The organism is Pseudomonas anuradhapurensis, from assembly GCF_014269225.2.
Lineage (GTDB): Bacteria > Pseudomonadota > Gammaproteobacteria > Pseudomonadales > Pseudomonadaceae > Aquipseudomonas > Aquipseudomonas anuradhapurensis.
On the sequence record NZ_CP077097.1, the window covers coordinates 4,898,497 to 5,359,869 of the forward strand.

The following is a 461,373-nucleotide window of genomic DNA, read 5'->3' on the forward strand; positions in this document are numbered from 1 at the left end:
GGACCTGGATGCCGGAGAACTGCCTATTCGCCCGAATGTGCTCGGCGCCACCCTGTCGCTGGCGGCCCATGAACGGGTAAAATTGACCGGACCCGCACCGCTCGCCCTCGAGCGCCAGGACCTCGCCAACGCTTCCGCCCTTTAAGAGTCCCCCCCGCGATGACGCCAATCGACGCCAAGCGCCCGCTGCAGCTCAATGATCAGGGCCAGCTGCGCCACTTCCTCTCGCTCGACGGTTTGCCCCGCGAACTGCTCACCGAGATCCTCGACACCGCCGACTCCTTCCTCGAAGTTGGTGCCCGGGCCGTGAAGAAAGTCCCGTTGCTGCGCGGCAAGACCGTGTGCAACGTGTTCTTCGAGAACTCGACCCGTACCCGTACTACCTTCGAATTGGCAGCCCAGCGCCTGTCGGCCGACGTGATCAGCCTGAACGTGTCGACTTCCTCGACCAGCAAGGGCGAAACCCTGTTCGACACCCTGCGCAACCTCGAAGCCATGGCCGCCGACATGTTCGTGGTACGCCACTCGGACTCCGGCGCCGCGCACTTCATCGCCGAGCACGTGTGCCCCGAGGTTGCGGTGATCAACGGCGGTGACGGCCGCCATGCGCACCCGACCCAGGGCATGCTCGACATGCTCACCATCCGTCGCCACAAGGGCAGCTTCGAGAACCTGTCGGTGGCCATCGTCGGTGACATCCTGCACTCGCGCGTAGCCCGCTCCGACATGCTCGCACTCAAGGCGCTGGGCTGCCCGGACATTCGCGTGGTCGGCCCGAAAACCCTGATTCCCGTGGGTATCGAGCAGTACGGGGTGAAGGTCTACACCGACCTCGCCGAAGGCCTGAAGGACGTCGATGTGGTGATCATGCTGCGCCTGCAGCGTGAGCGCATGGCCGGCGGCCTGCTGCCCAGCGAAGGCGAGTTCTACCGCCTGTTCGGCCTGACCACCGCGCGCCTGGCCGGCGCCAAGCCCGATGCCATCGTCATGCACCCCGGCCCGATCAACCGCGGTGTGGAAATCGAGTCGGCGGTGGCCGATGGCAAGCATTCGGTGATCCTCAACCAGGTCACCTACGGTATCGCCGTGCGCATGGCCGTGCTGTCCATGGCCATGAGCGGGCAGAACGCGCAACGTCAATTCGAGCAGGAGAACGCCCAGTGACCGTCAGTATTCTCGGCGCCCGGGTCATCGACCCGAACAGTGGCTTCGACCAGGTCACCGACCTGCACCTCGACGGCGGTCGCATTGCCGCCATCGGCGCCGCCCCGGCCGGGTTCAACGCCAGCCGCACGATCCACGCCGCCGGCCTGGTCGCCGCGCCTGGCCTGGTAGACCTCGGCGTGTCGCTGCGCGAGCCGGGCTACAGCCGCAAAGGCAACATCGCCAGCGAAACCCGCGCTGCCGTGGCTGGCGGGGTCACCAGCCTGTGCTGCCCACCGCAGACCAGGCCGGTGCTGGACACTTCGGCGGTGGCCGAGCTGATCCTTGACCGCGCCCGCGAGGCCGCCAACAGCAAGGTCTACCCGATCGGCGCCCTGACCAAGGGCCTGGAAGGCGAGCAGCTGGCCGAGCTGGTGGCCCTGCGCGACACCGGCTGCGTGGCCTTCGGCAACGGCTTGAAGGAAATCCCCAACAACCGTACCCTGGCGCGCGCCCTGGAATACGCTGCCACCTTCGACCTGACCGTGGTGTTCCACTCCCAGGACCGCGACCTGGCCCAGGGCGGCCTGGCCCATGAAGGTGCCATGGCCAGCTTCCTCGGCCTGCCGGGCATCCCGGAAACCGCCGAGACCGTGGCCCTGGCACGCAACCTGCTGCTGGTGGAGCAGACTGGCGTACGTGCGCACTTCACCCAGATCACCAGCGCCCGAGGCGCGCGGCTGATCGAGCAGGCCCAGCAGCTAGGCCTGCCGGTGACCGCTGACGTAGCGTTGTACCAGCTGATCCTCACCGACGAATCGCTGCGTGAGTTCTCCAGTCTCTACCACGTGCAACCACCGCTGCGCACCGCTGCCGACCGTGACGGCCTGCGCGAGGCAGTGAAGTCGGGGGTGATCCAGGCGATTTCCAGCCATCACCAGCCACACGAGCGCGACGCCAAGCTGGCCCCGTTCGGTGCCACCGAGCCGGGCATCAGCAGCGTCGAACTGCTGCTGCCACTGGCCATGACCCTGGTGCAGGACGGCCTGCTCGACCTGCCAACCCTGCTGGCACGCCTGAGCAGCGGCCCAGCAGCGGCCCTGCGCCTGCCGGCCGGCGAGCTGAAGGCGGGCGGCGCCGCCGACCTGGTGCTGTTCGACCCGCAAGCTTCGACCGTGGCTGGCGAGCAGTGGTTCTCGCGAGGCGAGAACTGCCCGTTCATCGGCCACTGCCTGCCGGGTGCGGTGCGGTATACCTTGGTCGACGGGCATGTCTGCCACGAGGCCTGAGTAAAAGCCATTCGCGGGCACGCCCGCTCCCACAGCAGATCACTGTCCCCTGTGGGAGCGGGCATGCCCGCGAATGCCCTTGCACGGTGCCCCCTGCCAAGCGCGACCATTCATCCCCTACGGTTGAAATCTTTCCCCCCACCCCCATATGAGTCTGCATCAGGCACTTTCGCCCCGCTGCGTGGAGACTCTCCCTTGACCACCATCGTTTCTGTCCGCCGTAATGGCAAAGTCGTCATGGGCGGCGACGGCCAGGTATCCCTCGGCAACACCGTGATGAAAGGCAACGCCAAGAAGGTGCGCCGCCTGTACCACGGCCAGGTCATCGCGGGCTTCGCCGGCGCCACCGCCGATGCGTTCACCCTGTTCGAGCGCTTCGAAGGCCAGCTGGAAAAACACCAGGGTCACCTGGTCCGTGCTGCCGTCGAACTGGCCAAGGAATGGCGTACCGACCGCTCCCTGAGCCGCCTGGAAGCCATGCTGGCGGTAGCCAACAAGGATGCCTCGCTGATCATTACCGGCAACGGCGACGTGGTCGAACCCGAAGACGGCCTGATCGCCATGGGTTCCGGCGGTGCATACGCCCAGGCCGCTGCACGCGCCCTGCTGAACAAGACCGACCTTTCCGCCCGGGAAATCGCCGAGACCGCCCTGAACATCGCTGGCGACATCTGCGTCTTCACCAACCACAACCTGACCATCGAGGAGCAGGACCTGGCCGAGTGATTCAGCTGTTCTGGCGCCCCCGCCCGGTGCGGGGGCTTTTCCACGCTGACTCATCTGCCCAAGGACCCAACTGATCATGTCCATGACCCCCCGCGAGATCGTCCACGAACTCAACCGCCACATCATCGGCCAGGATGACGCCAAGCGCGCCGTGGCCATTGCCCTGCGCAACCGCTGGCGGCGCATGCAGCTCCCTGCCGAGCTGCGTGCCGAAGTAACGCCGAAGAACATCCTGATGATCGGCCCTACCGGCGTCGGCAAGACCGAAATCGCCCGCCGCCTGGCCAAGCTGGCCAATGCGCCGTTCCTCAAGGTCGAGGCCACCAAGTTCACCGAAGTGGGCTACGTCGGCCGCGACGTCGAGTCGATCATCCGCGACCTGGCCGATGCCGCGCTGAAAATGCTGCGTGAGCAAGAAATCATCCGCGTGCGCCACCGCGCCGAAGATGCCGCCGAAGATCGCATCCTCGATGCCCTGTTGCCACAGGCACGGGTCAGCAGCTTTGCCGAGGAAGCCGCGCAGACCAGCACCGATTCCAACACCCGCCAGCTGTTCCGCAAGCGCCTGCGCGAAGGCCAGCTGGACGACAAGGAAATCGAGATCGAAGTCGCCGATGCCGTGGGCGTCGAAATTGCCGCGCCGCCCGGCATGGAAGAAATGACCAACCAGTTGCAGAGCCTGTTCGCCAACATGGGCAAAGGCAAGCGCAAGGCCCGCAAGCTGAAGGTCAAGGAAGCGCTGAAGATGGTTCGCGACGAAGAAGCGAGCCGCCTGGTCAACGAGGAAGAACTCAAGGCCAAGGCCCTGGAAGCGGTCGAGCAGCACGGCATCGTGTTCATCGACGAAATCGACAAGGTTGCCAAGCGCGGCAACGTTGGCGGCGCCGACGTGTCCCGCGAAGGCGTGCAGCGTGACCTGCTGCCGCTGATCGAAGGCTGCACCGTCAATACCAAGCTGGGCATGGTCAAGACCGACCACATCCTGTTCATTGCCTCGGGTGCGTTCCACCTGAGCAAGCCGAGCGACCTGGTGCCGGAGCTGCAAGGCCGCCTGCCGATCCGCGTGGAACTCAAGGCCCTGACCCCGGAAGACTTCGAGCGTATCCTGCAGGAGCCGCACGCGTCGCTGACCGAACAGTACCAGGCCCTGCTGAAGACCGAAGGGCTGAACATCGAGTTCCTGGCGGACGGCATCAAGCGCCTGGCCGAAATCGCCTACCAAGTCAACGAGAAGACCGAGAACATCGGTGCCCGCCGCTTGCACACCTTGCTCGAGCGCCTGCTCGAAGAGGTGTCGTTCAGTGCCGGCGACCTGGCCAGCACCCATGACGAAGCGCCGATCCAGATCGACGCGGCCTATGTGAACAGCCACCTGGGTGAGCTGGCGCAGAACGAAGACCTGTCGCGTTACATCCTGTAAAAACGGCGTCGACTGCTTCGCGGGCACGCCCGCTCCCACAGGATCACCACAGACCCAAAGCATGTGATGATCCTGTGGGAGCGGGCGTACCCGCGAAGAGGCCCTTGAATCCCTCCATCATAAGCTGGAAGCTTGCTTCATCAGCTCCCGAGAGATTCTGCCCATGGCCCGCCTGCCCACCGCCATCAACCTGCACAAAGCCTCGAAAACCCTCAGCCTCACCTATGCCCCCGGCGAGGTCTACCATCTGCCCGCCGAATTCCTGCGCGTGCACTCCCCCTCCGCCGAGGTCCAGGGCCACGGCAACCCCATCCTGCAGTTCGGCAAGATCAACGTCGGCCTCAGCGGCCTGGAGCCTGCCGGCCAATATGCACTGAAACTGGTCTTCGACGACGGCCATGACAGCGGCCTGTTCACCTGGGAATACCTCGAACAGCTGTGCCTGCGCCAGGAACAACTGTGGGCCGAGTACCTCGATGAGCTGCACAAGGCCGGCAAATCCCGCGACCCCGCCGAGTCGGTGGTCAAACTGATGCTCTAGCGCAAGGGCCCCGGGGTTTAGAGCGCATTTTCTAGAATCATCTGTTTGAATGCCCTACAGACAGCCCAATGAAGGGCTGTCTTGCGCATTACATGAAAGTCGGGTAACCAATGGGGAGTGGCAAGTTCCCTGCATCACCTTGCAGGTAATCAGCACCCTCGCAGCACCGCTGTTCCTTATCACTGGTCACCCGAGTAGCAGTACCGGGCTCAGCACTGTGCACCCGTCACAGCAAACCGGTACTCGTCTCAGGACAACGGAGCGTCGTAGATGAGTAACAAGAACAACGATGAGCTGCAGCGGCAAGCCTCGGAAAACACCCTGGGGCTGAACCCGGTCATCGGTATTCGTCGCAAGGACCTGTTGAGTTCGGCACGTACCGTGCTGCGCCAGGCCGTGCGCCAACCGCTGCACAGCGCCAAGCATGTGGCCCACTTCGGCCTGGAGCTGAAGAATGTGCTGCTGGGCAAATCCAGCCTGGCCCCGGAAAGCGATGATCGTCGCTTCAACGACCCGGCCTGGAGCCACAATCCGCTCTACCGCCGCTACCTGCAGACCTACCTGGCCTGGCGCAAGGAGCTGCAGGACTGGATCGGTAGCAGCGACCTGTCGCCCCAGGACATCAGCCGCGGCCAGTTCGTCATCAACCTGATGACCGAGGCCATGGCGCCGACCAATACCCTGTCCAACCCCGCGGCGGTCAAGCGCTTCTTCGAAACCGGCGGCAAGAGCCTGCTGGACGGCCTGTCCAACCTGGCCAAGGACGTGGTCAACAACGGTGGCATGCCCAGCCAGGTGAACATGGATGCCTTCGAAGTGGGCAAGAACCTGGGCACCAGCGAAGGTGCCGTGGTGTACCGCAACGATGTGCTGGAGCTGATCCAGTACAGCCCGATCACCGAGCAGGTACACGCCCGCCCGCTGTTGGTGGTGCCGCCGCAGATCAACAAGTTCTATGTGTTCGACCTGAGCCCGGAAAAGAGCCTGGCGCGCTACTGCCTGCGCTCGCAGCAACAGACCTTCATCATCAGCTGGCGCAACCCGACCAAGGCCCAGCGCGAATGGGGCCTGTCGACCTACATCGATGCGCTCAAGGAAGCCGTCGACGCGGTGCTGGCGATTACCGGCAGCAAGGACCTGAACATGCTCGGCGCCTGTTCCGGCGGCATTACCTGCACCGCCCTGGTGGGCCACTATGCCGCCCTGGGCGAGAACAAGGTCAATGCCCTGACCTTGCTGGTAAGCGTGCTGGATACCACCGTGGATACCCAGGTGGCGCTGTTCGTCGACGAGCAGACCCTGGAGGCCGCCAAGCGCCACTCCTACCAGGCCGGCGTGCTCGAAGGCAGCGAGATGGCCAAGGTGTTCGCCTGGATGCGCCCCAACGACCTGATCTGGAACTACTGGGTCAACAACTACCTGCTTGGCAACGAGCCGCCGGTGTTCGACATCCTGTTCTGGAACAACGACACCACGCGCCTGCCGGCCGCCTTCCATGGCGACCTGATCGAAATGTTCAAGAGCAACCCGCTGACCCGCCCCAATGCCCTGGAAGTGTGTGGCACACCGATCGACCTGAAGCAGGTGCAATGCGACATCTTCAGCGTGGCCGGCACCGCTGACCACATCACTCCGTGGCAGTCGTGCTACCGCTCGGCGCACCTGTTCGGCGGCAAGATCGAATTCGTGTTGTCCAACAGCGGGCATATCCAGAGCATCCTCAACCCGCCGGGCAACCCCAAGGCGCGCTTCATGACCGGTGCCGACCGCCCGGGTGACCCGCTGGCCTGGCAGGAAAATGCCACCAAGCATGCCGACTCGTGGTGGCTGCACTGGCAAAGCTGGCTGGCCGAGCGCGCCGGTGAGCTGAAGAAGGCGCCGACGCGCCTGGGCAACCGGGCCTACGCCGCCGGCGAAGCCGCCCCGGGTACGTACGTTCACGAGCGTTGAGCTGCAGCGCCGTGGCCACCTGCGGGCGCCACGGTGTTCATTCACCCAAGAGTCATGCGCATGCCGCAACCCTATATCTTCAGGACTGTAGAGCTGGATAACCAGTCCATCCGTACCGCCGTCCGCCCGGGCAAGCCGCACCTGACGCCGTTGCTGATCTTCAACGGTATCGGCGCCAACCTGGAGCTGGTGTTCCCGTTCATCGAAGCACTGGACCCGGACCTGGAAGTCATCGCCTTCGATGTACCCGGGGTCGGCGGTTCGTCAACGCCTCGCCACCCGTACCGGTTCCCCGGGCTGGCCAAGCTCACGGCACGGATGCTGGATTACCTCGATTACGGCCAGGTCAACGTCATCGGCGTGTCCTGGGGCGGTGCCCTGGCCCAGCAGTTCGCCCACGACTACCCCGAACGCTGCAAGAAGCTGGTGCTCGCTGCTACCGCCGCCGGTGCCGTGATGGTGCCAGGCAAGCCCAAGGTGCTGTGGATGATGGCCAGCCCGCGCCGCTACGTACAACCGTCGCACGTTATCCGCATTGCGCCGCTGATCTATGGCGGTGGCTTCCGGCGCGATCCGGACCTGGCCATGCAGCATGCCGCCAAGGTGCGCTCCGGGGGCAAGATGGGTTACTACTGGCAACTGTTCGCCGGGCTTGGCTGGACCAGCATCCATTGGCTGCACAAGATCCAGCAGCCAACCCTGGTACTGGCCGGTGACGACGACCCGCTGATCCCGCTGATCAACATGCGCCTGTTGGCCTGGCGGATTCCCAATGCCCAGCTACACATTATCGACGACGGTCATCTGTTCCTGATCACCCGGGCCGAGGCCGTCGCCCCGATCATCATGAGTTTCCTTCAGCAAGAACGACAGCGCGCCGTCATGCACCCTCGCCCGGCTTCGGGCGGGTAGATCGATGCGGCCTTGTTCGCGGGCGCGCCCGCTCCCACAGGGACGGCGCTGAACCTGTGGGAGCGGGCATTGCCCGCGAAGGTCTCGACAGCGAAACGGCTCAGACGAGGGAGTGTTGCCATGAAAGACAAACCGGCCAAAGGAACGCCAACGCTTCCCGCCACCCGCATGAATGTGCAGAACGCCATCCTCGGCCTGCGCGGGCGTGACCTGTTGTCCACGTTGCGCAATGTCAGCCGCCATGGCCTGCGCCACCCGCTGCATACCGCCCACCATCTACTGGCCCTGGGCGGCCAACTGGGTCGCGTGCTGCTGGGGGACACGCCTTACCAGCCGAACCCGCGCGACCCACGCTTCAACGATCCTACTTGGAGCCAGAATCCGTTCTACCGCCGCGGCCTGCAGGCCTATCTGGCCTGGCAGAAGCAGACCCGCCTGTGGATCGAGGAAAGCTATCTGGACGACGATGACCGGGCGCGGGCGCACTTTCTGTTCAATCTGGTCAACGACGCCCTGGCACCAAGCAACTCGCTGCTCAACCCGCTGGCGGTGAAGGAACTGTTCAATACCGGCGGGCAGAGCCTGGTGCGCGGCGTGGCCCACCTGCTCGACGACCTGCGCCACAACGACGGCCTGCCCCGCCAGGTGGACGAGCGCGCCTTTGAAGTGGGCGGCAACCTGGCAGCTACACCTGGCGCAGTGGTGTTTCGCAACGACTTGCTGGAGCTGATCCAGTACAAGCCGATGAGCGAAAAACAACATGCACGCCCGCTGTTGGTGGTACCGCCGCAAATCAACAAGTTCTATATCTTCGACCTGGGCCCGACCAACAGCTTCGTGCAATACATGCTCAAGAGCGGCCTGCAGGTATTCATGGTCAGCTGGCGCAACCCCGAACCGCGCCACCGCGAATGGGGCTTGTCCAGTTACGTGCAAGCGCTGGAAGAGGCACTCAACGCCTGCCGCAGCATCAGCGGCAATCGCGACCCCAACCTGATGGGTGCCTGCGCCGGCGGCCTGACCATGGCCGCGCTGCAAGGCCACCTGCAGGCCAGGCACCAGCTGCGCCGGGTGCGCAGCGCCACCTACCTGGTAAGCCTGCTGGACAGCAAGTTCGAAAGCCCCGCCAGCCTGTTCGCCGACGAACAAACCATCGAGGCCGCCAAGCGCCGCTCTTACCAGCGTGGCGTGCTGGACGGCGCCGAGGTGGCACGGATATTCGCCTGGATGCGGCCCAATGACCTGATCTGGAATTACTGGGTCAACAACTACCTGCTCGGCAAGACGCCACCGGCGTTCGACATCCTCTACTGGAACGCTGACAGCACGCGCCTGCCCGCTGCGCTGCATGGCGACCTGCTGGACTTCTTCAAGCTCAACCCGCTGACCCATCCGGCCGGTCTGGAGGTGTGCGGTACGCCCATCGACCTGCACAAGGTCGACCTGGACAGTTTCACCGTCGCCGGCAGCAACGACCACATCACCCCGTGGGACGCGGTATACCGCTCGGCCTTGCTGCTGGGTGGCGACCGGCGTTTCGTGCTGGCCAACAGCGGGCATATCCAGAGCATCATCAACCCGCCTGGCAACCCCAAGGCCTATTACCTGGCGAACCCCAAGCTGCCCGGCGACCCGCGCGCCTGGTTCCACGACGCCAAGCGCAGCGAAGGCAGCTGGTGGCCGTTGTGGCTGGACTGGATCACCCCGCGCTCCGGCCCGCTCAAGGCACCGCGCAGCGAGCTGGGCAATGCCATATACCCACCGCTGGGGCCCGCACCGGGTACCTACGTGATGACCCGCTGAGCCTGCCGACGGGATGAAGACTCGCGACCGTATCCTCGAGTGCGCCTTGCAGCTGTTCAATCAGCAGGGCGAGCCGAACGTATCCACCCTGGAGATCGCCAACGAACTGGGCATCAGCCCGGGCAACCTGTACTACCACTTCCACGGCAAGGAGCCCTTGGTACTGGGCCTGTTCGAGCGCTTCGAAGAGGCGCTGATGCCCTTGCTCGACCCACCGCTCGAGGTGCGCCTGGACGCCGAAGACTACTGGCTGTTCCTGCACCTGATCGTCGAACACATGGCGCAGTACCGATTTCTGTTCCAGGACCTGTCGAACCTGACCGGGCGCCTGCCCAAGCTGGCGCGCGGCATGCGCAGCCTGATCAACGCGCTCAAGCGTACGCTCGCAGCGTTGCTGGCCAGCCTCAAGGGCCAGGGGCAGGTCGAAAGCGAGACCCAGGCGCTGGGGCAACTGGTGGAGCAGATCACCCTGACCCTGATGTTCTCGCTGGATTATCAGCGCGTGCTGGGGCGCGAGGGGGACGTGGGTATTGTGGTGTATCAGGTGATGATGCTGGTGGCGCCGCATTTGCAGGCGCAGGCGCGAGCGGCGGCGGAGCAGTTGGCGGTGCGGTATCTGGAGGGGTAACAATGATGCCAGCCAACTGAGTCCTCCCGTTTGACTGGGGCTGCTTTGCAGCCCTTCGCGGGCTCGCCCGCTCCCACAGGGATCGCACAAACCAAGGGCTCTGCGATAAACCTGTGGGAGCGGGCATGCCCGCGAAGCAGGCGACGCGGTATCAGATCAGGGGACCGGTGCCCGCTGGTGCCGACGGCGTGCTGCTGACCGGGGCAGCGGCAGGTGCCGGAGCTGCGGTCGCGGCCGGGGCGGCGCTGGCCGCTGGGGCTGCTGGCTTGGCGGCTGCCGGTTTGGCCGGGGCTTTTTTCACCGCAGGCTTCTTCACCGCAGGCTTCTTCGCCGCAGCAGGCTTGGCCGCTGCCGGTTTGGCGGCTGGCTTGGCCGCAGCAACCTTGGCCGCAGGCTTGGCTGCCGGTTTGGCCGCTGCGGTTTTTGCCGCAGGCTTGGCTGCCGCTTTGGCCAGTGGCTTGGCCGCCGCCTTGCTCGCAGCCGGTTTGGCAGCAGCGGTGCGCGACGAAATCGGCGTAACCGAAGCACCGGTCAGCTTCTCGATCTGCTTGGTCAGGCTGTCCACCTGCTGGTGCAGGGCCTTGATCTCGTTGCGGCTCGGCACACCCAGGCGCGAAATGGCGCTGTTCAGGCGCTTGTCGAAAGCCTCTTCGAGTTCGCTCCATTTGCCCAATGCACGGTCCTTCACGCCAGACACCCGCGAAGTGGTCGAAGACTTGGCAGTCTCGGCAACATCTTCAGCGGTTTTCTTCGCCTGCTTCTCGGCCTTCTCGCCATCCTTCACCAGCGAGTCGAACAGCTTCGGGCCGTCCTGGTCGATCTTCGAATAGATACCCAGCCCCGCCAGCCAGATCTTGCGGGAGTATTTCTCGATCCCGCCGACCCAGGAGCTGCCTTCTTTTTCGGTGTTCTTCTTGCCAGCCATCCTGCTCTCCTTATGGTTTGTGCGCGACGCGCTCGAGCAGCTCATGCAGCTGTTCAAGCTTGATGGACAACGCCTCAACGTCATGTTTAGACGGAATGCCCAGGCGATTCAAGGCGCGCCCTACCCGTGCGTCGAAAGCTTTTTCGATTTTGTCGAGTTGAATTTCGACCCGCCCTGGGACACGGCTAACGGCCTGGGTCGCTTCATCGATCTGGTTGTTGGCCGCGTCCAGTTGTTTGTCGATACGCTTCTTGCCACGTTTCTCGACACCTTCACCGGCCTTGACCAGCTCGTTGAAATAGTCGGAGCCTTCCTGGCCCACGCGTGCATAGGCGCCGATACCCGCCAGCCAGATCTTGCGCGCGTAGCCACGCACTTCGCCCAGCGTACCCGGGGCGTCGTCCTTTTTCTTCACAGTCACTTTGGCCATGCTCTGTACCTCATGCTCATGAGTGGGGGGGGAACCGCCCATGGAGGTTGGGCTTGAGCACAAGATAGAGAGGGAAATTAGAATCTTCACCCTAGGTTCTGGGTGAAAAGTCTTGAGACGAAGGTCAGGCAAGGCGAAAACAGCCGAGGAAGCGGAGTTTACGGGTTGTAAATGAGCATTCCGAGGCTGTTTTCAACGCAGCACCACCGAGTATCAAGGCTTTTCACACAGAGCCTAAGGTGACTGCAGGGCTCGGCAAACGATCAGGCCAGGGCCTTGTCCAGTGCCCGCTCGATCTCGCCCTTGATCGTGCCGCTCATCATCGACAGCATCATGCCGAGCTTCAGCTCTACGCGGATGCTGTCTTCGCCGATATGCACGCTGCCGTTGGCACCACTGCGCGCCACATCGACCCGGTCGCCGTTCCAGGTCGCCTTGAGGTCGTATTCCCGGACCAGCCTGTCTACCAGCGCTTCGGCCTTGGCACGGGCGGCATCGCGGCCGAGGGAGTGTTTGCGTTCGACGCTGATCTGAGTCATGCAGGTGTTCCTGAGGATGAAGACATAATGGGCATTATGCCCGCCCCTGCCCACTGGCACACCCCGCCAAGACAAATCCGCCCGTTCGCCCTAGAATGGCGGTAATTTTTTCCGGTGAAGCGATATGAACGACCAGCGCAAAGGCGACCAAGCCGAACCCACCACCCATTTCGGTTACCAGGACGTCCCTGAAAGCCAGAAGGCGAAGAAAGTCGCCGAAGTGTTTCACTCGGTGGCGGCCAAGTACGACCTGATGAACGACGTGCTTTCCGGCGGCATGCACCGCCTGTGGAAGCGCTTCACCATCGAGCTGTCTGGCGTACGCGCCGGCAACCGCGTGCTGGACATCGCCGGCGGTACCGGTGACCTGGCGGCCAAGTTCTCGCGGCTGGTCGGCCCGACCGGGCAGGTGGTGCTGGCCGATATCAACGAATCGATGCTCAAGGTTGGCCGTGACCGCCTGCTCGACCGTGGCGTGGCCGGCAACATCGAGTTCGTCCAGGCCGATGCCGAGAAGCTGCCGTTCCCGGACAACCATTTCGACTGCGTGACCATCGCCTTCGGCCTGCGCAACGTCACCCACAAGGACGAAGCGATCCGCTCGATGCTGCGTGTACTCAAGCCGGGCGGCCGCCTGCTGGTGCTGGAGTTCTCCAAACCGACCAACAAGCTGATGTCCAAGGCCTACGACGCCTACTCGTTCGCCTTCATGCCCCTGGCCGGCAAGCTGATCACCAACGATGCGGACAGCTACCGCTACCTCGCCGAGTCGATCCGCATGCACCCCGACCAGGAAACCCTCAAGGCCATGATGGTCGAGGCCGGTTTCGACCGCGTCACTTATCACAACATGACCAGCGGCATCGTCGCCGTGCACCGGGGAATCAAGCCCTGATGCTGCTGGCCGGGCTGCTCGCCAGCGTCGAACATGGCCTGAACCGCATCCTGCGCATGGACAGCACGGCCCTGCCGCGGCTGGCCGCGCTGGAAGGCAAGGTCATCGAGATCGACTGCCGCCAACCGGCCCTGCAGGTATTCATCCTGCCCGATGAAGAAGGCCTGATGCTGGCTGCCCACTGGGAGGGCGCTGTCGATTGCAGCCTGCGCGCCCCGGCCGGCAGCCTGGCGCACCTGGCCCTGGCCAAGGACAAGACTGCCGTGCTGCACAGCCCGCAAGTCGAACTGCATGGCGACAGTGCCGTGCTGCTCGACCTGTTCGGGGTGCTGCAGGACCTGGAACTGGACTGGGAACACGAACTGCAGCGCTGGCTCGGCCCGGTCGCCACGGCCATGCTCGCAGGCCACGTCCGCCTGCGTGCACGCTGGACCCGTCAGGGCTTCGCGCGCTTCAGCCAGAACCTCTCCGAATACCTGGCCGAAGAATCCCGCACCCTGGTCGGCAAGCGCGAAGCCGAAGCCGCCTTCAGCGAACTCGATGCCCTCAAGCTTGATACAGAACGCCTCGAGGCGCGCATCAAGCGCCTCTCCCAATCCCTTGATACCAGCGATAACGCATGAAGCTGCTCGCCGTCCGCCGTCTTTTCCGCATCCAGCGCGTAGTCATCCGGTACCGGCTGGATGACCTGCTGTTCGACTACCCGCTGCCATGGTGGCTGATGAGCCTGCGCCTGCTGATGCCATGGCGCTGGCTGCCCCGCAAGCCGTCCGAGCTCAACCGTGGCGCACGCCTGCGCCTGGCCCTGCAGGACCTGGGGCCGATCTTCATCAAGTTCGGCCAGTTGCTGTCCACCCGCCGCGACCTGCTGCCAACCGACATCGCCGACGAGCTGATGTTGCTGCAAGACCGCGTACCGCCATTCGACCCGCAACAGGCCGTGGCGCTGATCGAGGAACAGCTCGGCGCCAAGGTGGGTGAGGTATTCAGCCGCTTCGACGTGGAGCCACTGGCTTCCGCTTCGGTGGCCCAGGTTCATGCAGCCCGCCTGAAAAGCGGCGAGGAGGTCGTGGTCAAGGTGGTCCGGCCGGGCCTCAAGCCGGTAATCGCCGCCGATATTGCCTGGCTGTTCCTGATCGCCAAAGGCGCCGAGCGTGCTTCTGCCGACGCCCGCCGCCTGCACCCGGTGGAAATCGTCAGTGACTACGAAAAGACCATCTACGACGAACTCGACCTGCTGCGCGAAGCAGCCAACGCCAGCCAGCTGCGGCGCAATTTCGAAGGCTCCGAGCTGATGTACGTGCCGCAGGTGTACTGGGACTGGTGCCGGCCGAAGGTGCTGGTGATGGAGCGCATCTACGGCGTCCCGGTAACCGACATGGCCACCCTCGCCGACCAGCGCACCGACATGAAAATGCTCGCCGAGCGCGGCGTGGAAGTATTCTTCACCCAGGTGTTCCGCGACAGCTTCTTCCACGCCGACATGCACCCCGGCAACATCTTCGTCAGCACGGTCCGGCCCTGGAGCCCGCAATACATCGCTATCGACTGCGGCATCGTCGGCAGCCTGACGGACGAGGACCAGGACTACCTGGCGCGCAACCTGATCGCCTTCTTCAAGCGCGACTACCGTCGCGTGGCGCAGCTGCACATCGACTCTGGCTGGGTACCGGCACATACCAAGGTCAACGAATTCGAGGCCGCCATCCGCACCGTGTGCGAGCCGATCTTCGAAAAACCGTTAAAGGATATTTCCTTCGGCCAGGTGCTGATGCGCCTGTTCCAGACCGCCCGGCGCTTCAACATGGAAGTGCAGCCGCAACTGGTGCTGCTGCAGAAGACCCTGCTCAACATCGAGGGCCTGGGCCGCCAGTTGTACCCCGACCTGGACTTGTGGAGTACCGCCAAGCCGTTCCTCGAACGCTGGATGCGCGACCGCATGAGCCCGAAAGCCGTGCTTGGCAACATCCACAGCCAGGTCGAACAGCTGCCGCACCTGGCCGACATGGCCCGCGACGTGCTCGAACGCCTGTCGCAACCGCACCTGCACGATCCGCAACTGCCGGAACGTCGCCGCCAGGGCGACCGCTGGCCGCTGCGCCTGCTCGGTGCCGGCCTGCTGGGGGGCGGCGCGGTGCTGGCCGCCGGCGCCGCCGAGGCTGCCAGCCTGGCCGCCCCAAGCGCCTGGCCGGCCTGGTTGATGCTGGCCGCTGGCCTTTACCTGATCGTGCGCCAATAGCCAGCCGCGCGCATGGCTGGCACACTAGCGCAAAGGGCCCGGCACAGGAGCGGGCCCGCCTTGGAGTCGACGATGAAAGACTGGCTGGACGAGATCAAGTGGAACAGCGAAGGCCTGGTACCGGCGATCGCCCAGGACCACAAGACCGGACGCGTGCTGATGATGGCCTGGATGAACCGCGAATCGCTGGCCCTGACCGCCGCCGAACAACGCGCCATCTACTGGTCGCGTTCGCGTGGCAAGCTGTGGCGCAAGGGCGAGGAGTCCGGGCATGTGCAGAAGCTGCATGAAATGCGCCTGGACTGCGATGCCGACGTGATCATCCTGATGGTCGAGCAACTGGGCCATATCGCCTGCCATACCGGCCGTGAAAGCTGCTTCTACCGTGTTTTCGAAGACGGCCAGTGGAAAACCGTCGACCCGGTCCTGAAGGACCCGGATGCCATCTACAGCGCAGGACACTGACATGAGCGACACCCTCAATCGCCTGGCCGAAGTGCTTGAAGAACGCAAGCAGGCGGCACCCGACAGCTCCTACGTGGCCAGCCTGTACCACAAGGGCCTGAACAAGATTCTCGAGAAGCTCGGCGAAGAATCGGTGGAGACGATCATCGCCGCCAAGGACGCCGCGCTCAGCAAGGATTACAGCGATGTCATCTACGAAACCGCCGACCTGTGGTTTCATAGCCTGGTGATGCTCAGCGCACTGGGCCAGCACCCGCAAGCCGTGCTGGATGAACTAGAACGCCGTTTCGGGCTGTCCGGGCACGATGAGAAGGCCGCACGAACGCCTACTGCCTGACGGGCGCCTGTGGGAGCGGGCGTGCCCGCGAAGAGTCCGACGCGGTGCATGGCACCGGCTACGCCGGTGCTCGCGGCGGTTCGACGCCTCGACATGTCCGCTCCCACAGGGAGCGTGTTGCCGGATCGATTTGCTGTACACACATTTTTCAGGAGTACGAAAATGGGTATCTTTGACTGGAAACACTGGATCGTCCTGCTGGTCGTCGTGGTCCTGGTGTTCGGCACCAAGAAGCTGAAGAACTTCGGCAGCGACCTGGGCGAGTCGATCAAGGGCTTCCGCAAGGCCATGAGCGAAGAAGAGAACAAGCCGGCCGAGCACACCCCGCCGCCTGCCCAGCCCGTTCCGCCAATGCAGAACACCGCCCAGCAGAACCAGGGCCACACTATCGAAGGCCAGGCCCAGCCGGTCCAAGAGCCACAGCGGAAAGACTGACCCATGTTCGGCATCAGTTTCAGCGAGCTGCTGCTCGTCGGCCTGGTCGCCCTGCTGGTGCTCGGCCCCGAGCGCCTGCCCGGTGCCGCGCGCACGGCAGGCCTGTGGATCGGGCGGCTCAAGCGCAGCTTCAATAGCATTAAGATGGAAGTGGAGCGTGAAATCGGCGCTGACGAGATCCGTCGCCAGCTGCACAACGAACACATCCTGCAGATGGAAGAGGAAGCCAAGCGCATCCTCAACCCGATGACACCACCCGCGCAGCCGCCCGTTACCACTGCAACCGTGCAGCCCCCTGCGGGGCTCGAGCCCCTGCCGGTCGACACAGCTGCCGCCCCGGCCACCCCTGCCGAACCGCCCCAACCGCCGCGAGCCCCATGAGCGAGAACCCGGAACACGACCAGCCGATGCCGCTGGTATCGCACCTGACCGAACTGCGCACACGCCTGTTGCGCTGCGTTGCCGTCATTTTCCTGATCTTTGCCGGGCTGTTCTCCTTCGCCCAGCAGATCTACACCCTGGTTTCGGCACCGCTGCGCGAACATTTGCCGGCCAATGCAACGATGATCGCCACCGACGTGGCCTCGCCGTTCCTGACGCCGTTCAAACTGACCATGATCGTCTCACTGTTCCTGGCGATCCCGTTCATCCTCCAGCAGATCTGGGGCTTCATCGCGCCCGGGCTGTACCGTCATGAAAAGCGCATCGCCATCCCGCTGCTGGTGTCGAGCATCCTGTTGTTCTACGCCGGCATGGCCTTCGCCTATTTCCTGGTGTTCCCGCTGATCTTCGGCTTTTTCGCCAGCGCCACGCCGGAAGGCGTGTCGATGATGACCGACATCGCCAGCTACCTGGACTTCGTGATGACGCTGTTCTTCGCCTTCGGCGTGGCCTTCGAGATCCCGGTGGCGGTGGTACTGCTGGTGTGGATCGGCGTAGTCGACGTGAAGTACCTGAAGAAGATCCGCCCCTACGTGATCATCGGCTGTTTCGTGGTCGGCATGGTCCTCACCCCGCCGGACATCTTCTCCCAGACCCTGCTGGCGGTGCCCATGTGGCTGTTGTTCGAGATCGGTGTGCTATGCGGCAGCCTGATCCGCAAGCGCAGCGAAGCCAATGCTGCCAACGACCATAACGACCAGCCACCAGCGACCCAACCGTGAACCTGCTGCTCCTTGAAGAGGCCGACTTCGTCGCGGCCGACCGCGTCGTTCTTGCCGACCGGCGCTTCACCCACATGCAGGAGATCCACCGCGTGGCGGTGGGTGACAACCTGCGCGTGGGCCGTATCAACGGCCTGATGGGCAAGGCCACGGTGGTGCGCCTGGAAACCCACGAGGCCGAACTGGAAGTCGTCTTCGACCAGCAGCCACCGGCCAAACTGCCGTTGACCCTGGTGCTCGCCGTTCCCCGCCCGAAAATGCTGCGTCGGCTGTTCCAGACCGTAGCCACCCTGGGCGTACCGCGGCTGATCCTGGTGAACAGTTACAAGGTCGAGAAAAGCTTCTGGCAAACGCCCTTCCTGCACCCCGACAGCATCCGCGAAAACCTCATCCTCGGCCTGGAACAAGCGCGCGACACCGTGCTGCCGGAGGTGATCATCGAAAAGCGTTTCAAACCGTTCGTCGAGGACCGCCTGCCGTCCATCGCCGCAGGCACCTTGGGCCTGGTCGGCCACCCTGGCCCCTACCCTGCCTGCCCGCGTGCCGTGGAGCAAGCGGTGACCTTGGCCATCGGCCCGGAGGGCGGCTGGATCCCCTACGAAGTGGAGCTGTTGGGCACGGCCGGCCTGGCGCCGGTGCAACTGGGTGAGCGCATCCTGCGGGTAGAGACCGCAGTGACAGCGCTGCTCGCGCGAATTTTCTGACGCAAAAGTCAACTTTTACCCATAAAGTTTCCCTCCCGCGCGCCGATGGCCTTGGCAACAACAACAGATATTGTGCTGCCAAGCCGGCCAGGGAGTTTCACATGTATCAATGGATCGCCCAATCGTTGGGCAACGTGAGCGTCAGTCGCAAACTGGGGCTGGGGTTCGGCCTCGTGCTGCTATTGACCCTGGCCATTACCCTGACTGGCTGGTACGGCATGGACAGCATCGTCAACCGTGGCGACAAGCTGGGTAACATCTCGCTCATCCAGCAATATACCCAGGAACTGCGCATCGCCCGCCAGCAATACCAACGCCAGCGTGACGACGCCTCGGTGGCAGAGCTGGAAAAAGCCCTGGGCAATCTCGACCGCCAGGTGCAACTGATGCTCACCCAGATCGAGCAATCTGCCGACCGCCAGCGGCTGGAGCAACAGCGTGAGGCCGTGCGCGGCTACCAGCAGGCGTTCAGCGAGCTGAAGCAGGCCGGCCAGCGCCGCGAGGCCAGCCGCGGTGTGCTTGGCGACACCGCCGACAAGGCCACGGAACTGGTCGGCAAAGTGCAACGGGCGCTGCAACAGGGCGGCGATATCAGCCAGTACCAGCATGCAGTGGAAGTGAGCGCATTGCTGCAGCAGGCGCGCTTCCAGGTGCGCGGCTACACCTACAGCGGCAACGCCGACTTCCAGCAAACGGCATTGAAAGCGATTGACCAGGCCCTGGCCGAGCTGCGTGCGCTGCCGGCCAAGGTACCTGCAGAACATGCCGCCAGCCTCGACGATGCCGCCACCGCCATGGCCGGCTACCGCGACGCGCTTACCCAGTTTGGCGATGCCCAGGCCGCCACTGAGCATGCTCTGCAGAGCATGGTTGAGCACGGCACGGTGCTGCTGCAGACCAGCCAGGCGATGACCGCTTCGCAAACCGAGGTACGCGATGCCGGCGCCGCCCAGGCCAAGCGCCTGCTGGCATTGGCCACTGCGCTGGCCTTGGCCCTGGGCCTGTTGGCGGCCTGGAGCATTTCCCGGCAGATCATCATCCCACTGCGCCAGACCCTGCAGGCCGCTGAACGTGTGGCCAATGGCGACCTGACCCAGCAGCAGCAGGTACAACGCCGCGACGAACTCGGCCAGTTGCAAGCCAGCATGCAGCGCATGACCCAGGGCCTGCGCGAACTGATCAGCGGTATCGGCGATGGTGTCACGCAGATCGCCAGCGCCGCCGAGGAGCTGTCGGCGGTGACCGAACAGACCAGCGCCGGGGTCAACAACCAGAAGGTCGAAACCGATCAGGTGGCGACCGCGATGAACCAGATGACCGCCACCGTGCACGAAGTGGCACGCAATGCCGAGCAGGCCTCGGAAGCCGCGTTGATGGCCGACCAGCAGGCCCGCGAAGGTGACCGCGTGGTGGGCGAAGCGGTGGCGCAGATCGAGCGCCTGGCGGGTGAAGTGGTCAATTCCAGCGAAGCGATGAACCAGCTCAAGGCCGAGAGCGACAAGATCGGCAGCGTGCTCGATGTCATCAAGTCGGTGGCCCAGCAAACCAACCTGCTGGCCCTCAACGCGGCGATCGAGGCCGCCCGTGCCGGCGAGGCCGGGCGTGGCTTTGCCGTGGTTGCCGATGAGGTACGCAGCCTGGCCCAGCGAACGCAGCAATCCACCGAGGAAATCGAAGAGCTGATCGCCGGCCTGCAAAGTGGCACCCAGCGCGTGGCCAGCGTGATGGACAGCAGCCGCCAGTTGACCGACAGCAGCGTCGAACTGACCCGCCGCGCCGGCACCTCGCTGGAAACCATCACCCGCACCGTGTCGTCGATCCAGGCGATGAACCAGCAGATCGCCACGGCGGCGGAAGAACAGACGGCCGTAGCCGAGGAGATCAACCGCAGCGTGATGAATGTACGGGACATTTCCGACCAGACCTCGGCGGCGAGTGAAGAGACGGCCAGCTCGAGCGTGGAGCTGGCGCGCCTGGGTACCCACCTGCAGGGCTTGGTGGGGCGGTTCAGGCTCTGACCTGAACTATGGGCTGCCTGTGCTGGCCTCTGCGCGGATAAACCCGCTGCCACAGGGATACCACCGCTCTCAAGGGCAGTGCACTACCCGCGAAGGGCCCAGCACAGGCACATCATTCCTACCTGCTGAAGTGAAATTTCCTACCTGATTATCAGGTCAAGTCCTACAACTCCGCTGCCGATTGGCAGAGGTGTGATGCTGGCAATGCGCCCGCACGCCCTCCCCCCAATTGCACGGAGACTCACCATGCTCGGCTACCTCAACCGCAAGCTCGGCAACATCAGTGTCGGTGCCAAGCTGGCCCTCGGCTTTGCCGTGGTGCTGCTGCTTACCCTGGCCACTACGATCAGCGGCTGGCGCGCGCTGGATGGCGCTATCGTGCGCTCGCAGCAACTCAGCGAGATTGGCCTGATCAACGACCTGACCAAGGACCTGCGCGCAGAGCGCATCACCTACCGGGTCCTCAACGATGACACCAGCCGATCGCGGATAACCAGCATTCTCGATCAGCTGAACGACAGGCTGGCCACCCTGCAGCAACGCAGCAACGTCGACGAGTCAAGGCAGATACTCAGCGAAAAGCTGGCCTTGCTGCAGCGCCTGCGCGACGACTTCAGCGAACTGCAACGCAGCGTCGCTGACCGCATTGCCCTGCGCCAGGCCATGCAGGCCCAAGAGCAGAAACTCAACGATGCGATCGACGAACTGCAGACCCAGGCCTTGCTGAGGATGGGTGCCGATAGCCAGCAAAGAGGCGTACTCGGCCTGATGGACACCGTAAGCCGGCACATCGACGGTGCCAACCAGCAGAGCCTGGTGCCGGCCTACACCTTTTCTCCCGTCGAGGACTTCGCCAAGGTTGGAAACAGCGCCCTCGATGCCGCGGACAGCAGCCTGGAACAACTGCTCAGAGGCCTTGCCCCGCTGGGCTTGCCCCGCGCCCTGAGCGAACAGCCTGGGGCCGAACTGGCCAAGTACCGCGCCAGCCTGGACCAGTACCGCCGCGCCGCCGTGCGCGTCGAGCAGCTGCAGAACAACCTGGAAACCATGGGCGACGAATTGCGTGCCGTGAGCCTGGGACTGGGCAAGCGCAAGGTCGAGCAACGCGACAGCGAAGCCCTGGCCGCCCGCTCGCTGCTGACCAGCGTGGCATTGCTGGCGCTGCTGGTGGGTGTCGTGGCCGGCTGGCTGATCACCCTGCAGATTACCCAGCCCCTGCGCCAGACCCTGGCCGTAGCCGCGCGCATTGCCAAGGGCGACCTGAGCCAGGTCGAAGCCGTGCAGCGCCGTGACGAGATGGGCCAGCTGCAAAGCAGCATGCGCGACATGACCTTGAGCCTGCGCGAGCTGATCGGCGGCATCGACCAGGGTGTCGGCCAGCTGTCACAGGCCGCCTCGGAGCTGGCCACCAGCAGCGAGGATACCAAGCTGCGCATCAACCAGCAGCGCGAGGAAACCGACCAGGTGGCCACCGCCATGAACCAGATGAGCGCCACGGTGCAGGAAGTCGCGCAGAACGCCGAACAGGCCTCGCTGGCCGCGACCAATGCCGACCAGCAGGCGCAGATGGGCGACCAGGTGGTGGCCGAGGCCATCGGCCGGATTGAACAGCTGGCCGGGCAGATGGACCATTGCCTGGCGGCCATGCAGCACCTGGCTGGCGAGAGCCAGCGCATCGGCAGCATCCTCGATGTGATCAAGTCGGTGTCCGAACAGACCAACCTGCTGGCCCTGAATGCAGCAATCGAAGCAGCACGGGCCGGTGAAGCCGGGCGCGGCTTTGCCGTGGTGGCCGACGAAGTCCGTGGCCTGGCCCAGCGCACGTCGACCGCGACCGAAGAAATTGGCCAACTGATCGACAGCTTGCACAATGGCACCGACGAAGTGACCCGACTACTGGACAACAGCAAGAGCCTGACCGAGCAAAGCGTGGAACTGAGCCGCCGCGCCGGGCATGCGCTGAGCCAGATTACCGACACGGTGTCGAACATCCAGGGCATGAACCAGCAGATCGCCACGGCCAGCGAAGAGCAGAGCGTGGTTGCCGAACAGATCAACCGTAGTGTGCTGAATGTGCGGGACGTGTCGGATCAGACCAGCGCAGCCAGTGAGCAGACCGCGGCTTCGAGCGGGGAACTGGAGCAGTTGGGGCAACAGCTGCGGGGGATGGTGAGGCGCTTCAGCATTTGAGATTGCCGGGGCTGCCTTGCAGCCCTTTCGCGACGCAAGGCCGCTCCTACAGGTGATCGCGGTTTCCCCTGGGGTCGCGCGCATTTCCCGGTAGGAGCGGCCTTGTGTCGCGAAAGGGGCGCAAAGCGCCCCGGTGGTTACAGCACCTGGCGCAGGAAGGCCTGCGCACGCGGGTCCTTCGGCGCAGCGAAGAATGCCGACGGTGGCGAATCTTCCAGCAACTTGCCATGGTCGAAGAACAGCACGCGGTCCGCCACTTCGCGGGCAAAGCCCATTTCGTGGGTGACGCAGACCATGGTCATGCCTTCCTGGGCGAGGGCCTTCATCACGTCCAGCACCTCGCCGACCATTTCCGGGTCCAGCGCGGAAGTCGGCTCGTCGAACAGCATCACTTTCGGGTCCATGGCCAGGGCACGGGCAATCGCCACCCGCTGCTGCTGGCCGCCGGACAGGCGTGACGGGTATTCGTTGGCCTTCTGCGCAATGCCGACTTTCTCCAGCAGTGCCCGGGCCTTGGCCTCGCGCTCGGCCTTGTTGCGCTTGCGCACCACCTTTTGCGCCAGGCACAGGTTTTCCAGCACGGTCATGTGCGGGAACAGGTTGAAGTGCTGGAACACCATGCCGACTTCGCGGCGGTAGGCGTTGATGTCGGTCTTCGGGTCGGCCAGTTGCAGGCCATCGATGGCCACATGGCCCTGGTCGAAATGCTCCAGGCCATTGAGGCAACGCAGGAAGGTCGACTTGCCCGAACCCGACGGCCCAAGCACCACCACCACTTCGCCCTTGGCGACCTGGGTGGTGACGTTATCCACAGCGCGGACCACGTGGCCACGGGTGTCGAAGACTTTCAGCAGGTCACGGACTTCAATCACTTTGCGCAAGCCTCCGCTCGAGCCGGCTGGCCAGGTGCGACAGCGGCAGGTTGATCAGCAGGTACAGGCCTGCCACGCAGAACCAGATCTCGAAGGTCGAGAACGAGGTGGTGATGGCCTCGCGGCCACTTTTGGTCAGTTCGGTGATGGCGATCACCGAGACCAGCGAGGTGTCCTTGACCAGGCTGATGAACTGGCCGGCCAACGGCGGCAGCACACGCTTGAACGCCTGCGGCAGGATCACATGGCGCATCGACTGGCCCGCATTCAGGCCCAGCGAGCGGGCGGCTTCGTTCTGGCCCTTGGCGATGGATTGCACACCGGCACGCACGATCTCGGCCACGTAGGCGCCCGTGAACAGCGCCAGCGCGGCCACCCCGGCAAACTCGCGGGACAGGTTGAGCACGGTGCCGATGAAGAAATAGAAGATGAAGATCTGGACCAGCAGCGGAGTACCGCGCACCAGTTCGACATAGACCGTCGACAGGTCACGCAAGGTCGGGTTGCTGGACAGCCGGCAGAGGCCGGCGAACAGGCCGATGACCAGGCCCAGGGCACCGGACACCACCGAAATCCACAGGGTGGTCCACAGGCCCCAGGCCAGTGGGCCGGCGGCCCAGTGGCGGGTAACGCCAACCTGGTCTCCTTCGGCGACATCATCGCCACGGGCCAGTTGCAGGCTGTCCTTGGCCACGTCGAGCACCTGCTCGTCACCGTTCTCGTCCTTCAGCGTGACGCGAGCGCTGTCACCTGAGATGACAATCTCCTGCACGGTACCGTAACCGGCGGCGCGCTGTGCCTCCTCGGCCTTGTAGGCGAAGTACTGCGGTACGCGGTTCCAGCGCCACTCGTAGGAAATCATCGAGGTGGCCAGGTACAGGCTGAACGCCAGGCCCACCAGGACCAGGGCGGTCAGGCCATGCCAGGGCCACTGGGCTTTCTTGTGTTTGATCACGTGGGGTACTTCCGTAAATGCGAACGCGCAGGGTTTGCCTGCGCGTCGGGGTCATAAAGCCGGGCTTGTGGCCTGGGCCTTATTCCATTTCCTTCAGCCAGTCCTTGTTCTTGAACCACTTGTCGTGAATACGATCGTAGGTCCCGTCGTTCTTGATCTGGTGCAGGAAGTTGTTGATGAAGTTGATGCTGTCGTAGTCGCCTTTCTTCAGGCCGAAGGCCAGCGGCTCGTAGGTGAAGGGTTCTTCGAGGAACAGCAGCTTGCCGGCACCGGCCTTGTCCACGGCGACGACGTTGTAAGGCGCGTCGTAGACGAAGGCATCAGCCTTGCCGTTGACCACGTCCATTACCGCTTCCTGCTCGTTGTCATAGCCATGGTACTTGGCTTTGCCGATCAGCTTCTTGGCGACCATTTCACCGGTGGTACCCAGCTTGGAAGTCAGGCGGTACTTTTCGTTGTTCAGGTCCTTGTACGACTTGATCTCGCCCGCCAGCTCCTTACGGATCAGCAGGGTCTGGCCGACCACGATGAAGGGTTCGCTGAAGTTCAGGCGCAGGTTGCGTTCCTGGGTCAGGGTCATGCCGCTGCCGATCATGTCGAACTTGTCGGTCAGCAGGGCCGGAATGATGCCGTCATAGGCGGTGGAGACCGGCTCGAACTTGACGCCCATGGACTTGGCCATGGCTTTGAGGATGTCGACCTCGAAGCCGATGATCTCGCCACGCTTGTTGGTCATCTGGAACGGCATGTAGGTCGGGTCCATGCCCACCCGCAGGGTGCCGCGCTTGACCGCGTCATCGATGGCCCCCGCCTGGGCCGCAGTCACCGCGACCAGGGCGGTGACACCGACCAGCAGTCGCGAAAGGTATTTCTTGATCATCACCAGGTCCCCTAACAAGAAAAGTAGCGAATCTTATTGTTGGCACGGCCGTACTGGCCGATGCGGCATATCGGAGAGGGATGCTAACGCATGGCGGCCCGGGGACCTAGAGCTGGGGGGGACTTTGTTGGCCAAAATCGAGGCAAGGCCCTAAAAGCTTCGCGGGCACGTCGGATCGCCGCACCGCCGCTCCCACAGGTACAGCGCATGCCTCAAAGGCTGTGCAGTACCTGTGGGAGCGGCGGTGCGGCGATCCGACGTGCCCGCGAAGAGGCCCGATCAGGCGCCGACGAGTGCCGGCTGGCCTTCATTCTCCGGATGCAGCGGCAACAGCGGCGAATGCGGGTCGTTCTTTATCGATGCACGCCACACATCGATCCACGCCGCATTGTGCTCGGCCCACACCTGTTCGTGCAGGCGGCTCAGCGCCACCGGGTCGCTGAGCAGGGCCAGGCGGGTGTTGAGGTCCAGCCCCTTCGGCCCGACCTCCATCGCCTTGGCCACACGCTCGGCACGCAGCGCCTCGATCGGTGCCGCCTGGCCGTGACGGGCCGTGGCCATGGCGCAGGCCAGGGCGTTCTGCCGCGGGTCGACCACAGCGCGCACGAAGCCATCATGCAGGGCATGCCAGCGGTTTTCGTGGGTGTACTGGTCGGTCGCCAGCAGCTCCTGCGGGGTGGCGTATTCCTCGGGGATGAGGAACAGCTTCTCGTCCTTGGCCGCCAGGCCCAGGCGGGTGCGGCTGGAAATCACCGAAACCGGGATCGACAGCACCAGCGAACCGACGATGGGCGCCAGCCACCACAGGAAGCTCGGGTTCAGCCAGGCCACCAGCGCCGCCCAGGCAATCCCCAGCAAGGTCTGTGGGCCATGCCGGCGCACGGCTTCGCTCCAGGGCGTGGAGTCGTCGTCACGCTGCGGCGAGTTCCAGGTCGCCGCCCAGCCGAGGAACGCGGCCAGCACGAAGCGGGTATGGAAGATCATGCGCACCGGCGCCAGCAGCATGGAGAACAGCATCTCCATCAGCATCGACAGGGTGACCTTGATCCGCCCACCGAACTCGGTCGCGCCCTTGGCCCAGATCAGGATGACGCTGAGCAGCTTGGGCAGGAACAGCAGCACGATGGTGGTGGAGAACAGCGCCACGGCCTTCTCCGGATGCCACTGCGGCCACAGCGGGTAGAGCTGGTACGGCTCGATGAAGTACTGCGGCTCCATCAACGTGTTGGTCGCCAACAGCGCGGTCGACAGCACCAGGAACAGGAACCACAACGGCGCCGACAGGTACGACATCACCCCGGTGAGGAACACCGCGCGGTGCACCGGATGCATGCCCTTGACCAGGAACAGGCGGAAGTTCATCAGGTTGCCGTGGCACCAGCGGCGGTCACGCTTGAGCTCGTCGAGCAGGTTCGGCGGCAATTCTTCGTAGCTGCCCGGCAGGTCGTAGGCGATCCACACGCCCCAACCGGCGCGGCGCATCAGCGCGGCCTCGACGAAGTCGTGGGACAGGATCGCACCGGCGAACGCCCCCTTGCCCGGCAACGGCGCCAGGGCGCAGTGCTCGATGAACGGCTTCATGCGGATGATCGCGTTGTGGCCCCAATAGTGCGACTCGCCCAGCTGCCAGAAGTGCAGGCCGGCGGTGAACAACGGGCCGTACACGCGGGTGGCGAACTGCTGCAGGCGCGCGTACAGGGTGTCCATGCCCGAGGCTTTCGGCCCGGTCTGGATGATGCCGGCGTCCGGGTTGGCCTCCATCAGGCGCACCAGGCTGCTCAGGCACTCGCCGCTCATGACGCTGTCGGCGTCGAGCACGACCATGTACTTGTACTCGCCACCCCAGCGACGGCAGAAGTCGTCGAGGTTGCCGCTCTTGCGCTTCACCCGACGCCGACGGCGGCGGTAGAAGATACGGCCGAAGCCTTTGGTTTCGCGGCACACGTCGAGCCAGGCCTGTTGCTCGGCCACGGCGATGTCGGTGTCGTTGGTGTCGCTGAGCACGAAGAAGTCGAAACGGTCGAGGTTGCCGCTGGCGGCTACCGACTCGAACGTCGCACGCAGGCCGGCGAACACCCGCGGTACGTCTTCGTTGCAGATCGGCATCACCAGCGCAGTGCGCGCCTCGGGCGCGATCGGCTCATTACCGGCGCTGCTTCCCGAGATCTTGTATTTGTCACGCCCGGTGAGCAACTCGAGGAAGCCCATCAGTGCGGTCCAGAACCCTGCCGACACCCAGCAGAACAGGATGCCGAACAGAACCAGGATGGAGGTTTGCAGGGCATACGGCCATACCTGCACCACGGTGTCCCACAGCGGCTGGTTGGCGACTTCGTCGAAGTCCACGAACGACCAGCCCTGGTACGGCAGGATACCTTTCATGTACCAGCCGGCGACGATGGTCTGGCCGATCATCAGCGCCAACAGGATGTAACGGCGGATCGAACCGACCGTGCGCCAGCGGGCCGGCGGCAGCTCGCGCTTGGGCGGCTGCGGTGCATTGGTACGGCCAGTCATGCGCCGCCACATGCGGATCAGCACGTTGGTACGCCATGGCTCGGGCACGACCTTGGTGCGCTTGATCGGCGGGGCGATCTTCAGGCACAGGCGGCCGCTGCCGTCGACGCCGAGCATTTCGGCGTCCTCCAGCTCGGCGGCGCTGCCTACGGTCAGGCGCGGCCCCACCGAGGCCTGCACGGCCTCGGCAGAGCTGGCGGCCGGGTTGGCCGCCAGGCGTTGGTGCAGCTCACTGAAGGACGTGCAGTTGGCGAGTTCCGCCCGTTGCTCGTCGCTCAGTGGTAGATGGGCCAGGTATTCGCGCAGCGATTCCGGCCTTGCGCTTGAGTTACTCATCGGCAGGCAACTGATAGCTCCAGGTCTCGGTCAGCACCTTCTCGGTGGTGGCCGGGGTCCCGTTGGTGGGCGCCGCATCGGCGGCAGGTTGTTCGGCCTTGGCGGCTTTGTCGGCCTTGGCATGCTTGGCTGCAGCCTTGTCCTGCTTGGCATCCGCGGCAGGCTTGGTGCTTTCGACCGGCACGTCACGCACCAGCGCGGCACGCATTTCGGTCGATTTGTTGGCTTCCTTGACCTTCAGCCGCAGGGTCAGGCGCCAGCCCTTGGTCTCTGGGTTATAGCGCAAGTTGTTCTCGACCACCTCGGCGTTGTCGCCGACGCTGATCTGGCTGCGCACGGCGGTGTCTTCCGGCAAGGCCGCCAGCGCCGGGCCGGCGAAGTCGACCAGGAAGGCCACGCTGCCGTCAGGCTGGCGAATCAGGTTGGATTGCTTGACGTCACCGGTCGAGCGCAGGGTCTGCTTGACCCAGCCCAGCTCGGGGGCCTGGAACTTCGGCTCGTCGATGGTCCAGTGCAGGCGGTAGGCGTACTCGAACGGCTTGCCTGGCTCAGGCAGCTTCTCCGGGCTCCAGAAGGCCACGATGTTGTCGTTGGTTTCGTCGGCAGTCGGGATTTCCACCAGGTCGACGGTACCCTTGCCCCAGTCACCCTTCGGCTCGATCCAGGCGCTCGGGCGCTTCTGGTAGTTGTCGTCGAGGTCTTCGTAGTCACTGAAGGCGCGCTGGCGCTGCATCAGGCCGAACCCGCGCGGGTTCTCGACGCTGAAGTTGCTCACGGCCAGGTGTTTCGGGTTGTTCAGCGGGCGCCACAGCCACTCGCCATTGCCAGCATGGATCGACAGGCCTTCGGAGTCATGCAGGGCCGGGCGATAGTTGAGGACCTTGGACGGCTGGTTGGGGCCGAACAGGTACATGCTGGTCAACGGGGCGATGCCCAGGCGGCTGACGTGATCACGCAGGAACACGCGGGACTGCACGTCGACCACGGTGTCGTTGCCAGGGCGCAGGGTCAGCTTGTAGGCGCCGGTGGAGCGCGGTGAGTCGAGCAGCGCATAGATCACCAGGTGCTTGTCGGTCGGCTTGGGCTTCTCCACCCAGAACTCGGTGAAGCGCGGGAATTCCTCGCCCGACGGCAGCGCGGTGTCGATGGCCAGGCCACGCGCCGACAGGCCGTACACGTGGCCCTTGCCGACCACGCGGAAATAGCTGGCGCCAAGCAGGGTCATGATCTCGTCCTGCTTGTCGGCCTTGTTGATCGGGTACAGCACGCGGAAACCGGCGTAACCCAGGTTCTTGGTGGTTTCCGGGTCGTGCGGCACGTCACCGAACTCGAAGCGGCTCGGGTCGTACTTGATTTCCTCGACCTTGGTGGCGGTGACCTGGTTGATCTTCACCGGCGTGTCGAAGTGCATGCCCTGGTGATAGAACGACAGCTTGAACGGGGTCTTGTCCTTGGCCCACTCGGCTTTTTCCTGCAGGAAGTGGATCTTCTGGTAGTCCGCGAACTTCATGTCGCGGAACACCGCCGGCAGGTTGCTTTTTGGGGCTTCGTACTTCTGACCGGCCAGATCCTTTGCCTTGGCTGCAACATCGTCAAGATTGAATGCCCACAGCTGGCCCGCGCTCATCAGGCCGACCAGTGCCACACTGGCCATCAGAGCCTTGCGCAGCCCGTTGCCGGGGATTCTTGATGCTTTTTGTGGACTAACAATCACGAGCAACCCTCGCCGAAAACAGATCATGAAACCAACGGCCAGCGACAAATGCCGGGTTGGCGAGCACTGTTCGGACCCCGTGAGGGCGTAATGATTCCCCAAACGGATCCAGACAATGCTCGAGTCAAAGTGAAACGAACCTGCGAACGCAGGCCCATGCAGCGCGCGATTATCCAGCAGGTCGCGTTACAACGCATCAGGCTGGAACAACTATTTATCGTACAAAACCCCTTGTTTTCCTGTGAACAGGGGGTTTTTCGACCTCATATTTGTAACATAAATGTTACGGGGCCATCATTGACCAGGTGTACCTGCATGTCCGCGCCGAATTGCCCGCTCGCCACGTCGCCATGCCGGGCCTTGGCCTGCTGCAAAAGATAGTCGAACAACTCGGCGCCAAGGGCCGGTGGCGCCGCCGTCGAAAAGCTCGGACGCATGCCATTGCGGGTATCCGCCGCCAGGGTGAACTGGGAAACCAGCAACAGCCCGCCGCCAACATCTTTCAGCGACAGGTTCATCTTGCCCTGATCATCGCTGAATACCCGGTAGTTCAACAGTTTGTGCAAGAGCTTGTCGGCATGCTCAGGCGAATCCCCGGGTTCGACCGCCACCAGCACCAGCAACCCCTGGTCGATGGCGCCGACGATTTCCCCGGCCACCTCGACCCGTGCGCCACGCACGCGCTGCAGCAGGCCCCTCATGCTTCTTCCAGCGGCAGGTCGAGCAAGCGTCGGGCCATCTGGTCGGCAGCACGCACCAGGGCATCGGTGATGCCGGGCTCGGAAGCCGCGTGGCCGGCGTCGCGAATCACCTTCAGCTCACTGTTCGGCCAGGCCTGGTGCAGCGCCCAGGCATTGTCCAGCGGGCAGATCACGTCGTAACGACCGTGCACGATCACCGCCGGCAGGTGGGCAATCTTCGGCAGGTCGCGGATCAGCTGGTCCGGCTCGAGGAACGCGTTGTTCATGAAGTAATGGCATTCGATGCGGGCGATCGACAAGGCGCGTTGCGGCTCGGAGAAGCGGTCGACCACCAGCGGGTTGGGGCGCAGGGTGGCAGTGCGGCCTTCCCAGGTGGACCAGGCCTTGGCGGCGTGCATCTGGGCGATCTGGTCGTTGCCGGTCAGGCGTTTGTGGAAAGCTGCGACCAGGTCGCCACGCTCTTCCGGCGGAATTGGCGCGATGTAGTCCTGCCAGTAGTCGGGGAACAACCGGCTGGCGCCCTCCTGGTAGAACCAATGGATTTCCTGGGGGCGGCACAGGAAGATGCCGCGCAGGATCAGGCCATGCACCCGCTCGGGGTGCGTCTGGGCGTAGGCCAGGGCCAGGGTAGAACCCCAAGAGCCGCCGAACAGCACCCACTTGTCTATGCCGAGATGCTCGCGAATTCGCTCCAGGTCCTCGACCAGGTGCCAGGTGGTGTTGTTCTCCAGGCTCGCATGCGGCGTGGAGCGGCCACAGCCACGCTGGTCGAAGGTGATGATGCGATACAGCGTCGGGTCGAAGTAGCAACGGCTCTGGGCGTCGCAGCCAGCCCCGGGGCCACCGTGGATGAACACCACCGGCAGACCTTCTGGCGAGCCGCTTTCGTCGACATACAGCACATGCGGCGCTTCCACGGCCAGATCGTGCCGGGCGTAGGGTTTGATCTGCGGGTACAGGGTCTGCATTGTGCACTCCGTGTGAGGATTATTCGGCCGTGGGCCATCATAAACCTGAATTGCGCTTTCAGCACCGTCCTCTCTGACACGTTCGCTGCGCAGCGGCAGACATATCTACCTCTCACAGGCCAGGCAAGCCGGTGATAGTCACTTGCCCTACCAAGCAAGGCCGCCTATATGCCAAACCCAGCGATTTCCCAGCCCGGCGTTCACTACGCCACCATCGAACGCAAGATCCCCGCATGGCTCAAACTTGCCCCGCCCGAAACCCACCGCGCGATGCGCAACTGGCAACAGGCCCCCGCCTGGCTGCCAGCGGCGATCCAGCGACAACCGGGCATCGCCAGAGCATGGCAGGAGGAACATGCCCGCCACCGCGAGCACCAGGCCCAGGTACAGAAACTGTTCGAACGGCTACCCGACCTGGAAACCTACGCCAGCGAAACGCTGACCGAGGCGATCAAGCAGCGCTTCGGACTCGACCTGGACGTACGCAACACCTACCTGGTCGATGCCCGCCTGATCGACAGCCGTAACGCGATCGACAGCCGTCAGGCGGTCGATCGGGCCACCCGTTCGCTGTTGCACTGCGCGCTGCACAACTTCGACCAGGCCGCCGCTGAGGAGCATGGCATGGATGCGCCTGATGCCTTGCTGAAAAAGTCGGTCATCCTCGATCACCGCCGCTTCATGGGCACCGTGCCGATCACCAATACGGTGGAGATCGCCGCCGAAGCGTTTGCCGACTTGTGTCGCACCCTGGATATCGGCGGCAAGTACCATGAGCAAGTGCATGCCATCTACTACCCAGCGGGCATGCCGCGAGCAGACGCCGACCAAGCCGCACTGGCCGTCTATGAAACCTTGGGCCGCGCCGAGGTTTCGGCGTTCAGGCAATCGCTGCATTTCGCCCGGCTCAAGGGGGACATCAGCGAAACATTGTACGCCGCCGCCCTGGCCGCGCCACTCGACCAGGCGCCATCGGCCAACTCGACACTCACGTTCAGCTTGCTCGACTTGTGGGAGGCAGAACTGACCGGCGTCGTGCTCATCACGCTGCAAGCAGCCGATCATCAGGCCGTGGCCCTGTATATCCCGGAAGACAGCACGCTGCCCGTCAAGGAGTTCACCAGCCAGGAAGCCTTGTTTGCCGAACTCGGCGAAAGGTTGCAGGCCGATATCCACTATCTGGACAAACACATCGGCGACCGCGACAAACCCTCGATCATCGCCCGCCTCAAGGACCGACTCACACCTCTGGGCTGGAGTACCCGAGGGATCCGAGAACGTGTTGCAGATCCGCATGCCACCCTGTATCCCGTGGCAAAGCCTTTCAGCCATGCGTTCCAGGGCGTCATGGCCTTCCAGAAAACCCAACGCCATGAAAAGGATGTTCTGTTTCATGCCATACCCACCGAGATCGTCGACCGGCGCACCGCGCAAGCGCACCGGGAACTGATCGCGGGGCGTGGGTTGACCGCCTTGAATATCGCCGGGTTCTTCGTGCCCGGGCTGGGTGAGGCCATGCTTGCCGTGTGTTTGGCCCAGTTGGCTTCCGAGGTATATGACGGCATCGAAGCCTGGGAAAACGACGAACGCGACATCGCCTATGGCTACCTGGTCGATGTGTTCGAGAACGTGGCGCTCATGGCGGCGTTCAGCGCGGCGGCCAAAGCCTTGAAGGGCGCACGGGGCGATGAGGCCGGCACTGCCGTGGAGGGGCAAGAGGTCGGTGACGGCGATGACGAGGCCTCGGAAATAGAGCGTATTCCGGTGGAGACGCCCTCATTCATCGAAGAACTGGAAGAAGTGGAAACCACCGATGGCCAGGTTCGCCTGTGGAAACCCGACCTTGCGCCATACCGGAGCACCGAGGCGTTGCCCGAAGGCCTGGAAGCGGATGCGCTCGGCCTACGCCAGCATGATGGCAGGCACTGGCTGGTTGTGCAGGGTGACCAATACATTGTCGAGCAGGAAGCGGTAACCGGCGAATACCGCCTGCAACACCCGCGAGACCCTGGGCGTTATCAACCCCCACTGCGGCACAATGGCGCCGGCGCCTGGTTGCTCGGAACGGATCGACCGCTGAGCTGGTCAGGCATGCAGCTGCTGCGCCGTATCGGCCACTTGAACGCGTATTTCGACGAGGCGACGCTACAACGCATCGTTGCCATCAGCGGCAGCGACGAAGATCAGCTGCGCCGGGCCCTGGCAACGAACCAGCGGCTGCCGGCCCTGCTCGAAGATACCTTGCAACGCTTCAGGCTGGACGACACTCTCCGCCTGCTACCCGACACGCGATCTGCCGAATTCCACAGGGCTTACACCGCCTTGCCGATCGCGCTCGCACCAGGCGCCGAAGCCCTCCTGCGGGTTTCCCCACAACTACCGGCGGTGGTGGCCAATGAACTGGCCCGCGCCGCCAGTACCACAGAATTGCAGATGCTCGGCAACGGCAAGATGCCCCTGCGCCTCAACGAAGAAATTCGCGTCTACCGACAACAGATCCGCCTGGCCCGTGCCTACGAAGGGCTGTACCTGTCCTGCGTGCCGAACTGGGACAGCGACCGGTTGGTCGTGCATACCCTGGCGCAGCTACCGGACTGGCCAGCAGAAACCCGGGTGCGGCTGCTGCAGCGCTGGGCATGGCCGGCTCAGGATTATGAGCTGGGCCCGCTGGGTGGCCTTCCGTACAAAACCATTACCCACGCCGAGGCAGGATACATCGTTCATGACAATGGCCCGTCGAATGCAGTGCCAAGCGTCTACCCCAGCCTTTACGCTGCCTTGTACGAAGCTCTGCCAGTAGCCATGACAACAATGGGCATCAGCGACCAGCAGGCGCTTGAGCGCCTGGTACAGGAAAGCCCGTTACTACCCCGCCCGGCACTGAGGATGCTTCTGGGCATGCAGCCTGTACGCCCCGGCTACCGCTCCCCCATGCGCCTGGCCGATGGCCGCCTGGGCTACCCGCTCAGTGGTGGCGGCGCGGCCGCACAAGGCGTCACCCGCCAGCGCCTGCTCGAAGCCGTCGAGGCCACGGGGCTGGCCACACACTCTGGCCGCTCGGCAGAGCAGATTCTGCTGGCGCTTTCCAGCACCGGCCGTACACCGCTGCAGATTCTCGAACATCTGCAGACATTGATTGAGCAACGCAACGAACTGCTAAGCCGGCTGGATGACTGGAGCGAAGCCATTTCCCCGGCAACCGACCAGGCAGCACGCGACTACGACAACCTGCGTGAAGCGATCCTGCAACACTGGTACGACGTCGCGCTGGACGAAAGCGCCGGGCATGCCGCCGAGCTACGGATTACCCGCGTTCCTCTGGCCGACATTCCTCTGACCTTGCCCGACTTCTTCAATACCCGCGTGCGCAGCCTCAGCCTGGTCGACCTGCCTTCGGGCGCCCTGGCAGGCTGGGCGCAGAACGAGCGCCTGTTGCAACGCCTGCTCAGCCAGATGCCACGGATCGAGTCCCTGGAAATCAGCCGGGCCTATGATCCCAGGGCCACACCATCCTCCTTCCTGTTCAGCATTCCTACCATTACCGAGACCCTGCCCGGCTTGCAGCGGCTGACGTTGACCAACCAGAACATCGCGCTGTCCGAAAGCGACCTGAGCCTGCTGTCGGGGCTCGGCCAATTGCGCTACCTGGACTTGAGCGGCAATCGCGTGGCACAGAACAACAGCCCGAGTTTCCACGAACTGTCCCTGGATTACCTGGGCCTGAACCAGATGCAGTTGTCCCAATGGCCCATCGGCATTGGCAGCGATGCCCTTGGGCGCATCGCCCACTTGTCCCTGCGCGACAACAACCTCAGGTCGTTGCCTTCGTTCCTGCTCAATGAAGCAGGCACCATGGCCACCCCGCCGGTTATCTCGCTGCAGGGCAACAGCATCAATGAGAACGACCTGCAGCGCTTGCTGCTCAATGAGCGTGTCGACATGTCCGGTATCAGCACCGACCAGTCTGCCGCGCTTACCGAGCAACTCACCCGTATCCGCAATGAGCGCCAGCAGATGCGTGATGCGATCGATGGCTGGGCCCACGCCTCCAGTTCGCGCAACCCGCTGACCCAGGAAGCATTGGCGGACAGGCAGCGCATCGGCACCGCGATCAGTGAGTTCTGGCAGCAGCAGGAGCGGGGCCAGCTATACCTGCGCCTGCACCTCGAGGATGTGGCCATCGAGCATTTTCCCCGACGGCTTCCAGCGTTCTTCGGCGACCGCGTACGGGCGCTGAGCCTGACCCGTCTGCGTGGCAGCGCTTCGCAGCTCGATGAACTGTTGCGGCGCTTTCCCAATGTCACCCGGTTGACCATCGATGGCCACCAGGCAGCCACCCCAGCACTGGCCTCGGCCCTGATGCGCCTGCCGCAGCTTACTTTCCTGGAGTTTCGCAACATGGGCCTGGAGATCGACCAGTCCATGCTGGAAGTGTTCGCGCGGCTGGAACAGCTCACCTCGATAGACCTGTCCGGCAACCGTGTGGGGACCATCAACCAGGTGCCAGCACAGTTATCCCACAACCTGCAATCACTGGCGCTGACCAACATGAACCTCCAGGCTTGGCCAAGCTGGTGTGACAGCCTGCTGCCCCTCGAGCTGCTGGACTTGAGCTCGAACAATATCAGCCAGTTGCCCGAGCACATCCTGTCGAACTTGAACAACCCGATGCCGATTTCGTCGATCGCGCTGTTCGACAACCCCTTACCACTCGATACCATCCTGCGCGTGCGGGCATTCTCGGACAGCCAGCACAGCTACTCCTTCGCCCTGGATATCCCCGGTAACCTGCAGCTGGTCGATTCCTCGAGCGAAGGCTCCCTCGATCACCCTCACTTCCCCCTGCTCGGCGACGATACGCCCAGGCTGGAGGACTGGATGCTCGGCAACGAGGCACAGAACGAGGCCTTGCAGGACTGCTGGGCACGCCTGGAGGGCAGTGACCTGCTGCGCCTGGTGGGCCGTTTGCACAATGCCGCTCCCTACGCCGATCCCAAAACCCGAACCACCTTCTGCGAGCGGGTGCGCCTGGTTCTGGTGGCGGCAGCCAGCAACGAGATAGAACGCGCGACCATGGAGCAAATCGCCGTGGACGCCTTGCCTCACCCGGTGACCAAGGTGGTGCCCACCTGCCATGATGGTGCACTGCAGACATTCAACGATATCGAACTGTACCTGATGAACCAGCACCTGCTGATCGACGCTGGCGATACACTGAAAGCACTGCACCGACGCCTGTTGCAACTGTTCCGCATCAATCAGCTGGAGGAACTGGCCAAACACAGGACTGGCTCGGGTGACCACGTCTCGGTGAGACTGGCCTACCGCCGCGAACTGGCCAGGGAGCTGGACCTGCCGCTTTCCGACAGAATGCGTTTCCGAGGTGCCGCGAACCTGGCGGCCGGTGAACTGGCCAGCGTGCTGGAAAAGGTCCGCCAAAGTGAACTGAGCGATGCACTGATCGACTATATGCTGGCGAATAGCGACTGGACCACGCGCCTGCGCGTCGAACATGCCGATCGTTTTGCCGAAATAGAGGCACGCTTCCGCATGCGTGTGCTTGAACTAGCCAGCAAGGACCACCCGCTTCAGGACGAGTTGAACCTGCAGCAAGGCCTGCTGGAAGACAAGCACCAGGAAGAGCGCGAGCTGCTGCGTGAACTCACCCTCGCGCAGATCAACAGCAACGCTGGCAACTGAGGCCTGCTGACTGGCGACGCGCATGCCCTGCATCGCGTCGCCGTTTTCAACCGCCGAAGTCTACCGCCCGTACCGCTCAGCGCCCCACGCCAGCAGTGCCTGCAACAGCCCCCTCAATACCTGCTGCGTCGGCCGGGCCAGGTCTTCACGGTAGGTGAACGGCTCGGTTTCCTCCATGTAGGTACTTTGCGCCAGTTCCAGCTGTACCGCATGAACATGGTTGGCCGGGTCGCCGTAATGACGGGTGATATGCCCCCCCTTGAAGCGCCCGTTGAGCACATGGCTGTAGCCTTGCGCCTGGGCACATACCGCTTGCAACCGCTCGGCCAGTTCCGCATCGCAGCTGGCGCCGTTGAAGGTGCCCAGGTTGAAATCCGGCAGCTTGCCGTCGAACAGGTGCGGAATCAGCGAGCGGATCGAATGGGCATCCCACAGCAAGGCGTAGCCGAACTGTGCGCGCAGCCGGTCCAGCTCACGGCGCAGGGTGCTGTGATAAGGGCGCCAGATCTGCTCCAGATAGGCCGCACGCTCTTCGCCTGTCGGTTGCATGCCGGGCTGGAACAGCGGTTCGCCTTCGAACAGCGTGGCCGGGTACAGCCCGGTGGTGGCGCCGGCATACAGCGGCTTGTCGTCATCCGGCCGGTTCAGGTCAATGACGAAGCGTGAATACTCAGCGGCTACCACACTGGCACCCAGCTCGCGGGCGAAATCGTACAGCCGCGGGATATGCCAGTCGGTATCCGGCAGGCTGCGCGCCGGCTCGACCAGGCCGTCGCGCACGGCGTCGCTCAAGCGCAGGCCGGCATGCGGCATGCTGATCAACAGCGGCAGGTGGCCTTGGTGAAAACTCAGTACCTTGTCCATCGTGTCTCACTCAATTGGGAATTTCCTGGCCCAGGCGCACCACGCGCTTGGGCAGGTCACCGCCCAGCCAGTAGGCCAGGTCGGCAGGGCGTTCGATCTGCCAGGCGACGAAGTCGGCCACCTTGCCTACTTCCAGCGAGCCGTGGCTGCCGCCCAGGCCCAGCGCCGTGGCAGCGTGCACGGTGACGCCGGCCAGGGCTTCTTCCGGGGTCAGGCGGAAGCAGGTGCAGCCCATGTTCAGCATCAGCCGCAGCGACAGCCCAGGCGAGGTGCCGGGGTTGAGGTCGCTGGCCAGGGCAATCTTCACCCCGTGGCGGCGCAGCGCGTCCATCGGCGGCAACTGGGTTTCGCGCAGGAAGTAGAACGCCCCCGGCAATAACACGGCGACCGTGCCAGCCTTGGCCATGGCGATGGCATCTTCCTCGGTCATGAACTCCAGATGGTCGGCCGACAGCGCCTGGTAGCGCGCCGCCAGGCTGGAACCATGCAACGACGACAGCTGTTCGGCGTGCAGCTTGACCGGCAGGCCCAGCTCGCGCGCCTTGATGAACAGCCGCTCGACCTGGGCCGGGGAGAACGCCAGGTGCTCGCAGAAGGCATCCACTGCGTCCACCAGGCCTTCGGCAGCCAGGGCTGGCAGCATTTCGTCGCAGATGTGGGCGATGTAGTCGTCGGCCCGACCGGCGTACTCCGGCGGCAGGGCGTGCGCCGCCAGGCAGGTGCTACGCACTGCCAGCGGCAGCTCATCGGCCAGGCGCCGGGCCACGCGCAGCATCTTGCGTTCGTTGGCCAGGTCCAGGCCATAGCCGGACTTGATCTCGATAGTGGTCACGCCATCGCGCATCAGCGCCTGGACCCGCTGACGGGCACTGGCGAACAGCTCGTCTTCGCTGGCTGCGCGGGTCGCCCGCACGGTGCTGGCGATACCACCACCCTGGGCGGCGATTTCGGCATAGCTCACGCCCTGCAGACGCTGCTCGAACTCGCCGCTGCGGTTGCCGCCGAACACCGCGTGGGTGTGGCAGTCGATCAGCCCGGGGGTGACCCAGGCGCCGCCCAGGTCCACCGTGCGTTCAACCTCGACCGGCGCCAGCTCGGCGCGCGGGCCGATCCATTCGATCAGCCCGGCGCGGGTGACGATGGCCGCGTCCTCGATGGCCGAGTAACGGCCCTCGGCCATGGTTGCCACATGGCAGTGCTGCCAGAGGGTTGTCATGCACAATCTCCTTTGCTAGCGGTGCAGCTCGGCCGGCTCCGCTGCCGGCTGGCCCTGCCCTGCGCGCGGCTTGCACCACAGCAGGTAGGACGCCACCAGGAACACCACCCACAGCACGCCGACGAACAATGCCGCCTGGGTATCGGGGAAGTAACCGAGCACACCAAAGATGAATACCATGAACGCAATGGCCATGGCCGGGCCATAAGGCCAGAACGGTACCGGGAATTGCAGCTTGGCGACCTGGTCGCGGCTCATGCTGCGGCGCATCGCCACCTGGGTGAGCAGGATCATCAGCCACACCCATACGGTGGCAAAGGTCGCGATCGAGGCGATCAGCAGGAACACATTCTCCGGGATCAGATAGTTGAGCAGCACGCCGATCAGCAGCGCAGCGCCCATCACCACCACGGTCATCCACGGCACGCCATGCCTGGACAACTTGCCGAAGCCGCGCGGGGCGTGGCCTTGCTGGGCCAGGCCATACATCATGCGGCCTGCGCCGAAGATGTCGCTGTTGATGGCCGAGATCGCGGCGGAAATCACCACGATGTTCAGCACGGCGGCGGCAGAACCAATGCCCAGGTTGCTGAAGATCTGCACGAACGGGCTGCCCTGGCTGCCGATCTGTGGCCACGGGTACAGGCACATCAGCACCAGCAGGGTGAGTACGTAGAACAGCAGGATGCGCAGCGGCACGGCATTGATCGCCTTGGGGATCACGCGCTGCGGGTCCTTGGCCTCACCGGCGGTGACGCCGATGATCTCGATGCCGCCGAAGGCAAACATCACCACGGCAAAGGAGGCGATCAGGCCACCTACGCCATTGGGCATGAAGCCACCGTGCTCGAACAGGTTGCTGATGCCCACGGCCTGCCCGTTGCCTGCCTGGCTGAAGCCGAAGGCCATGATGCCGAGGCCGGCCAGGATCATCGCGACGATGGCGCCGACCTTGAGCAGCGACAGCCAGAATTCCATCTCGCCAAATACCTTGACGTTGCACAGGTTGAGGCCACCGATCACGAAGACGATGCCCAGCACCCAGATCCAGCGGGCCACCTCCGGGAACCAGAAGCCCATGTAGATACCGAAGGCGGTGACGTCGGCAATGGCGACGATGACCATCTCGAAAGCGTAGGTCCAGCCGAGGATGAAGCCGGCCATGGGGCCGAGGTAGGTGCTGGCGTAGTGGCCGAACGAGCCGGCAACAGGGTTGTGCACGGCCATTTCACCGAGCGCGCGCATGACCATGAACACGGCAGCGCCACCGATCAGGTAGGCCAGCAGCACGGCCGGGCCGGCCATCTGGATGGCCGAGGCGGAGCCGTAGAACAGCCCGGTGCCGATGGCGGAGCCGAGGGCCATGAAACGGATATGGCGGGCTGACAGGCCACGCTTGAGACCTTGAGCTTGTTGCATGTCACGTCCTTGAGTTGTTTTTGTGGTCGTGAGATCGAGGGGGCCGCACAGCGGCCCCAGGGCATTACAGGCTTGGCAGCACACCCGCCGGCAGCAGGCCGGTCAGGCAGCCCTTGGCCAACAGTTCCACGGCCTTTTCGATATCGGGCGCAAAGAAACGGTCACGGTCGTAGTGCGGTACTTCGCTGCGCAGCGCCTGGCGCGCCTGCTCCAGCTTGGCGGAGGTCTTCAGGCCCTTGCGCAGGTCCAGGCCCTGGCAGGCGCCCAGCCATTCGATGGCCAGCACGCCACGGGTGTTCTCGGCCATTTCCCAGAGGCGCTTGCCGGCAGCCGGGGCCATCGACACGTGGTCTTCCTGGTTGGCCGAGGTCGGCAGGCTGTCGACACTGTGCGGGTGCGACAGCGCCTTGTTTTCGCTGGCCAGGGCGGCAGCGGTGACCTGGGCGATCATGAAGCCGGAGTTGACCCCGCCGTTTTCCACCAGGAACGGCGGCAGCTGGGACATGTGCTTGTCCATCATCAGCGAGATGCGGCGCTCGCTGAGCGAGCCGATTTCGGCGATGGCCAGGGCAATGTTGTCGGCGGCCATGGCCACCGGCTCGGCGTGGAAGTTGCCGCCGGAGATGACGTCGCCCTCGGCGGCGAACACCAGCGGGTTATCCGACACGGCGTTGGCCTCGATGCCCAGCACTTCGGCGGCCTGGCGCAGCTGGGTCAGGCAGGCACCCATGACCTGCGGCTGGCAGCGCAGCGAGTACGGGTCCTGGACCTTGTCGCAGTTCTTGTGCGACAGCGAGACTTCGCTGGAATCGCCCAGCAGGTCACGGAAGCAGGCAGCGGTATCGATCTGGCCACGCTGGCCACGCACTTCGTGGATACGCGCATCGAACGGCGAGCGCGAGCCCAATGCCGCTTCGACGCTCAGGCCGCCGCAAGCGATGGCCGCGGCATACAGGTCTTCGGCCTGGAACAGGCCACGCAGGGCATAGGCGGTGGAAGCCTGGGTACCGTTGAGCAGGGCCAGGCCCTCCTTGGCGGCCAGGGTCAGCGGCTCGAGGCCGGCGACCGCCAGGGCTTCGGTGGCTGGCAGCCACTGCCCCTTGTGGCGGGCCTTGCCTTCGCCGAGCAGTACCAGCGACATGTGCGCCAGCGGGGCGAGGTCGCCGGAGGCACCCACCGAACCCTTGAGCGGAATGTGCGGGTAGACCTCGGCGTTGACCAGCGCGATCAGCGCGTCGATGACCTTGCGGCGGATGCCGGAGAAGCCACGGCTGAGGCTGTTGATCTTCAGCACCATGATCAGCCGGACCAGGTCATCGTCCAGCGGCGCGCCGACACCGGCAGCGTGGGAGAGCACCAGCGAGCGCTGCAGGTTTTCCAGGTCGTGGCTGGCGATGCGGGTCGAGGCCAACAGGCCAAAACCGGTGTTGATGCCATAGGCGGTACGGTCTTCGGCAATGATCTGCTCGACGCAGGCAACGCTGGCGTCGATGGCCGCACCGGCACAGGCATCCAGGCTCAGGTGCAGCGGCGCCTGGTGGATGCGGCGCAGCTGGGCCAGGGTCAGCTGGCCAGGGATGAGGTTCAGGGCTTCCACGTAACGTCTCCTTTCTATTGTTCAGTGCGCGGCCGGCAGCACAGGCTGCGGCGCGGGCGAGGATTTCAGCAGCGCGGCGGCGCGGGCGATGTCCGGCGCCAGCCAGCGGTCTTCCAGGTACGCCGGTACCTGCTCACGCAGCAGGCGCCAAGCGGCATGGGTACCAACGCCGAAGCGCTGGCCGTTGAGGAATTCGAATGCCTGGGCGGCCAGCAGGTACTCGATGGCCAGAATCTGGAAGCAGTTCTCCAGCACCTGGTGCAGTTTCAGGGCGGCATTGGTGCCCAGGCTCAGATGGTCTTCCTGCAACCCGGAGGTGACGTAGTTGTCGAGCACTGCCGGTTGCGCCAGTTGGCGGTTCTGCGCGCACAGCGAGGCGGCCACATATTGGGCGATCATCATCCCCGAATTGACCCCTGGGTTGCTGACCAGAAACGCCGGCAGGCCGCTGACCAGCGGGTTGACCAGGCGGTCCAGGCGGCGCTCGGCGATCGCACCGATCTCGGCCATGGCAATCGCCAGCAGGTCGGCAGCCAGGGCCACCGACTGGCCGTGCGGGTTGGCCTGGGAAACCACCCGGAAGGCGTCCGGCGTGCCCAGCAGCAACGGATTGTCGTTGGCGCCGTTGAGTTCGGCCTCGATCTGCTTCTGTACATGCGCCAGCTGGTCGCGGGCGGCGCCGTGCACCTGGGGGATCGAGCGGATACTCAGGGCGTCCTGGGTACGGATGCCTTTGCTGGCCGCGATTACTTCGCTGTCGGCCAGCAACGCGCGCAGGTTCGCGCCCACCACCTGCATGCCCGGATGGGGCTTGAGGGCAATGATCTCGGGGTCGAATGCATCGATCTGGCCGCGCAGCGCTTCGAAGCTCATGGCGCCGATCACGTCAGCCCATTGCAGCAGCTGGCTGGCATCGTCCTGGGCCAGGCAGGCCAGCCCGGTCATGCACGGCGTGCCGTTGACCAGACACAGGCCGTCCTTGGCCCCCAGCTGTACCGGCGCCAGGCCTGCATCGGCCAGGGCCTGGGCGGCATCGACAATCTGCCCGCGGTAGCTGACCTTGCCGATGCCCAACAGGCACACGCCAACATGGGCCATGTGGGTCAGGTAGCCAACCGAACCCTGTGACGGCACCTGCGGGGTGATACCGTGGTTGAGCAACGCCAGCAATGCCTCGACCACACTGCGCTGGATACCGGACTTGCCATGGCTGTAGTTGCAGATGGCCGCACAAATGATCGCCCGGGTCTGATCATCAGCCAGCGCCGGGCCAACGCCACAGGCGTGGCTGAGCAAGGTGTTGCGTGACAGCTGGCTGAGCTGCTCGCCCTGCAGCGACACATTGCACAGCGCGCCCAGCCCGGTGTTCACCCCATAGGCGCGCTCACCGCTGGCGACGATATGGCGAACGATCGCCTGGGCATTGTCGATGCGTGCCCAGACCTGCGGGGCCAGCTCGAGGCGCGCCCCTTGGCGGGCGACCGCGGCGATGTCCTGCCAGCGCAGTGCAGCGCCGCTGAGAATGACCGTATCGACCTGCGACATGTTGCCTCTCATACCGCGACCGCGCGGCGCTGGACAAAGCGGTCGACATATTCATCGGCCGGGTCGTGAAGGATCTGGTGCGGCGTGCCGACCTGGATCAGGCGGCCATCCTTGAGGATCGCGATGCGGTTGCCGATGCGCACGGCCTCGTCCAGATCATGGGTGATGAACACGATGGTCTTGTGCAGGGTCTTCTGCAGCTCCAGCAACTGGTCCTGCATTTCGGCGCGGATCAGCGGGTCGAGGGCGCTGAATGCCTCATCCATGAGGATGATGTCGGTATCCGCCGCCAACGCCCGTGCCAGGCCGACGCGTTGGCGCATGCCGCCGGACAGCTGGTGCGGGTACTTCTTCTCGTAGCCCTTCAGGCCGACGGTCTCGATCCACTGCTGCGCGCGTTCGGCACACAGCTGCTTGCTCTCGCCGCGCACCTTCAGGCCATAGGCGACGTTGTCCAGCACATTGCGGTGCGGCAGCAGGCCGAAGCTCTGGAACACCATGCTGATCTTGCGCCGGCGAAATTCGCGCAAGGCGTCCATGTCGTACTGCAGGATGTCCTCGCCATCGACCAGGATCTGCCCGCTGGTGGGGTCGATCAGGCGGTTGAAATGGCGTACCAGCGTCGACTTGCCCGAACCGGACAGGCCCATGATCACGAAGATCTCGCCACTGCCGATGGACAACGACAGGTCGTTGACGCCAACCACGCAACCGGTCTGCGCCAGCACCTGGTCCTTGCCATGGTTGTTGCGGATCAATTGCAGGGCCTCGTCGGCACGGTCGCCGAAGATCTTGAAGACGTTTTTCACTTCGATCTTGCTGATCGGCTGCATGCTCATTTGCTCACCTCATGGCGTGGCCGGCCATAGGCCTGGGTAATGCGATCGATCACCACCGCGAGAATCACGATGGCCAGGCCTGCTTCCAGGCCACGGCCGACGTTGAGGGTCTGGATACCGACCAGCACGTCCTCGCCCAGGCCACGGGCGCCGATCATCGAGGCGATCACCACCATCGACAGGGCCATCATGGTGGTCTGGTTGATACCGGCCATGATGCTCGGCAGCGCCAGCGGCAGTTGCACGCCGAACAGTTGCTGCCAACGGTTGGCGCCGAAGGCGTTGATCGCTTCCATCACTTCGCCATCGACCTGGCGAATGCCCAGGTCGGTCAGGCGGATCAGCGGTGGCGCCGCGTAGATCACCGTGGCGAAGATCGCCGGCACCTTGCCCAGGCCGAACAGCATCAACACCGGGATCAAGTACACGAAGCTGGGCATGGTCTGCATGATGTCCAGCAGCGGCATCAGCACCGCGCGCAGGCGGTTGCTGCGCGCCGACAGGATGCCCAGGGGGATGCCCACCAGGACCGAGATCAGCGTGGCCACCAGCATCAGCGCCAGCGTCTGCATCAGTTTGTCCCACAGGCCGACAGCGCCCACCAGGAACAACAGGCCGGTGATCACCAGGGTCGGCAGGACACGCCGGGTTGCGTGCCAGGCGATGACTGCCACCACGCCGAGCATCAACCACCACGGCGTTGCACGCAGCGCGCCTTCGAGGCTGACGATCGCCCACAGCAGGGTGTCGGAGATGTGCCGGAACACATCCCCATAGTTGGTCACCAGGGCGTCGACCCAGCCGTTGACCCAGTCGGCGATGGAGAATGTCAGGTTGTCAGGAAACATAGGTTCCACTCATCAGCTGAGGACGCTCAGAGCGCCGCGTTGATCTTCTTGGCAGCCTCTTCGCTGACCCAGGCCTGCCAGACTTCAGGATGTTCCTTGAGGAACGCCTTGGCCAGCGCGGGCGACTCGATCCGATCCTTGGTCATGCGGGCCAGGTTCTGGTTCAGCAGGTCGATCGGCAAGTTGACTTTCTGCAGCACCTCGACCAGCTCCGGCGCCTCGTCGTGGAAGGCCTTGGACAGGCCGACCTTGATCGACACGGTCTTGTCCACGCCGTCTTTTTCCTGCAGCTTGACCAGGTCCACCTGGCCCATCAGCGGGGTGGGTGTCCAGTAGTAGAACAGGATCGGCTCGCCGCGCTTGTAGCTCGACAGCACGGCGGCATCCAGCGCCGGGCCGGTGCCGGGGCGGAAGTTGGTGTAGCTGCTCTCCAGGCCGTATTCCTTGAGCATCTTGGTGTTGTCCAGCTCGCAGGTCCAACCGGCCGGGCAGTTGTAGAAGCGGCCTTTGCTGGGCTCTTCCTGGTCCTTGAACACGCTGGAATACTTGGCCAGGTCGGCCACGCGCTTGAGGTCCGGTGCCTTGGCTTCGAGGTTGCGCTTGGCGTCGCCCTCGATCACGTAGCGCGGCACGTACCAGCCCTCCTCCGCCCCTACGACCGGAGCACCCACACCGACCACCTTGCCGGCGGCTTCGGCCTTGTTCCAGACCTCGCTGCGGCCAACCCATTCTTCGGCGAATACCTGGATGTCATTGGTACCCAGGGCGTTTTCCATGGTGATGGAGTTGCCCGGCAGGCTGTCGGTCGAACAGCCGTAGCCATTCTTCAGCACGAATTGCATCACGTCGGTCAGCAGCATGCCGCTTTCCCAGTTCAATCCGGCGAACTTCACCGGCTTGCCAGACTCGCACCAGCCAGCGGCCTGGCTGCTACCGGCAGCACCGAGCAGGCCAAGGGCAAACAGCGAAGCAAGCAAGGTCTTGTTGGTTTTCATTGCGTGACGCTCCCAAACTTGAAAGTGGAATTCGGCAGTCCTTGCAAGAAAAAAGCTGGCTCCCTAAAGGTGCTGCGTGGATCAACTCGCAGCACCCAGGGGGCTATCAGCCAGTGATCATCGGTAGGTTCAGACCCTGCTCTTTGGCGCAATCGATCGCGATCTGGTAACCCGCGTCGGCGTGACGCATCACCCCGGTGGCCGGGTCGTTGGTCAGCACGCGGGCGATACGCTCGGCCGCCGCGTCGGTGCCGTCACACACAATGACCATGCCAGAGTGCTGGGAGAAGCCCATGCCCACGCCACCGCCATGGTGCAGCGAAACCCAGGTGGCGCCGCTGGCAGTGTTCAGCAACGCGTTGAGCAGCGGCCAGTCGGACACAGCGTCCGAACCGTCCTGCATGGCCTCGGTCTCGCGGTTGGGGCTGGAAACCGAACCCGAGTCGAGGTGGTCGCGACCGATCACGATCGGGGCCGACAGCTCGCCACTGCGCACCATCTCGTTGAATGCCAGGCCCAGCTTGGCCCGCAACCCCAGGCCAACCCAGCAGATACGGGCCGGCAGGCCCTGGAAGCTGATGCGCTCGCGGGCCATGTCCAGCCAGCGGTGCAGGTGGGCGTCGTCCGGGATCAGTTCCTTGACCTTGGCGTCGGTCTTGTAGATGTCCTCGGCCTCGCCGGACAGCGCGGCCCAGCGGAACGGGCCGATACCGCGGCAGAACAGCGGACGGATGTACGCCGGGACGAATCCTGGGAAGTCAAAGGCATTGGCTACGCCCTCTTCCTTGGCCATCTGGCGGATGTTGTTGCCGTAGTCGAAGGTCGGCACGCCTTGCTTCTGGAAGTCGAGCATGGCCTGCACGTGCACGGCCATCGACTGCTTGGCGGCCTTGACCACGGCGGCCGGCTCGGTCTGCGCACGGTCGCGATACTGCTCCCAGGTCCACCCCGCCGGCAGGTAGCCGTTGAGCGGGTCGTGGGCGCTGGTCTGGTCGGTGACCATGTCCGGGCGCACGCCGCGCTTGACCAGTTCCGGCAGGATCTCGGCGGCGTTGCCGTGCAGGGCGATGGAAATCGCCTTGCCTTCGGCGGTGTACTTGGCGATGCGCGCCAGGGCGTCGTCAAGGTCGTGGGCCTGCTCGTCGACGTAGCGGGTCTGCAGGCGGAAATCGATACGGCTCTGCTGACATTCGATGTTCAGCGAGCACGCGCCGGCCAGGGTCGCTGCCAGTGGCTGGGCGCCGCCCATGCCGCCCAGGCCAGCGGTCAGCACCCATTTGCCTTTGAGGCTGCCCCCGTAGTGCTGGCGACCAGCCTCGACGAAGGTTTCGTAGGTGCCCTGGACGATGCCCTGGCTACCGATGTAGATCCAGCTGCCGGCGGTCATCTGGCCGTACATGGCCAGGCCCTTGGCATCCAGTTCGTTGAAGTGCTCCCAGTTGGCCCAGTGCGGTACCAGGTTGGAGTTGGCGATCAGCACGCGCGGGGCGTTGGCGTGGGTCTTGAACACACCGACCGGTTTGCCCGACTGCACCAGCAGGGTTTCATCGTCGTTCAGCTGGGTCAGGCTCTCGACGATCTTGTCGTAGCAAGCCCAGTTGCGTGCGGCGCGGCCAATGCCGCCATACACCACCAGTTCTTTCGGGTTTTCGGCAACCTGCGGGTCGAGGTTGTTCATCAGCATGCGCAGCGGCGCTTCAGTCAGCCAGCTCTTGGCGGTCAGCTTGTTGCCACGCGGGGCGCGGATCTCGACGTCACGGAATTTGTTCAGCTTGTTGTCAGTCACGAAAAGTGCTCCTCGAGCGATCTATCCAAAACCCGACGCGATCGGCGGGCCAGTGGTGCGGTCTGTACAGCGCGAAGTGGACGGCCTATCCACTTTCGCCTACTTGGCTTTACTTGTACATACAAGCATATGCAATTGAACGGCCAAGTTGCTTCGCTGGGTGTTTTTTCAACCCCGTCCATGGCGTTGCAGCACGCATGGCGCAAGGGATGCAGAAAAACTAAAAAAACTGGAGAGGCGATTGGAGAGGAAGACGAGGATCAGAAGGCGTTGCGCCATCTTGGGGCATTCGGTAACAGGCCAGACCTTTTCGGGGCGTTACCGGGTAACTCTTGGTGGGGCGGCGCGGCCCTTTCGCCTGGTTGCGAAGGGCCGGCGGGTACTCAGGAAAGCGCGGTCAGCTCGATGACACAGCAGCGACCGAGCACTTCCACCTCCAGGAGGCGGTCGTTACCGCTGAGGTGCAGGCAGTCATACAGCCCCAGCGCCGGCTGCAGTTGGCCGTCGATAGTCACCGCCAACTGCGCCTGGCCACTGAACACCAGTACGGTGCTGGCGGCACTGAACAGCCGGCTGCCGCCGTGGTACCACTGCAGTCGCGCACGGTAACGCAGTGGTGCGTAGATCAGGTTGAAGTCGCGGATCGCCCCGCCCAGCAGCGAGCAGTTCACCTGGCTTTCACCGCTGAACGCATAGGCGTCGAAGGGCACCAGTGGGCGGCTGGGCTGGCCATCCACCGTAAGGCGCATGCCATCGCCTTGCAGCACGGTGATGATGCGCTGATACCCGGCGAAGGTGGAAAAGCCACCGGAGGCCTCGATATCGGCTATCGACAGGCGCCAGCCGAAGCCCTCGAGCCCGTCGCCTGCGTCACGGGTGATTTCCTCGGTGAACCCGCCACCGTTCTTCCACGGCATGCGCGGGTAGTCTTTGGCACGCAACCATTGCAGTTGGCTCATTTGCTGAAACGTCCTTCCAGGCGATGACGGGAACCAGGGTGGATCAACCGCGCTGCGGTGACAGGCTGGCGACCGGACCAGGTACGGCGGCGAATCAGCAGGCACGGCTCACCTTGCTCGATCTGCAGCAGCTTGCATTCGTCAGGCTCGGCGAGAATGGCTTCGACAACGTGCTCGCCTTCAGTCAGTGGCGCTACCTGGGACAGGTAGGCGTAGGGCGTCTGCCGGGTGAAATCCTGCTTGAGGTAGTCCGGGGCGATCTGTGCATTGACGTAACGGTCTTCGATTTGCACCGGGACGCCGTTTTCGTAATGCACGATCAACGAATGGAACACCCGCTGGCCTTCGCGCATATCGAGGGCCAGCGCGCGTTCGGAGCCGGCGGCCTCCTCGGCCAGGGTGATCACCTGGCAACTATGCTGGTGGCCACGGGCAGCAATCTCGTCAGCGATGTTGTTGACTTCGAACAGCGCCGAACGGGTCTTGGGCTCGGCAACGAAGGTGCCGACCCCCTGCATGCGCACCAACAGCCCTTCGGCGGTCAGCTCGCGCAATGCGCGGTTGATGGTCATGCGGCTGAAGCCCAGCTGGCTGACCAGCTCGCTCTCGGAAGGCACGCGGTGGTGCGGCGGCCAGCTGCCATTCTCGATCTGCTGGACGATCATCTGCTTGACCCGGGCGTACAATGGCGCCGGGCCCTCGCCCATTTGGGCCACCAGCGCGGAAACAGAAGGTGTCGGCACGGCGTTTGATCCTTGTGCGAATAGATTGATGGTAGCTTGCCGGAGTTTACCCGGCAGGCAAACGGCTGTATATGTATATACAAGCCGAACAATAACAGGATAGCGCAATGCCCGCCTATTACGCCGAACGTGCCCTCCTGCCCACCGGTTGGGCCCACAATGTCCGTTTCGAGGTAGCCGCCGACGGCACCCTGGCGGCAATCGCAGCCGATGCCAGTGGCGAAGGCGCAGAGCGCCTTGGCGGCCCTGTGCTACCAGGCATGCCCAACCTGCACTCGCATGCCTTCCAGCGGGCCATGGCGGGCCTGGCGGAGGTGGCTGGCAACCCCAACGACAGCTTCTGGACCTGGCGCGACCTGATGTACCGCCTGGTTGGCCAGATCAGCCCGGAGCAATTGCAGGTGATTGCCCGCCAGCTGTACATCGAGATGCTCAAGGCCGGCTACACCTCGGTGGCCGAGTTCCATTACGTGCACCACGATCAGGCTGGCCAGGCCTATGCCGACCCGGCCGAGCTGTCCCGCCGCATCAGCGCGGCCGCAGCCGACAGTGGCATCGGCCTGACCCTGCTGCCGGTGCTGTACAGCCATGCCGGGTTTGGCGGCCAGGCGCCGAGCGATGCGCAGCGGCGCTTCATCAACTCCACCGAAAGGTATCTGCAGTTGCAGGCGCGACTGGCCCCCTTGCTGGCCGGGCAAGCAACGCAGCAACTGGGTTTGTGCTTCCACTCGCTACGGGCGGTGACGCCTGGGCAGATTGCCGAAGTGCTGGCAGCCAGCGACCAGCAATGCCCGATACATATCCACATCGCCGAGCAGCAGAAGGAAGTCGATGACTGCCTGGCCTGGAGCGGCCAGCGCCCGTTGCAGTGGCTGTACCAGCATGTGGACGTCGACCGGCGCTGGTGCCTGGTGCATGCCACCCATGCCGAGCCGGATGAAGTCAGCGCCATGGCGCGCAGCGGCGCAGTGGCCGGGTTGTGCCTGACCACTGAAGCCAACCTGGGCGACGGGATCTTCCCGGCAGTGGACTACCTGGCCCAGGGCGGTCGCCTGGGCATCGGCTCCGACAGCCATGTATCGCTGAGCGTGGTGGAGGAACTGCGCTGGCTGGAATACGGCCAGCGGCTGCGAGACCAGCGGCGCAACCGCTTGTATCGCGGCGACCAGCCGATGGTCGGGCGCACGTTGTATGACGCCGCGCTGGCCGGTGGCGCGCAGGCGTTGGGGCAGGCAGTCGGGGAACTAGCGGTGGGCAAGCGTGCCGACTGGCTGGTGCTCGATGGGCAGGATCCCTACATCGCCATGGCCGAGGGTGATGCCATTCTCAACCGCTGGCTGTTTGCTGGTGGTGATCGGCAGGTGCGCGATGTAATGGTGAACGGGCAGTGGGTGGTGCGCCAGGGCCGACATGCGCAGGAAGAGGAAAGCGGGCGGGCGTTTGCCGGGGTGTTGCGCCAGCTGTTGGGGTAGATGTAATTGGGGCTGTCTTGCAGCCCATCGCGACACAAGGCCGCTCCTACAGGTGATACCGCCCCCTGCAGGAGCGGTCTTGTGTCGCGATGGGCCGCAAAGCGGCCCCAGCCATTCAATGCATCTTGACGATCTGCTGGTCGGAAGCACGCCAGATCAAGCGGCTGGTGTCATACCCCTGTTGCCGCGCCCTGGACATCAGGTTCTCGCGCTCCCAGGCCGGTAGCGTCGGCGTTCGCGACAGGAGCCACAAGTGCTTGCGGTCCGGGCTGCCAACCACTGCCGTGCGATAACGCTCGTCCACATACAGAATCCAGTACTCGCCCCTGGCCACGCCTGGCACCAGCTTGGTGAACCAGTTGTCGAACTCGACCCACAACTTGTCGGTGTGGCCCGGCTCCTGAATGTTCGCATGCCCTTCTGCACGCAGCCATTCATCACCCATGGTGCGGCAACGGTTGAGCACACCCAGGCTGCCATCGACCCTGAGGTTGTAGTGCGCCTCGGATTGCTCACAACCGTCCTGGTAGCGCATCGGCAAGCGTGCCAGCTCGTACCATTTGCCCTGGTAGCGCTTGAGGTCGACGTTGCCAGCGGTTTTCGGCGCCAGCGGGTCGTGTACCGAGCCAGCACAGCCGCCCAGCAGCAACGCCAGGCATACCCCCATCAGCAGGTACAGGCGCCTCATTTGAGGCCCTGCCCGGAATACATCAGCACCTTGTCAGCCGCGTACTGCACGCTGATGAAGCTCTTCTCGTCCCCCCAGGTGCAGCTGCTCATGCCCAACGCGCCGGAACACTCGGTCGGCGTGCCGAGCAACTGCTCGACCTCGGCCTTGTTCATACCGGCCTTGATCTTGGAATAGTTTTCCTGATTGATCTTGCTGCAGGCAGTCAGGACGACGCACAGCGACAACAGGGCGAGGGAACGCAACGACATGAAGGACACTCCTGGACAGGGGATACAGGCGAGTGGCCTGCAGTGACCTTCGACGGAAAAATCCCTCCCAGGTTCCCTGCCCGCCCCCCCTTTCCCCTACACCATTGGTCGGATGGCCACTACTGTGCGATTAATCACAAAGAAATAGTCTTTTGCGAATAGAAAAAGGCCGCGCCTGGACAGACGCGGCCTTTCATCGTAACGGCAGGCGTAGCAGGTACCACGGCCTCAGAACCTGGAACCGGGCTCCAGTAGAAAATCCATTTCTTCACTGGTACTGGGCCGCTCCAGCACCAGGTTGCGGTGCGGAAAGCGCCCGAACCGGGCGATTACCCGCTGGTGCTGCTCGGCATAGTCGAGGAAGCCTTCGAACAGGCGGCGGTTCGCCTCAGGCTGCTCGTCCAGCAGCATCTGGTAGCGCTCGACACACAGGTTTTGCCAGTCCAGCACCTCGGCATGCTCCAGCACCAGCAGCACGAATACCCGCTGGATCGGCAGCAGCTGGTAGTCCCAGCCCTTCTGCAAGCCCTGCATGGCCACTACCTGGGCACGCCGGTCACCTTCGAAGGCACGTGGCGTATCGCGATAGATCATGCGCGGCAACTGGTCCAGCAGGATCAGCAGGCCCAGCCAACCCTGCGGACTCTGCTGCCATTCGTCGAGCCCGCCCGCCAGGGCGTGCTCGACCAGCTCGCCAAACAGCGCATGGGCCTCGGCATCGTGATGCTTGCCGAACCACAGCGTGCTCTTCTCGTCAGCCACGGCCTGGGGACTGGTGCCCCAACCGAACCACCACTCCAGCAACGGCTGCCAAGGTGCGAGCATGACTTACTCCTTGTGGTAGGCGGTGACGCGCTCGACCTCTTCCTTCGAGCCGAGGATCACCGACACGCGCTGGTGCAGGCTCTCTGGCTGGATGTCGAGGATACGCTCGTAACCGTTGGTGGAAGCGCCGCCGGCCTGCTCGATGATGAACGACATCGGGTTGGCTTCGTACATCAGGCGCAGCTTGCCCGGCTTGCTCGGCTCGCGGGCGTCACGTGGGTACATGAACAGGCCGCCACGGGTGAGGATGCGGTGCACGTCGGCCACCATCGAGGCGATCCAGCGCATGTTGTAGTTCTTCTTCAGCGGGCCGGTCTCACCTGCCAGCAGTTCGCCCACGTAGCGCTGCACCGGCGCTTCCCAGTGGCGCTGGTTGGACATGTTGATGGCGAATTCGGCGGTGCTTTCCGGCACGCGGATGTTTTCATGGGTCAGGACGAAGCTGCCCAGCTCGCGGTCCAGGGTGAAGCCCTTGACGCCGTTGCCCAGGGTCAGGATCAGCATGGTCTGCGGGCCGTAGATGGCATAACCGGCGGCGACCTGCTGGGTGCCTGGCTGCAGGAAGGCTTTTTCGTTCAGGGTTTCATTCTGGCTCAGGTACTCGTTGGGGCAACGCAGTACCGAGAAGATGGTGCCGACCGACACGTTGACGTCGATGTTGGACGAGCCGTCCAGTGGGTCGAAGACCAGCAGGTAGGCGCCTTTCGGGTATTTGCCCGGGATCTGGTAGGCATTGTCCATTTCCTCGGAAGCCATGCCGGCCAGGTGGCCACCCCACTCGTTGGCCTCCAGCAGGATGTCGTTGGAAATCACGTCCAGTTTCTTCTGGACTTCGCCCTGCACGTTCTCGGTGCCCATGCTGCCCAGCACCCCGCCCAGGGCGCCTTTGGACACGTGGTGGCTGATTTCCTTGCACGCACGCGCCACCACCTCGATCAGGAAGCGCAGATCGGCAGGGGTATTGTTGCTGCGGGTCTGCTCAATCAGATAGCGACTCAGGGTAACGCGGGACATGTATGGCTCCGAAAGGATTGTGGGGATAAAAACCCACGCAGTTTACAGGGAGAGTTGCGGGCTAGCGAGTGATGAGACTCGCCACGGCACTCAGACGGCACAATAGGTCGGTAGTTCAGCGGGCGCCAGGCCGATGGTCTGGTTGTGGGCCCATTCGCGGGCACGCCCGCCCCCATGCGTTCTCCGTGGCAGCGGGCGTGCCGGCGAATGGGCCGGTACAGGCTTGAATCAGTCCAGAGCCTTCCAGATCTCGCTGGCATACTCGCGAATGGTCCGGTCCGACGAGAACCAGCCCATCTGCGCGGTGTTCAGTACCGCCATACGCCACCACTCCTGCGGCTTGTGCCACAACTCTTCTACCCGGCGCTGGGCATCCCAGTAAGCATCGAAGTCGGCACACACCAGGAAGCGGTCATAGGCCACCAGCCCATCGATCAAGGCGCTGTAGCGCGAGGGGTCATCCGGCGAGAACACTCCGCTGCGAATGGCCTGCAGCACGTCGTTGAGGCGGCTGGAGGCGGCAATCGCCGCACTGGCACCGAAGTCACCGGAGCGCCGCCGCGCTTCCACCTGCTGCGCGGTGAGGCCGAAGATGAACATGTTGTCGGCCCCGACCCGCTCGCTCATTTCCACATTGGCGCCGTCCAGCGTGCCGATGGTCAGCGCGCCATTCAGGCCGAACTTCATGTTGCTGGTACCGGACGCTTCGTAACCGGCGGTGGAAATCTGCTCGGAAAGGTCGGCTGCCGGGATGATGCTTTCGGCCAGGCTGACGTTGTAGTTGGGCAGGAACACCACCTTGAGCAGGCCACGCACCGTCGGGTCGTTGTTCACCACGCGGGCAATGTCGTTGGCCAGCTTGATGATCAGCTTGGCCTGGTGATAGCTGGCAGCGGCCTTGCCGGCGAAAATCTTGACCCGCGGTACCCAGTCGGTGCCCGGGTCGTTGCGCATGGCCTGGTACAGCGCCACAGTGTGCAGCAGGTTGAGCAACTGGCGCTTGTATTCGTGGATGCGCTTGACCTGCACGTCGAACAACGCCTCGGGGTTGACCGTGACACCCAGGCGGTCCTGGATGATGCTGGCCAGGGCACGTTTGCTGTGCAGCCGCTGGGCAGCGAACTGCTTGCGGAAACCGCTTTTGTCGGCGAACGGTACCAGGCTGGCCAGGCGCCCTTCCGGGTCGTCCAGCAGCTCCGGGCCCAACGCCTCCACCAGCATGGCCGTCAGCTGTGGGTTGGACTGGTACAGCCAACGGCGGAAGGTGATGCCATTGGTCTTGTTGTTGATCCGTTGCGGGTAGAGCTTGTGTAGCTCGGCGAACACCGTGCTCTTCATCAGCTTGCTGTGCAGCGCCGACACGCCGTTGACGCTGTGCGAGCCGAGGAATGCCAGGTTGCCCATGCGCACCCGGCGCCCGTTGTCTTCCTCGATCAGCGACACCGCCCGCAGCAAGTCGAAGTCGTGCAGGCCTTTCGCGCGTAATGCATCGATGTGGTAGGCGTTGATCAGGTAGATGATCTGCATGTGCCGCGGCAGCATCCGCTCCATCAGCGCCACCGGCCAGGTTTCCAGAGCTTCGGGCAACAAGGTGTGGTTGGTGTAGGCCAAGGTGCCCACCGTCAGCTCCCAGGCGCTATCCCAAGGGATTTCATGCTGGTCGACCAGCAGGCGCATCAGCTCGGCCACGGCAATCGACGGATGGGTGTCATTGAGCTGGATGGCCGCCGCGTCAGGCAGGTTGAGCAGGTTGTCATGCATGTTCAGGTGACGGCGTAGCAAGTCCTGCAGCGATGCCGACACGAAGAAGTATTCCTGGCGCAGGCGCAGCTCCTGGCCGGCCTCGGTGCTGTCGGCCGGATACAGCACCCGCGAGATGCTCTCGGCCCTCGCCACCTCGGCCACCGCACCCAGGTGGTCGCCAGCGTTGAAGCGCTCCAGGTGCAGTTCTTCCAGCGCCCGCGCACGCCAAAGGCGAAGGGTGTTGACGCTGGATCCGCGCCAACCGACCACTGGCGTGTCGTAGGCCACCGCCCGCACGGTCTCGCCCGGCCACCACACCTGGCGCTGCTGGCCGTGGGTGTCGTGCACCGTTTCGACGCTGCCGCCAAAGCTGATCGGGTAGATCACCTCGGCGCGCTCGAACTCCCAGGGGTTGCCGAAGTCCAGCCAGTTCTCGGTCTGCTCCTGCTGCCAGCCATCGACCATGGCCTGGCGGAACAGCCCGTGCTCGTAGCGGATACCATAGCCGTGGGCGGCAATACCCAGGGTCGACATGCTCTCCATGAAGCACGCCGCCAGGCGGCCCAGGCCGCCGTTGCCCAGCGCCGCATCGGGTTCGAGCAGGCGGATGCGCTCCAGGTCCACGTCCAGCCCTTCCAGTGCGTCGCGAGCGATGTCGAGCAGGCCCAGGTTGCTGAGGCTGTCATACAGCAGGCGGCCGATGAGAAATTCGAGGGAAAGGTAGTAGACCCGCTTCTGGCTACGGCGATAAGCCTGCCGGGTGTGGTCCATCCAGTGATCGACCATGTGATCGCGCGCGGCCAGGGCGATGGCTTCGAACCAGTCGTGGTCGAAGGCATGTTCCGGGTCCTTGCCGACCGCGTAGGTCAGCTTGTCCAGTACAGCGGCGCGAAATTCGGCCACCTCGGCGTCACGAGCTTTGGGTTCCTGGGACATGCGGCATCCTCGGGCAAGTTGACGAAAACGGAGGGAGACTGTTGAGCCTAGACCCTTCGACAGGGAGTGGCAGTTACCGTTCGCAGTTTTCATGCCCACTTTGCGATTCCCGCAAAAAATTGTTCATAAATTGAACAATTCCGGTATGATCGCGCGCCCCGAAACCGTGATGCACCCATAACATGAAAACGACCCTGATCGCCGCGGCCGAAGTCGATCGCCTGGAGACCTGGCAGCGCTATGCCAGCCACATGTGTGGCGGCTGCCATTCAACCTGCTGCACCTTGCCAGTAGAGGTGAAGATCAAGGATCTGATCCGTATCGGTGTGGTCGACGACTTCGAAAAAGACGAACCACCCAAGAACATCGCCAAGCGCCTGCAAAAGGAAGGCATCATCGAACGCTTCAACCAGAAATCGGGGATCTTCACCCTGACCCGGATGAGCAACGACGACTGCCTGTACCTAGACCGCAAGAGCCGCCTGTGCACCATCTACGACAAGCGCCCGGACACCTGCCGCAACCACCCGAGAATCGGACCGCGCCCGGGGTATTGTGCCTACAAGCCCAAGGTGGCCACGCGTTGATCGCCTGCCTGTCATACCTGTACGCAGGCAAGCCAGCCTTTTACTTTGCGTCAGCAGGAAAGCTTCTGCACGCGTCTCCCTGCTGAGCCGGCGGATGGTCGGGAAAGGTCAGTGGCAACACACTCACCGCACTGGTGGCGATGAAGCCGTCGGCGAACGTCGCCTCGACAAATTGTGCCTGCCAACCCTCTGCCGGTGGCACGCGCTGCAGAGTGAAGTGCTGCGCGGGTACGAGTGTCTCGGACTGGTAGCGCACCCCACAGGCATAGCGGAAATCGCGGTCGTGACGGTTGCTCGCCGTCCATACCTTCACCGTTACCGGCGGCTCGGAGAAGTCGACGTCCATATACCCGGCTTGCATGTTTGCCGACACTTGCACGCTCGGCAAAGGTACACCATTGTGCAAGCGCGTTACCGCCGGCACCAAGGTGCTGAGCACCGCCTGACGCACCCCGCCATGATCTGAGTTCGGCAATACCCTCAGGCTGGTCTGGCCAGGCAAACGCTGCTGGTAATCGGTCACAGGATCCGGAGCGAAGAAATCATCGCCGCTGGCAGAAACAAGGTATTTGGGCATCGCCAGGCGCTGCCCTGGCTCGTTCACGTACTGCATCGGGTCCATCATCGCCATCAGCCGCTCGAAACCTGGGCTGCCCAATTGCTGCAGCACGCCGGCTTGCTGATAGGGCCACAACGCCAACGGCCAGTGGCCACCATAGCGCTTGCGCACCCCCCTCAGCATGTCCGACGTGTCGGCGATATCGATAACACTGGGTACGATGGCCATCACCCGCTCATCGGCCAATGCCGTCAGCCACGCACTCCAGCCGCGCTTGGAGGCTCCGGTGATGATGAAGCGGTCGACCACAAGCCCTTGCTTTCGCAACTCCAGTTCGGCCAGATCCATCACCCGGCTTGCCGCAGCGGCCATAGGTACATGCAATGGCAGTTCCGGCGCAGCGCCACGTAGCGAATGCGCCCAGGTATGGGCCACGGCGGCGTCCTCGCGCATCGGCTTTGCGGCGTCATCGAACGTCACGTACTGGTTGGGCACGTCGTTGATCATGACGACCGCAGTACGCGCCTCAAGGGCCAACTCTCGCAACACTTCGCGCGTAAAGTCCGGTGACTGCACCGGCCCATGGCGCACGCCGTTGTTCACCACCAGCAGAGCCGTGCCCGGCACGACATCCAGCGGAATGTGCAATTCGACATCGTGCTCCCAGCGGCGGGGCGCAACGACCGGATCGGGCGCCCATGACTGGGAGACCATCTGCAGACGCAAGAATCTGTAGCCAGGCCCGGAAGCCTGTTCGAGCAGTGCATATCCCAAGGGAGCCTGACGCACATTGCTGATGTGGCAATGGACGACTTGCTGCGGATGCAAGCTGCTGCAGTCCTGCAGGGCACTGGCATGCCAACTGACCAGCAGGCAAGGGATAGCCAGTGCAAATCGATACTTCATGAGCATGCTTCCTGGGCAAGAAAGCAATTCACGTTAGGTAAGGCTGGCGCAGCTCACAAGGCGCCAATCGCATCAAGAGACGCAACTTACATTCGCTTGAGAGAAGGATTACAAGACCTTCCGCCGCATAAAAAAACGCCCCTGGGCTTGTGACCAGGGGCGTTTCTTTCAGCTCAAGCTAGACGATCAAGCCTTGGCTTTCTTGGCTGCGCGGGTACGCTCGCCTTCGTCCAGGATCTTCTTGCGCAGGCGGATCGACTTCGGCGTGACTTCGCACAGCTCGTCGTCCTGGATGAATTCCAGGGCCTGTTCCAGGGTGTGGCGAACCGGCGGCACCAGGGCGATTACTTCGTCCTTGCCCGAAGCACGCATGTTGTCGAGCTTCTTGCCTTTGGTCGGGTTCACGCCCAGGTCGTTGTCACGGCTGTTCAGGCCGATGATCTGGCCGTTGTAGATGTCCTGGCCGTGCTCGATGAACAGCTTGCCGCGCGCCTGCAGGGTTTCCAGCGAGTAGGTCAGCGCCTTACCGGTCTCGATCGAAACCAGCACACCGTTCAGGCGGCCGGACATCTGGCCTGGCTTCATGGTGTCGTAGCGATCGAAGATCGAGGTCAGGATGCCGGCACCGTTGGTCAGGGTCAGGAACTGGTTACGGAAACCGATCAGACCACGAGCAGGTACGTTGTACTCCAGACGTACACGGCCCTTGCCATCCGGTGCCATGTTGGTCAGGTCGCCTTTACGCAGGCCCATTTCTTCCATGACCTTGCCCTGCGATTCTTCAGGGATGTCGATGGTGACGTTCTCGTACGGTTCCTGCTTGACGCCGTTCACCTCGCGGATGATCACTTCAGGACGGCCCACAGCCATCTCGAAGCCTTCACGACGCATGGTTTCGATCAGTACCGACAGGTGCAGCTCACCACGGCCGGAAACCTTGAACTTGTCAGCCGAGTCGCCTTCTTCAACGCGCAGGGCAACGTTGTACAGCAGCTCCTTGTCCAGACGTTCCTTGATGTTACGGCTGGTGACGAACTTGCCTTCCTTGCCGCAGAACGGCGAGTCGTTGACCTGGAAGGTCATCGAAACGGTTGGCTCGTCAACGGTCAGCGGCTTCATCGCTTCGACGTGGTTCATGTCGCACAGGGTGTCGGAGATGAACAGCTCGTCGAAACCGCTGATGCAGACGATGTCGCCGGCCTGGGCTTCTTCGACGTCGACGCGGTGCAGACCGTGGTGACCCATCAGCTTCAGGATACGGCCGTTACGCTTCTTGCCTTCGGTGTCGATGGCAACAACCGGGGTGTTCGGCTTGATGCGACCACGGGCGATACGGCCAACGCCGATAACACCGAGGAAGCTGTTGTAGTCCAGAGCGGAAATCTGCATCTGGAACGGGCCATCGACGTCAACGTTCGGCGCCGGAACGTTGTCGACGATCGACTGGTACAGCGGGGTCATGTCTTCGGCCATGGCGGTGTGGTCCAGGCCGGCGATGCCGTTCAGGGCCGAGGCGTAGACAACCTGGAAGTCCAGCTGGTCGTCGGTGGCGCCGAGGTTGTCGAACAGGTCGAAGATCTGGTCCAGGACCCAGTCAGGACGAGCGCCCGGGCGGTCGACCTTGTTGATGACAACGATCGGTTTCAGGCCGGCTTCGAAGGCCTTCTTGGTCACGAAGCGGGTTTGCGGCATCGGGCCGTCCTGGGCGTCGACCAGCAGCAGCACCGAGTCGACCATCGACATTACACGCTCAACCTCGCCACCGAAGTCGGCGTGGCCGGGGGTGTCGACGATGTTGATGTGGTAGCCGTTCCAGTTGATGGCGGTGTTTTTCGCCAGGATGGTAATGCCGCGCTCTTTTTCCTGGTCGTTGGAGTCCATCACGCGCTCGTCGTTGAGCTCGTTACGCTCCAGGGTGCCGGACTGGCGCAGGAGTTTGTCGACCAGGGTGGTTTTACCATGGTCAACGTGGGCGATGATGGCGATGTTACGCAGATTTTCGATCACAACTGTATCTCGATCAGAGGATTCGGTTGCCGCCAGTGTAGGCGGCGAATATGTACGCTTTGAGGCTCAGCGGGCCCGATGGTCGGGAGGGCGATGGCGGATGCTGCCGCCATACAGCCCTGGCGTCTTATGCCGGACGATAAACACGCACATTGGCATGTCCCTCACTGAGCAGGTGGTGTGCGTGCAGGCGGCTCATCACACCTTTGTCGCAATACAGCAGGTACTGGCGGTTGGCGTCCAGGTGCTTGAACTTGCTGTTGATCGCGTAGAACGGCATGGCCTGGACTTCGATACCGTCCAGCACCAGAGGTTGGTCTTCCTGGGCATCAGGGTGACGAATATCGATGACGATCTGGCCGGGCAGCGCCTCGGTCACTTCCTCGATTTCGATGTCCTTGCCCAGCTCATCGATCACATGATCAATGGAAATGAACTTGGCCCGCTCCAGGGCGCGCTCCAGCACGGCCATGTCGAACTGCTTCTCTTCATGCTCCATGCGGTGCCGCTTGGCATGCGTGGTCGGGTTCACCGAGATCACGCCGCAATATTCTGGCATGTGCTTGGCGAAGTCGGCGGTGCCGATCTCGGTGGCCTGGTCGATGATGTCCTGCTTGTGGCTGGCCAGCAGCGGGCGCAGCACCAGCTTGTCGGTGGCCGAGTCGATGATCGACAGGTTCGGCAGGGTCTGGCTGGACACCTGGGAAATCGCCTCGCCGGTCACCAGCGCATCGATCTGCAGGCGGTCTGCCATATGCGCCGCACCACGCAGCATCATGCGCTTGAGCGTTACGCCCATGTAGCTGTTGTCGACCTTGTTGAGGATCTCGCCGACAACTTCTTCGAACGGCACGCTGATGAACAGCACGCGCTGGCTGCTGCCGTACTTCTTCCACAGGTAGTGGGCCACTTCCATCACACCCAGTTCGTGGGCACGGCCGCCGAGGTTGAAGAAGCAGAAATGGGTCATCAGGCCACGACGCATCATCTGGTAGGCCGCCACGGTGGAATCGAAGCCACCGGACATCAGCACCAGGGTCTGCTCCAGGGCACCCAGCGGGTAGCCGCCGATGCCGTTGTGCTGACTATGGATGACGTACAGGCGCTGGTCGCGGATCTCGATGCGCACCAGTACATCCGGGTTCTTCAGCTCGATACCGGCGGCGCCGCATTGCTGGCGCAGCTGGCTGCCGACGTAGCGGTCGACGTCCATCGAGGTGAAGTCATGGTGGCCACCGCGCTTGCAGCGCACGGCGAAGTGCTTGCCGGCCAGCAAGTGGCCGAAGTGGTGCTTGCACTTGGCAACGATGTCGTCGAAGTCACCCAAGGGGTACTCCTCTACCTGCAGGAAATGGGTGATACCCGGAGTGCAGGTGAGGCGCTCGATCATCTCGCGCTGGACTTTCTCGTCTTCGACGCGGGTGACCACTTCGAGATTGTCCCAGACACCCTCCACCGCGAGCTCAGGGTCGAGGTCCTTGAGCACGTTGCGGATGTTCTTGCCGAGCTGGCGAATGAAGCGCTTGCGCACCGGCCGGCTCTTGATGGTGATTTCTGGGAAGACTTTGACGATAAGTTTCATTGGTTAACAGCGCGCGCAGGGCCTGCCGAAAATGAGGGGCGCGAATTATAGCGGAAATTGCTCAGGATTTGACCAACTTTTGATCAGAAGCTTTCAGATAAATGCAGGAGGCAGGATTTGCGGCGCCTGTGCCTGCCTCCTCACGGATTAATCCGCTCCTGCAGCCATCGCCCACCTGGTAGCAGCGGTTTCACCCGCGATGAGGCCCTCAAACAAAGCACACCCGTCACGCTATGCACTTATTTGGTGCTCTACACTGAATTCATGCCTCCTAAGTGTGCACTTTCGCTCGCTCCAAGCCCGGCAGATGCCTACAAACGCCCCTTTTTATCCCGGACTCGCCATTTTCGGGCACTGGCATGCAATTTGCTCCCTTGTGAGGCAGGTACGCTTGGCCGACTATCCGCGCCCGGCAACACCCTTTTTCCAGGGCAGCGGCCTACCGCGCCCTAGACCATCCGGAGGACAACATGTCGAAGTCGGTTCAACTCATCAAAGATCATGACGTCAAGTGGATTGATCTGCGTTTCACGGACACCAAAGGCACTCAGCACCACGTGACCATGCCGGCGCGTGATGCACTGGACGACGACTTCTTCGAAGTCGGCAAGATGTTCGACGGTTCCTCCATCGCTGGCTGGAAAGGCATCGAAGCCTCCGACATGATCCTGATGCCGGTCGATGAAACTGCCGTCCTGGACCCGTTCACCGAAGAACCGACCCTGATCCTGACCTGCGACATCGTCGACCCGTCGAGCATGCAGGGCTACGACCGTGACCCACGTGCCATCGCCAAGCGCGCCGAAGAGTACCTGAAGAGCACCGGCATCGGTGACACCGTATTCGCCGGTCCCGAGCCAGAGTTCTTCATCTTCGACGAAGTGAAGTTCCAGTCGGACATCTCCGGTTCGATGTTCAAGATCTTCTCCGAGCAAGGCTCGTGGATGACCGGCGCTGACATCGAAGGCGGCAACAAGGGCCACCGTCCGGGCGTGAAAGGCGGCTACTTCCCGGTCCCGCCGTTCGACCACGACCACGAAATCCGTACTGCCATGTGCAACGCACTGGAAGAAATGGGCCAGACCGTCGAAGTCCACCACCACGAAGTGGCGACTGCCGGCCAGAACGAAATCGGCGTCAAGTTCAACACCCTGGTAAAGAAGGCTGACGAAGTACAGGCCCTGAAATACGTGGTGCACAACGTTGCCGACGCTTACGGCCGCACCGCCACCTTCATGCCGAAGCCACTGTACGGCGACAACGGCTCGGGCATGCACGTGCACATGTCGATCTGGAAAGACGGCAAGAACACCTTCGCTGGTGAAGGCTATGCCGGCCTGTCCGACACCGCCCTGTACTTCATCGGCGGTATCATCAAGCACGGCAAGGCCCTGAACGGCTTCACCAACCCGTCGACCAACTCCTACAAGCGTCTGGTCCCAGGTTTCGAAGCCCCGGTAATGCTGGCCTACTCCGCTCGCAACCGTTCCGCCTCGATCCGTATTCCTTACGTCGGCAGCCCGAAAGCCCGCCGTATCGAAGCACGCTTCCCGGACCCATCGGCCAACCCGTACCTGGCCTTCGCCGCCCTGCTGATGGCCGGCCTGGACGGTATCCAGAACAAGATCCACCCAGGCGATGCGGCCGACAAGAACCTGTACGACCTGCCGCCTGAAGAGGCCAAGGACATTCCGCAGGTTTGCGGCAGCCTGAAGGAAGCCCTGGAAGAGCTGGACAAAGGTCGTGCGTTCCTGACCAAGGGCGGCGTGTTCTCCGACGACTTCATCGATGCCTTCATCGAGCTGAAGAGCGAAGAAGAGATCAAGGTCCGCACCTTCGTCCACCCGCTGGAATACGAGCTGTACTACAGCTGCTGATCTGATCGGCGCCTGGCGTCGGTGACATGATCATAACGGCCTCCCTTGGGAGGCCGTTTTCGTTTCTTCGCTTTAATCGCTCTTGTTCCTACAAAGTAAAGGGATGCCGCTGGCATTTCGCTGCAGCAACCACTCTCAAGGTAGACGTCCACTCACCAACGGACGCCATACCATGCGCAGATTCATACCCGCAGTTCTGACCTTAACCGCCTTGCTCGCAGGCTGCAGCAACCAACCCGCAGAGGTACAGTCGCAAGTGCTTCATCGTGCTGCCGGTAGCTGGGACGGCACGCCCTACACCCACTACCCGGATGGGCAGCCCGTGCTGTCACTGGTGGAAGTCAGCATTCCGCCAGATACGACCCTCGACTGGCACTGCCACCAAGCGCTCAACCTCGGTTATCTGAAAGAAGGCGAGCTGGAAGTGGAAACCCGCGGCGGCAAGCGAACGACATTGACGGCAGGCAACACCCTGGCTGAACTGGTAGGCGAGGTGCACCGTGGCAGAACGACACGACAGGCTGCCACGGTGATGGTCTTTCACGCCGCGAACGAGGAGCTGGCCTTTTCCACGCCACAAGACCAGTGCCCAGGGCAACGGCCGCCAGCTGATGGGCCGCTGGACATCCTGCTCGATGATATCGAGCATCGGTTGGCAAGCGCCGAGTCCGTCGCGCTGCACAAATGGGACAACGCTCAACCCGTGCAAGACAACAAGCGCGAGTTGCAGATTCTGAATGACGTGCGCAACAACGCGTGGCGCTACCAATTGCCAGCCGAACGGGCAGCAGCCTTCTTCGCCGACCAGATCGAAGCACACAAAATGATGCAATACAGCTTGCTTAGCCGCTGGCACAGCCAAGGTCGTACGCCTGACACACCTCGCCGGGACCTCCAGCAGGAGCTACGCCCCGAACTGGATGCCCTGCAAGCCAGGCTACTGCAGCATCTGGCCAGTCTGCCCAGTGATACCGGTTCCGCTTGCAACCAACGGCTGGCGTCCTCGATCAACGAGCGTGGCTTGTCGCCATTGATGAAGCAAGCCTTGGTTCGTGCCACTGGCCAACTGTGCGATCAGCCCTGAAACCTCTATGCTCTATATTGGTGCACTCTGCGGACTGATGCCCCTGAGTGCACCCCAAAAAAGGTCACAAGAAACGTTACCCCAGAACATTCTGGTGCAGATTTACGCCATTTCTGGCCTTTCTCGGCTAAATCCGCTTCTTTTCGGAGCCTTGGTTTGTTTCTTGCATTTTCTGCAGGGAGACTGGAACCAGCGGATTCACTGCGCGGCCAATCATGCCCGCCCCTGCCAGACAAGCGCCAAAAGAGGTCAACGACACCTTATGACCATCAGCGATGCACAGCACCGTCTGCTTCTGGACAACCTGACCACCGCCACGCTCCTGCTCAACGCCGAGCTGTGCCTGGAATACATGAACCCGGCTGCGGAGATGCTGCTGGCGGTCAGTGGGCAGCGCAGCCATGGACAGTTCATCAGCGAGCTGTTCACCGAATCGAGCGAGGCTCTCAGCTCGCTGCGCCAGGCAGTCGAGCAGGCGCACCCGTTCACCAAGCGCGAAGCGCAGCTCACTTCGCTGACCGGGCAGACCATCACCGTCGACTACGCGGTAACGCCGATCCTGCACCTGGGCCAGACCTTGCTGCTGCTCGAAGTGCACCCGCGTGACCGGCTGCTGCGCATCACCAAGGAAGAGGCCCAGCTGAGCAAGCAGGAAACCACCAAGATGCTGGTGCGCGGCCTCGCCCACGAAATCAAGAACCCTCTCGGCGGTATTCGCGGCGCCGCCCAGCTGCTGGCGCGCGAATTGCCCGAGGAAGGCCTGCGTGACTACACCAACGTGATCATCGAGGAGGCCGACCGCCTGCGTAACCTGGTCGACCGCATGCTCGGTTCGAACAAGCTGCCGTCGCTGGCCATGACCAACATCCACGAAGTGCTGGAACGGGTCTGCAGCCTGGTCGAGGCGGAAAGCCAGGGCTGCATCGCCTTGGTGCGCGACTACGACCCCAGCCTGCCGGACGTACTGATCGACCGAGAGCAGATGATCCAGGCCGTACTTAACATCGTGCGCAACGCCATGCAGGCCATCAGTTCGCAGAACGAGCTGCGCCTCGGCCGCATCACCCTGCGCAGCCGAGCCCTGCGCCAGTTCACCATCGGCCACGTGCGCCATCGCCTGGTAGCACGCGTGGAAATCATTGATAACGGTCCCGGCATCCCGCCGGAACTGCAGGACACCCTTTTCTACCCCATGGTCAGCGGCCGCCCGGACGGTACCGGGCTGGGCCTGGCCATTACCCAGAACATCATCAGCCAGCACCAGGGCCTGATCGAGTGTGAAAGCCATGCAGGCCACACCGCCTTTTCGATCTACCTGCCTCTGGAACAAGGAGCCACCGCCTCATGAGCCGAAGTGAAACCGTATGGATCGTCGACGATGATCGCTCCATCCGCTGGGTCCTGGAAAAAGCCCTGCAACAGGAAGGCATGACCACCCAGAGCTTCGACAGCGCTGACGGCGTGATGGGCCGCCTGGCACGCCAGCAACCGGACGTGATCATTTCCGATATCCGCATGCCCGGCACCAGCGGCCTGGACCTGTTGGCGCAGATCCGCGAACAGCATCCGCGCCTGCCAGTCATCATCATGACCGCCCATTCCGACCTCGACAGCGCCGTGGCGTCGTACCAGGGCGGCGCCTTCGAGTACCTGCCCAAGCCATTCGACGTCGACGAAGCGGTCTCGCTGGTGAAACGCGCCAATCAGCACGCCCAGGAACAACAAGGGCTGGACGTGCCGCAGAACCTTGCGCGCACGCCGGAAATCATCGGTGAAGCACCGGCGATGCAGGAGGTGTTCCGCGCCATTGGCCGCCTCAGCCACTCCAACATCACCGTGCTGATCAACGGCGAGTCCGGTACCGGCAAGGAGCTGGTGGCGCATGCCCTGCACCGCCACAGCCCGCGCGCGGCTGCACCGTTCATTGCCCTGAACATGGCCGCCATCCCCAAGGACCTGATGGAGTCGGAACTGTTCGGCCATGAGAAAGGGGCCTTCACCGGCGCAGCCAACCTGCGCCGCGGCCGCTTCGAGCAGGCCGATGGCGGCACGCTGTTCCTCGACGAGATCGGCGACATGCCCGCCGACACCCAGACCCGCCTGCTGCGGGTCCTCGCCGATGGCGAGTTCTACCGCGTGGGCGGCCACGTGCCGGTCAAGGTCGACGTGCGCATCATCGCCGCCACCCACCAGAACCTGGAGTCGCTGGTGCAGGCCGGCAAGTTCCGTGAGGACTTGTTCCACCGCCTGAACGTGATCCGCATCCACATCCCGCGGCTGGCCGACCGGCGCGAAGACATCCCGGCCCTGGCCCGTCACTTCCTGGCCCGTGCCGCCCAGGAACTGGCGGTCGAGCCGAAGATCCTGAAGCCGGAAACCGAAGAATTCATTCGCAATCTGCCGTGGCCGGGCAACGTGCGCCAGATGGAGAACACCTGCCGCTGGATCACGGTGATGGCCTCCAGCCGCGAGGTGCTGATCGGCGACCTGCCGCCCGAGCTGCTGAACCTGCCGCAGGATGCTGCACCGGTCACCAACTGGGAGCAGGCGCTACGCCAGTGGGCCGACCAGGCGCTGACCCGTGGCCAGTCGAACCTGCTCGACAGCGCCGTGCCAAGCTTCGAGCGGATCATGATCGAGACGGCGCTCAAGCACACTGCTGGCCGTCGGCGCGATGCAGCACTGTTGCTGGGTTGGGGACGCAACACCCTGACGCGCAAGATCAAGGAACTGGGGATGAATGTGGCCGGGGGCGATGATGAGGAAGGTGACGAGCACTGAGTTCCAGGTAAAACCATAGTTCTTTGGGGCTGCTGCGCAGCCCATCGCGACACAAGGCCGCTCCTACAGGAGAATGCGATCCCCTGTAGGAGCGGCCTTGTGTCGCGATGGGCCGCAAAGCGGCCCCAAACATTTCAGCCCTTCGATGCACCGATCCTGTGCCCGATGCACCTCACTAAGGCACAAATCCCCTCAAAAAACGGCCAATTCACCCTGAAAGCCCAGATTCACGGGCTTTTCAAAACTGGCACGCCCCCTGCAATAAACAATACATATCCAGTTTCGGGGGCCCTGGTACAGGCAGGCCGGGTAAACCCCTCTTTTATTCGCAGCAGCACCCGTTTTGGGGACCTCGGTACAGGCAGGCCGGGAAATCCCCTCTTTTATTCGTGCAGTTTCACCTGCACCCGCCAGCGCCCAGCGTCCTCTGCACCGGCCCATTCGCCGTGCAGGGGGCGCGCGGCGACCACCGTCAGCAGCAAGCCTTCCTTGCGCCTCTGCAGCTTCCAGCTCACCGGTTTGCCTTGCAGGCTCAATTGCCCCTGCTGGCCCTTGCCCTGAGCCTGGAACAGCAACGCCACCGTACCCTCCACATTCTCCCCGTGCAGCTGGGGCTCGGCGTTGAACCACAGCTCCAGGCCATCCTGCACCACCTGCACCTGCTGCAGTTCGCGTTCCTCGGGCGTGGTCAGGCGGCCGATCATCAGCCCGACCATCAAGCCGACGATCGCCAGCGACAGCATCACCCGCGGCAACGCCTTCGAACGCACGTCCGGTTCAGGGGTAGAATGCCCGTCATCTTCACGCTTGGAGCCGTGCATGTTTCACGTCATCCTTTTTCAACCAGAAATTCCGCCGAATACCGGCAACATCATTCGCCTGTGCGCCAACAGCGGCTGCGACCTGCACCTGATCGAGCCCATCAGCTTCGAACTGGATGACAAGCGCCTGCGACGCGCAGGGCTGGATTACCACGAGTATGCCACGCTCAAGCGCCACGAGAGCCTGGCCGGATGCCTGGAAAGCCTCGGTAACCCACGGCTGTTCGCGTTCACCACCAAGGGCTCGCGGCCGTTCCACGAAGTGGCTTACCAGCCGGGCGATGCCTTCCTGTTCGGGCCGGAGAGCCGAGGCCTGCCAGCCGAGGTGCTGGACAGCCTGCCGGGCGAACAGCGCCTGCGCCTGCCGATGCGGCCAGGCTGCCGTAGCCTGAACCTGTCCAATACCGTGGCGGTGACGGTGTACGAGGCATGGCGGCAGAACGGGTTCGCCGGGAGCTGATCTTGCGCCCGCACCGGCCTTTTCGCGGGCATGCCCGCTCCCACAGGTACAGCGCGGCACTTGAAAGCGGCGCCCTACCTGTGGGGGCGGGCGCGCCCGCGAAAAGGGCCGGCACAGGCAACAAAAAAGCGCCCCGAGAGGCGCTTTCCTGATACCGGCAGCTATTACTGCATGGTCGGCGCTTCGCCGGCTTCCTGCATGCGCTGCATTTCCTGCGCATACAGGGCGTCGAAGTTGACCGGCGACAGCATCAGGGCCGGGAACGAACCGCGGGTCACCAGGCTGTCCAGCGTCTCACGGGCATACGGGAACAGGATGTTCGGGCAGAACGCGCCCAGGGTGTGGCTCATCGAAGCCGCATCCAGGTTCTTGATCAGGAAGATACCGGCCTGCTGCACTTCAGCGATGAAGGCGACCTCTTCACCGTTTTTCACGGTAACCGACAGGGTCAGCACCACCTCGTGGAAGTCGCCTTCCAGGGCCTTCTGCTTGGTGTTCAGGTCCAGGGCTACGCTCGGCTCCCAGGACTGGCGGAAGATCTGCGGGCTTTTCGGGGCCTCGAACGACAGATCGCGCACATAGATGCGCTGCATGGAGAACTGAGGGCTGTTGTCTTCTGCAGCAGCGCCGTTGGTCTGTTGGTCAGTCATGGCAGGTCCTTATCCTAATGTTTTTGAATGCTGGGCAAATCAGGCCGCCAGCAGCGCGTCGAGCTTGCCGGCGCGCTCCAGGGCATAGAGGTCATCGCATCCACCGACATGGGTGCTGCCGATCCAGATCTGCGGCACCGATGTGCGGCCGGCCTTCTGGCTCATCTCGGCACGAACCTGTGGCTTGCCGTCGACCTTGATTTCCTCGAAGGCCACGCCCTTGCTCTCGAGCAGGTACTTGGCACGCATGCAGTAGGGGCAGTAGTCGCTGGAGTAGACGATGACGGGCTTCATATCACTTCACCAGTGGCAGGTTATCGGCTTTCCAGCTGGAAACGCCACCGCTCAGCTTGGCGGCGGTGTAGCCAGCCTTGAGCAGCTCGCTGCAGATAGCACCCGACTGCTGGCCCATTGCGTCGACGACGATCAGGGTCTTTGCCTTGTGTTTTTCCAGCTCGCTCAGACGGTTGACCACTTTGTCCTGCGGAATGTTGATCGCGCCGACGATATGACCTGCGGCGTATTCCTTGGACGGGCGGATGTCGAGGACCAGGCCCTTGTCAGCATTGACCAGAGCGGTCAGCTGGCCATTGCTCAAGCTCTGGCCGCCACGACGGATTTCATTGAGCAGCAGCAGGACCAGCAGAACAACGAAGATCGCAACCAGGATGTAGTGATCTGTCGCGAATTGAATCAGGTGAGCAACCATCAGCGGTGTTCCAGGCGATTGAAAATGCCGGCCAGTATACACAGCCCCTTAGTGCCACCAAAGCCCGACGGGCCGGCGGCAAAACCTTCTGCACCTCACCACCCCTGGGCACGCCGGTCGGCGGATGGGACGAATATTCGCCGCCCGTGGCGTATTTGCCCTAAAATGCGTGTCTTTATCATCTTTGAACAACCGTGAGTTTGATTGATGAGTACGCCCAAACCTCTGGTCCTGATCATCCTGGATGGCTTCGGCCACAGCGAAAGCCCCGAATACAATGCCATCTACGCCGCCAACACACCGGTCTATGACCGCCTGCGCGCCAGCCAGCCGCATGGCCTCATTTCCGGCTCGGGCATGGATGTCGGCCTGCCGGACGGGCAGATGGGCAACTCCGAAGTCGGCCACATGAACCTTGGCGCCGGGCGCGTCGTCTACCAGGACTTCACCCGGGTGACCAAGGCCATCCGCGACGGCGAGTTCTTCGAAAACCCAGTGCTGACCGCTGCGGTGGACAAGGCAGCCAGTGCCGGCAAGGCCGTGCACATTCTCGGCCTGCTGTCCGACGGCGGCGTGCACAGCCACCAGGACCACCTGGTAGCAATGGCCGAGCTGGCTGCGCAACGGGGCGCCGAAAAGATCTACCTTCACGCCTTCCTCGATGGCCGCGACACGCCACCACGCAGCGCGCAGTCGTCCATCGAACTGCTCGATGCCACCTTCGCCAGGCTGGGCAAGGGCCGCATCGCCAGCCTGATCGGCCGTTACTACGCGATGGACCGCGACAACCGCTGGGACCGCGTCAGCGCCGCCTACAACCTGATCGTCGACAGCGCTGCCGAGTACACCGCCGACACCGCCCTGGCAGGCCTGGAAGCGGCCTACGCCCGTGACGAGAGCGACGAGTTCGTGAAAGCCACGCGCATCGGCGCAGCGGTCAAGGTTGAAGATGGCGATGCCGTGGTGTTCATGAACTTCCGTGCCGACCGTGCCCGCGAGCTGTCGCGGGTGTTCGTCGAAGCCGACTTCAACGAATTCCCGCGCGCCCGCCTGCCCAAGCTGGCAGCCTACATCGGCCTCACCCAGTACTCGGCGAAAATCCCGGCGCCTGCCGCCTTTGCTCCGGCCAGCCTGAACAACGTGCTGGGCGAGTACCTGGCGAAAAACGGCAAGACCCAGCTGCGCATTGCCGAAACCGAGAAGTATGCGCACGTGACCTTCTTCTTCTCCGGTGGCCGCGAAGAGCCGTTCGAAGGCGAAGAGCGCATCCTGATCCCGTCGCCGAAAGTCGCCACCTACGACCTGCAGCCAGAAATGAGCGCGCCGGAGGTGACCGACCGCATCGTCGAAGCCATCGAGCAGCAACGCTATGACGTGATCGTGGTCAACTACGCCAACGGCGACATGGTTGGCCACACGGGCGTATTCGAGGCGGCAGTGAAGGCTGTCGAGGCCCTGGATGGCTGCGTCGGCCGCATCGTCGACGCGCTGGACAAGGTGGGCGGCGAAGCGCTGATCACCGCCGACCACGGCAACGTCGAGCAGATGGAAGACGAAAGCACCGGCCAGGCGCACACCGCGCACACCACCGAGCCGGTGCCGTTCATCTATGTCGGCAAGCGCAACCTGAAAGTCCGTGAAGGCGGCGTGCTGGCCGACGTGGCGCCGACCATGCTGAAGCTGCTGGGGCTGGAAAAACCGGCGGAAATGACCGGTACGTCAATCCTGGTCGACGCCTGATTCTGTGCAGGGGCCGCGTTGCGGCCCTGTTTCCACATGAATTCCAGACAAACGCCTCCCTGCATCCGCAGCGAGGCGTTTTTTTTGCACGCCCAGGCGGGCATACTAGGCCAGTCTCCATCCTTGGTACGCCAAACCCCATGCTTCGCGCCCTGATCCTCCTAGCCCTATCTTGCCTGCTCGGTCCGGCATTCGCCGATGAGCGTGCGCAGACCCAGCAACAACTGGATGCCACCCGCCAGGATATTGCCGAGCTCAAGAAGACGCTGAGCAAGCTCCAGGAAGAAAAGGCCGGTGTGCAGAAGGACCTCAAAGCCACCGAGACCGATATTGGCAACCTCGAAAAGCAGGTGGAGGCGCTGCAGCAAGAACTAAAAAAGACCGAGGGCGAGCTGGAGCGCCTTGATACCGAGAAAAAAAAACTCCAGAGCGCCCGCGTTGAACAACAGCGACTGATCGCCATCCAGGCCCGTTCGGCCTACCAGAACGGCCGCGAGGAATACCTCAAGCTGCTGCTCAACCAGCAGAATCCCGAGAAGTTCGCCCGCACCCTCACCTACTACGATTACCTGAGCAAGGCGCGCCTGGAGCAACTGCGCACCTTCAACGAGACCTTGCGCCAGCTGGCCAACGTGGAGAAGGACATTGCCACCCAGCAGGAACAGCTGCTGGCCCAGCGCGCCGACCTCGACAGCCGCCGCCAGGCCCTGGAAGCCGAGCGTGGCAAACGCCAGCAGGTACTGGCCAAGCTCAACAGTGACATGAAGGACCGCGACCAGAAGCTGCAGGCGCGCGAGCAGGACCAGGCCGACCTGGCCAAAGTGCTCAAGACCATCGAGGAAACCCTGGCACGCCAGGCCCGCGAGGCCGAAGAGGCGCGCCAGAAAGCCTTGCTGGCCCAGCAGGAGGCTGAAAAACGCCGCCAGCAAGAGGCCCTGGCTGCGGCCGCCGCCCGCGAGCAAGACAGCGAACCCGCAGAGCCACCGAAAAAGGCCCGTACCACCCTGGGCCCGATGGTTTCCAGCGACGGCGCGAGCTACGGCGGCGCATTTTCTGCCGCGCGCGGAAAACTTCCCTGGCCAGTCAATGGTCGATTACTGGCACGCTTCGGTGATGCCCGCGGCAACGATGCCCGTGCCAAGTGGGATGGGGTAATGATCAGCGCCAGCCCGGGCACCCAGGTACGTGCCGTGCACGGCGGGCGTGTCGTGTTCGCCGACTGGTTGCGCGGTGCCGGGCTTCTGGTCATTCTCGACCATGGCAACGGTTACCTGAGCCTGTATGGGCATAACCAGAGCCTGCTCAAGAGCGCCGGTGATATCGTCAAGGCCGGCGAAGCCATTTCCACCGTTGGCGACAGCGGCGGCCAGGACGCTGCCGGCTTGTATTTCGCCATTCGCCAGCAGGGCCGGCCTACCGACCCTTCGCAATGGTGCCGGGGCTAGTCAAATTTCTACGGCGTAGCCCACGAGCCACGCCGATGCTCCCCAGGGAGCGCCTACAGGATCAGGAGTTCGTTCGACATGCTGCACTCGCCTCGTCTCACCCAGCTGGCCCTGTCCATCGCCTTGGCGGTGGGCGCGCCCCTGGCTACTGCCGCAGAGCCGGCCAAGCCGGCAGCGGTACCGGCCACCGCGGTGACCGCCAAGGCCCCCCTGCCGCTCGAGGAGCTGCGTACCTTCGCCGAGGTCATGGACCGCATCAAGGCGGCCTACGTGGAGCCGGTGGACGACAAGACCCTGCTGGAAAACGCGATCAAGGGCATGCTCAGCAACCTCGACCCGCACTCGGCCTACCTCGGCCCCGAGGACTTCCAGGAGCTGCAGGAAAGCACCAGCGGCGAGTTCGGCGGGCTGGGCATCGAAGTGGGCCAGGAAGACGGCTTCATCAAGGTGGTCTCGCCCATCGATGACACCCCGGCCTCGCGTGCCGGCGTGCAGGCAGGTGACCTGATCGTCAAGATCAATGGCGCCCCGACCCGGGGCCAGACCATGACCGAGGCGGTCGACAAGATGCGCGGCAATGTCGGTGAAAAGATCACCCTGACCCTGGTGCGGGATGGCGGCACCCCCTTCGACGTAACCCTTGCCCGCGCTGTCATCCAGGTCAAGAGCGTGAAGAGCCAGCTGCTGGAGAACGACTACGGCTACATTCGCATCACCCAGTTCCAGGTCAAGACCGGCGACGAAGTGGGCAAGGCCCTGGCCAAGCTGCGCAAGGACAACGGCAAGAAGCTGCGCGGTGTGGTGCTGGACCTGCGCAACAACCCCGGTGGCGTGCTGCAGTCGGCGGTGGAAGTGGCCGACCACTTCCTGACCAAGGGCCTGATCGTCTACACCAAGGGCCGCATCGCCAACTCCGAGCTGCGCTTCTCGGCCGACCCGGCCGACGCCAGCGAAGGCGTACCATTGGTAGTGCTGATCAACGGCGGCAGCGCCTCGGCCTCGGAAATCGTCGCCGGCGCCCTGCAAGACCAGAAACGCGCGGTGCTGATGGGTACCGACAGCTTCGGCAAAGGCTCGGTGCAGACCGTGCTGCCGCTGGCCAACGACCGTGCCCTGAAGCTGACCACTGCGCTGTACTTCACCCCCAATGGCCGCTCGATCCAGGCCCAGGGCATCGTCCCCGACATCGAAGTACGCCCGGCCAAGCTCACCGCCGAAGCCGACACCGACAACTTCAAGGAAGCCGACCTGCAGGGCCACCTGGGCAACGGCAATGGCGGCGCCGACCGCCCGACCGGCAGCGGCAAGCGCAAGGAGCGCCCACAGGATGACGACTTCCAGCTGAGCCAGGCCTTGAGCCTGCTCAAGGGCCTGAATATCACCAAGGGCGAATGATCCACCCCATGCGTTATCTGCTGTGTCTGTTGTTCTGCCTGTTGGCCGGGGTCGCGCACGCGGCACCGACCGGCAAGGCCTACATGAGCATCATCATCGACGACCTGGGCCAGAACCCCGAACGCGACAGCCGCACCCTGGCCTTGCCGGGGCCGGTGACCATGGCGATCATGCCCGACACCCCACACGCCACAGACTTCGCCCGCCAGGCACACAAGGCCGGCAAGACGGTCATCCTGCACATGCCCATGGACCCGGCCAACGGGCCCTATGCCTGGCACCCCGGCGCCCCCATCGAAGAGCTGGCGCGGCGCCTGGACAGCGCGTTGCTCAAGGTGCCCTACGCCGCCGGCATCAACAACCACATGGGCAGCCGCATGACGGCCCAGCGCGAAGCCATGGCCTGGCTGATGGGCGAGCTGCAGCGGCGCCACCTGTTCTTCGTCGACAGCCGCACCAGTGCCGCTACGGTGGCCGCTGCCGAAGCACAGGCGCAGGGGCTGGCGCATGTCTCGCGGGATGTGTTTCTCGACGACGTGCGCACCACCGAGGCCATTGCCGGGCAGTTTCAACAAGGTATAGCCCTGGCACACAAACAAGGCTCGGCAGTGTTGATTGGCCACCCTTACCCGCAAACGCTCGAAGTGCTGGCACGCGAACTGCCCCGCCTGAAAAGCCAGGGAGTCATTCTGCTCAGCCTGCCGCAGATGATTGCCGAGCGCAGCAATCAAGCCATGCCAGCGCATGGCAGGCATGGCCGCTACAGCAACCGCTGAGCGGGTTCTTCACCTATGTACCGCCACCTTCCCCGATAGCGCCTGCACGCTTCGACCTCCATCCCAAGGAGGTACGACATGCAACTCCCCTCAATCCTGGCGACACTGGCCTTGGCGCTATTCGGCAATCTGGCTGGCGCCGATGACACCGCCAGCACGCTCGCCGAACCGGCAACCTTGTACAACAGTAATGGGCAAAGCGCCCAATGGACCGGTGTTGGTCGGCTGGTTTCCCAGAACAAGCATTGCATCGGCACATTGCTGGACAGCAGCGATGCCGCTACCGACCCGGCTGCACCGGCCTATGTATTGACCGCTGGCCACTGCGTTGGCGGCATCAATGGCAAGGTCCTCGTGGACCGGCCGATTAACGGCAGTATCAGCTTCAATTATTTTGTCGATACGCAAGACCAGCGTCACACCGTGCCCCTGAAGCGCACGATATGGAACAGCTTGCAAGGTGCCGACCTGGCGCTTCTGGAGCTCGATGCCAAGCTCGAGGAGCTGCGGACGCTGGGAATTACACCACTCAAACCAGGCCCATCCCCGGCTCCGGGGAGCGCAGTCCTGGTAGTCGGCGAGCCAAGTTCGATCGGCAAAGGCCTGCGCCTGTCCACCTGTACAGAGCGTTTCCAGGGCACATCCAGCGTCGGTAGCGGTGTGGCGCAATGCCAGGCGTAATGATTGCCAGGGCCTGGCTGAAGGAGCATCCGGGAGCCCGGTCGTGGACCGCAGGAGCAATCGCCTGGTCGGTATCGCCAACAGCCTGCATGACAATGAGGTCGGTGCTATTCCGGTCCAACGCCTACATGGCTGTTTCAGTGCAGGTCGTGTGGACCTTGAGCTAGAGGGTTGCCAATTACTGCCGGGCTTTCAGCTCGAGCCGCAGGGCAACAGCTTCAGGAAGCTGACCAAAGCCCGAAGCCAGGCTGATGGTTCCCTTGAGCCTGCACGCTGGGGCTTCCAGTTCCTGATCGATACACCACGCTACCGCTACAAAACCAGCACCGACGCACTTGCCTGCGAAGATCCGGTTGGCTACAGCGGCACCCTTACTTCAAGCGAAGCCATGATCAACGACCCGATCGGCCCCGAGCCCGGTGTTCACTACCTGTGCCTGATCGGCGTACAGGCGCCAGAGCAATTACCTTCTCGTGCGCTCATGGCCAATAGCCTGAGCATCAAAGTGGAACTGCTACCACCTGGCAAACCCCTGGCTCAGGTGATGATCGGACACTTGCCTGACGGTGGCGCCCGGATCAGTTGGTTGCGTGATCCTGATGTCGTGTTCTACCGGGTAAAGCGTGGCACACCAGAAACGACAGACTGCCACGATCCGTCAGGCTATCGCCTATTGCGCGCACTAAGCCGTGATATCCCGGGTTCGGCCTTGCCCTTGAAGCTATGCAGCGTCGCCATCGATGTGATTGGGCAGAGTTCTGAATTCCGTACTGACCTGATTCAGGCTGCGGCACCGTAGCAGGCCGACGCGCCTGCCGTACCCAGGCATGATTGTCAGGTACGGCAGGCGGGCTCCCGTCTTGTTACTGGGCCGGTCAGAACGGAATGATGCCCCGGGCTTGCTCCAGCGTCAGCTTGCCACGGTGGAGCCGTTGCCCTGCGCTTGCAGCGAGGCGGCTGCTCATGCGACGTTGGCTCCAGGTCTTGAGGTGGCCGGTAACGAAATCCTCGGCGAAGTCGTCAGGCGAGCGGAAATGGAAATGCGCAGCCCACAGATTTCGCTTGCTTGGCAGGCGCAGCACCCGATACTCGTCAAACGCACTACCATCCTGCATGGTTCGCCGCTCGTTGTATTCGACCGCGATCAGCTTCTTTTCGTGCAGGAAACGCAAGGCTTCAGCGGAGGGATAATTGGTGTCGGTATAAAGGGTGGTCAGCTGGAGCTCTTTCTCCGCAGCCAAAGCATCCGACTCTCGCTCCAGGGTCCTGAGCAGCGTGTCGTTGCCGCCCGCATCACGCAGGGTGCTCGCCGCCTGATCCAGTTTGCCCAGCTGCTGGTCGAACAACCCAGCGAGCAAGGTACCCTTGATATCGTTGTCGACATACGACTTGGCCTTTACCCGCAACGCATTGTTCTCGTCCAGCAGTGACTGCACCCACATGGCCAGATCACTTGGGGGCGCTTCGTCAGCCGCCGAAGGCTGCTCAGCCTCACGCTCGCGCCACTCGCCATCTACCAGTTCGAACGTGGCCAGCACGGTATCACTGACCGCCTCACGCACCTCGAGCAGGCGCTGCCCTTGCAGCTCGATCTCGGTTCCGATCATTAGCTGGCCCTGGGCATTACGCGCTATCCGCTGCGTCGCGCTGGACGCCTTGTAGGGCGAACGCCTGGCTGGCACCTCGGGGTCATCCTGCTCTCGAGCCGCCTCGACCAGACGCCTGCCCGCATCCAGTTTGAGCTTGCCGAGATGTTCGCGGTACCGATCGATCATCGTCGGCTCGATCAACACTCCGCCTTCCTTGCGAATGCGATCGCTGTTGAGCAGCGCAGCACTGTACTCATCCCAGGCTTCCTGCAGGATGACAATCCTGTCCTGCGCCGACAAGTTGGCAAAGTCCAGCTCACCATGAGCTTCAGCGGCATTGCGCAGACTCAGGCTAGCCAGCTCGTCCCGGTAGCCGGCGAGCACGTTTTGCCCAGCCGCCCTGTCAAGATGCAATGCCAGGTCAGCCAGGTTCATTATCTGGTGGAAACGCAGCTGAACCGTGGAGAAGTTGCGTCGGGCAATCAGTTGCGCAACGGTACGCACAGGCTCACCCGCGATACCGCTAATCGTGAAATCGTCTGCAGCATCAACCAACAACTGATCGAGACCCTCGAAGCCTACGAGTATGCGCTCCTGCAGGTCGACAACCTTTTCCAGCCTGAGGCGGAACGTCTGATACAGCTCAGCGACCTCGCCGATTGGCCGCCCATTCAAGGCCTTTTGCATTTCGACCAGTTTGGGGTACTCCACCAGATCCCAAAGCTCATCGATAATGAATTCGTTATTGCGGATAAGGCTCTCCCGGGTAGATTTCTCGTATTGCGGAAGCACATCATCCCAGGCGTGCCTCTGCCGCTCGCTGGCATATTTGGGTTCTTTGATGGTCTTCAGCAGCGGGAGTATTTCCTTTTCAACGTGGACGGTGGCCTCCAACTGCTGTATCAACTGGTCCCTTTGCCGGGCGAAGGTCACCTCCAGATCAGTTATGCGTTCATCGAAGCGCTGCAGCAACGCTTGCAAACTGGCAGCTTCGTCCCCCTCCGGCAACGAAGATAGAGTTGCGGCTGTCTCGGCTCTGCGCACCTTCAAGGCTTCGAGCCTGTTCTTCGACTCCAGCGAGTTCGCGACCATACTGCCGTATTGCTCTCTCTTCTGGTTAGCCTGTTCACCTAGCTGGTTGATTGTTTTATGCAACTCAAGGAACTGCTTTGCCAGCCGATCGCGGACGGAGTTTCGTGGCATGCCAGCGGCCAGACGAAGTGTCGCGTCTACCCGCCAGACGTCATCGATAAAGCTCAGCCAGGGCCCTGGGGCTCCTTTGGAGTCGACCACCCGTACACCATCAGGAAATTGCTCTACACGGTAGACGTCACCGGCCAACGCTACGTAATAGTTGTCATCGATGCGGTACGAGCCCACCATGTCGCCGTCAATCAAGGGTTTCACGCCATTGAGCGAGACATTGGAACGCATAGCCAGCAGTGCTTGCCGCTGTGCTTGCGGCAACCAGTTGAAGCCACTCTGGCCGCGCCAGGTAAAATCAAGCCTGCTGCCGGGCAGCGCTTCGCCCACAACCACCGCCTTCTCCACTGGCGCGACGGAAACCTCGGCAAAAGCCCCGCGCTGCGGTTCAGGCCCTTCGATGACTGCCGCGCCGGGCATTTCATGGCTGGAAACTGCCGGTAACGGTTGCCTGGCATGCAACAACACCATGCACAAATTCAGCATCAGGTCGGCAACGGCAGCCGCACGGTCAAACGCATCGCCGCGCTCAAGCGCATCAAGGTCGTGTGGCAAGGAAACCAGCAGTTGCACCAGCCAGGCCACGGATGCCACCGGCCCACGCAGCACCAAGGTCACGACATCGAACAATAGCCATGCGCCCTCGCACAGGGTCTGCCAGCGGCTCTCGGCATTGGATACGGACTGCTCTTCGGCGATACTTACCAGCAGATCGCGGTTCGCCACATACAGCTTCTCGTCGATGTTGTTACGCCAATAGGTGATGGCCAGCTGGGCTGGTGCCGGGCGTGTGAGATTGACGTAGGGGTCGATGCCGATGACATTGATATGGGGTTCGCTGAAACCACCATGGTCATATACCGCTCTGACACTCGGGTCCATCCAGTCGAGAATGCTGTCCTGCAGGATCGCCGAGTCGTGCACATGTTCGAGCAAGGCCGACAGGCTGCCATATTCACGAAGTGTGTCCTGAGTGAACAAAGGGCGGTAAAGCAGTACCAGCGAGGGCTCTACGCAGTAGAGGATGTACATGCAGCGGACTTCATCCGTTTTCGAAGATGTTGCGCTGCGCTTGAACGCCAACGGAATCAACGTCATCCGCGGCGTGGTCGGGTCGACGTGACCGGCACAGAAGTCGACCACGCATTGCAGCCCAGGCTCTGTGACCTTTCCGTCAAGCTTGGCAGTGATCGCACTGGCGAGCAGAGCGGCACGCCACTCCCCACCCAACCGCCTGACCCGGTCCGCGCGAGTGACCGGATCGTCCAGCTGCGCAGCGACATAGGCTGGATAATGGCTTCCGATATCCACCCTGGTGATCAATGCCTTGGCCGACTCGGCATTCAGCCATGCCGGCACGTCCCCGCCGCTGCGCAGGTAAACCCGCTTGATGCTCGCCCCCTTGAGGGAGGCGAGGTTACCGATGGCGAACTCGGTGAGCGTCTTGCTGCCAGCGAAAGCTAGCGGCTCGCCACCGCCAGCACCTGTTGCCGCCCCTCCCGGCACCCCGCGGGCGAGGTAAAGGTCGAACATCAGCTCGTCCGGTGAGCTGTCAGCCGCGTGGTCCTCGCGGATTTGTGCAATCAGCCGCTGGCGAGTGTAATCGGTCAACGACTGAATGCCATCCAATGCCGCGATGCCGCCTGATTCCAGTTGATAAAGTGCAAGCTGCAGCAACGCGGCACTACACGCAAAGCTGTCCTGTGCGTGGCTGGCCCGCAAACCCGGAGGCGGTGGTACTGCCGGAGTTTCGTCCTGGTAGGCCTCGAACCAGGGCGAAGGATCGCTCAGCTGGGCGAAACGCTGCTCAAGGACCGAAACATCGTTGATGCCGCGATAGCGGGCTTGCTCGACTCTCTGAAGCAGCGTCTCGAGCAAGAGCGAGACCTGCTGGGCGAAAACATTGCCTTGGGCTGGATGACGTTTCCAACTCATTTGTTCGAAGACATAGGCTTGCGCCAGTTCGTCACGCAACGCAAGGCCAAACGCAGTCAACGAATCGAAGCTGCGCACCGCGCCCGAAGGCGCGCACCACAGGACAACCTCGCGCTCGTCCCACTCGCCACAAATCAGCATCTGGCATTGCATCTGAGCATACTGCAGTGAGGCACTGGTCAGATGCGTCTGGACGAAGTACACCGGGGGCTGGTCGTCACCGCCGTGAAGCAGGCCACGGATACACGCCTGCTCCTGGGGAGCCAGGCCTTGCCAGGGCAGGCCGCGCAACAGAGCGGTCTTGAGCAGCAACTGCAACCAGCTGTCGCGACTGACACCTGCATTGCCCTTGGCTCGCCAATATTCGAGCTGAGCCTCACAGAAGTGCTGCGGAAGCTGCTCCACCAGTTGATCGAGTGCAGGTGACAAGCCTGACAACTGGCGAGTATCGAACTCACTCGTCGAACCGGCAAAACGATAGGTGCTGGTCAGACCGAGGTTGTAATGACGACCATCACCCAGGGGCTCGAGGCTCAGCGGCTGCGAATCGAGCAAAGCCTGCAGTACCCGGTCCACCAGGGGTTGGGTAGTCCAATAGGTCGTGTCGGGGTCCGGGCTGTCCAGCATCAGCGGGTCAGCCGTTGTCAGGGCGGGGGTGACATGGGCCAACCATGGCAGCTCTTCCAACAACAAGCGCAGTAACTGCTCACTGGCAACCTGGCGCAGCGTCGGTCGATCATCAAACTGTCTGGCAACGGCCTGCCTGAAATCGAAGACAGGAACCTGGGAACTGGTCATGCTGGGTACCTCCGCTTTGGAAAGCGGTAGGCTGCGGCAGTCAGATCCGACATCTGCACTACATATTGCTCAAAAAAAAGGCCTTGCTCTGTCGGGCAAGGCCTTTTCTGCAATGGCCAGCGTCAGCTGTAGACACGCCCCAGCAACTGCCGGTGGCTTTCGAACTGGTCCAGCACGTCACGCACGATCTGTTCCGGCGCAAAGCCCATCAGGTCGTACTCCTGGCTGCCATCGTGCAGGTACACCTCGGCTCGATAGAAGCGCTGACGGACTTCCGGCTCGCCTTCCACCGGCGCTTCGCTCGGCGCCGCCAGGTAGCCGTCCAGGCTCACTTCGTAGACGAACGGGTTGCCCTCTTCCATCATCACCCGCAGGCCCATCATGTTGCGCGACTGGCCAACACGGGTTTCCACCTCGAAGCCCAGGGTCTGCAACTGCGCGGCGGCTTCTTTCAGCGCCGGGCTGACATGCCGGTCCATGAACCGCTGCACCACGGCCTGGGTCGGCTGCAGTTCCAGCTGGGTCAGGCGCTCGCTGAAGCCGCGGCGGCCACGGGCAGCCAGCTCGGCACGCTCCTGCTCGACCACCACGTCCTGCTTCATGGCCTTGTACAGGCCGAACATGAACAGCACCAGCACCACCGAGAACGGCAGGCCCGCCAGTACCACCATGGTCTGCATGGCCTCGAAATTGCCGGCGAACAGCAGGCCGATGGTGACCAGGGTGATGACCACCGACCAGAACACCACCATCCAGTGCGGGGCGTCTTCGTCCACCTTGCCGCCCTTGCAGGACAGGTTGGCCATCATCACCGCGCCGGAGTCGGCCGGGGTGAGGAACAGGACGAAGCCGACGAACACCGCTACACCGATCACGATCTTGGCAGCCGGGAAGTATTCCAGCAGTTGGTAGATCGACATCGACGGCTGTTCCAGCGCTGTCTTGCCCAGTTCCACCGCGCCCTGGTTGATTACCAGGTCCAGCGCCGTGTTGCCGAAGATCGACAGCCAGGCCAGGGTGAAGCCCAGCGGGATCAGCAGTACGCCCATCACCAGCTGGCGCACGGTGCGGCCCTTGGAAATACGGGCGATGAACATCCCTACGAACGGGCCCCAGGAGATCCACCAGGCCCAGTAGAACACGGTCCACAGGCCCAGCCAGCGCTCGGACTTGTCGCCCGAGCCTTCGTACACATAGAGGTCGAAGGTCTTCAGCACGATACCGTTGAGGTAGTCGCCAATGTTCTGCACGAAGCCGTTGAGCAGGTACAGGGTTTCACCACCCAGCAGCACGAAGATCAACAGGCCGCTGAACAGCATGATGTTCAGGTTGGACAGGCGGCGAATGCCGTTTTCCACACCCGAGACCGCAGCCACGGTGGCGACGCCAGCCATCACCAGGATCACCACCAGCAGGTTGGTCTTGCTGTGGTCCATGCCGAACAGGTATTCCAGGCCCGAGGCCACCTGCATCGCGCCGATGCCGAGGTTGGTCACCAGGCCCAGCAGGGTCACGAACATGCCGAAGATGTCCACGGCGTTGCCGGCGGCACCCTTGACCCAACGCTCGCCCACCAGCGGGTACAGCGCCGAACGCAGGGCCAGCGGCTGGTTGTGACGGTAGGCGAAGTAACCCACGGCCAGGCCGACCAGGGCGTAGATTGCCCAGCCATGCAGCCCCCAGTGCAGGAAGGTCAGCTGCAAGCCCTGGCGCGCGGCCTCGAGGCTGGCCGAGGTACCTTCCGGCGGGTTGAAGTAGTGGTCCAACGGCTCGGAGGCGCCAAAGTACAGCAGTGAAATGCCGATACCGGAGGAGAACAGCATGCCGGCCCAGGCGCCGTAGCTGAAGTCGGGCTCGTCGTCCTTGCCGCCAAGCTTGAGCTTGCCGTAGTCGGAGAAGGCCAGGTAGACGACGAACAGCAGGTAGCCACAGATCACCAGCATGTAGTACCAGCCAAAGGTGCGCGTCAGCCACTTCTGGGCCACGCCAAGCACCTGGCCGGCGGTTTCGGGTACAGCGATAAGCAAGGCAGTCAGAACAAGGATCATCAGCGCGGAGGTGAAGAACACCACGCGGTTGACCCGGACCCTCTCGGCGGGGGGTTTGGTAAGTGAGGCAGAACTCATTGCACGAATGCTCCGGGCAGTGCGGCTATGGAGGCTAATCAGTGTTCCCGAGCAATTGGTGGAATATCCCCACTGCGTCAGGTGTTATAAAAGGCACCCTGGAAACCGTGATCCCGAATCGATACGTTGCAAAAAATCAGACAGATGGCCTGTCGCCACTGCCACACCTCGGTCGAGGTGTGCGCATTAGCCACAGCCCACCCCGCCCGCTCCAAGGGCCTGCCGCAGGCTCGACGAGCGCACGGCAGAATCTGCATTCGCATCGCTCATGCCCGTCAACGCCTTGTATTCCGGGGGTTACGCGATTTCCTGGGGTGTCAATCCGTGCTTCTTAGACCGCCTGAAAAACTGTCAATGGCACAAATTGTCGCAGAGCTTATTCTTTATTGATTGAACGTTCAATCAAAACAAAATAGACTGGCCTTCGCCGAGTCAGCGCCTGTCGCCTGCTCGCAGGCCTGAGGAGATAGCAAGATGCCCAAGGTCGGTATGCAACCCATCCGCCGCCAGCAGTTGATCGAAGCCACGTTGCAGGCGGTCGATCAGGTCGGACTGGGAGATGCCAGCATTGCGCTGATTGCCCGTTTGGCCGGTGTGTCGAACGGCATCATCAGTCACTACTTTCGGGACAAGAACGGCCTGATCGCAGCGACGATGGGATACATCATGAACATGCTCAACGAAGGTGTTCGAGCACGTCGCCAGGCCCTGACGGACGACAGCCCGCGCGCCCACCTGAAAGTGATCATCGAGGGCAACTTCGATGCCAGCCAGGTGAACGGCCCGGCAATGAAAACCTGGTTGGCTTTCTGGGCTTCCAGCATGCACCAGCCCGATTTGCACAGGTTGCAGCGGATCAACGACCACCGCTTGTATTCCAACCTGTGCTGCCAGTTCCGCCGCGCCCTGCCGCTCTACCATGCGCGCAAGGCAGCCCGCGGCCTGGCGGCGTTGATCGACGGCTTGTGGCTGCGTGGTGCCCTGTCGGGTGATGCATTCGACACCGACCAGGCGATACGGATTGCTTACGAATACATGGAACTACAACTGGCTAAACAGCACACCCTGGACACCAACAACCAGGCTGCTGATCAAGCACGCACGGCACTTGTCGACCCGGCAGGAGCGTGACGCGCAGCCAACCACACACTGCACTTGCGAGGACACTATGGCCCGTTTCGGAACGCAAAAACTCTACATTGATGGCGCTTACGTCGACGCTGGCAGCGATGCCACTTTCGAAGCCATCAACCCGGCCACCGGCGAAGTCCTCGCCCACGTGCAACGTGCCACCCAGGCCGACGTCGAGAAGGCCGTCGAAAGCGCCGAGCGCGGCCAGAAAGTCTGGGCCGCGATGACCGCCATGCAGCGTTCGCGCATCCTGCGCCGCGCCGTCGACATCCTGCGCGAGCGCAACGACGAACTGGCCATGCTGGAAACCCTGGACACCGGCAAGTCGTACTCGGAAACCCGCTACGTCGACATCGTCACCGGCGCCGACGTGCTGGAATACTACGCCGGCCTGGTACCGGCCATCGAAGGCGAGCAGATCCCGCTGCGTGAGTCGTCCTTCGTCTACACCCGCCGCGAACCGCTGGGCGTGACCGTCGGTATCGGCGCCTGGAACTACCCGATCCAGATCGCCCTGTGGAAATCCGCCCCGGCCCTGGCCGCTGGCAACGCGATGATCTTCAAGCCGTCGGAAGTGACCTCGCTGACCACCCTCAAACTGGCCGAGATCTACACCGAAGCCGGCCTGCCGAACGGCGTGTTCAACGTGCTCACCGGCAGCGGCCGCGAAGTCGGCACCTGGCTGACCGAGCACCCGCGCATCGAGAAAGTCTCCTTCACCGGCGGTACCACCACCGGCAAGAAGGTCATGGCCAGCGCCTCGAGCTCGTCGCTCAAGGAAGTCACCATGGAACTGGGCGGCAAGTCGCCGCTGATCATCTGCGCCGACGCCGACCTGGACAAGGCCGCCGACATCGCCATGATGGCCAACTTCTACAGCTCGGGTCAGGTCTGCACCAACGGCACCCGCGTGTTCATCCCGGCGGCAATGAAGGCGGCTTTCGAAGCCAAGATCGTCGAGCGCGTTGCACGCATTCGCGCTGGCAACCCGGAAGACGAGAACACCAACTTCGGCCCGCTGGTCAGCTTCCAGCACATGGAAAGCGTGCTCGGCTACATCGCCAAGGGCAAGGAAGAAGGCGCCCGCGTACTGTGCGGCGGTGAGCGCATGACCGAAGGTGCTTTCGCCAAGGGTGCCTTCGTCGCCCCGACCGTGTTCACCGATTGCACCGACGACATGACCATCGTCAAGGAAGAGATCTTCGGCCCGGTGATGAGCATCCTCACCTACGAAACCGAAGAAGAAGTCATCCGCCGTGCCAACGACACCGAGTACGGCCTGGCCGCCGGTGTGTGCACCAACGACATCAGCCGCGCCCACCGCATCATCCACAAGCTGGAAGCCGGTATCTGCTGGATCAACGCCTGGGGCGAATCGCCAGCCGAAATGCCGGTGGGTGGCTACAAGCAGTCGGGCGTCGGCCGTGAGAACGGCATCAGCTCGCTGGCCCAATACACTCGCATCAAGTCGGTCCAGGTCGAGCTGGGCGGCTACAACTCGGTTTTCTAAACCCTGTATAGCCACGCCCGTGCCGCTGCGCACGGGCGTTTCCGCTCCCTGATCACCGCCAACATGAGGGTACTTTCATGTCCAAAGAATACGATTACATCATCGTCGGTGCCGGCTCGGCCGGTAACACCCTGGCGACCCGCCTGACCGAAGACGCCGGCGTCACTGTGCTGCTACTGGAAGCCGGTGGCCCCGACTACCGTTTCGACTTCCGTACCCAGATGCCAGCCGCCCTGGCCTTCCCGCTGCAGGGCCGCCGCTACAACTGGGCCTATGAGACCGACCCGGAGCCGCACATGGACGGCCGCCGCATGGAGTGTGGCCGTGGCAAGGGCCTGGGTGGCTCGTCGCTGATCAACGGCATGTGCTACATCCGCGGCAACGCCATGGACTTCGACGGCTGGGCAGAACTGCCAGGCCTGGAAGACTGGACCTACCTGGACTGCCTGCCGTACTTCCGCAAGGCCGAAACCCGTGACATCGGCCCGAACGACTACCACGGCGGCGACGGCCCGGTCAGCGTGACCACGCCGAAAGCCGGTAACAACCCGCTGTTCCACGCCATGGTCGAAGCTGGCGTACAGGCCGGTTACCCACGCACCGAAGACCTCAACGGCTACCAGCAGGAAGGCTTCGGTCCGATGGACCGCACCGTGACCAAGAACGGTCGCCGCTCCAGCACTGCCCGTGGCTACCTGGACCAGGCCAAGAAGCGCCCGAACCTGACCATCGTCACCCACGCCCTGACCGACCGCGTACTGTTCGACGGCAAGCGCGCCATCGGCGTGACCTACCTGGTCGGCGACAGCGAAGAGCGCGTCGAAGCCCGCGCCCGCAAGGAAGTGATCGTCAGCTCCGGTGCCATCGCCTCGCCGCAACTGCTGCAGCGTTCCGGCGTCGGCCCGCGCGCCCTGCTGGAAAGCCTCGACATCCCGGTGGTGCACGACCTGCCGGGCGTCGGCGAAAACCTGCAGGACCACCTGGAACTGTACCTGCAGTACGCCTGCACCCAGCCGGTGTCGCTGTACCCGTCGCTGCTGTGGTGGAACCAGCCGGCGATCGGTGCCGAGTGGATGTTCAACGGTACTGGCATCGGCGCCAGCAACCAGTTCGAGGCCGGTGGTTTCATCCGTACCCGCCCTGAATTCAAATGGCCGAACATCCAGTACCACTTCCTGCCGGTGGCCATCAACTACAACGGCTCCAACGGCGTGCAGGAACATGGCTTCCAGGCGCACATGGGTTCGATGCGTTCGCCAAGCCGCGGCCGTATCCGCCTCAAGTCGAAGGACCCGCGCCAGCACCCAAGCATCCTGTTCAACTACATGGCGACCGAACAGGACTGGCAGGAATTCCGTGACGGCATCCGCCTGACCCGCGAAATCATGGCCCAACCGGCGCTGGACCCGTACCGTGGCCGCGAAATCAGCCCGGGCGCGCACGTGCAGACCGACGAGGAACTGGACAAGTTCATCCGTGAGCACGCCGAAACCGCCTTCCATCCGTCCTGCTCGTGCAAGATGGGCACCGACGACATGGCGGTGGTCGACGGCGAAGGCCGCGTGCACGGCATGCAGGGCCTGCGTGTGGTCGACGCGTCGATCATGCCGATCATCATCACCGGCAACCTCAACGCCACCACGATCATGATTGCCGAGAAGATCTCGGACAAGATCCGTGGTCGCAAGCCACTGCCGCGCAGCACCGCCAAGTACTATGTGGCCAATGGTGCACCGGTGAAGGGCAAGCCGCTGCGTGAGGTCAAGCAGGGCTGATCCTAGACCTGGGTGAGACAGGCCAGCTCAAGGCCTGCCTCACCCACTGCCGCAATGGCTATGCACCCCCTCCGTAGTTTCCTTCATGCCCCGCTGTCGCAGCATGCTCACCATGGCATGGCGACAACCCCGCCTGTTTCCCTTCTCGAACGTCTACCCTGCATGCCGGTGTGCATTCGAGCGCTCGTTTCTGCTGCGCTGCTCGTCACCAGTCTCCCCGAGAATCCCGCCGTTTATGAAATATCCGTCATGAATTTGGCATTTCTGCCATGAGGTGCCATATTTTTGCGCTGGCCAGGAGGCCAGGTAAGCCGAACAGGCTTTTCCACACCAGAGGCCACGAGAACAAACATGGACGGTTGGCAAATCGAGCTTCTTCATGCACTGGAACGTGTCAGCGACGAAAACGCTATCTTCGCGTTGATCATGGAGGCCAGCCTTGCGCTGGATTTCAACTACTGCGCCTATGGTTTGCAGGTGCCTTACCCTATCTCCAGCCCCAAGGCGATCATGCTGAACAACTACCCTGCCGCCTGGCAGGAGCGCTACAGCAAGGCCAGGTATCTGGAAAAAGACCCCACCATCGCCCTCGGGCGGCAGTCGGAGCGGCCCATCATCTGGAGCGACCAGCTTTACGCTCAAGCACCCGACCTGTGGGAGGAAGCCCGTGGGCATGGGCTGCGCAAAGGCCTGTCGCAGTCAATACTCAACACCGGCGGTAGCTGTGCGATGCTCACCATAGCACGCAGCGACACACCTATCAGCGAACGCGAGTTACACCAGAACGGCGACAAACTGCGCTGGCTGGCCAGCACCGCCCACGTCTCGCTTAGCTCAATTCTCAACCGCCGGCACCGGAATGCCGAAGCCCCGGAGCTCACCGAGCGCGAGCGTGAGGTACTCATGTGGACTGCTGATGGCAAATCGGCCAGTGAAATTGCCGACCTGCTCACGGTCTCCAAGAACACCGTCGACTTCCATATCAAGAATGCGGTGCGCAAGCTCAAAACGGCCAACAAGACCGCTGCTGTGGTTCGCGCGGCCATGCTTGGGCTGCTGTTCTGACGCCGTGAGCAATTCGGCAACATGACAGCCAAATGACGGCCGCCCTACCCATTTTGGTAGGTTACACATTCAGTAACTGTTGTATCTAATAGCTCCGCCACCGAAAGTTTGCGGAGCCTAATAAATGGAATTCATCACGGGTACGCTGGAAACACTGGATGCCAGCCTGCGCTCGGCCATGGCGCAATATCGATATGAAGTATTTGTCCGCCAGCTCGGGTGGAAACTGGACTGCGAAGTAGATTCGGAGTTTGATCAATTCGATCGAGACGATACGGTCTATATTCTAGCCCGGGACGAACAGAAACAAGTGGTCGGGGTGGCGCGGTTATTGAGCACCGCCACGCCTTATTTACTCAGCGAAGTGTTTCCCGAACTCATGGCCGGCCAGCCGCTGCCCGCCAGTGAACAGGTCTGGGAGCTATCACGCTTCGCCGCCGTCGGCGACGCCCCCTGCCGTGCCAAGCGGCAGATCTCCTCCCCCAATGCTATTGCCCTGATGCAAGCGACATTGCGCTGCGCTGCGGCACATGGGGCACGCAAGTTGATAACCGTGTCACCGCTGGGTATCGAGCGCCTGCTGCGCAAGGTTGGCATAGATGCCTCTCGCGCCGGCCAGGTCTGCACCAAATACGGCCAACCCTTGTACGCCTCCTGGATCACCGTGAACTGATCGGCGGGCGCTTCGCCCTTTGTTTCCACCTCACCTGACTGGAAAAAAAATGAGTCTCGATTTGATCAATGACCATTGGTATGCAAAAGCGACTGTGCGCAGCACACCGCGAATCATCGTCCCGGAGTATGACGGTGAACAATTAATTTATCCCGTCTCCCGCTGTGCGATGTGTGAGCATCCGATCATTCAAACTCACGGCAAGCACATCAGGAATTACCTGTTGACCCAGGCGGCCTATCAATTTTTGTATAACGTAGGGCTGCTGGAAACCAAATTTATTATCCAATGTTGCCTGGACATGTTGCATGACAAATTCCCAGGCATTGGCAATGAGGAAAAACTGCAAGCGCTCACCGTGATCATCGACGAGGGGTACCACGCCCATGTGGCCCTTGATTACCTGACGCAGATGAATGAAAAAAGCGGTATCGAGGCTATCGAAGTTCCGCAGAGCAACCAGAAGCTGGATGCGACAGCGCGCGCCTATGCGCAATTGCCCGAATCGCTACGCACCGAATTCCAGCTACTGGCCGTGACCATCGCAGAGAATGTGCTCACTGACGAAGTGGCCAACCTCGGACGCGAACGTCAGCTGAGCCAATCGTTCACCACCCTGATGGTTGACCATGTACGCGACGAAGGGCGCCATTCGCGGTTCTTCGCCGACCTGATGAAAAAGCGCTGGCCAACACTGCCGGAAAGCACCCGCGAGCGCTTCGGCCTGATGCTCCCCGCCTATCTCGACGACTTCCTGGATATCGACCCCGAGCGACGCTTCGAACGCCGCATGCTGGCCCATTGCGGCCTGACGCCAGAACTGGCCGAACAGGTAATCCACGAATCCGACCCGACCTTCCATGCCGACCATGCGCGCATGAAGAAATCGATTCTGCAACGTCTGTACCGGCTGTTGCGGCAGATGGGCATCCTCGACCTGCCACAGGTCAGAGAAGCCTTCGCCGGCCGCGACTACGTCAGCGCCTGACAGGAGGGCAGCGGCCGTGAAAACCCTGATCGTCGACAACTTCGATTCATTTACTTACAACCTCTTCCAGTTCATGGGCCAGGTTTGCGGTGAAGAGCCTGATGTCTTCACCAACGATGTTTCCCCGGCGGACATCGACCTGAACCGTTATGCCGCCATCATCATTTCCCCCGGCCCAGGAACCCCGGCGCGCAAGACCGATGTCGGCCTGAGCGAAGACATCATCCGCGATGCCAGCGTGCCTGTGCTGGGTGTGTGCCTGGGGCACCAGTGCATGGCCCACCTGCACGGGATGGACGTGGTGCACGCCCCCGAACCGATGCACGGTCGCATGAGCCTTATCAAGCATGACGGCCAGGGCGTATTTGCCGGGCTACCTGCCGACCTGACCGTGGTGCGTTATCACTCGCTGATGGTGCGCCAGATCAAATCGCCGTTCGTCGTCAGCGCCTGGGACCAGAACGGCATGATCCATGGCATTCGCCACAAGGACAGGCCACTGCACGGCATTCAATTCCACCCCGAATCCATCTGCACCGAAGCGGGCCTGCAAATGCTTGGCAACTTCCGCGACCTCGCACACCAGCACCAGGGTGGCCTTTGCTGACAGCCATCGCCAGCTTTTCCGGAGATTCTAGATGAGCAACCGTGTCGAATTCCGGGCCCTTGACCATGTGCCCGACACCCTGGCGGCCTTCGAGCAAGAGTTCGCCCCGTCCCCGGCCCGCTTCCTGCTGGAGAGCAGTGTGGTGATCCCCGGGTTCTCCCGTTTTACCTTCATGGGTGACTCGCAAGGACGCTGGGCCGAGGTGCTGCGCTACAAGCAGGAAAGCGCCAGCGTCGAGATCCGCCGCATGGAAGGTACCGTGCAGGAGCCCGCCGAGGACTTTCTCGCCTGGCTCGGTGAGCGCATGCTTGCCCTGCGCACGCCCTGCCCTGACGAACTGCCGTTCGACTTCAACCTGGGTTATGTCGGGGTTCTGGGCTACGAGCTGAAGGTGGCCACATTGGCCGACCCGGCCTGGACATCTCCGGCCCCCGATGCGTGCTTCATGCTGGCCACGCGCATGCTTGTGATCGACCATCAGGAAAACCGCAGCTACCTGCTGCACCTGCTCAAGGATGACTACGACCAACCGGCTGCCAGAGCCTGGCTGGAGCAAGCCGGTAACCGCTTGCAGGCCCTGCCTGCCGCCCAGCCCTTGGCCAAGCGCCCCAGGCGCATGTCGCTGGACCAGGTGGAGCAGTGGATTGCTGCCCATGCCAAGGCCCGCCACAACAAACCGGCGTATATCGAGAAGATCCTTGAGGCCCAGCGTCAGATCGTCGATGGCGAAACCTATGAAGTCTGCCTGACCAACCTGGTCGAACTGCCGTTCGAGCATTCTGCCTATGCCCTGTACCGGATCATGCGCGAGCTCAGTCCGGCGCCTCACGCCGCTTACTACGCCATCCCCGGTTTCGAAATGGCCAGCTCGTCACCTGAGCGGTTCCTCAAGGTGGACCGTTCCGGCCAGGCCGAGGCCAAGCCGATCAAAGGCACCCGGCCTCGCAGCCACGATCCCAGGGAGGACCAGCGCCAACTCGACGAATTGCGCCAGGACGAAAAGGACCTTGCTGAAAACCTGATGATCGTCGATTTGCTGCGCAATGACCTGGGCAGGGTATGCCAAATAGGCTCAGTCAACGTGCCAGGCCTGTTCGTGGTGGAGAGTTACTCGCACGCTCATCAGTTGGTCTCGACCATCCAGGGCCAGCTGAAACCCGGTATGCATGCACTGGACTGCATCAAGGCCAGTTTCCCTGGCGGCTCGATGACCGGCGCGCCGAAAAAGCGCACCATGCAGATCATCGGTGAGCTTGAGCAAGGCGCGCGGGGAGCCTACTCGGGCTCATTGGGGTGGCTTTCGCTGGGCGGTGCCTGCGACCTGAGCATCTTGATCCGCAGCGTGGCAGTACACAACGCCCAGGCGCGTTTCGGTGTCGGCGGGGCTATCACGGCATTGTCCGACCCGGAAAGCGAATACCTCGAGACCGTGGTCAAGGCCAGTGGCGTGGTAGAAGCAATAGCCCTTCTCGAAGAGGTGTGCGCATGACAACTGTGCCCTACCCGAGCGAGAGGCATGCGATCATCGTTGGCGCCGCCGGATCGATAGGGCGGATGCTCTGCGAACAGCTGAGTGCATCCGGATTGCATGTGCTCGGCGTCGACCTGGCAACAAGCCAGGCAGCGCAAGGCTATGACGTCATGCAAGGCGATATCTGTGCGCCTTCCCCACTCCTGTGCCAACGCCTCGCCACTGCGCATCTGCTGGTACTGGCGCTTTCGGAGAAGGTGCTTCTGCAGGCGCTCCCCGTGTTGCTGCCGCATCTGGCGCTGGACTGCCTGCTGGTCGAAACGCTGTCTATCAAGAACACTTTCGCCACGCTGATCCGTGACGTTTCGCTGCCGCAGGCGGTGGCTGGGCTCAACCCGATGTTCTCGGGTGACCTGCCGCCAGAAGGGCGACCGGTGGTGGTGGTACCCTACCAGCCTGACGCGGCCCTGGACGACCTCTGCGAACGTCTGGAAAGCCGCGGCATGCGCCTGTTCACGCTGACAGCGCAGCAGCACGACCACGCCATGGCTCTCTTGCAGACAGTTGGCCACTCGATGGTACTCGCCTTCGGTCACACCGTGGCCGCCAGTGGCGTGCCGTTGGCGCAACTGATCGAACTGGGGCCACCACCGTTCAAGGTCATGCTCTGCCTGCTGGCGCGCATGATGACCAACCATCCAGACGTGTACTGGGAGATCCAGGCCGGCAACCCGGCTTCGGCTACAGCCCGCGAGAACGCCTTTGCCCAGTTGCAACGCCTCGATATACACGCCCGCAACGACGCCCACGTCGAGTTCCTGGCCGCCATGGCCAGCCTCCGCAACCACCTCGAACCAGCCCAGCCACAACTGGCAGCCAGCTGCAGGCAACTGTTCGAAGTGATCCAGGCGTATGCGCCCGGCACCATGGGCGAGGGCGCAGGACTGAGCAGCCATCGCGATCGTATCGACCGTATCGACGACCAGTTGATCGACCTGATCGCACAGCGGCTGAACATCATCCGTGAAGTGGCCGACAGCAAAAAAGGCAGCAGCACCGCCGTGATGCAGCCCGAACGGGTCAGGCAGGTGGTCAGCCGCTGCACCGAACGCGGGCGTACGCTCAATGTGCCAGCAGAGCTGATCGAGCAGCTCTACCACGCCATCATCGAGCAGTCCTGCCAGATCGAATACGACGTCGTCGGCGGCCCTCGCCAGACATTGCTCGACGTCACACCGGAAGTGTTTTCACAGACAGGAGTCCGCTGAACATGAACCAGGATAAGCACAACGCCGGCCCGCTCATCGAATGGCTGGCTCAGACCCTCGACCAGGATTACCAATACCGCCAGGACACCCTGAGCCTGACTGCCAACGAGAACTACCCAAGCGAACTGGTACGCCTGACATCCGGCAGCACCGCCGGGGCCTTCTATCACTGTTCCTTCCCCTTCCCGGTACCGCTGGGCGAGTGGCACTTCCCCGAACCAGGGCAGATGAACGAGATTGCCGACGACCTGCGCGGGCTGGCCCGACGCATGCTGGGGGCACAGGCATTCGACTGGCGACCTAACGGTGGTTCGCCCGCCGAACAGGCATTGATGCTGGCAGCGTGCAAGCCAGGCGAAGGCTTCGTGCACTTTGCCCATCGCGACGGTGGGCACTTCGCGCTTGAGCAGCTGGCAAGCAAGATGGGTATCGAAATCTTCCACCTTCCGGTCGACCCGCGCAGCCTGCTGATCGATGTCGCCAAGCTCGATGACATGGTGCGCCGAAACCCGCATATCCGTATTGTCATCCTCGATCAGTCTTTCAAGTTGCGCTGGCAACCGTTGGCGGAGATTCGCGCCGTACTGCCCGAATCATGCGCCCTGACCTACGATATGAGCCATGACGGCGGCCTGATCCTGGGCGGTGTGTTCGACTCGCCCCTGGCCTGTGGCGCCGACGCTGTCCATGGCAATACCCACAAGACCATCCCCGGCCCGCAAAAGGGCTACATCGCCTTCAAGTCCGCTCAGCACCCACTGCTGGTCGATACCTCGATGTGGGTGTGCCCTCACCTGCAAAGCAACTGCCACGCCGAACTGCTGCCATCGATGTGGGCGGCCTTCAAGGAAATGGAAGTGTTCGGGATGGCTTACGCGCAGCAGATGGTTAAAAACGCCAAGGCCCTGGCGCAGCAACTGCACGAGCTCGGCCTGGAAGTTTCGGGGGAGTCGTTCGGCTTCACCGAAACCCATCAGGTGCACTTCGCCGTCGGCACGCTGCAGCAAGCGCTGGCCATGTGCGTCGACAGCCTGCATGCCGGTGGCATCCGCTCTACCAACATCGAGATACCCGGCAAGCCAGGCGTTCATGGCATTCGCCTGGGCGTACAAGCCATGACCCGCCGCGGTATGCGAGAGGACGACTTCCGTCAGGTGGCCGGGCTGGTAGCCGATTTGTACTTCAAGCGCACCGAGCCTGCGCGGGTCGCCAGCCGTGTCAAGGAGCTGCTGGCTGGCTTCCCCTTGGCCCCCCTGGCGTACTCCTTCGACGGGCAGATTGACGAAGCGCATCGCCATCTGATCGAGCGAGGTATCCAGCGATGAACATGCTGACCCGGCTTTTCACCGCGTCCCGGGAAATGACCCTTGGGCAACTCGTGGGCCATGTGCTGGTTGAAAGCCAGATCAATGACCTGTTCTGCATTCCCGGTGACTTCACCATGCAGCTGTCGCGGGAAATGCTGGCCACTCCCGGCCTGACCCTGCGCACCATGTCACACGAGTACAGCACCACCCTCACCGCCCTGGGCTACGCGCTCGGGGGCCAGGCGCCCGGCGCTGTATGTTTCACCTACGGGGTGGGTGCCCTGAACGCCATCAACGGCATCGCCCAAGCCTACGTGGAACGTCTGCCGCTGGTGGTGATATCCGGGTCGCCCGGGCACAAGGAACGCCAGGGTTCGATGTTCGCTCACCACACCATTGTCGACCATGGCACCCAGCTGCGGCTGATGAAAGAAATCACCGTGCATCAGGCGTGCATCGACGACCCGCACCAAGCCCAGGACCAGCTGCGCGAAGCCATCGCCATCGCCCTGCATGAATCGCGGCCGGTGTATGTGGAAATCCCTCGCGACCTCTTCCTGCACAAGGTACGCCATACACCACGACGGACACCGCTGGGGCGTCAACCAGCCCTGTTCGACCAACACGCATTGAGTGCGGCCGAACAGGCACTGAAACTGCTCGACCAGGCCCAGCAGCCGGTGCTGGTGCCCGGCCTCGATGTGAAACGCGGGCACCTCGGTGCCGAAGCACTGGCGCTGAGCGAGGCGCTCGGGTTGCCTTGGGTCGAAACACCAATGTCGCGGGGCGGCCTGCCGACCACGCATGCCCACTATCGAGGCATCTACGCCGGCCCGGCTTCACCTTCCCGTCTGACCCAGACGTTGGTCGACAGTTGCGACGTGCTGATGCTCCTTGGCGAACCCAACTCCGACGTCAATATGGGCATAGCCAGCCAGATTGCCGGTGGTCGGCTGATCCACGCCAATGACGGCGTGGTGATGGTCGGTCGGCAACGCTACGAGCTGAGCACCGAAGCCTTCTTGCGCGCCTTGCTGGGTCTGGCTGCTTCGGCACGCCGCCATGGTCAAACCCTGGCGCCACTGGAAGCGGAACAGGCCGCCTTCATCCACCCCAGTGCGCCAGAACAGCTGTTCGCCGCTGATTCACCGTTGACCCCGTACGAAATCATCGATGAGTTGAACAGGGTGTTCAGCGCGCTTCCCGACCTCGACCTGATCGTCGATTGCGGTGATGCCTTCTTCATGTCGTTGGGCATGTTCCCGCGCGATGTGCTGGCGTCCTCCCTGTACATGAGCATGGGCCTGGCCGTCCCGGGCGCCATTGGCTACCAACTGGCAAGCGGTAAACGCCCGCTGGTACTGGTGGGCGACGGCGCATTCCACATGACCGGCAACGAGCTGATGCATGCTGCCCGTTTCGGCACCAGCCCCATCGTGGTGGTCCTCAACAACCGGCGCTGGACCTCGTTGTCAGGCAAGCCTCAGGACCGACCATTGACCGAGCAGCCAGACCTGGAATTCATCGACATAGCGCGCTTCCACAAGGTGCAGGGTTTCACCGCACATACTTCGGAGCAACTACGCGACCAGCTTGCCGAAGCCTTGGCGATGGACCGCCCCGTGCTGATTGATGCCCGGGTCGCCCCGGATACCCGCTCGTACCTTTGCGAGCGTTTCTTCGACGCGGTGCAGAAACAGCAGCACCTGCCCAAAGCCTGAGCAATCGTGCCCCGGTCACAGAATGGAGTCGTTTGAAATGGAAGTTGCCACCTCACTCCCGCTTACTGCCGCCCAGCGCTCTATCTGGCTCGGGCAGCAGCTGGCCAGCGACAGCGCCGCGTACAACATTGCCAGCCTGCTGCGCTTCGATGGCAAGGTGGACGCGCAGCACCTGGCGGTTGCCCTGAACCAGGTGATGGGCGAGAGCAGCGGCCTGCGCGCACAAGTGCACGAGGCGCATGGGCAGGTACAGCAGCAGATCATCACCACATCCGAGTACTCGCTGGCCGAGCACGCCTTTGCCAGCGAAAGCCTGGCACGCCAGTGGATGGCCAGCGACCTCGCGCTCCCCATTGACCTGGGGCAGGGCCCGCTGCTGCAGGCAAGCCTGGTGCGTATCGCCGGACAGCCTGACTGGCTGTACGTGAAGAGCCATCACATCGCCTTGGACGGTGTCGGACTGGGCTTGTTTCTCAAGCGCTGGGCGGCGTTGTACAGCGAACAGGCTGGCCATTCCGTCAACGCAGCGCCACTGGGCGCATTGCACAAGGTGCTGGAAGCGGAACAGGCTTACCAGGCATCACCCGACTTCGCTCGCGACCGCGACTACTGGCAGCAGCAGGTCGACAGCAGCCTGACCGTGGCCAGCCTCAATCCACAGGTCAAGCTGCCCACCCGACAAGCCCTGCTGCACCGCGGCCAGGTGTCCGAAGCGGCCTTCCAGCGTTTGCGTGAGTGCGCCAGCCAATCGCAGAGCCACTGGCTGCAGGTACTGATCGCTGCCTTCGGCGCGTTCATCGGCCGCAGTACCGGCCAGCGGGACGTGGTCGTTGGTGTTCCGATGATGAACCGCCTGCACACACAGGCGCATGATGTTCCTTGCACGTTGGCCAACGTGCTGCCCTTGCAGCTGCAAATCGACCCATGGACACGTGTTGGCGAACTGGTAGCAGCCACAGCCAAGGCGCTCGCCAGCATGCGCGAACACCAGCGCTACCGGGCCGAGGATATCCGCCGCGATTGCAACCTGCTGGGTGATGGACGACGCCTGACCGGGCCTCAGATCAATATCGACATCTATTCGCCTGCACTGGTGTTCGGCCCGCTTGCCGGTGAAGTCGAAGTGCTCAGTGCCGGTGCAGCCGACGATCTGTCGCTGCTGGTTCAACCCGTCCCTGGCAAGGGGCTGCGGGTATGCGGTATGGCCAACCCTGATCTGTACGATGGCAAGGCGCTAGGCACCCACGTGGAGCGTTTCCTCGCTTTCATCGAGGCATTCGCCACCGACGTCGAGCGCCCGCTCGGCCAGCTTGCCGCCTACCCGTACCAGGTCTGCCCAGCACCGCAACCAACCTGCCAGGCACAATCGACGCTGCTCGACGGCTTCGCTCACTGGGTTGGCACCACGCCCGAAGCCACCGCACTGACCTTGGGCGAACGCTCACTGAGCTACAGGGAACTGGACAGCCAGGCGAACCGCCTGGCACATCTGCTCAAAGCCCGCCTGCCATCGCGCACGGCTTCGCCGCAGCGCACCGTTGCCCTGTTACTGGAGCGCTCGCTGGAAACGGTAGTGGCCATCCTGGCCGTACTCAAATGCGCTGCGGCCTATGTGCCCCTGGACCCCGATGCGCCGCAAGAGCGACTGGCCGGCATTGTTGAAGAATGCGCCGCTGACTTCATGCTATGCGACGAGAATACGGCGACGAAAGCCCGCAGTCTGCAACCCGATAGCCAACTGCTGAGCATCGATGCCCAAGCCACCCAGCAGGCGCTGCAAGACGCTGCCGATTTGCCCCCGGCGGGCGGTCCGCAACCGCACGACAGGGCCTACATCATCTACACCTCAGGCTCCACCGGCAAACCCAAGGGAGTCTGCATCAGCCACCATAACGTGGTGCGACTGTTCAGCAGCACCCACTCTTGGTTCGACTACCGCAACAGCGACGTCTGGACAGCCTGCCACGCCTACATGTTCGACGCCTCTGTCTGGGAAATGTGGGGCGCCCTGCTGCATGGTGGGCGTCTGGTGATCGTACCGGTAGCCACCACCCGCGACCCTCATGCCTTGCTGGACCTTGTGGTACGCGAGCACGTCACCGTGTTCGGCCAGATCCCTTCCGCGTTCTACCGGTTCATGGAAGCCGAAGCTGATCATCCGGAGCTGGTTGCACGCATGAAGCTGCGCTACCAATGCTTCGGCGGCGAGCCACTCGACCTCGGTCGCCTGGCCCCATGGTTCGATCTGCCGCGGCCGGCAAACACGCAGTTGCTGAACCTGTACGGCATCACCGAGACCACCATCAACACCTGCCACCGCTTCATCTCCCGCGAGCAGGTGCTGGCCAATGCCGGCAGCCTGATAGGCCGGCCCTACGCCGACATGGATATCCTGGTCCTGGATGATGCCCTGCAACCTGTACCGGAAGGGGCGCAAGGCGAAATGTATGTCCGTGGTGAAGGCTTGGCCGAGGGTTACCTGGCCCGTCCTGAACTGGATGCCACGCGGTTCGTCGCCGACCCATTCGGCGCTGCGGGACAACGCATGTACCGCAGTGGCGATGTTGCAATTCGCCTGGCCGACGGCGAGCTTGAATACATCGGGCGTGCCGACCAGCAGGTCAAGTTGCGTGGATACCGTATTGAATTGGGTGAGATCGAAAGCTGCCTGCGGGCTCACGCATCGGTGTCCAATGCCGTGGCCCTGGTAGTCAACGACCGGGCCAACGACCCACGACTGATCGCCCACGTGGTGCCGGCACCGGGTTATGCAATCGCAGATGTGGACAGCGAAGCATTGCGCGATCATTTGCGCGCCAACCTGCCGGCGTACATGGTGCCCGTAGCGATCGGCGTCCAACAGGCATTTGCCATGACCGCCAACGGCAAGCTCGATCGTCGCGCGCTGCCGGCCATCGAGTCGAATGCCAGCCGTCACCTGGAACCGCCAAGGGACAGCCTTGACGAACAGGTGCTAGCCCACTGGTCGTCGCACCTGGATGTACAACGCATCGGCATGGATGACGACTTCTTCAGCATCGGTGGCGACTCGATCAAGGCCATCGGCCTGTGCCGTGAAATGGGCCTGCCCGTACTGCAACTGTTCGAACAGCCAACACCCCGCGGCTGCGCCGACTACCTGCGGCACAACGGTATGGGCACCGCCGAAACCAGCTGGACACAGGCCATGGGGGCCAGCGCTCGTGCCGACCGAGCCACCTTGTTACTGGTGCCATTCGCTGGGGGTAACGTGTTTGCCTACCGGCAACTGGTCGAGCAATTGGGCACCGCGTTCAACTACCTGTGCGTGCGCCTGCCGGGCCACGATGTGGTGCGCGCCGACGAACCGTTCGCGGACAACGCCACGATCGCCGCCGGTGTCGCCGCCGAGGTCCTGGCCAAGGTGCAAGGGCCGTTGCTGGTCTACGGGCACTGCGCCGGCAATGCGCTGGCGCTGGACATCAGCCGTCGCCTGGAGCAGGCCGGCGCCGATCTGCGCGGGTTGACCATCGGCGGCATGCTGCTGGACCTGCAGCCTCACGAGGTCGAACACCAGGTGGCGCAGCGCTCGGGCGAGCAGATCATTGGTTTCCTGCAGGAGTTGGGCGGGTTCAAGGAGGTCCCGGACGCGCAAAGCCTGGCCGCGATTGCCCGGATGACCAAGCACGATGCCGGCCAGACCGCTGCATTCTTCAGCAACGAAACCAGGGGCCGTGGCACCTTGCGCGCGCCCATCCATGTGATCGTAGGCAGCGCCGACCCATTGACCCCGGACTACGCCAGCCGCTATCTCGACTGGCAGGCCTACAGCCCGAAGGTGTCTCTGGATGTGATCGAAGGCGGCGGCCACTATTTCGTCAGCGAACAGCCGGAGGCACTCGCCCAAGTGCTGTTGCGCCACAACGCGGCGCTGGCGAAGCCCCAGGCACGGCGAGCACAGCATGTGCTGCGTGACTTCCACAACCCGTTCGATGCCGCGCATGGCCAGTTCTTGCTACTGCGCAACGGTGCCTTGCAACCTTCACTGTGGCCAAGCTTCAAACCGTTGCCGGCCGGCTGGCAAGTGGCGTTCGGCCCGGCCTCGCGCCAGCACTGCCTCGACCACCTGCACCACCACGTCCAGCCAGAGCCGCCCCAACTGCCAGGTCTGGACGCGCCCTACTGGCCGGAGCGCTTCGAGCGCTACTACCGCCAGCAAGGCGCCTGGACCGGTGAAACCCTTGATGCCTGCATTGCCCAGCATGCCCGCCTGACCCCAGGGCAGGTCGCGGTGGTAGACCAGGAACGCCGCATCACTTACGCAGAACTCGACCGCCGCTGCAACCAGCTCGCCGATGGCTTCACCCGTCTGGGGTTGCGACCGGGCGACCGCATGGTGGTGCAGTTGCCCAATGTGCTGGAGTTCATCGAGACCACCTTCGCGCTGTTCCGCCTGGGCGTGGTCCCGGTATTCGCCTTGCCCACCGACCGGCGCAACGAAATCACCCACATCGTCCAGGCCAGCAAGGCCGTGGCCTACATGATCAAGGACCACGCCGTCGGGTTCGACTATCGGGATATCGCCCGTGAACTGCAAAACCTTGCCGGCCCGGTTCGTCATGTGATCGTGCTGGGCGATGCGGCGGAGTTCACGCCCTACGCTAGCCTGTATGGCCGGGACCTGCCGGTACCGCCTCGCGACAGCCGCGCACCGGCGTTGATCACCCTGTCCGGTGGCAGCACCGCCATGCCCAAGCTGATCCTGCGCAGGCACGACGATTATCTTTACAGCATCCGTGCCAGTGCGAAGATTTGCCAGTTGAGCCCGCAAAGCGTCTACCTGTGCGTGCTGCCGGCAGGGCACAACTTCACCCTGAGTTCCCCCGGTTTCATCGGCACCCTGCTCGCCGGCGGCCGGGTAGTGATGCAGGCCGACCCCAGCGGCTCAGCCTGCTTTGCCAGCATTGCCCGCGAAGCGGTGACTTTCACCGCCCTGGTTCCGAGCCTGGCGCAGGCCTGGTTGCACGCGCCACGCCAGCACGACCTCGGCAGCCTGCGCTTCCTGCAAGTTGGCGGCGCACGTCTGAGCGATGACGTTGCAGCGCGTTTGAGCGACAGCTTCGCATTCACCTTGCAGCAGGTTTATGGCATGTCCGAAGGGCTGGTTTGCTATACCGACCTGGCTGGCGACCTTGACCAGCGACTGCACACCCAGGGGCGGCCGATGAGCCCGCTGGACGAAATCCTGGTGGTCGATGATGACGACCAGCCGGTCGTCGTCGGGCAACCGGGACACCTGCTGGTACGTGGGCCGTACACCATTCGCGGCTATCTCGACGCGCCTGAGCACAATGCCCGAGCCTTCACCACCGATGGTTTCTATCGAACCGGCGATGTGGTCCGCCTGCGTGAGGACGGCTGCCTCGTCGTCACTGGCCGCCACAAAGACCAGGTCAATCGCGGCGGCGAGAAAATCGCCGCCGAGGAAATCGAGGGCCACCTGCTGGCCCACCCTGGGGTGTTGGAAGCGGCGGTGATCGGCGTACCCGATCCGCACCTGGGCGAGCGCTCCTGCGCCGTGCTGGTCGCCGCCCCCGGCTTGGGCTGCGACACCGATTCGCTCAAGGCTCATCTGCAGGCACGCGGCGTCGCGGCACAGCGCATCCCCGACCAGTTCCATTGGCTGGCGAGCCTGCCCAAGACCACCCTGGGCAAGACCGACAAGAAGGTGCTGCGCCACCAATTCGCGGCGTGACCCGCCCTTTACGCTTTCAAGGATATTTCGATGGCAATTCCACAGATCGAGCTTTACCAGGTTCCGAGCCACGTCATGCTGAACCGTCCAGCGCTGCCCTGGACGCCGGCCCCCGAACGGGCGGCACTGTTGATCCATGACATGCAGAACCACTTTCTCAAGCCCTATGCCTCGCAAGCTTTCGTCGACGCCCTGATACAGCGCATCCAGGCCCTGCGCTCTGCATGCCATGCCCTTGGTATCCCGGTGTTCTACACCGCCCAGCCCGGTAATCAGCAGGTCGAATCGCGCGGTCTGTTGTGCGACTTCTGGGGCCCGGGGCTGGCCGAGGATGGTGTCAGCCCTGGCATCGTCTCCGGCCTGGCGCCCGACCCTCAGCGTGACGTCATGCTGGTCAAGCACCGCTACAGCGCCTTCGCCCGCTCCGACTTGCTTGAACGCCTGCAACTGGCGGGGCGCGACCAATTGATCATCTGCGGGGTCTACGCACACATTGGCTGTCTGACCACCGCCACCGATGCCTTCATGGCGGACATCCAGCCATTCGTGGTAGCCGATGCCCTGGGTGACTTTTCCCTGGAGCGTCATCAACTGGCACTCGAGCACATGGCGCACTGTTCGAGCGTAGTGCTGTCGACGCAGCAGTTGCTTGATGCCCTTGCCCCGGCACAGGTGGCCCACGATATTCCCGGCGATATCGCCCGCTGCCTGGCGCTGCCCCTGGAGCGCGTTGCAGAAGTGGACGACCCGGTCGAACTGGGCCTGGACTCGGTGCGCCTGCTGATGCTGTTCGAACAATGGCAACAGGCAGGCCTGCCGGTAAGCTTTCTGGAACTGCTCGAGCGCCGCAGCATCCGCGCCTGGGTACAGCTGATCGAGCAGCGCCTGCAGGCACAAGCCAGTGGAGCCTCGGTATGAAACGTTTCGCCGGAAGATCCGTCATGGTGACCGGTGCTGCGAGCGGCATCGGTGCCGCAGTGGCCGGGCGCCTACTGGCCGAGGGCGCCACGGTGATCGCCCTGGACTGCGACAGTTCTGGCCTGGAGGCACTCGCGGCGGAACTGCGCTCGGACAAGGTCAAGCTGCATGCGGCCGACATCACCGACCGCGAGCACATCACGAGCCTGGTCAGCCGCATCGACGAGCAATATCCACTCGACGGTCTGGTCAATGCCGCAGGCGTCATGGAGGCAGGGCCCTTCGAACAGATGTCGGCGCAGGCCTGGCTGCGGCTGTTCGAGATCAACGTGCACGGCACCTTCCATGTATCGCAGTCCGTAGCCCGCTGCATGTTGGCAAGACACCGTGGGGCCATCGTCAGCGTTGCATCCAACGCCGCCACCACGCCGCGGGTGAACCTGAGCGGATACTGCGCATCGAAAGCCGCCGTGGCCATGCTCACCCGCTGCATGGGCCTGGAGCTCGGCAGGCAAGGTGTGCGCTGCAATGTGGTATCGCCCGGTTCTACCCGTACCCCGATGCTGCACCAACTGGCCGGCCACGACGAAACCCTGGACCGGCGCATGGTCGAGGGCGACCTCGGCCTGCATCGCATCGGCATCCCGCTTGGCAAGATCGCCGAACCCCAGGACATCGCAGCCGGAATCGCTTTCCTGCTCTCGGACGATGCCAACCACATTACCCTGCAAAACCTGGTCATGGACGGCGGCGCCACCTTTGGTTGAGTGCACGTCCTGGATATTGCGAGGCAGATTGCCATGAACTTCACGATTTCGTCCTTTGCCACGTCCGCGTCCGCAAACGCGCAAACGGCACCAGGCAGGGCCTGCAGCGAACCATTGGGCCAACTTCTGGATAGAGTGCTGGCAGGTGAGGCCCTCATTCAGTGGATCGAGCTGCCAACCAATGCGCGCGTTGATCGCCAGGCGCTCGAGATGACCAGCCAGCGCTTGCGGCGTTACCTGCAGTGGATGACCGGTGGCCCGGTATTGACGGTCCTGCACGCTACCCCGTCGCAGGCCCACGAGCTGCAAGGCCTGAGCGAGAGCTACCTGGCCATCACGGCTGGCTACCCTGGAGCGGGTAGCCAGCTCAGGCTGTTCGACAACCAGCTGCAGCCAGCCTGGCCGCAAACATTGGCCCTGCCGCTTGCCTTGGCGGTGCACGGACTCAGCCCGGCACAAATCGCCCAGCGGGTTGCCGAGACCAACCCGGCGCAGCCGCACGGGACTGCGCTGCTGCTGTGCGATACCCCGCCGCGACACGACGGCAGCCTTTGGCTGTTCGACCCTTGTGACAATCTGCGCAACATACGCAGCGCCATACAGCCAGGCAGCCGCCCGCACGGCCTGGTGCACCGCTGGCAGGCCGCGAACTACGCCGCGGCCGTGCCACCACTGCCAGCCCCGACCGACTTCGAACGGGACCTGCAGCTCTGCAGCCATCTGGCCCAGGCATTCAAGGAGCCAATTTGCGCATGATCAGCCACTTCGACTTTCCCCTGCCAACATCTGCGCTCGGCGTACACGACGCCGGCACAGCTCTGCTCGCCGAAATGAGTCGTGCCTTCCCCGGACTTGCCGAGCAGTTCAGTTGCGTGTTCAGCGAACATACCGATGGGCATGACCGTTCGCTGGTCGGTCTCGGCAACCAGTATCGCCTTCGTGCGACGCGCGAACCGCAGGCACTTCGTATCGACTGGCTCGACCACGACCGCGTGCTATGCCGCGATACGCTGCACATGGACGACCAGCAGTCGTTTCACGAACAGCTGTTCAAGGGCGTGGCACAATTCTGGAAGACCGTGGGCAGCAGCTCGCCAGCCCTGGCTGGCCTGCCTCGCGACGTCCCCCTGCTGGGTGGCTGGCGCTGCGCTACTCACCCCGAACGGTTGCACGAGCCACTGATCATGACCATGCCGACCCTGTTCCTGTGGGTGGAGCCTGGACGTATCAGCGGGGCGACCTTCGATGCCGGACTGTGCGCACAGATCGCACGTATCGTGGCCCACCTGGCTCCGCGCACCTACCCGGCATTGCCCGCAGTCAACCGCTACGAGTTGATCCCACCATGCAGCAACTATGTCGACAACCTGCTCGACCTGCTCGGCGAAATGGCCACAAGCGAAGCGGACAAGGTGGTGATAGGGCGTGAAGTCCGCTTGAGCATGAGCAAGCCGGTAGACCCCTTGCAGTTGCTCGGTCAAATCGCACCGCGGCCCAACCCGCACTATGAGTACCTGTTCCGCTGGGATCGCGGTCCGGCATGGATCGGCATCTCACCGGAGACCCTGATACGTACCGACGGCAGCAAGGTGGTCGTGGAGCCGCTGGCGGGAACCCGAAAAGGCTCCGACGAAGCGCTCAAGCGTGACCGCTATCGTCAGGAACTGCTGTCCGACAGCAAGGAACTGGAAGAGCACGAAACAGCTGCCCAGCTGTTTTTCGAACAACTTCGGCAGGTTTGCCGACCGGGCTCGCTCGACGTGCGCGAATCGAGGAATGTCATCGATCTGGGGTATGTACAACACCTCAAGAGCCGCATTGAAGGCGAACTGGCGAGCGGCATGAACGTGTTCGATGCTCTGGCGGCCGTCTACCCACCTGCGACCATCTGGGGCAAGCCGCTGGGCCTGAGCGGCGAACGCATCCGACGCTTCGAATACATCGATCGAGAGTTTTTCACCGGCGGCTTGGGTTACCTGACCCTGGGGAGCCGGTGCAACTTCGCTCTGGCGATCAGAACCGCCAAGGTGACCGCAGCACAGGTACACATTTTTGCCGGCAGCGGCATCGTCAAGGCCAGCGACCCGTACCGCGAATGGCTGGAGACCAGCAACAAGATGAAACCGTACCTGCAAAATGGCGCTTGGTCATATGAAGGGTGATAACGTTGCAAAAGCCTTGCACAGGATCGAGCAAGGCCCTCTACACCGGCGCCTTGGCGCCAACGTCAAACTAAATGGGCAGCAAACAACATGATCTCTATCGCTCTACCGGATGGCAGTCGCAAGGAATTCCCGGAGCCGCTCAACGTCCAGCAATTGGCAATGTCCATCGGCAGTGGCCTGGCGGCCGCGACACTCGCGGCAAAAGTCGACGGGCGCCTGGTTGACGCCTCATACATGCTGACTGGCGATACCACGGTCGAGATCGTCACAAGCAAAAGCGAGGAGGCACTGGACGTCGTCCGCCATTCCACTGCACACCTGATGGCACAAGCCGTGCAGCGCCTGTACCCAGGTACCCAGGTCACCATCGGCCCGGTGATCGACAATGGCTTCTATTACGACTTCGTGGCCGAGCGCCCTTTCAACCAGGATGATCTGCCGTTGATCGAGGCGGAGATGCACCGGATCGTCGACAGCCGCCTGGAGATAAAACGTCGGGAGCTGCCGCGCCAGCAGGCCATCGACCTGTTCAGCAGCCTGGGCGAGTCGTACAAGGTGAAGATCATCGAGGACATTCCGGGCGGCGAAACCCTTTCGGTGTACCAGCAGGGTGAGTTCACCGACCTTTGCCGCGGGCCTCACGTACCTGATACCGGCAAGCTCGGAGCATTCAAATTGATGAAGGTGGCCGGTGCCTACTGGCGCGGTGATTCCAGCAACGCAATGCTCAGCCGCATCTATGGCACCGCCTGGCTGAATGACAAGCAGCTCAAGGCTTACCTGTCGCAGCTGGAGGAAGCGGAGAAGCGCGACCACCGCAAGCTGGCCAAGCAATACGACCTGTTCCATCAACAGGAAGAGGCGCCGGGCATGGTGTTCTGGCACCCCAAGGGCTGGGCGATCTGGCAGACGGTAGAGCAATACATGCGCAAGGTGTATCGCGACAGCGGTTACCAGGAGGTGCGCTCGCCGCAGGTGGTGGACAGCTCGTTGTGGCGCCGCTCTGGGCATTGGGACAACTACAAGGAGAACATGTTCGTCACCGAATCGGAAAACCGCCAATACGCCCTCAAGCCCATGAACTGCCCAGGGCATATCCAGATCTTCAAGTTCGGCCTGCGCAGCCACCGCGAGCTGCCGATTCGCTATGGCGAGTTCGGCGGTTGCCACCGCAATGAGCCCTCTGGGGCCCTGCATGGCATCATGCGGGTGCGCGCCTTTACCCAGGACGACGGGCATATCTTCTGTACCGAGCAACAGATCGAATCGGAAATTCGCACCTTCCACCACCAGGCTCAGAAGGTCTACCGGGCATTCGGCTTCGAGGACGTGGCGGTGAAGATCGCCCTGCGTCCCGAACCCGGGAAGCGCCTGGGCAGCGACGAGGTCTGGGACAAAGCCGAAAACCAGCTGCGTTCGGCGTTGTCCGCCTGTGGCGTGACCTGGGAAGAGCTGCCAGGGGAAGGGGCCTTCTACAGCCCCAAGATCGAATACCACTTGCGCGATGCCATCGGCCGCGAATGGCAGGTCGGCACCATCCAGGTCGACTATCACATGCCCGACCGCCTGGGTGCCGAGTATGTCGACGAACATTCGCAGCGCCGTCGCCCGGTGATGCTGCACCGGGCAATTGTCGGCTCGCTCGAGCGCTTCATTGGCATCCTCATCGAACACCATGCTGGCGTCTTTCCCACCTGGCTGGCACCGGTTCAGGCCATGCTGCTGACCGTGACGGATGCACAGAACGGTTACGCCGAGCAGGTCCGCCACCAATTGCGCGAGCGCGGCCTGCGGGTCGAGGCTGACCTGCGCAACGAGAAGATCGGCTACAAGATCCGCGAAAGCACGCTGCAACGTGTGCCCTACCTGCTGGTAATCGGTGACCGTGAGAAAGACAGCGGCACGCTCGCCGTGCGCAGCCGTGCCGGCGACGACCTCGGTACGCTCAGCGTTGACGACTTCGCCGAACTGCTGGCCAGGGAAGCCCTGGTGGATTGACCCTGCCGCCACGGGCTCGAGAGGTATTGAGCCCGTGGCCAACCCAGGCATGACCTGCCTGGAATGAATGCTGAACACGGGAGGTCGCAATGCCCAAAGTCCGAACCCGATAACGCATCAAGTCCGCCTCACCCCTCTCGCACCCTGCCTCGCAGCCATTCGCATGCGCGGCCTGGCCGTGCCTGTTTCAGAACGACAACCAGGATGTCAGACATGAGCACCATTGCCTTTTCGCGCTTGCCCAATCTCGACTCTGCAGCCACGCCCGTGGAGTCCGTCATCCAGACACTACCCAGCGCCTACACGCTGAGAGCCGCACTGCCAGTGGACGGGCAGTTGGCACAGCAGGTCCACTGGCAGCGCCAGCAAATCCGGGAGATTGTCCACGGTAACGATTCGCGCTTGCTGGTGATCGCAGGCCCTTGTTCGCTGCATCACGGCCCGGCTGCGGTTGAGTATGGCGGCAGGCTGGCTGAACTCGCAGACGAGCTGCAAGACCGACTGCTGATTGTCATGCGCGCCTACGTAGAAAAACCCCGCACCACCGTAGGCTGGAAGGGCCTGATGTACGACCCGGATCTCAACGGCAGCGACGACATGCAGGCTGGCCTGGAGCTCTCCAGGTCGCTGATGCTCGAACTGGTCGGGCTTGGCCTGCCGCTGGCCAACGAGATGCTGCAACCCATGGCCGCCCATTACTTCAGCGACCTGCTCAGCTGGGTCGCCATAGGCGCCAGGACCAGCGAATCGCAGATCCACCGTGAGCTGGTCAGCAGCCTTGATGTCCCCGTCGGGTTCAAGAATGGCACCGATGGCAGCCTGGGCGTGGCCTGCGATGCCATTTGCAGCGCTGCCCACCCGCACCGCTACTTTGGCATCGATCTGCGTGGCCGCCCGGCACTGATCAGTAGTGCCGGCAACATGGACGGCCACCTGGTGTTGCGGGGCGGGCGCAACGGCGCCAATCACCATGCGGAAGCAGTCGCGCAGGCGCGAGCCCAACTGCTGGCAGCAGGCGTCGCCCCGCGCCTGCTGGTTGACTGCAGCCACGCCAACAGCGGCAAGGACCATAGCCGCCAACCGCAAGTCCTGGAAGAGGTACTGGCACAGCGACGTGCGGGCAATCGCGATCTTTTCGGCATCATGCTGGAGAGCAATCTGAACCCGGGCCGACAGGACCTGTCGACGCAGCTGCGCTATGGCGTTTCCATCACCGACGGCTGCCTCGGCTGGGACGAGACCGCCACGCTGTTGCGCCGCGCCGCTGATCTGGCCTGACAGTGCCACTGCGCAGCCCTGCGCTGCCAGTGGTTTGCCAGCATTCGCCAAAGGCACCCACGGTGGTGCCTTTTTTCATCAGCAGAAACGCCTTACATGCTGCCAATTCATCAGGTTAGAATCGATTGGCACGCGACTTGCGAGTCAAGTCATCTTCCCGCGCCACACCCCGGAGTACCTGCCTTTGGATGCCAGCACCATCAACAGCCTGTTTCTGATCGGCGCATTGCTGGTGGGCGCAAGTATCCTGGTCAGCTCGCTGTCGTCGCGCCTGGGCATCCCTATCCTGGTCATCATCCTTGCGGTCGGCATGATCGCCGGCGTCGATGGTGGCGGCATCATCTTCAACAACTACCCGACCGCCTACCTGGTGGGCAACCTGGCACTGGCCGTGATCCTGCTGGACGGCGGCCTGCGCACACGGGTTGCGAGCTTCCGCGTGGCCCTGTGGCCGGCGCTGTCGCTGGCCACCGTCGGCGTGATGATCACCACCGCCCTCACCGGTATGGTCGCCGCTTGGCTGTTCGACCTGAGCCTGATCCAAGGCCTGCTGATCGGCGCCATCGTCGGCTCCACCGATGCTGCGGCGGTGTTCTCGCTGCTCGGCGGCAAAGGCCTGAACGAGCGGGTGACCGCCACCCTGGAAATCGAATCGGGCAGCAACGACCCGATGGCCGTGTTCCTCACCGTCACCCTCATCGACATGATCGCCAGCGGCCAGACCGGCCTGCACTGGAGCCTGCTCACCCACCTGCTGCGCGAGTTCGGCATCGGCGGGCTGCTGGGCCTGGGCGGTGGCTGGCTGATGCTGCAGCTGGTCAACCGCATCAACCTGGCGGGCGGCCTGTACCCGATCCTGGTCATCGCTGGCGGCCTGGTGGTGTTCTCGCTGACCAACGCCCTGCACGGCAGTGGCTTCCTTGCCGTCTACCTGTGCGGCCTGGTGCTGGGCAACAAGCCGATCCGCAGCCGCCACGGCATCTTGCACATGCTTGACGGCATGGCCTGGCTGGCCCAGATCGGCATGTTCCTGGTGCTGGGCTTGCTGGTCACGCCGCACGATTTGCTGCCCATCGCCCTGCCTGCGCTGGGCCTGGCGTTGTGGATGATCCTGGTGGCGCGACCGCTGTCGGTGGTCGCCAGCCTGCTGCCGTTCAAGGCCTTCCATGGCCGTGAAAAGGGCTTCATTTCCTGGGTTGGCCTGCGCGGTGCGGTACCGATCATCCTGGCGGTATTCCCGTTGATGGCCGGCCTGCCGGACGCCCAGTTGTTCTTCAACCTGGCGTTCTTCATCGTGCTGGTGTCGCTGCTGGTGCAAGGCACCAGCCTGCCGTGGATGGCCAAGCTGCTGAAAGTGACCGTACCGCCCGACCCGGCGCCGATCTCCCGTTCTGCCCTGGAAGTCCACCTGACCAGCGAGTGGGAGCTGTTCGTCTACCGCCTGGGTGCGGAAAAATGGTGCATCGGCGCCGCCCTGCGCGAGCTGAAAATGCCCGAAGGCACGCGCATCGCGGCACTGTTCCGGGGCGAGCAATTGCTGCACCCGTCGGGCAGCACCGTGCTGGAAGTCGGCGACATGCTTTGCGTGATCGGCCACGAGCACAACCTGCCAGCCCTGGGCAAACTGTTCAGCCAGGCGCCGCAACGCGGCCTGGACCTGCGCTTCTTCGGCGACTTCGTACTCGAAGGCGATGCCGAACTGGGTGCGGTGGCAGCGCTGTATGGCCTGAAACTCGATGGCCTGGATGCAAAAATGCCGTTGGCGCAGTTCATCCGACAGAAGGTCGGAGGCGCTCCAGTAGTAGGTGACCAGGTCGAATGGCATGGCACAATTTGGACCGTGGCCACCATGGACGGGAACAAGATTCAGAAAGTAGGCGTCAGATTCCCCGAAGGAACGCGACCCGGACCAGGATTGTTCCTCTAAACTTCGATTGCCTGATTCACAAGTAGCCTGCCTATGTCCCTGCGCGCGTATCTCCGCACAGCCCTGCTCGGGCTGTGCCTGTCTCTTTCTTTTGCAGCCACTGCGGCAGAAGCCCCGACCACCGCCAGTATCCAGAACAGCCTCGACAAGATCGCCGAGCGCAAGCTGCCCGAAGCCGAGCAGAAGGCCCTGCAGCAGGTACTGGAGCAAACCCTCAGCCTGCTCGCCAGCAAGGAAGACAACGAGAAGAAGCTCGCCGCGCTCAAGCAGCAGCTGGCCGGGGCTCCGAAGGAAACCAGCGACAGCCAGCGCGAACTGGCCAAGCTCCAGGAAAGCAAGCCACAGCCGGTGGCCCAGCGCTACGCCAGCCTCAGCGTGCCGCAACTGGAACAGATGCTCAGCGAACGCAGCACCCAGCAGGGCGAGCTGCAGAAGGCGCTGTCCGAAGCCAACAGCCTGATCATCAATTCGCAAACCCGCCCGGAACGTGCCCAGGCGGAAATCAGCAATGCCCAGGCGCGCACCCAGCAGATCAACAGCATCCTCAAGACCGGCAAGGATGCCGGCAAACCGATCAACGCCGACCAGCGCAACCAGCTGAATGCCGAACTGGCCTCGCTCAACGCCCTGACCCTGCTACGCCGCCAGGAGCTGGCCGGCAACAGCCTGCTGCAGGACCTCGGCAATGCCCGCCACGACTTGCTGATCGAACGCGCGGCGCGCCTGGAGCAGGAAATCCAGGACCTGCAGACCCTGATCAACGACAAGCGTCTGGCCCAGTCCCAGGAGGCCGTCACCCAGCAATCGATCGAGGCCCAGAAGGCCGGTGGCAGCAGCCTGCTGGCCACCGAAAGCGCGGTCAACCTCAAGCTTTCCGACTACCTGCTCAAAAGCACCGACCGGCTCAACGAACTGACCCAGCAGAACCTGCGCACCAAGCAACAGCTCGACAGCCTGACCCAGGCTGACCAGGCGCTGGACGAACAGATCAACGTGCTCAAAGGCAGCCTGCTGCTGTCGAAGATCCTCTACAAGCAGAAGCAGACCCTGCCGCACCTGAAACTGGACCGCGACCTGGCCGACCAGATCGCCGACACCCGCCTGTACCAGTTCGAGGTCAACCAGCAACGCGAGCAGATGAGTAGCCCGGTCACCTACGTCGACAAGCTGCTGGCGGCACAACCCCAGGAAGAGGTGACGCCGCAGCTGCGCAAGGCCCTGCTGGAAGTAGCCATCACCCGCAGCGACCTGCTGGAACGGCTGAACCGCGAACTGTCGGCACTGCTCAACGAATCGATCACCCTGCAGCTCAACCAGAAGCAATTGCTGGGCACCGCCCAGAGCCTGCGTACCACCCTCGACGAGCAGATGTTCTGGATCCCCAGCAACAAGCCGCTGGACTGGGACTGGCTGCGTTACGTGCCGGAGCGCCTGGCCGATCAGGTCGCCAACCTGCCGTGGGGCTCGGGCCTGAACGAGCTGGCCGACGGCCTCAGCCAGCGGCCGTTGCTGTTCCTGCCGCTACTGCTGGTGATCGGCGCCCTGCTGTGGCGACGCAAGTACCTGTACCAACGGCTGGGCAAGGTGCACCAGGACATCGGCCATTTCCGCCGCGACAGCCAGTGGCATACACCGCAGGCAATCCTTATCAACATCCTGCTGGCGATGCCGGTCAGCCTGGGCCTGGCCCTGTGCAGCTATGCCCTGCAGATCGACGCCCGGGGACAGAACGCCAACCTCGGCGCCGCCCTCTGGCAGCTGGCCCAGGCCTGGCTGGTGTTCTATACCGCCTACCGCATCCTTGCCCCCGGCGGCGTGGCGGAAATCCACTTCCGCTGGCACAAGCCGCAAGTCGAGTTCCTGCGCGGCTGGGTACGCCGCCTCGGCACCGTGGTGCTGGCGCTGGTCGGGGTAGTGGCTGTGGCCGAGCATCAGCCATCGGCCCTGGCCGACGACGTGCTGGGCATCGGCGTTGTGCTGGCCTGCTATGCCTTGATGGCCTGGCTGCTCAGCCGCCTGCTGCTCAGCAGCCCGGCACACCGCGACACCTCGCTGTTCCGCAAGGCCGTGGGCGTAGCCTTCACCGCACTGCCCATCGCCCTGTTCGTGGCGGTGTGCTTCGGCTATTACTACACCGCGCTGAAGCTCACCGACCGGCTGATCTACACCCTCTACCTGCTGCTGTTCTGGCTGGTGATCGAGGCCGCGTTCGTGCGCGGCCTGTCGGTGGCGGCACGGCGCCTGGCCTACCAACGCGCGCTGAGCAAGCGGGCGGCAGCCAAGGAGGGGCTGGATGGCGAAGTCATCACCGAAGAGCCGACCCTGGACATCGAACAGGTCAACCAACAATCGCTGCGCCTGATTCGCCTGGCCCTGCTCGGCGGCTTCATCGCCGGCCTGTACTGGGTGTGGTCGGACCTTATCTCGGTATTCGCCTACCTCAACAACTTCGTCCTCTACGAATACACCAGCGGCACTGGCGCCGCCGCCAGCATGGTGCCGATCAGCCTCGGCGACCTGCTCGGAGCCCTGGTCATCGTCGGTATCACCTTTGCCCTGGCCGGCAACTTGCCGGGCCTGCTGGAAGTGCTGGTACTGTCGCGCCTGAACCTGGCGCAGGGCAGCGCCTACGCCACCACCACGCTGTTGTCGTACACCATCGTCGGCGTCGGCATCGTCAGCACCCTGTCGACCCTGGGGGTCAGCTGGGACAAGCTACAGTGGCTGGTGGCCGCGTTGTCGGTGGGCCTGGGCTTCGGCATGCAGGAAATCTTCGCCAACTTCATTTCCGGCATCATGATCCTGTTCGAACGCCCGGTGCGCATCGGCGACACCATCACCATCGGCAACCTGTCGGGCACGGTGAGCAAGATCCGCATCCGCGCCACCACCATCACCGATTTCGACCGCAAGGACATCATCGTCCCCAACAAGACCTTCATCACCGGCCAGCTGATCAACTGGTCGCTGACCGACACGGTCACCCGGGTGACACTGAAGCTGGGCATCGACTACGGCTCCGACCTGGACCTGGTACGCGACCTGCTGCTCAAGGGTGCCCATGAGAACCCACGGGTGCTCAAGGACCCGGAGCCGATCGTGTATTTCCTCAACTTCGGCGAAAGCTCGCTGGACCATGAACTGCGCATGCACGTACGCGACCTGGGCGACCGCAACCCGACCCTGGATGAGATCAACCGCTACATCAACCGTGAGTTCAAGGCGCACAACATCAAGATCTCGGTACGCCAGGTAGAGGTATTCCTGATGGACCCGAAAGGCGGCAAGCAACAGCTGGTTCCGGTGGAACAGCCGAAATCGGATGGCACTGCTTCGGCCTGAGAACGCTCCAATGCTTTATTCTGGGCAAACCCCCGCGAGGCCTTTGCCCTCGTTCGCGGGCAAGCTCGCGAAGGGCCGTAGCGCGGCCCCGGACACTCAACCCCAGGAGCCGGCCCGTGAAAGCCCTCGACCAACTCACCTTCGACAATCGCTTCGCCCGCCTGGGCGACGCGTTCTCCACCCAGGTACTGCCCGAGCCCATTGCAGACCCACGCCTGGTGGTTGCAAGCGAGTCGGCCATGGCCCTGCTCGACCTCGACCCGGCCCAGGCCGAACTGCCACTGTTCGCCGAGCTGTTCAGCGGCCACAAGCTGTGGGACCAGGCCGACCCACGGGCGATGGTCTATTCCGGCCACCAGTTCGGCTCGTACAACCCACGGCTGGGTGACGGTCGTGGCCTGCTGCTGGCCGAAGTATTGAATGACGCCGGCGAGCATTGGGACCTGCACCTCAAGGGCGCCGGCCAGACCCCTTACTCACGCATGGGCGACGGCCGCGCCGTGCTGCGTTCGTCGATCCGCGAGTTCCTTGCCTCGGAAGCCCTGCATGCCCTGGGCATCGCCACCAGCCGAGCGCTGTGCGTCATCGGCTCCAGCACCCCGGTATGGCGTGAAACCCGTGAAAGCGCAGCCATGCTCACCCGCCTGGCGCCGAGCCATGTGCGTTTCGGCCATTTCGAATACTTCTACTACACCAAACAGCCCGAGCAACAGCGCGTACTGATCGACCATGTGCTGGAACAGCACTACCCCGAATGCCGTGACGCCGAGCAGCCCTACCTGGCCATGTTCCGCAGCATCGTCGAGCGCAACGCCGAGCTGATTGCCCGCTGGCAGGCCTACGGCTTCTGCCACGGCGTGATGAACACTGACAACATGTCGATTCTCGGCATCACCTTCGATTTCGGTCCCTATGCCTTCCTGGATGATTTCGACGCCAACTTCATCTGCAACCACTCCGACGACCGTGGCCGCTACAGCTACGCCAACCAGGTGCCGATTGCGCACTGGAACCTCAGTGCCCTGGCTCAGGCGTTGACCACAGTGATCGAAGTGGAACCGCTGAAAGAGGCGCTGGGGCTGTTCCTGCCGCTTTATCAGGCCCATTACCTCGACCTGATGCGCCGCCGTCTGGGCCTGACCACTGCCGAGAACGACGACATGGCGTTGGTCGAGCGCCTGTTGCAGCGCATGCAAAGCGGTGGCGTGGACTACAACCTGTTCTTCCGCAAGCTGGGTGACAAGCCGCTAGCCGAAGCGCTGAAGGTGGTGCGCGACGACTTCATCGACCTGGCCGGTTTCGATACCTGGGCGGCCGACTACCTGGCCCGCTGCGAGCGCGAAGCCGGCAATGCCGAAGGGCGTCGGGCACGGATGCATGCGGTCAACCCGCTCTACGTGCTGCGCAACTATCTGGCGCAGAAAGCCATCGAAGCGGCGCAAGCGGGAGACTACAGTGAAGTACGACGGTTGCATCAGGTGCTGAGCAAGCCTTTTGAAGAGCAAGCCGGGATGCAGGCCTACGCCGAACGGCCGCCGGAGTGGGGCAAGCACCTGGAAATCAGCTGTTCATCATGAATCCTGGGGCCGCTTTGCGGCCCATCGCGACACAAGGCCGCTCCTACAGGAATACGCGTATCCTTGCTGGGGTGGCCTTGTGCCGCGGTGGGCTGCAAAGCAGCTCCGAAATCTCAAGGAAATGACATGTCCGAGCCCCTGGTAATCCCCTGCCCCCACTGTAATGGCCTCAACCGCGTGCCCGCCGAGCGTCTGGGCGACGCCCCGAAATGCGGCCGCTGCAAACAGGATGTACTGCTCAGCGCCCCCTTCGAGGTTACCGAAGCAACCTACGCCAGCCAGATCAAGGGCGACTTGCCGCTGCTGGTCGACGTCTGGGCCGACTGGTGCGGCCCGTGCAAGGCGTTTGCTCCCACATTCGAACAAGCCGCCCGCCAACTGGCCGGCCGCTGCCGCCTGGCCAAACTCGACAGCGAAGCCAACCGCACCCTGTCCGGGCAATTGGGTATCCGTTCGATCCCCAGCCTGCTGCTGTTCAGAAACGGCCGCGAAATCAGCCGCCAGGCCGGGGCGTTCCCACTCCAGTCATTGCTGGAGTGGTTGCGCAGCCAAGGGGTTTAAGCGTTCTCTTCAAGCAGCGAATGCAACTCGACAAACTGCTGCGTCAGCTTGTGCCTGGGCTCCAGGTGAATCAGCGGCAGGCTGGCGTGGTGCGATTCACGCATCTTCACCGAGCTGCCCAGGTACACCGGCAGCACCGGCAGGCCCTCTTCCAGCAGCTCATCGAGCATCTGCTGCGGCAGGCTGGCACGGGACTGGAACTGGTTGACCACGATGCCTTCGACCACCAGGTCTTCGTTGTGGTCGTCTTTGAGCTCTTCGATCTCGGCCAGCAGGCCATATAGGGCCTGGCGCGAGAAGCTGTCGCAGTCGAAGGGGATCAACACTCGATCGGCGGCGATCAGTGCGGAAACCGCATAGAAGTTCAGAGCTGGCGGGGTGTCGATATAGATCCGCTCGTAGTCCTCGTCCAGTTCGTCGAGCAGCTTACGCAGCTTGTTGATCTTGTGCTTGGCCTCCAGCTTCGGCTGCAGGTCGGCTAGCTCGGCGGTGGCGGTGACCACGTGCAGGTTGTCAAAGGGAGTTTCGTAGATATCGACCTTGTTCTTCTTGCTGAACGGCCCGCTGGACAGGCTCTGCTTGAAGAAATCGGCGATGCCCATGGGAATGTCCTCGCCGGTGAGCCCGGTGAGGTACTGGGTCGAGTTGGCCTGGGCATCCAGGTCGATCAGCAGGGTCCGGTAGCCTTCATTGGCACTGACCGCCGCCAGGTTGCAGGCGATGCTCGACTTGCCCACGCCACCTTTCTGATTGAACACCACGCGCCGCATGATTGACCTCCGTGTTTCAACGAATGCCCGAGTATGTGGCGGCGCTGCGGCAATGGCCAGTGCCATTTGCCGTTCACCCCTGCAGGTCGTCAGTCATAGGACTGCCCGGTGACCAACTCGGCAAAAGCCCTGGCCATTGCCGACCTGCCGCGCTCGCGCTGTACCAGCCACACCGCCGTCATCGCCCCGTCATCAAGCAAGGTGCGGTAGACCACGCCTTCGATGCGCATGCGCTGGAAGGAGGCCGGCAGTACCGAGACCCCCAACCCCGCCGACACCAGGCCAATGATGGTCATCGCTTCCCCCGCTTCCTGGGCAAAATGCGGGCTGAAGCCCGCCTGCCGCGCCAGGCTCAACAGCTGCGCATGCAGGCCGCTGCCATAACTGCGCGGGAAGAACACGAACGGCTCATGGGCCAGCGCCGCCATGTACACGCCATGCTCGGTACCTTCGGCCAGCGGGTGCGACGCGTTGATTACCGCTACCAGCGGCTCGCTGAACAGCTCTGTGGCGACCAGGCCTTCCGGCAGCGGCATCGGCCGCATCAGCCCTACCTCGATGGATTCATCGAACACTCCCTCGGCGACATCGCGGCTGCTCATTTCCCTGAGGCTCAGGTGCACCGCCGGGAAGCGCTGGCGAAACGCATGGATGGCCTTGGGGATCTTCGAGGTGAACGGGGCCGAGGACGTGAAGCCGATCTTCATTTCGCCCAGCTCGCCCAACTGCGCACGTCGGGCCACATCGGCGGCTTTTTCCACTTGCGCCAGCACCTGGCGGGCTTCGTCGAGGAACAACCGCCCCGCCTCGCTCAGCTCGACCCGCCGGTTGGTGCGCTCGAACAGCCGTGCGCCCAGTTCCTGCTCCAGCGCCTGGATCTGCTGGCTCAAGGGCGGCTGCGAGATGCCCAGTTGCTGGGCGGCACGGCCAAAGTGCAATTCCTCGGCCACAGCAATGAAGTACCGCAGGTGGCGCAGTTCCATGGTCGGCTCCGAACAAGTCGCTAAACATCTTAAATAGGTCGAACAATATATTGGAACTAATCATTAGCCAGCTATATGCTTTTTTCATTGCGTCAGAGGTCCCCGCCCGTGAAAACTGCCGTAGCGCCCCTTCCTGCCGAGCCGGAACCCGCCCCCTTGAACGAAATGTGGATCGAAAAGGGCACGCCTGCCTTCCTGAAGACCGTGCTGGCGCTGTTCAGCGGCGGCTTCGCCACCTTCGCCCTGCTGTATTGCGTACAGCCGATGATGCCGCTGCTGTCCAAGGAATTTGCCATCAACGCGGCGCAAAGCAGCCTGGTGTTGTCGGTATCGACGGCGATGCTGGCGTTCGGCCTGTTGATCACCGGGCCCATTTCCGACCGCATCGGCCGCAAGCCGGTGATGGTATTTGCTCTGGCTTGTGCTGCCCTGGCCACCTTGGCCAGCGCGGTGATGCCGAGCTGGGAGCTGGTCCTGGCCAGCCGCGCCCTGGTCGGCCTGTCGCTGAGCGGCCTGGCGGCAGTGGCGATGACCTACCTGAGCGAAGAGATCCACCCGCAGCACATCGGCCTGGCCATGGGCCTGTACATTGGCGGCAATGCCATTGGCGGCATGAGCGGGCGCTTGATCACGGGTGTACTGATCGATTTCGTCAGTTGGCACACTGCGATGCTGACCATCGGTGGCCTGGCCCTGGCGGCCGCGCTGGTGTTCTGGAAAGTGCTGCCCGAATCGCGCAACTTCCGCCCACAGGCAATGAACCCGCGTAGCCTGCTGGACGGCTTTGTCATGCACTTCAAGGATGCCGGCCTGCCCTGGCTGTTCCTTGAAGCCTTCCTGCTGATGGGCGCCTTCGTCACCCTGTTCAACTACATCGGCTATCGCCTGCTGGCCGAGCCCTACCATATGAACCAGGCACTGGTCGGCTTGCTGTCGGTGGTGTACCTGTCGGGTATCTACAGCTCGGCGCAGGTCGGCGCCCTGGCCGACAAGCTGGGCCGGCGCAAGGTGTTCTGGGCCAGTATCGTGGTGATGGCGAGTGGCTTGCTGATGACCTTGGCCAGCCCGCTGGTGATGGTGATCGTGGGTATGTTGGTGTTCACCTTCGGCTTCTTCGGTGCGCATTCGGTGGCCAGCAGCTGGATCGGTCGCCGGGCGTTGAAAGCCAAGGGGCAGGCTTCGTCGCTGTACCTGTTCAGCTATTACGCCGGGTCGAGCGTGGCCGGTACGGCGGGCGGGGTGTTCTGGCACCAGTGGGGCTGGAATGGCATCGGGCTGTTCATCGGCAGCCTGCTTGCGGTGGCATTGTTGGTGGCGCTGCACCTGAGCAAGCTGCCACCTAAGTCGATCTGAACCTTGGGGGCCGCTTTGCGGCCCATCGCGACACAAGGCCGCTCCTACAGCGGAACGCGATTCCCGTGTAGGAGCGGCCTTGTGTCGCGATGGGCTGCAAAGCAGCCCCTGAATCTCGGATCAGTTGATGATTTCGACCATATCCACATCCACTTCGCGGCTCATCAGGTGTTTCTCCACCTCACCGGTCAGCTTGACTTTGGTCTTGTCGTTGAATGGCGTCGGCGGCAGGTCTTCATCATCGATTTCCACGGTGATGGTGCCGGTGTTGTCCTTGAACTCGTACTTGTCGTCGTTGTTGATCTTCTTGGTCACGAAGCCCTGCAACACCACCGGAGTGTCATCGGCAGCATCGTTGGCGGCGGCAACAGTGGTGAGCGACTGGGCGCCGGGGCCGGTATAGCTGCCAGCCAGGGCTGCGGTACTGAACAGCGGTACGAAGATCATGGCGAGGTAGCGGGTTTTCATGAGGATCAGGTCCTGTCTGGTTTCGATAGAAGCAGATTAGCGACGATCGCTGAATTAAAACTTAACGCAACAAAAAGCCCGGCACTTGGCCGGGCTTTGCCTTTCAGCGATCAGCTCACCGATGGTATTGCGCCGACAGCTCATGCACGGCATTGATGAACACGCCAGCGTGCTCCGGGTCGACTTCCGGTGTGATGCCGTGGCCCAGGTTGAATACGTGTCCCGTGCCATGGCCGTAACTGGCCAGGATTCGTGCCACTTCCTTGCGGATCGCCTCGGGCTTGGCGTACAGCACGGTCGGGTCCATGTTGCCCTGCAACGCCACCTTGTCACCCACGCGGCGGCGGGCATCGCCGATCTCGCAGGTCCAGTCCAGGCCCAGTGCATCAGCACCGGCTTCGGCGATGCTTTCCAGCCACAGGCCGCCATTCTTGGTGAACAGGATTACCGGTACCTTGCGCCCTTCGTGCTCGCGGATCAGGCCGCTGACGATCTTGCGCATGTAGGCCAGGGAGAATTCCTGGTAGGCCGCCGCCGACAGGTTGCCGCCCCAGGTGTCGAAGATCTGCACGGCCTGGGCGCCGGCGAGGATCTGGCCGTTGAGGTAGCTGGTCACCGACTGCGCCAGCTTGTCCAGCAGCAGGTGCAGGGCTTGCGGGTTGTCGTAGGCCATTGCCTTGGTCTTGCGAAAGTCCTTCGACGAGCCGCCTTCGACCATGTAGGTGGCCAAGGTCCATGGGCTACCCGAGAAGCCGATCAGCGGCACGCGGCCGTTGAGTTCGCGGCGGATGGTGCTGACCGCGTCCATCACATAGCCGAGGTCTTTCTGTGGGTCGGGGATCGGCAGCGCTTCGATATCGGCCGGGGTGCTGATGACCTTCTTGAAGCGCGGGCCCTCGCCGGTTTCGAAGTACAAGCCCAGGCCCATGGCGTCAGGGATGGTGAGAATGTCCGAGAACAGGATCGCCGCATCCAGCGGGTAGCGGTCCAGCGGCTGCAAGGTAACCTCGCAGGCGAACTGCGGGTTCATGCACAGGCTCATGAAGTCACCGGCCTTGGCGCGGCTGGCGCGGTACTCCGGCAGATAGCGGCCGGCCTGGCGCATCATCCACACCGGGGTGACGTCTACGGGTTGCTTGAGCAGTGCACGCAGGAAACGATCGTTCTTCAGGGCAGTCATGTCGGCATCCGGAAAAAAAGTGCGGGCATTTTCTCAGACGCCAGCGCAAAAGGCACGGTCAGGGCCATGCGTTTTGTCTATTGGATGCCATGGATCAAGCAATCTTGTATACAAAAATGCCTTTGGGGTTGCTTTGCAGCCCATCGCGACACAAGGCCGCTGCTACAGGACATACACGATCCCCTGTAGGAGCGGCCTTGCGTCGCGATGGGCCGCAAAGCGGCCCCCGAAAATCGATCAGACTTCCAGATAGTCCAGAATACCCTCGGCAGCAGTACGCCCTTCGAAGATCGCCGTCACCACCAGGTCCGAACCGCGCACCATGTCGCCCCCGGCAAATACCTTCGGGTTGCTGGTCTGGTGCTTGAACTTGCCCTTCTCCGGCGCCACCACGCGACCCTGGCTGTCGAGCTGGATGCCATGCTGCTCGAACCACGGCGCCGGGCTTGGGCGGAAGCCGAAAGCGATCACCACGGCATCGGCCGGCAGGATCTCTTCGGAACCCGGGATCGGCTCGGGGCTGCGGCGGCCCCGCGCATCCGGCTCGCCCAGACGGGTCTCGACCACCTTCACGCCTTCGACCTTGTCTTCGCCGACAATGGCGATCGGCTGGCGGTTGTAGAGGAACTTCACGCCTTCTTCCTTGGCGTTCTTCACCTCACGGCGCGAACCCGGCATGTTCGCCTCGTCACGACGATAGGCACAGGTCACCGACTTGGCGCCCTGGCGGATCGAGGTACGGTTGCAGTCCATCGCGGTGTCACCGCCCCCGAGCACCACCACCTTCTTGCCCTGCATGTCGACGAAATCTTCCGGCGACTTTTCGAAGCCCAGGTTGCGGTTGACGTTGGCGATCAGGAAGTCCAGCGCGTCGTGCACGCCCGGCAGGTCCTCACCGGGGAAGCCACCCTTCATGTAGGTGTAGGTGCCCATGCCCATGAACACCGCGTCGTACTCGGCGAGCAGTTGCTCCATGGTCACGTCCTTGCCCACCTCGGTGTTCAGGCGGAACTCGATCCCCATGCCGGTGAACACTTCGCGGCGGTTGCTGAGCACGGTCTTTTCCAGCTTGAACTCGGGAATGCCGAAGGTCAGCAGGCCGCCGATTTCCGGGTTACGGTCGAATACCACCGGGGTCACCCCAGCACGCACCAGCACATCGGCGCAGCCCAGGCCGGCCGGACCGGCGCCGATGATGGCGACGCGCTTGCCGGTGGGCTTGACCTTGGACATGTCCGGGCGCCAGCCCATGGCGAAGGCGGTGTCGGTGATGTACTTCTCGACCGAACCGATGGTCACCGCGCCGAAGCCGTCGTTGAGGGTGCAGGCGCCCTCGCACAAGCGGTCCTGCGGGCATACGCGGCCACACACTTCCGGCAGGGTGTTGGTCTGGTGCGACAACTCGGCCGCCGCCAGGATGTTGCCTTCGGAAACCAGCTTCAGCCAGTTGGGGATGAAGTTGTGGACCGGGCACTTCCATTCGCAATACGGGTTACCGCAGCCCAGGCAGCGGTGCGCCTGCTCCACGGACTGCTGCGGCTTGAACGGTTCGTAGATTTCCACGAACTCCTTCTTGCGCTGGCGCAGCAGCTTTTTCTTCGGGTCCTTGCGGCCCACTTCGATGAACTGGAAGTCGTTGTTCAGACGTTCAGCCATTTTTCAAAACCTCTTTACCGCAGTTGCCAGCCTCAGGCTGCAAGCTGCAAGACGATCACTTGAGCACGACAGGCCCCGCGCACGGGGCCGTCACTTGCAGCTGTTGTTACTGCGGGTTGGCACGGGTGCTGGACAGCAGTTGCTTCAGGTTGGCCGCCTTCGGCTTGACCAGCCAGAAGCGCCGCACGTAGTCGTCCAGGTTCTCCGAGAGCTCACGCCCCCACTCACTGCCGGTCTCCTCGACGTACTCGGCAAGGACTCGCGCCAGGTGGCTGCGATAGGCCTCCATCGCTTCACCACTGATTCGCTGGATTTCCACCAGCTCGTGGTTGAGTTTGTCGACGAAGGTGTTGTCCATGTCGAGCACGTAGGCGAAGCCGCCAGTCATGCCAGAACCGAAGTTGTAACCGGTCTTGCCCAACACGCAGACAAAGCCGCCGGTCATGTATTCACAGCAGTGATCGCCAGTGCCCTCGACAATAGCGTGGGCGCCAGAGTTACGCACAGCGAAGCGCTCGCCCGCTGTACCAGCGGCGAACAGCTTGCCACCAGTGGCCCCGTACAGGCAGGTGTTGCCGACGATGGCGCTGTGCTGGGTTTCGAACGGGCTGCCGGCTGGTGGCACGATGGTGATCTTGCCACCGGTCATGCCCTTGCCGACGTAGTCGTTGGCGTCGCCTTCCAGGTGCAGGTTCAGGCCCCCGGCGTTCCACACGCCGAAGCTCTGCCCCGCAGTGCCCTTGAAGCGGAAGGTGATCGGCGCTGCAGCCATGCCCTGGTTGCCATGCAGGCGGGCGATCTCGCCCGACACGCGGGCACCGATGGAGCGGTCGCAGTTGCAGATGTCGAGGCTGAACTCGCCACCGGCCTGGTCACGGATGGCCGGCATGGCCATTTCGACCATTTTTTCGGCCAGCTCGCCCTTGTCGAACGGCGGGTTCTTGTCCACTTCGCAGAACTGCGGCTTGTCCGCCGGGATGTGCGAGCTGCCCAGCAGCGGCGACAGGTCGAGGTACTGCTGGCGCTCGGTGTCGCCTGGCAGTACATCGAGCAGGTCGGTACGCCCGATCAGCTCGCCGAGGCTGCGCACGCCCAGCTTGGCCAGCCATTCACGGGTTTCTTCGGCGACGAAGGTGAAGAAGTTGATCACCATGTCGACGGTGCCGATGTAGTGGTCCTTGCGCAGCTTGTCGTTCTGGGTGGCCACGCCGGTAGCGCAGTTGTTCAGGTGGCAGATGCGCAGGTACTTGCAGCCCAGGGCGATCATCGGTGCAGTACCGAAGCCGAAGCTCTCGGCGCCAAGGATGGCCGCCTTGATCACGTCCAGGCCGGTTTTCAGGCCACCGTCGGTCTGTACCCGGACCTTGCCGCGCAGGTCGTTGCCGCGCAGGGTCTGGTGGGTTTCGGCCAGGCCCAGCTCCCACGGGGCGCCAGCGTACTTGATCGAGGTCAGCGGCGAAGCACCGGTACCACCGTCGTAACCCGAGATGGTGATCAAGTCCGCATAGGCCTTGGCCACACCGGCAGCGATGGTGCCGACCCCGGCTTCGGCCACCAGCTTGACCGACACCAGGGCCTGCGGGTTGACCTGCTTGAGGTCGTAGATCAGCTGGGCCAGGTCTTCGATCGAGTAGATGTCATGGTGCGGTGGTGGCGAAATCAGGGTCACACCCGGCACCGCGTAGCGCAGCTTGGCGATCAGGCCGTTGACCTTGCCGCCTGGCAGCTGGCCGCCTTCGCCGGGCTTGGCGCCCTGGGCAACCTTGATCTGCAGCACCTCGGCGTTGACCAGGTATTCCGGGGTCACGCCAAAGCGACCGGTGGCCACCTGCTTGATCTTCGAGCTCTTGATGGTGCCGTAGCGCGACGGGTCTTCACCGCCCTCACCGGAGTTGGAGCGCGCACCCAGGCGGTTCATGGCCTCGGCCAACGCCTCATGCGCCTCTGGCGACAACGCGCCCAGCGAAATACCAGCGGAGTCGAAGCGCTTGAGAATGGCCTCCAGCGGCTCGATCTGCTCCAGCGGCAGCGGCTGCTCAGCCACTTTCACCTTCAGCAGGTCGCGGATCATCGACACCGGGCGCTGGTCGACCAGCGCGGTGTATTCCTTGAACTTGGCGTAGTCGCCCTGTTGCACCGCAGCCTGCAGGGTGTTGACCACGTCCGGGTTGTAGGCGTGGTATTCGCCACCGTGGACGAACTTCAGCAGGCCGCCTTGCTGGATCGGCTTGCGCGCGCTCCAGGCTTCGGCAGCCAGCAGCTTCTGGTCGCTTTCCAGGTCTTCGAAGCGCGCACCCTTGATGCGGCTGGACACGCCCTTGAAGCTCAGGCCAACCACTTCCTCGGACAGGCCGATGGCTTCGAACAGCTGCGCACCACGGTACGAGGCGATGGTCGAGATGCCCATCTTCGACAGGATCTTCAACAGGCCCTTGGAGATGCCCTTGCGGTAGTACTTGAAGACTTCGTCCAGGTCGCCCAGCACTTCGCCGGTGCGGATCAGGTCGGCCAGCACTTCGTAGGCCAGGTACGGGTACACGGCCGAGGCACCGAAGCCCAGCAGCACGGCGAAGTGGTGCGGGTCACGGGCGGTAGCGGTTTCCACCAGGATGTTGCTGTCGCAGCGCAAGCCCTGTTCGGTCAGGCGGTGGTGCACCGCACCAACGGCCAGCGAGGCATGCACCGGCAGCTTGCCCGGGGCGATGTAGCGGTCGCTCAGCACAAGCTGGGTCTTGCCGCTGCGCACCGCTTCTTCAGCCTGGTCGGCGATATTGCGGATGGCCGCCTCCAGGCCGACGCTCTCTTCATAGTTGAGGTCGATCAGCTGGCGGTCGAAGCCTTCACGCTCCAGGTTCATCAGCGAGCGCCACTTGGCAGGCGAGATGACCGGCGAGCTGAGGATCACCCGCGAGGCGTGCTCCGGTGACTCCTGGAAGATATTGCGCTCGGCACCGAGGCAGATTTCCAGGGACATGACGATCGCTTCGCGCAGCGGGTCGATCGGCGGGTTGGTCACCTGGGCGAACTGCTGGCGGAAGAAGTCGTAAGGCGAGCGCACGCGCTGCGACAACACCGCCATCGGCGTGTCGTCACCCATCGAACCGACCGCTTCCTGGCCCTGTTCACCCAGCGGGCGCAGTACCTGGTCACGCTCTTCGAAGGTGACCTGGAACATCTTCATGTATTGCTTGAGCTGGTCAGCGTCGTAGCTGGCCACGCCCTGGTCGTCGGTCAGCGTCGCCTGGATGCGCGTGGCATGCTGACGCAGCCAGCGCTTGTACGGGTGGCGCGACTTCAGGCGGTTGTCGATGGCATCGGTATCGAGGATCTGGCCGGTTTCAGTGTCGACGGCGAAGATCTGCCCCGGGCCGACCCGGCCCTTGGCAATGACGTCCTCTGGCTTGTAGTCCCATACGCCGATTTCCGACGCCAGAGTGATGTAGCCGTTCTTGGTGGTCACCCAGCGCGCCGGGCGCAGGCCGTTGCGATCGAGCAGGCACACCGCGTGGCGGCCTTCGGTCATGACGATACCGGCCGGGCCATCCCACGGCTCCATGTGCATGGAGTTGTATTCGTAGAAGGCGCGCAGGTCGGCGTCCATGGTCTCGACGTTCTGCCAGGCTGGCGGTACCAGCATGCGCACACCACGGAACAGGTCGATGCCACCGGTAACCATCAGCTCGAGCATGTTGTCCATGCTCGATGAGTCGGAACCGACACGGTTGACCAGCGGGCCGAGTTCTTCGAGGTCGGGGATCAGGTCGTTGGCGAACTTGGTGCGACGGGCCATGGCCCAGTTGCGGTTGCCGGTGATGGTGTTGATCTCGCCGTTGTGGGCGAGGAAGCGGAATGGCTGCGCCAGCGGCCATTTCGGCAGGGTGTTGGTGGAAAAGCGCTGGTGGAACACGCAGATCGCGGTTTGCAGGCGCTCGTCACCCAGGTCCGGGTAGAACGCCGCCAGATCGCGCGGCATCATCAGGCCTTTGTAGATGATGGTCTTGTGCGAGAAGCTGCAGATGTAATGGTCGACGTCGTGCGCGTTGGCCACGGAAGAACGGCGACGGGCACTGAACAGCTTGATGGCGAATTCCTGGTCGCTCAGCCCTTCGCCACCAATGAATACCTGCTCGATCTGCGGCAGGCGCTCCAGGGCCAGGCGGCCGAGTACGCTGGTGTCGATCGGCACCTTGCGCCAGCCAACCAGCTTCAGGCCGGCGGCGAGGATTTCGCGGTCCATGTTGGCACGGGCAGCTTCGGCTTTGACCGGGTCCTGGTTGAAGAACACCATGCCGACGGCATACTGCTTGGGCAGCTCGACGGCGAAGTGCTCCTGGGCCACGGCACGCAGGAACTGATCGGGCTTCTGCATCAGCAGGCCGCAACCGTCACCGGTCTTGCCGTCGGCGTTGATGCCGCCGCGGTGAGTCATGCAAGTCAATGCCTGCATGGCGGTTTGCAGAAGGTGGTGGCTCGGTTCGCCCGTCATGTGGGCGATCAGGCCAAAACCACAGTTGTCCTTGAATTCTTCGGGATGGTACAGACCTGTTTTCATAGACACATTCTCACCAGGTTCACCTCTCAACGGAGGTAAATCTCTTTTTTTAACAACCACTTACCATCCACGCCGATCAAACGCCAGCTTTTTGCGGTGGCCATGGAAAACCATTGTTGCACAGCGACAGCGATGCTCACAAATTTTCATGTCTCACCATTGAAAATTTATGTCGCAATTTTGAATGTTTTTACGCCATGTGCCGTGATAGCGGCTTGGCTCGAGTCTGAAGCGTTTCAGCCGTGACTGCAAGGGAGGCTTTTGGCCGGCAGTCTGGGACAGAAAAGCCTGCCGCGCTCAGGCGCAGCAGGCTAGTCGAAGTTCTGTAATCGCTCAGCAACTGGGCAGCGGGGTGTTGCCGCCCGGAAGGTAATCAGCGAGCCGTGGCAAGCTCTTGTTGAACACTGCCGACGGTACGTGGCCAAGGTTTACCAGCCTGGACCTTCGCTGGCAAGTTCTTGATTGCCGCAACTGCAGCATCGCGGCTGGCGAAGTTGCCGTAGGTGACGACGTACAGCGGCTTGCCCTGGAGGTTTTTCTTGAAGTAGCGATAGTCGCCACCCTGGGCCTTGACGAAGGCCTGGGCCGACGCCTCGGAGCTGGTACCGAGGATCTGCACCACGTAGTTGCCCGGTTTTTGCCCGGTGTACCAGCCACTGTTGCCACTGCCACCAGTCACCGGCTTCTCGGCAGGTTTGGCGACCGGCTTGGCCACGGCGACCTGGGTCGGCGCCGGGGCAGGCTTGGCAGGCGCAACCGGCTTGGCAGGCTGGGTTGCAACAGGTTTAGGCGCAGGCGCAACCGGCTGCGACTGCACCGGCTGGGCAGGCGCAACGGCAACAGGCTGGGCAGGTACCGGGGCCGGACCTGCCTGCACGCCTTGTGGTGGCGCGATGGTGGTCACGGTAGGCGGCGGGTTGCCAGGCTGCAGCGCGGTATCACCAGCCGGGCTACCCTCTTCGCCCTCGCCCATGCCTGCGGCCTGGGCCAGCGGCTCGCGCATTACCGGCTGTGACTGGCCAACCAGTGGCAGCGGCATCGGCTGGGACGAGCCCGAGAACTCGATGGCCGGGTTGCCAGCGTTGCCCTGGCCTTCGCCCAGTGGCAACTGGGCCTGGGCGACGGGCGCTTCGGCAGGCGCCTTGTCACCTTTCTTGGGCATCAATACCGCGGCCGCAACGGCGACCACGACCACAGCGGACAGTGCGAGCACGTGTTTTTTAGGCATCTTGAACCCCATGGATGGTCGCTTGGCCGTCGAGCGGCTGGCGATCATGGCTTCGATCAAAGTGTCACGGGCGACCTGGTTGATGTTGCCAGGCCAACCGTCAGAGTTTTCATGGATATCGACGATCTGTTCGCGGGTGAACACCTCGATGCCCCGGCCAGCGCCTTCCAGGCGCTGCTCCAGGTACTCGCGGGTTTCTTCTTCGCTGTAGGGGGCGAGCTCGATGATGTGGAAGCGTTCTTCCTCGATATTCAGCTCATCCAGCCCGGCAATCAGCGAAGGCTCACCGAACAGGAACACATGCGGACGCCCTTCCGGCACGCCAGCGGCCAATTCCAGCAACGCTTGGAGTGCCGACTCGTCGAGTTGTTCCGCATCGTCCACCAGCAAATACACTTCCTGGCCGGTCAGTGCCAGCTGCACCACCTTGGCCAGGATCGCCTGCATTTCAGGCTGCGCCACGTCCAGGCTCTGTGCGACCTGGCCAAGTACGCTGGCGGCGTCACTGGCGCCCCGGGCAGAAACCACGACGCTCTGCACCGCCTGCTTGTTGGTGCTGGCCACCAGGGCCTGGCGCAGCAAGGTCTTGCCGCTGCCCAGCGGGCCGCTGACCACCAGCATCAATTGGCTGTAGCGCGCCAGGTGGTGCAACTGGCCAAGCACGGGCTTGCGCTGGGCCGGAAAGAACTTGAAGCCGGGCACGCGGGGTGCGAACGGATCGTGGCTCAACTGGTAATGGTCGAGAAAGGCCTCATCGGCATGCAAACTGGTCATTGCGCTGTCACAACCTCAAAGCTGGGCCACGATCGCGCGGTAATCCGCCGACAACGTGGCCTGTAGAATCTCTTTCGGATAGTCGTCGGTGACTACGGCCTCGCCCATCTGGCGCAGCAGCACCAGACGCAGACGACCGTCGAGCACCTTTTTGTCGACCGCCATGTGCTCCATGAAATGCGCCGGGGTCATTTCCTGTGGTGGCACCACCGGCAAGCCTGCGTCCTGCAACAGGCGGATTCCGCGATCGCGCTCGGCCTGGTTGATCCAGCCAAGGCGCATGGACATTTCCAGGGCCATCACCGTGCCCGCCGCCACGGCTTCGCCGTGCAGCCACACGCCATAGCCCATGTGGGTCTCGATGGCATGCCCGAAGGTATGCCCCAAATTCAGCGTGGCACGCACGCCCGACTCGCGTTCGTCGGCCCCCACCACCGCGGCCTTGGCCGCGCAGGAGCGGCGAATGGCTTCGGTCAGCGCTGCCGGGTCGAGGGCACGCAGCGCCTGCATATTGTCCTCGAGCCAGGCGAGGAACGGCTTGTCGCAGATCAGGCCGTACTTGATCACTTCGGCCAGGCCGGCGGACAGCTCGCGCGCCGGCAGGGTCTTCAGGGTGGTGGTATCGATCAGTACCGCATTGGGCTGGTAGAAGGCTCCGACCATGTTCTTGCCCAGCGGGTGATTGATACCGGTCTTGCCGCCTACCGAGGAGTCGACTTGGGACAACAGCGTGGTCGGCACCTGGATGAAGTCGACACCGCGCTGGTAGCAGGCGGCGGCGAACCCGGCCATGTCACCGATCACACCGCCACCCAGGGCAACCACGGTGGTGCGGCGATCGTGACGCGCCGCCAGCAAGCCGTCGAAGATCAGCTGCAGGGTTTCCCAGTTCTTGTGGGCTTCGCCATCGGGCAACACCACCGGCAGTACCGCATAGGCACCCAGGGTCTGGCTCAGGCGTTCGAGATACAGGGGCGCGACGGTTTCGTTGGAAACGATGGCTACCTGCCGCCCGGCGATATGCGGTGCCAGCAGCTCGGGCTGGTCCAGCAGGCCTTCGCCAATGTAGATCGGGTAGCTACGCTCGCCCAGGTCGACCTTTAGTGTCTGCATGTATCCCCACAATGTGCTTGGGCGCGGCGCCGTTGGGGCGGCCCACGCGGTAACGTTCAACCTCGCCTCGGCGCTGGTGGCCGAGAATAGTCCCGGGTCAACGGGGCGGCAACTGCTGCAAACGCTCGAGAATATCGATCACCACCATGCGTGGCGGCCGCTCGTCGGTTTCCACCACCAGGTCGGCGATTTCGCGGTACAGCGGGTCGCGCGTCTCCAGCAAGGAGCGCAAGGTTGCCTCGGGATTGGCCGTGCGCAGCAGGGGGCGATTGCGATCGCGCGCGGTGCGGCCAACCTGCTGTTCCACCGAAGCATGCAGGTAGATCACCCGGCCACCGCGGCGCAGCGCCTGGCGGTTGGCTTCGCGCATCACGGCGCCACCGCCGGTGGCCAGCACCACGCCGTCGAGTGCGCACAGCTCGGCGATCATCGCCTGTTCGCGGTCACGGAAACCCGGCTCGCCTTCCTTGTCGAAAATCCACGGGATGTTGGCGCCGCAGCGCAGTTCGATTTCCTTGTCGGAATCCTTGAACAGCAGGCGCAGCTCTTTGGCCAATAGGCGTCCGATGGTGCTTTTACCAGCACCCATGGGCCCCACAAGTATCAAATTTCGCACAGAATCAACGACTCACAGCAATCGCCTGGTCACTCATGATACGCGGAGTCAGGAAGACCAGCAGCTCGGATTTTTTCTCTTGTAATGCATCGCGTCGAAACAGCCGCCCAACATACGGCAGATCGCCGAAAAATGGCACCTTGTCGACCACATTGTTTTGCGAAGTCGAGTACACGCCACCGATCACGATCGTTTCGCCGTCCGTGACGCGCACCTTGGCATTGACCTCGTTCTTGCGAATCGGCGGCACGTCGTTCAAGGCATTGACGTAATCCGGCTCGTCCTTGGTCACCCTGACGGTCATGATCACCTTGTTGTCTGGGGTGATCTGCGGGGTCACCTCCAGCGACAGCGAGGCTTCGCGGAACGCTACCGAGGTGGCGCCGCTCTTGCTGGTTTCCTGGTAAGGCACCTCGGTGCCCTTGAGGATCCTGGCCGTTTCCTTGTCGGCGGTAACCACCTTGGGCTGCGAGATGATCTCGCCGTTGCCGCTCTTTTCCATGGCGCTGAGTTCAAGGTCGAGCAGCACGCCCCCACGCAGCAGGCCCAGGCCGATGCTGCTGCCGGCACGCTCCAGGCCAAGGTCGACGAACAGGTCCTTGCCCGGCTGCGGCTCCTCCAGGTACAGCGGCCCACCCCAGCGCACCCCCAGGCTCTTCTGGTAATCGACGTTGGCCTCGACGATACGCGCCTCGATCACCACCTGACGCACCGGCACGTCCAGCTGCGCCACCAGCTGCCGCAACTCGGCAAGACGCTCGGCAGGCTGGTGCAGCACCAGCGTGTTGGTGCGCTCATCGACACTCAGGCTGCCCCGCCCGGCAAGGATGCCATCATCCGCCAGGCTTGCCATGAGCAACTCCGCCAGTTCGGCAGCCTTGGCATGGTGGATGGGCAGCAACTCGCGGCGCAGCGGTTGCAACTGCGCCTCCAGCGCCTGCCCCACCCGGGTATCGAACGACTGCGTGGCCAGCTCGGTGGCAGGCGCCACCAGGAGCACATTGCCTTCCTGGCGCCGGGCCAGGCCCTTGCTGCGCAGTACCAGGTCAAGCGCCTGGTCCCACGGCACATCCTGCAAGCGCAAGGTGACGTTGCCCTGTACGGCATCGCTGGCGACCAGGTTCACGCCGGCATAATCTGCCAACACCTGCAACACGGCGCGCACCTCCACATCCTGGAAATTCAGCGACAGCGGTTCACCCTGATACGGCGTTGCCGACGCCAGTGGAATCGACAGCAGGGCTGCCAGCACCAACTTCATCAATCGTTTCATCCTGGTCCGGGGCCTCCTTGCCCAGGCGGGTTGCGAGAGTCAGGAGCGCCGTGCGTTCGTGCCAGCTTCCTGCCATGAACACCCGCTCACGTATTTCGACCTGACGCTGGTCGATTTGCGTCACTACCCCCTGGTCACGCCCCAGCCGATCGCCCGGGCGCACCCGATAGAGCCTGCCAGCCACCCTCAGCAGTGCTTCGTGCGCAGCTCCGCGCGACAGGCTGCCGACCATTTCCACCTGCGCCAGCGGCACGCTGCCCAGCCCGGCGCTCGGTAGCTGCGACGCCCCGGAGGCAAACGGATCGATTGCCGGCACTACCGTCGCGGCCCTGGCCGGCATCTGCGCCAGCACAGCAGGTGCCGTTGTGGGCGCCAGCGCCTGATAGGTATCAAGCCGCAACTGCAGGCGCAGCAGGCCAGGCTGGCCATCGGCCGCCGCGAGCCGCAGAACACCGCGGCGCAACACGCGCGCTTGGCCGAACCAGTCGTCCAGCCACTGGCGCAAGGCTGCGTAGCGCCCCACCATCTGTAGCTCCAGCGGTACCTTGCGAAAGCCAGCCTGTTGTTCCTCCTCATGTACAACGACCCGCTCGATGAGCAAGCCGTGCGCATGACCCAACGCTGCCAGGCGCTCGAGCAGATCACTCATGCCCTCGCCAGCCGCCAGTTGCCAGTGCGCCTCCTGCAAACGCCGTTCGGCAACCGCCACGGAAGCCTGCAGCTGCTCCAGTTCGGCCAGGTGCGCGGCGCTGGCTGCCTGCTGTTCAGCGAGCGCGACGTGCCGGGCATTCTCCCGTGCCTGTTGTTGCAACACTGCCGGCAAACGAATCGCGCAGCCAAGGCCAAATACCGCCACTGCCACCAGCCCTGGCGCCAGCAGCCGAAAGCGGCGGGCGCGGCTGACCACCGCCAGCCAGGCCAGCACCTGCGCTGGCTTCATGACCAGAACGCCGAAACACAGGCGCTGAGCACAAACTCATCGCCGCCCGGCAGGCTCTCGATGCGCTTGAGCTCCAGCCCGAGCAATGCCCCCGAGCGGTCCAGGTCGCGCATGAATTGCGCGACCACGGCACCGGAGGTAGCCAACCCGGTCATTTGCAGGCGGCCGTCTTCAAGACTGAGATCAAGTAACTGGATACCTTGCGGCAACGCCCCTTCAAGGTCCGCGAACACGCCGGCCAACACATCCTGGTGGGCACGCAGGCTCTCCAGCGCCATCGCCCGGGCGAGTAGGGTTTCATTCAGCTCACGCACATCGGCCAACGGTTGCAGTTGCTCGCGTAGCGCTGCAAGGGCTGCCTGGCGCTGGTCGTGGGCCAACGCTTGCTGCTGCCCGCGCTGACGGGCCAGCTGGTCGACCAGCATCACTGCGCACATGGCCAGAACTGCGCCAGCGACCAATTGTCGGCGCAGAAGCCGGAGCGCAGCCTGGCGCTGCCGTTCCCGCCAGGGCAGCAGGTTCAGGCGCATCATGACTGCACCCCACCGAGGGCCAGGGCGCAAGCCAGCAACATCGAGCCATCGACCTGCCCAAGGCCGGCCAAGCCAGGCAGAAGCCGGCAGGGCACGTGCAATCGGGCACTCAGGCTTTGCAGCCAGCCCGGGTCGATGGGTGAGCTGCTGGCAACCCACAGGCATGCCGGCCGCGGCCCATCGGCAAGCAGCGCCTGCAGGCACCCGGGCAACTGCTCCTTCATGCCCGCCTCAGCCACTTGCAGATCCCGACGTTGCTGCAGTCGCCCCGGCTGCCAGTCATAAAGCGTTGTGCCATGCACATCGATACGCAGCAGTGCCGCCCCCTCAAGGCTGCCCTGTGGCAACAGCCGGCACAGGGCAATGCTGTCGACCTCCACAGCCTCCAGCTGCAACCCGGCTTCCTCGACCATGGCGTCAAGGGGCGCCATCGCGCTTTGCCGGCACGCCGCCACCATCACTTCGACACAACCAGGCTGAGCGCGGGAGCCACCCATTACCTGAAAGTCCAGGGCCAGGTCTTCCAGCGGAAATGGAAACAGCCGCTCTGCGTCAGCCAGCAGCTGCGCCTCCATGTCCGCCTCGTCCTGGCCCTGCGGGAGCTGGCACAGCTTGCAAATCACCAGGTTGGCGGGCAATGCCAGCGCTACCCGGCGCTGCCCCAGGCCGCTGCGACGACAGGCGCGGCGCAAGGCAGCCACCACGGCTGCCGGCTCTGCCAGCCAATCCTGGCCGACCGGCGATTCGAACGGCTCCTGTGCCGAGACATGCACCCGGTAGCGCCGGTTGCGCCGTTGCAGTTGCACGATCCGAACGGTATCAGGGGCTATTTCCACCCCCACGAGTGAACCCGCATCCTTGCCGAAGCGTCCTAGCATGGTGGCTTCCTTGTCGTCTGTCGCAACGATCCGTCGCAACCCCGCGCCAACACCGGGCCGCGCCTGCGCATCGAGGCGACGGGCAGCCTGACCGGTAACCCGGAGAGGCTAAAAAATGCTTATAATGCCCAGCGTTTTTTGGTCCGCCGGACCTGCGTGCAATCCACTCCCAACCTGGACACCGAAAAGCCTTGATACGCCTGCTGAAGTTCTTCTGGTGGTCTTCCGTCGCAGTCATCTGCGCGCTCGTACTCGGTGTGAGCGGTGCGTTTCTGTATCTTAGCCCCAGCCTGCCCTCGGTCGAATCGCTCAGAAGCATCCAGTTGCAGATCCCCCTCAGGGTGTATAGCAGCGATGGCAAGTTGATTGCCGAGTTCGGCGAAATGCGCCGCTCGCCGATCCGCTTCGCGGAAATTCCCCCACAGTTCATCCAGGCGCTTCTGTCAGCCGAGGACGACAATTTCCTCAATCACTACGGTGTCGACCCCAGCAGCCTGATGCGCGCCGCGACCCAGTTGGTGAAAACCGGGCATATCCAGACCGGCGGCAGCACCATCACCATGCAGGTGGCGAAGAACTTCTTCCTCACCAGCGAGCGCAGTTTCTCGCGCAAGACCAACGAGATCCTGCTGGCCTTGCAGATCGAGCGAGAGCTGACCAAGGACGAGATCCTCGAGCTGTACGTGAACAAGATCTACCTGGGCAACCGTGCCTACGGCATCGACGCCGCTGCGCAGGTGTACTACGGCAAGTCGATCCGCGATGTGAGCCTGGCGCAGATGGCGATGATCGCCGGCCTGCCCAAGGCCCCGTCGCGCTTCAACCCGCTGGCCAACCCGGTGCGCGCCAAGGAGCGCCGCGACTGGATCCTCGGCCGCATGTACAAGCTCGGCAAGATTGACGAGGCCAGCTACCAGGCTGCCCTGGCCGAGCCGCTCAACGCCAGCTACCACGTGCCCGCGCCAGAAGTTAATGCACCCTATATCGCCGAAATGGCCCGCGCCGAAATGGTCGGCCGTTATGGCAGCGACGCCTACACCGAAGGCTTCCGCGTCACCACCACGGTGCCCAGCGACATGCAGGAAATGGCCAACAAGGCCATCCTCAACGGCCTGTCCGAATATGACGAGCGCCACGGCTACCGCGGGCCGGAAGCACGCTTCCCCGGCCGCACCCAGGCGGCCTGGCTGCAGGAACTGGGCAAGCAGCGCATGCTGGGCGGCCTGGAGCCGGCCATCGTCACCCAGGTCGAGAAGGCCGGCCTCAAGGTGCTGACCCGTAGCGGCCAGGAAGAACTGGTGGCCTGGGATACCATGAAATGGGCCCGCCCGTTCATCAACAGCAACGCCCAGGGCCGTGCGCCGCAGTCACCGGCGGATGTCGCCCAGGTCGGCGACCTGGTACGCGTCCAGCGCCTGGAGGACGGCAAGCTCAAATTCAGCCAGGTGCCTGGCGCACAGAGCGCGCTGGTTACCCTCGACCCTTACAGCGGCGCCATCCGTGCGCTGGTTGGCGGCTTCTCGTTCGAGCAGAGCAACTACAACCGTGCCATGCAGGCCAAGCGCCAGCCGGGCTCGAGCTTCAAGCCGTTCATCTACAGTGCTGCCCTGGATAGCGGTTATACCGCTTCCAGCCTGGTCAACGATGCGCCGATCGTGTTCGTCGATGAGTACCTGGACAAGGTCTGGCGACCGAAGAACGACACCAACACCTTCCTCGGCCCCATCCGCATGCGCGAGGCCCTGTACAAGTCGCGCAACCTGGTGTCGATCCGCCTGCTGCAGGCCATGGGCGTGGACCGCACCATCGACTACATTGCCAAGTTCGGCTTCAACAAGCAGGACCTGCCGCGCAACCTGTCGCTGGCGCTGGGCACCGCTACGCTGACCCCGATGGAAATCGCCACTGGCTGGAGCACCTTTGCCAACGGCGGCTACAAGGTAACCCCGTACCTGATCGAGCGCATCGAGAGCCGCAGCGGCGAAACCCTGTTCACCGCCAACCCGCCGCGCGTACCGCAGGGTGCCGAGGACCATGCTGGCCTGGCAGCAGCCGAACAGCCGATCAGCACCGCCGCCATGCCGGGCGAGGCCCCACCTGCCTTCAGCCAGGTAGCCTCTGCACCGCAGGCGCCAGCCGTGGCCGAACAGATCATCGACGGGCGGACCACCTACATCCTCACCAGCATGCTGCAGGACGTGATCAAGCGTGGCACCGGCCGCCGGGCGCTGGCCCTGGGCCGCACCGACCTGGCCGGCAAGACCGGTACCACCAACGAGTCCAAGGACGCCTGGTTCTCCGGCTACAACGCCGACTACGTGACCACCGTGTGGGTCGGTTTCGACCAGCCTGAGACCCTTGGCCGCCGCGAGTATGGTGGCACCGTGGCGCTACCGATCTGGATGAGCTTCATGGGTGCGGCACTCAAGGACAAGCCTGAGCATGCGCCTGCCGAGCCGGAAGGCATCCTCAGCCTGCGCGTCGACCCGGTCAGCGGTCGCGCTGCCTCGCCCAGCACGCCAAACGCCTACTTCGAGCTGTTCAAGGCCGAGGATTCGCCGCCTTCGGTGGACGAACTGGGCACCGGAGCGGCGCCGGGCAGCCCGCTGCCGGCGGATGAAGCGGCGCCGATGGATCTGTTCTAAAGGCAGGTGCCTGTCTCAGGTTTTGAGTGGGCGCGTAAATCGAGCGCCGCCCGCGCGGCGCATCGCGAGCTACGGACATGTCGCGACGAACACCTTGCAGCCCTGACGCATTTCCATGGCACAACAAAAAGCCCCGGCTCATGCGAGCCGGGGCTTTTTTGTGTCGCTCAGCTGCAATCAGCCGTTGAACACATCATCCACGCTGGTCAGCGGGTAGTGCTTCGGATACGGCAGGGTCGCTACGCCGGATTCGATGGCAGCCTTGGCCACGGCGTCGGAAACGACGGTGATCAGGCGGGCGTCCAGCGGCTTCGGAATGATGTACTCGCGGCCGAACTCCAGGCCTTCGACGCCGTAGGCTTCGCAGACTTCCTTCGGCACTGGCAGCTTGGCCAGGTCCTTCAGGGCGATGGCGGCAGCGATCTTCATTTCTTCGTTGATGCGCTTGGCGCGGACGTCCAGGGCACCACGGAAGATGAACGGGAAGCCCAGTACGTTGTTGACCTGGTTCGGGTAGTCGGAGCGACCGGTAGCCATGATCACGTCGCTGCGGGTGGCGTGAGCCAGCTCTGGCGAGATTTCCGGGTCCGGGTTCGAGCAGGCGAACACGATCGGGTTGGCGGCCATCGACTTCAGGCCTTCGGCGCTCAGCAGGTTCGGGCCCGACAGGCCTACGAACACGTCGGCACCGTTGAGGGCGTCAGCCAGGGTGCGCTTGTCGGTCGCGTGGGCGAACTGCGCCTTGTACTGGTTCAGGTCGTCGCGGCCAGCGTGGATCACGCCGCTGCGGTCGATCATGTAGATGTTCTCGACCTTGGCGCCCATGCTCACCAGCAGCTTCATGCAGGAGATGGCGGCAGCGCCAGCACCCAGGCAGACGATCTTGGCGTCTTCCAGCTTCTTGCCGGCGATTTCCAAGGCGTTGATCATGCCGGCTGCGGTGACGATGGCGGTACCGTGCTGGTCATCGTGGAATACCGGGATGTCGCACTGTTCGATCAGGGTGCGCTCGATTTCAAAGCACTCAGGCGCCTTGATGTCTTCGAGGTTGATGCCACCGAAGGTGATCGAGATACGGCGAACGGTGTCGATGAACGCCTGCGGGCTCTCCGATTCCACTTCGATGTCGAACACGTCGATACCGGCGAAACGCTTGAACAGTACACCCTTGCCTTCCATGACCGGCTTGGAGGCCAGCGGGCCGAGGTCGCCCAGACCGAGGATGGCAGTACCATCGGAAATCACCGCAACCAGGTTGCCCTTGCCGGTGTATTTGTAAGCCAGCTCTGGATCACGGCCGATTTCACGCACCGGCTCTGCAACACCTGGGCTGTAGGCCAGGGCGAGGTCACGGGCGGTGGCAGTGGGCTTGGAAAGTTCGACGCTCAGTTTCCCCGGACGAGGTTGGGCGTGATATTCGAGAGCGGCGGTTTTCAGGTCTGACATGGTGGGCATTCCGCTGTTTACTGTTCTGACGGACCGCCGAGGATACGCAAAGAGCCGGGGAGCCACAAGACTGGCCGGTCACTTGTGTCAAGGCCTTTAGCCTACGACTTTACGCTATAACCCACGGGGCATACGGCTCACAGTGTGTACAATCCAATAGCGAAATGTCTACAACTTTTAGCCTGAAATACGTTCCAACATGCTTGGATCGGTCAATGGCAACACCCAGCGCCGCTGCCCTGGCTTGAGGCCGCCCTTGCGGGAACGATCCAGCACCCAGCCGCGCGCTTCGACCTGGCGTCCCTTGAGGTTATCGAAGAAGCTGGCGGGGAAGTTGCGTTGCAGACGAGCGGGAACCTGCAGCACCACGGCATCGTCCAGGTTCAGCCAAACTCCGCCACGGTTGCGCTGCACAGCCTGGATACGGCCAGCGACAACGGCGAAACCGGACTGCCGCAGCTCTTCGGCACGTAGCACTGGCGAGCGTCGCCACAAGCCGGCGCCAGCCTTGCGCGCCGCCTGCTCGGCCAGCTGGTGGCAAGCGCTAAGGCGCACATTAGGGGCAACCGCCACCCGATAGCCCAAACCCTCGCCGAGCAATTGTGCTTCCAGATTGTCGCCATTGCTGGCGTAGATATGCGCCAAGGTTCGGCCGTATTTGTCTTTGCTGTCGATGCCCGGCACCAAGCCGACACGCCCGTCACTGGCCTTGACCAATGCCTGCAGGCGTCGCTTGGCGGCCTCCGCATAGGGTTCGCTGCTACGCCCGTTACGGCCGATTTCCGGGGCATTGATGCCTATCAGCCGCACGCTGCGGCCATCGACCAGACGCAAGGTATCGCCATCTACCACCTGGCGCACCGCCACCTGCTGCGGCCTGTCCGGCAGCGGGCAGAACGCCTGGGCCGGCAGGTGCCAGATGAGGCCCATAAAAAAAGCGCCCACAAGGGGCGCCTTTTTTTGCAGCAATGCGAAACCCGAGGGGCTCGCCATGCGCATGATTACTTCTTGGTACCGAACATACCGAAGCGATCGGCGAACTTCTGTACGCGACCACCGGTGTCCAGGACTTTCTGCTTACCGGTGTAGAACGGGTGGCACAGGTTGCAAACGTCGATCGCCAGGGTGCTGCCCAGGGTCGAACGAGTTTCGAACTTGTTGCCGCAGCTGCAGGTGACTGCAACTACTTCGTAGTTCGGATGAATATCTGCTTTCATGGTCACTTCCTCGAGCTGCGTGCCGCCACCCAACACCAATTGTTGAATACCGCACGTAATTAGGCGGCGAATAATACCAGAGCGTCGCGCCAGTGCAAGTTGTCGCTTGCACCGACCGTCGTCTGCTAGGCTCGCCAGTTCTTGAAACGCCCTCCGAGACTTTCCGCGTGTCCGACGTCATCCTGCGCCTTGCCCTGCCCTCCCCGCTGCGTCGCCTGTTCGACTACAAGGCACCGGCGAGCATGGCGCGCCAGGCCCTGACCCCGGGCATGCGTATCCGCGTGCCGTTCGGCCGCCGCGAAATGATCGGCGTGCTGGTGGAGGTCTGCGAGCACAGCGAAGTGCCGGCAGACAAGCTGAAAGCGGCCAGCGCCCTGCTCGACCCGCTGTCCCCGATCCCGCCGTCGCTGTTCAAGCTGTGCCTGTGGACTGCCCAGTACTACCAGCACAGCCTGGGCGATACCCTGAGCTGGGCCCTGCCAACGCTGCTGCGTCAGGGCGAACCCGCCGAGATGCGCCAGGAGCGCTTCTGGCACGTCGCCCCCGGCGCCCGCCTGGAAGACCCGCGCATCGCCCGTGCCCCACGCCAGCGCGACGCGCTCAAGACCCTGGCCCAGCACCCGCATGGCGTGGCCCACAGCCTGTTGGCCAAACTCAACCTGAACAAGGACAGCCTCGACCTGTTGCTGGCCAAGGAGCTGGTGCAGATCGAGGTGCGCCGCCACCTGCCGGCGCTGCGCCACGAGCACTGGCTGGCACAACCCGAACTACCGCTCAACGACGAGCAACGCGAAGCCTTTGACGCCGTGCGCGAAGGCTTCGGCGGCTTCGCGGCGTTCCTGCTGGCTGGCGTGACCGGCAGCGGCAAGACCGAGGTCTACCTGCAACTGATTCGGGAAACCCTGGAAGCCGGCAAGCAGGCACTGGTGCTGATCCCGGAGATCAACCTCGGCCCGCAAACCCTGGCGCGTTTCGAACAACGCTTCAACGCCCGCATCGCGCTGCTGCATTCGGCGGTGAACGACCGCGAGCGCCTGGACGCCTGGCTGGCGGCACGCGACGGTGAAGCGGACATCATCATCGGTACCCGCTCGGCGTTGTTCACGCCGATGAAAAACCCCGGGCTGATCATCATCGACGAAGAACATGACGGCTCCTATAAACAGCAGGAAGGCCTGCGCTACCATGCCCGCGACCTGGCGCTGGTGCGCGCCCACCAGGAGAACATCCCGATCCTGCTCGGCTCGGCCACGCCGTCGCTGGAAACCCTGCACAACGCCCTCAACGGCCGCTACCGCCTGTTGCGCATGAACCAGCGCGCCGGCGGTGCACGGCCACCGCGCATGCTACGCCTGGACGTGAAGAGCCTGCCGCTGGACAGTGGCATCAGCGGCCCGTTGCAGCAGGCCATCCGGCAGACACTGGAGGCCGGCCAGCAAGTGCTGGTGTTCCTCAACCGCCGCGGCTTCGCCCCGACCTTGCTGTGCCACGACTGCGGCTGGCTGTCGGAATGCCCGCGCTGCGACGCGCGCATGACCGTGCACCAGCGCTCCGGCGTGCTGCGCTGCCACCATTGCGGTTATGACGAACGCCTGCCGCAGCAGTGCCCACAATGCAACCACGTCGACCTGCGCCCGGTTGGCGCCGGCACCGAACGGGCCGAAGAGCGCCTGAAGGTGTTGTTCCCGGATTACCCGATCCTGCGCGTGGACCGCGACAGCACGGCGCGCAAGGACGCCATGCACAACCTGTTCAGCACCATCCAGCGTGGTCAGCCGAGCATCCTTGTTGGCACCCAGATGCTCGCCAAGGGCCATCACTTCCCGCGGGTTACCCTGGTCGCAATCCTCGACGCCGATGGTGGGCTGTTCTCCGGTGATTTCCGCGCCAGCGAGCGCATGGCACAACTGATCGTGCAGGTGGCCGGGCGTGCCGGGCGCGCCGAAGAGCCTGGCAAGGTGATCATCCAGACCCACCTGGCCGACCATCCCCTGCTGGTACAACTGACCGAACAGGGCTACTTCGCGTTTGCCGAACAAGCCTTGCAGGAGCGCCGCGCCGCAGGGTTGCCACCTTACTCGCACCTGGCACTGCTGCGCGCCGAAGCGCACCGCCCCGGGCAGGCCGAAGGCTTCCTTGACGAGGCCTGCGCCGCAGCCGAGCGCCTGGTAGCCGAGCAACGCCTGGCGGGCATCGAGCTGCTGGGGCCGGTGCCGGCGCCCATGGAACGGCGGGCCGGGCGCTTCCGCGCGCAACTGTTGATACAGGCCAATACCCGCGCGCCTTTGCATCGACTGATCAGTGCCTGGTTGCTAGTGTTGGAGCAGATGCCGAGCGGGCGCCAGGTGCGCTGGTCGCTGGATGTCGACCCGGTAGACCTTTACTGATACCGGGGCTGCCTTGCAGCCCATGGCGACACCAGGCCGCTCCTGCAGCGGGATCGCGTCCCCCTGTGGGAGAGCGGCCCTGTGTCGCGATGGGCTGCAAAGCGGACCCAAAGGTTGGCAACCCGCTCCCAGCCACGGATAATGTCCAGTTTTTCCACCTGCGCATCCAAGCGCTCCACCGCGCTTGCGGTCGAAAAGAGATCCCCATGAAAGACACCATTCGCCAGCTGATCCAGCAAGCCCTCACCCAACTCGTCACCGACGGTGTGCTGCCTGAAGGGCTGTCGCCGGCGATTCAGGTGGAAAACGCCCGGGACAAGACCCACGGCGACTTCGCCAGCAACATCGCCATGATGCTGGCCAAGCCGGCCGGCATGAAACCACGCGACCTGGCGGAAAAACTCATCGACGCCCTGCCCGTCAGCGCCGACATCAGCAAGGTCGAGATCGCCGGCCCCGGCTTCCTCAACTTCTTCCAGAACACCGCCGCCCTGGCCAACCGCCTGGATGCCGCATTGGCCGACGCCCACCTGGGCGCACGCAAGGCTGGCCCTGCGCAGAAGGTGGTGATCGACATGTCGGCCCCCAACCTGGCCAAGGAAATGCACGTCGGCCACCTGCGTTCGACCATCATCGGTGACAGCGTGGCGCGCGTGCTGGAATTCCTCGGCGACGAGGTGATCCGGCAGAACCACGTGGGCGACTGGGGTACCCAGTTCGGCATGCTGCTGGCCTACCTGGAAGAAAACCCGATCACCAGCGACGAGCTGTCCGACCTGGAAAACTTCTACCGCGCCGCCAAGAAGCGCTTCGACGAGTCCGAAGAGTTCGCTACCCGGGCGCGCGGCCTGGTGGTCAAGCTGCAGGCTGGCGACCCGGACTGCATGGCGTTGTGGACACGCTTCAAGGACATCTCGCTGTCGCATTGCCAGAAGACCTACGAGCTGCTCAACGTCAAGCTGACCATGGCCGACGTGATGGGCGAGAGCGCCTACAACGCCGACCTGGCCAACGTGGTAGCCGACCTCAAGGCCAAGGGCCTGCTGGTCGAAGACCAGGGCGCCCAGTGCGTATTCCTCGAGGAGTTCAAGAACAGCGAAGGCGAGCCGCTGCCAGTGATTGTGCAGAAGGCCGACGGCGGCTACCTGTACGCCACCACCGACCTGGCCGCCGTGCGCTACCGCAGCAACGTGCTCAAGGCTGACCGCGCCCTGTATTTCGTCGACCAGCGCCAGGCGCTGCACTTCAACCAGGTGTTCGAAGTCGCACGCCGCGCAGGCTTCGTCGGCCACCCGATGCAGATGGAACACATGGGCTTCGGCACCATGAACGGCGCCGACGGCCGCCCGTTCAAGACCCGTGACGGCGGCACCGTGAAGCTGATCGACCTGCTCACCGAGGCCAAGGAGCGCGCCTATGCCCTGGTCAAGGAAAAGAACCCGAGCCTGGCCGACGAAGAACTGCGCCGCATCGGCGAAGTGGTGGGCATCGGCGCGGTGAAGTACGCCGACCTGTCCAAGCACCGCACCAGCGACTACAGCTTCAACTTCGAGCTGATGCTCAACTTCGAAGGCAACACGGCGCCTTACCTGCTGTACGCCTACACCCGCGTGGCCGGCGTGTTCCGCAAGCTGGGCAAGGCCTTTGACCAGGTCGAAGGCAACATCGTGCTGCAGGCCCCGCACGAACAGGACCTGGCCGCGCGCCTGGCGCAGTTTGGCGAAATTCTCAACAACGTGGCCGACAAGGGCACGCCGCACGTACTGTGCAGCTACCTGTACGACCTGGCCGGGCTGTTCTCCAGCTTCTACGAGAACTGCCCGATCCTCGCCGCCGAAACTGCAGAACAGCAGCAGAGCCGTCTGCGTCTGGCGGCCCTGACTGGCCGCACCCTCAAGCAAGGTCTGGAACTGCTCGGCCTGGAAACCCTGGAGCGCATGTAAGTTGGCTGCCAAGAAAAAACCTGCCCCAAAACGCGGCGCCAGCCGTCAGACGGCGCCGGCCAAGCAGCCGATTCCCGGTTGGGTATGGCTGGCGGTCGGCCTGACTGTAGGCGCGTTCATCGTGTTCCTGATGAAGCTCGAGCCTGGTGGCGATGACATCAAGCGGGCCAAGCCCGAGCAGCAGAAGCCGGAAAAAGTGGCCGAAGCCGGCAAGACGACACAAGCCGCATCGCAGCAGCCGGTGAAGCCGAAGTATGACTTCTATACCCTGCTGCCGGAGACCGAGGTGATCGTGCCGCCGGAAGCCGTGCCCGAGAAAACACCGCCCGTCCCGGCCCAACCGGTGACACCGGTGACCCCTGCCGAAGCGGCAAAGATCGACACGGCGCGGGCCCAGGCGGCGCTGATGGGCCAGACCCCGCCGCCGGCGCCACCGGTGATCAAGCCAGCGGCGACCACGCAGTTCTTCCTCCAGGCTGGCTCGTTCCGCAAGCAGGCTGACGCCGACAAGGTGCGCGCGCAGATCATCCTGCTGGGCCAGGCGGTAAAGGTGGAGTCGGGCACGGTCAAGGACGAAACCTGGTACCGCGTCATGGTCGGCCCGTTCAGCAACCGCGAGCAGCTGACCGGGGCGCAGAAGCAGCTGGCCGGGGCTGGTTTCAGCAACCTGCTGCTGCAACAGCGGCAAACCCGCCAGTAGCCTGTGAGCGGGGGCGCTGTGCGCCCCTGTCGCGACGCAAGGCCGCTCCTACAGAGACCGCGACAACCCCAGAGGGCTTATCCGATCTTTGTAGGAGCGGCCTTGTGTCGCGATGGGCTGCAAAGCAGCCCCAGGGCCCTCAAGCCCGTACCGCATTGCGCTCGGACACCTGGCTGTTCAACGTCCAGAAGTCGTACAGCACTCCCACCAGGCACAGCCCGCCTGTGAAGAAGTAGATGATCGCGGTCACCCACTTGCCCTGGTACAACCGGTGCAGGCCGAACACCCCGAGGAAGGTCAGCAGGATCCAGGCGATGTTGTAGTCGATGCGCCCGGACTGGAACCTCAAGTCGGCCTCACGGTCCATGGACGGGATCAGGAACAGGTCGATCAACCAGCCGATGCCCAGCAGGCCCAGGGTCAGGAACCAGATGGTGCCGGTGACGGGCTTGCCGTAGTAAAAGCGATGCGACCCGGTGAAGCCGAAAATCCACAACAGGTAGCCAATGGTCTTGCTGTGGGTATCGTGAAACGGCGCTCCCTGATAACTGTTCATGCATAGCTCCCGCGGGTTATCCGAAAATTTTCTAAAAAAAAATGTGACTTTCTCGTCGCAGGCCGACGTACGGCACCCGGACAGTCGACCAACGGATCAAAGATTGATCAAAAAGCTGTTATAAAGTTGCGCGCCCAACACACAACTATTCATAAGAGCTTCATCTATGCCGCCTTTACTCAAGACATGGCTGACCCTCTGCCTATTATTGCCCCTGGCCGCCCACGCCACCAATCGTGAGCAACGTCTTCCCAATGGTTTCACCGGCTACACCAGCAATGCCTCGGTGAGACACGCACCGGTCAAGCAGACCACGCTGCGCAGCCGCCCGAGCAATGCCGCCAGCGGCCGCAGCAGCGGCCCAACCATTGCCATGTCACCGAAGCAGAGCAGTGATGTGCTCAGCCGTGCGGTGAATGTGCTCGGCACCCCTTACGTCTGGGGCGGCAGCAGCCCGAAGAAAGGCTTCGACTGCAGCGGGCTGGTCAAGTACGCCTTCAACGATGTCGCCGACGTCGACCTGCCGCGCACCTCCAACGCCATGGCCCAAGGCCACGGGGTCAAGGTGGCCAAGGGCGACCTCAAACCGGGCGACCTGATCTTCTTCAATATCAAGAGCCGTCGGGTCAATCACGTTGCCATCTACCTGGGCAATGACCGCTTCATCCATGCCCCGCGTCGTGGCAAGCGGGTGAGCATCGACACCCTGAGCAAGCCTTACTGGCAGCAGCATTACGTAGTAGCCAAGCGAGTGTTGCCAAAAGAACAGCAGCAACTGAACCTGGCCAAGCGCTGATCTGATCGGCGCTCTCCTGTATCGGCCTCTTCGCGGGCACGCCCGCTCCCACAGGTACCGCGTCGCTCTCGCGGGCAGCGCCATACCTGTGGGAGCGGGCGTGCCCGCGAAGGGGCCGGTACAGCCACTACAAGTCCTCAATCAGCCCTCGCTCCCTCAGTCCTCGCATCGCCCCCTCCATCGTCCGCATCCCGTCCGCACCACCCGCCTGCATCACCGAACACAACTGCGCCATACGCCCTTCCCGAATCAGGTTACGCACCGCTGGCGTAACCACCAGCACCTCACGCGCCGCAACCCGCCCTCCCCCCGCACGCCTGACCAATATTTGCGCCACCACCAGGCGCAACGACTCGGCCAGCATCGCCCGCACCAGCGGCTTCTCTTCGGCCGCAAACACCTCCACCAACCGGTCAACGCTGTTCACCGCCGAACGCGTATGCACGGTCGCCAGCACCAAGTGCCCGGTCTCCGCCGCGCGCAAGGCCAGGCGAATGGTTTCCAGGTCGCGCAGCTCCCCGATCATGATCACATCCGGGTCCTGACGCAGGGCACTGCGCAGCCCTTGGGCAAACCCGCCGCAATGGCGGCCGATCTCTCGCTGGTTGACCAGGCTGCGCTGGCTATTGTGGATAACTTCGACAGGGTCTTCGAGGGTGATGATGTGCAGTGCCCGCTCACGGTTCAGCTGGTCGAGCAGCGCCGCCAGGGTGCTGGACTTGCCGCTGCCGGTCGGCCCACCCACCAGGATCAAGCCATCACTGCACTGCGCAACAGCTTGAAACACATCCCTCAGCTCGAGTTCATCGAGCGTGGCGATGCGCCCCGGGATCAGGCGGAAGGTGGCCGCAGGGCCATGCAACTGGCGAAACAGGTTCAGCCGAAAGCGCCCCAGTGCCGGCAACTCCAGCGCCAGGTCCAGCTCATCTCCCTGGGTCCACTGTCGGCGCCGGGCTTCATCCAGCATGGGTGCCATGCCCTCGATCAAGACGTCCGGGCTCAAGGTCGGCAGAGCCACGCGCTGCAACTCCCCATCCAGGCGCAGCATCGGTGTCTGGCCCGCCGCCAGGTGCAGGTCGGAAGCGCCCGCATCCACGGCCAGGGCCAACAGGTCGGTCACATCCATGAGACTCCCCAAAGGCCTGCAAGTAGGTAGAATGCCGCAAACCCTAAAACGCCGGCATCAGTCCATGTCCACCCTAGCAGACAACCTTTCCGCTATTTCCGCCCGTATCGCCAGCGCTGCCCAGGCTGCCGGGCGTGATCCGGCCAGCGTCCAGTTGCTGGCCGTGAGCAAGACCAAGCCAGCCAGCGCCATCCGCGAAATCCACGCCGCAGGCGTGCGTGATATCGGTGAAAATTACCTACAAGAAGCGCTGGCAAAGCAGCAGGCACTCAGCGACTTGCCCTTGATCTGGCACTTCATCGGCCCCATTCAGTCGAACAAGACCAAAGCCATCGCCGAGCATTTCGACTGGGTACATTCCGTGGACCGTCTGAAGATCGCCCAACGCCTGTCGGAACAGCGTCCTGCCGGGCTGGCGCCGCTGAATATCTGCCTGCAGGTGAACGTCAGCGGAGAGGACAGCAAATCCGGCTGCGCACCGGCTGACTTGCCGGCCTTGGCGAAAGCGGTAGCCGCGCTACCCAACCTGCGCCTGCGCGGGCTGATGGCCATTCCCGAACCCACCGACGACCGCGCCGCCCAAGAGGCAGCCTTCGCCACCCTGCGCAAGCTGCATGAAGAACTCGGGCTGGGCCTGGATACGCTGTCCATGGGCATGAGCCACGACCTGGAAGCCGCCATTGCCCAAGGCGCGACGTGGGTGCGTATCGGTACTGCCCTGTTCGGTGCCCGCGACTACAGCGGCCACGCCTGATCCCATGCTTTACTCACTCTTTCCAACAAGGACCTGACATGAGCAAGACACGTATTGCCTTTATCGGCGCCGGCAACATGGCCGCCAGCCTGATCGGTGGTCTGCGTGCCCAGGGCCTGGACGCCTCGCAGATCCGCGCCAGCGACCCGGGCGCCGAGACCCGCAGCCGCATCCAGGCCGAGCACGGCATCGAAACCTTCGAGGACAACGCCCAGGCCATCGACGGCGCCGACGTCATCGTGCTGGCGGTAAAGCCACAGGTCATGAAAGCCGTTTGCCAGGCCCTGCAACCCAACCTGCAGGACGGCCAGCTGATCGTTTCCATCGCCGCCGGCATCACCTGCGCCAGCCTGCAAAGCTGGGTTGGCGCGCGCCCGGTGGTACGCTGCATGCCCAACACCCCTGCCCTGCTGCGCCAAGGCGTGAGCGGCCTGTATGCCACCGCACAGGTGTCCGCCGAGCAGCGCCAGCAGGCCGAGCAACTGCTGTCGGCCGTGGGCACCGCCCTGTGGCTGGAGCAGGAACAGCAACTGGACGCCGTGACCGCTGTTTCCGGCAGTGGCCCGGCGTACTTCTTCCTGCTGATCGAAGCCATGACCGCGGCGGGGGAAAAACTCGGCCTGCCACGCGAAACCGCTTCCCAGCTGACCCTGCAGACGGCCCTGGGCGCCGCGCGCATGGCGGTCGCCAGCGATGTCGATGCCGCCGAGCTGCGCCGCCGTGTCACCTCGCCCGCCGGCACCACCGAAGCGGCGATCAAGTCATTCCAGGCCAGCGGCTTCGAAGCCATCGTCGAGCAGGCCCTGCAGGCTGCCGCCACGCGCTCTGCGGAGCTGGCCGAACAACTGGGCAAATAAGGAGTTCCAGATGAATGCACTGTCCGGCGCCGCGATCTTCGTGGTGCAAACCCTGGTCAGCCTGTACCTGGTGATCGTCCTGCTGCGCTTCGTGCTGCAGCTGGTGAAGGCCAACTTCTACAACCCGCTTTGCCAGTTCGCAGTACGCGCCACTCAGCCGCTGCTCAAGCCGATTCGCCGGATCATCCCCAGTGTCGGCGGGCTGGATACCTCGTCGCTGCTGCTGTCGGTGGTCATCCAGGCGCTGTTGATGGGCTTCGTGCTGATGGTCACCTACGGTACCTTCGGCGACATCCTGCACCTGCTGATGTGGGCGATCATCGGGATCACCTCGCTGTTCCTGAAGATTTTCTGGGTGGCGATGATCGTCATGGTGATCGTTTCCTGGGTCGCCCCCAACAGCCACAACCCAGCCGCCGAGCTGGCCTACCAGATCAGCGAACCGGTGCTGGCACCGTTCCGCCGCATCGTGCCCAACCTGGGCGGCATGGACATCTCGCCGATCTTCGCCTTCCTCGCGATCCAGGTGATCCAGTCGTTCGTGATGCCGCCGCTGGCCGCCTACGCCGGCATGCCACAAGAGCTGTGGCGGATGATCTGAGCCGCCCCCGGCCCTGGTCGCTTCCAGTGGCAAGCCTGTGCTTGCCGCTGGGGGTAGCGCTCTTTAGACTGACGCCTCCGTCAAGCGTGAGCAGGGTCGATGTCCACTGTCTTTCCCGAAGATTCCGTCGGTCTGGTAGTACCGCAAACAGCCCGGTTCGATGAACCGCTGGCCCTGGCCTGTGGCCGCTCGCTGGCCAGTTATGAACTGGTCTACGAAACCTATGGCACCCTCAACGCCAGCGCCAGCAACGCCGTGCTGATCTGCCATGCCCTGTCCGGCCACCATCATGCCGCTGGCTACCATGCCGCCACCGACCGCAAGCCGGGCTGGTGGGATAGCTGCATCGGCCCGGGCAAGCCGATCGACACCAACCGCTTCTTCGTGGTCAGCCTGAACAACCTGGGCGGCTGCAACGGCAGTACTGGCCCCAGCAGCATCAACCCGGCCACCGGCAAGCCCTATGGCGCGGATTTCCCGGTGCTGACCGTGGAAGACTGGGTACACAGCCAGGTACGCCTGGCCGAACGCCTGGGCATCCAGCAATGGGCTGCCGTGGTCGGCGGCAGCCTGGGCGGCATGCAGGCGCTGCAGTGGACCATCAGCTACCCCGAGCGCGTGCGCCATTGTGTCGATATCGCCTCGGCGCCCAAGCTGTCGGCACAGAACATCGCCTTCAACGAAGTGGCGCGCCAGGCCATCCTCACCGACCCCGAATTCCACGGTGGTTCGTTCCAGGACCAGGGCGTGATCCCCAAGCGTGGCTTGATGCTGGCGCGCATGGTCGGCCACATCACCTACCTGTCCGACGACTCGATGGGTGAAAAATTCGGCCGTGAGCTGAAGAGCGACAAGCTCAACTACGACTTCCATAGCGTCGAATTCCAGGTCGAAAGCTACTTGCGCTACCAGGGCGAAGAGTTTTCCGGGCGTTTCGACGCCAACACCTACCTGCTGATGACCAAGGCGCTGGACTACTTCGACCCGGCTGCTGCCCATGGCGGCGACCTGGCGGCCACCCTGGCCCACGTCAAGGCGGATTACTGCATCATGTCGTTCACTACCGACTGGCGCTTCTCGCCGGCCCGCTCGCGCGAAATCGTCAACGCCCTGATGGCCGCACGCAAGAACGTCTGCTATCTGGAGATCGATTCGCCCTATGGGCACGATGCCTTCCTGATCCCCACGCCTCGCTACATGCAGGGTTTCGCGAACTACATGAACCGCATTGCCATCTGAGGACAGCATGAGAGCCGATCTGGAAATCATCCACGACTGGATTCCCGCCGGCAGCCGGGTACTCGACCTGGGCTGCGGTAACGGCGAACTGCTGGCCTCACTGCGTGACCGCAAGCAGGTCACCGGCTACGGCCTGGAGATCGACGCTGACAACATCGCCGCCTGCGTGGCCAAGGGCGTCAACGTCATCGAGCAGGACCTGGACAAGGGCCTGGGCAACTTCGCCAGCAACAGCTTCGACGTGGTGATCATGACCCAGGCCCTGCAGGCCGTGGAGTACCCCGACCGCATCCTCGACGAGATGCTGCGCGTGGGCCGCCAGTGCATCATCACCTTCCCCAACTTCGGCCACTGGCGTTGCCGCTGGTACCTGGCGACCAAGGGCCGCATGCCAGTGTCGGACTTCATGCCATACACCTGGTACAACACGCCGAACATCCACTTCTGCACCTTTGCCGACTTCGAGGAACTGGTGCACGAACGCAAGGCCAGGGTGCTTGACCGCCTGGCTGTCGACCACTTGCACCGTAATGGGTGGGGTGGCCGGCTTTGGCCTAATCTTCTAGGTGAGATCGGTATCTACCGCGTCAGCAGCCCGGGCCTGCAAGAGCACCAGCTCGCTGTCTGACGCCTAGCGGAGGAACCACCCCATGCGTCGCCTAGCCCTGCTCCTGATCAGCCTGTGCCTCGCCCTGCCGGCACTGGCTGCCGATGCTGCCCGCCCCGAGCGCAAGGAAGTGTTTGGCGACGTGACGGTGCACTACAGCGCATTCACCTCGAGCATGCTGACACCAGCGGTGGCTGCAGCCACCGGCCTGGTACGCAGCAAGAACCAGGGCGTACTCAACATTGCCGTGCTCCGCGCCAACAAACCCGCCATCGCGGTGGTCAGCGGCACGGTCAAGGACCTGACCGGGCGCAGCACCCCGCTGTCGTTCAAGCAGATCAACGAGCAAGGCGCGGTGTACTACATCGCCCAGTTCAAGATCGACCAGGCAGAGACCGTCACCTTCGACCTCAACATCGAAACCGGCGGCATCAGCAATTCCCTCAGCTTCAACCAGGAAGTGTTCCCAGGCGAATGATGAATTTCCAGCAACTCGTATTGGCCAGCCATAACGCCGGCAAACTCAAGGAACTCCAGGCCATGCTCGGCGCGTCCGTGCAGCTGCGCTCGATCGGTGAGTTCAGCCAGGTGGAGCCGGAAGAAACCGGCCTGTCGTTCGTCGAGAACGCCATCCTCAAGGCACGTAATGCCGCACGCATTTCCGGCTTGCCGGCCCTGGCCGACGATTCCGGCCTGGCAGTGGACTTCCTCGGTGGTGCACCGGGCATCTATTCGGCGCGCTATGCCGACGGCAAGGGTGATGCAGCAAATAACGCCAAGCTGCTCGAGGCCCTGAAAGATGTGCCCGAAGCAGAGCGCGGTGCGCAGTTCGTCTGCGTGCTGGCACTGGTGCGCCATGCCGACGACCCGCTGCCGATCCTGTGCGAAGGCCTGTGGCACGGGCGCATCATGTTCGAGGCCAGCGGCGAGCACGGCTTTGGCTATGACCCGCTGTTCTGGGTACCGGAGCGCGGCTGTTCCAGCGCCGAACTGGCCCCTGCGGACAAGAACCAGCTCAGCCACCGCGCGCGCGCCATGGCCCTGCTGCGTCAACGTCTGGGCCTGGCATGATCGACACGCTGTCCACACCCGGCACGGCGGGTTTCACCAGCCTGCCGCCGCTGGCGCTGTACATCCACATCCCGTGGTGCGTACGCAAATGCCCTTACTGCGACTTCAACTCCCACGCCGCCGGCCCTGATCTGCCAGAAGATGCCTATGTCGCGGCCCTGCTGAACGACCTCGACCAAGAATTGGCCGCGGTGCAAGGCCGGCCGATCAGCTCGATCTTCTTCGGTGGCGGTACGCCCAGCCTGTTCAGCGCCGATGCCCTCGGCCGGCTGCTGCGAGGCGTGGAGCAACGCATTGCGTTTGCGCCAGAGATCGAAATCACCCTGGAGGCCAACCCGGGCACGTTCGAGCAGGACAAGTTCAAGGCCTACCGGCAAACCGGCATCAACCGCCTGTCCATCGGTGTGCAGAGCTTCCAGCCAGCCAAGCTGCAGGCGCTGGGGCGCATCCACAATGGCGATGAAGCGGTCCGCGCCGCCGGCATGGCGCGTGCGGCCGGCTTCGACAACTTCAACATGGACCTGATGCACGGCCTGCCCGAGCAGTCGCTGGATGACGCGCTGGGCGACCTGCGCCAGGCGATCGAACTGGGGCCCACGCATTTGTCGTGGTACCAGCTGACCGTGGAGCCGAACACGGTGTTCTGGAACCAGCCACCGGAGCTTCCCGAGGACGACATCCTCTGGGACATCCAGGAAGCCGGCCAGGCGCTGATGGCCGATCACGGCTTCCGCCAGTACGAGGTCTCGGCCTATGCCCAGGCTGGTCGTGCCGCGCGGCACAACCTCAATTACTGGCGCTTTGGCGACTTCATCGGCATTGGTGCCGGTGCTCACGGCAAACTGACCTTCGCCGACGGTCGCATCCTGCGCACCTGGAAGACCCGCCTGCCCAAGGACTACCTGAACCTGGCCAAGCCGTTCAAAGCTGGCGAAAAGCTGCTGCCGGTCGACGAGCTGCCGTTCGAGTTCCTGATGAATGCCCTGCGCCTGACCGATGGAGTGGAGGCCGAACTGTTCACCCAGCGCACCGGGCTGCCACTGGAACAGCTGCGCGAAGCACGGCGCGCCGCCGAACAAAAGGGCCTTTTGCAGGTCGAAGCGGATCGACTGGTGGCCACGCCACGAGGCCAGTTGTTCCTCAATGACCTGCTGCAGTATTTCTTGACCTAAGGATGACCCATGGATCTGGTACTTGATCTGCTCGCGACGGTTTCCCGCTGGAGCCGCAGCAACCTGTCGGAGATTTCACTGGCCCTGGTGGGCTGCCTGCTGGTGCTGTTCGGCACCGATATCAAGGGCTGGGTGGAACAGCGCCTGGGCGGCTTGGCCGGCGCCCTGCGCGTACCGTTCATGGCCTTGCTGGTGATGATCGGCAGTGGTGTGGCGTTGATCTATGCCACACCCTGGGTAGTGAAGGGGCTGGGCCAGTTCAACAACTACGCGCTGGCGCCGGTGTTGCTGGTGGTGCTGGTGCTAATTGGGGTAGTGGCTGATCGGCGGGGCTGAGCCAATCCACATTTGCTGCAACATGACCATGCCTGTGAGGCCGTAGTTGTCAGCCGGGGCTAAAAAAAACCGCCTTTTTCAAGGCGGTTTTTTCGTCTGCAGAATCAGCGCATCGAACGGCTAACCAGCCAGTCAATCCACCTTCTCGAACTTCAAATCCCAAACCCCATGCCCCAGCCGCTCGCCACGGCGTTCGAACTTGGTGATCGGGCGCTCTTCCGGGCGTGGCACATAGGTGCCGTCGGCCGCACGGTTGCGATAGCCCGGGGCAGCGCTCATCACTTCCAGCATGTACTCGGCATACGGCTCCCAGTCGGTAGCCATGTGGAACACGCCACCCGGCTTGAGCTTGCGCCGCACCAGCTCGGCGAACTCCAGCTGAACGATGCGCCGTTTGTGGTGGCGCGCTTTGTGCCATGGATCGGGGAAGAACAGCATCAGCCGGTCGAGGCTGTTGTCCGCCACGCAGCGGTTCAGCACTTCGATAGCATCGCAGTCATACACCCGCAGGTTCTTCAGCCCCTGGGTCAGCACGCCGTTGAGCAGCGCACCCACGCCTGGGCGGTGCACTTCCACACCGATGAAATCCTGCTCCGGCGCGGCAGCCGCCATTTCCAGCAGGGAATGGCCCATGCCGAAGCCGATCTCCAGGGTGCGCGGCGCCGAACGGCCGAACACCTGGTCGTAGTCCACCGGGCTGTCGGCCAACGGCAGGATGTACAGCGGGCCGCCCTGCTCCAGGCCGCGTTGCTGGCCTTCGGTCATGCGCCCGGCGCGCATCACGAAGCTCTTGATGCGGCGGTGCGGGCGGGCTTCGCCGTCAGGGGTGCTCGGCGTATCGTGCGATTCAGTCATCAGGGGCTCTTACTTGATCAGACCTTCCAGCGGCGAGGAGGCGCTGGCATAGAGTTTCTTCGGCATACGGCCGGCGAGGTAAGCCATGCGGCCGGCGACGATGGCGTGCTTCATGGCCTCGGCCATCAGCACCGGCTGCTGGGCGTGGGCAATGGCCGAGTTCATCAGCACCGCTTCGCAACCCATTTCCATGGCAATGGTGGCGTCGGAAGCAGTGCCCACGCCGGCATCGACCAGCACCGGCACCTTGGATTCTTCCAGGATGATCTGCAGGTTGTAGGGGTTGCAGATACCCAGGCCGGTACCGATCAGGCCAGCCAGGGGCATGACCGCGATGCAGCCGGCTTCGGCCAGCTGGCGGGCGATGATCGGGTCGTCGCTGGTGTAGACCATTACGTCGAAACCGTCCTTGACCAGCACTTCGGCGGCCTTGAGGGTTTCGATCACGTTGGGGAACAGGGTTTTCTGGTCAGCCAGTACTTCCAGCTTGACCAGGTTGTGGCCATCCAGCAGTTCACGTGCCAGGCGGCAGGTGCGCACGGCCTCGACCGCGTCGTAGCAGCCTGCGGTGTTTGGCAGGATGGTGTAACGGTCCGGTGGCAACACGTCGAGCAGGTTCGGCTCGCCCGGGTTCTGGCCGATGTTGGTCCGGCGCACGGCAACGGTGACGATTTCGGCACCCGAGGCCTCGATGGCCAGACGGGTTTCTTCCATGTCACGGTATTTGCCGGTACCGACCAGCAGGCGCGACTGGAAAGTACGCCCGGCCAGGGTGAAGGGCTTGTCGCTGCGAACATTGCTCATGGTTGTTCCTCGGGAAAAGGTTGCAGGGCTTGCAGGTGAACCGCCGGGCCGCAGTCAGCCGCCACCAATGGCGTGGACCACTTCGACCTGGTCGCCATCATTCAGCAGCGTAGTGTCGTGCTGGCTACGCGGCACGATGTCCAGGTTCAGCTCCACCGCGACGCGGCGCCCGGTCAGCTCCAGGCGGGCCAGCAGGGCCGCGACGGATTCGCCAGCGGGCAATTCGTAAGGTTCACCGTTCAGTTGAATGCGCATGCGCACGGCCACCATTGTGCTTTGGGGGGCACGCATTCTAGCGCCGAACCACCCCGCAACCCAAGGGCGGCGCGCGCCATTAGTCGCGATTGTGGACCACTCGGTCAGCCCAGCCGCCACGCCGCCAGGCCCAGGCACAACCAGCCGGCGAGGAAGCACAGCCCGCCAAGCGGGGTGATGATGCCGAGCTTGCCCAGGCCGCTGAGGGTGAGCAGGTACAGGCTGCCGGAGAACAGCACTATGCCCAGGGCAAACAGCGCGCCCGCCCAGCCGACCAGGCGCCCGGGCAGGTGGGCCGAGAGCACCGCGACAGCGAGGATCGCCAGGGCGTGCACCAGCTGGTAGGTCACACCGGTCTGGAAGATCGCCAGGTAGTCGGCTGTCAGCCGGCTTTTCAGGCCGTGAGCCGCAAAAGCGCCCAAGGCGACACCGGTAAAGCCGAAAAAGGCGGCGAGCATCAGGAAGCTGCGAAGCATGGGACGACTCCTTGGATCGGGTCTGTATAATGGCCCCTTCCACCCGTACGGCCAAGCCATCGCCATGCTGCCAACCCTTCTCCGCCGCCTCTCCCGTGCCCTGCTCTGGTTCGCTGCCGGCAGCATCGTGCTGGTGCTGGTGTTCCGCTGGGTGCCACCACCCGGCACAGCGCTGATGGTCGAGCGCAAAGTGCAGTCCTGGGTGAATGGCGAGCCGATCGACCTGCAGCGGGACTGGGAGCCTTGGGAGAACATCTCCGACGAGCTCAAGGTCGCGGTCATCGCTGGCGAGGACCAGAAGTTCGCCAACCACTGGGGCTTCGACATTCCGGCCATCCAGGCGGCGCTGGCCTACAACGAGCGTGGCGGCAGTATTCGTGGTGCCAGCACCCTGACCCAGCAAGTGGCCAAGAACCTGTTCCTGTGGTCCGGGCGCAGCTGGTTGCGCAAAGGGCTGGAGGCGTGGTTCACCGCGCTGATCGAGCTGTTCTGGTCGAAGGAACGGATTCTCGAGGTCTACCTGAACAGCGCCGAATGGGGCAAGGGCGTATTCGGCGCCCAGGCGGCGGCGCGTTATCACTTTGGCGTCGATGCCAGCCGGCTCAGCCGCCAGCAGGCGGCGCAGCTGGCGGCCGTGCTGCCAAGCCCGATCAAGTGGAGTGCCAGTCGGCCGAGCGCCTATGTGGCCAGCCGGGCCGGATGGATTCGGCGGCAGATGAGCCAGCTGGGTGGCCCCAGCTATCTGATGCAGCTCGACACTTCGCGCAAGCCTTGAGGGCTCTTCGCGGGCGCGCCCGCGAAGAGGCCTTCAAGGCTTGCGCAAAAAAAAGCCGCTCACCCTATCTGGGCCAGCGGCTTTTCCTTGCAGTCAGGGCTCGATCAGGCCGCGATCAATGCCTTGACCTTGTTCATCGCATTCTTCTCCAGCTGGCGAATCCGCTCAGCCGAAACGCTGTACTTGTCCGCCAACTCATGCAGCGTGGCCTTCTCTTCCGCCAGCCAGCGCTGGTACAGAATGTCGCGGCTACGCTCGTCCAACCCTTGCAGCGCTTCGTGCAGGTTGCTGGTGGAGTTGTCGCTCCAGTCGGCATCCTCCAGCTGCATCGCCGGGTCGTAGCGGTGGTCTTCCAGGTAGTGCGCAGGCGACTGGAAGGCGCTGTCGTCGTCAGCTTCCGCTGCTGGGTCGAAGGCCATGTCCTGGCCGCTCAGGCGGCTTTCCATCTCGCGCACTTCACGCGGTTCAACGCCCAGGCTTTCCGCCACGCGGTGCACTTCGTCGTTGCTCAGCCAGGCCAGACGCTTCTTCTGGCTGCGCAGGTTGAAGAACAGCTTGCGCTGGGCCTTGGTAGTGGCCACCTTGACGATGCGCCAGTTGCGCAGGATGAACTCGTGGATCTCCGCCTTGATCCAGTGCACGGCGAACGACACCAGGCGCACACCCATTTCCGGGTTGAAGCGCTTGACGGCTTTCATCAGGCCGACGTTGCCTTCCTGGATCAGGTCGGCCTGGGCCAGCCCGTAGCCGGCGTAGCTGCGGGCGATATGTACGACGAAACGCAGGTGGGCCATCACCATCTGGCGAGCGGCCTCGACATCCTGCTCATAATAGAGACGCTCGCCCAGATCACGCTCCTGCTCGACCGTCAGCAGCGGAATGCTGTTGACCGTGTGCACGTAGGCTTCCAGGTTTGCACCGGGTACCAGGGCATAGGCAGGTTGCAACGATGTGGTCATTCAAGAACCTCCGACTTACCAGACTCGCACCTTGTGGGCGCTGCCAACATTGACCTGGAACGACGGTACAAGTTCCATAGTGAAGAATTTGTCAATGCTGGCACTTAAAAACTATCGCGGCGCCAGCTCGTTCAGGTGGCGGGCGACTGCAATCCATGCACCGATATACCCCAACAGCACCGCTCCGATCAAGAGCGACAGACCATCGGACACCGGCACCCCGCCCAGGGCGAAGTCGCTGCCATACAGGCCAGAAAGCCCTACCACCGCCTCGTTCAGCCAGTTCAGGCCAAACGCCAGGATACCCCACGCCAGCAGGCCTGCGCCCAGCCCATAGAGGGCTCCCATGTACAGGAAAGGCCGGCGCACGTAGGCGTCGGTGCCACCGACCAGCTTGATCACTTCGATCTCGGTGCGACGGTTTTCAATATGTAGCCGAATTGTGTTACCGATTACTAACAGCAAGGCAGAAATCAGCATCACGGCCAGGCCGAAGACGAAACGGTCACCCAGCTTGAGGATCGCCGCCAGGCGCTCGACCCACAGCAGGTCGAGCTGCGCCACCTCTACCCGTGGCAGCTCGGACAAGCGCTGACGCAAGGCTTCCAGCGCCGGTTTGTCGACCTCGGTCGGGGTCACCACGACCACGCCTGGCAGCGGGTTGTCGGGCAGTTCACGCAGGGCTTCACCCAGGCCGGACTGCTGCTGGAATTCCTCCAGCGCCTGCTCGCGGCTGACATACAGTGCGTCAGCCACACCGGGCATGCCCTTGATCTCGTCGCGCAGCGCCTCACCTTCGCGGCTGCCGGCGTCGAGCTTGAGGTACAGCGAAATCTGCGCGGCGCGCTGCCACGAGCCGCCAAGCTTTTCGACGTTCTTCAGCAGTAGCGACAGGCCCATGGGCATGCTCAGCGCTACCGCCATTACCAGGCAGGTGAAGAAGCTGCCGATCGGCTGCTTGCCCAGACGGCGCAGGCTGTCGGCCAGGCTGGCACGGTGGCTTTCCAGCCAGGCATGCAGCAGCGTGCGGAAATCCGGGCCGTCATCGTCATCACCGTGTTTTTTCTTTGCCGGTTGCGGATCGGCCGGTTTCGGCGCAACCCGCTCGGAAACTTTAGGTGTGCGTGTAGTGGTCATTGCCCGGCCTCCCCATCGCCGATCAAGCGACCGCGCTGCAAGGTCAGCATGCGGTGGCGCATGCGCGCAATCAGTGCCAGGTCGTGGCTGGCGATCAATACCGTGGTGCCCAGGCGGTTGATGTCCTCGAACACGCCCATGATCTCCGCGGCCAGGCGCGGGTCGAGGTTACCGGTGGGTTCGTCGGCCAGCAGCAGGGCCGGCTGATGCACGATGGCGCGGGCGATACCCACCCGCTGTTGCTGGCCGGTGGACAGGTCGGCCGGGAACAGCTCGCCTTTGTCGGCCAGCGACACGCGCTCCAGGGCCGAATCCACGCGTTTGGCGACCTCGGCCTTGGACAAGCCGAGAATCTGCAGCGGCAAGGCGATGTTGTTGAACACCGTGCGGTCGAACAACAGCTGATGGTTCTGGAATACCACGCCAATCTGCCGACGCAGGAACGGGATCTGTGCGTTGCTGATCTGCCCCAGGTCCTGCCCGGCCAGCATCAGCTTGCCGCTGGTGGGGCGTTCCATGGCCAGCAGCAGACGCAGCAAGGTACTTTTGCCAGCCCCGGAGTGGCCGGTGACGAACAGGAATTCGCCCCGGCGCGCCCGGAAACTCAGCTCATGCAAACCCACATGACCATTGGGATAACGCTTGGCAACCTGTTCGAATCTGATCATGGTCAGTCTCGCTCGGCGAACAGAGCCTTGACGAACGGCTCGGCTTCGAAGGTGCGCAGGTCGTCGATGCCTTCACCGACACCGATGAAACGGATCGGCAGCTTGAACTGCTTGGCCAGGGCGAAGATCACCCCGCCCTTGGCAGTGCCGTCCAGCTTGGTCAAGGCCAGGCCGGTCAGTTCGACGCTCTGGTTGAAATACTTGGCCTGGCTGATGGCGTTCTGGCCGGTGCCGGCATCCAGCACCAGCAGCACCTCGTGCGGCGCTTCGGCATCGAGCTTGCCGATAACCCGACGGACCTTCTTCAGTTCTTCCATCAGGTTGTCTTTGGTATGCAGGCGGCCGGCAGTGTCAGCGATCAGCACGTCGACGCCACGGGCCTTGGCGGCCTGCACGGCGTCGAAGATCACCGAGGCAGAGTCGGCCCCGGTGTGCTGGGCGATTACCGGGATCTGGTTGCGCTCGCCCCACACCTGCAACTGCTCGACCGCTGCGGCACGGAAGGTGTCGCCGGCGGCCAGCATCACTTTCTTGCCTTCAAGCTGCAGTTTCTTCGCCAGTTTGCCGATCGTGGTGGTCTTGCCGGCGCCGTTCACGCCAACCACCAGAATCACGTAGGGCTTGTTCTGCGCCTGGACCACCAGCGGCTGTTCTACCGGGCGCAACAGCGCAGCAAGTTCTTCCTGCAGCGACTTGTACAGGGCATCGGCATCGGCCAGCTGCTTGCGGGCGACCTTCTGGGTCAGGTTCTGGACGATGGTCGAGGTCGCTTCCACGCCGACGTCGGCAGTCAGCAGGCGGGTTTCGATTTCGTCGAGCAGGTCGTCATCGATGACCTTCTTGCCCAGGAACAGGCTGGCCATGCCCTCGCCGATGCTGGCGCTGGTCTTCGACAGGCCCTGCTTGAGGCGTGCGAAGAAGCCGGGCTTGGCCTGCTCGGTCGGTGCAGGTGCAGGTTCGACCGGCGCTGCGGCCGCAGCCACAGGAGCGGAGGGTTCTGGCGCAGGGCGTTCCGGGATGGCAGGCGGGGCCTTCGGCTCCAGGTCCGGCACCAACGCCACAGGTTCTTCGGCAACCGGCAATACCAGGTTGCTGACCGGCGCGACAGGTTCCACCGCCGCAGCAGGCTCGACCGGAGCCGCCTGCAAGGGTACCGACGCAACCGGCTGCGGCGTTGGTGCAACCAGTGGCTGGGAAGCGACCGGCTCCGGCGCGGGGGCCTGCAATGGCTGGGAGGCGACCGGTTCGGGTGCCGGCGCCTGGGCTACCGGGGGTTGGGCTGCTTCGGCGACCTGCTGCGGCTCGACCGGCACTGGGGCCGCAGCGGCCTGAGCGGGCTCTGTGGCCAGCGGCGCTTCGGCGGCAGGGGCCTCTACCGGAGCGGCAGCAGGCTGCTCGACGGCGTGGGTTTCATTCGCGGGCGAGCCCGCCCCCACGGGTTGCTGCGGCTTCTTGCGAAACCAGCTGAACAGGCCTTTCTTCTCACCAGCCTCGGCCGGTGCTTTTTTGTCGTCGTTGGAACCAAACATGGAAGACGGCTATCTCAGGGTAGCGATGGGCCAGCTACGGCGCATCGGGAATTCTCTCTACGCAGAACAGACTATCTTGAAGCCGGCTGGTTCATGCGCAACGTTTTGTCTTGATGTCCTGTGGGCCAGAACGGCGACAGGCATGGTCGCCAGGCAACCGGATCAGTATCCTAGCACCTCCTGGCCCGCCGACGCTAAACCCAGCGGGCCGCCGAACAGGTTAAACACCGTATGAATGCTCTAGCCCGCCGTGCCGCAGGCCTGTTGCTCGGCACGCTCTGCCTGCCGCTCGCAGCCTTTGCCGCCGATGTGCAACCCACCCACGAGTTCATCCTCGACAACGGCCTGAAAGTGGTCGTGCGCGAAGACCATCGCGCCCCGGTGGCCGTCTCGCAGATCTGGTACAAGGTTGGCTCCAGCTACGAAACCCCGGGCCAGACCGGCTTGTCCCACGCGCTGGAACACATGATGTTCAAAGGCAGCGCCAAGGTTGGTCCTGGCGAGGCATCGCGCATCCTGCGCGACATCGGTGCCGAGGAAAACGCCTTCACCAGCGATGACTACACCGCCTATTACCAGGTGCTGGCCCGTGACCGCCTGCCGGTGGCCCTGGAGCTGGAGGCCGACCGCCTGGCCAGCCTGCGCCTGCCTGCCGACGAGTTCAGCCGCGAAATCGAGGTAATCAAGGAAGAACGCCGCCTGCGCACCGACGACCAGCCCAACGCCAAGGCATTCGAACTGTTCCGCGCCATGGCCTACCCGGCCAGCGGCTATCACACGCCGACCATCGGCTGGATGGCCGACCTCGAGCGTATGAAGGTCGAGGAGCTGCGCCACTGGTATGAATCCTGGTACGCCCCCAACAATGCCACCCTGGTCGTCGTGGGCGACGTCACTGTCGACGAGGTCAAGGGCCTGGCGCAGAAGTACTTCGGCAGCATCCCCAGGCGTGCCGTGCCGGCGGCCAAGTTGCCCCTGGAACTGGCCGAACCCGGCCAGCGCCAGCTGACCCTGCACGTACGCACCCAACTGCCCAGCTTGATCTACGGTTTCAACGTCCCCGGCCTGGCCACAGCCAAGGACCCGCGCACGGTGCATTCCCTGCGCCTGATCTCGGCGCTGCTCGACGGCGGCTACAGCGCGCGCATGCCGGCGCGCCTGGAGCGTGGCCAGGAACTGGTGGCCGGCGCTTCGTCCAGCTACAACGCCTTCACCCGCGGCGACAGCCTATTCCTGGTTTCGGCCACACCGAACGTGCAGAAGCACAAGTCCCTGGCGGACGTGGAACAGGGCATCTGGCAGCTGCTGGATGAGCTCAAGACCACCCCACCCAGCACCGAGGAACTCGAGCGCGTGCGCGCCCAGGTCATCGCCGGCCTGGTCTACGACCGTGATTCCATCAGCAGCCAGGCCACCACCATCGGCCAGCTGGAAACCGTCGGGCTGTCCTGGAAGCTGATCGACAGCGAACTGGACGAACTCGAGCGCGTTACTCCGCAAGACATCCAGAACGCAGCGCGCAGCTACTTCACCCGCGAACGCCTGAGCGTTGCCCATGTATTGCCCGAGGAGTCCGCTAATGAGTGACCGCCGCGCCCCGCGCCCAACCCTGCTGACCACCGGCATCCGTGCCCTGGCGCTGGCGGCCGTGCTGGCCGGCCCGGCCATGGCCGACGACCTCGCCAAGGCCGAAAGCAACGCCGCACGCCCGGCCAACACCCTGCAGTCGCTGGCCGAGCTGGATGGCAAGGCACCCAGCCGGCGCCAGCTGAACATCCAGCACTGGAACACCGCCGAAGGCGCGCGGGTGCTGTTCGTCGAAGCCCGCGAGCTGCCGATGTTCGACCTGCGTGTCACCTTCGCCGCCGGCAGCAGTCAGGATGGCGGCGTGCCAGGCCTGGCCGCCCTGACCAACGCCATGCTCAACGAAGGCGTGGCCGGCAAGGACGTGACAGCGATTGCCGAAGGCTTCGAAAGCCTGGGCGCAGACTTTGGCAACGGCTCCTACCGCGACATGGCGGTGGCTTCGCTGCGCAGCCTCAGCGCCAAGGACAAGCGTGAACCGGCCTTGAAGCTGTTTACCGAGGTGGCCGGCAAACCGACCTTCCCGGAAGATGCGCTCAAGCGCATCAAGAACCAGATGCTGGCCGGCTTCGAATACGACAAGCAGAACCCCGGCAAGATCGCTGGCAAGGCGCTGTTCGCCAACCTTTACGGCGAGCATCCCTATGCCCACCCAAGCGACGGCACTGCCGAAGGCATCAAGGGCATAAGCTTGGCACAATTGCGTGCCTTCCATGCCAAGGCCTACACCGGCGGCAATGCGGTCATCGCCCTGGTCGGCGACCTCAGCCGCGCCGAAGCCGAAAGCATCGCTGCCCAAGTGTCCGCAGGCCTGCCCAGGGGCCCGGCGCTGCCAGCACCGCCCCAACCCACTGAAACGCATGCAACCCTGAACCACATTGACTTCCCGACTACGCAAACCCACCTGATGCTGGCGACACTCGGTATAGACCGCCAGGACCCGGACTGGCCAGCGCTGTCGCTGGGCAACCAGATCCTCGGTGGTGGGGCCTTCGGTACCCGGCTGATGAGCGAGGTGCGTGAAAAGCGCGGCCTGACCTACGGGGTATACTCGGCGTTCAGCCCGATGCAGGTCCGCGGGCCATTCATGATCAACCTGCAAACCCGTGCCGAGCTCAGCGAGGGTACGCTCAAGCTGGTGCAAGGCATTCTCACCGAATACCTCAAGACCGGCCCCACCCAGCAGGAGCTGGACGACGCCAAGCGCGAGCTGGCCGGCAGCTTCCCGCTGTCCAATGCCAGCAATGCCAGCATCGTCGGCCAGCTGGGTGCCATTGGTTTCTACAACCTGCCGCTGACCTGGCTGGAGGACTTCATGCAGCAGTCCCAGGCGCTCACCGTCGAACAGGTCAGGGCAGCCATGAACAAACACCTGTCAGCGGATAAACTGGTGATGGTCACCGTTGGCCCGAAAGTGCCACAAAAGCCGCTGCCAGCACCTACTGACAAACCCTCCGAGCAAGCGCTCGGGGTACCGGAGCACTAATGCCGAGATCCACCCCTCCCGCCCGCCCGCAACCGGGCCAGAGCAAGGGCCAGGGCCACCTGCGCATCATCGCTGGCGAGTGGCGCAGCCGCCGCCTGGCGGTGCCGGACGGCGAAGGCCTGCGGCCAACACCCGACCGTGTGCGCGAAACCCTGTTCAATTGGCTGGCGCCCTATATTGAAGGCGCCCGGGTACTCGACGCCTTCACCGGTAGCGGCGCCCTGGTGCTCGAAGCCTTGTCCCGCGGGGCCGAGGACGCCGTGGCGCTGGACAGCAACCCGGCCGCCATCGCCAACCTGAAGAACAACCTCGAAATCCTCCGCTGCCCACGCGGGCAGATCCTGCAGACCGATGCCCTGCGCTACCTGCAGAACCCGGCCAAGCAACAGTTCGACGTGGTGTTCCTCGATCCGCCGTTCCATCAGGACCTGCTGGCCAACACCTGCAACCTGCTGGAGCAGAACCAGTGGCTACATCAACAGGCCTGGGTCTACACCGAAAGCGAAACCGCGCCGTCGACCTTGCAGCTTCCCGGTAACTGGCGCCTGCACCGCGAGAAGAAAACCGGCCAGGTGTACTACGCACTCTGGCAGCGGGGCTGACCGGCTAACCGCAAGCTGGCGTATTTAGTTACCGCCAAGCCATCCGCACCCTGGTTGAAGCTGCTCCCTCTTCTTGCAGGAGCACTTCAACCATGACCGATCGTTCCTCTCCGCCCGCAGCAGCGAGCACGGTGCAATCATTCAGCCTCGATAACGGCTTGCGCATCTACCTGCGTGAAGACCATCGCGCCCCGCTGGTCAGTGTGCAGCTTTGGTATCACGTTGGGTCCAGTTATGAACCGCAAGGCCACACAGGCCTGTCTCACGCCCTGGAACATCTACTTTTCGAAGGCAGCAGCAAACTAGCGCCAGGCGAGTATTCGGCCCTCATGACCCGCCTGGGCGGCAATCCCAATGCATTCACCACCTGGGATGCCACTGTGTTCCCGCTCACATTACCGGCCAGCCGCGTGGCAGTCGCCCTCGAGGCCATGGCTGATGTCATGGCCAGCGCCACCCTCAGCGATACACCTTTTGCCAGGGAACTGGCCGTGGTGATGGCCGAACGGCGCAAAAATGTCGATAGCAACGCTCTGGCGCTCGCGCTGGAGCATCATCACTTGCTGGCCTATGGCGATTTCGGCTATGGCTCGCCGGTGATCGGCCACAAGGCAGATCTCGAGCATATAACCCCGGCAGCAGCACGAACCTGGTATAGAACCTGGTACCACCCCAACAACGCCACGCTGGCGGTGGCCGGCGACATCAGCCTGGCGCAACTGCAAGCACTCGTGAATAGGTACTTTGCTGAAATACCTGCCCACCGTATTCCCGAGCAACAGGTACCAATGGCGCCCTCTAACCTGGCCAGGCGCCACCAAACGCTGCGCCTGCCAGGCCTCTATACCGGTGCGCTCCTTGGTTTCAACCTGCCCAGTCAATGCACCGCAGGTTCGGACTCCCAAGCCTATGCGTTGCGGTTGCTGCCTGAAATCCTTGCCGATGGGCGGGCCAGCAGGCTGAAACGGCTGCTGGTGCAGGACGAGCCGCTGCTTCAGGGCCTGCGCGCGGACTATGAACCCTGGCAACGCGGCGACAGCATGTTTGCCCTTTACGCCTTATGCAGCCCGCACGTAGCACCGGAAGCCGCAGCCGAACGACTGATGCTCGAAATCGGCGCGTTTCGTCAGGCCGCCCCCGCCAAACAAGACCTCGAGCGAGCCAAGGCACGGCTGCTGGCCAGGCAACTGTTTGAACGAGACGCCATCGACAGACAGGCCTTTGCTATCGGCAAGCAGGCAGCCTGCGGGCTGGACCCGGTTGCCCTGGATGACGAACGTCAAGCCATAGAAGCTGTAACAGCCGAACAGGTGGGCCAGGCCGCCTATGCCTACCTTACCGAATCGCGAGCGACCATGACCTTCATGCATTCCAAGGAGAGCGCTCATGCATGACTCCCTTCCGCCCCCCCAACAGCCAGCCGTAGCCAGCAGCGTCGGTAGCAACTTGCAGTCCACCCAAGGCCTTGACCTGGACAGCTTCGAAACCTTGAACACGCCGGTCCGCTCCTGGACCACGATGAGCGGCACAGCGGTAAAGTTCATCGAGGCCCATGGGCTGCCAATTGTCGATGTCGTATTGCGTTTCAGGGCTGGCACCAGCCAGGACACCGATCAGTCCGGCCTGGCGGCCCTGACGTTCTACATGCTTGACGAGGGCAGCCAACGGCATACAACTACTGAACATGCAGAGCAGCTGGAACGCCTCGGCGCAATTACCGAACGAGAGATACGCCTGGAGCATGCCACGCTCAGTTTGCGCAGCCTTGCCGACCCCTCGAGGTTCGACGCGGCCTTGGAGCTGTTCATCGATCTGGTCGCCAACCCCGCACTACAGCCGCCTGCCCTGGAAAAGATAAAACCACAATTACTACACCTGAATACCTCGCGCGAACGGCAGCCTGGCGTAAAGGCTCGCAACGAGACGTTCCGCCATATGTTCAATGGCCATCCTTATGGCAATCGTGTGGGCAGTACCCCGCAGGGTATTGAATCGGTAACCGTGGATGATCTGCGCCGGTTCCATCAACGCGCCTATGCTGCCAGCAATCTTGAGGTGGTCATGGTAGGGGACCTTTCCTTGAGCGAAGCCCAAGCCATCGCTCAGCGGATCAGCCAGGCCCTGCCGCAAGGTTGGACAGCCGCTGAACTGCCTGCCGTACCGGCGGTAACCAGTGCAACCATCAACATCCAGCAGCCCGGTACGAGCAGCGCAACGTTACTAGCCCTGCCGATGAACGTGCCTGCCAGCGACCCTGAGTTTTTGCCCTTGATATTAGCCAGCGAAGTCTTCGCAGGGGGTTACGAGGCTCGTTTGATGATGGAACTGCGCCAACGTCGCGGCCTGACCTACGGTATCTACAGCACGATAGTGCCCCTCAGCGCGGGAGGATTGTTTGCCGTTGAATGGGAAATCGCGCCGCAATACGTCCAAGCTTCCCAGGCTCTGGTGGAAACCTTGCTGCGTGAGTTCATCGACGAAGGGCCAAGCCAGGTGGAATTGCAGCTCGCCCGCAAGCGGCTGGCCGGGGACCTGCTGCGTGCCGCTGCTCAAAACCAGAGCCTGGCAGCCTTGCTCAGCGAGATCTCCCATCAACGCCAGCCCGCCGATCATCTGAACACCTACGTCGAGCGCATCAGGGCGATCACAGCGGAGGAAGTTCGCTCGGTCATGCGACGCCGGCTTGACCCCAATCAAAAAGTACTGGTGAGTGTCGGCCCTGGCGTCGAGCAGCAACCGCTACCGCCTACCGACCAATAGCGCAGGTACAGTGGCGCTGTTTCATGGCACTCTAGGCAGGCACATCACGAGTCGCCCAGCATGCCCAGCTCCAGCGCCACCTTCCGCCCGGCCATCGGCCTGTCCAACCCTCACCTGCAAACCCTGTGGGGGCCTCTGTGGCGCAAGCTGCCCGACCTGCCGCGCAACCGCGAGCGGCTGTGGCTGGCCGATGGCGACTTCATCGACCTGGACTGGCACGGCCCGCACCAACCCCATGCTCCCCTGGTACTGGTGCTGCATGGGTTGACCGGGTCATCGCATTCGCCTTACGTCAAAGGCTTGCAGCAAGCATTGCAAGGCTGCGGCTGGGCCAGCGTTGCAGTGAACTGGCGCGGTTGTTCGGGCGAACCCAACCTGCTGCCACGCAGCTACCATTCCGGTGCCAGCGAAGACCTGGCAGAAATCGTCAGCCACCTGCGTGCCCTGCGCCCCTTGGCACCGCTGTACGCGGTGGGCTACTCGCTGGGGGGCAATGTGCTGCTCAAGTACCTGGGCGAAAGTGGCGTGGCCAGCCAGCTGGAAGCCGCAGTGGCGGTGTCGGTGCCGTTTCGTCTGGACCACTGCGCTGACCGTATCGGCCAAGGTTTCTCGAAGGTGTACCAGGCACATTTCATGCGCGAGATGCTGGCGTACGTGCAACTCAAGCAGCGGCACTTTCACGACAACGGCCTGCATGAGCGGCTGGCAACGCTGCAACGGCTGGAACCACTGGGCAAGCTGCGCACTTTCTGGGATTTCGATGGCAAGGTCACCGCGCCGCTGAACGGCTTTCGCGACGCGCACGACTACTATCGCCGCTCATCGAGCCATTTCTTCCTCGGCCGCAACCGCACGCCGACGCTCATCATCCATTCCAGCGACGACCCATTCGTTTCAGGCCACAGCCTGCCCACGGCGCGTGAACTGGCACCGCAGACGCGTTTCGAACTGCACAGTCGAGGTGGCCATGTGGGGTTCGTCGATGGCAGCCTGCGCAACCCGGGGTATTACCTGGAGCGGCGGATTCCGCAGTGGCTGTTGCAAGGCCAGTAGAGCAGTACCGGCCTACTTATTCACCAGTCGCTACGCCATGCGCCGGGTCGTTGATCCACTCACTCCAGGATCCGGCATACAGCTTGCCCAGCGGGTAGCCCGCCAGGGCCAGGGCAAACAGGTTGTGACAGGCGGTCACGCCTGATCCGCAATAGGCGACCAGCTGCTCCGGCGCACGCCCCGCCAGCTTTTCGGCAAAGCGCTGCCTAAGCTGCTCCACCGGCAGGAAGCATCCGTCAGCCCCCAGGTTGTCGGTGAACGCTGCGCACTGGGCGCCTGGGATATGCCCTGCCACCGGGTCGATCGGCTCCACTTCCCCACGAAACCGCGGCAAGGCACGCGCGTCGAGCAAAGTCAGGTCATCTGCACCCAAGCGCTTGGCCAGATGCCCGGCATCGATCAGCAGCTTGGCGTCCGGCTCACCTGCGAAGGTGCCTTCCCGCTTGGCTGGCGGGTCCAGGCTCAGCGGCAGGTGTGCCGCATGCCAGGCCTTCAGCCCGCCGTCGAGGATTGCCACACCGCTGCGCTTGCCCAGCCAGGCCAGCAGCCACCACGCCCGGGCGGCAAAGGCACCGGGGCCGTCGTCGTACAGCACCACCTCGCTGTCATTGTCCAGGCCCCACTCGCGCAGGCGTTCGACCAGCCGGCGCGCATCGGGCAATGGGTGGCGCCCGGTGCGTCCTTTGCTCACCGGCCCGCTCAGATCACGCTCCAGGTCGGCAAAATGCGCCCCGGCAATGTGCCCCTGGGCATAGCTGCGTTGGCCATAGTCCACATCCTCCAGAGCAAAGCGGCAGTCGAGTATCACCAATTTGGGCGAGCCCAGACGCTCGGCCAACTGCTGCGGGGTGATCAATTGCGCAAGGGGCATGACAATCTCCTGATCGATGGCACTTGGGCCCCAGCTACTGCTCCAGGGCCTGGTTGAACGGTACATGGAACTCCTGGCACAGGGCATCCACGGCATTGCGGGCATTATCGGTGACGAAGCCAAGCTCCAGCACCAGCACCTGGTAGACGCCGCGCTTGAAAGCTTCCTCCCCCAGGTGTGCTGAATGCTCCCGCGTGGTACTGAGAAACCGTACCCAGGAGGTCAGCACGATCCAGGCGTTGATGGTCAGCGATTCGATTTGTGCAGGGGTCATGGCCAGGATGCCCGCCTCGACGAAGCCACGGTATATCGCTTGGCCCTGGTGCAGGCAGCGCTCGGAAAAGCGTCGGTAACGGGCGGCCAGCTCCGGGTCACTGTCCAGCAGATGCTCCAGGTCCCGGTGCAGGAAGCGGTAGTTCCACATCGCTGCCAACAGGGCCTTGAGGTAGAAGCGCTTGTCCTCGACGGTCGCTACCCGGCCTTGCGGCGGGCGCAGGAAGCTGTCCACCAGTTCCTCGTACTGGCTGAATAACAGGGCGATGATCGCCTGCTTGTTGGGGAAGTGGTAGTACAAGTTACCGGGTGAGATTTCCATGTGTGCGGCAATATGGTTGGTACTGACGCTGCGTTCACCCTGCTGGTTGAACAACTCCAGGCTGTTCTGCACGATGCGCTCTCGGGTCTTCATGCGCGGCGCCATGCTCGGCTCCCAGTCTGCGGGCTTCATCAAAAGGTCATCTTACGGCGTATCGAGGGTGGAGTGCACCGCCCGAAAGCGCGAAAAAAGTCCCACCATCGGCCGAATTAGAGTATAGGCTCTAGGGATTTCCGGCCCGGACTCGACGCTGCCATGAATACGCCTAGCGCCCTGCCTCTTGTGCAATCCGACACCGACCTGGCGGCGATGTTCGCTGCCCAGCGTCGGGCTTTTGCCGGCAACCCGTTGCCACCCGCAGCGCAGCGGCGGCAATGGCTGAAAAGCCTGCGCCAGGCCTTGCTGGCCGATCAGACGCAGTTGATCGATGCCATCGGCCAGGATTTTGCAGGGCGCAGCGCCGACGAGACCTTGCTGGCCGAGCTGCTGCCTTGCATGCAAGGCCTGCGCCACGCCGAAAAGCATCTGCAACGCTGGATGCGCGCCAGCCGGCGCCGGGTCAGCCTGGCCTTCCAGCCGGCCCGCGCGCAGGTGCGTTATCAACCCTTGGGCGTGGTCGGTATCATCGTGCCGTGGAATTACCCGCTGTTCCTCGCCATCGGCCCGCTGACCGGCGCCCTGGCAGCCGGCAACCGGGTCATGCTCAAGCTCAGCGAAGCCACACCGGCCACGGGCCTGGCGCTGAAACAGCTGCTGGAACGGGTGTTCCCCAGTGACCTGGTCAGCGTGGTACTCGGCGAGGTCGAGGTAGGCCAGGCCTTTGCTCGCCTGCCTTTCGACCACCTGCTGTTCACCGGCGCCACCAGCGTGGGGCGTCAGGTGATGTTGGCTGCGGCACACAACCTGACCCCGGTCACACTGGAATTGGGCGGCAAGTCACCGGCGATTGTCTCGGCTGACGTAGCGCTGGACAGCGCCGCCGAGCGCATCGCCTTCGGCAAGACGCTGAACGCTGGCCAGACCTGCGTCGCCCCCGACTATGTGCTGGTGCCGCGCGAGCGGCTGCAAGCCTTCAGCGACGCCTACCAGCGGGCCGTGCGCCGGTTGTACCCGCGCATCGCCGACAACCCCGACTACACCGCTATCATCAACCCGTCCCAGCTGCAGCGCTTGCAACGGCTGCTGGACGATGCCCGCGCCAAAGGCGCGCAGGTGCTCGACCTGTACCCCGACGAAACCCACCAGGGCCGGCGCCTGCCACCACACTTGTTGCTGGGGGTACATGACGACATGCAGGTGATGCAGGACGAGATCTTCGGCCCACTGCTGCCGCTGGTGCCCTACGACGACCTCGAGCAGGCGCTGGCCTACGTCAACCAACGGCCGCGCCCGTTGGCGCTGTACTACTTCGGCTATGACCGCACTGGCCAGGAGCAGGTACTGCGCCACACCCATTCCGGCGGTGTGTGCCTGAACGACACCCTGCTTCACGTGGCTCAGGACGACCTGCCATTCGGCGGCATCGGGCCTTCGGGCATGGGCCACTACCATGGCCGCGACGGCTTCCTGACCTTCAGCAAGGCCAAGGCGGTACTGGCCAAGCAACGTCTCAATACCGCACGGCTGATCTACCCGCCTTATGGCAAAGCCTTGCAACGCGTGGTCTACAAGCTGTTCATCCGCTGAGGGGCAGCCCATGCACCGCCGCGAACTGTTGCGTTTCAGCCTGGGTGCCAGCCTCGTGCTGGCCGGCACCAGCCTGGTCGGTTGCCGCGCCCAAACCGCCGCGACCGGCTACGACATCCTGCGCGACGATGACCTGCCGCTACTGGGTGCGCTGATCCCGGTAGTACTGGCCGGCACGCAGGCCACCGAAACCCTGGTGCTGCACAGCCTCGACCACAAGCTGTCGGCGTTGTCGCCAGAAATGCTCAAGCTCACCCGGCAGCTGTTCGACGTGCTCAGCCTGCCGCTGACTCGCGGCCCGCTGACGGGTATCTGGGGTGCCTGGGAACAAGCCAGCCCCGCGCAAGTCAGGGCCTTCCTGCAGCGTTGGCAGGACAGCTCACTGAACCTGCTGCGCATGGGTCACGCATCGCTGCTGCAATTGCTGCAGATGGCCTGGTATGAACGCCCTGAATCCTGGGCCGCCTGCGGCTACCCGGGCCCACCGAAGATCTGACAACGAAGAGCAGCGCAGATGCCTGTACCTGACCCGTTTCGCCAAGGCCTGGAGCGCGGCTGGATTACCCACGACGCCTCGCGCCTGGAGCAAGACCTCACCCTGGAGGCCGATGTTGCGGTGATCGGCAGCGGTGCCGGTGGTGCTACCAGCGCGCAGATGCTCAGTGCCGCCGGCTTCAAGGTGCTGTTGATCGAAGAAGGCCCATTGAAGACCAGCAGCGATTTCCATCTGCTGGAAAACGAAGCCTACGCCAGCCTGTACCAGGAAGGCCTGGGCCGCATGAGCAAGGATGGCGCCATCACCATCCTTCAGGGCCGGGCCGTGGGCGGCACCACGCTGGTGAACTGGACCTCGAGCTTTCGCACCCCGCCCCAGACGCTGGCGCACTGGGCGTCGGCGCACAACGTGAGCGGCCTGGGCGAAGCGCAGATGCGCCCCTGGTTCGAACGCATCGAACAGGAGCTGGGCATCACTCCCTGGGCGCTGCCGCCGAATGCCAACAACGACGTGTTGCGCCGTGGCTGCGAGCAGCTGGGCTACCGCTGGGCAGTGATCCCACGCAACGTGCGCGGCTGCTGGAACCTGGGTTATTGCGGCATGGGTTGCCCGGTGAATGCCAAGCAATCAATGCTCGTGACCCGCATTCCCGCCACCCTCGAGCAAGGCGGCGAGCTGCTCTATCTGGCCCGGGCCGAGCGCTTCGAGCACAACGGCGAACGCATCCTCGGCCTGACCTGCCAGGCTCTGGACAGCCAGGGCCTGCACCCTACCGGCCGCCTGGTGCACATTCGCGCCCGTCACTACGTGGTTGCCGGTGGCGGCATCAACAGCCCGGCGCTGCTGCTGCGGTCCGCCGCGCCCAACCCGCACGGCCGCCTGGGCAAACGGACCTTCCTGCACCTGGTGAACTTCAGCGCGGCCCGCTTCAACGAGCGTATCGACCCTTATTACGGCGCCCCACAGTCCATCTACAGCGACCACTTCCAATGGCAAGGCGGCGTCGATGGCCCGATTGGCTACAAACTGGAGGTACCACCATTGCACCCGGCCCTGGCCAGCACCCTGCTGGGCGGATACGGCGAGGAAAATGCTCGACGCATGGCCGAGCTGCCACATACCCACGTGATGCTGGCGCTGCTGCGCGATGGCTTTCACCCACAAAGCCAGGGTGGCACCGTGGAGCTGCGCGGCGATGGTTCGCCCGTGCTCGACTACCCGCTCACTGACTATCTGTACGACGGTTTGCGCCGCGCCTACCGCAGCATGGCGCAAATCCAATTCGCCGCTGGCGCCACCCAGGTCACCGCCGTGCACAGCGATGCCAGTGCCGCGTCCAGCCTGCAACAGGCCTTGGCCATGATCGACCGCTTGCGCCTGGAGCCGTTCCGCACGCGCCTGGGCAGCGCCCACGTGATGGGCGGTTGTGCCATGGGCGAGGACCCGCGCCAGGCGGTATGCGACAGCCTGGGCCGCCATCACCAGTTGCAAAACCTGTCGATTCACGACGGTTCGCTGTTCCCCACCAGCATCGGCGCCAACCCGCAATTGTCGGTGTATGCCATCAGCGCCAGGCTCAGCGAGGCCCTGATCGCCCGCCTGGCACACAGCGCATGACAACGAACACGGCCCCTGTCTATAGTGCCATCAGCCGGCCGCATGACTTGGCCGGGCGCAGTCGCTGCGCTACCATCCGAGTCCCCAACGCACTCCAGCCAGGATGACGCGATGAACCGAGTGTTGTACCCGGGTACTTTCGACCCCATTACCAAAGGCCATGGCGATCTGGTCGAACGCGCCTCGCGGCTGTTCGACCACGTGATCATCGCCGTGGCAGCCAGCCCCAAGAAAAACCCGCTGTTCCCGCTGGAACAACGGGTGGAGCTCGCCCGGGAGGTCACCAAGCACCTGCCCAATGTCGAAGTCATCGGCTTCTCCTCGCTGTTGGCGCATTTCGCCAAGAAACAGGGCGCGAACGTGTTCCTGCGCGGCCTGCGGGCGGTATCCGACTTCGAGTACGAGTTCCAGCTGGCGAACATGAACCGGCAACTGGCTCCTGATGTGGAAAGCCTGTTCCTCACGCCTTCGGAGCGTTATTCGTTCATTTCCTCGACCCTGGTCCGGGAAATCGCCGCATTGGGTGGTGATATCAGCAAGTTCGTACACCCGGTGGTGGCCGACGCGCTGACCGAACGCTTCAGGAAGTAAGCCACACAGCTGATTGTCGCGCCCGCGTGCACTGCGGGCGCGAATGCGGCACAATTGTGCCCACTGCGTTGAACATGCCCGGGCGCAGAGCCCCGGCCGGAGTCCCCATGTCCCTGATCATCACCGACGATTGCATCAACTGCGACGTCTGCGAACCCGAGTGCCCGAACGAGGCCATCTCCCAAGGCGAAGAGATCTACGTGATCGACCCTAACCTGTGCACCCAGTGCGTGGGCCATTACGACGAGCCGCAATGCCAGCAGGTCTGCCCGGTCGATTGCATCCCGCTGGATGAAGCGCACCCGGAAACCGAAGAAGAGCTGATGGCCAAGTATCGCCGGATTACCGGCAAGGCCTGAACCCACAGGCCTGCGCGGCACCTGTAGGAGCGGCCTTGTGTCGCGATGGGGCGCGCAGCGGCCCCGGCAACTTCTGCAGCTGAGCTGAAATTCCTGGGGCCGCCGCGCGCCCCATCGCGACACAAGGCCGCTCCTACAACCTGCAGCGAAACACCTCAGCGCTGGCAATGCGGGCAATACACGCTGGCCCGCTGCCCCAGCTTTATCTCGCGCAATTGCGTGCCGCACACCTTGCACGGCTGCCCGCCGCGCCCATACACGAACAATTCCTGCTGGAAGTAACCCGGCTGGCCATCACCGCCGATAAAATCGCGCAAGGTGGTACCGCCCTGCTCGATCGCCGCCGCCAGCACCCGCTTGATCTCGATGCTCAGCTTCAGGTAGCGCGCCCGTGAGATCCCGCCTGCCGCGCGGCGGGGGTCGATGCCGGCGGCAAACAGGGCCTCGGTGGCGTAGATGTTGCCCACCCCCACCACCACGGCGTTGTCCATGATGAACGGCTTGACCGCCATCGAGCGCCCGCGGGACAGCTGGAACAATCGCTCGCCGTCAAACAGGTCGGTCAGCGGCTCCGGGCCCAGGCGCAGCAGCAGTTCGTGGTTGAGCGGGTCCTGGCTCCACAGCATCGCGCCAAAGCGGCGTGGGTCGGTGTAACGCAGCATCAGCCCCGACTCCAGTTCGATGTCGACGTGCTCATGCTTGGCTGCCGGCAAGCCCAGTTCGACCAGGCGCAGGTTGCCCGACATGCCCAGGTGGCTGATCAGGGTACCGACCTCGGCATTGATCAGCAGGTATTTGGCGCGCCGCTCGACACTGACGATGCGCTGCCCCGACAGGCGCACATCCAGGTCTTCGGGAATCGGCCAGCGCAGGCGCCGGTCACGCACCACCACCCGGCTGACGCGTTGGCCCACCAGGTGCGGCGCGATACCGCGCCGGGTGGTTTCTACTTCGGGTAATTCCGGCATGTGTCAGTGCCCGCCCAACTCGCGAATGTTCTGCTTGAGGTTTTCGAAATCGTATTCCGACAAGCCGATGTAATCGAGCACCAGTGGGCCGACCACGCGCCACTCGTGGTCCACCGACTGGTTACCCAGCACCCGGTAGGAGGCGCAGATGTGCTCGGCCATCTTCAGCACCGCCAGCAGGTTCTTCAGCTGGCTCTGGGTGTTGCGCGAGCTTTCGTCGCGGAACACCGCCAGGGCATTGTGGTGGTTGGCAATGGTCGCGCTGAGGTGTTCGGGCAGCCGCCAGGACTTGGCGGTGAAATAGCCGACCACCGAATGGTTGGTGTTGAAAGAACGGTTTTCCGTGTCGACGATCCGGGTTTCCTCATCGGCCGTGGCATAGGCCTGCTCCAGCACCTCCATGTAGTTCGGGAAGCGCTTGAGCATCAGCGGCACGCCGCAGTCGTGGAACAGGCCGAGGGTATAGGCCTCGTCCGCAGGCTGGATGCCGGTGCGCTTGGCCAGGGTCAGGCAGGTCATCGCCACATCCTGGGCGGTATCCCAGAAGCGATTGAGGGTGACGATGGTCTCGTCGCTCATTTCGCCCTTGATCGACTGGGCGTTGATCAGGTTGATGATCGAACGGCTACCCAGCAGGTTCACCGCGCGCTGGATCGAACCAATCTTGTTGGAAAGGCCGAAGTGCGGGGAGTTGACCAGCTTGAGCAAGGCACCCGAGAGGCCCGGGTCCTGGGAAATCAGTTTGGCGATGGTTTCCAGGTCCGGGTCAGGCATGTACTGCTCGAACTGCAGGTCGACCATGATCTGCGGTTGCGGCGGGATGGTAATGCCTTGCAAGGCTTGCTGGATCTGTTCGGCGCTGAGTTCCTGGGACATACGTGCATACTCGTTCGGGACGGGCGATTCTAACCTTCTAGACTGGCAAGGGACCAACCACTGAATCGTAACGCCGGAACTTTCCTTGAGCGCCACGGGCCTCTTTTTTCACACCCATCGAAAAAGGAGCAAGGCCCATGAGTGCGGAACTGAACGGCAAGCGCGTGGCCTTTCTGGTCACCGATGGCTTCGAGCAGGTGGAGCTGACCGGGCCCCGCGAAGCCCTGGAACAGAGCGGCGCGGTAGTGGATATCCTCAGCGACAGAGAAGGCACTGTACGGGGTTGGAACCATGACCGGCCGGCGGATGAATTCGCCGTGGATGCCACCTTCGAAGGCGCCCACCTGGACCTCTACGATGCCTTGGTGCTGCCCGGCGGCGTGCAAAATTCTGACACGATTCGGCTCATCCCCGCCGCGCAGAAACTGGTGAAAAGCCACGACTCGGCCGGCAGGCCGCTGGCAGTGATCTGCCACGGCGGCTGGTTGCTGGTGTCATGCGGGTTGGTCAAGGGCAAGCGGATGACCAGCTACAAGACCCTGCAGGACGACATTCGCAATGCCGGGGGGGAATGGGTGGATGAAGAAGTGGTGGTCGATGGCAACCTGATCAGCAGCCGCAAGCCCGATGACATTCCGGCGTTCAGCCAGCAGTTGATCAAGGCACTCGCGGCCTGATTGCCGCTAGCGGGCTCATCGCTGGCAAGCCCGCCTCCACAGTAAGGCGCACGCCGCCAAGGCGGTTCAGCCCATGTGGTGGCTGGCTTGCCGACGATGAGGCCGCAGTTTGTCGAGCCTGACACCGATAGATAGGCAGACAGGCTATAATCCCGCTCTTTTTTCCGGAGCGACGTCATGTCCCTGCCCAGCCTTCGCCTCAAAGCCAATGCCGACCGCCGCCTGCGCGCCGGCCACCTGTGGGTCTACAGCAACGAAGTCGATGTCACCGCGACCCCGTTGCAGGGCTTTCAGGCCGGCCAGCAGGCTGTTCTCGAGGCGGCCAACGGCAAGCCGCTGGGCATCGTTGCACTGAGCCCGAACAACCTGATCTGTGCCCGCCTGCTGTCGCGCGATGCCAAGCTGCCGCTGGACAAGTCGCTGCTGGTGCACCGCCTGAACGTGGCCCTGTCACTGCGCCAGCGCCTGTTCGAGCAACCGTGCTACCGCCTGGTCTACGGCGACTCCGACCTGCTGCCAGGCCTGGTGGTCGACCGCTTCTTCGACATCCTCGTGGTGCAACTGGCCTCGGCCACCATGGAAGCGCACAAGGACGACGTGATTGCAGCCCTGGTGCAGGTGCTCAAGCCCAGCGGCATTCTGTTCAAGAACGACTCCTCGGCGCGCGACGCCGAAGGCCTGCAGCGCTATGTCGAGACGGTCTACGGCGAAGTGCCGGACTGGGTGCCGCTGGAAGAGAACGGCGTCAGGTTCGAAGCTCCGGTGCGTGAAGGGCAGAAGACCGGCTGGTTCTATGACCATCGCATGAACCGTGCGCGCCTGGCACCTTACGTCAAAGGCAAGCGCGTGCTCGACCTGTTCAGCTACATCGGTGGCTGGGGCGTGCAGGCCGGTGCCTTCGGCGCCAGCGAAGTGTTCTGCGTCGATGCCTCGGGCTTCGCCCTGGATGGCGTGGAGCGCAACGCCGCGCTGAACGGCATCAGCGAGAAGCTGACCTGCATCGAAGGCGACGTGTTCGAGGCGCTGCGCGAGCTCAAGGCCGCCGAAGAGCGCTTCGACGTGATCATTGCCGACCCACCCGCGTTCATCAAGCGCAAGAAAGACCTGAAGAACGGCGAGGCGGCTTATCGTCGCCTGAACGAACAGGCCATGCGCATGCTGACCAAGGACGGCATCCTGGTCAGCGCCTCGTGCTCGATGCACCTGCCGGAAGACGACCTGCACAACATCCTGCTGACCAGCGCCCGCCACCTGGACCGCAACCTGCAATTGCTCGAACGCGGCGGCCAGGGCCCGGACCACCCGGTGCACCCGGCCATCGCTGAAACCCGCTACATCAAGAGCATCACCTGCCGGTTGCTGCCCAACAGCTGACCGCCTCCGTAATTGCTTCCGTAGGAGCGGCCTTGCGTCGCGATGGGCCGCAAGGCGGCCCAGGATTTCGGCTATTGTGCACGGATCGAAGGGGCTGCTCGCAGCCCGTCGCGACGCAAGGCCGCTCCTACAAAAGCACGATGGTCAAAACTGGCATCAGATCCCCAATACCTGCGTCGCTATGCCGAAATACACCAGTACCCCCGCCGCATCGGCAATCGATGTGATCAACGGGCCACTGGCCGTGGCCGGGTCCAGCTTGAAGCGGCTGAGAAGGAACGGCAGGCTCATGCCGATCAGGCTGCCGACCAGCACGATCACCACCATGCTGCTGGCAACGATCAGGGCAATCTGCGGCCCCCCGCGTAGTACCCCCAAGGACGCTACGGCCACTGCCATGGTGCATCCAAGCAGCAGCGCCACCGCGAATTCCCGCCCCAGCATGCGCCACCAGTCACGCATGACCACTTCACCTGTGGCCAGGCCCCTCACCATCAAGGTTGCAGACTGGGCGCCGGCATTACCGCCGCTGTCCACCAGCAGTGGCAGAAAGAACACCAGAGCGATGTGGGCGGCGATGGTTTCCTCGAAGGCAGCAATGCCCGCCCCGGAAAAGAGGTTGCCGAACACCAGCAGAACCAGCCAGAACACGCGTTTGCGGTAAAGCAGGCCAAGGGTCGCGTGGCGCAGATTGCCTATGTGATTGGTGATAGAGGCGCCCTTGTGGAAATCTTCGGTCGCCTCACGCCGTTGTGCCTCCAGGGCTGCCTGGATGTTCGGGCCGGAGGTGTCTTTATCGAGCGATTGTTGCATGAGTTTCTCCAGGCGCCGACCCAGGCGCCCACAGACCTCAGCCCCGTGGACTCAAGCCTTCGGCAGCTCTGGCGACGGCGCGCTCAGTGCCAGATTTCAGGTTCGTTTGGAACCGGTAACTGGGAAGGTCCATTGAGTGTTTTTCTCGCAAAGCCGCACATGCGGCGCCGGGATAATAGAAGCTCAGGGCCTGCTGGTCAGCCCCATCAGCAGCGATTCAGAAAGGCCCTACAAGCAACCGGCCAACAGGCCAAATCCACCGCCCGGCCACATCGCCATTCCCTCACCGCCTCAGCGGTGTAGAATCGGCCTATTCATCGCCAGTCATCCCCGGCGGGTTTATGAGCTCTGCCCAAGCACGCGGCGATCCCGCGCGGTCTTCGGCCCCATCCGTGCCAGTGGCAACCGGCCTGCGGTACAAAGGACAAGAGAAGCTCACTCCCCTTTTTGTGACCTGATTAAGCCGCCAGGAGTGTTTCATGCCTGATTACCGTTCAAAGACTTCCACCCAAGGCCGCAACATGGCCGGCGCCCGTGCCCTGTGGCGCGCCACCGGGATGAAGGACGAAGACTTCAAGAAACCGATCATCGCCATCGCCAACTCGTTCACCCAGTTCGTCCCGGGCCACGTGCACCTGAAGGACCTGGGCCAGCTGGTCGCCCGCGAGATCGAACGCGCCGGTGGCGTGGCCAAGGAGTTCAACACCATCGCGGTCGATGACGGCATCGCCATGGGTCACGACGGCATGCTGTACTCGCTGCCAAGCCGCGAGATCATCGCCGATGCCGTGGAATACATGGTCAATGCCCACTGTGCCGATGCCATCGTGTGCATCTCCAACTGCGACAAGATCACCCCCGGCATGCTGATGGCCGCACTGCGCCTGAACATCCCGGTAATCTTCGTTTCCGGCGGCCCGATGGAAGCCGGCAAGACCAAGCTGGCCAGCCATGGCCTGGACCTGGTCGACGCCATGGTCATCGCTGCCGACTCTTCGGCCTCCGATGAAAAGGTCGCCGAATACGAGCGTAGCGCCTGCCCGACCTGCGGCTCGTGCTCCGGCATGTTCACCGCCAACTCGATGAACTGCCTGACCGAAGCCCTGGGCCTGGCCCTGCCGGGCAACGGCTCGACCCTGGCCACCCACGCCGACCGCGAACAACTGTTCCTCACTGCCGGCCGCACCATCGTCGAGCTGTGCAAGCGTTACTACGGCGACAACGACGAGTCGGTACTGCCGCGCAACATTGCCAACTTCAAGGCGTTCGAGAACGCCATGATGCTCGATATCGCCATGGGCGGCTCGACCAACACCATCCTGCACCTGCTGGCCGCAGCCCAGGAAGCCGAGGTGGCGTTCGACCTGCGCGACATCGACCGCCTGTCGCGCAAAGTGCCGCAGCTGTGCAAGGTGGCGCCGAACATCCAGAAGTACCACATGGAAGATGTGCACCGCGCCGGCGGCATCTTCAGCATCCTCGGCTCGCTGGCCCGTGGCGGCCTGCTGCACACCGACCTGCCGACCGTGCACAGCCGCAGCATGGAAGAAGCCATCGCCAAGTGGGACATTACCCAGACCGATGACGAAGCCGTGCACACCTTCTTCAAGGCAGGTCCTGCCGGCATTCCGACTCAGACCGCGTTCAGCCAGTCGACCCGTTGGCCGAGCCTGGACCTGGACCGCGCCGAAGGCTGCATCCGCAGCGTCGAGCACGCCTATTCGCAGGAGGGTGGCCTGGCCGTGCTGTACGGCAACATCGCGCTGGATGGCTGCGTGGTGAAAACCGCCGGTGTCGACGAATCGATCCTGGTGTTCGAAGGCACGGCGAAGATCTTCGAGAGCCAGGACAGCGCCGTGCGCGGCATCCTCGCCGACGAAGTGAAGGCCGGCGACATCGTGATCATCCGCTACGAAGGCCCGAAAGGCGGCCCGGGCATGCAAGAGATGCTGTACCCGACCTCTTATCTGAAGTCCAAAGGCCTGGGCAAGGCCTGCGCCCTGCTCACCGACGGCCGCTTCTCGGGAGGTACCTCGGGCCTGTCGATCGGCCACGCTTCGCCGGAGGCCGCTGCTGGCGGCGCCATCGGCCTGGTGCGCGACGGCGACAAGATTCTGATCGACATCCCCAACCGTTCGATCAACCTGCAAGTCAGCGACGAAGAACTGGCCCAGCGCCGCGTCGAGCAGGACAAGAAGGGCTGGAAGCCTGCCGAAGTGCGCCCACGCAAGGTGACCACCGCGCTGAAGGCCTATGCCCTGCTGGCGACCAGTGCCGACAAGGGCGCTGTGCGTAACAAGGCGATGCTGGAAGGGCTGTAAGGCTACCTGGCAGTTGAAAAGCCGGCGCCTGGTGCGCCGGTTTTTTTTGGCAGCGAGAACTACTGAATCAAAGCACTGCTCTCGAAGCACAGTGACGCAATTGCGCCAGCAGCAAGGCAACCGAACGCTTCGGCTTTGCCGTCGAGGTCAGAATGAACTGCGCTTGAGGAAGAGGAGGCAGCGTTGGCTCTTCCTGCAAACCTGCAGCCAGTGCAGTTGATCGGGTGACCGGCGTAATACCCAGCCCACCGTTGACGGCGGTTATCAGCCCCCCGGCACTTGGGCTCTGACAAACGATCCGCCATTGTCGCCCCGCACGTGCCAAGGCTGCGATGGCGGCAGCCCGATAGGGGCATTGGTCGGAAAACACCGCCAAGGGTATCGGGGTGCTTGCATCATCGAGGCTCAACGCAAGCGGCCCTCTCGCCCAGATCAGCGGCTCGGACCAAAGCAATTCGCCACGTTCATCATCGCCGCAGCGGCTGCCCAGCACGATATCGAGCCCAGCCGATTGTAAAAGTCCAAGCAGCTCGCCGGTCAGGCCGACTTTCAGCGAAATTTCCACGTCGGGATGTGCCGCCGAGAATCGACGCAAACAGTCGATGATGGGCGCTTTCACCATCTCCTCGCTCAACCCGACAACTACCATGCCGGAAACCCGGCGGCCGACGCCGAGACTCGCGCGGGCATCATCATGCAGCGCCAGGATGGTGCGGGCATAGCCTGCCAGGCGCGTACCGGCTGGCGTCAGGCTGACAGAACGGGTCGTGCGCTCCAGCAATCTATGCCCGGCATCACTTTCCAGCCGCCTGATGTGGGCGCTGATCGCCGACTGCGTCAGGTGCAGGCTCTGCGCAGCACGCGTGAAGCCACCGCTGTCGGCAACAGCAATGAAGCTTCGCAAAAGCACGATATCGAACACCGATTAATCACCTATCTCACTCAATGAGCGAAGCATACGTGATTTCCATAACTGATTATTCTGAATCAGACTTTGCGCCAAGTATCCGCGCAGTCGTACTGCCGGGATCGTGTCACCCACACTGCCAAGGAGAAGCCCGATGGTTGAACGTATCTTGTATGTTTGCGCATCACCGCGTGGAGAGCGCTCCGTCTCCACACAGATTGCCGAAGTGTTCCTGGCGGCGTTAGCAGAGCGCAAAGCCGTGCAAATTGACCGCCTTGATCCCTGGGAATGCGAACTTCCCGAAGTGGATGGCGCGTTACTCGCGGCAAAATATGCAAGGCTTGTCGACACCCCACTGTCTGCCGCTCAAGCCGCGGCATGGGAGCAGATCGAGGCACTCGCTGAACGGTTCCACCAGGCTCATACCTTGGTGTTCAGCGTGCCGCTGTGGAATTTCGGCATTCCGTACAAGCTCAAGCATCTGATCGACGCCATTTCGCACAAAGACGTCTTGTTCACCTTCGATGAGCACGGGTTGAACGGCATGCTGGGTGGACGTCGGGCTGTTGCAATCTACTCTCGCGGACTGGGGTATGGCCCCGGCTCACAGACCCCCGAGCAAGGCTTTGGCCTGGAAAAACCCTTCATCGACACATGGTTTCGCTTCGTCGGTATAAACCAGGTGCACAGTGTCGTCGTCGAACAGACGCTTGGCCCTGTAGGGGCCAGCGTCCGTACAGCCGCCATCGAAGCCGCTACCTTGCTGGCGCAGAACATTGATCAGGAAGCGGCCCGGACGGTCATCGTGGGCCGCAACGGCTGACAAGCCCCGTTACTGAATCTGCTCCGGCGTCACGACCACCCAGTTCTTGTCCGCCGTCACCGGCAAGCCTTCCTTGGCCTGTGCCGCCGCATTCCTGGCAATCATCCCGTTGATTTGGTCCATGTACTTGGCCTTGCGGTTGATCCACAGGTGGATACCGCCCTTGTCTACGTCCACGCCATGGAACTGCATGTAGCCGTCGCTGGTTGGCGTATCACCGCCGACCAGTACCGGCTTCTTCCACTCATCGATATAGGTCAGGATGGCCGCGTGCTTGCCGGCCATCCAGGTGGCCGGGGTCCACAGATACGGGGTCAGTTCCAGCCCGGCGTTGGCCTTGGCATCGTAGTGCCCGGCAGTGATCTGCTTGCGGGCAGTGGTCAGCTGGCCGCTGGCACGGTCCTTCAGCAGCAGGCTCACACCAATCACATTCTCCGGCTTCACGTTGTAGCCATACTTGGGGTCGGACGCGACCATGCGCACCAGCTCCTCGGAGGCAGCGGAAATCACGTAGACCTCGATACCGTTCTCCATCAGCTTGTTGTACAGCTCGGTCTGGCCCTTGAAGACTTTGGGCGGCTGCACCTCGATGGTCTTGACCTGGTCGCCTTCGTAGTAGGTGCTGGGGATCGGCTTGCCGGAGGCCATCATCTCATCCACCTGCACCTTCAGCTCCTGCAGGGTGAAGCCCGAGAACACCTGGGCTACCCACGGGTAGCAGACCATGTCGTCGACTTCGCACAGCCGGTAGTAATAGCTGAACAGGCTTTCCTTGTGGTCGGCGGTGTCCTTGAATGGCATCAGCTTCAACGAGGGGTCGAGCTTGTCGCGGGTCAGCAGGCCTTTGTTCTCCAGGAATGGCAGCAAGGCCTCTTCGAGGTCGTAACGGTAGCTGGTGTTGTCCATGTCGAACACCGCGTAGTTACCCTTGTTGGCATTGGCGGCGATCAGGCTGTCGAGCTGCTTGGCGGCCTCGGCCGGCCAGTGTTTGAGCTCGGTGGCGAAGGTTTCGATACTGAACAGCAGGGACAGGGCGGCAGCGACAGCTTTCGGAGCAAATTTCATCTACGAATCTCCTGAAATGACCCCGAAACGCTAGTGCAACAACCGTTGTCGGCGGCCTTTCATAACGACCCTCATGCAGCTGCAAACGCCGCGTTCATTGCCATCCGCGACAGCGCGTTATTCCATAAACGACTATGCACATTCCATATGCGTATAAATTCGTTTGTTTTCAGGCTGTTAGCATTTCCGTTCGCAATCGCTCACAGAGGCGGTGCCTCTTTTGCCTTTTTCCGCTGGAGCTTTAATGAACCTGCCGCTGTCCCTTAATCTGCTGGCGTTCCTGGCCTTGTTGCTGGGCCTGGCACAAACCCGCCGCACCGACTGGAGCCTGGCCAGGAAAGTCCTGCTGGGCCTGGTGCTGGGCGTGGTTTTCGGGCTGGCCCTGCACACGTTGTATGGCGCAGGCCACCCGGTGCTCAAGGCCACCATCAGCTGGCTTGACTTGGTCGGCAACGGCTATGTCGGCCTGTTGCAGATGATCGTCATGCCGCTGATCTTCGCCTCGATCCTCAGCGCCGTGGCGCGCCTGCACAATGCCTCGTCGCTGGGCCGCATCAGCGTGCTGAGCATTGGCACCCTGCTGCTGACCACTGCCATCGCGGCATTGATCGGCATCGTCCTGACCAACCTGTTCGGCCTCAGCGCCGAAGGCCTGGTGGCTGGCGCCCAGGAAAGTGCACGCATGCAGGTCATCCACAGTGACTATGCCGGCAAGGTCGCCGACCTCAACATCCCGCAACTGCTGCTGTCGTTCATCCCCAGCAACCCGGTGGGTGACCTGGCACGGGCGAAACCGACCTCGATCATCAGCGTGGTGATCTTTGCCGTATTCCTCGGTCTGGCCGCGTTGCAGCTGATCAAGGACGATGCCGAGAAAGGCCAGCGCGTGCTGTCGGCCGTCGACATCCTGCAGGCCTGGGTGATGCGCCTGGTGCGGGTAGTGATGAAGCTGACCCCGTATGGCGTGCTGGCGTTGATGGCCAAGGTGGTGGCCAGCTCGAACCTGCAAGACATCGTCAAGCTGGGCAGCTTCGTGGTGGTGTCGTACCTGGGCCTGGGGCTGATGTTCATGGTGCACGGCGTTATCCTCGCCGCCAGCGGTGTGAACCCGCTGCGTTTCCTGCGCAAGGTGTGGCCAGTGCTGACCTTCGCCTTCACCAGCCGTTCCAGCGCCGCCAGCATTCCGCTGAACATCGAAGCGCAAACTCGGCGCCTGGGCGTGCCGCAGTCGATTGCCAGTTTCAGCGCCTCGTTCGGCACCACCATCGGCCAGAACGGCTGCGCCGGCCTCTACCCTGCCATGTTGGCGGTGATGGTGGCGCCTGCGGTGGGCATCGATACTTTCGACCCGCTGTGGATCGCCACCTTGGTGGCCATCGTTACCCTGAGTTCGGCAGGCGTTGCCGGTGTAGGTGGTGGCGCGACGTTCGCCGCATTGATCGTGCTTCCGGCCATGGGCTTGCCGGTGGAGTTGGTGGCGTTGCTGATTTCGGTAGAGCCGCTGATCGACATGGGGCGCACGGCGTTGAACGTGAATGGTTCGATGACCGCGGGCGTGGTGACCAGCCAGCTGTTGAAAGAGACCGACAAACAAGTGCTGGCTGGCGATGAACATGCCGAGCTGAGCCATACCTGACGGATTGCCGGGGGCGCGTTGCGCCCCTTTCGCGACACAAGGCCGCTCCTACAGGGCACCGCGCATGTCCGTCTTGCGCGGCCGCCTGCAGGAGCGGCCTTATGTCGCGATGGGCTGCAAAGCAGCCCTAAAATCTCAAACCTTGTCCCAAACCTCAAAATGATACCCAGGCTTGCCTTCCTCTGCCTGTGCCTCGCTCGACACCAGCCGCCAGTGCCCCTGATCAAACTCGGGGAACCAGGCATCCCCTTCCGGCGCCAAATCCACCCGTGTCAGGTACATCCGGCTGACCAGCCCCTTCTCCAGCGCCTGCGCATACAGCTGCGCCCCACCAATCAGCATCAATTCATCGACACCGTTCTCACGCGCCCACTGCTCGGCGCGGACCAGGGCCTGTTCCAGCGAGCCAAACACCTCGGCACCGGCCAGCTCCAGCCCTGCCTGGCGGCTGACCACGATGTTCAAGCGCCCGGGCAGCGGCCGCCCCAGGGAATCCCAGGTCTTGCGCCCCATGATGATCGGCTTGCCCAGGGTGGTGGCCTTGAAGTACTTGAAATCCCCCGGCAAATGCCAGGGCATGGAATTGTCGATGCCGATCACGCGGTTTTCGGCATGCGCCGCGATCAGGCTGAGGGGGAGTGATGTATTCATGCCAGCGAGGATAGCACCGGGCGTGTGGGTTATGCTTCTGCCCTGACCTGTGCATTGGAAGACCTTGTGACTGCTCCGACTTTCCTGGACAAGCGCTGGCTCACCGAAGCGGTACGCCTGCGCGAGGAACATGCCGGCCCCCTGGAGGACCAGGAAGCCAACCGCCGTGCCCGCCAAGCGGGAGGTGACCTGGCGACCCGGGTTGAAACCCGTGCGCTGTTCCTGGCTGAACGCGACGGCATGAGCGTCGCCCTGCGCCACTGGAAACAGGGCGCGCGCCTGGCGCTGCTGGCCTTGCTGATACTGGCCATGCTCAGCGGCGCGGGGCTGGCCTTGGCGGCCCTCGGTGATGGCCAGCGCCCGGTAAATGTGTTCTGGGCATTGGGCAGCCTGCTCGGGCTTGACCTGCTGATGCTGCTGGGCTGGGCCATCGGCTTTGCCGCCAGCGGCGAGTATGGCGCCGGGCTGGGCCGCCTGTGGCTGTGGCTGAGCGAACGCTTCGCCCGCGACGCCAAGGCCGCGCACCTGGCCCCGGCACTGTTGGTTCTGTTGCAGCGCCAGCGCCTCAGCCGCTGGTTGCTCGGCCTGCTGGTGCACGGGTTGTGGCTGCTGGCGATGATCAGCGCGCTGGGCATGCTGCTGGCCTTGTTGGCCACCCGCCGCTATGGCTTCGTCTGGGAAACCACCCTGCTCGCTGCCGACCCGTTCATCCACCTGACCCAGGCCTTGGGCGCCCTGCCCTCGCTGCTGGGCTTCGCCGTGCCCGACGAGGGCATGATCCGTGCGAGCGGCGACAGCTTGCCGGCCCTGGACCTGGCACGGCAAGCCTGGGCCAGCTGGCTGCTCGGCGTGGTGCTGGTTTATGGCTTGTTGCCACGCCTGCTGCTGGCCGGCTTGTGCCTGTGGCGCTGGCGCCAGGGCCGTGGGTGCCTGGCGCTGGATCTCAGCCTGCCCGGCTACGCGCAACTGCGTGAAGCGCTGATGCCACGCAGCGAACGCATCGGCGTACAGGACGCCGCGCCCGATGCCTTGCAGGCGTTCACCGCCGGCCAGCTGGAAAGCGGCAGCAGTGGCGCACTGCTGGTCGGCCTGGAACTGGACGACCAGCGCCCCTGGCCACCCACATTGCCGAAAAGCGTGACCGATGCCGGTGTGCTCGATAGCCGTGAATCGCGTAACCGGCTGCTGGAGCAGCTCAGCCGCTTCCCCCCGGCGCGCCTGGCCATTGCCTGCGACCCACGCCGCTCGCCCGACCGTGGCAGCCTGGCGCTGCTCGCCGAACTGGCACGCAATGCCGGCGCAACCCGCATCTGGCTGCTACAGGCCGCACCGGGCCAGGCCCTGGACGCGCAGCGCCTGGGTGACTGGCACGAAGCCCTCGACCGGCTTGGCTTGCCACATGCCGATACCTCACCACTGACCTGGCTGGAGCATGGCCATGACTGAGCCACTGAAACTGGCCGTGGTCGGCCACACCAACGTCGGCAAGACCTCGCTGCTGCGCACCCTGACCCGTGACGTCGGCTTCGGCGAGGTATCCCACCGCCCCAGCACCACCCGCCACGTAGAAGGGGCGCGGCTGTCGGTGGACGGTGAGCCCCTGCTGGAACTGTACGACACCCCGGGCCTGGAAGACGCCATCGCCCTGCTCGACTACCTTGAACGCCTGGACCGCCCGGGCGAGCGCCTCGACGGCCCGGCCCGTCTGCAGCGCTTTCTGCAGGGCAGCGAAGCACGCCAACGTTTCGAACAGGAGGCCAAGGTGCTGCGCCAGCTGCTGGCCAGCAATGCCGGCCTGTATGTGATCGATGCCCGCGAGCCGGTACTGGCCAAGTACCGCGACGAGCTGGAGGTACTGGCCAGCTGCGGCAAGCCGCTGCTACCGGTGCTCAACTTCGTCGCCAGCCACGCGCATCGCGAGCCGCAATGGCGTGAAGCCCTCGCCCGCCTTGGCCTTCACGCATTGGTGCGGTTCGACAGCGTGGCCCCGCCAGAGGATGGCGAGCGCCGGTTGTACGAAAGCCTGGCGCTACTGCTGGAAAACGCCCGCCCGGCCTTGCAGCGGCTGATCGACGACCAGCAGGCGCAGCGCCTGGCACGCCGGCACAGCGGCAAGCGCCTGATCGCCGAGCTGCTGCTGGACTGCGCCGCCTGCCGGCGCAGTGTCGAGGCCGAGCCAGCGGCCGAGGCCCGGGCCATCGAGGCGCTGCGGCAAGAGGTACGCCAGCGCGAACAGCGCTGTGTCGAAGCGTTGCTCAAGCTGTATGCCTTTCGCCGCGAGGATGCCCATGCCAGCGACCTGCCGTTGCTGGATGGCCGCTGGGGCGACGACCTGTTCAATCCGGAGACCTTGAAACTGCTCGGCGTGCGCCTGGGCAGCGGTGTGGCGGCCGGTGCTGCGGCCGGTGCCGGGGTCGACCTACTGGTGGGCGGCCTCACCCTCGGCGCGGCGGCACTGGCCGGGGCGATTGCCGGAGGCGCGCTGCAAACCGCCCGCAACTATGGGTCGCGCCTGATGGGCAAGTTGAAAGGCAAGCGCGAGCTGACCGTGGACGATACCGTGTTGCGCCTGCTGGCCCTGCGTCAGCAGCAGCTGCAGGTCGCGCTGGAAAATCGCGGGCATGCAGCGCAGGACAGCATTCGCCTGGAAGCGCTGGATGAGCAGACCTGGCGTGAGGGCAAGTTGCCGGAGGCACTGGTGAAGGCGCGGGCGCATCCGCAGTGGTCCACCCTGAACCCTGGGGCGAAGCTGAACCAGGCGGAGCGGCAAGAGCAACTGGAGGCGCTGGTTTCGCAGATCTGAGCCTGCAGGCCTGGTCTCATCGCCGGCAAGCCGGCGATTGGGCCTGTGCTGGCAGCCAGCATTTCAAAGTAACGCCAGCGCCTTCTGTTTCAACTCATCCAGGTCGAGCAGCGCAACATCGACCTGTTTGGCTCTCTCGTCCCAATCCCGCATCCGCAAGCTCACCTCGAACAGCGGGTCGCGTTCGAACGCATCCGCCTCGGCCTCGTTCATCACGCCCCCCTGATATCCCAGCGTGCGCCGGCTCGCCTCGCTCAACCGCTGGTAATACCCCGGCTGGCGCAAGGTCAGGTAGCGCTTGGCCTCCACGTGGTTCTGCACCAGCCGCGCCATGCGCTCGCCAAAGCCACAGCGGCGCAGGTACTCGGCGCCGATGCGTTCATGGCTGACCACGCCATAGCCGCCCATGCTGGCGTCACCGCCGCACAGGTGGCCGATGTCGTGGAAGAACGCCGCCAGCACCACTTCATCGTCAAAGCCCTCGGCCATGGCCAGTTGCGCGGCCTGGGACATATGTTCGAGCTGAGTGATGGCCTCGCCGATGTAATCGTCATTGCCGTGGCGCTGGTAAAGGGCAAAGATGCTGTCGATGATCTGGGTTGGGGTAGGCATAACAGCCTTCTCCTGGCGTGATTGCGGTGCTGGATGCTGCGCGGGCACGCCCGCGAAGAGGCCAGTGCGGGTTACTGCTGGGCGACCTTCTCCGATTTGCCGTCATAGCGCTTGCGCCACTCGGCCAGGATCTGGTCACGGTTCTGCGAAGCCCAGGCAAAGTCGTTGTTGATCAACCGCTGTTCGTAATCCGCCGGCAACTCGGTCTGTGGCTTGGCGATACCCGGCGCGGCCAGCACGGCAAAGTTCTCCTTGTACAGCTGCATGGCCGCCGGGCTGGCCGAGAAATCAGCCAGGCGCCTGGCCGCATCCGCCTTCGGCGAGCCCTTGATCACTGCGGTCGCCTCGATCTCCCAGCCCAGGCCTTCCTTCGGCAGCACGATGTCCAGCGGCGCGCCCTGGCGCTTGAGCTGCACGGCCGGGTACTCGAACGAGATGCCAATCGGGAACTCGCCCGCCGCCGCCAGCTTGCACGGCTTGGACCCGGAATGAACGTATTGGCCGATGTTCTCGTGCAAGGCATCCATGTAGGCCCAGCCCTGCGGCTCGCCAAAGGTCTGCAACCAGGCACTGACATCTAGGAAGCCGGTGCCGGACGAGGCCGGGTTGGGCATGACGATCTTGCCCTTGTACTCGGGCTTGGTCAGGTCCTGCCAGCTGACCGGCTTGCTCAGGCCCTGCTTCTCGGCCTCGATGGTATTGAAGCACAGGGTGGCAGCCCACACGTCCATGCCGACCCAGGCTGGCGGGTTGGCAGCATCGCGATAGTTACCGGCGATCTTGTCCAGGTCCTTGGGTGCATAGGCTTCAAGCATGCCATTGTGATCGAGGATGGCCAGGCTCGATGCCGCCAGGCCCCATACGGCGTCAGCTTGCGGGCGGTCTTTCTCGGCCAGCAGCTTGGCGGTGATGATGCCGGTGGAGTCACGGACCCACTTGATCTCGATGTCCGGGTTGGCCTTCTCGAAGGCCTGCTTGTAGCTCTTCAGCTGTTCGGCTTCCAGCGCGGTGTAGACCGTCAGCTGGGTAGCCGCGGCCGAGGCCTGCAGGCTGAACACGGCGGAAACGGCAGCGGCAAGTGCAAGGTGCTTGTGCATGGGTAGGTTCCTTACAGGTCAGACGGTCGCGGCGCGTTGGCGCCAGGCTTGGGAGCGGCGCAGCAGGCCGCGTGAGGCTGCGGCCAGCAACAGTGAAGCGCCAGCACTGGTCAGCAGGATCAGGGTGGACATCGCGGCGGCACCGCCGACGTTGCCGGCGTCGTCCATGTTCAGCACGGCGACGGCAGCCAGGATGGTGTCGGGGCTGTACAGGAAGATCGCCGCCGAGACGGTGGTCATCGCCGAGACGAACAGGTAGCGGATGATGTCCAGCAGCGCCGGCAGGCAGATCGGCACGGTCACCCGCAGGAAGTGCTGGTACAGTGGAGCCTTCAGCGATAGCGCGGCGGCCTCGAACTCGCCGTCGAGCTGGCGCAGCGCGGTGGTCGCGGTCATCTGTGCGGTGGTCAGGTAATGGGCAATGGTGCACACCACCAACAGCCCCATGCCGCCATAGAACACGTGCAAGGGGTTGCCGTTCAGGTTGAAGAAGAACACGTAGCCCAGGCCTAGTACCAGGCCCGGCACAGCCATGGGGATGAAGCTGAGCAAGCGCAGCGCCTGGTTGAGCAGGCGTTGGCCCTGGGTCTTCTCCATCAGGTAGGCACCGGTGAAGATTACCATGCTGCCGATCAGCGCAGTGCCGACGGCCATGGTCACGCTGTTGCGATAGGCCAGCCAGCCGCCTCCGGCGGTGTCCTCGAACATGTAGTGACGCAGCGACAGCGACAGGTTGTAGGGCCAGAAGGTAACCAGCGACGAATACACCGCCATGCCAATCACCAGCAGCAACGCCGCACACACCAGTAGCACGATGGCCAGGAAGCAGGCATCGCGGGCCCGTGACGGCTTTGCCTCGAACACCTGGGCACGACCGCTCATGGCCTCGCCCTGGCGTCGGCGCAGCCAGGCGTCGACGGAAAAGCTCAACAGCGCCGGCACCAGCAGCACCATGCCGATCAACGCTCCACGGCCAAACTGTTGCTGGCCGACCACGGCCTTGTAGGCTTCCAGCGCCAGCACCTGATAATCACCGCCAACCACGACGGGTACGCCGAAGTCGGTGATGGTCAGGGTGAACACCAGGCAGAACGCCGCGAACACTGCCTGGCGCGTGGCCGGCCAGGTGATGCTGACAAAGGCCCGCCACGGCCCGGCGCCCATGCTGGACGCGGCGTCGAACAGGCGTGCATCGGCCAGCGAGAGGGCCGACAGCAGGATCATCAGCGCATGTGGGAAGGTGTAGATGGCTTCGCCCAGCACAATGCCCCAGAAGCCATAGATATTGTCGCTGAGCAACCCGCGCAGAAGCCCCTGGTTGCCGAACAGGTAGACCAGGGCAATGGCCGGCAGCATCGACGGCGCGAGCAGCGGTAACAGGGAAATGCCCCGCCACAGGCCCTTGGCCGGGACCAGCGTGCGTTGCAACGCATACGCGAACAGATAGGCCAGTGGCACCACGATGGCCGCGACGGTGAAAGCAACCGCCAGGCTATTGCCCAGCAACCAGTGGAAGTTGGCACTGGCGAACAGCTCGCCTGCCGCCACCAGGCCGCCACCCTGGCCCGCTTCGGCGCTGAAGCCGCGCCAGAAGATTGCCAGCAGCGGCATCAGCACCGCCACCAGCAGCAGGATCAGCAGCAGGCTCTTGCCGCCGACGACGAACAACCGGTCACCCCGGGCGACGCCAGCGTTTCGAGCGGCTTGGGCCTGGCTCAACGGCAGGGACATTGGCGCGGCCATCTCAGGCAAACACCTGCAGGCACTGTGGCGGCAGTGCCACCCAGATGTCCTGCGAGCCCAGCCGTGGCATGGCCTCGGGGGCCAGCTCGGCCAGCAGCGCATGGCCTGGCAGGGCCTTGAGCTCGAAGCGCATGCGGCAGCGGTTACCGAGGAAGGTGATCTCGCGGATCAACGCCGGGAACAGGTTGTCTTCGGGTACCGGCGGGTTGACCGCGATCGCCTCCGGGCGACAGAACAGCCGGCCACTGCTGGCTTGGGCCGCACCCGGCGCCAGGCGCATGTTCATGCCGCCCACCTGGGCATGGCTGTCGCCGCTGCGCTGGAACGGCAACCAGTTGCCCTGGCCGACAAATTCGGCAACGAATGGCGTGGCGGGCTGGTCGTAGATTGCCTGTGGGGTGGCGTACTGCTCGACCCGGCCGTTGTTCATCACCGCAATGCGGTCGGCCATCAGCATGGCTTCGTCCTGGTTGTGGGTGACCATCAGCGTGGTGATGCCCAGCTGGCGCTGCAACTGGCGCAATTCGCTGCACAGGTGCTCGCGCACGCGGGCATCCAGCGCCGACATCGGCTCGTCGAGCAGCAGCAGGGAGGGCGCCGGTGCCAGCGCACGGGCCAGGGCCACACGCTGTTGCTGCCCACCGGAGAGCTGGCCAGGGTACTTTTTCTCGCTACCGACCAGGCCTACCAGTTCGAGCATGTCGGCCACCCGCTGGCGGGCCTGATCGCGGCCGCTGCCGGCCAGCCCGTAGGCGATGTTGGCTTCGACGCTCAGGTTGGGGAACAACGCGTAGGACTGGAACAGGATGCCGTAGTCCCGGGCCTGGGGTGGCAGCGCGGAGACATCGCGCTCGCCGATGAACAGCGTGCCGCTGTCCTGGTGCTCCAGGCCGGCGATGCAGCGCAGCAGGGTGGTCTTGCCGCAGCCGGACGGGCCCAGCAGGCACACCAGCTCGCCGGCGTTGATGTCCAGCGAGACATCGTTGAGCGCGGTGAAGGCACCGAAGCGCTTGTGGATGTTGCGCACTTTCATCGGTGCGCCGGAGGTGGTGGGGTTCATGGCAGGGCCTCATCGAAGAGATGGGGCCATGCTAGGAAGGCTATGCGAAGGTTGTGTGGCTTCAGGGCAAAAGCCGGCAATAGTGGTATAGGCAGATTTTGTAGGAGCGGCCTTGTGTCGCGAAAGGGCTGCGAAGCAGCCCCAGCAGTTTTTTGCGGTGAAACTGAAATCCCGGGGCTGCTTCGCAGCCCTTTCGTGACACAAGGCCGCTCCTACAGGCTGTGCTGGTCTTGAATCAGAAACGCGGACCCGCCACCTCTTGTGCCACCCCCAGGAAAGCGGCCGGCAACCTGGCCTGACGCCGCTCCTTCAGGCAATACAAGTACTCGTGCATCACCGGCGCGTTTTCCAGTGCCAGCACCCGCAGTTCGCGGTTGTGCGGCACTTCGTGCCGGGCAATCACGCTGATGCCGATATTGCGCAACACCGCCTCGCGGATCGATTCACGGCTGCCAATTTCCAGCAACGTGCCGGCCGTCACCCCGGCTTCCCGCATCATCTGCTCGGTCAGCTTGCGCGTGGTCGAGCCTTTCTCGCGCAGCAGCAGGCAATGCCCGGCCAGCGCCTCGATCGAAACCGCCTGGTGATGGGCCAACGGATGATTGCGGTGCACCGCTACCACCAGCGGGTCGGTCCCCAGTACCCGCCGCACCAGCCGCGCATCCTCCACCAGCTGCGACGAAGCAGCGATATCCACCCGGTACTCCTCGAGCATCTCCAGCACCTGCTGCGAGTTGCCGATTTCTACCGCCACGTCCACTTGCGGCAGGCGTTCACGGTAGATCTTCACCAGGTCGAGAATGTAGTAAGGTGCCGTGGCCGCAATGCGCAAGCTGCCCTGGGCCTGGCCGCTGTTACGCAGTTCGAATTCGATGTCGGCCTCCTGCTGCAGCAGCGCCTTGACCATCGGCAGCAGGCGCCCGCCCTCTTCGCTCAGCACCAGGCGCCGTCCGCCGCGGTAGAACAACTCCACCGCGTACTGGCTTTCCAGGTTACGAATCTGCGTAGTCACCGTGGGCTGGCTGAGCCCGAGCTTCTTCGCCGCCAGGGTGATGCTGCCCAGGCGGGCCACCATGTAGAAGGCTTTGAGCTCCGAACTCAGCATGCACGTCCTCTTATTTGCGCAACAGGCGCAAGCCGTTGAACACCACCAGCAGGCTGACGCCCATGTCGGCGAACACTGCCATCCACATGGTGGCCATGCCAGCAAAGGTGATCGCCAGGAATACTGCCTTGATTCCCAACGCCAGAACGATGTTCTGCATGAGGATCGCCGCACTTTGCCGCGACAGCCTGACGAAGGCCGGGATTTTCCGCAAGTCGTCGTCCATCAACGCAACATCGGCAGTTTCGATGGCGGTGTCGGTACCGGCCGCCGCCATGGCAAAACCGATCTCGGCACGGGCCAGCGCCGGCGCATCGTTGATGCCGTCCCCGACCATGCCCACCCGGTGGCCCTGGGCGTACAACGTTTCGATGCTCTGCAGCTTGTCGCCGGGCAGCAGGTTGCCTTCGGCGCGGTCGATGCCGACCACGGCAGCGATGGCCTGGGCGGTATGCGGATTGTCCCCGGTCAACATGACCGTCTTGATGCCCAATTCATGCAGCTCGGCGATGGCCTGGCGGCTGCTGTCCTTGACTGTGTCGGCCACGGCGAACAAGGCCAGCGGGCCGGAGCGGTCGAGCAGCAGCACCACCGTCTTGCCCTGACGCTCCAGCGCATCCAGCTGGGCCTCCAGTTGCGGCGAGCACAACCCCAACTCCTCGACCAGGCGGTGGTTACCCAGGTGGTAGACCTCGCCGGCGATGGTACCCCGCACGCCACGGCCGGCCAGGGCCGCGAAATCTTCGACCTCGGCCAGGGCCAGGCCTTTCTGCCTGCCGAACTGCGCGATGGCGCGCGACACCGGGTGGTCCGAACGCACGCCCAGGCTTGCGGCCAGGGCCTGGGCGCGGCCTTCGAACAGCGGCTCCAGTACCTTGGCATCAGTCTGCACGGGCTTGCCATGGGTGATGGTGCCGGTCTTGTCCAGCGCCAGGAAGTCCAGATGGCGGCCGCCCTCCAGGTACACACCGCCCTTGATCAGGATACCTTTGCGTGCGGCGGCGGCCAGGCCGCTGACAATGGTCACCGGGGTTGAAATCACCAAGGCACACGGGCAGGCCACCACCAGCAGCACCAGGGCGCGATAGACCCAGTCGGACCAGCCGCCCGCCAGGAACAGCGGCGGTATTACCGCCACGGCCAATGCAATGGCGAACACCGCCGGGGTGTAGATGCGCGAGAAGCGGTCGACGAAGCGCTGGGTCGGCGCCCGCGCACCCTGGGCTTCCTCGACCGCCTTGATGATCCGCGCCAGGGTCGATTGCCCGGCAGCGGCGGTGACGCGAAACTCCAGCGCCCCCGCCTGGTTGATGGTGCCGGCAAACAGCTTGTCGCCAACCGCCTTTTCCACCGGCAGGCTTTCGCCGGTGATCGGCGCCTGATCGACGCTGGACTGCCCACTTGTCACTTCGCCATCCAAGCCGATGCGCTCGCCGGGGCGTACCCGCACCAAGGCACCGATGGCCACCTCGCGCACCTCCGTTTCGTGCCATTGGCCATCGGCCTGGCGCACGGTGGCCATGTCCGGGGCGAGCTGCATCAGGCCGCCGATGGCGTTGCGTGCCCGGTCCAATGAGCGGGCTTCGATCAGTTCGGCGACGGTGAACAGCACCATCACCATGGCGGCTTCCGGCCACTGGCCGATCAGCACGGCGCCGGTCACGGCAATGCTCATCAACGCGTTGATATTGAGGTTGCGGTTCTTGAGGGCGATCCAGCCCTTCTTGTAGGTACCCAGGCCACAGCCCAGGATTGCCGCCAGCGCCAATGCCGCCACCACCCATTCTGGTGCCAGCGCCCAGAAGTGCACGATTTCGGCGGCGAGCGCGGCAACGCCCGACAGTGCCAGCGGCCACCAGCGAGCCTTGGCCGATTGAGGCGCGCGGCGGGTGCCTTCATCTGCGCTGCCAAGCGGTTCGGCTTTCATGCCCAGGCTGTCGATCGCCTGTTCGATTTCAGCCGTGCCGTCCAAGGTGTGACGTACGCCGAGTACGCGGTTCAGGAGGTTGAATTCCAGCTGTTCGATACCCGCCAGCTTGCCCAGTTTGTCCTGGATCAGCGTTTGCTCGGTCGGGCAGTCCATGGCCTCGATGCGGAAGCGGCTGAGCTGGGCGTGGCTGCTGGCCTTTCCGCTCACCTGTACCTTGGCGGGCGCAGCGGAGGCGTCACAGCAGCTGTGGGCGTGGTGGTGATGCTTATGTTCGTGGCTGACAGACTGGTTCATGAGTGCGTCCTTGATTTGCGCCTGTTGCCAAGTGAACACCCTGTAGCCACTATAGGGTCAAGCCACTTGCTGGAGATTTGCTGATGAAGATCGGAGAACTGGCCAAGGCCACCGATTGCGCCGTGGAAACCATCCGTTACTACGAGCGCGAACAGCTGCTGCCCGAGCCGGCACGCACAGAGGGCAACTATCGGCTGTACACCCAGGCCCACGTCGAGCGGCTGACCTTCATCCGCAACTGCCGCACCCTGGACATGACCCTTGACGAAATCCGCAGCCTGCTCCGCCTGCGCGACAGCCCGGAGGGTTCTTGCGGCAGCGTCAATGCGCTGATCGACGAGCATATCGAGCATGTGCAGGCACGCATCGATGGGTTGGTGGCGCTGCAGGAACAGCTTGTGGAGCTACGGCGGCGCTGCAATGCACAGGGGGCTGAGTGCGCGATCTTGCAGCAACTGGAAACGAACGGGGCGGTATCGGTGCCGGATACCGAGCATTCGCATGTGGGGCGCAGCCACGGGCATTGAGCCCAAAAAGCTTCGCGGGCACGCCCGCTCCCACAGGGACCGCGCCGCACCTGAAGGCTGCGCTGAACCTGTGGGAGCGGGCGTGCCCGCGAATAGGCCAGTTCAGGCAATAGCGATCAGTCAGACCGCCATTGGCGCCGTCATCGGCGCATGGTGCTCATACCCTTCCAGCCAGAAATCACTTGGCTCGATCTTCTCCAGCCACTCCGGCTCGTACTTGCCAGTCTCGGCAAACGCCGGCACGCGGTCGCTGATCACCAGCTTCGGCGCTTCCAGCGGCTCGCGCTTGAGCTGTTCGTTGAGCATGTCCAGGTGGTTTTCATACACATGGGCATCGCCGATGAAGTAGGTGAACCACCGCGGGGTGTAGCCGGTAAGGCGGCCGAACAGCGACAACAGGGCCGCACCTTCGGTGAGGTTGAACGGTGTACCCAGGCCCAGGTCGTTGGAGCGGATGTACAGGGTCAGGGAAATTTCCTTCGTCTCTACATTCGGGTGGAACTGGTACAACAGGTGGCACGGCGGCAGCGCCATTTCGTCCAGCTGCGCGCAGTTCCAGCCGTGGAACAGGATACGCCGGCTGCCCGGGTCGTTGGCGATGGTGTCCAGGCACTGACGCACCTGGTCGATGGCCTTGTACAGGATGACAAAGGCGACCCCGTCCTCCTCGTCCTGGGCAATGCGGCGGAAGCCTGCCCGCTCGGCCATCTCGATGGCCTCCGGGTTGCTCAGCGGGATGCGCTTGTAGCCCGGCCACTGGCGCCACTGCACGCCGTAGATCTCGCCCAGGTCGTCCTGGCCCTGGCGGAACGGGTTGGCCAGCCACTGGGCGTTTTCGTTGGCATTCTGGTCCCACACCTTGCAGCCCAGTTCGCGGAATTCACCGGCGTTTTTCACACCGCGCAGGAAACCGACCATTTCGCCGATCGCCGACTTGAACGCCAACTTGCGCGTGGTGATGGCCGGGAAGCCCTTCTGCAAGTCGAAACGCAGCATGGCGCCCGGCAGGCTGATGGTGCGGATGCCGGTGCGGTTGCCCTGCAGCGTGCCGTTTTCGATGACGTCGCGGACCAGGTCCAGATACTGTTTCATGGCTTACCTGTAGCAAGAACGGCAGGAGGATCGCCCCTGCCGTGGGATTAATCAGGCGGGTTTCGCCGTGGGCTTGCGATTATAAGCCCACCAGATCAGGCCGAGGCCAGCCAGGATCATCGGCACGCACAGAATCTGACCCATGGTCAGCCAGCCCCAGGCCAGGTAGCCGAGCTGGGCATCTGGTACGCGGACGAATTCGACGATGAAGCGGAAGATGCCGTAGAACAACGCGAACATGCCCGACACCGCCATGGTTGGCCGCGGCTTGCGCGAGAACAGCCAGAGGATGACGAACAGCGCCACGCCCTCGAGGGCGAACTGGTACAGCTGCGACGGGTGCCGTGGCAGCTGCGCCGGGTCGCTGAACGGCGGGAAGATCATCGCCCACGGTACATCGGTCGGCTTGCCCCACAGCTCGGCGTTGATGAAGTTGCCGATGCGCCCGGCGCCCAGGCCGATCGGCACCAGCGGGGCAACGAAGTCCATCAGCTCGAAGAACGACTTGTTGTTGCGCTTGCCGAACCACAGGGCCGCCAGCATCACGCCGATGAAGCCGCCGTGGAACGACATGCCGCCTTTCCAGACCTCGAAGATCAGCGTCGGGTTGGCCAGGTAGGCGTGCAGATCGTAGAACAGCACGTAGCCCAGCCGGCCACCGACGATCACCCCCATCGACAGCCAGAACACCAGGTCGGAGAGCTTTTCGCGTGTCCAGGTGGGGTCGAAGCGGTTCAGCCGGCGCGAGGCGAGCAGCCAGGCACCCCCTATGCCGACCAGGTACATCAGGCCGTACCAATGGATTTTCAGCGGCCCGATGGCTACGGCCACGGGATCTATCTGCGGGTAAGGCAGCATGGAACTTCCTCTCGGTTCAAATCAGAAAGCTGAGCCCGACGCAGAACAGCAAGGCTGCGAACAGGCGCTTCAACAAACGTGGCGACAACTTGTGCGCCAGGCGCGCGCCGAAGCGGGCGAAAAACATGCTGGTCACGGCAATGCCGACCAGCGCCGGCAAGTACACGTAACCCAGGCTATGAGCCGGCAGGTGCGCCTCATTCCAGCCCAGCAGCATGAAACTCAGGGCACTGGCCACGGCAATCGGCAGGCCGCAGGCCGAGGACGTAGCCACCGCCTGCTGCATGGGCAGGCTGCGCCAGGTCAGGAACGGCACGGTCAGCGAACCACCGCCAATGCCGAAAATGGCCGAGGCCCAGCCGATCACCCCACCGGCACCGACCAGCGCGGGTTTGCCGGGGATGCCACGGCTGGCCTTGGGCTTGAGGTCCAGGGCCATCTGGGCGGCGATGACCAGGGCGAACACGCCAATGATCTTCTGCAGCAGCGGCCCCTGGATCAGCGAGGCGGTCTTGGCGCCGATACCGGCGCCGATGAGGATGCCGAGGGTCATCCAGGCGAAGATCGGCCACTGCACCGCGCCTTTGCGATGGTGTTCGAGCACGGCGTTGATCGAGGTGAAGACGATGGTTGCCAGCGATGTGCCGACCGCCAGATGAGTCAGCACCGAGGCATCGAACCCCTGCAAGGTGAAGCTGAACACCAGCACCGGCACGATGATGATGCCACCACCCACACCGAACAACCCGGCCAGCACACCGGCACAGGCGCCCAACACCAGATAGAGCACGAATTCCATTCGTCTTCCCCCAAAAAACAATCCGGCATGGTAACGGAAGCCGGGCTCGGCGCTCTAGTGAAGTCTGTGTCAGGATGGATCAGCCCCACCGCTGTGGGTACAGTGGCAAAAACACACAGAGGCTCGAACGATGTGCCTGATCGTATTCGCCTGGCGACCAGGGCATGCCCTGCCATTGGTGGTGGCGGCCAACCGCGACGAGTTCTATGCTCGCCCTACCCAGGCCCTGGCAGCCTGGGAAGACGCACCAGGGGTGTATGCCGGGCGCGACCTGGAGGCCGGCGGAACCTGGTTGGGGGTGGGTCCGCAAGGGCGTTTCGCGGCGCTGACCAATATCCGCGACCCACGGCAACCGTTGGGTCCACGTTCACGCGGCGAGCTGGTAGCCGCCTACCTGCAGGGTGAGCTGGGGGTGGAGGCCTATCTGGATCAGGTGGCCAGCCGTAGTGATCAGTATTCGGGGTTCAACCTGTTGGTGGGCGATGGCCGACAGCTTGGCTACCTGCATGCGCGGGAGGCCGCACCGCGCTTGCTCGAGGCCGGGGTGTACGGGTTATCCAACGCCGGGCTGGATACGCCATGGCCGAAGCTGGTGAAGGCGCGCAGCGGGCTGCAGGGTTTGCTCGAGACGGCAGACCCGCAGCGGTTGCTGGCCTTGCTGGCCGATGCCGAACCTGCGCCGGAAGGCGAGTTGCCGGAGACCGGGGTGGGATTGGCGACCGAGAAACTGCTGTCGAGTGTGTTCATTGCCAGCCAGAACTATGGCACGCGGGCGAGTACCGTGCTGTTGGTAGATGATCAAGGCAGAAGGCGGCTGGTTGAGCGCAGTTTCGGGCCGTTTGGTGGGCACCTGGGGGAAGTTGATCTTATGGTTTGAGGGCCAAGGGGGCTGCTTTGCAGCCCTTTCGCGACACGAGGCCGCTCCTACAGGGGATCGCCTATCCCTGAGCAATTGCATTCTCTGTAGGAGCGGACTCGTGTCGCGAAAGGGCCGCCAAGCGGCCCCGGCACTTCACAGGGTCTTATTGGCCTCTGGCCCGATCATCCGTGCCAGCCCCAGGTTCTTCAGGGCCAGCTGCAGCGAGCTGTGGATAACCTGCGGGTTGTCATGGCTCAGGGCTTCCACCAACAGCTCCTTGGCCTTGCTCAGGTTCACCTGGCGCAACATCCATTTCACCTTCGGCAGGTTGGTGGCGTTCATCGACAGGCTGTCGAAGCCCATTGCCATCAACAGGATCGCCGCCGCCGGGTCACCGGCCATCTCGCCACAGATGCTCACCGGCTTGCCTTCGCCGTGGGCGTCGCGCACCACCGTGTTGAGCGCCTGCAACACCGCTGGGTGCAGGTAGTCATACAGATCGGCCACACGCGGGTTGTTGCGGTCTACGGCCAGCAGGTACTGGGTCAGGTCGTTGGAACCGACCGAGAGGAAGTCCACCTGCCGCGCCAGCTCCTTGGTCTGGTACACCGCCGCAGGAATTTCGACCATCACGCCCACCGGCGGCATTGGCACATCGGTCCCTTCGTCGCGCACTTCGCCCCAGGCGCGGTGGATCAGGTGCAGGGCCTCTTCCAGCTCATGGATGCCGGAAATCATCGGCAGCAGGATACGCAGGTTGTTCAGGCCCTCGCTGGCCTTGAGCATGGCGCGGGTCTGCACCAGGAAGATTTCCGGGTGGTCGAGGGTGACGCGGATACCGCGCCAGCCGAGGAACGGGTTTTCTTCCTTGATCGGGAAGTACGACAGCGATTTGTCGCCGCCGATGTCGAGGGTGCGCATGGTCACCGGCAGCGGGTGGAATGCCGCCAGCTGCTCGCGGTAGATGGCCAGCTGCTCCTTCTCGCTGGGGAAGCGCTGGTTGATCATGAACGGCACTTCGGTGCGGTACAGGCCCACCCCTTCGGCACCGCGCTGCTGGGCACGGGCCACGTCGGCGAGCAGGCCGGTGTTGACCCACAGCGGCATGCGATGGCCATCCGGGGTAACGCACGGCAGTTCGCGCAGGGCATCAAGGCCGCGGGCCAGCTGGCGTTCCTCTTCGACCACATCGCTGTACTGTTTGCGCAGCACTTCGCTGGGGTTGGTGAACACCTCGCCCTTGTAGCCGTCGACAATCATCTCGATGCCGTCGACCTTGGAATAGGGCAGGTCGACCAGGCCCATCACCGTGGGGATGCCCATGGCACGGGCCAGGATGGCGACGTGGGAGTTGCCCGAGCCCAGCACCGAGACCAGGCCGACCAGCTTGCCTTCCGGCACTTCGCCGAGCATCGCCGGGGTCAGCTCTTCACTGACCAGGATGGTGTTGTCGGCATACACCAGGGACTGCGAGCGGGCCTCCTGCAGGTAGGCCAGCAGGCGCCGGCCGAGGTCCTTGACGTCGGAGGCGCGCTCACGCAGGTAATCATCGTCCATCAGCTCGAAGCGGTTGACGTGCTCGCCCACCACCTGGCGCAAGGCGCCCTGGGCCCACTGGCCGGTCTTGATGACTTCGGTCACCTCACCGCCCAGGGCCGCGTCCTCGAGCATCATCAGGTACACATCGAACAACGCGCGTTCTTCCGGGCGCAGCTGGGTAGCCAGCTTGGCGGACAGCTTGCGCATGTCGTCGCGCACGCCTTCGAGGGCGTTCTGGAACAGGCTCAGTTCGGCGTCGATGTCATCGACGGTCTTGTCCGGCACCACCTCCAGGTCGGCCGGCGGCAGCATCACCACCGCGCGCCCCACGGCGGCCCCAGGCGAGCCCGGCACACCGACGAAGCGCGCTTCCTGGATGCCCTTGCCCTGACGGCCGAGGCCGCGGATCGAGCCGGTCGCCTCGGCGTGGGCGATGACCCCGGCCAGCTGGGCGCTCATGGTGACCAGGAAGGCTTCTTCGCCCTCGTCGAACTGGCGACGCTCCTTTTGCTGGATGACCAGTACCCCGACCACGCGGCGGTGGTGGATGATCGGCGCACCGAGGAAGGAGGCGAATTTCTCTTCGCCGGTTTCGGCAAAATAGCGGTAACGCGGGTGATCGGCGGCGTTTTCCAGGTTCAGCGGCTCTTCCCGGGTACCGACCAGGCCAACCAGGCCCTCGTTGGGGGCCATGCTGACCTTGCCGATGGAGCGCTTGTTCAGGCCTTCGGTGGCCATCAGCACGAAGCGGTTGGTTTCCGGGTCGAGCAGGTAGACCGAGCAGACCTGGCTGCCCATGGCCTCCTTGACACGCAAGACAATGATCCCCAACGCCGACTTGAGATCTTTGGCGGAGTTTACTTCCTGGACGATCTTGCGCAGCGTATTGAGCATGGCTCGGGGTCGAACTCCGTCGTCAGTCGCGCGTCAGCAGACGCGGTGCTAGCTCTTTCAGGGCGCGTCGGTAGACCTCGCGCTTGAATGTCACAACCTGGCCCAGCGGGTACCAATAGCTGACCCAGCGCCAGCCGTCGAATTCCGGCTTGCCGGTCAGGTCCATCCGCACCCGTTGTTCGTTGCTGACCAGGCGCAGCAGGAACCACTTCTGCTTCTGGCCGATGCACAGCGGCTGGCTATGCGTACGTACCAGTCGCTGGGGTAAACGATAACGCAACCAGCCACGGGTGCAGGCAAGAATTTCCACATCATCGCGTTCCAGGCCAACTTCTTCGTTCAGCTCGCGGTACAGGGCGTCTTCCGGCGTCTCGTCAGGGTTGATGCCACCCTGGGGGAATTGCCAGGCATCCTGGTTGATCCGTCGAGCCCATAGCACCTGCCCGGCATCATTCGTGAGAATGATTCCGACATTGGGGCGAAAACCATCCGGGTCGATCACGGCAGCAACCTCGCAAACGCATGTCACCGCATTGTTCCACAAAGCTTGCGAGCGCAGCAACGCGCCCGCCAAGCTTATGTGCAGCCGTGTGAAAACTCCGTATTCTGCGGGCCTACCTTGTGGCTGATGCGAGTGACCGCGATGCGCCTGGCTTTATTCGACCTGGACAATACCCTCCTCGATGGCGATAGCGACCATGCCTGGGGGGATTACCTGTGCGAGCGCGGCATCGTCGACCCGCTTGCCTACAAGCAACGCAACGATGCGTTCTACCAGAACTACCTGAACGGCACGCTCGACCTGCAGGCCTACCTGGCCTTTTCCATGGAAATCCTTGCGGCAACGTCCGTGGCCCAGCTCGACGAATGGCATCGCGACTTCATGCGCGACTGCATCGAGCCGATCATCCTGCCCAAGGCGCTGGCCCTGCTGGAGCAACACCGCGAAGCGGGCGACCAGCTGGTGATCATCACCGCCACCAACCGCTTCGTCACCGCGCCGATTGCTCGGCGCCTGGGGGTTCGCGTGTTGCTGGCGACCGAATGCGAGATGCGTGATGGCCGTTATACCGGGCGTAGTACCGATATACCCTGTTTCCGTGAAGGCAAGGTGACGCGGCTGGAACGCTGGATGCTGGAGAACGGCTTCGGCCTGGAGAACAGCTGCTTTTACAGCGACTCGATGAATGACCTGCCGTTGCTGCAGCGGGTAACGCATGCGGTGGCGGTGGACCCGGACCCGAACCTGCGGGCCGAGGCCGAGAAGCGCGGGTGGCCGGTGCTCTCGTTGCGCGATTGAGGCACTGTTGTGCCGGCCCATTCGCGGGTTTACCTGCGAATGGGCCCGCCCAACGAGCACAAGGCCTTCAGACGGGCTTGGCGCCCATCAGCCCGGCGATGGACAGGAAACAAACCCCACTGAACACCGCCAGCGCCAAGGTAAAACGCAACCCCACTACCTCGGCCTTGCGCAGCCGGTTCAGCCGCACCAGCAACCACCACACGGCAAACGCGCCGAATATATAGATGACGCTGGACGCCAGCACCCAAGCCTGCCCCAGCGGCCAGCCCACCAGGTGTACCAGCCACCAGCCGGTGAACGGCATGCTCACCAGGCACAGGCCCATCACCAGCCAGACGAACACCAGCGGCCGACGCAGCAGCTTGGCGTAGGCCTCGCCATCGCCCTGGCGACGGGCGCGTACGGTCCAGATCGCCAGGCCAAGGGCACCCAGCAGCAGCAGTGCGGTGGCGAGGATGTGGAGGGTTCTGAAGGTGGTCAGGTGTTCCATGTCCGAATTGTCCTTTATCAGGCCATTTTGGCAGCAGCCTTTCTCTGTGTAGGAGCGGCCTTGTGTCGCGAAAGGGCCGCAAAGCGGCCCCGGGATCTCGGCCATGCTCACACATTGCCGGGGCCGCCTTGCGGCCCATCGCGACACAAGGCCGCTCCTACAAAAGGCGAGAGATCTGGCTTAGCTTAGCCGCTCAGCCCAGGAACAGCTTGTAAGCCGGGTTATCAGTCTCGTCCCAGTACGGGTAGCCGATCTTGGCCAGCGCCGTCGGCACCAGGTGGCGCTCGTCCTCCGGCACCTGCAACCCTGCCACCACGCGCCCGTCAGCCGCGCCGTGGTTGCGGTAGTGGAACATCGAGATATTCCAGCGCCCGCCCAGCTTGTTGAGGAAGTTGAACAGCGCCCCTGGCCGTTCGGGGAACTCGAAGCGCAGGACCATTTCGTCGCTGGCACCCGCCGAATGCCCGCCGACCATGTGGCGAATATGCAGCTTGGCCAGCTCGTTGTCGGTCAGGTCGGTAACCGGGAAGCCCTGCTCGGTCAGTTGCTGTACCAATGCCGCGCGCGGGTCGTTTTCCGGGTGGGTCTGTACGCCAACGAAGATGTGCGCTTCGTCGGAGGTATGCTTGCGGTAGTTGAATTCAGTGATCTGGCGCCTGCCGATGGCCTCGCAGAAGGCCTTGAAGCTACCCGGGCGCTCCGGGATGGTCACGGCAATGATCGCTTCGCGCTTTTCACCCAGCTCGGCACGTTCGGCCACATGGCGCAGGCGGTCGAAATTGACGTTGGCACCCGAATCGATGGCCACCAGGGTCTGGCCACTCACGCCGTACAGCTCGACGTACTTCTTGATGCCAGCCACACCCAACGCACCGGCAGGTTCGGTGATCGAGCGGGTATCGTCATAGATATCCTTGATCGCGGCACAGATCTCGTCGGTGCTGACAGTCACCACCTCATCCACATGGTGACGGCAGATATCGAAGGTGTGCTGGCCGATCTGCGCCACCGCCACGCCGTCGGCAAACAGCCCGACCTGTGGCAGCACCACGCGCTCGCCGGCCGCCATGGCCGCCTGCAGGCAGTTGGAATCGTCCGGCTCGACGCCGATCACCTTGATTTCCGGGCGCAGGTACTTGACGTACGCGGCAATGCCGGCGATCAGGCCGCCACCCCCCACGGGCACGAAGATCGCGTCCAGCTGGCCAGGGTGCTGGCGCAGGATCTCCATGGCCACGGTGCCCTGCCCAGCAATGGTGTGCGGGTCGTCGTAGGGGTGGATGTAGACGAAGCCCTTTTCATCCACCAACTTCAGCGAATAGGCCAGTGCCTCGGGGAACGTGTCGCCATGCAGCACCACCTTGCCACCGCGCGAACGCACGCCTTCGATCTTGATCTCCGGGGTGGTCTTGGGCATCACGATGGTAGCCTTGATGCCCATTTCCCGCGCAGCCAGGGCCAGGCCCTGGGCGTGGTTGCCGGCCGAGGCGGTGACCACGCCACGGGCCAGTTCTTCCGCGCTCAGCTGGGCGAGCTTGTTGTAGGCCCCGCGAATCTTGAACGAGAACACCGGCTGCAGGTCTTCGCGCTTGAGCAGGATCTGGTTGCCCAGGCGCTTGCTCAGCTGCCCGGCGCTCTGCAGCGGGGTTTCGACCGCAACGTCGTAGACGCGCGAGGTGAGGATCTTCTTGACGTACTGTTCGAGCATCGGGAATGCATCACTGGGCCGCGGGACAAGGGCTTGGAGTCTACCCCAGCGCTACGTCGGGCGACCACAGCAAAGCCGTGCGAGCCGTTATACTAGGCTCCTTTTCAAAACCGCCCTGCCCCTCTCGGAGCCCGCATGACCCAGGACCAACTCAAACAGGCCGTCGCCCAGGCCGCTGTCGACTTCATTCTGCCCAAGCTGGATGAAAAGAGCGTTGTCGGCGTCGGTACCGGTTCGACCGCCAACTTCTTCATCGACGCCCTGGCTCAGCACAAGACCGCCTTTGACGGCGCGGTCGCCAGCTCCGAGGCCACCGCCCAGCGTCTGAAGGGCCATGGCATCCCGGTGTACGAGCTCAACAGCGTCAGCGAACTGGAGTTCTACGTGGACGGCGCCGACGAGAGCGATGCGCACCTGAACCTGATCAAGGGCGGTGGCGCAGCCCTGACCCGCGAGAAGATCGTTGCCGCCGTGGCCAAGACCTTCATCTGCATCGCCGATGCCAGCAAGCTGGTGCCGGTACTGGGTGCGTTCCCGCTGCCGGTCGAAGTGATACCCATGGCCCGCAGCCACGTGGCGCGCCAACTGGTCAAACTGGGCGGCGACCCGGTGTACCGCGAGGGCGTGATCACCGACAACGGCAACGTGATCCTCGATGTGCACAACCTGCAGATCACCAACCCGGTAGAACTGGAAGCGCAGATCAACGCCATCGTTGGCGTGGTAACCAACGGCCTGTTCGCGGCACGGCCGGCGGACCTGCTGCTGCTGGGCACCTCTGAAGGCGTGAAAAGCCTCAAGGCCGAGTAACCTGCGGCGAGGGCTTCGCCCTCGTTTCGCGACACAAGGCCGCTCCTACAGAGGTACGCGATTTCCTGCAGAAGCGGCCTTGTGCCTCGATGGGCTCATGAAAATCCCCAGATGGTGGACAGGTGTCCAACATCTGGGGCGCAGCTCAATTTCCTGTAGGAGCGGCCTTGTGTCGCGATGGGCTGCAAAGCAGCCCCACCATCCCTCACTGCGCTGGCTGTTTGAACACATAGAACAGGTTCGGCTCACTGACCAGGTAGATGGTCCCAGCCTCATCCATCGCAATCCCCTCCGCTTGCGGCACCGTCGCCTGCAACCCCTGGAAGCCCTTGCGCAACGACAGGGTGCTCAGCGGCCGGCCTTCCACATCCAGCTCCAGCACCAGCCGCGACTCGTCAGACAGCGCCAGCAAATGCCCACTGCGCTCGTCGAACTGCAAGCTCGACAGGTCGCGCACGAACAGCCGTGCATCGCGCTTGCTGTCCTGCACCACGTGTACCGCGTAAGGCTGTTCGGGGTTGTCATGCGGAAAACCACGCACTTCGTAGATCAGCATCGGATCGCGCTCCTTGGCCACGAACAAGCGCTTGCCGGCCGAATCGTAGGCCAGCCCCTCGAAGCCTTTGTTGCCGTTCCGGCCTATGCCCAAGGTCAGCTGCTCGGCATCGCCGGCGTCGAGGAACATCGTGTCGTCGTCAAGGCGTACGCGAATCAGCCGCTGCTGACGCTCATCGGTGATGACATAGCTGTTCGGCCCTACATACTCGACGGCTTCCGGGTCGCCGAAGCCGGTCAGCGGCACCCGGCGCAGGATGCGACCGTCCAGCGACAGCTCGATCAGCTCGGAACGGGCATTGGTAACCGTGAACAGGGTCTTGCGGTCGGGGTCGTAGGTCAGCGCCGAGAGGTCATCGTCCAACCCCTCGACCGGCTGCGCCTCGACCACCACCCGGTAGCGGTCCAGGCCGATGCTCTGCTGCGCAGGCTGCCACCAGGCCTTGAGGTTGAACCAGCCACGCTCGAACAGGCGGAACTCCTGCCCGGCCCAACCGAGCAGGAACAGGCCGGCAACGGCCAGGACAAGAGCGGGGCGAACAAAACGGCGCATGCGTACAGACTCGACATAAGGGTGACGAATCTAACCATGAACAACTGAAATAAAGCTTAATGCCAGCATCAGAAAATTCTGATATTCGGCTCAGTTCTTTCTGAAGCGATAGAACAAGGCCGGCTCGCTGACCATGTACAGGTTGCCCTGGTCGTCCAGGGCCACCCCTTCGGCGCGCGGGATGGTGTCCTGCAGGCCGTTGAAGCCGCCCAGCAAGGTCATGAAGCTGACTTGCTGGCCCTGCTCGTCCAGCTCCAGCAGCATGTTCGAATCGGCCGACAGCACCAGCAGATGGCCGGTACGCGGGTCGACGCTCAGCGCCGAGAGGTTGCGCAAGTCCAGCTCATCGCTGGGCAACGCTTGCTTGTCACCCTTGAGCGGACTACGGCCATCGCTGTTCCAGGTATACAGCTTGGGTGGGCGCTCCTCGCCGATGACCAGGCGCAGGTGTAGCGGGTCCCAGGCAACCGCTTCGAAGCCCTTGTTGCTTTTCACCGACTGGCCCAGGTCGTGGCTCTGGAAGTCATCGTGGTTCAGCGCGGAGGTCTGGGCATCCACCTTGACCACGGTCAGGTCGTGCAAGCGCTCATCGGTAATCGCCAGGTAGCCGTCTTCGAGCACGGCGATGCCTTCCGGATTGTTCCAGCCGTTGAGCGGGATCTTGCGCAGTACATCGCCATCCAGGTTCAGCTCGACCAGGAACGGGTTCTTGCCCATCACTGCGAACAGGGTGCGGGTGCGCGGGTTGAATGCCACGTCGGAGGCTTCGTCATCCGCCATGCCCGGCAGCGGCTTGGCATCGATGTCGACCCGGTAATTCGGCAGCCACACGCTTTCGCTGCGTTCGGCGGTGCTTTCGAAGCTTTCCTTGACCCACAGCGCGCCACGGTCATCCCAATGCATGGCCACGGCTACGCCATAGCCAATCAGCGCCGCCACGGCCAGGCCGAAGGGCCAGCGCAGGTAGAAACGGCGCTTGGGTGTTGCCGGGGCGCTGGAGGGAGATGGCATGCGAGGTTCCTGGTGAAATGGGCGTAGATCCGCGCATTATCCAGATTGGGTGTGAAAAATCGGTAAACAGGTCTGCCCTCTTCGCGGGTGAACCCGCTCCCACAGGCATAGCGCCGCCCTTGAGGGTTGCGCAGTACCTGTGGGAGCGGGTTTATCCGCGAAGAAGGCGATACGGTTCCGGCTCAAAGCACCCGGCTTTCGAAGCGGCTCACACCTGGCAACTCCAGCACCACGTCGTCACCGACATTGAACGGCCCCACGCCCGCCGGGGTGCCGGTGAGGATCACATCCCCTGCCTGCAGCGAGAAGTGTGCCGATATGTGCTGAATCATCGGCACGATCGGGTTGAGCATCATCTTGCTGTTGCCGTCCTGGCGCACTTCGCCGTTGACGGTCAAGCGCACCGGAATGTCGGTCACGTCTTCAAAGCTGCCAGCCGACACGAACGGAGGCAGCACACAGGCGCCATCAAAGCTTTTGGCCAGTTCCCACGGCAGGCCCTTCTCTTTCAGCTTGGCTTGCACGTCACGCAAGGTCAGGTCCAGCGCCGGGGCATAACCGGAAATTGCGTCCAGTACCTCTTCCTCGGTCGGGTGAGCCGACAGCGGCTTGCCCAGCAACACCGCGATCTCGACCTCATAGTGCACCGAACCACGCTCGGTCGGGATCTTGAAGCCACCTTCGGCTGGTACCACGCAGCTACCCGGCTTGATGAACAGCAGCGGTTCGGAGGGGATGGGGTTGTCCAGCTCCTTGGCATGCTCGGCATAGTTACGGCCGATGCACACGACCTTGCCCAGCGGGAAGTGAATGCGCGTGCCGTCTACGTACTGGTGCTGGTAACTCATGGCCGACTCCTCTGGATACTGCTTTTTATTCAGGTGCGAAGATCTTACCCGGATTCATGATGCCGTTAGGGTCGAACACGGCCTTTATTGCCTTCATGCAAGCGATTTCCTCCGCTGAGCGGCTGTAGCCCAGGTAGTCGCGCTTGGTCATTCCCACACCATGCTCGGCGGAGATCGAGCCGTTATAGCGTTCGACGATCTCGAACACCCATTTGTTGACCTTGGCGCACGAGGCAAAGAACTCGTCCTTGCCCATGTGCTCGGGTTTGAGGATGTTCAGGTGCAGGTTGCCATCGCCAATGTGGCCGTACCACACTACTTCGTAATCTGGGTAGTGTTTTTCGACGATCGCGTCAATATCGCGCAAGAATTCCGGCACTTTCGCCACGGTGACGGAAATGTCGTTCTTGTATGGCGTCCAGCGCGAGATGGTTTCCGACAGGTATTCACGCAGCTTCCACAGGTTTTTCAGCTGGGTCTCGCTCTGGCTCATCACGCCGTCCAGCACCCAGCCTTGCTCGACGCAGTGCTCGAAGGTGGCCAAGGCTACATTTGCCACTTCTTCGGTACTGGCCTCGAATTCCAGCAGCGCATAGAACGGGCAAGAAGTCTCGAACGGTGCCGGCACGTCGCCACGTGCCAGGATCTTGGCCAAGCCCTTGTCGGAGAAGAATTCGAAGGCGGTCAGGTCCAGCTTGCCCTGGAAGGCATGCAGCACCGGCATGATCGAGTCGAAGTCCGGGGTACCCAGCACCATGGCGGTGAGGTTGCGCGGTGCACGGTCCAGGCGCATGGTGGCTTCGACCACGAAGCCCAGGGTGCCTTCGGCGCCGATGAACAGCTGGCGCAGGTCGTAGCCGGTGGCGTTCTTGACCAGGCCCTTGTTCAGCTCAAGCAGTTCGCCCTTGCCGGTGACAACCTTCAGCCCAGCCACCCAATTGCGGGTCATGCCGTAGCGAATCACCTTGATCCCGCCGGCATTGGTGCCGATGTTGCCGCCAATCTGGCTTGAACCGCTGGAAGCGAAGTCCACCGGGTAATACAGGCCCTGCTCTTCGGCGAAGCTTTGCAACTGCCGGGTGATCACCCCCGGCTGGCAGACCACGGTGCGGTCAAAGGCATTAAAGCCGAGAATCTGGTTCATGTAGTCGAAGGCCACCACCACTTCGCCATTCGCCGCCACAGCCCCCGCGGAAAGCCCGGTGCGCCCGCCAGACGGCACCAACGCTACCTTGTGGGTATTGGCCCAGCGTACAATCGCCTGCACCTGCTCCACCGTCCTGGGAAACACGATGGCGCTGGGTGCCGGTGGGTAATGCTTGGTCCAGTCCTTGCCATAGGCTTCCAGGGAAGCCGCGTCGGTCAAGACCTTGCCAGGGTCAACCAAGGTCATCAGTTCATCAATTACAGCGGGATGGGTCATCGCTGGAACTCTCGACTTATTCATAGTCACCCTGAGCACTCTTCACCTGTCGGGATAAGCTCAGATTGTGTCGCGTATGCTAGCATAGCCCTCCCGCTGTTCATGCTAAGGCAGCCCTGGCGCCTGGCATCACCCCTCGCCATTTTTTCTCCGGGATACAGGTTTACGCAGATGAGCAAGACTTCTCTCGACAAGAGCAAGATCCGGTTCCTTCTTCTTGAAGGTGTGCACCAGAACGCGGTCGATACCCTCAAGGCCGCCGGCTACACCAACATCGAATACCTCACTGGTTCGCTGCCGGAAGCCGAGCTGAAGGAAAAGATCGCCGATGCCCACTTCATCGGCATTCGTTCGCGCACCCAGCTGACCGAAGAGATCTTCGACTGCGCCAAGAAACTGGTCGCGGTTGGCTGCTTCTGCATCGGCACCAACCAGGTCGACCTGGAAGCTGCCCGCGAGCGCGGTATCGCCGTGTTCAACGCGCCATACTCCAACACCCGTTCGGTGGCCGAACTGGTACTGGCCGAAGCCATCCTGCTGCTGCGCGGCATCCCTGAGAAAAACGCCTCCTGCCACCGTGGCGGCTGGATCAAGAGCGCGGCCAACTCGTTCGAGATCCGCGGCAAGAAGCTGGGCATCGTCGGCTACGGCTCGATCGGTACCCAACTGTCGGTCCTGGCCGAAAGCCTGGGCATGCAGGTGTACTTCTTCGACCCGCTGACCAAGCTGCCGCTGGGCAACGCGGTGCAGGTGACCAGCCTGCACGAACTGCTGGGCCTGGCCGACATCGTCTCGCTGCACGTGCCTGAGCTGCCGTCCACCCAGTGGATGATCGGCGAGAAGGAAATCCGTGCCATGAAGAAGGGTTCGATCCTGATCAACGCCGCCCGTGGCACCGTGGTCGAGCTGGACCACCTGGCTGCCGCGATCAAGGACAAGCACCTGATCGGCGCCGCCATCGACGTGTTCCCGGTCGAGCCGCGCTCCAACGACGAAGAGTTCGAAAGCCCGCTGCGTGGCCTGGACAACGTGATCCTGACCCCGCACATCGGTGGTTCCACCGCCGAAGCACAGGCCAACATCGGCCTGGAAGTGGCCGAGAAGCTGGTCAAGTACAGCGACAACGGTACCTCGGTGTCCTCGGTCAACTTCCCGGAAGTGGCCCTGCCGGCGCACCCAGGCAAGCACCGCCTGCTGCACATTCACCAGAACATCCCGGGCGTGCTCAGCGAGATCAACAAGGTCTTCGCCGAGAACGGCATCAACATCTCGGGCCAGTTCCTGCAAACCAACGAAAAGGTCGGTTACGTGGTAATCGACGTCGACGCCGAGTACTCGGACCTGGCGCAAGAGAAGCTGCAACAGGTCAAGGGCACCATCCGCTCGCGCGTCCTGTTCTGATTTGCTGGTGACATGAAAAAGGGAGGCCTTGATGGCCTCCCTTTTTTATTTCACTTCAACCGTGATTTTCTGCGACTCGACACTTGGCTTGAACGGCACGTGATACTGGTCACCCAGGATCAGCTGCAGGGTGTGCTTGCCCGGGGACAGGGTAATGGTGGTTTCGGTCTGCGCCTTGCCGAAGTGCAGCACCTGCGGCCCATCCGGCAGCGCCACGCCTTTTTCCGGCATCAGGCTGGTTGGCAGTGGCATGTCGGCCACCGGCTCCTTGTCCACATCCACCAGCAGGTGGTGATGGCCGGTATGCGGGGTGTGGTCGCCGGCGGGCTTGAGTGCCATGCCCTCGATGCCGAACTTGATGGTGAAGGTCTTGTCGACCGTGGCGCCATCGGCGGGGGAAACGATGAAGACCTTGGCCTCCTTGGGCGGCTCCTGGCTTTTCAATGCATCTGCGGCACTGGCCAGCACCGATGCCCCCATCAGCAGACCCGCAACGGCAGCTCGCGAAAATAGGCTGTTCATTCACTTCTCCTGTGATTCACTTGTTGGCCCCCGCCTGCGATCCAACGGCGGCGGTAATTCACCTTAGTTGATATGGACGCCCATATGTTCACATCGACAGGTAGAAATATTTCCGTCACGGTCAAACATCGCCGAAGCTTCAAGGTCATAGGCTGCGCTCGACCACGGCGAGGAAAAAGCCTTGGCGGGCATTATTCACCTGCCAAGAAGAAAGGGGCTTTCATGCGTTCGACCATTGGACTACTGCTGGCGCTGCTGATCACGCCATTGGCACAGGCCGAGCTGATAGACGAAGTTGCCGACCGGGGCGAACTGCGCATTGCTGTACAGGCTGACAACTCGCCGTACGCCTTCAAGGAAAACGACCAGCTGACCGGCTTCGACGTGGAGTTTGGCCAGGACCTGGCCAAGGAACTGGACCTGCGCGCCGAATTCATCGAAGCCCCCGCAACCGAGGTTCTGCCGGGCGTGGAGAGTGGCAAGTACGACATTGCCCTGACCCCGCCGAGTGAAACGCCCAAGGCTGATGGTGCGCTCGATGTAAGCCAGCCGTTTGGCGAGAAACAGCTGGTGATCCCGTTCCAGAAGGACAACCCGGCTTTTCAGAGTGCGCTGAACAACGCATTGCAGCGGCTCAAGGACAGCGGGCGGACTGCCGAACTTGAACAGAAGTGGTTCAAGGGAGTGTCGGCGACTGCCGCCGGGCAGTAAGCGCCTTCGTCGCGGAACAGGCTTAGGCTGAAAGCCCAACCAGCGCCTGTTCCGCCAGTTCCAGCTCCAGCTCGCTGAACACCTGTACCCCAGCCCGCCGCAGCAGCGCCGTGGTCACCCCTTCCCCGGCCACCTTCACGCCACTGAACGTGCCGTCGTAGGTCAAGCGGTTACCACATGAAGGGCTGCCGGCCTTCAGCACCGCCACGCGAATGCCATGCCGGCGCACCAGTTCCAGCGCCTGCTGCGCCCCGGCAATGAACTGCGCACTGACATTTTCACCGCTCACCGTCAGCACCTGCCTGTCACCGTCGAGCACCGCTGCGCCCTGCCCACCCGGTATCTCTGCAGGTGCCCGAGGGGTCGGCAAGCCGCCTGCCACTTCAGGGCACAACGGCACCACACGCCCTTCAGCCTGCCACCGCTGCAACAGCTCGGGGTAGCCACTGGTACGGCCGTCATAACGCACCGGCTGCCCCAGCAGGCAGGCGCTGACCAGCACCTTGGGCAACTCAGAACGGGTCATTGCCACGGCGCCGGAACCAGCCGGTCAACGACAGCCGCTCGCGCCCGGCCGGCAGCACTTCGTGCGGCACCTCACCGGACAGGAACACCACCAGGCAACCCGCCACCGGTTGCACATCGTGTTCGACACCGTCCGCCAGGAACATGCGCAACTGGCCACCGTCCTGCGGCTGCCAGCCTTCATTCAGGTACAGCACCGCCGACACCATGCGCCGGTCATCGTCGCGGAAACGGTCCAGGTGCCGGCGATAGAATGCCCCTGGCGGATACAGGGCAAAATGGCACTCGAAATCTTCCAGGCCCAGGAACAGGCCCCGGTTGATGGCCTGACGCAGTTGGTCCATGGCGGCCAGATACTGGTCGCAGGCCTCGCCCTGGCCGGGGTCGACCCACTGGATGTGGTCGCCGCGAATGGCTTCGCGCACCTCCTGGGCAACACCGCGCCCAACCCCGGCAGGGTTGAGTTCGCCTTCGGCATCACGGCGCCGGCATTCGGCTGCCAGCGCGCGCACCAGGTCGGCAGGCAGGAAGAGTGCCTGCTGCGACCAGCCATGGGTGGCCAGATCGTCGACGACGGCCGCGAGCATCGGGTGTTCAGGGATAATATGCATGGCGCGCATCATATCCATTAGCCATGCCGCCGCACAGCGCCACTTGGCTGACAAGTACGCGGATATCTCGACAAACCGGCGCCGGGCCAAGGACAATAGCCGCCTGCCGACAGGAGTCCTGAATGCGCCGTCTGTTTTCCCTGATTCTGCTGATGATCTGCACCGTGCCTGTCTGGGCAGACAACCTGGATCGGCTGTACAAGGCCGCCGGCTGGCCTGACCAGCGCGCCCATTTCAACGATGCCCTGACCGCTGCCCAGGAACGCTACCGCAACAGTCTGCCGCCTGCCGTGTACCAGGCGCTGGTCAACAACAGCAACCAGCGTTTCCAGGCCCAGGCCGTGGACCGTCGCGCCCAGGCAAAACTGCGTGCGACCCTGGCCAATCCGGCGCCGGCGCTGGCGTTCTTCCAGTCGCCGCTGGGGCGCAAGGTGGTGGCAGCCGAACTCAAGGCCACGCGCAAGGATGAACTGGCCAGAAACGCCAAAGGCCTGCCGAAGATCCAGGCCAGCGATGACCGCCTGCTGATCATCGGCCACCTGGCCCAGGCCCTGCCGGCGCGCGAGGCCGGCGCCGAAGTCAGCCTGGCCATTGCGGGCGTTGCCGCCGACAGCCTCAGTTCGATGATCCCCGGCCTGTTCGGTAACGGCCAGGCCCAAGGCCTGCTCGACGGCCAGCGCCAGCGCCTGATGAGCCAGATCGGCGAAGACCTCAACAACACCCTGTTGTATGTCTACCGCGACCTCTCCGACGCCGAGCTGGAAGAGTTTGCCACCTTTGCCGAATCGCCTGACGGCAAGGCCTACTACCAGGCCGCCCTGGCCGCCGTTCGCGCCGGCCTGGCGGTGGGCCAGAGCAACAGCGACCTGAAGTGATCAGCCCAGGCGCTGGTCGATGAAGTCGAAGTAGCGCTGGCGAATGCCCGGCAGCTCGTTGGCCAGGTGGTGGCGAGCTTCGGGCAACAGCAGGATCTGCGGTTCGGCGAACTTGGCCTTGAGCACTTCAAGGTTGTAGGGCCAGTCCACCGTGCCATCCGCCTGCCCTTGCACGATCAATGGCCGCCGCGTGCTGCACGGGGCGGCCTCGATGCGTTTGACCCAGGCGATCAGGGCTCCCACCCAGGCCGTTGGCAAGCGGCGTGGTTGTAGCGGGTCAGCTTCGAGGAACGGCAGGAAGGCCGGGTCGTTGGTGTTCTCGCTGAAACGCCGCTCGATGCCGTTGACGAAATGGCGCAGCACACGGTAGCTCAACTTCGACCAGCGCCAGGAACAGGGCCGTACCAGCGGTGCCAAGAGGATGACCTGGCCATCGATGGGGCTCTGCGCGCCCTGGTACAACAGGTGGTCCACGGCAATCGCACCACCGGTGCTCTGCCCGCACAAATGCCACGGGCGTGGCAGTCGCAGCATGCGCGCCTGTTCGAACAACGCCTCCAGCACCTGCTGGTACAGCGCAAAATCACTGATACTGGCCCGCTCGCCACTGGACAGGCCATGGCCAGGCAGGTCGCAGCTGATGACGGCGAATCCTTGCTTCAGCGCCCACTCGATCACATGCCGATAGAGCCCCATATGGTCGTAGTAACCGTGCAGCAGGAACAGCGTCGCGTTGGCCTGCTCGGGTAACCAGACCTGCCCGACCAGATCGAAGCCTGCAGCCTGAAAGCCGCCCAGCCAGCTTTGCGCCGGCAGGTTCAGGCCATAGAAGCGCTGGTATTCCAGGGCCTGTGCCGACAGCGCCTGGCGCGCGGTCAACGGTGCCAGGCTGGTGCGCAGCAGGTCGGGGTGAAAGGCAGCGGGCATCGTTACATCCAAAGCGAAGCAAGTATTGATCTGCGATATTCAGCTCTGGCCGGCATCGTGGCAAGCTTGCTCAGCTTCGAACGACCAGCACCGAACCTTGTAGGAGCGGCCTTGTGTCGCGATAGGGGTGCGAAGCGCCCCCGGGATTTGGGCATCAGGCTGAGGTTGCCGGGGCCGCTTTGCGGCCCTCTCGCGACACAAGGCCGCTCCTACAAGGGACCGCGGAAGAACTTCATGAACAACCGGATCATCAAACCGCTGTGCACAGTAATTGCCCTGCTGGTCGGGGCCGCCATCCTCTGGCAGGCCTACACCACCTTCCAGGCCCGCTACCTGCGTCCATTCGACAACCAGACCACGCTGTTCGACGGCAGCCAACTGCAGCTGCCCGCCGAGCTGGCCGGCCCCGGGCCGATCCGCGTGGTGCACTTCTGGGACCCGACCTGCCCGTGCAACGTCGGTAACCAGCAGCACCTGGGCGAACTGGTCAGCCAGTTTGCCGCGCAACGGGTGGTCTTCCATGTGCTGCAAAAGCCCGGCAGCCATGGCCAGTTGCCGGCCAACCTGAGCAGCCTGCAGCCCATCGCCAGCTTGCCCGGCAGCGAGCAGCTGCCGGCCTCTCCGGCCGTTGCCATCTGGGACAGGCAAGGCCGCCTGGCTTACTTCGGCCCATACAGCGAAGGGGCGGTGTGCAACGCCAGCAACAGCTTCATCGAGCCGGTCATCCAGGCACTACTCGCAAACCGGCCTGTACAGGCCGACAACACCCTTGCCTCAGGGTGCTATTGCCCCTGGTAGATAGCAAGCACCCAAGGATTATCTACAGCAGCAGCCCACAGGAGGATTCTTACCGTAGCGACATACAGAGCAATGGAGAAACTGTATGTCTCAACACGGATCCGTCGAGCTAGCCGACAGCATTGTAAAAGCCCCCCGTCTTCCACCAGTCCCGCAATATTTTTGGGGCCACAACCGCATACCGTCTCGCTATCTGGCGTCGAGCTTTCGACCCGGCCATCTGGTCATCGACCTGGTGCCCCAGATCGAGGCTGACAAGCAGCGGGTCAAGCAAGAACACAATCAGCAACTTGAAGCGCTCGAGCAGAAGCTCGACCAGGCCGTCCTGACGCAGACCGGTTCGCTGGCTGGGCTGGAGCCGCTGTTGGCCATCGAACGAAAGCTCGCTGCCGTGAACCATCTCACGGCCAAGTACCAGGCCGAGCTCCAAACCACCCGCCAGGCAGCCAACCAGTTTTTTGGATCAGACCCGGAACACCGCTCCTTCAAGGAATTCGTCGACAGCAGCCGGCGTGCCGGTAGCGCAACAGACCCACGCCAAGCCTGGCTGGCCTCCTACCGCGCCGCTTTCGCCGCGAAGGTTCTACAGCGGCAGATCGACGAACTGGGCCGTCATCGCAGCCGGCTCAACAGCGAACGGTCGAACACCCGCTACCGGCAGATGCAGACCGGTCAAGCAAGCCAACGTCTGAAGCTTTCCGCGCAGACGCTTGACCGGACGATGGCCGCCCAGCATGAGTACCTGCTGACGCGCAGCATGCTGCAAGCCCAGCTCAAAAACTTTGAACGCCACCAACATGACGATGTGGCCGAGCAGGCTGCGCTGGCACATGCCCGCGAACTAGAACTGGAAACGTTCGACTTGCTCAAGTGCCGAGCCACTCTCAGCACCCTGTACGTCGACCTCGACAAGCTCTAGGGGCACATGCGCCATACCCCTACCAGAATTGACGTCACGCTCAAGCTGGACACCGCGCGCTCACCGCTGCCACACAAGCAGGAGTTGCTGGATCTCAAGCAGCAAGTCAGCGCTTTCAACGCCACCCATGTCCAGTCGTGGCCAACTGAAAAGGCCAACGTCGCACGCCTGCTTGCAGCGTCGGACCGCAGCCTCACTGCTGCATTCGACGAACAGCTCTACCTCGCTGCGCTCGCCGGGCGCCCCCCGAGTAGCACACCGGTCATCTTCAACGCTTGGGCCGCCAGCACCCGCCATCCGCTGGTGCTTGCCACCTCTCGCGGTGGCGTGGCGCATTTCGAGTCTGTATGGGAGCCCTTTGGCAAACTTCTGAGCAAAGCTGCGGTACGCCTGCTCGAAAGCAGCCTCACGGTCGCGCTCAGATATGCCCCGCTGATGTTCTACTCAGCCCGCCTTGGTGACGGCGAGCGTATGGGCGTAACTGTCCCGCTGGCCTCAATGACAGCCGGTGCCGACCTCACCCAACAGGCCAATCGCTTGGCAGGCCAGACGCTGGAGTTGCCGCTGCGCATGAACGCGGTACCCAGCGGCGAGCAGACCGAGGTCTACCTGGTCAACACCGACGGCAACGCTGTACTGCGTGATGTGCGAGTGCGCCAGGCGCAATGGGACTCTGCCGTCAAAGCCTACCGCTTCACTGCCGATGGCCCAGGCGGCGCCACCCTACTCTGGCACCCGGCAACACCGCCAAGCAGCCTGGGCAAACTGGACTTGCACTCCGGCGCCTAGGTCGGCGGCCAGCCCATCGTAGAAGAGGTGCAGAAGCACTACCCCGGACGCCTCATTGTGCCGCAGCAGGCGGACATCCGCTCTTTCCCCGAACGGCCCGAACTGCACATTGATGACTACGTCATCATCTTCCCGGCAGATTCAGGACTGGCGCCGATCTATGTGATGTTGCGCAGCCCCCGCAATATTCCGGGAGTTGCCAGCGGTAATGGGGTGCTTACGCCCGACAGGGTATTGGACGCAGCAAGCACGGCAGCAGGCGCGCCAATTCCCACGAGGATTGCGGAAAGGCTGAGGGGGCGAAGGTTCAGTAGGTTCGATAATCTACGGGAAGCAATCTGGATGGAGATCGCTGCGGATGAGGTGTTCAAACAGCACCTAGAATTTCTGAACGCTGACAACATGCGAAATGGTATTGCTCCTTACGCCCCCGAGAGCCATTGGGTAGGAAGACGAATAAAGCTGGAGATCCATCATAAGCATGAAATCGCAAGCGGTGGCGCAGTGTATGATCTGGACAATCTTGTACTCATGACACCGCGAGTTCATATTGATCACCACAAGGAGAGCAATCAATGACACTCAAGGGCAAATTGGAGGATTACACAGAAGATGAATTCCTCGCGCTCATAACAGAACTGTACGAAAACCGAGCGGGCCGCCGCGGTACTGAGTTAGAGAGCTTTCGAGACAGGATCATTTCCAATTTCAAAAAGATCACCGAACACCCTGATGGGGCTGATGTTCTGACACGCCCTCCAGCAGGCTCGGACAAAAGCCCTCAAGGCGTCATAAACCGCATCAAAGAATGGCGCGCCGCCAACGGCAAACCCGGCTTCAAGCCCGCCTGACCTACAAAGCCCTGCGGCAGGCACCGCAGGGCTTTTCATATTATCCGCGTACCCGCGCAGGGTTACCCACCACCGTCGCTCCCGCCGGTACATCCCGCGTCACCACACTACCGGCACCTATCACGGCGTTGTCGCCGATGGTCACCCCCGGCAGGATGATCGCTGCACCACCAATCCACACGTTGTTGCCGATGGTCACTGGCCGCCCGCTTTCCAACCCGGTGCGGCGCACCTCGGGGTCGAGCGGATGGTCGGCGGTGTAGATCTGCACGTTGGGGCCGATCTGGCAGTCCTCGCCGATACGCACCGGCAACACATCGAGAATCACGCAGTTGAAGTTCATGAAAGTATTGCGACCGACACTGATGTTGTAGCCATAGTCGCAATAGAACGGTGGGCGGATCACCGCGCCTTCGCCAACCTGGGCAAAATGCTCGGCCAACAGCCCATGCCGTGCTTCGTTGAGCAGTTCGACGCTGCTGTTGTAGCGGTGCATCCAGTGCTTGTTGGCGATCTGCTCGGCCTGCAGCTCGGGGCAACCGGCATGATAGAGCTGGCCTGTAAGCATTTTCTGTTTTTCGCTGAGGGACATGGAAACTCCTTCCTGGGACTATGCTCTGTTCGCGAATCCGCCCATGATCGGACCACACTTTTCGCTGGAATGCACAAGGAGACTGAATGAAGCGCAGCCTGACCCTGTTGGCCGTGGTAGTTACCGTGGCCGCTGCCGCTGGATACTGGTATGTGCAGGGCAAGCTGCCGCAGCGCGAGGGCGAGGTGGCAGTGGCCGGCCTGCAGGCCCCGGTCAGCGTGCGCTACGACGCCCGCGGCGTGCCGCACCTGCAGGCGCAGAGCGAGGCGGACCTGTACCGGGCACTGGGCTATGTGCATGCCCAGGACCGGCTGTTCCAGATGGAGATCCTGCGCCGCCTGGCCCGTGGCGAGCTGGCCGAGGTGCTGGGCGACAAGCTGCTACCCACCGACACCCTGTTCCGCAGCCTGCGCATTCGCGAACAGGCCGCCCTGATGGCCGCGCGTCAGGACCGCCAGGCCCCTGCCTGGCAGGCCCTGCAGGCCTATCTCGATGGTGTGAACCGCTGGCAGGCCAGTCACCCCAAGCCCGTCGAGTTCGACCTGCTCGGTTTAACCCCGCGCCCATTCACCGCCGAAGACACGCTGAGCATTGCCGGCTACATGGCCTACAGTTTCGCCGCTGCCTTTCGTACCGAGCCGGCACTGACTTATATCCGTGACCAGCTGGGCCCCGAGTACCTGGGCATCTTCGACCTCGCCTGGCAGCCGGAGGGCGCCCTGGGTACGCCGCTGGCCGCTGCCGACTGGCACAGCCTGGAGGCGCTCGCCCGCCTTAGCCATGAGGCGCTCGGCGCGGCCGGCATCCCGCAGTTCGAAGGCAGCAACGCCTGGGCCGTATCCGGCAGCCGTACCCGCAGCGGCAAGCCGTTGCTGGCCGGCGACCCGCATATCGGCTTCGCCGTGCCGGCGGTGTGGTACGAGGCCGAACTGTCGGCGCCCGGTTTCAACCTGTACGGCTACTTCCAGGCACTTAACCCATTCGCCCTGCTCGGCCACAACCGCGACTTCGGCTGGAGCCTGACCATGTTCCAGAACGATGACATCGACCTGATTGCCGAACGTACTAACCCGGCTGACGCCAACCAGGTCATGATCGATGGCCAATGGCAGGCGCTGGAGAAGACCGAGCAGCAGGTCGCCGTGAAAGGCGCAGCGCCGGTGACCCTCAGCCTGCGCCGATCGCCCCACGGCCCGATCGTCAACGACGTACTGGGCGCCACCGCCGGGCCCACGCCGATCGCCATGTGGTGGGCATTCCTGGAAACCGAAAACCCGATCCTCGATGGCTTCTACCAGATCAACCGTGCCGACACCCTGAGCAAAATGCGCGAAGCCGCCGCCAAGGTGCACGCGCCTGGGCTGAACTTCGTCTGGGCCAATGCCCGTGGCGACATTGGCTGGTGGGCGGCGGCGCAGCTGCCGATTCGCCCCGACGGGGTCGACCCGGCCTTCATTCTCGACGGCGCCAGCGCCCAGGCCAACAGGCTCGGCTTCTATCCCTTCAGCGTCAACCCGCAGCAGGAGAACCCAGCGCGCGGCTATATCGTGTCGGCCAATTACCAACCGCCGGCAGCGGTGCCGATACCGGGTTACTACAATCTGCCAGACCGAGGCCGTCAGCTCGACAACCAACTGGCCAGCCCCGAGGTGAAGTGGGACACCCAGAACAGCCAGCAGCTGCAGCTGGGCACCGCCAGCGATTATGGCCCGCGTACACTTGCCCCACTGCTGGCAACGCTGCGCACGGTGGCCGAGGGTGACGAAGAGAAGGAGCTGGTGGAGCAACTGGCCGCCTGGGCGGGTGACTATCCGCTGGATTCGGTCAGCGCCACGCTGTTCAACCAGTTCCTCTACGAACTGGCGTTCGCCGCACTGCATGACGAACTGGGCGATACCTGGTTCCCGGTGCTGATCAGCACCCGTGCCATCGACGCCGCCCTGCCGCGCCTGGCGGCGGATGCCGATTCGCCCTGGTGGAACAGCCGTGGTGACAACCAGCGCAGCGACCGCACCGCCATCGTGCGCACGGCCTGGCAACACAGCCTGAAGCACCTGCGTGACACCTTGGGCAACGACCCGGCCAGCTGGCAGTGGGGCAAGGCCCACACCCTGACCCACAACCACCCGCTTGGGGTGAAGAAGCCACTGCACCTGCTGTTCAACGTCGGCCCGTTCGCCGCGCCGGGTACCCATGAGGTACCGAACAACCTCTCGGCGAAGATCGGCCCGGCGCCTTGGCCGGTGACCTATGGGCCGTCTACGCGGCGGTTGATCGACTTTGCCGATGCTGGGCAGGCGTTGACCAGCAACCCGGTCGGGCAGAGTGGCGTGCCGTTCGACGGGCACTACGCGGACCAGGCCGAGGGTTATGTGCAGGGGCAGTACCAGCGGGCGCAGATGGGCGTGATTCCAGCGCAGAGCACCTTGCGATTGGTGCCAGGGCCGTGAGGGTCTGCTTCCGTGCCCACCCTGTAGCAGCGGCCTTGTGTCGCGATGGGCCGCACAGCGGCCCCGACAATTTCAAATACTCTACAGTCCTCCAGCCGAGACCCACTCCATGCAAAGACACTTCATCGAAATCGACGGCGCCCGGATGAGCTACGTCGACCAGGGCCAGGGCTTCCCGGTGCTGCTCGGCCACAGCTACCTGTGGTCAGCCGACATGTGGCAGCCACAGATCGAGGCCCTGTCGGCGCACTTTCGCGTCATCGTGCCCGAGCTGTGGGGCCACGGCGGCTCCGACGCCCCGCCCGCCACGACCACCGACATGAGCGCCCTGGCCCGCCAGCACCTGGCGCTGCTGGATGCCCTGGATATCGGCCAATGCCATCTGGTCGGTCTGTCGGTCGGTGGCATGTGGGGCGCGCAGCTGGCCCTGGAGCATCCCCAGCGGGTCGACCGCCTGGTATTGATGGATACCTACCTCGGCGCCGAACCGGAGGCGACCCGGCTCAAGTATTTCGGCCTGCTGGACGCGGCCAGTGGCGCAGGCATGTTCCCGGAGCCCTTGCTGGATATCGTCGTGCCGATCTTCTTCCACGCGGGCGGGCAGACGGTGCCGCAGGTGCGGGAAAGCTTCCGGGCAGCACTGAAGGCGAGCAGTGCCGAAGTTATTCGGCAAAGCCTCGATCCCCTGGGGCGAGTGATTTTTGGCCGACCGGACCTGCTGTCACGGCTGGGTGAGTTGGCCAGCGAGCGGACCATCGTGGTCTGTGGCGACCAGGACATTCCACGGCCACCAGCAGAGTCCATCGAAATGGCGCAGCTCATTGGTTGCCTGGCGGCGCAGATCCCCTTCGCCGGGCATATCTCCAGCCTGGAGAACCCACGGGTGGTCAATGAATTCCTGCTGAACTGGCTGCCGCGCAACCCGTGAGATTGCCGGGGCTGCTTTGCAGCCTATCGCCGGCAGAGCCTGTGACAACCCTGTAGAAACAAAAACGCCGACACGAATGCGTCGGCGTTTTTTCCATACGGCTGCGGATCAGAACGCCGGCAGTACGGCACCTTCATACTTCTTGGCGATGAAAGCTTTCACTTCCGGGCTGGTCAGGGCCTTGGCCAGCTTCTGGATGGCTTCGCTGTTCTTGTTGTCCGGGCGGGCGACCAGGAAGTTCACGTATGGCGAGTCGCTGCCTTCGATCACCAGCGCATCCTTGGCCGGGTTCAGGCCGGCTTCCAGGGCGTAGTTGGTGTTGATCATGTCCAGGTCGACCTGGTCCAGCACGCGCGGCAGCATGGCCGATTCAAGCTCGCGGAACTTCAGCTTCTTCGGGTTCTCGGCGATGTCCTTGGGCGTGGCCAAGGCGTTTTTCGGGTCCTTCAGGGTAATCAGGCCGGCCTTCTGCAGCAGCAGCAGGGCACGGCCGCTGTTGCTACCCTCGTTGGGGATGGCAACGGTGGCGCCTTCTTTCAGTTCGCTCAGGTTCTTGACCTTCTTCGAGTAGCCACCAAACGGCTCGACATGAACACCGATCACGGTTTCCAGGTGGGTGCCCTTGCCTTCGTTGAAGTTCTGCAGGTATGGCAGGGTCTGGAAGTAGTTGGCGTCCAGGCGCTTCTGGTCAACCTGCACGTTTGGCTGCACGTAGTCGGTGAACACCTTGATCTGCAGGTCCACACCTTCCTTGGCCAAGGTCGGTTTGATCAGTTCAAGGATTTCAGCGTGCGGTACCGGGGTGGCGGCTACCACCAGTTTCTCGGCAGCGGCAGCCAGGCCAGCGAACGACAGGGCAGCGGCCAGGGCGGTGGTCAGCAGGGTCTTCTTCATGGTGGTCCTTGTTCTGGTTCTGGGCCATCGACGATGGCGAATCGGGTGCCCAACCGATTCATCAGTGGGCGTGGACTGGACGATACCTAGATTTTTTATTCCGTAAAAATATCTTTTAATTTGCTGCTTATTCCAAAATCAAACTGCTATCAGTCACTTTGTTCATTAGCGAGGTCTAGCGCGCGGGGCTGGGTATATCGAGGTCCTCGGGCACGATTTCCTCGCCCTCGTTCACCAACAAGGCGAAGTGAATGACATTTTCCAGTTCGCGGGTATTGCCCGGCCAGGCGTGCGCCTCCAGCACCTGTTGCGCGGCCTCGCTCACCAGCGGCACTGGCCGTTGCAGACGCACGCTGTAGATACCCACGAAATATTCGGCCAGCGGCAGGATATCGCCTGGCCGTTCACGCAGCGGCGGCAGTTCCAGCGCCCCTTCGCGCAAGTACTGGTACAAGCGCTCGTTGAAGCGACCCGCCCGCACGACCCGGGCCAGGTCGATGCTGGTGGCGGCCACCAGGCGCACATCCACCGGTTGCGGCTGTTGCGCCCCGACCCGGGTAACCTCGCGGTTTTCCAGGGCGGCCAGCAGCTTGCCCTGAATGACCAATGGCAAGTCGGCGATTTCGTCCAGGTACAGCGTGCCGCCATTGGCTGAACCGAACCAGCCAGCGCGGCTGCTGGCCGTGCCGCCATGGCTGCCGGCGCTGTAGCCGAACAGCTCGGCTTCGGCATAGTTGGTGCTGATGGCCGCACAGTTGACCGAGACGAACAACCCGCCGCGGTCACTGGCGCGGTGTATCTGCCGAGCCAGCAGCTCCTTGCCGGTGCCGGTTTCACCACGGATCAGTACTGGCAGGGGCTGTGGCGCCAGGCGCTCGAGTTGCTCGCGCAGCTGCTGGGAACGCGGGTCGATGAACACCAGCGCCTTGGCGCGAATGCTCAGTGGGCTCTTGTCCAGTTCGGGGAAAGTCAGCAGCGGCTGGCCAAACGGGTTTTGAAAAGTCATGACAAACTCCCGCCCCTGGCCTGCAATGGCCGGGCGTCGGCAAACGGTAGACAGTCAGGGCGATCAGGCGCGGCGCAGAGCGCGCTGCTCGACCCGGTTCTGCAAGCGATACAGGTAAGCGAAACCTTGTTCCCAGCGCTCATGGCCGGACTTGACGTTGATGTGCCCGGCGTTGGTCAGCAGCCCCGCTTCGGCGCCCCAGGCCTGGGCCAGGTACAGCGCCCGTGACACGCTCACGGCCGGGTCGTTGTCCGAACTGACTACCTGGCTGGGGAACGGCAGGGCCTCGGTCGGGATCGGCGCGAAGTTGCGCAAGGCGGGTGCGCAACTGGGCCGCTCGACATCCGCCGGCGCCACCAGCAAGGCACCACGCACCCGCCGCAGCAAGGTCGGGCTGGCCTGCACGGCCCAATGAGCGACGGTGATGCAGCCCAGGCTGTGGGCAATCAGAATCACCGGCGAGTGCTCTGCGGCAATCGCCTGCTCCAGCGCCTGTACCCAGTCCTGGCGCTGCGGGGTCAACCAGTCATGCTGCTCGACCCGTGCGCTGTTGGGCAGGGTGCGCTGCCAGTGACTTTGCCAATGGTTGTCTGGCGATCCTTGCCAGCCCGGCACAATCAGGTAACGGATCGACTCGTTGCGCATGGGGACGCCTCCAGTGGGTTTGCGTGCTTGGAGGCCAGTATAGGGTGGTGGTTATACCAGTAAAGGAATAAGAAGCTATTTATTAATAACTAAATTTGCGCGAAACTCCTTGTGTCACGATGCACCGCAACGTTGCCCCCTGACTCGACCGATCTGGCCCACTGCGGAGGTTCTCCGGCTTCTGCCAGGCATGAAAAAACCCGGGAGGTTACCCGGGTTTTTCTGTACTGAGGCGACTTAGATATCCGCCAGTTTCTGCCAGACCTTCGGCCGGAAGAACAATGTCTCGCCCCGTGCCAACCCGGTCAGGCTGTCGTGGTCCTTGACCACCTCGGCCTCGATCAGCTCGCTCTGCCCTTCAACCTTCAGGGTCACCCGCGTGGTAGCGCCCAACGGTCGAATATCGCGCACTTCGGCCGCATGATGCCCTTCGGTCTCGTGCCGCGACAACGACACCTCGTGCGGGCGGAACAGCACATGGTGCCCTTCGCTCAAGGCCAGGCGGTTGGAGTCACCCAGGAAGTGATAGACGAAATCGTTGGCCGGGTGCTCGTACACCTCGCCCGGCGAGCCGATCTGCTCGATCACGCCCTTGTTCATCACCACGATGCGGTCGGCCACTTCCATGGCTTCTTCCTGGTCGTGGGTGACGAATACCGAGGTCAGGTTGATGTCCTCGTGCAGGCGCGCCAGCCAGCGACGCAGCTCCTTGCGCACCTTGGCATCCAGCGCACCGAACGGCTCGTCCAGCAGCAGCACCTTGGGTTCCACTGCCAGCGCACGGGCCAGGGCGATCCGCTGGCGCTGGCCACCGGACAGCTGCTCGGGGTAGCGGTCGGACAGCCAGTCCAGCTGCACCATGTTCAGCAGCTCATGCACCTTTTCGGCAATCCTGCTTTCGCTCGGGCGCTCACCCTTGGGCTTCATGCGCAGGCCGAAGGCGACGTTGTCGAACACACTCATGTGGCGGAACAAGGCGTAGTGCTGGAACACGAAACCGACGTTGCGGTCACGCACGTCATGGCCGGACACATCTTCGCCATGGAACACGATATTGCCCTGGTCGGGGGTTTCCAGCCCGGCAATGATGCGCAGCAGGGTGGTCTTGCCGCAGCCGGACGGGCCAAGCAGGGCCACCAGCTCGCCGCTGTTGATGTCCAGGTTGATGTTGTCCAGTGCCTGGAAGCTGTTGAAGCGCTTGCTGACGTTACGAACTTCGATCGACATGAATCATTCCTCCGCGGCGCTGTGGCGCAGGCGGTTAATACGGTTCTCGCTCCACTGCTTGAGCAGCAGGATGAAGAGCGCCATGATCAGCAGCAGGCTGGCCACGCTGAAGGCCGCCACGTGGTTGTACTCGTTGTAGAGAATCTCCACGTGCAGCGGCAAGGTGTTGGTCACGCCGCGAATATGGCCTGACACCACCGACACGGCGCCAAACTCCCCCATGGCCCGCGCGGTGCACAGCACCACGCCGTAGATCAGTCCCCATTTGATGTTCGGCAAAGTCACATGCCAGAACATCTGCCAGCCATTGGCGCCGAGCAGGCGCGCAGCCTCCTCCTCTTGCGTGCCCTGCTCCTGCATCAGCGGGATCAGTTCACGGGCCACGAACGGCACGGTGACGAAGATGGTGGCGAGGACGATGCCCGGCAGGGCGAACACGATCTGGATGTCGTGGTCCTGCAGCCACGGCCCGAACAGGCCCTGCGCGCCGAACATGAGCACGTACACCAGGCCGGCGATCACCGGCGACACCGAGAACGGCAGGTCGATCAGGGTGACCAGGAGGCTCTTGCCACGGAAGGTGTATTTGCTCACGCACCAGGCGGCGCTGACGCCGAACACCAGGTTGAGCGGTACCGAAATGGCTACCGCGATCAGGGTCAGCTTCAAGGCCGACAACGCATCCGGTTCGAGGATCGCCTCGAAGAATGTGCCAAAGCCGTTCTTCAGCGCCTGCGACACCACGATCACCAGCGGCAGCAACAGGAACAGCGCGAATACCAGCCAGCCAAGGCTGATCAGGACGCGCCGCGACGTCGCACTGCCACGGCGGGCGGCGTTGGCGGCGGCGGTTGCATTCAGGGTTGAACTGGACATGCCGGCCTCCTTCAAGGGGTTTCGATGCGGCGCTGCAGCAGGTTGATCAGCAGCAGCAGGATGAAGGAAACCACCAGCATCAATACGCCGATGGCGGTCGCGCCGGTGTAGTCGTACTGGTCGAGCTTGACCATGATCAGCAGCGGCAGGATCTCGGTCTTCATCGGCATGTTGCCGGCAATGAAGATCACTGAACCATACTCCCCCACACCACGGGCAAAGGCCAGGGCAAAACCGGTGAGCCAGGCGGGCAGCAGCGCCGGCGCCAGCACATGGCGGAACACCTGCAGCGGCTTGGCGCCCAGGCAGGCAGCGGCCTCCTCGACCTCGCGCGGGATGTCGGCCAGTACCGGTTGTACCGTGCGCACCACGAACGGCAGGGTGACGAAGGTCAGGGCCAGGGTGATGCCCAGCGGGGTGTAGGCGATCTTGAAGCCAAGCTCGGTGGCGAACTGGCCGACCCAGCCCGAAGGCGCGTACAGGGCAGTCAGGGCGATGCCGGCAACGGCGGTGGGCAGGGCGAATGGCAGGTCGATCATCGCATCGATGACCTTGCGCCCAGGGAAGGTGTAGCGTACCAGCACCCAGGCCAGCAAGGTGCCGATCACGCCGTTGATGATGGCGGCGAACAGGGCGGTGCCGAAACTCAGCTTGAGCGCGGCGATCACCCGCGGTGCACTGATGACGTTCCAGAACTGCTCCCAGGTCAGCTGCGCGGCATGCACGAACATGGCGGCCAGCGGTATCAGCACGATCAGGCTGAGGTACACCAAGGTGTAGCCCAGCGTCAGCCCGAAGCCGGGTATGACGGGGGAAATACGGCGTGACATAAATATCCCTGGTTGAACGCACGAAGCCCGGGATCAATCCCGGGCCGGTGCAGGCTTGTAAATCCTGAGGCTGCCTTGCAGCCCTTTCGCGACGCAAGGCCGCTCCTACAAGGACTACGCGATGTTCTGTAGGAGCGGCCTTGCGTTGCGAAAGGGCCGCCAAGCGGCCCCCGCTTTTCCGTGGCGCTTACTGTGCCTGATAGATCTGGTCGAACACACCGCCATCATTGAAGAACTTTGGCTGTGCAGTCTTCCAGCCACCGAAGTCCTTGTCGATAGTGACCAGCTCCAGTTTCGGGAACTGCTTGCCGAACTCGGCAGCCACCTTGGCATCACGCGGGCGATAGAAGTTCTCGGCCGCAATCTTCTGCCCGGCCGGGCTGTACAGGTGCTTGAGGTATTCGTTGGCGATCTCGGTGTTGCCCTTCTTCTCGGCGTTCTTGTCGACCACTGCCACCGGCGGTTCGGCCAGGATCGACAGCGAGGGCACGACGATCTCGAACTTGTCGGCGCCACCGTCTTCCTTCAACGCCAGGAAGGCCTCGTTTTCCCAGGCCAGCAGCACGTCGCCCTGGCCGTTGTTGACGAAGGTGATGGTCGAGCCACGGGCGCCGGTATCCAGCACCGGCACGTGCTTGAATAGCTCCTGCACGTAGGCCTTGGCCTTGTCTTCACTTCCCCCGGTCTTCAGGCCATAGGCCCATGCGGCGAGGAAGTTCCAGCGGGCGCCGCCGGAGGTCTTCGGGTTGGGGGTGATCACCGACACATCCTTCTTGACCAGGTCGCCCCAATCCTTGATGCCTTTGGGGTTGCCCTTGCGCACCAGGAACACGATGGTCGAGGTATAAGGCGTGCTGGCGTCCGGCAGACGCTTCTGCCAGTCCGCGGGCAAGGTCTTGCCAAGCTTGGCGACTTCGTCGATGTCGCCAGCCAGGGCCAGGGTCACCACGTCGGCGCGCAGGCCGTCGATCACCGCACGGGCCTGCTTGCCCGAGCCGCCATGAGATTGCTGGATCTTCAACGTGTCGCCCGGGTGAGCCTGCTGCCAGTGCTTGATGAACTCGGCGTTGTATTGCTGATAAAGCTCACGGGTCGGGTCGTAGGACACGTTCAGCAGTTCGTAGTCCTTGGCGATGGCGGAACCGGCAAAAACAGCACTGGCCAGGGCGGCGAGCGCATAACGGCGGATGGACATGGTGAAGCTCCCGATTGGCATTTTTCTAGTTTTGGATGGGTAAGCGATCAGCCGGTCTTGTTGCCGGGCTGTTGCAGGCGGAATTTCTCCTTGCGCTCGATCTGTACGACCTGAGCGTTGTGCACAGTGATCTCCACCGCGCCGAAGCGCAGGTCGCGCAGGGCGCTCTGGATTTCCCGCAGAATGGTGGCTTCGTCCTGACCGTCGATGCTACGCAGAGATGCACTCATGCTCGTTCTCCTTGGAATGAGGGTGCCGGGCTGAGGTTTGAAGGGGATTTGCGCCTGGCTTGAGGGCAATAGTAGAGAGACGGTTTTATTCTTAAAAATACTGTTTAAGAATTTTTATATAACCAAACCCAAAAGGCGATATTGAAAGCGACAGAAGCCGCTGTGGGAGCGGGTTCACCCGCGAATGCGGCAGCGGCTCCACCATCGCATTCGCGGGTAAACCCGCTCCCACAGGGTTTGCTGTAGGGTTTCAGGAGTTTTTCTGTGGCTCGCGGATCTTGTACCAGGCCACATACAACGCCGGCAGGAACAGCAGCGTCAGCAGGGTGGCCACGATGATCCCGCCAATCATGGCGTAGGCCATCGGCCCCCAGAACACTTCGCGGGCGATCGGGATCATGCCCAGGCTTGCGGCCGCCGCCGTCAGCAGGATCGGCCGGCGCCGGTGATTGGTGGCTTCCACCACTGCATCCCACGGCGAGAAGCCCTGAGCCTCGAACTCGTCGATCTGGGTCACCAGGATCACCGAGTTACGAATGATGATACCCGCGAGCGCGAGGATGCCGAGGATCGCCACGAAGCCCATCGGTGTGCCGGTAGGCACCAGCGCCAGCACTACACCGATAAGCCCCAAGGGGGCCACGCTGACCACCAGGAACAGCTTCTGCACACTGTGCAGCTGAATCATCAGGAAGGTCGCCATCAGGAACAGCATCAGCGGGATCACCTTGCGGATCGGGCCTTGCGCCTTGGCACTCTCTTCCACCGTACCGCCAGTGGCCACTTCGAAGCCCACCGGCAGCTTGCTGGCGAACTCGTCGATCTTCGGCTTCAGCTGGGCCACCAGGTCGGTGGGCTGGATGTCGCCATTGACCGAGGCCTTGATGGTGATGGTCGGCTTGCGGTCACGGCGCCACACCAGCGGCTGCTCCAGCTCGTAGCGTACGGTGGCGAACGACAGCAGCGGGATCGCGGTGCCGTTGGGCGTGAGGATCTGCAGGTTCTGCAGGGTGTCCGGCGAGCCGCGCTCGCTGTCCTGGGCGCGGGCAACCACGTCGACAAGGTAGATGTTGTCGTTGACCTGGGTGATCTGGACGCCGCTGACGATGCTGTTCATCACATTGGCCACGTCTTCCGATGACAAGCCCAGCTGACGCGCCTTGTCCTGGGCAATTTCCACCCGCAGCACCTTACCCGGCTCGTTCCAGTCGTAGATCATCTCGCCAATGTGCTCGTTCTGGTCGAGCAAGGTGGCCAGCTCGATGGCATGCTTGCGTACCTCGTCGATATTGGCGCCGCTGACCCGGTACTGGATCGGCCGGCCCACCGGCGGGCCCATTTCCAGCGACTGCACGTTGGTACCGATGCCGACGAATTCCTCATGCAGGATCTTCTGCAGCCGCGCCATCATGCCCTGGCGCTCTTCGAAGCCCTTGCTGACGATCACCAACTGCGCGTAATACGGGTTCTGCAGTTGCTGGTCGAGGGGCAGGTAGAAGCGGATCGCGCCCTGGCCGATGTAGGTGCTCCAGTGCACCAGGTCCGGGTCGTCCTTGATCCGCGCCTCGAAGCGGTCGACCACCTTGCGCGTCTCTTCGATCGAGGCATTCTGTGGCAGGTTGAGGTCGACGAGGATTTCCGGGCGGTCCGAAGACGGGAAGAACTGGTTCTGCACGAAGCGCTGGCAGAAGATCGCCAGGGCGAACAGCAGCACGGTGCCGATGATGGTCAGCCAGCGGTTGCGCATGCACCACAGCAAGCCGTGCTCGAAGGCCCGGCCGAGCCTTCCAGGCTCGGCATCATGGGCCTTGAGGTTGCTGCTGAGCATATGCACCCCTAGCACCGGGGCAAAGAACACCGCCACGATCCACGACACCAGCAGGGCCACGGCAATCACCGCGAACAGGGTGAAGGTATATTCGCCCGCCGAGCTGGCATTGAGGCCAATGGGCACGAACCCGGCCACGGTGACCAAGGTGCCGGTGAGCATCGGGAACGCCGTGGAGGTATAGGCGAAGGTTGCCGCCTGCTCCTTGCTCTCGCCCATCTCCAACCGCGTGACCATGACCTCCACGGTGATCATCGCGTCATCCACCAGCAGGCCCAGCGCGATGATCAGCGCACCCAGCGAAATACGCTGCATGGTGATGCCGCTGTATTCCATGAACACGAATACCATGGCCAGCACCAGCGGGATCGAACAGGCCACCACCAGCCCGGCGCGCACCCCCAGGCTGACAAAGCTCACCCCGAGCACGATCACCACCGCCTCGAACAGCGCACTGGTGAAGCCGCCGACCGCCTGCTTGACCACCACGGCCTGGTCGGAAACGGTATGCACCCCAACGCCTATCGGCAGGTCCTCGATCACCTGGTCCATGCGTTTTTTCAGTGCCGCACCGAACACTTGGATATTGCCCCCGGCTTTCATGCCGATAGCCAGGCCCAGCGCCGTCTGGCCGTTGTAGCGGAACATCGGCGAGGGCGGGTCGACATAGCCGCGCTCGATGTCGGCGATGTCGGCCAGGCGGAAGAAGCGGTCGTTGATCTTCAAGTTGACGGTTTGCAGGTCCTTTTCCGAGGCGAACTGCCCGGTGGTACGCACGGAAATGCGCTCCGGACCGGCCTCGATCACTCCGGCCGGGGTCACCGCGTTCTGCGATTGCAGGGCTTGCATCACCTGGCGCTGGTCAATGCCCAGGGCTGCCAGCTTGCGGGTGGAGAAGTTCAGGTACAGCACTTCGTCCTGGGTGCCGATCAGCTCGATCTTGCCGATGTTGGGTACGTCACGCACTTCAGCCCGCGCCTGCTCCACATAGTCGCGCAGCTGGCGCAGGGTCAGGCCGTCGGCGGTAAAGGCATAGATCGAGCCGAACACGTCGCCGAACTCGTCGTTGAACCCCGGGCCCTGGATGCCTGCCGGGAACTCACCACGGATGTCCTGGATCTTCTTGCGCACCTGATACCAGATTTCCGGGATGTCCTTGGCCTTGGTGGTGTCGCGCAGATACACATAGACCGTGGATTCACCCGGGCGGGTGTAGCTTTTGGTGTAGTCGAGCGAGTCGAGTTCTTCGAGCTTCTTCTCGATGCGGTCGGTGACCTGGTACAGGGTCTCGTCCTGGGTCGCGCCGGGCCAACGGGTCTGGATCACCATGGTCTTGATGGTGAACGACGGGTCTTCCTCACGGCCCAGGTTGAAGTAGGAGAAGATCCCCATCAGCAGCGCAACGAACATCAGGTACCAGACGAACGATTGATGCTTGAGTGCCCAGTCGGACAGGTTGAAGCTTCCTTTCATTGCGCATCCTCGTCGAAGGTCACCTTCTGGCCAGGCTTGAGGCTGTTCACGCCTGCCGTCACCACCCGCTCGCCGGGCTGTACACCAGAGGTCAGGACGATGCTCTGGTCGGTGCGGTCGATCAGGGCCACGTCACGGGTGGCCACGGTTTTCTGCTGCGGATCGATCACCCACACCTGGGTTTTGCCATCCCGCTCGAGCAAGGCGCTCAAGGGCAACTCGCTGCGTGGCGTCACCGCCGAACTCAGGGTCACGCTGATGGCAGTGCCCAGGTGGAACGCCGCGGGTGTGCTGGCCAGGCTCAGGCGGGCGCGGCGGGTACGGGTGGTGGCGTCGGCCTGGGGTTCCAGCTCGCGCAGGCTGGCCGTGGTGTTGATGGTCGGGTCGAGTTGCGAGGCAACGGTAAAGGTCAGGCCTTTGTTCAACTGTTCGGCCAGGCCGATCGGCAGGTCGATCACCGCTTCCTTCACGTCCGGCCGGGCCAGGGTCACCACGGCCTGGCCGGCGGTGACGGTTTGCCCGGCTTCGGCTTTCCAGTCGGTGATCACCGCAGCATGGTCGCTGCGCAGGGTGCTGTAGTCGAGCTGGTCACGGGCCTGGCTGACCGCCGAGCGCGCCTGTTCCAATGCGGCGCTGGTGGTTTTCAGGTTGGTCTGGGCAATATCCAGCTGGGCCTGGGCACCTACGCCGCGGTCATACAACTGCTGCTGGCGACGGGCATCGGCCTGGGCGTTGATCCACTGGGCCTGCACCTTGGCCAGGTCGCCTTCGGCGGCGCGCAACTGGTTCTGCTGGTCGGTGGGGTCGAGCGTGGCCAGGGTGTCACCCGGCTTCACCTGGGCACCCACATCCAGCCAGCGCCGGGCGATGCGCCCAGATACGCGAAAGCCCAGGGTGCTTTCGAAACGCGCCTGGATAGAGCCGGCAAAGCGGCCCAGCTGCGACTGCACCTGGGGTTCGACCTTGATCGACAGCACCGGCCGAATCGGCTCCGGCGCTTCGTCCTCGCTGCTGCAGCCGAGCAACAGCATGCCGGCCGACACCATCATCAGCAGGTGCTTCATAGCTCCCCCCCTTTGGCCTTGGCATCGATCTTCTGTACCTGCATGCCGGGGTGCAGCAATTGCCCGCCATTGACCACTACGGTCTCCCCTCCCTTCAGGCCATGGGCAACCACGATCCTGCCGGTGAGATACCGGCTGACCTCGACCTTGCGCAGTTCCACCTTGTCGCCCTCACCCACCACCCACACCGCTGGTTCATGCAGCGCCTTGGTCAAGGCAGACCACGGCAGTTCGATACTGGGTCGCCCCTCGGCATTGGTGGTGGCGGTCACCGGTGCGCCCAGCTGCATTGCCGGCGGCACATCCCTGAGCCCGACCTTGACCTGTACCGTGCCACTTTGCGCGGACACCGTCGGGGTGATTTCGCGAACGAAGCCATGGGCCTTTACCTTGGGGTCATCCAGCAGGCTGACGATCACCCCGGCATCACTGGGCGGCGCCACCAGCAGCGACTCATAGACGTTGAACACGGCATCGCGATCGCCGTCGCGGGCCAGGCTGAAGATCGGCATGGTCGCCTGCACCACCTGGCCAACCTCGGCCTGGCGCTCGGTGATCACGCCATCGGCTTCGGAAACCAGGGCGGTGTAGCTGAGTTGTTCATTGGCATCGGCCAATTGCGCCTGGGCGGCCTTGAGTGCGCTCTGGTCGCTGCGCAGGGCGGCCTCGGCGGCGTCGTATTCGCTCTGGCTGGTGTAGCCCTTGGGCAGCAGTTTCTGCTGGCGTACGAAAGCGGCGCTGCTCTGGGTGACCCGCGCCTGGGCGGCGAACACTTCGGCCTTGGCCGAGTCGACGTTGTTTTGCAGGTCTTTCGGGTCCAGGCGCGCCAGCACCTGGTTGGCCTTGACGTGGTCGCCGACATCGACGCTGCGCGAAATGATCTTGCCGCCGACGCGGAACGACAGGTCGGTCTGCACCCGCGCCTGTACGTCACCGGTCAGGGTGACCCTGGCGGCGAAGTCAGTCGGCTGGACCTGCTGCACGCCAACCCGGGGCAGTGTCTCGGGGACTTCTTCCTTGCTGCAGCCCGTGAGCAGGTACAACAGCCCCAGGCAAACGACCGACAGCGGACGTAACCACGTCATGCAGGCTCCTTGCTTGCGCACAAATGATTTGTGGGATGCGACTGTCAGCGTAGTTCAGGGTTCGATAAACAGCACTGTCGAGGATCAGTTCGGCATTTTCAGCGCCTGTGCGGGCCTCTTCGCGGGTAAACCCGCTCCCACAGAGATTGCGCAAACCCTGAGGCTGCACATGACCGTGTGGGAGCGGGTTCACCCGCGAAAGGGCCGGTACTGCCATCCACAAATCTCTGCCATATCCAGAAACCATCATCTACACAGCACCTGCATCTCAGCCACTACCTTTGAAAAGTCATCTGCTTTTCAAGGAAGAAGCCAATGTCGCGAGCTCAGTCTCACCTGCTTCGCCGCGGTCGCTATTCAGAACTTGGCCGGCTCTATCTGCTGACCACCGTCACCCACCAGCGCAAGCCGCTGTTCCATGATTTCCACCATGCCCGGCTGGTCATTCACCAACTTCGGAAATCTGACCAGGAATACGCATGCCGGTCTCTGGCCTGGGTGCTGATGCCCGACCATCTGCATTGGTTAATCGAATTGAAAGGCACGACGCTAGGCACTTTGATGCGCAGGTTCAAATCCAGGTCCAGTCTGGTTTTGCATCAGGCGGGGGTTGAGCATGATCCGGTGTGGCAGCCTGGATATCAGGACCGTGCACTGCGGCGGGAGGAGAGCACGGTGCATGTTGCCAGATACATTATTGCCAACCCCTTGCGAGCCGGCTTGGTCAGAAGCATCAGGGACTATCCACATTGGGATGCAGCCTGGCTTTGAATAGGTGCTGCGGCCTTCGCGGGTAAACCCGCTCCCACAGGGATCACCATTGACCTTAAGGCTGTGATGTCCCTGAGGGAGCGGGCAAGCCCGCGAAGAGGCCGGATCAGGCCGAAGCAGCCACCTGCGCCGGGCGCTTGACCTGCGGCTGCGAAGCATTGGCTGCCGCACCCTCTTCGATCGCCTGCTGAATCGCCTTGCGGCGACGTTCTTCGGCCTGGCGGCTGAAGTACCAGACCAGGAAGGTCACCAACGACACCGACAGCAGGATCAGGCTGGCCACGGCGTTGATTTCCGGTTTCACACCCAGGCGCACCGCCGAGAACACTTCCATCGGCAAGGTAGTCGAACCCGGGCCGGACACGAAGCTGGCCAGTACCAGGTCATCCAGCGACAGCGCGAACGACATCATGCCGCCCGCCGCCAGCGACGGCGCAATCATCGGGATGGTGATCAGGAAGAACACCTTCCACGGCTTGGCACCCAGGTCCATCGCCGCTTCTTCGATCGACAGGTCCAGCTCACGCAGGCGTGCCGACACCACTACCGCCACATACGCCGCACAGAACGTGGTGTGGGCGATCCAGATGGTGACGATGCCACGCTCCTGCGGCCAGCCAATCATCTGCGCCATGGCCACGAACAGCAGCAACAGCGACAAGCCGGTAATCACCTCGGGCATCACCAGCGGTGCGGTGACCAGGCCGCCGAACAACGTGCGGCCCTTGAAGCGGGTGACACGGGTGAGCACGAATGCCGCCAGGGTACCCAGCGCCACCGCAGCCACCGCCGTGTAGCAGGCGATCTCCAGCGAGCGCATCACCGAACCCATCAGCTGAGTGTTGTCGAGCAGGCCGACGTACCACTTCACCGACCAGCCGCCCCACACGGTCACCAGCTTGGAGGCGTTGAACGAGTAGATCACCAGGATCAGCATCGGCAGGTAGATGAACAGCAAGCCGAGCACCAGCATCAGCTTGGAGAAACTGAAGCGCTTCATGCCCTGCCCTCCATTTCTTTGGCCTGGCTGCGGTTGAACAGCAGGATCGGCACGATCAGGATCGCCAGCATCACCACCGCCAGCGCGGACGCCACCGGCCAGTCACGGTTGTTGAAGAATTCCTGCCACAGCACCTTGCCGATCATCAGGGTTTCCGGGCCGCCAAGCAGTTCCGGAATCACGAACTCACCCACCACCGGGATGAACACCAGCATGCAGCCGGCGATGATGCCGTTCTTCGACAACGGCACGGTGATCTTCCAGAAGCTGTTGAAGGTGCTCGAACCCAGGTCCGAGGCAGCCTCGAGCAAGCTCGGGTCGTGCTTTACCAGGTTGGCGAACAGCGGCAGGATCATGAACGGCAGGTACGAGTAGACCACGCCGATATAGACCGCCAGGTTGGTGTTGAGGATCTGCAGCGGCTGGTCGATCAACCCGATCCACAGCAGGAAGCCATTGAGCAGGCCGTTGTTGCTGAGGATGCCCATCCAGGCGTAGACGCGGATCAGGATCGCAGTCCAGGTCGGCATCATGATCAACAACAGCAGGACCGTCTGGGTTTCCTTCTTGGCATTGGCAATGGCATAGGCCATCGGGTAGCCGATCAACAGGCACAGCAGGGTGCTGAAGAAGGCCATCTTCAGCGAACCCAGGTAGGCCGAAATGTACAGCTCGTCTTCGGTCAGCAGGCCATAGTTGGCCAGGTTGAGCACGAGCTGGACCTTGTCCTCGACGTAGCTGTAGATCTCGGTGTAGGGCGGGATCGCCACGTCGGCTTCGGCGAAGCTGATCTTCAGCACGATGAAGAACGGCAGCATGAAGAACAGGAACAGCCAGATGAACGGCACGCCGATCACCAGGTGCCGCCCCTCCGGGATGATGCGCTGGAAGGCTCGCTTGAGCTTGCGAGGTTTCATGACCGCAGTACCACGCCGCTGTCGTCTTCCCACCATACGTACACTTCATCGCCCCAGGTCGGCCGGGTGCCCTGGCGCTCGGTGTTGGCCACGAACGACTGGACGATCTTGCCGCTCGGCAGCTCGACGTAGAACACCGAGTGGCCACCGAGGTAGGCGATGTCGTGGACCTTGCCGCGCGACCAGTTATGCTCGCAGGTCGGTTGCTGGGTGGTGACCAGCATTTTTTCCGGGCGCAGGGCGTAGGTGATGTGCTTGTCTTCCACCGAGGTGGTGATGCCATGGCCAACGTAGATCTTGCGCTCAAGCTCGGGGCTGGCAATGATCGCGTGGCCCTCGGCGTCGTCGACCACTTCACCGTCGAACAGGTTGACGCTGCCGATGAACTCGCACACCAGGCGGCTGGTGGGGGTCTCGTAGATGTCCACCGGCGAGCCGATCTGGGCGATCCAGCCCAGGTGCATGATGGCGATGCGCTGGGCCATGGTCATGGCCTCTTCCTGGTCGTGGGTCACCATCACGCAGGTCACGCCTACGCGCTCGATGATTTCCACCAGTTCCAGTTGCATCTGCGAGCGCAGCTTCTTGTCCAGTGCGCCCATCGGCTCGTCGAGCAGCAGCAGCTTGGGGCGCTTGGCCAGCGAGCGGGCCAGGGCCACGCGCTGGCGCTGGCCACCGGACAACTGGTGCGGCTTGCGCTTGGCATACTGGGTCATGTGCACCAGCTTGAGCATCTCGGCCACGCGGGCGTCGATCTCGGCCTTGGGCATCTTGTCCTGCTGCAGGCCGAAGGCGATGTTCTGCGCCACGGTCATGTGCGGGAACAGCGCGTAGGACTGGAACATCATGTTGATTGGCCGCTCGTAGGGCGGCATGTCGGTGATGTCGACGCCATCGAGGAAAATCCGCCCTTCGGTCGGGCGCTCGAAGCCGGCCAGCATGCGCAGCAAGGTCGACTTGCCGGAACCGGAGCCACCCAGCAGGGCGAAAATCTCACCCTTGCGGATTTCCAGGGACACATCGTCCACGGCTACCGTTTCGTCGAATTTTTTCGTGACCCGGTCGATCTTGACCAGCACCTGCTTGGGTTGCTGGCCACCCTCGAGGGCTTTTTTATAGGCACCGGAGGCAACTGCCATGAGTGAAACTCCCAACAAGATTTTTGTGCCCGCGTGGCCTGCTCTGCAGGTGCCGCCACGGGCCTGGATATTTACTTGCCCGACTTGACCTTGGTCCAGCTGCGGGTCATCAGCCGTTGCACCTTGGGTGGCAACTCTGCATTCACGAACATCTTGTCCAGCACTTCCTGCGGTGGGTAAACCGCGGCGTCAGTCCTCACGGCCTGGTCCATCAGGTCGCCAGCCTTGGGGTTCGGGTTGGCGTAACCGACGTAATCACTGACCTGGGCGATAACCTCAGGCTTCAGCAAATAGTTGATGAAGGCATGCGCCTCTTTGACATTCCTGGCGTCCTTGGGAATCGCCAGCACGTCGAACCAGAGGTTGCCGCCTTCCTTGGGAATGGCGTAGGCCAGGTGCACACCCTTTTTCGCTTCTTCGGCGCGGGTCCTGGCCTGGAACACATCGCCCGAGAAACCTGCCGCGACGCAGATGTCGCCGTTGGCCAGGTCGGTGATGTACTTGGATGAGTGGAAATAGGTCACGTACGGGCGTACCGCCAGCAGTTTCTTCTCGGCGGCCTGGTAGTCCTTGGCGTTGCTGCTGTTGGGGTCCAGCCCCATGTAGTTGAGCACCGCCGGCAGCATTTCGTCCGCCGAGTCGAGGAAGGCCACGCCGCACTTGGCGAGCTTCTTCATGTTCTCGGGCTCGAACAGCACTGCCCAGGAGTCGATGGTGTCCACGCCCAGCGCAGCCTTCACCTTGTCGACGTTGTAACCGATGCCGTTGGTGCCCCACAGGTAAGGCACGGCGTACTGGTTGCCCGGGTCGTTCCTTTCCAGGCGCTTCATCAGCGCCGGGTCCAGGTTGGAATAGTTGGGCAGCAGGTTCTTGTCGAGCTTCTGGAACGCGCCCGCCTTGATCTGCTTGCCGAGGAAATGGTTGGATGGCACCACCACGTCATAGCCGGTGTTGCCGGCCAGCAGTTTGCCTTCCAGTGTTTCGTTGGAATCGAACACGTCTTGCACGGGCTTGATGCCCGTCGCTTTCTCGAAGTCCGCGAGTGTGGTCGGGCCGATGTAGTCGGACCAGTTGTAGAAGTGCACCGTAGGCGCCGCTTGGACGCTGCATGCCAGCGTCAGGCCCGCACCAGCCAGCAAGGCCTTGCGGAATACAGAAATGGACAAGTGGGTGCTCCTCACAATCAGTGCCTGGGTAGCGACAATGCTGCCGCACACGCAAAACCGGCGCGCAACTTACCTTCGCAGCTTCGATGCCGCAATCATCAATTGCCTTTCACTGGCTCTGGGCCGGGTATCCCGGCCCAGAGGTGCTGCATCGGGCTTACTTGCCCGACTTGATCTTGGTCCAGCTACGGGTGATGTCACGCTGGGCCTTGGCTTCAGGAGCAGCGATGGCATACAGCTGTTTCTTCACTTCGGCTGGCGGATAGATGCTTGGGTCGCTGGTGATTTCCTTGTCGACGAACTGGGTAGCCGCCTGGTTACCGTTCGGGAAGCGCACGGCGTTGGTGATTTCAGCCATGATTTCCGGCTGCATCAGGAAATTCATGAACTGGTAGGCAGCGTCCTTGTGCTCGGCATCCTTGGGGATGGCGACCATGTCGTAGAAGGTACCGGCACCCTCTTTCGGAATCACGTACTCAACCTTGACCTTGTCGCCAGCCTCGTGCGCACGGGCCTTGGACTGTTCCAGGTCACCCGAGTAACCGACGGCTACGCAGATGTTGCCGTTGGCCATGTCGCCAATGTACTTGGACGAGTGGAAGTAGGTGATCGAAGGACGAATCTTGAGGAACAGCTCCTCGGCGGCCTTCAGGTCTTCCTTCTTGGTGCTGTCGGTCGGCTTGCCCAGGTAGTGCAGCGCAGCCGGGAGCATTTCGGTCGGTGCGTCGAGGAAGCTCACGCCGCAGCTCTTGAGCTTGGCGATGTTCTCAGGCTTGAACACCGCATCCCACGAATCGATCTTGTCCACGCCCAGCGCGGCCTTGACCTTCTCCGGGTTGTAACCGATGCCGATCGAACCCCACATGTATGGGAAGGCATGCTTGTTGTCCTTGTCGCTGGCATCGCCGACGGCCTTGAGCAGGTCCGGGTCGAGGTTCTTCCAGTTCGGCAGTTTCGAGCGGTCCAGTTCCTCGTACACGCCGGCCTTGATCTGCTTGGCCAGGAAATTGTTGGACGGCACCACGATGTCGTAACCCGACTTGCCCGCCAGCAGCTTGGCCTCGAGGGTTTCGTTGCTGTCGAACACGTCGTACTTGACCTTGATACCGGTCTGCTTCTCGAACTTGGCGATGGTGTCTGGTGCGATATAGTCCGACCAGTTGTAGACGTTCAACACTTTGTCTTCAGCCTGAACAGCGGTGGCCATGGCGCCCATCAGGGCCGCAGCCAGCAACGTCTTGCCCATTTTATTCATGCGTAATGCTCCGGAATTTTTTATTTAGCCATCTGTTCAGTAGCCAGGACCTACGGTGCAGAGCGCGCGGCGACTGAAACAACCGCTAGTCTGGCAAGTTACAAGGCTCTGTTTCAAGGAAAGCAGGGCCTTGTAAAGCACTTACATGTCACATCGCTAGACTAGCAAACGCTTAACGAATCGCCTCAAGGGTCAGGTCGAGGCATTTGCGCGCCTTTTCCACCAATTCATCGATCTCTGCGTGGCTGATGACCAGCGGTGGCGCGATGATCATGGTGTCACCCACCGCCCGCATGATCAGGCCGTTTTCAAAGCAGAACGTGCGGCAGATCATGCCTACGCCCTTGCCTTCGTAACGGCTGCGGGTGGCCTTGTCCTTGACCAGCTCGATCGCGCCGAGCAGGCCCAGGCCGCGCACTTCGCCCACCAGCGGGTGGTCCTGCAACTCACGCAAACGCTTTTGCAAATACGGTGCCGCTTCGCTGCGCGCTTTCTCGACGATGTGCTCGTCGCGCAGGATGCGCAGGTTTTCCAGGCCCACCGCAGCCGCCACCGGGTGCCCGGAGTAGGTGAAACCATGGTTGAAGTCGCCGCCTTCACTCAGTACCTGGGCCACCTTGTCACGCACGATCACACCACCCATGGGGATGTAACCGGAGGTCAGGCCCTTGGCGATGGTCATCAGGTCTGGCTTGAGGTCGTAGTAGTCGGAGCCGAACCACTCGCCGGTACGGCCGAAGCCGCAGATCACTTCGTCGGCGACGAACAGGATGTCGTACCGGGCGAGAATTTCCTTCACCTTCGGCCAGTAGGTCTCCGGCGGGATGATCACGCCGCCGGCGCCCTGGATCGGCTCGGCGATGAAGGCAGCGACGTTGTCTTCGCCAACTTCGAGGATTTTCTTCTCCAGCTGCTCGGCCGCCCATACGCCAAACTCGTCCGGGGTCATGTCGCCGCCTTCGCCGAACCAGTACGGCTGCGGAATATGCACGATGCCAGGAATCGGCAGGCCGCCCTGCTCGTGCATGCCGCTCATGCCGCCCAGGCTGGCACCGGCCACGGTGGAGCCGTGGTAGCCGTTGATACGGCCGATGATGGTCTGCTTCTGCGGCTTGCCTTTCAGTGCCCAGTAGTGGCGGACCATGCGCAGCACGGTGTCGTTGCCTTCGGAGCCGGAACCGGTGAAGAACACATGGGTCATGCCTGCCGGCGCCACGTCGGTGATCGCCTTGGCCAGCTCCAGCGCCGGCGGGTGGGCGGTCTGGAAGAACAGGTTGTAGTACGGCAGCTCGCGCATCTGCTTTTCCGCCGCCTGCACCAGTTCTTCACGGCCATAGCCCACCGCCACGCACCACAGGCCAGCCATGCCGTCGAGAATCTTGTGCCCCTCGCTGTCCCACAAATGCACACCCTGCGCCTTGGTGATGATGCGCGGCCCCTTCTCCTTCAGCTGCTTGTAGTCAGAGAAAGGTGCCAGGTGGTGCTCGCCGCTCAGGTTCTGCCATTCACGGGTTTGCGGGTTGTTGACGCTCATGTGCCTCTCCAGTTTCCGGCGGCCGCGCGGGCGGCCTCAGGGTTGATCAGACAGCGAACAGCAGGAACTCACGCTCCCAGGAGCTGATGACGCGTTTGAAGTTCTCGTGCTCGGCGCGCTTGGTGGCGACGTAGCCGGTGATGAATTTCTTGCCCAGGTACTGCACCAGCGCGCGGCTGTTTTCCATGCGCTCCAGGGCGTCCTCGATGGTCAGCGGCAGGCGCAGGTTGCGGCGCTCGTAGCCACGGCCCTGCACCGGCGCACTGGCCGCGATGCCTTCGACCATGCCGATGTAGCCACACAGCAGGCTGGCGGCAATCGCCAGGTAGGGGTTGGCGTCGGCGCCTGGCAAGCGGTTCTCGACCCGACGGCTCTGTGGCCCGGCGTCCGGCACGCGCAGGCCGACGGTGCGGTTCTCTTCGCCCCATTCCACGTTCACCGGTGCCGAGGTGTCGGGCAGGAAGCGGCGGAACGAGTTGACGTTGGGCGCGAACAGCGGCAACGCCTCGGGGATGAATTTCTGCAGGCCACCGATGTAGTGCAGGAACAACTCGCTCATGCTGCCATCCTCATTGCTGAAGATGTTCTTGCCGGTGGCCAGGTCGACCACGCTCTGGTGCAGGTGCATGGCACTGCCAGGCTCGCCGGTCATGGGCTTGGCCATGAAGGTGGCGGCCACGTTGTGCTTGAGCGCGGCCTCGCGCATGGTGCGCTTGAACACCAGGATCTGGTCGGCCAGGTGCAGGGCGTCGCCGTGACGGAAGTTGATCTCCATCTGCGCCGTGCCGTCTTCATGGATCAGCGTGTCCAGGTCCAGCTGCTGTAGTTCGCACCAGTCGTAGACGTCTTCGAACAGCGGGTCGAATTCGTTGGCGGCTTCGATCGAGAACGACTGACGGCCGGTTTCCGGGCGGCCCGAACGGCCTACCGGGGGCTGCAGGGGGAAGTCCGGGTCTTCGCTACGCTTGGTCAGGTAGAACTCCATCTCCGGCGCGACAATCGGCTGCCAGCCCTTGTCAGCGTAGAGCTTGAGGACTTTCTTCAGGACGTTGCGCGGCGACAGCTCGACCGGGTTGCCCTTCTTGTCGTAGGTGTCGTGGATAACCTGCGCGGTCGGCTCGATGGCCCACGGCACCAGGAACACAGCCTTCTCGTCGGGGCGGCAGATCATGTCGATGTCCGCCGGGTCAAGCAGTTCGTAATAGATGTCGTCGTCGACGTAGTCGCCGGTCACGGTCTGCAGCAGCACGCTCTCGGGCAGGCGCATGCCTTTTTCGGCGATGAACTTGTTGGTGGGCGAAATCTTGCCGCGCGTGATGCCGGTCAGGTCGCTGATCATGCATTCGACTTCGGTGATCTTGTGCTCTTTCAACCAATCGGTGAGCTGGTCGAGGTTGTTACTCATAAATACCTCAGGAGGTAAGGTGGGCCGCGCATTGATTCTGGATGGAGTAGATTGCTAAAGCAAAAACCCCCGCGCAGAGCCACAGTGGATACACTGAAAACAGCTGCATCCGTAATGAGTTCGAAGGGCAGGAAGACGAAACGAAGGGCGGCAAGCCGCTGCGAGGGCGAGTCCGGGGCTGCCAAACGTCAATTATTGCGGCCATGGCGGCCACGCCATTGACGAAGCTTGCAAAATTGACGGAGGTACCCGATAGCACTGCGCAGGCAGTGCTTTCAGGTCGCGGCAAGCGGACCATGTGACCCTCGTATTATTGTGTTCTGGGTTGAGACCGAGCTTAGCCTTGTTCATTTTTTTACACAACACCTCCGTAAAAAATAAAACACGGCTCGTCGGAGATAGCCCTTCGTGCGGTAAATAGCGGATAATGGCTTGCCCCGATATGCAGCAAATCTGCCGTCGATGAGCCATTTCAGGGCATCATGGGGTTGGCTTGACATCAGTTTGGGTTTTCGATTGACTGGACCTGCAAGCCCCCCTTGATTGATATTTTTAACAACAAAGGTGTTGCATCATGTCGGTACCCCCGCGTGCCGTTCAGCTTAACGAAGCGAACGCGTTCCTTAAGGAACATCCTGAGGTTCTCTACGTTGACCTTCTGATTGCAGATATGAATGGTGTGGTGCGTGGCAAGCGCATCGAGCGCACCAGCCTCCACAAGGTTTACGAGAAAGGCATCAACCTGCCTGCCTCCCTCTTCGCCCTGGACATCAACGGTTCCACCGTCGAGAGCACCGGGCTTGGCCTGGACATCGGCGATGCCGACCGCATCTGCTACCCGATTCCTGGCACCCTCTCCAACGAACCCTGGCAGAAGCGCCCGACCGCCCAGCTGCTGATGACCATGCACGAGCTCGAAGGCGAGCCGTTCTTCGCCGACCCGCGTGAAGTACTGCGCCAAGTCGTGAGCAAGTTCACCGAGATGGGCCTGACCATCTGTGCCGCGTTCGAGCTGGAGTTCTACCTGATCGACCAGGAGAACGTGAACGGCCGCCCGCAGCCGCCGCGCTCGCCGATTTCGGGTAAACGCCCACAGTCGACCCAGGTCTACCTGATCGACGACCTCGACGAATATGCCGACTGCCTGCAGGACATCCTCGAAGGCGCCAAGGAACAAGGCATCCCGGCCGACGCCATCGTCAAGGAAAGCGCCCCGGCGCAGTTCGAAGTCAACCTGCACCACGTTGCCGACCCGCTCAAGGCCTGCGACTACGCCGTACTGCTGAAGCGGTTGATCAAGAACATCGCCTACGACCATGAAATGGACACCACCTTCATGGCCAAGCCCTACCCGGGCCAGGCAGGCAACGGCCTGCATGTACATATTTCCGTGCTGGACAAAGATGGCAACAACATCTTCACCAGCGAGGATCCCGAGCAGAACGCCGCGCTACGTCACGCTGTCGGCGGTGTGCTCGAGACCCTGCCCGCGTCCATGGCGTTCCTCTGCCCGAACGTCAACTCGTACCGTCGCTTTGGTGCGCAGTTCTATGTACCGAACGCGCCAAGCTGGGGCCTGGACAACCGCACCGTGGCCCTGCGCGTGCCGACCGGCTCGCCGGACGCCGTACGTATCGAACACCGCGTGGCCGGTGCCGATGCCAACCCGTACCTGATGATGGCTGCCGTGCTGGCTGGCGTGCACCATGGCCTGACCAACCAGATCGAGCCGGGTGAGCCGATCGAAGGCAACTCGTACGAGCAGCTGGAGCAGAGCCTGCCGAACAACCTGCGCGACGCACTGCGCGAACTGGACGACAGCGAAATCCTCAACAAGTACATCGATCCGAAGTACATCGACATCTTCGTCGCGTGCAAGGAGAGCGAGCTGGAGGAATTCGAGCATTCGATTTCCGACCTCGAGTACAACTGGTACCTGCATACCGTGTAAACAAAAACGCCGCCCACAAGGGCGGCGTTTTTGTTCGAGATCGGTGTCGCCTGCTTCGCGGGCTTGCCCGCTCCCACAAGGTAATCACAAAGTCTGAAGCCTGCGGTGTACCTGTGGGAGCGGGCGAGCCCGCGAAGAGGCCGGTACAGGCTTACAGAGGCTTCTCGAAGATTTTCGAATTGCGCTGGTAGTTGTACAGCGAAGCCCGCGCCGCCGGCAGCCGCTCCACGCCACTCGGTGCGAACCCGCGCTCGCGGAACCAGTGCGCGGTGCGCGTGGTAAGCACGAACAGGGTCTTGAGCCCCGCCTCCCGCGCCCGGCCCTCGATACGCGCCAGCAGCTCGTCGCCGCGCCCGCCGTGACGGTACTCCGGGTTCACCGCCAGGCACGCCAGCTCGCCGGCATCGGAGTCGGCAATCGGGTACAACGCCGCGCAGGCGATGATCATGCCTTCGCGCTCGACGACGCTGAACTGCTCGATCTCCCGCTCCAGCACTTCGCGCGAACGGCGCACCAGGATGCCCTGCTCTTCCAGGGGGCTGATCAGTTCCAGCAGGCCGCCGACATCATCGATGGTCGCCTCGCGCACCACTTCGAACTGCTCCTGCGAAACCAGCGTACCGCCACCGCCACGGGTAAACAGCTCGGTCAGCAGGGCTCCGTCCTCGGCATAGCTGACGATATGGCTACGCGCCACCCCGCCTTTGCAGGCTTCTGCAGCAGCATCCAGCAATTCAGCCTGGTAGTCGCTGCCCAAGCGCTGCAGATGCGGGGCAACCTGTTGTGGGCGCAGCTCGCGCACCAGCTTGCCGTCCTCATCCAGCAGGCCCGGCTCGGCGCCGAACAGCAGCAGCTTGTCGGCACCCAGCTCGATGGCAGCACGGGTGGCTACGTCTTCGCAGGCCAGGTTGAAGATTTCCCCCGTGGGTGAGTAGCCCAACGGCGACAACAGCACAATGGAACGCTCGTCGAGCAGGCGGCTGATACCCTTGCGGTCGACCCGGCGCACTTCGCCGGTATGGTGGTAGTCCACCCCTTCGAGCACGCCGATCGGCCGCGCCGTGACCAGGTTGCCGGACGCCACGCGCAGCCGCGAGCCCTGCATCGGCGAAGCGGCGATGTCCATCGACAGGCGCGCCTCGATGGCCAGGCGCAGGGCACCGACGGCATCGATCACGCAATCCAGGGTGGCGGCATCGGTAATGCGCAGGCCACGGTGGTAGTGCGGGGTCAGGCCACGGTTGGCCAGGCGGCTCTCGATCTGCGGGCGCGAACCATGCACCAGCACCAGACGCACGCCAAGGCTGTGCAGCAATACCAGGTCGTGGACGATGTTGCCGAAATTAGGGTGTTCCACCCCATCGCCAGGAAGCATGACCACGAAGGTGCAGTCGCGATGGGCGTTGATGTACGGGGAGGCATGACGCAGCCAGTTGACGTAGTCGGGCATGACAGGGCCTGTGGATAAGTGGACGGAGAACGGCGATACAGGGGGCGTTCAGGATCATCGTCGGAACAGGCTTGCGGTCACGCGCGGTCTCCTCTAGGCAGGAACGAATCAATTGGGTTGACGTTTAGTCCAGGCAATAATGCCGGATCAGGTCACGCAATAGACGCACGGTAGGCGCGATTCGTGACATTTCAAGGTATTCGCCGGGCTGGTGGGCACAGGCGATGTCGCCAGGGCCCAGCACGATGGTCTGGCAGCCCAGTTGCTGAAGATAAGGTGCTTCGGTGCCGAACGCCACCGCTTCGGCACGATGGCCGGTAAGACGCTCCGCCACCTGCACCAGTTCGGCGTCGGCAGCCTGCTCGAATGGCGGCACCTCCGAGAACAGCGGCGCATAGTCGATGCGCACCTCGAAGCGCTCTGCCACGGGTGCCAGCTTGTCGCGGATGGCCGCGCGCAGTTGCTCCACGTCCATGCCCGGCAGCGGGCGCAGGTCGAACTCCAGGGCGCACTGGCCGCAGATGCGGTTGGGGTTGTCGCCGCCATGGATGCAGCCAAAATTAAGGGTCGGGGTCGGCACGGTGAATTGCGGATTGCGGTAGCGTTGCTGCCATTGCTGGCGCAGGCCCATCAATTCGCCCATCACGGCGTGCATGGCCTCCATGGCGCTGCGGCCCAGGCTTGGGTCCGAGGAATGACCGCTACGCCCCAGGATGTCGATGCGGTCCATCAGGATACCTTTGTGCATGCGGATCGGCCGCAGGCCGGTGGGCTCACCGATCACTGCCGCCCGGCCAAGCGGCTGGCCGGCGTCGGCCAGGGCGCGGGCCCCGGACATCGAGCTTTCTTCATCACAGGTGGCCAGGATCAGCAGCGGTTGCTTGAAGTCGTGCTCCAGCAGCGGGATAACCGCTTCGATGACCAGGGCGAAGAACCCCTTCATGTCGCAGCTGCCCAGGCCGACCCAGCGGCCATCGACTTCGGTCAGCTTCAGCGGATCGCTGGCCCATAGCTGGTCGTCATACGGTACGGTGTCGCTGTGCCCCGCCAGCACCAGGCCGCCTGGGCCACTGCCACGGCTGGCCAGCAGGTTGAACTTGCCGGGGCTGACCTGGCGGATGTCGCAGTTGAAGCCAAGGTCGCCCAGCCAGCCGGCCAGCAGGTCGATGACTTGGCGGTTGGACTGGTCCAGTGCGGGCTGGGTGCAACTGACCGAGGGCGCGGCAATCAAGGCGGCGAACTGGTCTTTCAACATTGGCAACGGCATGCCCGTACTCCTCGGAAACGTCCCCCATCATAGGACTATCCGCTGTCTGGAATAAACCGTTGACGGCCGACTGCTGTAGACTCTCCGCCAACCACGCCCCTCCTTCGAGCCTGTGATGCACAAAGAAACCGAACTCAAGCTCCGCGCCAGCCGCGAGACCCTTGCCGCCCTGCGCGAGCACCCTCTGCTGAAAAAGCGCAACAAGTCCGGCTGGCAGACCCGCGAACTGCTCAACCAGTACTTCGACACACCCGAGCGCGAGCTTTCCGCCGCCCGTGTCGCCCTGCGCCTGCGCCGCGACGGCGAGGCCATCATCCAGACCCTCAAGTGCCGCGGCCAGAGCGTCGCCGGCCTGTCCGAGCGCAATGAGTACGAATGGCCGCTGGACAAGGTCAAGCTCGACCTGAAAAAGCTCGACGCCACCTGCTGGCCCGCGCAATTGGCCGACCTCGACAAGAAAACCATCAAACCGCTGTTCACCACCGACTTCAGCCGTGAATACGCCGAAATCGCCTGGGGCCGTGGCAAGAGCAAGGTGGTGATCGAGGCGGCGCTTGACCAAGGCTTCGTGATCGCCGGCAAGCGCAAGGAAGAGATCTGCGAGCTGGAACTGGAGCTGCGCGAAGGTGAGCCCCAGGCCCTGCTGGAACTGGCTGCCGAGCTGGCCGCCAGCCTGCCGCTGATGCCCTGCGACATCAGCAAGGCCGAGCGCGGCTACCGCCTGCTGGAGCCGGACAGCTACGAGCTGGGCCTGCCACACGCCGAGCTGGAAGCCGAAACCGCCGTGGACGATGCCTACGCCGCGCTGGCCTGGCAACTGCTGGGCAGCAGCCAGCGCCTGGCCGAGCAGTACCGCCACAACGGTCACTGGCGCCTGCTGCAGGACTGGGTCGAGTGCCTGAGCGAACTGCGGGCCCTGACCGCCAGCCTGGGCCAGGCCGCCCCGCGCGCCACCACCCGCGAGCTGCGCAGCAGCCTCGACGCGCTGCTGGAAGACTGGCGCCCGCTGGTGCAGGCTGGCAACGATGACGAAGACATCCGCCGTGCCGCCCCCGAACAGTTCGCCGAAGAGCTGGAGGACGTGCGCTGGGGCCAGTTCTCGCTGGAAACCTCGCGCTGGCTGCTGGCGCGTGCCTGGACCGTGGAGCGCAAGGGCCGTGGCGAGCGCCAGGGCAAGGCGCAACTGGCCAGCTGGCTGGCACACCTGCTGGGCGAAGAGGGCCGTGCGTTGAAGCTGCCGCTGTACACCCAGCGCCCGGAAGACCTGGCCGAGCAATTGCCGCGTATCGAGCAGTTGCTGGCCTGGCTGCACCATGCCCGCCAGGTGCTGGAGGCACCACAGATGGACCGCCTGTACGGCGACCTGAAGAAGCTGCACGAGCTGGCCGAGCAGCCGATCAGCGATGAGGTGCTGGAAGCGCGTGTCGAGCAGGCCCGGGTTGTCGACCAGAGCCGCGGCTGGAAGCACTTGCTCAAGGCTTGAGCCCTTCTGAAGGCTCATGCAGCCTTTGTGCAGCGGCCTTGCGTCGCGAAAGGGGTGCGAAGCGCCCCCACGATGCTGATATCGCCGGGACCGCTTCGCGGCCCTTTCGCGACGCAAGGCCGCTCCTACAGGGGATAGCGTTGCTTCACCGCGACAGAGGCAGGCTGGTGGTGGACTTGATCTCTGACAGCGCCACGATCGAGTTCACCTCCTGAATCCCTGGCACGTTCGATAGCTTTTCGAAGAAGAACCGTTCATAAGCCTCGATATCCGACGTAACGATCCGCAGCAGAAAGTCCACCGACCCCATCAGCACATAACACTCCAGCACCTCCGGAAACCCGCGGATCGCCTCGGTGAACTCGGTGAAGTTGGAGCGGCCATGAGCATTCAGTTTCACTTCGGCGAAGATCTGCGTATTCAGGCCGACCTTCTTGCGGTCCAGCAGTGTCACCTGCCCACGGATCACCCCCTCCTCCTTCAAGCGTTGGATGCGTCGCCAGCACGGCGATTGCGACAGCCCCACACGTTCGGCGATCTGCGCACTGGAGAGCGAAGCATCCTCCTGCAAGAGCTCGAGGATGCGGCGGTCGTAGGCGTCCAGCTCGCTGTGCATTGATTATTCTCCAGAAAGTCAAACTACGAACACTTCTATTCGCCAATACAGCGAATTGATTGAATCATAGCGAAAAAATACCCCTGCCAACGTGCAAGAATTTCTCCCACATCTGCGGAGACCAGCATGAACGCACAATCCCGTACCGACGCCTGGGCCGCCACCAACGCCCACAGCACCGTGCACTACCGCCTGCAGGCCGAAGCCGAGCCTGACAGCCTGTGCCGGGTCCTCAACCTGTTCGCCCTGCAATTCCTGACCCCGCACAGCGTGCAGGTCAGCCAGCAGGATGACTGGCTGGACATCGAGGTCGGCATCGGCGGCCTGAGCTGGCACCGGGCCGAAGTGATCGCGCAAAAGCTGCGTAACCTGGTGTGTGTGGGCGAGGTGAGCCTGACCAACCTGCAGCGGATGGAGCTGTCTGTGGTGTGAACGGTTCGCTGTTTCTGTGGAAACGGGTTTACCAGCGCAAACAGCAAGATTCAGAAACGCTTCACGCCAACCATTTTCCAGCGCCCGGCTAGGCTTGATCAGCACTTCCCCATCAGGCACGGACGCCCCAATGCACACCCCCGACAACCCGGCACTCGACCTCAGGCGCGTGCTCCAGGCCCTGCTCGCCGACCAGCACCTGCACGCCAACGACACCCTGCCAGTACTTGAGCACGCCAACACCCACCCCAGCACTCACCCACTGGAGCAGATCGCCGCCTGCGCCCTGGAGGACCGCCAGCACCCCGGTCAGCCCCTGGACCTGGATCGCCTCTGCCAATGGTTGGCCCACAGGGTCGGCCAGCCCTATCTGCGCATCGACCCGATGCAACTCGACCTGACGCAGATCAGCGGCCTGATCTCCCCTGCCTTCGCCCAGCGCCATGGCATTCTCATCGTCGCCGCCGACGACACCGGTGTCACAGTCGCCAGCGCCCAGCCGTACCAGGATGACTGGCAGGCCGACCTGGCCCGCAGCCTGGGCCGGCCGATACGTCGCGTGCTGGCCAGCCCGCTGCAGATTCGTCAGGCAGGACAGTCATTCCACCGGCTGGTTCAGTCGGTCAAGGGTGCGCAAAACCAGCAATCGGCCAGCCTCGGTGAACTCGAGCAGCTGCTGGAACTGGGCAAGCGCCAGGCCGAGGCCAGCGCCGACGACGCCCATATCGTGCATATCGTCGACTGGCTGCTGCAGTACGCCATCGAACAACGCGCCAGCGACATCCACCTGGAGCCCCGCCGTGACCAGGGCCAGCTGCGCTACCGCATCGATGGTCTGCTGCACTGCGTGTATGCCTTCCCGGCCGGGGTCACCCTGGCGCTGGTCAGCCGCCTGAAACATCTGGCACGCATGGACGTCGCGGAAAAACGCCGGCCACAGGATGGCCGCCTGCAAAGCTGCCTGCCTGGCGGCGCCGAGGTGGAGCTGCGGCTGTCGACCCTGCCGACCCCGTTCGGCGAGAAACTGGTGCTGCGCCTGTTCGACCCGCAACAGTTGCAAGAGGGCTTCGATCGCCTCGGCCTGGAAGGGTCGCAACTGGCGCAATGGCAAGGCCTGCTGCAGCAGCGCCAGGGCATCATCCTGGTCACCGGCCCGACCGGTTCCGGCAAGACCAGCACGCTGTACGCCAGCCTCAAGCTGCTGGCCACGCCGCAAGTCAATCTGTGCACCATCGAGGACCCCATCGAGCGCCTGGAGCCCGCATTCAATCAGTTGCAGGTACAGCCCGCCCTGGACCTGGGCTTTGCCAATGGGGTACGGGCCCTGCTGCGCCAGGACCCGGATATCATCATGATCGGCGAAATTCGCGACCGCGAAACTGCCCTGGTGGCGGTACAGGCGGCGCTGACCGGTCATCTGGTGCTATCCACCCTGCATACCAACGACGCCTGCAGTGCAATCACCCGCCTGCAGGAATTGGGCGTGGCCGACTACCTGATCAAGGCGACCCTGGTAGGCGTCATGGCTCAGCGCCTGGTGCGTACGCTGTGCGCAGATTGCCGCGGCGCAGTGACAATGCCCGCCGCCCAGCCCTGCCGTACCTGCCGGGGCACTGGGTTCCACGGCCGCACTGGCTTGTTCGAACTGCTGGTGCCCAGCGATAGCCTGCGCGCACAAATAGGCCCCGGCAGCGATCTGGCCAGTTTGCGGCGCCAGGCAAAGGCCGATGGCCTGCTCGACTTGCGGACTTGTGGGGAGACCAAGGTAGCCTGCGGGCAGACCCGACAAGAGGAAGTGCTACGGGTCTGTTCGTAGGCAAAAACGGCTTGTATTCAAGGAACTTAGCTCGTTGCCGCAAATCCAACCGCGCATCTTCAACCCTCACCCCTTTCGAGGTGTTTCAACATGCGTCTCAAAACCGCCATCGCCGCCGCTGCCTTGCTTTCGCTGCCTATTGGCTCGGCCATGGCCGATACCTTCTGGCGTAACGTGATGACCACTGGTGCTACCACGGCATCGAGCTACCTGACCTCGGGGGACCACAAGCTGGTGATGGCGGCGCAGGATGACGCCGGCAGCTTCGTGGCCAGCGAAGGCGCGATTCGTGGGCCGTTCCTGGAAGCGGCAATTCGTCAGGCCCGCGCCGAGAACCCGGGCCTGCAGGCCACCGACATGGAACTGGCCAATGCCATTCTGGCCAAGAATGCCGTAGCCGAGTAACCGCGTCGCCTGCTTCGCGGGCATGCCCGCGAAGCATTCAACAGCGATCTGCAGCCCTACCGATAAGCCTCCACCGGCACACAAGCACAGAACAGATTCCTGTCCCCATAAACGTTGTCGACCCGGTTCACCGTCGGCCAGTACTTGTGCTGTCGTACGTGAGCACTGGGCGCCACCGCCTGCTCCAGGCTATAGGGCCTGTCCCACGCCCCCAGCACGTCAGCTAGCGTATGCGGCGCATGCTTGAGCGGGTTGTTCTCCGCCGGCCAGTTACCCTCCTGCACTTCGCCGATTTCCGCGCGAATCGCCAGCATCGCCTCGACGAACCGGTCCAGTTCGGCCTTCGACTCACTCTCCGTCGGCTCGACCATCAGCGTGCCCGGCACCGGGAAGGACATGGTCGGCGCATGGAAGCCATAGTCCATCAGGCGCTTGGCCACATCCTCTTCACTGATACCGGTCAGCGCCTTCAGGGGGCGCAGGTCGAGGATGCACTCATGCGCCACCCGCTGGTTGCGCCCGCGGTAGAGCACGGGGAAGGCGCCGCTCAACTGGCTGGCCAGGTAGTTGGCCGAAAGGATCGCCACTTCGCTGGCATCAGCCAGCTGTGGGCCCATCATGGCGATGTACATCCAGCTGATCGGCAAGATGCTCGCACTCCCCCAGGGCGCGGCACTGACTGCACTGTTGTTCGGCTCCAGGCCGGGTACCGGCACCACCGGGTGGCTGGCAACGAACGGTTTGAGGTGCTCGCGGATGCCGATCGGGCCCATGCCGGGGCCGCCACCGCCGTGGGGTATGCAGAACGTCTTGTGCAGGTTCATGTGGGAAACGTCGGCGCCAATATCGGCCGGGCGCGCCAGCCCCACCTGGGCATTGAGGTTGGCGCCATCCATGTACACCTGGCCACCGTGCTGGTGCACAACTTCGCAGATTTCGCGAATGCCCTCTTCGTATACGCCGTGGGTCGACGGGTAGGTGATCATCAGGCACGACAGGCGGTCTGCGGCGGCGTGCGCCTTGGCCTTGAGGTCGGCCAGGTCAACGTTGCCATGGTCGTCGCAATCAACGATCACCACCTCCATGCCGGCCATCTGCGCCGAGGCCGGGTTTGTACCGTGGGCTGAGGACGGGATCAGGCACAAGGTGCGTTGCGGCTGGTGACGGCTGCGGTGGTAGCGGGTGATGGCCATCAGGCCGGCATATTCGCCCTGGGCACCGGAATTGGGCTGCATGCAGATGGCATCGAAGCCGGTAATGGCGCACAACCAGCTTTCCAGTTCGTCGATCATCGCCTTGTAGCCGGCGGCCTGGGCGGCTGGGGCAAACGGGTGCAACTGAGCAAAGCCCGGCCAGGTGATAGGGATCATCTCGCTGGTGGCGTTGAGCTTCATGGTGCACGAGCCCAGCGGGATCATCGACTGGTTCAGCGCCAGGTCCTTGTTCTCCAGCTGCTTGAGGTAGCGCAGCATTTCGGTTTCGCTGTGGTGCAGGTTGAACACCGGGTGCGCGAGGAACGGCGTGCGCCGCACCAGACTCGCTGGAATCCCTTCGGGCAGGGCGAGCTGGTCGAGAGCGGCAATGTCCAGGCCGTGGTCCACGCCCAGGAAGATGTCGAACAGGCGCAGCACCGTCTGCTCCGAACAGGTCTCGTCAAGGCTCACGCCCAGGCGCCCGCGGCCAAGGATACGCAAATTGACCTGCGCAGCTTCGGCGCTTTCGATGATGGCCGCCTGGGCGCCACCGACATCCACGGTCAGCGTGTCGAAGAAATGCTGGTTCAACCGCCGGATACCCTTGGCTTCGAGGCCGGCGGCCAGGATGAAGGTCAACCGATGCACACGCTGGGCGATGCGCTGCAGGCCTTCGGGGCCATGGTAGACCGCGTAGAAGCCGGCAATGTTGGCCAGCAGCACCTGCGCCGTGCAGATGTTGGAGTTGGCCTTTTCGCGGCGAATATGCTGCTCGCGGGTTTGCAGGGCCATGCGCAGGGCGGTGTTGCCACGGGCATCGCGCGATACGCCGATGATGCGCCCCGGCATGGCCCGCTTGTAGTCGTCGCGACAGGCGAAATAGGCCGCATGAGGGCCGCCATACCCCATCGGTACGCCAAAGCGCTGGGTCGAACCCAGTACCACATCCGCACCCAGTTCCCCAGGCGGCGCCAACAGCACGAGGCTGAGCAGGTCCGCCGCCACACAGGCCAGTGCATGCTGGCTGTGCAACTGGTCGATCAGCGGGCGCAGGTCGCGTACTTCGCCATGAGTGTCGGGGTACTGCAGCAAAGCACCGAATACCGCGTGTTTGCCAAGGTTATCCACAGCGTCGACGATCAGTTCGAAGCCAAAGCCCTCAGCGCGAGTCTTCAGCACCGACAGGGTCTGCGGGTGGCAATGTTCGTCGGCAAAGAAGGCTTTGCTCTTGTTGCGTGCCACCCGCTTGGCCAATGCCATGGCTTCGGCGGCAGCAGTAGCCTCGTCGAGCAGCGAGGCATTGGCCAGGGCCAGCCCGGTAAGGTCGATGACCATCTGCTGGAAATTCAGCAGCGCCTCCAGCCGGCCTTGGGCGATTTCGGGCTGATACGGGGTATAGGCGGTGTACCAGCCGGGGTTTTCCAGCACGTTGCGCAGGATGACCGTCGGCGTGATGGTGCCGTGGTAGCCCATGCCGATCAGGCTCGTCCAGACCTGGTTCTGTTCGGCGTAGCTGGCGAGTTTGGCCAGGGCGGCCTGTTCGTCCAGCGCAGCGGGCAAGTCGAGCGGGCGATCGAGACGGATGTCTGGCGGTACGGTCTGCTCGATCAGCTCACTGCGGCTGGCGACGCCAAGCGCATTGAGCATGGCCTGCTGCTCTGCAGCATCGGGGCCCAGGTGACGACGCAGGAAAGGGTTGGGCTCTTGCAGTTGATGCAGGGATGGCGACTGGGACATGACGACGCTCTCTTCCTGGAACAGCTCTCATGGAGACTTACAAGTCTAGGAAGGGATTGCCGATTGTGCGGGGAAACTTGTTTTCGCCTGGCGACTGCCGGGGGCGCTTTGCGCCCCTATCGCGACACAAGGCCGCTCCTACAATGGATCGCGATCGCCTATAGGACCGGCCTGGTGTCGATAGGGCTGCGAAACAGCCCCAAGGATCCTGCTGTTACTCGCCGATGGCAGCCTTGTAGCCAGCAGCATCCAGCAGCTTGTCCAGCTCGGCCGGGTTGCTTGGCTTCAGCTTGAAGATCCACGCTTCGTAAGGTGCTTCGTTGAGCAGTCCCGGGCTTTCAGCCAGCTCCTCGTTGACCGCAATCACTTCGCCACCCACCGGGGCATAGATGTCCGAAGCGGCCTTCACCGACTCGACCACACCGGCGGCGTCGCCAGCGCCAAACGCCTTGCCGACCTCGGCCAGTTCGACGAACACCACGTCACCCAGGGCTTCCTGGGCGTGGTCGCTGATACCCACGGTCACAGTGCCGTCGGCTTCCAGGCGGGCCCACTCATGGCTTTTGGCATAACGCAGGTCGCTAGGGATATCGCTCATGTCTTGAATTCCTCGATTGGCTCAGCGGTACGCCCGCCGGTTGAAAATTGTTCAGATCAGGATCTTGCCGTGGCGCACGAAGGTCGGTTTGACCACCCGCACCGGGTACCACTTACCGCGAATTTCCACCTCGGCCCGGTCGCCGGTGGCCATGGGTACGCGTGCAAGGGCAATGGACTTGCTCAGCGTAGGCGAGAAACTACCACTGGTGATCTCCCCTTCGCCAATCCCTGCCACCCGGACCACCTGGTGGGCACGCAGTACACCACGCTCTTCCAGCACCAGGCCGACCAGTTTTTCCTGTACACCTTGTTCGATTTCCGCCAGCAGGCCGGCGCGGCCGATGAAGTCGCGCTCGGCGGGCTCCCAGGCGATGCTCCAGCCCAGGTTGGAAGTGAGTGGTGTGTGTGCTTCGTCGATGTCCTGGCCGTACAGGTTCATGCCGGCTTCCAGGCGCAGGGTGTCGCGGGCGCCAAGGCCGCTTGGGGCAATACCGGCGCCGACCAGGTCGTTGAAGAAGGCCACGGCCTGCTCGCCAGGAAGGATGATCTCCAGGCCGTCTTCACCTGTATACCCGGTGCGGGCAATGAACCAGTCGCCTTCGGCAATGCCCTCGAATGGGCGCAGTTCGCGAATCAGCGCGGCGCGCGCAGGGCTGAGCAGGGCAGCGACCTTTTCGCGTGCATGCGGGCCCTGGATGGCGAGGATGGCCAGATCGGGACGGGCCCGGAAATCCACGGCAAAACCGGCACGCTGTGCGGCCAGCCAATCGAGTACCTTGGCCCGGGTGGCGGCGTTGGTGACCAGGCGGTAGCCGGTTTCGGTGCGGTAGACGATCAGGTCGTCGATGACCTTGCCCTGCTCCTGCAGCAACGGGCTGTACAGTGCCTTGCCGATATCGTCGAGACGGGCCACGTCGTTGGCCAGCAGGCGCTGCAACCAGGCAGTGGCGTCGCTGCCGTCGACATCGATCACGGTCATGTGGGACACATCGAACACCCCGCAATCGCTGCGCACCTGATGGTGCTCCTCGACCTGCGAGCCATAGTGCAGGGGCATGTCCCAGCCACCGAAATCGACCGTCTTGGCGCCCAGCGCCAGGTGCAGGTCGTACAAAAGCGTGCGCTGTCCCATGGGTTTCTCCTTCCGGGCGTGGCGAAGCGGCGGCGGTCGATGACGTTGGGTCGTCAGCTCTTCTTGTACAGGACCCGCCGCGCGAGTGCCGCGCATTGTAGCCGCAAGGGCGCGGGCTGACACCCTCAGTGACTGTGACCGGGTCGACGAGCCGAACGGCGAATCAGGCCGATGACCGGCAGCAACCCCACCAGCACCAGGCTCAGTGCCGGCAGCGATGCACGTGCCCACTCACCCTCGCTGGTCATCTCGAACACCCGCACGGCCAGGGTGTCCCAGCCGAACGGGCGCATCAGCAAGGTGGCCGGCATTTCCTTGAGGACGTCGACGAATACCAGCAAGGCGGCGCTGAGGGCACCCGGTACCAGCAGCGGCAGATACACCTTGAAAAACAATCTCATGCCACCGACACCCAGACTGCGCGATGCCTCGGGAAGCGACGGGCGAATACGCTCCAGGCTGCTTTCCAGCGGCCCGTAAGCCACCGCGATGAAGCGCACCAGGTAGGCCAGCAGCAACGCAGCAAGGCTACCCAGCAATAGTGGCTTGCCAGCCCCGCCCAGCCAGCTGGACAGCGGGATGACCAGCTGGTTATCGAGGTAGCTGAAGGCCAGCATGATCGATACCGCCAGCACCGAACCAGGCAAGGCATAGCCCAGGTTGGCCAGGCCGACCCCGGCGCGGATGGCATTCGTCGGTGCCTGGCGCCGTGCAAAGGCCAGCAGCAGCGCCACGCTCACCGTGACCAGCGCCGCCATGCCGCCCAGGTACAGGGTGTGCAGCACCAGGCCGACGTAGCGCTCGTCCAGGTCATGCCGGCCGCGCTGCCAGAACCAGCTCAGCAGTTGCAACAGCGGGATGACGAAGGCGCAGGCGAACACCAGCAGGCACCAGCCACTGGCCAGCAACGCCTTGATCCCACGCAGGTGGTACAGCGCCTGCCCGCGCGGGCGCTCGTTGCCGCTGCGGCTGGCGCCGCGTGCCCGGCGTTCGCCGTACAGCACCAGCATCACCGCCAGCAACAGCAGGCTGGCCAGCTGGGCTGCGCTGGACAGGCTGAAGAAGCCGTACCAGGTCTTGTAGATGGCGGTGGTGAAGGTGTCGAAGTTGAACACCGCCACGGCGCCGAAGTCCGCCAGGGTTTCCATCAACGCCAGGGCTATCCCGGCGCCGATAGCCGGCCGCGCCATGGGCAGCGCCACGCGCCAGAATGCTTGCAGCGGGGACAGCCCAAGCACCCGCGCCGCTTCCATCAGGCCTTTGCCCTGGGCCAGGAAGGCGCTGCGCGCCAGCAGGTAGACATAGGGGTAGAACACCAGCACCAGCACGATGATCACCCCACCGGTCGAACGCACCCGCGGCAGGCGCATTGGCCCGAACAGCTCGCGCAAGGCGCTTTGTACCGGGCCGGCGAAGTCCAGCAGGCCAACGAAGACGAACGCCAGCACGTAGGCAGGGATGGCGAACGGGAGCATCAGCGCCCAGTCCAGCCAGCGCCGGCCGGGGAACTCGCAGAGGCTGGTCAGCCAGGCCAGGCTGACACCCAGCAGGGTGACGCCGATGCCAACGCCCACCACCAGCGTCAGGGTATTGCCCAGCAGGCGGCTCATCTGGGTGTCGAGCAGGTGCGACCAGATCTGCAGGTCGATCGACTGCCACGACAGCAGCAACACGCTCAGGGGCAGGAGCACCAGGGCGGCGATCAGGGCGACCGGGAGGTACCAGCGGCGTTGGGCGGTGTGCGGCAAGTAGAATGTCTCTGTGGATGATTTGCGACCGCCTTGCGGTCGTTCGCGGGCATGCCCGCTCCCACAGGGACCCCACATGCGCCAAAGGCAGTGGCCAACCTGTAGCAGCGGGCGTGCCCGCGAAAAGGCCTGATAAGCCCCGGAAGGATAAAGCCTGGCGCTTAGTTCCAGCCAGCCCGGTCCATCAAGCGAATCGCTTCAGCCTGACGCTTGCCGGCGATCTCCACCGGAATGCTGTCGGCCTTGAAGCTGCCCCACGCCGCCACTTCGTCCGATGGCTTGACCTTGGGGTTGGCCGGGAACTCCTGGTTGATGTCGGCAAACAGCTTCTGCGCCTCTTCAGTAGTCATCCATTCCACCAGTTTCTTCGCCGCCTCCGGGTGTGGCGCATGCTTGGTCAGGCCGATGCCGGACAGGTTCACGTGCACGCCACGGTCACCCTGGTTGGGCCAGAAGATCTTCACCGGCAGTTTCGGGTTCTGCTGGTGCAGCCGGCCGTAGTAATAGGTGTTGACCACGCCCACGTCGCACTGGCCGGCCTCGATGGCCTGGATCACCGCGTTGTCATCGGAGAACACGTCGGTGGACAGGTTGTTGACCCAGCCTTTGACGATCTGCTCGGTCTTCGCCTCGCCGTGGGTCTCGATCAGGGTGGCAGTCAGCGACTGGTTGTACACCTTCTTTGCCGTACGCAGGCACAGGCGGCCTTCCCACTGTTTGTCGGCCAGGGCCTCGTAGGTGCTCAACTCCTCCGGCTTGACCCGCTCGGTGGAGTAGATGATGGTGCGCGCGCGCAGGCTCAGGCCAGTCCAGTCGTGCGACGAAGCGCGGTACTGCGGCGGGATGTTGCGGTCGATGATGTCGGACTGGATCGGCTGCAGGATGCCCATCTGCTCGGCCTGCCACAGGTTACCGGCATCGACGGTCAGCAGCAGGTCGGCCACGCCGTTGTCGCCCTCGGCCTTGATGCGTTGCATCAGTGGGGCCTCCTTGTCGGTGATGAACTTGATCTTCACCCCGGTCTTGGCGGTATAGGCATCGAACACTGGCTTGATCAGCTCGTCGATGCGCGAGGAGTACACCACCACTTCGTCCGCCGCCTGGGCAGTGCCGCCGAACAGGGTCAGGGCCAGGGCGGCCAGTAGGGGCTTGCGTGGCAACATGGAAAGCGCTCCTCGGATCGTATGAGAGGCGCAAATGGTAGTGAATCCCATTTTCCGGCTCATCTACCTAGCCGTTACTGGATGTTGCAGAGGGATAACAGTTGCGAGGTTCCTGTGGGAGCGGGCATGCCCGCGAACACCGGCAAAGCCGGCGCCATACACCGCGTTGCCTGTTTCGCGGGCATGCCCGCTCCCACAGATTCCAGCAATCTCATGCCTTGGCGAGATCCGGCAGATCACCGGTCAAACCCAGCGCCTGGCGCACGAACAGCGCCTTGGCCTCCGGCATCTGCTGCACCAGCTTCAAGCCAGTGTTACGTAACCAGCGCAACGGCAACGGGTTGGCCTGGAACAACCGCTCGAACCCTTCCATCGCCGCCATCAGCGCCAGGTTGTGCGGCATGCGTCGGCGCTCGTAACGGCTCAGCACTTTCACATCCGCCAGCCGCTCGCCACGCTCGCAGGCATTTACCAGCACCTCGGCCAGCACTGCCGCATCGAGGAAGCCCAGGTTGACACCCTGCCCGGCCAACGGGTGAATGGTATGCGCGGCATCGCCGATCAAGGCCAGGCCTTCATCCACATAACGCTTGGCATGGCGCTGGCGCAACGGCACGCACACCCGCGGGTCGGCCTGCAGGACATCCCCCAGGCGCCCCTCGAAAGCCTGCTGCAGGGCCTTCACGAAGGCCGCTTCATCCAATGCCATCAACTGCTCGGCATGCTCCGGCGTGGTCGACCAGACGATCGAGCACCAGTCCTGCTGGCCATCGCGGGTCAACGGCAGGAACGCCAACGGCCCTTCATCGGTGAAACGCTGCCAGGCCGTGGCCTGGTGCCCGGCGCTGCAACGCACGCTGGTGACGATGGCATGGTGCAGGTAATCCCACTCGCGGGTTTCGCAACCAGCCAGACGGCGCACCGCCGAGTTGGCGCCGTCGGCGGCGATCACCAGCGGCGTGCGCAGCTGACGGCCGTCGGCCAGGGTCAGCAGCCATTCATCGCCCGAGCGGCGCAACTGTTCGAGCCGCGCGTTGGCTAGCAGGCCGATGTCACTGTCATGCAGGCGCTCCAGCAGGCCATCCTGCACCACCCGGTTCTCGACGATGTGGCCAAGTACCTGGGCATGCACGCTGGCAGCCGAGAAGTGAATCTGGCCGGTGCCACTGCCGTCCCACACATGCATGTCCGAGTAGGGCGTAGCGCGCCGCCGGGCAATGCCATCCCAGGCGCCCAGGCGTTCGAGGATGCGCTGGCTGGCCGCCGACAGCGCGCTGACTCGCGGTTCGAACGGGGCCTGGGCATCGAACGGCTTGACCGCCAGCGGGCCACCGTCGAGCAAGAGGATTTGCAGGCCGCTGTGGCGTAACGCCAGGGCCAGGGCGCTGCCGACCATACCGGCACCGACAATCAACAGATCTGCGCGCATTTCCATGCCTTACGCCAGCCTCGCTTGCGGCTTGAGCCGCACATATAGGGTTTTATCGACCCGCGCCACCAGCTCGCCGGCGCCGTCGCGAATATCGACCTGCAGCCGCGGCAGGCACTTCTTGCCAGTGGCGGTCTGCTGGCGAATCTCGTCCAGCAACGCGTCATCGACGTGGAGTTCGGCATACACCGGGCCTTTGCCCGGTGAAATGAAATCGATGCTGGCGGCCTTGTCCCAGACGATGTAGTCACGCCCCAGCTGCTCGATCAGCAACAGCATGTAGAACGGGTCGACCATGCCGTACAGGCTGCCGCCGCACTGGGTACCAACGTAGTTGCGGTTCCAGCGGGTCAGCTTCATCGCTACCTTGACGCTGCGCAGGTCGGCACTGATGTGCTGCACGCGGATACCGGCGCCGAGGTGCGGCGGGAACAGGTTCAGGCGCCAACGCAACAGGCGCGCGCGGCGCGCCAGCCGGCGTGCATCAGCGGTCATGCCTGCCCCCGCGAATCGGCGCGGGTGCCCAGGCCCATGGCCTGGCGGGCAAACCAGCTTTTCGCCGGCGGCAGCAGGTCGAGCCCGAGCAGCCCGAGGTTGCGCCCGGCGGCCAGCAACGGCTGGCTGCTGCCGAACAGGCGGGTAACCTGATCGGAAAAACCGATGGTCAAGGCCTGGTCCAGGCGCTGGCGCTGTTGATAAGCCTGCAGGGTGGTCAGGTCGCCAGGCCGCTGCGGGCCGGCCAGCAATGCTTCGGCCAGCGCCTGCACGTCACGCAGTGACAGGTTGAAGCCCTGCCCGGCAATCGGGTGCAGGCTGTGCGCGGCGTTGCCCAGCACCACCAGGTGCGGCCGCACCTGCTCCTCGGCCTCGATCAGCGACAACGGGTAGAGGTGCCGCGCGCCAACCTGGCGCAGCGCGCCCAGGCGGTAGCCGAACACCGCCTGCAACTCGCGCAGGAAGTGGCGCTCGTCGATATCGGCCAGGCGCCGCGCATCCATGCCCTGGCGGGTCCAGACCAGCGCGCAGCGGTTTTCCGGCAGCGGCAGCAGGGCCATGGGGCCGGCTTCGGTGAAACGCTCGAAGGCCTGGCCACCGTGGGCCTCGCCCGGGGTGATATTGGCGATCAACGCGCTTTGTTGGTAGGGCGTGTGACGCACATGGATGCCCAGCTGTTCGCGCAGGCCGGAGCGACCACCGTCGGCAAGCACCGCCAGGTCACATTCAAGCTGGGTGTCGTCGTTCAGCATCAGCCGGTAGCCACCTTCGATCGCCTGCATCGAGGTCACTTCCGCCGGGCAGCGCCAGCTCACCACGTCAGTGTCCAGGCCTTGCCACAGGCATTGGCCCAACCAGGCGTTTTCCACCACGTAACCCAGCGCCGGCACGCCTTCTTCCTGGGCATCCAGGCGGGTAGCGCCGAAGCGGCCACGATCGGAAACATGAATCTGCCGGATCGGCTCGGCGCGGCGCTCGATCGCTTGCCACAAGCCCAACTGCTGGTAGATCTGCCGGGTGCCGAACGACAGTGCCGACGAGCGCGCATCATAGCTGGGCTGGAAGCTGTCGCCGGGGGCGAATGGCTCGATCAGCAGGATTTTCCAGCCGCGCGCCTTGGCCCCGGCTTGCAGGGCCAAGGCCAGGCTTGCGCCGACCAGGCCGCCACCGATGATCGCCAGATTCACCCGGTTCATGCGACGTCCTTGCGCGCTGCCTGCATCAGCGCCTCGATCTGGGCGACCGTGCGCGGCACGCCCGAAGTCAGGATTTCACAGCCTTGCCTGGTCACCACCACGTCATCCTCGATTCTTACACCGATGCCGCGCCACTTCTTCGCCACGGCCTGATTGTCGGCGCCGATATAGATGCCCGGCTCGACGGTCAGCGCCATGCCGGGTTCAAGCACCCGCCATTCGCCGCCAACCTTGTACTCGCCCACGTCATGCACATCCATGCCCAGCCAGTGCCCGGCGCGGTGCATGTAGAAGGCGCGGTAGGCCTCACTGTCGATCAAGGCCTGCACTTCGCCTTGGAGCAGGCCCAATTGCACCAGGCCCTCGGTGATCACCCGCACGGTCGCCTCGTGGGCGTGGTTCCAGTGCTTGCCCGGGGCGATTTCGGCAAACGCCGCCGCCTGGGCCTTGAGCACCAGCTCGTAGATGGCCTTCTGCTCGGGCGAAAAACGCCCGCTGACCGGGAAGGTACGGGTGATGTCGCTGGCGTAGCAGTCGATCTCGCAGCCGGCATCGATCAGCACCAGGTCGCCATCCTTGAGCGGCGCGTCGTTCTGCTGGTAGTGCAGGATGCAGGCATTGCGCCCGGCCGCGACGATCGAGCCGTAGGCCGGCATCTTCGCCCCGCCCTTGCGGAACTCGTAGTCCAGCTCGGCTTCCAGGCTGTATTCATGCAGCCCGGCCCGGCAGGCCTGCATGGCCCGCACGTGGGCCCGTGCCGAGATGTCTGCGGCAGCACGCATCACTTTCACTTCCGCCGCTGATTTATACAGGCGCATGTCGTGCAGCAGATGATCCAGCGCAACGAACTCGTTCGGCGGCTGGGCGCCCAGGCGTGCCTTGGAGCGGATCACGTTGATCCAGTCCATCAGCCGGCGGTCGAATTCGGGGTTGCTGCCCATGGCGCTGTAGACCCGCTCGCGGCCTTCGATCAGGCCCGGCAGGATCTCGTCGATGTCGGTGATGGGGAAGGCATCGTCGGCGCCAAAGTCGCGCACCGCGCCCTCCTGGCCGGCACGCAGGCCGTCCCACAGCTCGCGCTCGGGGTTGCGTTCACGGCAGAACAGCACGTATTCGCCATGCTCGCGCCCCGGGATCAGCGCGATCACCGCCTCCGGCTCGGGGAAGCCGCTGAGGTACTGGAAGTCGCTGTCCTGGCGGTACACATGCTCGACGTCGCGGTTACGAATGGCAACCGCAGCGGCGGGCAGGATGGCGATGCTGTTGGGGACCATCTGCGCCATCAGCGCCTTGCGCCGACGGGCATATTCGGCTTTGGGAATGTGGCTCATGGGCAGACTACCCCGCTTGATCAGTGCAGCGATGGCTTGGGCGCGGGGGCGGCCGGCTTGGCCAGCTCGGAGAACAGCAGCAGTGGTGCCACACGCAGGTACTCCATGACCTCCATGTAGTCGCTCTCGCCGTCCTCGGACTCTTCGAGGGCTTCCTGGACCTGGGAAATGGCCACCAGGTCCTGCAGCACTTCCTTGGCCTCGTCGGACAGCTCCTTGCCACCGGCATTCAGACCGAAACCGGTAATGAAGCCCTGGCACCACTGGCCGAGTGCGGTGGCACGGTCGCTCAGGGCGGCGTCGTCGGAAGGCAGCAGCAGGACGATCGCCATGTCGTCGCTGGTCAGCTCGCCCTTGACCATTTCCTGCAGGCCAACCAGGGCGTTGCGCACAGTGTCGCCAGGTTCGGTTTCCAGCAGCTGGGCGGCATCGGCCAGCCAGCCTTCGGCGTCGAAGCCGGCACCGGCGCAACTGCGGCCGATCAGCAGGCCGTGCAGTTCGGCCGGGGTGACAGGATGGCCATTGCTGGACAGCAGCATGGCGAAGGCGATGTAGGGCGATTGGGTATTGGGCATGGGCAGCTAGGCGCCAGACGGCGCAATGACTAGAATGGAGACCTTGTATCCTAGCACCGGCAGGCGCGCCAAGACCATCGGCACTGGCCGTCGCCGCCCGGCGAGAGGCATCATCATCGCCACGGTGACTCAATGACGGAGCGAATCGAGTGCAACCCACGCAAGAGAACGACCTGCAGGCACTGATGAGCCGATTCGAGTTGCTGATCCAACGCGTCGAGCAACTAAAACGGCAAAATGCACTCCTAGTAGCTCAGGAAAAATCCTGGCGCGAAGAGCGCGCCCACCTCATCGAAAAGAACGAGATCGCCAGGCGCAAGGTCGAGTCGATGATTTTACGCCTCAAGGCTCTGGAGCAAGACTCATGAGTTCAAGCAATAGCGTCACCGTGCAGATCCTCGACAAGGAATATTCGATCATCTGCCCGCCGGAAGAGCGCAACAACCTGGTCAGCGCGGCGCGCTACCTGGACGGCAAGATGCGCGAGATCCGCAGCAGCGGCAAGGTGATCGGCGCCGACCGCATCGCGGTCATGGCCGCGTTGAACATCACCCACGAAATGCTGCACCGCCAGGAAGACCGCAATGATGCGCCGGCCGGCGGTACCACCCGCGAACAGGTGCGCGACCTGCTGGAGCGGGTCGATCAGGCGCTGTCCGACGATGCGGATACCAAAATCGGCTGAGGTTGGTATACTGGCGCCACTCCCTGGGGGATGCGCCAGTCGGTTATGTCCCTGAGCCGATACGCACAACCACGGGGGTTGCACGCTGGGGCCGGTGTGCATGTCCGCCCGACGGAAAGCCTTAACGCCCCCTGCAATCTCCACCTTGAACTTTCGGGTTCAAGGGCTACACCGATAGCGGTCTTATCGGGGAGCCTGAATTCTCTTGCCCGCCTCTACCGGCGGGCAATTCGTTTTGGTCGGCCATGTCGGCCAACACACTTGGGACCGCTCGTGCCATGACCGACACCGCGCCGCTCACCCGCCCCCAGCTTCGCCGCCTGCTGCGCAATGCCCGCCGCGCCCTCACCCCGGCCCAGCAACGCCAGGCCGCTGTCGGCCTGTACCGCCAGCTGGCGCAACACCCGCTATTCCGCCGGGCCCGGCACATTGCCCTGTACCTGCCCAATGACGGCGAGATCGACCCTGCCCTGCTGCTGCGCGAGGCCCAGCGCCGTGGCAAGCGTGTCTACCTGCCGGTACTCCATGCCTGGCCACGCACACGAATGGTGTTCCAGCGCTTCGAACAGGGCGAAAAGCTCAAGCCCAACCGCTTTCGCATTCCCGAGCCAGTCACCGAGCGCAAGCGCCAGCGCCCGATCTGGTCGCTGGACCTGATCCTGCTACCGCTGGTCGGTTTCGACGAAGTGGGCGGGCGCCTGGGAATGGGCGGCGGCTTCTATGATCGCAGCCTGGCCTACCAGGCGCGTCGCCAGACCTGGAAAAAGCCATTGCTGTTAGGGCTGGCGCATGAATGCCAGAAGGTCGAGCGGCTGGCGCAGGCCAGCTGGGATGTACCGCTGCAGGGCACGGTCTCGGACCGCGGCTGGTACCTGGCGCCACGTTGAAGGGCGCCAGCGAGGGGGATCAACGTTGTGGCTGGCTGGCATCGACCGGCATCTGGTAGGCATTGTCCAGCTTGCGCTCCCAGAACCCTTGCGCATAACCGGTAGTGACCACACCCAGGCCGAAAATGAACACCAAGACCCACAGCAAGTCTGGCTTGTTGCGTTGATTCATCGAAGATTGCCCCCCCCGGCAAACTGTCCAGCGCTCGGCGATTTTCTGGGTATCGCCGGAGCATCGTGCTTTTATCGGGGCGCATTTTCCGACAACCTGCGTCTACACGCAAACCTTGACGTCAACCGGCTGTCGGTTTCGTGCAACAGGTTATTTCAAACCATTTCAGGAGCACCTCCATGGCCTACTGGCTGATGAAATCCGAGCCCGACGAGCTCTCCATCGAAGCCCTTGGCCGCCTCGGCGAAGCGCGCTGGGACGGCGTGCGCAACTACCAGGCACGTAACTTCCTGCGGGCCATGAGCGTTGGCGACGAATTTTTCTTCTACCACTCCAGTTGCCCGCAACCGGGCATCGCCGGCATTGCCAGAATCACCCGCGCGGCCTACCCGGACCCGACCGCGCTGGACCCGCAAAGCCCTTATCACGATGCCAAGGCCACGCCGGAAAAGAACCCGTGGAGCGCGGTGGATGTGGCCCATGTGCAGACGCTGCCACGGGTGCTGGAACTGGGCTGGCTGAAACAGCAGGCCGGCCTGGCCGAACTGCCGCTGGTACAGAAGGGCAGCCGCCTGTCGGTGATGCCGGTGACTGCAGAGCAATGGGCGGTGATTGTCGCTTTGCGTTGAAACTGCGGCTAAGGTCATAAACCAAATGGGGCTGCGGGGCAGGCCCCGTCATGGATTTGACCAATATCAACACACCACCCATGGCCGCAGGCCATGATGCAGTGTGCATGACCGCAAGGATGCAGAACGATGAACCGATACGCCCCCAGAATCTTCGCCACCGCGCTGCTCGCCCTGCTTGCGGCAGCCGCTGGGCTGGGGTACTGGAAGTCGCTGCACGACCAGTTGCCCGAAGGCCTGAGCATGGGCAACGGTCGCCTCGAAGCCACCGAAGTGCAAATCGCCAGCAAGATCCCCGGCCGCCTGGCCGAAGTGCTGGTCGATGAAGGTGACAAGGTCACCCGCGGGCAATTGCTTGCACGTATCGACACGCGCACCATGGAAGCCCAACGCAGCCAGGCCGAAGCCGAAGTGCTGCGCGCCCGGGAAAACTATGCCGCGGCCCAGGCCAGCGTGCAGCTGCGCCAGAGCGAACTGCTGCTGGCCAGCCAGGAACTCAAGCGTGTGCGCGAGATTTTCCAGCGCAAATACGCCAGCCAGCAGTTGCTTGACCAGCAACAGGCGCGCTTCGACACGGCAAACGCAGCGGTGGTCGCCGCCCGCGCCCAGCTGGCCGCCATCAAGGCTGCCATCGGTGCTGCCGAAGCCCAGGTGGCGCAACTCACCAGCGAAATCGACGACAGCAGCCTGCGCGCACCGATCAACGGCATCATTCAACTGCGCCTGGCCGAACCCGGTGAAGTGCTGGGTGCCGGCGGCCGTGTATTGATGCTGATCGACCCCAGCGACCAGTACATGAACCTGTACCTGCCGGCCTCCACCAGCGGCCGCCTGACCGTCGGCGATCAGGCGCGCATCGTGCTCGACGCCCTGCCCGAGCGGGCGCTGCCAGCGAAGGTAGCCTTCGTCGCCGCCAAGGCCCAGTTCACCCCCAAGCAGGTGGAAACCCGCGACGAACGGCAGAAGCTGGTGTTCCGGGTCAAACTGCGCCTGAGTGACCCGGGCGCCGTGCCGCAGGCCAAACCGGGCATGCCAGGTGCCGGCTATGTACGCACGGCTGAGGTGGACTGGCCGGCCAACCTGCAATGAACGCCCCGGCACTGCTGGCCGAAGGCATCAGCCATTGCTATGGCAACATGGCGGCCTTGCAAACCCTCGGCTTCAGCCTGCCGGCTGGCACCCGCTGCGCGCTGATCGGTCCGGACGGGGCTGGCAAGTCGACCCTGCTGGGCCTGATCGCCGGGGTCAAGCGCCTGCAACAGGGCGAACTGCAGGTGTTGGGTGGTTCGATCCGTCAGCGGCGCCACCGCGCGGCGCTGTACCCCAAAGTGGCATTCATGCCGCAAGGGCTGGGCAACAACCTTTATCCGGAACTGTCGATCAGCGAGAACATCCGCTTTTTCGCCACCCTGTTCGGCCTTGGCCGCCGCGAATGCGAGCAGCGCATGGCCAACCTGCTGCAGGCCACCGACCTGCAGCGCTTCGCCGAGCGCCCGGCGGGCAAGCTGTCAGGCGGCATGAAACAGAAACTGGGCCTGTGTTGTGCGTTGATCCACGAGCCGGACCTGCTGATCCTCGATGAGCCGACCACTGGCGTCGACCCGCTGTCGCGGCGGCGCTTCTGGGAGCTGGTCGAAGAGGTTCGCGCGCAGCGCCCGCAACTGACCCTGCTGGTGGCCACCGCGTACATGGAAGAAGCCGAACAGTTCGAGCACTGCCTGATGCTCGATGGCGGCCACCTGCTGGCCGCCGGGCCTAGCCACGAATTGGCTGCGGCCACCCCCAGCGGCAAGCTGGACGATGCCTTCACCCAGTACCAGGGTGCGGGCAAGGCGCAACACCCGCCGCTGATCATCCCGCCACGCCCGGCGTCTGACGGCCCGGTGGCGATCGAAGCCCACGACCTGACCTTGCGCTTTGGCGACTTCACGGCGGTGAACAAGGTCAGTTTCGCCATTGGCCGCGGGGAAATTTTCGGCTTTCTCGGCTCCAACGGCTGCGGCAAGACTACCACCATGAAAGTGCTCACCGGGCTGATACCGGCCAGTGAGGGCAGCGCCAGCCTGCTCGGCCGTCCGGTGGATGCCAGCGACCTGGCCACACGCAAGCGGGTCGGTTTCATGTCGCAGAGCTTTTCGCTGTATGGCGAGCTCAGCACACGGCAGAACCTGACCCTGCATGCGCGCTTGTTCGACCTGCCCAAGGCGGAGAGCGCCCAACGCATCGATGAACTGATCGAGCGCTTCGACCTCGGCGCCATTGCCAACCAGCCGTCCGGCGCCCTGCCCCTCGGCCTGCGCCAGCGCCTGTCGCTGGCGGTCGCAGTATTGCACCGCCCGGAAGTGCTGATCCTCGACGAACCCACCTCCGGTGTCGACCCGGCCGCCCGCGACGACTTCTGGCGCCTGCTGGTAGAACTGTCACGCGAGCAGGGCGTGACCATTTTCCTGTCCACTCACTTCATGAACGAAGCGCAGCGCTGCGACCGCATCTCGCTGATGCACGCCGGCCAGGTACTGGCCTGCGACACGCCGGATGCCCTGCAGCGCCAGTACCAGGGCGACACCCTCGAAGACGCGTTCGTGCGCTGCCTGGAACAAGCCCAGGAGCTGGCCCCGTCGACCACCGACAGCACCGTGCTGGAGCAGGCTGCCACGCCTGCACCAGCGCTACGCCAAGGCTTCAGCCTGCGGCGCCTGCTGGCCGTGGCCAGCCGCGAGGGCAAGGAACTGCTGCGCGACAAGGTACGCCTGGCCTTCGCCCTGCTGGGTGCGATGTTCATGATGGTGATCTTCGGCTATGGGATTTCGCTGGATGTGGAAAACCTCGCCTTCGCCGTCCACGATCAAGACCAGAGCCCGCAAAGCCGCGCCTACCTAGAAGCCTTCCGTGGCTCGCGCTATTTCGCCGAGCAACCGCTGATCCGCGATTCCCGCGACATGCACCAGCGCCTGCAGCGCTCGGAGATCAAGCTGGCGCTGGAGATTCCGCCCGGCTTTGGCCGCGACCTGTATGCCGGCCGCCAACCGGTGGTGGCCGCCTGGCTCGACGGTGGCATGCCGTTCCGCGCCGAAACCAGCCGCAACTACGTGGAAGCCGTGCACCAGGCCAACCTCGAACAGCTGGCGAAGGCCAGCAAACAGCCACAGCCACGCCAGGACCTGGTGCGCCTGGAAACACGTTTTCGCTACAACCAGGACGTGGTCAGCGTGAATGCCATCGGCCCGGGTGTGATGGCCCTGATCCTGGCCTTCATCCCGGCCATGCTTACCGCGCTGGGCATCGTCCGCGAGAAAGAACTTGGCGCCATCACCAACTTCTACGCCACACCGCTCACCCGCCTGGAGTTCCTGCTCGGCAAGCAGATGCCGTACCTGGCCGTGAGCCTGGTCAACCTGGCGCTGCTGGTGGCGATGAACCGCTGGCTGTTCGCCGTACCGCTCAAGGGCAGCGTGCTGGCCCTGGCCTGTGGCGGCGTGGCCTACCTGCTGGCAACCACCAGCCTGGGCCTGCTGATCTCGGCTTTCACTCGCACCCAGATCGCCGCCATCCTCGGCACCATGATCATCACCAGCCTGCCGACCATCCAGTTTTCCGGCCTGATCGTGCCACGCTCGTCGCTGGACGGTGCAGCGGCGGTGATGGGCCAGTTGTTCCCGGCGGGCTACTTTCTCGATATTGCGGTGGGCACCTTCACCAAGGCGCTGGGCCTGCGCGAACTGTGGCCGCAGTGCCTGATCCTGCTGGGCTTCTTCACCGTGTTCACCGGCCTCAGCCTGGCCATGCTGAAGAAGCAGGAGGCCTGACATGTCGCACCTGAGCCATACCCTGCGCCTGGGCCTCAAGGAGCTGACCAGCCTGCGCCACGACAGCGTGTTGCTGCTGTTCCTGCTTTACGCCTTCAGCGTGGCCATCTACATGCCGGCAGCCGGTTCGGTGATCGGCGTGCACAATGCCAGCGTGGCAGTGGTCGACGAAGACCACAGCCTGCTGTCACGCAAGCTCAGCGAAGCCTTGCAACCGCCCGAGTTCCAGCCTGCCGTGCCGCTGGCCCCGGAGCGCCTGGACCAGGCCATGGACAGCGGCCAGTACACCTTCGTCATCAATGTGCCGGTGAACTTCCAGAGCGACCTGCTGGCAGGGCGCTCGCCAGAGCTGCAGATCAACGTCGATGCCACCGCCATGAGCCAGGCGTTCATGGGCGCCGGCTATATCGGCCGCATCTTCGAACGCGAGCTGCTCGACTACGGCCAGCGGGCGGACGCCCAGAGCCCGATCGCGCTCAACGCCAAGGCCCTGTTCAACCCCAACCTGGAGGGTGGCTGGTTCCTGGCGGTGATCCAGATCGTCAACAACATCACCATCCTGGCGATCATCCTCACCGGCACCGCGCTGCTGCGCGAGCGCGAACATGGCACCCTCGACCACCTGCTGGTGCTGCCGCTGACCGCCCTGGAAATCATGCTGGCGAAAATCGCCAGCAATGCGCTGGTGGTGGTGATCTGCACCTGGATTTCGCTGGTGGTGGTGGTCAAGGGTGCGCTGGGCGTGCCGCTGTCCGGCTCGATGGGGTTGTTCCTGGCGGTGACGGCGCTGTACCTGTTCGCCAGTACTGCCTTGGGCATCTTCCTCGCCACCCTGGCGCGTTCGACGCCGCAATTCGGCCTGTTGGCGATCCCGGTGATCATCCCGATGCTGATGCTGTCCGGCGGCAGCACACCACTGGACAGCATGCCGCAATGGTTGCAATGGCTGATGCAGGGCTCGCCATCGACGCACTTCGTCAGCCTTGGCGCGGCGATCCTGTTCCGTGATGCCGGGTGGACAGTGGTGTGGCCGGACATCCTGGCACTGGCCGTGATTGGCCTGGTGTTCTTCAGCGTGGCCCTGGCACGGTTTCGCCGTAGCCTGGCGTCCTGACCCAAGCATACCCGGCTCAAAATCTGAAAGATTGCGCGATTCCTGTGGGAGCGGGTTTACCCGCGAACACCGGCGCAGCCGGTGCCACGCACCGCGTTGGATTCTTCGCGGCTAAAGCCGCTCCCACAGGGATTGCGCCACAGTCCAGATGCACTGTTCCTGAGAGAGCCGGCTTACCGGTCACTGCACAATCAGGTTATTGAACAGCAAGTCCTCAACGATCGGCTTGCCCTCTTCCGCTTCCATCACCTGCTGCACCTGCTTCAGCGCTTCCTGGCGCAAATGCTCCTTGGCCTCGACATTGCTCATGCTGTCCACCGATTGCTGGGTAAACAGCGCCACCAGCTGGTTGCGGATCAGCGGCTCGTGGTGCTTCACCGCCTTGGCGGCTTCGTCGCCGGTCACGCGCAGGGCCACATCGGCCTTGTACACGCGCAGCCGCGGGCTGCCGTCGAGGGCATAGTTGCCGACAAAGGGCGGGCTCAGGCTGATGTAGGCGACCTTGGGCGCCCCTTCCTTGGCTTCCTCGGCCATGGCCGCAGCCGGCAGCAGCAGCGCCAGCACCATCAAGATCCACGCTTTCACGAATTCGCTCCTCAATACAGTTGTCGCCAGCTTACCCAGCCCACCGCTCAAACCCAAGCCCGGGCTTATGCCGCGCCATCAGGACGAGCCATGCTCGTTGACCGGCAAGGCGGCCCTCCTACACTTATCGGCCACTACCCGCAAAGGAATAGCCCCGATGAAAGCTGTGTTGTGCAAAACCCTGGGCCCGGCGCGTGACCTGGTGCTGGAAGAAGTGGCCAGCCCGGTACCGAAGAAGAACGAGATCCTGCTGGATGTACAAGCTGCCGGGGTCAACTTTCCCGATACCCTGATCATCGAAGGCAAGTACCAGTTCCAGCCACCCTTGCCATTCTCTCCCGGCGGTGAGGCGGCAGGCGTGGTCGCCGCAGTCGGAGAAAAGGCCGGCGCATTCAAGGTCGGCGACCGGGTCATGGCGCTCACCGGCTGGGGGGCGTTCGCGGAACAGGTGGCGGTGCCGTTCTACAACGTGTTGCCGATGCCGGCGAGCATGGACTTCACCACCGCAGCAGCATTCGGCATGACCTACGGCACCTCCATGCATGCCCTGCGCCAGCGTGGCCAGCTGCAGGCAGGTGAAACCCTGCTGGTGCTGGGCGCATCCGGTGGGGTCGGCCTGGCGGCGGTGGAGATCGGCAAGGCCATGGGCGCCCGCGTGATCGCGGCGGCCAGCAGTGCGGAAAAACTGGCCGTGGCCAAGGCGGCCGGCGCCGATGAACTGATCGACTACAGCCAGGCCAGCCTGCGTGACGAGATCAAGCGCCTGACCGGCGGCCAGGGCGTGGACGTGATCTATGATCCGGTGGGCGGTGAGCTGTTCGAGCAGGCGGTGCGCGGGCTGGCCTGGAATGGCCGGCTGTTGGTGGTGGGCTTTGCCAGCGGGACCATCCCGCAACTTGCAGCCAACCTGGTGCTGCTCAAGGGCGTAGCGGTGCTGGGGGTGTTCTGGGGAGCGTTTGCGCAACGCCAGCCGCAGGACAACGCGGCCAACTTCCAGCAACTGTTTGCCTGGCATGCCGAAGGCAAGCTGAAGCCGCTGGTGTCGCAGACTTATCCACTGGCCGAGGCGGGCGCGGCCATTGAAAGGCTGGGGCAGCGCCAGGCTGTGGGTAAGTTGGTGGTGCTGGCTCACTGATTTTGGGGCTGCTGCGCAGCCCATCGCGACACAAGGCCGCTCCTGCAGGGTTACGCATTCCCCTGTAGGAGCGGCCTTGTGTCGCGATGGGCCGCAAAGCGGCCCCGGAAATACTCAAACTTCCCGCAGGTTATGGCAGCGGCGGAACCGCGCTTCGAGATTGCGATCGGGCATCTGGTGACTACGCAGGGCATTCAAGGTCTGCTCGACATAATCACGGGTAGTGCCATAGCGCCCCTTGGCGCTGGCCAGGATCTGGCTCAGCAAGGTATCGGGCAAATTCCCGGCATAGCACGGCAGGTGCCGCTCCAGCACAAAGCCCAGCGCCTGCACCTTGCTGCCATCACCCAGCCGGCAGTTGAGCCAGTGCGGCCGATACGCCGGGTACGGCATTTCGCGTTGCCACAGGGCCATCAGTGAGTCGTCCAGGTTGCTTTCATCCAACCGGTAGGCAAAGCCGCTGCAGGAGCCACCCCGGTCCAGGCCGAATACCAGCCCAGGAGTTTCCGGGGTGCCGCGGTGTTCGTGCGACCACAAATACAAGCCCCGGTGGTAACCGTGCACCCGGGCGCGCTGGCGTTCCACGGAGTTGCACTCTGGTCGCCATATCAAAGAACCATAGGCAAACAGCCAGACCGGCCCACCCTGATGGCGAGACATGGTGCTCTGCATGGAGTTGTACAGTTGCTCGTGGGTCAGTTGCTGACCGAAGTCGAGCGAGGGAGGATAAGTAACTTTCCAGGACGAACTTTCAAGTGCCGACATAAGCTGCCGCCATGATTCCCTGTGAACTACACATGTAGCGAAAAAACGATTCGAGGCAGTCGTAATGTACCGCCTGTGCCAACCTTGTCGCCGGCAAGCCAGCTCCCGCAGGGGAGTCATGCATAACCTAAGGCAGACCGGTGCACTAGCTCAAGTATATGTCGAAATTTTCATCGGGCATTCCGACGATTGGGAATTATTATTCCAGGCAGCATGAAAGTTATTAGCCAAGGCGGTAACAATTACCGCCTTATGGCCGCACTTTGAAACTTTGGTTATTAACCGCGCGGGGCGTAGGCAAACACATCTGCGCGCATGCGGTGCGCATCCATGCCAGCTTCGACCAGGGCATCGAGGGTGGCATAGATCATGTTTGGCGAGCCGCTGGCATAGACATGCACGGTATTGAGGTCGGCAATGTCTTCGCAGACCGCCTCATGCAGCATGCCGCAACGGCCTTCCCAGCCGCACAGGTCGCTGACGACCTGATGCAGGAACAGGTTGGGCAGGCGCTGCCATTCTTGCCAATGCTCGATCTGGTAGAAGTCCTCGGGCCGGCGCACGCCCCAGTACAGGTGCACCGGGTGGCGGAAGCCCTGCGCCCGGCAATGCTCGACCAGGCTGTGCATCTGGCCCATGCCTGTGCCGGCGGCGATCAGCACCAGCGGCCCGTCAGGCAGCTCGGCCAGGTGGGTGTCGCCGAACGGCATTTCGATGCGCGCCAGGCGGTCGCGCTGCAGCTGGGCAATCAGTTGCACCGCGCTGGGCTCGCGCGCCAGCACATGCAACTCCAGCTCACGCCCGGAATGAGGGGCGGAAGCCAGCGAAAACGCCGCCTGCTTGCCACCGTCGCGCTCGATCATCAGGTATTGCCCAGCGTGATAGCGCGGCGGCTTGCCGGCTGGTGCGAGCAAGCGCACACGCCAAACATCGCCACCCACCTCGACGCACTCACTGACGCTGCATGCCAGCTTGCGCACCGGCAGCTCGCCCAGGGCGAGCACACCATCCCAGAGCAACACGCAGTCCTCCAGCGGTTCGGCTATGCAGGTAAACAGCTCACCATGGTCGCGGACCTCGCCATCCTGGCAAACCCGGCCTTCGACCAGCAACGCGGCGCAAACATGGCAATTGCCATTGCGGCAGCTGTTCGGGCAGTCATAGCCCAGCCGCCGCGCTCCATCCAGGATCCGTTCCCCGGGTTCGAGCGCCAGCACCGCCCCGGACGGCTGCAACGTTACCTGCATCAATCTATTCCCAACTGATCCCACAGCTCATCAATACGGCGGGTAACGGCTTCGTCCTTGACGATGACCCGCCCCCATTCGCGTGTCGTCTCGCCCGGCCACTTGTGCGTGGCGTCCAGGCCCATCTTCGACCCCAACCCCGATACCGGCGACGCAAAGTCGAGGTAGTCGATAGGCGTGTTGTCGATCATTACCGTATCACGCTTGGGGTCCATGCGCGTGGTGATGGCCCAGATCACATCGTTCCAGTCGCGGGCGTTGATGTCATCGTCGGTGACAATAACGAACTTGGTGTACATGAACTGTCGCAGGAACGACCACACACCCAGCATCACGCGCTTGGCGTGGCCTGGGTACTGCTTTTTCATGGTGACCACCGCCATGCGGTACGAACAGCCTTCCGGCGGCAGGTAGAAGTCGACAATTTCCGGGAACTGCTTTTGCAGGATCGGCACGAACACTTCGTTCAGTGCCACACCGAGAATCGCCGGCTCATCCGGTGGGCGGCCGGTATAGGTGCTGTGGTAGATCGGTTTCTGCCGGTGGGTGATGCGCTCGACGGTGAACACCGGGAAGCTGTCCACTTCGTTGTAATAGCCGGTGTGGTCGCCATACGGGCCTTCCGGGGCCATCTCGCCCGGGTGGATCACCCCTTCCAGAATGATCTCGGCGGTGGCCGGCACCTGCAGGCTGCTGCCCCGGCACTTGACCAGCTCGGTACGGTTGCCACGCAGCAGGCCGGCGAAGGCATATTCCGACAGGGTATCCGGCACCGGCGTCACCGCGCCAAGGATGGTTGCCGGGTCCGCCCCCAGGGCCACGGCGACCGGGAACGGCTGGCCGGGGTGCTTCTCGCACCACTCGCGGTAGTCCAGGGCACCGCCACGGTGGCTGAGCCAGCGCATGATGACCTTGTTGCGGCCGATCACCTGCTGGCGATAGATGCCCAGGTTCTGGCGGTCCTTGTTCGTGCCACGGGTGACGGTGAGCCCCCAGGTGATCAGCGGTGCGACGTCGCCCGGCCAGCAGTGCTGGATCGGCAGTGCCCCGAGGTCGACATCGTCACCCTCGACCACCACTTCCTGGCACACCGCGTCCTTGACCACCTTTGGCGCCATCGACACGACTTTCTTGAAGATCGGCAGCTTGGACCAAGCGTCCTTCAGGCCTTTCGGCGGCTCGGGCTCCTTGAGGAAGGCCAGCAGCTTGCCGATTTCGCGCAGTTCCGCCACCGATTCGGCGCCCATGCCCATGGCCACGCGCTCCGGGGTGCCGAACAGGTTGCCCAGCACCGGGATGTCGAAGCCGGTGGGCTTTTCGAACAGCAACGCTGGGCCCTTGGCGCGCAGGGTGCGGTCGCAGACCTCGGTCATTTCCAGCACTGGGGAGATCGGAACCTGGATGCGCTTGAGCTCGCCGCGCTGTTCCAGGCCACGGATGAAGTCGCGCAAGTCGCGATACTGCATGCAGGAGCCTCATGTTGGCCGTATCGGTCGGGGTGCAGAGTGTAGCGCCGTTCGGGGCTCAGTGGCCAAAAATGACTTGGGGCCGCTTCGCGTCCCATCGCGACACAAGGCCGCTCCTACAGGTTACGTATTCCCTGTAGGAGCGGCCTTGTGTCGCGATGGGCTGCGAAGCAGCCCCATTCAATACCTGGCCGGGACGCTTACTTGCGCTTCATCGACAGGAAGAACTCATCGTTGGTCTTGGTCTGCTTGAGCTTGTCGACCAGGAACTCGATGGCGGCGATTTCGTCCATCGGGTGCAGCAGCTTGCGCAGGATCCACATGCGCTGCAGTTCGTCGTCGGCGGTCAGCAGCTCTTCGCGACGGGTACCCGAGCGGTTGATGTTGATGGCCGGGAACACACGCTTCTCGGCGATGCGACGGTCCAGTGGCAGTTCCATGTTGCCGGTGCCCTTGAACTCTTCGTAGATCACTTCGTCCATCTTCGAGCCGGTTTCGACCAGCGCGGTAGCGATGATGGTCAGCGAGCCGCCTTCCTCGATGTTACGCGCAGCACCGAAGAAGCGCTTCGGCTTCTCCAGGGCATGGGCGTCGACACCACCGGTCAGTACCTTGCCGGAGCTCGGGATCACGGTGTTGTAGGCACGCGCCAGACGGGTGATGGAGTCGAGCAGGATGACTACGTCCTTCTTGTGCTCGACCAGGCGCTTGGCCTTCTCGATCACCATCTCGGCAACCTGCACGTGGCGGGTTGGTGGCTCGTCGAAGGTGGAGGCAACCACTTCGCCGCGCACGGTACGCTGCATTTCGGTCACTTCTTCCGGGCGCTCGTCGATCAGCAGGACGATCAGGTGGCACTCGGGATTGTTCCGGGTGATGTTGGCCGCGATGTTCTGCAGCATGATCGTCTTGCCGGCCTTCGGCGGCGCCACGATCAGGCCACGCTGGCCTTTGCCGATCGGCGCGCACAGGTCGATGACGCGGCCGGTCAGGTCTTCGGTGGAGCCGTTACCGGCTTCCATCTTCAGGCGCTTGTTCGGGAACAGCGGCGTCAGGTTTTCGAACAGGATCTTGTTCTTCGCGTTTTCCGGGCGGTCGAAGTTGATGGTGTCGACCTTCAGCAGGGCGAAGTAACGCTCCCCTTCCTTCGGTGGGCGGATCTTGCCGACGATGGTGTCGCCGGTACGCAGGTTGAAGCGGCGGATCTGGCTGGGCGAGACGTAGATATCGTCGGGGCCGGCCAGGTAGGACGCATCAGCCGAACGCAGGAAACCGAAACCATCCTGGAGAATCTCCAGCACGCCGTCACCCGAGATCTCTTCGCCGCTTTTCGCGTGCTTCTTCAACAGGGCGAAAATCACGTCCTGTTTGCGCGAACGGGCCATGTTTTCGATGCCCATCTGTTCGGCCATTTCCAAAAGATCGGTAATCGGCTTTTGCTTGAGTTCAGTCAGGTTCATAAGGGGAATGACGTAATCATGTAAGAAGGGAGAATTAAGCTTCTGGCTTAATGAAGCCGCGCCGCTAGATGGCGACAGGATCGCGTACTGATTCGAATTAGGGATGCTTCGGCGACGGCGTGTAGAGGGCACTGGAGAAGCAGTGCGAGGCCGAATGTAACACTTGCTTTTTTCGACGTCTAGTGGTTTTGACGGTGGAAATCGTACCGCCGCAGACCTTTGCAGGTAAAAAAAACCCCGCATTCGCGGGGCTTCTTGCTATCACAGGTGGGCGTCGAGGAACGCGGCCAGCTGCGATTTCGACAGTGCGCCGACCTTGGTGGCCTCGACATTGCCGTTCTTGAACAGCATCAGCGTCGGGATGCCACGCACGCCGTGCTTGGCCGGAGTTTCCTGGTTCTCGTCGATGTTCAGCTTGGCGACGGTCAGTTTGCCCTCGTAGGTGGCAGCGATGTCGTCCAGAACCGGAGCGATCATCTTGCATGGGCCGCACCATTCAGCCCAGTAGTCGACCAGCACCGGGCCCTGAGCCTGCAGTACTTCGGCTTCGAAGCTGGCGTCGGTGACGTGTTTGATTTTGTCGCTCATGGAAATCTCCAAGGTCGTAAGCAATAAAAAACGTTGCCCATCATAGCCGCACCCGACTCCTACAGGAAGCCGCGGACGATTGAGTGTAACTATAGTTGTGCAAGACGCCACGAATCGAAACTGTCATGCCAGTGTCATAGCATCGAATGGCACATTGCCTTGCATCAAGGCCTGCTCAACGGCTGTATGCCACGCGTTGGCGATAGCCTGCTATCGTGGCACGATTGCCGGGTTAACGACCGAGAACAACCAGATCATGCCGCATACCATCGCGAAGAACCTGTCCCTGATCGCCGCCATCGACCTTGGCTCCAACAGCTTTCACATGGTCGTGGCCAAGGCCCACCATACCGAAATCCGCATCCTCGAGCGGCTCGGCGAGAAGGTTCAGCTGGCCGCCGGCATCGACGACGAGCGCAAGCTCAGCGAAGAAGCCATGGAACGGGGCCTGGACTGCCTCAAGCGCTTTTCCCAGCTGATCAACGGCATGCCCGCCGGCTCGGTGCGCATCGTCGGTACCAACGCCTTGCGCGAAGCGCGCAACCGCAACGAATTCATCCAGCGCGCCGAAGCCATCCTCGGACACCCGGTGGAGGTCATCTCCGGTCGCGAAGAAGCGCGCCTGATCTACCTCGGCGTGTCGCATACCCTGGCCGATACACCGGGCAAGCGCCTGGTCGCCGACATCGGCGGCGGCAGTACCGAATTCATCATCGGCCAACGCTTCGAGCCGCTGCTGCGCGAAAGCCTGCAGATGGGCTGCGTCAGCTTCACCCAGCGCTACTTCCGCGACGGCAAGATCACCCCGGCCCGCTACGCCCAGGCCTACACCGCCGCGCGCCTGGAACTGATGAGCATCGAGAATGCCCTGCATCGCCTGACCTGGGACGAGGCCATCGGTTCGTCCGGTACCATCCGCGCCATCGGCGCAGCCATCAAGGCTGGTGGCCTGGGCAATGGCGAGGTCAACGCCGAGGGCCTGGCCTGGGTCAAGCGCAAACTGTTCAAGCTGGGTGAGGTCGACAAGATCGACTTCGACGGCGTCAAACCCGACCGTCGGGCCATCTTCCCGGCCGGCCTGGCGATTCTCGAGGCGATCTTCGATGCGCTGGAACTGCAGCGCATGGACCACTGCGACGGCGCCCTGCGCGAGGGTGTGCTGTTCGACCTGCTGGGCCGCCACCACCACGAAGACGTGCGCGAGCGCACCCTGAACTCGCTGATGGAGCGCTACCACGTGGACCAGGGCCAGGCTGCACGCGTCGAGCGCAAGGCGCTGCACGCGTTCGACCAGGTAGCCGACGCCTGGGACCTGAAAGACGGAAACTGGCGCGACCTGCTGGGCTGGGCGGCAAAGGTGCACGAAATCGGCCTGGACATCGCCCACTACCATTACCACAAGCACGGCGCCTACCTGATCGAGCACTCCGACCTGTCGGGTTTCTCCCGCGAGGACCAGCAGATGATGGCCTTGCTGGTACGCGGCCACCGCCGCAACATCCCCAAGGACAAATACGCCGAGCTGGGCGAGGAAGGGGTCAAGCTGCTGCGCCTGTGCGTGCTGCTGCGCTTCGCCATCCTGTTCCACCACATCCGCGGCAACCAGCAGATGCCGAAGGTGGAACTGAAGGCTGCCGGCGATTGCCTGGACGTGGTGTTCCCGCAAGGCTGGCTGGAACAGAACCAGCTGACCCAGGCCGACTTCGCCAACGAGGCGGAGTGGCTGGCCCGGGTCGGCTTCGTCCTCAGCGTACGTTGAGGACCGGGTTGCTCAGGCGCTCCAGCAGGGTCGCCTGGGCACTCCGCGGGTTCTGGTTGCCGGTCGGCGTGCTGCGCACGTAGCGCCCGTCTGGCTGCAGGGTCCAGGCGTGGGTGTTGTCGGTCAGGTAGCCTTCCAGCTCCTTCTTCACCCGCAGCAACAGCTTCTTGCCTTCCACCGGGAAACAGGTCTCGACACGCTTGTCGAGGTTGCGCTCCATCCAGTCGGCGCTGGACAGGTAGATCTGCTCTTCGCCGCCATTGAGGAAGTAGAACACCCGCGTGTGCTCGAGGAAGCGGCCGATGATCGAGCGCACCTGGATGTTGTGCGAAACCCCCGGAATACCTGGGCGCAGGCAGCACATGCCACGCACCACCAGGTCGATCTTCACGCCCGACTGGCTGGCCTTGTACAACGCCTTGATGACCTTGGCGTCGGTCAGCGAGTTGAACTTGGCAATGATGTGCGCCGGCTTGCCTTCGAGGGCGAACTGGGTTTCCCGCGCGATCATGTCGAGCATGCCCTTCTTCAGGGTGAACGGCGCATGCAGCAGCTTCTTCATGCGCAGGGTCTTGCCCATGCCGATCAGCTGGCTGAACAGCTTGCCGACGTCCTCGGTGAGGGCGTCATCGGAGGTCAACAGGCTGTAGTCGGTGTACAGGCGGGCGTTGCCGGCGTGGTAGTTGCCGGTACCCAGGTGCGCATAACGCACGATCTCGCCCTGTTCACGGCGCAGGATCAGCATCATCTTGGCGTGGGTCTTGAAGCCGACCACACCATAGATCACCACCGCACCGGCGGCCTGCAGGCGGCTGGCCATCTGCAGGTTGGATTCTTCGTCGAAACGCGCACGCAGTTCGATCACCGCAGTGACTTCCTTGCCGTTACGCGCCGCGTCCACCAGCGCGTCGACGATTTCCGAGTTGGCACCGGAGCGGTACAGGGTCTGGCGCACGGCGAGCACGTGCGGGTCCTTGGCAGCCTGGCGCAGCAGGTCGATCACCGGGGTGAACGACTCGAACGGGTGCATCAGCAGGATGTCCTGCTTACCGATCACGCTGAAGATGTTGTCAGCGTTTTGCAGCAGCTTGGGGATCGCCGGGGTGAACGGCGTGTATTGCAGCTCGGGGTGGCTGTCCAGGCCCGTAATGCTGAACAGGCGGGTGAGGTTGACCGGGCCGTTGACCTGGTACAACTCGCTTTCACTGAGGCTGAACTGCTTGAGCAGGTAGTCCGACAGGTGTTTCGGGCAGGTATCGGCCACTTCCAGGCGCACGGCATCGCCGTAGCGACGCGAGAACAACTCGCCGCGCAGCGCGCGGGCCAGGTCGTCGACCTCTTCGGAATCCAGCGCCAGGTCGGCGTTGCGGGTCAGGCGGAACTGGTAGCAGCCCTTTACCTTCATGCCCTGGAACAGGTCGTCGGCGTGTGCGTGGATCATCGACGACAGGAACACATAGTTGTCCCCTGCGCCACCCACCTCTTCCGGCACGCGGATGACCCGCGGCAGCAGGCGCGGGGCCGGGATGATCGCCAGGCCGGAATCGCGGCCGAAGGCGTCGACCCCCTCGAGCTCGACAATGAAGTTGAGGCTCTTGTTCACCAGCAGCGGGAACGGGTGGGTCGGGTCGAGGCCGATCGGGGTGATGATCGGGGCGATTTCGTCACGGAAATAGCGGCGCACCCAGGTCTTGAGCTTGGGTGTCCAGTAACGGCGGCGGATGAAGCGAATCTGGTGCTTTTCCAGCTCTGGCAGCAGCACGTCATTGAGGATCGCGTACTGGCGCTCCACTTCGCTGTGTACCAGATCGCTGATGCGCGCCAGTGCCTGGTGTGGCTGCAGGCCGTCGGCGCCGGCCAGTTCCCGGGCAAAATTGATCTGCTTCTTCAGGCCGGCGACACGGATCTCGAAGAACTCGTCGAGGTTGCTGGAAAAGATCAGCAGGAACTTGAGGCGTTCGAGCAGTGGATAGCTTTCATCCAGCGCCTGTTCCAGTACGCGGATGTTGAACTGCAGCTGCGAGAGTTCGCGATGAATGTACAGGCTGCTGTCGTCCAGGCCGGGGACGGTGATCGCCGGGGCCGGCGCAGGCGCCGGGGCCACTGGTTCTACCACGGGCTGGGGCGCCGGCGGCAGGTCTGGCGGGGTCTGCACCATCTCTTCGGGGAGTTCCTGAGCATCCTTGATCGCGACAGGGGTTAGCACTTCATTATTCATCTGGCGTTCCTGAGGACGTTAACGCCCTATCATCAATTGAGCGGCAAGATAAGCGCCCATTATGACGCCTGTGTTACACAGCAGGGCAAGCCGTGGCGCGTGCCTTCCGGCATTCTCCGTGTAGGAAATGTTCACGTCGAGACACATTTGGACACTTTCACGAATGCGCGCGAAGGGGTAGGCTGCGCGTTCATTTCGCCAGCACCTCAGAAAATGCTTCAACAATTCCTGCAGGATTTCGGCTACTTCGCCCTTTTTCTAGGCACCTTCTTTGAAGGCGAGACCATTCTGGTGCTTGCGGGATTCCTTGCGTTCCGCGGCTACATGGACATCAACCTGGTGTGCCTGGTGGCGTTTTTCGGCAGCTATGCCGGCGATCAGCTGTGGTACTTCATGGGCCGTCGCCATGGGCGCAGGATACTGGCCCGCAAACCGCGCTGGCAGGCAATGGGCGACCGGGCGCTGGACCACATCCGCCGCCACCCCGACATCTGGGTGCTGAGTTTCCGCTTCGTCTATGGCCTGCGCACGGTCATGCCGGTGGCCATCGGCCTGTCGGGCTACCCGCCGCGCCGCTACCTGCTGCTGAACGGCCTGGGCGCGGCGATCTGGGCAGTGGCCCTGGGCGCCGCCGCGTACCACTTCGGCGCCATTCTCGAAGGCCTGCTGGGCAATGTGAAGCGCTACGAGCTATGGGTGCTGGGTGGCTTGCTGGCGCTGGGGGGCCTGCTATGGCTGCGCCGACGCTTCCGGACCTTGCGTGCGGAGCGCAAGGCGGCGGGCCAGGCCCAGGCCCCAGAAGCTGAGCAGGCAATAAGCCACGAGCACGAGCCAGGCCAACGGCACGACCACCGCTAGGCCCAGGGCGCCGGCCAGGTACAGCGCCGGCACAGTGGCCAGCAGCCGTACCAGCTCCAGGCGCGTGGCCCACGGCCGGTTCTCCAGCAGCGCGCCCAGCACGAACAAGCCAAACGCCATCAGCGCCCAGCCGAGCACCAGCGCGGCACCTGGCACACGCTCGGCCACGTCCATCAGATAGCTGCCCAACGCCACGTAAACCACGAACTGCGCCGCCACGTAGGCCTGCTGCGGGCGGCCCAGGGCCACCGCGAACTTGCGAAACCGCGCCAGGTCCTGCCTGGCCTGCGGATAGCGTGCGGCCACATCGGCCGGGCGCCAGCCCGTGGGCATGAACCAGATGCGCAGCTTGTCCCACACGCTGTCGGCACGCCGGGCGTCGTGCCAGAGCTGGGCATAGAACTGCAGGTTGGCCCACAGCGGGTTCCAGCTGGCCAGCGGCGTAGTCACCCCGAACACTACCGGCTCGGCCGGATCCTCCTCCTTGAAGGTGCCGAACAGACGGTCCCAGAGAATGAACACGCCGCCGTAGTTGCGATCCAAGTAAGCAGGATTTTGCGCATGGTGGACGCGATGGTTGGATGGCGTGATCAACACCCACTCGAGCCAGCCAAGCTTGGCGATATGCCGGGTATGTACCCAGAACTGATACAACAGGTTGAGCGACGCCACGGTGATGAACACCACTGGCGGCACCCCGACCAGCGCCAGCGGCAGGTAGAAGATCCAGGAAAAGATGAAACCGCTGCTGGTCTGGCGCAGTGCAGTGGTGAGGTTGTACTCCTCGCTCTGGTGATGCACCGAATGCGCAGCCCACAGCACGTTGCGCTCGTGCCCCAGACGGTGCAGCCAGTAGTAGCAGAAGTCGTACAGGACAAAGGCCAGCAACCACACCCACCAAGCCTGCGACGGCAGGCGCAGCAGCGCCAGGTGCTCGAAGGCGAAGGCATAGGTCAGCAGCCCCAGCCCTTTGGTCAGCAGCCCGGTGCTGGTCGACAGTGCGCCGGTGCTGAGGCTGTTGATCGAGTCGGCCAGGGTGAAGTTGCGCTGGCCACGCACACGGTCGGCTACCAGTTCCACGGCGATCAGCACGAAGAAGAACGGCACGGCCAGCAATATCAGGTCCATGGGCACGAACTCAGGCGTTATCCACCAAGATTAGGCCGCGCGTGCCAGAACCCCTATGGCGACATCTGCCAAACTAGAGGACATTTAGCGCCTCGACACTGGAGTAATAAGCATGACAAAAAAAGTAGCGGTGATTCTTTCCGGCTGTGGCGTCTACGACGGCGCCGAGATCCACGAAAGCGTGATCACCCTGCTGCGCCTCGACCAGCGCGGTGCGCAGGTGCAGTGCTTCGCGCCCAACATTGCGCAGCTGCACGTGATCAACCACCTGACCGGCGAGGAGATGCCCGAGTCGCGCAATGTACTGGTGGAGTCGGCACGTATCGCCCGCGGCCAGGTCAAGGACATTCGCGAAGCCAAGGCCGAGGACTTCGATGCGCTGATCGTGCCGGGCGGTTTCGGTGCGGCGAAGAACCTCTCCAACTTTGCCGTGGAAGGCGCCAACTGCAGCGTCAACCCGGACGTGCTGGCTCTGGCCGAAGCCTTCGCCAGCGCATGCAAGCCGGTTGGCCTGATCTGCATATCGCCGGCGCTGGCGGCGAAGATCTACGGGCCGGGTGTGGTCTGCACCATCGGTACCGACGCAGACACCGCGGCGGCCGTGGTGAAGATGGGCGGCACCCATGAACAATGCGATGTGCACGATATCGTCGAAGACACCCAGCGCAAACTGGTGACTACCCCGGCGTACATGGAGGCCAAGTCGATCAGTGAAGCGGCTGGCGGCATCTACAAGCTGGTGGATCGGGTGCTGGAGCTGGCGCACGGATAGGTTCTTGCTGGCGCGCCGGGTGTAGGCGCGGCCTTGCGTCGCGATCGGGCTGCAAGGCAGCCCCAGCGTTATCTGCGTTGCAGCTGCAATCGAGGGACTGCTACGCAGCCCGATCGCGACGCGAGGCCGCTCCTACACAGGGGCGCGTATGCTTCAGGCTTTCGAAAGCCGGGCTATGCTTCAGGCTTTCGAAAGCCGGGCAATGATCCGGTCCAGCGCATTGGCAAACGCCTGCTTCTCGCGCTCGCCATAAGGCGCCTGCCCTCCCCCCACCTGGCCCTGCTCGCGCAGTTCGGTGAACAGGTTGCGCGCCGCCAGCCGGTCACCCATGTTGCGCTCGTCGAACTCGCGCCCACGCGGGTCCAGCGCTGCCACGCCCTTTTTCACCAGGCGGTCGGCCAACGGTACGTCACTGCAGATCACCAGCTCGCCGGGCACGGCGTGCTCCACCAGGTAGTCGTCCGCCGCGTCCATGCCGCTGGGCACCACGATCAGGCGCACGATGGCGAACGCCGGCTTGGCCACAGCCTGGCCCGCGACCATGACCACTTCGAACTTGCGCTTGAGGGCGAACTTGACGACCAGATCCTTGGCCGCCTTGGGGCAGGCGTCGGCATCGATCCACACACGCATCGGGTAACCTCGTCATTAACTCAAGGCTCCCATCATGCCTCAACGGCAGGGAAAGCTGGAGCTTGCCGCCCACCCGTGCTGGCAAAATGGCGTCAATCTTTCAATTGGCGCTTATCCACCACCGATGCCTCAGGCTACACTCGCCACAGCTCCACTGGCCTGCCGAGTGCGCAATGAACCACCCTCACGAAATCCGCCCCGACCTGGACGAAGGCATAGACCGTAAGGTCCTGGCGACATTGCGTGCGCGGTTCCTGCGGCTTAACCAGGGCCGGCTGCAGCGGGCACTGGAAGGCCTGTCGACGCGCCAGCAACAGGTACTGACGCTGCTGCCGCTGCTGTTCCACGTGAACCATCCGCTGCTGCCAGGCTATGTTTCGGGCAGCACACCTGCCGGTGTATCAGGCTACGAACCAAGTGCCGAGCTGGTGCTCGAGGCCCAGCGCCTGGCCCGCTCGTTTACTTACAAGGCCCGCCACGGCAACCCGCCGCGCCCGATCCATGGCCTGTTCCTGATGGGCAGCCTGGGCTCGCTGGCGCAGGCCGAGCACAGCGACATGGACCTGTGGGTATGCCATGCCCCCGGCCTGGCCGACGAACTGCTGGGCGAACTGCGGCGCAAATGCCAACTGCTGGAGGCATGGGCAGCAAGCCTGGGTGCCGAGGCGCATTTCTTCCTGATCGACACGCAAGGTTTCGCCCAGGGCCAACGCGACGGCCAGCTCGGCTCCGACGATTGCGGTACGACCCAGCACTACCTACTGCTGGACGAGTTCTACCGCACCACCATCTGGCTGGCCGGGCGCACGCCGTTGTGGTGGCTGGTGCCGGTATACCAGGAACAGCACTACCACACCTACACCCAGACCCTGCTGTCCAAGCGCTTCATCCGCAGCCAGGACGCTCTCGACCTCGGCAGCCTGGCGAACATCCCGCCTGGTGAGTTCGTCGGGGCCGGCCTGTGGCAGTTGTTCAAAGGCATCGACTCGCCCTACAAGTCACTGCTCAAGCTGTTGCTGACCGAGGCCTATGCCAGCGAACATCCTACCGTGCGCTGCCTGAGCCTGGACTACAAGCAAGCCGTATTCGCCAACCAGCTCGACCTCGACGAGCTGGACCCCTACGTGATGGTCTATCGGCGCATAGAACACTACCTGCTGCAGCGTGGCGAGCGGGCCCGCCTGGAGTTGGTACGCCGCAGCCTGTACCTGAAGGTGAACAAGAAGCTCAGCGACCCGTCCCGGACCAATGGCTGGCAACGCCGGCTGCTGCAGCGCCTGACCGACGAATGGGGCTGGGACAGGCGCCAGCTGGCACTGCTGGACAGCCGCAGCCAGTGGAAAGTCCAGCAAGTCGCCGTGGAGCGCCGTGACCTGGTAGCCGAACTGAACCACAGCTACCGCTTTCTCAGCCAGTTCGCCCGCACCCAGAACGCCAGCAGCCGCGCCGACCAGCGCGACCTCAACGTGCTGGGCCGACGCCTGTACGCAGCGTTCGAGCGCCGCGCCGGCAAGGTCGAACTGATCAACCCCGGCATCGCCCCGGACCTCGCCGAAGGCACCCTGACGCTGGTCCAGGCGCCCAACCGCAAGGAGCCCGGCAGCCATCACTGGGGGCTGTACACCGGCAACCTGAGCACGCATGACGTGGAGCATTTCAGCCCGCTGAAACGCTGCCGCGAACTGATCGAATTGCTGGCCTGGGCGCACCGCAACGGGGTGATCGACAGCAGCACACGCCTGGCATTGCACCCCGGCGTCAGCGACCTCAGCGAAATCGAGCTGTTCAACCTGGTGGGCTGCCTGCAGCAGAGCATTCCCCTGCCCTTGCCGATCGTCAGCGAGGTGCGCCTGCTGCAGCCCAGCGTTGCCGACGAGGTACTGCTGCTGGTCAACGTCGCCATCGACCCGCTGCGTCACCACCGTGACCTGAACATCCTGATGACCACCGAGCGCACCGACTCGCTGAGCTATGCCGGGGTACGCGAAAACCTGGTGCTGACCCTGGACCAGGTCACCCTTAACAGCTGGAACGAGGTGCTGGTTCAGCGCTATGAGGGCGAACATGCGCTGGTGCGCTGCCTGCGCGACTTCCTCAACAGCCCGGTGCTGCACGGCCAGCGGCCACGGATACGGGTGCGCTGTTTCTGCCAGAGCCGCGCCCAGGCCATCGCCCAGCGCGTGGAAGAAGTCTTCGACACTGTGCAACTTCTGTTGGACCAGGGCCTTGAGCACCGCTACCTGCTGCAGGTTGCCCAGCATACGCATGTGCTCGAGCTGCTGGCCGGGCACGTCAGCCTGACGACCCTGGCCGAGCATGAGGCATTACTGGCGTACCTGGGCGAAGAGCGCAGCAGCTACAGCCCGCTGTACCTGGACGCCAACGCCCTGCTGGACCACGACCTGCGCCTGGTCCTGGAACAGGGCCAGCCAGCCTGCATCCAGGTGTTCTACCGCCTGCAGGGGAGCTGGGCCGAACTGTATGTGCTGGATGAATACAATGCCTTGTGGCAACAACGCCTGCCGCTGCATGACGAAGCGCACCTGCTGCTGCCGCTGCAGCGTTTCCTACGTTCGGTAGTGATGCGCCGCGATGCCCGACTGCCGATGGACACCCTGCGGCCGGCGTCGCTGGATATCCATTACGCACAACTGCTGCCTTCCGGCCCAGGCAAGGCGCGCAGCAGCGAGCCACGCCCGGTCCCCTTCGAAGGCAACGACCAGCCCTACTACGAGGTGCAGGCCATTATCCAGGCAGGCGTGGCGGGTGCTGCGCATGTGACGCTGTACTGCGACCAGCAGGAGTTTTCCGAGCTGGAGCATGGCGAGCAGCTGTATGCGGTGGTTGCCAGCCAGATCATTGGGCAGCGGCGCGGTGACAGGCACTACCGGTGCTACATCACTGACCTGGACTTGTCCGAGCTGCTGGATGACCAACTGGGGTCGACGCAGCTGTACCTGCGCTACAAGCGGGAGCTGGAGCAGGCGTTGAACGAGGGGTTGGAACAGGTATTCAGTGAATGACCGGGGCTGCCTTGCAGCCCCAAGGGTCTCAAAGGTCGAAATCGCCCGCCGCTTCCGGCTGGTACTCGACTTCCAGCAGCTTCAGCTTGAGGGTCTTGCCCCCCGGTGCCGGCCAGTCGATCTGCTCGCCCACCGACAACCCCAGCAAGGCGCAGCCAATCGGCGCAAGAATCGAGACCGTGCCTTCAGGCCCCGCATCCTTCGGGTACACCAGGGTCAGGTGGTAGTCCTTGCCACTGGCTTCCTCGCGGCAGTGCACGCGTGAATTCATGGTCACCACGCCAGCTGGCACTTCCTCATGGCCGACCACCTGTTCGGCGCGGTCCAGCTCGCCCATCAAGGCAAGCACACCCGGCGTATTCTCGTCGAGGCTGTCGATCAGACGCTCCAGACGTTGTACGTCCAATCGGGTGAGGATGAGGGAAGGCTTGGTGCTCATGATCCAGTCAGACTCCTTTGAACAGGCGGTTTTCATTGTGCAGATAAAGCAAAACCCCGCCCAAGGGCGGGGTTTGTAATGGCGTTGCGTCAGCGACGCAGAACCCGACACTACCACAGCCGGGCAAATACTCAAGCCCCTGCGATCAGTGTGCCTTAGCCTGGTCGCGCAGGGCCTGGGCTTCGCGGCAGATCTGTCGGCGCCGCTGGTCATCGGCTGAACGCCATTCGCGGATGTGCTCGACATGCCGGTGGCAGCCCGTGCAGATACGCTGCGCGTCCAACCGACACACGCTGATGCACGGCGACGGTACGGCGGGGCTGACATTGCTGTAGAGCGGCTTGGGCGGCCGGGCCTGGGTGTCGCTCATGTCAGATCTCGTCGAAGTCCAGCTTTTCGCCGGCCCGTTCCCAGACGATGCGCTCGAGCATTTCGCCGAGCAGCTCCTCGCTCTTCTCGCACACCCACTTGCCGCTGTCCTCGTCGTAGTCGAAGTGGAAACCACCGGAACGGTCGGCCAGCCACAGCTGGCGCAGCGGCTCCTGGCGGCTGAAGATCAGCGTGCTGCCGTTGTCGAACTTGATGGTCAGGACGCCAGCGGAGTTCTCCATGTCCAGGTCCAGGCCGCTCTCGTCGAACAGGTCTTCCAGGGCCTGCTGGGTAGTGTCGACCAGATCATGGAAACGCGCTTCACTCAAACTCATTGCAGGAACCTCGAAATTGGCTGCGTTACTGGCATGCCGGGCAAGATACGGGCGCTTGCCGCCGAATGCAAAGTTTTAGCCGTTGCCTGCACCGGCACGAACTCGAGGCCAGCGCATTGCCTGTGGGTTTGGGAAAGGGCCGTTGCAAGCACCAAGGATAGCCCGCCCGGCGGCCCTGCCCTTGCATAGGCAAGCCGTCGGTCGCTCGGTATACTCGGCGCAATACTGCATATTTCTAAGGATTTCACCCATGAAGCGCCTGATTTCCTCCCTCGCGGCGCTGGTCGCTGTTGCCTGCCTCGTTTCGGCCTGCGGTCAGAAAGGCCCGCTGTACCTGCCTGAAGACGGCAAGGACGGCAAGGCCAACCACAAGTCGCACCAGTACCAGCCAAAAGCGCAGCCGGCCCCGACGCAAGAGCAGCAGCCCGAGCTGCAACCCGAGCCCGAGCAGGCGCCAGCGCAGTAAGGAAACCAGATGAACGCTTTCAACTACCGCGGCGGCGAGCTGTGCGCGGAGGGCGTGGGCCTGTCGGCCATCGCCGAACGTTACGGCACCCCCACCTACGTGTATTCGCGCGCCCACATCGAAGCCCAGTACCGCAGCTACACCGATGCCCTGCAAGGCACCGAGCACCTGGTGTGCTTCGCGGTCAAGGCCAACTCCAACCTGGGCGTGCTGAACGTACTGGCACGCCTGGGCGCCGGTTTCGATATCGTCTCCGGCGGTGAGCTGGAGCGCGTATTGGCCGCTGGCGGCCGCGCCGACCGCGTGGTGTTCTCCGGCGTTGGCAAAACCCGCGAGGACATGCGCCGTGCCCTCGAAGTCGGCGTGCACTGCTTCAACGTCGAGTCCACCGACGAGCTGGAACGCCTGCAAGTGGTGGCGGCCGAAATGGGCAAGGTTGCCCCGGTCTCGCTACGGGTCAACCCGGACGTCGACGCTGGCACCCACCCGTACATTTCCACTGGCCTCAAGGAGAACAAGTTTGGCATCGCCATCACCGACGCCGAGGCCATCTACGTGCGCGCCGCACAGTTGCCGAACCTGGAAGTGGTCGGGGTCGACTGCCACATCGGTTCGCAGCTGACCAGCGTCGAGCCTTTCCTTGACGCCCTCGACCGCCTGCTGGTGCTGGTCGACCGCCTGGCCGAATGTGGCATCCACCTGCGCCACCTGGACCTGGGCGGCGGTGTCGGTGTGCGCTATCGCGATGAACAGCCGCCCCTGGTGGCCGACTACATCAAGGCCATCCGCCAGCGCATCGGCGACCGCGACCTGGCCCTGGTGTTCGAGCCGGGTCGCTACATCGTGGCCAATGCCGGCGTTCTGCTGACCCGTGTGGAATACCTCAAGCACACCGAACACAAGGACTTCGCCATCGTCGATGCGGCGATGAACGACCTGATCCGCCCGGCCCTGTACCAGGCCTGGATGGGCGTCAGCGCGGTCACCCCGCGTGCAGGCCAAGGCCGTGCCTACGACCTGGTCGGGCCGATCTGCGAGACCGGTGACTTCCTCGCCAAGGACCGTGTGCTGAACCTGGCCGAAGGCGATCTGCTGGCTGTTCAGTCCGCGGGCGCCTATGGTTTTGTCATGAGCTCCAACTACAACACCCGCGGCCGTTGCGCTGAAATCCTGGTCGACGGCGACCAGGCCTTCGAAGTACGCCGCCGCGAGACCATCGCCGAATTGTACGCTGGCGAAAGCCTGCTGCCGGAGTAAGCCCATGCTGCTGCGTTTTACCAAGATGCATGGGCTGGGCAATGACTTCATGGTCCTCGACCTGGTCAGCCAGCACGCGCACATCCAGCCCAAGCACGCCAAACAGTGGGGCGACCGCCACACCGGCATCGGCTTCGACCAGTTGCTGATCGTCGAGGCACCGAACAACCCGGAAGTGGACTTCCGCTACCGCATCTTCAACGCCGACGGCTCGGAAGTCGAGCAGTGCGGCAACGGTGCGCGCTGCTTCGCCCGCTTCGTGCTGGACAAGCGCCTGACCGCGAAGAAGCGCATTCGCGTGGAAACCAAGAGCGGCATCATCGAACTGGACGTGCAGAACGACGGCCAGGTCAGTGTCGACATGGGCCCGCCACGCTTCAGCCCTGCGGACATTCCCTTCGTCGCCGACGAGCAGGCGCTGAGCTACCCGCTGGAAGTCGACGGCCAGGTGTATCCGATTGCCGCCCTGTCCATGGGTAACCCGCATGCCGTGCTGCGGGTCGACGACGTGCGTAGCGCCCCTGTGCACCAGCTGGGGCCGAAAATCGAAAACCACCCACGCTTCCCGCAGCGGGTGAATGCCGGCTTCCTCCAGATCGTCGACCGTCACCGCGCCAACCTGCGCGTGTGGGAGCGCGGTGCGGGCGAAACCCAGGCCTGCGGCACCGGCGCCTGCGCCGCTGCCGTCGCGGCGATCAGCCAGGGCTGGATGGATTCCCCGGTGTCCCTCGACCTGCCCGGTGGCCGCCTGCACATCGAATGGGCCGGCCCCGGCAAACCGGTGCTGATGACTGGCCCGGCCGTACGCGTCTACGAAGGACAGGTTCGTCTCTAAGCGAGTAACCGCCATGACCGATCAGCCCAAGGTTGTACCCAAGCAGTCCGCCGAGCTCGATGCCGATGCGGTTGTCGCGTACCTGCGCGCACACCCCACCTTCTTCGCCGAGCACGATGAATTGCTGCTCGAGCAGCGCATCCCGCACCAACGCGGCGACAGCGTGTCGCTGGTGGAACGCCAGCTCAAGCTGCTGCGCGATCGCAACATCGAAATGCGCCACCGCCTTTCGCAGTTGATGGACGTGGCCCGTGACAATGACCGGCTGTTCGACAAGACCCGTCGGCTGATCCTCGACCTGCTCGATGCCGGCAGCCTGGAGGAAGTGGTAATGGCGGTCGAAGACAGCCTGCGCCAGGAATTCCAGGTGCCCTTCGTCAGCCTGATCCTGTTCGGCGATAACGTTGCGCCGGTCGGGCGCTGGGTCAGCAACGCCGAAGCGCAGCAGGCCATCGGCGCCCTGCTGGGCGGCGGCAAGACCGTCAGCGGCAACCTGCGCGAGCACGAGCTGGCCTTCCTGTTTGGCGAAGAACAGCGCCGAGAAGTGGGCTCCAGCGCCGTGGCTGCCCTGGAATATCAAGGCTTGCACGGGGTGCTGGCGATCGGCAGCCGCGACCCGCAGCACTACAAGAGCAGCGTCGGCACCCTGTTCCTCGGCTATATCGCCGAAGTGCTTGGCCGCGTTGTGCCGCGCGTAACCCAGCCGCTACGCCCGGTACGCTGATGGAACGCCAGCTGGAGGCTTATTGCGCACACCTGCGCAACGAGCGCCAGGTGTCCGAGCATACCCTGCTGGGCTACCGTCGCGACCTCGACAAGGTCGTTGCCTACTGCAAGGAACATGGCATTGCCGGCTGGCCGGCGCTGCAGATCCAGCAACTGCGCCAGCTGATCGCCCGCCAGCACCACCATGGCCAGTCCTCGCGCAGCCTGGCGCGGCTGCTGTCGGCAGTACGCGGCCTGTACCGCTATCTCAATCGCGAGGGCTTGTGCCAGCACGACCCGGCCAGCGGCCTGAGCCCGCCCAAGGGTGAACGCCGGTTGCCCAAGGTCCTGGACACCGACCGCGCTCTGCAACTGCTGGATGGTGGCGTCGACGACGATTTCATCGCCCGCCGTGACCAGGCCATGCTCGAACTGTTCTATTCGTCGGGCCTGCGCCTGTCCGAGCTGACCAACCTCGACCTCGACCACCTCGACCTCGCCGCCGGCCTGGTGCAGGTGCTGGGCAAGGGCAGCAAGACGCGCGTATTGCCAGTAGGTCGCAAGGCCCGCGAAGCGCTGCAAGCCTGGTACCGCCTGCGCGGCATCGGCAACCCACGCGACCGCGCGGTGTTCATCACCCGCCAGGGCAACCGCATCAGCCCAAGGGCAGTCCAGCAGCGGGTGAAGGCGGCTGGCGAGCGCGAGCTGGGCCAGCACCTGCACCCGCACATGCTTCGCCATTCCTTCGCCAGCCATGTGCTGGAATCGTCCCAGGACCTGCGCGCGGTGCAGGAGATGCTCGGCCATGCCGACATCGGCACCACACAGATCTACACCCACCTGGACTTCCAGCACCTGGCCGCGGTGTACGACAGCGCCCACCCTCGGGCCAAACGCAGCAAAGGCACAGACTCATGAGCATCAAGCTGATCACCTTCGACCTCGACGATACCCTGTGGGACACCGCGCCGGTGATTGCCAGCGCAGAAGTGGTGCTGCGCGACTGGCTCGAAGCCAATGCCCCGATCCTCGGTGGCGTGCCGGTGGAACACCTGTTCGCCATCCGCGAGCGCCTGGTGCAGGCCGAGCCTGGCCTCAAGCACCGTATCAGCGCCCTGCGCCGACGGGTGCTGTTCCATGCCCTGGAAGAGGTTGGCTACAGCGAGAAGCAGGCGCAGGCGCTGGCCAACGAAGGTTTCGAAGTGTTCCTGCATGCCCGCCACCAGGTCGAGATCTTCCCGGAAGTGCAGCCGGTGCTGGAAATCCTGCGCCACCACTACACCCTGGGTGTAGTAACCAACGGTAATGCCGACGTGAGCCGGCTGGGCCTGGCCGATTATTTCCGCTTTGCCCTGTGTGCCGAAGACCTCGGCATCGGCAAGCCCGACCCGGCGCCATTCCTGGAGGCGCTGCGCCGCGGTGAAGTGGAAGCCAGTGCCGCCGTGCACATTGGCGATCACCCCGGCGACGACATCGCCGGCGCCCAGCGCGCCGGGCTGCGGGCGGTGTGGTTCAACCCGCAGGGCAAGGCCTGGATCGGCGATCAGGCGCCCGATGCCGAGATCCAGCGCCTGTCGCAGCTACCCGACGTGCTCGCGCGCTGGCGCTGACAGACTCCCCTCCTGCCCCTCGCGAACCCCTGTAGGAGCGGCCTTGTGTCGCGAAAGGGCCGCAAAGCGGCCCCATCAATTCATGCAGCGAAGCTGAAACCTTGGGGGCGCTGCGCCCCCCTATCGCGACACAAGGCCGCTCCTACAGGGGCCAAAGAACAGGCTGTGAAACTGGCACAAAAAAGCCCGCAGCGACGGCGGGCTTCTTGACGATCAGCCACTCAGATAGGGCGGCTGCCGTACTTGTTGTCCGGCTTCTTGGGTGGGTCGGCGACCACGTTGGCCTCGACCTCCTGAACCTTGCCACCGCGAGCGAGGAACTCTTCCATGGCCTTGGCCAGGGCATCACGTTCCTTCTGCTTGGCTTCCATGCTCGGCATCTCGTCTACCGAGACGGCCGCCTTGGATTTGCCCTTGGCAGTGGGTGCCGGGCTGCTGTCATCATCGCCGGCATCTTCGGCGACATCATCAGCCGCAGCTTCAAGGCCATCATCAGCCTCGTCTTCGTCGCCTACTTCGAGGTCATCATTTTCCAGATCGTCGTCGCTCATGTTCTACCTCATGACTTGCGAAAAGCAGGTTAGTTATAGACCAGTGCAGCCGTAGACCGGCAGCCACCAGTGAAAATTCAACTGGCCGTGGTAAGGCCACTGCCCTAGGGTCGGCGCTCCTGATGGGAGGCGGTACCCAGCAGACCCTGCTCCTGGCAGGACCTGACAAATCCATAAGCCCCTGCTGGCCACTCGCTATTGGCAAGCCTAGCAAAGGCTGGCGAAGCGTGCGGACAACTGTCAAACACCCTTCGGCGCGCATTCTAGCGCGCCAGAAGAAAAAGCAAAGCACCCTGAACGCTCTACGTTTTGTAAGTTTTATGCCCACGTCGCAAACGTAGCGAATAAACCGTTTGCCGTACGCGAAATGCTAAAAATCTGGCAAAAAAAATGCCCGGCAAGCCGGGCAAGTTTTTTACCGCGCCGCGGTTACAGGTTGTAGCCGCGTTCGTTGTGCTGAGCCAGGTCGAGGCCGACCGACTCTTCTTCTTCGTTGACCCGCAGGCCCATCACCACATCCAGCACCTTGAGGATCACGTAGGTGACGATGGCGGTGTACAGCACGGTCAGGATCACGCCTTTGGCCTGGATCCAGACCTGCATGCCGATGTCGGTCACGGTACCGAAGCCACCCAGTGCCGGGGCCGCGAACACGCCGGTGAGGATGGCGCCGACGATACCGCCGATGCCGTGTACGCCGAAGGCATCCAGCGAGTCGTCATAGCCCAGCTTGCGTTTCAGGCTGGTGGCGCAGAAGTAGCAGATCACACCTGCGGCCAGGCCGATCACCAAGGCGCCCATCGGGCCCACGGTACCGGCAGCCGGGGTAATCGCGACCAGGCCGGCGACCACGCCCGAAGCGATACCCAGGGCGCTCGGTTTGCCGTGGCCAACCCACTCGGCGAACATCCAGCTCAGTGCGGCAGCGGCAGTCGCGATCTGGGTCACCAGCATGGCCATGCCGGCGGTACCGTTGGCGGCAGCGGCCGAACCTGCGTTGAAGCCGAACCAGCCGACCCACAGCATGGCCGCGCCCACCAGGGTGTAGCCCAGGTTGTGCGGGGCCATCGGGGTGGTCGGGTAGCCCTTGCGCTTGCCCAGCACCAGGCAGCAGACCAGGCCAGCGACACCGGCGTTGATGTGCACCACGGTGCCGCCAGCGAAGTCCAGTACGCCCCAGTCCCACATCAGGGCACCGTCACCGCTCCAGACCATGTGGGCGATCGGCGCGTAGACCAGGGTGAACCAGATACCCATGAATACCAGCATCGCGGAGAACTTCATGCGCTCGGCGAAGGCACCGACGATCAGCGCCGGGGTGATGATGGCGAAGGTCATCTGGAAGGTGATGAACACCGCCTCGGGGAACAGCGCGGTGGCCGAGGTCAGGTTCCCGGGCGTGACGCCGCTGAGGAACGCCTTGGAGAAGCCACCGACGAAGGAATTGAAGTTGAGCACGCCCTTTTCCATACCGCTGGTATCGAAGGCCATGCTGTAGCCGTAGATGACCCAGAGAATGCTCATCAGGCCAGTGATGGCAAAGCACTGCATCATCACCGACAGCACGTTCTTGGAACGCACCATGCCGCCATAGAACAAGGCCAGGCCTGGAATGGTCATGAACAGCACCAGCGCCGTTGCGGTCAGCATCCAGGCGGTGTCGCCGGAGTTCAGCGCTGGGGCAGCTTCCTCTGCCAGGGCAAGCCCGGGCATTACGAGGGACAATAGGGCTCCTAGCCCTGCGATCTTACGCAGAGTCATGTTGTTTTCTCCTGGGGCGTTGGGTTTGGTGAGGCTTTTTTTGCTGCTTAGATCGCGTCGGTATCGGTTTCGCCGGTACGGATTCGGATCGCCTGCTCCAGATTCACCACGAAAATCTTGCCGTCACCGATCTTGCCGGTGTTGGCTGCCTTGGTGATGGCTTCGATTACCCGATCAAGGTCCTTGTCATCGATGGCGACATCGATCTTCACCTTGGGCAGGAAATCGACCACATATTCAGCACCGCGATACAGCTCGGTGTGGCCTTTCTGCCGACCGAAGCCTTTGACTTCGGTGACGGTGATGCCCTGCACGCCGATTTCCGACAACGACTCGCGCACGTCGTCCAGCTTGAACGGCTTGATGATGGCTGTGACTAGCTTCATGAAACTCTCTCCCGATTTGGTGGACTTGCCCCAGGAAAACAAACCCGTCTCAAGTCTAAGCGCAGCAGTTGGCTTTGTAACGCGTCGTCGGCATCCGGCTCCGCATGCGCACTGCCTGGTCACAAAGAACCGCATCAGTGCATGGCTCGTAGTGGTCTTTGCAGAAACCTTGCCAGTTCTACCAAGCCACGAGAAAACAGCGGCTTATGGGAACAAGTGGGGATTGGCCAGTCGCCAGCACCGGAAACATGCACAAATTCGGTGCGTAGCGGTTCGCCGCCTTGCTCGAAAAATGTGCAACTGCGCGTTCCTGCAGCACTGGCCAACGTCCACTCAAAGGCCCGGTTTGTGCGTGTTACACTGCCGGCCATTTCCCAGTATCAGTGGACAGCCGAACCATGCTCGCGCCCAAAGCCCTCCTCGACGCCCTGAGCGACCAGGCCTCGCGCCTGTTCAGCAGCGATACCGCCCAGCCCCGTGCCGAACTGGAAAGCCAGTTCAAGGTGCTGATGCAAGGTGCCTTCAGCAAGCTGGACCTGGTCAGCCGCGATGAATTCGACAGCCAGATGGTCGTGCTGGCGCGCACCCGTGCCCGCCTCGAAGCCCTGGAACAACAAGTAGCCGAGCTGGAAGCACGGCTGAACCCGAACCCACAGGACAACTGAATGCAGCCCTCCAGCGCATACCCGGTACTGCTGTTCTCCTACGGCACCTTGCAGGACAAGGCCGTGCAACTGGCCAATTTCGGCCGCGAGCTGACTGGCCAGGCCGACCGGATGCCTGGCTACCGGCAGGACTGGGTCGAAATTACCGACCCGGCCGTGCTGGCGACCAGCGGCAAGACCCACCACCCCATCGTGTCCCCCAGCAGCCAGGCCGACGACAGCGTCGCCGGCATGGTCTTCCAGATCAGCGAAGAAGAGCTGGCGGCTGCCGACCGCTATGAAGTCGCTGACTACAAGCGCATCGCCGTCACCCTCGCCTCGGGCCTGACTGCCTGGGTCTACGTGCGCGCCTGAACCCCTCCAGGCTGCACCGTTCACACGGGCGGCAGCTCGCTGGCGTGCAGGGTGCCGCGGAACAAGGCCGCACCGCACTGGGTGAACAAGGTCTTCACCCGGTTGCGTGAATTGAGGATCTCGGCCTGGATTTCGCCGATGGCCGAATCCCCCGGCTGCAAGGTGGCGGCCCGGTTCACCCATTCGATGGCGGCAAAACGGCTTTGTTTGCGGGTACCGCGCCCCTGCATCCAGGCCAGCCCCAGCTCGGCGCTGGCGCGCCCGGCAATCCATGGGTCGGGGTGCTCGACCAGGCTCAGCAGGTAGGCGACCGCCTCGGCCCGCTCCTGCGGCTCGCCAAACTGACGCAACAAGATCCCCAGGTGCAAACGCGCTTGTGCATTGGTCTGCGCGTTGCCCAGCGCGTCGACCAGCAAATGCCGGACCGCCAGCATGGCATCGCGATCGTTGAGGTCTTCATCGCCCTCCATGCGCAGACGGGCCAGTTCGTACTTGGCGTGCCGGCTGCCCGCCTCCACGGCGCGCTGCAGCCAGTGCCGGGCCGCCTCGTCATCCAGGTATTGCTCAGGGGTGTCGCCCAGCTCGCCGTGATACAAGCCGTACAGTGCAAGGGCCGCCCCCGGCAGGTTCAGCTCGGCAAAACGTTCGTACAGATAGCAGGCCACTTCATGCCGGTTACCTGCCCACAGCAGTCGTGCCGCGTCGAGCACTCCGAAACCCGGCGCCCGGCCCGCACGCTGGCGCTTTACCGCAATCTGTACCCAGGCTTTGGCCTGTTCGTCGGAACGTGTCAAGCCCCACAGGCCGAAGCGGTGCCCGGCGGCACGCAATGCGCAGGCGGCTGCATGCGAGCGGCCCTCGCACAGCTGCTCGATGGCACTGCGTAACAGCTGCTTTTCATCGGTCATGCCGTTCAGCAGTATGAGTTCGACCAGACAGCGAAAAGGCGCTCCCATGGCCGGAATGGCCGCAAGATCAGCCTGGCACGCCAGGCTCGCGGCGATGTCACGCATGCCGCCAGAAGGGTCTTGCAACACCAGGCTGTACAACGCCCCGCGCCAGCCCAGCAGGACGGCACGCTCCCTGGGCCTCAGCGGGCGCTGCGACCAGGCTTCGAACAGCTGCTGCCACTCGGCAATGGCTTGCAATTGGTCAGCATGGGGCAGCGTCAGCCGCTCTTCGACAGGCATCCAGCGCAGCGCATTACGCATGGTCTCGTCCCACGCTTCGCACAGCGGACCATTGGCCAGCAACTCGATCGCATCCGGGCTGGTACCCGGTCGAGGCTGCAGGTAAATAGCCAAGGCCTGAACCGCCTCGAAGCAACCGGGGCGCGCAGCCAGGGCATGGCGCAACCAGTAATAGCGAGGGTCCTGGCTTTCGCGCTCGGCTCGCCAGCCCAGGCATGCTGGCAATGCCTGCGGCAGTTCGGCCAATGGCTGCAACCCGTGCCTCACCAGAATCGGGGCCACGGCCTCTTGCACTTCCACATCAGCGTGAGCGCTGGGCCGGTAGCGCGCCGGCTGCCCTTGGAACAGTTCGGCCAGCCAGCCCGGCTCACGAAACCGGGCACAGACATGCAGCATGCCAATGGCTGCCGCCACGGGCTGGGTGGAGCGGCCCATGGCCCGTAGCAGGTGCGCGGTCGCGGTTTCGCAGATCTGCTCGACGGCCAGCGCACGCGCCGCGTTGTGCCTGCCACTTTCCTGCACCTGGCAAGCCCGCTGGAAGCAGTGAAAGCCCATGACCACCTGGGGGTGATAAGCCTTGGGGCAGGCGTCGATCCACGCCTTGAGCACCTGGCTCAGGGCCTTGTCACCCTGGCAGTCCAGGTCGGTCAGCAGATGCCCTTCGACAGCTGCCAAATAGAGGGGAAATTCACCGGGCGGGGCTTGCCGCCATTGCCCTTCGAGGGTGTCGAAAAAGCGGTTGAGTTCAACGAATGCGTTGGCCTGCACCAGGTCGCGGATTACCTGTCGCGTGCGGGTTAGCGTTTGCACGAGAGCACCACCTCAAGTCCATTTGAAGGAAGCTGCGGTGCCATCCCATGGCAACCGCTGTTGCCCAATAACACTAAGCCATACCTGGCACTTGCGCAAAGTGATTGGATCCATTCTCTGCAGCGCATCAAAGTCCGCAACAAAACCTGCCTCGCAAAACCCGGAAGCACACTTCCTGCGCTGGCCTGCAGGGTGCCCGCTATGCTTGCAAAGCCGCAGGAAGCGGCCTTTTCCAGCGACAACGGAGCGTCCATGTCCCTAGCCCTCGTCCATAGCCGCGCCCAGGTGGGCGTACAGGCACCAGCGGTCAGTGTCGAAACTCACCTGGCCAATGGTTTGCCCCATCTCACCCTGGTCGGCCTGCCGGAAACCACGGTCAAGGAAAGCAAGGACCGGGTGCGCAGCGCCATTGTCAATTCCGGGCTGAACTACCCGCCGCGGCGCATCACCCAGAACCTTGCGCCCGCCGACCTGCCCAAGGATGGCGGGCGCTACGACCTGGCCATTGCCCTGGGCATCCTGGCCGCCGATGGCCAGGTGCCAACGGCGCCGTTAACCGAACTTGAATGCCTGGGTGAACTGGCTTTGTCTGGCAAGCTGCGCCCGGTTCAGGGCGTGCTGCCCGCAGCGCTGGCAGCACGCGATGCAGGCAGGGCGCTGGTGGTGCCGCGGGAAAATGCCGAGGAAGCCAGCCTGGCTGGCGGTCTGGTGGTGTATGCGGTGGGGCATCTGCTGGAACTGGTCGCCCACCTGAACGGCCAGGTACCACTGCCGCCTTATGCCGCCAACGGCCTGATACTGCAGCAACGCCCCTACCCGGACCTGAGCGAGGTGCAAGGCCAGCTGGCGGCCAAGCGCGCATTGCTGCTGGCCGCGGCCGGGGCGCATAACCTGTTGTTCACCGGGCCACCCGGCACTGGCAAGACCTTGCTCGCCAGCCGCCTGCCGGGGCTGCTGCCGCCGCTGGACGAGCACGAGGCGCTGGAAGTGGCTGCGATCCGCTCGGTGAGTGGCCATACACCGCTGAGCAGTTGGCCGCAGCGGCCCTTTCGCCATCCGCACCACTCGGCCTCCGGCCCGGCGTTGGTCGGTGGCGGCAGCCGACCGCAGCCGGGCGAAATCACCCTTGCCCACCATGGTGTGCTGTTTCTGGATGAGCTGCCGGAATTCGAACGGCGGGTACTGGAAGTGCTGCGCGAGCCCCTGGAATCCGGCGAGATCGTGATTGCCCGGGCCCGCGACAAGGTGCGCTTCCCCGCCCGGTTCCAGTTGGTGGCGGCAATGAACCCGTGCCCTTGTGGCTACCTGGGCGATCCCACCGGGCGCTGTCGCTGCAGCACCGAGCAGATCGCGCGGTACCGCAACAAGCTGTCCGGGCCGTTGCTGGACCGTATCGACCTGCACCTGACCGTGGCCCGCGAGAGCACCACGCTGAACAACCAGCCTTGCGGTGAAACCAGTGCCGACGTCGCCGCCAAGGTTGCCGAGGCACGGGACGTCCAGCAAAGACGGCAAGGATGCGCCAATGCGTTTCTAGACCTTGACGGGCTGCGCCGTAATTGCGGACTGGCAGCGGCAGACCAGGCCTGGCTGGAGAGTGCGTGTGAACGGCTGACCCTGTCGTTGCGCGCGGCGCACCGTTTGCTGAAGGTGGCGCGAACACTGGCCGATCTGGAAGGTAGCCAGGCAATTGGCCGGGCGCACCTGGCCGAGGCCCTGCAGTACCGGCCGGGGAGCAGTTAGCTTGTCAGGGCTGCGCTTTACCTGTGGGGCTTGCCGGCGATGGGTCGCAAAGCGGCCTAAACATCCGTCAGGCAACCTTGCTCCGGCAGCAAAGCCCGGCAACCGAATAGGCTCCCGGCCCGGTCAAGGCAAGCCCGCCATAAAGGGCCACCAGCAACCAGGCAAACTGCCCCTGCTCCAGCGTCCAGTCCGGGTGCACCACCACCAGCGCTATCAGCAATACCGCCAGCACCGGCAGGCAAGCCAGGCGTGCGGCCACCCCCAGCATCAGCAGCAGCGGGCAGACCACTTCGGCAAATACTGCCAGCCCCAACGTCAGCGATGCGCCAAGACCGAAGGGGTCCTCAATGCGCTGCAGCTCTGCGCTCCAATTCAACAGTTTGGGCAGGCCATGGATGAACAGCAGCAGCAAGGCGGCCATGACCCGCAGGAACAACAGGCCGCTGTCGGTCAGGCGTGGCGATGGGGCATCAAGGAAAGGCTTCAGGCGAGGCATGACTCTGGCTCTCTGGTCGATCAGCCCGGGAGCATTGCGCAGCGCCAGGTAAATTGATTGTGCAGATGTGCTGGGTCGACTGCCGTATTGGTGCGGAGCCCGCGCATCACCGGCTACCGGCGAGTGCCTGTTCTACCGCCTTGAGCAACACCTCTTCAGAAAACGGCTTGCCCAGGCAGGCCAGCGCCCCCTGCCCCATCGCCGCCTGCACCGAGCCATCATCCCAGTGCGCCGACATGCAGATCACCGGCAAACGCCAGCTCCGCTGCGCCAGCTCACGCTGTACCTCCAGCCCGCTCATGCCCGGCATCTTCAGGTCCAGCAACACACAGCCCGCCTCGCCCGCCAGTGGCGATGCCAGGAAGGCTTCCCCCGCGGCAAACGTCAGGGTCTCGAAGCCCGCCGAACGCAGCAGGTTGGCCAGGCTTTTACGCACCGACGCATCGTCGTCGACGATGCACACCCCTCTGCTCATGCGCCGCCCAGGCCCTCAGGTCGTGCTCCGAGGACGTTGTGCATGGCCACCAGCTCAACGAGCGAGCGGGACTGCATCTTGTTCATGATGTTCTTCTTGTGCACCTTGGTGGTCACCTCGCTGGTGCCGATCTGCCGGGCGATCTGCTTGTGCGACAAACCGCCGACCACCAGCGAGAACACCTGGCGTTCACGCTGGGTCAGGCGCTGGTACTTTTCCTCGACCTGCCGCGCGTGGTGCCACTTGCGCCCCTCGGTCACGGCACGGCTGCGCACCGCCTGCAACAGGGTCAGCAACTGGTCTTCCTCGAACGGCTTGGTCAGGAATTCCACCGCCCCGGCACGCATGGCCTGGACGGTCATCGGGATGGTGCCGAAGCCAGTCATGAACACGATCGGCCAGGGCAACGCCAGCCGGCGCAGTGCCTCCTGTACCTCCAGGCCGCTGGTGCCGGGCAGGTGCATGTCCAGCAGCAGGCAGGCACAGGGCGTTTCCAGGCAGCCTTCGAACAGCGCCTCGGCACTGGCAAACAAGTGATGCGGGATGTCCTGCGAGCGCAACAGGCGGCCCAGAGCATTGCGCACCGACGGGTCGTCATCCACGACCAGCACCGGCACCTCCAAGCGCTCACCAAGCGGCTCGACGGTCTCGGCCACGCTGCGCAGCAATGCCTTGCTCATCGCCTGGCCTGGCACTTCGAGGCTGATTTCGGCGGCCAGGCGATAACCCCGACGCGGCACGGTCTGGATCAGCCCACGGTCACCAAAGGCCTTGCGCAGCAAGGACACCTGTACCTGCAGGTTATTGTCCTCGACCACCGTGCCGGCCCACACCTGGCTGAACAGCTCTTCCTTGCCGACGACCCGGCCGTTGGCCCTGATCAAAGTGGCCAGTACCTCGAACGCACGCCCACCCAGCAGGATCGGCTTGCCGTCGACAAAGACTTCGCGCCGCTCCAGCGACACCTGGGCATTGCCTATTCGGATCATGGCTTCCTCGCGCGGGCACGGGCGTTTTCGCTGCCTGGGCAGCCTAGGCCAGCGTACGCGTTCAGACAATTATCCCGAGGGATAGGTTGGCTTGAGGACTATACAAAAGCCCGCCAGCCCCAAGGGGACGATAACGGACAACAGCGTGCCCGTTCCTGCCAAGCAAGCTGCAACCCGCATCCTTGCTGGGCTCGCTGCGTATACTCGCGCCTCGGGATGTCGCTAGCAGGGGGTGCTCTATGCTCGATGAACGCCTTGCCCACAGGCCCATCGATTACGACCAGTCAATCGATGAGGGCTGGCTGAACCGATGCGAGATCAGCGCACTGGGCCAGGAAGGTGAGCTCAGTTACTTCCGCCTGCGCGACCCGGCTACCCACCAGGCCTGGATTGCGGTGCGCGCCCCGCTCGAGGCCCCCACTGCCTGCCAGCGCCTGGAACGTGACTACCGCCTGCAACTGGACCCGCAGTGGGCGGTGATCCCGTCGGCATTCGTGCGCTCGGCCGAAGGCCCGTTGCTGGTGTATCCGGCTGGCCGCTCAGTCGCCGACCTGATCGCTGAAGGCCCCGTGGCGCTGACGCCGTTTCTCGACATCGCAGTGAATGCGGCGCATGCACTGGCGCTGGCGCACGAACGCAATGTACTGCACGGTGCGCTGCAGCCCGAGCATGTGTGCCTGCGTGCCCAGCAGCGGGTGCGGCTGGGCTTCTTTCGCGCCGACCCGGCACAGCGGATCAGCGAACAGGGTACCCCGCCCGGCAACTGGGCCTACCTGGCACCCGAACAGGTTTGCCCGCACGGTAGCAGCAGCGACCGCCGCAGTGACATCTATGCCCTGGGCGCAATCCTCTACCAGCTATTGCTGGGCGAGCTGCCGCTGGCCGGGCGCGACACCCAGCACTGGCGCCAGCTGCATGCCGGCGTACAGCCGCGAGCGGCCTGCGATGTGAACAGCGACGTGCCACACCCCCTCAGCCTGATCCTGGCCAAGGCCTTGGCCAAAGAGCCGGACGCCCGTTACCAGAGCGCGCGCGCCCTTGCAGTGGACCTGGCTCACTGCCAGCGGCAGTGGGCAGCCACGCAAGCCATAGCGCCCTTCACTCCAGGCTGCGCCGACCCGGTCGCACCCAGCCGCGCACGCCTGTATGGTCGCAGCGCCGAACAGCAAGCCATCGCCCTGCTGCTCAAGGCCATGCGCCGCGACAGCAAGCCACAGGTACTGCTCGTCAACGGTGCTGCCGGCATGGGCAAGTCGAGCCTGGTCGAAGCCGCACTCAAGGCCGACGTCGAGGGCTACCGGGCCGTCGGCAAATGCAACAGCCTGGCCCAGGCCGTGCCCTACACGCCCTGGGTGGAAATCCTCGGTGCGCTGACCACCCAGTTGCTGGCCACCAACAGCCAGGACCTCGACACCCTGCGTCGCGAGATCCTGCGCCGCATCAAAGGCCATGGCCGCCTGCTCGGCAAACTGGCGCCGGATTTGCAACTCATCCTCGGCCCGCTGCCCCAACTACCGGCCAAGCTCACGCGCCTTGCGCTGCACAAGGAATTGCACGCGATCGTCGAATTCCTGCAGGTGTTCAGCCGCCCTGGGCAACCGCTGGTGTTGTTCTTCGACGACCTGCAATGGGCCGACGACGCCAGCCGGCAACTGCTGGCCCAACTGCTGGCTGACGCGCCCGATAACCTGTTGCTGATTTTCGCCCGCTGCAACGACGCGTGCGCCAGCAGCGCGCCGCTGGCCATACCCGCAGCGCTGCGCAGCACCACGCTGAGCCTGCAGCCGTTGGCTGTGGAGGCGGTGACCGAGCTGATTGGCGAGCGCTACCACGTCGCCACCGCGGACGCGTTGCCGCTGGCCGAACGGGTGCACGACAAGACCGCCGGCAATCCGTTCTTCATCAACCAGATCCTCAAGGCCATGGTCGAAGACCAGCTGTTCACCTTCGACACCCAGGCCATGCGCTGGTCGTGGTCCCTGCAGGCCGTGGCCCGACACTGCTACGCCGACAATGTCGCCGACCTGATGGTGCAGCGCCTGGCGCGCCTGCCGGCAGCGCAACGCGAGCTGTTGCGGGTCGCCAGCGCGGCGGGCAGCCGCTGCGATGAACGCCTGCTCCGGCAGGTGCTCGCGCAGCCGCCAGGCGAACCGTTGAAAGCCTTGATTGGCGCGGGTTTCCTGCAACCGGGCCAGAACGGCCTGAGCTTCACGCATGACCGCGTGATGGAAGCCGCTTACGCGCTGACCGCCGAGCACGAGCGCCCCTCGCTGCATGCCCGCATTGCCCTGGCCATGCGCAAGGCTTGGCCAGAGTACCTGCACGAGGTGCTGTTCGAACTCGCCAGCCAGCTGCAACGCGCCAGCCCATGCGGGTTTGCAGCGGATGACTGCGAAGCGTTCCTGCAGCTTTTGCGCGAAGCCGCAGCACGCGCACGCGACGGCGGCGCCTTCGAGCAAGCCGCTGACTATCTGCACACCGCCGAGCAGTTGCTGCACCACTGTGCCTCGCGGGAAAGCCGCGCCACGCATGGCTTTGCCATCGCCTGCATGGCGACCGAGTGCGATATCCAGCTGTCGCGGACGGGCACCGCCGAGGCGCGCCTCACCGAGTGCCGCCAGCGCGCACGCTCGTTGCTGGACCAGGCACGAGCGTGCCGGCTGCAGGCGCTGCTGCAAACCCTGCGCGGCGACTATCAGGCGGCTATCGACAGCGCCCTGTCCGGCCTGGACTTGCTGGGTATGAGCCCGGTACGGGGCGTCGATTGGCAACAGGTCGAGGCCAGTCATGCCCAGGTACAGGCTTTGGTCGAACAACAAGGCCGGCATTGCCTGGAATCGCTGCCGCGCACCGACTCGGAGGAGGTAACGGTTGCGATCAGCCTGCTGGCCACGCTGTCATCATCGTTTTTCGTGAAGGACGACATCTGCTTCCTGCACCTGGCCAAACTCATGGAGATATCGCTGCTGCACGGCGTTGCCCCAGGCAGTACCTACGGCATGGCCTGGTATGGGGTAATGATTGCCGAGCGGTTCGGCGCTTACCATGACGGCCATGCCTGCTGCCTGGCCGCGCTCAAGCTGATCGAACGGCACGGTTTCGAGGCTGACTTGACCAGCGTGCTGCTGGCCCTGGACCAGGTCAGCGCCTGGACTTCGCCCATGGAGTTCGCCCGCCGCACTGCGCTGGATGCGGTCGATTCAGCGCGCCTGAGCGGCGATCTGGCAATGAGCTGCTATGCCTGCAACCACCTGGTTTCCGACTCGCTGTTCATGGGCCGCTATCTGCCGGAAGTGATCGACGAAGTGGCGCAAGGCCTGGCCACCGTGCGCCGCCACGGCTACCGCGATGTCGAACAGATCCTGCAGGCCCAGCAAGCGGTCGTCGCCACCCTGAGCGGCATGCCCTGCCCGGCCTCGGCTAGCCCGTCGAAATCGCCCACCACGCGGTTCTTCCAGCACCTGTTCAGCGGCATGGGCGCCTTCTACATGGGCAATATTGCGCAGGCCATGCGCAACCTGGCACTGGCCGCTGACAACGCGTGGGCAGCACCGGCGCATATCAACCTGGCCGACTACCACTTGTTCCGCGGCTTGGCCCTGGGCAGCCCGGAGGCACCCGGCTGCCTGGCCGACAAGCTGCGCGAGCTGCAGGCCGTGCGTGAACGCTTCAGCCGTTGGGCCGGATTCAACCCGGCCACCTTCCGCAACAAGCTGCTGCTGGTCGAAGGCGTGATCGCCAAGCTCGAAGGCGACGGCCTGGCCGCGATCCGCTGCTTCGACCAGGCGCAGATCGCTGCCACCGCCGCCGGCTTCATCCACGAGCAGGCGCTGGCCCATGAACAACTGGCCGAGGTGTGCATCCCCAGCGGCCTGATTTCCGGCGCCAACCTGCACCTGCGAATCGCCCGCGACTGCTTCCATATCTGGGGCGCGACCGGCAAGGTGCACCAGCTGGAGACGCTGCACCCGTTCCTGCGCACCCAGCCAATCCAGGAGACCTATCGCGCCACCCAGCAGGCCAAGCTGGACCTGGAAGCCGGCATCGAAGCCGCGCGCGCGCTGTCCGAGGAAGTGCTGCTCGAAGGCCTGATCGAAACCCTGATGGGCCACCTGACCCAGCACTCCGGCGCCGATCATGGTGTGTTGCTGATCGTCAGCGGCGCCGAGTTCCAGATGGCCGCCCTCGCCTACATCGACGATGACGGGTTGCACGTGAGCATGGACAATTGCCAGAAGTTCATGACCCAGGCGCCGCTGTCGGTCATCAACGCCACCATGCGCACCCGCAAGCCGCTGGTACTCAACGATGCGCTCAGCGATTGCCCGGAGGCTTTCCGCCAGCAGTTGCAGGCGCGCAATGCCCGCTCGGTGCTGTGCCTGCCACTGGTAATCCAGGGCGTGCTGATCGGCCTGGTGTACCTGGAAAACCGCCTGGTGCCGAACCTGTTCGGCAGCCAGCGCCTGGCCATGCTGGAAATCCTCGCCTCACAGGCAGCGGTGTCGCTGCAAACCGCCAAGTTCTATACCCGCCTGGCCGAAGACAACCAGACCCGCGCCCAGATGGAAGCCGAACTGCGCCGCTCGCGGGCCGAGCTGGCGCGCAGCGCGCACCTGCAGGTGATGAACGAGCTGTCGGCATCCATCGCCCACGAAATCAGCCAGCCGCTGCTGGGTATCGCTTCCAACGCCGCAGCCAGCCTGCGCTGGCTGAAACGCGCCAAACCCGACCTGGAAGAAGCGATTGCCGGCCTGGAAGACATCCGCAATGACAGCGAACGGGCCGCCAACATCGTGCGGGCGTTGCGGGCGCTGGCCAAGCAGTCGCCGATGCAACTCAAGGCGGTTAAGCTCGACGAGCTGATCCGCGAGGTGGTGCGCCTGACCTCGGCCGATGCCACCAGGAGCCGGGTCGACGTGCAGACACAGTTGCAGGCCGGGGTGTGCGTGATGGCAGACCCGGTGCAGTTGCAACAGCTGGTATTCAACCTGATCACCAATGCCCTGGAGGCGTTGGCGGGGTATCGCAGCGATGGGCTGCTGCGGATTGCCTCGGCGCTGGTCGAAGATGGCGTGGAGATCTGCGTGGACGACAATGGGCCGGGGATCGCTGCGGACGAGCGCGAGCGTGTCTTCGATGCGTTTCATACCACCAAGACCGGTGGCATGGGCATGGGTTTGGCGATCTGCAGCTCGGTGGCCCAGGCGCACGGCGGGCAGTTGCAGGCGCTGGTGTCGCAGCTGGGTGGCTGCCGGATTCGTTTCACCCTGCCGGTGAATCCTTCCTAGGCTCTGTACGAAAAGTCTTGAGACGCAGGTCAGGCAAGGCGAAAACAGCCGAGGAAGCGGAGTGTACTGGAGTACATGAGCATTCCGAGGCTGTTTTCAACGCAGCATGAACAAGTATCAAGGCTTTTCGTACAGAGCCTAGCCTGTACCGGCCCCTTCGCGGATAAACCCGCGATGGGGCCGGCGCAGGTCTACATCAACGCGAGCTCAAGGCCGCATAGCTGTTCATCAGGTTGCGGTAGTTGGGGATGCGCTGCGACAGCAGGTTGCCCAGCCCTTCGATGTCGTTGCGCCAGTCGCGATGCAGCTCACAGGCCACCGAGAACCAGTTCATCATCTGCGCACCCGCCTGGGTCATGCGCACCCAGGCCGCCTGCTGCACGGTCTCGTTGAAGGTACCCGAGGCATCGGTCACCACGAACACTTCAAAGCCTTCCGCCAGCGCCGACAGGGTCGGGAAAGCCACGCACACATCGGTCACCACACCGGCGATGATCAGCTGCTTGCGGCCAGTGGCCTTGATTGCCTTGACGAAGTCTTCGTTATCCCAGGCGTTGATCTGGCCTGGGCGGGCGATGTACGGCGCGTCCGGGAACATTTCTTTCAGCTCGGGCACCAGCGGGCCGTTCGGGCCTTGCTCGAAGCTGGTGGTGAGGATGGTCGGCAGGCCGAAGAACTTGGCCAGGTCGCCCAGCGCCAGCACGTTGTTCTTGAACTCGTTGGGCGAGAAATCCTGTACCAGCGAGATCAGGCCGGTCTGGTGGTCGACCAGCAGCACCACGGCGTCGTCTTTGTTCAAGCGCTTGTAATCGGGTTGGCTCATGGGGGTGACTCCTTGGGTTGGGATAACGGGCCGGCACTCTCCGCAGGGGTTATACCGGCGGATAGCTTTGGCTTAAGAAAGTACCTGCGCCTGACGCCAGGCCTTCGGCGGCTGGCCGACCAGACGGCTGAAGGCGCGGGTGAAATGGGCCTGGTCGCAAAAGCCGCATTCCAGGCTCACGTGGGTGATGGGCGCCTCGGTGGCGAGCAGGCGCTTGGCCTTTTCCATGCGCGCCAGCAGGCGCCAGGCCTGGGGCGACAGGCCGGTAGCTACTTTGAACGCGCGGGAGAAATGGCTGCGGGTGAGGTTGCATACCGTGGCGATCTCGATGATCGACAACGGGCTGTGCAACATCAGTTCCTTGGCCCGGCGCAGCCGCGCGGGCGTTAGTGCGCCGGGGGTTTGCAGCGGCGCTTCGGGCGTCCCAGGGTGCATGGCAACTCTCCTGTTCAATGGCAGGAAGTCTCGCCCCCGGCGCATGACAAAGTCCTGAGCCAAACCTGAATTGTTGTTAATTGTGCGCTGCTGGCCCAGGCTGTTTTGCCGATACCTTAAGATGCGTTTCGTATTCAGCTTCCGGCCGCTGCCAGTGGCCGGCATTCAAGGCGAAAGAGGCATGCAGGAAAAACCCGCCCACCGCACCGTGGCCATGGTGCTGTTCAACGATATGTTGCTGCTGGATGTCACCGGCCCCATGGATGCATTCGCCATTGCCAACCGGTTCCTGCCTGCAGAACGGCAGTACCGGCTGCTGACCTTGGCCGAGGGACCAGCAGCGGTGCGTGGCTCATGCGGCCTGAAAGTGCTGGCTGACCGGCGCCTGGAAGACCTGCCGGAATCCGTCGACCTGCTGCTGGTGCCTGGCGGCCCGGGGGCCTATGACATCGCGCTGCCCGGGATCGAGCACTGGCTGCCCCAGGCCGTGCGCCGGGCCAGGCGCTTCGGCGCCATCTGTACCGGCGTGTTCCTGCTGGGGCGGGCCGGGCTGCTGGATGGCTATCGCTGCACCACCCACTGGAACTACGTAGAGCGCCTGGCCCAGGCGTTTCCCCAGGCCAAGGTCGAAACCGAGCAGATCTATGTGATCGACCGTTGCCTGATCACGTCGGGCGGCATCACCGCAGGTATCGACCTGGCATTGGCGGTGGTCGCCGAAGATCACGGCAAGGCGCTGGCCCTGGACGTGGCCAAAGTGCTGCTGGTCGCCCGTCATCGCCAGGGCGGGCAAACGCCCTATGGGCCGTTGCTGGCGGCGGTGCCGCGGGATGACTCGCCGATTGCCCGGGTACAGGCATACATCGTCGACCATATCGAGCAGGCGTTCACCGTGCAGAAGATGGCCGACCTGGTGGCCATGAGTGGGCGCAACTTTGCCCGCACGTTCCAGCGCGAGGTGGGCATCACGCCGTTGCAGTACCTGCAGAACGCGCGCATCGACCGCGCGCGCAAGTTGCTGGAAGGCAGTGACCTGCCATTGAAGGTGGTGGCAGCACGGTGCGGGTTTGGCAGCGACCGGCACATGCGCAAGGTGTTCTGTGAACGGATTGGCATGACGCCGGCGCAGTATCGGGCACAGTTTGGTGGCGGTGAATAGTCGGATCTGCGCTGCCTTCTTCGCGGGCACGCCCGCTCCCACAGCGATAACACTGGCCTCAGGGGCAGTGTTGTACCTGTGGGAGCGGGCGTGCCCGCGAAGAGACCACCACAGGTTGTCACCTGGGCCGGGACAATGTTTCTCCGCAATAGCAGATTGTCCGACTCCATCACAACCCCCAGAATTGTCCGCCAAACTGGTCTAATGCTGCCCCGGCAGCTCATGGAGTACGAGCCAATGCCACACGAAGGCAGCCTTCTGCAAACCGCCGTGATCTTCCTGCTCGCGGCGGTCCTCGCTGTCCCCCTGGCCAAGCGCCTGCAGCTGGGGGCCGTGCTCGGCTACCTGCTTGCCGGGGTGATCATCGGCCCGCAGGCACTCGGCCTGATCCGCGATACCGAAAGCGTGGCGCACATTTCCGAACTGGGCGTGGTCTTGCTGCTGTTCATCATCGGCCTGGAACTGTCGCCCAAGCGCTTGTGGCTGATGCGCAAGGCGGTGTTCGGTGTCGGTACCGCCCAGGTGCTGCTGACCGGCGCAGTGATCGGCGCCATCGCCCTGTTCGGCTTCAGCCAGACGCTACCGGCAGCCATCGTGCTCGGCCTGGGCCTGGCCTTGTCGTCCACCGCCCTCGGCCTGCAGAGCCTGGCCGAGAGCAAGCAGCTCAACGCGCCACACGGCCGCCTGGCGTTCGCCATCCTGCTGTTCCAGGACATTGCCGCGATCCCGCTGATTGCCCTGGTCCCGCTGCTGGCCGCCAGCGGTCCGGACACCAGCGGTGGCGATAGCCTGGGGCATGGCCTGAAGGTGTTCGCCAGCATCGCCGTGGTCATCGTCGGTGGCCGTTACCTGCTGCGCCCGGTATTTCGCGCCGTGGCCCGCACGCGCCTGCCGGAAGTGTCCACGGCCACCGCATTGCTGGTGGTGATCGGCACCGCCTGGCTGATGGAACAAGCCGGTATCTCCATGGCCCTGGGTGCGTTCCTTGCCGGCCTGCTGTTGGCCGATTCGGAGTACCGCCACGAGCTGGAATCGCAGATCGAACCGTTCAAGGGCCTGCTGCTGGGGCTGTTCTTCATCAGCGTCGGCATGGGGGCCAACCTGCGCCTGCTGCTGGAGATGCCGTTGGTGCTGCTGGGCCTGACCCTGTTGCTGGTGGCGGTGAAGCTGGTGCTGCTGATCGGCGTCGGCCGTCTGGCCGGTGGCCTGAGCAGCGCCAGTGCGCTGCGCCTGGGCATGGTGCTGGCCGCAGGTGGCGAGTTCGCCTTCGTGGTGTTCAAGCTGGGCAAGGACCAGGGCCTGTTCGATACCCAGACCTACGACCTGCTGTTGATGACCATCACCCTGTCGATGGCGATTACCCCGCTGTTGATGATTGGCTGCGCCCGCGCCCTCAAGCGCCCGCAAGCGGTGCGTGAAGTGCCTGAGCAGTACAAGCAGATCCAGACCGACACGCCACGGGTGGTGATCGTCGGCATGGGCCGCATGGGCCAGATCGTCGCGCGCATCCTGCGCGCCCAGAAGATCCCGTTCATTGCCCTGGAAACATCGGTGGACACCATCGAGATGACGCGCATGTTCGAACAGGTGCCGGTGTTCTACGGCGACCCGCTGCGGCCTGAGGTGCTGCATGCGGCCAAGGTGGGTGAGGCGGAGTATTTCATCATCACCATCGATGATCCGGAGGCCGCCATCCATACGGCAGAGCGGGTCAAACGCCTGTACCCGCACCTGAAAGTGCTCGCCCGAGCGCGTAACCGCCAGCATGTGCACAAACTCGTGGATGCCGGTGCCGAACCGATTCGCGAGACGTTCTACTCCAGTCTCGAGATGACCCGCCGGGCATTGGTGGGGTTGGGCTTGAGCGACGAACAGGCGGCAGACCGCATCGAGCGGTTTACCCAGCATGACGAAGAGGTGCTGGTGGCCCAGGGGCAGGTGCGCGATGACCGGGCCAAGGTAATGCAGACGGCCAAGGAGGCGCGGGTGGAGTTGGAGCGGTTGTTTGCTTCGGATGCGGATTGAAGGAAGGCGCATAAACATAGGAAGAGGGCTCAGCCCTCTTTTTTTTGCCTCGCGATAGCGGGACTGCTGGAACCCCATTTAGGAAACGCCCTACAAGACGAGTCACTCCCCGTCTGATTGTTCGAGGAAACCCTTCTCCCTAGGCTCACTTGCCGCCATCGCGTCAGCGACACTGGTCGCAGCCAGGTATTGCATTGAGCCCCAACAACCCAGTCGCGAAGATCGCCGAGAAGAAAGGCCAGAGCACTTGGCTGGATGAAAAACTACCGGACCTCAGAACGCTTGCACGTGAATTACGTGCCCAGGCTATCGAAGAGCTGGCTGCTGCCGATTCGCATGACTCCGCAATTGAATTCGCTGCACAGTATCTGGGTTTGGATACAGATAAAGCCGGTGTTGTAACTGTCAAAACGCCCAATGGGTGATGTTCGGATTCAGCGGAGCTGTCTCTATCACATCTTCGAAAAGCGGCAAGACGCCCGAGAACGCTATGTGAAAGTAGCGCTGGATACGCTGCTCGGACCATTTGAGATCTGGCAGGTCGCCTACACCAATCGCACCCACAGGCTGGCCTTCATTGGCGTCTACGAAACCAAGCGGCAGAGGCTGGTGGTCGTGACGCTCGATAGAGGCAAAATGCTGTGGAATTTCATGCAATGCGATGCAAAGGCACTGAACAAGCATCGCCACGGTAAGCTGCTTTACAAGCGGTACACCTTTCTGGCGAGCAACGAAAAGGGCCACTGTCACCAGTGGCCCTATGTCCGTGCTTGATATTCATATACACACCCTCAAGCCGGGGTGTGGAGGTCTCACCCGACGCTGATGATTCAGCCATCGACGGGGTTCCTACACCAGCTAATGCCGCTGAATGGCAGCTGGTTTCGCGCTCAGGTGAAACGCTAACAACACTCTTGGCCCTAGTCAACAATGGCCTCCGGCAGAGGCCATCCATCAAGTTGCTTGATGTTACTTAGCCGCAGTCAGAGCGTTATAGCTGGTAATCAGATTGCGATAGTCCGGAATATGGTTGGAGCACAGCGCCGCCAGCCCTTCAATGTCGTTGCGCCAGTCGCGGTGCAGTTCACAGGCCACGCCGAACCAGGTCATCAGCTGTGCACCGGCCTGGCTCATGCGGTCGTGGGCGGCGTCGCGGGTCATGGAGTTGAAGGTGCCAGATGCGTCGGTCACCACGAACACTTCGAACTCTTCTTCCAAGGCCGACAGCGCCGGGAAGGCCACACAGACCTCGGTCACCACGCCGGCGATGATCAGCTGCTTCTTGCCGGTGGCCTTCACTGCCTTGACGAAGTCTTCGTTGTCCCAGGCGTTGATCTGGCCTGGGCGGGCGATGTACGGGGCATCTGGGAACAGCGCTTTCAGCTCGGGAACCAGCGGGCCGTTGGGGCCTTGCTCGAAGCTGGTGGTGAGGATGGTCGGCAGGTTGAAGAACTTGGCCAGGTCGGCCAGCGCCAGCACGTTGTTCTTGAACGCGTCCGGCTCGATGTCACGCACCAGCGACAGCAGGCCAGCCTGGTGGTCGACCAGCAGGACAGCGGCGTCGTCTTTGTTCAGGCGGTTGTAGGTGAATTTGCTCATGGTCTGTGCTCCTAAGGTTTATGAATTTTTCAGCAATCCGGGGTGTTTCGTGTTGATGGGCACAGATTAAAATCATCACCTTTACGGCGGTAGATAGCAGAATTTGGCTTTAGCGTTCTGATATATGAACGATGGATTTGCAGGGGCTGTACCGGCCTCTTCGCGGGTAAACCCGCTCCCACAGGGATAGCGCCGGGCTTGAGCGCTGTGCAGCACCTGTGGGAGCGGGTTTACCCGCGAAAGGGCCGGCACAGGCAACCAAGTACCCGGAGACCGATCATTGGAAGACCTTAACTCCCTCTACTACTTCACCCAGGTAGTCGAGCATGGCGGTTTCGCCCCGGCCGGGCGGGCGCTGGACATGCCCAAGTCAAAGCTCAGCCGGCGCATCGCCGACCTTGAAGACCGCCTGGGCGTGCGCCTGCTGCACCGCACCAGCCGCCATTGTTCGCTCACCGAGATCGGCCAGGCCTACTACAACCGCTGCCTGGCCATGCGCGTGGAAGCCGAGGGCGCGGCGGAGATCATCGAACGCAACCGCAGCGAACCGCGCGGCCTGGTACGCATCAGCTGCCCGACGACCCTGCTCAACTCCTGGGTCGGGCCGATGCTGACCCGCTACATGCTCAAGTACCCGCAGGTGGAACTGTTCATCGAGAGCACCAACCGCCGCGTCGACCTGCTGCACGAAGGTTTCGACGTCGCTCTGCGGGTGCGCTTCCCGCCACTGGAAAACACCGACATGGTGATGAAGGTGCTGAGCAACAGTACCCAATGCCTGGTCGGCCAGCCGCAGTATCTGGAGCAACTGCCCAAAGGCTTCGACCCGCAACTGCTCGGCACGCTGCCCAGCCTGCACTGGGGCAGCGCCCAGCGCGAATACCACTGGGAGCTGTTCCAGGGCGAGGACACCAGCCACAGTATCGTCATCCCGCATACGCCCCGCATGGTCACCGACGACCTGTTCGCACTGCGTCATTTCGTCGTCGCCGGCGTGGGCATCGCGCACCTGCCGCGGGTGGCGGTGCGCGAGGACCTGGTGGCCGGGCGGCTGGTGGAGCTGTTGCCGGGTTGGCACCCGCGCTGCGGCATTGTGCACGCGATCTTCCCGTCGCGGCGCGGTTTGCTGCCCTCGGTACGGGCCTTGATCGATCACCTGGCCGAGGAGTTCGCCATCAGCGACATGGCTTGATTGTCCCGGACCAGCATGTCCACCAGCAGTGCCAGCACCACGGCAGCGGCCGCCACGGCAAACAGCACGCCGTAGTGGCCACCGCTGGCGGCGAACAGCGCCGAATAGGCGTAGCCGGCAATGGCCTGGAAGCTGGCGAAGGACACCGTAGCACGGCTCCAGGTGGCATTCTGTCGGGCATGCCCCGGCACCAGTTGATGGACCCGCGCCAACGCCAGCGGCACGATGCCGGGCGGGAACGAGCCGATCAACAGCGCTGCGGCCCCCAGCAGGCGCAAGTCGTGGCTACCCAGCAACACAGCCAGGGCAGCCAGCTGTGCCAGCAACACCCAGCGGATGCCGGCACGCGCCCCCAGATGATCAGCCAGCAACCCGTAGAGCACCGGGCCGGCGATCGCCCCCAGGCCATACAAACCCCAGATCATTGCACCGGCATGGGTACCCGCACCCAGCCCACGGCTGACGTAGTCCACCAGAAACATCATCGGCGCCACCAAAGCGGTGGCCATCAGCGCGTACTGCCCGAACAGTACCAGCACCGCCGGTGAAACTGCAGCCGGGCCCGGTGCATGGCTGCCCTGTTGATGCTCCTGCTCGGCCGGCCACCCGAGCCAGCTGCTGAGGCTGAGCAACAGTGACAACGCGGCCAGCCCGAACCAGGTTTCCTGCAGCCCTTTGCCCAGCAGCCACGGTACCAGGCTGGCAGCACCGGCGATGCCCAGGCCAATGCCAAGGAAGATCGCACCACTGGCCAGGCCCCGCCGCGTGGCAGCGACATGCGGCAGGATCGCGCTGGCCGCCAGCACCATGATCACCCCGCCAGCAACCCCCGACAGCAGGCGCCAGGCAAAGAACCAGGCAACCGACAGCGGCCAGGCGCAGGCCAGGAATGCCAGGCTGACCAACACCATCATGCCGCGCAGCACCGCTGCGCTCGACCAGCGCCTTGCCAGCCGTCTGCCGGCCAGGGCGCCGACCAGGTAGCCGGCAAGGTTGGCCGCGCCCAGGTAGACCACCGCCGAGCTCGCGAACCAGTGCGCCTCGATCAGTGCCGGCACCAGCGGTGTATAGGCAAACCGCGCCAGGCCGATACCGACCAGGCTGGCACACAGCCCGGCCCAGATCGGCAGCCAGGGCGCGCGTTGAGTTTCTGCAGTCATGTTCTTCCCTTGCGCCGCAGGCAGCGCTTGTTGATGGCGATGGGAAAAGCATAAAGTCGCAAGGCGATGAAATAACGCAGCGATTTCTCATTGCAGGCATGCACTTTTGCATCATGGAGGACAACCTGATGAACTGGGACGACACCCGTGTTTTTCTCGCCCTGTGCCGGGAGCGGACGCTGCGCGGCGCAGCCCGCAGCCTCGGTGTCGACCAGGCGACTGTCGGCCGCCGGCTTGCTTCGCTGGAACAGGCGCTGCACGCCACGCTGTTCCTGCGTGCGGCCAATGGCTATTCGCTGACTCCCGCTGGCGAAGCGGCGATGCGCGCAGCCGTCGCGATGGAAGCCGCCGCCGCCGGCCTGCAGCGGCAGGTACTCGGCCTCGACGACCGCCTTAGCGGCGTGGTCCGGGTCACCACTACCGACTCCTTCGCCCTGGACTTCATCATCCCTGCGGTTGCCCGGCTGCGCATGGATCATCCGGGAATAGAGGTGCAGTTGCAGGCATCCACGCAAATGCTCAACCTCAGCCAGCGCGAAGCGGATATTGCCGTGCGCACGCAAAAACCGGACAACCCGGAGCTGGTGGTGCGCCGGCTGGCGCGCTGGCACAGTGGCCTGTTCGCCTCACGGGATTATCTGCAGCGCTTTGGCGAACCCGCGCCAGGCAGCAGGTTTGCCGGGCATGAGCTGGTGGTCTACCAACCTTATCTGGACAGCGGCAAGGAGGTGATGCTGGCCGGTGAGCCGATCGCGCGCGGGCGGATTGCCATGACCTGCACATCGGGGTTGATGGTGCGGCGGGCACTGGCCAGCGGGCTCGGGCTGGGCGAGTTGCCGGTGCCGCTGGGCGAGCGGGATGGGTTGCAGCAGGTGTGGGCGCACGGCAAGCCTTATGACATCTGGCTGGTGACCCATCAGGATGTGCGGCGTACGGCACGCGTGCGGGCGGTGATCGAAGCTATCGTGCAGGCTTTCGCCGACTAGCCGACTTGCCTTCCAGCACACCCTTACAAGACCGCTGGCCTATGCTTCAGCCATAGTCCCGGATCATCCCCGCTGGAGCCCCCATGATCCGCGCCAACCCCGGACCAGGCCGCGTCCTGCTCACCACCCTTGCCCTCTGCCCGTTGCTCAGCCAGGCCGACGAAGCTGGCTGGTCGCTGCTCAGCCGCAATTATTTCCTGCACAGCGACTTCCGCTCACCCTCCGCCAGCGGCCAGAACTACCGCCAGGAATGGGCCCAGGGCTTCATCGGCGACATCCGTTCCGGCTTCACCGAGGGCACGCTCGGCGTCGGTATCGATGCCCACGGTTTTCTCGGCCTCAAGCTCGACGGTGGCCGCGGCCATGCCGGTACCGGCCTGCTGCCGCGCGACAGCGATGGCCGTGCCGAGTCCGACTATTCCAGTGCCAGCGCCGCACTCAAGCTGCGCCTGGGCGACACCCAGCTGCGCTACGGCGAGATGACCGTGGAAACCCCGGTGTTCGATACCGCCGACAAACGCCTGCACCCGGAATACGCCACCGGCTGGTTGCTGGAGAACCGCAGCCTGCCCGACTGGCACCTGCAGGCCGGGCGCTTCACCGCCTTCAACAACCAGGACAACAGCGCTACCCATGATGATTTCAGCGGCTACGGCGCCAGCACCGAGAACCGCGCCATCAGCCTGGCCGGCGCTACCTTCGCGCCCCCAGGCCCATTCGGCGCTGCGCTGTACGCCGGGCAGCTGCAGGACACCTGGCGCCAGGCCTATCTCAACCTGAACCTTGCCGAGGGCAGCTGGCGCCTGGACGGTAACCTGTACAAGACCCGCGACACCGGCAACGCCAGCGCCGGGGCGATCGATACCCTCGCCTACAGCTTGCTGGGCAGATACAGCTTCGGCGCCCAGGCGCTGAGCCTGGCCTACCAGAAGGTCGAAGGCGCTACCCCGTTCGACTTCGTCGGTGGCGACTCCATCTACCTGGCCAACTCGATCAAGTACGCCGACTTCAATGGCCCCGGCGAGCGCTCATGGCAAATGCGCTATGACCTCGATTTCGCCACCCTCGGCGTGCCTGGTCTGAGCCTGATGGGCCGCTACGTCAGCGGCCGTGGCATCGACGGCAGCCACGCCCCGGCGCGCGGCGCCTACGTAGGCCAATATGGCGATGGCGGCAAGCATTGGGAGCGCGACATCGACCTGAAATACCTGGTGCAGTCGGGCGCCGCCAAGGACCTGAGCCTGTCGCTCTCCCATGTCAGCCACCGCGCCAACCAGGCCCAGGCCGGCGATGACATCGATCGCCTCTACCTGATCATCGAATACCCACTCAAAGGCAGCTTCTGATCATGAGCACATCCCCTTCAGGCGCCTGGAGCCCGTTGCGCAACACCACCTTCCGCATGCTGTGGATCGCCACCATTGCCTCCAACATCGGCACCTGGATGCACGAGGTGGGCGCCGGCTGGCTGATGACCACGCTGTCGGCGAGCCCGCTGCATGTGGCGCTGATCCAGGTGGCCGGCTCGCTGCCGATGTTCTTCCTGGCCCTGCCGGCCGGCGCCGCGGCGGACATCGTCGACAAACGCCGCTACCTGCTGCTGGTGCAGCTGTGGATGTCCGGCGTGGCCGTTGTGCTGGCAGCCTTGACCCTGCTCGGGCTGATGAACGTCACCTTGCTGCTGGCGCTGACCCTGGCGCTGGGCATCGGTACGGCGTTGATGATGCCGGCGTGGAGCGCGCTGACGCCGGAGTTGGTGGGCAAGCAGGACCTGGCCAACGCAGTGGCGCTTTCCAGTGTCGGCATCAACGTGTCCCGCGCCATCGGCCCGGCATTGGCAGGGGTGGTGGTGAGCCTGGTCGGCCCGTGGCTGACCTTTGCCCTGAATGCCGTCTCGTTCGCTGGCGTGATCCTAGTGTTGTTCCTGTGGAAACGCGAGGTGAAGGAGCCACTGCTGCCGGCCGAGCGCTTCGTTGGTGCCATGCGCACCGGGTTGCGCTTTGCCCGCAGTGCCAAGCCGTTGCAGGCGGTGATGCTACGCGCGCTGGCGTTCTTTTTCTGCGCCAGTGCCGGTACGTCACTGCTGCCACTGATCGTGCGTGGCGAGATGCGCGGCAGCGCAGCAGATTTCGGCTTGCTGCTGGCGGCCATCGGAATTGGCGCAGTGGCTGGCGCCACCTTGCTGCCACGCCTGCGCGAACGCATCAGTCGCGACCGCCTGGTGATGCTGGCCAGCCTGCTGTATGCCCTGTTCCTGTTGGCCCTGGCGCTGGTGCGCAACTTTTATGTGCTATTGCCGGCGATGCTGCTCAGCGGCGCGGCGTGGATCGCGGTGCTGTCCAACCTGCAAGTGGCGGCGCAGACCTCGGTGCCGGCCTGGGTACGGGCGCGGGCATTGTCGGTGTACATCCTGATCTTCTTTGGTGCCATGGCCGCTGGCGGGCTGCTGTGGGGCACGCTGGCCAGTCATGCATCGATCACCTTGAGCTTGCTGCTGGCCGCAGGCGGGCTGGCCTTCGGCACCCTGCTGACCTGCAGGGTGACGCTGCCGGAAACCGAAGCCGAAGAGCTGACACCGTCGCTGCACTGGCCGGTGCCGGTGCTGAGCGATAACCTCGACCAGGACAACGGGCCGGTGATGGTCACCGTCGAATACCATATCGAACCGGCCAAGGCCGCAGCCTTCCAACGGGCCGCGCGGGAGCTGGAGGCGATGCGCAAGCGCAATGGCGCATTGTCGTGGGGGTTGATGCGCGACAGTGCCGATCCGGCAGTGTGGCTGGAGTTCTTTTTTGAAGAGTCGTGGCTGGAGCATTTGCGGCACCACCACCGGGTGACCCGGGGTGAGCTGAAGATCGAGGCCCGAGTGCGGATGTTGCAGACCGATGGGGTGGAAGTGAAGATCCGGCATCTGTTGGCTGGAGGTGAGCACAAGGCTCACCATTGATGTTGGCTTTTCCGGCCTCTTCGCGGGCTCGCCCGCTCCCACAGGGATCGCACAAAGCCTGAGGGCTGTGGTGTACCTGTGGGAGCGGGCGAGCCCGCGAAGAGGCCAGCACTGAAGGAACAAAAAAAGGGACCAGATACTGGCCCCTTCTTCACATCAGCTCAGCTTAGAAAGCGAAGCACGAACAACCCAGCGCCCCCCAGAAGCCCTGGAAGTCATTCACTGGCACATTCGAATGCCGTGCTTTCTCATGACTGTGCGCATGTACCCCGCAAGGCCCGACGCACTGGTGCGCCACTGCCGCCAGCGACGGCGTACCGACGCGCCAGTGGCCCGGTACCTTGGTCACCGGCGACCACTCCGGCAGCACCGGCACCTGTGGCGGGCCGAGCTTGTCGAACTCTGCCGCGGCGTACACCACCTTGCCATCTACCACGGTCAGCACCGACTCGATGCCCTTGATCGCTTCTTCGTCGACGCTGAAGAAGTCCAGCGACAGTGCCGCCAGGTCGGCCAGCTGGCCCACCTTGATCTGCCCCTTCTTGCCCTGCTCGCTGGAGAACCAGGCACTGCCCTGGGTAAACAGCTGCAATGCGGTGTCACGGCTGAGACCTTCCGGGTACAGCTCCATGCCGCCGACGGTCTTGCCGCTGACCAGCCAGTACAGCGAGGTCCATGGGTTGTAGCTGGACACGCGAGTAGCGTCGGTACCGGCACCCACCGGCACGCCCATGTCGAGCATGCGCTTGATCGGCGGGGTCTGCTCGGCAGCCTTGGCGCCGTAGCGGTCGACGAAGTACTCACCCTGGAAGGCCATGCGGTCCTGGATGGCGATGCCACCGCCCAGCGCACGCACGCGTTCGATGTTCTGCGGGGTGATGGTTTCGGCGTGGTCGAAGAACCACGGCAGGCCATTGAACGGAATGTCGCGGTTGACCTTCTCGAACACGTCGAGCATGCGCGTGATCGATTCGTTGTAGGTGGCGTGCAGGCGGAATGGCCAGCGCTGTTCGACCAGGTGGCGCACCACCGGCTCCAGCTCTTGCTCCATGGTCTGCGGCAGGTCCGGGCGCGGCTCGAGGAAGTCCTCGAAGTCGGCGGCGGAGAACACCAGCATCTCGCCGGCGCCGTTGTGGCGCAGGAAGTCGGTGCCGCTGTGCAGCTTGACGCTGGAGGTCCACTTACGGAAGTCGTCCAGCTCTTCCTTGGGTTTCTGGGTGAACAGGTTGTAGGCGATGCGCACGGTCAACTGGTTGTTGTCGGCCAGTTGCTGGATCACCTGATAGTCGTCCGGGAAGTTCTGGTAACCGCCACCGGCATCGATGGCGCTGGTCAGGCCCAGGCGATTGAGTTCACGCATGAACTGGCGGGTAGAGTTGACCTGGTACTCCAGCGGCAACTTCGGCCCCTTGGCCAGGGTGGCGTAGAGGATCATCGCGTTGGGGCGGGCGATCAGCATGCCGGTCGGGTTGCCGAACTTGTCGCGCTGGATCTCGCCACCCGGCGGGTTAGGCGTGTCCTTGCTGTAGCCGACAGCCTTGAGCGCAGCGCGGTTGAGCAATGCGCGGTCATACAGATGCAGCAGGAACACTGGCGTGTCCGGCGCGGCCTGGTTGATCTCTTCCAGGGTGGGCATACGTTTTTCGGCGAACTGGAATTCGTTCCAGCCACCGACCACGCGCACCCATTGCGGGGTAGGCGTGCGCGCGGCCTGGTCCTTGAGCATGCGCAGGGCATCGGCCACCGAGGGTACGCCTTCCCAGCGCAGCTCCAGGTTGTAGTTCAGGCCGCCACGAATCAGGTGCAGGTGCGAGTCATTCAGGCCCGGAATGACCGTGCGCTGCTTGAGGTCGATAATTTGCGTGGAGGCGCCCTTGTGGGCCATGGCCTCGGCGTCGTTACCCACGGCGATGAAGCGGCCATCCTTGATGGCGACGGCGGTCGCGATGGGCTTTTCACGATCAACGGTGTGCAGTTTGCCGTTGAACAGAATCAGGTCGGCGGTCATGGAACCTCCTTGAGTGGATGCGTAAGCGGAACCGGTAAAGGGCAATGCGGACCAGAGCGCGCCGGCGGCACCGAGCACGCTGCTGGTGGCGAGGAACTGGCGACGGGTCTTGTCGTTGCGGTCCTGGGACATGGTCTTCTCCGTCTGGTGGCGGCGCCGGCAGGCGCAACTGCGGAGCATGCCGGTTGGTGCAAGGCCAGGGCTTGGATGGATGTGCGGTGGGTTGTAGAAGGTTAGCCCTGTTCAAGCTTTGTGCTGCCTGGGCCGGCCTCTTCGCGGGCAAGCCCGTTTCCCACAGGTAGGTCACAAGGCCTGAGGCCTGCGCCGTACCTGTGGGAGCGGGCGAGCCCGCGAATGCCTGGCACAATTACTTCTGCAAGAACGCCAACAGGTCCTCGTTCAGCTGCTGCGCATGCGTCACGGCAAACCCGTGCGGCGCTCCGGCATACGCCTTCAGTTCAGCCCCACGAATCAGTTCCGCCGCCTGCTTGCCGGTGGTCTCGAACGGCACGATCTGGTCGTCGTCGCCATGGATCACCAGGGTCGGCACATCGACCTTGGCCATGTCCGGGCGGAAGTCGGTCTCGGAGAATGCCGTCACGCAGTCCAGGGTGCCCTTGATCGACGCCATCAGCGCGATGTTCAAGGTTTGCGTCTGCACGCCCTGGGACACCTGCTGCCCATGGTTCAGGCCATAGAACGGCGTGGCGAAATCGGCGATGAACTGCGCCCGGTCGGCACGCAGACCGGCGCGGATGCCTTCGAACACCGACTGGTCGACACCCTGTGGGTTATCGTCACGCTTGCCGAAGATCGGCGTCACCGCACCGAGCAAGACCAGGCCGGCCACACGCTCGCTACCGTGACGGGCAATGTAGCGGCTGACATCGCCACCACCCATCGAGAAGCCCACCAGGGTCACCTCACGCAGGTCGAGGTGTTCGATCAGCTGGGCGATGTCGTCGGCGAAGGTGTCGTAGTCGTAGCCGCTCCACGGCTGGCTCGAACGGCCAAAGCCACGGCGGTCGAAGGCGATGGCGCGGTAACCGCGGCTGGCCAGGAACTCCATCTGCGAATCCCACATGTCGGCATCCAACGGCCAGCCATGGCTGAACAGCACAGGCTTGCCACTGCCCCAGTCCTTGTAATAGATCGAAGTGCCATCGCGGGTAACGAACGTGCTCATGTTGGTATCTCCTTGAAAATGTCGAGGTGAAGGCTTGCTCAGCCGCGCAACCAGTTGGCGCAGCGACGGGTGACCCAGGGCATGATGTAGAACACCACGGGCAGGATGACGAACAGGTTGCCGATCAGGTTGCCGGTGATTGCGCCACCCAACTGCGGAAAGCGCGCGAACAGCGGCGCCAACAGATGCGGAACGATCAGGGTCATCGGGCAGATCACCAGGTAGGTCAGCAGCGCCTGCTTCCAGCGCGGCGGTTGCGCTGCGCGGGTATTCGGCGGGGTGAACCAGAACTCCGGGTCGTCATGCACCTGGGTGTGGTCACCGCCTTCGAGCAACGGCAGCACTTCGTTGACCAGTGCCTGGCGTTCGGCCGAGTTGACCCAGGCTTGCAGCAGGCTGGCGTCGGCGAAGCGCACCACCGTGGTGAAGTGCAGCCCGCCGTCGTCAGGGCGAATGACGTTGACGTCCAGGTGCCCCGGCTGCCGCCGTGCAGCGCTGACCGTGCGCTTGAGCCAAGCTTCGTAGGCGGCCAGCGACGCGGTGCGGACCTTGTGCTGGATGACCAGGGTCACCACGTTGCGGTTGTCTTGGAATGCGGTGTTCATCGGCGTTCCTTGGGATGAGCTTGCCCGCAGCAACTGTGCAACGACGGACGGGCGGAGGATTGGACGGGTGTGCTGCACTGGCCGGGCACCGACTGGCGGTGCCCGGGACCGAGGCTTACTTGTTGGCGTTGAAGGCGTTGTAGCTGGTCATCAGGTTGCGGTAGTCAGGGATGTGGTTGGAGCACAGCGCCGCCAGGCCTTCGATGTCGTTGCGCCAGTCACGGTGCAGCTCGCAGGCCACGCCGAACCAGGTCATCATTTGCGCGCCAGCGCGGCTCATGCGGTCATGGGCAGCATCGCGGGTCATTTCGTTGAAGGTGCCGGAAGCATCGGTCACCACGAACACTTCGAACTCTTCTTCCAGGGCCGACAATGCCGGGAAGGCCACACAGACCTCGGTCACCACGCCGGCGATGATCAGCTGCTTCTTGCCGGTGGCCTTCACTGCCTTGACGAAGTCTTCGTTGTCCCAGGCATTGATCTGGCCTGGGCGGGCGATGTACGGGGCGTCCGGGAACAGCGCTTTCAGCTCGGGAACCAGCGGGCCGTTGGGGCCTTGCTCGAAGCTGGTGGTGAGGATGGTCGGCAGCTTGAAGAACTTGGCCAGGTCGGCCAGCGCCAGCACGTTGTTCTTGAACGCGTCCGGCTCGATGTCGCGCACCAGCGACAGCAGGCCAGCCTGGTGGTCGACCAGCAGGACAGCGGCGTCGTCTTTGTTCAGGCGGTTGTATTTGAAGTTGGTCATGGTCGTTGCTCCTAAGGTTTTGAAGTTCAGTAAGTTGGGTGTTTCGCGTTGATGGGAGAAGATTAAAACCATGACCTTTTTGGCGGTAGATAGCGATTCTTGGCTCTAGCGTTCTGTTTTATGAACGATGGTTTTGTGTAGGCTGTACCGGCCTCTTCGCGGCTAAAGCCGCTCCCACAGGGATTGCGCTGGATTTGAATCGTGCGCAGTACCTGTGGGGGCGGCTTTAGGCGCGAAGAGGCCGGCACAGGCCCCATTGCCTGTCCGGCCAACCTGCTCTATTACTACCCACAGCCCTCCCCTTGCCCCCGAGACCTCCATGCTGGCGTTCATCCAGTCATACCCGCTGCTGCTCGGCATCGCCTTGATCCTGCTCGACCTCGTGCTCTGGCAGCTCATTCCCCTCCAGCACCGGGCCTGGCGCATCGGCGCGCGGCTGGTGCTGTTCCTGCTGTTCAGCTCGGTACTGGTGGCCGCCGGCATGAGCCCGCTGCAACCGCCCCCCTGGGCCGACGATGTCTCACGCAACCTGTTGGCCACGGTATTGGCCATCGGCTGGTGGCTGTTCGGCGCGCGTACGGTAACGGTGGTGTTCGGCCTGTTGCTGGTGGCCCGTGGCAGCCATGGCGGGCGCTTGCTGCAGGATGTGCTGGGGGCGTTGATCTTCCTGGCCGCCGTGGTCGCCGCGGCAGGCTATGTGCTGCAACTGCCGGTGAAGGGCCTGCTGGCCACCTCCGGGGTAATGGCCATCGTCATCGGCCTGGCGCTGCAAAGCACGCTGGCCGACGTGTTCAGCGGCATCATCCTGAACACCACGCGGCCCTACCAGATTGGCGATTCGATCTCGATTGACGGCACCGAAGGCAAGGTGCTGGAAATCGACTGGCGTGCTACCCGCCTGCTCACCGGCAGCGGGAGCCTGGCAGTGATCCCCAACTCGGTGGCGGCCAAGGCGCGGCTGCTCAACCACAGCCGCCCGACCGACGTACATGGCGTATCGATCAGCGTGGTGGTGCCAGCCAAGGTGCGCCCCAAGCGCGTGTTCGATGCGCTGGAAAAAGCCTTGCAAGGTGTCAGCGCCATTCTTGCCACGCCAAAACCGAAGGTCGCGGTGAAGGCGTCGACGCTGGAGTCAGTAGAGTACGAGGCCAGCTGCTTCGTCGCCGACGCAGGCGTCAAGGGTGATGCGCGCAACCAGCTGTTCGACCTTGCGCACCGGCACCTGGAGGCCAGCGGGGTGATGTGGAACGTGGACCTGGCCATGCCGCCACGCAGCCGTCAGCGCGAGGTGCTGGACGAAGTACGAGTGTTCCGCTCGCTGACCGATGAAGAACGCGATGCCCTGAGCCAGCGCATGACTGCGGTGGAATACCTGGCGGACCAGGTCATCCTGGGTGTGGGCGAGCATTCCGAGCACCTGCTGGTGATTGGCAGCGGCGTGGTGTCGGCGTCGATCCGGGATGGCGACCGGCTGGTGGAAGCCGGGCGCATGGGGCCGGGTGAGGTGCTGGGGATCGAGGGCATCATCGATGAGGACGACTCGTTTGCCGAGTTCCGCACGTTGACCAGTTGCGTGCTGTATCGAATCGACAAGGAACAGGTTAAAAGCTGCCTGGTGCAACGTGGCGAGGTGCAGGCAGCGCTTGGCAAGTTGCAGCGGTTCAGGCGGCAGAGCCGGGAGTCGCTGCTGCTGCAGAAGCCGGCTTCAATCAAGAAGGGCGGCTTCCTCAGCTGGTTGCACAAGTAAGCCGGCCCGCCGCGCCTACAAGCGCAACCCAGGGCTTACAGCACAACCCTCAAGCATTGCCCCGCGTGATACAGCGAGAACCCGGACTCGTAGAACGCGGTGCGCAGCGAGGGTGCACTCACCCCCTTCATCGGCGAGAACGGAATCGGCAGGCTGCCCGCCTCGCCCTTCAGCAGGAATTCGGCGAACGCCCGGCCGATCACGGTCCCGGTGGTATTGCCACGCCCGTTGTACCCGGTGACAGCGACCAGCCCCGGCGCCGGCTCGAACAGGCGCATCAGGTGGTCGGGGGTGAAGTCGATGCAGCCGGTCCAGTGCATCTCCCATTCGACCTTGCCCAGCTCGGGGTAGTAGTGGCTCTGGATCCGGTCGGCCCAGCTGCGTATGAACCAGGCCGGCTTGTTGTCGACCCGGCCAAGGCTGCCCAGTAGCAGGCGGCCCTGGTCGTCGCGGCGGATGCTGCTGAGCACGGTGCGGGTGTCCCACGAACCCTGGCCATGCGGCAGTACCTTGTCGGCGGCAGCGCCGTGCAACGGCTTGGACGCCACCTGGTAGTAGTAACCGCGGAAGAACTGCTTCTGCAGGTTGCTCCAGTCGCCTTCGGTATAGGCGCCGGTAGAAATCACCACCTTGTCGGCGCGCACCGCGCCACGTGCGGTCTTCACCCGCCAGGCATCGCCGTCACGCGCCAGGCCTTCGACCGACGACTGCTGGAACAGCTTGCCGCCCAGGCGCGCTACCGCAGCAGCCAGGCCCTGGGTGTAGCCCATGGGGTTGATGGTGCCGGCGCGGCGGTCGAGCAGCGCGGCGGAGATCTTGTCGGTACCACAGTATTCCTGGCATTGGGCGCCGGTCAGCAGCTCCACATCGGCCCCCCGGCGACGCCATTGTTCGTGGCGGGCCTCGAGGTCGGCGATGCCGGTGGCGTTGTGCGCCATGTGCAAGGTGCCTTTGTGCTGGGCCTGGCAGTCGATGCCAAGGCGCTTGATCATGGCGAACACTTCAGCCGGGGCCTCACCCAGCACCTTGTTCAGGCGGCTGCCCTGCTGCAGGCCGAGGGTGGCTTCGACATCGTCAGGGCGAATCCAGGTGCCGGCGTTGACCAGGCCGACGTTGCGCCCGGAGCCGCCATGGCCGATCTTCCAGGCCTCCAGCAGGACCACCGACTTGCCCTGCTCGAGCAGGTGGATGGCCGCTGACAGGCCGGTAATGCCGCCACCGATCACACAGACATCGGCCTTGTGCTCACCAGCCAGGGCCTGGGCGGCGATGGTCGGTTCTGTGACGAATTCCCACAAGCATTGTTGACGCAGTTCGGACATGGCCCGGCTCCAGCGATTTGTTCTTGTTGGGGCCGCAAAAGCGGCCCATTCGCGGCTAAACCCGCTCCCACAGACACCCACACAGGCTTCAAGGGCAGTGGAGAACCTGTGGGAGCGGGTTTACCCGCGAACCGGGGGCCAGGCCCCCGGCCATGCAGCATCAATCCATCAGTCGAACACGATACCCTGCGCCAGCGGCAGCTCGCGCGAGTAGTTCACGGTGTTGGTCTGGCGACGCATGTAGCCTTTCCAGGCGTCTGAACCGGACTCACGGCCACCGCCGGTTTCCTTCTCGCCACCGAACGCACCGCCGATCTCGGCGCCGCTGGTGCCGATGTTGACGTTGGCGATACCGCAGTCGCTGCCCGAAGCACTCTGGAAGCGCTCGGCCTCCCGGATGTCGGTGGTGAAGATGCACGACGACAGGCCTTGTGGCACTTCGTTGTTCAGGCGCAGGGCCTCTTCGAAATCGTCGTAGGCCAGCACGTACAGGATCGGGGCGAAGGTTTCGTGGCGCACCACGTCGCTCTGCGCCGGCATTTCGGCAATGGCAGGCGACACGTAGTAGGCATTCGGGTACTGGTCGGCCAGCTGGCGCTCGCCGCCAAACACCTGGCCGCCTTCGTCACGGGCCTTGGCCAGCGCACCCTGCATGGCATCGAACGACTGCTTGTCGATCAGCGGGCCAACCAGGTTGTCCTTGCGTGGGTCGCCAATACGCACCTTGCCGTAGGCGGCCTTGACGCGGGCAACCACTTCGTCCTTGATCGAGCGGTGCACGATCAGGCGGCGCAAGGTGGTGCAACGCTGGCCGGCGGTACCGACAGCGGAGAACAGGATGCCGCGCACGGCCAGGTCCAGGTCGGCACTCGGGGCCAGGATCATGGCGTTGTTGCCACCCAGCTCCAGGATGCTGCGGCCGAAGCGGGCCGCCACGCGCGGGCCTACTTCACGGCCCATGCGGGTGCTGCCAGTGGCGCTGACCAGCGGTACGCGCGGGTCGTCGACCAGGGCTTCGCCGGCTTCACGGCCGCCGATTACCAGTTGCGCCAGGCCAGCCGGGGCATCACCGAAGGCTTTCAGGGCTTTGTCGAACAGTGCCTGGCAGGCCAGGGCGGTCAGCGGGGTCTTCTCCGACGGCTTCCACACCACCGAGTTGCCGGCCACCAGGGCCAGGGCAGTGTTCCAGGCCCAGACCGCGACCGGGAAGTTGAAGGCACTGATCACACCGACCACGCCCAGCGGGTGCCAGGTTTCCCGCATGTGGTGGCCAGGGCGCTCGGAAGCGATGGTCAGGCCGTACAGCTGACGCGACAGGCCAACGGCGAAGTCGCAGATGTCGATCATTTCCTGCACTTCGCCCAGGCCTTCCTGGGTGATCTTGCCGGCTTCGATCGATACCAGCTCGCCGAGATCGGCCTTGTGCTCACGCAGCACTTCGCCGAACAGCCGCACCAGTTCGCCACGGCGCGGGGCCGGCACGCTGCGCCAGGCTTCGAAGGCACCTTGCGCCTGGTCGATGCGGGCGATGGTCTCGGCCTTGCCGAGCAGTTTCACCGAGGCGATCTGGCTGCCGTCGATCGGCGTGTGAACAGGGTAGTCGCCCTGGGTGTAAGCCTCGGCAGCAACGCCAAGGCGCTCGAGCAATCCAGCAACCATTGTGCTTCTCCTACATCGGGTGATGGGGTGGAAAAATGATGTGGGTCAGTATTAATCCGATCACATAGGTACAACAAACGACCTTTATTCCGCATATCATTCCGTCAGGTAATGATTTGAGCCGCAGAGACCGCTATGTCCAAACGCCTGGTGCCGTCCATGACCGCCCTGCAGTGCTTTGAAGCTGCAGCCCGCCATTTGAGCTTTACCCGTGCCGCCGAAGAACTGCACCTGACCCAGAGCGCGGTCAGCAAGCAGGTGGCGCAGCTGGAAGACATGCTGCGCCACCACCTGTTCCTGCGCATCCGCCGCCGCCTGCAGCTGACCCCAGCCGGCAGCCTGTACCTGGCCGAGGTCAACAAGATCCTCACCCAGGTCGACATGTCCAGCCGCTACGTGCTCACCTACGGCGAGCAGACCGAGATATTGAAGGTAGCCACCCAGCCGAGTTTCGGCGTGCGCTGGCTGATTCCGCACCTCAAGGGGTTTGGCAAACGCCACGGCAACATCCACCTCGACATCCGCAACGAGATGGAGCCGTTCGCCTTGCTGCAGGGGTCGGCAGACGTGGTGTTCTTCTATGGCCAGGGCACCTGGCCGGGGGCTACCTGCATGGAGTTGTTCGGTGAAGAGGTGGTGCCGGTATGTGCGCCGGAGCTGCTGGCCGGCCGCGAGCTGGTCGATGCCGGGCAACTGGCCGAACTGGTGCTGCTACAGAGCACCTCGCGGCCAGAAGCGTGGCACGAATGGTTTCTGGAGCTGGGCCTGGAAAGCGTCAGCGCCTACCACGGGCCGCGCTTCGATACGTTCTACATGGCCTTGAGCGCTGCGCAGTCCGGCTGCGGGGTGGCGCTGGTGCCGCGCTACCTGGCGGCGAAGGAACTGGCCGAGGGCAGCCTGGTGATGCCGTGGAACCATGCGATGCCCAGTGCCGGGGCGCATTACCTGGCGTATGCCGAGCATGCAGCGGAGGTGCCCAAGGTGCGGGCATTGGTGGAGTGGATTCGCGAGCAGCTCTCGGCTTGAGGGCCTCTTCGCGGGCACACCCGCTCCCACAGGGTCCACGCATGGTCTGAACTCTGTGGGAGCGGGCATGCCCGCGAAAGGGCCCTTGAGGTCGATCAAAAAAGGAATGACACACTCACTTTTTTTCGCTTGTAAGCCAAGTGCATTCCCCGCTTTCATGTAAGCGTCCGAACCAACCAGGAAGCTAGCGATGCCCGCCCACGATTTCGTCAGCCCCGACAACATCCGCGCGCAGTTCTCTGCCGCCATGTCGCTCATGTACAAACAGGAAGTGCCCCTGTACGGCACGCTGCTGGAGCTGGTGAGCGAAATCAACCAGCAGGTCATGGCCCGGCAACCTGAAGTCGCCGAGGCCCTGCGCTGGACAGGCGAGATCGAACGGCTGGACCAGGAGCGCCACGGGGCCATCCGCGTCGGCACTGCTGAAGAACTGGCAACCATTGCCCGCCTGTTCGCGGTGATGGGCATGCAGCCGGTCGGCTACTACGACCTCAGCTCCGCCGGGGTGCCGGTTCACTCCACCGCCTTCCGCGCAGTGCACGAGCAGTCGCTGCACGTCAGCCCGTTCCGCGTATTCACCTCGCTGCTGCGCCTGGAACTGATCGACAACCCGCAGTTGCGCGCACTGGCAGAGAGCATCCTTGCCAAACGCAAGATCTTCACCGACCGCGCCCTTGAACTGATTGCCCAGTGCGAACGTGACGGTGGCCTGAACGCGGCAGATGCCGAGGCATTCGTGCAGGAAGCGCTGCACACCTTCCGTTGGCACCATGATGCCACCGTCACTGCCGAGCAGTACCAGCAGCTGCACGACCAGCACCGCCTGATCGCCGACGTGGTGGCCTTCAAGGGCCCGCACATCAACCACCTGACCCCGCGCACGCTGGACATCGATGCGATCCAGGCCGGCATGCCAGCCAAAGGCATCCCGCCGAAGGCGGTGGTCGAGGGGCCTCCCACCCGGCGCCACCCGATCCTGCTGCGCCAGACCAGTTTCAAGGCCCTGCAGGAAAAGGTCGCCTTCAGCGACCAGCAGGGCAGCGAAGGCAGCCACACCGCGCGCTTCGGCGAAATCGAGCAACGCGGTGCAGCCCTGACGCCGAAAGGCCGTCAACTGTACGACAAGCTGCTCGATGCCACTCGGGCTGCCCTGGGTGGCGTGCCGGCCGAGGCCAATGCCGAACGCTACATGGCGCTGCTGAAGGAAACCTTTGCCGAATTCCCGGACGACCTGGCACAGATGCGCCAGCAGGGGCTGGCGTATTTCCGCTACTTCGCTACCGAGAAAGGCCTGGCCGCGCGTGACCAGGATGACCGCCCGAGCACCCTGGAAGGGCTGATCGAAGCGGGTCACGTGCACTACGAAGCGCTGGTTTACGAGGACTTCCTGCCGGTGAGTGCGGCAGGGATCTTCCAGTCCAACCTGGGTGACGACGCGCACGCCGAGTACGGCAGCAATGCCAACCGCGCTGCGTTCGAAGCAGCGCTGGGCATGCAGGTGCAGGATGAGCTGGCCCTGTATGCGCTGAGCGAGCGGCGGTCGCTGCAGGCCTGTGCGCAGGCGTTGAACCTGGGTTCGATGTAAGGTTTCAGATTGCGGGGGCGCCCTGCGCCCCCTGCGGTTTCAGCGGAAGCGGTCCACTTCCTGGCGCAACTGTGCTGCCAAACCTTCCAGTTCACGCGCGGTAAAGGCCAGTTCATTGGCCACCTCGCGTTGCTCGCCGTTGGCCTGGGCAATGCTCTGCAGGTTGCGGCTGAGCACCGTCGCGGTACTGCTCTGCTCCTGAGTGGCGGTACTGATCACGGCAAACTGCTCACCGGCCGCACGGCTCTGCTCGTCGATACGCGCCAACGCCTGGGCCACCTTGTCGTTGCGTTCCAGGCCTTCCTGCATCAGCTGGTTGCCTTGCTCCAGCGTGATGATGGCGTGCCCGGTCTGCTGCTGGATGCTGGTGATCATGCTGGAAATCTCGTCCGTGGCCTGGCGGGTACGCGCAGCCAGCCCCCGCACCTCATCGGCCACCACGGCGAAGCCACGCCCCTGCTCGCCGGCACGGGCCGCCTCGATGGCGGCATTCAGCGCCAGCAGGTTGGTCTGCTCGGCAATGGCGGTGATCACGCTGATGATGCCGCCGATTTCCTGCGAGCGGGCGCCCAGGCTGTCCATCACCGTGGCGGTACCGCCGAGCGCCTCGGCAATCTGCGTCAGCGAGCGCGACGCCTCGTCCATGGCATTGCGGCCGATGCGGGTCTGCTGGGCGTTGTCACGGGCCATGCGCTCGGTGCCGGCCATGTTGTCGGCGATGTTCATCGAGGTGGCGCTGAACTCTTCCACCGCGCCGGCCATGCTGGTGATTTCGCCGGATTGCTGGTCCATGCCTTCGCACGCACCGGCCGACAGGCCAGCCAGCGAGCGTGCACGGGTACTGACCTGCTCGGAGGCACTGCGGATGTGCTCGACCATGGTCGCCAGTGCTTCACCCATCTTGTTGAAGCTGCGTGCCAGCTGGCCGATCTCGTCATCGCTGGTCACGCTCAGGCGTGCCCCCAGGTCTCCCGCCCCGAGCGCCTCTGCCTGGCGCACCAGGTCGTCCAGCGGGCGCAGCTTGCGGCGCAACAGCCACAGCGTGGCGGCAACAGCCAGCAGCATCGCCAGCAGGCTGCCGATGGCCAGGCGCAGGCCAACGCTCCAGGTCACTTCGCGGATTTCTGCCATCGGCATGCTGGCCACCACGGTCCAGGGCCCTTCGGCGAAGGGGGCGGTGGCGCTGTACAACTGCTGGTCGGCATTGGCCGGCGGCACCAGCCAGGCGCCCTTCTCGTCGCGCAAGGCCAACGAGCCGGTCTGGCCGATGCGGAAGCGCACCAGGTTGGCAAACTGGGCATTCTGCGCGTCGGTGTAGTCGAAGCCGACGAACAGCACGGCGATTACCTGACCGCTGGCGTCACTCACCGGCACGTAGCGGGTCATGTAGTTACGCTCGAACAGCACGGCGCGGCCCACGTACATCTGCCCGGCCAGCAACCGGGCGTAGGCCGGGTGCTGGCGATCCAGCAGGGTGCCGATGGCGCGGCTGCCGTCCTGCTTCTTCAGGTTGGTGCTGATACGCACGAAATCGTCACCGCTGCGCACGAACAGCGTGGCGATGCCGGCGGTCATCTGCTGGAAGTCGTCGACCAGCTGGAAGTCGTTGTTCAGCAGCTGGTTGCCCAGGTACAGGGCAGGCGTGGCCTGGCCGGCGACCTGCACGGTCTCCCCCGCATGCAGCGACAGGCCCGAGGCGAAGCGCCGCTCGAACAGCCCGCTGAGGCGCTGGGTGTTGTCCTTGAGCGAGCCGTGGAAGGTGTCGAGCTGGTCGGCCAGCAAACGTGCCTCGCTGGCCAGGTGGGCCTGGCGGGTGGCGAGGTTGGCATCGTCCAGCGAGCGCAAGGCGAACAGGGTACTGCCGGAAATCACCAGCGCCAGCACGATGGCGAGGGCAACCCCCAGTTGCGAGGCGATTCGGGCACGCGGTTGAGACATGGTCAAGCTCCTGGCAAGAGGCCGGGATCGTCCTGATCACGTGGGCCACCCGCTTGTTGTCATCGGGAAGCGCGCCCTCTTCCGGGACGCTGGTGCCACTTGATCGGCGTCGCCAGGGAATACTTGAGTGTCGGACCGGGATATTCGCAAACCTTTGCGCCTGGCATTCAAAGCGTCGGCAGAATCTGCACATCGGGCAGGTCCACCGCCGCCGCTTCGTCCTGCAGGAACCTGCTCAGCCGCCGCAAGCGCTCCCCGCCCGGGCGGGTGCGCGGCCACACCATGTAATAGTCCATACCGCTGGGAACGGCGGTCGGCCACGGCAGGCTCAGGCGTCCCTGTGCCACGTCCTCGGCGACCATCAGCAGGTCTCCCATGGAGATGCCGTAGCCGCGCGCGGCCGCGATCATGCCCAGTTCCAGGGTATCGAACACCTGCCCGCCCTTGAGCGAGACCTGGTCGCCGAGCCCCATGCGTTCGAGCCAGGCGCGCCAGTCGCGCTTGTCCGGCGTCGGGTGCAGCAGCTCGATACCGGCCAGCCGTCGCACATCCCAGGGGCCATCCGCGAGCAGGTCCGGCGCACCTACCGGTATCAGCAGTTCGGCGAACAACCGGCGCACCTCCCAGTCTGGCGGGAACACGCCGTCACTGAGCAGCACCGCACAGTCGAACGGTTCGTTGCTGAAGTCCACATGGTCGACGTCCATCCAGGCACTGGTCAGCTGCACTTCGTTGCCGGGCTGCAGGTGCCGGAACCGGCTCAGCCGCGCCAGCAGCCAGCGCATGGTCAGGGTCGAAGGCGCCTTCATGCGCAGGATGCCGTCTTCGCCACGCAAGGTATCGCAGGCCCGCTCCAGCGCGGCGAAGCCTTCCCGCACGCCTGGCAGCAGCACCCGCGCCGCTTCGGTCAGTTGCAGGCTGCGGCCATTGCGCACGAACAGGCGACAGGCGAAGTGGTCTTCCAGTGTGCGGATATGCCGGCTGACCGCGCTCTGGGTGATCGACAGTTCCTCACCGGCACGGGTGAACGAACTCAGCCGGGCGGCGGCTTCAAATGCACGCAGGGCATACAACGGGGGAAGCTGACGGGACATGAGGCACCTGCCATGCGGGGCTATGAACGGATCACCGCTGAGCATATATGCATGAGTCACACTCATGCCAACGATCGCTTTTATCCTTTTGTGCAAAGTTGACCAAAGCCTCAGAATCGCCCTTCGTTGATCGCCCCAGGAAGAAGGACCGTCCCATGCACGTCGCGCCCACTACCGAACTCAAGGCTTTGCTGCGCCTGGCCGGGCCGCTGATCGCCTCGCAACTGGCGCACATGCTGATGGTGCTCACCGACACCCTGATGATGGCCCGCATCAGCCCGCAAGCACTGGCCGGCGGTGGCCTGGGGGCGGCGAGCTATTCGTTCGTGTCGATCTTCTGCCTGGGCGTGATCGCGGCAGTCGGCACACTGGTGGCGATCCGCAAGGGTGCCAACGACATCGACGGCGCCACGCGCCTGGCGCAAAACGGTCTGTGGCTGGCCTGGGGCCTGGCGCTGTGCGCCGGGCTGGTGCTGTGGAACCTTGAGCCGGTGCTGTTGCTGTTCGGGCAAAAACCCGAGAACGTGGCCTCGGCCGCCGAGTTCCTCACCCTGCTGCCGCTGGCCCTGCCCGGCTACCTGACCTTCATGGCCTTGCGCGGTTTCACCAGCGCCCTGGGCCGCTCGACCCCGGTGATGGTCATCAGCCTGGTAGGCACGGTGCTCAACTACCTGCTCAACGTGGCGCTGATCGAAGGCATGTTCGGCCTGCCCAGGCTGGGCCTGATGGGCATTGGCCTGGTCACTGCAGTGGTGTCGATGGGCATGGCCATCGCCCTGGCGCTGTATATCCGCTGGCACCCGGCCTATGCGGCCTACCCGCTACGCAAAGGCCTGTCGCGCCCGTCGCTGCCGGCCCTGCGCGAACTGTGGCGGCTGGGCCTGCCGATTGGCGGTACCTACATGGTGGAAGTCGGCCTGTTCGCCTTCGCCGCGCTGTGCATGGGCGTGCTGGGCAGTACCGAGCTGGCGGCGCACCAGATCGCCCTGCAGATCGTCTCCACGGCGTTCATGGTGCCGACCGGCCTGTCGTACGCGGTGACCATGCGGGTGGGGCTGTACTTCGGCGCCGGCAACCTGCTGGCGGCACGCAGCGCCGGGCGGGTGGGTATCGGCTTCGGGGCCATGATCATGTTTGCCTTTGCCGCGTTGTTCTGGCTGCTGCCCGATGCGCTGGTGGGGCTGTTCATCGACCGCAACGACCCGGCCTTCGCGGCGATCTTCCAGCTGGCGGTGCAGCTGCTGGCGGTGGCGGCATGGTTCGAGCTGTTCGACGGCATGCAGACCATTGCCATGGGCTCGATCCGCGGCCTGAAGGATGCCAAGACCACCTTCCTGATCGGGCTGGTGTGCTATTGGCTGGTAGGGGCGCCGAGCGCCTGGCTGTTCACCTTTACCCTGGGCGGTGGCGCGGTGGGGGTATGGTGGGGGCTGGCGCTGGGGCTGGCATGTGCGGCGGTGGCGCTGACCTTTGGTTTTGAGTGGCGAATGAAGCGGTTGCTGGGGAAGGCCGGGCTGGCTGACAGGTCTGCAGTGTCTGTGTGACCGTTGGGGCTGCTTTGCAGCCCTTTCGCGACGCAAGGCCGCACCTACATGGGCCTGCGTTCGCCGATCAATGTAGGAGCGGCCTTGTGTCGCGACAGGAGGGCGAAGCCCTCCCCTGCGATGTCACAGGCTAATCAGCTTCGGCTTGCTGTAATCCAGCAAGAACTCCATCAACTCCCCCACCGGCAGCGGCTTGCTGACCAGGAAGCCCTGCACCTGGTCACAACCGAACCCGCGCAACAAGGCCAGCTGCTCTTCACTCTCCACTCCCTCGGCCACTACCTCGAGGTTGAGGTTGTGCGCCAGGTTGATCATGGCGTGCACCAGCTTGCGGTTCTCTTCACGCATTTCCATTTCGGCGACGAAGCTGCGGTCCACCTTGAGCAAGGTGATCGGCAGGCTGTTGAGATGCACGAACGAAGAGAACCCGGTACCGAAGTCATCCAGCGAGAAACGCACGCCCAGGCGCCCCAGGGCATCCATGGTCTGGCGTACCAGCTCGTTGCGGCGCATCACCGCTGTTTCAGTCAGTTCGAATTCCAGCCAGCGGGCATCGACACCATGCTCGATGATCAGCCGGCTCAAGGTCGCCAGCAACTGGCTGTCCTGGAACTGCCGGAAGCTCAGGTTGACCGCCATGTGCAGCGGCTCCAGCCCACCCTCGCACAGTGCCTGCATGTCACGTAGGGCTCGGGAAATGACCCAGTAGCCCAACGGTACGATCAACCCGCTCTGCTCGGCCAGCGGCACGAACTCACTGGGCGGCAACAGGCCACGCTCGGCATGCCGCCAGCGCACCAGCGCCTCCAGGCCGACGATGCGCCCATCGGCCAGGTTCAGCCGCGGTTGGTAGTGCAGCTCCAGCTCGTCACGGCGCAGGGCACGACGCAGCTCGCTCTCCAGGTCGGCAAGGCTGCGGGCATTGCGGTTGATGCGCTCGTTGAACACATGGAAGGTACAGCCCTGGCTGCCTTTGGCCTGGCGCATGGCAATGTGCGCGTGCCACATCAGCGGGTCGGCCCCGCCCTGGACACGCGCATGGGCCAGGCCCAGGCTGCAGCCCAGCAGCAGGCTTTCGCCGTCGATCCAGTACGGCTCGGCCAGTGCTTCGACAATGCGCTCGGCAATCCACTCGGCGCGGTTGGCGTCACGGCGGGTGTCGATCAGCAGGGCGAACTCATCACTGCCCAGGCGCGCCACCTGGTCACCCGCCTCCAGTTGCTGCTTCAGGCGTGCCACCACTTGCAGGATCAGGCGGTCGCCGCTCTGGTGACCAAGCGCATCGTTGACGTGACGGAAGTTGTCCAGGTCCAGATGGCCAAGGGCAACGCCGCGACCATCGTTCTCGGCCAGGCGCGCGGTGAGCAAGGCCTGGAAGCCCTGGCGGTTGGCGATACCGGTCAATGGGTCCTGCTCGGCCAGGCGCTGCAAGGTGGCCACCAGCACGCCGCGTTCACGCACATGGCGCAGCGAGCGGCGCAAGCTGTCGGCATTGAGTTGCTCGCGCACCAGCCAATCGCTGACCGCGCTCGGTGGCAGCTCGGGCTCATGCTCGAGCAGCAGGATGGTCGGCAGGTCGCAGCGCCCGGGTGCAGGCTGCAAAGCCGGTGTGGCCAGCACGACAGCCTGGCGGTCATTGCTGAACAGGCTGTCTACCGCCTCCCAGTTGGGTGCAGTCAGCAACACTGCAGCACCGTCCAATGCCTGCACGCAGTCGCGCAGCAATACGGTCCATTCCGGCTCATCAGCCAACAGCAGCAAACGCAGAGGTTCGACAGGCGTGGACAAGCGGGCTCCTTAGGGCTTCACGGTGCAACGGAAGAGTTCGGGTATGCTACTGCACAAATGAGAATGATTTCTAAATTTGTGCGCGCAAAGGCAGGCGTAACATCCCGACGCATTTTGTCGTGCATCCTGCGCGAAACGGACCCAACCGGCAAATACGTTTTTTTCAGTGCCTAGGATTAGCTGCACTAATACTGGAACGGTCACAAAAGTCTGACTCAGACGTCAGACGGTCGCGCCATAACGGCCGCATGCCTGTTAGAATGCGCGGCTATTTTCTGGCGACCCCCGGTTTCTAGCATGTCCCGACTCAATCCCCGGCAGCAGGAAGCCCGTGACTATGTCGGCGGCCCTCTTTTGGTGCTCGCCGGTGCAGGTTCGGGCAAGACCAGCGTGATCACGCGCAAGATTGCCCACCTCATCCAGAACTGCGGCATCCGTGCCCAGTACATCGTGGCGATGACCTTCACCAACAAGGCCGCCCGCGAGATGAAGGAACGGGTCGCCACCCTGCTGCGCCCGGGCGAAGGCCGCGGCCTGACGGTGTGCACCTTCCACAACCTTGGCCTGAACATCATCCGCAAGGAGCACGAGCGCCTGGGTTACAAGCCGGGCTTCTCGATCTTCGACGAGTCCGACATCAAGGCGTTGCTGTCGGACATCATGCAGAAGGAATACTCCGGCGACGACGGCATCGACGAGATCAAGAACATGATCGGTGCCTGGAAGAACGACCTGGTCCTGCCGCCCGAGGCCCTGGAAAAGGCGCGCAACCCGCGCGAGCAGACCGCCGCCATCGTCTACACCCACTACCAGCGCACGCTCAAGGCGTTCAACGCGGTGGACTTCGACGACCTGATCCTGCTGCCGGTAAAGCTGTTCCAGGAGCACCCCGACGTGCTGGAGCGCTGGCAGAACCGCGTGCGCTACCTGCTGGTGGACGAATACCAGGACACCAACGCCAGCCAGTACTTGCTGGTGAAGATGTTGATCGGCATGCGCAACCAGTTCACCGTGGTCGGCGACGACGACCAGTCGATCTATGCCTGGCGTGGTGCCCGGCCGGAAAACCTCATGCTGCTCAAGGAGGACTACCCCTCCCTGAAGGTGGTGATGCTGGAGCAGAACTACCGCTCCACCAGCCGCATCCTGCGTTGCGCCAACGTGCTGATCGCCAACAACCCGCACGCGTTCGAGAAGCAGCTGTGGAGCGAGATGGGCGTAGGCGACGAGATCCGGGTGATCCGCTGCAAGAACGAGGAAGCCGAGGCCGAACGCGTGGCCATGGAAATCCTCACCCTGCACCTGCGCACCAACCGCCCCTACAGCGACTTTGCCATCCTTTACCGGGGCAACTACCAGGCCAAGCTGATCGAACTGAAGCTGCAGCATCATCAGGTGCCGTATCGCCTGTCGGGCGGCAACAGCTTCTTCGGCCGCCAGGAAGTCAAGGACCTGATGGCCTACCTGCGCCTGCTGGTGAACCCGGACGATGACAACGCCTACCTGCGGGTGATCAACGTACCGCGCCGGGAAATCGGCTCCACCACCCTCGAAAAGCTTGGCAACTACGCCACCGAGCGCGGCATCTCGATGTATGCCGCCAGCGAGGAGCTGGGCCTGGGCGAGCACCTGGACGCCCGCTATACCGAGCGTTTGCAGCGCTTCAAGCACTGGCTGGACGGGGTGCGCCACAAGGTTGCCCTGGAAGACCCGATTGCCGCACTGCACGAGATGATCCGCGACATCGACTACGAGAACTGGATCCGCCAGCAGACCGCCAGCGACAAGGCTGCCGAGTTCCGCATCAGCAACGTCTGGTTCCTGGTCGAAGCGCTGAAGAACACCCTCGAAAAGGACGAAGAGGGTGACATGACCATCGAGGACGCCATCGGCAAGCTGGTGCTGCGCGACATGCTCGAGCGCCAGCAGGAAGAGGAAGAGAACGCCGAAGGCGTGCAGATGATGACCCTGCATGCTTCCAAGGGCCTGGAGTTCCCCTACGTGTTCATCATGGGCATGGAAGAGGAGATCCTCCCGCACCGTTCCAGCATCGAGGCCGACACCATCGAAGAGGAACGCCGCCTGGCCTACGTGGGCATCACCCGCGCGCGCCAGACCCTGGCCTTCACCTTCGCCGCCAAGCGCAAGCAGTACGGCGAAATCATCGACTGCACACCCAGCCGCTTCCTCGATGAACTGCCGCCGGAAGACCTGGCCTGGGAGGGCCTGGACGATGCGCCGGTCGAGGTCAAGGCGGCACGCGGCAACAACGCCCTGGCCGATATCCGGGCGATGCTCAAACGCTGATCAACCATTACTCTTTACTATTGCCGCGTACAGCGGCCACCTTTGTTTCGAGGTAAACACAGTGGAAGCACTGCACCAGAAGATTCGCGAAGAAGGCATCGTGCTTTCCGATCAGGTTCTCAAAGTCGATGCGTTTCTCAACCACCAGATCGACCCTGCGCTGATGCAGTTGATCGGTGACGAGTTCGCCCGCCTGTTTGCCGACGCCGGCGTGACCAAGATCGTCACCATCGAGGCCTCGGGCATCGCCCCGGCGGTGATGACCGGCCTGAAGCTGGGCGTGCCGGTGATCTTCGCCCGCAAGCACCAGTCGCTGACCCTGACCGAAAACCTGCTGACTGCCTCGGTGTATTCCTTCACCAAGCAGACCGAGAACACCGTGGCCATTTCGCCGCGCCACCTCAACAGCAGCGACCGCGTGCTGGTGATCGACGACTTCCTGGCCAACGGCAAGGCGTCGCAGGCACTGATCTCGATCATCAAGCAGGCCGGCGCGACCGTGGCCGGCCTGGGCATCGTCATCGAGAAGTCGTTCCAGGGTGGCCGTGCCGAGCTGGACAGCCAGGGCTACCGCGTCGAATCGCTGGCCCGGGTGAAGTCGCTGGAAGGTGGTGTGGTGACTTTCATCGAGTGATGCCCCTCGGGGCCGCTGCGCGAGCCCATCGCGACACAAGGCCGCTCCTACACGAGTACATGAGCCGCATACTTGAGCCGCGCCCAAATTGATGGACAGGTGTCCAACATCTGGGCGCAGCTCAACTCCTTGTAGGAGCGGCCTTGCGTCGCGATGGGCTGCAAAGCAGCCCCGGCAATTCAACCGGCTGCCGCCAACCCCGCCAGCAACAGCCGCTGATACAGCTCGTCCTTCAGCCCCTGCGGCCGATCCAGGCCCATCCGCGCCAGATGCCGCTCGTACCCTTCGGGCCCCGGCGCATCCAGTGCTGCCTTGCCCAGCTCCAGCACCTCGCTCAGCTTGAACTTGCTCTTCAACCAGTTCAGCGCCCGCAGCAAATCCCGCTCTTCAGCCGTAAAGTCCGTGCCCAGCGGGTACTCCGGGAACAGCCGCGCATGCTTCGCCCTGATCGCTTCCAACCGCTGCGGCGTGTTGTCGGTGAAGCGCGAATCCAGCTGGAAATCCCGGGCGAGCTTGCCAGCATCTTTTGCCTGTTCTATCAGCCCCTGCTGGAACCGTGAATCACACACCGCCAGCAAACGTGCGATTACCTCGCTGTCGGTCTGCCCGCGCAAGTCGGCAATGCCATATTCGGTCACCACGATATCGCGTAGGTGCCGCGGAATGGTGCAGTGGCCATAGGTCCAGAACAGGTTCGAGGTCACCTCGCCGCCCGCCTCGCGCCAGCTGCGCAGCAGCAGGATCGAGCGCCCACCTTCCAGCGCATGCCCTTGGGCGACAAAGTTGTACTGGCCACCCACGCCGCTGAGGACACGGCCATCTTCCAACTGGTCGGCCACCCCGGCACCGAGCAGGGTCATGCCGAACACGGTATTGATGAAGCGCGCATCGCGACGCTGGCGGCGCTTGAGTTGCTCCTGCCCATACAGCTCGTTGATGAAGCTGATGCGGGTCATGGCAAACCGCGCCCGCTGTTCCAGCGTCATGTCACGCAGGCGCTGGTAGAAGGCCTGAGGGCCAAGGAAGAAGCCGCCATGCAGCACGCTGCCCTGCGCATCCGCCGGGCGTCGCAGCAGGCCCGCCTCAGCCAGCACCAGCAGGCCGTTGACGAACATCTCGCTGCAGCCATACAACCCCTGGGCGAAACCACCCAGCCCCCCTTCCCGTTCGATCAGCGCTTGGCATGGGCCAATATCCAGGTCATCGAGCACGGCACGGTAGCCGGCGTTGTCGCCCTGGCGCGCCAGCAGGGCGGCGGCTACCGCATCGCCCATGGCACCGATGCCGATCTGCAACGTGCCGCCGTCCCGTACCAGGCTGCTGGCATGCAGGCCGATGCAATGATCCTGGGTGCTCACCGGCATGTTCGGCGTGGAAAACAGGCGACGCTGCTCGGCTTCATCGAGCAGCAGGTCGAAGGCATCCATGGGCAGCTCGGCGTCGCCGGGCATGTACGGCAGTTCGGCATGCACCTGGCCAAGCATGAGGATGGTTTCGCCAGCGGCACGGCGCCTGGCGACCATCGGCAACAGGTCGAGGGTGATGTCAGGGTTGCACGCCAGGCTCAGGTGCACCGGCCGCTCCGGGGTGGCAGCCACCAGTTGGGCGATCAGGTTCAGGCCCTTGGCGTTGATATCGCGCGCGGCGTGGCTGTAGTTGCTGCTGACGTAGTCCTGCTGGGCAGACTCGCTGTGCAGCAGGCTGCCGGGCTGCAGGAAGAACTGCTCGACCCGGATGTTCGGCGGCAGGCTGTCGTTGCGCAGGTCGGCGAGGTAGCTGAGTTCTTCGTAGTCGGCGAACACCCGTTCGACGAAGGGTTCGAGAAAGCGCCGCTGCAGGCCATCGCCCAGTGCTGGACGGCCGAGCGAGAGTGCGGTGTAGATGGTCAGGCGGCGCTCGGGCTGCTCGCGTATACGGGCATACAGGGCATTGACGAAAGCGACCGGCTTACCCAGACCCAGCGGCAGGCCCATGTGGATGTGGGCTGGCAAGCGCGCCAGGACCTGCTCGACAGCCTGATCGATGGAGCAGAGGTGCATCGGGGCCTCCTGAGACATCCGTGGGTTCAGGAGTTGGACATGGGCTTTGGTGGGTTGGTTGCCCGTGCCGGCTCCTTCGCGGCTAAAGCCGCTCCCACAGTTACAGCACAAGATTCAAGAACTGCGAGATGCTTGTGTGAGCGGCTTTAGCCGCGAAAGGGCCGGTACAGGTACCACAAAAACAAAGCCCGCCATCAATGGCGGGCTTCATGCAATTCAGCTGTTTCTCACAGCCCGGACATCTTCTTGATCGCCCCTTTCAGCTCATCATCCGAGCAATCCGCGCAGGTGCCTTTCGGTGGCATGGCGTTGATACCGGTGATGGCCTTGGCCAGGATGCCATCCAGGCCGCCCTGATGGTCGGCACGCTCTTTCCAGGCTGCGGTGTCGCCAATCTTCGGCGCGCCGAGCAGGCCGGAGCCATGGCAGGCATTGCAGTGCTTGGCGATGATCTGATCCGGCGTCTTGGCACCACCGCCACCAGCGGCAGCGGCCACTTCCATGCCCTTGCATTCCTGGCCCTGCACACACACCTGGCCGACCGGCTCCAGGCGCTTGGCGATGTCATCCTTGGTCGCAGCGGTTGCGCTCATTGCCCAAAGGGCGAATACGGCTGCTGGTACGGCCAGCATCTTCTTGATTTGGTTCACGCGAACACCCTCATGGTGGCTAATCACGCTCGCGGCCACGGATCGGCGAGCGCTGAAAAGTATAGCGGGAACCCGGAGGCCGTGAAACGACCCTACACGGGAAAGGGGTATTGCCGAATCAATGCACTGCGCTGGATCAAAAGTTCGAAGGTGTCGCCGCGCTGATCAACCGCGCCGGCCGGTCGAACGGGTTGCGAAAGCGGTGTGGGCGGGTGCTTTCGAAGTAGTAGCTGTCGCCTTCCTCGAGAATGAAGATCTCGTTGCCGACCACCAGCTCCAGGCGGCCTTCCAGCAGAATGCCAGTTTCCTCGCCATCGTGGGTGAGCATTTCGGCACCGGTGTCGGCGCCCGGTGGGTAGACCTCGGTGAGGAAGGCGATGGCACGGTTGGGGTGCGACTTGCCGACCAGCTTCATGGTCACCGCACCGTCCGAGATATCGATCAGCTCATGGGCCTTGTAGACGATCTGCGTGGGGCTTTCAGGTTCCAGCTCGACCGAGAAGAACTCGACCATGGACATGGGAATGCCGCTCAGCACCTTGCGCAGCGAGCTGATCGAAGGGCTCACGCTGTTCTTCTCGATCATCGAGATGGTGCTGTTGGTCACCCCGGCTCGCTTGGCGAGTTCACGCTGGGACAGGCCCTTGAGCTTGCGGATGGCTTGCAGTCGTTCGCCGACGTCCAAAGCTGGAGCCTCCTGAAACGGTGGAAAAGGGGGTGGATGTGAACGATATCATGGCAATGCCGTTCAGTATTTACAACACACAGCCCCTCAACCTGTCCGCTTCAGCGTTTCATTCGCCGCAGTAGTCCCGCGGTACCCGCTTCAGGTTGCAGAAGATCTGGTAGGGAATGGTGCCAGCCTGGGCAGCCACCTCGCTGGCCAGCACATGCTTGCCCCACAGTTCGACCGGGCTGCCGACGGTCGCTTCCGGTATGTCGGTCAGGTCGATGCTGAGCATGTCCATCGATACACGGCCGATCAGTTGCGTGCGCTTGCCGGCGACCAGCACCGGGGTGCCATTCGGCGCCTGGCGTGGGTAGCCATCGGCATAGCCCATGGCGACCACGCCCACACGGGTCGGCCGCGGGCTGACGAACTTGGCGCCATAGCCCACCGGCTCGCCGGCGGGCAGCTCGCGCACGCTGATCACCCGCGATTGCAGGGTCATCACCGGCTGCAGGCGTTCGGCCTCGGCCTGCGCCACCTCGAACGGCGTGGCACCGTACAACATCAGGCCCGGGCGTACCCAGTCACTGGGTGCCTGCGGCCAACCCAGCACAGCGGGCGAATTGCGCAGGCTGCATTCGGCGGCCAGGCCTTGGCGAGCGGCTTCGAATACGGCGATCTGCTGGGCGGTAGCATCGGCATCCAGCTCGTCGGCGCGGGCAAAGTGGCTCATCAGCACGATGCGCGCGACCTTGCCACTGGCCAGCAGGCGCTGGTAGGCCTCGTGGTAATCCTTGGGGTGCAGGCCGACTCGGTGCATGCCGCTGTCGAGCTTGAGCCAGACAGTGAGCGGCTTGTGCAACTGGGTCTGCTCGATCGCCTCCAGCTGCCACAGCGAGTGCACCACGCACCACAGGTTGTGCTCGGCGATCAGCGCCAGTTCGCTGGCCTCGAAAAAGCCCTCCAGCAACAGCACCGGGGCCTTGATACCGGCGGCGCGCAGCTCCAGCGCCTCTTCGATGCAAGCCACGGCAAAGCCGTCGGCTTCGGCTTCCAGGGCCAGCGCACAGCGCACGGCGCCATGGCCGTAGGCATCGGCCTTGATCACGGCGAGGGCTTTGGCACCGCTCAGTTCACGGGCCAGACGGTAGTTGTGGCGCAGGGCCTGGAGGTCGATCAGGGCGCGGGCGGGACGCATGGCGGCTGCCTTATGGTGGTTCGGGTTGAAATCGGTGTTGGGTTCTTCGCGGGCTCGCCCGCTCCCACAGGTACTGCACAGTTTTCAACATCTGTGGTGTTCCTGTGGGAGCGGGCGAGCCCGCGAAGAGGCCGGTACAGGCGAACTTACTGCTGGTGAGCCGGCGCAGCCTGCCCATGCTTGGCCACTTCCCGGCTGTTGCCATAGCGGAAGATGTCCAGGCCTTCGGCACTGATCTGCGGCTTCTTGCGCGCAATCAGGTCGGCCAGCAGGCGACCGGAGCCGCACGCCATGGTCCAGCCCAAGGTACCGTGGCCGGTATTCAGGAACAGGTTGCGGAACGCCGTGGCACCGACGATCGGCGTACCGTCCGGGGTCGCCGGACGCAGGCCGGTCCAGAAGCTGGCCTGGCTCAGGTCACCGCCGTGAGGATAAAGGTCGTTGACGATCATCTCCAGCGTTTCGCGCCGACGCGGGTTCAGCGACAGGTCAAAGCCGGCGATTTCAGCCATGCCACCAACCCGGATACGGTTGTCGAAACGGGTGATCGCGACTTTGTAGGTCTCGTCGAGGATGGTCGACGTCGGGGCCATGTCGGCGTTGGTGATCGGCACGGTCAGCGAGTAGCCCTTCAGCGGATACACCGGAGCCTTGATGCCCAGCGGCTTGAGCATCTGCGGCGAGTAGCTGCCCAGTGCCAGCACGTAGCGGTCGGCGGTTTCCAGCTTGCCGTCGATCCACACACCATTGATACGGTCGCCGGCGAAGTCCAGGCGCTGGATGTCCTGGCCGAAGCGGAACTCCACGCCCAGCTTGGTGGCCATGTCGGCCAGCTTGGTGGTGAACAGCTGGCAGTCACCGGTCTGGTCGTTGGGCAGGCGCAGGGCGCCGGCCAGAATGTCTTTCACGCCAGCCAGGGCCGGCTCGACGCGGGCAATGCCGTCGCGGTCGAGCAGCTCGTAAGGCACGCCGGACTGTTCGAGCACGGCAATGTCCTTGGCTGCGGCATCTACCTGGGCCTGGGTCCGGAACAGCTGGGTAGTGCCCAGGCTGCGGTTTTCGTAGGCGATGCCGGTTTCTGCCCGCAGCTCGTCGAGGCAGTCACGGCTGTACTCGGACAGGCGCACCATGCGCTCCTTGTTCACCGCGTAGCGGCTGGCGGTGCAGTTGCGCAACATCTGCGCCATCCACAGGTACTGGTCGACGTCGCCGGTGAGCTTGATGGCCAATGGGGCATGGCGCTCCAGCAGCCATTTGATGGCCTTCAGCGGCACGCCCGGTGCAGCCCAGGGCGAGGCATAGCCGGGCGAGATCTGGCCAGCGTTGGCAAAACTGGTTTCCATGGCCACCGCCGGCTGGCGGTCGACCACCGTTACTTCGAAACCTTGCCGGGCCAGGTAGTAGGCACTGGCGGTTCCGATTACACCGCTACCAAGTACCAGAACTCGCATCGTTTTATTCCTCGCACGCGGCGCACCGCAGTCTTTTGTTGAAATGGCATGGATGCGCGCAGTATAGGAATTTGAAGGCAGTGCAATTCACTATATAAAAGCCTATTATTGGCGAGAATTCTCGGCAAGATTGCCTTTCACGGAGGGGCATCCCCTATGCGAACCCAGCACCAGAGCAAGCGTGAGCTGGACAAGATCGACCGCAACATCCTGCGTATCCTGCAGAACGACGGGCGTATTTCCTTCACCGAACTGGGCGAGAAAGTCGGGCTGTCCACTACCCCTTGCACCGAGCGGGTTCGCCGCCTGGAGCGCGAGGGCATCATCATGGGCTACAACGCCCGCCTTAACCCGCAGCACCTCAAGGGCAGCCTGCTGGTGTTCGTGGAAATCAGCCTGGACTACAAGTCGGGGGATACCTTCGAGGAGTTCCGCCGTGCGGTGTTGAAACTGCCACATGTGCTCGAGTGCCACCTGGTTTCGGGCGACTTCGACTACCTGGTGAAGGCGCGCATTTCGGAAATGGCCTCGTACCGCAAACTGCTTGGCGACATCCTGCTGAAGCTGCCGCACGTGCGCGAATCGAAGAGCTACATCGTGATGGAAGAGGTAAAGGAAAGCCTCTGCCTGCCGATTCCGGACTGAGGCTAGACCAGCACCTGGCGCGTGGTGGCGATGAACTGGTGGACCAGCTGCTCGGCGGCAGGGTCGATCATCTGCTCCGGGCCACGGCCCCGCGGGCAGGCCAGGCGCGGGGTGGTGCCGAACAGCCGGCAGATCATCGGCCGCTCTTCGTAGACGGTGCAGCCGTTGGGGCCCAGGTGAACGCAATCCAGGCGTTCCAAGGCAGCGTCCTGCTCGGCCTGCGACTTGCGCGGCAGGCGCGCCATTTCTTCTGCCGACGTAGTGACCGGGCCGCAGCAGTCATGGCAGCCGGGTTCGCACTCGAATGAAGGGATGAGTTCGCGCAGGAAATGGATCTTGTGGCGGTTGCAGGACATGGCTGAATACAACGTAGGGAACCTGGCCGGATTATAGGCTCACCGGCGCCTTGCAGGAGCGGCCTTGTGTCGCGAAAGGGCCGCAGCGCGGCCCCAGCATCCCTGACACGCCAGGCCAGGCGGTTGCCCACCCCACAGCCCCGGCTTATCCTCCTCCCCTTGCCCACCAGCTTCAGGACCGAGCCAATGATCCACAGCGCGCAGCACGCCGCCTCCTACTACGCCGCCAGCAGCGCGCCACACCCTGATCACTCTTTCCTGCAAGGTGAACACAGCGCCGATGTGTGCATCGTCGGTGGTGGTTATTCGGGCCTGAACACCGCCATCGAGCTGGCTGAGCGCGGCTTCTCGGTCATCCTGCTGGAAGCCCGCAAGCTCGGCTGGGGCGCCAGTGGGCGCAATGGCGGCCAGCTGATCCGCGGCGTCGGTCATGGCCTGGAGCAGTTCGCCCCGGTGATCGGCGAGGAAGGCGTACGCAGCATGAAGCTGATGGGCCTGGAGGCTGTGCAAATCGTCCGCGAACGGGTCGAAAAGCATGCCATCGCCTGCGACCTGACCTGGGGCTACTGCGACCTGGCCAACAAGCCTGCCGAACTGCTGGGCTTTGCCGAAGACGCCGAAGAACTGCGCAGCCTGGGCTATACCCATGAACTGCACCTGGTCGGCAAGGACGATATCCACAGCGTGGTCGGCGCCGACTGCTATGTGGGCGGGCTGGTCGACATGGGCTCCGGGCACCTGCACCCGCTCAACCTGGCCCTGGGTGAAGCCGCCGTGGCCAGCCGCCTGGGCGTGCAGCTGTTCGAGCAGTCCGAGGTCACCCGCATCGACTATGGCCCAGAAGTACAGGTACATACCGCGCAAGGCCGGGTGCGGGCCAAGACCTTGGTGCTGTGCTGCAATGCCTACCACAACAACCTCAACCGCGAACTGGGCGGCAAGGTGCTGCCGGCGGGCAGCTACATCATCGCCACCGAACCGCTGGGCGAAGAGCGTGCGCGTATGCTGCTGCCGCAGAACATGGCCGTGTGCGACCAGCGTGTAGCACTGGACTACTATCGCCTGTCCGCCGACCAGCGCCTGTTGTTCGGCGGTGCCTGCCATTATTCAGGGCGTGACCCCAAGGACATTGCCGCCTACATGCGGCCGAAGATGCTGAAGGTATTCCCGCAACTGGCCGATGTCCGCATCGACTATCAGTGGGGCGGCATGATCGGCATCGGCGCCAACCGCCTGCCACAGGTCGGCCGCCTGGCCAGCCAGCCGAATGTCTATTACGCCCAGGCCTACTCCGGCCATGGGCTGAATGCCACGCACCTGGCCGCGCGCCTGTTGGGCGAGGCCATCAGCGGCCAGGAGAGCGGGCGTTTCGACCTGTTCGCCAAGGTGCCGCACATCACCTTCCCGGGCGGCCAACACCTGCGCTCGCCACTGCTGGCGTTGGGGATGCTGTGGCATCGCCTGAAAGAGCTGATCTGAAGCGTAACAGCGGCCTTGTGTCGCGAAAGGGCCCACCGCGGCCACGGCAATACCTGCGGTAACTGGAAGCTTGGGGGCGCTACGCTCCCCTTTCGCGATACAAGGCCGCTCCCACACAGACCGAGCGGCACCTGCGGTGACTAGTCTTTCCAGAAGGGTTTGCGCCCTTCTGTACGCGCCTGTTCCCAGCTCAGCCCGACGTCGCGCAACTCATCGTCAGTCAGCTGCAGCAACGCCCTGCGGGTATGCCAGCGATGCAGCATCAGCCCCCAACGCCCCAACCCTTGCGGCGCGTTGAACACCTTGGCCTGCTGCCCGGCTTCCAGTTCCTTGGCCAACAGTTGCAAGCGCACATCGCTCATGCCACCCATCGCTGCGTTCTCCGTTCGATTGATACCGTGGAGAAAGCATGCGCGCTGCACGCACCGGCAATACAGATCCAATACAGCCTTATTATTCCCATACAGAATTGGCCGCTGACTGACTGAATGCTGTATTTTCAACGCAACTGTACCGGTCGCTATGCCAATGCAGCTCAGGAGTATGCCGTGACCCTCTACCTGAACCTCGCCGAACTGCTCGGCGCCCGTATCGAGCAGGGCCTCTACCGCCCCGGCCAGCGCCTGCCGTCGGTGCGCGCCCTGAGTGTGGAGCACGGGGTCAGCCTGAGCACCGTGCAGCAGGCCTATCGCATGCTGGAAGACAGCGGCATGGTCTCGCCGCGACCCAAGTCCGGCTACTTCGTCAGCAACCTCCGCCAGCTGCCTGCCCTTCCCGCCGTCAGCCGCCCGGCCCAGCGTCCGGTGGATATTTCACAGTGGGAACAGGTGCTGGAACTGGTGCGCAGCACGCCGCGCCAGGATGTTGTCCAGCTCGGCCGCGGCATGCCCGACATCGACAGCCCCACCCTCAAGCCACTGCTGCGCAGCCTCGCCCAACTGAGCAGAAGGCAGGACATGCCTGGCCTGTACTACGACAACATTCACGGCAACCTGGCCCTGCGCGAGCAAGTGGCGCGGCTGACGCTCGACTCTGGCTGCCGCCTGAGCCCGGCCGACCTGGTGGTGACCACCGGTTGCCATGAGGCGCTGTCGTGCAGCATCCGCGCGGTATGTGAACCCGGCGGCATCGTCGCAGTCGACTCGCCGAGCTTCCATGGGGCCATGCAGACCCTCAAGGGCCTGGGCATGAAAGCCCTGGAAATCCCGACCGACCCAGTCACCGGCATCAGCCTGGAGGCGCTGGAGCTGGCCCTGGAACAATGGCCGATCAAGCTCATCCAGATCACCCCCAACTGCAACAACCCGCTCGGCTACATCATGCCCGAGGCGCGCAAGAAGGCCTTGCTGAGCCTGGCCCAGCGCTACGACGTGGCCATTCTCGAAGACGATGTGTACGGTGACCTGGCCTACACCTACCCGCGCCCGCGCACCCTCAAGTCTTTCGACGACGATGGCCGCGTGCTGCTGTGCAGCTCGTTCTCCAAGACCGTCGCCCCCGGCCTGCGGATAGGCTGGGTGGCGCCCGGGCGTTACCTGGAACGCGTGCTGCACATGAAATACATCAGCACCGGCAGCACCGCCAGCCAACCGCAGCTGGCCATTGCCGACTTCATCGCCGCCGGGCACTACCAACCCCATGTGCGGCGCATGCGCAGCCAGTACCAGCGCAGCCGCGACCTGATGAGCGACTGGGTGACCCGCTACTTCCCGCCGGGCACGCGGGTCAGCCGGCCGCAGGGTGGTTTCATGCTGTGGGTGGAATTACCCGAACATTTCGATACGCTGCGGCTAAACCGCGCTTTACTGGAGCAAGGCGTGCAGGTTGCCGTAGGCAGCATCTTTTCGGCCTCGGGCAAATTCCGCCACTGCCTGCGCATGAACTTCGCCGCGCGGCCGACAGCGCAGATCGAAGCTGCAGTGCGCAAGGTCGGTGAAACCGCCCTTCGTCTACTGGATGAAGAAAACGCGGGCGCGTAACTTTGCGCCGCCCGCTACGGTCCAACCCTTCAAGCCTTCGTTGCACAGGACGATTCACCCTTGAGACTCCAGCGAGCCCTGCCTCTGCTGCTGGTGCTACTGCTCGGCCTTGCCGGCTGCGCCAGCGTCGGCACGCCCCGCGAAACCAGCCAGGCGCTGCCGGCCAACGACTCGGCGTTCGGCCGCTCGGTGCTGCGCCAAGCTGCACCGTACAGCGGCCGCTCCGGCTTTCGCCTGCTGCCCAACAGCAACGAGGCGTTCCGCGCCCGCGCCGAACTGATCCGCAACGCCCAGACCAGCATCGACCTGCAGTACTACATCGTCCACGACGGCCTCAGCACCCGCGCCCTGGTGCATGAGCTGCTGCGTGCTGCCGACCGTGGCGTACGCATACGCATCCTGCTCGACGACACCACCAGCGATGGCCTGGACGTGATCATGGGCACCCTCGATGCCCACCCGAACATCCACATCCGCGTGTTCAACCCATTGCACCTGGGCCGCAGCACCGGTGTAACGCGCGCCGTAGGCCGCCTGTTCAACCTGTCGCGTCAGCACCGGCGCATGCACAACAAGCTGTTCCTGGTGGATAACAGCATGGCCATCGTCGGCGGGCGCAACCTGGGCGACGAGTATTTCGATGCCGAGCCCAACCTCAATTTCACCGACATCGACCTGCTGGGGGTAGGCCCGATCGCCGAGCAGTTGGGGCACAGTTTCGACCAGTACTGGAACAGCGCTCTCAGCCGGCCGATCACCGACTTCCTCTGGCACGACCCGGATGCCAGCGACCTGAGTGCCAGCCGCCACCGCCTGGAAGTGTCGTTGGCCGAAGCCAGGACCCAACGTAAAGCCCTGTACGACCGCTTGATGGCCTACCAAGCCCAACCGCGCCTGGACGTGTGGCGCAACGAACTGATCTGGGCCCACGCCCAGGCGCTGTGGGATGCACCAAGCAAGGTGCTGGCTGATGACGAACCGGACCCGCAACTGCTGCTGAGCCAGCAGCTCGCGCCGGACCTGGCCAACGTGCATCGCGAACTTATCCTGATGTCGGCGTATTTCGTGCCGCGCGAGCCTGGCCTGCTGTACCTGACCGGCCGTGCCGACGCCGGCACGTCGGTGAAGCTGCTGACCAACTCGCTGGAGGCCACCGACGTGCCGGCGGTGCACGGCGGCTATGCGCCCTACCGCCGGGCCTTGCTTGAGCACGGCGTGCAGCTTTACGAGCTGCGTCGGCAACCCGGTGACCCCAGCGCCGGGCGCTTGAGTTACCACGGCAGCTCGGATTCGAGCCTGCATACCAAGGCGATCGTGTTCGACCGGCGCAAGACCTTCATCGGCTCGTTCAACTTCGACCCACGTTCGGTGCTGTGGAATACCGAGGTCGGCGTGTTGGTGGACAGCCCGGAACTGGCCGAGTACACCCGCGAGCTGGCCCAGCAGGGTATGGCGCCCGCGTTGAGCTACCAGGTGAAGCTGGTGGGCGACAAACTGGTGTGGGCGACCGAGGACAATGGCCAGCGGCACATGCTGACCTCCGAGCCGGGCGGCATATGGCGGCGGTTCAATGCCTGGATCAGCAAGGCGGTCGGCCTGGAAAAGATGCTGTAACCGGATTTGGCGCTGCTTTGCAGCCCATCGCGACGCAAGGCCGCTCCTACCGGGGATATATCGCCTGTGGGAGCGGCCTTGCGTCGCGATGGGCCGCAAAGCGGCCCCAGGTTCCATCAAGCCGATGCAGGCTCGAAAGCCCCACGCCGCCGGGTCAACACCACCAACCCCGCAGCCCCCAGCGCCAACAGCAACGGCAGCGCGTGCCCACTGAGCCACTGGCTTCCCGCCCCTGCCAGCAATGGCCCGAGCAGGCAGCCAATGCCCCACAGTTGTGCCACATGGGCATTGGCCCGGACCAGCTCATCATCGCGGTAGCGCTCGCCGATCAACACCAGCGACAAGGTGAACAAGCCCCCGGCGCTGGCCCCGAACAACACCCACAGCGGCCAGATCAGCGGCGTGTGCAGCGATAGCGGAATGACCAGGCTGGACACCAGCAAGGTCACCGCACAACCGGTGAACAGGGCACGTCGCGACATACGGTCAGCCAGCGCGCCAATGGGCAGTTGCAACACCGCATCGCCCACCACCACGGTACTGACCATGAACAGGGCCGTTTCGGTACTGAAACCCTGCTGCAGGCAGTACACCGGGAGTAACGTCAGGATCATCGCCTCGAACGAGGCGAACAGGGCGATGGCCCAGGCAATCACCGGCAAACGCCGGCAGAAGGCGAACAGGTCGCTGAAGGTGACAGTGCAGGCTTCGGTGCTCGGTGCGCCGCCACGCCCCAGGAGAATCAGCGGTGCCACCAGTAGCAAGGCGGTAGCGGCCCAGAAGCCAAAGTCATCATCGGAGCCGAGAAAGCCGAGCACCAACGGCCCGGCCAGCTGGCTGAGGGCATAGCTGCTGCCATACAGCGCCACCAGGCGGCCTCGCCACTGCTCTACCACCAACTGGTTGATCCAGCTCTCGCCGAGGATGAACACCACGGTCAGCGACATACCGATCAGCAGGCGCAAGAACAGCCACAGCGGATAACTGGGCAGCAAGGCGACCAGGCCGATCGACAGCGCCCCGCCCCACAGGCAAAGGCGCATGGCTGAAGGGACGCCGACCCAGCCAGCCAGGCGGCTGGCCAGGCTGGCGCCGACCAGTACACCCAGCGCCGGCATCGCGGCCATCACGCCAATGGCGAAGCTGCCATAGCCCCACGCCTCCAGGCGCAAGGATACCAGCGGCATGCTCACGCCGAGCGCCAGCCCGACGCTGAGCACCGATGCCAGTACGGCGAAGTAGCTCCCCCAACGCATTGCAGCCTCCCAGGCAGAAATTCGAACAGCAGAAACGACGAAGCCGGGCAGCGTTAGCCTACCCGGCTATCGTTGGGGCTGCCGTGCAGCCCCCCTGGGATTACAGCTTGATCCAGGTCGCCTTCAGCTCGGTGTACTTCTCCAGCGCGTGCAGCGACTTGTCACGACCGTTACCCGACTGCTTGAAGCCACCGAACGGCGCAGTCATGTCGCCGCCATCGTACTGGTTGACCCAGACGCTGCCAGCGCGTACGGCACGAGCGGTCTTGTGCGCCTTGGAGATATCCGACGTCCAGATGCCCGCCGCCAGGCCATACGGCGTGTCGTTGGCAATGGCCACGGCCTCTTCGGCGGTATCGAAGGCGATTACCGACAGTACCGGGCCGAAGATCTCTTCCTGGGCGATCTTCATCGCGTTGGTCACGCCGTCGAAGATGGTCGGCTCGACATAGGTGCCACCGGTCTCTTCCAGGGTGCGCTTGCCGCCAGCCAGCAGCTTGGCGCCATCCTTGTGACCGGCCTCGATGTACGACAGCACGGTGTTCATCTGCTGGGTATCGACCAGGGCACCGACGGTAGTCTGTGGGTCCAGCGGGTTACCTGGCTTCCAACCTTTCAGGGCCTCGACCACCATGGGCAGGAACTTGTCCTTGATCGAGCGCTCGACCAGCAGACGCGAACCTGCGGTGCACACTTCCCCCTGGTTGAAGGCGATGGCGCTGGCAGCGGCCTCGGCTGCTGCCTGCAGGTCCGGGGCATCGGCGAAGACGATGTTCGGGCTCTTGCCGCCCGCTTCCAGCCAGATGCGCTTCATGTTCGATTCGCCAGCATAGACCATCAGCTGCTTGGCAATCTTGGTCGAGCCGGTGAACACCAGGGTATCGACATCCATGTGCAGGGCCAGGGCCTTGCCCACGGTGTGGCCGTAGCCTGGCAGCACGTTCAGTACGCCTGCCGGGATACCGGCTTCGATGGCCAGCTGGGCAATGCGAATGGCCGTCAGCGGCGATTTTTCGGACGGCTTGAGCACCACCGAGTTACCGGTGGCCAGGGCCGGGCCGAGTTTCCAGCAGGCCATCAGCAGCGGGAAGTTCCACGGTACGATGGCAGCGACCACACCCACTGGTTCGCGGGTAACCAGGCCAAGCTGGTCATGCGGGGTCGGGGCGACTTCGTCGTAGACCTTGTCGATGGCTTCGGCGGTCCAGTGGATGGCATTGGCTGCGCCCGGGATGTCGATGCTGGAGGAATCGCCGATCGGCTTGCCCATGTCCAGGGTTTCCAGCAGCGCCAGTTCTTCGACGTTCTTGCGCAACAGGTCGGCGAAGCGGATCAGCTTGGCCTTGCGCTTGGCCGGGGCCAGTTGCGACCACACCCCAGCGTTGAAGGTGGCACGGGCGTTTTCCACAGCGCGGTTGGCGTCGGCCAGGTCGCAGCTGGCAACCTTGGCCAGGAAGCGTCCGTCGACCGGGCTCAGGCACTCGAAGGTTTCACCGGATGCGGCATCGGTGTATTCGCCGTTGATGAAGGCACGCCCTTCGATCTTCAGTTGCTGGGCACGCTGTTCCCAGTCCGCACGAGTCAGGGTGGTCATACGAAACTCCTCCTCTTGTTTAGGTGCAACGCCGCACTGAGGACTCGCAGGCGTTGTCAGAATTCTGGCCGGGCGACGAGCGCACACTGGCAGGCAATACCCTAAACCAGGCCGGACAAACTATCAATATATTTGACACAGAAGCCCCAAAAGCCTACTGATGTGCATTTTATTAAACAACAACAGGAGCCGAACCATGAGCATTGCCAGCATCATCGACTTCGCCCAGGTCATCACCGAGGCCGAACGCTACCGCCCGGCGGCGGAAAAAATCCTCAAGGGCGAGCCCGACCAGGCCGTCTATAACCATTATTCCAGCCCCTGCGGGCAGTTCGCCGCTGGCGTGTGGGAGGGTGAAGTGGGGCAGTGGACGGTGAACTACACCGAGCATGAATACTGCGAGATCGTTCAGGGCGTGTCGGTGCTGCGCGACCAGGACGGTGGCGCCAAGACCCTGCGTACGGGCGACCGGTTTGTCATCCCGGCCGGCTTCAAGGGCACCTGGGAGGTGCTGGAGCCTTGCCGCAAGATCTATGTGATGTTCGAGCAGAAATGATCTGAGGCCCTGACAGGCATAAAAAAACCCGCGTCCTTTCGGAGGCGGGTTTTTTTCAGGTCGCCGATCAATTACTTGATCTTGGCTTCCTTGTACACCACGTGCTTGCGAACAACCGGATCGTATTTCTTGATCTCGATTTTGTCCGGAGTGGTGCGCTTGTTCTTGTCGGTGGTGTAGAAGTGGCCAGTGCCAGCACTCGAAACCAGACGGATCAATTCACGCATGACGTTCTCCTTAGAACTTTTCGCCGCGAGCGCGCAGCTCGGCCAGCACTACGTCGATACCACGCTTGTCAATGACGCGCATGCCTTTGGCGGATACGCGCAGACGCACGAAACGCTTCTCGGATTCAACCCAGAAACGGTGGTGCTGCAGGTTCGGCAGGAAACGACGACGGGTTTTGTTGTTTGCGTGGGAAATGTTGTTCCCGGTTACTGGACCCTTACCAGTAACTTGACAGACTCTCGACATGACTCAGCCCTCTAAAACCACATGCCCAACCCGGCATGGGTTGGCCGCTTAATCTCTCAGTCTTTGGCGCCTGGGCGCCGTGATTCTGGAGGTCTTACCGACCGGATACGCTGACGCGACAGGCCGAGCCCCTAGAAAAGAGCGCTGCTTTATACCAGAAAGACTTGGCCACAACAACAGAAGATACATTTCCGGCGCCGGCCAAGCGCGCCGGGCCAGCATAGCGGCAGGCCCCGCCAGCCGTCGACCGCTCGTCGCCAGTTTTGTAAAAAAGGGTGTGGTCATTTCCCTACAGGCGCACTAGGGTAGGCCTTTTCCAGACTGCACTGGCAGATGGGCCACTGACAGCCAAGGAGCCACCATGCGTGCCGCCGCCCTTTCCTTATTGTTCAACTCCGTGTTCGCCGCCGGCGCCCTGTTCGCCGCCGGCGTTGCCCAGGCTGCCCCGCTGAGCGTCTGCAGCGAGGCCAGCCCCGAAGGCTTCGACGTGGTGCAGTACAACTCGCTGACCACCACCAACGCCACCGCCGACGTGCTGATGAACCGGCTGGTGGAGTTCGATGCGCAGCAAGGCAAGGTGGTGCCGAGCCTGGCGGCCAGCTGGACGGTATCGGCCGACGGCCTGGTCTATGACTTCAGCCTGCGCGATGACGTGAAATTCCACACTACCGCCTACTTCAAGCCCAGCCGCGCACTGAATGCCGACGATGTGCTGTTCAGCTTCCAGCGCATGCTCTACCCCGCCCATGCCTGGCACAAGACCGCACCGGGTGGTTACCCGCATGCCCAGTCGTTGCAGCTGGGCAGCCTGATCAAGGCGATCGAGGCGCCGACGCCAAACACCGTGCGCTTCACCCTCAACCACCCGGACGCCACGTTCCTGGCCACCTTGAGCATGGGCTTCGCCTCGATCTACTCCGCCGAATATGCCGACAAGCTGCTCAAGGCCGGCACCCCGGAGAAGCTCAACAGCCAGCCGGTCGGCACCGGGCCGTTCGTGTTCCAGCGCTTCCAGAAGGACGCCATGGTGCGCTACCGCGCCAACCCGGACTATTTTGCCGGCAAGCCGGCGGTCGACCCGCTGATCTTCGCCATCACCACCGACGCCAATGTGCGCCTGCAGAAACTCAAGCGCGGTGAGTGCCAGGTGGCCTTGTCGCCCAAGCCACTGGACATTGCCGAAGCAGGCAAGGATGGCAACCTCAAGGTGGCCACCACCCCGGCCTTCATGACGGCCTTTGTCGCCATCAACAGCCAGCACCGGCCGCTGGACAAGCCGGAGGTACGCCAGGCCATCAATCTGGCTTTCGACAAGCAGGCCTACCTGAAGGCGGTGTTCGAGGACTCCGCAGTGGCCGCCAATGGCCCCTACCCGCCCAACACCTGGAGCTACGCCAAGGACCTGCCCGGCTATACGCTGGACCTGAAAAAAGCCAAGGCGCTGCTGAACAAGGCTGGCCTGGCCGAAGGCTTCAACACCACCATCTGGACCCGCCCGTCGGGCAGCCTGCTCAACCCCAACCCCAGCCTGGGCGCGCAGATGCTGCAGGCAGACCTGGCCAAGGTTGGCATCAAGGCAGAAATCCGCGTGATCGAATGGGGCGAGCTGATCCGCCGCGCCAAGGCCGGCGAGCATGACTTGCTGTTCATGGGCTGGGCAGGTGACAACGGCGACCCGGACAACTTCCTCAGCCCGCAGTTTTCCTGCGCGGCGGTGCAATCGGGGACCAACTTCGCCCGCTTCTGCGACAGCCGCCTGGATCAGCTGATCAGCGCCGGGCGCACCACCAATGACCAGAGCGTGCGCAGCCGGCTGTACCAGCAGGCGCAGACGTTGATCCAGCAACAGGCGCTGTGGGTGCCATTGGCGCACCCGACGGCGGCGACCTTGCTGCGCCGGGACGTCGAGGGGTATCAGGTGAGCCCGTTCGGGCGGGTGGACTTCAGCAAGGTCTCAGTGACCAGGTAAACCTGCACCGGCCTCTTCGCGGGCTCGCCCGCTCCCACAGTGACAGCACAACATTCAAGGTTGGTGCGATACCTGTGGGAGCGGGCGAGCCCGCGAAAAGGCCGGGACAGGCTGCACAAGTGCCTAAGCCACAATCCACCCATGCTCGACCATCGACAGCGGCTCCCCGTCACCGATAATGATGTGATCCAGCACCCGCACATCGATCAACGCCAGCCCGCGCTTCAACGACAGGGTCAGATGCACATCGTCCTGGCTGGGTTCACTATTGCCCGAGGGGTGGTTGTGGCACAGGATCAACGCCGCCGCGTTGTGCAGCAACGCCCGCCGTACCACCTCCCGCGGGTAGACACTCGCCCGGTCTATCGTACCCCTGAACAGGATTTCAAAAGCCAACGGCCTGTGCTTGGTATCGAGAAACAGGCAACCGAATACCTCACTGGCTTCATGACGCAGCATGGCCTTGAGATAACGCCGTACCGCCGCCGGGCCTTCGAGAACCGCTGCGCGCTCGATGTTCTCATCCAGATAACGCCGGCCGATCTCCAAAAGCGCCTGTAACTGGGCATATTTAACGGCCCCTATGCCCGGCTCACGCAGTACAGCGTCGCGATCGGCTTCAAGAAACTGCCTGAGCCCGCCAAACCGCGCCAGCAGCCCTCGCGCCAGGTCCAGCACATTGCGCCCGGCAACTCCCGAGCCGAGCAGTACAGCGAGCAACTCGGCATCCGAAAGCACCGCCGCTCCACGCTGCAACAATTTCTCCCTCGGCCGCTCTTCCGCCGGCCACTCCCTGATATTCATCCGCCGTCTACCCTTGCTGCGACCGATTTCGGCCCTGTGTTAATCTATTTCGCCTCGTACATGCGACGTTCTGCCGCAGGCATTCCCAAACGTCGTCGCCCGCTCTCACTGGAAAAAGGCAAGCCTATGCAGCGGCTGTATCGCAAGCGCATCGTTCTCGGCGTGGGTGGCGGCATTGCCGCCTACAAAAGCGCCGAACTGATTCGCCGACTCCTGGAGCACGGCGCGCAGGTGCGCGTCGTCATGACCCGTGGTGGTGCAGAGTTCATCACCCCGCTGACCCTGCAGGCACTGTCCGGCCACCCGGTGCACATGGACCTGCTCGACCCTGCCGCCGAAGCGGCCATGGGCCACATCGAACTGGCCAAGTGGGCCGACCTGGTGCTGATCGCCCCGGCCACCGCCGACCTCATGGCGCGCATGGCCCAAGGCATGGCCGATGACCTGCTGACCACCCTGGTGCTGGCTACCGACGCCACCGTCGCCGTGGCCCCGGCCATGAACCAGGCGATGTGGCGCGATCCCGCCACCCAGGCCAACCTCGAGCTGCTCAAGAGCCGTGGCATCCAGGTGTTCGGTCCGGCGTCCGGCAGCCAGGCCTGTGGCGACGTGGGCCTGGGCCGCATGCTCGAAGCCACCGACCTGGCCTGGTGTGCCGCGGAAAGCTTCAAGCGCCAGGCACTGACCGGCAAGCATGTGCTGATCACCGCCGGCCCGACCCAGGAAAACATCGACCCGGTGCGCTACATCACCAATCATAGCTCCGGCAAGATGGGCTTCGCCCTGGCCGAAGCGGCCGCAGAAGCCGGGGCTCGGGTCACCCTCGTCACCGGCCCGGTGCACTTGCCAACCCCCGACCGGGTCAGCCGCATCGACGTGGTCAGCGCGCGGGACATGCTCGCCGCCTGTGAAGCGGCCATGCCGTGTGACCTGTTCATCGCCTCGGCGGCGGTCGCGGACTACCGCCCGGAAGTCGTTGCCACGCAGAAACTCAAGAAGGATCCTACGACCGGCGACGGCATGCTGCTGCAGATGGTGCGCAATCCCGATATCCTTGCCACCATCGCCGGCCGTGCCGACCGCCCGTTCAGCGTCGGCTTCGCCGCCGAAACCGAACACTTGCTCGACTACGCCACGCGCAAGCTCAAGGACAAGAACCTCGACCTGATCGTTGCCAATGATGTGGCCAACCCCAGCATCGGCTTCAACAGCGAAGAAAACGCCTTGACCGTAATCGACCGCCAGCAGCACCAGACCCTCTTCGCGCAGACCAGCAAGGGCAAGATCGCCCGGCAACTGGTCGCCTTCATCGCCGAACGGCTCAATCAGGTTCAATAAGTTACATGCACGCTCTTCAAGCCAAGATCCTCGACCCACGCCTGGGCAGCGAATTCCCTCTGCCGCAGTACGCCACCCCCGGCTCCGCCGGCCTCGACCTGCGCGCCCTGCTCAAGGAAGACACCATCATCGAGCCGGGCCAGACCCTGCTGATCCCTACCGGCCTGTCGATCTACATTGGCGACCCAGGCCTGGCAGCGGTGATCCTGCCGCGCTCGGGCCTGGGCCATAAGCACGGCATCGTGCTGGGCAACCTGGTCGGGCTGATCGACTCGGACTACCAGGGCGAGCTGATGGTGTCGTGCTGGAACCGTGGCAACACCGCGTTCACCATCGCGGTGGGCGAACGTATCGCCCAGTTGGTGCTGGTACCGGTGGTACAGGCCCATTTCGACATCGTCGAAGCGTTCGATGAAACCCAGCGTGGCGCTGGCGGCTTCGGCCATTCTGGCAGCCACTGAGCCGACAGATGACCGTTCAGGCCAAGGATGGCGAACTCTCTGGCGAAACCACCGTCCAAGCGTTCAGTTTGCGCCTGCCCAGAAAGCCTTTGACTAATGGAGCTTCCAGAGATGAACGACATGGCCCACCTGGTACCCGCAGCACTACCAGACAGCATTTTCCGCGCGTATGACATCCGCGGCGTGGTCGGCAAGACCCTTCACGCCGAAACCGCCTACTGGATCGGCCGCGCCATCGGTGCACAGAGCCTGGCCCAGGGCGAACCGCAGGTTTCGGTCGGCCGCGATGGCCGCCTGTCCGGCCCGATGCTGGTCGAAGAGCTGATCAAGGGCTTGGTCGACGCCGGCTGCCACGTCAGCGATGTCGGCCTGGTGCCTACCCCGGCCCTGTACTACGCAGCCAATGTGCTGGCCGGCAAGTCCGGGGTGATGCTGACCGGCAGCCACAACCCGTCGGACTACAACGGCTTCAAGATCGTGATTGCCGGTGACACCCTGGCCAACGAACAGATCCAGGCCCTGCTGACCCGCCTGAAAACCAACAACCTGAGCCGCGCCGATGGTCGCGTGGAAAAGGTCGAGATCCTTGACCGCTACTTCCAGCAGATTGTCGATGACGTGAAGCTGGCGAAGAAGCTCAAGGTGGTGGTGGATTGCGGCAACGGTGCCGCTGGCGTGATCGCGCCGAAATTGATCGAAGCCCTGGGCTGCGAAGTGATCCCGCTGTTCTGCGAGGTCGACGGCAACTTCCCCAACCACCACCCGGACCCGGGCAAGCCGGAAAACCTCGAGGACCTGATTGCCAAGGTCAAGGAAACCGGTGCCGACATCGGCCTGGCCTTCGACGGTGACGGCGACCGGGTCGGCGTGGTGACCAACACCGGCAGCATCGTCTACCCCGACCGCCTGCTGATGCTGTTTGCCCAGGACGTGCTGTCGCGTAACCCGGGTGCCGAGATCATCTTCGACGTCAAATGCACCCGCCGCCTGACCCCGCTGATCGAACAGCACGGTGGCCGCGCGTTGATGTGGAAGACCGGCCACTCGCTGATCAAGAAGAAGATGAAGCAGTCCGGCTCGCTGCTGGCAGGCGAGATGAGCGGTCACATCTTCATCAAGGAACGCTGGTACGGTTTCGATGACGGTATCTACAGCGCCGCGCGCCTGCTGGAGATCCTCAGCAAGGCCGGGCAAAGCGCAGAAGACCTGTTCGCCGCCTTCCCGAACGATATTTCCACGCCGGAAATCAATATTGATGTGACCGACGAGGGTAAATTCAGCATCATTGATGCACTGCAACGCGACGCCGACTGGGGCGAAGCCAACCTGACCACCATCGACGGTGTGCGGGTGGACTACGCCCACGGCTGGGGCCTGGTTCGCGCCTCCAACACCACCCCGGTGCTGGTGCTGCGCTTCGAGGCCGACAGCGACGCCGAATTGCAACGTATCAAGGATGTTTTCCGTACCCAGTTGCTGCGGGTAGAGCCTGAGCTGCAACTGCCGTTCTGACCGACTATCTGTTCCTTACAGGAGCCCTGCATGACCCTCGATCGCGATGCCGCTTCCCATGTAGCCGAGGTTTTGTCCGAAGCACTGCCTTACATTCGCCGCTTTGTCGGCAAGACCCTGGTGATCAAGTACGGCGGCAACGCGATGGAGAGCGAGGAGCTCAAGACCGGCTTCGCCCGTGACATCGTGCTGATGAAGGCTGTAGGCATCAACCCGGTGGTGGTCCACGGTGGCGGCCCGCAGATCGGCGACCTGCTCAAGCGCCTGTCGATCGAAAGCCATTTCATCGACGGCATGCGCGTCACCGACGCGGCGACCATGGATGTGGTGGAGATGGTGCTGGGCGGCCAGGTCAACAAGGACATCGTCAACCTGATCAACCGCCACGGCGGCAGCGCCATCGGCCTGACCGGCAAGGACGCGGAGCTGATCCGCGCGCGCAAGCTGACCGTCAGCCGCAAGACGCCGGAAATGACCACCCCGGAAATCATCGACATCGGCCACGTCGGTGAAGTGGTGAGCGTGAACACCGACCTGCTGAACATGCTGGTCAAGGGCGACTTCATCCCGGTCATCGCGCCAATCGGTGTAGGTGCCGACGGTGAGTCGTACAACATCAACGCCGACCTGGTGGCGGGCAAGGTGGCCGAGGCGCTGAAGGCCGAGAAGCTGATGCTGCTGACCAACATCGCCGGCCTGATGGACAAGCAGGGCCAGGTACTGACCGGCCTGACCACCGAGCAGGTCAACGAACTGATCGCCGACGGCACCATCTACGGTGGCATGCTGCCGAAGATCAAATGCGCGCTGGACGCGGTGCAGGGCGGCGTGAACAGCTCGCACATCATTGACGGTCGTGTGCCGAATGCGGTGCTGCTGGAGATCTTCACCGACAGCGGCGTAGGTACCCTGATTACCAACCGCAAGCCGCGCTGACAGCCTGCTACTCCCTATCGCCGGCAAGCCGGCTCCTACAGCGATTGCACTGACCCAGGTTGGTGCAGGGCCTGGGAGCCGGCTTGCCGGCGATGCTTTTTGCGGCAAATACTGTCAGAATGCCACCTCGCTTCAATTTGATCTTTTCTGGAGAAACTGCGTGAAATACGCATCACAAGGACTCGTGCTGGCAGCCGCCCTGGCTGTCGGGTCCATCGCCGGCTGCGCCACCGAAACATCCACCGCTGTTGCCGTACAACAGGTTGAAAGCGTCAGCCGCCCCTACAGCGGTGTACGCGCACCGATTGCCGTCGGCAAGTTCGACAACCGTTCCAGCTACATGCGCGGCATCTTCTCCGATGGCGTCGACCGCCTCGGCGGCCAGGCCAAGACCATCCTCATCACCCACCTGCAGCAAACCAACCGCTTCAACGTGCTCGATCGCGACAACATGGGCGAGATCCAGCAGGAAGCCGCGATCAAGGGCCAGGCCCAGCGCCTGAAAGGTGCCGACTTCGTGGTGACTGGCGACGTTACCGAGTTCGGCCGCAAAGAGGTTGGCGATCACCAGCTGTTCGGCATTCTCGGTCGCGGCAAGACCCAGATCGCCTACGCCAAGGTGGCGCTGAACATCGTCAACATCAGCACTTCGGAAGTCGTCTACTCCAGCCAGGGTGCGGGGGAATACGCCCTGTCCAACCGCGAGATCATCGGCTTTGGCGGCACCGCCAGCTATGACTCCACGCTGAACGGCAAGGTGCTCGACCTGGCCATGCGCGAAGCCGTCAACAAGCTGGTGAACGCAGTCGAAAGCGGCCAGTGGAATCCGAAGGCCCAGTAACAGATTCTTCCAGGAAGGACTCCTACATGAGCATCACCCTCTCGGCCGTGCGCAGCTGCGCCGGCCTGGTGTTGGGCAGCATCCTGCTGGCCGGCTGCAACGCGCCCAAACCGCTGTACCAGTGGGAAAGCTACCAACCCCAGGTGTATGGCTACCTCAAAGGCGATTCGAAAGAGGAACAGGTCACCGCGCTGGAGCGCGACCTGGAAAAGATCAAGGCCAAGAACGGCGCCGTACCACCCGGCTACCATGCGCAGCTGGGCCTGCTGTATTCCAGCCTCGGCAAGGATGACCAGATGATTCAGCAGTTCCGCACCGAGAAGGCACTGTTCCCGGAATCGGCGACGTACATGGACTTCCTGATGAGCAACGCGAGCAAGGGAGCCAAGCAATGATCAAGCGCCTGAGCCAACTGATCACCACCGTTTGCGTGCTGGCCCTGTTCGCTGGCTGCGCCGAGCGCAAGACCATCGACTACTCCGCTTACAAGCAGAGCCGGCCGAAGTCGATCCTGATTCTCCCGCCACTGAACGAGTCGCCGGATGTGAAGGCGACCTACAGCATGCTGTCGCAGGTCACCTACCCGCTGGCCGAGGCTGGCTACTACGTGATGCCCGTGGCGCTGGTGGACGAGACCTTCCGCCAGAACGGCATGACCACGCCGGCCGACATCCACCAGCTGCCAATGCCCAAACTGCGTGAGATCTTTGGCGCTGATGCCGCGTTGTATGTGACCGTATCGGACTACGGTACCCGTTACATGGTGCTGAGCAGTGCAACTATCGTCACGGCCAATGCCAAGCTGGTCGACCTGAAGACCGGCACCACGCTGTGGACTGGCAGCGCCACGGCGTCCAGCCAGGAGAATCAGCAGAACCAGGGTGGCCTGGTCGGCATGCTGATCGTTGCGGCAGTCAACCAGATCGTCAGCAGCGTGCAGGAAGATGCTGGCTACCCCATCGCCGGCATGACCAGCGCACGCCTGCTGACGCCACATCCGAACGGCGGCATTCTCTACGGGCCACGTTCGCCCAAGTACGGCACTGACTGAGTGACACAAAAAAGGCGACCTTCACGCGAAGGTCGCCTTTTTCAGTTCCAGGCCGGGATCAGATCCCGTACTGCGCCCGGTAGGCCTCGACAGCTGGCAGGTGCTGCTTCAGCTGCGGGTCATCGGCGAGGAATTCCAGCACCTGGGTCAGCGAAACGATGCTGACGACCGGAATGCCGAAATCACGCTCCACTTCCTGGATCGCCGACAGTTCGCCATTGCCGCGCTCTTCGCGGTTCAACGCGATCAATACACCTGCGGCCTTGGCCTCTTGCGCATTGATGATCTGCATGACTTCACGGATGGCCGTACCGGCAGTGATCACATCGTCGATGATCAGCACTTCACCGGCCAACGGCGCGCCAACCAGGCTGCCGCCTTCGCCGTGGTCCTTGGCTTCCTTGCGGTTGAAGCACCATGGCACGTCGAGCTGGTGCTGCTCGGCCAGGGCCACGGCAGTCGCCGCCGCCAGCGGGATACCCTTGTAGGCCGGGCCGAACAGCACGTCGAACGGGATCTTGCTGTCGACGATGGCCGCCGCATAGCAACGACCCAGCTGGGCCAGGGCAGAACCGCTGTTGAACAGGCCGGCATTGAAGAAATACGGGCTGGTACGCCCCGATTTCAGGGTGAATTCACCGAAACGCAGTACCCCGCGATCGATGGCAAAACGGATGAAGTCGCGCTGATACGGCTGCATGGATAGTCCCGGACACCACGGATTTAGCTAAATGGGTTGAGCTCGGGTATCATACACGCACGAGATTTTTGGGGCCATTTATGCGGATCATCAGTGTGAACGTAAATGGCATTCAGGCTGCGGCCGAGCGTGGTTTGCTCAGCTGGCTGCAAGCCCAGAATGCCGACGTCATCTGCCTTCAGGATACCCGCGCCTCGGCCTTTGAACTCGATGACCCAGCTTTCCAGCTCGATGGCTATTTCCTTTATGCCTGCGACGCGGAGGTGCCTGCCCAAGGTGGTGTGGCCCTGTATTCGCGGATGCAGCCCAAGGCAGTCATCACCGGCCTGGGCTTCGAGACAGCCGACCGCTACGGGCGTTACCTGCAAGCAGATTTCGACAAGGTCAGTATTGCCAGCCTGCTGCTGCCTTCGGGTATGAACGGCGACGAAGACTTGAACCAGAAGTTCAAGTTGATGGACGACTTCGCCAAGTACCTGGACAAACAGCGTCGCAAGCGTCGTGAGTACATCTACTGCGGCTCGTTCTACGTGGCGCAGCAGAAGCTCGACATCAAGAACTGGCGCGACAGCCAACAGTCACCAGGCTTCCTGGCACCGGAGCGCGCCTGGATGGATGCGATCACCGGCGAGATGGGTTACGTCGATGCCCTGCGTGAAGTCAGCCGTGAAGGCGACCAGTACAGCTGGTGGCCCGACAACGAGCAGGCCGAGATGCTCAACCTGGGCTACCGGTTCGACTACCAGATCCTCACTCCGGGCCTGCGCCGCTTCGTGCGCAATGCCCGCCTGCCGCGTCAGCCGCGCTTCTCCCAGCATGCGCCGCTGATTGTCGACTATGACTGGACGTTGACCATCTAAACGCATGGGGCCGCTTTGCGGCCCTATCGCGACACAAGGCCGCTCCTACAGGGGAATGCATATCCCTTGTAGGAGCGGCCTTGTGTCGCGATAGGGCTGCAAAGCAGCCCCAATGGCTATTTGATCGGCCGCCAGATCATCGGGTAGCGATACGGCTTGCCTTCATTGGCCCGCACCGCCGCAATGATGATCAACACCAGCACCGCCACCATCAGCATGGCGAACAGCATCAGCCCGATGAACACGAACATCAGCAGGAAGCAGATGAACCCGGCAATGGTCACGCTGATCTGAAAGTTCAGCGCCTCCTTGCCCTGGGCATCGATGAAAGGGTCTTGCTCGCGCTTGAGATGCCACAGCACCAGCGGGCCCAGCAAGTGCCCGAGCGGCACCACCAGGCCCAGCAGCGCAGAAAGGTGACAGAACATCGCCCACTGCCGGACTTCGGCATTGGGCGGGGTGATCGACAGGTTGGAATCGCTCATGCCCCGCACCTCCTTGGCTGGGTTCAGTCGGCCAGTGCGGCCTGCTGCAGTTCGAAGATTTCAGCCATGCCCATCTGTGCCAGGGCGAGCATGGCGTTGAAGTCTTCCGGCTGGAACGGCGCGCCTTCGGCGGTACCCTGCACTTCGATGAAACCACCGGCGCTGGTCATGACCACGTTCAGGTCGGTCTCGGCGGCGGAGTCTTCCAGGTAGTCCAGGTCGAGTACCGCTTCACCCTGGTACATGCCCACCGACACCGCGGCGATCATGTGCTTGAGCGGGTTGCCGGCCTTCAGGCCGCCGCGCTTCTTGATCACCGCCAAGGCGTCGCACAGGGCGACCATGGCACCGGTGATGGATGCAGTGCGGGTACCGCCATCGGCCTGAATCACGTCGCAGTCGATGTACAGGGTGATGTCACCGAGTTTGCTCATGTCGAGCGCAGCGCGCAGCGAACGGCCGATCAGGCGCTGGATTTCCAGGGTGCGACCACCCTGCTTGCCACGGCTGGCCTCGCGCTGATTACGCTCGCCGGTGGAACGCGGCAACATGCCGTACTCGGCGGTCAGCCAGCCCTGGCCCTGCCCTTTGAGAAAGCGCGGCACACCGTTTTCCACACTGACCGTGCAGATGACCTTGGTGTCACCGAACTCGACCAGTACCGACCCTTCGGCGTGCTTGGTGTAGTTGCGGGTGATGCGGATCGAGCGGAGCTGATCGGCGGCGCGACCACTTGGACGTTTCATCTGGGATACCTGTACTGGGACTTGAATCTGCCGAGCATTATAGAGCCCGCGGCCCGGGGAGGACATGCCTATTGTCGCGCCCGGCGCTGCCCGTCGCCTTTTCCTGCTGCGCCAGCCAGCCCTCGGTAACATGGGTGGATTGGGCGCCAGGGCGCCACTGCGCTACAATCCTGCGCCTTGCAGCCGAGAGGCTCCCACCGTTCATTCATCTACGCGAGGTACTCCCCATGGTGCACAGCATGACCGCTTTTGCTCGTGTCGAGCGCGCCGGCAGCCAAGGCACCCTGGTCTGGGAGCTGCGTTCGGTCAATCACCGTTACCTGGAGCCGCACCTGCGCCTGCCCGAAGCCCTGCGCGACCTCGAGGGCGCCGTGCGTGAGGGCCTGCGCCAGGGCCTGTCGCGGGGCAAGGTGGAATGTACCCTGCGCCTCAACGACGACAGCAACGGCAAACCGCTGAAGGTAGACCGCGAGCGCGCCGCACAACTGGTTGCCGCTGCCGAGGAAGTGGCCGGCCTGATCAAGCAACCGGCACCGCTGAACCCGCTGGAAGTGCTGTCGTGGCCAGGCGTGCTGGTGGCCGACGCCAGTGACCCGCAGGCGCTGAATGCCGAAGCCATGGCACTGTTCGACGAAGCCCTCGCCGAACTCAAGGCCGGGCGCCAGCGTGAAGGCCAGGAGCTGGCCCGGCTGATCAACGAACGCCTGGACAACATGGCCAGCGAAGTCACAACCCTGCGCGCCCTGGTGCCACAGATGCTGGCGGCACAGCGACAGAAGATCCTCGATCGCTTCGGCGACGTGCAGGCCGAACTCGACCCGCAACGCCTGGAACAGGAGCTGGTGCTGCTGGCCCAGAAGAGCGACGTGGCCGAGGAACTCGACCGCCTGAGCACCCACGTCACCGAAGTACGCCGAGTGCTCAAGGGTGGCGGTGCCGCCGGCCGGCGCCTGGACTTCCTGATGCAGGAACTCAACCGCGAGGCCAATACCCTCGGCTCCAAGGCCTTCGACCCACGCAGCACGCAAGCGGCGGTCAACCTGAAGGTACTGATCGAACAGATGCGTGAACAAGTACAGAACATCGAGTAAGGCCACCCCGACCATGAACCACAGCAGCGGCACCCTCTATATCGTTTCGGCCCCTTCCGGCGCCGGCAAGACCAGCCTGGTCACCGCCCTGACCAAGGACGACCCGCAGATCCGCGTCTCGGTCTCGCACACCACCCGCGCCATGCGCCCGGGCGAGCAGCACGGGGTGAACTATCACTTCGTCGTCCACGAGGAGTTCAAGGCCCTGATTGCGCAAGGTGACTTCCTTGAGCATGCCGAGGTGTTCGGCAACTTCTATGGCACCTCGCGCAGTGCGCTGCAGCATACGCTGGACCAGGGTTACGACCTGATTCTGGAAATCGACTGGCAAGGCGCCCAGCAAGTGCGCAAGCTGATGCCGCAGGCATTGTCGATATTCATCCTGCCGCCAAGCCAGCAGGCCTTGCGTCATCGTCTGGACGGCCGCGGGCAGGACAGTGAAGAGATCATTGCCGGGCGCATGAAAGAAGCGGTCAGTGAGATGGTGCACTACGACGAATATGACTACGTGATCATCAACGATGATTTCGACGTGGCGCTGGAGGATTTGAAAGCGGTGTTCCGCTCGAACCGCCTAGTGCTGAAGAAACAGCAACAGCGCAACAGCGGGTTGCTGAAAGAACTGCTCTCCTGAGAGACCGTACGGGGCCGCTTTGCGGCCCTATCGCGACACAAGGCCGCTCCTACAAGGGATCGCGTTAGTCAGGCTTGCGCGATCTCCTGTAGGAGCGGCCTTGTGTCGCGAAAGGGGCGCGAAGCGCCCCCCGGCTTTATTCCTGCAGTGGCAAGGTAGCCTGCTGACGCAGGGTAGCCCCGAGGAAATACGCCGGTGCGCGCATGCGCGACAGCATCATCAGCCCGATGCCGAGCACCGAAATGATCGCGGCAATCACGAATACCAGCCCCAGTCCGCCCACATGTGAGCCACTGCCGAAGTCTGGCGAAGCGCTGTCGATGGCAGTACGCACGAAGATCACCGACAGAATCACCCCACCCACCAACGGGCACAGGCCACGCATGATGAAGTGGCGCAGGCTGTCGAACAGGCTGTCGCGGAAATACCAGACGCAGGCGAATGCGGTCAGCGAATAGTAGAAGCAGATCATCATGCCCAGGGCGGTAATGGTATCCGCCAGCACGTTCTCGCTCAGGGTACGCATGGTCACGTAGAACAGGCCCGCGGCCAGGCCGGCGCAGATGGTGGCGTAGCGTGGGGTTTGCGAACGCGGGCAGACGCTGGCGAACTTCTGCGGCACCGCACCGTAGTAGCCCATGGCCAAGAGCGTGCGCGCGGGCGCAACGAAGGTCGACTGCAGCGAGGCTGCGGTACTGGCCAGCACGGCAATGGACATCAGGATCGCCAATGGCCCCATGACCGGGCCGGCCAGGTGAGCGAACACGTTTTCCTGGATGCGCGGGTTGTTCAGGCCCAGGCCAGACTCGCTGATCCCGGCAAACTGCAGGGTGGCGATCGCAGTGAACAGGTACAGGCCGAGAATCAACATCACGGTCCAGGTGGCCGCCTTGCCCGGTACCTCTTCACTGCCTACCGACTCTTCGCTGACGGTCAGGCAGGTGTCCCACCCCCAGAAGATGAAGATCGACAGCGACAGCCCGGCGGCGAAGGCCGAGAACGACTCGACACCGAACGGGTTGAACCAGGCGAAATCGAATTCCAGCGGCGGCGGCGCGGTGGTACCGTCGAAGGCGGCAAAGGCAAAGCCGATCAGCACCACCAACTGCAGCGCCACCAAGCCGTACTGCACGGTCATGGTGGTGGCGATACCCCGACAGCAGATCCACACCGCCAGGGCAATGAACACGCAACAGGTCACCACGTTGATCAACAGGTTGTCGGCCAGTGCCGCCAGCTCGTGATGGCCGGTGATCTGGCCGAGGAACAGGTAGAAGAAGTCGACGGCCACGCCCGCCAGGTTCGACAGCACGATGGTGGTGGCGACGACCAGACCCCAGCCGCCGATCCAGCCGATCATCGGGCCGAAGGCACGCGCCGACCAGGTAAACGATGTGCCGCTGTCCGGCTCGGCCGAGTTCAGCTCGCGGTAACCGAGGGCGACCAGCAGCATCGGAAGGAAGCCGACGATGAACACCGCTGGCAGGTGGGCGCCCACCTCGCGCACGGTCGGGCCAAGTGCGCCGGTCAAGGTATAGACCGGGGCGATGGTGGAAATGCCCAGCACCACGCTGGCCAGCAAGCCCAGCCGGCCTTTGGCCAGGCCCTTGCTGCGCTGGGTATTGCCCGCGTCGGCCACCACGTCGGGTGGGCGGCCGGCTTCTGTGTAATCGCTCATGAGTATTTGCCGTAGATTTTGGAATTGTTTTCACTGGCCTTGCGCACAAGGCTCGCTTTCACTCATTGAAAGCTGCTGCCGGGAATCAGTCATCCGAGACCTTCGGCTGACGTCAGAATGCTTTCTGCCGTGCGCCCTCCCGTGCTGCGTAGGCAATGCAAGCCTCGCGAAACGCCTGGAACAGGCGCAGCGAGACCGGGTTTTCGCTAAATCGCCATTCCGGGTGCCATTGCACGCCAAGCACGAAGCCCGGCGCCGCAGGCATGGATACCGCTTCGATCAGGCCATCCGGGGCCCGTGCCTCGACGCGCAGGCCAGGGGCCAGGCGGTCGATGCCCTGGCTGTGCAGCGAGTTGACCTCGAACTGCGCAGCCAGGCCCAGGCGCTCGAACAACCCGCCCGGCTCGATGCCGACAAGGTGGCGAGGGCCATATTGCACTTCCAGGGGTGCGTCCTCGGGTTCGCGGTGGTCCTGGTAACCGGGCAGCTCCTGCACGCGCTGGTGCAGGCTGCCGCCCAGGGCCACGTTCAATTCCTGGTAACCGCGGCAGATGCAGAACACCGGCACCCCGGCAGCGATGGCCGCCTGCAGCAGCGGCAGGGTCAGGCGATCGCGCGCCAGATCGTGCCGGGTACCGGCCGCGCTGGGGGCGCCATTGTAATGATGCGGTTCGATATTTGAAGGCGAGCCGGTAAAAACAATGCCGTCCAGACGGGCCAGCAGCGCCTGTGTGTCGCTGCCACCGTCACGCGCCGGCAATATCAGCGGCAGGCCGGCAAAGCCGGCCGCCTCGACATACTTGTCGCCTACCGTGTGCGACGGGTTCTTGCCGACCTGCTGGCGGCAGGCGCTGACACCGATCAAGGGGACCGCATTTGCGCTCATGGGCTTACACCGTGTGCAGGTACCAGTTGTATTCGAGGTCGGAGATTGACACTTCGAATTCGGCCAGTTCGCTTTCCTTGCAGGCCACGAAGATATCGATGTAGTCCGGGCTGATGTATTGGTTGAGCACTTCGCTGTCATCCAGCGCGCGCAGGGCATCGCGCAGGTTGTTCGGCAGGCTCTGCTCCAGCTGCTCGTAGGAGTTGCCTTCGATCGGTTCACCCGGCTCGACCTGGTTGGTCAGGCCATGGTGCACACCGGCGAGAATTGCCGCGAGCATCAGGTAGGGGTTGGCGTCGGCGCCGGCGACACGGTGCTCGAGGCGCACATTGTCGCTGCTGTCGGTGGGTACGCGCACGGCCACGGTGCGGTTGTCCAGGCCCCAGCTTGGCGCGTTGGGTACGTAGAACTGCGCACCGAAACGGCGGTAGGAGTTGATGTTCGGGCAAAGGAAGGCCATCGACGCCGGCATGGTCTCCAGCACGCCGCCGATGGCATGGCGCAAGGCGTCGCTTTGCAGCGGGTCATCGCTGGCAAAGATGTTCTTGCCGGTTTTCTTGTCCAGCAACGAAATGTGCACGTGCAGGCCATTGCCGGCCTGGCCCGGGTAAGGCTTGGCCATGAAGGTGGTGTCCATTTCATGGTCATAGGCCACGTTCTTGATCAGGCGCTTGAGCAGGATCGCGTAGTCACAGGCCTTCAGCGGATCAGCCACATGGTGCAGGTTGACTTCGAACTGCGCCGGGGCGCTTTCCTTGACGATGGCGTCGGCAGGCAAGCCTTGTTCCTTGGCCGCTTCGAGCATGTCCTGCAGGCAGTCGGCATACTCGTCGAGGTCGTCGATCAGGTACACCTGGGTCGACTGCGGACGCTTGCCCGAAATGGGCGAGCGCGGCGGCTGCGGGCGGCCGTTCAGGTTGTCCTGGTCGATCAGGTAGAACTCCAGCTCGAACGCGGCACAGATATCCAGGCCCAGGTCGTCGAACCGGCTCACCACCTGGCGCAGCACCTCGCGCGGGTCGGCGAAGAACGGCTGGCCGTCCAGTTCATGCATGGTCATCAGCAGCTGGGCGGTCGGGCGCTTCTGCCAGGGCTCGTCCGACAGCGTGCCCGCGATCGGGAAGCAGATACGGTCGGCATCGCCGATATCCAGGCCTAGCCCGGTGCTTTCGACGGTGGAACCGTTGATGTCCAGGGCGAACAGCGACGCCGGCAGGTTGATGCCTTTCTCGTACACCTTGTGCAGGCTGGCCCGCTCGATGCGCTTGCCACGTACCACGCCGTTCATGTCGGAGATCAGCAGGTCGACGTACTGCGTGTCCGGATGGGCCTGGAGGAAGTCACTCATCTCGCTGGAAGAACTGGCGCACGGGGTTACCGACGTCATGGCTGTACATCCTATGATTTGCTGCGGCGATGTGGGGATACGGCTGGCGCCTCACGGGCGACGATGGTTGCAGCTGTTGTTCTTTTCACTTTCCCATCGTGGGGATTGGTTACCCGACCGGGCGCATTGATTCCCGGGGGCCGTTTCACTATAAAATGGCCAAAACGCAACAGACATTGGCAATTCGGCAAGCAGAGCGTGCACCAATGCAATATCAGATTACCCACGCCGACCTTTCCCTGGTCCTGGCGCTGGAGCGCGGTCGTTCCCTGGCCAAGGCAGCCGAGCTGCTCAAGGTCGATGTCTCGACCGTGTTCCGCTCGATCCGCCGGCTGGAGTCGGCGCTGGGCACGGCCTTGTTCGTCAAGAGCCGCAAGGGCTACCTGCCGACCGACACTGCCCAGGCCCTGGCCGAACAGGCCGAGCGCGCCGAGCAGGCGTTGGAAGCGGCACGCATTGCCATGACCAGTGGCGAACAGGTGGTGAGTGGCACGGTACGGCTGACCTGCACCGAAGCGGTGATGCACAGCCTGCTGCTGCCGGCGCTGGCCGAGTTCATGCCCAACTACCCCGCGCTGTCGCTGGAAATGGGCACGTCCAACACCTTCGCCAACCTCAGCCGGCGCGATGCCGACATTGCCCTGCGCCTGACCAACACGCCGCCGGAGCACCTGGTCGGGCGCAACCTGGGGTCGACTTCGTATGTGGTCTGCGGCCAGCCGCAGTGGCGCGAGCGCCTGGCCGAATCGCCGGCCAGCGTGCCGTGGATCGCCCCGGACGACTCGATGCAGGACCACCCCACGGTGGTCTGGCGCAACCAGCAGCATCCGGGGTTGAGCCCGCGCTACCAGTGCAGCGGCATGTCCACCATCGCCCAGTTGGTCACGGCCGGGCTGGGCGTGGCGGCGCTGCCGGATTACATGGTGCATGCCCTGCCGGGGGTGGACGCGTTGAGCGGGCCGCTGCCCGGCTGCGATACTCAGCTGTGGCTGCTGACCCGGCCGGACTGCCGGGCGTTGCGCTCGGTCCAGACGCTGTTCGAGGAGCTGACCCCGCGGTTGCGTGACGCGATGCTCTGAGGTTATCGTCAGGCTCATGTATCGAGCATGTCTGCTCCGGCCCTTTCGCGGGCACGCCCGCTCCCACAGGTAAAGCGGCGGCGGTGAGAACTGTGCAGGACTTGTGGGAGCGGGCATGCCCGCGAAGAAGCCCACACCGATCCACCCGACAAAACAGCGCTTCCCTATTGGCTGGTGATTTTTTAAACTATCGAGTCCGCCTGCCCATTATCGGGCTGCACGCCCACCGCAATTGCTACTGAGGAAGACCATGGCCCGCGTAACTGTTGAAGACTGCCTGGAACACGTGGATAACCGCTTTGAGCTGGTCATGCTCTCGACCAAGCGCGCTCGCCAGCTGGCGACCGGCGGCAAAGAGCCACGCGTTGCGTGGGAAAACGACAAGCCGACCGTTGTTGCCCTGCGTGAAATCGCCGAAGGCATCGTCACCAACGAATTCATCGCCGCCGAAGAGATCGTCACCGAGGATCCGGTGTTCGCCGCATTCGAGGACGAGAACAACGAGGCTGTCTGATTGATGCCTGGTCGACGTCGCACGGCGCAAGGCCCTCTTCCTCGGCAGGAGGTGAACCCATGCCGGGTATAGAAGCTTTGGCCGAACGGCTGTCGACCTACCTTGGCCCCGAACAGGTCAACCTGGTCCGGCGTGCCTATTTCTACGCCGAACAGGCACACGACGGGCAGCGTCGCCGCAGCGGCGAGCCCTACGTGACCCATCCGCTGGCCGTGGCCAGCATCCTCGCCGACATGCACATGGACCATCAAAGCCTGATGGCCGCCATGCTGCACGATGTGATCGAAGACACCGGCATCGCCAAGGAAGCCCTCAGCCAACAGTTTGGCGAGACCGTGGCCGAGCTGGTCGATGGCGTCAGCAAGCTGACCCAGATGAACTTCGAGACCAAGGCCGAGGCGCAAGCCGAAAACTTCCAGAAGATGGCCATGGCCATGGCGCGCGATATCCGCGTGATCCTGGTAAAGCTGGCCGACCGCCTGCACAACATGCGCACCCTGGAAGTGCTGTCTGGCGAAAAGCGCCGGCGCATTGCCAAGGAAACCCTCGAGATCTACGCCCCCATCGCCAACCGCCTGGGCATGCACACCGTGCGCGTGGAGTTCGAGGACCTGGGCTTCAAGGCCATGCACCCGATGCGCTCGTCGCTGATTCACCGGGCGGTGAAAAGCGCACGCGGCAACCGCAAGGAGATCGTCGCCAAGATCGAGCACTCGCTGGCCAACTGCCTGGCCGCCGACGGCATCGAGGGCGAGGTCAGTGGCCGGCAGAAACACCTCTATGGCATCTACAAGAAGATGCGCGGCAAGCGTCGCGCCTTCAACGAGATCATGGATGTGTATGCCTTCCGCATCGTCGTCGACAAGGTCGATACCTGTTACCGCGTGCTCGGTGCCGTGCACAACCTGTACAAGCCGCTGCCTGGTCGCTTCAAGGATTACATCGCGATTCCCAAGGCCAACGGCTACCAGTCGTTGCACACAACGCTGTTCGGCATGCACGGGGTGCCCATCGAAATCCAGATCCGCACGCGCGAAATGGAAGAGATGGCCAACAACGGTATCGCCGCACACTGGCTGTACAAGTCCAACGACGATGAGCAGCCCAAGGGCAGCCACGCTCGTGCTCGCCAGTGGGTCAAGGGAATCCTCGAACTGCAGCAACGTGCCGGCAACTCGCTGGAGTTCATCGAGAGCGTGAAGATCGACCTGTTCCCGGACGAGGTCTACGTGTTCACGCCCAAGGGCCGCATCATGGAGCTGCCCAAGGGCTCCACGGCCGTCGACTTCGCCTACGCGGTGCACACCGACGTCGGCAACAGCTGCATCGCCTGCCGCATCAACCGCCGCCTGGCACCGTTGTCCGAACCGCTGCAAAGCGGCTCGACGGTGGAAATCGTCAGCGCCCCGGGTGCACGGCCGAACCCGGCCTGGCTCAACTTCGTGGTTACCGGCAAAGCCCGCACGCACATCCGTCACGCACTCAAGCAGCAGCGCCGCTCCGAGTCCATCAGCCTGGGCGAACGCCTGCTGAACAAGGTGCTTACCGGCTTCGACAGCAGCCTGGAAAGCATCCCTCAGGAGCACATCCAGGCGATTCTCGCCGAGTACCGCCTGGAGCTGATCGAAGACCTGCTCGAAGACATCGGCCTGGGCAACCGCATGGCCTACGTGGTTGCGCGCCGCCTGCTGTCGGCTGAAGGCGAACAACTGCCGGCGCCGGAAGGCCCGCTGGCAATCCGCGGTACCGAAGGCCTGGTGCTGAGCTACGCCAAGTGCTGCACGCCGATCCCGGGCGACCCGATCGTCGGCCACCTGTCAGCTGGCAAGGGCATGGTCGTGCACCTGGAGAACTGCCGCAACATCAGTGAAATCCGCCACAACCCGGAGAAGTGCGTACAGCTTTCCTGGGCCAAGGACATCACCGGTGAGTTCAACGTCGAACTGCGTGTCGAACTGGAACACCAGCGCGGCCTGATCGCGCTGCTGGCCAGCAGCGTAAACGCCGCCGACGGCAACATCGAGAAGATCAGCATGGACGAACGCGACGGCCGTATCAGCGTGGTCCAACTGGTGGTCAGCGTGCACGACCGTGTGCACCTGGCGCGTGTGATCAAGAAGCTGCGTACCCTGACCGGTGTGGTCCGCATAACCCGTATGCGTACGTAGTCCGCCAACCGCAAGGAGTCATCATGAGTAAGACCGTCATCAACAGCGACAAGGCCCCTGCCGCCATCGGCACCTACTCGCAGGCGATCAAGGCCGGCAACACCGTGTACATGTCGGGCCAGATCCCGCTGGACCCGAAGACCATGGAACTGGTCGAAGGCTTCGAAGCCCAGACCGTGCAGGTCTTCGAGAACCTCAAGGCCGTGGCTGAAGCCGCTGGCGGTTCGTTCAAGGACATCGTCAAGCTGAACATCTTCCTCACCGACCTGAGCCACTTCGCCAAGGTCAACGAGGTAATGGGCCGCTACTTCGAGCAGCCGTACCCGGCCCGCGCCGCCATCGGCGTTGCCGCGCTGCCAAAAGGCGCCCAGGTTGAAATGGACGCCATTCTGGTCATCGAATGATGCCCCGGTGACGGGCGCCCTGCCCGTCACCCTCCCTTCCTCTGCAAGGTTACCCGTCATGCGTCAAGCACTGCCTCTAGCGCTGGCAGCCCTGCTTCTGGGCGGCTGCGCCAGCCACAAACCCGAAGACTTCAACGGTACCTGGATCAACCAGGACGCCATCACTGCGGCGGTCAAAGGTGACAGCCTGCGCCAGGCGCTCGACGAGCACGGCCCGGTGTTCGAGTGGAAGCTCGACGTCGCCAGCCAGCAGGCCAGCTACAGCAATGGTTTCGAGGCGGTCGACGGCCAGCTGAGGGCCGCCGACAAGCAATGGCAGGCCAGCTTCCAGGGCGGCCAGACCGAGCAGCTGTCGCTCGATGGTGACGAGCTGCAAGCCATCGATCAAAAAGGCGCCAAGCAGACTTTCGTGCGGGCCAAGGCGCCAGCGTCAGCCAATGCGCCACTGGGTAGCAGCTTCGAGAAGGCGTTGTACCAGGCTTATCTGGGTGGCAACTGGAAGATCATCGACGGCCAGGGCAAAGGTGCCAGCGTACGCTTCAGCGATACCGGCAACGTCACCGGCCTGCCGGGACCAGACCGTTTCGCCCTGTGCCTGGCGGGTGATTGCGCAACCATGGGTGGCAGCAATGACAGCCTGTGGCTGGAGCATGAGCAGCGCGGCGCGCCCTTCATTTTCAAGCGCGATGGCGACAAGCTGGAGATTTTCCAGGCGGTGAACCGTGCGCAGCCGGATGAGATGCCCGTGTTGGCGGCCGGCAAGCGCCAGTGGTTGCTGGAGCAGGACTGAAGCCTTATCTCGAGCCGAGCGCCGCCCCCTGTAGGAGCGGCCTTGTGTCGCGATGGGGCGCGCAGCGGCCCCAGGATTTGTGCGTTACTACATAGATTGCTGGGGCCGCTTTGCGGCCCATTCGCGACACAAGGCCGCTCCTACACGGACCGCACAAGCCAGAGGGCTAGTTTTTACCCGCCAGGATCGCCGCATAGCCTTCCTTGTAACTCGGATACACCGGCGCCCAGCCCAGCGCCCGCGCCCGCGCATTACTGCAACGCTTGCTGCCCGTCCGCCGCACCCACTGTTCATCGGACCACTCGGTAACTCCCAGGTAATCCCGCAGCCAGGCCACCACATCGGCCAGCGGCGCGGGGTCGTCGTCGACGCCGATGTAGCAGGCATCCAGCGCCTTGCCTTCGGCATCGGCCTGCAACAGGAAAGCCAGCAGGCTGGCGGCATCCTCGGCATGAATACGGTTGCCATAAAGCGGCGGCTCTTCGGCCACGCGGTAACCCTGGCGCACCTGGCTGAGCAGCCATTCGCGACCCGGGCCGTAGATGCCGGTCAAACGCACCACAGTCGCCGGAATGCCGCTGGCCAAGGCAAGCCGCTCAGCTTCCAGCATCACCCGCCCGGAATAACCTTCAGGCTCAGTGGCTGCACGCTCGTCAATCCATTCCCCGCCCTTTTGCGCATACACGCTGCTGCTGGAGACGAACAGCAGGCGCCGTGGGCGCTGGCCGCGTGCGGCCAACCAGGCCAGCACATGGCGCAGCCCGTCGACATAGGCTGCCTGGTAACCGGCCTCGTCGTGCTGGCTGGCCGCCACGCAATACACCAAATAATCCGGCGCACGCTGCGGCCAGGCTGGTGGCATCGATGGCTCGGCCAGGTCTGCAGCCACCGGCGCAACACCTGCCGGCAGTTGCCCCACCGAACGGCGCAGGCCGCTTACCTGCCAGCCGCACGCCAGCATCTGCTGGGCAAGACGCCCGCCTACATCACCACAACCCACAACCATCACGGAAAGGTCTGACATCTCTGAACTCCCTAGACCAACTTGATCAACCCGGCCACGCTACACGATGGGTGACTAGACCATAGGCGAAAAAAGCAACAAGATTACTTTTGTTAACAAGAATTACTTGCAATAATGGCGGCCAAATTGTTCTCGGCCTACCTCGAGGCCTTGGAGAACGCTTACTTTTTCTTCATCAGGTCCGGCCAGCATGACACGTATTCAACCTTCCGCTTCGCCAACCCCGTCGCGCGCCTGGCGCGCCATCGCCGCGCTGATGCTCAGCCTGGTGCTGGCCCCGGTGGCCATGGCCGATGAGCCAACCGCCAGCGCCGCCGCGCCAGCTGCCGCCAGCGCACCCGCTGCGCCAGCCGCAGCGCCGACGGCCGACACCCCTACCGCCACTCCGGCTCAAGCCCCGACCGCGGCAGACCCGAGCGTCGAAGCCCTGGTTGAAGATACCTCGCTGGGCATGGCCCACGACCTTTCGCCTTGGGGCATGTACAAGAACGCCGACGTAGTGGTGAAAGCGGTCATGATCGGCCTGGCCATCGCCTCCATCATCACCTGGACCATCTGGATTGCCAAAGGCTTCGAGCTGATGGGCGCCAAGCGTCGCCTGCGTGGTGAAATCGCCCTGCTGAAGAAATCCGCCAGCCTGAAAGAAGCCAGCGATCACTCCAACAAGGAGGGTACCCTGGCTCATACCCTGGTCCAGGATGCGCTTGAAGAGATGCGCCTGTCGGCCAATGCCCGGGAAAAGGAAGGCATCAAGGAACGCGTCAGCTTCCGCCTGGAGCGCCTGGTACACGCCAGCGGCCGTACCATGAGCAGCGGCACCGGTGTGCTCGCCACCATCGGCTCCACCGCGCCGTTCGTCGGCCTGTTCGGTACCGTTTGGGGCATCATGAACAGCTTCATCGGCATCGCCAAGACCCAGACCACCAACCTGGCCGTGGTTGCCCCGGGCATCGCCGAAGCCCTGCTGGCCACCGCCCTGGGCCTGGTCGCGGCGATTCCGGCCGTGGTCATCTACAACGTCTTCGCCCGTTCCATCGCCGGCTACAAGGCCCAGGTGTCCGACGCCTCCGCCCAGGTGCTGCTGCTGGTCAGCCGTGACCTGGACCACCAGGGCAGCGAGCGCGCCGCCCCGCACATGGTGAAAGTGGGGTAAGCCATGGGCCTGCATCTCAACGAAGGTGGTGACGACCTGGTCGAGAACCACGAAATCAACGTTACGCCGTTCATCGACGTGATGCTGGTGCTGCTGATCATTTTCATGGTCGCAGCGCCCCTGGCCACGGTCGACATCAAGGTCGACCTGCCTGCCTCGACCGCCAAGCCGGCACCGCGGCCGGAAAAACCGGTGTTCGTCAGCGTCAAGGCCGACCAGAAGCTGTACGTCGGCGACGATCAGGTCCCGGCCCCCGAGCAGCTTGGCCCGATGCTCGACGCCAAGACCAAGGGCGACAAGGACACCACCATCTTCTTCCAGGCTGACAAAGGCGTGGATTACGGTGACCTGATGGAAGTAATGAACAGCATGCGCGCGGCCGGCTACCTGAAAGTCGGCCTGGTAGGTCTCGAGACGGCAGCCAAGAAATGACGAAGACGCGGCACAATCTGGCGCGTTACGGCGGCAGCCTGGCCCTCGTGCTGGGTGTCCATGCCGTGGCTGTGCTGCTCACGCTCAACTGGTCGGTACCCCAGGCCATCGAGCTGCCCCCGGCAGCCATGATGGTCGAGCTGGCGCCGTTGCCGGAGCCTGCGCCACCGCCCCCTCCGAAAGCAGCGCCGCAGCCGCCGGCACCGGTCGAGGAACCACCGCTGCCAAAGCTGGCCGAGGCTCCCAAACCGAAGATCGCCATTGCCAAGCCGCCCAAGCCGAAGGCCAAGCCGCAACCGCAGCCGCCCAAGCCCGAGAAAAAGCCTGAGCCGCCGAAGGAAGCCCCGCCGACCGAACAGACGGTGGATGCGCCGCCCAGCAACACGCCACCGCAGAAGTCCGCGGCGCCGACACCGAGCATTGCGGCCAACAGCAACGCCCTGCCAACCTGGCAGAGCGACCTGTTGCGCCACCTGGCCAAGTACAAGCGCTACCCGGAAGACGCGCGCCGGCGCGGCCTGCAGGGCATCAACCGGCTGCGCTTCGTGATCGACGCCGAAGGCAAGGTGGTGTCGTACTCCATGGCCGGTGGCTCAGGCAGTGCCGCCCTGGACCGGGCGACCTTGGAAATGATCCGTCGGGCCGGCACGGTACCCAAGCCACCACCCGAGTTGCTGAACAACGGCACGATCGAAGTCGTGGCGCCGTTCGTCTACTCGCTGGACCGCCGCTGAGGCTTTGTTTCTGTCACAAATCGGCAACTCTGATAACGTGCGTCTATCGATTGCAGCCGCTATGCTGGGCTCGCAACTTCATGGACGCACGTTATGACCCTTACAGAATTACGCTACATCGTCACACTCGCCCAGGAACAGCATTTCGGCCATGCCGCCGAACGCTGTCACGTGAGCCAGCCGACCCTGTCGGTCGGTGTGAAGAAGCTCGAGGACGAGCTAGGCGTGCTGATCTTCGAGCGCAGCAAGAGCGCGGTACGCCTGACCCCGGTCGGCGAAAGCATCGTAGCCCAGGCGCAGAAGGTACTGGAACAGGCCCAGGGCATTCGCGAACTCGCCCAGGCCGGCAAGAACCAGCTGACTGCCCCGCTCAAGGTCGGCGCCATCTATACCGTCGGCCCGTATCTGTTCCCGCACCTGATCCCGCAGCTGCACCGCGTAGCGCCGCAGATGCCGCTATACATCGAAGAGAACTTCACCCACGTCCTGCGCGAAAAGCTGCGCAACGGCGAGCTGGACGCAGTGATCATCGCCCTGCCGTTCAACGAAGCCGACGTGCTGACCCTGCCGCTGTACGATGAACCGTTCTGCGCGCTGATGCCGGCCGACCACCCGTGGACGGCGAAAAAGACCATCGACACCGCCATGCTCAACGACAAGAGCCTGTTGCTGCTCGGGGAAGGCCACTGCTTCCGCGACCAGGTGCTGGAAGCCTGCCCGACCCTGAACAAGGGCGGCGAAGGGGCCAGGCACACCACGGTCGAGTCCAGCTCGCTGGAAACCATCCGCCACATGGTGGCTTCGGGCCTCGGCGTGTCGATCCTGCCTCTGTCGGCAGTGCATAGCCACCATTACGCCCCAGGCGTCATCGAGGTCCGCCCGCTGACCGCACCGGCGCCCTTCCGAACCGTGGCCATTGCCTGGCGCGCCAGCTTCCCACGGCCGAAGGCCATCGAGATCCTCGCCGACTCGATCCGCCTGTGCTCGGTCGCCAAAGCCCCAGCGGAACAGCCGGCCTGAGCCATGAGTGAGCTGTCGAAGGTCCCGGTCACGGTACTCAAGGGGGTTGGCGAGGCCATGGCAGAGAAACTCGCCAAGGTCGGCCTGGAAAACCTGCAGGACGTGCTGTTTCACCTGCCCCTGCGTTATCAGGACCGCACCCGCGTGGTCCCGATCGGCCAGCTACGCCCCGGCCAGGACGCGGTGATCGAGGGCGTGGTCAGCGGTGCCGACGTGACCATGGGCAAACGCCGCAGCCTGGTGGTGCGCCTGGGTGATGGCAGCGGCGTGTTGAGCCTGCGCTTCTACCACTTCAGCAATGCGCAGAAGGAAGGCCTCAAGCGCGGCACCCACCTGCGCTGTTATGGCGAAGCGCGCCCCGGCGCCTCGGGCCTGGAAATCTACCACCCGGAATACCGCGCGCTGAACGGCGACGAGCCGCCACCACCGGTGGAGCAGACCCTGACGCCGATCTACCCGTCCACCGAGGGCCTGACCCAGCAGCGCCTGCGCCTGCTGTGCCAGCAAAGCCTGGCCTTGCTCGGCCCGCGCAGCCTGCCAGACTGGCTGCCCGCCGAACTGGCCCGCGACTACCAGCTGGCCCCGCTGGACGATGCCATCCGCTACCTGCACAACCCGCCGGCCGACGCCGACCTCGACGAGCTTGCCGAAGGCCAGCACTGGGCCCAGCACCGCCTGGCCTTCGAAGAGCTGCTGACCCACCAGCTGTCGCAGCAGCGCCTGCGCGAGAGCCTGCGCAGCCTGCGCGCACCGGTACTGCCCAAGGCCCAGCGCCTGCAGGCGCAATACCTGGCCAACCTGGGCTTCCAACCGACCGGCGCGCAGCGGCGGGTGGCCAATGAAATCGCCTATGACCTCAGCCAGCACGAGCCGATGATGCGCCTGGTGCAGGGTGATGTCGGCGCCGGCAAGACCGTGGTCGCCGCCCTGGCCGCCCTGCAGGCGCTGGAAGCCGGTTACCAGGTGGCGCTGATGGCGCCCACCGAGATTCTCGCCGAACAGCATTACATCACCTTCAAGCGCTGGCTCGAGCCGTTGGGCATCGAGGTGGCCTGGCTGGCCGGCAAGCTCAAGGGCAAGGCCCGGGCCAGCGCCCTCGAGCAGATCGCCAACGGTGCACCGATGGTGGTCGGCACCCATGCGCTGTTCCAGGATGAGGTGAAGTTCAAGCACCTGGCCTTGGCGATCATCGACGAGCAGCACCGGTTTGGCGTGCAGCAACGCCTGGCCCTGCGCAAGAAAGGCGTGGCCGGCGAATTGTGCCCGCACCAGTTGATCATGACTGCCACACCTATCCCGCGTACGCTGGCCATGAGCGCCTATGCCGACCTGGACACGTCGGTACTCGATGAACTGCCGCCCGGGCGTACCCCGGTGAATACCGTACTGGTGGCCGACAGCCGCCGCTTCGAAGTGGTCGAGCGGGTACGCGCCGCCTGCGCCGAAGGGCGCCAGGCCTATTGGGTATGCACGCTGATCGAAGAATCCGAAGAGTTGACCTGCCAGGCCGCCGAAAGCACCTACGAGGAGCTGGGCAGCGCCCTGGGCGAGCTGCGCGTGGGGCTGATCCACGGGCGCATGAAGCCGGCGGAAAAGGCTGAGGTCATGGCCGAGTTCAAGGCCGGCAACCTGCAGTTGCTGGTTGCTACCACGGTGATCGAGGTCGGCGTGGACGTGCCCAACGCCAGCCTGATGATCATCGAGAACCCCGAGCGCCTGGGCCTGGCCCAGTTGCACCAGCTGCGCGGCCGAGTTGGCCGGGGCAGCGCCGTCAGCCATTGCGTGCTGCTGTATCACCCGCCCCTGTCGCAGATCGGCCGCGAGCGCCTGGGGATCATGCGGGAAACCAACGACGGCTTCATCATCGCCGAGAAGGACCTGGAGCTACGCGGCCCGGGCGAGATGCTTGGTACCCGCCAGACCGGCCTGCTGCAGTTCAAGGTCGCCGACCTGATGCGCGATGCCGACCTGTTACCGGCAGTGCGTGACGCCGCCCAGGCCCTGCTTGCGCGCTGGCCGGAGCATGTCAGCCCATTGCTCGACCGCTGGCTGCGGCATGGCCAGCAATATGGCCAAGTGTGACGATGGTTCCATAATGGATCCAGATTTGCCGCAAGGCTGGTTATACTTCGCGTTTAAAGGAATCAGTGGATACGGACCATGACTGAAGTCGCCCTGGACACCGCAACCCCACATGCACCCTCCGTCATCAGGCTGCTGCTCGAAAAGCTCGGCGTGGCCTACCGTGAGGTAGTGGAGCATCCGCAACTGCCGGCGGCGTCAAGGGTACAGGCCGTGTTGCTCGATGACGAAATCGGCGCCTTGCTGGTGCTGTTCCCACAGAGTCAACTGCTGGACCTCAATCGCCTGGCCGAACTGACCGGACGCCAGCTTACTGCCGTGTCGATGGCGCGCTTGAAGCAGATGCTCGACAAGCACCAGCTCAAGGCCCTGCCGGGTATCCCGGCGTTGACCAGTTCGCCGTGCCAGTACGAAAAGAGCCTGCTCGACGTCGAACGCGTGTATATCCAGTCCGGCGAGACCGGGCTGTTGCTGGAAATCGAACGCGCGCATTTCAAGCGCATGTTGGCCAAGGCCAGCGCCAGCAGCTTCGGCCTCGAAGTCGAGGCGATTAGTCCCAACCTCGACCGTCCCCATGACGACACCCGGGAAATCAGCCAGGCAGTACAGGCTTTCACCGCCAGACGCATTCAGAAACGCCTGGAAGAAACCATCGAAATCCCGCCTCTGGCCGACACCGCACAAAAGATCATCAAACTGCGGGTAGACCCCAACGCCAGCATCGACGACATCACTGGTGTGGTCGAAACCGACCCGGCGCTGGCGGCGCAGGTGGTGAGCTGGGCGGCATCGCCCTACTACGGCTCGACCCACAAGATTCGCTCGGTGGAAGATGCCATCGTGCGCGTGCTGGGCTTCGACCTGGTGATCAACCTGGCCCTGGGCCTGGCGCTGGGCAAGACCCTGAGCCTGCCGAAAGACCACCCGCAACAGGCCACGCCGTACTGGCAGCAGTCAATCTATACCGCTGCGGTCATCGATGGCCTGACCCGCGCCATGCCACGCGCTCAGCGCCCGGAGGCTGGCCTGACCTACCTGGCCGGGCTGCTGCACAATTTTGGCTACCTGCTGCTGGCGCATGTGTTTCCACCACACTTCTCGCTGATCTGCCGCCACCTGGAGGTCAACCCGCACCTGTGCCACACCTATGTGGAACAGCACCTGCTGGGTATCAGCCGCGAACAGATCGGTGCCTGGCTGATGAAACTGTGGGACATGCCGGAAGAGCTGTCGGCCGCGCTGCGTTTCCAGCACGACCCGGCCTATGACGGCGAATATTCGGCGTTCCCCAACCTGGTATGCCTGACCACCCGCCTGCTGCGCGCACGGGGTATCGGCACGGGGCCGCAGGAGGAGATTCCCGAGGAGCTGCTGGAGCGCCTGGGAATTACCCGCGACAAGGCCGAGGAAGTCGTGAACAAGGTACTCGAGGCCGAGAACCTGCTGCGTGAACTGGCTTCGCAGTTCCACGCACCGCATTAAGGCCATGGGGCCGCTTTGCGGCCCTGTCGCGACACCAGGCCGCTCCTGCAGGGGCCCGTATGTCCTGCGCGTGATGCGGTCGCCTTAGGAGCGGCCTGGTGTCGCGATGGGCTGCGCAGCAGCGCCAATAATCTCGGCACTACTTCTTCGGCTTCAGGTACTTCATCAACCCCTGGAACCACATCACCAACGCCGGATTGCCCTTGATCTGGATGTGCTTGTCCTGAATCCCCTGCATGAACGCCAGCTGCTTGTTGCTCGCCTGCATCGTGGCAAAGCCGTAGGCGGCGTCCTTGAAAGCTATGGCGAAGGCCGGCTGCGGGTGGGCACCGCCCTTGCTGCTGATGCGCTCATTGTTGACGATGAAGTGCCGGGCGACCTTGCCATCCAGTGTCTGCATCTGGAACACCAAGTCCTTGCCCTTGAGCTGCTGCTGGAATGCCGGGTTGTTACGGCTGGCCCGGGCCATCAACCATCCCATGGCCCAGAGAAGAAAGCGAAACTTCATCAACGCGCCTCGAACTAAAAGTGACTAAAGCGCGCAGTCTATCCTTTTCTAGAACGGTTTATACAAGTTCGAAACATTTTGCCTGCAGAAAGCATAACGGGCGCCTTGGCGGCGCCCGTTTGGCTGGCATTGCATCCTCAGGACGCGATCACTTGCCTTTCTTGGCCGGCTTGGCGGGGACGTTGACGCTGTCGCGCAGGTTCTTGCCTGGCTTGAAGGCTACGGTATTGCTGGCCTTGATCTTGACCGGCTCGCCAGTCTGCGGGTTCTTGCCGGTACGCGCGCCACGATGACGTTTTTCGAAGGTGCCGAAACCGACCAGGGTCACGGTGTCCTTGTCCAGGGCACCGGTGATGCTGTCGAGAATCGCGTTCAACACCTGATTGGCCTTGTCCTTCGTCAGATCGGCCTTTTCGGCGATGACGGCGGCGAGTTCTGGTTTGCGCATAGTGAAGCCTCTTTGACGGAATTCTTGTTGTTATGCCGTGCTGCCTCTGGGAGCAGCGCTCAAGGCACCGCAGGCTCTAATCTGCGGCAGACGGGAGTGAGGATGGCACGTGCTCCGGGGCCGCGCCAGTATCTGGGCGGCCATTGTGCAGGCAACAACAGGATAAATCCGACAGAACACCAGCTATTTATGCCATCACGGCTGGCAACTGGCGATTCAGCGCCAGCTTCTCCATCACCGCTGCTCCGGTGAGGGCGTAGCCCAGCAGCTTGCCTTCGGCATCGAGGCAGAGCACCTTGAGGTCGCTGCCCTGCCCCTCGACTTGCCAAGTACCTTCGTGGCCCTGCGGTGGCGGCGAGACCACCAGGGGGCAGGCCGGGGTTTTCACAGTCACCGGCATCGGCCCATAGGCGACCGTCGTCGGGTTACCGGCCAGGGTTTGCGCCAAGGCGCGGGCACAGCTCATCAGCGGCATGACATAAAGCAGATTGATGCCATCCACCTCGGCACAGTCGCCAAGGGCAAAGATATTGGCATGCGAGGTGCGCAACTGGCGGTCCACGCTGATGCCGCGGTTGGTCTGCAGGCCAGCGGCGGCGGCCAGGTCGGTGCGCGGGCGCAGGCCGATGGCCGAGACCACCAGGTCGCAGGCGATCACGCTGCCGTCGGACAAGTGCGCCGCCAGGCCCTGGCCCACCTTTTCAAGACGGGCCAGCACCGGGCCCAGGTGGAAACGTACGCCCAAGCCTTCCAGCCCGGCCTGCACGGCCGTCGCCGCAGCGGGATGCAGCAGGGTAGGCATGACCTGTTCGCACGGTGCCACCACGTCGACCTGGAAGCCGCCCAGGCTCATGTCGTTGGCGAATTCGCAGCCGATCAGGCCGGCACCCAGAATCAGCACGCGCCGCTTGCCACAGGCGGCGGCGCGAAAACGGGCGTAGTCTTCCAGGTCGTTGATCGGGAACACCAGGTCGCTGCCATCGCCGTCGATCGGTGCTTGTACCGTCTGGGCGCCCAAGGCCAGCACCAGGTCGCGATATTCCACCGCTTCCTCCCCGACCCACAGGCGCTTGTGGCCAGGGTCGATGCCGCTGATACGCGTATGGGTACGGATTTCCGCATTCAGTTGTTCGGCCATGGCTCCCGGTTCGGCCATGCACAGGCCATCGGCGTCCTTGTGCTTGGCGAAGCCAGTGGAGAGCATGGGCTTGGAGTAGGAACGACCGTCATCGGCGGTGATCAGCAGCAACGGTGTCTGCGCATCGAGCTTGCGAAATTCGCGGGCCAGGTTGTAGCCCGCCAGGCCGGTACCGATGATTACCACAGGGGACGTCATGTCGTGCGTTCCTCGATTAGCCGATGGAGATCATTTCAAAGTCGCTCTTGCCGACACCGCAGTCGGGGCAAAGCCAGTCTTCTGGTACATCTTCCCAACGGGTGCCGGGAGCGATGCCGTCGTCGGGCCAGCCTTCGGCCTCGTCGTAGATCAGGCCGCAGACAATACATTGCCACTTTTTCATCAGGTCGTTTTCCTCGGTTCGGGTTGGGGCTTGGTGGCGCTGCCAAGGGCCTCTTCGCGGCTAAAGCCGCTCCTACAGCGACCGCGCAGCCTGTGGGGACGGGTTCACCGGCGAAGTACCAGTGCGCAATTGGTGGGGGCTTTGTATCGGCCCTGCCACCAGTATGCAAGCAGTCGGGGCAATCATGCTAAGCTCGCCGCCTCTCTGGATGTAACAAGCAGACCGACGTGTCGTACGAATCCCCGCAAGCAGCCGCTGTCGCGTGGCTGCCGTATTCACAGCTGGCGACCGGCATCGACCAGCCCACCCTGGACTGGCTGTTCGACGAAGGCTCCCTGACCCGCCGCCTGACCCGCCTGTCCGACGACCATTTCAGCGTCACGCCACTGTTCGAAGGCTGGCAGCCGCTGCGCGATGACGAATGCCAGGCCCTGGGTATCGCCGCGGGTGCCGAAGGCTGGGTGCGCGAGGTATACCTGCGTGGCCACGGCCAACCCTGGGTGTTCGCCCGCAGCGTCGCCAGCCGCACAGCCCTGGAGCGTGGCGGGCTGGACCTGGAAACCCTGGGCAGCCGCTCGCTGGGCGAGTTGCTGTTCTGTGACCAGGCGTTTATCCGCCACCCGATCGAGGTGTGCAGTTACCCACAGGCCTGGTTGCCTGGCGAAGCCGCCCATACGGCGCTATGGGGCCGCCGCTCACGCTTTGAACGTGGCGGCCTGGACCTGCTGGTGGCAGAAGTGTTCCTGCCAGCGCTGTGGCAAGCGGCCAGGGAGGAGACCCGCTGATGTACCTGCAACTGCTCAAGTCGCTCAACCGCTTGCACCCGCGGGCCTGGGACTTCATCCAGCTCAGCCGCATGGACCGGCCGATCGGGATCTACCTGCTACTGTGGCCAACCTTGTCGGCGGTATGGATTGCCGGCAACGGCTCACCAACCGTGGCCAACGTGCTGATCTTCGGCCTCGGCGTGGTGCTCATGCGCGCCGCAGGCTGCTGCATCAACGACTTTGCCGACCGCAAGGTGGACGGCCACGTCAAACGCACCGCCGACCGCCCCCTGGCCAGTGGTCGGGTCCGTCCGCGCGAGGCGCTGGCGCTGTTCGCCATCCTGGTCGGGGTGAGTTTCCTGCTGGTGTTGTGCACCAACAGCCGCACGGTGTGGCTATCGTTCGGCGCGGTGGCGCTGGCGTTCTGCTACCCATTCATGAAGCGCTACACCTACTACCCACAGGTGGTGCTGGGGGCGGCCTATTCCTGGGGCATTCCCATGGCCTTCACCGCAGCCGGTGGCGAACTGCCGGCCAGTGCCTGGCTGTTGTACATCGCCAATCTGCTGTGGACGGTGGGTTACGATACCTACTACGCCATGGTCGACCGCGATGACGACCTGAAGATTGGCGTGAAGTCGACCGCGATCCTGTTCGGCGACGCCGACCGCACCATCATCCTGACCTTGCAGTTGCTGTCGCTGGGCTGCCTGTTGCTGGCGGGTAACCGCTTCGAGCTGGGCGGCTGGTTCCACCTCGGCCTGTTGGGCGCGGCGGCGTGCTTTGCCTGGGAGTACTGGTCGACGCGCAAGCTGGACCGGGAGTCATGCTTCAAGGCGTTCCTGCACAACCACTGGGCGGGGATGCTGGTGTTTATCGGGGTGGTGCTGGATTACGCATTGCGCTGAGCGTTCTGGGGCTGCTTTGCAGCCCTTTCGCGACACAAGGCCGCTCCTACAAGGGATCGCGCACTCCTGTAGGAGCGGCCTTGCGTCGCGATGGGCCGCACAGCGGCCCCGGCTATCTCAAGGCTTGGCGACGTGCCAGACGTCCTTCACGCCGTCACCGGTCATGTCCCCAGCCTTCTTGTCCTTGATGAAGGTATACAGCGGCTTGCCATCATAGGCCCACTGCTTGGAACCATCATCGCGCATCACCACGGTCCACTTGCCCTCGGCCGGTTCGTCAGTGGCCTTGACCATCAGCGGCGGCCAGTTGCTGGCACAACCGTCATTGCACATCGACTTGCCGCCCGTATCCTTGTCGAAGGTATACAAGGTCATGCCGGCAGGGTCTACCAACATGCCGCCCTTCTCCATCGCATGCTCGGCCGAGGCCACCCCCGGTAGCGCCAGCGCAGTGAAAAGGGCCATCCAGCTCAGCGTATGTCGTGTCATTGGATTCACCATCGTTTCGGGGGGTTGAGTTCGGGTTGCGGCAAAACAGCCCTTTCAAGCCTAGTTGAGTCACGGAATGTCGCCAGAACGGCCAACAGCCTGTCACACAGCTGCAATAATTCCGTTATCTAATGCGGGCCAAGACATCGTATCCAGGAGAGGTTTTGAGCATGGTTGGCAGGAACATACTGATCGTCGACGACGAAGCGCCCATTCGCGAGATGATCGCCGTTGCCCTGGAAATGGCCGGCTATGACTGCCTGGAAGCAGAAAACTCCCAACAGGCCCATGCGATCATCGTCGACCGCAAGCCGGACCTGATCCTGCTCGACTGGATGCTGCCGGGCACCTCCGGCATCGAGCTGGCCCGCCGCCTCAAGCGCGACGAGCTGACCGGTGATATTCCGATCATCATGCTCACCGCCAAGGGCGAAGAGGACAACAAGATCCAGGGCCTGGAGGTGGGTGCTGACGACTACATCACCAAGCCGTTCTCGCCACGCGAACTGGTTGCGCGCCTGAAAGCCGTACTGCGCCGCACCGGCCCCAGCGACAGCGAGGCACCGATCGAAGTCGGCGGCCTGCTGCTCGACCCGATCAGCCACCGCGTCACCATCGATGGCAAGCCGGCCGAGATGGGCCCTACCGAATACCGCCTGCTGCAGTTCTTCATGACCCACCAGGAGCGCGCCTACACCCGTGGGCAACTGCTGGACCAGGTGTGGGGCGGCAACGTCTATGTCGAGGAGCGCACCGTCGACGTGCACATCCGCCGCCTGCGCAAGGCATTGGGTGAAGCCTACGAAAATCTGGTACAAACCGTCCGGGGCACCGGCTACCGCTTCTCGACCAAAAGCTGATCGAGTTCAAAAGCGCCAAGCTGCACGTCGTTGTACAAGGACAGTCAATTGAACCAGAACTGGCACGCCACCCTGATCCGCCACCTGCTGCTGCTGATTACCGTCTGCCTCATCGGCGGGCTGGCCAGCGGCTATTATGGCTGGAGCCTGGCCATCGGCCTGGCGCTCTACCTGGGCTGGACCCTCAAGCAACTGCTGCGCCTGCACGACTGGCTGCGCAACCACCAACCCGATGAAGCACCACCCGATGGCTATGGCCTGTGGGGCGAGGTGTTCGACAGCATCTACCACCTGCAACGCCGCGACCAGCGCGTGCGTGGCCGCCTGCAGGCGGTGATCGACCGGGTGCAGGAGTCCACCGCCGCGCTGCGTGATGCGGTGATCATGCTCGACAGCGACGGCAACCTCGAATGGTGGAACCGCGCCGCCGAAACCTTGCTGGGCTTCAAGACGCCGCAGGACGGCGGCCAGCAAGTCACCAACCTGGTCCGCCACCCGCGCTTCAAGGAATACTTCGAGGCGGGAAACTACCTCGAACCGCTGGAAATCCCCTCGCCGATCAACGACCGTATGCGCTTGCAGCTGCATATCACCCGCTACGGCAACAACGAACACCTGATGCTGGTGCGCGACGTGACCCGCATCCACCAGCTGGAACAGATGCGCAAGGACTTCGTCGCCAACGTGTCCCACGAGCTGCGCACACCGCTGACAGTAATCACCGGCTACCTGGAAACCCTGCTCGACAACGTCGAAGACGTGAACCCGCGCTGGGGCCGCGCCCTGCAGCAGATGAGCCAACAGGGCTCGCGCATGCAGACCCTGCTCAACGACCTGCTGCTGCTGGCCAAACTGGAGGCCACCGACTACCCGTCGGACAACCAGCCGGTGGCGGTCGATGCCTTGCTTGCGGCGATCAAGAACGACGCCCAGGCCCTGTCCGGGCCGCGCAACCAGCGCATTACCCTCGAAGCGGCGCCTGGGGTGAAGCTCAAGGGCAGTGAGTCGGAGCTGCGCAGTGCCTTCTCCAACCTGGTATTCAACGCGGTGAAGTACACCCAGGACGAGGGCAGCATCCGTATCCGCTGGTGGGCCGACGCCCAGGGCGCGCACCTGTCGGTACAGGACTCGGGGGTAGGGATCGATGCCAAGCACCTGCCGCGCCTGACCGAACGCTTCTACCGGGTCGACTCCAGCCGCGCATCGAATACCGGTGGTACCGGGCTGGGGCTGGCGATCGTCAAGCATGTGTTGATGCGCCACCGCGGCAGGCTGGAGATCAGCAGCGTGCCGGGGCACGGCAGCACCTTCACCTGTCATTTTGCCCCGGCACAATTGGCTAGCGGCAAGAGCTGAAACCGCGGCTGCAGCGCAGCCCTTGGCGGGTGCGCCCGCCGCCACAGCGGCCGCGACCAGACCATCACCCTTTGCTTTTGCCGCCCCAGCCGCTACATTGGACCCCCTGTGCCAGCTGGAGCTGGCACTTTTTTCTCTCGATCTCAAAGACGGAACCCGTAAAAACTCCATCATGGACCCTTCCCCTGGTATCAGCCTCACCTCGTTATTCGCCGATTTCGGCATGATCATCTTTGCCTTGCTGCTGGTGCTGCTCAACGGTTTCTTCGTTGCCGCCGAATTCGCCATGGTCAAGCTGCGGGCAACCCGCGTCGAGTCCATCGCCGAGCTGCATGGCTGGCGCGGCAACATTCTGCGCAAGGTACACAACCAGCTCGATGCCTACCTGTCGGCCTGCCAGCTCGGTATCACCCTCGCCTCCCTCGGCCTGGGCTGGGTCGGTGAGCCAGCCTTCGCCCACCTGCTGGAGCCATTGCTGGCCTACCTGGGCGTCGACACGCCCGAGCTGATCAAGGCCATCTCGTTCTTCGTCGCCTTCTTCGTCATCTCGTACCTGCACATCGTGGTCGGCGAGCTGGCGCCCAAGTCCTGGGCTATCCGCAAGCCAGAGCTGCTGTCGCTATGGACTGCCGTGCCGTTGTACCTGTTCTACTGGGCCATGTACCCGGCCATCTACCTGCTCAATGCCAGCGCCAACGCCATCTTGCGCATCGCCGGCCAGGGCGAACCCGGCCCGCACCACGAGCACCATTACAGCCGTGAGGAACTCAAGCTGATCCTGCACTCCAGCCGTGGCCAGGACCCGAGCGACCAGGGCATGCGCGTATTGGCCTCGGCGGTGGAAATGGGCGAGCTGGAGGTCGTCGACTGGGCCAACTCGCGCGAGGACATGGTCAGCATCGACGCCCATGCGCCGTTGAAGCAGATCCTGGCACTGGTGCGTCGCCACAAGTTCAGCCGCTACCCGGTGTACGACGCCGAGCGCGAGGAGTTCACCGGCCTGCTGCACATCAAGGACCTGCTGCTGGAGTTGGCAGAACTCGAGCACCTGCCCGAAACCATCGACCTGGACGACCTCGCCCGGCCGCTGGAGCGCGTGTCGCGGCACATGCCGCTGGCCCAGCTGCTGGAGCAGTTCCGCAAGGGCGGCGCGCATTTCGTGCTGGTCGAGGAAGCCGATGGCAAGGTGATTGGCTACCTGACCATGGAAGACGTGCTGGAAGTGCTGGTTGGCGACATCCAGGACGAGCACCGCAAGGCCGAACGCGGCATTCTCGCCTACCAGCCGGGCAAGCTGCTGGTACGCGGCGACACGCCGCTGTTCAAGGTCGAACGCCTGCTGGGTGTCGACCTTGACCACATCGAGGCAGAAACGTTGGCCGGGCTGGTCTATGAGACGCTCAAGCGCGTGCCTGAAGAAGAGGAAGTGCTGGAGGTCGAAGGGCTGCGCATCATCATCAAGAAGATGAAAGGGCCGAAGATCGTCCTGGCCAAGGTGCTCAAGCTGGATTGAATGCCTATGGGGCTGCTGCGCAGCCCATCGCGACACAAGGCCGCTCCTACAGAGGACCGCGTGTCCCCGTAGGAGCGGCCTTGTGTCGCGATGGCCTGCGAAGCAGGCCCGGCGATCTCAAGGGTTGCCCGCGGTGAAGTCCGGTAACCCGTTGATCGGCCTGTCGAACTGATACGGTATCGACTCAAGCGCCAACCCCACATTGCGCTGCACCACGAAATGCAGGTGCGGCCCGGTACTGTTGCCCGTGTTGCCTGACTTGGCCAGCATCTGCCCCTGCCGCACCCGCTGCCCTTCCGTCACTACCACCGAACCGCGCATCAGGTGCAGGTAGACGCCCATGGTGCCGTCCGGGTGCAGGATCCGCACGAAATTGCCCGACGGGTTCGGCCCGCGCCCGCTCTGGCGGTTCTCCGTCTTCACCACTACGCCTTCCCGCGCCGCAATGATGGTGGTGCCTTCGGGCATGGCAATGTCCATGGCATAACGTCCTTTCGGCCCAAAATGGCTGACTCGGCCATTGGGGCCCTGAGTCACACGGAACGGGCCACCCAGCCAAGGGAAGGCATAGCGAAAGCCCTGGGGCCGCCTGCCCGGGTCGCCCATGGCCTGCAGCAGGGTGGAGCGATAGTTCAGCAACATGCCAGGCCGCCCATGGAGCACGGTGAGCATCTGCGTGCTATGCGGGGGCAGTAGCCGGCGCACGATACGCGGTGCATTGCCGCCCTGGGCATTCACCAGGTTGTCCAACCGCAACTCCACTTCTACCGGCACATGCAATTGATTGCGGGCCGAGAAGCTGATGCCACCATCGAAGGTTATCGCGTTCAGCTGCACCTGGTCTTCGTGCATTTCGACCATGGGCACGCGCTGCACCAGGGGTTTGGCACGGGGACCAGGCCGGTCGGTATAGGAGGTTACACGGCCATCATCGTTGATCGTGTAGGTAGTCATGCCCAGGCTGGACGCCGAAGCCATGAGCAGTGCACAGAACAGCAGCAGGCGGGCAGGCATGATGGTGGCTTTTTGACAGTTATGGTCTGTCGAAGACTAGCAGCCAGTTTTACGGCGGGTATGACAGTTGGTCGGATGGCACAACGGTTGTGCAGGCTTTTGTAGGGGCGGCCTTGCATAGCGAAAGGGCTGCAAGGCAGCCCAGGATTTCGGCGTCGCCGTATCGATTGCCGGGGCTGCTTTGCAGCCCTTTCGCGACGCAAGGCCGCCGCTACAAAGAGAGCGGCGCGGGGCCGAGGGTCAGGCGCCCGGGGTGAAGTGCTTCTGCGCAGTGCCGCGGGCAATCAGGCGCGACAGGTAGTCGAGCTTCTGGGCGTCCTGGTCGACGAACTTGAACGTCAATTGCAGCCAGTCACTGTCGGGCTTGGGCTCCAGCGCCACGATGGCATGCAGGTAACCGTTCAGACGCGCGACTTCGGCGTTCTCGCCTTGCTCAAGGTTCAACACGGCGCCTTCCAGCACCTGCGGCAGGGTTTCGCCACGGCGAACCACCAGCAAGGCCTCTTTCAGGCTCAGCGCCTTGATCACGCAGGCCTGCATGCCACTGGCCAGGCGCAGCTGGCCCTGGCCACGGCCGGTCGGGGCTGGCGTAGCGGGAGCAGGAGCAGCAGCGCTGACCAACGGCCTGGCAGGTGCCGGCGCCGCTGCGGGGGCGGTGATTTTTGCCACTTCCGGTTTGCCGGCCGTCAGCGCGCTCAGCGAATCGTTGGCGAACGCCGAGTTGATTCGCGCAGGGCCGCTGCTCATCACGCTGTCGAGCTTGCCGATCTTGCTCAGGGCCTTTTTCACCTTGGTCAGCAATTGCTCGTTGGTGAACGGCTTGCCGACAAAATCGGAAACGCCGGCCTGGATCGCCTGAATCACGTTTTCCTTGTCGCCACGGCTGGTCACCATGATGAACTGCAGGTTTTTCAGCTCAGGCTGCTGACGGCACCAGGTGAGCAGTTCCAGGCCGGACATTTCCGGCATCTCCCAGTCGCACAGGACCAGGTCGAACGCTTCCTTGCCCAGCAGCGCCATAGCCTTGCGACCATTGACGGCATCGTCGATGGTCATGCCCGGGAAGGCATTGCGCAGGCATTTGCGGACCAGGTCACGGATGAACGGAGCGTCATCCACAACCAGCACATTCACTTTACTCATCGATACTCCTTCTGAATCCCGGCTAGCCTACCGCCGAATAATGGCCATTTGCTACAACCTGGTCACGCCGGGACTTCTTCACATCGTTCGCGGGTGCCTGCCGGCTCCTCGACCGCAAACGAAAACGCCCGGCCAAGGCCGGGCGTCGATGCTCGGGAGCAACCTTATTTATCGTCAGGTTCAGCCGGAACATTAGCTTTTTCGCCGTCATCGACTGCAGTGCCCTGCACTTCTGCCGTCATGCGCTTGAGGCCCATGTGGCGCACATCGGTGCCGCGCACCAGGTAGATCACCAGCTCGGAGATGTTGCGCGCGTGGTCGCCGATACGCTCCAGCGAACGCAGCACCCAGATCACGCTCAGTACCCGCGAGATCGAGCGCGGGTCTTCCATCATGTAGGTCACCAGCTCGCGCAGGGCGGTCTTGTATTCGCGGTCGATGGTCTTGTCGTACTGGGCCACCGACAACGCCAGGTCGGCGTCGAAGCGGGCAAAGGCGTCCAGCGCGTCGCGGACCATGTTGCGCACCTGGTCGCCGATGTGGCGCACCTCGACGTAGCCACGCGGCGACTCGCCTTCCTCGCATAGCTGGATGGCGCGGCGGGCGATCTTGGTCGACTCGTCACCAATGCGCTCCAGGTCGATCACCGACTTGGAGATGCTGATGATCAGGCGCAGGTCGGACGCCGCTGGCTGACGACGGGCCAGGATCCGCAGGCACTCCTCGTCGATGTTGCGCTCCATCTGGTTGATCTGCTCGTCGACTTCGCGCACTTGCTGGGCCAGGCCAGAGTCGGCCTCGATCAGCGCGGTGACCGCGTCGTTGACCTGCTTCTCGACCAGCCCGCCCATGGCCAGCAGGTGGCTGCGCACCTCTTCGAGCTCGGCGTTGAACTGCTGGGAAATGTGATGGGTAAGGCTTTCTTTGTTGATCATCATTCGCTCCGCGAAGAAGCTCAAAGCTTCAAGTAATCGTCTGGTTCCCTGTGCCGCAGGGCTGCTAGCCGTAGCGACCGGTGATGTAGTCTTCGGTCTGCTTCTTCGCCGGGTTGGTGAACAGGGTATCGGTATCGCCGAATTCGACCAGCTTGCCCATGTACATGAACGCGGTGTAGTCGGAGACCCGCGCCGCCTGTTGCATGTTGTGGGTCACGATGACGATGGTGTACTTGGATTTCAATTCGTAGATCAGTTCCTCGACCTTCAGGGTCGAGATCGGGTCCAGCGCCGAGCACGGTTCGTCGAGCAGCAACACCTCCGGCTCCACGGCGATGGTGCGGGCGATGACCAGGCGCTGCTGCTGGCCGCCGGACAGGCCCAGGGCCGAATCGTGCAGGCGGTCCTTGACCTCGTCCCACAGGGCCGCACCCTTCAGCGCCCACTCGACCGCTTCATCGAGCACGCGCTTCTTGTTGATGCCCTGGATACGCAGGCCGTAGACCACGTTCTCATAGATGGTCTTGGGGAACGGGTTGGGCTTCTGGAACACCATGCCGACACGGCGACGCAACTCGGCCACGTCTTCGCCCTTGCGGTAGATGTTGGTGCCGTACAGGTTGATGGCGCCTTCCACGCGGCAGCCGTCAACCAGGTCGTTCATGCGGTTGAAGGTACGCAACAGGGTCGACTTGCCGCAGCCGGACGGGCCGATGAAGGCGGTCACGCGCTGCTTGGGGATGTTCATCTGCACGTCGAACAGCGCTTGCTTGTCGCCGTAGAACAGGCTCAGGCCCGGTACTTCGATGGCCACGGTTTCTTCGGCCAGGCGCAGGCCTTGCTTGTCGCGGCCCAGGGCAGACATGTCGATGCCGTGGGCGTGGGATTCTTGCTGCATGGTCAACTCCATACGCTAACAATTCGTTTCAAAGGGCCGCGCCACATGGGGCGGCACGCTTGCGATCAGGCTCAGCTGTCGAGGGCCTTGTACTTTTCGCGCAGGTGGTTGCGGATCCACACTGCCGAGAGGTTGAGGGCCGCGATTACCAACACCAGCAGCAGCGCCGTGGCGTACACCAGTGGCCGCGCGGCTTCGACGTTGGGGCTCTGGAAGCCGACGTCATAGATGTGGAAGCCCAGGTGCATGATCTTCTGGTCCAGGTGCAGGTACGGGTAGTTGCCGTCCACTGGCAACGACGGCGCCAGCTTGACCACCCCCACCAGCATCAGCGGCGCCACTTCACCGGCGGCGCGGGCCACGGCCAGGATCATGCCGGTCATCATGGCCGGGCTGGCCATGGGCAAGACGATCTTCCACAAGGTCTCGGCCTTGGTCGCGCCCAGGGCCAGCGAGCCCTCGCGCACGGTGCGCGGGATACGCGCCAGGCCTTCCTCGGTGGCGACGATCACCACCGGCACGGCCAGCAACGCCAGGGTCAGTGATGCCCACAGCAGGCCCGGGGTACCCAGGGTGGGTGCCGGCAACGCCTCGGGGAAGAACAGGCGGTCGATCGAGCCGCCCAGCACGTAGACGAAGAAGCCCAGGCCGAATACGCCATAGACGATCGCCGGCACCCCGGCCAGGTTGTTCACCGCGATGCGGATCAGCCGGGTCACCGGGCCCTGCCTGGCGTATTCGCGCAGGTAGACGGCCGCCAGCACCCCGAACGGGGTAACGATCACGGCCATGATCAAGGTCATCATCACGGTACCGAAGATGGCCGGGAAAATACCGCCTTCGGTGTTGGCCTCGCGCGGGTCGTCGCTGAGGAACTCCCACACCTTGGTAAAGTAGCTGCCCAGCTTGGTGAAGCCCGACATGCCGTTCGGCTGGATGGCGTGCACCACCTTGCTCAGGTTGATCTCCACTTCCCGGCCATTGGCATCGCGAGCCACCAGGCTGTCGCGAGCAAACGCCTGGTGCAGGCCGGTCAGGCGCTCTTCGATGGCCTTGTAGCGGCTGTTCAGCTCGGCGCGGTCGGCGTCCATGTCGGCCTGGGCAGCGGCGTCCAGCTTGCCGTCCAGTTCCAGCTTTCGGGCCTGCAGGCGCAGGCGTTCAAGGCCATGGTTGATGGCACCAATGTCCTTCTTCTCAAGGCTTTGCAGCTCGCTGTGGAGTTGGTTGGCGCGCTTGAGCCGGGCCTGCAGCTCGTTCCAGGCGGCAGGCCCCTCGGCGACCACGCGGCCCTCTTCCTTGACGCTGACCAGGTAACCGTAGAAGTTGCCCCACTCGCGGCGCTCCAGCGCCATCAGGTCGGCTGGGTGCTGTTCATCGACCAGCCACTCTCCGACTACCCAGGTGAAGTCGCTGCCGTTGAGGTCGCGGTTACCCACCTTGATCAGCTCTCGGGTCATGAACTCCGGGCCCTGGTCAGGTACCGGCAAGCCGGCGCCCTTCAGACGGGCCCGGGGTACTTCCTCCTTCTGCACCACTTCGCCGATGACGACGTGATCGGCCTGGCCCGGCACCTTGTAGGTGGCCTGGACAAGGTCGGCCGGCCAGAAGTGGCCCAGGCCGCGCACGGCAATCACCGCCAGCAGGCCGACGGTCATGATCACCGCCATGGCCACCGCGCCGCCGCTCATCCAGACGCCTGGGGCGCCGCTCTTGAACCAGCCTTTGAGGGAATCCTTTTTCACGGATCGCTACCTTTCTATCAAAGCGACGAGTATTTCTTGCGCAGACGCTGGCGAATCAGCTCGGCCAAGGTGTTCATGATGAAGGTGAACATCAGCAATACCAGCGCGGCCAGGAACAACACGCGATAGTGGCTGCCGCCGACTTCCGACTCAGGCATTTCCACCGCCACGTTGGCGGCCAGGGTACGCATGCCTTCGAACAGGTTCAGCTCCATCACCGGGGTGTTGCCGGTGGCCATCAGCACGATCATGGTCTCGCCCACCGCACGGCCCATACCGATCATCAGCGCCGAGAAGATACCCGGGCTGGCGGTGAGGATGACGACGCGGGTCAGGGTCTGCCAGGGCGTGGCGCCGAGCGCCAGGGAGCCCAGGGTCAGGCTGCGCGGCACGCTGAACACGGCATCTTCGGCGATGGAGTAGATGTTCGGGATGACCGCGAAGCCCATGGCGATACCCACCACCAGGGCGTTGCGCTGGTCGTAGGTGATACCCAGGTCGCGGGTGATCCACAGGCGCATGTCGCCGCCGAAGAACCAGGTTTCCAGCAGCGGGCTCATGTACAAGGCGAACCAGCCGATCACCAGGATCACCGGAATCAGGATGGCCGCCTCCCAGCCGTCCGGAATGCGCAGGCGGATCGACTCGGGCAGCCGGCTCCAGGCAAAGCCTGCTGCCAGGATGCCGATCGGCATGATCACGAACAGGCTGAACACACCCGGCAGGTGACCTTCCAGGTAGGGCGCGAGGAACAGGCCGGCGAAGAAGCCAAGGATCACCGTCGGCATCGCTTCCATCAGTTCGATCACCGGCTTGACCTTGCGGCGCATGCCCGGGGCCATGAAGTAGGCGGTGTAGATGGCTGCGGCAATTGCCAGCGGCGCCGCCAGCACCATGGCGTAGAACGCCGCCTTGAGGGTACCGAAGGTCAGCGGCGACAGGCTCAGCTTGGGCTCGAAGTCGGTATTCGAGGCAGTCGACTGCCAGACGTACTTGGGCTCGTCATAGTTCTCGTACCAGACCTTGCCCCACAGCGCGCTGAAGGAAATTTCCGGATGCGGGTTACGCAGGCTCAGCGGCAGCAGCTTGCCGCCCTCTTCGATCATGATGCGGTTGGCGCGTGGCGACAGGGCCAGGATGCCGGCGCCTTCGGCAGCCTGCTCGACCAGCAGGGTACGGTGCGCGGTGCTGTGGAACACGCCCAGTTTGCCCTCGGCATCCAGGGCGATGAAGCCCTTGCGGCGCTCCTCGGCGTCGATCTGCACGATCGGGGCCTTGCCCATCTGGAAGCTGCGAATCTGCTTGAAGCGCGACTCGCCATCCGGGTCGCGGGCCATGAACCACTGGGTCAGACCACCTTTGGAGTCACCCATGATCAGCGAGATGCCGCCAACCAGCTGGGCCGTGGCGGTAATTTCGGTGTCCGCGCTTTCAGAGAGCTTGTAGCGGCCGTTGAGGCTCTTGTCGCGCAGGCTGAAGACGTCGGCAGTGGCGCGGCCGTTGATCACGTACAGCCAATGCTGACGCGGGTCGATGAAGATGTTCTTCACCGTTTCGGTCATTTGCGGCAGTTCGATGCGGTTCTGCTCGGTGGTGACCTCGCCGGTCATCATGTTTTCGCTACGGGTCAGCTCGACCACCTGCAGGTGCGCGCCAGTGGAGCCAGCCAGCAGCAGGACGTCGCCATTGACGTTGACGCTGACGTGATCCAGCGCCTGGCCCTGGTCATCGAGCACGAACGGCTGCTCGCCGTACGGGTAGTCGATACCGGGGTCGATGGTTTTCTTGTTGTCGGGGTAGGTAATCTTGTAGCTGTGGTGGAACACCAGGGCCTGGCCATTGGACAAGCCCAGCACCACCAGCGGGCTCCCTGGCTGGTCGGTACTGATCGAGGTCACCTGGGCGCCTGCCGGCAGCGGCAGGTCGACCCGCTTGAGCGCGTTACCGGTCTTGGTATCGAAGAACAGTACCTGGCCCTTGTCCGAAACGCGCATGCCCACCAGGTTCTGCTCTTCAAGCGCGATCATCAGCGGCTTGCCGGCATCCTGTTGCAGCCAGGTTGGCTCCAGCGCCTTCTTGCTGGTCAACTCGGCGCCCTGGAACAGCGGCAGTACCACATAGGCCAGGTAGAAGAAGATCAGGGTGATTGCCGCCAACACGGCAAGCCCGCCCACCAGTACATACCAGCGGGTCAGGCGGTCCTTGAGTGCGCGCATGCGGCGCTTGCGTTGCAACTCCGGCGTATTGAAGTCAATCCGCTCGGGCTGGGAATTTGGAGTCATTGTGGAGTTGGCCAGATCATTCATGCGCACACCCTAGCGGTCCCGTATGACAAAAACATGACAATGTAGTGACGCACGAAAGCCCGCCGCACAGGAAGCCTGGCTTCGGGCTGGGAATTCGTGGAAGAGGCCAGGCAGCAGTACCGGCCTCCCCCTCAGTCAGTTACTTCTTTACGACGTTACCGGCGTGGGACAGGCCCAGGTCAGCCAGGGTCTTGTCGATGACTTTGGCCGGCAGCGGGATGTAGCCATCCTTCACCACGACCTGCTGGCCAGCTTGCGACAGCACCAGCTTGACGAACTCGGCTTCCAGCGGGGCCAGAGGCTTGTTCGGCGCCTTGTTGACGTAGACGTAGAGGAAGCGCGACAGCGGGTATTTGCCGTTCAGGGCGTTGGTTTCGTTGTCTTCAACGAACTCGCCGCCTTCTTTCTTGGCCAGGGCAACAGTCTTGACGCTGGCGGTCTTGTAGCCGATGCCCGAGTAGCCAATGCCGTTCAGCGAGGAGCTGATCGACTGCACGACCGAAGCCGAACCAGGCTGTTCGTTGACGTTAGGCTTGAAGTCGCCTTTGCACAGGGCTTCTTCCTTGAAGTAGCCATAGGTGCCGGATACCGAGTTGCGGCCGAACAGCTGGATTGGCTTGTTGGCCAGGTCGCCGGTCACGCCCAGGTCACCCCAGGTCTTGACGTCGGCTTTGGCGCCACACAGGCGGGTGGACGAGAAGATGGCGTCGACCTGAGCCATGGTCAGGCCCTTGATCGGGTTGTCCTTGTGCACGAACACGGCCAGGGCATCGACGGCAACCGGGATGGCGGTTGGCTTGTAGCCGTACTTCTGCTCGAAGGCCTGCAGCTCGACATCCTTCATCTTGCGGCTCATCGGGCCGAGGTTGGCGGTACCTTCGGTCAGCGCGGGTGGCGCGGTGGAGGAGCCGGCAGCCTGGATCTGGATGTTTACGTTCGGGTATTCCTTCTTGTAGGCCTCGGCCCACAGAGTCATCAGGTTCGCGAGGGTGTCGGAACCGACGCTGGAGAGGTTGCCCGAAACACCGGTGGTCTTGGTGTAGGTCGGGATTGCAGGATCGACAGCGGCTACCGCGTTGGCGGTTGCAACGCCAGCGGCGGCAAAGGTGAGGGCCGCCATCAAACGCTTCAGTTTCATGCCTTGCTCCTAGCAGGAATGGGGGTGTTGGATGGAACGGGCCCAAGTATCTGCAGGCCGCATGAATACGATATGACTTGAATGTGACAATTGGATGAAAGGCCATCATCAGCTACCTGGCAACTCCTTGTGTCGCGATGGGCTGCGCAGCAGCCCCAGGCATGGCGAACCCGGCACGAATTGCCGGGGCTGCTGCGCAGCCCATCGCGACACAAGGCCGCTCCTGCAACAGGTCAGCGCTTGTTGCTGAGCAGGTACAGCCCCACCAGCAGACCAACGGCACACAACCCTGCCACATAGTAGGCAGGCGCCATCGGGCTCACTTTCAACAGCGCAGTCACCACCATCGGCGTCAACCCGCCAAAAATCGCGTAGGCCACGTTGTACGAGAACGACAGCCCGCTGAACCGCACCACCGCCGGAAACGCCTTGACCATCACATAAGGCACCGCACCGATCACACCCACACACAAACCGGTCACTGCATAAAGCGGGAACAGCAGCTCGGGCCGGGTCGGCAGGCTGTGGTAGAAGGTCCAGGAGCTCGCCAGCAGCAGCAGGCTGCCGATCACGAACACCCGGCCCGCGCCAAAGCGGTCGGCCAGGCTGCCAGCGCCGATGCAGCCGAAGCTGAGCAGTACGATTGCCAGGCTGTTGGCCTTGAGGGAATCGGTGGGGCTGATGTGATAGATGCTCTGCAGCAGCGCCGGCGTCATCAGGATGACCACCACGATGCCGGCAGACAGCATCCAGGTCAGCAGCATCGACAGCACGATCGGGCCACGATGGTCACGCAGCACGGCACGCAGCGGCAGTTCCTCGGCCAGCGCCTTGCGCTGCTGCATCTCGGCAAACACCGGGGTTTCGTGCAACCAGCGACGCAGGTACACCGAGAACAGGCCGAACACACCGCCAAGCAGGAACGGGATACGCCAGGCGTAATCGGCCACTTCCTCTGCGCTGTAGACGCTGTTGATCAGGGTCGCCACCAGCGAGCCGAGCAGGATGCCCGCGGTCAGGCCGGCCGTGAGGGTCCCGCAGGCGTAGCCGGTGTTGCGTGCCGGCACGTGCTCGGACACGAACACCCAGGCCCCCGGCACCTCGCCACCGATTGCCGCACCCTGGATCACGCGCATCAGCAACAGCAGGACCGGCGCCCACAGGCCGATCTGCGCATAGGTCGGCAACAGGCCCATGATCAGTGTTGGCAGGGCCATCATGAAGATACTCAGGGTGAACATCTTCTTGCGCCCGAGCAGGTCACCGAAATGGGCCATGATGATGCCGCCCAGCGGTCGCGCCAGGTAGCCGGCGGCGAAAATGCCGAAGGTCTGCATCAGGCGCAGCCATTCGGGCATGTCGGCGGGGAAGAACAGCTTGCCGACCACCGTGGCGAAAAACACGAAGATGATGAAGTCGTAGAACTCCAGCGCGCCGCCCAATGCGGACAGAGAGAGAGTCTTGTAGTCACTGCGGGTCAGCGGCCGCGAGGGCTGCTCGATACTGCTCGGCACGGAGGTCATCGCTGATTGTTCTCTTTGTAGGGGCATGCAGGCCGCTTGGCACGCGGCTTCTGGATTGGTAACGGACGAAGATAGCAAATTGCCGAGCTGCGCCGAAAGCGATACAAAATCCATACACATATTCATGAATGCGCGGTCGTCGCTGGCCGTTATGCTCTATATACTGGCGATTCGTAGGAAAAGGTTGCTCCTAACGTGGGATGTTGTGCGAAAACGCCGGTCATTATTGTCAGGCGGTTTCGCAGAGTTTCCCTACGGCCGCCCAGTGAAACGAAATCGGCGTAGTATGTTTCAAGCTGAATCGTTTACCCGGCCTTTGCGCCACACCAACGAAAAGCGTCACGGGTCAGAGGCCCCATCGCATGATTGAGCTCGAACAAGAAGATCCTATCCCGCAGGGCGACCTGGCCTTGCAGATCACCGCACTCCCGCGCGAGACCAACGGGTTTGGCGATATCTTTGGCGGCTGGTTGGTCGCCCAGATGGACCTGGCCGGTACCGCCATGGCCAGCCGTGTCGCCGGCGGCCGTGTGGCCACCGTGGCCATCGACCGCATGGCTTTCCTGGTGCCAGTGGCCGTTGGCGCACAATTGTCCTTCTATACCCAGACCCTGGAAATCGGCCGCAGCTCGATCCAGATGATGGTCGAAGTGTGGAGCGACGACCCGCTGTCCAGCGAATGGCGCAAGGTCACCGAAGCGGTGTTCGTCTTCGTCGCCATCGACGGCAGTGGCCGTACCCGCTCCGTACCTCGTCGCTGAGCCACGCCGGCGGTAAACTCATTGCATGTGCCCGGGTCCAAGGCCCACTGGCAATCAATGAGATGAACACAATGGCTTCCTTCCAGGTCGTAAGCGAGCAACATGGCGAACTCAACTGCTGGCGTATCAGCAGCAACCACGCCGAACTACTGATCGCCCAGCAGGGCGCGCAGATCCTCAGCTACCAGTGCGTTGGCCAGCCACCGCTGTTGTGGCTGAGCGACCAGGCCATCTTCCGCCAGGGCAAGTCGGTGCGTGCCGGGATACCGGTATGCTGGCCGTGGTTCGGCAACCTGCAGCGCAACCCACAGGCCGTGCAGGCCATGTACCACGGCGAACAGGCACCTGCCCACGGCCTGGCACGGACCCGTGACTGGCAACTGCTGGGCATCGAAGAAGCGGGCGACGGGCTGCGTATCGAGTTCGAGCTGCCCGAAGCGCAGGGCAAGCTGCCCGACTGGCCCCACGACGTGGAGCTGAAGTTGCTGGTGGAACTGGGCGCTGAGCTGAAACTGAAGCTGACCAGCCGCAACATGGGCAATACCCCGGTCACCCTCAGCCAGGCCCTGCACAGCTACTTTGCAGTCAGCGATGTGCGGCAAGTGCGGGTTGAAGGTGTCGCAGGGCTGGGCTACATCGAGACCCTGGCCGACTGGGAGCAGCGCCAGCAGCAGGGCGCGCTGGCGTTCAGCGGTGAGACTGACCGCATCTACCTCGCCACCCCGCCGCAACTGAGCATTGTCGACCCGCACTGGAACCGGCGGATCACCCTGGCCAGCAGCGGGTCACGTTCGGCGGTGATCTGGAACCCTTGGACCGAGCGGGCCAGGGAGTTGCCGGACATGGCCGATGATGGCTGGCAGCGGATGCTGTGCATCGAGACGGCGAATGTGTGGGATGACCTGGTGGAGTTGAAGCCAGGGGCAACTCATTCGCTTGGCCTGGTAGTGGCGAGCGAAGCGCTTTGATCTGAAGCACTCGGGACCGCTGTGCGGTCCTTTCGCGACACAAGGCCGCTCCTACAAGGGTACGCGGTCACCTGAGGCGCGCCGCAAGGCATCAGAGGTCGGCATCCTCCACCACCCTCACCTTCTGGGCATCCAGCGCATAGGCGGCATCGGCCAGGTCGTTGCTGACCTTTTCCACCTTCAGCGTGCCGCTGACCCACAGCGGTGTGTAGATGTCATCGATCTTCAGGCCTTTCGGGTAGCGCACCAGCACCAACTGGTTCGGCGGTGGTGGCGGCACATGGATGCAGGCGCCCGGGTACGGCACCAGGAAGAACAGCGTGCTGTTGCCCTTGGCGTCGCTCTCCAGCGGCACAGGGTAACCGCCCAGGCGGATGTCCTTGCCGTTCATCGCCGCCACGGTCTTGGTCGAGTACATCACCGCCGGCAAGCCCTTGCTTTGCTTGAGGCCGCCCTTGGCGGTAAAGGTACCCATGGCTTCCGGCGAATTGTGGTCGATTTCGGGCATCTGCTCGAGCGCCTTCTGGTCCGACTTGGGCATCAGCTCAAGCCAGTCGGTTTCGGGCAGCTCGGCATGGGCCAGGGCACTGGCCAACAGCAAGGGGGCGAGGAAAAAGGCACGCATGGAAATGCTCGGCAACTCGGAAGAATTGCCGGGCATTCTACCCAGTATTCAACGCTTCTTGATGAATCCGTAGATCACCAGCAGAACGACCGCACCCACCAGGGCGCCAAGGAAGCCTGCAGCCTGCCCGGCCTGGTAGATGCCCAGCGCCTGGCCGCCATAGGTGGCCAACAGGGAGCCGGCGATACCCAGCAGGATGGTCATGATCCAGCCCATGCTGTCGTCGCCCGGTTTGATGAAGCGGGCCAGCAGGCCGACGATGAGGCCGATGAAGATGGTTCCAATGATGCCCATGGCGATCCCTCTGCAATGAAGAATGGAACAAGCCAAAGCCTAGACAGCGCTTTGGCTTGTTGCCATTTCAGAGGGCATGCCGCTGGTAGAAGTTCGATCAGTTGTCGATCAGGGCTTCTACTTCGGCAATCTTGCGCTCCAGGGTTGCCATGTCGTGGCAACGCAGGGTGGCGTGGCCAACCTTGCGCCCGGCCTTGAACGCCTTGCCGTAGTGGTGCAGATGGCAATCATCGATGGCGATCACCTTGTCCACAGCCGGCACTTCACCGATGAAGTTGAGCATCGCGCTCTCGCCCACCTTGGCAGTCGAACCCAGTGGCAGGCCGGCGACGGCACGCAGGTGGTTCTCGAACTGGCTGCACTCGGCGCCTTCGATGGTCCAGTGCCCGGAGTTGTGTACGCGCGGGGCGATCTCGTTGGCCTTCAGGCCGCCGTCGACTTCGAAGAACTCGAAGGCCAGCACGCCGACATAGTCGAGTTGCTTGAGCACGCGGCCCACGTAGTCCTCGGCCAGGGCCTGCAGCGGGTGCGCCTGGCTGGCGACCGACAGGCGCAGGATGCCGCTTTCATGGGTGTTGTGCACCAGCGGGTAGAAGCGGGTTTCGCCATCGCGGGCACGTACGGCCACCAGCGACACTTCGCCGGTGAACGGGACGAAGCCTTCCAGCAGGCACGGCACACTGCCCAGCTCGGCGAAGGTACCGACCACGTCCTCAGCCGTGCGCAGTACCTTCTGGCCCTTGCCGTCGTAACCCAGGGTGCGGGTTTTCAGCACGGCCGGCAGGCCGATGCTGGCCACTGCGGCGTCCAGGTCTGCCTGCGAGAGGATGTCGGCGAATGCCGGGGTAGGGATACCCAGGTCGCGGAACATGCTTTTCTCGAACAGGCGGTCGCGGGCGATACGCAGCGCTTCGGCGCTGGGGTACACCGGTACGAATTGCGAAAGGAAGGCCACGGTCTCGGCCGGGACGCTTTCGAACTCGAAGGTGACCAGGTCGACTTCGTCGGCCAATTGGCGCAGGTGGTCCTGGTCGCCGTAGTCGGCGCGCAGGTGCTCGCCCAGTGGCGCGGCGCAGGCGTCCGGTGCCGGGTCGAGGAAGGCGAAGTTCATGCCCAGCGGGGTACCCGCCAGGGCCAGCATGCGGCCCAGCTGGCCGCCACCGATTACACCGATCTTCATGGGTAGAGCCTCAAGCCTGGCGCGGGTCTGGGTTGTCCAGCACGGTCTCGGTCTGCTCCGTGCGGAACTGCTTGAGCGCCGTGTGGTACTGCGGGTATTTGGCACCGAGGATGCTGGCCGACAGCAGCGCGGCATTGACTGCACCAGCCCGGCCGATGGCCAGGGTAGCAACCGGCACGCCGGCAGGCATCTGCACGATCGACAGCAGCGAATCGACGCCCGACAACATCGACGATTGCACCGGCACGCCCAGCACCGGCAGGTGGGTCTTGGCCGCGCACATGCCAGGCAGGTGGGCTGCACCACCGGCACCGGCGATGATCACCTCGATGCCCCGCCCTTCAGCCTCTTCGGCGTACTGGAACAGCAAGTCCGGGGTGCGGTGGGCGGAAACCACCTTCACTTCGTAGGGAATGCCGAGTTTTTCCAGCATATCGGCGGTGTGGCTAAGGGTGGACCAATCGGACTTGGAGCCCATGATCACGCCAACCAGTGCACTCATCGTCGAGCCTCTTCGCTTGTGCGCCCTTGGGCGCGTCAAAAAACAACAAGCCACGCGGGACGGCCGGCGTGGCTTGTTTGCTGATCAGGACCGGACGCATCCGGTCGAAAGGCCGCGCAGTATATCGTAAGGTGGTGCGTTTAAGGCACCCCGGCGACCAACTGTCGCCCCTTATTTTTCGGGGCTTTGGCTGACTTTCGAGTCAACCATTGCCGCCCCCTCGAGCTTGCGCCACAGCAGCCTGACATTGGCCTTGCGTACCAGGGCGCAGCGATACAGACGGATTTCCAGCGGCACATGCCACTGGCTGCCGCCGCAGATTGCCAGCTCACCCCGTTCGAGCTCGCCACGCATCGACAGGCGCGGTACCCAGGCGATGCCCATGCCCTCCAGCGCCATGCTCTTGAGGCTGTCGGCCATGGCAGTTTCATAGACCGTGGTATAGCGCAGGTTGCGCTGGCGCAGCAGCAAGTTGACCGAACGGCCGAGGAACGCGCCGGCGGTATAGGCCAGCAGTGGCACGCTGCCCTCGCCTTCGAGATCGAACAACGGCTTGCCGTCGGCGTCCACCGCGCACACCGGCAGCATTTCGGTGGTGCCCATGTGCAGCGACGGGAAGATTTCGGCGTCCATCTGCAGCGCGGCGTCCGGGTCATAGAACGCCAGCATCAGGTCGCAGCCGCCTTCGCGCAAGGCATGCACGGCATCGCCGACGTTGGTCGCAACCAGGCGGGTGGCGATGTTCAGGCCGTCATTGCGCAACTGGGCCACCCAACGGGGGAAAAAGCCCGAGGCCAGCGAGTGGGCCGCAGCTACTTGCACCACTTCGCCCTGCCCGCCCTCAAGATGATGCAAATGGCGAAGAATTTCGCTCAACTGGTCGACAACCGTACGTGCCGTGACCAGAAACAGCTGGCCAGCCTCGGTCAGTTCTATCGGCGTGCGGGAACGGTTCACCAGTTGTAGCCCCAACGCCGCTTCCAGGCTGCGGATGCGTCGGCTGAATGCGGGTTGGGTCACGAAACGCCGTTCTGCCGCCTGGGAAAAACTGCGCGTAGCCGCCAGCGCGCTGAAGTCTTCCAGCCATTTGCTTTCAAGGTTCACGAAGTACATCTCCTGGCATGCACCAAAATGGAACACGCTCGAATGTCAATTGGCGTCACATGAAACACTATGCCGTTTGTGCATAGGTTAGCGTGCAACAGCATTTGCCGCAAAATCGCCTTCAGGCCTAGGATTGGCGCCATTCCGGCATGTGCCGGGTCAAAATCGAGATGATATCCATCATGTCCTCCGCTGCATCGTTCCGCGTCGAAAAAGATCTGCTTGGTACCCTTGAAGTCCCTGCCGATGCCTACTACGGCATCCAGACCCTGCGCGCTGCCAACAACTTCCACCTCTCCGGTGTTCCGCTGTCGCACTACCCGAAGCTGGTCGTGGCCCTGGCCATGGTCAAGCAGGCCGCTGCCGACGCCAACCGTGAGCTGGGTCACCTGAGCGATGCCAAGCATGCTGCCATCACCGCAGCCTGCGCCCGCCTGATCAAAGGCGACTACCACGACCAGTTCGTGGTCGACATGATCCAGGGTGGTGCCGGTACTTCCACCAACATGAACGCGAACGAAGTCATTGCCAACGTCGCGCTGGAGGCCATGGGCCACCAGAAGGGTGAGTACCAGTACCTGCACCCGAACAACGACGTGAACATGGCGCAGTCGACCAACGACGCCTACCCGACGGCCATCCGTCTGGGCCTGCTGCTGGGTCACGACGCCCTGCTGGCCAGCCTCGACAGCCTGATCCAGGCCTTCGCTGCCAAGGGTAAAGAGTTCGACCACGTACTGAAGATGGGCCGTACCCAGCTGCAGGACGCCGTGCCGATGACCCTGGGCCAGGAATTCCGCGCCTTCGCCACCACCATGACCGAAGACCTGCAGCGCCTGCGTTCGCTGGCTCCGGAACTGCTGACCGAAATCAACCTGGGTGGTACCGCCATCGGCACCGGCATCAACGCCGACCCGGGCTACCAGGCCCTGGCCGTACAGCGCCTGGCTGCCATCAGCGGCCAACCGCTGGTACCGGCTGCCGACCTGATCGAAGCCACCTCCGACATGGGCGCCTTCGTGCTGTTCTCCGGCATGCTCAAGCGTACCGCCGTCAAGCTGTCGAAGATCTGCAACGACCTGCGCCTGCTGTCCAGCGGCCCGCGCACCGGCATCAACGAGATCAACCTGCCGGCGCGCCAGCCAGGCAGCTCGATCATGCCAGGCAAGGTCAACCCGGTTATTCCGGAAGCGGTCAACCAGGTGGCCTTCGCCATCATGGGCAACGACCTGGCCCTGACCGTCGCCGCTGAAGGTGGCCAGCTGCAGCTGAACGTGATGGAACCGCTGATCGCCTACAAGATCTTCGACTCGATCCGCCTGCTCCAGCGCGCCATGGACATGCTGCGCGAGCACTGCATCGTCGGCATCACTGCCAACGAACAGCGCTGCCGCGAACTGGTCGAACACTCGATCGGCCTGGTCACCGCCCTGAACCCGTACATCGGCTACGAAAACGCCACCCGCATCGCCCGCGTTGCCCTGGAAACCGGCCGCGGCGTACTGGAACTGGTGCGCGAGGAGAAGCTGCTGGACGACGCGATGCTCGACGACATCCTGCGCCCGGAAAACATGATCGCTCCCCGTCTGGTACCGCTGAAGGCGTAACCAGGCCGCTGTAAACAGTCTCACCAGGTCGAGGGACTAGACACCTCTCAACCTTTACAAGGCCCGAGCCTATGCTTCGGGCCTTTTTTTTGCCTGCGGATTCTCGGGCTCCTGCGCAGCCCTCGGGATATCGGCACACAACTTGCTCCATAATGCGTCCCAGGCCAACGGGACTTCCCAGCATGCTGCACAGCCACCTGACTACCCTCAACGCGGTTTCGCTGATCCTCAACGTCTTCCAGGCCGATGGTTGCGAGGCGTCGGCGCTGTTGGCCGGCAGCGGCATCGGCCCGGCAGACCTGGGGCATGCCGATGCGCGCATCACCACCCAGCAGGAACTGCAGGTATGCGCCAACGCCGTTGCCCGGCGCGAGGACATCGGCCTGGAACTGGGCCGGCGCATGCATGTGTCGTGCTACGGCATGCTCGGTTACGCCCTGCTCTCCAGTGCCACTTTGGGTGACGCCTTGCGCCTGGCGTTGCAGTATCCGGCACTGCTGGGAACAGTCTTCAAGCTGCGTTTGCTCGACGACGGCCAGCGGGTCTGGTTCAGCGCCAGCGATTGCCATGACAGCCCGGCACTGACCGCCTTCAACGCCGAGTTCTGCCTGGTTTCGCTGAAAGTCATCTGCGACGACCTGCTCGGCCGCCCACTGCCGCTGCTGGGCGCCCGCTTCGAGCACCCTCGGCCCAGCTACCACGCGCTCTATGCCGATGCATTCCAGTGCCCGGTCGGTTTCGACGCCGAGACCAATGCCTTTGCTTTCGAACGCCGCTGGCTGGACACGCCGCTGCCGCTGGCCGACCCGATTACCCACAAGGCCATGAGCGAACGTTGCCGGCGCCTGAACCTGGAATTCACTGGCCGCCAGGCCTGGCTGGGGCGGATCCGCCAACTGCTGGCGCAGCAACTGGATGCGGCGCCCGGGCTGGAGGGCCTGGCGCGGCAGATGAACTGTTCATCGCGTACCCTGCGTCGGCATTTGCAGGCCTTGGGCAGCAGTTATCAACAACTGCTGGATGAGCTGAGGTTCGAGCGGGCCAAGCAGCTGCTGGCCGACAATCAGATGCCGATCTACCGGATTGCCGAAACGCTGGGGTTCAGCGAGACGGCCAGTTTCCGCCATGCCTTCCAGCGTTGGAGTGGTGTAGCTCCCAGCCATTTTCGCGGTTGACCGCGCCAGCCGTGCCCCGGGCAGGGGCCGGCACAGGGAAAGCCGGCCAAAGAGCCTGGCCACATCGATCCCCTTTTGGCCGTTTGCGTCGTTCTCCCCTACTGGCGTCCACCCGAGAATGGGCCAACGCCAGTGTCCAAGGGAGAACAACAATGCTGACGATCTATTCCGATGACCACCGCCTGCACCATGGCCGCTGCGAGCTGATAGACGGCAAGCTGATGCCCTGCTTCGAAATGCCTTCGCGCGCCGACCATGTGCTCGAACAGGTAAAAAAGCGCAACCTCGGCGACATCCAGGGCCCTACCGACTTCGGCCGCGCACCGCTCCTGCGCATCCACAGCGCCGCCTACCTGGACTTCTTCGAAGGCGCCTGGGCGCGCTGGGCCGCATTGGGCCAGGAAGGCGACCTGCTGCCGTTCACCTGGCCAGCCCGCACCCTGCGCCAGAAAAAGCCCAGCGGCCTGCACGGTGAGCTGGGCTACTACAGCTTCGATGCCGGGGCACCGATCACCGCCGGTACCTGGCAGGCTGCCTACAGCGCCGCCCAGGTGGCCCTCACCGCCCAGGCCGCCATCCAGCAGGGCGCTCACTCGGCGTTTGCCCTGTGCCGCCCACCAGGACACCACGCCGCCGGCGAAGTCATGGGCGGCTATTGCTACCTGAACAACGCCGCCATCGCCGCCCAGGCGTTTCTCGACCAGGGCCGGCACAAAGTCGCCATCCTCGACGTCGACTATCACCATGGCAACGGCACCCAGGACATCTTCTACCGCCGCGGGGATGTGTTCTTCGCTTCGATCCATGGCGACCCGCAGGACGAATTCCCGTTCTTCCTCGGCTATGCCGACGAAACCGGCGACGGTCCCGGAGAAGGCTGCAACATCAACTACCCACTGCCCGCCGGCAGCGACTGGACTGCCTGGAGCGCTGCCTTGGAGGACGCCTGCCAGCGCATCGAAGCCTATGACGCCGACGTACTGGTGATCTCGCTCGGCGTGGACACCTTCAAGGACGACCCGATCTCGCAGTTCAAGCTGGACAGCCCGGACTACCTGGAGATGGGCAAGCGCATCGCGCAGCTCGGCAAACCGACCCTGTTCGTGATGGAGGGCGGCTACGCTGTCGAAGAAATCGGTATCAACGCAGTCAATGTGCTGGAAGGCTTCCAGCGCAGCCAACCAGGAGCCCGCTAAATGGTCCGACTCAAGCACCTGCTCGCCCCGTTCATCGCCGCCACGCTGTTTACCGGCGCCCTGCAGGCCCAGGCCGAACAGCGTACCCTGCGGGTATACAACTGGTTCGACTACATCACCCCGCAAACCCTCACCGAGTTCCAGAAGGACAGCGGTGTAAAGCTGATCTACGACATCTTCGACACCAACGAGGCGCTGGAAGCCAAGCTACTGACCGGCAACTCCGGCTATGACGTGGTGGTGCCATCCAACGTGTTCCTGGCCAAGCAGATCGAAGCCGGGGTGTTCCAGCCACTGGACCGCAGCAAGCTGCCGAACTGGCAACATCTGGACCCGTCCCTGATGAAGCTGATCGAAGCCAACGACCCGGACAACAAGTTTGCCGTGCCTTACATGTACGGTACCGTGCTGATCGGCTTCAACCCGGCCAAGGTCAAGGCTGCGCTCGGCGACAACGCGCCAGTGGACAGCTGGGACCTGATCTTCAAGGAAGAGAACATCGCCAAGCTCAAGCAGTGTGGCGTGGCACTGCTCGACTCGCCGTCGGAGATCCTGCCGCTGGCCTTGCAGCACCTGGGCCTGCCGCCAAACAGCGACAAGCCGGCCGACTACAAGCAGGCCGAGGCACTGATGCTGAAAATCCGCCCCTACATCACCTATTTCCACTCCTCGAAATACATGGCGGACATAGCCAACGGTGATATCTGCGTGGCGGTCGGCTACAGCGGCAGCTTCTCCCAGGCCGCCAACCGCGCCCGCGATGCGAAGAATGGCGTGGTGGTGGACATGCGCCTGCCCAAGGAAGGAGCGCCAATCTGGTTCGATATGCTGGCAATTCCGAAGAATGCAGCCAACCCGGAAGACGCGCATGCGTTCATCAACTACCTGCTGCGGCCTGAGGTAATTGCACCGATCAGCGATTTTGTCGGCTACCCGAACCCCAACAAGGATGCCAGCGACAAAGTGAACCCGACGATTCGCAACAACCCCAACCTGTACCCGACGGCGGCGGCGATGACCAAGCTGTATACCCTCAAGCCTCTGGCGCGGGATGCCGAGCGGGCACGCACGCGGGCCTGGACGCGGATCAAGTCCGGCACCTGAGTCGCCTGCTTCGCGGGCAAGCCCGCTCCCACAGGGGGAGCGCTGGCCGCAGGTGCGGTGCAGCCCCTTGGGGAGTGGGTTTACCCGCGAAGCGGGCGCCAGGCCTTGCGCAATTTCAGCAAGGCCTCGGCAATCTCACCCTCCGGCACCGCCGCGAATCCAAGCACCAGTCCTGCCCGCTTATCCACAGGCTCGGTGCTGTCAGCGAGCCAGAAATTACTCAGCGGAGTCATCTCCACCCCCACACCTTCAGCCTTGGCTACCAGCTCTTGTTCCAGGGCTAAATTATCCACAACCACCTTGACGTGCAGCCCGGCTGCCACTTCCGGCATGCTGCCCAAGCCCGGTATATCCACAGGCCAACCGGCCTTGAGCACGTTGCGTCGGCTCAAGGCCGCCTTGCGCATGCGCCGGATATGCCGCTGGAAATGCCCCCGTGCCATGAATTCGGCCATCACGCATTGGCTGCTGACCTCCGAGTGCCGCATCGCCAGTGCCCTGCCCTGGCTGAACGCCTGCGCCAGCGACGGCGGCAGCACCAGGTAGCCAAGGCGCAGTGCCGGGAAGGCGATCTTGCCGAATGTACCGACATACAGCACCCGCCCATTCCGGTCGAGCGACGCCAGCGGAGCCAGGGGCGCGCCGCTGTAGCGATATTCGCCGTCATAGTCGTCTTCGATGATCCAGCCACCGCTTCGCTCGGCCCAGGCCAGCAGTTCCAGGCGCCGCGCCAGGCTCATGGTCACCCCGGTCGGGTACTGGTGAGCCGGCGTGACATAGGCGAGCCGGCAATCGGACAATTGCCCCAGCCAGCGGCAGTCCAAACCATCCTCGTCCACCGGCACGCCATGCAACCTGCCACCGGCCAACGCAAAGGCATGTCCCGCCGCCCGGTAACCTGGGTTTTCCACAGCCACACCGTCTCCCGGCTGCAACAGCAGCTGTGCACAAAGGCTGATCGCCTGCTGCGCACCACTGGTGATCACAATTTGTGCAGCTGTACAGCTCAACCCACGCGAGCTACGCAAGTAGGCGGCGACCAACTCGCGCAGTTGCGGCTCCCCTGCCGGGTCGCCATAACCGAGCTGCGCAGGCGCCGGGTTACGCCAGAAACCCGCCTGCAGCTTGGCCCACACGTCGAACGGGAACAAATCGAACGCCGGAATACCAAGCCGAAACGCTCGCGGCGCACCACTTCTTGGCGGTAGCAAATGGTTATTTTCCAGGCGCCGCAAAGGCTCGCTGGCGCGTGGCTGGCTGGATAAATTTCCAGTACCTTCTACAAATTTTGTGGATAAACCTGTTGATAAACCACGGGATAACCCTGTGGATACTTGTGTGGATAGTTTAGGTAGCTGGCTGACATAGGTGCCATCACCTACCCGGCTTTCGATGAAGCCCTCGGCATACAGCTGGTCGTAGGCACGCACCACGCTGTTGCGTGACAGCGCCAGCATGGCAGCCAGATCGCGCGTAGCCGGCAGCCGCGTGCCGCTGCTCAGACGCCCGTCGAGCACCCGCGCACGCAGCGCCTGGTACAGCTGCTGGCTGAGCCCGCGGCGGCGATCCAGTACGATGCCGGCAGGGTCGAAGGGCAACACTAAAAGGCGCTCGGTCATGGCATTGGACCTATCAGAACAGCCAGCAATGGCTCTTACATGGAACCAATAGCCTGCCTAGGATGGCGTCATTGCACAAGGAAACCGGGCATGTACAACAGCAAACCCCACCAGGAACACGACCTTGGTCGCCTGTACCAGCACATGCATGACACCCGCCTGGCCATACTGGTCAGCCATGGCGAGCAAGGCCTGCTGGCTACCCACCTGCCGGTGTTGATCGATACCAGTGAAGGCGAGTTCGGCACGGTCTATGCCCATTTGGCCCGGGCCAACCACCAATGGCAGGACCTGGCACAAGGTGCCGAGGCCTTGCTGGTGTTTCCCGGCGCCGATGCCTATGTCAGCCCCGGTTATTACCCAAGCAAGGCCGAGAACCCCAAGGTGGTCCCCACCTGGAACTACCTGGCCGTGCATGCCTACGGCACGGCCGAGGTGCTGCACGATGGCCCGGCGCTGCTGGCTATCGTCAGCCGCCTGACCGAACGCCACGAACAAGGCCGCACCGAACCGTGGAAGGTCGCTGACGCCCCGGCCGACTATATCGACGGCATGCTCCGTGCCATTGTCGGCATCCGTGTGCCCATCGCTCGCCTGCAAGGCGCGCGCAAGCTCAGCCAGAACCGCTCGGCGCAAGACATTGCCGGGGTGCGTGAAGGCCTGGGCGCCAGCCCGGACTATCTGGATAACCAACTCGCAGCGCACATGCGCCCACTCTGAAGGAACAGCCTCATGCCCAGTGTTACCCTGCGCCCCGTCACTGCCCAAGACCACGCTGCCTGGCTTGCCCTGTGGCACGCCTATCTGCGCTTCTATAAATCCGAACTGACCGATGAGGTGAGCCTGAGCACCTGGCAGCGCCTGCTCGACCCCAACGAGCCGACCCATTCAGCCTTGGCCTGGGTCGATGGCAAGGCGGTTGGCATGGTCAACTTCATCTACCATCGGACCAACTGGAGTATCGGCAATGCCTGCTACCTGCAGGACCTGTACGTGGACAGCACGCAGCGTGGCCTGGGCATCGGCCGCCAATTGATCGAGCACGTCTATGCTGCAGCCGAGGCTGAAAAATGCAGCAAGGTGTACTGGGTGACCCACGAAACCAACGCCACCGCCATCAGCCTGTACCAGCAGGTTGCCGAGCGCTCGGGCTTTATCCAATTCCGTAAAGAGTTGTAAGCCGAACATGAACGACGCATTGAACTGGAAGCCCGCCGCTACGCCGCGGGCCGAGCCCATCGAAGGCCGCTTTATCCGTCTGCAAAAGCTCGACCCGGCGCGCCATGGCAACGACCTCTGGCAGATGCTGCAAGGTCCGGCTGCCGACCCTGCCCTGTGGGACTACCTGCCCTATGGGCCGTTTGCCGAACGTGCTGCCTTCGACCGCTGGCTGGAAGGTAATGCTGCCGGCCGCGATCCGCTGTTCTATACCGTGATCGACCGCAACAACGGCCAGGCCCAGGGCATCCTCAGCCTGATGTCGATGGTGCCCGAGCACGGCCGCATCGAAATCGGCCACGTCGCCTTCGGTGCCGCCATGCAGCGCACGCCCAAGGGCACCGAGGCGGTGTACTTGCTTGGCAAGCTGGCCTTTGAACTGGGCAATCGCCGGCTGGAATGGAAGTGCAACAACGCCAACGCCCGCTCCAAGCGCGCGGCGGAGCGGTTTGGTTTTGTCTACGAAGGGGTGTTCCGCAAGCACCTGGTGGTAAAGGACCATAACCGTGATACCGCCTGGTACTCGGTTACCGACGATGAGTGGCCGGCGTTGGCTGCCGGATTCGAACGCTGGTTGAGCGAGGAAAACCAGCTGCCGACAGGCCAGGTAAAAACGCTGGAGGCCTGTCGCAAAGGCTGAGGGTTGTGCTGTAGCAGCCGGCTTCTGCGCGGGTGGACCCGCCCCCTTGGGCGTCACCCGCCTTGAGCCCTGTGATTGGCCTGGGGCCCCACAGTTAAAAAAAAGGGGAGCATCCGCTCCCCAGAGGTTAACCGCTTGTAGATGAAGGCTTATCTCAGCCTTCGATCTCGATCAGGATCTCGCCCGGGGTCACGCGGTCGCCCTTGGCCACGTGAATGGCCACGACCTTGCCGGCGATGGCCGCCTGCACTTCGGTTTCCATCTTCATGGCTTCGGTGATCAGCACGGCTTGGCCGACCTTGACCATGTCGCCTTCCTTGACCAGCACATCGACGATGTTGCCAGGCATGGTGGTGCTGACGTGGCCCGGGGCGCTGGCCTGCTTGCGCTTGCTGCTGCCGCCACCAACGAATTCGTTGAGCGGCTCGAACACCACCTCTTCCGGCATGCCGTCGATCGACAGGTAGAAGTGACGCTTGCCTTCGGCCTTCACCCCTACGCCAGTGATGTCGACACGGTAGGTTTCGCCGTGCACGTCGATGACGAACTCGGTCGGCACGCCTTCGCCGCTATGGGACGCTACTGCGCCCGCCTCAGGAATTGGCAGCAGCACTTCAGGCGTCAGGGTGCCGGCTTCGCGCTCCTCGAGGAACTTGCGGCCAATGTCCGGGAACATGGCGAAGGTCAGCACATCTTCTTCACAACGCGCCAAGGCACCGATGTCGGCACGCAGCTTGGCCATTTCCGGCTTCAGCAGGTCGGCCGGGCGTACGTCGATCACTTCTTCGCTGCCGATCGCCTGGCGACGCAGCTGCTCGTTGACTACACCCGGGGCCTTGCCGTAGCCGCCTTGCAGGTACAGCTTCACCTCGTTGGTGATGGTCTTGTAACGTTCGCCAGCCAGCACGTTGAAGAACGCCTGGGTACCGACGATCTGCGAGGTCGGGGTCACCAGCGGCGGGAAACCGAGGTCTTCACGCACACGCGGGATCTCTGCCAGCACTTCGTTCATGCGGTTGAGCGCGCCCTGCTCCTTGAGCTGGTTGGCCAGGTTGGAAATCATGCCGCCCGGCACCTGGTTGACCTGCACGCGGGTGTCCACGGCGGTGAACTCGCTCTCGAACTGGTGGTACTTCTTGCGCACGGCATAGAAGTACAGGCCGATTTCCTGCAGCAGTTCCAGGTCCAGGCCAGTGTCGAACTCGCTGCCCTTGAGCGCGGCAACCATCGACTCGGTGCCGGGGTGGCTGGTGCCCCAGGCGAAGCTGGAAATGGCGGTGTCGATGTGGTCGGCACCGTTCTCCACGGCCTTCAGCTGGCACATCGCGGCCAGGCCGGCAGTGTCGTGGGAGTGGATGAACACCGGCAGCGACTGCTCGGCCTTCAGCGCCTTGACCAGTTCGCCGGTGGCGTAAGGGGTCAGCAGGCCGGCCATGTCCTTGATCGCCACCGAGTCGCAACCCATGGCTTCCATCTGCTTGGCCTGGTTGACGAAGGCTTCGATGGTATGCACCGGGCTGGTGGTATAGGCGATGGTGCCCTGGGCGTGTTTGCCGGCAGCCTTGACCGCCTCGATGGCCACGCGCAGGTTACGCACGTCGTTCATGGCGTCGAAAATGCGGAACACGTCGATGCCGTTGACGGCGGCCTTGGCGACGAAGGCCTTGACCACGTCGTCGCTGTAGTGGCGGTAGCCCAGCAGGTTCTGGCCACGCAGCAGCATTTGCAGGCGGGTGTTGGGCAACGCTGCGCGCAGCTTGCGCAGGCGCTCCCACGGGTCTTCTTTCAGGAAGCGCACGCAGGCGTCGAAGGTGGCGCCGCCCCAGACTTCCAGCGACCAGTAGCCGACCTTGTCGAGCTTGTCGCAGATCGGCAGCATGTCTTCGGTACGCATGCGGGTGGCCAGCAGGGACTGGTGGGCGTCGCGCAGGATCGTGTCGGTTACGTGAATTTTCTTGGACATTATGGGATTCCTCACAGGCCTGCGTGGGCGGCGATGGCGGCGGCGATGGCCAGGGCCAGCTCTTCGGGTTTGCGCTTGATCGAGTAGTTGGTCAGTTCGGGGTGGCTTTCGACGAAGCTGGTATTGAACTGGCCGCTACGGAATTCGGGATTGCGCAGGATTTCCTGATAGTACGCGGCAGTGGTCTTCACCCCTTGCACGCGCATGTCGTCCAGGGCCCGCAGGCCGCGGTCCATGGCTTCTTCCCAGGTCAACGCCCAGACCACCAGCTTCAGGCACATGGAGTCATAGAACGGTGGAATGGTGTAGCCGGTATAGATCGCCGTATCGGTACGCACGCCCGGGCCGCCGGGGGCGTAGTAGCGGGTGATCTTGCCGAAGCTGGGCAGGAAGTTGTTCTTCGGGTCTTCGGCGTTGATCCGGAACTGCAGCGCGTAGCCGCGGTGCTGGATGTCTTCCTGCTTCACCGACAGTGGCAGGCCCGAGGCAATGCGGATCTGCTCACGGACAATATCGATACCGGTGATTTCCTCGGTGATGGTGTGCTCCACCTGCACCCGGGTGTTCATTTCCATGAAGTACACCTCGCCATCGGCGAGCAGGAACTCCACGGTACCGGCGTTCTCGTAGTTCACCGCCTTGGCGGCACGTACCGCGAGGTCACCGATGTAGGCACGCTGCTCGGGGGTGAGCTGCGGGCTTGGGGCGATCTCGATGAGCTTCTGGTTACGCCGCTGGATCGAGCAGTCGCGCTCGAACAGGTGCACCACGTTGCCGAAGCTGTCACCGAGGATCTGCGCCTCGATATGCTTGGGGTTGACGATGCACTTTTCCAGGAACACCTCGGCCGAACCGAAGGCCTTGGTGGCTTCGGAGATGACCCGTGGGAAGTTCTGTTCCAGTTCTTCGCGGCTGTTGCAACGGCGAATACCCCGACCGCCGCCACCAGAGGTGGCCTTGAGCATGACCGGGTAACCGATGCGGTCACCTTCCCTCAGGGCTTCGTGGATATCGGCAACGTTACCCTCGGTGCCGGGGGTCACCGGCACGCCGGCAGCGATCATGGTACGGCGTGCTTCGGTCTTGTCGCCCATGCGGCGAATGACATCGGCGGCCGGGCCGATGAACTTGATCCCGCGTTCGGCGCAGATCTCCGCCAGCTCGGCGTTTTCCGAGAGGAAACCGTAGCCCGGGTGCAAGGCATCACAGCCGGTTTCCACAGCCAGGTTGACCAACTTGCGCGGGTTCAGGTAACCGGCCAGCGGCTCGGCACCGATGCTGTGGGCTTCGTCGGCGCGCTTGACGTGCAGCGCATGCCGGTCGGCATCGGAATAGATCGCTACCGAGCGAATGCCCATCTCGGCGCAGGCACGCACGATGCGCACTGCGATTTCACCTCGGTTGGCGATCAGGATTTTTTTTATCACTGGAGTCTTCCCAAAGCCGTAGGAACAGTCGAGCCGGTTCTACCGGTCGGCGCGTGACCAGGCGTCGCTGGCCAGTCGCACATTCACCCTAGCGCTGTGGGTCGATAAACAAAAATCAATATTTGTTAGACGCTGTATTAGTAAAAGCTTATGGTGCGGTAACAAGGTATTGCCGAAGGGCGGGCTAAAATGCGTAAGTCATTGATGCGTATGACATTGCGTCAACTACAGATCTTCAACGAGGTGTGCGATTTGCGCTCGTACAGCCGCGCTGCGGAAGAGATGGCGCTGACACAACCCGCCGTTAGTCTACAGATCCGTCAACTCGAAGAGCTGATCGGCCAGCCGCTGTTCGAGTACGTAGGCAAGAAGCTCTACCTGACCGAAGCGGCCGAAGCCCTGCAACGTGCCAGCCGCGACATATTCGGCCGCCTGGAGAGCCTGGACATGCAGCTGTCGGATATGCAGGGCTCACTCCAGGGGCAACTGAAACTGGCGATCGAGTCCAGCGCCAAATACTTCGTGCCACACCTGTTCGCCGCCTTCAAGCAGCGTCACCCGGAGGTCAACCTGACCCTGACCGTGGTCAACCGTGCCCAGGCCATCCGCCGCCTTTCGGACAACCGCGACGACCTGATCATCATGTCCATGGTGCCGCAGGACATGGGCCTGGAGTTTCTGCCGTTCCTCAACAACCCGATCGTCGCGGTGGCGCCACCCGAGCATCCGCTGTGCAAACTGGAACGACTGCGCCTGCAGGATCTGGAACCTCATACGCTGCTGGTCCGCGAACAAGGTTCAGGTACGCGCAAGGCCTGCGAGGAGTACTTCAAGGACAAGCGTGTGCACTTCACCCAGACCCTGGAAGTGGCCTCGGCCGACGCCCAGCGTGAATGCGTGATCGCCGGCCTGGGTATTGCCCTGCTCACCCGCCATGCAGTCAACCTCGAGCTGGCCACCGGTGTGCTGAAGGAGCTGCCGGTAGAGGAGCTACCGCTGTACCGCAGCTGGTGCGTGGTGCAGTCCAAGGCCAAACGGCAGTCGCCGGTTGCCTTGGCCTTCCTGGCGTTCATCCGCAGCGAACGTGCGCTGATCAGCGGCCTGGTTGAGCGTTTTTCGGGGAAATTGCCGTCGACGCCTGCCAAACCGTGAGGTCTTGCAACTCGGGGTAGTCCACCAGGTCGCGCAGTAGTTGACGTTGGTCGCAGTAGCTTTCGATCGCGCGGCGGTATTCCATGCGGCGCTGATCCTTTTCCTGCTGCTTGCGAGCCTTGGCGCTGGGTTGGTAAGTACCGTCGTAATCACGAGCCATTGCCTGTCTCCCAGATAGGATGCGGGAGTTTCAGACTGGCCTTGGTGGTTTACGGTTTGACTGTGGAATGGTGACAAAACAGTGAAATTTCACTGTCTGTACCGGCCCATTCGCGGGCTTGCCCGCTCCCACAGGTACTGCGCACTTTTTGAAATCGGCGCAATCCCAGTGGGAGCGGGCAAGCCCGCGAAGAGGCCGGTGCAGGCGTTCAGTCGTCGGTAGCCTTGATCGACTTGGGCGACAGACGCAGGCTGCGCAAGCTGCGCTTCACGCTCTTGAGGTGATTGACCAGGCTCGGCCCACGCGCCATGGCCACGCCCATGGCCAACACGTCGATCACCACAAGGTGGGCGATACGCGAGGTCAGCGGGGTGTAGATCTCGGTGTCTTCATGCACGTCGATTGCCAGGTTGACCGTCGACAGTTCGGCCAGCGGCGTCTGGCTGGGGCACAGGGTGATCAGGTTGGCGCCGCTCTCACGCACCAGGTTGGCGGTAATCAGCAGGTCCTTGGAGCGGCCCGACTGGGAAATGCACACCGCCACATCACCCGGCTTGAGGGTCACCGCCGACATCGCCTGCATGTGCGGGTCGGAGTAGGCAGCCGCGCTGAGCAGCAGGCGGAAGAACTTGTGCTGGGCATCGGCCGCCACCGCACCGGAGGCGCCAAAGCCGTAGAACTCCACACGTTGCGCCTGGGCCATGGCGGTTACCGCCTGCTGCAGTGCCTGAGGGTCGAGATGCTCACGCACTTCCATCAGGGTGTGCAGGGTGGTGTCGAAGATCTTCAGGCTGTAGTCGGCAACCGAGTCGTCTTCATGGATGGCGAACTGACCGAAACTGGCCCCGGCGGCCAGGCTCTGTGCCAGTTTCAACTTCAGGTCCTGGAAGCCCGAGCAACCGATGGCACGGCAGAACCGCACGATGGTCGGTTCACTGATACCTACGCTGTGCGCCAAGTCGGCCATGGAGCTGTGCATGACGGCAGCCGGGTCGAGTAGCACGTGGTCGGCTACCTTGAGTTCCGATTTGCGCAGCAGGTGGCGCGATTGGGCGATATGTTGCAACAGATTCACAGGCTGGACTCGGTTATGATCGGCTGGCCGGGTTGTAGCTTTCTTGTAGTTATACTACATGGACGCCAACCCGCCCAGTTAAACGAACGTGGAGAGTGGTGGTTTGACTATTCCTTGCGACATTCTGGTTTTTGGCGGCACCGGCGATCTGGCCCTGCACAAATTGCTTCCGGCGCTCTACCACCTGTTTCGCGAGGCCCGTCTGAACAATGCCGTGCGGATCATCGCGCTGGCGCGACGCAACCTGCCACGCAACGACTATCTCAAGCTCGCCGAACGCCATTGCCGAGCCCAGATCGCCCGCAACGATTTCGACGAAGATGTCTGGCGGCGGTTTTCCGCGCGGGTCGACTATTTCCCCATGGATGCTTCGCAAAGCGCCGATTTTGGCCGGCTGGCGCGCTACCTGGGCGAGCCCGGCGGCTTGACGCGCATCTTCTACCTGGCCACCGCCCCCAACCTGTTCGTGCCCATTGCCAACCACCTGCGTAACGCTGGCCTGGCCGACGCCGAAGCGCGCATCGTGCTGGAAAAGCCGATCGGCCACTCGCTGCAATCGGCTACCGCCATCAACGAAGCGATTGGTGCGGTGCTGGAGGAAAACCAGGTATTTCGCATCGACCACTACCTGGGCAAGGAAACCGTGCAGAACCTCATGGCCCTGCGCTTTGCCAACGCCCTGCTGGAGCCGGTATGGCGCAACAGCCAGGTCGACCATGTGCAGATCAGCGTATGCGAGACCCTGGGGGTCGAGAACCGGGGTGCTTACTACGACCGCGCCGGGGCGATCCGCGACATGCTGCAGAACCACCTGCTGCAATTGCTGTGTCTGGTGGCCATGGAACCTCCCGCACAGTTCGAGGCCGAAGCGGTGCGTGACGAAAAGGTCAAGGTCCTTCGCGCCCTCAAGCCGATCACCGGCCAGGACGTGCAGGACAAGACCGTGCGCGGCCAGTACGGCGCCGGGCGCATCGGTGGCCAGGAAGTGCCAGCCTATTACTTCGAAAAGGACGTCGACAACGATAGCGACACCGAAACCTTCGTCGCCATCGAGGCGCACATCGACAACTGGCGCTGGGCGGGCGTGCCCTTCTACCTGCGCACCGGCAAACGCATGGCACGGCGCTCGTCGCAGATCGTCATCCAGTTCAAGCCAGTGCCCCATGAGCTGTTCATGGGTGGCCAGGTCAACCAGTTGCTGATCCAGTTGCAACCAGACGAACGCATCAGCCTGCGCATGATGACCAAGAGCCCGGGCAAGGGCATGCGCCTGGAGCCGGTGGACCTGGACCTGAACCTGGCCCAGGTGTTCAGCCAGACCCGCCGCTGGGAGGCCTACGAGCGCTTGCTGCTGGATGTGCTGGAGGGCGACTCGACGCTGTTCATGCGCCGCGACGAAGTGGAAGCGGCCTGGGCGTGGATCGACCCGATCATCAAGGGTTGCGAAGAACACTTCCAGGCACCACGACCGTACCCGTCAGGCACCAATGGCCCGGAGCAAGCCATCAGCCTGCTCGCCAGACATGGCAGGCATTGGCATAGCTGAAGCACTGCCCTGCTCCTGTGATGGATGAAAGGGACGACAGTTGCGCTGTCGCTACTTTCAACCATCACAGGAGCAAATCAATGGCTACCATCGCCAATCTCGTTGCAATCAATGACATCGCCGACGGCGAACAGACCTTCAAGGTCCATTGCACCGTCACGGTCGCTTCCCCGGCTATCGAACCGGTGCTGGTCGAACCCAAGATACGCCACCGGGGAGGCTGGGAAGTGCTGGAGCTTCAGCTGCTGGACAGCGGCGAGATCGCCCCGCAAGTGCTGACGGAAAAAACCGTGACGTTTGAACGCGCGGGTGGCACCCACTGGAAAATGCTGGAAATCACTCACGCCGGTTCGCAGCAGCGCTGCGAAATACGCACCGTAGAGATGATCGACTGAACCGTGGTTGACCGGGCCGCCCGAGCGGCGGCCTGGCGCCTGCCATCGGGTCGATGAACGGCCGCTGGCAAGGTGAATATTTATACAGTAGAGGTTTGCCCGTTCCCCTGCCGCGCCCTAGAATGGCCCGATGCACACAGACGACCTCTCCCTCCTGCTGAATTCCCTCAACGATGCCCAACGCCAGGCCGTAGCGGCCACGCTCGGGCGTCAACTGGTGCTTGCTGGCGCCGGTTCCGGTAAAACCCGCGTGCTGGTGCACCGCATCGCCTGGCTGATCCAGGTCGAGCAGGCATCGCCGCACTCGATCCTGTCGGTGACCTTCACCAACAAGGCTGCGGCTGAAATGCGCCAGCGGATCGAGCAATTGCTGGGGATCAACCCGGCGGGCATGTGGGTCGGGACCTTCCACGGCCTGGCCCACCGCCTGTTGCGGGCACACTGGCAGGAAGCGCGGTTGGTGCAGAATTTCCAGATACTCGACAGCGACGACCAGCAGCGGCTGATCAAGCGGGTGATGCGCGAGCTGGGCCTGGACGAACAGAAATGGCCGGCACGCCAGGCCCAGTGGTTCATCAACGGGCAAAAGGATGAAGGCCTGCGTCCACAGCATATCCAGGCCGGTGGCGACCTGTTCCTGTCGACCATGCGCGACGTCTATACCGCTTATGAACAGGCCTGTGAGCGCGCCGGGGTGATCGACTTCTCCGAGCTGCTGCTACGCGCCCTGGACCTGTGGCGTGACCATCCGGGCCTGCTCGAACACTACCAGCGGCGCTTCCGCCACGTACTGGTGGACGAGTTCCAGGATACCAACGCCGTGCAATATGCCTGGCTGCGCCTGTTGGCGCGCGGCGGTGACAGCCTGATGGCGGTGGGCGATGACGACCAGTCGATCTACGGCTGGCGCGGGGCCAAGATCGAGAACATCCATCAATACACCGCCGACTTCCCTGACGCCGAGATGATCCGCCTGGAGCAGAACTACCGCTCCACCGGTGGCATCCTCAAGGCGGCCAACGCGCTGATCGCCAATAACAGCGGGCGCCTGGGCAAAGAGCTGTGGACCGATATGGGCGAAGGCGAACCCCTGACCCTGTACGCGGCCTACAACGAGCACGACGAGGCGCGCTACGTGGTGGAAACCATCGAGGGCCTGGTCAAGCAGGGCAATGCGCGCAACGAAATTGCCATCCTGTACCGTTCCAACGCCCAGTCGCGGGTGCTGGAAGAAGCCCTCCTGCGCGAACGCATTCCCTACCGTATCTACGGCGGTCAACGCTTCTTCGAGCGCGCCGAAATCAAGAACGCCATGGCCTACCTGCGCCTGATCGAAGGCCGTGGCAATGATGCCGCCCTCGAGCGGGTGATCAACGTACCGCCACGCGGGATTGGCGAGAAAACCGTCGAAGCCATCCGTGAGCATGCCCGCCACAGCCAGCTGTCGATGTGGGAAGCCATGTGCCAGCTGCTGGCGGCAAAGGCCCTGAAAGGCCGCGCCGCCAGCGCCCTGGGTGCGTTCATCGAGCTGATCGAGGGGTTGGCTGCCAAAGTTGTGGACATGCCGCTGCATACCATGACCCAGACCACCATCGAGCAGTCCGGGCTGATCATCTATCACCAGGAAGAAAAAGGTGAAAAGGGCCAGGCACGGGTAGAAAACCTTGAGGAACTGGTCAGCGCGGCGCGCAACTTCGAGTCCACCGAAGAAGACGCCGACCTCTCGCCACTTTCGGCGTTCCTCGGCCATGCCTCGCTCGAGGCTGGCGATGCCCAGGCCGACGAGCATGAAGACAGCATCCAGCTGATGACCTTGCACAGCGCCAAGGGCCTGGAGTTCCCGTATGTATTCCTGGTGGGCATGGAGGAAGGCCTGTTCCCGCACAAGATGAGCCTGGAAGAACCCGGCCGCCTGGAAGAGGAACGCCGCCTGGCCTACGTCGGCATCACCCGCGCCATGCGCCAGCTGGTCATGACCTACGCCGAAACGCGCCGCCTGTATGGCAGCGAAACCTACAACAAGGTGTCGCGTTTCGTACGTGAAATTCCGGCTGGTCTGGTTCAGGAAGTGCGCCTGTCCAACAGTGTCAGCCGCCCGTTTGGTGGGGCCAAGACCACTACCAACAGCAACCTGTTCGCCAATGCCAATATCCCGCAGACGACCTTCAACCTCGGCCAGCGTGTGCAACATGCGGTGTTTGGCGAGGGCGTGATCCTCAATTTCGAGGGCTCCGGCGCGCAGGCACGGGTGCAGGTGAATTTTGCCGAAGGCAGCAAGTGGCTGATGCTGGGCTACGCCAAGCTCGAAGCCATCTGAAACCCGCCCCGGCCATTGTAGGAGCGGCCTTGTGTCGCGATGGGCTGCGCAGCAGCCCCAGGATTTCGCCTGGACGCTGAGACTGCTGGGGCTGCTGCACAGCCCATCGCGACACCAGGCCGCTCCTGCAAGCGCCAGCCCCAGCCAGCTTGGTAATATTCAGGCAAAAGCTAGAAACATTATGTCGCTGGTCATGTGCCAGGGAACCTGTGCACCATGACGCGCGTGCAATCCACAACAGGGGATATCCCATTTATGCAACGTTTTCTTAGCATCGCTCTGGCGCTGTGCGTCGGCCTGACGCTGAGCCTGGACGCCAACGCCAAGCGTTTTGGCGGCGGCAAGAGCTCGGGCTCCGCGCCTATCCACCAGACCCGTCAAGCCACGCCAACCACGCCAACTGCGCCTGCTGCCGCGCCGACCGCACCTGGCCGCGCCGCGCCGGCCGCCAGCGGTGCTTCGCGCTGGCTGGGCCCACTGGCCGGCCTCGCCGCCGGTGGTCTGCTGGCCTCCATGTTCATGGGTGACGGTTTCGAAGGCTTCCAGATCATGGACTTCCTGATCGTGGCGCTCATCGCCTTCCTGGTATTCCGCTTCATCGCCGCGCGCCGCCGCCAGCAGCAGCCGCAAATGGCCATGCCAGGCCACGCGCCGATGCAGCGTGAAGCCCACGCCCAAGCTGCCCAGCCTTCGATCTTCGGTGGTTCGGCCGCACCTGCCGCCGCTGCACCGGTGATCAATGCCCCGGCCTGGTTCAACGAGCAAAGCTTCCTGGCTGCCGCTCGTAACCACTTCCAGGCCCTGCAGCAGCACTGGGACGCCAACGAGATGGACAAGATCGCCGAATTCGTCACCCCGCAAATGCTCGAGTTCCTCAAGCGCGAGCGGGCTGACCTGGGTGACGGCTTCCAGTCCACCTACATCGACAACCTTGATGTGCAACTGGACGGTGTCGACGACCGTGCCGACCGCACCGACGCCACCCTGACCTTCCGTGGCGTGTCGAAGAGCTCGCGCTTCGACCAGGGCGAAGTGTTCAGCGAAAGCTGGCACATGGTCCGTGCCCAAGGCGAAAACCAGCCTTGGCTGGTCGCCGGTATCCGTCAGAACGGCTAACCGCTGCGTGCTGCACAAAAAACCCCGGGGCTGCCCCGGGGTTTTTGCTTTTGCCAGACTAGGCTACTAGGGTATAACGCGCAGCGTTGTCATCTAGGTCAGAGGAAGTGAACCGTGGAAGAAGTGATCGAACAACTCCGTGAAGCCAATGAGCCAGTGCCGGTGCCGCTCGAGCTTCCCGACGAGGACCAGCTGGTCGAAATCGAGGAAGAGCTGTTCATCAACATTCCGTTCGTGTTCAAGGAGTTTCTGCTGACCGTCAGCGACGTGGTGTACGGCTCGCTGGAGCCAGTGACCGTCACCGACCCACAGTCGCACACCTACCTGCCCGAGGTTGCTGCCAACGCCTGGGATGCCGGCGTGCCGCGCGACCTTATTCCACTGTGCCAGGATGGCGACAACTACTACTGTGTCGAAGAAGACGGCACCGTGGTGCTGTGGGATGCCGAAGAAGAAAGTATCGGTGAAGACAGCTGGGAGTCTGTCTGGCACTGGGCGCGGGATGTCTGGCTGGAGAGCTGATCGCCAGTCGCAAAATTATGGCTCAGTGCCATTAATGCAGTTAACATCGCCAGGCTTTCTGCGCCTGGCGACATCGCTACCGCTCCATCCCCTCGGACGACGGTGAAGTTGGCGCAGGGAGCGTTGCCTTGCTCAGTGCGAACTCTCGCGACTGTGCTCCAACGTCTCCAGCAAGGCGATCTGCATCCGTGTGTGCACGCGGATAAACCAGCGCCACAGCAAAGCCACGACCACCGCTGCCACCACGGCAATCACCAGCAGCAGCTCGCTGGTCGGCAGAATGCTCGCCGACAACGCTGACAGCAGCAGGAAGATCACCAGCAACGACAGCAGCGGAATCACCTCGGCAATCACGCGGCGCACGCGCTGTGTATGCCGCCCGGCCATCTCTGGTTTCACGCCCATCTCCGCCAGCAGCATCGATAGCGCCTTGAGCTTGCGATAGGCGGCAATCAGGAACGGCAGCGACAACAGCAATGCTGCGCCCCAGATCAAGGCTTTCTGCTGGCTGACATCGCTGACCCACTCGCTGAGCCAGTTACCGATACGCCCGGCGAAATAGCCGCCAGTGAAAAAAATCGCGATAACCAGCGCCAGGTTGACCCCCACCTGCAACAGAATGCGCCGGATCATCGCCGCCAACATGGCACCCTCACCCTGTGGCTGGATACTGCGCAACCATTCGCCGTACAACGACAACACCCGCGCCAGGCGGGCGGGCACTGCCTTGCCCAGCTTGCGCGACAGCGGGTCAGCCGCACGGATCAGGTACGGTGTCAGCAGCGTGGTAATTGCCGATACCGCCACCGCCACCGGGTAGAGAAAGTCGCTGGTCACCTGCAGGGTCATGCCCAGTGCGGCGATGATGAAGGAAAATTCGCCAATCTGCGAAAGACCCATGCCAACCCGCAGCGACGTGCGCCCGTCATTTCCGGCAATGAACGCGCCCATGCCACAGGACAGCATCTTGCCCAGCACCACTGCCAGGGTAATCACCACGATCGGCCAGGCGTAGTCGACCAGCACCAGAGGGTCGATCATCAGGCCGATGGCGACGAAGAAGATGGCACTGAACAGATCGCGTACCGGTTCGATCAAGCGCTCGATTGCCAGTAGCTGGCGCGATTCGGCCATGATCGCGCCAATCAGGAATGCGCCCAGCACCATGCTGTATTCGAGCTTCACTACCAGCAGACAAAAGCCGAAACACAGGCCTAGCACGGTAATAAGCAACATTTCGTTGCTCTCGAACCTGGCCACGTAAGCCAGCAGCCGCGGTACCAACAGGATGCCGATGACCAGCGCGACGATCATGAACAGCGACAGCTTGCCCACGGTGGAAAACACCTCGCCCGAACTGACCGTACCGCTGACGGCGATGCCCGACAGCAAGGCAATGATGCCGATGCCGAGAATGTCCTCGACGATCAGCACTCCAAAGATGAGCTGGGCGAAGCGCTCGTTCTTCATCTTCAGGTCATTCAGCGCCTTGACGATGATGGTGGTCGAGGAAATTGCCAGGATCGCCCCCAGGAACAGCGAATCCATGGTGTTCCAGCCGAACCAGCGGCCAATCTCGAAACCGATCCAGATCATCAGCACGATTTCCAGGAACGCCGCGATAAAGGCGGTAGCGCCGACCTTGAACAGCTTGCGCAGGCTGAACTCGAGCCCAAGGCAAAACATCAGGAAAATCACGCCCAGCTCGGCCAGGGTCTTGATGGTGTCTTCATCGTGAATAAGGCCGAACGGGGGCGTGTGCGGGCCGATGATGAAGCCGGCGACGATGTAACCCAGCACGACGGGTTGCTTGAGGCGGTGAAAGACAACGGTGACCACGCCAGCGACCAGCATGATCACTGCCAGGTCCTGGATGAAGCTGATGGCATGCATGGCGTGATACTCCCTTTTTCGTCCTTTGGCGGGTGCCGGGGCAGACCGCTCCTCGACCAGGGCAGCCTTGTGCGAGCAGCGCGTACATACTGTTGTGGACGCGCAATGTGGCCATGTTGCATGGGCATGGTCAGGTTAACATCGCACTCCGCCGCAAAAAGCCGGTGCAATATGCAGAAACAGATCGGCAGGAAAAGCGCCGCTGATGGCATGATCAGCGTGACGATGGCGCGTCAGCCAGCGTCCCGTAGCAAGACGGCTAATTCACATGAGGGGAAAAGAAGTGTCTTCAGATAACGATCCCCAACGGCCCCATTCGCCCGATTCAGCGCAACCTCACCGTGAGCACACTATGGAACCTGGAAACGCCCAGCTGAGCATGACCGTCCTGATGACCCCGGACATGGCCAACTTTTCTGGCAACGTACATGGCGGCACCCTGCTCAAGTACCTCGACGAAGTGGCCTATGCGTGCGCCAGCCGCTATGCCGGCAGCTATGTGGTCACCCTGTCGGTCGACCAGGTTATCTTCCGCGAGCCGGTACACGTGGGTGAACTGGTGACCTTCCTGGCGTCGGTCAACTACACCGGCAACACCTCGATGGAGGTGGGCATCAAGGTGGTGACCGAGAATATCCGTGAACGCTCGGTGCGCCATTCCAACAGCTGCTTCTTCACCATGGTCGCGGTCGACGACAACCGTCGCCCGGTACCGGTACCACCCCGCCAGCCGCAAAGCAGCGAGGAGAAGCGCCGCTTCCTGCAGGGCCAGCAGCGCCGGCAGATCCGCCAGGAGCTGGAAAAGCGCTACCAGGACCTGAAGACCGACGCCATTTAAAGCGTCAGCAACTGCGCCTCGAAGCGCACCCGTGGGTGCGCGATGCGGTCCTGGGCCCGCACCAGTTGCAACTCGTAGCTGGCGCAGGCCTGGGTTTCCAGCAGCACTTCGTGCACGGCCGCAGCGCTGTATTCGAACGCCTGTAGCCAGCTGTCGCCAAGCAGCACGCGGGCCAGGAACAGGCCCGAGGTCAGGTCGCCCACCCCAACCGGCTGCCGCGGGAACGCCAGCAGCGGGCGACGCAGGTGCCAGCTGTGCTCGGCGGTCACCAGCAGCATCTCGAACTGGTCTTCGGCCCGCCCCGGGTAGGCCAGGTGCTTGACCAGTACCACCTGCGGCCCGCGCTGCAGCAGGCTGCGCGCCATGCGCACGCAGTCCTCCAGCGACTGCGCACGGCGCCCACAGAAGCTGTCCAGCTCCAACTGGTTGGGGCACAGGATGTCAGCCGTGGCGGCCGCTTCGTCGAGCAGGAACTCGCTGACTTCCGCCGGCACGATGCAGCCCTTCTCCGGGTGCCCCATGACTGGATCACACAAGTACAAAGCCTTTGGGTTTACCGCCTTGATCCGCGCGACCCCCGCCAGAATCGCCCGGCCTTGCTCGGCACTGCCCAGGTAGCCGGACAACACCGCGTCGCAATTGCCCAGTTCGCCAATGTTGGAAATGCCTTCCACCAACGCAGGAATTTGCGCCGGAGCAAGCACTTCACCCGCCCACTGGCCATACTGTGTGTGGTTGGAGAACTGCACGGTATTGAGCGGCCAGGCATTGATCCCGATACGCTGCATGGGGAACACCGCCGCGCTGTTGCCGGCGTGGCCGAACACCACGTGGGACTGGATGGCGAGCAGGTGCGGAGTACGTTTCATGCGGGAGATTTCCAAAGCTGTTTCAAGGATTGTGCGCAACGCAGTATGGACTCGATTGCCACCTGTACGACAGGCCAGGGACGCAGTTAAGCTGGATCGACCTGTTTGGAGCAGATGCAAATGTTGACCCTGGAAAACCTCTTAGTCCTGATGCTGGTAGCCACGGCAGGCGCCTGGCTGTGGCACAACCACGGTTTGCGTGAAAAAGCCCTGGAACGGGTCAAACAGCACTGCGCCAAACTCGACCTCGAGTTGCTCGACGATGCCGTCGCGCTCAAGCGCATCGCCTTTGTCCGTGACGCCAATGGCCGCAAGCGCCTGGCGCGCGTCTATGCCTTCGAATTCACGGTTACCGGTGAGCAACGCCATCCCGGTACCATAACCCAGTTCGGCGCCCACAGCGTGCAGATCGAACTGGCGCCCTATCCGTTCGAAATCAAGACCCCTCCTCGCGCCGACAATGTCATCGAGATGCAGCAGTGGCGCCAGGAGCACAACCGTTGGCGCAACTGATCAGCTGACGCGGCACTCGCTCAAACCGGCTTGTAACGCCGGCTGCGACTGTGGCTGGTCGAAAATCAGCTCGATGCGGGTATCCCGGCGCCAGTCGCTGGGCTGCCAGATGGGCATGTCGCCGTTCAGGCCATTGAATGATTGCCAGCCTTCCACGGTGTGGATAACCCCTTTCGCACGCCGCCATGGCCAGGCGTGCAGGAACGCCAGCAGCCGCTGTGGATAAAATCGTTGGCCGGGATGCCAGCGCCAGCCGATGCTCCAACCTCCCTCCCCTTGCTGGGCGAGGCAGATCGGCTGGCCAGGGTCTGCCCAGAGTGGCGGGGGCATCACCCTATTGTCGGGAATCAGGTTATCCACAAGGGCATTGGCAGCCGCACTGGTGGGTACAGTGGGCAGGTCCGACACGGGCAGCTGCCCTTCGATCGTCCAGAACACTTTCTTGGCGGGAAACCTGTCTGTTATCGATGCCTTGCAAGCATCACCCACCGACTCTGCCTTGTTGAAGACAACATTCTCCGCTGCATCGAGCGCCTGCTGTTGCGCCTCCGCCAGCCGTTCGTTGCGAACCATCGACTGCGCATCCATGACCATCAGCAACGGCTGTACCGCCAGCACCCCAGCCCAAGGTGCTTGTTGCAACTGAGCAAGCAGCTGCAGCGGATGGCCCAACCCGGACGGCTCTATGAACAGCCGGTCAGGCCGGGACTTGCGCAGCAGCCGGCCCAGGCCGACCTGGAACGGCATGCCGTTGACGCAGCACAGGCAGCCACCCGCGACCTCGCCGATGGCGATCCCGTCCTCGTCACGGCTGAGCAAGGCCGCATCAAGCCCGACCAGGCCGAACTCGTTGATCAGCACTGCCCAGCGCTCATTGCGCGGACGTTGGGCCAACAGATGGCGGATCAGGGTGGTCTTGCCGGCCCCGAGCGGGCCGGCAATCACATGGGTGGGAATATTCTGCAGCATGGCGTGGCTTCGGGCGATGGCAATGCCTCACTATGCGCCGTCAGGCCAGCCAGTCAAGGCTGAGCAACAGTCGCCCCTGCCGCTCCGGAGGCGAACGATGCACCAGGCCAGCGCCTTCGTTGCCATGCCACTTCTCGCCCTTGAGCACTGCCACATCGCCTGCGTGCAAACGCTGAATGTTATCCACAGGCGGCTGCGCTGTGCGCAAATCGACGCACGCACTGGCCTGCACGGGCAACCATTCGGTGCCTGGGCCAGCGTAGCTGGTAAGCAAGCGCAGCGGCACGTTATCCACATGGAAGCGTGGGCACATGGGCCCCGCCAATACCCGCAAGCGCAAGCCGACCCGCCGTGCACCCACCAGGCAGGTGTAGGCCGCCAGCAGCCAATTCACATCGGCAACGAACGCTTCATAGCCGTGCAAATCTGCCGTTTCCCGCAACAGCTCTGTCAATACCGGCATGCGCTGCTCGTCCACGTCGATAACGCGCTGGTCCGCCAATGGCTGGCCAAGGCTGATGGCCAGCGCGGCAAAGTCCTCCAGCTGTGCCGGCAAGCGCCGGCGCCACACCGCCAGGTTGACGCCGTCCTGCAGCACCTCGGTCAGCACCTGAGGTGTATCGCCGCTTACCTGAAAGATATCCACAGGTGTGCGTATGGGGATCATGCTGCGGCCTCCTCCTGCCATGGACCGAACGGGTCGGGCAGGCGTAACCAGCCCATGGGTCCCAAGGCCATTTCTTCATCGGTCAACAGGCATGCATCGAGTGCTGTGGATAATTCCGCGAAATCGATATTCTGCCCGATGAACACCAGCTCCTGGCGGCAATCACCACTCTCGGCTGTCCAGTTTTCCAGGATCGCAGCGGTGTTATCCACATTTTGCGGCCACTGTTCGCGCGATACGAAGCGCCACCAGCGGCCCGCCAGCCCATGACGCATCATCCCGCCCGCTTGCGACCAGCTCCCCGCCTCCTGGAACTTGCTGGCCAACCAGAAAAAGCCTTTTGAACGTAGCAGCCGGCCATTGCTCCAGGGCGTGTGGATAAAATCGAAAAAGCGCTGTGGGTGAAACGGCCGCCGGGCCTGCCAAGTAGTGGCTGCGATACCGTACTCTTCGGTTTCGGGTACATGTTCGCCTCGCAGTTCCTGCAACCAACCGGGTGCCTGGGCGGCCTGCTCGAAGTCGAACAAGCCGGTATCCAGGATACGCGCCAGCGGGACCTGGCCCATTACCATGGGGATGATCTGCGCTCGCGCGTTAAGGCTACGTAGAATGGCCATCAGCTCTTCGCGCTGATGCTGGCTGATCAGGTCGATCTTGCTCAGCAACAACACATCGGCGAACTCGACCTGTTCGATCAACAGGTCGCTGATCGAGCGCTCGTCCTCTTCACCCAGGGTTTCGCCACGGCTGGCCAAGCTGTCGGCCGCCTGATAATCACGCATGAAGTTCAGGCCATCGACCACGGTGACCATGGTGTCCAGCCGCGCCATGTCAGAGAGGCTACGGCCCTGTTCGTCGCGGAAGGTAAAGGTCTCGGCTACCGGTAGCGGCTCCGAGATCCCCGTGGATTCGATCAGCAAGTAATCGAACCGACCTTCTTCGGCCAGCCGTGCCACTTCCTCGAGCAGGTCTTCACGCAGCGTGCAGCAGATACAGCCATTGCTCATCTCCACCAGCTTTTCTTCAGCACGGTTGAGGCTGACGTTGCGCTGTACCTCGCTGGCGTCGATGTTGATCTCGCTCATGTCATTGACGATGACTGCGACTCGCAGGTTGTCGCGGTTGCGCAGCACATGGTTGAGCAATGTGCTCTTGCCGGCGCCAAGGAAGCCGGACAGCACAGTAACAGGGAGACGATTGGACATGGCGAAACCTCTTCAGGCGAAGCGCATTCGAAACGATGCATTGCACAATGTTATAAAGTAACAATACAATTTCGCCAAGCCGTTCTCGACGAACACGTGCTGACAAAGGATGAAAATGAATCTGCTACGCGACTCGGTGCTGCTATTGCTCGCGCTGCCCACGGCACTGTATGCCATGCCACAGGGTGGCCCATTGGCGCTCTGTACCCGCAGCTCGACACTGCTCGCCTGTCAGGACGGCAAGGGCAGTTACTACAGCGTTCGCAGTGAAGGCAGCACGTTCTATCTGCGTGGTTTCGACTTCAATAGCCGTCGCCTTTGGGCGCAAACCAACAGCCGCTACGGCTCGCTGACCTTTTTCACCGGCCTGGCCAGCGATGGCGAGGCTTGGGTGGGTTATAGCCGCCGCATCGGCTGGACCACCGTGAACCGTGTTTCCAGCTCCAGTGGTCAGCGCTTCAGCCTGCATTGCAGTTTGATCGCCGGCTGCCGCTGACCTACCAATTGTTTGGAATGCCAAATGACCCAGCTCAAGCTCCCCGACATCGCCGCACAGGCCCAGGAACACACCTTGCCTTTGAACTGGGTGGGAATGTGCGGGATAGCCCTGCCGATCCATTTCGAAGGGCGCATCGCGGCTGCTACGGTGGATGCTGGCGTCAGCCTGGTGGACGGCAGCTCACGTGGAATCCACATGTCGCGGCTTTACCTTGCCCTGGAAGCTCTGGAACACCAGCCCCTTACGCCACTGGTCATTCGCCAGCTATTGTCTGACTTTCTGGACAGCCATGACGGGCTTTCTGCTGCTGCCTATCTGCGTTTGCGCTTTGAACATCTGCTGAAAAGGCCCGCTCTGGTCAGCCCCTTGCACGGCTGGAAAAGCTATGCGGTAACGGTCGATGCAAAGATTGAGAAAGAAATGTTCCACGTGGAACTATCCGTTTGCGTTCCCTACTCGTCGACCTGCCCGTGCTCGGCTGCGCTTGCACGCCAACTGATCCAGCAACAGTTCCAGGCGGACTTCAGCACCGACCAAGTCGACAAGTATGCGGTGATGCAGTGGCTTGGTAGCGCCGAGGGCATCGTCGCAACACCCCACAGCCAACGCAGTAGCGCGCATGTGCAGGTGAGGCTACGCAGCAATCAGCAGCAGTTGCCAATTACCGAGCTGATCGATTGCGTGGAGGCGAGCCTGGGGACTGCGGTACAGACCGCAGTAAAGCGCGCCGATGAACAAGCCTTCGCCTTGGCCAATGGCCAGAACTTGATGTTCTGTGAAGATGCTGCTCGGCGTTTGCACAAGGCGTTGCGACAAATCGACTGGAGCACCGCCTTCAAACTACGCGTGGAACATGCAGAAAGCCTGCATGCCCACGATGCTGTCGCGGCCAGCCAGTGGCAGTGGGATATCAGCTGCGCGGCCTGACCGAACCGCAGTCCCTACCCAACCACACGGCGCGGGTGTTCATGCTGCCCTGCTGCTGCACACCCGACGCGTTGAACGTACCGTTCACCTGGGTAGTGAATTCCCGGTCGCTGAGGAAAGTCGCCTGGCCACTGCCCTGTGCTCGCGGGCAGCTGAACTGGAACTTCCACACATTGCCGGTGCGGTCGGTGATCTTCTGGGTGCAACCTGACTTAGGGTCCTGTAGCGGGATGTCATTGGTTGCCACTTGCTCTGGCGTCAAGCAAGAACGCACCCCCTTACCACCCACAGTCACCCCCTGCTTGGCCAGCACGCCTTCCATCATCGCGCGCTGTTCCGGTGGCAGGTTCTTCAACTGGCCGAGCATGAACTCCATGTCGGGTAACGGCTTGCCATCGACCTGCATGTTGCTGGTGGTCAGCTCCCACAAACCTGGCTGCAGCATCTGAGCATGCACCAACGGGCTGCTCATACCTAGGGCCAACGCCAACAGTGGCAGACGAATCTTCATGGACGAACGCTCCTGGAAAAAAAGCCGGCCAACCGGGCCGGGCTGAGCCTTAGACGCCAAATCCACCTTCCGGTTGCAAGGCAGAGCGGGAACGTGTTCTGTTACTCGAGTGTACTCGGCAAGCAGGATGCATATGGATTACCACAGCCCCTACTTCTTTGGTTACCTACTCGGCCTGGTCCACCTGCTGGGTATCGTCGCGGCACTGCATGCGCTGTTCACCGTGCGTACTGCCCAAGGCGCAATTGCCTGGGCCATGCCATTGTTCTTCATCCCCTACCTCACCTTGATCCCTTACCTGGTCTTCGGTGCGCGTTCGTTCTACGCCTACATCAAGGCCAGGCGCCAGGCCAACCAGGAAATGCACGTTGCCATGGCCAACCTCAACTGGCGGCCATGGGTAGAGGAAGCCCTCACCGCTCGCGAGTCGGAAAGCTACGCAGCCTTGCGTGCCATGCCCAAGCTTGGCCGCATGCCCTGCCTGGCCAACAACCAGGTGAAACTGCTGATCGACGGGAAAGCGACGTTCGATGCCATCTTCGCTGCCATCGAAAATGCCCGCGACGTGGTGCTGGTCCAGTTCTTCATCATTCATGACGACAGCCTTGGTAAGGCGCTGCAACAACTGCTGCTGCGCAAGGCTGCCGAAGGCGTGCAGATATTCGTCCTGTACGACCGGGTCGGCAGCCACGCCCTGCCGGCCAGCTACAGCCAGGTCCTGCGTGAAGGCGGTGTGCAGATCCATGCCTTCGCCACTCGCCGAGGCTGGTTCAACCGCTTCCAGGTGAACTTTCGTAACCACCGCAAGATTGTCGTGGTGGATGGCCTGCTCGGTTTCGTCGGTGGCCATAACGTGGGCGACGAATACCTGGGCGCGCATCCGCAGCTCTCGCCATGGCGCGATACCCATGTGCAGATCACCGGGCCGGTGCTGGCGTGCCTGCAAGAGTCGTTCGCCGAGGATTGGTATTGGGCCACCCGCCAGTTGCCGCCGCTGATCCTGCCTGACGCCTACCCGGAGGACGGCGTACTTTGCCAAGCCTTGGCAAGCGGCCCGGCCGACCCACAGGAAACCTGTTCGCTGTTCTTCATCGAAGCGATCCATTCCGCTACCCGGCGAGTATGGATCACCAGCCCGTACTTCATCCCCGACGAAGCGGTATTCGCCGCGTTGCGCCTGGCGGTCCTGCGTGGGGTCGATGTACGCGTGCTGATACCGTCACGCCCTGACCACCGTATCGTCTATGCCGCCTCCAGCCTGTTTGCCTTCGAAGCGGTACGTGCCGGGGTGCGCATGTTCCGCTACCAACCTGGGTTCCTGCATCAGAAGGTAGTGCTGGTGGATGACGACATCAGCGCGATCGGCAGTGCCAACCTGGACAACCGCTCGTTCCGCCTGAACTTCGAAATCACCCTGTTGACGGTCGACCGCAGCTTCGCCGACCAGGTCGAGAATATGTTGATCAATGACTTTGAACAGGCTCGGGAAATCACGGCGGAGGACAGCCGTGATACCCATCGTCTACAGCAACTGGGGATGCGGATTGCGCGGCTGATTTCGCCGATTCTGTAAGGTACACAGCCCACTCGCGGGAGCAGCCTCGGGTCGTCATTGGTGCTGGCTATTCGAGCAATTTGACTTTGATCAAATGCGCCTTTGCTTTGCCAGCTAGATTGAAACCAATACGACTTGATTGGTCGAGGTCATACCTCATGTACTGGTTCCGTCGACACCGCCAAAGCATCTTGTACCTCACCCTCGCCGCATGGGTGCTAGCTTTGGCCGTGATGACGATCCATGGCTGCCTGGTACAACCGAATCACGATATCACTGCTGCCCACCATGCCGAGCTGCATGTGGGCCATGCGCATGATCTCCACGCCAATGGTTGTCTTCAGAACTGCGAGGACGTTGCTGCAGCAATAAGACCTGCAGCACAGATGATCCAGATGATGGATCCTCTCCATTGGCCCATTCTTTTGCTGTTAACTTCGGCATTGGTAATCGTGCTCGGTCCTGCGCAAAAGTCATCCCTTGCCGTTCTGGCACTGAAGCTCCACACACCATCAAAGCGCCCTGCCCGCCTGATTTTCGCCCGCCTCAACGATTAGACCTCACTGCATATCGGCAAAGCACTGATTGCGCTGTCCTGCTGCGCCGTTTCTTCGCGGCTCGGCTATCTGTCCATGTTCACTTCTGACGATCCCTGGAGTTCACCATGCAAAAGCATCCTAAATTCGTTCTGGCTGCAATCCTGGCTGGTTGCACCCTCATCGCCTCTGCCGAAGATGCCCATCACCCAGACGCTGCGCCCGCTGACTCAGCCACGAGCCCCGCCCCCGTGTCGAGCGACCTGACCAAAGCCATGAATGAGCAAATGCAGAAGATGCAGACGGCACACGACAAAGCGGCAGCGGCCAAGACGCCCGCCGAACGCCACGCTGCCATGCAGGAAGGCATGCAAGTGATGAAGGACAGCATGGCCATGATGAACAAGGATAAAGGCGCAATGGATTGTATGGGCATGCATGGAGCCAAGGGCGGTTCAGGCATGGGCATGATGAACATGATGATGCAGATGATGGAGCAGCAGTCATCGATGATGGATATGCCAACTAAAAAGTGAGCGCGTAACAAAGAGGGGTGCCCGCCATGAACCACAATGAGCCGGCCTACGGCCTCTGGTCGCTTGTTATCCTCAATTCGCTGGTGTTCATCTTGTTCGCCTTCAGCTTCGCCCGGCCGAAGACAAGCCGAGATTGGCGCTCCTTCAGCATGTTTTCAGCATTCCTGGTGGCTCTGTTTAGCGAGATGTACGGTTTCCCGCTGACAATCTACCTGCTGATGCCCTGGCTCACTCGCAACTTCCCCGGCATCGATTTCCTCTCGCACGATGCCGGGCATTTGCTCGAAACGGTGCTGGGCTGGAAGGTCAACCCGCATTGGGGGCCGTTTCACGTCATCAGCAATTTTCTGATCGCGGGCGGTTTCTGGTTATTGGCGGCTGCGTGGCGGGTCCTCTACCAAGCCCAAGCGAGTGGACGACTTGCACTTGAGGGCCCCTATGCGCGGATCCGCCATCCACAGTACGTCGGCTTCGTGCTGATCATGTTTGGCTTTTTACTGCAATGGCCAACCCTGATCACCCTGCTGATGTTTCCAATTCTCTTGTTCGTGTACATCCAACTTGCGAAACGGGAAGAGCGTGAATTGCTTGCGCACTTCGGCGATGCCTACCGCGTTTACCGTGCAAAGACGCCAGCGTTCCTGCCTTGGTTAACCCGTCGCAGTCCCGACATCCCGTCCAACGCACCTCCCAGTTCAGGTAAACAATCATGAACGCTCCTTGGAAAACCGGTCTCTCCCTGGCCTTGACCATGGCTGTTTCCTATGCGGTCTGCACGCTGCTGTATGTGCTATGGCCGGTGCAAGGTATCGCTTTTCTGAACGCCTTGTTCCACGGGCTCGACTTCAATCGCCTGCAAACTACGCAGGGCTACGGAATGATGACTTTCCTCGGCCCATTACTGGTCCTGACCCTATGGGGCGCGATAGTCGGAACCTTGTTCGCCTGGCTGTCAGGCAAGCTCCATGGCAAGTCTTGAACGTCGACGCAGGCAGAAGACGAAATGAACGAATCGCCTATGCAGCATAATCACCAGCCGTTGGCGTCCGCCTCCAGGAACCTGGCGAAAGACCCGATCTGCGGAATGATGGTGGACAAGACCAGCGCACTGTCACGCGAACGTGGCGGCCGTACCTATTACTTTTGTAGCGATGCGTGCCTGCGTACCTTCGAATCGCCAGAAAGGGAATTGAAGGCAATCAAGACCCGCGTGACTATCGCCCTCACCGGTGTACTCGCCCTGGCCCTTCTGCGCGCGGGCGCCTTCATTGCGTTGGCCGCCGGGGCCACCTTACTGACCTGGGTGCCAATCCCGGCGCTCCCTTGGTTCACCTGGGGGATATGGCTTTTCCTGTTGGTCACTCCGGTCCAGTTCATCGGTGGCTGGAGTTTCTACAAGGGCGCGTGGAACGCCATTCACACCCGCAACATCAACATGGACTTCCTGATCGCCCTCGGCACATCGGTGGCGTATTTCTACTCGGTAGCGGTGTTGTTCTTCCCGGACGTCCTACCGGTGAAAGTGTACGAGCGCGACGTCTATTTCGAAGTGTCTGCAGTCATAATCGCCTTCGTGCTGCTCGGCAGGTACATGGAGGAGATCATCAAGAAAAAATCCTCCGCTGCAGTGCGACGCTTGCTTGAACTCAAACCGGCGGTCGCACATGTCATGCGTGACGGACAAGAAATCGACCTGCCTGCTGAAAGCGTCATGGCTGGCGAGACACTAATCGTCAAGCCTGGCGAAAAGATCCCTACCGATGGCGAAGTCAGTGACGGCCAGTCGACGGTGGATGAGTCCATGCTGACCGGCGAATCGATGCCGGTGGACAAACACCGGGGCAGCTCGGTGATCGGGGGTACGCTCAATGGCAGCGGTGTACTCACGATCAAAGCGAGCAGGATCGGCGCCGATACTGCACTGGCGCAGATCATCAAGATGGTTGAGGAAGCACAGAGCAGCACCGCGCAGATCCAGCGCTTGGCCGACCAGGTCACTGGCTACTTCGTGCCTGCGGTTGTGGCCGTCGCCCTCCTGGCATTGCTCGGTTGGTCCGTGGTTGGGAATTTTCCGCAGGGCCTGTTGGCCTTTATCGCGGTACTGATCATCTCCTGTCCCTGCGCACTCGGCGTGGCGACGCCCGCTGCCTTGATGGTCGGTGTCGGCAAGGGCGCTGATAACGGCATTCTCATACGGGGCGGCGAGGTACTGGAGCGGGCAGAAAAACTGACTACGGTGGTTTTCGACAAGACCGGCACCATCACCCGAGGTGAACCTGACGTAACCGACGTGATTGCAATTGGAACAGCGTCGGAAATCGAGGTGTTGGGGCTCGCTGCTGCCGTGGAGTCCGGTTCGGAACATCCGCTTGGAGCAGCGATAGTGCGCGCCGCCCGGCATCGTGACATCCACCTGCCAAAGGCCACCGACATAAGCGGGATCGCCGGTCACGGCATCCAAGGCAGTATCGACCATGGCAAAGTCTGGTTGGGCAATCGGCGCTTGTTCGACCGCCAAGGCATTTCAACCGAGGCAGCCGAAGAGCACTTGGTAGGCCTTGAGGCCGACGGCAAGACCGCCATGCTGGTTGGTGTCGACAACCGCCTGCTTGGGGTAATTGCGGTGGCTGACACCATCAAGCCAGAGGCAGCTGAAGCGGTAACGGCATTGCAGGCAAGCAACATCAAGGTCGTGCTGCTGAGCGGTGACAACCGCCGCACTGCCGAAGCGGTCGCCCGACAGGTCGGCATCGGGCGGGTGATTGCAGAGGTGTTGCCAGACGACAAGGTCGCAGTGATACGTCAATTGCAAAGCGAAGGGCAGGTCGTTGCCATGGTTGGCGACGGGGTCAACGATGCACCGGCATTGGCCGCCGCCGACATTGGTATCGCCATCGGCTCGGGGTCCGATGTCGCCAAGGAAACGGGCGGCATCATCTTGCTCAAGAACGATGTACGCGACGTGGTCAACGCGATCGAGCTGTCGCGCGCAACCATGGTCAAGATCAAGCAAAACCTGTTCTGGGCATTTCTCTACAACGGCATCGGTATCCCGATTGCAGCCTTCGGATTGCTTAATCCGATCATCGCTGCCGCCGCCATGGCGCTCAGTTCTCTATCGGTAATCGCCAACTCTGCGCTGCTGAAACGCGCCCATATCGGTTTGAGTCACGAGGCGAAATCATGAAACGCGAAATCCTGCTGTTCTGTCTGCTGCTGACGGGTGTGGGCATTACCACGGTGCTTTATCTGATGGGGCTCAGCGGTAAATCGTTGGCCATGGCAGCCCTATTCCTGCTGTGCCCGGTTTTTGTCGGGGTGCAGCTCTTGCGCGGCGTGCGCCAGTTCGACAAGGACATGAGCGAGGCGCGCCGTATCATGCAGAAGAAAAACCTGCCCTGATACGGTTGTGTCGTCTGTGCCGTTTCGTCCAAGGAGCGCCATCATGAACCGACCCGAATCACGCCCCCACCGCTCACGGGGAACCAACTGGTACCTACTGGGCTTTCTGGCCATCGCCGGCTATTTCCTGTTCCTTGAACACAGGGCTCACATCATTCCGTATCTGCCCTTCCTGCTGGTGCTGGCCTGCCCCTTGATGCATTTGCTCATGCACCGTGGGCATCGCACACATGCGCGCGAGGAAAATGATGGACATGAACACGACAGCGCAGGCGAACGTCACAGTTGCTGCGGCCACCCGCACACCCAGGAAGGCCATGACCGAGAGCCGGAGCACCCTGTTCTATCCGATAACCCGACTAAATACCCCGATCGCCCTGCATGACCCTTCGCGACACGAGGCCGCTCCCACCGGAGCAGCCTTGTGTGATTTTCAGCGATACAGGTCTTCCCGCGTCCACGGCAGATCATGGTGGCCATCGGCATAAGGCTTGACCGCCAGTATCTGGTGCAGGTTGATCCAGCCCTTTTCGAAGGCATAGGCACACCCGGCCAGGTACAGGCGCCAGATACGCAAGGTCTTCTCGGGCACCAGGGCCGCCGCCTTGTGCAGCTGGTTCTCCAGGTTCGCGCTCCAGTGGTGCAGGGTTTTGGCGTAGTGCAGACGCAAGCTTTCCACGTCTACCACTTCCAGCCCCGCTTCACAGATGCTGGCACTGATCATCGACAGGTGCGGCAGCTCGCCATGGGGGAACACGTAGCGGTCGATGAAGTCGCCAGCGCCACGCCCGACCGGGCGGCCATCGACGTGCTTGGCGGTGATGCCGTGGTTCATCACCAGGCCCCCTTCCCTCACGGCACCGAACAGCTTCTGGCAATACAGCGCCAGGTTGGCATGGCCCACATGTTCGAACATGCCAACGCTGACCACCTTGTCGAAGCGGCCATCCTGCGGCAGGTCACGGTAGTCGAGGATCTGCAGATCGACCTTGCCGCCGAGCCCCTCTGCCTTGACACGCTCGCGGGCAAGCTTGAGCTGCTCCTTGCTCAAGGTGATGCCGAACACCTTGGCCCCATATTCGCGGGCAGCGAAACGCGCCAGCCCACCCCAGCCACAGCCTACGTCGAGCAAGTAGTCGCCGGCGTCCAGGCGCAGCTTGCGACACAGATGATCGAACTTGTCCTGCTGCGCCTGATCGAGGGTGTTGTCCGGCTCGCGGAAGTAGGCGCACGAGTAGGCCATGTCCTGATCCAGCCACAACTGGTAGAACGCGTTGGAAACATCATAGTGGTAGGAGATGGCTTCGGCATCGGTGCTCTTGTCATGCGCCTGCCGTTGCGGTGGAGCGTCTTCTTCCTCGGTCAGCAGCGCTTCACTGAGCTCATCGCACACGCGTATGGCTTCACCGATATCCCCTTCCAGCTCCAGCTTGCCCTCGACGAATGCCGTGCCCAGCTGGTCCATGCTCGGGTGGCTCAACTGGCTGATCAGCTGCGGCTCCTTGACCAGGATGGTGACCTGAGGGCTAGGCCCCAGATCGAACTCGTTACCGTCCCACAGTTTCAGCCGCAGCGGCAGATGCAGGCTCTGCAATGCCGGTGGAAGTTGCGCAAGCATGAACGACCCTCCTGTCCGTATTTGGCCACGACGCCTGAAATTTCGAACGTCGCCGAATCAGAGTAGTTCATTCGTGGGATGTTTCCTGTTATCCAGACCATGGTCGAGCATTGGTCGATCTTATCCAGGCGTCAGATTGTATACAATTTTTGCTTCTCAGCTTAACCTTGTGCCCCTCTCGTGCTTCCTCATCCTGGAGTTGAACCCATGAAATCCTATGACGTGGTGATCATCGGCGGTGGCCCTGGCGGCTACAACGCAGCCATCCGTGCTGGCCAGCTGGGCCTTAGCGTAGCCTGCGTGGAAGGCCGCTCGACCCTCGGTGGTACCTGCCTGAACGTGGGCTGCATGCCCTCCAAGGCACTGTTGCACGCGTCCGAGCTCTACGAGGCTGCCAGCGGTGGCGAATTCGCCCACCTCGGTATCGAAGTGCAACCTTCCCTCAATCTCGCCCAGATGATGAAACAGAAGGATGAGAGCGTGACTGGCCTGACCAAGGGCATCGAGTACCTGTTCCGCAAGAACAAGGTCGACTGGATCAAGGGCTGGGGTCGCCTGGATGGCGTTGGCAAGGTCGTGGTCAAGGCCGAGGACGGCAGTGAAACCGCACTGCAAGCCAAGGACATCGTCATTGCCACTGGCTCGGAGCCTACGCCGCTGCCAGGCGTGGCCATCGACAACCAGCGCATCATCGACTCGACCGGCGCCCTGTCCCTGCCGCAGGTACCCAAGCATCTGGTCGTCATCGGTGCCGGCGTTATCGGCCTCGAACTCGGTTCGGTATGGCGTCGCCTGGGCAGCCAGGTCACGGTCATCGAATACCTCGACCGTATCTGCCCCGGCACCGACGAGGAAACCGCCAAGACCCTGCAGAAAGCATTGGCCAAGCAAGGCATGGTGTTCAAGCTGGGCAGCAAGGTGACCCAGGCCAATGCCAGCAACGACGGTGTCAACCTGACCCTGGAGCCAGCCGCAGGTGGCAGCACGGAAACCCTGCAGGCCGATTATGTACTGGTCGCCATTGGCCGCCGCCCTTATACCCAAGGGCTGAATCTGGAAAGCGTGGGCCTGGCAACCGACAAGCGCGGCATGCTCGGCAACGAACACCACCGAACTTCCGTGCCAGGCATCTGGGTGATTGGCGATGTCACCTCCGGCCCAATGCTGGCGCACAAGGCCGAGGACGAAGCGGTGGCCTGCATCGAACGCATCGCCGGCAAGCCCCATGAGGTCAACTACAACCTCATTCCCGGGGTGATCTACACGCGGCCGGAACTGGCTAGCGTGGGCAAGACCGAGGAGCAGCTCAAGGCCGAAGGGCGGGCCTACAAGGTCGGCAAATTCCCCTTCACCGCCAACAGCCGGGCCAAGATCAATCACGAGACCGAAGGCTTCGCCAAAGTCATCGCCGATGCCCAGACCGATGAAGTATTGGGCGTGCACCTGGTGGGCCCAAGCGTCAGTGAGATGATTGGCGAATTCTGTGTGGCCATGGAGTTCTCGGCCTCGGCGGAAGACATCGCCCTCACCTGCCACCCGCACCCGACCCGCTCCGAGGCCCTGCGCCAGGCGGCGATGAACGTGGACGGCATGGCCATGCAGATCTGACGGCGGCGAAAAAGGCTGTGCCTAAACAAAGGGCGAACCGTGAGGTTCGCCCTTTTCATGCACTTGCCGATTTGCTCTGGCCAAACGTAATCAGCCAGTGGGATTGAGCAACTGCCACACTTGAATGAGCCCGACCAGGTGCACAAGGCCATACAGCAAGCATATTGCCGAGCTGACCACGATGAAACGGCCACTGCGCCCGGTACCAGCCAGAGCAAAAGGCCCGAGTACACCGCGTAACAGGTAGATTACGGTAATGGCGATCAGCGCCGGCCGTAACAGCGGCAATGGATCGACCACTCCGGCTCCCGACAGGGCATAAACGCCCCAGGTAGCGAGAACCAGGGCGATGCCCGCCGTTACTACCGCCGGATACCAGCGCCCAGCCTGGGCCGCACGCACGAAACGCTCGCCTGCGCCGAACAGGCGATACCACGATGGCCCCACCAGGATTACCCCCACGTGCAGGATCGACGCCAGCAGGCTAAGCCCCGCGGCCAGCAGCAAAGCGGTGTTGTAGTCATTCGACATATCATCTCTCCTTGATGAATTGCACGGCGCCAGCTGCCTCATGCACTACAGGGCGTTATCGACCGACATTGGGTGGGCTCAAGTGCTCGCCTGGGCCTCGGCACGCGTGCCGACATCCATGATCTGGTAGCGTAGCTTGCGCCCGTCGACAGCGGCAGCGGCTTCGACACCACCCGTCATAGCGCCGAATATCCCGTGCCCGGTGCGGGTGGATGCGCCACACAAGAACAGGTTTCGTATTTCGGTTTTGGTACCCGGCCGATTATGCAGGAAGTACTCAGGAGTGAATGCCAGGCCATAAGATGTCCCCCCGGCTGAACCGATGAAACGGGTCACCGAGAACGGAGTGGAGACTTCCTGATACACGATATGCTGCGACATATCTGGTATCACGCGTTCAGCCAGTGCAATCAGTTGCCGGGCATACCATTCCTTTTTCGCCAGGTACGCCGGGTTGTTCCGATAGCTGCCATCCGCTACCTCGGCCTGGGTAACACCCCAGCTTTCCGGGTTCGAAGGAACTGCCGACATCA

At 63.3% G+C, this 461,373-nt stretch carries 408 protein-coding genes, 1 other RNA gene and 8 pseudogenes (2 of these 417 cut by a window edge); 209 read left to right on the plus strand and 208 right to left on the minus strand.

The annotated features are described in order from the left end of the window. The 10 genes from pyrR to HU763_RS22455 all read left to right on the plus strand — a co-directional run. A protein-coding gene (gene pyrR / locus HU763_RS22410; RefSeq protein WP_186684344.1) for a bifunctional pyr operon transcriptional regulator/uracil phosphoribosyltransferase PyrR crosses the window boundary here: on the plus strand, positions 1-145 show its 3' portion. 374 nt of this gene lie to the left of the window's left edge; the window shows 145 of its 519 coding nt (coding positions 375-519); its start codon lies off the left edge, out of view; its stop codon occupies positions 143-145. Positions 146-159: 14 nt separating this feature from the next. Next, positions 160-1,164 carry an aspartate carbamoyltransferase catalytic subunit gene (locus HU763_RS22415; protein ID WP_186684343.1) on the plus strand — a complete coding sequence of 335 codons (1,005 nt, stop codon included), beginning with the start codon at positions 160-162 and terminating at the stop codon, positions 1,162-1,164. Beyond that, positions 1,161-2,432, plus strand: coding sequence for a dihydroorotase (locus HU763_RS22420; RefSeq protein ID WP_186684342.1), 1,272 nt, complete (start codon positions 1,161-1,163; stop codon positions 2,430-2,432). Before HU763_RS22415 ends, HU763_RS22420 begins: the two co-directional genes overlap by 4 nt. Before the next feature lie 195 nt (positions 2,433-2,627). Then, complete coding sequence (gene hslV / locus HU763_RS22425) at positions 2,628-3,158, plus strand: ATP-dependent protease subunit HslV (RefSeq protein WP_025340909.1); 531 nt, start codon at positions 2,628-2,630, stop codon at positions 3,156-3,158. Positions 3,159-3,234: 76 nt separating this feature from the next. After that, a complete protein-coding gene (gene hslU, locus HU763_RS22430) occupies positions 3,235-4,578 on the plus strand; it encodes an ATP-dependent protease ATPase subunit HslU (protein ID WP_015272084.1) in 1,344 nt (447 codons plus the stop codon). A 163-nt stretch (positions 4,579-4,741) separates the two neighbouring features. Further along, on the plus strand, positions 4,742-5,119 hold the full coding sequence (locus HU763_RS22435) for a gamma-butyrobetaine hydroxylase family protein (RefSeq protein WP_085621741.1): 378 nt from the start codon (positions 4,742-4,744) through the stop codon (positions 5,117-5,119). 270 nt (positions 5,120-5,389) lie between these two features. Beyond that, a complete protein-coding gene (gene phaC / locus HU763_RS22440) occupies positions 5,390-7,069 on the plus strand; it encodes a class II poly(R)-hydroxyalkanoic acid synthase (protein WP_186684341.1) in 1,680 nt (559 codons plus the stop codon). Positions 7,070-7,129: 60 nt separating this feature from the next. Then, a complete protein-coding gene (gene phaZ, locus HU763_RS22445) occupies positions 7,130-7,981 on the plus strand; it encodes a poly(3-hydroxyalkanoate) depolymerase (RefSeq protein WP_170033204.1) in 852 nt (283 codons plus the stop codon). 120 nt (positions 7,982-8,101) lie between these two features. Next, positions 8,102-9,784 carry a class II poly(R)-hydroxyalkanoic acid synthase gene (gene phaC / locus HU763_RS22450; RefSeq protein ID WP_186684340.1) on the plus strand — a complete coding sequence of 561 codons (1,683 nt, stop codon included), beginning with the start codon at positions 8,102-8,104 and terminating at the stop codon, positions 9,782-9,784. A 13-nt stretch (positions 9,785-9,797) separates the two neighbouring features. Next, a complete protein-coding gene (locus HU763_RS22455) occupies positions 9,798-10,412 on the plus strand; it encodes a TetR/AcrR family transcriptional regulator (RefSeq protein ID WP_170033208.1) in 615 nt (204 codons plus the stop codon). Positions 10,413-10,584: 172 nt separating this feature from the next. On the opposite strand, the pseudogene HU763_RS25175 reads toward HU763_RS22455, so the two are convergent. From HU763_RS25175 to HU763_RS22470, 4 genes and pseudogenes are all read right to left on the minus strand, one after another. Next, positions 10,585-10,920 (minus strand): annotated as a pseudogene (locus HU763_RS25175) (hypothetical protein); the annotation flags it as partial. Positions 10,921-10,950: 30 nt separating this feature from the next. After that, positions 10,951-11,421, minus strand: a pseudogene (locus HU763_RS25180) (phasin family protein); the annotation flags it as partial. Beyond that, on the minus strand, positions 11,348-11,767 hold the full coding sequence (locus HU763_RS22465; RefSeq protein ID WP_085621735.1) for a phasin family protein: 420 nt from the start codon (positions 11,765-11,767) through the stop codon (positions 11,348-11,350). The gene HU763_RS22465 and the pseudogene HU763_RS25180, both read right to left, overlap by 74 nt. A gap of 263 nt (positions 11,768-12,030) precedes the next feature. Continuing rightward, positions 12,031-12,306 carry a polyhydroxyalkanoic acid system family protein gene (locus tag HU763_RS22470; protein ID WP_186672329.1) on the minus strand — a complete coding sequence of 92 codons (276 nt, stop codon included), beginning with the start codon at positions 12,304-12,306 and terminating at the stop codon, positions 12,031-12,033. A gap of 124 nt (positions 12,307-12,430) precedes the next feature. Between HU763_RS22470 and ubiE the strand changes: the two genes are divergently transcribed. The 12 genes and pseudogenes from ubiE (at position 12,431) to HU763_RS22525 (ending at position 22,752) form a co-directional block, all read left to right on the plus strand. Next, on the plus strand, positions 12,431-13,201 hold the full coding sequence (gene ubiE, locus HU763_RS22475; RefSeq protein WP_186684338.1) for a bifunctional demethylmenaquinone methyltransferase/2-methoxy-6-polyprenyl-1,4-benzoquinol methylase UbiE: 771 nt from the start codon (positions 12,431-12,433) through the stop codon (positions 13,199-13,201). Continuing rightward, entirely contained in the window at positions 13,201-13,824 is a 624-nt protein-coding gene (locus HU763_RS22480) for a ubiquinone biosynthesis accessory factor UbiJ (RefSeq protein ID WP_186684336.1), read from the plus strand. Before ubiE ends, HU763_RS22480 begins: the two co-directional genes overlap by 1 nt. Continuing rightward, positions 13,821-15,440 (plus strand): ubiquinone biosynthesis regulatory protein kinase UbiB, encoded by a 1,620-nt coding sequence (gene ubiB, locus HU763_RS22485; RefSeq protein ID WP_186684334.1) that lies wholly within the window; start codon positions 13,821-13,823, stop codon positions 15,438-15,440. Before HU763_RS22480 ends, ubiB begins: the two co-directional genes overlap by 4 nt. Positions 15,441-15,512: 72 nt before the next feature. Next, positions 15,513-15,905 (plus strand): phosphoribosyl-AMP cyclohydrolase, encoded by a 393-nt coding sequence (gene hisI / locus HU763_RS22490; protein ID WP_013974544.1) that lies wholly within the window; start codon positions 15,513-15,515, stop codon positions 15,903-15,905. A 1-nt stretch (position 15,906) separates the two neighbouring features. Further along, complete coding sequence (locus tag HU763_RS22495) at positions 15,907-16,242, plus strand: phosphoribosyl-ATP diphosphatase (protein WP_170033220.1); 336 nt, start codon at positions 15,907-15,909, stop codon at positions 16,240-16,242. A 162-nt stretch (positions 16,243-16,404) separates the two neighbouring features. Continuing rightward, positions 16,405-16,677 (plus strand): twin-arginine translocase TatA/TatE family subunit, encoded by a 273-nt coding sequence (locus HU763_RS22500; protein WP_186672316.1) that lies wholly within the window; start codon positions 16,405-16,407, stop codon positions 16,675-16,677. Positions 16,678-16,680: 3 nt separating this feature from the next. After that, complete coding sequence (tatB, locus tag HU763_RS22505; RefSeq protein WP_186684331.1) at positions 16,681-17,058, plus strand: Sec-independent protein translocase protein TatB; 378 nt, start codon at positions 16,681-16,683, stop codon at positions 17,056-17,058. After that, entirely contained in the window at positions 17,055-17,840 is a 786-nt protein-coding gene (gene tatC / locus HU763_RS22510) for a twin-arginine translocase subunit TatC (RefSeq protein WP_186672313.1), read from the plus strand. The genes tatB and tatC overlap by 4 nt, the downstream gene beginning before the upstream one ends. Continuing rightward, complete coding sequence (locus HU763_RS22515; protein WP_186684329.1) at positions 17,837-18,544, plus strand: 16S rRNA (uracil(1498)-N(3))-methyltransferase; 708 nt, start codon at positions 17,837-17,839, stop codon at positions 18,542-18,544. The genes tatC and HU763_RS22515 overlap by 4 nt, the downstream gene beginning before the upstream one ends. 218 nt (positions 18,545-18,762) lie before the next feature. Continuing rightward, positions 18,763-19,707, plus strand: a pseudogene (locus tag HU763_RS25185) (methyl-accepting chemotaxis protein); the annotation flags it as partial. A 141-nt stretch (positions 19,708-19,848) separates the two neighbouring features. Beyond that, positions 19,849-20,562, plus strand: coding sequence for a methyl-accepting chemotaxis protein (locus HU763_RS25190; RefSeq protein ID WP_420831064.1), 714 nt, complete (start codon positions 19,849-19,851; stop codon positions 20,560-20,562). Positions 20,563-20,808: 246 nt separating this feature from the next. Next, on the plus strand, positions 20,809-22,752 hold the full coding sequence (locus HU763_RS22525; protein ID WP_186684327.1) for a methyl-accepting chemotaxis protein: 1,944 nt from the start codon (positions 20,809-20,811) through the stop codon (positions 22,750-22,752). Positions 22,753-22,889: 137 nt separating this feature from the next. Here HU763_RS22525 and HU763_RS22530 read toward each other — a convergent pair whose 3' ends face one another. The 7 genes from HU763_RS22530 to pip all read right to left on the minus strand — a co-directional run bounded on the left by HU763_RS22530 (position 22,890) and on the right by pip (position 31,695). Beyond that, complete coding sequence (locus HU763_RS22530) at positions 22,890-23,624, minus strand: amino acid ABC transporter ATP-binding protein (protein ID WP_186684457.1); 735 nt, start codon at positions 23,622-23,624, stop codon at positions 22,890-22,892. Further along, a complete protein-coding gene (locus HU763_RS22535) occupies positions 23,617-24,579 on the minus strand; it encodes an amino acid ABC transporter permease (RefSeq protein WP_170033234.1) in 963 nt (320 codons plus the stop codon). The genes HU763_RS22530 and HU763_RS22535 overlap by 8 nt, the downstream gene beginning before the upstream one ends. Before the next feature lie 79 nt (positions 24,580-24,658). Continuing rightward, positions 24,659-25,456, minus strand: a complete 798-nt coding sequence (locus HU763_RS22540; protein ID WP_186684455.1) for a transporter substrate-binding domain-containing protein — start codon at positions 25,454-25,456, stop codon at positions 24,659-24,661. Between the two features lie 282 nt (positions 25,457-25,738). Further along, positions 25,739-28,312 (minus strand): glucans biosynthesis glucosyltransferase MdoH, encoded by a 2,574-nt coding sequence (mdoH, locus tag HU763_RS22545; protein WP_186684325.1) that lies wholly within the window; start codon positions 28,310-28,312, stop codon positions 25,739-25,741. After that, entirely contained in the window at positions 28,305-30,026 is a 1,722-nt protein-coding gene (locus tag HU763_RS22550; protein WP_217884019.1) for a glucan biosynthesis protein G, read from the minus strand. Before HU763_RS22550 ends, mdoH begins: the two co-directional genes overlap by 8 nt. 263 nt (positions 30,027-30,289) lie before the next feature. Continuing rightward, positions 30,290-30,727 carry a D-aminoacyl-tRNA deacylase gene (gene dtd, locus HU763_RS22555; protein WP_186684321.1) on the minus strand — a complete coding sequence of 146 codons (438 nt, stop codon included), beginning with the start codon at positions 30,725-30,727 and terminating at the stop codon, positions 30,290-30,292. Continuing rightward, positions 30,724-31,695 carry a prolyl aminopeptidase gene (gene pip, locus HU763_RS22560; RefSeq protein WP_186672301.1) on the minus strand — a complete coding sequence of 324 codons (972 nt, stop codon included), beginning with the start codon at positions 31,693-31,695 and terminating at the stop codon, positions 30,724-30,726. The genes dtd and pip overlap by 4 nt, the downstream gene beginning before the upstream one ends. A gap of 168 nt (positions 31,696-31,863) precedes the next feature. Between pip and HU763_RS22565 the strand changes: the two genes are divergently transcribed. Continuing rightward, positions 31,864-37,395, plus strand: coding sequence for a dermonecrotic toxin domain-containing protein (locus HU763_RS22565; RefSeq protein ID WP_225931906.1), 5,532 nt, complete (start codon positions 31,864-31,866; stop codon positions 37,393-37,395). A 60-nt stretch (positions 37,396-37,455) separates the two neighbouring features. Here HU763_RS22565 and hutG read toward each other — a convergent pair whose 3' ends face one another. From hutG to hutC, 11 genes are all read right to left on the minus strand, one after another. Further along, positions 37,456-38,259 (minus strand): N-formylglutamate deformylase, encoded by an 804-nt coding sequence (gene hutG / locus HU763_RS22570; protein WP_170033244.1) that lies wholly within the window; start codon positions 38,257-38,259, stop codon positions 37,456-37,458. A gap of 10 nt (positions 38,260-38,269) precedes the next feature. Further along, positions 38,270-39,475 carry an imidazolonepropionase gene (hutI, locus tag HU763_RS22575; RefSeq protein ID WP_186684319.1) on the minus strand — a complete coding sequence of 402 codons (1,206 nt, stop codon included), beginning with the start codon at positions 39,473-39,475 and terminating at the stop codon, positions 38,270-38,272. A 15-nt stretch (positions 39,476-39,490) separates the two neighbouring features. Beyond that, positions 39,491-40,894 carry an amino acid permease gene (locus HU763_RS22580; RefSeq protein ID WP_170033248.1) on the minus strand — a complete coding sequence of 468 codons (1,404 nt, stop codon included), beginning with the start codon at positions 40,892-40,894 and terminating at the stop codon, positions 39,491-39,493. Positions 40,895-40,958: 64 nt separating this feature from the next. Then, positions 40,959-42,491, minus strand: a complete 1,533-nt coding sequence (gene hutH, locus HU763_RS22585) for a histidine ammonia-lyase (protein WP_170033250.1) — start codon at positions 42,489-42,491, stop codon at positions 40,959-40,961. Positions 42,492-42,512: 21 nt separating this feature from the next. Continuing rightward, positions 42,513-44,036, minus strand: coding sequence for an HAL/PAL/TAL family ammonia-lyase (locus tag HU763_RS22590; RefSeq protein WP_186684317.1), 1,524 nt, complete (start codon positions 44,034-44,036; stop codon positions 42,513-42,515). An 8-nt stretch (positions 44,037-44,044) separates the two neighbouring features. Continuing rightward, on the minus strand, positions 44,045-44,875 hold the full coding sequence (locus tag HU763_RS22595; protein WP_170033254.1) for a quaternary amine ABC transporter ATP-binding protein: 831 nt from the start codon (positions 44,873-44,875) through the stop codon (positions 44,045-44,047). Further along, a complete protein-coding gene (locus tag HU763_RS22600) occupies positions 44,872-45,723 on the minus strand; it encodes an ABC transporter permease (RefSeq protein ID WP_170033255.1) in 852 nt (283 codons plus the stop codon). The genes HU763_RS22595 and HU763_RS22600 overlap by 4 nt, the downstream gene beginning before the upstream one ends. 26 nt (positions 45,724-45,749) lie before the next feature. Further along, a complete protein-coding gene (locus HU763_RS22605) occupies positions 45,750-46,718 on the minus strand; it encodes an ABC transporter substrate-binding protein (RefSeq protein WP_170033257.1) in 969 nt (322 codons plus the stop codon). A gap of 106 nt (positions 46,719-46,824) precedes the next feature. Next, complete coding sequence (gene hutU, locus HU763_RS22610; protein ID WP_170033259.1) at positions 46,825-48,504, minus strand: urocanate hydratase; 1,680 nt, start codon at positions 48,502-48,504, stop codon at positions 46,825-46,827. A gap of 383 nt (positions 48,505-48,887) precedes the next feature. Next, the gene (locus HU763_RS22615) at positions 48,888-49,463 is read right to left on the minus strand and encodes a HutD/Ves family protein (RefSeq protein ID WP_170033261.1); all 576 of its coding nucleotides are present in this window, start codon (positions 49,461-49,463) and stop codon (positions 48,888-48,890) included. After that, entirely contained in the window at positions 49,460-50,170 is a 711-nt protein-coding gene (gene hutC, locus HU763_RS22620; RefSeq protein ID WP_170034323.1) for a histidine utilization repressor, read from the minus strand. The genes HU763_RS22615 and hutC overlap by 4 nt, the downstream gene beginning before the upstream one ends. Before the next feature lie 143 nt (positions 50,171-50,313). On the opposite strand from hutC, the gene HU763_RS22625 reads away from it, so the two are divergent. Then, the gene (locus HU763_RS22625; protein ID WP_186684315.1) at positions 50,314-51,678 is read left to right on the plus strand and encodes a formimidoylglutamate deiminase; all 1,365 of its coding nucleotides are present in this window, start codon (positions 50,314-50,316) and stop codon (positions 51,676-51,678) included. A 115-nt stretch (positions 51,679-51,793) separates the two neighbouring features. Here HU763_RS22625 and HU763_RS22630 read toward each other — a convergent pair whose 3' ends face one another. From HU763_RS22630 to HU763_RS22650, 5 genes are all read right to left on the minus strand, one after another. Then, complete coding sequence (locus HU763_RS22630; RefSeq protein ID WP_170033265.1) at positions 51,794-52,366, minus strand: lipocalin family protein; 573 nt, start codon at positions 52,364-52,366, stop codon at positions 51,794-51,796. Continuing rightward, positions 52,363-52,617 (minus strand): outer membrane protein assembly factor BamE domain-containing protein, encoded by a 255-nt coding sequence (gene bamE, locus HU763_RS22635; protein WP_003249234.1) that lies wholly within the window; start codon positions 52,615-52,617, stop codon positions 52,363-52,365. The genes HU763_RS22630 and bamE overlap by 4 nt, the downstream gene beginning before the upstream one ends. A gap of 228 nt (positions 52,618-52,845) precedes the next feature. Further along, the gene (locus tag HU763_RS22640) at positions 52,846-53,442 is read right to left on the minus strand and encodes a DUF924 family protein (protein ID WP_170033267.1); all 597 of its coding nucleotides are present in this window, start codon (positions 53,440-53,442) and stop codon (positions 52,846-52,848) included. A gap of 3 nt (positions 53,443-53,445) precedes the next feature. Further along, complete coding sequence (locus HU763_RS22645) at positions 53,446-54,456, minus strand: class 1 fructose-bisphosphatase (RefSeq protein ID WP_186684313.1); 1,011 nt, start codon at positions 54,454-54,456, stop codon at positions 53,446-53,448. Between the two features lie 228 nt (positions 54,457-54,684). Further along, positions 54,685-57,135, minus strand: coding sequence for a glycogen/starch/alpha-glucan phosphorylase (locus tag HU763_RS22650; protein ID WP_186684311.1), 2,451 nt, complete (start codon positions 57,133-57,135; stop codon positions 54,685-54,687). A gap of 182 nt (positions 57,136-57,317) precedes the next feature. Here HU763_RS22650 and HU763_RS22655 point away from each other — a divergent pair, with 182 nt between their 5' ends. Continuing rightward, positions 57,318-57,722 carry a YkgJ family cysteine cluster protein gene (locus HU763_RS22655; protein WP_186684309.1) on the plus strand — a complete coding sequence of 135 codons (405 nt, stop codon included), beginning with the start codon at positions 57,318-57,320 and terminating at the stop codon, positions 57,720-57,722. Between the two features lie 40 nt (positions 57,723-57,762). Here HU763_RS22655 and HU763_RS22660 read toward each other — a convergent pair whose 3' ends face one another. From HU763_RS22660 to thiI, 3 genes are all read right to left on the minus strand, one after another. After that, on the minus strand, positions 57,763-59,187 hold the full coding sequence (locus HU763_RS22660; RefSeq protein WP_186684307.1) for a PhoPQ-activated protein PqaA family protein: 1,425 nt from the start codon (positions 59,185-59,187) through the stop codon (positions 57,763-57,765). 186 nt (positions 59,188-59,373) lie between these two features. After that, positions 59,374-61,194: a translational GTPase TypA gene (gene typA / locus HU763_RS22665; protein ID WP_186684305.1), complete on the minus strand. Its 1,821-nt coding sequence runs from the start codon at positions 61,192-61,194 to the stop codon at positions 59,374-59,376. Positions 61,195-61,321: 127 nt separating this feature from the next. Beyond that, a complete protein-coding gene (gene thiI, locus HU763_RS22670) occupies positions 61,322-62,776 on the minus strand; it encodes a tRNA uracil 4-sulfurtransferase ThiI (RefSeq protein ID WP_170033278.1) in 1,455 nt (484 codons plus the stop codon). Between the two features lie 470 nt (positions 62,777-63,246). Between thiI and glnA the strand changes: the two genes are divergently transcribed. The 4 genes from glnA (at position 63,247) to ntrC (ending at position 68,518) form a co-directional block, all read left to right on the plus strand. Continuing rightward, on the plus strand, positions 63,247-64,653 hold the full coding sequence (gene glnA / locus HU763_RS22675) for a type I glutamate--ammonia ligase (RefSeq protein ID WP_170033280.1): 1,407 nt from the start codon (positions 63,247-63,249) through the stop codon (positions 64,651-64,653). A 256-nt stretch (positions 64,654-64,909) separates the two neighbouring features. Beyond that, positions 64,910-65,737: a gamma subclass chorismate mutase AroQ gene (gene aroQ / locus HU763_RS24825; protein ID WP_225931907.1), complete on the plus strand. Its 828-nt coding sequence runs from the start codon at positions 64,910-64,912 to the stop codon at positions 65,735-65,737. 262 nt (positions 65,738-65,999) lie between these two features. Next, positions 66,000-67,085 (plus strand): nitrogen regulation protein NR(II), encoded by a 1,086-nt coding sequence (glnL, locus tag HU763_RS22690; protein ID WP_170033284.1) that lies wholly within the window; start codon positions 66,000-66,002, stop codon positions 67,083-67,085. After that, a complete protein-coding gene (gene ntrC, locus HU763_RS22695; RefSeq protein WP_186684303.1) occupies positions 67,082-68,518 on the plus strand; it encodes a nitrogen regulation protein NR(I) in 1,437 nt (478 codons plus the stop codon). The genes glnL and ntrC overlap by 4 nt, the downstream gene beginning before the upstream one ends. Before the next feature lie 383 nt (positions 68,519-68,901). Here ntrC and HU763_RS22700 read toward each other — a convergent pair whose 3' ends face one another. Next, a complete protein-coding gene (locus tag HU763_RS22700; RefSeq protein WP_186684301.1) occupies positions 68,902-69,339 on the minus strand; it encodes a hypothetical protein in 438 nt (145 codons plus the stop codon). Between HU763_RS22700 and trmL the strand changes: the two genes are divergently transcribed. Further along, on the plus strand, positions 69,338-69,799 hold the full coding sequence (gene trmL / locus HU763_RS22705; protein ID WP_170033290.1) for a tRNA (uridine(34)/cytosine(34)/5-carboxymethylaminomethyluridine(34)-2'-O)-methyltransferase TrmL: 462 nt from the start codon (positions 69,338-69,340) through the stop codon (positions 69,797-69,799). The two genes, HU763_RS22700 and trmL, sit on opposite strands and share 2 nt — an antisense overlap. Before the next feature lie 164 nt (positions 69,800-69,963). Here the strand turns inward: trmL and secB are convergent, their stop codons facing one another. Genes secB through HU763_RS22720 form a run of 3 tightly spaced genes read right to left on the minus strand, consistent with a single transcriptional unit; the run spans position 69,964 to position 71,158 of the window. After that, positions 69,964-70,449 (minus strand): protein-export chaperone SecB, encoded by a 486-nt coding sequence (secB, locus tag HU763_RS22710; protein WP_170033292.1) that lies wholly within the window; start codon positions 70,447-70,449, stop codon positions 69,964-69,966. 39 nt (positions 70,450-70,488) lie between these two features. Continuing rightward, on the minus strand, positions 70,489-70,743 hold the full coding sequence (gene grxC / locus HU763_RS22715) for a glutaredoxin 3 (RefSeq protein ID WP_003249204.1): 255 nt from the start codon (positions 70,741-70,743) through the stop codon (positions 70,489-70,491). A gap of 1 nt (position 70,744) precedes the next feature. Continuing rightward, entirely contained in the window at positions 70,745-71,158 is a 414-nt protein-coding gene (locus tag HU763_RS22720) for a rhodanese-like domain-containing protein (protein ID WP_170033294.1), read from the minus strand. A 204-nt stretch (positions 71,159-71,362) separates the two neighbouring features. Between HU763_RS22720 and gpmI the strand changes: the two genes are divergently transcribed. The 6 genes from gpmI to HU763_RS22750 all read left to right on the plus strand — a co-directional run bounded on the left by gpmI (position 71,363) and on the right by HU763_RS22750 (position 77,994). Further along, the gene (gene gpmI / locus HU763_RS22725; protein WP_186684298.1) at positions 71,363-72,898 is read left to right on the plus strand and encodes a 2,3-bisphosphoglycerate-independent phosphoglycerate mutase; all 1,536 of its coding nucleotides are present in this window, start codon (positions 71,363-71,365) and stop codon (positions 72,896-72,898) included. Between the two features lie 140 nt (positions 72,899-73,038). Beyond that, positions 73,039-74,343, plus strand: coding sequence for a murein hydrolase activator EnvC family protein (locus tag HU763_RS22730; protein ID WP_186684296.1), 1,305 nt, complete (start codon positions 73,039-73,041; stop codon positions 74,341-74,343). Positions 74,344-74,421: 78 nt separating this feature from the next. Beyond that, on the plus strand, positions 74,422-75,738 hold the full coding sequence (locus HU763_RS22735; RefSeq protein ID WP_186684294.1) for a S41 family peptidase: 1,317 nt from the start codon (positions 74,422-74,424) through the stop codon (positions 75,736-75,738). An 8-nt stretch (positions 75,739-75,746) separates the two neighbouring features. Continuing rightward, entirely contained in the window at positions 75,747-76,514 is a 768-nt protein-coding gene (locus tag HU763_RS22740; RefSeq protein WP_186684292.1) for a divergent polysaccharide deacetylase family protein, read from the plus strand. 78 nt (positions 76,515-76,592) lie between these two features. After that, positions 76,593-77,195 carry a trypsin-like peptidase domain-containing protein gene (locus HU763_RS22745; RefSeq protein WP_186684290.1) on the plus strand — a complete coding sequence of 201 codons (603 nt, stop codon included), beginning with the start codon at positions 76,593-76,595 and terminating at the stop codon, positions 77,193-77,195. A 43-nt stretch (positions 77,196-77,238) separates the two neighbouring features. Next, positions 77,239-77,994, plus strand: coding sequence for a hypothetical protein (locus HU763_RS22750; RefSeq protein ID WP_186684288.1), 756 nt, complete (start codon positions 77,239-77,241; stop codon positions 77,992-77,994). Between the two features lie 76 nt (positions 77,995-78,070). On the opposite strand, the gene HU763_RS22755 is transcribed toward HU763_RS22750, so the two are convergent. Next, entirely contained in the window at positions 78,071-82,720 is a 4,650-nt protein-coding gene (locus HU763_RS22755; protein WP_186684286.1) for a hypothetical protein, read from the minus strand. Positions 82,721-82,842: 122 nt separating this feature from the next. Continuing rightward, positions 82,843-84,789 carry a BCCT family transporter gene (locus HU763_RS22760; protein WP_225931987.1) on the minus strand — a complete coding sequence of 649 codons (1,947 nt, stop codon included), beginning with the start codon at positions 84,787-84,789 and terminating at the stop codon, positions 82,843-82,845. Between the two features lie 531 nt (positions 84,790-85,320). Here HU763_RS22760 and betI point away from each other — a divergent pair. The 22 genes from betI to trxC all read left to right on the plus strand — a co-directional run bounded on the left by betI (position 85,321) and on the right by trxC (position 118,629). Next, the gene (gene betI, locus HU763_RS22765; RefSeq protein ID WP_170033310.1) at positions 85,321-85,977 is read left to right on the plus strand and encodes a transcriptional regulator BetI; all 657 of its coding nucleotides are present in this window, start codon (positions 85,321-85,323) and stop codon (positions 85,975-85,977) included. Between the two features lie 37 nt (positions 85,978-86,014). Then, positions 86,015-87,487, plus strand: a complete 1,473-nt coding sequence (betB, locus tag HU763_RS22770; RefSeq protein ID WP_186684284.1) for a betaine-aldehyde dehydrogenase — start codon at positions 86,015-86,017, stop codon at positions 87,485-87,487. A 77-nt stretch (positions 87,488-87,564) separates the two neighbouring features. Next, positions 87,565-89,262, plus strand: a complete 1,698-nt coding sequence (gene betA / locus HU763_RS22775; protein WP_186684283.1) for a choline dehydrogenase — start codon at positions 87,565-87,567, stop codon at positions 89,260-89,262. A 351-nt stretch (positions 89,263-89,613) separates the two neighbouring features. After that, positions 89,614-90,327, plus strand: a complete 714-nt coding sequence (locus tag HU763_RS22780) for an autoinducer binding domain-containing protein (protein ID WP_186684281.1) — start codon at positions 89,614-89,616, stop codon at positions 90,325-90,327. A gap of 124 nt (positions 90,328-90,451) precedes the next feature. After that, on the plus strand, positions 90,452-91,000 hold the full coding sequence (locus HU763_RS22785; RefSeq protein WP_186684279.1) for an acyl-homoserine-lactone synthase: 549 nt from the start codon (positions 90,452-90,454) through the stop codon (positions 90,998-91,000). A gap of 49 nt (positions 91,001-91,049) precedes the next feature. Next, entirely contained in the window at positions 91,050-91,988 is a 939-nt protein-coding gene (locus HU763_RS22790; RefSeq protein WP_186684277.1) for a diiron oxygenase, read from the plus strand. A 16-nt stretch (positions 91,989-92,004) separates the two neighbouring features. Next, the gene (locus tag HU763_RS22795) at positions 92,005-92,595 is read left to right on the plus strand and encodes an anthranilate synthase component II (protein WP_170033321.1); all 591 of its coding nucleotides are present in this window, start codon (positions 92,005-92,007) and stop codon (positions 92,593-92,595) included. 31 nt (positions 92,596-92,626) lie between these two features. Beyond that, on the plus strand, positions 92,627-94,084 hold the full coding sequence (pabB, locus tag HU763_RS22800) for an aminodeoxychorismate synthase component I (RefSeq protein WP_186684276.1): 1,458 nt from the start codon (positions 92,627-92,629) through the stop codon (positions 94,082-94,084). Further along, on the plus strand, positions 94,081-95,334 hold the full coding sequence (locus tag HU763_RS22805; protein WP_186684275.1) for a chorismate mutase: 1,254 nt from the start codon (positions 94,081-94,083) through the stop codon (positions 95,332-95,334). The genes pabB and HU763_RS22805 overlap by 4 nt, the downstream gene beginning before the upstream one ends. 2 nt (positions 95,335-95,336) lie before the next feature. Further along, entirely contained in the window at positions 95,337-96,659 is a 1,323-nt protein-coding gene (locus tag HU763_RS22810) for a PLP-dependent aminotransferase family protein (RefSeq protein WP_186684274.1), read from the plus strand. Beyond that, complete coding sequence (locus HU763_RS22815) at positions 96,656-98,362, plus strand: thiamine pyrophosphate-dependent enzyme (protein ID WP_186684273.1); 1,707 nt, start codon at positions 96,656-96,658, stop codon at positions 98,360-98,362. The genes HU763_RS22810 and HU763_RS22815 overlap by 4 nt, the downstream gene beginning before the upstream one ends. Before the next feature lie 37 nt (positions 98,363-98,399). Further along, positions 98,400-104,096 carry a non-ribosomal peptide synthetase gene (locus tag HU763_RS22820; protein ID WP_186684272.1) on the plus strand — a complete coding sequence of 1,899 codons (5,697 nt, stop codon included), beginning with the start codon at positions 98,400-98,402 and terminating at the stop codon, positions 104,094-104,096. A 30-nt stretch (positions 104,097-104,126) separates the two neighbouring features. Continuing rightward, positions 104,127-105,014 carry an isochorismatase family protein gene (locus tag HU763_RS22825; RefSeq protein ID WP_186684271.1) on the plus strand — a complete coding sequence of 296 codons (888 nt, stop codon included), beginning with the start codon at positions 104,127-104,129 and terminating at the stop codon, positions 105,012-105,014. After that, a complete protein-coding gene (locus tag HU763_RS22830; RefSeq protein WP_186684270.1) occupies positions 105,011-105,781 on the plus strand; it encodes a 2,3-dihydro-2,3-dihydroxybenzoate dehydrogenase in 771 nt (256 codons plus the stop codon). The genes HU763_RS22825 and HU763_RS22830 overlap by 4 nt, the downstream gene beginning before the upstream one ends. Before the next feature lie 210 nt (positions 105,782-105,991). Further along, positions 105,992-106,537 carry a hypothetical protein gene (locus HU763_RS22835; RefSeq protein ID WP_186684268.1) on the plus strand — a complete coding sequence of 182 codons (546 nt, stop codon included), beginning with the start codon at positions 105,992-105,994 and terminating at the stop codon, positions 106,535-106,537. Further along, positions 106,534-107,943: a chorismate-binding protein gene (locus tag HU763_RS22840; RefSeq protein WP_186684266.1), complete on the plus strand. Its 1,410-nt coding sequence runs from the start codon at positions 106,534-106,536 to the stop codon at positions 107,941-107,943. The genes HU763_RS22835 and HU763_RS22840 overlap by 4 nt, the downstream gene beginning before the upstream one ends. A gap of 90 nt (positions 107,944-108,033) precedes the next feature. Then, a complete protein-coding gene (gene thrS / locus HU763_RS22845; RefSeq protein WP_186684264.1) occupies positions 108,034-109,944 on the plus strand; it encodes a threonine--tRNA ligase in 1,911 nt (636 codons plus the stop codon). Between the two features lie 213 nt (positions 109,945-110,157). Continuing rightward, on the plus strand, positions 110,158-111,222 hold the full coding sequence (locus HU763_RS22850) for a 3-deoxy-7-phosphoheptulonate synthase (RefSeq protein WP_186684262.1): 1,065 nt from the start codon (positions 110,158-110,160) through the stop codon (positions 111,220-111,222). Between the two features lie 184 nt (positions 111,223-111,406). Next, on the plus strand, positions 111,407-113,149 hold the full coding sequence (locus HU763_RS22855; RefSeq protein WP_170034328.1) for a potassium/proton antiporter: 1,743 nt from the start codon (positions 111,407-111,409) through the stop codon (positions 113,147-113,149). 33 nt (positions 113,150-113,182) lie between these two features. Next, the gene (gene mscK / locus HU763_RS22860; protein ID WP_186684260.1) at positions 113,183-116,491 is read left to right on the plus strand and encodes a mechanosensitive channel MscK; all 3,309 of its coding nucleotides are present in this window, start codon (positions 113,183-113,185) and stop codon (positions 116,489-116,491) included. A gap of 116 nt (positions 116,492-116,607) precedes the next feature. After that, complete coding sequence (gene selO, locus HU763_RS22865) at positions 116,608-118,068, plus strand: protein adenylyltransferase SelO (RefSeq protein ID WP_186684258.1); 1,461 nt, start codon at positions 116,608-116,610, stop codon at positions 118,066-118,068. Positions 118,069-118,194: 126 nt separating this feature from the next. Further along, complete coding sequence (gene trxC, locus HU763_RS22870) at positions 118,195-118,629, plus strand: thioredoxin TrxC (protein WP_186684256.1); 435 nt, start codon at positions 118,195-118,197, stop codon at positions 118,627-118,629. Here the strand turns inward: trxC and HU763_RS22875 are convergent. Continuing rightward, complete coding sequence (locus tag HU763_RS22875; RefSeq protein WP_186684254.1) at positions 118,626-119,399, minus strand: ParA family protein; 774 nt, start codon at positions 119,397-119,399, stop codon at positions 118,626-118,628. The genes trxC and HU763_RS22875 overlap by 4 nt on opposite strands. 89 nt (positions 119,400-119,488) lie before the next feature. Then, entirely contained in the window at positions 119,489-120,382 is an 894-nt protein-coding gene (locus HU763_RS22880) for a LysR family transcriptional regulator (protein ID WP_186684252.1), read from the minus strand. Positions 120,383-120,547: 165 nt separating this feature from the next. Here HU763_RS22880 and HU763_RS22885 point away from each other — a divergent pair, with 165 nt between their 5' ends. Then, positions 120,548-121,735 carry an MFS transporter gene (locus HU763_RS22885; RefSeq protein WP_225931989.1) on the plus strand — a complete coding sequence of 396 codons (1,188 nt, stop codon included), beginning with the start codon at positions 120,548-120,550 and terminating at the stop codon, positions 121,733-121,735. Positions 121,736-121,855: 120 nt separating this feature from the next. On the opposite strand, the gene HU763_RS22890 is transcribed toward HU763_RS22885, so the two are convergent. The 11 genes from HU763_RS22890 to pilM all read right to left on the minus strand — a co-directional run bounded on the left by HU763_RS22890 (position 121,856) and on the right by pilM (position 136,946). Continuing rightward, positions 121,856-122,203 carry a YgiW/YdeI family stress tolerance OB fold protein gene (locus HU763_RS22890; protein ID WP_186684249.1) on the minus strand — a complete coding sequence of 116 codons (348 nt, stop codon included), beginning with the start codon at positions 122,201-122,203 and terminating at the stop codon, positions 121,856-121,858. 115 nt (positions 122,204-122,318) lie between these two features. After that, positions 122,319-123,383: a uroporphyrinogen decarboxylase gene (hemE, locus tag HU763_RS22895; protein ID WP_186684248.1), complete on the minus strand. Its 1,065-nt coding sequence runs from the start codon at positions 123,381-123,383 to the stop codon at positions 122,319-122,321. A 237-nt stretch (positions 123,384-123,620) separates the two neighbouring features. Then, a complete protein-coding gene (locus HU763_RS22900; protein ID WP_013974599.1) occupies positions 123,621-125,039 on the minus strand; it encodes an FAD-dependent oxidoreductase in 1,419 nt (472 codons plus the stop codon). A 106-nt stretch (positions 125,040-125,145) separates the two neighbouring features. Then, positions 125,146-129,591: a glutamate synthase large subunit gene (gene gltB, locus HU763_RS22905; protein WP_186684247.1), complete on the minus strand. Its 4,446-nt coding sequence runs from the start codon at positions 129,589-129,591 to the stop codon at positions 125,146-125,148. A gap of 373 nt (positions 129,592-129,964) precedes the next feature. Continuing rightward, a complete protein-coding gene (locus tag HU763_RS22910; RefSeq protein ID WP_186684246.1) occupies positions 129,965-131,593 on the minus strand; it encodes an SPOR domain-containing protein in 1,629 nt (542 codons plus the stop codon). A 15-nt stretch (positions 131,594-131,608) separates the two neighbouring features. After that, entirely contained in the window at positions 131,609-132,706 is a 1,098-nt protein-coding gene (gene aroB, locus HU763_RS22915; protein ID WP_170033368.1) for a 3-dehydroquinate synthase, read from the minus strand. 97 nt (positions 132,707-132,803) lie between these two features. Beyond that, positions 132,804-133,322, minus strand: coding sequence for a shikimate kinase AroK (aroK, locus tag HU763_RS22920; RefSeq protein WP_170033370.1), 519 nt, complete (start codon positions 133,320-133,322; stop codon positions 132,804-132,806). A 4-nt stretch (positions 133,323-133,326) separates the two neighbouring features. Then, positions 133,327-134,595: a type IV pilus secretin PilQ gene (locus HU763_RS22925; protein ID WP_186684245.1), complete on the minus strand. Its 1,269-nt coding sequence runs from the start codon at positions 134,593-134,595 to the stop codon at positions 133,327-133,329. After that, positions 134,519-135,535 (minus strand): pilus assembly protein PilP, encoded by a 1,017-nt coding sequence (locus HU763_RS22930; RefSeq protein WP_189665637.1) that lies wholly within the window; start codon positions 135,533-135,535, stop codon positions 134,519-134,521. The genes HU763_RS22925 and HU763_RS22930 overlap by 77 nt, the downstream gene beginning before the upstream one ends. Then, a complete protein-coding gene (locus HU763_RS22935; RefSeq protein WP_186684244.1) occupies positions 135,532-136,068 on the minus strand; it encodes a PilN domain-containing protein in 537 nt (178 codons plus the stop codon). Before HU763_RS22935 ends, HU763_RS22930 begins: the two co-directional genes overlap by 4 nt. Continuing rightward, entirely contained in the window at positions 136,065-136,946 is an 882-nt protein-coding gene (pilM, locus tag HU763_RS22940) for a type IV pilus biogenesis protein PilM (protein WP_186684243.1), read from the minus strand. Before pilM ends, HU763_RS22935 begins: the two co-directional genes overlap by 4 nt. Before the next feature lie 194 nt (positions 136,947-137,140). Here pilM and HU763_RS22945 point away from each other — a divergent pair, with 194 nt between their 5' ends. Next, positions 137,141-139,591 (plus strand): penicillin-binding protein 1A, encoded by a 2,451-nt coding sequence (locus tag HU763_RS22945; RefSeq protein WP_372241587.1) that lies wholly within the window; start codon positions 137,141-137,143, stop codon positions 139,589-139,591. A gap of 177 nt (positions 139,592-139,768) precedes the next feature. On the opposite strand, the gene HU763_RS22950 is transcribed toward HU763_RS22945, so the two are convergent. The 3 genes from HU763_RS22950 to rpmE form a co-directional block, all read right to left on the minus strand. Beyond that, complete coding sequence (locus HU763_RS22950) at positions 139,769-141,037, minus strand: malic enzyme-like NAD(P)-binding protein (RefSeq protein WP_119371725.1); 1,269 nt, start codon at positions 141,035-141,037, stop codon at positions 139,769-139,771. A gap of 177 nt (positions 141,038-141,214) precedes the next feature. Then, a complete protein-coding gene (locus HU763_RS22955) occupies positions 141,215-142,036 on the minus strand; it encodes a thermonuclease family protein (RefSeq protein ID WP_186684241.1) in 822 nt (273 codons plus the stop codon). Positions 142,037-142,038: 2 nt separating this feature from the next. Further along, positions 142,039-142,254 (minus strand): 50S ribosomal protein L31, encoded by a 216-nt coding sequence (rpmE, locus tag HU763_RS22960; RefSeq protein ID WP_003257833.1) that lies wholly within the window; start codon positions 142,252-142,254, stop codon positions 142,039-142,041. Between the two features lie 167 nt (positions 142,255-142,421). On the opposite strand from rpmE, the gene HU763_RS22965 reads away from it, so the two are divergent. The 3 genes from HU763_RS22965 (at position 142,422) to HU763_RS22975 (ending at position 147,284) form a co-directional block, all read left to right on the plus strand. Beyond that, positions 142,422-144,641: a primosomal protein N' gene (locus HU763_RS22965; protein WP_186684239.1), complete on the plus strand. Its 2,220-nt coding sequence runs from the start codon at positions 142,422-142,424 to the stop codon at positions 144,639-144,641. Between the two features lie 206 nt (positions 144,642-144,847). After that, positions 144,848-146,584, plus strand: a complete 1,737-nt coding sequence (argS, locus tag HU763_RS22970; protein WP_186684236.1) for an arginine--tRNA ligase — start codon at positions 144,848-144,850, stop codon at positions 146,582-146,584. 1 nt (position 146,585) lies between these two features. After that, a complete protein-coding gene (locus HU763_RS22975; protein ID WP_170033386.1) occupies positions 146,586-147,284 on the plus strand; it encodes an SPOR domain-containing protein in 699 nt (232 codons plus the stop codon). A 139-nt stretch (positions 147,285-147,423) separates the two neighbouring features. Here HU763_RS22975 and HU763_RS22980 read toward each other — a convergent pair whose 3' ends face one another. Further along, positions 147,424-147,840 carry an NINE protein gene (locus HU763_RS22980; RefSeq protein WP_170033388.1) on the minus strand — a complete coding sequence of 139 codons (417 nt, stop codon included), beginning with the start codon at positions 147,838-147,840 and terminating at the stop codon, positions 147,424-147,426. Between the two features lie 166 nt (positions 147,841-148,006). Between HU763_RS22980 and HU763_RS22985 the strand changes: the two genes are divergently transcribed. Continuing rightward, the gene (locus HU763_RS22985) at positions 148,007-148,636 is read left to right on the plus strand and encodes a C40 family peptidase (protein WP_186684235.1); all 630 of its coding nucleotides are present in this window, start codon (positions 148,007-148,009) and stop codon (positions 148,634-148,636) included. A gap of 127 nt (positions 148,637-148,763) precedes the next feature. Here the strand turns inward: HU763_RS22985 and HU763_RS22990 are convergent, their stop codons facing one another. Beyond that, positions 148,764-149,762, minus strand: a complete 999-nt coding sequence (locus tag HU763_RS22990) for a type IV pilus twitching motility protein PilT (protein WP_186684234.1) — start codon at positions 149,760-149,762, stop codon at positions 148,764-148,766. A gap of 64 nt (positions 149,763-149,826) precedes the next feature. Here HU763_RS22990 and HU763_RS22995 point away from each other — a divergent pair, with 64 nt between their 5' ends. The 9 genes from HU763_RS22995 (at position 149,827) to HU763_RS23035 (ending at position 156,399) form a co-directional block, all read left to right on the plus strand. Then, complete coding sequence (locus tag HU763_RS22995; RefSeq protein WP_186684233.1) at positions 149,827-150,516, plus strand: YggS family pyridoxal phosphate-dependent enzyme; 690 nt, start codon at positions 149,827-149,829, stop codon at positions 150,514-150,516. A gap of 38 nt (positions 150,517-150,554) precedes the next feature. Continuing rightward, positions 150,555-151,373 carry a pyrroline-5-carboxylate reductase gene (gene proC / locus HU763_RS23000; RefSeq protein ID WP_186684232.1) on the plus strand — a complete coding sequence of 273 codons (819 nt, stop codon included), beginning with the start codon at positions 150,555-150,557 and terminating at the stop codon, positions 151,371-151,373. Between the two features lie 10 nt (positions 151,374-151,383). After that, on the plus strand, positions 151,384-151,974 hold the full coding sequence (locus HU763_RS23005; RefSeq protein WP_170033398.1) for a YggT family protein: 591 nt from the start codon (positions 151,384-151,386) through the stop codon (positions 151,972-151,974). 99 nt (positions 151,975-152,073) lie between these two features. Further along, on the plus strand, positions 152,074-153,213 hold the full coding sequence (gene metX / locus HU763_RS23010) for a homoserine O-succinyltransferase MetX (RefSeq protein WP_186672174.1): 1,140 nt from the start codon (positions 152,074-152,076) through the stop codon (positions 153,211-153,213). Positions 153,214-153,220: 7 nt separating this feature from the next. Next, complete coding sequence (gene metW, locus HU763_RS23015; RefSeq protein WP_186672173.1) at positions 153,221-153,841, plus strand: methionine biosynthesis protein MetW; 621 nt, start codon at positions 153,221-153,223, stop codon at positions 153,839-153,841. Between the two features lie 22 nt (positions 153,842-153,863). After that, positions 153,864-154,298 carry a DUF4426 domain-containing protein gene (locus HU763_RS23020; protein WP_186684231.1) on the plus strand — a complete coding sequence of 145 codons (435 nt, stop codon included), beginning with the start codon at positions 153,864-153,866 and terminating at the stop codon, positions 154,296-154,298. After that, on the plus strand, positions 154,295-154,891 hold the full coding sequence (gene rdgB / locus HU763_RS23025) for an RdgB/HAM1 family non-canonical purine NTP pyrophosphatase (protein ID WP_186684229.1): 597 nt from the start codon (positions 154,295-154,297) through the stop codon (positions 154,889-154,891). Before HU763_RS23020 ends, rdgB begins: the two co-directional genes overlap by 4 nt. Further along, positions 154,888-156,063 carry a radical SAM family heme chaperone HemW gene (gene hemW, locus HU763_RS23030; RefSeq protein ID WP_186684227.1) on the plus strand — a complete coding sequence of 392 codons (1,176 nt, stop codon included), beginning with the start codon at positions 154,888-154,890 and terminating at the stop codon, positions 156,061-156,063. The genes rdgB and hemW overlap by 4 nt, the downstream gene beginning before the upstream one ends. A gap of 9 nt (positions 156,064-156,072) precedes the next feature. After that, positions 156,073-156,399, plus strand: a complete 327-nt coding sequence (locus HU763_RS23035; RefSeq protein WP_186684226.1) for a DUF3392 family protein — start codon at positions 156,073-156,075, stop codon at positions 156,397-156,399. 132 nt (positions 156,400-156,531) lie between these two features. Here HU763_RS23035 and trmB read toward each other — a convergent pair whose 3' ends face one another. The 4 genes from trmB to HU763_RS23055 form a co-directional block, all read right to left on the minus strand. Next, positions 156,532-157,254: a tRNA (guanosine(46)-N7)-methyltransferase TrmB gene (gene trmB, locus HU763_RS23040; protein ID WP_170033409.1), complete on the minus strand. Its 723-nt coding sequence runs from the start codon at positions 157,252-157,254 to the stop codon at positions 156,532-156,534. Positions 157,255-157,263: 9 nt separating this feature from the next. Beyond that, entirely contained in the window at positions 157,264-158,058 is a 795-nt protein-coding gene (locus HU763_RS23045; RefSeq protein ID WP_043208630.1) for a thiazole synthase, read from the minus strand. A 54-nt stretch (positions 158,059-158,112) separates the two neighbouring features. Then, on the minus strand, positions 158,113-158,313 hold the full coding sequence (thiS, locus tag HU763_RS23050) for a sulfur carrier protein ThiS (RefSeq protein ID WP_170033411.1): 201 nt from the start codon (positions 158,311-158,313) through the stop codon (positions 158,113-158,115). A 104-nt stretch (positions 158,314-158,417) separates the two neighbouring features. After that, the gene (locus HU763_RS23055) at positions 158,418-158,789 is read right to left on the minus strand and encodes a DUF423 domain-containing protein (RefSeq protein ID WP_170033413.1); all 372 of its coding nucleotides are present in this window, start codon (positions 158,787-158,789) and stop codon (positions 158,418-158,420) included. A gap of 64 nt (positions 158,790-158,853) precedes the next feature. Here HU763_RS23055 and mtgA point away from each other — a divergent pair, with 64 nt between their 5' ends. After that, positions 158,854-159,564: a monofunctional biosynthetic peptidoglycan transglycosylase gene (gene mtgA, locus HU763_RS23060; RefSeq protein WP_186684225.1), complete on the plus strand. Its 711-nt coding sequence runs from the start codon at positions 158,854-158,856 to the stop codon at positions 159,562-159,564. Positions 159,565-159,668: 104 nt separating this feature from the next. On the opposite strand, the gene rpoH is transcribed toward mtgA, so the two are convergent. From rpoH to ftsY, 4 genes are all read right to left on the minus strand, one after another. Continuing rightward, complete coding sequence (gene rpoH, locus HU763_RS23065; protein ID WP_170033417.1) at positions 159,669-160,523, minus strand: RNA polymerase sigma factor RpoH; 855 nt, start codon at positions 160,521-160,523, stop codon at positions 159,669-159,671. 111 nt (positions 160,524-160,634) lie between these two features. Then, entirely contained in the window at positions 160,635-161,660 is a 1,026-nt protein-coding gene (gene ftsX / locus HU763_RS23070; RefSeq protein ID WP_186684224.1) for a permease-like cell division protein FtsX, read from the minus strand. Continuing rightward, positions 161,657-162,328 carry a cell division ATP-binding protein FtsE gene (gene ftsE / locus HU763_RS23075; RefSeq protein WP_056794328.1) on the minus strand — a complete coding sequence of 224 codons (672 nt, stop codon included), beginning with the start codon at positions 162,326-162,328 and terminating at the stop codon, positions 161,657-161,659. Before ftsE ends, ftsX begins: the two co-directional genes overlap by 4 nt. Positions 162,329-162,330: 2 nt before the next feature. Then, positions 162,331-163,857: a signal recognition particle-docking protein FtsY gene (gene ftsY / locus HU763_RS23080; protein WP_186684223.1), complete on the minus strand. Its 1,527-nt coding sequence runs from the start codon at positions 163,855-163,857 to the stop codon at positions 162,331-162,333. 231 nt (positions 163,858-164,088) lie between these two features. Between ftsY and HU763_RS23085 the strand changes: the two genes are divergently transcribed. From HU763_RS23085 to HU763_RS23110, 6 genes are all read left to right on the plus strand, one after another. Continuing rightward, complete coding sequence (locus tag HU763_RS23085; protein ID WP_186684222.1) at positions 164,089-165,444, plus strand: M16 family metallopeptidase; 1,356 nt, start codon at positions 164,089-164,091, stop codon at positions 165,442-165,444. Beyond that, on the plus strand, positions 165,437-166,927 hold the full coding sequence (locus HU763_RS23090) for a M16 family metallopeptidase (RefSeq protein WP_186684220.1): 1,491 nt from the start codon (positions 165,437-165,439) through the stop codon (positions 166,925-166,927). The genes HU763_RS23085 and HU763_RS23090 overlap by 8 nt, the downstream gene beginning before the upstream one ends. Beyond that, positions 166,927-167,529 (plus strand): 16S rRNA (guanine(966)-N(2))-methyltransferase RsmD, encoded by a 603-nt coding sequence (gene rsmD, locus HU763_RS23095; RefSeq protein ID WP_186684218.1) that lies wholly within the window; start codon positions 166,927-166,929, stop codon positions 167,527-167,529. The genes HU763_RS23090 and rsmD overlap by 1 nt, the downstream gene beginning before the upstream one ends. Before the next feature lie 92 nt (positions 167,530-167,621). Further along, positions 167,622-168,923 (plus strand): M16 family metallopeptidase, encoded by a 1,302-nt coding sequence (locus HU763_RS23100; RefSeq protein ID WP_186684216.1) that lies wholly within the window; start codon positions 167,622-167,624, stop codon positions 168,921-168,923. Next, positions 168,916-170,289, plus strand: coding sequence for a M16 family metallopeptidase (locus HU763_RS23105; RefSeq protein WP_186684214.1), 1,374 nt, complete (start codon positions 168,916-168,918; stop codon positions 170,287-170,289). Before HU763_RS23100 ends, HU763_RS23105 begins: the two co-directional genes overlap by 8 nt. A gap of 60 nt (positions 170,290-170,349) precedes the next feature. After that, positions 170,350-171,342, plus strand: coding sequence for a hydrolase (locus tag HU763_RS23110; protein ID WP_186684212.1), 993 nt, complete (start codon positions 170,350-170,352; stop codon positions 171,340-171,342). A 16-nt stretch (positions 171,343-171,358) separates the two neighbouring features. On the opposite strand, the gene HU763_RS23115 is transcribed toward HU763_RS23110, so the two are convergent. After that, positions 171,359-172,213, minus strand: a complete 855-nt coding sequence (locus tag HU763_RS23115; protein WP_186684210.1) for a sulfurtransferase — start codon at positions 172,211-172,213, stop codon at positions 171,359-171,361. A 34-nt stretch (positions 172,214-172,247) separates the two neighbouring features. Beyond that, entirely contained in the window at positions 172,248-172,913 is a 666-nt protein-coding gene (locus HU763_RS23120; RefSeq protein WP_186684447.1) for a TetR/AcrR family transcriptional regulator, read from the minus strand. Between the two features lie 150 nt (positions 172,914-173,063). Between HU763_RS23120 and HU763_RS23125 the strand changes: the two genes are divergently transcribed. The 5 genes from HU763_RS23125 (at position 173,064) to HU763_RS23145 (ending at position 177,557) form a co-directional block, all read left to right on the plus strand. Beyond that, positions 173,064-174,494, plus strand: coding sequence for a coniferyl aldehyde dehydrogenase (locus tag HU763_RS23125; RefSeq protein ID WP_186684208.1), 1,431 nt, complete (start codon positions 173,064-173,066; stop codon positions 174,492-174,494). 10 nt (positions 174,495-174,504) lie between these two features. Then, complete coding sequence (locus HU763_RS23130; RefSeq protein WP_186684206.1) at positions 174,505-174,990, plus strand: twin-arginine translocation pathway signal protein; 486 nt, start codon at positions 174,505-174,507, stop codon at positions 174,988-174,990. Positions 174,991-175,008: 18 nt separating this feature from the next. Next, positions 175,009-176,607 (plus strand): GMC family oxidoreductase, encoded by a 1,599-nt coding sequence (locus tag HU763_RS23135; protein WP_186684205.1) that lies wholly within the window; start codon positions 175,009-175,011, stop codon positions 176,605-176,607. Between the two features lie 111 nt (positions 176,608-176,718). Next, the gene (gene coaD, locus HU763_RS23140) at positions 176,719-177,198 is read left to right on the plus strand and encodes a pantetheine-phosphate adenylyltransferase (RefSeq protein ID WP_186684204.1); all 480 of its coding nucleotides are present in this window, start codon (positions 176,719-176,721) and stop codon (positions 177,196-177,198) included. 107 nt (positions 177,199-177,305) lie between these two features. Then, on the plus strand, positions 177,306-177,557 hold the full coding sequence (locus tag HU763_RS23145) for a YfhL family 4Fe-4S dicluster ferredoxin (RefSeq protein WP_013974644.1): 252 nt from the start codon (positions 177,306-177,308) through the stop codon (positions 177,555-177,557). Between the two features lie 155 nt (positions 177,558-177,712). Here HU763_RS23145 and mutM read toward each other — a convergent pair whose 3' ends face one another. Then, positions 177,713-178,525, minus strand: a complete 813-nt coding sequence (gene mutM, locus HU763_RS23150) for a bifunctional DNA-formamidopyrimidine glycosylase/DNA-(apurinic or apyrimidinic site) lyase (protein ID WP_186684203.1) — start codon at positions 178,523-178,525, stop codon at positions 177,713-177,715. Between the two features lie 3 nt (positions 178,526-178,528). Then, positions 178,529-179,347: an HDOD domain-containing protein gene (locus HU763_RS23155; RefSeq protein WP_186684445.1), complete on the minus strand. Its 819-nt coding sequence runs from the start codon at positions 179,345-179,347 to the stop codon at positions 178,529-178,531. Positions 179,348-179,538: 191 nt separating this feature from the next. On the opposite strand from HU763_RS23155, the gene HU763_RS23160 reads away from it, so the two are divergent. After that, entirely contained in the window at positions 179,539-180,078 is a 540-nt protein-coding gene (locus HU763_RS23160) for a type 1 glutamine amidotransferase domain-containing protein (protein WP_186684202.1), read from the plus strand. A gap of 177 nt (positions 180,079-180,255) precedes the next feature. Then, positions 180,256-181,452: a class I SAM-dependent rRNA methyltransferase gene (locus tag HU763_RS23165; RefSeq protein WP_170033449.1), complete on the plus strand. Its 1,197-nt coding sequence runs from the start codon at positions 180,256-180,258 to the stop codon at positions 181,450-181,452. A gap of 156 nt (positions 181,453-181,608) precedes the next feature. On the opposite strand, the gene HU763_RS23170 is transcribed toward HU763_RS23165, so the two are convergent. Then, on the minus strand, positions 181,609-182,265 hold the full coding sequence (locus HU763_RS23170) for a magnesium transporter (RefSeq protein WP_186684201.1): 657 nt from the start codon (positions 182,263-182,265) through the stop codon (positions 181,609-181,611). A gap of 479 nt (positions 182,266-182,744) precedes the next feature. Here HU763_RS23170 and ilvD point away from each other — a divergent pair, with 479 nt between their 5' ends. Beyond that, a complete protein-coding gene (gene ilvD, locus HU763_RS23175; RefSeq protein WP_186684200.1) occupies positions 182,745-184,586 on the plus strand; it encodes a dihydroxy-acid dehydratase in 1,842 nt (613 codons plus the stop codon). A gap of 67 nt (positions 184,587-184,653) precedes the next feature. Here ilvD and HU763_RS23180 read toward each other — a convergent pair whose 3' ends face one another. Further along, positions 184,654-185,508 (minus strand): LysR family transcriptional regulator, encoded by an 855-nt coding sequence (locus tag HU763_RS23180; RefSeq protein WP_186684198.1) that lies wholly within the window; start codon positions 185,506-185,508, stop codon positions 184,654-184,656. Between the two features lie 139 nt (positions 185,509-185,647). Here HU763_RS23180 and HU763_RS23185 point away from each other — a divergent pair, with 139 nt between their 5' ends. Further along, positions 185,648-186,316 (plus strand): FMN-dependent NADH-azoreductase, encoded by a 669-nt coding sequence (locus tag HU763_RS23185; protein WP_186684196.1) that lies wholly within the window; start codon positions 185,648-185,650, stop codon positions 186,314-186,316. Between the two features lie 9 nt (positions 186,317-186,325). On the opposite strand, the gene HU763_RS23190 is transcribed toward HU763_RS23185, so the two are convergent. Next, positions 186,326-187,381: an HAD family hydrolase gene (locus tag HU763_RS23190; RefSeq protein ID WP_186684194.1), complete on the minus strand. Its 1,056-nt coding sequence runs from the start codon at positions 187,379-187,381 to the stop codon at positions 186,326-186,328. Between the two features lie 244 nt (positions 187,382-187,625). Between HU763_RS23190 and HU763_RS23195 the strand changes: the two genes are divergently transcribed. Further along, a complete protein-coding gene (locus HU763_RS23195; RefSeq protein ID WP_186684192.1) occupies positions 187,626-189,017 on the plus strand; it encodes an L-cystine transporter in 1,392 nt (463 codons plus the stop codon). Positions 189,018-189,152: 135 nt separating this feature from the next. Here HU763_RS23195 and HU763_RS23200 read toward each other — a convergent pair whose 3' ends face one another. Further along, on the minus strand, positions 189,153-189,668 hold the full coding sequence (locus HU763_RS23200; RefSeq protein ID WP_186684190.1) for a dihydrofolate reductase: 516 nt from the start codon (positions 189,666-189,668) through the stop codon (positions 189,153-189,155). A gap of 54 nt (positions 189,669-189,722) precedes the next feature. Here HU763_RS23200 and HU763_RS23205 point away from each other — a divergent pair, with 54 nt between their 5' ends. Next, complete coding sequence (locus tag HU763_RS23205; protein ID WP_186684443.1) at positions 189,723-191,114, plus strand: DUF2868 domain-containing protein; 1,392 nt, start codon at positions 189,723-189,725, stop codon at positions 191,112-191,114. Continuing rightward, positions 191,107-192,471 carry a GTPase/DUF3482 domain-containing protein gene (locus tag HU763_RS23210; protein ID WP_186684188.1) on the plus strand — a complete coding sequence of 455 codons (1,365 nt, stop codon included), beginning with the start codon at positions 191,107-191,109 and terminating at the stop codon, positions 192,469-192,471. The genes HU763_RS23205 and HU763_RS23210 overlap by 8 nt, the downstream gene beginning before the upstream one ends. 63 nt (positions 192,472-192,534) lie before the next feature. Here HU763_RS23210 and HU763_RS23215 read toward each other — a convergent pair whose 3' ends face one another. The 6 genes from HU763_RS23215 to HU763_RS23240 form a co-directional block, all read right to left on the minus strand. Continuing rightward, entirely contained in the window at positions 192,535-193,083 is a 549-nt protein-coding gene (locus tag HU763_RS23215; protein WP_170033465.1) for a phosphonate degradation HD-domain oxygenase, read from the minus strand. A gap of 71 nt (positions 193,084-193,154) precedes the next feature. Then, complete coding sequence (locus HU763_RS23220) at positions 193,155-194,180, minus strand: putative 2-aminoethylphosphonate ABC transporter substrate-binding protein (RefSeq protein WP_186684186.1); 1,026 nt, start codon at positions 194,178-194,180, stop codon at positions 193,155-193,157. 18 nt (positions 194,181-194,198) lie between these two features. Continuing rightward, the gene (locus tag HU763_RS23225) at positions 194,199-195,923 is read right to left on the minus strand and encodes a putative 2-aminoethylphosphonate ABC transporter permease subunit (RefSeq protein ID WP_186684184.1); all 1,725 of its coding nucleotides are present in this window, start codon (positions 195,921-195,923) and stop codon (positions 194,199-194,201) included. Between the two features lies 1 nt (position 195,924). Then, positions 195,925-196,983: a putative 2-aminoethylphosphonate ABC transporter ATP-binding protein gene (locus HU763_RS23230; protein ID WP_170033471.1), complete on the minus strand. Its 1,059-nt coding sequence runs from the start codon at positions 196,981-196,983 to the stop codon at positions 195,925-195,927. Positions 196,984-197,218: 235 nt separating this feature from the next. Further along, positions 197,219-198,088 (minus strand): LysR family transcriptional regulator, encoded by an 870-nt coding sequence (locus HU763_RS23235; RefSeq protein WP_186684182.1) that lies wholly within the window; start codon positions 198,086-198,088, stop codon positions 197,219-197,221. A gap of 10 nt (positions 198,089-198,098) precedes the next feature. Then, positions 198,099-200,312, minus strand: a complete 2,214-nt coding sequence (locus HU763_RS23240) for a heavy metal translocating P-type ATPase (protein WP_186684180.1) — start codon at positions 200,310-200,312, stop codon at positions 198,099-198,101. 83 nt (positions 200,313-200,395) lie between these two features. Between HU763_RS23240 and cadR the strand changes: the two genes are divergently transcribed. Beyond that, positions 200,396-200,839 (plus strand): cadmium resistance transcriptional regulator CadR, encoded by a 444-nt coding sequence (cadR, locus tag HU763_RS23245; RefSeq protein WP_186684179.1) that lies wholly within the window; start codon positions 200,396-200,398, stop codon positions 200,837-200,839. 120 nt (positions 200,840-200,959) lie between these two features. On the opposite strand, the gene HU763_RS23250 is transcribed toward cadR, so the two are convergent. Genes HU763_RS23250 through HU763_RS23260 form a run of 3 tightly spaced genes read right to left on the minus strand, consistent with a single transcriptional unit; the run spans position 200,960 to position 203,588 of the window. Further along, positions 200,960-201,931 (minus strand): thymidylate synthase, encoded by a 972-nt coding sequence (locus HU763_RS23250; protein WP_186684177.1) that lies wholly within the window; start codon positions 201,929-201,931, stop codon positions 200,960-200,962. A gap of 51 nt (positions 201,932-201,982) precedes the next feature. Further along, on the minus strand, positions 201,983-202,789 hold the full coding sequence (gene lgt, locus HU763_RS23255; RefSeq protein ID WP_170033507.1) for a prolipoprotein diacylglyceryl transferase: 807 nt from the start codon (positions 202,787-202,789) through the stop codon (positions 201,983-201,985). Between the two features lie 16 nt (positions 202,790-202,805). Further along, positions 202,806-203,588 carry a sulfite exporter TauE/SafE family protein gene (locus HU763_RS23260; protein WP_170033509.1) on the minus strand — a complete coding sequence of 261 codons (783 nt, stop codon included), beginning with the start codon at positions 203,586-203,588 and terminating at the stop codon, positions 202,806-202,808. Positions 203,589-203,718: 130 nt separating this feature from the next. On the opposite strand from HU763_RS23260, the gene HU763_RS23265 reads away from it, so the two are divergent. Next, positions 203,719-204,465 carry an NRDE family protein gene (locus tag HU763_RS23265; RefSeq protein ID WP_186684175.1) on the plus strand — a complete coding sequence of 249 codons (747 nt, stop codon included), beginning with the start codon at positions 203,719-203,721 and terminating at the stop codon, positions 204,463-204,465. Between the two features lie 135 nt (positions 204,466-204,600). Here the strand turns inward: HU763_RS23265 and ptsP are convergent, their stop codons facing one another. Continuing rightward, the gene (ptsP, locus tag HU763_RS23270) at positions 204,601-206,880 is read right to left on the minus strand and encodes a phosphoenolpyruvate--protein phosphotransferase (protein ID WP_170033513.1); all 2,280 of its coding nucleotides are present in this window, start codon (positions 206,878-206,880) and stop codon (positions 204,601-204,603) included. A 22-nt stretch (positions 206,881-206,902) separates the two neighbouring features. Beyond that, a complete protein-coding gene (locus HU763_RS23275) occupies positions 206,903-207,382 on the minus strand; it encodes an RNA pyrophosphohydrolase (RefSeq protein WP_003249017.1) in 480 nt (159 codons plus the stop codon). A gap of 141 nt (positions 207,383-207,523) precedes the next feature. Here HU763_RS23275 and HU763_RS23280 point away from each other — a divergent pair, with 141 nt between their 5' ends. Then, complete coding sequence (locus HU763_RS23280) at positions 207,524-208,180, plus strand: histidinol-phosphatase (RefSeq protein ID WP_186684173.1); 657 nt, start codon at positions 207,524-207,526, stop codon at positions 208,178-208,180. 67 nt (positions 208,181-208,247) lie between these two features. Here the strand turns inward: HU763_RS23280 and HU763_RS23285 are convergent, their stop codons facing one another. Beyond that, positions 208,248-208,673 (minus strand): DUF2269 family protein, encoded by a 426-nt coding sequence (locus HU763_RS23285; RefSeq protein WP_186684171.1) that lies wholly within the window; start codon positions 208,671-208,673, stop codon positions 208,248-208,250. A 193-nt stretch (positions 208,674-208,866) separates the two neighbouring features. Further along, complete coding sequence (gene ilvA / locus HU763_RS23290) at positions 208,867-210,381, minus strand: threonine ammonia-lyase, biosynthetic (protein WP_186684169.1); 1,515 nt, start codon at positions 210,379-210,381, stop codon at positions 208,867-208,869. Positions 210,382-210,516: 135 nt separating this feature from the next. Between ilvA and rpiA the strand changes: the two genes are divergently transcribed. Beyond that, entirely contained in the window at positions 210,517-211,191 is a 675-nt protein-coding gene (rpiA, locus tag HU763_RS23295; protein ID WP_170033521.1) for a ribose-5-phosphate isomerase RpiA, read from the plus strand. Positions 211,192-211,396: 205 nt separating this feature from the next. On the opposite strand, the gene HU763_RS23300 is transcribed toward rpiA, so the two are convergent. The 4 genes from HU763_RS23300 to HU763_RS23315 form a co-directional block, all read right to left on the minus strand. After that, positions 211,397-212,299, minus strand: a complete 903-nt coding sequence (locus tag HU763_RS23300; protein ID WP_170033523.1) for an SdiA-regulated domain-containing protein — start codon at positions 212,297-212,299, stop codon at positions 211,397-211,399. A 90-nt stretch (positions 212,300-212,389) separates the two neighbouring features. Further along, a complete protein-coding gene (locus tag HU763_RS23305; protein WP_186684167.1) occupies positions 212,390-213,310 on the minus strand; it encodes an SdiA-regulated domain-containing protein in 921 nt (306 codons plus the stop codon). Positions 213,311-213,492: 182 nt separating this feature from the next. After that, positions 213,493-214,158: a fumarylacetoacetate hydrolase family protein gene (locus HU763_RS23310; RefSeq protein ID WP_186684166.1), complete on the minus strand. Its 666-nt coding sequence runs from the start codon at positions 214,156-214,158 to the stop codon at positions 213,493-213,495. A 25-nt stretch (positions 214,159-214,183) separates the two neighbouring features. Then, on the minus strand, positions 214,184-215,581 hold the full coding sequence (locus HU763_RS23315) for an FAD-binding oxidoreductase (protein WP_186684164.1): 1,398 nt from the start codon (positions 215,579-215,581) through the stop codon (positions 214,184-214,186). Positions 215,582-215,752: 171 nt separating this feature from the next. On the opposite strand from HU763_RS23315, the gene serA reads away from it, so the two are divergent. Next, positions 215,753-216,982 (plus strand): phosphoglycerate dehydrogenase, encoded by a 1,230-nt coding sequence (serA, locus tag HU763_RS23320; RefSeq protein WP_170033531.1) that lies wholly within the window; start codon positions 215,753-215,755, stop codon positions 216,980-216,982. A gap of 45 nt (positions 216,983-217,027) precedes the next feature. On the opposite strand, the gene HU763_RS23325 is transcribed toward serA, so the two are convergent. Then, positions 217,028-217,504 (minus strand): DUF4399 domain-containing protein, encoded by a 477-nt coding sequence (locus tag HU763_RS23325; protein ID WP_186684161.1) that lies wholly within the window; start codon positions 217,502-217,504, stop codon positions 217,028-217,030. Between the two features lie 222 nt (positions 217,505-217,726). On the opposite strand from HU763_RS23325, the gene HU763_RS23330 reads away from it, so the two are divergent. Further along, positions 217,727-218,215, plus strand: coding sequence for a substrate-binding periplasmic protein (locus tag HU763_RS23330; RefSeq protein ID WP_186684159.1), 489 nt, complete (start codon positions 217,727-217,729; stop codon positions 218,213-218,215). Between the two features lie 22 nt (positions 218,216-218,237). Here HU763_RS23330 and HU763_RS23335 read toward each other — a convergent pair whose 3' ends face one another. Both HU763_RS23335 and HU763_RS23340 read right to left on the minus strand, forming a co-directional pair. Next, positions 218,238-218,741 (minus strand): 2-thiouracil desulfurase family protein, encoded by a 504-nt coding sequence (locus HU763_RS23335; RefSeq protein WP_186684157.1) that lies wholly within the window; start codon positions 218,739-218,741, stop codon positions 218,238-218,240. Then, a complete protein-coding gene (locus tag HU763_RS23340; protein WP_186684433.1) occupies positions 218,728-219,360 on the minus strand; it encodes a 2OG-Fe(II) oxygenase in 633 nt (210 codons plus the stop codon). The genes HU763_RS23335 and HU763_RS23340 overlap by 14 nt, the downstream gene beginning before the upstream one ends. 113 nt (positions 219,361-219,473) lie before the next feature. Between HU763_RS23340 and HU763_RS23345 the strand changes: the two genes are divergently transcribed. Beyond that, positions 219,474-220,226 carry a DUF2059 domain-containing protein gene (locus HU763_RS23345; protein WP_186684155.1) on the plus strand — a complete coding sequence of 251 codons (753 nt, stop codon included), beginning with the start codon at positions 219,474-219,476 and terminating at the stop codon, positions 220,224-220,226. Here HU763_RS23345 and bipL read toward each other — a convergent pair whose 3' ends face one another. Next, positions 220,227-221,153 (minus strand): phospholipase BipL, encoded by a 927-nt coding sequence (gene bipL / locus HU763_RS23350; RefSeq protein ID WP_186684153.1) that lies wholly within the window; start codon positions 221,151-221,153, stop codon positions 220,227-220,229. It lies immediately after the preceding gene. Between the two features lie 234 nt (positions 221,154-221,387). On the opposite strand from bipL, the gene HU763_RS23355 reads away from it, so the two are divergent. The 5 genes and pseudogenes from HU763_RS23355 to HU763_RS23365 all read left to right on the plus strand — a co-directional run bounded on the left by HU763_RS23355 (position 221,388) and on the right by HU763_RS23365 (position 224,510). Next, positions 221,388-221,951: a DUF6436 domain-containing protein gene (locus tag HU763_RS23355; protein ID WP_186684151.1), complete on the plus strand. Its 564-nt coding sequence runs from the start codon at positions 221,388-221,390 to the stop codon at positions 221,949-221,951. Positions 221,952-222,036: 85 nt separating this feature from the next. Beyond that, positions 222,037-222,870, plus strand: coding sequence for a hypothetical protein (locus tag HU763_RS24830; RefSeq protein ID WP_225931908.1), 834 nt, complete (start codon positions 222,037-222,039; stop codon positions 222,868-222,870). Between the two features lie 6 nt (positions 222,871-222,876). Beyond that, positions 222,877-223,767, plus strand: a pseudogene (locus HU763_RS24910) (S-type pyocin domain-containing protein); the annotation flags it as partial. 57 nt (positions 223,768-223,824) lie between these two features. Beyond that, positions 223,825-224,238, plus strand: coding sequence for an HNH endonuclease signature motif containing protein (locus HU763_RS24915; protein ID WP_338053005.1), 414 nt, complete (start codon positions 223,825-223,827; stop codon positions 224,236-224,238). Further along, complete coding sequence (locus tag HU763_RS23365; RefSeq protein ID WP_170033547.1) at positions 224,235-224,510, plus strand: bacteriocin immunity protein; 276 nt, start codon at positions 224,235-224,237, stop codon at positions 224,508-224,510. Before HU763_RS24915 ends, HU763_RS23365 begins: the two co-directional genes overlap by 4 nt. Positions 224,511-224,550: 40 nt before the next feature. Here HU763_RS23365 and HU763_RS23370 read toward each other — a convergent pair whose 3' ends face one another. Next, positions 224,551-225,102, minus strand: a complete 552-nt coding sequence (locus HU763_RS23370) for a sugar O-acetyltransferase (RefSeq protein WP_186672042.1) — start codon at positions 225,100-225,102, stop codon at positions 224,551-224,553. A gap of 86 nt (positions 225,103-225,188) precedes the next feature. Here HU763_RS23370 and HU763_RS23375 point away from each other — a divergent pair, with 86 nt between their 5' ends. After that, positions 225,189-227,552 (plus strand): penicillin acylase family protein, encoded by a 2,364-nt coding sequence (locus HU763_RS23375; protein ID WP_186684149.1) that lies wholly within the window; start codon positions 225,189-225,191, stop codon positions 227,550-227,552. Between the two features lie 109 nt (positions 227,553-227,661). Beyond that, positions 227,662-228,480: an alpha/beta fold hydrolase gene (locus HU763_RS23380; RefSeq protein WP_170033553.1), complete on the plus strand. Its 819-nt coding sequence runs from the start codon at positions 227,662-227,664 to the stop codon at positions 228,478-228,480. A 108-nt stretch (positions 228,481-228,588) separates the two neighbouring features. On the opposite strand, the gene HU763_RS23385 is transcribed toward HU763_RS23380, so the two are convergent. From HU763_RS23385 to HU763_RS23435, 11 genes are all read right to left on the minus strand, one after another. Next, the gene (locus HU763_RS23385; RefSeq protein ID WP_170033555.1) at positions 228,589-229,374 is read right to left on the minus strand and encodes a MetQ/NlpA family ABC transporter substrate-binding protein; all 786 of its coding nucleotides are present in this window, start codon (positions 229,372-229,374) and stop codon (positions 228,589-228,591) included. A 175-nt stretch (positions 229,375-229,549) separates the two neighbouring features. Further along, complete coding sequence (locus HU763_RS23390) at positions 229,550-230,380, minus strand: sigma 54-interacting transcriptional regulator (protein ID WP_186672034.1); 831 nt, start codon at positions 230,378-230,380, stop codon at positions 229,550-229,552. A gap of 63 nt (positions 230,381-230,443) precedes the next feature. Beyond that, entirely contained in the window at positions 230,444-231,025 is a 582-nt protein-coding gene (locus HU763_RS23395; protein ID WP_186684147.1) for an alpha/beta hydrolase, read from the minus strand. Positions 231,026-231,262: 237 nt separating this feature from the next. Then, positions 231,263-232,252, minus strand: a complete 990-nt coding sequence (locus HU763_RS23400; RefSeq protein WP_186672030.1) for a sulfate/molybdate ABC transporter ATP-binding protein — start codon at positions 232,250-232,252, stop codon at positions 231,263-231,265. 3 nt (positions 232,253-232,255) lie between these two features. Beyond that, the gene (cysW, locus tag HU763_RS23405; RefSeq protein ID WP_170033589.1) at positions 232,256-233,128 is read right to left on the minus strand and encodes a sulfate ABC transporter permease subunit CysW; all 873 of its coding nucleotides are present in this window, start codon (positions 233,126-233,128) and stop codon (positions 232,256-232,258) included. A gap of 11 nt (positions 233,129-233,139) precedes the next feature. Then, complete coding sequence (gene cysT / locus HU763_RS23410; protein ID WP_186684145.1) at positions 233,140-233,958, minus strand: sulfate ABC transporter permease subunit CysT; 819 nt, start codon at positions 233,956-233,958, stop codon at positions 233,140-233,142. Between the two features lie 187 nt (positions 233,959-234,145). Further along, positions 234,146-235,153, minus strand: a complete 1,008-nt coding sequence (locus HU763_RS23415; protein ID WP_186684143.1) for a sulfate ABC transporter substrate-binding protein — start codon at positions 235,151-235,153, stop codon at positions 234,146-234,148. A gap of 47 nt (positions 235,154-235,200) precedes the next feature. Continuing rightward, positions 235,201-235,383, minus strand: coding sequence for a sulfur starvation response protein OscA (oscA, locus tag HU763_RS23420; RefSeq protein WP_003258557.1), 183 nt, complete (start codon positions 235,381-235,383; stop codon positions 235,201-235,203). A 250-nt stretch (positions 235,384-235,633) separates the two neighbouring features. Next, positions 235,634-238,684: an efflux RND transporter permease subunit gene (locus HU763_RS23425; RefSeq protein ID WP_186684141.1), complete on the minus strand. Its 3,051-nt coding sequence runs from the start codon at positions 238,682-238,684 to the stop codon at positions 235,634-235,636. After that, positions 238,681-239,748, minus strand: coding sequence for an efflux RND transporter periplasmic adaptor subunit (locus tag HU763_RS23430; protein ID WP_186672022.1), 1,068 nt, complete (start codon positions 239,746-239,748; stop codon positions 238,681-238,683). Before HU763_RS23430 ends, HU763_RS23425 begins: the two co-directional genes overlap by 4 nt. Further along, complete coding sequence (locus tag HU763_RS23435) at positions 239,745-240,833, minus strand: efflux RND transporter periplasmic adaptor subunit (protein WP_186672021.1); 1,089 nt, start codon at positions 240,831-240,833, stop codon at positions 239,745-239,747. The genes HU763_RS23430 and HU763_RS23435 overlap by 4 nt, the downstream gene beginning before the upstream one ends. A 315-nt stretch (positions 240,834-241,148) precedes the next feature. Between HU763_RS23435 and HU763_RS23440 the strand changes: the two genes are divergently transcribed. Continuing rightward, on the plus strand, positions 241,149-241,604 hold the full coding sequence (locus HU763_RS23440) for an REP-associated tyrosine transposase (protein WP_186684140.1): 456 nt from the start codon (positions 241,149-241,151) through the stop codon (positions 241,602-241,604). Between the two features lie 106 nt (positions 241,605-241,710). Here HU763_RS23440 and HU763_RS23445 read toward each other — a convergent pair whose 3' ends face one another. The 7 genes from HU763_RS23445 to HU763_RS23475 form a co-directional block, all read right to left on the minus strand. Next, positions 241,711-242,604, minus strand: coding sequence for an ABC transporter permease subunit (locus tag HU763_RS23445; RefSeq protein ID WP_186672019.1), 894 nt, complete (start codon positions 242,602-242,604; stop codon positions 241,711-241,713). Further along, entirely contained in the window at positions 242,601-243,482 is an 882-nt protein-coding gene (locus HU763_RS23450) for an ABC transporter permease subunit (RefSeq protein WP_170034338.1), read from the minus strand. Before HU763_RS23450 ends, HU763_RS23445 begins: the two co-directional genes overlap by 4 nt. A 35-nt stretch (positions 243,483-243,517) precedes the next feature. Next, entirely contained in the window at positions 243,518-244,660 is a 1,143-nt protein-coding gene (gene potA, locus HU763_RS23455) for a polyamine ABC transporter ATP-binding protein (protein ID WP_186672017.1), read from the minus strand. A 71-nt stretch (positions 244,661-244,731) separates the two neighbouring features. Further along, positions 244,732-245,826, minus strand: a complete 1,095-nt coding sequence (locus HU763_RS23460; RefSeq protein WP_186684138.1) for a polyamine ABC transporter substrate-binding protein — start codon at positions 245,824-245,826, stop codon at positions 244,732-244,734. 157 nt (positions 245,827-245,983) lie between these two features. Further along, positions 245,984-247,081, minus strand: coding sequence for a polyamine ABC transporter substrate-binding protein (locus HU763_RS23465; RefSeq protein WP_170033609.1), 1,098 nt, complete (start codon positions 247,079-247,081; stop codon positions 245,984-245,986). A 172-nt stretch (positions 247,082-247,253) separates the two neighbouring features. After that, on the minus strand, positions 247,254-248,615 hold the full coding sequence (locus HU763_RS23470) for an aspartate aminotransferase family protein (protein WP_186684136.1): 1,362 nt from the start codon (positions 248,613-248,615) through the stop codon (positions 247,254-247,256). 46 nt (positions 248,616-248,661) lie between these two features. Then, the gene (locus tag HU763_RS23475; protein WP_186684134.1) at positions 248,662-250,020 is read right to left on the minus strand and encodes a glutamine synthetase family protein; all 1,359 of its coding nucleotides are present in this window, start codon (positions 250,018-250,020) and stop codon (positions 248,662-248,664) included. A 574-nt stretch (positions 250,021-250,594) separates the two neighbouring features. Between HU763_RS23475 and HU763_RS23480 the strand changes: the two genes are divergently transcribed. Further along, positions 250,595-251,971: a glutamine synthetase family protein gene (locus tag HU763_RS23480; RefSeq protein ID WP_084856533.1), complete on the plus strand. Its 1,377-nt coding sequence runs from the start codon at positions 250,595-250,597 to the stop codon at positions 251,969-251,971. Positions 251,972-252,122: 151 nt separating this feature from the next. Here HU763_RS23480 and argA read toward each other — a convergent pair whose 3' ends face one another. Together argA and argE are read right to left on the minus strand one after the other, a co-directional pair. After that, on the minus strand, positions 252,123-253,421 hold the full coding sequence (argA, locus tag HU763_RS23485) for an amino-acid N-acetyltransferase (RefSeq protein WP_186684132.1): 1,299 nt from the start codon (positions 253,419-253,421) through the stop codon (positions 252,123-252,125). Between the two features lie 124 nt (positions 253,422-253,545). After that, positions 253,546-254,688, minus strand: a complete 1,143-nt coding sequence (gene argE, locus HU763_RS23490) for an acetylornithine deacetylase (RefSeq protein WP_186684131.1) — start codon at positions 254,686-254,688, stop codon at positions 253,546-253,548. Between the two features lie 115 nt (positions 254,689-254,803). Here argE and HU763_RS23495 point away from each other — a divergent pair, with 115 nt between their 5' ends. Further along, positions 254,804-256,171, plus strand: a complete 1,368-nt coding sequence (locus tag HU763_RS23495) for a CYTH domain-containing protein (protein WP_186684130.1) — start codon at positions 254,804-254,806, stop codon at positions 256,169-256,171. A 145-nt stretch (positions 256,172-256,316) separates the two neighbouring features. Here the strand turns inward: HU763_RS23495 and HU763_RS23500 are convergent, their stop codons facing one another. Then, positions 256,317-256,787: an Lrp/AsnC family transcriptional regulator gene (locus HU763_RS23500; protein WP_043198918.1), complete on the minus strand. Its 471-nt coding sequence runs from the start codon at positions 256,785-256,787 to the stop codon at positions 256,317-256,319. 126 nt (positions 256,788-256,913) lie between these two features. Between HU763_RS23500 and HU763_RS23505 the strand changes: the two genes are divergently transcribed. From HU763_RS23505 to HU763_RS23515, 3 genes are all read left to right on the plus strand, one after another. After that, entirely contained in the window at positions 256,914-257,219 is a 306-nt protein-coding gene (locus HU763_RS23505) for a hypothetical protein (protein ID WP_186684129.1), read from the plus strand. A gap of 130 nt (positions 257,220-257,349) precedes the next feature. Then, positions 257,350-259,035, plus strand: coding sequence for a GspE/PulE family protein (locus tag HU763_RS23510; protein ID WP_186684128.1), 1,686 nt, complete (start codon positions 257,350-257,352; stop codon positions 259,033-259,035). A 90-nt stretch (positions 259,036-259,125) separates the two neighbouring features. Further along, positions 259,126-259,440: a DUF2388 domain-containing protein gene (locus tag HU763_RS23515; protein ID WP_186671998.1), complete on the plus strand. Its 315-nt coding sequence runs from the start codon at positions 259,126-259,128 to the stop codon at positions 259,438-259,440. A gap of 56 nt (positions 259,441-259,496) precedes the next feature. On the opposite strand, the gene gcvP is transcribed toward HU763_RS23515, so the two are convergent. The 10 genes from gcvP to HU763_RS23565 form a co-directional block, all read right to left on the minus strand. Then, on the minus strand, positions 259,497-262,370 hold the full coding sequence (gene gcvP, locus HU763_RS23520; protein ID WP_186684127.1) for an aminomethyl-transferring glycine dehydrogenase: 2,874 nt from the start codon (positions 262,368-262,370) through the stop codon (positions 259,497-259,499). Positions 262,371-262,584: 214 nt separating this feature from the next. Next, entirely contained in the window at positions 262,585-262,968 is a 384-nt protein-coding gene (gene gcvH / locus HU763_RS23525) for a glycine cleavage system protein GcvH (RefSeq protein ID WP_186684125.1), read from the minus strand. A 51-nt stretch (positions 262,969-263,019) separates the two neighbouring features. After that, on the minus strand, positions 263,020-264,102 hold the full coding sequence (gene gcvT, locus HU763_RS23530) for a glycine cleavage system aminomethyltransferase GcvT (RefSeq protein WP_186684123.1): 1,083 nt from the start codon (positions 264,100-264,102) through the stop codon (positions 263,020-263,022). Positions 264,103-264,227: 125 nt separating this feature from the next. Further along, on the minus strand, positions 264,228-265,850 hold the full coding sequence (locus HU763_RS23535; RefSeq protein WP_170033635.1) for an ABC transporter permease: 1,623 nt from the start codon (positions 265,848-265,850) through the stop codon (positions 264,228-264,230). A 161-nt stretch (positions 265,851-266,011) separates the two neighbouring features. Then, on the minus strand, positions 266,012-267,013 hold the full coding sequence (locus HU763_RS23540) for an extracellular solute-binding protein (RefSeq protein ID WP_170033637.1): 1,002 nt from the start codon (positions 267,011-267,013) through the stop codon (positions 266,012-266,014). Between the two features lie 211 nt (positions 267,014-267,224). Beyond that, complete coding sequence (locus HU763_RS23545; protein WP_170033639.1) at positions 267,225-268,442, minus strand: 2-octaprenyl-3-methyl-6-methoxy-1,4-benzoquinol hydroxylase; 1,218 nt, start codon at positions 268,440-268,442, stop codon at positions 267,225-267,227. Between the two features lie 9 nt (positions 268,443-268,451). Beyond that, positions 268,452-268,937, minus strand: coding sequence for a DUF4442 domain-containing protein (locus HU763_RS23550; RefSeq protein ID WP_186684121.1), 486 nt, complete (start codon positions 268,935-268,937; stop codon positions 268,452-268,454). Continuing rightward, positions 268,934-270,133, minus strand: a complete 1,200-nt coding sequence (gene ubiH / locus HU763_RS23555) for a 2-octaprenyl-6-methoxyphenyl hydroxylase (protein WP_186684119.1) — start codon at positions 270,131-270,133, stop codon at positions 268,934-268,936. The genes HU763_RS23550 and ubiH overlap by 4 nt, the downstream gene beginning before the upstream one ends. Then, complete coding sequence (gene pepP, locus HU763_RS23560; protein WP_186684117.1) at positions 270,130-271,464, minus strand: Xaa-Pro aminopeptidase; 1,335 nt, start codon at positions 271,462-271,464, stop codon at positions 270,130-270,132. Before pepP ends, ubiH begins: the two co-directional genes overlap by 4 nt. A gap of 20 nt (positions 271,465-271,484) precedes the next feature. Continuing rightward, positions 271,485-272,039, minus strand: coding sequence for a YecA/YgfB family protein (locus HU763_RS23565; protein WP_170033647.1), 555 nt, complete (start codon positions 272,037-272,039; stop codon positions 271,485-271,487). Positions 272,040-272,224: 185 nt separating this feature from the next. Between HU763_RS23565 and HU763_RS23570 the strand changes: the two genes are divergently transcribed. From HU763_RS23570 to HU763_RS23585, 4 genes are all read left to right on the plus strand, one after another. Then, positions 272,225-272,407, plus strand: a complete 183-nt coding sequence (locus tag HU763_RS23570) for a TIGR02449 family protein (RefSeq protein WP_170034340.1) — start codon at positions 272,225-272,227, stop codon at positions 272,405-272,407. Then, entirely contained in the window at positions 272,404-272,724 is a 321-nt protein-coding gene (locus tag HU763_RS23575; protein ID WP_003259368.1) for a cell division protein ZapA, read from the plus strand. The genes HU763_RS23570 and HU763_RS23575 overlap by 4 nt, the downstream gene beginning before the upstream one ends. A 17-nt stretch (positions 272,725-272,741) precedes the next feature. Then, positions 272,742-272,921: non-coding RNA, 6S RNA (ssrS, locus tag HU763_RS23580), on the plus strand. Positions 272,922-273,002: 81 nt separating this feature from the next. Continuing rightward, positions 273,003-273,611: a 5-formyltetrahydrofolate cyclo-ligase gene (locus tag HU763_RS23585; RefSeq protein ID WP_170033649.1), complete on the plus strand. Its 609-nt coding sequence runs from the start codon at positions 273,003-273,005 to the stop codon at positions 273,609-273,611. Between the two features lie 19 nt (positions 273,612-273,630). Here the strand turns inward: HU763_RS23585 and HU763_RS23590 are convergent, their stop codons facing one another. Then, positions 273,631-273,783 carry a hypothetical protein gene (locus tag HU763_RS23590; protein WP_170033651.1) on the minus strand — a complete coding sequence of 51 codons (153 nt, stop codon included), beginning with the start codon at positions 273,781-273,783 and terminating at the stop codon, positions 273,631-273,633. 179 nt (positions 273,784-273,962) lie between these two features. Between HU763_RS23590 and HU763_RS23595 the strand changes: the two genes are divergently transcribed. The 4 genes from HU763_RS23595 (at position 273,963) to HU763_RS23610 (ending at position 279,332) form a co-directional block, all read left to right on the plus strand. Next, a complete protein-coding gene (locus HU763_RS23595; protein WP_170033653.1) occupies positions 273,963-274,412 on the plus strand; it encodes an EVE domain-containing protein in 450 nt (149 codons plus the stop codon). 129 nt (positions 274,413-274,541) lie between these two features. After that, positions 274,542-275,501, plus strand: a complete 960-nt coding sequence (locus tag HU763_RS23600; protein ID WP_170033655.1) for an HlyD family secretion protein — start codon at positions 274,542-274,544, stop codon at positions 275,499-275,501. Then, positions 275,498-278,218, plus strand: a complete 2,721-nt coding sequence (rbbA, locus tag HU763_RS23605; RefSeq protein WP_186684115.1) for a ribosome-associated ATPase/putative transporter RbbA — start codon at positions 275,498-275,500, stop codon at positions 278,216-278,218. Before HU763_RS23600 ends, rbbA begins: the two co-directional genes overlap by 4 nt. 1 nt (position 278,219) lies before the next feature. Then, positions 278,220-279,332 carry an ABC transporter permease gene (locus HU763_RS23610; RefSeq protein WP_186684113.1) on the plus strand — a complete coding sequence of 371 codons (1,113 nt, stop codon included), beginning with the start codon at positions 278,220-278,222 and terminating at the stop codon, positions 279,330-279,332. A gap of 180 nt (positions 279,333-279,512) precedes the next feature. Here HU763_RS23610 and HU763_RS23615 read toward each other — a convergent pair whose 3' ends face one another. Beyond that, positions 279,513-279,917 (minus strand): flagellar basal body-associated protein FliL, encoded by a 405-nt coding sequence (locus HU763_RS23615; protein WP_025341058.1) that lies wholly within the window; start codon positions 279,915-279,917, stop codon positions 279,513-279,515. Between the two features lie 157 nt (positions 279,918-280,074). Here HU763_RS23615 and HU763_RS23620 point away from each other — a divergent pair, with 157 nt between their 5' ends. After that, entirely contained in the window at positions 280,075-281,052 is a 978-nt protein-coding gene (locus tag HU763_RS23620) for an NADPH:quinone oxidoreductase family protein (RefSeq protein WP_186684111.1), read from the plus strand. Between the two features lie 114 nt (positions 281,053-281,166). Here HU763_RS23620 and HU763_RS23625 read toward each other — a convergent pair whose 3' ends face one another. The 5 genes from HU763_RS23625 to trxA form a co-directional block, all read right to left on the minus strand. Then, entirely contained in the window at positions 281,167-281,817 is a 651-nt protein-coding gene (locus HU763_RS23625; protein ID WP_186684110.1) for a gamma-glutamylcyclotransferase, read from the minus strand. 278 nt (positions 281,818-282,095) lie between these two features. Next, on the minus strand, positions 282,096-283,064 hold the full coding sequence (locus HU763_RS23630; protein ID WP_186684109.1) for a CDP-6-deoxy-delta-3,4-glucoseen reductase: 969 nt from the start codon (positions 283,062-283,064) through the stop codon (positions 282,096-282,098). Further along, positions 283,064-284,530 (minus strand): 4-hydroxy-3-polyprenylbenzoate decarboxylase, encoded by a 1,467-nt coding sequence (gene ubiD, locus HU763_RS23635; RefSeq protein ID WP_186684108.1) that lies wholly within the window; start codon positions 284,528-284,530, stop codon positions 283,064-283,066. The genes HU763_RS23630 and ubiD overlap by 1 nt, the downstream gene beginning before the upstream one ends. A gap of 200 nt (positions 284,531-284,730) precedes the next feature. Further along, entirely contained in the window at positions 284,731-285,990 is a 1,260-nt protein-coding gene (gene rho / locus HU763_RS23640) for a transcription termination factor Rho (RefSeq protein ID WP_003253661.1), read from the minus strand. A gap of 261 nt (positions 285,991-286,251) precedes the next feature. Then, positions 286,252-286,578 carry a thioredoxin TrxA gene (trxA, locus tag HU763_RS23645; RefSeq protein ID WP_056794137.1) on the minus strand — a complete coding sequence of 109 codons (327 nt, stop codon included), beginning with the start codon at positions 286,576-286,578 and terminating at the stop codon, positions 286,252-286,254. Positions 286,579-286,834: 256 nt separating this feature from the next. On the opposite strand from trxA, the gene ppx reads away from it, so the two are divergent. Then, positions 286,835-288,337 carry an exopolyphosphatase gene (gene ppx / locus HU763_RS23650; RefSeq protein ID WP_186684107.1) on the plus strand — a complete coding sequence of 501 codons (1,503 nt, stop codon included), beginning with the start codon at positions 286,835-286,837 and terminating at the stop codon, positions 288,335-288,337. On the opposite strand, the gene ppk1 is transcribed toward ppx, so the two are convergent. Continuing rightward, the gene (ppk1, locus tag HU763_RS23655; protein WP_170033675.1) at positions 288,324-290,555 is read right to left on the minus strand and encodes a polyphosphate kinase 1; all 2,232 of its coding nucleotides are present in this window, start codon (positions 290,553-290,555) and stop codon (positions 288,324-288,326) included. The genes ppx and ppk1 overlap by 14 nt on opposite strands. A gap of 213 nt (positions 290,556-290,768) precedes the next feature. On the opposite strand from ppk1, the gene HU763_RS23660 reads away from it, so the two are divergent. After that, positions 290,769-291,413 (plus strand): DedA family protein, encoded by a 645-nt coding sequence (locus HU763_RS23660; RefSeq protein WP_170033677.1) that lies wholly within the window; start codon positions 290,769-290,771, stop codon positions 291,411-291,413. A 501-nt stretch (positions 291,414-291,914) separates the two neighbouring features. On the opposite strand, the pseudogene HU763_RS24840 reads toward HU763_RS23660, so the two are convergent. Next, a pseudogene (locus HU763_RS24840) lies at positions 291,915-292,541 on the minus strand (sterol desaturase family protein); the annotation flags it as partial. A 112-nt stretch (positions 292,542-292,653) separates the two neighbouring features. On the opposite strand from HU763_RS24840, the gene elbB reads away from it, so the two are divergent. Further along, a complete protein-coding gene (gene elbB, locus HU763_RS23670; RefSeq protein ID WP_186684106.1) occupies positions 292,654-293,313 on the plus strand; it encodes an isoprenoid biosynthesis glyoxalase ElbB in 660 nt (219 codons plus the stop codon). Between the two features lie 180 nt (positions 293,314-293,493). On the opposite strand, the gene HU763_RS23675 is transcribed toward elbB, so the two are convergent. Next, entirely contained in the window at positions 293,494-293,946 is a 453-nt protein-coding gene (locus HU763_RS23675) for a YaiI/YqxD family protein (protein WP_170033681.1), read from the minus strand. 173 nt (positions 293,947-294,119) lie between these two features. Here HU763_RS23675 and HU763_RS23680 point away from each other — a divergent pair, with 173 nt between their 5' ends. Then, positions 294,120-296,969 carry a class I adenylate cyclase gene (locus HU763_RS23680; RefSeq protein WP_186684105.1) on the plus strand — a complete coding sequence of 950 codons (2,850 nt, stop codon included), beginning with the start codon at positions 294,120-294,122 and terminating at the stop codon, positions 296,967-296,969. A gap of 28 nt (positions 296,970-296,997) precedes the next feature. Here HU763_RS23680 and rnk read toward each other — a convergent pair whose 3' ends face one another. The 3 genes from rnk to cyaY all read right to left on the minus strand — a co-directional run bounded on the left by rnk (position 296,998) and on the right by cyaY (position 298,112). Then, positions 296,998-297,408, minus strand: coding sequence for a nucleoside diphosphate kinase regulator (gene rnk, locus HU763_RS23685; RefSeq protein ID WP_186684104.1), 411 nt, complete (start codon positions 297,406-297,408; stop codon positions 296,998-297,000). A 145-nt stretch (positions 297,409-297,553) separates the two neighbouring features. Then, entirely contained in the window at positions 297,554-297,778 is a 225-nt protein-coding gene (locus HU763_RS23690; protein ID WP_186684102.1) for a DUF1289 domain-containing protein, read from the minus strand. A 1-nt stretch (position 297,779) separates the two neighbouring features. Further along, the gene (gene cyaY, locus HU763_RS23695) at positions 297,780-298,112 is read right to left on the minus strand and encodes an iron donor protein CyaY (protein ID WP_186684100.1); all 333 of its coding nucleotides are present in this window, start codon (positions 298,110-298,112) and stop codon (positions 297,780-297,782) included. Positions 298,113-298,362: 250 nt separating this feature from the next. On the opposite strand from cyaY, the gene lptM reads away from it, so the two are divergent. From lptM to HU763_RS23725, 6 genes are read left to right on the plus strand one after another with little or no spacing between them, the layout of a single operon-like run. Beyond that, positions 298,363-298,578 carry an LPS translocon maturation chaperone LptM gene (lptM, locus tag HU763_RS23700; RefSeq protein ID WP_186684098.1) on the plus strand — a complete coding sequence of 72 codons (216 nt, stop codon included), beginning with the start codon at positions 298,363-298,365 and terminating at the stop codon, positions 298,576-298,578. A gap of 9 nt (positions 298,579-298,587) precedes the next feature. After that, positions 298,588-299,835 carry a diaminopimelate decarboxylase gene (gene lysA, locus HU763_RS23705; protein ID WP_186684096.1) on the plus strand — a complete coding sequence of 416 codons (1,248 nt, stop codon included), beginning with the start codon at positions 298,588-298,590 and terminating at the stop codon, positions 299,833-299,835. 4 nt (positions 299,836-299,839) lie between these two features. Continuing rightward, entirely contained in the window at positions 299,840-300,670 is an 831-nt protein-coding gene (gene dapF, locus HU763_RS23710) for a diaminopimelate epimerase (RefSeq protein WP_186684094.1), read from the plus strand. Positions 300,671-300,683: 13 nt separating this feature from the next. Further along, entirely contained in the window at positions 300,684-301,394 is a 711-nt protein-coding gene (locus tag HU763_RS23715; protein WP_186684092.1) for a DUF484 family protein, read from the plus strand. Next, positions 301,394-302,293, plus strand: a complete 900-nt coding sequence (xerC, locus tag HU763_RS23720) for a tyrosine recombinase XerC (RefSeq protein WP_186684091.1) — start codon at positions 301,394-301,396, stop codon at positions 302,291-302,293. The genes HU763_RS23715 and xerC overlap by 1 nt, the downstream gene beginning before the upstream one ends. Then, positions 302,290-302,985: an HAD family hydrolase gene (locus HU763_RS23725; RefSeq protein ID WP_186684090.1), complete on the plus strand. Its 696-nt coding sequence runs from the start codon at positions 302,290-302,292 to the stop codon at positions 302,983-302,985. The genes xerC and HU763_RS23725 overlap by 4 nt, the downstream gene beginning before the upstream one ends. A gap of 221 nt (positions 302,986-303,206) precedes the next feature. Here the strand turns inward: HU763_RS23725 and sutA are convergent, their stop codons facing one another. The 3 genes from sutA to glnK all read right to left on the minus strand — a co-directional run bounded on the left by sutA (position 303,207) and on the right by glnK (position 305,683). Next, positions 303,207-303,536, minus strand: coding sequence for a transcriptional regulator SutA (gene sutA, locus HU763_RS23730; RefSeq protein WP_170033703.1), 330 nt, complete (start codon positions 303,534-303,536; stop codon positions 303,207-303,209). Between the two features lie 429 nt (positions 303,537-303,965). Beyond that, positions 303,966-305,297, minus strand: a complete 1,332-nt coding sequence (locus HU763_RS23735; protein WP_170033705.1) for an ammonium transporter — start codon at positions 305,295-305,297, stop codon at positions 303,966-303,968. A 47-nt stretch (positions 305,298-305,344) separates the two neighbouring features. Then, positions 305,345-305,683, minus strand: coding sequence for a P-II family nitrogen regulator (glnK, locus tag HU763_RS23740; RefSeq protein ID WP_002555808.1), 339 nt, complete (start codon positions 305,681-305,683; stop codon positions 305,345-305,347). A 398-nt stretch (positions 305,684-306,081) separates the two neighbouring features. Between glnK and HU763_RS23745 the strand changes: the two genes are divergently transcribed. Together HU763_RS23745 and HU763_RS23750 are read left to right on the plus strand one after the other, a co-directional pair. Next, positions 306,082-306,348 (plus strand): accessory factor UbiK family protein, encoded by a 267-nt coding sequence (locus HU763_RS23745; protein WP_186684089.1) that lies wholly within the window; start codon positions 306,082-306,084, stop codon positions 306,346-306,348. Further along, positions 306,349-306,702 carry a gamma-glutamylcyclotransferase family protein gene (locus HU763_RS23750; protein ID WP_186684088.1) on the plus strand — a complete coding sequence of 118 codons (354 nt, stop codon included), beginning with the start codon at positions 306,349-306,351 and terminating at the stop codon, positions 306,700-306,702. On the opposite strand, the pseudogene HU763_RS23755 reads toward HU763_RS23750, so the two are convergent. Continuing rightward, positions 306,656-308,702, minus strand: a pseudogene (locus HU763_RS23755) (DUF4034 domain-containing protein). The gene HU763_RS23750 and the pseudogene HU763_RS23755 overlap by 47 nt on opposite strands. Positions 308,703-308,954: 252 nt before the next feature. Between HU763_RS23755 and HU763_RS23760 the strand changes: the two are divergent. After that, positions 308,955-310,445, plus strand: coding sequence for a YifB family Mg chelatase-like AAA ATPase (locus HU763_RS23760; protein ID WP_186684085.1), 1,491 nt, complete (start codon positions 308,955-308,957; stop codon positions 310,443-310,445). A 67-nt stretch (positions 310,446-310,512) separates the two neighbouring features. On the opposite strand, the gene HU763_RS23765 is transcribed toward HU763_RS23760, so the two are convergent. The 3 genes from HU763_RS23765 to HU763_RS23775 form a co-directional block, all read right to left on the minus strand. Continuing rightward, positions 310,513-310,941 carry a DoxX family protein gene (locus tag HU763_RS23765; RefSeq protein WP_186684083.1) on the minus strand — a complete coding sequence of 143 codons (429 nt, stop codon included), beginning with the start codon at positions 310,939-310,941 and terminating at the stop codon, positions 310,513-310,515. A gap of 106 nt (positions 310,942-311,047) precedes the next feature. Further along, complete coding sequence (locus tag HU763_RS23770) at positions 311,048-311,416, minus strand: response regulator transcription factor (protein ID WP_170033717.1); 369 nt, start codon at positions 311,414-311,416, stop codon at positions 311,048-311,050. Then, positions 311,413-312,405 carry a response regulator gene (locus HU763_RS23775; protein WP_186684081.1) on the minus strand — a complete coding sequence of 331 codons (993 nt, stop codon included), beginning with the start codon at positions 312,403-312,405 and terminating at the stop codon, positions 311,413-311,415. The genes HU763_RS23770 and HU763_RS23775 overlap by 4 nt, the downstream gene beginning before the upstream one ends. A 239-nt stretch (positions 312,406-312,644) precedes the next feature. On the opposite strand from HU763_RS23775, the gene HU763_RS23780 reads away from it, so the two are divergent. After that, a complete protein-coding gene (locus tag HU763_RS23780; RefSeq protein ID WP_186684079.1) occupies positions 312,645-317,693 on the plus strand; it encodes a trifunctional serine/threonine-protein kinase/ATP-binding protein/sensor histidine kinase in 5,049 nt (1,682 codons plus the stop codon). Positions 317,694-317,889: 196 nt separating this feature from the next. Here the strand turns inward: HU763_RS23780 and ycaC (HU763_RS23785) are convergent, their stop codons facing one another. Then, complete coding sequence (gene ycaC / locus HU763_RS23785; protein ID WP_170033724.1) at positions 317,890-318,516, minus strand: isochorismate family cysteine hydrolase YcaC; 627 nt, start codon at positions 318,514-318,516, stop codon at positions 317,890-317,892. A gap of 72 nt (positions 318,517-318,588) precedes the next feature. Then, a complete protein-coding gene (locus tag HU763_RS23790; RefSeq protein WP_186684077.1) occupies positions 318,589-318,951 on the minus strand; it encodes a helix-turn-helix domain-containing protein in 363 nt (120 codons plus the stop codon). 181 nt (positions 318,952-319,132) lie between these two features. On the opposite strand from HU763_RS23790, the gene HU763_RS23795 reads away from it, so the two are divergent. From HU763_RS23795 to HU763_RS23810, 4 genes are all read left to right on the plus strand, one after another. Then, positions 319,133-320,110 (plus strand): GlxA family transcriptional regulator, encoded by a 978-nt coding sequence (locus HU763_RS23795; RefSeq protein ID WP_186684432.1) that lies wholly within the window; start codon positions 319,133-319,135, stop codon positions 320,108-320,110. A gap of 237 nt (positions 320,111-320,347) precedes the next feature. Next, a complete protein-coding gene (locus HU763_RS23800) occupies positions 320,348-322,135 on the plus strand; it encodes a monovalent cation:proton antiporter-2 (CPA2) family protein (protein WP_186684075.1) in 1,788 nt (595 codons plus the stop codon). 194 nt (positions 322,136-322,329) lie between these two features. Then, entirely contained in the window at positions 322,330-322,560 is a 231-nt protein-coding gene (locus HU763_RS23805; RefSeq protein ID WP_200626541.1) for a hypothetical protein, read from the plus strand. Continuing rightward, positions 322,553-322,909 carry a PBECR2 nuclease fold domain-containing protein gene (locus tag HU763_RS23810; protein ID WP_200626542.1) on the plus strand — a complete coding sequence of 119 codons (357 nt, stop codon included), beginning with the start codon at positions 322,553-322,555 and terminating at the stop codon, positions 322,907-322,909. Before HU763_RS23805 ends, HU763_RS23810 begins: the two co-directional genes overlap by 8 nt. 195 nt (positions 322,910-323,104) lie before the next feature. Here HU763_RS23810 and ycaC (HU763_RS23815) read toward each other — a convergent pair whose 3' ends face one another. After that, positions 323,105-323,734: an isochorismate family cysteine hydrolase YcaC gene (ycaC, locus tag HU763_RS23815; protein WP_186684073.1), complete on the minus strand. Its 630-nt coding sequence runs from the start codon at positions 323,732-323,734 to the stop codon at positions 323,105-323,107. A 280-nt stretch (positions 323,735-324,014) separates the two neighbouring features. On the opposite strand from ycaC (HU763_RS23815), the gene HU763_RS23820 reads away from it, so the two are divergent. After that, positions 324,015-324,926 carry a LysR substrate-binding domain-containing protein gene (locus tag HU763_RS23820; protein ID WP_186684071.1) on the plus strand — a complete coding sequence of 304 codons (912 nt, stop codon included), beginning with the start codon at positions 324,015-324,017 and terminating at the stop codon, positions 324,924-324,926. Here the strand turns inward: HU763_RS23820 and HU763_RS23825 are convergent. Further along, positions 324,887-326,086: a YbfB/YjiJ family MFS transporter gene (locus HU763_RS23825; protein WP_186684069.1), complete on the minus strand. Its 1,200-nt coding sequence runs from the start codon at positions 326,084-326,086 to the stop codon at positions 324,887-324,889. The genes HU763_RS23820 and HU763_RS23825 overlap by 40 nt on opposite strands. A gap of 128 nt (positions 326,087-326,214) precedes the next feature. Between HU763_RS23825 and HU763_RS23830 the strand changes: the two genes are divergently transcribed. From HU763_RS23830 to HU763_RS23840, 3 genes are all read left to right on the plus strand, one after another. Further along, positions 326,215-327,072, plus strand: coding sequence for a LysR family transcriptional regulator (locus tag HU763_RS23830; protein ID WP_186684067.1), 858 nt, complete (start codon positions 326,215-326,217; stop codon positions 327,070-327,072). An 83-nt stretch (positions 327,073-327,155) separates the two neighbouring features. Then, positions 327,156-328,418 (plus strand): OprD family porin, encoded by a 1,263-nt coding sequence (locus HU763_RS23835; protein WP_186684065.1) that lies wholly within the window; start codon positions 327,156-327,158, stop codon positions 328,416-328,418. A gap of 2 nt (positions 328,419-328,420) precedes the next feature. Then, positions 328,421-330,019: an MFS transporter gene (locus tag HU763_RS23840; protein ID WP_186684064.1), complete on the plus strand. Its 1,599-nt coding sequence runs from the start codon at positions 328,421-328,423 to the stop codon at positions 330,017-330,019. A 166-nt stretch (positions 330,020-330,185) separates the two neighbouring features. On the opposite strand, the gene HU763_RS23845 is transcribed toward HU763_RS23840, so the two are convergent. From HU763_RS23845 to ycaC (HU763_RS23860), 4 genes are all read right to left on the minus strand, one after another. Continuing rightward, positions 330,186-332,027 (minus strand): amidohydrolase, encoded by a 1,842-nt coding sequence (locus tag HU763_RS23845; RefSeq protein WP_186684431.1) that lies wholly within the window; start codon positions 332,025-332,027, stop codon positions 330,186-330,188. Positions 332,028-332,394: 367 nt separating this feature from the next. Next, positions 332,395-333,213, minus strand: coding sequence for an alpha/beta fold hydrolase (locus HU763_RS23850; RefSeq protein WP_186684063.1), 819 nt, complete (start codon positions 333,211-333,213; stop codon positions 332,395-332,397). 38 nt (positions 333,214-333,251) lie between these two features. Then, a complete protein-coding gene (locus tag HU763_RS23855; RefSeq protein WP_186684062.1) occupies positions 333,252-333,818 on the minus strand; it encodes an antibiotic biosynthesis monooxygenase in 567 nt (188 codons plus the stop codon). A 115-nt stretch (positions 333,819-333,933) separates the two neighbouring features. Then, positions 333,934-334,563, minus strand: a complete 630-nt coding sequence (gene ycaC / locus HU763_RS23860; protein WP_186684061.1) for an isochorismate family cysteine hydrolase YcaC — start codon at positions 334,561-334,563, stop codon at positions 333,934-333,936. Positions 334,564-334,882: 319 nt separating this feature from the next. On the opposite strand from ycaC (HU763_RS23860), the gene HU763_RS23865 reads away from it, so the two are divergent. Next, positions 334,883-336,310, plus strand: a complete 1,428-nt coding sequence (locus tag HU763_RS23865; RefSeq protein WP_186684060.1) for a mechanosensitive ion channel family protein — start codon at positions 334,883-334,885, stop codon at positions 336,308-336,310. Between the two features lie 35 nt (positions 336,311-336,345). Here HU763_RS23865 and amaA read toward each other — a convergent pair whose 3' ends face one another. Together amaA and amaB are read right to left on the minus strand one after the other, a co-directional pair. After that, positions 336,346-337,632, minus strand: coding sequence for an L-pipecolate oxidase (gene amaA, locus HU763_RS23870; protein WP_186684058.1), 1,287 nt, complete (start codon positions 337,630-337,632; stop codon positions 336,346-336,348). A gap of 168 nt (positions 337,633-337,800) precedes the next feature. Further along, complete coding sequence (amaB, locus tag HU763_RS23875; RefSeq protein ID WP_170033753.1) at positions 337,801-339,291, minus strand: L-piperidine-6-carboxylate dehydrogenase; 1,491 nt, start codon at positions 339,289-339,291, stop codon at positions 337,801-337,803. Between the two features lie 135 nt (positions 339,292-339,426). On the opposite strand from amaB, the gene HU763_RS23880 reads away from it, so the two are divergent. Next, positions 339,427-340,317: a LysR family transcriptional regulator gene (locus HU763_RS23880; protein WP_186684056.1), complete on the plus strand. Its 891-nt coding sequence runs from the start codon at positions 339,427-339,429 to the stop codon at positions 340,315-340,317. Positions 340,318-340,507: 190 nt separating this feature from the next. Next, positions 340,508-341,902, plus strand: coding sequence for a 2-oxoadipate dioxygenase/decarboxylase HglS (hglS, locus tag HU763_RS23885; protein WP_186684054.1), 1,395 nt, complete (start codon positions 340,508-340,510; stop codon positions 341,900-341,902). 39 nt (positions 341,903-341,941) lie between these two features. On the opposite strand, the gene HU763_RS25195 is transcribed toward hglS, so the two are convergent. From HU763_RS25195 to HU763_RS23895, 3 genes and pseudogenes are all read right to left on the minus strand, one after another. Further along, positions 341,942-342,802: a methyl-accepting chemotaxis protein gene (locus tag HU763_RS25195; protein ID WP_420831065.1), complete on the minus strand. Its 861-nt coding sequence runs from the start codon at positions 342,800-342,802 to the stop codon at positions 341,942-341,944. Continuing rightward, positions 342,800-343,840, minus strand: a pseudogene (locus HU763_RS25200) (Cache 3/Cache 2 fusion domain-containing protein); the annotation flags it as partial. The pseudogene HU763_RS25200 and the gene HU763_RS25195, both read right to left, overlap by 3 nt. Before the next feature lie 167 nt (positions 343,841-344,007). After that, positions 344,008-344,934, minus strand: coding sequence for a LysR substrate-binding domain-containing protein (locus HU763_RS23895; RefSeq protein ID WP_186684050.1), 927 nt, complete (start codon positions 344,932-344,934; stop codon positions 344,008-344,010). Positions 344,935-345,089: 155 nt separating this feature from the next. Between HU763_RS23895 and HU763_RS23900 the strand changes: the two genes are divergently transcribed. Next, positions 345,090-346,478 carry a NorM family multidrug efflux MATE transporter gene (locus tag HU763_RS23900; protein WP_186684048.1) on the plus strand — a complete coding sequence of 463 codons (1,389 nt, stop codon included), beginning with the start codon at positions 345,090-345,092 and terminating at the stop codon, positions 346,476-346,478. Positions 346,479-346,601: 123 nt separating this feature from the next. On the opposite strand, the gene HU763_RS23905 is transcribed toward HU763_RS23900, so the two are convergent. After that, positions 346,602-348,266 carry a putative bifunctional diguanylate cyclase/phosphodiesterase gene (locus HU763_RS23905; RefSeq protein WP_186684046.1) on the minus strand — a complete coding sequence of 555 codons (1,665 nt, stop codon included), beginning with the start codon at positions 348,264-348,266 and terminating at the stop codon, positions 346,602-346,604. A 297-nt stretch (positions 348,267-348,563) separates the two neighbouring features. On the opposite strand from HU763_RS23905, the gene rep reads away from it, so the two are divergent. Both rep and HU763_RS23915 read left to right on the plus strand, forming a co-directional pair. Then, positions 348,564-350,573, plus strand: coding sequence for a DNA helicase Rep (gene rep / locus HU763_RS23910; RefSeq protein WP_170033767.1), 2,010 nt, complete (start codon positions 348,564-348,566; stop codon positions 350,571-350,573). Between the two features lie 61 nt (positions 350,574-350,634). Then, entirely contained in the window at positions 350,635-351,207 is a 573-nt protein-coding gene (locus HU763_RS23915) for a xanthine phosphoribosyltransferase (protein ID WP_009683322.1), read from the plus strand. 179 nt (positions 351,208-351,386) lie between these two features. On the opposite strand, the gene HU763_RS23920 is transcribed toward HU763_RS23915, so the two are convergent. From HU763_RS23920 to dadA, 5 genes are all read right to left on the minus strand, one after another. Continuing rightward, positions 351,387-353,246, minus strand: coding sequence for an acetyl-CoA hydrolase/transferase family protein (locus HU763_RS23920; RefSeq protein ID WP_186684045.1), 1,860 nt, complete (start codon positions 353,244-353,246; stop codon positions 351,387-351,389). A gap of 227 nt (positions 353,247-353,473) precedes the next feature. Continuing rightward, positions 353,474-353,878, minus strand: a complete 405-nt coding sequence (locus tag HU763_RS23925) for a c-type cytochrome (RefSeq protein ID WP_186672959.1) — start codon at positions 353,876-353,878, stop codon at positions 353,474-353,476. A 154-nt stretch (positions 353,879-354,032) separates the two neighbouring features. Then, positions 354,033-354,581, minus strand: a complete 549-nt coding sequence (locus tag HU763_RS23930; RefSeq protein WP_013974777.1) for a cupin domain-containing protein — start codon at positions 354,579-354,581, stop codon at positions 354,033-354,035. Between the two features lie 109 nt (positions 354,582-354,690). Beyond that, a complete protein-coding gene (gene alr, locus HU763_RS23935; RefSeq protein ID WP_186684042.1) occupies positions 354,691-355,764 on the minus strand; it encodes an alanine racemase in 1,074 nt (357 codons plus the stop codon). Between the two features lie 146 nt (positions 355,765-355,910). After that, entirely contained in the window at positions 355,911-357,215 is a 1,305-nt protein-coding gene (gene dadA, locus HU763_RS23940; protein WP_186684040.1) for a D-amino acid dehydrogenase, read from the minus strand. Positions 357,216-357,371: 156 nt separating this feature from the next. Between dadA and dadR the strand changes: the two genes are divergently transcribed. Then, entirely contained in the window at positions 357,372-357,860 is a 489-nt protein-coding gene (dadR, locus tag HU763_RS23945; protein WP_003258963.1) for a transcriptional regulator DadR, read from the plus strand. A gap of 2 nt (positions 357,861-357,862) precedes the next feature. On the opposite strand, the gene HU763_RS23950 is transcribed toward dadR, so the two are convergent. Continuing rightward, positions 357,863-358,216: a YkgJ family cysteine cluster protein gene (locus HU763_RS23950; protein WP_186684038.1), complete on the minus strand. Its 354-nt coding sequence runs from the start codon at positions 358,214-358,216 to the stop codon at positions 357,863-357,865. Positions 358,217-358,402: 186 nt separating this feature from the next. On the opposite strand from HU763_RS23950, the gene HU763_RS23955 reads away from it, so the two are divergent. Then, positions 358,403-359,695, plus strand: a complete 1,293-nt coding sequence (locus HU763_RS23955) for an NAD(P)/FAD-dependent oxidoreductase (RefSeq protein ID WP_186684036.1) — start codon at positions 358,403-358,405, stop codon at positions 359,693-359,695. 140 nt (positions 359,696-359,835) lie between these two features. Here HU763_RS23955 and HU763_RS23960 read toward each other — a convergent pair whose 3' ends face one another. Further along, positions 359,836-360,066, minus strand: coding sequence for a DUF1127 domain-containing protein (locus HU763_RS23960; protein ID WP_170033779.1), 231 nt, complete (start codon positions 360,064-360,066; stop codon positions 359,836-359,838). A 177-nt stretch (positions 360,067-360,243) separates the two neighbouring features. Here HU763_RS23960 and HU763_RS23965 point away from each other — a divergent pair, with 177 nt between their 5' ends. Continuing rightward, positions 360,244-361,674 (plus strand): aminotransferase-like domain-containing protein, encoded by a 1,431-nt coding sequence (locus HU763_RS23965; RefSeq protein ID WP_186684035.1) that lies wholly within the window; start codon positions 360,244-360,246, stop codon positions 361,672-361,674. A 60-nt stretch (positions 361,675-361,734) separates the two neighbouring features. After that, positions 361,735-363,288, plus strand: coding sequence for a phospholipase D family protein (locus HU763_RS23970; RefSeq protein ID WP_170033783.1), 1,554 nt, complete (start codon positions 361,735-361,737; stop codon positions 363,286-363,288). A 116-nt stretch (positions 363,289-363,404) separates the two neighbouring features. Here HU763_RS23970 and HU763_RS23975 read toward each other — a convergent pair whose 3' ends face one another. After that, positions 363,405-364,544 (minus strand): MFS transporter, encoded by a 1,140-nt coding sequence (locus HU763_RS23975; protein ID WP_186684034.1) that lies wholly within the window; start codon positions 364,542-364,544, stop codon positions 363,405-363,407. A gap of 100 nt (positions 364,545-364,644) precedes the next feature. Continuing rightward, positions 364,645-366,138, minus strand: a complete 1,494-nt coding sequence (locus tag HU763_RS23980; RefSeq protein WP_186684033.1) for an aldehyde dehydrogenase — start codon at positions 366,136-366,138, stop codon at positions 364,645-364,647. 196 nt (positions 366,139-366,334) lie between these two features. Between HU763_RS23980 and HU763_RS23985 the strand changes: the two genes are divergently transcribed. Then, positions 366,335-366,694, plus strand: a complete 360-nt coding sequence (locus HU763_RS23985) for a cupin domain-containing protein (protein ID WP_186684032.1) — start codon at positions 366,335-366,337, stop codon at positions 366,692-366,694. Positions 366,695-366,765: 71 nt separating this feature from the next. On the opposite strand, the gene rpmG is transcribed toward HU763_RS23985, so the two are convergent. Continuing rightward, on the minus strand, positions 366,766-366,921 hold the full coding sequence (gene rpmG, locus HU763_RS23990; RefSeq protein WP_003253507.1) for a 50S ribosomal protein L33: 156 nt from the start codon (positions 366,919-366,921) through the stop codon (positions 366,766-366,768). A 10-nt stretch (positions 366,922-366,931) separates the two neighbouring features. Next, a complete protein-coding gene (gene rpmB / locus HU763_RS23995; protein WP_003258972.1) occupies positions 366,932-367,168 on the minus strand; it encodes a 50S ribosomal protein L28 in 237 nt (78 codons plus the stop codon). A 361-nt stretch (positions 367,169-367,529) separates the two neighbouring features. On the opposite strand from rpmB, the gene HU763_RS24000 reads away from it, so the two are divergent. Continuing rightward, positions 367,530-369,137, plus strand: coding sequence for an ABC transporter substrate-binding protein (locus HU763_RS24000; RefSeq protein WP_186684031.1), 1,608 nt, complete (start codon positions 367,530-367,532; stop codon positions 369,135-369,137). Between the two features lie 123 nt (positions 369,138-369,260). Here HU763_RS24000 and radC read toward each other — a convergent pair whose 3' ends face one another. Continuing rightward, positions 369,261-369,941, minus strand: a complete 681-nt coding sequence (gene radC, locus HU763_RS24005) for a RadC family protein (protein ID WP_186684030.1) — start codon at positions 369,939-369,941, stop codon at positions 369,261-369,263. Between the two features lie 126 nt (positions 369,942-370,067). Between radC and coaBC the strand changes: the two genes are divergently transcribed. The 7 genes and pseudogenes from coaBC to HU763_RS24040 all read left to right on the plus strand — a co-directional run bounded on the left by coaBC (position 370,068) and on the right by HU763_RS24040 (position 376,080). Then, positions 370,068-371,279, plus strand: coding sequence for a bifunctional phosphopantothenoylcysteine decarboxylase/phosphopantothenate--cysteine ligase CoaBC (gene coaBC, locus HU763_RS24010; RefSeq protein ID WP_003253409.1), 1,212 nt, complete (start codon positions 370,068-370,070; stop codon positions 371,277-371,279). Between the two features lie 5 nt (positions 371,280-371,284). Beyond that, complete coding sequence (gene dut, locus HU763_RS24015; RefSeq protein WP_186684029.1) at positions 371,285-371,740, plus strand: dUTP diphosphatase; 456 nt, start codon at positions 371,285-371,287, stop codon at positions 371,738-371,740. A gap of 144 nt (positions 371,741-371,884) precedes the next feature. Beyond that, positions 371,885-373,252, plus strand: a pseudogene (locus HU763_RS24020) (phosphomannomutase/phosphoglucomutase); the annotation flags it as partial. A gap of 30 nt (positions 373,253-373,282) precedes the next feature. Continuing rightward, a complete protein-coding gene (gene argB, locus HU763_RS24025) occupies positions 373,283-374,188 on the plus strand; it encodes an acetylglutamate kinase (protein ID WP_170033798.1) in 906 nt (301 codons plus the stop codon). 160 nt (positions 374,189-374,348) lie between these two features. Continuing rightward, positions 374,349-375,029, plus strand: coding sequence for a CsgG/HfaB family protein (locus tag HU763_RS24030; RefSeq protein ID WP_186684027.1), 681 nt, complete (start codon positions 374,349-374,351; stop codon positions 375,027-375,029). Between the two features lie 26 nt (positions 375,030-375,055). Next, positions 375,056-375,424, plus strand: coding sequence for a DUF4810 domain-containing protein (locus HU763_RS24035; RefSeq protein ID WP_186684025.1), 369 nt, complete (start codon positions 375,056-375,058; stop codon positions 375,422-375,424). Then, positions 375,421-376,080, plus strand: a complete 660-nt coding sequence (locus tag HU763_RS24040; RefSeq protein ID WP_186684023.1) for a DUF799 domain-containing protein — start codon at positions 375,421-375,423, stop codon at positions 376,078-376,080. Before HU763_RS24035 ends, HU763_RS24040 begins: the two co-directional genes overlap by 4 nt. Positions 376,081-376,138: 58 nt before the next feature. Here HU763_RS24040 and pyrE read toward each other — a convergent pair whose 3' ends face one another. Beyond that, on the minus strand, positions 376,139-376,780 hold the full coding sequence (gene pyrE, locus HU763_RS24045; RefSeq protein WP_186684021.1) for an orotate phosphoribosyltransferase: 642 nt from the start codon (positions 376,778-376,780) through the stop codon (positions 376,139-376,141). 80 nt (positions 376,781-376,860) lie between these two features. Between pyrE and HU763_RS24050 the strand changes: the two genes are divergently transcribed. Then, positions 376,861-377,640 (plus strand): exodeoxyribonuclease III, encoded by a 780-nt coding sequence (locus HU763_RS24050; RefSeq protein ID WP_003253401.1) that lies wholly within the window; start codon positions 376,861-376,863, stop codon positions 377,638-377,640. 116 nt (positions 377,641-377,756) lie between these two features. On the opposite strand, the gene HU763_RS24055 is transcribed toward HU763_RS24050, so the two are convergent. Then, complete coding sequence (locus HU763_RS24055; protein ID WP_186671858.1) at positions 377,757-378,125, minus strand: DUF4870 domain-containing protein; 369 nt, start codon at positions 378,123-378,125, stop codon at positions 377,757-377,759. A gap of 23 nt (positions 378,126-378,148) precedes the next feature. Beyond that, positions 378,149-378,871: a ribonuclease PH gene (rph, locus tag HU763_RS24060; protein WP_170033801.1), complete on the minus strand. Its 723-nt coding sequence runs from the start codon at positions 378,869-378,871 to the stop codon at positions 378,149-378,151. 227 nt (positions 378,872-379,098) lie between these two features. On the opposite strand from rph, the gene HU763_RS24065 reads away from it, so the two are divergent. Together HU763_RS24065 and gmk are read left to right on the plus strand one after the other, a co-directional pair. Continuing rightward, positions 379,099-379,962 carry a YicC/YloC family endoribonuclease gene (locus tag HU763_RS24065; protein WP_170033803.1) on the plus strand — a complete coding sequence of 288 codons (864 nt, stop codon included), beginning with the start codon at positions 379,099-379,101 and terminating at the stop codon, positions 379,960-379,962. Between the two features lie 13 nt (positions 379,963-379,975). Beyond that, the gene (gene gmk / locus HU763_RS24070) at positions 379,976-380,596 is read left to right on the plus strand and encodes a guanylate kinase (RefSeq protein WP_186684019.1); all 621 of its coding nucleotides are present in this window, start codon (positions 379,976-379,978) and stop codon (positions 380,594-380,596) included. Positions 380,597-380,732: 136 nt separating this feature from the next. Here gmk and HU763_RS24075 read toward each other — a convergent pair whose 3' ends face one another. The 3 genes from HU763_RS24075 to HU763_RS24085 all read right to left on the minus strand — a co-directional run bounded on the left by HU763_RS24075 (position 380,733) and on the right by HU763_RS24085 (position 384,508). Continuing rightward, on the minus strand, positions 380,733-382,274 hold the full coding sequence (locus HU763_RS24075; RefSeq protein WP_170033807.1) for an APC family permease: 1,542 nt from the start codon (positions 382,272-382,274) through the stop codon (positions 380,733-380,735). Between the two features lie 112 nt (positions 382,275-382,386). After that, on the minus strand, positions 382,387-383,160 hold the full coding sequence (locus tag HU763_RS24080; protein ID WP_186684018.1) for a gamma-glutamyl-gamma-aminobutyrate hydrolase family protein: 774 nt from the start codon (positions 383,158-383,160) through the stop codon (positions 382,387-382,389). A gap of 4 nt (positions 383,161-383,164) precedes the next feature. Beyond that, positions 383,165-384,508, minus strand: coding sequence for a glutamine synthetase family protein (locus HU763_RS24085; protein ID WP_372241591.1), 1,344 nt, complete (start codon positions 384,506-384,508; stop codon positions 383,165-383,167). A 245-nt stretch (positions 384,509-384,753) separates the two neighbouring features. On the opposite strand from HU763_RS24085, the gene HU763_RS24090 reads away from it, so the two are divergent. From HU763_RS24090 to HU763_RS24110, 5 genes are all read left to right on the plus strand, one after another. Next, on the plus strand, positions 384,754-385,626 hold the full coding sequence (locus tag HU763_RS24090; protein WP_013974798.1) for a LysR family transcriptional regulator: 873 nt from the start codon (positions 384,754-384,756) through the stop codon (positions 385,624-385,626). 250 nt (positions 385,627-385,876) lie between these two features. Then, positions 385,877-386,140 (plus strand): DNA-directed RNA polymerase subunit omega, encoded by a 264-nt coding sequence (gene rpoZ / locus HU763_RS24095; RefSeq protein ID WP_003253383.1) that lies wholly within the window; start codon positions 385,877-385,879, stop codon positions 386,138-386,140. A gap of 59 nt (positions 386,141-386,199) precedes the next feature. Then, complete coding sequence (spoT, locus tag HU763_RS24100; RefSeq protein ID WP_170033812.1) at positions 386,200-388,308, plus strand: bifunctional GTP diphosphokinase/guanosine-3',5'-bis pyrophosphate 3'-pyrophosphohydrolase; 2,109 nt, start codon at positions 386,200-386,202, stop codon at positions 388,306-388,308. A 23-nt stretch (positions 388,309-388,331) separates the two neighbouring features. Beyond that, complete coding sequence (locus HU763_RS24105; RefSeq protein ID WP_009684531.1) at positions 388,332-388,712, plus strand: RidA family protein; 381 nt, start codon at positions 388,332-388,334, stop codon at positions 388,710-388,712. 58 nt (positions 388,713-388,770) lie between these two features. Continuing rightward, positions 388,771-389,502: a hypothetical protein gene (locus tag HU763_RS24110; RefSeq protein ID WP_186684017.1), complete on the plus strand. Its 732-nt coding sequence runs from the start codon at positions 388,771-388,773 to the stop codon at positions 389,500-389,502. 166 nt (positions 389,503-389,668) lie between these two features. Here HU763_RS24110 and HU763_RS24115 read toward each other — a convergent pair whose 3' ends face one another. Beyond that, on the minus strand, positions 389,669-390,526 hold the full coding sequence (locus HU763_RS24115) for an SDR family oxidoreductase (RefSeq protein WP_186684016.1): 858 nt from the start codon (positions 390,524-390,526) through the stop codon (positions 389,669-389,671). A gap of 190 nt (positions 390,527-390,716) precedes the next feature. On the opposite strand from HU763_RS24115, the gene exbB reads away from it, so the two are divergent. The 6 genes from exbB to HU763_RS24145 all read left to right on the plus strand — a co-directional run bounded on the left by exbB (position 390,717) and on the right by HU763_RS24145 (position 397,429). Then, the gene (gene exbB, locus HU763_RS24120; RefSeq protein ID WP_186684015.1) at positions 390,717-391,679 is read left to right on the plus strand and encodes a tonB-system energizer ExbB; all 963 of its coding nucleotides are present in this window, start codon (positions 390,717-390,719) and stop codon (positions 391,677-391,679) included. 3 nt (positions 391,680-391,682) lie between these two features. Then, positions 391,683-392,111 (plus strand): TonB system transport protein ExbD, encoded by a 429-nt coding sequence (exbD, locus tag HU763_RS24125; protein ID WP_170033820.1) that lies wholly within the window; start codon positions 391,683-391,685, stop codon positions 392,109-392,111. After that, on the plus strand, positions 392,108-392,845 hold the full coding sequence (locus HU763_RS24130; protein ID WP_186684014.1) for an energy transducer TonB: 738 nt from the start codon (positions 392,108-392,110) through the stop codon (positions 392,843-392,845). Before exbD ends, HU763_RS24130 begins: the two co-directional genes overlap by 4 nt. A 93-nt stretch (positions 392,846-392,938) precedes the next feature. Then, positions 392,939-393,865: a hydrogen peroxide-inducible genes activator gene (locus HU763_RS24135; protein ID WP_043199836.1), complete on the plus strand. Its 927-nt coding sequence runs from the start codon at positions 392,939-392,941 to the stop codon at positions 393,863-393,865. Between the two features lie 3 nt (positions 393,866-393,868). After that, positions 393,869-395,947: an ATP-dependent DNA helicase RecG gene (gene recG / locus HU763_RS24140; protein WP_186684013.1), complete on the plus strand. Its 2,079-nt coding sequence runs from the start codon at positions 393,869-393,871 to the stop codon at positions 395,945-395,947. A gap of 78 nt (positions 395,948-396,025) precedes the next feature. Further along, positions 396,026-397,429, plus strand: coding sequence for an aminoacyl-tRNA deacylase and HDOD domain-containing protein (locus tag HU763_RS24145; RefSeq protein WP_186684011.1), 1,404 nt, complete (start codon positions 396,026-396,028; stop codon positions 397,427-397,429). A 139-nt stretch (positions 397,430-397,568) separates the two neighbouring features. Here HU763_RS24145 and HU763_RS24150 read toward each other — a convergent pair whose 3' ends face one another. From HU763_RS24150 to HU763_RS24165, 4 genes are all read right to left on the minus strand, one after another. Further along, positions 397,569-397,937, minus strand: a complete 369-nt coding sequence (locus HU763_RS24150) for an SCP2 sterol-binding domain-containing protein (protein ID WP_186671829.1) — start codon at positions 397,935-397,937, stop codon at positions 397,569-397,571. 148 nt (positions 397,938-398,085) lie between these two features. Next, positions 398,086-398,385: an HU family DNA-binding protein gene (locus HU763_RS24155; RefSeq protein ID WP_170033830.1), complete on the minus strand. Its 300-nt coding sequence runs from the start codon at positions 398,383-398,385 to the stop codon at positions 398,086-398,088. 187 nt (positions 398,386-398,572) lie between these two features. Continuing rightward, positions 398,573-399,721: an NAD(P)/FAD-dependent oxidoreductase gene (locus tag HU763_RS24160; protein ID WP_186684009.1), complete on the minus strand. Its 1,149-nt coding sequence runs from the start codon at positions 399,719-399,721 to the stop codon at positions 398,573-398,575. Between the two features lie 16 nt (positions 399,722-399,737). After that, positions 399,738-399,905, minus strand: a complete 168-nt coding sequence (locus HU763_RS24165) for a rubredoxin (protein WP_003253349.1) — start codon at positions 399,903-399,905, stop codon at positions 399,738-399,740. A gap of 227 nt (positions 399,906-400,132) precedes the next feature. On the opposite strand from HU763_RS24165, the gene HU763_RS24170 reads away from it, so the two are divergent. Both HU763_RS24170 and ubiA read left to right on the plus strand, forming a co-directional pair. Next, positions 400,133-400,690: a chorismate--pyruvate lyase family protein gene (locus tag HU763_RS24170; protein ID WP_170033836.1), complete on the plus strand. Its 558-nt coding sequence runs from the start codon at positions 400,133-400,135 to the stop codon at positions 400,688-400,690. Then, on the plus strand, positions 400,690-401,580 hold the full coding sequence (gene ubiA / locus HU763_RS24175; RefSeq protein ID WP_170033838.1) for a 4-hydroxybenzoate octaprenyltransferase: 891 nt from the start codon (positions 400,690-400,692) through the stop codon (positions 401,578-401,580). Before HU763_RS24170 ends, ubiA begins: the two co-directional genes overlap by 1 nt. A gap of 117 nt (positions 401,581-401,697) precedes the next feature. On the opposite strand, the gene HU763_RS24180 is transcribed toward ubiA, so the two are convergent. Then, complete coding sequence (locus HU763_RS24180) at positions 401,698-402,069, minus strand: COG4315 family predicted lipoprotein (RefSeq protein WP_170033840.1); 372 nt, start codon at positions 402,067-402,069, stop codon at positions 401,698-401,700. A 170-nt stretch (positions 402,070-402,239) separates the two neighbouring features. Between HU763_RS24180 and phoB the strand changes: the two genes are divergently transcribed. The 3 genes from phoB to HU763_RS24195 all read left to right on the plus strand — a co-directional run bounded on the left by phoB (position 402,240) and on the right by HU763_RS24195 (position 405,798). Further along, a complete protein-coding gene (phoB, locus tag HU763_RS24185; RefSeq protein WP_003253341.1) occupies positions 402,240-402,929 on the plus strand; it encodes a phosphate regulon transcriptional regulator PhoB in 690 nt (229 codons plus the stop codon). Positions 402,930-402,959: 30 nt separating this feature from the next. Then, entirely contained in the window at positions 402,960-404,285 is a 1,326-nt protein-coding gene (gene phoR / locus HU763_RS24190) for a phosphate regulon sensor histidine kinase PhoR (protein ID WP_186684007.1), read from the plus strand. Positions 404,286-404,457: 172 nt separating this feature from the next. Continuing rightward, positions 404,458-405,798 carry a hemolysin family protein gene (locus HU763_RS24195; RefSeq protein ID WP_170033844.1) on the plus strand — a complete coding sequence of 447 codons (1,341 nt, stop codon included), beginning with the start codon at positions 404,458-404,460 and terminating at the stop codon, positions 405,796-405,798. 117 nt (positions 405,799-405,915) lie between these two features. Here the strand turns inward: HU763_RS24195 and HU763_RS24200 are convergent, their stop codons facing one another. The 8 genes from HU763_RS24200 to HU763_RS24235 form a co-directional block, all read right to left on the minus strand. Further along, the gene (locus tag HU763_RS24200; protein WP_186684005.1) at positions 405,916-406,812 is read right to left on the minus strand and encodes a M23 family metallopeptidase; all 897 of its coding nucleotides are present in this window, start codon (positions 406,810-406,812) and stop codon (positions 405,916-405,918) included. Positions 406,813-407,052: 240 nt separating this feature from the next. Continuing rightward, entirely contained in the window at positions 407,053-407,955 is a 903-nt protein-coding gene (locus HU763_RS24205) for a response regulator (protein ID WP_186684003.1), read from the minus strand. Between the two features lie 164 nt (positions 407,956-408,119). Continuing rightward, entirely contained in the window at positions 408,120-408,890 is a 771-nt protein-coding gene (gene phoU / locus HU763_RS24210; protein ID WP_170033850.1) for a phosphate signaling complex protein PhoU, read from the minus strand. A 64-nt stretch (positions 408,891-408,954) separates the two neighbouring features. Further along, positions 408,955-409,788, minus strand: a complete 834-nt coding sequence (pstB, locus tag HU763_RS24215) for a phosphate ABC transporter ATP-binding protein PstB (RefSeq protein WP_170033852.1) — start codon at positions 409,786-409,788, stop codon at positions 408,955-408,957. A 71-nt stretch (positions 409,789-409,859) separates the two neighbouring features. Then, the gene (gene pstA / locus HU763_RS24220) at positions 409,860-411,476 is read right to left on the minus strand and encodes a phosphate ABC transporter permease PstA (protein ID WP_186684430.1); all 1,617 of its coding nucleotides are present in this window, start codon (positions 411,474-411,476) and stop codon (positions 409,860-409,862) included. 71 nt (positions 411,477-411,547) lie between these two features. Continuing rightward, positions 411,548-413,836, minus strand: a complete 2,289-nt coding sequence (locus tag HU763_RS24225; protein ID WP_186684001.1) for an ABC transporter permease subunit — start codon at positions 413,834-413,836, stop codon at positions 411,548-411,550. A 139-nt stretch (positions 413,837-413,975) separates the two neighbouring features. Next, positions 413,976-414,974 (minus strand): phosphate ABC transporter substrate-binding protein PstS, encoded by a 999-nt coding sequence (locus HU763_RS24230; RefSeq protein WP_186684000.1) that lies wholly within the window; start codon positions 414,972-414,974, stop codon positions 413,976-413,978. A 233-nt stretch (positions 414,975-415,207) separates the two neighbouring features. Continuing rightward, a complete protein-coding gene (locus HU763_RS24235; protein ID WP_170033858.1) occupies positions 415,208-416,497 on the minus strand; it encodes an MFS transporter in 1,290 nt (429 codons plus the stop codon). 362 nt (positions 416,498-416,859) lie between these two features. Here HU763_RS24235 and HU763_RS24240 point away from each other — a divergent pair, with 362 nt between their 5' ends. Both HU763_RS24240 and HU763_RS24245 read left to right on the plus strand, forming a co-directional pair. Beyond that, the gene (locus HU763_RS24240) at positions 416,860-417,258 is read left to right on the plus strand and encodes an acyl-CoA thioesterase (RefSeq protein WP_003253317.1); all 399 of its coding nucleotides are present in this window, start codon (positions 416,860-416,862) and stop codon (positions 417,256-417,258) included. Between the two features lie 71 nt (positions 417,259-417,329). Beyond that, positions 417,330-418,226, plus strand: a complete 897-nt coding sequence (locus HU763_RS24245) for a D-hexose-6-phosphate mutarotase (RefSeq protein WP_186683999.1) — start codon at positions 417,330-417,332, stop codon at positions 418,224-418,226. A 91-nt stretch (positions 418,227-418,317) separates the two neighbouring features. Here the strand turns inward: HU763_RS24245 and HU763_RS24250 are convergent, their stop codons facing one another. From HU763_RS24250 to HU763_RS24270, 5 genes are all read right to left on the minus strand, one after another. Continuing rightward, positions 418,318-418,851 (minus strand): DUF3299 domain-containing protein, encoded by a 534-nt coding sequence (locus tag HU763_RS24250; RefSeq protein WP_170033862.1) that lies wholly within the window; start codon positions 418,849-418,851, stop codon positions 418,318-418,320. Positions 418,852-418,899: 48 nt separating this feature from the next. Further along, a complete protein-coding gene (locus HU763_RS24255; RefSeq protein WP_003253308.1) occupies positions 418,900-419,145 on the minus strand; it encodes a GlsB/YeaQ/YmgE family stress response membrane protein in 246 nt (81 codons plus the stop codon). 97 nt (positions 419,146-419,242) lie between these two features. Further along, the gene (locus HU763_RS24260; protein ID WP_170033864.1) at positions 419,243-420,325 is read right to left on the minus strand and encodes a 5-(carboxyamino)imidazole ribonucleotide synthase; all 1,083 of its coding nucleotides are present in this window, start codon (positions 420,323-420,325) and stop codon (positions 419,243-419,245) included. Positions 420,326-420,335: 10 nt separating this feature from the next. Beyond that, on the minus strand, positions 420,336-420,827 hold the full coding sequence (purE, locus tag HU763_RS24265) for a 5-(carboxyamino)imidazole ribonucleotide mutase (protein ID WP_170033866.1): 492 nt from the start codon (positions 420,825-420,827) through the stop codon (positions 420,336-420,338). A gap of 171 nt (positions 420,828-420,998) precedes the next feature. Next, positions 420,999-421,931, minus strand: coding sequence for a LysR substrate-binding domain-containing protein (locus tag HU763_RS24270; RefSeq protein ID WP_170033868.1), 933 nt, complete (start codon positions 421,929-421,931; stop codon positions 420,999-421,001). A gap of 182 nt (positions 421,932-422,113) precedes the next feature. Here HU763_RS24270 and aspA point away from each other — a divergent pair, with 182 nt between their 5' ends. From aspA to HU763_RS24290, 4 genes are all read left to right on the plus strand, one after another. Continuing rightward, entirely contained in the window at positions 422,114-423,538 is a 1,425-nt protein-coding gene (gene aspA, locus HU763_RS24275) for an aspartate ammonia-lyase (protein ID WP_003260072.1), read from the plus strand. 182 nt (positions 423,539-423,720) lie between these two features. Then, positions 423,721-424,713 carry an AraC family transcriptional regulator gene (locus HU763_RS24280; RefSeq protein ID WP_170033870.1) on the plus strand — a complete coding sequence of 331 codons (993 nt, stop codon included), beginning with the start codon at positions 423,721-423,723 and terminating at the stop codon, positions 424,711-424,713. Between the two features lie 152 nt (positions 424,714-424,865). Then, positions 424,866-425,909, plus strand: a complete 1,044-nt coding sequence (locus tag HU763_RS24285) for a histone deacetylase family protein (protein ID WP_186683998.1) — start codon at positions 424,866-424,868, stop codon at positions 425,907-425,909. After that, complete coding sequence (locus HU763_RS24290) at positions 425,910-427,013, plus strand: polyamine ABC transporter substrate-binding protein (RefSeq protein WP_186683997.1); 1,104 nt, start codon at positions 425,910-425,912, stop codon at positions 427,011-427,013. It begins immediately after the preceding gene. Between the two features lie 80 nt (positions 427,014-427,093). On the opposite strand, the gene pdxR is transcribed toward HU763_RS24290, so the two are convergent. After that, complete coding sequence (gene pdxR / locus HU763_RS24295; protein ID WP_186683996.1) at positions 427,094-428,632, minus strand: MocR-like pyridoxine biosynthesis transcription factor PdxR; 1,539 nt, start codon at positions 428,630-428,632, stop codon at positions 427,094-427,096. A 90-nt stretch (positions 428,633-428,722) separates the two neighbouring features. Here pdxR and HU763_RS24300 point away from each other — a divergent pair, with 90 nt between their 5' ends. Genes HU763_RS24300 through HU763_RS24310 form a run of 3 tightly spaced genes read left to right on the plus strand, consistent with a single transcriptional unit; the run spans position 428,723 to position 430,490 of the window. Further along, entirely contained in the window at positions 428,723-429,352 is a 630-nt protein-coding gene (locus tag HU763_RS24300; protein WP_186683995.1) for an FMN-binding negative transcriptional regulator, read from the plus strand. 12 nt (positions 429,353-429,364) lie between these two features. Further along, entirely contained in the window at positions 429,365-429,811 is a 447-nt protein-coding gene (locus tag HU763_RS24305) for a GNAT family N-acetyltransferase (RefSeq protein ID WP_170033879.1), read from the plus strand. Positions 429,812-429,818: 7 nt separating this feature from the next. After that, a complete protein-coding gene (locus HU763_RS24310) occupies positions 429,819-430,490 on the plus strand; it encodes a GNAT family N-acetyltransferase (RefSeq protein ID WP_186683993.1) in 672 nt (223 codons plus the stop codon). 154 nt (positions 430,491-430,644) lie between these two features. Here HU763_RS24310 and oadA read toward each other — a convergent pair whose 3' ends face one another. Further along, complete coding sequence (gene oadA, locus HU763_RS24315) at positions 430,645-432,453, minus strand: sodium-extruding oxaloacetate decarboxylase subunit alpha (protein ID WP_170033883.1); 1,809 nt, start codon at positions 432,451-432,453, stop codon at positions 430,645-430,647. Between the two features lie 11 nt (positions 432,454-432,464). Then, positions 432,465-433,880: an acetyl-CoA carboxylase biotin carboxylase subunit gene (locus HU763_RS24320; RefSeq protein ID WP_170033885.1), complete on the minus strand. Its 1,416-nt coding sequence runs from the start codon at positions 433,878-433,880 to the stop codon at positions 432,465-432,467. Positions 433,881-434,069: 189 nt separating this feature from the next. On the opposite strand from HU763_RS24320, the gene HU763_RS24325 reads away from it, so the two are divergent. After that, positions 434,070-435,032: a LysR family transcriptional regulator gene (locus HU763_RS24325; RefSeq protein ID WP_186683991.1), complete on the plus strand. Its 963-nt coding sequence runs from the start codon at positions 434,070-434,072 to the stop codon at positions 435,030-435,032. Here HU763_RS24325 and HU763_RS24330 read toward each other — a convergent pair. Beyond that, complete coding sequence (locus tag HU763_RS24330; protein WP_186683989.1) at positions 434,974-435,192, minus strand: PA3496 family putative envelope integrity protein; 219 nt, start codon at positions 435,190-435,192, stop codon at positions 434,974-434,976. The genes HU763_RS24325 and HU763_RS24330 overlap by 59 nt on opposite strands. A 208-nt stretch (positions 435,193-435,400) precedes the next feature. Next, a complete protein-coding gene (gene hexR / locus HU763_RS24335; RefSeq protein WP_011536461.1) occupies positions 435,401-436,267 on the minus strand; it encodes a transcriptional regulator HexR in 867 nt (288 codons plus the stop codon). Positions 436,268-436,370: 103 nt separating this feature from the next. Here hexR and zwf point away from each other — a divergent pair, with 103 nt between their 5' ends. The 5 genes from zwf (at position 436,371) to HU763_RS24360 (ending at position 442,163) form a co-directional block, all read left to right on the plus strand. Beyond that, positions 436,371-437,813, plus strand: a complete 1,443-nt coding sequence (gene zwf / locus HU763_RS24340) for a glucose-6-phosphate dehydrogenase (protein ID WP_186683987.1) — start codon at positions 436,371-436,373, stop codon at positions 437,811-437,813. An 80-nt stretch (positions 437,814-437,893) separates the two neighbouring features. Next, positions 437,894-438,208 carry a hypothetical protein gene (locus HU763_RS24345; RefSeq protein WP_186683985.1) on the plus strand — a complete coding sequence of 105 codons (315 nt, stop codon included), beginning with the start codon at positions 437,894-437,896 and terminating at the stop codon, positions 438,206-438,208. 130 nt (positions 438,209-438,338) lie between these two features. Then, positions 438,339-440,525 (plus strand): DNA helicase II, encoded by a 2,187-nt coding sequence (gene uvrD / locus HU763_RS24350; RefSeq protein WP_186683983.1) that lies wholly within the window; start codon positions 438,339-438,341, stop codon positions 440,523-440,525. Between the two features lie 255 nt (positions 440,526-440,780). After that, the gene (locus tag HU763_RS24355; RefSeq protein WP_186683981.1) at positions 440,781-441,641 is read left to right on the plus strand and encodes a Tim44 domain-containing protein; all 861 of its coding nucleotides are present in this window, start codon (positions 440,781-440,783) and stop codon (positions 441,639-441,641) included. Positions 441,642-441,755: 114 nt separating this feature from the next. Further along, positions 441,756-442,163 carry an SMI1/KNR4 family protein gene (locus HU763_RS24360; RefSeq protein ID WP_186683979.1) on the plus strand — a complete coding sequence of 136 codons (408 nt, stop codon included), beginning with the start codon at positions 441,756-441,758 and terminating at the stop codon, positions 442,161-442,163. Positions 442,164-442,295: 132 nt separating this feature from the next. On the opposite strand, the gene HU763_RS24365 is transcribed toward HU763_RS24360, so the two are convergent. After that, positions 442,296-444,056 carry a cation:proton antiporter gene (locus HU763_RS24365; RefSeq protein WP_186683977.1) on the minus strand — a complete coding sequence of 587 codons (1,761 nt, stop codon included), beginning with the start codon at positions 444,054-444,056 and terminating at the stop codon, positions 442,296-442,298. A gap of 352 nt (positions 444,057-444,408) precedes the next feature. Here HU763_RS24365 and HU763_RS24370 point away from each other — a divergent pair, with 352 nt between their 5' ends. Then, positions 444,409-444,894, plus strand: a complete 486-nt coding sequence (locus tag HU763_RS24370; RefSeq protein ID WP_009683536.1) for an acyl-CoA thioesterase — start codon at positions 444,409-444,411, stop codon at positions 444,892-444,894. Here HU763_RS24370 and pdxY read toward each other — a convergent pair. Continuing rightward, positions 444,891-445,763: a pyridoxal kinase PdxY gene (gene pdxY, locus HU763_RS24375; protein ID WP_170033903.1), complete on the minus strand. Its 873-nt coding sequence runs from the start codon at positions 445,761-445,763 to the stop codon at positions 444,891-444,893. The two genes, HU763_RS24370 and pdxY, sit on opposite strands and share 4 nt — an antisense overlap. 120 nt (positions 445,764-445,883) lie before the next feature. Here pdxY and HU763_RS24380 point away from each other — a divergent pair, with 120 nt between their 5' ends. Next, positions 445,884-446,276, plus strand: coding sequence for a DUF3301 domain-containing protein (locus HU763_RS24380; protein WP_170033905.1), 393 nt, complete (start codon positions 445,884-445,886; stop codon positions 446,274-446,276). Here HU763_RS24380 and HU763_RS24385 read toward each other — a convergent pair whose 3' ends face one another. From HU763_RS24385 to zigA, 3 genes are read right to left on the minus strand one after another with little or no spacing between them, the layout of a single operon-like run. Continuing rightward, positions 446,277-447,245: a CobW family GTP-binding protein gene (locus HU763_RS24385; RefSeq protein WP_186683975.1), complete on the minus strand. Its 969-nt coding sequence runs from the start codon at positions 447,243-447,245 to the stop codon at positions 446,277-446,279. Between the two features lie 40 nt (positions 447,246-447,285). Beyond that, positions 447,286-447,912 carry a DUF1826 domain-containing protein gene (locus HU763_RS24390; protein ID WP_186683970.1) on the minus strand — a complete coding sequence of 209 codons (627 nt, stop codon included), beginning with the start codon at positions 447,910-447,912 and terminating at the stop codon, positions 447,286-447,288. After that, positions 447,909-449,117, minus strand: coding sequence for a zinc metallochaperone GTPase ZigA (gene zigA, locus HU763_RS24395; RefSeq protein WP_186683968.1), 1,209 nt, complete (start codon positions 449,115-449,117; stop codon positions 447,909-447,911). The genes HU763_RS24390 and zigA overlap by 4 nt, the downstream gene beginning before the upstream one ends. 115 nt (positions 449,118-449,232) lie before the next feature. Here zigA and HU763_RS24400 point away from each other — a divergent pair, with 115 nt between their 5' ends. Beyond that, positions 449,233-449,613, plus strand: coding sequence for a glutamine synthetase (locus HU763_RS24400; RefSeq protein ID WP_186683966.1), 381 nt, complete (start codon positions 449,233-449,235; stop codon positions 449,611-449,613). A 24-nt stretch (positions 449,614-449,637) separates the two neighbouring features. After that, the gene (gene folE2 / locus HU763_RS24405; RefSeq protein ID WP_186683964.1) at positions 449,638-450,543 is read left to right on the plus strand and encodes a GTP cyclohydrolase FolE2; all 906 of its coding nucleotides are present in this window, start codon (positions 449,638-449,640) and stop codon (positions 450,541-450,543) included. Here the strand turns inward: folE2 and HU763_RS24410 are convergent. After that, positions 450,527-451,054: a DUF3617 domain-containing protein gene (locus tag HU763_RS24410; protein WP_170033917.1), complete on the minus strand. Its 528-nt coding sequence runs from the start codon at positions 451,052-451,054 to the stop codon at positions 450,527-450,529. The two genes, folE2 and HU763_RS24410, sit on opposite strands and share 17 nt — an antisense overlap. A gap of 133 nt (positions 451,055-451,187) precedes the next feature. Here HU763_RS24410 and cls point away from each other — a divergent pair, with 133 nt between their 5' ends. The 8 genes from cls to HU763_RS24450 all read left to right on the plus strand — a co-directional run bounded on the left by cls (position 451,188) and on the right by HU763_RS24450 (position 457,468). After that, positions 451,188-452,627, plus strand: coding sequence for a cardiolipin synthase (gene cls / locus HU763_RS24415; RefSeq protein ID WP_170033919.1), 1,440 nt, complete (start codon positions 451,188-451,190; stop codon positions 452,625-452,627). A gap of 140 nt (positions 452,628-452,767) precedes the next feature. Beyond that, positions 452,768-453,166: a hypothetical protein gene (locus HU763_RS24420; protein ID WP_186683962.1), complete on the plus strand. Its 399-nt coding sequence runs from the start codon at positions 452,768-452,770 to the stop codon at positions 453,164-453,166. A 107-nt stretch (positions 453,167-453,273) separates the two neighbouring features. Then, positions 453,274-453,681, plus strand: coding sequence for a hypothetical protein (locus HU763_RS24425; RefSeq protein WP_186683960.1), 408 nt, complete (start codon positions 453,274-453,276; stop codon positions 453,679-453,681). A 26-nt stretch (positions 453,682-453,707) separates the two neighbouring features. Further along, complete coding sequence (locus HU763_RS24430) at positions 453,708-454,394, plus strand: methyltransferase family protein (protein ID WP_186683958.1); 687 nt, start codon at positions 453,708-453,710, stop codon at positions 454,392-454,394. Beyond that, positions 454,391-454,660, plus strand: coding sequence for a DUF5676 family membrane protein (locus HU763_RS24435; RefSeq protein WP_186683956.1), 270 nt, complete (start codon positions 454,391-454,393; stop codon positions 454,658-454,660). Before HU763_RS24430 ends, HU763_RS24435 begins: the two co-directional genes overlap by 4 nt. A gap of 24 nt (positions 454,661-454,684) precedes the next feature. Then, positions 454,685-456,868 carry a heavy metal translocating P-type ATPase gene (locus tag HU763_RS24440; protein WP_186683953.1) on the plus strand — a complete coding sequence of 728 codons (2,184 nt, stop codon included), beginning with the start codon at positions 454,685-454,687 and terminating at the stop codon, positions 456,866-456,868. Beyond that, the gene (locus HU763_RS24445; protein ID WP_186683952.1) at positions 456,865-457,083 is read left to right on the plus strand and encodes a hypothetical protein; all 219 of its coding nucleotides are present in this window, start codon (positions 456,865-456,867) and stop codon (positions 457,081-457,083) included. The genes HU763_RS24440 and HU763_RS24445 overlap by 4 nt, the downstream gene beginning before the upstream one ends. A gap of 43 nt (positions 457,084-457,126) precedes the next feature. Next, positions 457,127-457,468, plus strand: coding sequence for a DUF2933 domain-containing protein (locus tag HU763_RS24450; protein ID WP_186683950.1), 342 nt, complete (start codon positions 457,127-457,129; stop codon positions 457,466-457,468). A 48-nt stretch (positions 457,469-457,516) separates the two neighbouring features. Here HU763_RS24450 and cfaB read toward each other — a convergent pair whose 3' ends face one another. Next, positions 457,517-458,701, minus strand: coding sequence for a C17 cyclopropane fatty acid synthase CfaB (gene cfaB / locus HU763_RS24455; RefSeq protein ID WP_170033943.1), 1,185 nt, complete (start codon positions 458,699-458,701; stop codon positions 457,517-457,519). A gap of 207 nt (positions 458,702-458,908) precedes the next feature. On the opposite strand from cfaB, the gene lpdA reads away from it, so the two are divergent. Further along, a complete protein-coding gene (gene lpdA / locus HU763_RS24460; protein ID WP_186683948.1) occupies positions 458,909-460,309 on the plus strand; it encodes a dihydrolipoyl dehydrogenase in 1,401 nt (466 codons plus the stop codon). Between the two features lie 90 nt (positions 460,310-460,399). On the opposite strand, the gene HU763_RS24465 is transcribed toward lpdA, so the two are convergent. After that, on the minus strand, positions 460,400-460,840 hold the full coding sequence (locus HU763_RS24465) for a hypothetical protein (protein ID WP_170033947.1): 441 nt from the start codon (positions 460,838-460,840) through the stop codon (positions 460,400-460,402). A 78-nt stretch (positions 460,841-460,918) separates the two neighbouring features. Next, positions 460,919-461,373 carry the 3' end of a phytoene desaturase family protein gene (locus HU763_RS24470; protein WP_186683946.1) on the minus strand. It continues 1,186 nt past the right edge of the window, so the window shows 455 of its 1,641 coding nt (coding positions 1,187-1,641); its start codon lies off the right edge, out of view; it ends in the stop codon at positions 460,919-460,921.

Excerpts from the sequence above, each read along its gene's own strand:
- HU763_RS22415 (WP_186684343.1), top strand. The coding sequence starts at position 160 with ATGACGCCAATCGACGCCAAGCGCCCGCTGCAGCTCAATGATCAGGGC.
- hslU (WP_015272084.1), top strand. The coding sequence starts at position 3,235 with ATGTCCATGACCCCCCGCGAGATCGTCCACGAACTCAACCGCCACATC.
- HU763_RS22435 (WP_085621741.1), top strand. The coding sequence starts at position 4,742 with ATGGCCCGCCTGCCCACCGCCATCAACCTGCACAAAGCCTCGAAAACC.
- phaC (WP_186684341.1), top strand. The coding sequence starts at position 5,390 with ATGAGTAACAAGAACAACGATGAGCTGCAGCGGCAAGCCTCGGAAAAC.
- phaZ (WP_170033204.1), top strand. The coding sequence starts at position 7,130 with ATGCCGCAACCCTATATCTTCAGGACTGTAGAGCTGGATAACCAGTCC.
- phaC (WP_186684340.1), top strand. The coding sequence starts at position 8,102 with ATGAAAGACAAACCGGCCAAAGGAACGCCAACGCTTCCCGCCACCCGC.
- HU763_RS22455 (WP_170033208.1), top strand. The coding sequence starts at position 9,798 with ATGAAGACTCGCGACCGTATCCTCGAGTGCGCCTTGCAGCTGTTCAAT.
- HU763_RS22465 (WP_085621735.1), bottom strand. The coding sequence starts at position 11,767 with ATGGCCAAAGTGACTGTGAAGAAAAAGGACGACGCCCCGGGTACGCTG.
- HU763_RS22470 (WP_186672329.1), bottom strand. The coding sequence starts at position 12,306 with ATGACTCAGATCAGCGTCGAACGCAAACACTCCCTCGGCCGCGATGCC.
- ubiE (WP_186684338.1), top strand. The coding sequence starts at position 12,431 with ATGAACGACCAGCGCAAAGGCGACCAAGCCGAACCCACCACCCATTTC.
- HU763_RS22480 (WP_186684336.1), top strand. The coding sequence starts at position 13,201 with ATGCTGCTGGCCGGGCTGCTCGCCAGCGTCGAACATGGCCTGAACCGC.
- ubiB (WP_186684334.1), top strand. The coding sequence starts at position 13,821 with ATGAAGCTGCTCGCCGTCCGCCGTCTTTTCCGCATCCAGCGCGTAGTC.
- hisI (WP_013974544.1), top strand. The coding sequence starts at position 15,513 with ATGAAAGACTGGCTGGACGAGATCAAGTGGAACAGCGAAGGCCTGGTA.
- HU763_RS22495 (WP_170033220.1), top strand. The coding sequence starts at position 15,907 with ATGAGCGACACCCTCAATCGCCTGGCCGAAGTGCTTGAAGAACGCAAG.
- HU763_RS22500 (WP_186672316.1), top strand. The coding sequence starts at position 16,405 with ATGGGTATCTTTGACTGGAAACACTGGATCGTCCTGCTGGTCGTCGTG.
- tatB (WP_186684331.1), top strand. The coding sequence starts at position 16,681 with ATGTTCGGCATCAGTTTCAGCGAGCTGCTGCTCGTCGGCCTGGTCGCC.
- tatC (WP_186672313.1), top strand. The coding sequence starts at position 17,055 with ATGAGCGAGAACCCGGAACACGACCAGCCGATGCCGCTGGTATCGCAC.
- HU763_RS25190 (WP_420831064.1), top strand. The coding sequence starts at position 19,849 with ATGAACCAGATGACCGCCACCGTGCACGAAGTGGCACGCAATGCCGAG.
- HU763_RS22525 (WP_186684327.1), top strand. The coding sequence starts at position 20,809 with ATGCTCGGCTACCTCAACCGCAAGCTCGGCAACATCAGTGTCGGTGCC.
- mdoH (WP_186684325.1), bottom strand. The coding sequence starts at position 28,312 with ATGAGTAACTCAAGCGCAAGGCCGGAATCGCTGCGCGAATACCTGGCC.
- dtd (WP_186684321.1), bottom strand. The coding sequence starts at position 30,727 with ATGAGGGGCCTGCTGCAGCGCGTGCGTGGCGCACGGGTCGAGGTGGCC.
- pip (WP_186672301.1), bottom strand. The coding sequence starts at position 31,695 with ATGCAGACCCTGTACCCGCAGATCAAACCCTACGCCCGGCACGATCTG.
- HU763_RS22565 (WP_225931906.1), top strand. The coding sequence starts at position 31,864 with ATGCCAAACCCAGCGATTTCCCAGCCCGGCGTTCACTACGCCACCATC.
- hutG (WP_170033244.1), bottom strand. The coding sequence starts at position 38,259 with ATGGACAAGGTACTGAGTTTTCACCAAGGCCACCTGCCGCTGTTGATC.
- hutI (WP_186684319.1), bottom strand. The coding sequence starts at position 39,475 with ATGACAACCCTCTGGCAGCACTGCCATGTGGCAACCATGGCCGAGGGC.
- HU763_RS22580 (WP_170033248.1), bottom strand. The coding sequence starts at position 40,894 with ATGCAACAAGCTCAAGGTCTCAAGCGTGGCCTGTCAGCCCGCCATATC.
- HU763_RS22590 (WP_186684317.1), bottom strand. The coding sequence starts at position 44,036 with ATGTCGCAGGTCGATACGGTCATTCTCAGCGGCGCTGCACTGCGCTGG.
- HU763_RS22595 (WP_170033254.1), bottom strand. The coding sequence starts at position 44,875 with ATGAGCATGCAGCCGATCAGCAAGATCGAAGTGAAAAACGTCTTCAAG.
- HU763_RS22600 (WP_170033255.1), bottom strand. The coding sequence starts at position 45,723 with ATGTTTCCTGACAACCTGACATTCTCCATCGCCGACTGGGTCAACGGC.
- HU763_RS22605 (WP_170033257.1), bottom strand. The coding sequence starts at position 46,718 with ATGAAAACCAACAAGACCTTGCTTGCTTCGCTGTTTGCCCTTGGCCTG.
- HU763_RS22615 (WP_170033261.1), bottom strand. The coding sequence starts at position 49,463 with ATGAGCCAACTGCAATGGTTGCGTGCCAAAGACTACCCGCGCATGCCG.
- hutC (WP_170034323.1), bottom strand. The coding sequence starts at position 50,170 with ATGGGCGAGGGCCCGGCGCCATTGTACGCCCGGGTCAAGCAGATGATC.
- HU763_RS22625 (WP_186684315.1), top strand. The coding sequence starts at position 50,314 with ATGCCCGCCTATTACGCCGAACGTGCCCTCCTGCCCACCGGTTGGGCC.
- HU763_RS22630 (WP_170033265.1), bottom strand. The coding sequence starts at position 52,366 with ATGAGGCGCCTGTACCTGCTGATGGGGGTATGCCTGGCGTTGCTGCTG.
- bamE (WP_003249234.1), bottom strand. The coding sequence starts at position 52,617 with ATGTCGTTGCGTTCCCTCGCCCTGTTGTCGCTGTGCGTCGTCCTGACT.
- HU763_RS22640 (WP_170033267.1), bottom strand. The coding sequence starts at position 53,442 with ATGCTCGCACCTTGGCAGCCGTTGCTGGAGTGGTGGTTCGGTTGGGGC.
- HU763_RS22645 (WP_186684313.1), bottom strand. The coding sequence starts at position 54,456 with ATGTCCCGCGTTACCCTGAGTCGCTATCTGATTGAGCAGACCCGCAGC.
- HU763_RS22650 (WP_186684311.1), bottom strand. The coding sequence starts at position 57,135 with ATGTCCCAGGAACCCAAAGCTCGTGACGCCGAGGTGGCCGAATTTCGC.
- HU763_RS22655 (WP_186684309.1), top strand. The coding sequence starts at position 57,318 with ATGAAAACGACCCTGATCGCCGCGGCCGAAGTCGATCGCCTGGAGACC.
- HU763_RS22660 (WP_186684307.1), bottom strand. The coding sequence starts at position 59,187 with ATGAAGTATCGATTTGCACTGGCTATCCCTTGCCTGCTGGTCAGTTGG.
- thiI (WP_170033278.1), bottom strand. The coding sequence starts at position 62,776 with ATGAAACTTATCGTCAAAGTCTTCCCAGAAATCACCATCAAGAGCCGG.
- glnA (WP_170033280.1), top strand. The coding sequence starts at position 63,247 with ATGTCGAAGTCGGTTCAACTCATCAAAGATCATGACGTCAAGTGGATT.
- glnL (WP_170033284.1), top strand. The coding sequence starts at position 66,000 with ATGACCATCAGCGATGCACAGCACCGTCTGCTTCTGGACAACCTGACC.
- ntrC (WP_186684303.1), top strand. The coding sequence starts at position 67,082 with ATGAGCCGAAGTGAAACCGTATGGATCGTCGACGATGATCGCTCCATC.
- trmL (WP_170033290.1), top strand. The coding sequence starts at position 69,338 with ATGTTTCACGTCATCCTTTTTCAACCAGAAATTCCGCCGAATACCGGC.
- HU763_RS22700 (WP_186684301.1), bottom strand. The coding sequence starts at position 69,339 with ATGCACGGCTCCAAGCGTGAAGATGACGGGCATTCTACCCCTGAACCG.
- secB (WP_170033292.1), bottom strand. The coding sequence starts at position 70,449 with ATGACTGACCAACAGACCAACGGCGCTGCTGCAGAAGACAACAGCCCT.
- grxC (WP_003249204.1), bottom strand. The coding sequence starts at position 70,743 with ATGAAGCCCGTCATCGTCTACTCCAGCGACTACTGCCCCTACTGCATG.
- HU763_RS22720 (WP_170033294.1), bottom strand. The coding sequence starts at position 71,158 with ATGGTTGCTCACCTGATTCAATTCGCGACAGATCACTACATCCTGGTT.
- HU763_RS22730 (WP_186684296.1), top strand. The coding sequence starts at position 73,039 with ATGCTTCGCGCCCTGATCCTCCTAGCCCTATCTTGCCTGCTCGGTCCG.
- HU763_RS22735 (WP_186684294.1), top strand. The coding sequence starts at position 74,422 with ATGCTGCACTCGCCTCGTCTCACCCAGCTGGCCCTGTCCATCGCCTTG.
- HU763_RS22740 (WP_186684292.1), top strand. The coding sequence starts at position 75,747 with ATGCGTTATCTGCTGTGTCTGTTGTTCTGCCTGTTGGCCGGGGTCGCG.
- HU763_RS22745 (WP_186684290.1), top strand. The coding sequence starts at position 76,593 with ATGCAACTCCCCTCAATCCTGGCGACACTGGCCTTGGCGCTATTCGGC.
- HU763_RS22755 (WP_186684286.1), bottom strand. The coding sequence starts at position 82,720 with ATGACCAGTTCCCAGGTTCCTGTCTTCGATTTCAGGCAGGCCGTTGCC.
- betI (WP_170033310.1), top strand. The coding sequence starts at position 85,321 with ATGCCCAAGGTCGGTATGCAACCCATCCGCCGCCAGCAGTTGATCGAA.
- betB (WP_186684284.1), top strand. The coding sequence starts at position 86,015 with ATGGCCCGTTTCGGAACGCAAAAACTCTACATTGATGGCGCTTACGTC.
- betA (WP_186684283.1), top strand. The coding sequence starts at position 87,565 with ATGTCCAAAGAATACGATTACATCATCGTCGGTGCCGGCTCGGCCGGT.
- HU763_RS22780 (WP_186684281.1), top strand. The coding sequence starts at position 89,614 with ATGGACGGTTGGCAAATCGAGCTTCTTCATGCACTGGAACGTGTCAGC.
- HU763_RS22785 (WP_186684279.1), top strand. The coding sequence starts at position 90,452 with ATGGAATTCATCACGGGTACGCTGGAAACACTGGATGCCAGCCTGCGC.
- HU763_RS22790 (WP_186684277.1), top strand. The coding sequence starts at position 91,050 with ATGAGTCTCGATTTGATCAATGACCATTGGTATGCAAAAGCGACTGTG.
- pabB (WP_186684276.1), top strand. The coding sequence starts at position 92,627 with ATGAGCAACCGTGTCGAATTCCGGGCCCTTGACCATGTGCCCGACACC.
- HU763_RS22805 (WP_186684275.1), top strand. The coding sequence starts at position 94,081 with ATGACAACTGTGCCCTACCCGAGCGAGAGGCATGCGATCATCGTTGGC.
- HU763_RS22810 (WP_186684274.1), top strand. The coding sequence starts at position 95,337 with ATGAACCAGGATAAGCACAACGCCGGCCCGCTCATCGAATGGCTGGCT.
- HU763_RS22815 (WP_186684273.1), top strand. The coding sequence starts at position 96,656 with ATGAACATGCTGACCCGGCTTTTCACCGCGTCCCGGGAAATGACCCTT.
- HU763_RS22820 (WP_186684272.1), top strand. The coding sequence starts at position 98,400 with ATGGAAGTTGCCACCTCACTCCCGCTTACTGCCGCCCAGCGCTCTATC.
- HU763_RS22825 (WP_186684271.1), top strand. The coding sequence starts at position 104,127 with ATGGCAATTCCACAGATCGAGCTTTACCAGGTTCCGAGCCACGTCATG.
- HU763_RS22830 (WP_186684270.1), top strand. The coding sequence starts at position 105,011 with ATGAAACGTTTCGCCGGAAGATCCGTCATGGTGACCGGTGCTGCGAGC.
- HU763_RS22835 (WP_186684268.1), top strand. The coding sequence starts at position 105,992 with ATGACCAGCCAGCGCTTGCGGCGTTACCTGCAGTGGATGACCGGTGGC.
- HU763_RS22840 (WP_186684266.1), top strand. The coding sequence starts at position 106,534 with ATGATCAGCCACTTCGACTTTCCCCTGCCAACATCTGCGCTCGGCGTA.
- thrS (WP_186684264.1), top strand. The coding sequence starts at position 108,034 with ATGATCTCTATCGCTCTACCGGATGGCAGTCGCAAGGAATTCCCGGAG.
- HU763_RS22850 (WP_186684262.1), top strand. The coding sequence starts at position 110,158 with ATGAGCACCATTGCCTTTTCGCGCTTGCCCAATCTCGACTCTGCAGCC.
- mscK (WP_186684260.1), top strand. The coding sequence starts at position 113,183 with ATGTCCCTGCGCGCGTATCTCCGCACAGCCCTGCTCGGGCTGTGCCTG.
- trxC (WP_186684256.1), top strand. The coding sequence starts at position 118,195 with ATGTCCGAGCCCCTGGTAATCCCCTGCCCCCACTGTAATGGCCTCAAC.
- HU763_RS22875 (WP_186684254.1), bottom strand. The coding sequence starts at position 119,399 with ATGCGGCGCGTGGTGTTCAATCAGAAAGGTGGCGTGGGCAAGTCGAGC.
- HU763_RS22880 (WP_186684252.1), bottom strand. The coding sequence starts at position 120,382 with ATGGAACTGCGCCACCTGCGGTACTTCATTGCTGTGGCCGAGGAATTG.
- HU763_RS22885 (WP_225931989.1), top strand. The coding sequence starts at position 120,548 with ATGTGGATCGAAAAGGGCACGCCTGCCTTCCTGAAGACCGTGCTGGCG.
- HU763_RS22890 (WP_186684249.1), bottom strand. The coding sequence starts at position 122,203 with ATGAAAACCCGCTACCTCGCCATGATCTTCGTACCGCTGTTCAGTACC.
- hemE (WP_186684248.1), bottom strand. The coding sequence starts at position 123,383 with ATGACTGCCCTGAAGAACGATCGTTTCCTGCGTGCACTGCTCAAGCAA.
- HU763_RS22900 (WP_013974599.1), bottom strand. The coding sequence starts at position 125,039 with ATGGCTGAACGTCTGAACAACGACTTCCAGTTCATCGAAGTGGGCCGC.
- gltB (WP_186684247.1), bottom strand. The coding sequence starts at position 129,591 with ATGAAAACAGGTCTGTACCATCCCGAAGAATTCAAGGACAACTGTGGT.
- HU763_RS22910 (WP_186684246.1), bottom strand. The coding sequence starts at position 131,593 with ATGACCAGTTTGCATGCCGATGAGGCCTTTCTCGACCATTACCAGTTG.
- aroB (WP_170033368.1), bottom strand. The coding sequence starts at position 132,706 with ATGCAGACACTAAAGGTCGACCTGGGCGAGCGTAGCTACCCGATCTAC.
- HU763_RS22925 (WP_186684245.1), bottom strand. The coding sequence starts at position 134,595 with ATGAAACGATTGATGAAGTTGGTGCTGGCAGCCCTGCTGTCGATTCCA.
- HU763_RS22930 (WP_189665637.1), bottom strand. The coding sequence starts at position 135,535 with ATGAAGCCAGCGCAGGTGCTGGCCTGGCTGGCGGTGGTCAGCCGCGCC.
- HU763_RS22935 (WP_186684244.1), bottom strand. The coding sequence starts at position 136,068 with ATGATGCGCCTGAACCTGCTGCCCTGGCGGGAACGGCAGCGCCAGGCT.
- pilM (WP_186684243.1), bottom strand. The coding sequence starts at position 136,946 with ATGCTAGGACGCTTCGGCAAGGATGCGGGTTCACTCGTGGGGGTGGAA.
- HU763_RS22950 (WP_119371725.1), bottom strand. The coding sequence starts at position 141,037 with ATGTCAGACCTGAAAACCGCCGCTCTCGAATATCACGCCCAACCTCGT.
- HU763_RS22955 (WP_186684241.1), bottom strand. The coding sequence starts at position 142,036 with ATGCGCATGGCGAGCCCCTCGGGTTTCGCATTGCTGCAAAAAAAGGCG.
- rpmE (WP_003257833.1), bottom strand. The coding sequence starts at position 142,254 with ATGAAAGCAGATATTCATCCGAACTACGAAGTAGTTGCAGTCACCTGC.
- argS (WP_186684236.1), top strand. The coding sequence starts at position 144,848 with ATGAAAGACACCATTCGCCAGCTGATCCAGCAAGCCCTCACCCAACTC.
- HU763_RS22980 (WP_170033388.1), bottom strand. The coding sequence starts at position 147,840 with ATGAACAGTTATCAGGGAGCGCCGTTTCACGATACCCACAGCAAGACC.
- HU763_RS22985 (WP_186684235.1), top strand. The coding sequence starts at position 148,007 with ATGCCGCCTTTACTCAAGACATGGCTGACCCTCTGCCTATTATTGCCC.
- HU763_RS22990 (WP_186684234.1), bottom strand. The coding sequence starts at position 149,762 with ATGGATGTGACCGACCTGTTGGCCCTGGCCGTGGATGCGGGCGCTTCC.
- HU763_RS22995 (WP_186684233.1), top strand. The coding sequence starts at position 149,827 with ATGTCCACCCTAGCAGACAACCTTTCCGCTATTTCCGCCCGTATCGCC.
- proC (WP_186684232.1), top strand. The coding sequence starts at position 150,555 with ATGAGCAAGACACGTATTGCCTTTATCGGCGCCGGCAACATGGCCGCC.
- HU763_RS23005 (WP_170033398.1), top strand. The coding sequence starts at position 151,384 with ATGAATGCACTGTCCGGCGCCGCGATCTTCGTGGTGCAAACCCTGGTC.
- metX (WP_186672174.1), top strand. The coding sequence starts at position 152,074 with ATGTCCACTGTCTTTCCCGAAGATTCCGTCGGTCTGGTAGTACCGCAA.
- metW (WP_186672173.1), top strand. The coding sequence starts at position 153,221 with ATGAGAGCCGATCTGGAAATCATCCACGACTGGATTCCCGCCGGCAGC.
- HU763_RS23020 (WP_186684231.1), top strand. The coding sequence starts at position 153,864 with ATGCGTCGCCTAGCCCTGCTCCTGATCAGCCTGTGCCTCGCCCTGCCG.
- rdgB (WP_186684229.1), top strand. The coding sequence starts at position 154,295 with ATGATGAATTTCCAGCAACTCGTATTGGCCAGCCATAACGCCGGCAAA.
- hemW (WP_186684227.1), top strand. The coding sequence starts at position 154,888 with ATGATCGACACGCTGTCCACACCCGGCACGGCGGGTTTCACCAGCCTG.
- HU763_RS23035 (WP_186684226.1), top strand. The coding sequence starts at position 156,073 with ATGGATCTGGTACTTGATCTGCTCGCGACGGTTTCCCGCTGGAGCCGC.
- trmB (WP_170033409.1), bottom strand. The coding sequence starts at position 157,254 with ATGACTGAATCGCACGATACGCCGAGCACCCCTGACGGCGAAGCCCGC.
- HU763_RS23045 (WP_043208630.1), bottom strand. The coding sequence starts at position 158,058 with ATGAGCAATGTTCGCAGCGACAAGCCCTTCACCCTGGCCGGGCGTACT.
- thiS (WP_170033411.1), bottom strand. The coding sequence starts at position 158,313 with ATGCGCATTCAACTGAACGGTGAACCTTACGAATTGCCCGCTGGCGAA.
- HU763_RS23055 (WP_170033413.1), bottom strand. The coding sequence starts at position 158,789 with ATGCTTCGCAGCTTCCTGATGCTCGCCGCCTTTTTCGGCTTTACCGGT.
- mtgA (WP_186684225.1), top strand. The coding sequence starts at position 158,854 with ATGCTGCCAACCCTTCTCCGCCGCCTCTCCCGTGCCCTGCTCTGGTTC.
- rpoH (WP_170033417.1), bottom strand. The coding sequence starts at position 160,523 with ATGACCACATCGTTGCAACCTGCCTATGCCCTGGTACCCGGTGCAAAC.
- ftsX (WP_186684224.1), bottom strand. The coding sequence starts at position 161,660 with ATGACCACTACACGCACACCTAAAGTTTCCGAGCGGGTTGCGCCGAAA.
- ftsE (WP_056794328.1), bottom strand. The coding sequence starts at position 162,328 with ATGATCAGATTCGAACAGGTTGCCAAGCGTTATCCCAATGGTCATGTG.
- ftsY (WP_186684223.1), bottom strand. The coding sequence starts at position 163,857 with ATGTTTGGTTCCAACGACGACAAAAAAGCACCGGCCGAGGCTGGTGAG.
- HU763_RS23085 (WP_186684222.1), top strand. The coding sequence starts at position 164,089 with ATGAATGCTCTAGCCCGCCGTGCCGCAGGCCTGTTGCTCGGCACGCTC.
- HU763_RS23090 (WP_186684220.1), top strand. The coding sequence starts at position 165,437 with ATGAGTGACCGCCGCGCCCCGCGCCCAACCCTGCTGACCACCGGCATC.
- rsmD (WP_186684218.1), top strand. The coding sequence starts at position 166,927 with ATGCCGAGATCCACCCCTCCCGCCCGCCCGCAACCGGGCCAGAGCAAG.
- HU763_RS23100 (WP_186684216.1), top strand. The coding sequence starts at position 167,622 with ATGACCGATCGTTCCTCTCCGCCCGCAGCAGCGAGCACGGTGCAATCA.
- HU763_RS23105 (WP_186684214.1), top strand. The coding sequence starts at position 168,916 with ATGCATGACTCCCTTCCGCCCCCCCAACAGCCAGCCGTAGCCAGCAGC.
- HU763_RS23110 (WP_186684212.1), top strand. The coding sequence starts at position 170,350 with ATGCCCAGCTCCAGCGCCACCTTCCGCCCGGCCATCGGCCTGTCCAAC.
- HU763_RS23115 (WP_186684210.1), bottom strand. The coding sequence starts at position 172,213 with ATGCCCCTTGCGCAATTGATCACCCCGCAGCAGTTGGCCGAGCGTCTG.
- HU763_RS23120 (WP_186684447.1), bottom strand. The coding sequence starts at position 172,913 with ATGGCGCCGCGCATGAAGACCCGAGAGCGCATCGTGCAGAACAGCCTG.
- HU763_RS23125 (WP_186684208.1), top strand. The coding sequence starts at position 173,064 with ATGAATACGCCTAGCGCCCTGCCTCTTGTGCAATCCGACACCGACCTG.
- HU763_RS23130 (WP_186684206.1), top strand. The coding sequence starts at position 174,505 with ATGCACCGCCGCGAACTGTTGCGTTTCAGCCTGGGTGCCAGCCTCGTG.
- HU763_RS23135 (WP_186684205.1), top strand. The coding sequence starts at position 175,009 with ATGCCTGTACCTGACCCGTTTCGCCAAGGCCTGGAGCGCGGCTGGATT.
- coaD (WP_186684204.1), top strand. The coding sequence starts at position 176,719 with ATGAACCGAGTGTTGTACCCGGGTACTTTCGACCCCATTACCAAAGGC.
- HU763_RS23145 (WP_013974644.1), top strand. The coding sequence starts at position 177,306 with ATGTCCCTGATCATCACCGACGATTGCATCAACTGCGACGTCTGCGAA.
- mutM (WP_186684203.1), bottom strand. The coding sequence starts at position 178,525 with ATGCCGGAATTACCCGAAGTAGAAACCACCCGGCGCGGTATCGCGCCG.
- HU763_RS23160 (WP_186684202.1), top strand. The coding sequence starts at position 179,539 with ATGAGTGCGGAACTGAACGGCAAGCGCGTGGCCTTTCTGGTCACCGAT.
- HU763_RS23165 (WP_170033449.1), top strand. The coding sequence starts at position 180,256 with ATGTCCCTGCCCAGCCTTCGCCTCAAAGCCAATGCCGACCGCCGCCTG.
- HU763_RS23170 (WP_186684201.1), bottom strand. The coding sequence starts at position 182,265 with ATGCAACAATCGCTCGATAAAGACACCTCCGGCCCGAACATCCAGGCA.
- ilvD (WP_186684200.1), top strand. The coding sequence starts at position 182,745 with ATGCCTGATTACCGTTCAAAGACTTCCACCCAAGGCCGCAACATGGCC.
- HU763_RS23185 (WP_186684196.1), top strand. The coding sequence starts at position 185,648 with ATGGTTGAACGTATCTTGTATGTTTGCGCATCACCGCGTGGAGAGCGC.
- HU763_RS23190 (WP_186684194.1), bottom strand. The coding sequence starts at position 187,381 with ATGAAATTTGCTCCGAAAGCTGTCGCTGCCGCCCTGTCCCTGCTGTTC.
- HU763_RS23195 (WP_186684192.1), top strand. The coding sequence starts at position 187,626 with ATGAACCTGCCGCTGTCCCTTAATCTGCTGGCGTTCCTGGCCTTGTTG.
- HU763_RS23200 (WP_186684190.1), bottom strand. The coding sequence starts at position 189,668 with ATGAATACATCACTCCCCCTCAGCCTGATCGCGGCGCATGCCGAAAAC.
- HU763_RS23210 (WP_186684188.1), top strand. The coding sequence starts at position 191,107 with ATGACTGAGCCACTGAAACTGGCCGTGGTCGGCCACACCAACGTCGGC.
- HU763_RS23215 (WP_170033465.1), bottom strand. The coding sequence starts at position 193,083 with ATGCCTACCCCAACCCAGATCATCGACAGCATCTTTGCCCTTTACCAG.
- HU763_RS23220 (WP_186684186.1), bottom strand. The coding sequence starts at position 194,180 with ATGCACAAGCACCTTGCACTTGCCGCTGCCGTTTCCGCCGTGTTCAGC.
- HU763_RS23225 (WP_186684184.1), bottom strand. The coding sequence starts at position 195,923 with ATGGCCGCGCCAATGTCCCTGCCGTTGAGCCAGGCCCAAGCCGCTCGA.
- HU763_RS23230 (WP_170033471.1), bottom strand. The coding sequence starts at position 196,983 with ATGAACCCCACCACCTCCGGCGCACCGATGAAAGTGCGCAACATCCAC.
- HU763_RS23235 (WP_186684182.1), bottom strand. The coding sequence starts at position 198,088 with ATGCTGAGTTCGGAGCTCAAAGCCTTCTACATGGTGGCCCGCCTGGGC.
- HU763_RS23240 (WP_186684180.1), bottom strand. The coding sequence starts at position 200,312 with ATGAACCAGTCTGTCAGCCACGAACATAAGCATCACCACCACGCCCAC.
- cadR (WP_186684179.1), top strand. The coding sequence starts at position 200,396 with ATGAAGATCGGAGAACTGGCCAAGGCCACCGATTGCGCCGTGGAAACC.
- HU763_RS23250 (WP_186684177.1), bottom strand. The coding sequence starts at position 201,931 with ATGAAACAGTATCTGGACCTGGTCCGCGACGTCATCGAAAACGGCACG.
- lgt (WP_170033507.1), bottom strand. The coding sequence starts at position 202,789 with ATGCTGCCTTACCCGCAGATAGATCCCGTGGCCGTAGCCATCGGGCCG.
- HU763_RS23260 (WP_170033509.1), bottom strand. The coding sequence starts at position 203,588 with ATGGAATTCGTGCTCTATCTGGTGTTGGGCGCCTGTGCCGGTGTGCTG.
- HU763_RS23265 (WP_186684175.1), top strand. The coding sequence starts at position 203,719 with ATGTGCCTGATCGTATTCGCCTGGCGACCAGGGCATGCCCTGCCATTG.
- ptsP (WP_170033513.1), bottom strand. The coding sequence starts at position 206,880 with ATGCTCAATACGCTGCGCAAGATCGTCCAGGAAGTAAACTCCGCCAAA.
- HU763_RS23280 (WP_186684173.1), top strand. The coding sequence starts at position 207,524 with ATGCGCCTGGCTTTATTCGACCTGGACAATACCCTCCTCGATGGCGAT.
- HU763_RS23285 (WP_186684171.1), bottom strand. The coding sequence starts at position 208,673 with ATGGAACACCTGACCACCTTCAGAACCCTCCACATCCTCGCCACCGCA.
- ilvA (WP_186684169.1), bottom strand. The coding sequence starts at position 210,381 with ATGCTCGAACAGTACGTCAAGAAGATCCTCACCTCGCGCGTCTACGAC.
- rpiA (WP_170033521.1), top strand. The coding sequence starts at position 210,517 with ATGACCCAGGACCAACTCAAACAGGCCGTCGCCCAGGCCGCTGTCGAC.
- HU763_RS23300 (WP_170033523.1), bottom strand. The coding sequence starts at position 212,299 with ATGCGCCGTTTTGTTCGCCCCGCTCTTGTCCTGGCCGTTGCCGGCCTG.
- HU763_RS23305 (WP_186684167.1), bottom strand. The coding sequence starts at position 213,310 with ATGCCATCTCCCTCCAGCGCCCCGGCAACACCCAAGCGCCGTTTCTAC.
- HU763_RS23310 (WP_186684166.1), bottom strand. The coding sequence starts at position 214,158 with ATGAGTTACCAGCACCAGTACGTAGACGGCACGCGCATTCACTTCCCG.
- HU763_RS23315 (WP_186684164.1), bottom strand. The coding sequence starts at position 215,581 with ATGACCCATCCCGCTGTAATTGATGAACTGATGACCTTGGTTGACCCT.
- serA (WP_170033531.1), top strand. The coding sequence starts at position 215,753 with ATGAGCAAGACTTCTCTCGACAAGAGCAAGATCCGGTTCCTTCTTCTT.
- HU763_RS23325 (WP_186684161.1), bottom strand. The coding sequence starts at position 217,504 with ATGAACAGCCTATTTTCGCGAGCTGCCGTTGCGGGTCTGCTGATGGGG.
- HU763_RS23330 (WP_186684159.1), top strand. The coding sequence starts at position 217,727 with ATGCGTTCGACCATTGGACTACTGCTGGCGCTGCTGATCACGCCATTG.
- HU763_RS23335 (WP_186684157.1), bottom strand. The coding sequence starts at position 218,741 with ATGACCCGTTCTGAGTTGCCCAAGGTGCTGGTCAGCGCCTGCCTGCTG.
- HU763_RS23340 (WP_186684433.1), bottom strand. The coding sequence starts at position 219,360 with ATGCGCGCCATGCATATTATCCCTGAACACCCGATGCTCGCGGCCGTC.
- HU763_RS23345 (WP_186684155.1), top strand. The coding sequence starts at position 219,474 with ATGCGCCGTCTGTTTTCCCTGATTCTGCTGATGATCTGCACCGTGCCT.
- bipL (WP_186684153.1), bottom strand. The coding sequence starts at position 221,153 with ATGCCCGCTGCCTTTCACCCCGACCTGCTGCGCACCAGCCTGGCACCG.
- HU763_RS23355 (WP_186684151.1), top strand. The coding sequence starts at position 221,388 with ATGAACAACCGGATCATCAAACCGCTGTGCACAGTAATTGCCCTGCTG.
- HU763_RS24830 (WP_225931908.1), top strand. The coding sequence starts at position 222,037 with ATGTCTCAACACGGATCCGTCGAGCTAGCCGACAGCATTGTAAAAGCC.
- HU763_RS24915 (WP_338053005.1), top strand. The coding sequence starts at position 223,825 with ATGTTGCGCAGCCCCCGCAATATTCCGGGAGTTGCCAGCGGTAATGGG.
- HU763_RS23365 (WP_170033547.1), top strand. The coding sequence starts at position 224,235 with ATGACACTCAAGGGCAAATTGGAGGATTACACAGAAGATGAATTCCTC.
- HU763_RS23370 (WP_186672042.1), bottom strand. The coding sequence starts at position 225,102 with ATGTCCCTCAGCGAAAAACAGAAAATGCTTACAGGCCAGCTCTATCAT.
- HU763_RS23375 (WP_186684149.1), top strand. The coding sequence starts at position 225,189 with ATGAAGCGCAGCCTGACCCTGTTGGCCGTGGTAGTTACCGTGGCCGCT.
- HU763_RS23380 (WP_170033553.1), top strand. The coding sequence starts at position 227,662 with ATGCAAAGACACTTCATCGAAATCGACGGCGCCCGGATGAGCTACGTC.
- HU763_RS23385 (WP_170033555.1), bottom strand. The coding sequence starts at position 229,374 with ATGAAGAAGACCCTGCTGACCACCGCCCTGGCCGCTGCCCTGTCGTTC.
- HU763_RS23390 (WP_186672034.1), bottom strand. The coding sequence starts at position 230,380 with ATGACTTTTCAAAACCCGTTTGGCCAGCCGCTGCTGACTTTCCCCGAA.
- HU763_RS23395 (WP_186684147.1), bottom strand. The coding sequence starts at position 231,025 with ATGCGCAACGAGTCGATCCGTTACCTGATTGTGCCGGGCTGGCAAGGA.
- HU763_RS23400 (WP_186672030.1), bottom strand. The coding sequence starts at position 232,252 with ATGTCGATCGAAGTTCGTAACGTCAGCAAGCGCTTCAACAGCTTCCAG.
- cysW (WP_170033589.1), bottom strand. The coding sequence starts at position 233,128 with ATGTCCAGTTCAACCCTGAATGCAACCGCCGCCGCCAACGCCGCCCGC.
- cysT (WP_186684145.1), bottom strand. The coding sequence starts at position 233,958 with ATGTCACGCCGTATTTCCCCCGTCATACCCGGCTTCGGGCTGACGCTG.
- HU763_RS23415 (WP_186684143.1), bottom strand. The coding sequence starts at position 235,153 with ATGTCCATCCGCCGTTATGCGCTCGCCGCCCTGGCCAGTGCTGTTTTT.
- oscA (WP_003258557.1), bottom strand. The coding sequence starts at position 235,383 with ATGAGTGCATCTCTGCGTAGCATCGACGGTCAGGACGAAGCCACCATT.
- HU763_RS23425 (WP_186684141.1), bottom strand. The coding sequence starts at position 238,684 with ATGAAAGGAAGCTTCAACCTGTCCGACTGGGCACTCAAGCATCAATCG.
- HU763_RS23430 (WP_186672022.1), bottom strand. The coding sequence starts at position 239,748 with ATGAAGCACCTGCTGATGATGGTGTCGGCCGGCATGCTGTTGCTCGGC.
- HU763_RS23435 (WP_186672021.1), bottom strand. The coding sequence starts at position 240,833 with ATGACGTGGTTACGTCCGCTGTCGGTCGTTTGCCTGGGGCTGTTGTAC.
- HU763_RS23440 (WP_186684140.1), top strand. The coding sequence starts at position 241,149 with ATGTCGCGAGCTCAGTCTCACCTGCTTCGCCGCGGTCGCTATTCAGAA.
- HU763_RS23445 (WP_186672019.1), bottom strand. The coding sequence starts at position 242,604 with ATGAAGCGCTTCAGTTTCTCCAAGCTGATGCTGGTGCTCGGCTTGCTG.
- potA (WP_186672017.1), bottom strand. The coding sequence starts at position 244,660 with ATGGCAGTTGCCTCCGGTGCCTATAAAAAAGCCCTCGAGGGTGGCCAG.
- HU763_RS23465 (WP_170033609.1), bottom strand. The coding sequence starts at position 247,081 with ATGAATAAAATGGGCAAGACGTTGCTGGCTGCGGCCCTGATGGGCGCC.
- HU763_RS23470 (WP_186684136.1), bottom strand. The coding sequence starts at position 248,615 with ATGAGCGTCAACAACCCGCAAACCCGTGAATGGCAGAACCTGAGCGGC.
- HU763_RS23475 (WP_186684134.1), bottom strand. The coding sequence starts at position 250,020 with ATGAGTAACAACCTCGACCAGCTCACCGATTGGTTGAAAGAGCACAAG.
- HU763_RS23480 (WP_084856533.1), top strand. The coding sequence starts at position 250,595 with ATGTCGGTACCCCCGCGTGCCGTTCAGCTTAACGAAGCGAACGCGTTC.
- argA (WP_186684132.1), bottom strand. The coding sequence starts at position 253,421 with ATGCCCGACTACGTCAACTGGCTGCGTCATGCCTCCCCGTACATCAAC.
- argE (WP_186684131.1), bottom strand. The coding sequence starts at position 254,688 with ATGCCGTTGCCAATGTTGAAAGACCAGTTCGCCGCCTTGATTGCCGCG.
- HU763_RS23495 (WP_186684130.1), top strand. The coding sequence starts at position 254,804 with ATGCACAAAGAAACCGAACTCAAGCTCCGCGCCAGCCGCGAGACCCTT.
- HU763_RS23500 (WP_043198918.1), bottom strand. The coding sequence starts at position 256,787 with ATGCACAGCGAGCTGGACGCCTACGACCGCCGCATCCTCGAGCTCTTG.
- HU763_RS23505 (WP_186684129.1), top strand. The coding sequence starts at position 256,914 with ATGAACGCACAATCCCGTACCGACGCCTGGGCCGCCACCAACGCCCAC.
- HU763_RS23510 (WP_186684128.1), top strand. The coding sequence starts at position 257,350 with ATGCACACCCCCGACAACCCGGCACTCGACCTCAGGCGCGTGCTCCAG.
- HU763_RS23515 (WP_186671998.1), top strand. The coding sequence starts at position 259,126 with ATGCGTCTCAAAACCGCCATCGCCGCCGCTGCCTTGCTTTCGCTGCCT.
- gcvP (WP_186684127.1), bottom strand. The coding sequence starts at position 262,370 with ATGTCCCAGTCGCCATCCCTGCATCAACTGCAAGAGCCCAACCCTTTC.
- gcvH (WP_186684125.1), bottom strand. The coding sequence starts at position 262,968 with ATGAGCGATATCCCTAGCGACCTGCGTTATGCCAAAAGCCATGAGTGG.
- gcvT (WP_186684123.1), bottom strand. The coding sequence starts at position 264,102 with ATGGGACAGCGCACGCTTTTGTACGACCTGCACCTGGCGCTGGGCGCC.
- HU763_RS23540 (WP_170033637.1), bottom strand. The coding sequence starts at position 267,013 with ATGTTGCCACGCAAGCCCCTACTGGCCGCCCTGGCCCTGACCCTGTTC.
- HU763_RS23545 (WP_170033639.1), bottom strand. The coding sequence starts at position 268,442 with ATGCGCGCAGATCTGTTGATTGTCGGTGCCGGTATGGTCGGCAGCGCC.
- HU763_RS23550 (WP_186684121.1), bottom strand. The coding sequence starts at position 268,937 with ATGACCGCTGATGCACGCCGGCTGGCGCGCCGCGCGCGCCTGTTGCGT.
- ubiH (WP_186684119.1), bottom strand. The coding sequence starts at position 270,133 with ATGAACCGGGTGAATCTGGCGATCATCGGTGGCGGCCTGGTCGGCGCA.
- pepP (WP_186684117.1), bottom strand. The coding sequence starts at position 271,464 with ATGAGCCACATTCCCAAAGCCGAATATGCCCGTCGGCGCAAGGCGCTG.
- HU763_RS23565 (WP_170033647.1), bottom strand. The coding sequence starts at position 272,039 with ATGCCCAATACCCAATCGCCCTACATCGCCTTCGCCATGCTGCTGTCC.
- HU763_RS23570 (WP_170034340.1), top strand. The coding sequence starts at position 272,225 with ATGAGCCGATTCGAGTTGCTGATCCAACGCGTCGAGCAACTAAAACGG.
- HU763_RS23575 (WP_003259368.1), top strand. The coding sequence starts at position 272,404 with ATGAGTTCAAGCAATAGCGTCACCGTGCAGATCCTCGACAAGGAATAT.
- HU763_RS23585 (WP_170033649.1), top strand. The coding sequence starts at position 273,003 with ATGACCGACACCGCGCCGCTCACCCGCCCCCAGCTTCGCCGCCTGCTG.
- HU763_RS23590 (WP_170033651.1), bottom strand. The coding sequence starts at position 273,783 with ATGAATCAACGCAACAAGCCAGACTTGCTGTGGGTCTTGGTGTTCATT.
- HU763_RS23595 (WP_170033653.1), top strand. The coding sequence starts at position 273,963 with ATGGCCTACTGGCTGATGAAATCCGAGCCCGACGAGCTCTCCATCGAA.
- HU763_RS23600 (WP_170033655.1), top strand. The coding sequence starts at position 274,542 with ATGAACCGATACGCCCCCAGAATCTTCGCCACCGCGCTGCTCGCCCTG.
- rbbA (WP_186684115.1), top strand. The coding sequence starts at position 275,498 with ATGAACGCCCCGGCACTGCTGGCCGAAGGCATCAGCCATTGCTATGGC.
- HU763_RS23610 (WP_186684113.1), top strand. The coding sequence starts at position 278,220 with ATGTCGCACCTGAGCCATACCCTGCGCCTGGGCCTCAAGGAGCTGACC.
- HU763_RS23620 (WP_186684111.1), top strand. The coding sequence starts at position 280,075 with ATGAAAGCTGTGTTGTGCAAAACCCTGGGCCCGGCGCGTGACCTGGTG.
- HU763_RS23625 (WP_186684110.1), bottom strand. The coding sequence starts at position 281,817 with ATGTCGGCACTTGAAAGTTCGTCCTGGAAAGTTACTTATCCTCCCTCG.
- HU763_RS23630 (WP_186684109.1), bottom strand. The coding sequence starts at position 283,064 with ATGCAGGTAACGTTGCAGCCGTCCGGGGCGGTGCTGGCGCTCGAACCC.
- ubiD (WP_186684108.1), bottom strand. The coding sequence starts at position 284,530 with ATGCAGTATCGCGACTTGCGCGACTTCATCCGTGGCCTGGAACAGCGC.
- rho (WP_003253661.1), bottom strand. The coding sequence starts at position 285,990 with ATGAACCTGACTGAACTCAAGCAAAAGCCGATTACCGATCTTTTGGAA.
- trxA (WP_056794137.1), bottom strand. The coding sequence starts at position 286,578 with ATGAGCGACAAAATCAAACACGTCACCGACGCCAGCTTCGAAGCCGAA.
- ppx (WP_186684107.1), top strand. The coding sequence starts at position 286,835 with ATGCCGCATACCATCGCGAAGAACCTGTCCCTGATCGCCGCCATCGAC.
- ppk1 (WP_170033675.1), bottom strand. The coding sequence starts at position 290,555 with ATGAATAATGAAGTGCTAACCCCTGTCGCGATCAAGGATGCTCAGGAA.
- HU763_RS23660 (WP_170033677.1), top strand. The coding sequence starts at position 290,769 with ATGCTTCAACAATTCCTGCAGGATTTCGGCTACTTCGCCCTTTTTCTA.
- elbB (WP_186684106.1), top strand. The coding sequence starts at position 292,654 with ATGACAAAAAAAGTAGCGGTGATTCTTTCCGGCTGTGGCGTCTACGAC.
- HU763_RS23675 (WP_170033681.1), bottom strand. The coding sequence starts at position 293,946 with ATGCGTGTGTGGATCGATGCCGACGCCTGCCCCAAGGCGGCCAAGGAT.
- HU763_RS23680 (WP_186684105.1), top strand. The coding sequence starts at position 294,120 with ATGAACCACCCTCACGAAATCCGCCCCGACCTGGACGAAGGCATAGAC.
- rnk (WP_186684104.1), bottom strand. The coding sequence starts at position 297,408 with ATGAGCACCAAGCCTTCCCTCATCCTCACCCGATTGGACGTACAACGT.
- HU763_RS23690 (WP_186684102.1), bottom strand. The coding sequence starts at position 297,778 with ATGAGCGACACCCAGGCCCGGCCGCCCAAGCCGCTCTACAGCAATGTC.
- cyaY (WP_186684100.1), bottom strand. The coding sequence starts at position 298,112 with ATGAGTTTGAGTGAAGCGCGTTTCCATGATCTGGTCGACACTACCCAG.
- lptM (WP_186684098.1), top strand. The coding sequence starts at position 298,363 with ATGAAGCGCCTGATTTCCTCCCTCGCGGCGCTGGTCGCTGTTGCCTGC.
- lysA (WP_186684096.1), top strand. The coding sequence starts at position 298,588 with ATGAACGCTTTCAACTACCGCGGCGGCGAGCTGTGCGCGGAGGGCGTG.
- dapF (WP_186684094.1), top strand. The coding sequence starts at position 299,840 with ATGCTGCTGCGTTTTACCAAGATGCATGGGCTGGGCAATGACTTCATG.
- HU763_RS23715 (WP_186684092.1), top strand. The coding sequence starts at position 300,684 with ATGACCGATCAGCCCAAGGTTGTACCCAAGCAGTCCGCCGAGCTCGAT.
- xerC (WP_186684091.1), top strand. The coding sequence starts at position 301,394 with ATGGAACGCCAGCTGGAGGCTTATTGCGCACACCTGCGCAACGAGCGC.
- HU763_RS23725 (WP_186684090.1), top strand. The coding sequence starts at position 302,290 with ATGAGCATCAAGCTGATCACCTTCGACCTCGACGATACCCTGTGGGAC.
- sutA (WP_170033703.1), bottom strand. The coding sequence starts at position 303,536 with ATGAGCGACGACGATCTGGAAAATGATGACCTCGAAGTAGGCGACGAA.
- HU763_RS23735 (WP_170033705.1), bottom strand. The coding sequence starts at position 305,297 with ATGACTCTGCGTAAGATCGCAGGGCTAGGAGCCCTATTGTCCCTCGTA.
- glnK (WP_002555808.1), bottom strand. The coding sequence starts at position 305,683 with ATGAAGCTAGTCACAGCCATCATCAAGCCGTTCAAGCTGGACGACGTG.
- HU763_RS23745 (WP_186684089.1), top strand. The coding sequence starts at position 306,082 with ATGCTCGCGCCCAAAGCCCTCCTCGACGCCCTGAGCGACCAGGCCTCG.
- HU763_RS23750 (WP_186684088.1), top strand. The coding sequence starts at position 306,349 with ATGCAGCCCTCCAGCGCATACCCGGTACTGCTGTTCTCCTACGGCACC.
- HU763_RS23760 (WP_186684085.1), top strand. The coding sequence starts at position 308,955 with ATGTCCCTAGCCCTCGTCCATAGCCGCGCCCAGGTGGGCGTACAGGCA.
- HU763_RS23765 (WP_186684083.1), bottom strand. The coding sequence starts at position 310,941 with ATGCCTCGCCTGAAGCCTTTCCTTGATGCCCCATCGCCACGCCTGACC.
- HU763_RS23770 (WP_170033717.1), bottom strand. The coding sequence starts at position 311,416 with ATGAGCAGAGGGGTGTGCATCGTCGACGACGATGCGTCGGTGCGTAAA.
- HU763_RS23775 (WP_186684081.1), bottom strand. The coding sequence starts at position 312,405 with ATGATCCGAATAGGCAATGCCCAGGTGTCGCTGGAGCGGCGCGAAGTC.
- HU763_RS23780 (WP_186684079.1), top strand. The coding sequence starts at position 312,645 with ATGCTCGATGAACGCCTTGCCCACAGGCCCATCGATTACGACCAGTCA.
- ycaC (WP_170033724.1), bottom strand. The coding sequence starts at position 318,516 with ATGAGCCAACCCGATTACAAGCGCTTGAACAAAGACGACGCCGTGGTG.
- HU763_RS23790 (WP_186684077.1), bottom strand. The coding sequence starts at position 318,951 with ATGCACCCTGGGACGCCCGAAGCGCCGCTGCAAACCCCCGGCGCACTA.
- HU763_RS23795 (WP_186684432.1), top strand. The coding sequence starts at position 319,133 with ATGCAGGAAAAACCCGCCCACCGCACCGTGGCCATGGTGCTGTTCAAC.
- HU763_RS23800 (WP_186684075.1), top strand. The coding sequence starts at position 320,348 with ATGCCACACGAAGGCAGCCTTCTGCAAACCGCCGTGATCTTCCTGCTC.
- HU763_RS23810 (WP_200626542.1), top strand. The coding sequence starts at position 322,553 with ATGGGTGATGTTCGGATTCAGCGGAGCTGTCTCTATCACATCTTCGAA.
- ycaC (WP_186684073.1), bottom strand. The coding sequence starts at position 323,734 with ATGAGCAAATTCACCTACAACCGCCTGAACAAAGACGACGCCGCTGTC.
- HU763_RS23825 (WP_186684069.1), bottom strand. The coding sequence starts at position 326,086 with ATGACTGCAGAAACTCAACGCGCGCCCTGGCTGCCGATCTGGGCCGGG.
- HU763_RS23830 (WP_186684067.1), top strand. The coding sequence starts at position 326,215 with ATGAACTGGGACGACACCCGTGTTTTTCTCGCCCTGTGCCGGGAGCGG.
- HU763_RS23835 (WP_186684065.1), top strand. The coding sequence starts at position 327,156 with ATGATCCGCGCCAACCCCGGACCAGGCCGCGTCCTGCTCACCACCCTT.
- HU763_RS23840 (WP_186684064.1), top strand. The coding sequence starts at position 328,421 with ATGAGCACATCCCCTTCAGGCGCCTGGAGCCCGTTGCGCAACACCACC.
- HU763_RS23845 (WP_186684431.1), bottom strand. The coding sequence starts at position 332,027 with ATGACCGCCGACCTGATTCTGTTCAACGGCAAACTGCACACCGTTGAT.
- HU763_RS23850 (WP_186684063.1), bottom strand. The coding sequence starts at position 333,213 with ATGAGCACGTTCGTTACCCGCGATGGCACTTCGATCTATTACAAGGAC.
- HU763_RS23855 (WP_186684062.1), bottom strand. The coding sequence starts at position 333,818 with ATGAACACCGCATTCCAAGACAACCGCAACGTGGTGACCCTGGTCATC.
- ycaC (WP_186684061.1), bottom strand. The coding sequence starts at position 334,563 with ATGACCAACTTCAAATACAACCGCCTGAACAAAGACGACGCCGCTGTC.
- HU763_RS23865 (WP_186684060.1), top strand. The coding sequence starts at position 334,883 with ATGCTGGCGTTCATCCAGTCATACCCGCTGCTGCTCGGCATCGCCTTG.
- amaA (WP_186684058.1), bottom strand. The coding sequence starts at position 337,632 with ATGTCCGAACTGCGTCAACAATGCTTGTGGGAATTCGTCACAGAACCG.
- amaB (WP_170033753.1), bottom strand. The coding sequence starts at position 339,291 with ATGGTTGCTGGATTGCTCGAGCGCCTTGGCGTTGCTGCCGAGGCTTAC.
- HU763_RS23880 (WP_186684056.1), top strand. The coding sequence starts at position 339,427 with ATGTCCAAACGCCTGGTGCCGTCCATGACCGCCCTGCAGTGCTTTGAA.
- hglS (WP_186684054.1), top strand. The coding sequence starts at position 340,508 with ATGCCCGCCCACGATTTCGTCAGCCCCGACAACATCCGCGCGCAGTTC.
- HU763_RS25195 (WP_420831065.1), bottom strand. The coding sequence starts at position 342,802 with ATGGGTGAAGCACTGGCGACCATGGTCGAGCACATCCGCAGTGCCTCC.
- HU763_RS23895 (WP_186684050.1), bottom strand. The coding sequence starts at position 344,934 with ATGTCCCGTCAGCTTCCCCCGTTGTATGCCCTGCGTGCATTTGAAGCC.
- HU763_RS23900 (WP_186684048.1), top strand. The coding sequence starts at position 345,090 with ATGCACGTCGCGCCCACTACCGAACTCAAGGCTTTGCTGCGCCTGGCC.
- rep (WP_170033767.1), top strand. The coding sequence starts at position 348,564 with ATGTCCCGACTCAATCCCCGGCAGCAGGAAGCCCGTGACTATGTCGGC.
- HU763_RS23920 (WP_186684045.1), bottom strand. The coding sequence starts at position 353,246 with ATGCACCTCTGCTCCATCGATCAGGCTGTCGAGCAGGTCCTGGCGCGC.
- HU763_RS23925 (WP_186672959.1), bottom strand. The coding sequence starts at position 353,878 with ATGCTGGCCGTACCAGCAGCCGTATTCGCCCTTTGGGCAATGAGCGCA.
- alr (WP_186684042.1), bottom strand. The coding sequence starts at position 355,764 with ATGCGTCCCGCCCGCGCCCTGATCGACCTCCAGGCCCTGCGCCACAAC.
- dadA (WP_186684040.1), bottom strand. The coding sequence starts at position 357,215 with ATGCGAGTTCTGGTACTTGGTAGCGGTGTAATCGGAACCGCCAGTGCC.
- dadR (WP_003258963.1), top strand. The coding sequence starts at position 357,372 with ATGCGAACCCAGCACCAGAGCAAGCGTGAGCTGGACAAGATCGACCGC.
- HU763_RS23950 (WP_186684038.1), bottom strand. The coding sequence starts at position 358,216 with ATGTCCTGCAACCGCCACAAGATCCATTTCCTGCGCGAACTCATCCCT.
- HU763_RS23955 (WP_186684036.1), top strand. The coding sequence starts at position 358,403 with ATGATCCACAGCGCGCAGCACGCCGCCTCCTACTACGCCGCCAGCAGC.
- HU763_RS23960 (WP_170033779.1), bottom strand. The coding sequence starts at position 360,066 with ATGGGTGGCATGAGCGATGTGCGCTTGCAACTGTTGGCCAAGGAACTG.
- HU763_RS23975 (WP_186684034.1), bottom strand. The coding sequence starts at position 364,544 with ATGCGTTGGGGGAGCTACTTCGCCGTACTGGCATCGGTGCTCAGCGTC.
- HU763_RS23980 (WP_186684033.1), bottom strand. The coding sequence starts at position 366,138 with ATGACCACCCTGACTCGTGCGGACTGGGAACAGCGTGCCCAGCAACTG.
- HU763_RS23985 (WP_186684032.1), top strand. The coding sequence starts at position 366,335 with ATGAGCATTGCCAGCATCATCGACTTCGCCCAGGTCATCACCGAGGCC.
- rpmG (WP_003253507.1), bottom strand. The coding sequence starts at position 366,921 with ATGCGTGAATTGATCCGTCTGGTTTCGAGTGCTGGCACTGGCCACTTC.
- rpmB (WP_003258972.1), bottom strand. The coding sequence starts at position 367,168 with ATGTCGAGAGTCTGTCAAGTTACTGGTAAGGGTCCAGTAACCGGGAAC.
- HU763_RS24000 (WP_186684031.1), top strand. The coding sequence starts at position 367,530 with ATGCGTGCCGCCGCCCTTTCCTTATTGTTCAACTCCGTGTTCGCCGCC.
- radC (WP_186684030.1), bottom strand. The coding sequence starts at position 369,941 with ATGAATATCAGGGAGTGGCCGGCGGAAGAGCGGCCGAGGGAGAAATTG.
- coaBC (WP_003253409.1), top strand. The coding sequence starts at position 370,068 with ATGCAGCGGCTGTATCGCAAGCGCATCGTTCTCGGCGTGGGTGGCGGC.
- dut (WP_186684029.1), top strand. The coding sequence starts at position 371,285 with ATGCACGCTCTTCAAGCCAAGATCCTCGACCCACGCCTGGGCAGCGAA.
- argB (WP_170033798.1), top strand. The coding sequence starts at position 373,283 with ATGACCCTCGATCGCGATGCCGCTTCCCATGTAGCCGAGGTTTTGTCC.
- HU763_RS24035 (WP_186684025.1), top strand. The coding sequence starts at position 375,056 with ATGAGCATCACCCTCTCGGCCGTGCGCAGCTGCGCCGGCCTGGTGTTG.
- HU763_RS24040 (WP_186684023.1), top strand. The coding sequence starts at position 375,421 with ATGATCAAGCGCCTGAGCCAACTGATCACCACCGTTTGCGTGCTGGCC.
- pyrE (WP_186684021.1), bottom strand. The coding sequence starts at position 376,780 with ATGCAGCCGTATCAGCGCGACTTCATCCGTTTTGCCATCGATCGCGGG.
- HU763_RS24050 (WP_003253401.1), top strand. The coding sequence starts at position 376,861 with ATGCGGATCATCAGTGTGAACGTAAATGGCATTCAGGCTGCGGCCGAG.
- HU763_RS24055 (WP_186671858.1), bottom strand. The coding sequence starts at position 378,125 with ATGAGCGATTCCAACCTGTCGATCACCCCGCCCAATGCCGAAGTCCGG.
- rph (WP_170033801.1), bottom strand. The coding sequence starts at position 378,871 with ATGAAACGTCCAAGTGGTCGCGCCGCCGATCAGCTCCGCTCGATCCGC.
- HU763_RS24065 (WP_170033803.1), top strand. The coding sequence starts at position 379,099 with ATGGTGCACAGCATGACCGCTTTTGCTCGTGTCGAGCGCGCCGGCAGC.
- gmk (WP_186684019.1), top strand. The coding sequence starts at position 379,976 with ATGAACCACAGCAGCGGCACCCTCTATATCGTTTCGGCCCCTTCCGGC.
- HU763_RS24075 (WP_170033807.1), bottom strand. The coding sequence starts at position 382,274 with ATGAGCGATTACACAGAAGCCGGCCGCCCACCCGACGTGGTGGCCGAC.
- HU763_RS24080 (WP_186684018.1), bottom strand. The coding sequence starts at position 383,160 with ATGAGCGCAAATGCGGTCCCCTTGATCGGTGTCAGCGCCTGCCGCCAG.
- HU763_RS24085 (WP_372241591.1), bottom strand. The coding sequence starts at position 384,508 with ATGAGTGACTTCCTCCAGGCCCATCCGGACACGCAGTACGTCGACCTG.
- HU763_RS24090 (WP_013974798.1), top strand. The coding sequence starts at position 384,754 with ATGCAATATCAGATTACCCACGCCGACCTTTCCCTGGTCCTGGCGCTG.
- rpoZ (WP_003253383.1), top strand. The coding sequence starts at position 385,877 with ATGGCCCGCGTAACTGTTGAAGACTGCCTGGAACACGTGGATAACCGC.
- spoT (WP_170033812.1), top strand. The coding sequence starts at position 386,200 with ATGCCGGGTATAGAAGCTTTGGCCGAACGGCTGTCGACCTACCTTGGC.
- HU763_RS24105 (WP_009684531.1), top strand. The coding sequence starts at position 388,332 with ATGAGTAAGACCGTCATCAACAGCGACAAGGCCCCTGCCGCCATCGGC.
- HU763_RS24110 (WP_186684017.1), top strand. The coding sequence starts at position 388,771 with ATGCGTCAAGCACTGCCTCTAGCGCTGGCAGCCCTGCTTCTGGGCGGC.
- HU763_RS24115 (WP_186684016.1), bottom strand. The coding sequence starts at position 390,526 with ATGTCAGACCTTTCCGTGATGGTTGTGGGTTGTGGTGATGTAGGCGGG.
- exbB (WP_186684015.1), top strand. The coding sequence starts at position 390,717 with ATGACACGTATTCAACCTTCCGCTTCGCCAACCCCGTCGCGCGCCTGG.
- exbD (WP_170033820.1), top strand. The coding sequence starts at position 391,683 with ATGGGCCTGCATCTCAACGAAGGTGGTGACGACCTGGTCGAGAACCAC.
- HU763_RS24130 (WP_186684014.1), top strand. The coding sequence starts at position 392,108 with ATGACGAAGACGCGGCACAATCTGGCGCGTTACGGCGGCAGCCTGGCC.
- HU763_RS24135 (WP_043199836.1), top strand. The coding sequence starts at position 392,939 with ATGACCCTTACAGAATTACGCTACATCGTCACACTCGCCCAGGAACAG.
- recG (WP_186684013.1), top strand. The coding sequence starts at position 393,869 with ATGAGTGAGCTGTCGAAGGTCCCGGTCACGGTACTCAAGGGGGTTGGC.
- HU763_RS24145 (WP_186684011.1), top strand. The coding sequence starts at position 396,026 with ATGACTGAAGTCGCCCTGGACACCGCAACCCCACATGCACCCTCCGTC.
- HU763_RS24150 (WP_186671829.1), bottom strand. The coding sequence starts at position 397,937 with ATGAAGTTTCGCTTTCTTCTCTGGGCCATGGGATGGTTGATGGCCCGG.
- HU763_RS24155 (WP_170033830.1), bottom strand. The coding sequence starts at position 398,385 with ATGCGCAAACCAGAACTCGCCGCCGTCATCGCCGAAAAGGCCGATCTG.
- HU763_RS24160 (WP_186684009.1), bottom strand. The coding sequence starts at position 399,721 with ATGACGTCCCCTGTGGTAATCATCGGTACCGGCCTGGCGGGCTACAAC.
- HU763_RS24165 (WP_003253349.1), bottom strand. The coding sequence starts at position 399,905 with ATGAAAAAGTGGCAATGTATTGTCTGCGGCCTGATCTACGACGAGGCC.
- ubiA (WP_170033838.1), top strand. The coding sequence starts at position 400,690 with ATGTACCTGCAACTGCTCAAGTCGCTCAACCGCTTGCACCCGCGGGCC.
- HU763_RS24180 (WP_170033840.1), bottom strand. The coding sequence starts at position 402,069 with ATGACACGACATACGCTGAGCTGGATGGCCCTTTTCACTGCGCTGGCG.
- phoB (WP_003253341.1), top strand. The coding sequence starts at position 402,240 with ATGGTTGGCAGGAACATACTGATCGTCGACGACGAAGCGCCCATTCGC.
- HU763_RS24195 (WP_170033844.1), top strand. The coding sequence starts at position 404,458 with ATGGACCCTTCCCCTGGTATCAGCCTCACCTCGTTATTCGCCGATTTC.
- HU763_RS24200 (WP_186684005.1), bottom strand. The coding sequence starts at position 406,812 with ATGCCTGCCCGCCTGCTGCTGTTCTGTGCACTGCTCATGGCTTCGGCG.
- HU763_RS24205 (WP_186684003.1), bottom strand. The coding sequence starts at position 407,955 with ATGAGTAAAGTGAATGTGCTGGTTGTGGATGACGCTCCGTTCATCCGT.
- phoU (WP_170033850.1), bottom strand. The coding sequence starts at position 408,890 with ATGATCAACAAAGAAAGCCTTACCCATCACATTTCCCAGCAGTTCAAC.
- pstB (WP_170033852.1), bottom strand. The coding sequence starts at position 409,788 with ATGCAGCAAGAATCCCACGCCCACGGCATCGACATGTCTGCCCTGGGC.
- pstA (WP_186684430.1), bottom strand. The coding sequence starts at position 411,476 with ATGAGCGGCGGCGCGGTGGCCATGGCGGTGATCATGACCGTCGGCCTG.
- HU763_RS24225 (WP_186684001.1), bottom strand. The coding sequence starts at position 413,836 with ATGAATGATCTGGCCAACTCCACAATGACTCCAAATTCCCAGCCCGAG.
- HU763_RS24230 (WP_186684000.1), bottom strand. The coding sequence starts at position 414,974 with ATGAAACTGAAGCGTTTGATGGCGGCCCTCACCTTTGCCGCCGCTGGC.
- HU763_RS24235 (WP_170033858.1), bottom strand. The coding sequence starts at position 416,497 with ATGACCTCCGTGCCGAGCAGTATCGAGCAGCCCTCGCGGCCGCTGACC.
- HU763_RS24240 (WP_003253317.1), top strand. The coding sequence starts at position 416,860 with ATGATTGAGCTCGAACAAGAAGATCCTATCCCGCAGGGCGACCTGGCC.
- HU763_RS24245 (WP_186683999.1), top strand. The coding sequence starts at position 417,330 with ATGGCTTCCTTCCAGGTCGTAAGCGAGCAACATGGCGAACTCAACTGC.
- HU763_RS24250 (WP_170033862.1), bottom strand. The coding sequence starts at position 418,851 with ATGCGTGCCTTTTTCCTCGCCCCCTTGCTGTTGGCCAGTGCCCTGGCC.
- HU763_RS24255 (WP_003253308.1), bottom strand. The coding sequence starts at position 419,145 with ATGGGCATCATTGGAACCATCTTCATCGGCCTCATCGTCGGCCTGCTG.
- HU763_RS24260 (WP_170033864.1), bottom strand. The coding sequence starts at position 420,325 with ATGAAGATCGGTGTAATCGGTGGCGGCCAGCTGGGCCGCATGCTGGCC.
- purE (WP_170033866.1), bottom strand. The coding sequence starts at position 420,827 with ATGAGTGCACTGGTTGGCGTGATCATGGGCTCCAAGTCCGATTGGTCC.
- aspA (WP_003260072.1), top strand. The coding sequence starts at position 422,114 with ATGTCCTCCGCTGCATCGTTCCGCGTCGAAAAAGATCTGCTTGGTACC.
- HU763_RS24280 (WP_170033870.1), top strand. The coding sequence starts at position 423,721 with ATGCTGCACAGCCACCTGACTACCCTCAACGCGGTTTCGCTGATCCTC.
- HU763_RS24285 (WP_186683998.1), top strand. The coding sequence starts at position 424,866 with ATGCTGACGATCTATTCCGATGACCACCGCCTGCACCATGGCCGCTGC.
- HU763_RS24290 (WP_186683997.1), top strand. The coding sequence starts at position 425,910 with ATGGTCCGACTCAAGCACCTGCTCGCCCCGTTCATCGCCGCCACGCTG.
- pdxR (WP_186683996.1), bottom strand. The coding sequence starts at position 428,632 with ATGACCGAGCGCCTTTTAGTGTTGCCCTTCGACCCTGCCGGCATCGTA.
- HU763_RS24300 (WP_186683995.1), top strand. The coding sequence starts at position 428,723 with ATGTACAACAGCAAACCCCACCAGGAACACGACCTTGGTCGCCTGTAC.
- HU763_RS24305 (WP_170033879.1), top strand. The coding sequence starts at position 429,365 with ATGCCCAGTGTTACCCTGCGCCCCGTCACTGCCCAAGACCACGCTGCC.
- HU763_RS24310 (WP_186683993.1), top strand. The coding sequence starts at position 429,819 with ATGAACGACGCATTGAACTGGAAGCCCGCCGCTACGCCGCGGGCCGAG.
- oadA (WP_170033883.1), bottom strand. The coding sequence starts at position 432,453 with ATGTCCAAGAAAATTCACGTAACCGACACGATCCTGCGCGACGCCCAC.
- HU763_RS24325 (WP_186683991.1), top strand. The coding sequence starts at position 434,070 with ATGCGTAAGTCATTGATGCGTATGACATTGCGTCAACTACAGATCTTC.
- HU763_RS24330 (WP_186683989.1), bottom strand. The coding sequence starts at position 435,192 with ATGGCTCGTGATTACGACGGTACTTACCAACCCAGCGCCAAGGCTCGC.
- HU763_RS24345 (WP_186683985.1), top strand. The coding sequence starts at position 437,894 with ATGGCTACCATCGCCAATCTCGTTGCAATCAATGACATCGCCGACGGC.
- uvrD (WP_186683983.1), top strand. The coding sequence starts at position 438,339 with ATGCACACAGACGACCTCTCCCTCCTGCTGAATTCCCTCAACGATGCC.
- HU763_RS24355 (WP_186683981.1), top strand. The coding sequence starts at position 440,781 with ATGCAACGTTTTCTTAGCATCGCTCTGGCGCTGTGCGTCGGCCTGACG.
- HU763_RS24365 (WP_186683977.1), bottom strand. The coding sequence starts at position 444,056 with ATGCATGCCATCAGCTTCATCCAGGACCTGGCAGTGATCATGCTGGTC.
- HU763_RS24370 (WP_009683536.1), top strand. The coding sequence starts at position 444,409 with ATGGAACCTGGAAACGCCCAGCTGAGCATGACCGTCCTGATGACCCCG.
- pdxY (WP_170033903.1), bottom strand. The coding sequence starts at position 445,763 with ATGAAACGTACTCCGCACCTGCTCGCCATCCAGTCCCACGTGGTGTTC.
- HU763_RS24380 (WP_170033905.1), top strand. The coding sequence starts at position 445,884 with ATGTTGACCCTGGAAAACCTCTTAGTCCTGATGCTGGTAGCCACGGCA.
- HU763_RS24385 (WP_186683975.1), bottom strand. The coding sequence starts at position 447,245 with ATGCTGCAGAATATTCCCACCCATGTGATTGCCGGCCCGCTCGGGGCC.
- HU763_RS24390 (WP_186683970.1), bottom strand. The coding sequence starts at position 447,912 with ATGATCCCCATACGCACACCTGTGGATATCTTTCAGGTAAGCGGCGAT.
- zigA (WP_186683968.1), bottom strand. The coding sequence starts at position 449,117 with ATGTCCAATCGTCTCCCTGTTACTGTGCTGTCCGGCTTCCTTGGCGCC.
- HU763_RS24400 (WP_186683966.1), top strand. The coding sequence starts at position 449,233 with ATGAATCTGCTACGCGACTCGGTGCTGCTATTGCTCGCGCTGCCCACG.
- folE2 (WP_186683964.1), top strand. The coding sequence starts at position 449,638 with ATGACCCAGCTCAAGCTCCCCGACATCGCCGCACAGGCCCAGGAACAC.
- HU763_RS24410 (WP_170033917.1), bottom strand. The coding sequence starts at position 451,054 with ATGAAGATTCGTCTGCCACTGTTGGCGTTGGCCCTAGGTATGAGCAGC.
- cls (WP_170033919.1), top strand. The coding sequence starts at position 451,188 with ATGGATTACCACAGCCCCTACTTCTTTGGTTACCTACTCGGCCTGGTC.
- HU763_RS24420 (WP_186683962.1), top strand. The coding sequence starts at position 452,768 with ATGTACTGGTTCCGTCGACACCGCCAAAGCATCTTGTACCTCACCCTC.
- HU763_RS24425 (WP_186683960.1), top strand. The coding sequence starts at position 453,274 with ATGCAAAAGCATCCTAAATTCGTTCTGGCTGCAATCCTGGCTGGTTGC.
- HU763_RS24430 (WP_186683958.1), top strand. The coding sequence starts at position 453,708 with ATGAACCACAATGAGCCGGCCTACGGCCTCTGGTCGCTTGTTATCCTC.
- HU763_RS24435 (WP_186683956.1), top strand. The coding sequence starts at position 454,391 with ATGAACGCTCCTTGGAAAACCGGTCTCTCCCTGGCCTTGACCATGGCT.
- HU763_RS24440 (WP_186683953.1), top strand. The coding sequence starts at position 454,685 with ATGAACGAATCGCCTATGCAGCATAATCACCAGCCGTTGGCGTCCGCC.
- HU763_RS24445 (WP_186683952.1), top strand. The coding sequence starts at position 456,865 with ATGAAACGCGAAATCCTGCTGTTCTGTCTGCTGCTGACGGGTGTGGGC.
- HU763_RS24450 (WP_186683950.1), top strand. The coding sequence starts at position 457,127 with ATGAACCGACCCGAATCACGCCCCCACCGCTCACGGGGAACCAACTGG.
- cfaB (WP_170033943.1), bottom strand. The coding sequence starts at position 458,701 with ATGCTTGCGCAACTTCCACCGGCATTGCAGAGCCTGCATCTGCCGCTG.
- lpdA (WP_186683948.1), top strand. The coding sequence starts at position 458,909 with ATGAAATCCTATGACGTGGTGATCATCGGCGGTGGCCCTGGCGGCTAC.
- HU763_RS24465 (WP_170033947.1), bottom strand. The coding sequence starts at position 460,840 with ATGTCGAATGACTACAACACCGCTTTGCTGCTGGCCGCGGGGCTTAGC.